This window comes from Candidatus Synechococcus calcipolaris G9 (genome assembly GCF_029582805.1).
Lineage (GTDB): Bacteria > Cyanobacteriota > Cyanobacteriia > Thermosynechococcales > Thermosynechococcaceae > Synechococcus_F > Synechococcus_F calcipolaris.
In genome coordinates, this window is sequence record NZ_JAKKUT010000001.1 from 171,315 (window position 1) to 530,297 (window position 358,983).

Sequence of the window (358,983 nt, forward strand, 5' to 3'; positions counted from 1 at the left end):
AGGTTTCCGGGGGCTATCCGGTAAGTTTGGCTTGCTGGGTTGAGGGGTCGGCCGGTTTGGATTCCGGGGGTCTTGAGTTGGGGGGTCGTTTGGGGGATTAACTGGGTTGGGGGTTGCAGGCTTTGGTGCAGGTGGGTCTGGTTCAGTTTGGGGGACTGGCTCAACGGGGGGCGTAGGCCGTCGAAATGGCACAACGCCAGGGGGTAAGGGTTTGTCTGTGCCGGGATATTCCGGATCAGGAACACCAGGAGGCAATTTAGTAGGGATAGTGTCAGGAACAGTAGTAGGAGCGGGTTTTGCTGGTGCTACCGTTCCATTTTGGGGTGCTTGTCCTTGAGCGGGTTGGGGGACTGGCTCACCGTTGGATATAAACCTGACAGAAAAGCTAGGGTTAATATATCTAACTGTGGAAGTGTAACCACTGCTTTGAAAAACTTCTGTCCCATTCCCCGATGCCCCTACATTTTTTATAAACATCCGCTGTCGTTCACCGTCCCCCGTCCCACCATTGCTATAAATAGCGATCGTAAACGGGCCAGTGCGATTCCCTAGGTTGTAATCAGTAAATGATTCGTTATAGTAACTGCACCACCAGGGACAGGTAGCCCTTCGCCTGATTCCTGTAAAACGAATATTAACTGTAGTATTGGGGGGCACATAGTAGGTCGTTACTGGCCCATTCCAATTAGGGTTAGATGGCATTGGTTCAGTCCCCCGATCAGCGTAGCCGCGATCTACTGGGGGAGGGTCAAACAAACGCCTAAACCTATCGAATATCTCACGCCCTTTATCTAATAGTTCCCTGGCCCGTTGTAGAGATTCCCTAGCCGTATCTGTGTTAGGGTCATCAATTTTAGGGATTTTGGGCAATGGTGGGGGCGGTGGTAGATCTGTTAAGGGGATTTTAGGCAATCCGATCGGTGGTGGCCGGTTGGGATGGGTGAAGTCATCATCAAAGTAATCACTTACCAAGGGTTGACCACCGGAAGGATTACCCCCCGGATTACCAGGAGCATCAGGTAAAAAGGGACTAGGGCGACCGGGTAGGGCTGGCTCTCCCCCAATGCCTATATCACTAGGGGCAATGGGGGCTGGAACCATTGGGGGAGATGGGATAAACCCGATCGGGGGGATTAACGACACTTAGACTAAGACTTAAATTCAGTTGGGATGGCGGTTGATCCTAAATCGTTTGCAAAAGTCCAAATTTTAGCCGCCCCACGCTGGAAGTTAGAGTCTAGCTTGATGCTATTGCGTCCAACGTGCCGCCAGGTGGCTGGATCGCTGTCAACAATATAAAAAAGCCCAGAAGTGGCAACTCGAATGGCTGTATTAGGGGCTTCAATAGCGGTCATGTTGGGGTAAAGATGATTCAAAACCATCTGTGACCATACGACTAATTTTTCTAGGGAGTTGACGCTGGAGGGCAAGTCAGAGGAAGCAAAGGCTGTCATAGGAAATCCTGCTAAGATCATTTTTATGTTAGCCCAATTATGAAAAGATTATGAAAATTCACCCACAGCTAGAACAGATGATCAATACAGCCCGTGACCTTGTTTATGACAAGGCGTATCAGTCAGGCGATCCTATGCCTAGAAGTTTGGATAAGGTCGATATGGCGATCGCCGGCATCATGCGCCAACGTTTTGAAAAATGCCTAGATGATTTATGGGATCAGGTGATTAAAGAATTATCGGCCCAGGACTGATGACACAATGACTGTGACGGTGGCAGCGGCAATCAGGCTAAAGGCTAATTGAACGACCCATTGAGTCGCTTTTTGATAGGTCTCAAATTTTTCATTGAACCGATCTTGATGCTCCCCAAGGGTTTCTAGCTTGGAGTTGATCGCATTCAGGACTTCTTTAATTTCGTTGTCTGTTAGTTTGCCTTGCATAGTTGTTTAGTCGAACAAGTTAGGAGAATTATCATGCCGAAAAAAGATAGTGTGGATTTTTGCTTTCCAGTTTTTCAACGAGGATCTATAACGTTTATATTGCTCTGTACTTTCTTTCTTGCACCCATTGTATTGATGTTCAAAACAAACAAATCCATCACAAAAAGCACAGTAATACTTACCGTCTTCGAGTATATCTCCATGAACGTAATATCTCTGTTGTTTCAACATGCTATTTAAAGCCCTCTTTTGGGAGGCTGGAAGGCCGCAAAGTAGTACAGGGTCAAAATGCCGATGGTTCCTAAGTTCTTGAGCCATGACCCACCCCAGGCATAGAGGGCAATTAGGGCGATCGCTACGGCTACTGTGGTAATGGTGAATCTCATTCTAAACTCCTGGGGGTGGCCAACTATCGTCGTAATAAGAATCGCTTGCTTCTTCCGGTGGTGGTGTAACCAATGCTTCAGGGGAAATTTCTTCAACCTTGATTTTATACGTCACCTTCAGCCTGGCCCGCTTCCATGTGCCGTCAGGTTGAATGACTCTCATTTCAGAAGGCTTGATGTAACGGTTGTTGTTTAGATTGCTTTCAATATCCTTGACGATTTTTCCAAACGAATAAACTGTATTTTCTGACCAAGGAGTGTTTGCCTCAAAGATTACTTCGTAGGAATCATCAATGTTCATCTACACCCCTGCCAGAATTTTTATACTCTCATTCAAGACTTGAACTAGCTCATCCCTGGGTAGCAGCCTAAGGTATTTGAGGGCCTGTTCCTTTGCCCCAAAGTTTGGATTTGGCATTTCACCATCTAAATATTCGATCAATTCTTCAAGGGTATAGCCTGCATCAGTAGCAATTTTGACTAGATTCTCTCTCTCTGGGACATATTGTAAATTTTCCCATCCTTGAACAGTTGTACCTGAGACTCCAAGCAAGCGGCCATAAGCTCGGTAACTTTTATTGCCCCTAGCCTGTTTAACAATCTTGGCCAACCGTTCTCTTGAGTCAAAGTTCATTGGTGCTGTGCAAACTTAACTTATGCAACTACTTTACATAGTACAAGTATATCAAGTGGTTAACATTGACAAGCACGTAAAGCAGTTGTACGATGCCTGATGAACTTTCAGGTGCAAAGTATGTCGAGCATCACCAAAGAACGATTAACAATATTTCTGCCACCAGAATTAATCCAGAAGCTAAAAATCAGAGCGATCCAGGAACAAACAACTGTATCAGACTTCCTGGCCCGTCTATCTTCTGAGTACCTAGACCATGCTGCATCCTAACCACAAGACTTGGAACGGATTAATGCTGCATCCTAACCTTTTGAATCCTAACCATTACCAGGAGTGGGATGATTCCGCAGTCAGGGCGGCGATCATCTCCCGTAATGTCTGGACAATCATTGACCCCCTGGAGCTTGATCAACTCCTGAACCTGAACAGCGATCGCCGCTGGAAGCACTCCGATCACCTTGTCCCTGGTTGGGCCGTCGCTGGAGTTGATCCATTCACCGGGGAACAGTGGCGGCAAGGGGCCCAGTATAAGCCAGATACGCCGCCTTTGCGTGATGGCAAACCCCAGAAATACCTCAGCAGTAAAGGGTATGAGACGGCCCCCCTATTTTTGGATATGGGAACTGACTACTGGAAAAAGGTACTAGAGACCAAATACCCGATCGTCATTTGCGAGGGTGCAAAGAAGGCCGGGGCGATTTTGTCTACTGGAATAGCGGCGGCCATCTCAATCCCTGGAGTTTGGAATGGGCAAACCAAGGGGGAAATTAAGGAGACCCTCAAGCCCTTTTGTGGTGTAGGGTTCCTGGTTTATCTCTGTTTTGATAATGACCTGTTGACCAAGACCTCAGTACAGGCCGCCCTAGATCGGTTGGGGCGATTAATTTCTGTATTTGGAGCCGTGGTCAAGGTGATTGAGATTCCCCCAGGGGAGTTAAAGGGCATAGACGATTACTTGGCCTCTTTTGACGATCGCTCTGGGGAAATGCAGAAATTGCTGGATTCTGCCCAGCCCTTTGAGCAATGGCGTGAACCCTTCCAGAAACAGAAGTTGACCCAGGAGCGTTGCAAACTAGCCCAACGCTATGAGCAAGCCCAGGAGATTCTAGGCGATCGCCTTCGATTGAATCTGCTAACCACAGAACTAGAACTCCATGGCAAGCCCTTTGATCTGGATGAATTACAGATCCAACTAGCCTTACAGCATGATCTGCATATCCCAGATGCCCAAGTGACCAAAATCCTAACCAGCATCGGCAAGACCAACGCTTACAGCCCTGTCAAGGACTACCTTGATAGGGTTTTTGATGAATTTGGCCAGGATTCAGCCGGGTTTATCGATAACTTGAGCGATCGCTATTTTGGCACAGACAAGCCCATCTATAACTCCTATATCAGGAAAACCCTGATCGCCGCCGTAGCGCGGGCCTACCAGCCAGGGTGCAAGGTTGACACTGCTTTGATTTTGAAAGGGCCCCAAAGCATCGGTAAAAGTGAGTTTTTCAAGCGGTTGGCTAGTCCCCCTTGGTTTGACGATTCGCTGGGTAACCTCTCTGATAAAGATGAACGGCTGAAGCTCCATAAGGTCTGGTTTGTGGAATGGGCAGAACTAGAGAGCGTTTTTAAGCGTAGAGACTTGGCCAGCGTCAAGTCCTTCTTGACCTCTACCAGTGACCTAATCCGCCCCCCCTACGGCCGTACTGTTCAGCGGTTTGATCGGGCCAGTGTGATTGTTGGCTCAACCAACCAGGATGAATTTCTAGCCGATTCCACTGGTAATAGACGATTCCTAATTATTCCTTGCCATCAGCGGATCAACGCCGATCTATTGCAGGCAGAACGGGATTTGATTTGGGCTTCTGCCGTATTGGCCTACCGTGAAGGGGCCCCCCACTGGCTATCCAATGAGGAACAGGAAGAATCTAACCAAATTACCCAGGACTACTTGCTAAAAGACCCTTGGGAAGATGTGATTCTCTCCTATGCTCGAATGGCCCAATATGTCACCACAGGGGAGATTCTGGACAACGTGATCCATCTTGACCTGGAGCGACGAACCAGGGGTGATGAAATGCGGATTTCTGGCATTCTCAAGGCCAATGGCTGGACTCCCAAGCGATTGGGGGCTAAAAAGATGCGGGTGTGGGAGCGAAAATAAAAATTTATTTATGTTTGAGGATGGCCCAGGTTGGCCCACCCAAGCCGGTAAAGACTCCAAAACCCGCTCTCAGAAAGAATTTTGACCCGATCCAACCCTGGGCCAACCTAAAAAAGCAATTTTGCTTAAACAGGCACATGGGCCAACCTGGGCCAACCTAAAAAGCGAAGTAAAAATTTTTTGCCCGATCTACTTGACAGTGACAAGTGTATCAAGTAATTTAAGTAGTTAATGTACTTGTCACTGATAAGTTCATCAAGCAGTACCTTGAAAAATTAGGAGACCCCTATGCAATCCCCCTTTAGCGGCGGCTTGGATCGCTTTGCGGCTATGTCCAGTGATGCCACTATGGCCCAGACCATGCTCTCCACCCTCATCGGTATCGGTATCGGTTATTGCCTATCCCAAGAGAACGCCCAGGAGCAACCCACCCCCCAAGGCAGCCCTAACCCCTACCGTAACCAAACCCCCATAGTCACGATCGTTGACCTGGAGCGTTGGGTCATGGAGAACCAAGGGCAGTTACCCCAGGCTGAACGGATTCTACGTGACTTGGCCCAACTCCCCCAGGAGCAACGGGTCACACAGCAGTTAGTCCGTGACCTGCTCCCCCCTGCCCGTCGCTAACCGCCCATGAAAAAGGGGCCCCTAGAGGCCCCACCCATTAGTTTGTGAACATTTAAGGAGATTTTACTATGACTATGCGCCCTGCCCATATTCCCGTTACCCCCCTTGTCCTGGCGGCAGAGCAACAGGCCAAGCTGGAGGCCCGCTTACGGGATTCCATCACCGTTTTTCTCGCTGACCCACGCGCTTTGGAGGTTGAAGCGATCGCTGAGATAGCCGCCCAATATAAACAGGCCACTGAGGCCTATTGGCAGACATTTGCAGAAACCCACGGTTTATAACCTGCACAGGCCCCCCTTGGGGCTTTTTTTGTACCTAAATTTGGAGGAAAAAATGGAAGAAATACTAGACAAAGAGTTTTTACTTCTTGTCAAGAACATCAAGAAAGTAGCTGATCAATATGGGTTCTATCTCCCCCAATTTTGTAAAAAACTGCGCGATAGCCAAACAGCCCGTGATGCCTTTCTACAGCGATACTCACGCCGCCGCCGCGCCGAAATTGCCATGATGCTCCCCCAAGCCCTGGAGGTTATAGAAAATGAGTTCTAGACATTCCCCAGCATTCCCTAGTGACGCAAGGCTTGAAGATCGTTATGAAGGGTTAAGCAAGCGTGAATTTGCCTTAATTCTATTTTTAGCGGCTTATCTAATCGGAGAAACTGAAGCGGGCCGATTCCGCTTAGAAGCATTAAAGGCAATTGCCAGACAAGTTGATGATTTGTTTGACTTTCTAGAGCAAGATTTTTAGAGCAATGTGGAAACAGACTAGAGACACTGCTAAGGCTCTAGGCATATCCCCTAGACAATTGCGCCTATTGCGCTCTAGGGGATTGTTTCAGCTAGGGCGTGAATATCGGATCATTACTCCCCCTGGAGCAATGCGGCCCACCTATCAATGGAATCTAAAAGCCATTGAAAAATGCCTTATCAAACGTTTGGAGAATCGATAATGCTTCAATTTCGAGAATTTGAGGAGTTTGTCACTACTATTTCTAAAATGCGGGAAGCTCAAAAACGCTATTTCCGAACCAAATCAAGGAAAGCACTCGCAGACGCTAAACTTTTAGAAATGAAAGTAGATGAGTTAGTTAAGTGTTACAACGAGTATCTAAATAAGTTTGCTCTTGTTTATGGCAAGTGTGAACAACTGGAGATTTTAGATCATGAGTAAAACCAAGGGTGAAAGTCAGGCTGCCTTTGCAAATAAACTTCTTGTTGCTTTTGATATGTGTTCTGAAAATCTGGGGTTCAATTATAGTGTCATAGAATTGTTTCTATTGATTCTTGGGTCAAACCCTATTTTCTGCGACTTTAATGGACAACTAACCTTTCTTTTTAGCGACTGCTCGAAATTAGTTGTCAAATATCGCAATAAGAAACTGTGGATTAAGGTGGTAACGGACGATCCGGCCTCAGCATCAGAGCCTCAAAAGCCCGTTGATGATGCCGTTCACTAATCCAGTGGTGGTAAGTCTGACTATGCACCTGGACGCTATGGCCCATCTGCTGGGCCGCCAGAGTTAAATCAAGCCCATATTCCAGCGTGCGAATTGCCCAGGCATGGCGAAGATCGTAAGGTGTAAAGGAGGGTAAATATTTCCTAAGGTATTGACCCACGGCCCGGCCTGTTGCAAGGTTGGGCCGTTCTCTGTTTATAGGCGGTAAGCTAACGTGACTCAGACCAAACTCATCAAACCATTCAGGATAGCAGGGCCAAACCCGTCTATAACCCGTTTTGGTGTTCCCTTGCACCTGGACAATGCGATCGCCCTGGCTGAGGGTTTCATAATTCAGCCTAAAAATTTCATGGGGGCGTAACCCATACGTGGCCAGCATTCCATAGACCCATGCCCAAGAGCGGTTTTTTAACTCATAGTAAATTTCACTAATCAGGCGATCGTCTGGAATTTCTCTAGGGCTGCTTTTCTGGGGTGAGTAGCTCCCCCGTAGGCCCGTTAGGTCTAGCTCTATCCCGGCAAAACTGGCCAACGCCCCCAAGGCCATGCAGGCCCGCCGCCGTGTCTTGCTATCGGGCCGAGTGTTGAGGATGGTTCTGTGCAGTAGATCGCCGGTCAAGGGTTCATCTGGGGGCAACCCCTTAAAGACCTTGTGATAATCCCCATCCCAAGTAGTTTGCGTCTTATCGTTGCGTTCTCGCTGGTTAAAGTAGTGTTTCTCAAAGCGGTTTACCCAGTCCCCTACGCTATCGGTAGCGTCCCTGTGTAGATAGGGCCCCCAGTCGAATTGTTGACAGTCGAGCAATGCGCCAACCTTGCGGGCCTCTTTCTCAGCAAAGCTCACGCCGGCCGGAGTTCCCCTAACGCCCAGGGCGATCCGCTGTTGGTAGGGTTCAGTTTTGGAACTGCCAGGTTTTGGGGGGAACGTAGCGCGAAGGTACAGGCGATCGCCGATGGCCTGGATAGTTACCCCAACGTGCGAAGATTTCAACCGCCCATTAGCCTGATTGATCCGTCCTTCCATCGCTTGCCTAAAACTTGCCTAAAATTTGAGGTATATCCAGGTATATTTAGGTATATTCAGGTATATTTAATAATTCTTAAAGATTCCTAAATCCCATACCTAGACTGGCTTCCTAACCATTTTAGGTTGTTTGAGCCTTCTAAAATTTTAGCCTAAATCGATGGAGAGTAGGGAACTCGAATCCCTGGCCTTCGCGGTGCGATCGCGACGCTCTACCAACTGAGCTAACTCCCCTGACATCTAATACACTGAGAACGAGTTAACGACGGCTTGAAACTGATCTTCGACCTTCGGCCAACGTTCTTCAGAAGCAGAAACACTTAGAGTATAAAGCTTTCCTCGACTCACGGCTATACTTGACAGGTTATGGCGTTGCTGGGTACCACCGGATTCACTGGGCAATGTTACGGCATACTCCAAAATATAGTAGAGCTTGTCACGGCTCTCTTTAGCCGTCGCAGAAATTAAGGCAGAACTCCGTTCAGAACCAACGGGAGTGATCACATTTTTGAGTAATCGTTCTCCTACCACCTCGGGAGTTCCTATATCTGCCAGATTTTGGCCCGAAGATACGGGGTTAACAACAACGCTAATATTTTCTGTGGTTTGAATAATATCATGGAAGACCACATCAGCATTACGGACTTGTACTTGAACCCATCCTGTAGGATAAAGAAACTGATAGCCATCTAGGCTGTCCACATAGGCTTTCAAACCGCTGACGGGACTACACCCGGCTAATACGGTTGCGACCAAGATCAATCCAAAGCAGAAAATGCGCTGCACCATAAGTTGCCCCTAAGCCAGGGATACGCTTACTAAAACATCTTTACCATTGTTGCATTGAAGGGGGTTCCCATGTACTTAGTGACAGGCGCAACGGGTCAATTAGGGAGACGAGTCGTTCGGCGGTTGATTGCCTTAAACCAACCCGTTCGAGCATTTGTACGTCTTCGTTCTGACTATGACCTTTTGAAGCAGTGGGGGGCCGATATCTTCATTGGTGACATAGAAGACGTGCGTGATATTGAAAAATCCTATGCTGGGGTCAATTATGTGATTAGCTGCCATGCCAGCAAAATAGGCAGTAGTCGTATCCAAAAGATTGACTATCGTGGCACGGTGGATCTAATTGATCAAGCCAAAAGGAATGGCATCCATCACTTTAGCTTAGTGTCTCCCTTGGCGGTGGGGGGCGATCGCCAGGATTCACCCCTCTTAAAGGCAAAATATGAAGTCGAGTCCTATCTTCAGGGTAGTGGCTTGCCCTATACAATTTTTCGGCCAACGACTCTGATGTCCAGCTTATTGCCCTTGGCAGAACGATTTCAGCAAACCGGTGTTTATTTTTTGATTGGCAATCCTGAGCATCGCTTACAACTGACCAGTCCTGATGATCTGGCCCGGATTATGGTTGCCGCTAGTCAAATGAACATCACCCATGATCAAATCTTCTCCCTAGCCCATCCAACCGTGATGACCCGGCAAGAGATTCCAAAGCAGTTGGGCTATTTTTTCAATCGTCAGCCCTTTGTTGTTAATATTCCCATGGCAGCCATTGACGGGGCCCGCCATTTAATTGGTTTGATTAGCAGCGATCTTCAGACTGAAATGGGAACTCTACGTACCCTCCTCGCCTACGAGAGCCTCTGCCCTGACCCGGAAATTGAGCGGGTTGAAAAACTATTTAATATCCAATTAGAATCCTTAGAGATTTTCTTAAATCGCTATTTGGGGATCGGAGATTAAGGCTGACCGCGACGCCGTTTTACCTCAGTTTATGACCTGGAAAACCAGGGGGGATCCTTGGCACAGACGTATAGTTTCTGACAGCAAGGCCAGTATACCGCCGCCCACAACCGCAGTTCCCAAATGTTTTGTAATTGTAGATCACAAAACAATATTGGCAGTCACCAACGCCGTAGCACAACCTTAAAACTTATTTTAACACTCTCTCATCAGAAATTAAAACTCCCCTATTGGCGATCGACGTGGTTTGTACCTGAGCCACTACCCCCATGGTTTGCCACGCTGATTCCATCGCTGCCATAATTGCGGGAGCCTGTTCTTGGTTTCCTAAGGCTAGAAGGGTTGGCCCTGCGCCACTAATGACTAGACCATAGGCCCCTGCATCTTTAGCTGCGGCTGCCACGGCATCATAGCCCTTAATTAAAGACTTGCGGTAGGGTTGGTGGAGGCGATCGCCCAGGGCAATGGTTAACCAATCTGCCTGCCCCAGTTCCAGACCACGGATTAATAGACCAAGGTGGGACATATTAAAAATGGCATCGCCGTAGGAACAGGTCTGGGGTAACACTTGGCGGGCAGCTTCCGTAGACAGTTCAAAATTGGGAATGGCAATAATTGGCACAACGGCCTCATGCCAGGAAATTTTTGGGTAAACCCAGGTGGATGATTTTTCGGAGCCAACGGCTAAACGGCATCCCCCTAAGAGGGCCGGAACCACATTATCGGGGTGGCCTTCCCGGGCGATCGCCAAGGGTAGCAATTCTTCTAAGGTATAGGGTGAACCCGCTAGGAGATTGGCCCCCACCAACCCACCAATAATAGCGGTAGCAGAACTCCCCAATCCACGGGACAGGGGTACACCTAAGGTGATCTGTACATGGACGGCGGGAACGGGCCGGCCCAAATGATTAAAAAAATCTCTGAAGGCCTGGTATACAAGATTATTCTTTGTTTGTGTTACTCGCCCTGCTTCTTCGCCCTCAATCTCAATCTGCGTATCTGCGTCCGTCAGGCGAAAGGTAAAGGAGTTATAAAGATTTAGGGCTGCCCCCACACAGTCAAAGCCGGGGCCAAGGTTTGCTGTTGTCGCTGGAACAGTTACGGTAAACATGGGTTTAGAAAAAGAATTGGGGATAGGTCTTGAGTGGAAATCGGATTGGGTGGGGTTTCATAAGGCAATTGGTTAGATATTCTAGGTTCCAAAGGCGCGATCGCCCGCATCTCCCAGTCCAGGAACAATAAAACCGCGATCGTTGAGTCCTTCATCAATGGTTGCGGCATAGACCTGAACCCCTGGATAGATTGCCCCTAACTTTTGCAAGGCCGGTGGAGCCGTCACCACAGAAATAATTCGTACCAGGGCGGGATCAATCCCCCGTTGGGTCAGTTCCGCCATCGCCGTCAAGATAGAGCCACCGGTCGCCAGCATGGGTTCACTAATTAAAACATGGGTATTCGGCTCAAACTGGGCTGGAAATTTATTTAGATAGCAACTGGGTTCTAGGGTCTCTTCATTGCGAACAATGCCAATGTGGTACGTCTGGGCCAAGGGTAAGACGGCTTGGGCCCCCTCTAGGAGAGCTAATCCAGCCCGCAAAATCGGCACCACAATTAAGGGGGTCGTGGCATCAATGACCGTTGCCGCACAGGAGGTGAGGGGTGTTTCCACAACGGTTTCCTGGGTGGGCAACCAATCACGACTGGCTTCGTAGGCTAACCAACGTCCCAACTCCGTCATTCCTGCCCGAAATAGGGGTGTGGGGGTCATGGCATCACGCACAACCGCTAACCAATGCTTAATTAGGGGATGGGGGGGCACATAGACCTTTAGCTGCAATGTCATGCCAAACCTCATGGGGGGTCTTAATTCTCTGATTGTCCACCGAATTGCTGCCCTTGCCCAGAATTGAAAAAAAATCTGCCTAGGCTATTGATATATTTTCTCAACTATACTAGACTAAGCTTTAGTGTTCTCCTCTCTGAGGAATCGGCAGGTGGGGTCAGTCATTTTCGGCCGGCCCCCTTTTTTTTGCCCTTAACCTTGGGTCTTGGATTCCATAATCTAGACAACTGAGTTTCAGGATGCCTATTCCTGGAAGGTTTTGTTGATTCAAGTTGAAAAATAATTGCAATAAATTAATCTCCTGCAAAAGTGATCCGTGATCGTGAAATCAAATTATTAAGTTTTGTACAGACTTGACTCTTTTGGTTGCCTTTCGTCACAATTGATTGCATGGGAACGCCTTTCTCTCCTTTGTGGGGTAGAGGATTTTAGTTCATTATTATCTCTGAGGCATAAATTAACTGCCCTATGGAAACGTTGGAGTTTATTATTTACCCTGATGGTCGAGTAGTTGAAACAGTCACGGGGATCAGTGGTTCGTCCTGTGCAGAAGTCACGGCTGCCATTGAGGAGCAGTTGGGCTGTGTCATTAGTCAACAACCCACGTCAGAGTATTTTGCGGAAGCTCTTGACGTGGAAGGTCAGCAGTCCATCCCCCAGATTGTTCATAGTCAATGGTAGTTTTTGAGGATTCAAACACCCATGTCACATTTCAGCCAGATCAAAACCCAAATTCGTAGCTTGCCTGCCCTGGAAGCCGCTCTCAATGATTTGGGTCTATCGTGGAAGCCCGGTCCCCAAGAAATTCGTGGTTTTCGGGGTCAAACCGATACGGCCCAAGTGGTGATGCCCCAGGATAATGGCTATGATGTGGGCTTTCGCTGGAATGGTACTGAGTATGAACTGGTGGCGGATCTAGATTTTTGGCAACAGGCCTGGTCAGTGGATCGGTTTATTAATAAAGTCAGTCAACGCTATGCCTACCATGCCGTGGTTCAGTCCGCCAGTGCCCAAGGTTTCCAAGTGAGCGAGGAGCAGCAGCAGGCCGATGGCAGTGTGCGTCTGGTGGTGCAGCGGTGGCGGTAACGGCCTTAAATCAGCCCTCAGGTCAAGAGCCAGAGTTGGGTGGGCATCTGCGTCAAAGCCTATCTCGCTCTGGTTTGGAGCCGGAGTTGGGGGGTATCCGTCGTCAGCGGGGGGTGTATGTCGATGAGATTACCTGCATTGGCTGTAAGCACTGTGCCCACGTGGCCCGTAATACGTTTTACATTGAGCCGAGCTATGGGCGATCGCGGGTAGTTCGCCAGGATGGGGATAGCCAGGAATTGATTCAGGAGGCCATTGATACCTGCCCGGTGGATTGTATTCATTGGGTAGACTATACGGAGCTAAAGCAGCTTGAGCGGGATCGACAGGATCAGGTGGTTCCCCTGGCGGGTTTTCCCATTGATCGAGCCGCAACCCATCGCAAAAAGCGATCTTAGACTTAAAAATCCCAAATTAAAATCCCAGTCTTATTTTCCCCCTAAGCATTTTATCCTTAAGCACCTGTGAGGACGACGTTCCGACCATGCCCCTCCTCCACCTTTCCACCTGGCCAGAAGTTGAAACCTACTTACAAACATCCCAGGGTATTATTTTGCCCATTGGCTCCACGGAACAGCATGGCCCCACCGGTTTGATTGGAACCGATGCCATCTGTGCCGAAGTCGTTGCCAAGGGGGTGGGGGAGGAAACCGGGGCCTTTGTGGCACCGACCCTTAATGTGGGCATGGCGTTACACCACACGGACTTTCCCGGTAGTATCAGTCTCCGGCCAAGTACGTTGATTCTGGTGATTCGGGATTATCTAGTGAGCTTGAGTCGGGCTGGATTTCAGAAGTTCTTTTTTATTAATGGCCATGGCGGGAATATCGCCACGCTGAAAGCGGCATTTGCCGAAACCTATACCACCCTGTTGGACTTAAATATTCCGGGGGGCGATCGCGTCCAATGTCAATTAGCCAATTGGTTTATGGTTCGTTCGGTGATGAAGTTAGCCCATGAGGTCTATGGCGATCGCGAAGGTTCCCATGCCACCCCCAGCGAAGTTGCTTTGACACAGTTTGTCTATCCTGAAGCCATTAAGGAGGCGATCCTAGACCCGGAGGTGAATCAAACCTGTCGCATTTATGGCCCCCAAGATTTCCGCCGTCGCTATCCCGATGGGCGGATGGGATCGGATCCCAGTTTGGCGACCCCAGAGATGGGACAAAAATTTTATCAATTGGCGGTGGAAGAACTCAGCCGCAGCTATGAAACATTTTTAACTCAGGATTAACCCTCTTTTGTCACATTAACTCCTAATGCTATTCGCATGATCAGTGCTCGTTTAGCTACTCGAAGAGAACGTGAAGATTATGAGCAAAATACTTTTTGAGAAGTCACACGATTCAGATGACGAGCTTCTAAACTGAATACCATTTTGATTATGGAAAGAAAAAGTCTAATCGCTTTGCTACTAGCAGTGGGAAGCAAGGGTTAAAAGTTGTGGTTTTAGATGAAGATGTAGCCCAAATTTTTACAACACCAGAATCGGTCAATAAAGTACTAAGGGCCTTAATTGAGTCGATGCCCTGGTTGACTGATAAAAGTTAATAGTGGATAGCTGAATACCTTTTAGGACAGGGTAGTGTCAAAGTTTATTTAAATAACTGAGGAGATCGGCCATTTCTTGGGGTTGGGCTTGAAATTTAGGCATGGGGGGGGTTTGACCACTGGTAATCTGCTGAATTAAATGGAGTTGCGATCGCCGGTCGGAAATTTGAATGAGGCTTGGGCCCACACGCCCTTGGGCATCTACACCATGGCAGCCGGAGCAATTCATTAAAAAAAATTTGTTCTCCCCGCTTGATGTCCCCAGAAATAGATAGCACCGATTGGATATAGGGATCCGCCATGGGCAACCGGATCAGGGTAAAAAAAATCCCTGCGGCTACCACAAACATAAAAAGACTGAGCCAAAGCCAACCCAGTCCCGTTGATTCCTTCGGGATCGCCTGATGTGCCAAGATGTTACTCTTTAGTAAAGTTTAAGTTGAGGATCTTAGGATTTCATCACATATCTTAAACTTTTGCGGCAAGGGATTCAAGGTGTAACAATTCCCAATGTCAACAAAATGTCAACATTTGACTGGCTGGGTGACTCCACCACGACGTTCCAGTTTCGCCCCCAGTTGCCCTAACTTGATTTCTATCGCTTCATAGCCCCGATCTAAATGCTGCAAACCATGGACAATGGTTTCCCCCTTAGCTGCTAGACCCGCCACCACTAGGGCCGCCGTTGCCCGTAGGTCTGTGCCCATGACCGGTGCGCCGGAGAGGAAGGGAACCCCGCGAATAACGGCATGATTCCCCTTGACTCGGATATCTGCCCCCATCCGATTTAGTTCGGGGACGTGGCCAAAGCGATTTTCAAATACCGTTTCACTGACTAAGCTGTTGCCCTTGCTGACGGCTAATAGGCTCATAAATAGGGACTGCATATCTGTGGGGAACCCTGGATAGGGCAAGGTTTCAATGTCACTGCCGGAGTAGGTTTCTGCGGGAATGATTCGCAGGCGTTGGGGCCCTTCGAGTTTAATTTTGGCTCCAATTTCCTCTAGCTTGGCGATCGCTGCGGTCAAGTGGCCAGGAATGATGGGAGCTAGACTAATTTCCGAGTGGGTAATGGCGGCGGCGAGGAGAAAGGTACTGGCTTCAATGCGATCGGGAATAATATCGTACTCGGTTCCGTGGAGGCGATCGACACCAACAATGGTGATGGAGTTGGTTCCGGCACCATAGATTTTGGCCCCCATGGCAATACAGAAGTTAGCTAAATCCACCACTTCTGGTTCCTGGGCGGCATTGTCAATGACCGTTTCCCCGTCTGCCAAGGTTGCGGCCATCATCAGGGTTTCCGTTGCCCCGACACTGGGATAGTCTAGGTAAATTTTTGCGCCTTTGAGTTTTGGGGCATAGGCTTGCACCACGCCATGATCAATGATCACCTCTGCCCCTAGGGCTTGGAGACCGCGCACATGGAGTTCTACTGGCCGCGCTCCAATGGCACATCCCCCCGGTAAGGGAACATTGGCAACCCCTAGGCGGGCTAAGAGAGGGCCAATGGCAAAAAAGCTGGCCCGTAACTGGCTCACTAAGGCGTAGGGAGGATTGGTGGCGTTTAGATCCTGAGCGTTAATTTCAATGCCATCACTCTGTTCTTTTACCGTGACCCCGATCGCCTGTAGGATTTCTGCCATCCGACCAATATCTGCTAGGGCAGGGACATTTCTGAGGTAGCACGTATCATCCGCTAGGAGGGCACCGGCCATTAACACTAAGGCCGAGTTTTTGGCCCCACTTATGCGAACCTCCCCGGCAAGGGAATATCCCCCCTTAATGTGTAACCGAGGCTGATCAACGGGGTACGTACTATCTCCAGAGTTCAACATAGAAAAGCTACCCACAAAGTATAATTTTTAATTTTTCAATTCCCACAGATTCTACCCCATCTTTGCCTAGATTTATGCATCATTTAGGGCCCACTTCAGGGGAAATGCATCGAACGCAGTATAAATTGTCACCGAAAAATTATAGCCCCTAGGAAGATGGTTGAAGATTTGTATCATTGCTGAATCTAGTAAGGAAGGCCGACTTTCGCTATCCAAAGGGGATTTACCTTTGCTTAAACCCAATTTTCTAGTATTAAGCCAGGAATCCGTTCAAACTCCCGTACATTATTTGTGATTAAAATTGAATCCAAACTTAAAGCATGGGCTGCAATCATTAAATCCATTTGACCAATAACCATTCCCCGTCGCTCTAACGCTGTGGAAATCTCCCCATAAACCCTTGCTGCTCCTTGATTCCAATCCATAATTTCCACATGGGATAGAAATGCCTCTAAAACTTGTCGATTTTTCATCACAGCTTGGGATTTGGCAACACCGTGTTCCAACTCCGCAAGGGTAATGACAGAAATACCCATCGTTTCCGCAGCAACCGCTTCAAACTTTTCCAATAACTGGGGCGGACGGTGCTTCATCACATAGATACAGATATTCGTATCGAGGAGAAACACCTAAAATAAGTCCTCTCGCGTTTGAGACGGATCGTTATGTCGAGTCAAGATAAAGTCTGCTGAGGCCAGGGGCACAGTCTCAAAAAAATCTCGCCACGATCGCCGTTTGGGAGACAAAATTACATGATCACCTTCCTTGCGGATATAGACCTCGTTCCCCTCGAAACGAAACTCCCGTGGAAGACGAACCGCCTGACTATTTCCATTCACAAATAACTTTGCTGTCTTCGGTTTAGCCATGCCACGCTGAACTAATAATGTATATTTTTAGTATATACTTCTCTATCCTTTTCTTTGTAGGCGATCGCGAGGACACCTCGAAAAATTGATCGATTTACTGAAAATAGAAGCTAAAACCATTGAGATATTGGATGAGATCGCCCCGGATTTTGAATTAATTGACGTGCCCATTAATTCGACTTCTTGGTATGGAAACCATGATCTACAAAAAAACCGACTGGAGTAGTTCCGTCGGGTTACTTATTAGTTCGACTTCTTGGGATAGAAGCCATATAGCCAACGGGTGGCGTTCCGGGAATGGCTTCCTCAGGTTTCCATTAGTTCGACTTCTTGGGATAGAAGCCATAGATGGATTATCCTATCCTGAACTCAAGCCATTCTTGTTTCCATTAGTTCGACTTCTTGGGATAGAAGCCATGATCCTGAATGGGAGTTTAGGTGCTTATGCGCCCTACAGTTTCCATTAGTTCGACTTCTTGGGATAGAAGCCATCTCACAGGGAAAGATGGGGTAAGCGATCCCCGTAATCCGTTTCCATTAGTTCGACTTCTTGGGATAGAAGCCATCGCAGAAATTGTCGGGCAGTTTTCTGACTTCTGCCAGTTTCCATTAGTTCGACTTCTTGGGATAGAAGCCATTAGTGAGATTGTCCGTAACTATCGGCAAAGTAACCCGTTTCCATTAGTTCGACTTCTTGGGATAGAAGCCATTAGTGAGATTGTCCGTAACTATCGGCAAAGTAACCCGTTTCCATTAGTTCGACTTCTTGGGATAGAAGCCATTTTTCCCGAAAAAGAAATCGCAACCGAATTTTGAGGGTTTCCATTAGTTCGACTTCTTGGGATAGAAGCCATAGGTTGACGAGGACGGCTATCAAGTCCTAATCCTTCGTGTTTCCATTAGTTCGACTTCTTGGGATAGAAGCCATAAATAAACTTTCATATATTGAGACTGATTATGTTAGTTTCCATTAGTTCGACTTCTTGGGATAGAAGCCATTGGATTTTTCTGGAGTTTGTAGTATCCCCAGTTAACCTTGTTTCCATTAGTTCGACTTCTTGGGATAGAAGCCATAGTTATGTATATTAGCACAACTCTGGCCTGGGTTTGAGCCACCCATTTCGAGGGGGTCAGCCGCCACCTCTGAGCAAAAATTTTTATCATGAAAATAAAAACCTGAAACCCAGACCAGCCAAGGGTTCGGCCCCCTTTACCCAATAATGGGGGTTTCCAGCCACAGCGGCAGGGATCCGAAGTGGAAAGCAAACTAACTGTAAACAAACGTTAAATTCGATTAACAAGATGCAACACCTCTAAATTGAAAACCCCATCCGAGACATCGGCTTGACTACACGAATCAAGCTCACTGGATTGAGTGGCTCTAGGCGCGTATAGGGGCCCAGGGGAATAGAGCGACCCAGATTGATCTGGAGGACTTGGGGCTGTTGGTTCATTCCTTGACACCAATCAAGCACACGGCCTTGATGCTCTAGGGTCGTGAACGCCATCACCAGAACTCCCCCAGGGCAAAGCCTTGACCAAGCCTCCGGCAAAATAGCATCCAAATAGCCGCCACTACCTCCCAAAAAGACACGATCCGGGGCGGGTAACTGAGCAAAAACAGCGGGGGCGGTTCCCCGAATGGCCGTAATCGTCTGGATCCGGTGGCGATCGCAGTTTTTACGAATAAGCTGCTCCCCCATCGCCGTTTTTTCAATGGCATAGACCTGAGCATTGGGTAATAATCGCGCAATTTCAATGGATACTGACCCCGTGCCCGCACCAATATCCCAAACAACCGCCACATCCGCTGAGAGGCCTAATTCTGCCAAAATCAACACCCGCACCTCCCGCTTTGTCATCAGACCCGGGCGATCGGGAAAACCATAGAACTCCTGCTCCCCCAAGCCCAACAGAGGCAGTGAGGGGTCTTGTCCATTAGCCGGATCTAAAACTTGGGGCTGGCGCAGCAAAATCAGGATATTCAGAGGACTCAGGGGTTGCAACGGTTCCGAATCCCTTAAGTCGATCATCTCAAGCCGTTCCTTGTCCCCCCCTAGGTTCTCGCATAGCCAAGCCTGATAGGTGACGGGTAAACCCAAGGATTGATACAACCGGGCGATCTCCCCAAGGGATTGGTGGGCATCGGTATAGATGGCAATTTTTTCTGCTCCCCGCTGCAATGTTTGGATCAGTGGCTCCAAGGAACGACCATGGCCACTCAGTACCACCGCATCTTGCCAAGGCACCTTCAGGCGACTAAAGGCCAGTTGTGCCGCACTGTAATGGGGATGGAATGTGAGCCAATCCCTGGGAAAGACCTCCAGGAGAAAACGCCCCAAACCAAAAAAAAGGGGATCGCCACTAGCAAAAATGATCACCAAGGGATCAGGGTGGCTCTGGATATGATCTTTAACTGGATCAACTATCTCGGAGATATCCCCTAATCCCAGGCGAGGAATGGGGCGATCGGGTAAATAACTGAGGGGGCGATCGCTGCCCACCCAAAGGGTTGCCCTAAAAATCAGGTCTTGAATGGTTGCCCCTAGACCCGCCAAACCGTCCAAGCCAATCCCAACCACATGAATAGGTGTCATAAATTTCAATGGCTCAGTTTCAATGGCCCAGTCTAGGCAAAAACAGCATCCGCCCTAAATGGTGATCAACTCATCTTTTCTTGGGCATCTTTTTTGGGGCATCCCCAATACCTGACAGGGTACGTTTACAATTGGGGTGATCTGACTTAATCCTACCCCCTATGATTGCCCAAGTCATGACAGCCTTAGAGCAGGGCGACTACGCCAAAGCCGAGGCCCTGTTACAACCCCTCCCCAAGGATGATCCAATGGTCATCTTCTGTACCGCTCGCCTAGAACTGGCCACGGAAAAATGGGAGGCCGCAGATGCAAATTTTCGCCATGTTCTGCGCCTAAATTGTGGCCCCAAACTGACTCAGGCAGCCCGGCAAGGATTACTGGATATTGAAAAAAATCGTCAAGAAAAACGTCAGGCGGCGATCGACCAAATTAGTCAGGATCCCCATAGCGAGAAACGGGCCGCCTTAGTTCTAGAAGGCGTGCCCAACCAAGACACCAAAACCGAGTTTGCCCGAAAACTAGCCCAGGTTCTCAAACTAGATGCCTACGTGGCCCGACTGTTAATTCCCAGCCGAGGCTGGCGATTATTGCGATTGGGAACCCTCGGCGAACTGCGGGTCTATAGCGAAGAATTAAAATCCGCGGGCATTCCCCTCTTTTGCCTACCCATTGACCCCATCAATCAAATTCAAGTCTTAGAAGTCCGCTATATTCAAGCCCTTCAGCCCAAACCCGAAGTCATCTGCACCTCAACCTTACAGCCCGAACCCTTCTCCTTTGTTTTTACATGGCCAGAAGTCGAACAGCGCGTAGAAGGACTGCTTCCTATTTTTGAAGCCGTCGTCGATCGCAATACACGGGGCAAAATCGTCCATAAAGAACAGGTACAGGATCACGCCCAGTGCTGTGATTTGCACCTGATCAAGAAAAATATTATTTTGCGATTTTATCGGGGAGGCTATCAATTTAATCGCGGCATCGACCTGAGTCCGGCCCAAAATACCCACCCCCAGGGGGCAACACTGCAAATGGATCAAAATACCTCCTGGGCAAACTGGCGACAACTCACGGCCCTATGGAACCATGCCCGGCCCGGCCTCACCACTTGGAATGAATTTACCAGTTTTGCAGAAACCAGCATGGATTTTAAGGAGCCTTTAGGGATGGTTGCGCCGCGCATCAATCTCTTTCGTCAAGAAGATAGTTACTGGGACACGGCCTTTATGGTCTATAGTGGTTTAGCCTTTCTGCGGCAAAAAACACGGCAAACCGCCCTCATTGCCCGCCAAGAGCAGGAACAGAGTCAAAAAACAGAGGATTAAAAACAGAAGATTAATGTGATCTAATTATTAATCTTCGCTTTCTAAAACCACCTTTGCCTCCAGGAGCTTCTGGCGATGCTCATCCGTGACCACCGGATAATGGAGATCCAAGGACTTGAGTTTTTGGTGAATAAAGTGACCCACCATGAGACGGGCAAACCATTTCCGATTAGAGGGAATAATATGCCAAGGGGCCCAAGGGGTACTGGTGTGGCGAAAAATATCTGCGTAGGCTTCCATGTAGTCATCCCAATAGGCGCGATCTCGCACATCATCCACGGAAAACTTCCAGTTCTTTTCAGGGCGATTAATTCGCTCTAAAAATCGTTCCTTTTGTTCATCCTTAGAAATATTCAGGAAAAACTTCAGCAGAAGAATACCATTATCATTCAGGTATTTTTCATAATTGTTGATTTCTTGGAAACGCTGCTTCCATATCCCCTTTCCCTTCGCACTGGGGGGGAGTTGCTGCCGCTGCAAAAACTCTGGATGGACGCGCACAATTAAGACTTCTTCATAGTACGAGCGGTTAAAAATACCAATACAGCCCCGCTCCGGCAACGCCCTGTTGGCCCGCCACAGATAATCATGATCCAATTCTTCACTGGAGGGAGCCTTAAAACTGTAGACCTGGCAACCCTGGGGATTCAATCCCGACATCACATGCTTAATCATGCTGTCCTTGCCACCGGCATCCATGGCTTGAAACTGAATCAGGATCGCATAAATGTTTTGGGCATATAAAATACTTTGGTACTTGGCCAGGTCTTGAATGCCCGCATCTAGCAGTTCTTTGGCTTCAACCTTATCCTTGAGACCGGCGGTATCCCCTGGATCATAATCTTTCCAGGAAAAGGATCCATCCGTGGGGACTAAATAGCGTTTGGGTGAAATCTGGTCAATAAAATCTTTAGGAATCATTATGGTTTTTTCTTAAATCCAGTTAAATGTCTGAGATACAGGCGGCCCATTATAGTCGCCTATCCTAGCTCAGGATCAAAGCAACAACAATGGCAACCCTATATCCAGGGTAATCTTGCACAATCGTTGCAGAAGCCTACATTACCCTCATGTTAATCTGTTAGGGTAAGGTAATTCTTTCTTTTTATAAAAGGTTTTTAATCATGAAAAGTCGCAGTTTTACAGTCATTCTGCATAAAGAAGATGATATGTACATTGCTGAATGTCCAGAGGTGGGGACGGTTGATCAAGGAGAATCGATTGAGCAGGCGATCGCGGGTTTGAGAGAGGCAACGCGGCTCTACCTAGAAGAATTTCCCCTACCGGAAACATCTCCTAGGCTTGTAACTAGCATTGAGGTCAGCTATGCCTAAGATGCCACGGATCTCAAGCAGAGAAGCGATTCGGGCACTTGAGCGCTTAGGATTCGAGCAAGTTCGTCAAACAGGCAGTCATGTTGTGATGAAAAAAGAAACCAAAGAGGGCAAAATTGGCTGCGTTGTCCCCATGCATCATGAATTGAAGGTTGGTACGTTGAGCGGCATTCTTAAGCAAGTGCAAGTCACAGTCGAAGAGTTTATTGAAAATCTGTGAAGCCTAATATGAATTTGTACCGACAAGGAAAAAATTAAGATAAAATTAGCATCTACCTTAATTTTCCCTGGGAATAAGTTTTTCCATCCACTCCGGTACGATCCGCTGAATCCATTGCTCAAGGGCTTTGTAATGCTTTTGGTAGAGAACCCCCAAGTAAATAATGGCAATACCGAGAGCACTCAGGGCAAAGGGAAATAAGAGACTATTGGCAAAGACAACCAGGGCTAATCGAGTCAAGTAGCCAAAAACCCCTAACCCCCCAAAGATCATAAAAATACGCCGCTTCAGTAGAATAGACAGAAACATTAGGATCAGGTTAACCAAGCAATAGAGAAAATGATCCCATTCGGTTTCCGAGGGCATCAGGGGTAAGCTACCCCAAAAGGAGATTAAGCCAAAGAAATAAAGCCAAAACCCATAGTCTCCTTGACTGCGGCGATTTCTAAGATCAACCCAATAGGCGGCAATGATCATGGCAATACCAAACCACATGGACACCAGGAGCCGTTGCTGCCAGATGATTCCTTCCCCTTCGTAGATGAGAGGCACAATATCCATCGCCATAAACCAAAGGGAAAAGGCTAGGGGCGCAACTAAAAACGGAAATCGGACAAAGTGGAGGGCAACCAAACTACTGATGATGGTGGCTAATTCCATAAAGAACCAACCGCCGCGAATCCAGACATAAAAATCGCGGTAGGAGCCGGGATCCCCCACTAGCCAAAATCCCGTCCATCGCTGTAGACCATAGATGGCAAGGGGGGTCATACAAACAGCAATGGTAAATAAAAGGCCACCGGCAATCCGCACATTTTGGGAAAAGTAGAGGGTGCGTCCCGCCATGATAAACAGCAGGGCGTAAATCGTAGCGATGAGAAATAAGCCGCCACCACTAAAGGATTCCCAGGCCAGGCCCATAAACCAGCCCATGGCTGAGATGACAATGAGTGCGCCAAAGTAGTAGGCCACATTTCCGGCACTAAACTGAGGCTGCTGGGCCCGGCGATCGCCCAGGGCTTGCCACAGCGTATCTGCCTGTTCTGCTGAGATAATGCCTTGGTTGGCAGCCCAATCTAAATCATCTTTATAGATTTTCATAGAATTAAATTAGCCGGATGACTCCACACCGTTGTATGTCCACGTAGGATGGCAACAGGTAGATTCTCCGGCAAAAAACAACCTAGGAATTGGCGATATGAACCCCATAGAAAAACTAGGGGGTTAAATACTAGAGACCTTAGCGACCTAATCCACCCAGCAGGTTGGCTAGATTTCCATCCTTCGTCATGGCACTCAGGGCCTTGAGATCAAAGGTGACGGTTTCCGCCGGATAGGACTCTAAAAAGGTGAGTAGACTGAGGCCTTCCGAAGTGCCAGCGGCGGTCAAAAGTGCCCCACTAATGGCATAGGATCCGGCCTTATCCCGACGTACCGTGAGCTTAGAGCCTTGGGTTAACAACTGCTTACCCAACTCGGTATTGAGCAGATTATTGACGGCTACAACACCTAAGGGAAGTTTGACATTCAGGGCTTGAAGTAGCTGCGCCTCTTCCTCTTCAGGAACCATCCGTAGGATTGCCTGTAAATCTCCAGTGGCCACTTGGGTCTCTGCAAATTGTCTGACTTCAGACATGGGAACAGACCGTTGGAAGGCTCCGTAGGTAAGGGAGAGGTAGTCCGCTGCCTTTGCCCCATTACTGGTTAAGACGGCACCACAGGGGATTGCCAGTAGCAGCAGCCAGTTAGATAAACGCTTAAGCATTGTCCGTTAAACTCCAAAACAACCAAAGTAGAATTCTCAAGATGGATCGCATCAATGATGCATCGCTTTGCAGTATAACAGGAGGATTCCAAGTGTCATCCCTGATTTAATATTTCAGGAACATCGTCGTACTTCAAGGGAGTTAACCTGTTCATAAATATGCCCCAAAGAATCGATCGCCACCCCTTGGGCATCAAAGGTTAGGATATCCCCCACGGCACTCATCCAACCAATAATTTTGGCAGGGACTCCCGCCACTAGGGCAAAGCTAGGGACATCTTTAGTGACCACCGCCCCGGCCGCCACAAAGGCGCACTCATGGAGCGTAATTCCACAGACAATTGTGGCATTGGCACCAATACTGGATCCCCGTTTAATCCGAGTCGGGTGGTAGTCGGCACTGGTATTGCGGGGAAATTCACAGCGCGGCGTTTTCACGTTGGTAAAAACCATACTGGGGCCACAAAACACATAGTCTTCCAGGATGACCCCCTCATAGAGGGAAACATTATTTTGAATTTTGCAATGGTTGCCAATCACGACCCGATCGCCGACGAAAACATTCTGACCAATAATGCAGCGATCGCCAATTTTAGCGGTGGCCATCACATGGGAAAAATGCCAAATTTTTGTACCTTCACCAATGGTTGCACCGGCATCAATATAGGCAGATTCATGGGCAAAGTAGTCGGGTTGGGTCATACAAAATTTAATTGAATCTAGTTTTAATTTAACCTACACTCGCTGACAATCATTTAACCTTGATCCAAAAATCTTTACCTTTAACTCAAAAACTGTTGAACTTGGGCCAAAATATCCACGACGGCCACTCCCTGCCAACCATCGGATCGGGGTGGCTGACGACTAGCAAGACAGTCCAGAAAATGCTGGCATTCTAGCTTTAAGGGCTGACTGTGGGCAATGTCAATCACCTCCGTGCCGCCATCACACTGCTGCAAGGCCTGATCCACAAATTTATGGTGAATCGTAACGGTTTGGGCCACCTCATCGTAGACAATCATTTGTTTTTCCGTCACCACAACCGTACTGCGCTCTACGAGGGGCCAATACCAGGAGCAATGGAGGGCCGCGGTCTGTCCCGTGGCAAAGGTTAAATTGGCTTGAACCGTATCGGCAATTCCTGGCTGTAAAAAGGTGCGGCCATGGGCCTGAACCTCGGCGATCGCCGGTTGATTCAAGAGAGCTAAAATCACAGCGAGATCGTGGGGGGCAAAGGACCACCAGACATTTTCCTGCTGGCGTACCCTTCCTAACTTCAAGCGTCGAGTGGCCACATGCCATAGGGCCCCGGCCTGGCCAGAGTTGAGGTAATCCTGGATCCAGGTAATCGCCGGTTGATAGAGGAGTAAATGCCCCACCATTAAAATCTGCCCCCGCTGATCCGCTAGGGTGGCCAACTCCTGGGCCTGCTCCCGTTCCAAGGTCATGGGTTTTTCCACAAACACATCCTTACCCGCCTTCAGGGCCGCCAAGGCTAGGGGGTAATGGCTGGGGGCAGGCGTAGCAATGACGATCGCCGGCACCTCTGTCCCTAGGGCATCTTCATAGTTTGCATAGAGGGGTAGATCGGGGTACTGCTCGGCAAGTTGCTGCCGTAGGCTTGGATTGAGTTCCACCACCCCGGCAAGGGCATTGAGATCATGAAAATTACGAACCAGATTTTTGCCCCAGGCCCCGGCCCCGACGACGATCACATTCTTGTCCACAGTCTTGCCGGGATGAGTTCTGTTGCTATCGACTTCAGGATGGTTCTCAGGACTATCTGGACGATTAGAAGTACTGGTCGTCATAGCAGGGTCACTTTTTGATCGGCATCCGGCAATCGGCGAGTAACACCACGGGTATCTAAAATTGCCTGGGCATGGTAGATCACAAATCCATAATCCACTTGACTATGATCTGTGGCAATCAGCACTAAATTTGCCTGGGCGATCGCCGCAGCCGTAAACTCCACAGATCGGAGGATTTGCCCCTTCAGATGAATTTCAGGAATATAGGGGTCGTAATAATCCACCCTGGCTCCATCCTGCTGAAGTAACTGCAAAATATCAACGGCCGGGGATTCGCGCCAATCATCTAAATCTTTTTTGTAGGTAATTCCTAAAATTAACACCCGCGATCGCGAGGGGGCCAACCCCACCCGATTGAGAACCCGCCAGGCCTTTTCCCGCACAAATTCTGGCATACGACGATTAATTTCACCGGCAAGGGCAATAAAATGGGTTTCAAAGTTATATTCCTTGGCTTTCCATTCCAAATAGTGGGGATCCAGGGGAATGCAATGTCCCCCCACCCCCGGACCCGGATAAAAGGGCATAATCCCAAAGGGCTTGGTATTGGCCGCATCCAAAACCTCCCAGACATTTAAGTCGAGGCGATCGCACAGGAGTAAAAGCTCATTCACGAGGGCAATATTCACCGCTCGAAATGTGTTTTCAAACACCTTCACCAACTCAGCGGCCTTGGCACTGCTGACCGGAACCACATCTAAAATCGTTTCTCGATAGAACAGAATCGCCGCTTGCCGCGACAGATCATCGGACGCACCCACAATCTTGTTCGTATTTTTCGTGGTGTAGCGTTGGTTACCCGGATCCACCCGCTCCGGCGAATGGGCTAGGAAAAAATCATTGCCACAGCGCAGACCACTGGTTTCCTCCAAAATCGGCCGGAGAACCTCATCCGTCGTGCCGGGATAGGTGGTGGATTCCAGGGAAATCAGTTGCCCTGGTCGTAGATGGGCCGCCAGATTGCGCGTTACTCCTTCCACATAACTCAGATCGGGAGTTAGGTTTTTGCTCAGGGGTGTGGGCACACAAATGACAACAATATCCGCTTCCTTAACACGCTCAAACCCAACGACGGCCTCAATAAATCCCTCCTGCACTAGATCTCGGAGTTCGGTATCAGAGACATCTTTGATATAGTTCTCACCCCGATTCACCTTTTCGGCTCGCTTCGGGTTTTGCTCAATACCAATCACATGGAAGCCCACCTTCGCTTTTTCTACCGCAAAAGGGAGTCCCACATAGCCCAGGCCGACTACACCAACGATCGCCTGACGATTGAGAATTTTTTCACACAGGGCATCAAAGGCTGACATTGCCATTCAGGTTCACTCGTTTATTTTTATCGCTTGTTTTTATTGACTAAGAAAAGTTTATCATTAGTGCCGCCGGCGAATTGGCCCTAGAGGGGGACAGAAACCTCGGCTTCACGGCGTTGTAGGTGGGTACGACTTGCCTCTAGGAGACCCTGAAAGAGGGGATGGGGGACATTGGGTCGAGAGCGAAACTCGGGGTGGAACTGGACGGCGATAAAGAAAGGATGATCGGGATATTCAATGATTTCAACTAGGCGACCATCGGGGGAGGTGCCACTAATTTGATAGCCCGTTTCTAGAAAAAGACTACGGTAAGCATTATTGAATTCATAGCGATGGCGGTGGCGTTCATAAATGACCGATTCGCCGTAGAGCCGTTCCGCCAGACTTCCGGGCAAAATGCGGCAGGCATAGAGACCCAGGCGCATCGTTCCCCCCAGATCAATAATGTCCTGTTGTTCCGGCAGCAAATGAATCACTGGATTTTGGCTATTGGTTTCAAATTCCGCACTATGAGCATTCTCCAACCCTGCCAAATGGCGGGCCCACTCAATGACACAGCATTGCATCCCCAGGCACAGGCCTAAAAATGGAATCCGTTGCTCCCGCGCATACTGAATGGCGGCAATTTTGCCATCCACCCCACGAATCCCAAAGCCCCCAGGGACAATAATGCCGGCCACCTGCTCAAGATAGGCTGCGGCTCCATTGGCTTCAATATCTTCAGAATTGATCCAGCGAATATGCAGATCACTCCCCAGGGCGATCGCCCCATGGCGCAGAGCTTCAACGACGGAGAGATAGGCATCATTTAGGCGCACATACTTGCCGACAATGGCGATTTCTAGCCGTTCCTGGGGACGATAAAGCCGCTCCACCAAAGACTGCCACTGATTTAGATCCGGGGGGCGTTGTTCCAAATTCAGGAGGGTAAGAACTTGGTGGGCTAACCCCTCCCGCTCCAACAGAATCGGAACCTCATAGATGCTTTTGGCATCGGGGGCGGGAATAACGCATTCTACCGGCACATCACAGAAGCGAGACATTTTCTCCTTAATACCGGGATGGAGGGGGCGATCGCAGCGGCAGATTAAAATATCCGGCTGAATACCAATGGAACGCAGTTCCTTAACGGAGTGCTGGGTGGGTTTTGTTTTCATTTCGCCGGCGGATGGAATCCAAGGCACTAGGGTGACGTGCATATAAATCAGATTTTGCCGCCCCACCTCCGTGCGAAACTGACGAATCGCCTCTAAAAAAGGTAAGGATTCAATATCCCCCACCGTGCCGCCAATTTCAATAATCACCACATCCGGGTTTTTGTCCTTGGCCACCCGGAGAATACGGACTTTAATTTCATTGGTGATATGGGGAATCACTTGAACTGTTCCCCCCATATAGTCGCCGCGCCGTTCCTTGTTGATCACCGCTTGATAAATGGAGCCTGTGGTCACGCTATTGAGCCGGGACATGGCCGTATCCGTAAACCGTTCGTAATGGCCCAGGTCAAGATCCGTTTCCGCGCCATCATCCGTAACAAACACCTCCCCATGCTGGAAGGGACTCATCGTGCCCGGATCCACATTAATGTAGGGGTCTAACTTGAGGATGGAGACAGAGTATTGACGGGATTTGAGTAACCGTCCTAAGCTCGCGGCCACAATCCCCTTACCAATACTAGAAACAACGCCGCCAGTGACAAATACAAATTTAGTCATAAATTAGTCATAAAGGAATTTACTAATTTTTACCACAGTAATAAAATCTCACACTCTATCCCTTGGGGCGGGCTTGATCCATTCCATTTTAGCTATTATTGGGTTAGGGACTAGGAAAATAGGATTCTCGGCTCCATTAAATATTGTGGAAAGAGTAACAATCCCTAAGTCCGCCGCAAATCTTTCGATAAGTTAAGAAAGATTGAGATCCAAGATTCAAACAGATATACTAAAGGGCGAATTTTGTATTTCTGGCAACAATTGCATACCAAAAAAAGGAGGTAAGGCAACTTGGCGAGAAGGCGCAAGCGTAAAAGTCGTCGTCGTCTAGAAGGTCGCAGGATCCTGGAGTGCGTGCCTCAGTTTAGCATTGACAGCGGTGAAGATAAGCCAGTGACGGCGGCTCGAAAATTCATCCAGTCAAAGGGAATCGCACCTCCCGCTCTTTTGTTAGTCAAACGAAATGAGCATACTACGGATCGGTACTTCTGGGCTGAAAAGGGATTATTTGGTGCCCAGTATGTCGAGGAAAATCATTTTCTGTTCCCGAGCTTGAGAGACTTAGCCGAGGAGAAAGTTCCCGCTGGTCGCTAAGACAGAGTGTGAGGAGTGGGACAGGAATTTTTAAGTTTTAAGGCAAATTTAAGGTTGATGGCTAGGCTGGATTTTTGAAATCTGGCCTGGTCGTGCCTTGGTATGGGTGGGCAAATCCGCGGCGGTGTTCAAAAAAAATCAATAAAAAACCAATATAGCTATCGTCACCTAGGTTAGGACGGGGTGCAGGGGTGGAACCCCTGGCTGGGGGAGAAGCCCCCACACCCCCTACCAAAAATGTCCTAAGAAAAGAGGCGACAGCTATACATGATTAATCTAGACGTTTTTTGAGCGTTTGGTAGATTTGGGCTGGGATCTTTGCCTTGAGCGATCGCCCGAGGCGGTTTTTCTTTTCTGCTTTTTGGAGACATTCAGGGTGGGGACATAGGTAGGCCGATCGCCCCATGCCCTGGTCTAAAACAACTTCACCGGAGGGAAAGATCCGCACTACCCGCCAAAACTCTGACTTAGGGCCAAGCTTCCGGCAGGCCAAGCAGCGACGGGTATGGGGGGGCATGGAAGGGCAATCCTCCGGTGTCAGGGTCGTTAGTTTTTTTTTGAAGCGGTTAATCTTCAGAGCCAAAGATAGCTAAGGGGCTAATCCTAAGGGGCCGATGTCGCCTCCATCACCGCCATTGCCTGCCGATCCTCTTCATCGTGATCATAATTGGAGCTATCCCGCACTTCAATTTTCCAGCCCGTCAGACGGGTGGCAAGACGGACATTTTGGCCTTCTTTGCCGATCGCCTGGGAGACCTTATCGGTGGCTACTAAGACATGGACAATCCGGGACTCGGTATTAATAAGACGCACTTCATCCACCGGCGCCGGGCTAAGGGAGTTAGCAATATAGGTGGCGGGATCCGGCGACCAACGAATGACATCAATTTTTTCACCCCGCAGTTCATTCACCACCGCTTGAATGCGGGAGCCACGGGCCCCAATACAGGCACCGACGGGATCCACGTCCCGCTCTAGGGTATCCACGGCAATTTTGGTGCGCGGGCCCACTTTATGGTGGGGAGGATTGGCTTCCCGGGCGATCGCCACAATGCGGACAATTTCATCCTCAATTTCTGGTACTTCATTGGCAAACAGATACACCACTAATCCGGCATCTGCTCGGGAGACTTCCAGTTGGGGGCCACGCTGGGGGCCATCCTTCACCCGCTTCAGGTACACCTTAAAGGTGGAGTTTGCCCGGTAGTTATCATTGGGCAGTTGTTCCCGTTTCGGTAATTCCGCTTCCACTTCCGGTTGGGCAATATCGCTACGCACGGCCATAATTACCGATCGCCGCTCAAAGCGCAGGGCCCGGGCCAAGAGAACCGTTCCCTCCAACTCATGGAACTCTTCCTGAATAATTCGCCGTTGTTGATCGCGCAGCTTTTGGGAGAGAACCTGTTTGGTTTGAATGGCGGCCATGCGGCCAAATTCCTGGTGATCTGGGGTGACATCCAGAACCACCGTATCCCCCAGTTGGGCATCCTCGACCACTTCAATGACATCTGCCAGGGCAATTTGCTGATCGGAGTTATCTATTTCTTCTACGATAGTTTTTGTCGCTAAAACCCGAAACCCTTCTTCCTCCACATCTAACTCCACTTCAAAGTTAATAAAGTGATCTTCTTCAAAGTGGGTTTCATCCAAGCGTAAACTGCGACGATATCGTTCATACCCTTTCAACAGGGCTTCTTCGAGGGCTTCCCGCACCGCATTTTTAGGTAAGTTTCGTTCCTGACTAATTTCATTGATCATGGCTCGTAGGCCGGGAAGACGATAGGTACTCATGTGTGCTCCTTAGGTTCTGCTGAGGTGGGCCGGGGACAGTATTCACTCCGAGGATGGAGTTTGTAATTGCACCTGGGTGACGAGGGATCGGGCGATGGTGATCGTGCGGCCCTTCTGGTTGAGGTAAACGGCATCTTCATCCCGTCGAATCAGGGTACCCTCCCAGGCGGTTTTGCCACGAAAGGGTTCGGCGGTGGTAATCAAAATTGGAAATCCCCGAAAGACGGTGAAGTCCAGATCGCTCTGTAACACATCGGATAGGCCAGGACTGGACACCTCTAGGACGTAGTTCCCCGGAATCAGGTCTTGTTCATCCAAGCAGGTTTCTAAATTCCGGCTCATCTGCTCACAATCTTCCAGGCCCGTATCCAGGGTCGGATGGCGTACATCAACCCGCAGGGTGGGGGGATGGTGGTGACGATGGAAATGAATGGCGACCAGTTCCAAACCCAGATCCGCTGCGAGGGATCGGGCTAGGTCTTCAATTGGGAGAAGGAAAGAATCGGCCATAGGGAAATAAAAAAACAAAAAAAGTGGGTCACTGCCCACCACCTCAAAACATGTTACGTTTTGTCGATACCTTTCCATCCTAAGGCATTTTTTCTAGCATTGTTCAGGGTGGCAGATGAATTTGGGCTAATATGGCACTGCCTGCCACGCACTACCTTCCACCCTATGGCACGAAGGCGTAAATGCCAGGAGCGATAAGCCTACTACCAAAAGACACACTGCAAAAACAAAACACTACAAAAACAAATCGAATGGATAGCTTACACTTGTCGGGTCTTCGCTGCTATGGCTACACCGGCGCACTGCCCGAAGAACAGACCCTAGGGCAGTGGTTTGAAATTGATATTGTCCTGGGTCTAGATTTAACCCTACCGGCCCAGACGGATTGTTTGGAGGATACCCTGGACTACCGCCCCCTCTTAAGCCAAGTTAAGGACCTGGTGCAGACGGCTCGCTTTAGTTTGATTGAACGCTTAACGGATGCAGTGGTTCAGTTGTGCCTAGACTTGGATCAGGTGCAGCGGGTAAAGGTGCGCGTGACTAAAATAGCACCGCCGGTACCGGACTTTGGAGGCCAAATTACCATTGAAATGGAGCGTTCTCGCCCCTAACGAAATCCTAGCTAAAACGAATCCTAAATCGAACCCCAACTAAAACGCCTCAAGTTCAATATCCCCCAGGGCTATGGCTCCCTGACGTAGAACCTGCCAGCGGCCCCGTTGCCAGGCAATGACTGTTGACGGCTGGGTTGGGCCCTCTGGGCTCCGCCAGGCTGAGGCACCTAGGGTTAGTACCTGGGGAAAGACCTGGGCGATCGCCCCCACATCCAATAGGGGTGGCTGACCAGAACGATTCACACTGGTGGTGGCCAGGGGCCCCGTTTGTTGGAGAATGCAACGGGCAAGGGGCCAATCGGGAACTCGTAGGCCCACCGTACCGGTGTCCTGGGGATTTAATCCCGATGGTAATTTTCCTGCGGGTAACACCACCGTTAAGGGCCCCGGCCAATGGCGATCGCAGATGTTTTTCCAGTGGCTCCAGTCCCTTGCCGTACCCTGGACGTAGGGCCATAGCTGCTCTGCTGTTGCTGCCATAAGGATCAGGGGTTTATCGGGCTGTCGCTGTTTAGCCGTAAAAATTAACTCACCGCGATCGCAGCGGGCCGCCAAGGCGGGAACCGTATCCGTAGGAAAACTGGCCAACCACTCCCCAGAGCGGAGTCCGGCAACTAAGGTAGCTAGGGAAACTTCGGCCATGAATCGTTAAATAGTTAAAACGTTGTTTACGGGACTAAAATTTGCTTAGATCGATGCTTGGGTCAAAACGAGCCAACGACACCCATTTGCCATACATCCAGAAATAAATCTAATTGACACAAATCTAATGAGTATAGATTTTAATGGGTATGGATGGGGTAAGGTTAAGTCATATTACGTTCATTGATAAAATCATAGTATAAATTACTTCACGATTTAGTCAAACCTATGACATTACCCCCTTTGCACCGATGAATTTGAATTAATGTAAATAAGTCTCAAGATTGATAACCCCAACCTATATAAACATTAAGAATCTTCAAAGCAAAGGTTATTGCATTTGGTTTCAGATAAGCTGATGCTAAAAGCATACGATCTACGACTATCGCGATTGACCCGAGAGACGATCGAGGATTGGAACTACACGGGAACGCCACTGGTTGCATCGTAGCGTTGAATTTTACCCAACCCAGAACCGGCCCAACGGGCGATCGCTGTGATGGGCCGATCAATACCAAAAGGAAACAAGAGGAACAAACGTCTATGTCCTATACGCAATCAAAATCTAAAGGCGGGTATAAGGCAGGGGTGCAGGACTATCGCCTCACCTACTACACGCCGGATTACACCCCCAAAGATACCGACATCTTGGCTGCTTTTCGGGTCACTCCCCAGCCCGGTGTTCCTTTTGAAGAAGCGGCTGCTGCCGTGGCCGCTGAATCTTCCACTGGTACCTGGACGACGGTATGGACCGATTTACTCACCGACTTGGATCGTTACAAAGGTCGCTGCTACGACATTGAACCCGTTGCCGGTGAAGACAATCAATTCATTGCCTACATTGCCTATCCCCTGGATTTGTTTGAGGAAGGCTCTGTCACCAACCTCCTAACCTCCTTGGTTGGGAACGTGTTCGGGTTCAAAGCCCTGAAGGCCCTTCGCTTAGAAGACTTGCGGATTCCCGTTGCCTACCTGAAAACCTTCCAAGGCCCTCCCCACGGGATTCAAGTTGAGCGGGATAAAATCAACAAATACGGTCGTCCCCTATTGGGTTGTACGATTAAACCCAAACTGGGCCTGTCGGCTAAAAACTACGGTCGGGCCGTCTATGAATGTCTGCGGGGGGGCTTAGACTTCACCAAAGACGACGAAAACATTAACTCCCAACCCTTCCAACGCTGGCGCGATCGCTTCCTGTTTGTAGCCGATGCGATTCATAAAGCCCAGGCCGAGACGGGAGAAGTTAAAGGTCACTACCTGAACGTGACTGCTGCCACCTGTGAAGAAATGCTGAAGCGGGCTGAGTTCGCCAAAGAACTGGAAATGCCCATCATCATGCATGACTTCCTGACCGGTGGGTTTACCGCCAACACAACCTTGGCCCACTGGTGTCGTGATAATGGCGTTCTTTTGCACATTCACCGGGCGATGCACGCGGTAATTGACCGCCAGAAAAACCACGGGATTCACTTCCGGGTCTTGGCCAAGTGCTTACGGATGTCTGGGGGTGACCACATTCACACCGGAACCGTTGTCGGTAAGCTAGAGGGCGACAAAGCCATTACCCTCGGTTTCATCGACCTGTTGCGGGAAAACTACATCGAACAAGACCGCTCTCGGGGTGTGTACTTTACCCAAGATTGGGCCTCCATGGGTGGTGTCATGGCCGTGGCTTCCGGTGGGATCCACGTATGGCACATGCCCGCCCTCGTGGAAATCTTTGGGGATGATTCGGTGCTGCAATTTGGTGGTGGAACCTTGGGACACCCCTGGGGGAATGCACCAGGTGCAACAGCCAACCGGGTTGCCCTTGAAGCCTGTGTCCAAGCCCGTAACGAAGGCCGCGACTTGATGCGTGAAGGTGGCGACATTATTCGGGAGGCCTGCCGCTGGAGTCCTGAATTGGCAACGGCTTGCGAACTTTGGAAAGAAATCAAGTTCGAGTTTGAAGCCCAAGACACCATCTAGATGACAGGGATGGGGTTGAATAGGGAGAATTTAACGGTTCTTCCTCACCCACGTTGGTCCCTAGGATCCCTATGGATGTCAAGTACATAGCCAAGGAAACGGTCAAAACCCTGATCAGCTATCTCACCTATCAAGCTGTTCGCACGGTCATTGCCCAGTTGGCGGAAACAGATCCACCGCGATCGCTCTGGTTGCAACGGTTCTCAACCCCCAGCAAGGTACAGGATGGGGAACGTTATTTACACGATCTCTTTCAGGAACAGCAGGATCTAGCCTTTCGGATTTTGACCGTTCGGGAACACATGGGTGATCTGGTGGCGGACTACTTGCCGGAAATGCTGCGAACGGGTATCCAACAGGCCAATATGCAGCAACGATGTCAACAACTGGAGCGCATGACCCAGGTGACGGCCACCGAACCGGAAGCCCATCCCCAACCCCCACCCCAGGCGGCTGAAGACTCAGCCCTATAGGGTTTGATTCTGATAACTCTGACTGACCCAGACTGACCCAATTGCAAAATTAATGAGGATACTATGAAAACTCTGCCCAAAGAGCGTCGTTACGAAACCTTCTCCTATTTACCTCCCCTGAGTGATGCCCAAATTGCTCGGCAAATTCAGTACACCATCGAACAGGGCTACCACCCCTGCGTGGAGTTTAATGAAAACTCTGATGCTGAAATCTACTACTGGACGATGTGGAAGTTACCCCTGTTCAACTGTAGTGGCCCCCAGGAGGTTCTGAATGAAGTACAACAGTGCCGTTCCGAGTACCCCGACTGCTACATCCGGGTGGTTGCCTTTGACAATATTAAACAGTGTCAGGTGATGAGCTTCATTGTTCACAAGCCGAATCAAACAAACACCGGTGGGTATAGTGGCTACCGCTACTAGTGCGCTACTAATGATGGTGACGGAGTAATCACGATCGATTCTCATCGCTTGATTACGATTGATTTTGTCATCTTGATTGGGACATTATGATCCGAGGGGTAGGGTAACTTACCCCTTTTTTTGGATTTTTGCAGTAATGGGTTTGCTCTGTTCTGTTTCCCTGCTCTATAGTGAGGTACAGGTAAACGTGATCTAAAATGATGAGTCTATTGTGACCCGCGCATTCTCTAATCGATCATACCCCTGGCAAACATGGCTACGGGACGGGCAATCAAGGCTGTCGTCTTTCGCTGGTGCCTCAACCTCGCGGCGGCGACGGGGCCGACTGAAGCTATCTAAACCTAAGCTATCTAAACGGGCCCGGATTGGCGCGATCGCCCTGCCCTTGGGTCTAATTCTCTGGCAACTGGACTGGCAATTATGGCTGGCAACCCTGAGTGGCATGGGCACGATTCTGTTGATCACCCAACTACAACGGCAAAACTGGCAAAAACTCCTCAACGTGCTGGTTTCGTCCCAAAAAATTCTTGCCCATCCCCTATTCCTAGCCATGGCTGCTGGGGCGATCGCCAGTTTGGGAACCTACGTGGCAACGGGAATCTGGAAAGAATCCCCCAATTCCTGGTTAGGTATGGGTCTAGTGCTGGAGGGAGGCATTCTATCCATCGCGGTGGCCCTACTGGGCCTATTGGTGTGGCAACGACAGGAACAACAACGCCTAAATCAGTTTGATCAATGTCTGACGGACTTAAGTGATCCAGACCCGCTACGGCGATTAGTGGCGATACGACAACTGTCCCGACTCTCCCTAGATACGGCCGATAGCCAGATGGTGCAAGAAGCTCTGTACCTCTTTTTAGGAACAGAATCCGAAGACTTAGTACGGCGGGCTGCCCTAGGGGAACTGCATCGCTTAGATCAGCAGCAACGGAGATCGCCCGGAGTCTAAAGTCTAATTAGTCTGGGTCAGGAAATGGATTGGCTTGAGACGTGGGGACAAACGCGAAAACCTCCTCCCTGGGCAGTCAAGCTCATCAATGAGGCCTTGGTGGAATTGGAGGGGCTAACCCGTGCCGATGATGGCAAGATGTTGGCCCTGAGGGATCGACTCACGGACGCTATGCTACAACGGGTCAGTCCATCCAGTGTTAAAAACTACTTTACGATGCTCCATCGGGCGATCCGTTTCCATTTTTCCCCTGAGTCGGGCCGCTTAAATCCTGAAAATAGCTATCAGCGATCGGATCAACGCCTTGACCCCATTGCTTGCCTGTTGGTGGATGTGCCCATTGAGATTAAACGGAAAAATCGAGCAGATCAGGATGCAGCCCTAGAGAAGATTTTGAATAATCCCTCTCCTGATTTAGTCCTCACGGATCCGGATGGCATAGTCCAGCGGGGACGGGAGATTTTAGAGGGGGCGATCGCTGCCTATGGGGATCCCGATCAAAGCTGTTTTTATCTAGATATTGCGGCAAGTCTCTCTCTAGTGACTGGACTACGCCCCGTGGAAGTGCTACGGGATGCCGTCCTCGAGTCTGGCCATAGTCAATATACGGTGCGCTTGGTGGCAGGACAGGCGAAAACACGGGGAAATGAGCGGATCTACGAAATGCCTACCCTGGTGGAAGGCAGAGTCGTTCTGAAGGGATTTCAGATTTTAAGGACGCTCCACGACTTCAGTGATTATTCAACGGATAATATGATCCAGACGGAGCAAAATAAACTGAGGGATCGGGTGGTCGATCTCTTTACAGGGGTCGTACCCATTCCCACCCCCCAGCATCTCCGGGCGGTCTATGATGCCATTGCCTATTTTTGGTTTTGTCCCCCTGGGGTGAAGGAACCGGCCTTTATTCGGGCAATTAATGGCCATACTCCCCTGGCGGGAAAGGTGGGAGCAGCTCTTAATTATCTGAAATATGAAATTGGCCAGGAAGCCATTCAACGCTACGGCGGGGCCAAGGGGGTTCGTCTCTCTGAGCCAGGCATAGAGGTGATTGAGGCTTTTCGTATCCCAGGGACAGTGGATGGGGTGGAACCAGTGGGGCAGACGGCCGACGCTGATGTCGCTGAAGTAGAACCTATCCCTCAACCGGCCAAGGAACCAGCCATACCCAGGAGCCGCAAGGGGAATCCCAAGATGAACAAAACTCGGAATGCGATTCTCTCGCGGTCGGCCCGTCTTTTATCGGGAACCTGGGTACAACGGGCGATCGCCCTTCAGGTTCTCACGGGACTATCGCTAGATCGGTTACTTCATGGCAATATTGAACCCCATGGACTCTATGGTCTTCTAGTAGATGAAGAGATCGTCACAACCCTTATTCAACAGTTGATGCCCTCCATCTCAAAGTTTCGACAATTACCACCGGAGAATGGGGCGGATATGCAAGGGGCCTGTAATCTCGCCTTTGGTGATCTGATTCAGGTGGATGCCAACAACCTATCCTTGCTTTACCTTGCCTGTGCCCCTAGCAAAACCGATCAAGTCGATATTGATTTTTCTGTGCCAAAGGGGATGACAAAGACCGATCAAACCCTTTCAGGGAATGGGGATATAGGGAAGGATGGGAAAGATGACTTAAAACGAGCAACGACATCGCCGCAGGATCAAACCGCAGCAGCACATCCTAGTCCTAGTAATCATGTTCCTAATTCTCAGCGTCCCTCTGAGGGAGAAAAGCAGCAGAATGGGGCAGAAATCGGCATGGTCGCTCTGGCGAAGGCCGTGGAAATGATTCATTCCCTCAACACCCAGGTAAAGGGTCTGGAAAGCCATATTCTGGAAATGCAGGCGGAACAGAAACGTTTGATCGGGCGGCTGGAAGCTCAGGCACCCCCTGAATTCCCGGATATGAATGCCCTGGAACTGGAGAATGAACGACTAAGGGTAGAGGTGGCCCAGTTGCGGTCAACCCTAGATAACCCCCAAGAGTTACTGAATATTATTGCTCGGTTGATGAATAGGGGGTCTACTCAAGATAACCTCTCTGAATCCTCTGAAACCGATGAAAAGCCTGAGTCTAGTGAAAGGGAAGAAATCAAGGAGCAAAACCAAGATGGTGTGGAATTTGAACGTACCCAGGAAGCCAACACCGATGAAAAAGCGAATGGGGCGAATAGTCCATCCTCCATCATTGATCCCGATGTGGTCAGGGCCTTTGATGTGGTCATGGCTTACAATGATGCCCCTGGGCGATCGCATGGCGAAAAGTGGGTAATGTCCTATCCAGTGATGAAGGATCTATTAGCAACGATTGGTAAAAATTCTCAGCGAAAAATTACACCTGTGATGAATGCTCGGCAGGACGACCTAGATGAACATTACCGGAAGCATGGGCTATCTCCCCGCCATAATGGGGTTCATACCAAGAATAATCACAGAATTACGGATTATATTTGCCTAACGGATTAGTTGTTGGTTTTCCTAGTCGTTCCTCGGGCCGGGGTTTGGCCATGTGGGGGAGTCCCCACCCCAACTTTTGCCGTAAAACGTGGAAAAATTCCGGCGATCGCAACCGGATAAACCGGGCCGAGTAGGGAGACTGTTGGACTAAGACCTGATCTTGGGGTTGAATATAACAGCCAGCATTGCCATCCACAACCATCACTAAATGCCTAAAGGGATTGGCGGGATAAATACGCACCGGTTCCGTATTGGCAAAGACGAGGGCCCGAGAAGCCAGAGAATGGGGACAAATGGGCACTAGCTGCAAGGCTGATACCCCTGGAGTAATCACGGGGCCCCCTGCCGACAGCGCATAGGCTGTTGATCCCGTCGGCGTGGATAAAATCAAACCATCAGCGGCAATATCAACCCGGGCATGGTGGCCCACATCCACTTCAAAATGGCACATTCCCGTCAAGGGTTCTTTGTGTAAGACCATTTCATTGAGGGAGAGGGCTTCCCAAATCGCCGTATCATCCCGCAGCACTTGCACCGTCAACATGGTGCGATTTTCAATTGTGTAGTTGCCCAACAACACTTGTTTCAGGGCCATATCCAGTTCTTGGGCGTAGCCTTCCGTGAGAAATCCCAAATGCCCCGTATTAATCGTTAAAAGGGGGATACCGCAGGGGGCTAGTTGGCGAAAGGCAGAAAGAACTGTACCATCTCCCCCCAAGACCAGGGCAAACTTTATATCGTCCTGAAAGCCAGGGGGGGTCAACCGATCAATGGGCGTATGACATACGGGGCTATCGGGCCGGGAGTAGCCTAATATTCCGCCAATGCCCGTAGCAACAGACACCTGCCAGCCTTGAGCTTCTAGGGTTTTCTGCACCTGCTCTGCTAAATCACAGGCCAAATCCTTGGATTCGTTATAAATGATTCCTGCCTTCACAATCGTTGCCCCTCGCTCCATCTCTAGGGAGCCGATTTGAATGGACTCCGTTTCCGTGACTTTTTCTTTTGTTTATTTTTTTCGTAGTCTAGTTCTTTTAGTTTACGGAGAATACGGTTGAAATAGTCCTGCATATAAGCTTCTAGGGTAAGGGTTTCTTGGCTATCTAAACCAAAGGCCGCATACACTTCATCCATGGAGGCATCCAAAGCTTTTCCGCTGGAAATGACTTCGGTAAAGGCCAGGCGATCGGCAATATTCCAGCCCCATTCAAAAAATTGAGTGATATTCCGGGCGGTGCGGAGAAGACCAATGGGCATCCGGGTGATTTTAGCTTGCTGACCCGATAGCCGCTCACACAGTGCAATAATTTGTTCCGGACTCCAGGATTTGGGCCCTGCCAGATCAAAGGTACGCCCTAAAATATCCGGCCGATCAACTCCGGCGATGGCAAATCGAGCCACATCCTGGGTATCCATATAGGCGATCGCCGTAGCTTCTCCCATCACCCACACTGCTTGATTTTCCAAAATGGGAATCGCATATTGGCCAATTAATCCTTGGAAAAAGCCACAGGGCCGCAAAATTGTATAGGGTAGACCCGATTCAGCCAGAAATTGCTCTGTACAATTCTTAATATCCATCAGGGGCACATGGGGGTATAGCTCCGACCCCATAATCGAGAAAAAAAGGTAATGCTCGACCCCAGCGGCCTTACTGGCATTGATCAGATTCAGTTTGCCCTGCCAGTCCACCGCCTTAATACTACGGCTATCGGTGGGACGAGTGGTGGCCGCATCAATGAGGGTCGTTACCCCCTCTAGGGCCGTGCCTAGGGTGTCAGGTTGACATAAATCACCTTGAACCAGGGTGGCTCCCCATTCCCTTAAAAAGGTTGCTTTGCGTAAACTTCGGACTAAACAGGTGACAGCATGACCTTGATCTAGGCCCCGACGAACAATCTGCCGTCCCAAGGTTCCAGTAGCACCAACAACCAATAACGTCATGAAAATCTCTGATCATAAATCTTAACTTTTGTAATACTTTATCAGAATTACATCCGGATTCGCCTTTTTTCCTTAAGATCAGGTTCCAGAGTGTTAACCTCAGCGTGTTAAGCATCGTCATAAGTCTTTCTTGCCTACCCCATCATCTTGCCTAGAGAGGTCTGGTCAGGACTGTTGCAGGGGGAAGGGACTGTCTCAGGGGCGATGTGTAATAATGTGCCGTAGATCAATGTGGTGGCTCTAGCATGTTTTTGATGGAACTCTCTCCCCTAATGAAGGAACTCACCCATAAGCCCGTTGCATTTATGGGGGGGTTTGTCTCTGGTCTACTCGGTCTCAGCTTAGATCAAAAGCCCGTGAGCGAATGGCTCGAAAAGTATGGCAATGTTGAGGTTTCCCCTCCCCCGTCAGACCCCCCCACCTCTGGCCCCCAGTCGATCAAAATTGAATAGCCAAAGGATCAGAGTTTAGCTGAGTTGGGGTAGCCTTTTTCGGCTATTGTTAGGTTTGATTAAAATTTCTTTCATTACCTAGGTGTGGCGATGGCCCAACTCTCGCGGGAACTTGAGCGTGCCTTTATAACGGATCCCACCCATGGGGTTTCCCCAGATTCGGTGTGTCAAGATTCAGTTTGCTTGTCGGATGTCTTGGGACTTGCAGGGGAGAGGGTGTTCGGCTTTTTGTTCGTGATTCTAGCCTTGCCTTCCGCTTTACCGATACCGGCCCCAGGTTACTCCATTCCCTTTGGAGTTGTTTTATTTGTTCTGGCCGTCCAACTCATTATGGGTGCAAAAACCCCATGGTTACCCCAGAAATTTCTGAAGCGTCCCCTCGCCCTCGGCACGGTACAAAAAATAACCCGTGCGGGATTACCCTGGCTGCGACGTATTGAAGGGGTATCCCGGCCTCGGTTGTTGCCGGTGTGTCAGAGTGGTTTGGGGCGATTTATTATTGGACTGGCGATCGCTCTGATGGCTATTTCAATGATGATTCCAATTCCAGGCACAAATACCCTACCGGCGATCGGTATTTTTGTCACCGGCTTTGGCCTCCTAGACGATGACGGCGTGATTAGTCTGGGCGGCTTAATGCTTTGCTTATGTGGGTTAGTATTAACCTCCTCCATCCTCCTAGGGTTAGCACTGGGGGGCATGAGTTTGATCGATTGGCTCCAGAGTTTAATTCACTCTTAAACGTAACTTGGGACAACCTTAGCCTCGGACAACCGAGGGGGCTTCAGTGGTTTAGAGCTAGGGCTACAACCCCAAGGGGAAATCAATTATCCTAGTAGGAATAGCTTTAGCCCCTACCTTGAAGGATAGTCCCTTGACTCAGCCCACCCTTGCCGAAACCTCTACTGTCAACCCATCCAGCAATTCCTTGCAACGGCAGTTAATTGTTGTTTTAGATTTTGGCTCCCAATATTCCGAATTAATTGCCCGCCGGATTCGGGAAACCCAAGTTTACTCAGAGGTTATTTCCTATCGCACCAGTGTGGAGCAACTGCAACAATTAGCTCCCCAGGGCATTATTCTATCCGGTGGGCCAAATTCCGTCTACGAACCCCACGCGCCCCTCTGTGATCCGGGACTGTGGCAATTGGGCATTCCCATTTTAGGGGTCTGTTACGGGATGCAACTGATGGTGCAACAACTAGGGGGGACGGTTGAACAGGCCACGGCTGGGGAATATGGTAAAGCGGCCTTGGCTATTGATGATCCCACGGACTTACTCACCAATGTGGATCAAGAGACTACGATGTGGATGAGTCACGGCGACAGTGTTACGGCATTACCTTCAGGGTTTAAGATTTTAGCCCATACGGCAAATACAGACATTGCCGCCATTGCCGACCACGATCGCAAGCTCTACGGTGTCCAGTTCCACCCGGAAGTCGTGCATTCCGTGGGGGGCATTGCTCTGCTGCGAAATTTTGTCTATCACATTTGTGACTGTGAACCCACTTGGACAACCGAGGCCTTTGTGGAAGAGGCAATTCGGGAAGTGCGGGCAAAAGTCGGGGATAAGCGAGTATTATTGGCCCTCTCTGGCGGGGTCGATTCCTCTACCTTGGCGTTTTTACTCCATCGTGCCATTGGCGATCGACTCACCTGTATGTTTATTGATCAGGGGTTTATGCGGAAGCAGGAGCCGGAACGTCTGGTTAAACTTTTCCAAGAGCAGTTTCATATTCATGTGGAGTACGTGGATGCCAGCGATCGCTTTTTAGCCCAGATCGCCGGAGTGACAGATCCCGAAGAAAAGCGGAAGCGCATCGGCCATGAATTTATTCAGGTCTTTGAAACCGAATCCCAACGCCTGGGGCCCTTTGATTACCTCGCCCAGGGCACCCTCTATCCCGATGTAATTGAGTCTGCCAATACCAATGTGAATCCCCAAACCGGGGAGCGGGTAGCCGTCAAAATCAAAAGCCATCACAATGTGGGCGGATTGCCTGATAATTTGCGGTTTAAGCTGGTGGAACCCCTGCGGAAACTCTTCAAGGATGAAGTGCGACAGGTGGGGCGATCGCTGGGACTACCGGAAGAAATTGTCCGCCGCCATCCCTTTCCCGGGCCAGGGTTAGCCATTCGCATTTTGGGGGAAGTAACACCGGAACGTCTAGAAATTCTCCGGGATGCCGACTTTATTGTTCGCCAGGAAATTAACCGCGCCGATAGTTACCATGACTTTTGGCAAGCCTTTGCGGTGCTGTTGCCCGTGCGAACCGTTGGGGTGATGGGGGATCAGCGCACCTACGCCTATCCCATTGTTTTGCGGTTGGTCTCCAGTGAAGATGGCATGACCGCAGATTGGTCTCGGGTTCCCTACGAACTACTGGAAACCATGTCTAACCGGATTGTCAATGAAGTACGCGGCGTGAATCGGGTGGTCTATGACATCACCTCCAAGCCCCCCGGCACCATTGAGTGGGAATAAATGCCCGTCACCATTGATCTTATAAACTCAAGGTTGTCAAGGTCTAGGGAAAACCCTAAGAACTGTTACAGTTTCTCACAACTGCCCCTACGGCCCCGCTATCAATGGTACGATTCCCACTGAATCTGGTTTTTGTGACTAGATTTAGGCCTAGGAACACTTGTGCGAGATTGGGAGTTATTTAAGCATGACGCAAACATTGACCGGGCAACCCCCTCTGTATGCTGGCAGTACTGGTGGCTTGCTGAGCAAAGCTGATGTTGAAGAGAAGTATGCCATCACCTGGACCAGTTCCAAAGAGCAGGTTTTTGAGATGCCCACTGCTGGTGCCGCCATTATGCGCGAAGGGGAAAACCTTGTTTACTTGGCCCGTAAGGAGCAATGCTTGGCTTTAGCGGCCCAACAACTTCGTCCCCGTAAAATCAATGACTACAAAATCTATCGGGTCTTCCCGGATGGCGAGACGGTTCTACTCCATCCCAAAGATGGCGTATTTCCTGAGAAGGTGAACCAAGGACGGGTGGCTGTCAACAGCGTTCCCCGCTCCATTGGCGAAAATCCTAACCCCTCTGAGATTAAGTTTTCCGGTAAGAACGCCTACGATGCTTAGGGATTCCTGAGTTGGCAAACCATGATGAATGCACTATCGCGTTCGGTTGTGAATTCATTGTGAACCCATTGTTTATTTATCCTGGGGAATGGTCTTATCTGTTCCTCAGGTTGTTTTTATGGCGGCCCTAGGGCTTTCCTGGATGCTCCTAAAGGATTTCTGGGGGATAGGGTAGGATAACGTTAGGTTTTGGAATGAATGGTCTGTGTCGCTTCATATTGCTTGGCTTGGTAAAAAATCTCCTCCCTGTGGCAATGTCACCTATAGTCGAGAAATTACCAATGGCCTGTTAGATCGGGGCTATCAGGTTAGTTTTTTACATTTTGCCCAAGAAGATGAGCGATCGCCGATCGCCGTAACGGGGAATGATTGCCCTGATGTGCCCTTACCCTACCTCTATAAATCCCAGGTCTATACCATTCCCAGCCCCCGCTCCAATAAAATGCTGGTGGCCGCCCTGAAAAAATTGCGCCCTGATGTGGTGCATGCCTCCCTTACCTTGTCACCCCTCGATTTTGTCCTGCCAGAAATTTGCCTGGAGTTGGGTATTCCTTTGGTGGCAACGTTTCATCCTGCCTATAGTGAAAAACACCGCACCCTCTCCGCCGGAACCCAACTCGTTACCTATCAGTTGTATGCCCCCTTTTTAGCCAATTATGATCAGGTCATTATTTTTTCCCAGGCCCAGCGGGATCTATTAATTCGACTTGGGGTGCCCGGCGATCGCCTCACCGTCATTCCCAATGGGGTAGATACCCAGAAGTATTCCCCCGGCCCGTCCCAGGTTAAAAATGAATTTCATGCGGAATGTCTCTACATTTACCAAGGTCGCATTGCCATTGAGAAAAATATTGAATCCCTGTTGCGATCGTGGTGCAAGGCGGAGATGCCCGATCATTGCAAATTGGTCTTGGTGGGGGGAGGATCGTTAATGCCGTCCCTCATGGCTAGTTTTGGCCCGGAGCAAAATATTCTTTGGCTGGGTACGATTCTGGATGAGCAACGCCGCATTGATATTTTACGGGGAGCGGATGTATTTATTTTGCCGTCCTTTGTTGAGGGATTATCCCTATCCCTATTAGAGGCAATGTCCTGTGGTCTGGCCTGCTTGGCAACGGACGTGGGAGCCGATGGCGAAGTTTTAGAAGGAGCGGGTATTTTGCTGAATCCTCAGTATGTCAAGAGCCAACTGCAAACCCTATTACCCCTGTTTCAGCAGCACCCAGAAATGATTCCAATTTTGGGACAAAAAGCGCGCCAACGGGTTCTAGATCGCTATAGTCTCCAACATAATATCGATCGCCTAGAGGTTTTCTATCATGATGTCATTCAAGCCGCCGATCAGAAAAATTCCCAGTCCCAAACCCTACCGATGATTTAATTGCTGGAAAACATTCATGGCGATGTGAGTTGCGCATCAAACGTGATAGCTATTTCGGCTAATGGAAACTTGGATTTTTAGAAGGAACGCTTTTGAAATAAATCAGTCACGGGCAGGGTAAATCCGGGGATCACCTCTTCGCCCTCCAGAGAATCTGCTGATTTGAGCAGGCGATCTGGTTCTTGGGCAGAGCGGTAAACCAGAATATGGTGCTGGTTAGGATGAATCACCCAAACAAGTCGAGTACCATTCTCAAAGTATTCAGCTAATTTACTGTCAATTTCTGCAATTGTATTCGTCGGTGAAAGGATTTCGATCGCCAGATCCGGTGCGCCATCCAAAAAACCAATGGGAAGGTCATTCAATTCTTGTAAACGCTCTTTGGCAAAAAAGGAAATATCAGGGGATCGTTTATTACCACTTTTCATCTTGAAGGCCGTGCTGGAATCAAACAAAGCACCTAGTTTTTTAGCCATCACAACTGCAAATAAGGCAGAACTTAAAATAATCGCTATATAGCCATGCTTTGCCCCTGAATTTCCCATATCAATCAATTCTCCGTTCACAACCTCATAGTGCTGCCCGTCGTCAGGTAGTGCCATGAACGCTTCATCCGTCCAGACTTTTTGTTCAGGAACCCCAACGTCAGGAGTTTCCGGGGTTTTTAGTGGTGGTTGAATCAGAGTAGACATGAGATTTTCCTTAATCACAAATCAAGGGTGTTGCAGCAATACAATCTATACTTTTGATAGGTTTTCTGATAGTATTACAGATAATTAAAAAGCTAATCCCTACCGTTTTTATTATACGAGTGGGCAAGAAAAGCTCCTTTAGCCATGGGAACTCATTTACCCCTTAATTTAGACCTTCCACGTCTGCAACAGTTGGGACGGCACTGGGGGAAAGCATTGCCAGCGGGGGCAGTCGTTCTCATTTATGGCGATTTGGGCGCAGGTAAAACAACCCTGGTTCAAAGCATCGGTGAGGGGTTAGGAATTACAGAGCCAATTCAGAGTCCCACCTTTAGCTTGATTCAGGAATACCTTGAGGGCCGGATTCCCCTCTATCACTTTGACCTCTACCGTCTCTTACCCCAAGAAGTGCGGGACTTACATCCTGAACTCTATTGGCAGGGAGAAGAGGTGGCTCCTGGCATTGTGGTGATTGAATGGCCCGAATATTTACCGGATTTACCGGAGGAGTATCTCAAGGTTGAATTAGTGGTGGCTACCCCGGAACAACGGCGGCTAACTCTATCGGCAACAACCTTACATCAGCCGCTTTTGCCCAATCTTCTAAATCCCTAAGGGCGCGATCGCGGTAGGCTCCATAGCGTTGCTGCTTATTACGGATTTTTGTGGGTAAGGCAGGAAAAATGCCAAAGTTGGGGGGCATGGGTTGAAAATGCTTAATATCGGCGGTACTGATGTATTGAAATAGGGCCCCAGCCATGGTTGTCGGCGGCAGAACAAGGGGAGTTTGACCCCGCAAAACTCGTGTAGCATTAGTTCCCGCTAACCAACCTCCTGCGGCAGCGGCGGTATAGCCTTCGGTGCCTGTTAATTGGCCAGCGGCAAAAAGGGTGGGGCGATCGCCAAAGGATAGGCTTGGGGTCAGTAATTTGGGGGCATTCAAAAAGGTATTCCGGTGCATCACTCCCATCCGCACAAATTCAGCCTGCCCTAACCCCGGAATCATCCGAAAAATTCGCTGCTGCTCTCCCCAGCGTAAATTGGTTTGAAATCCCACCAGATTCCAGAGTTGCCCCTGTTTATCCTCTTGACGTAACTGGGCGATCGCATAGGGTCGTTGCCCAGGATGGCGCGGATCCGTCAGTCCCACAGGTTTGAGGGGGCCGTATCTGAGGGTATCTTCCCCCCGTTGAGCCAGTTCTTCGACGGGCAGGCAGGCTTCAAAAAATTTAGCCGTTTCCCGATCAAAGTCCTTCAGAGGGGCCTGTTCCCCTTGGTTTAGAGCCGTCCAAAAGCCCAGGTATTCATCCTTAGTAAAGGGACAGTTGAGATAGGCCGCTTCACCGCGATCGTAGCGAGAGGCTAAAAAGGCGATAGTTTGATCAATGGATTCACCGACAACAATGGGACTGGCCGCATCGAAAAAACTGAGGTACTCCAAACCCGTAATCCTTTGTAGATCCTCACTCAGGGCAGGACTGGTGAGGGGCCCGGTGGCTAAAACGACAATGCCTTGGCGGGGAATTTCCGTCACTTCTTCCCGGCGAAAATCAATCAGGGGATGGTGGGCAAGGGTCTGGGTCAGTTCTTGGCTAAATTGGCTCCGATCAACGGCTAAGGCTCCCCCGGCTGGCACTTGATGGCGATCGGCAGTGCGAATAATGATGGATCCCAGGGCCCGTAGTTCGCTGTGCAATAGTCCAGTGGCGCGATCGCTAGCCTTGGCTCCAAAGGAATTACTACAGACCAATTCCGCCAATTCACCACTATGGTGGGCTGGACTCAACCGTTGGGGCCGCATTTCATAGAATCGTACCGGAATACCCGCTTGGGCAATTTGCCAGGCCGCTTCCGTGCCCGCTAGGCCACCACCAATCACCGTAATAGCTGAGTCAGCCGGCTGGGAATCCATTCCTTGCACGGGTCGTCGGTCAACCATCGGGGGGTAACTCTGCTACTTCACTGGCAAGGCTAGGGGCATCGACAGCTTCTTCGTCGGTCTTAAAGACAACGCGCAGTAGGGGCGGGGCCACAAACGTCGTGAGGATCACCATGACAATCACCCCCGCCTCCAAGGATTTGGATAGGGCACCACTGGCAGACCCCACCGCTGCAAAAATTAAGCCCACTTCCCCCCGTGGAATCATGCCAATGCCAATGGCCCAACGATTGATCCCCGGTGGACTGTAGACCGTGGCCCCAGAAACCACCTTGCCGACGATCGCCACCACAATCAGAAAGGAGGCAATAATTAAGCCCTCACGATTTTCCGGAACCATCGGATTGAGGACACTAATATCAGTTTTCGCACCCACACAGACAAAGAAGACGGGCACTAACATATCGGCAATGGGGACAATTTGCTCCTCCAATGCCCGCCGTTTATCCGTCTCTCCCAGGACTAAACCGGCGGTAAACGCTCCCAAAATCGCTTCTAGACCCAAAATGACGGCAATATACCCCAGGACAAAGGCAAAAACCAAGGAGGGAATCAAGAGGCCGCCCCGGGTCGTCAATCGAGAAACCATCCCCAGGAAAAAGGGACTGAGAAACCGGCCCAGGACAATGGAGCCAACTAAAAAGACGACGGAACTACCAATCAGGTAAAGAACATTACTGACCTCGACCGTACCAGTTTTGGCCAAACTTGCCACCACCGCTAAAACAATGATGCCCAAAATATCATCGAGTACCGCCGCCCCAATAATAATTTGCCCTTCTGGGGAGGTGAGCTTTTGAATTTCCGCTAACACCTTGGCGGTAATGCCAATACTGGTAGCCGTGAGGGCCGCACCCGCAAAAATGGCCGGCACTAGATCCACATGAAATAGGGTGATCAGACCAATGGTTCCGGCGGAAAAGGGTGCCACCACCCCCACCAGGGCCACCAGGGCCGCCTGGGGGCCAACTTTAAGTAAGCCCTCTAGATCTGACTCTAGGCCAATTTCAAACAGGAGGATCATCACCCCAATTTCCGATAGGACGGAGATGACTTCACTGGCTGTACTGGCCACCGTCCCAGAGATCGTTGGATCCATGCCAGCGGTTTGTTGAATAAACGTCGTCAAAACCGAAGGTTCAACCGCTGCTCCTTCGGAAAAAATGAGGAGGTGGAGAACCGAGACTCCCACGACCACGCCACCAAAAAGTTCACCTAACACCGGGGGCAGGTTCACACGGGCACAAATTTCACCGCCCAATTTACTGGCGAGGTAGATGACCACAAGGCTAAGGAGTACTGCCGCAAGAATCAGGGGACTAATTTCGGCTAGGTTAATATCTTCAGCAGCAACTTGAGCGATCGGACTCCATGGAGCGAGGTCAAATTGATTGAACAATAAGGGTGGCATAGGCGTTTCTAGTGATGTCCCCTTTGAGTACAAAAATGAGGATAACCTATCCGCCATTCTTTATCAAAACTTTACCTTTTCCAGGGGAGACTCTAGGGGGAATCAGCGAAAACGCTATAGTAAAATTAATTACTCTTTTTCTAAAGGGTTAGGACGGTAACGGATGGTTTTATCCCAAACAACTCCCTGGCAGCGCATTGCCGCTGAACTGCGGGCGATCGCCGGTGCAGACGCGGTGGTTAGCGATGAATCCGAGCGACTGGTTTATGAATGTGACGGGTTGGCCAGTTATCGGCAGCGGCCGCCCCTGGTGGTTTTACCAACAACGACGGAACAGGTGGCAGCCATTCTCAAGGTGTGCGATCGCTATCGGATTCCCTTTGTGGCCAGAGGGTCTGGGACGGGCCTCTCCGGCGGAGCCTTGCCCATGGCCGACGGGTTATTGATTGTCACCTCCCGCATGAATCAAATTTTGAGCATTGATTTAGATAATCAGCAGGTGGTGGTTCAACCGGGGGTGATCAATGCCTGGGTCACCCAAGCGGTCAGTGGAGCCGGGTTTTACTACGCACCGGATCCCTCCAGCCAAATTATCTGTTCCATTGGCGGTAATGTGGCCGAAAACTCCGGTGGCGTGCATTGCCTCAAGTATGGGGTGACCACAAACCATGTTCTTGGTCTCAAGGTCGTCTTACCCCAGGGGGATATTGTGGCTCTAGGGGGCCCGGTGGCAGATCAGCCTGGTTATGACCTGACGGGGGTATTTGTTGGCTCCGAAGGCACCTTGGGGATTGCCACAGAAATTACATTAAAGATTTTGAAGACCCCAGAGGCGATCGCTGTTCTGTTAGCGGATTTCACGACCATTACTGCCGCAGGGGAAACGGTCTCTGCCATTATTCGGGCCGGGATCATTCCAGCGGGCATGGAAATTATGGATAACATCAGTATTAATGCGGTGGAAGATGTGGTGGCGACCAACTGCTACCCCCGGGATGCGGGAGCCATTCTCTTGGTAGAAGTGGATGGTCTGGCCGCAGAAGTACCCCTACTCCAGGAACAGATCCAAAGGATTTGCTATGACAATGGATCCAGGACTGTGGCGATCGCCACCGACATTGAAGAACGCCTAAAACTATGGAAAGGGCGAAAAGCGGCCTTTGCAGCGGCAGGTCGGCTCAGTCCCAACTACTTTGTTCAGGATGGGGTGATTCCCCGTAGCCAACTCTCACAAATTTTGGATCAGATTAATATCCTCAGTGAAACCAGTGGCTACCGCATTGCCAATGTCTTCCACGCTGGGGATGGAAACTTACACCCCTTAATTCTCTACGATGAAACCATTCCCGGTTCCCTAGAAGCCGTAGAACATCTAGGGGGAGAGATACTCAAGTTATGTGTGCAGGCAGGGGGCAGTATTTCCGGGGAACATGGCATTGGTAGTGATAAACGCTGTTTTATGCCCGATATGTTTAGTGCTGCCGATCTAGAGACCATGCAGGCATTGCGGGCTGCCTTTGATCCTAAGCACTTGGCTAATCCGGATAAGATTTTTCCCACCCCCCGTACCTGTGGTGAAGCAGCTCACAGTTCAATCATTGATTTGCCTGGAGAAGTCGATATTTTTTAGCTGATTTTTGAACTAAAACGGTGGAAGCGAAGGGGGGAACGGTAAGATCAAACAACTGGTAAATGATGGACTACCGCATCATTCTCTCCCGAAAAATAGCTTGAATCAGGTCTTAATTGTACTGCACCCCAGTCAATCCTTGAACAACTGCCCCTTACGATTAGCGCGAAAGACGTTGTCGCTTCTCGGAAATAGTGAATATGTTACCCTAGATTTTAAGATATAGTTTTGTGAGGTCTTAATGATGGCAACCTCCGTTAGATATTCACTTTTTGATGTTACTTATCCTGATAGTGATGGCTTGCCAATGGCTGAGAGTGATGCAACTAGAGATTACTTGATTTATAGTTTCGAAGCCTTAGACAGTTATTTTAAAGAAAATGCTGATGTATATGTTTCTGGAAATTTATTTATCTATTACGAACAGGGAAACCCCAAAGCAGTCGTAGCTCCTGATGTATTTGTGGTGTTTGGTGTGGAGAAAAAAAAGCGACCTTCCTATAAGACATGGGAGGAACAGGGCAAAATTCCTAATTTTGTATTGGAAATTACTTCAAAAAGTACCGCCAGTGAAGATCGCGGCACGAAAAGAGGTTTATATGCTTACTTGGGAGTGCAAGAATATTTTCAATATGATCCCACTGCTGATTATTTGAAACCATGTTTGCAAGGATTTCGTTTAATTGAAGACAATTATTTACCCATACCAGGGCAAATTCAGGGCGATCGCCTCTCGGTTTATTCTGAAACTCTGGACTTAGAGCTATGGTTAGAGGCAAATGGTGAGATGCGTTTTTATGCTCCCAAGTCAGGAACCAAATTACTTAGCCCCAGGGAGATGGAACAAGCCAAGGATCAAGCTGAACAAAGAGTAGCTAAGTTGGCAACTAAGTTACGCGAGCTAGGCATTGATCCAAATTTGATTTAAGCTAACGGCGATCGCCCAACTATTCGCTGCAAATCACTGAATTATATCCAGAGACTATAAGATATGACTGATCAATTAAAAATCATGTCCAAAACATTGTATGAAATTGATTACAATCTTTGGGTAATTGAAACAGTTAAGCAACTAGAGAAAAGAGAGTTTAATGCCCTTGACTTGGAAAATTTAATTGAGGAGGTTGCTGATTTGAGTCGGCGAGATAAACGAAAACTAGAAAGCTTGCTAACTCGACTCATTGAACATTTACTAAAATTAAAGTATTGGCAGTCTGAGAAAGACCAAAATCTTGGACATTGGCAAGGTGAAGTGCGTACTTTTCGTAAACAAATTAAAAAGGAGTTGAAAGCTAGTCCTAGCTTAAAGGAATATTGTCAAGAGGTTTTTGAAGAATGCTATCAAGATGCTAGAGAGATTTTTGGCGATAGATCACAGCTTCCTCTCAGCACGTTTCCCAAAAAGTCAATCGCTGATCTTGATCAAGTATTAGATGAAGATTGGTTCCCTTAAAAGAATCGACGTAAAGGTGCTCTTAAGGAAACATTTTTAGATGCAGACATTTTTCCAGAAAGCTGCCCCTATCGTTGGCAAGAGCTAACAGATGAGTCTTTTTTGCCTGAGTAGTAATATATTACCGGTCGGTATAAGAACCTAGACTATGACGATAATTTGGCCACCTTCATCTTCTCTACCTCCTTTGGAAACTGGCGATCGCCTGGAACGCCATGAATTTGAGCGACGCTATGCCCAGATGCCAGAGATCAAGAAAGCCGAACTGATTAATGGAGTCGTATACATGGCCTCCCCTTTGCGGTATCGACAGCATGGCCAACCCCATAGTCAAATCAATGCTTGGCTACAGGTGTATGCAGTAGTTACGCCCTGCGCTGAGGTTGCTGACAATGCCACAGTGCGTCTTGATAGCTACAATGAAGTCCAACCCGATACTCTCTTGCGTTTGGATACTGCCGTAGGCGGCCAGTCTCGGATTACCCCCGATGACTACCTGGAAGGTGCCCCAGAATTAATTGTGGAAATAGCCTCTAGTAGTGCTGCCTATGATCTCCACGATAAGCTAGAGGTCTATTGTCGCCATGGAGTACAGGAGTACCTAGTGTGGACAACCCAAGAGCCAGATTTTTACTGGTATGTTCTCCAGAAGGGTCGCTATGAACGCCAGGTTATTGATGGGGACTATCTCAAAAGTCAGGTATTTCCAGGGTTGTGGCTTGATCTTCATGCCCTATTAGCCGGGAATATCCGCCAAGTGTTACAGGTCTTAAACCTTGGCCTTGCCTCTCCTGAATATCAAACATTTGTGCAGCAGTTACGCCAAAAAACTAGATAAAATAAATTAATCAGAGTTTTAATTGCCTCGTGGAACCAGCCGAAGTCATTGCCATTATTCAACAAGAGCTACCGCAGCTAGTCGCCCAGGATCCCCTAGTCAGAGATTTTGTCCTGCGAACAGTCTCTGAGTTTTATATAAGCAGACACGAAGCCGATAGTAAGTTTGATCGCATTTTGGCTGAACTTCAGCGAGATCGCGAGGAGCAAACTCGCAAGTGGGAAGAACAAAACCGCAAGTGGGAAGAACAAGCCGGTCGGTGGGAAGAACAAGCCGGTCGCTGGCAAGAGCAAGCCCGCCGGTGGGAAGAGCAAGATCGTCGTTGGCAAGAGCAAGCCCGCCGGTGGGAAGAGCAAGATCATCGTTGGCAAGAGCAAGCCCGCCGGTGGGAAGAACAAGATCGCAGATGGCACGAACAACTGGCAGAAATCCGTCGTCTTGATAAGCGATTTGAGAGTACGATTGGTGCCCTAGGTTCTCGCTGGGGCATTGCTTCTGAAGCTAGTTTTCGTAGTGCCTTAGCGGGTATTTTAACCGAATCTTTTGGGGTTGATGTCTTAAATCTGACCCTCTATGACAATGAGGGTGAAGTCTTTGGTCGCCCCGATCAGGTGGAGATTGATTTGATTATCAAAAACGGGATGACGATCGCCTGTGAAATTAAATCCTCTATTGATAAGGCAGGCATGTATATCTTTGACCGAAAGGTGAATTTCTATGCCCGCCATGCCCAACGGGATATTAGCCGCAAAATTGTCATTTCACCGATGGTAGATCACCGCGCTTTGCCAGTTGCTGAAGCGTTGGGAATCGAAATTTACAGCTATGCTGATGCTGTCGAAGGACTCTCGGAGGAATAACGTGGTGTCTTTGAATCAAGTACAGATACCCGTTTTAGAAAATGGCGATCGCCTGGAACGCTATGAATTTGAGCGACGCTATACCCAGATGCCAAAGGTCAAGAAAGCCGAACTGATTAATGGAGTTGTGTACATGGCATCCCCAGTAAGAATCAAGCGGCATGCAGAGCCTCACAGTCAGATTATGACTTGGCTGGGAGTCTATACTGCCTCCACTCTGGGGACTCAATTAGTTGATAATGGAACGGTTCGTTTGGGGGCAGAGAACGAGGTTCAACCTGATGCTCTATTGCGGCTACATACTGCTGTAGGCGGCCAGTCTTGGATTACCTCCGATGACTACCTGGAAGGTGCCCCTGAATTAGTTGTGGAAATTGCCTCCAGTAGTGCCGCCTATGATCTTCACGATAAGCTAGAGGTCTATTGTCGCAATGGGGTACAGGAGTATCTGGTGTGGACGACCCAAGAGCCGGATTTTTACTGGTATGTTCTCATTAAGGGTAGCTATGAACGTCAGGTTGTTGATGGCAGTTATCTCAAAAGTCAGGTATTTCCAGGGCTGTGGCTCGATGTTCAGGCTCTATTGGCAGGGAATATCCGCCAGGTGTTGCAGGGGTTAAACATGGGTCTTGCCTCCTCTGAATATCAAACATTTCTGAGTCGTCTAAGCCAGTAATCATCATCTTAAGGAAGGCTTTTCATGGAACAAACTCTGCCATTTTACGATCGTATAAACAATGATATGGTACAGATTAGAAATAGGCTGTAGAATGCTTATCAAACTTTTCTGTCTACTGATAATCGAAAATGGGAAATCTAATTAACCGTGCTGTGATACTAGCCGGTGGACTTGGTACGCGCATTTCTGAGGAAACTCATCTCAAGCCCAAGCCCATGATTGAAATTGGTGGGCGGCCCATTCTCTGGCATATCCTAAAAATCTATTCTGCCCATGGCGTGAATGAGTTTATTATTTGCTGTGGCTATAAAGGCTACATCATCAAAGAATACTTTGCTAACTACTTTTTACATATGTCCGATGTCACTTTCGATATGGCCACAAATACTATGATTGTGCACCAAAGAAAAGCAGAGCCTTGGCGTGTCACACTTGTAGATACCGGGGAGAATACCCTCACTGGCGGACGACTTAAGCGTGTATCAGAATATCTACAGGGAGAGAAAGCCTTTTGTTTTACCTATGGGGATGGCATTGCTGATATTAATATTACTCGGCAAATTGATTTCCATCAGAGTCATGGCAAATTGGCCACTGTAACGGCGGTAAGACCACCAGGACGTTATGGGGCTTTGCAGATCAACCAGGAAGACTATGTAACCGGATTTACAGAAAAACCTCCTGGAGATGGTGGGTTTATCAATGGTGGTTTTTTTATTCTTTCACCCCAATGTATTAGCTTAATTGCTGGAGATATGACTTCCTGGGAAGCCGAACCTTTAGATAAACTGGCTTCTAGAGGAGAATTAATGGCCTTTGAGCATCAGGGATTTTGGCAACCGATGGATACTCTCAGAGATAAAAATTACCTAGAAGACCTCTGGCAGACGGGCCAAGCTCCCTGGAAAATGTGGTGACTCCGTGACCCTTGATCCGACGATTTGGCAGAATACCCCAGTTTTTGTGACGGGCCATACTGGCTTTAAGGGAAGTTGGCTAAGTCTATGGCTCCATCAATTGGGAGCAAATATTTATGGCTATGCCCTAGCACCGCCGACCCAACCAAATCTATTTGAAGTGGCTGAAGTCAATCGGTTTTTAAGCCAAGACACTCGGGCCGACTTGGCAAGCCTTGCCACCCTGCGACAGGCCATGATGAATGCCCAACCCCATGTTGTCTTCCATCTAGCGGCGCAACCCCTAGTTAGAGAAAGTTACCGCAATCCCCTGGGCACATTTGCCACCAATGTGATGGGCACAGCCCATGTCTTAGACATTGTGCGAGATTTACCATGCGTCAAAGTAGTTATTATTATTACCACTGATAAGGTTTATGAAAACCATGAGTGGGTCTACCCCTACCGTGAAGTAGATAGATTAGGCGGTTATGATCCCTACAGTGCCAGTAAAGCCGCTGCGGAATTAGTGGTTTCCAGCTATCGCCGTAGTTTTTTTAGCGGTCAAGAACAGCCAAAACTTGTCACAGTACGAGCAGGGAATGTGGTGGGTGGAGGTGACTGGGCTGTAGATCGACTCGTGCCTGATTGTTTGCGGGCTTTTGAAGTAAATCAACCCGTGTTGTTACGTCATCCCCAAGCAGTACGCCCCTGGCAACACGTCCTAGAGCCACTTTCTGGCTACTTGCAACTGGCTGAGAAACTTCTTACTTCTGGTGTCTATAATGGTGCCTGGAACTTTGGCCCGGGTTCTAGGGGAGAAGCCCAAGTGGGAGAAGTGGCCGCAATGATGGCAGTTCTTTGGGGTGAAAATGCCCAAATTAATGCTGAGATCATGACTAACCAACCCCATGAGGCTAGCCTTTTAAGGCTGGATATTACCCGTGCCCGCTGTGAATTGGGGTGGTCTCCCCGATGGTCAATTCAGCAAGCCCTAGCGGCAACCATTGAGTGGCATCGGGCCTGGTTGGCGGGTCAAGAAATGGCTACGTACTCTTTAGGGCAAATTAATGCCTATCAAAATAGTGTGGGAGAGCTATGAGTCTAACGCTTAAAGAAACCCCAATTACTGGAATGGTTCTTGTCCAAGGTCAACCGTTTCGAGATCGGCGGGGCTTCTTTTATCGAGCATTTTGTGATCAACAGTTGGCTTCAGTCTTGGGCGGTCGAATCATTCGCCAAATAAATATCTCACAAACCATGGAGATTGGGGCAATTCGCGGACTCCACTTTCAAACTCCACCCGCTACTGAGATGAAACTGGTTCGCTGTCTTCGGGGCCGAGTCTGGGATGTTGTCGTTGATTTACGAGAGGGTTCAAAGACATTTTTGGAATGGCATGGTGTAGAATTAGAGCCAAATGCCTCGATAATGGTTGTGATCCCTGAAGGATGTGCCCATGGTTTTCAAGTTTTAGAGACAGGTAGCGAATTGCTTTATCTTCATACGGCTCCCTATACCCCAACGGCAGAAGGTGGGCTACGCTACAATGATCCTCGCTTGGGTATTTCTTGGCCCCTAGTGCCAACGGATCTGTCCCAGCGAGATCAAACTCATCCCCTGTTAGCTGATGAGTTTTCAGGAATCAGTTTATGAAGTGTCGTCATTGTGGTGCTGACATGACTCTTCCACTGATAGATTTGGGCAGTGCTCCTCCTTCAAACGCTTATCTAACACCAGAAAAGCTTCATTCCCCAGAATTATGGTTTCCCTTACGGGTCTTGGTTTGCCAAAAGTGTTGGCTGGTTCAAACAGAAGATTTTACTCAAGCAGATGAGTTGTTTAATGCGGAATATGCCTATTTTTCGAGTACATCCAAAAGTTGGTTGGCCCATGCAGCCCAGTATAGCCAGGCAATCATTAAAGACCTTGGGCTAAACTCGGACAGTTTTGTGATTGAAATCGCCTCAAATGACGGCTATTTGCTGAAAAACTTCGTTAAGAAAGAGATTCCTTGCTTGGGCATTGAACCTACGGCAAGTACTGCCGCAGTAGCTGAAAAATTAGGGATTCCAGTCCTACGGGAATTTTTTGGGGAACCATTAGGTCAACGATTAGCAGACCAAGGACAGCAAGCCAACTTAATTGTAGGGAACAATGTGTATGCCCATGTGCCGGACATTAACGATTTTACCCGTGGGCTAAAGGCTGCACTCAAACCCGGTGGAACAATCACCCTAGAATTTCCCCATGTAATGAAACTTATTCAACAGGTACAATTTGATACAATTTATCATGAGCATTTTTCCTATTTATCTCTCTATACTGTGAATAAAATTTTCAATGATGCTGGCCTCAAAATTTGGGACACTGAAGAGTTATCTACCCATGGAGGCAGCCTACGGGTTTATGGATGTCACAAAGATGATCGGAGATCGATCACTGGAAGAGTCCAATCGATATTAGATCAAGAGGCAACTGCTAGTTTACAAAACCCAATTCCCTATCAAACCTTTCAAGAAAGGGCAAATACAGTCAAAAACCATCTTATTTCATTTTTAGTTGAACAAAAACGAAAGGGAAAACAAGTTGCTGCCTATGGAGCTGCTGCCAAGGGAAATACACTGCTGAATTATGCTGGTATAAAACCGGATTTACTACCCTATATTTGTGATGCTTCTCCTGCCAAACAGGGAAAGTTTATGCCAGGGAGTCGTATTCCTGTTGTAAATGAAAGTCAAATCAAAAGCACTAAGCCTAGTTATGTGGTGATTTTACCTTGGAATTTAAAAAAAGAAATCATGCTTCAGCTTGAGTATATTCGAGATTGGGGGGGAAAGCTGGTTTTGGCTATTCCCCAAATGGAGGTAATATGAATTCTCGTATTTACTACACGAAGCCTTCTATTACTGAATTAGAAGTTGAGTATGCTACGGATGCCGCTCGCAATGGCTGGGGAGATCGCTGTTATGAATATATTGATCGATTTGAGGAAGCATTTAAAAATCATCTTGGTGTAAAGTATGCCATTGCAACTTCAAGTTGCACGGGTGCATTGCACATGGGTATGGCAGCTTTGGGAATTGGCCTAGGTGATGAAGTAATTCTGGCAGATACCAATTGGATCGCTACCGCAGCACCCATTGTACATTTAGGAGCAAAACCTGTCTTTGTAGATATCTTACCGGATAGCTGGTGCATCGACCCTGAACTAGCGGAAGCTGCTATTACACCTAAAACAAAAGCAATTGTTGCAGTTCATTTGTATGGCAATTTATGCGAAATGGATCGTTTGCTAGCTATTGGGAAGAAATATGAAATTCCAGTTATTGAAGATGCAGCAGAGGCGATCGGTTCGATTTATCATGGAAAACGAGCTGGAAGTATGGGCAAGTTCGGGAGTTTCTCCTTTCACGGGACAAAGACACTAACTACTGGTGAGGGTGGGATGTTTGTCACAAACGATGCTGATCTTTATGAAACTGTACTTACTCTTTCTAATCATGGACGCGCCAGAGGACAAAAAAAGCAATTTTGGCCAAATATGGTGGGCTTTAAGTATAAAATGTCTAATATTCAGGCGGCGATCGGTTATGGACAAATGCAGCGCATTGATGAACTAATTGATCGGAAACGTGAGATTCTGAAATTTTATAAAGATCATCTTGAGTGTCTTGAGGGTGTGTCGATGAATCCTGAGCCAGAGGGAACGATTAATGGGGCATGGATGCCCACCATTGTCTTTGATAAACAAACTGGAGTGACCCGCGAACAGTTACAATCTCTTTTCACATCAGAAAATATAGACGCAAGAGTATTCTTTCATCCTTTGTCGAGTTTATCGATGTTTGAGAAGAAAGAAGTTAATATAAATTCATGGAATATTCCATTACGTTCGATTAATCTACCTAGCTATTATGATATAAATCAACAATACCTATCTTTTGTTATAGACTGTATTTCCAAAAAACTAGAAATTATGTCTAAATGCTAAATAATTTACTTACAGAAGAACAAGTAACAGAGTTTAATGAATACGGCTATATTGTCATCAAAGGATTCTACAACCGTAAGGTAGAGATAGAGCCTATATTATATGGTATTTGGAAATATTAAAATCTTTTAAAAATATAATATTGAAATAGAATCTAAAGACTTTTCTCCTGAGACCTTTGATTATGGCTATCAAAAGTTAATTTCTGTTAATCGTAAATATGGGGGGGAAGTGTATGATGCTATTAAACAGATACCTGCCTTTATGCGTCTGCTTAGTTTAGAAAAAAACGATCGGGTATTTATGCAATTACGAAACATTAATACTCCAGCAATTGCCGCAGCAGGCTATGGTATTCGCATTGATAACCCTCACGAAGAAAAATATCGTTCTTTGTGGCATTACGAATATAGAGATCAGTTGAGAAGTATAGATGGTATAGTTTTCTGGAGTCCCCTGGTCAATTTAATCTCTGAAATGGGGCCAGTACAGATATGCCCACGATCTCATGTGGGTGGATTACGGCGATCTTATTTGAAAGATCCAGACAATCCTGAAAAAACGGGAGTATATGCAATGCGCTTAGAGAATGAAGAAGCTTTAATTGCTCAATATGGTACTGTTGCACCACTTTCTGAACCAGGAGACTTATTATTAATAGATTTTCTTACTTTACATTCATCGGGTGTTAATATTTCTGAAAGATCTCGCTGGAGTATACAATTTAGGTACTTTAGTTTTGAAGATCCCAGCGGAATTCGCATTAATTGGACTGGTTGTGTCGCCAATGGTACACAACTTAAAGACATTCATCCTGAATTAGTTATAGATTAGCGCTTTGCGTGGATCCAAGTTGTCTTCAAATCTAACATCAACTACTATGATTAACTGTGCCTTAACTGGAAAAACTTTAAAAAAGCCAATTTATGAATCGCAAGGAAATTTATCTGTTACTTCTTTGAGCCAAACTTATGAGGGCAAAACCGTTGTTTATTTTAATGAAGAAATAGGTCATTTACAGACTAAAGAAATCAAAGATATTGAAGTTTACTACGATAAACAATATCAATTCTTTAATCAAAGTGATGAAGATGATATTTTATATAAGGTAATTGATGGCAAAAAAGTCTTTAGACAAGAGCATCAGGTTAATACTCTATTGTCAAAGATTAATTTTGAAGCCGGGATGCAAGTCTTAGATTATGGCTGTGCTAAGGGTACAGTGATGAAACGTCTGGGTTTACATAATCCCTCCGTAGAAATATACTTGTTTGATGTCAGTCAAATGTATGTCAATTTATGGGACAAATTTTTGCCTTCAGATCATTATGCTTCTTACAAAATAAAACCAGAATGGCACAAGAAATTTGATTTAGTTACATCGTTCTTTGCTTTTGAACACGCCCCATATCCTGTCAAAGAACTGCGTAATATTAATAACTTACTAAAGGATGGCGGATATTTTTATTGTATTGTGCCTAATGTCTTTGAGAATACAGGTGACTTTATAGTTGCTGACCATGTACATCATTATAGTGATGTATCCTTGAAATATCTGTTAGCAAAAGCAGGTTTTGAAACTGTTGAAATTGATGCTTTCTCCCATTTCGGTGCTTACATTGCTATAGGCAAAAAGAAATCGCAAAACTCGCTAGAATTTGATATTAATTCCCAAAAATTGGCAGACGTAGTAAATGCCGTGCAAGAAACAGCCAATTATTGGAATACCTTACAGGATAAAATTTGTCAATTTGAGCAGTCTGTGAGAGGACAAAAATCCGCCATATACGGAGCAGGTGTTTATGGTAGTTTTATTGCTACATGCCTTGAAAATTTAAATAATGTTCAATGCTTCATAGATCAAAACCCGCTTTTACACAACACAAAAGTAATGGGTAAGGATATACATCATCCCGATGACTTACCCCAAGATGTAACCAGTATTTATGTAGGGATTAACCCAAGAATTGCATCTCAAATTATTGGAGGTATAGCTTCATGGAAGGACAAGAAATTATCTATTTTGTATTTATAGAAACACAGGATATGCGTATAGGAATTTTAGCATCTAGTGGAGGAAGTGCATTTATAGAAACATGGAAAATACTTTGCAAATATTCATCCACTAAGCATGATTATTTTGTTTTTACGGATAGAGAATGTGGAATCGAAAATTTTTGTCGCAACAACGATATTCCATATAAACGAATTACATATGTTGACCGCAAACGGTTTTCGATAGAAGCTAATGAATATATCTACAGTATTGGTGGTGTGGATGTAATCTTTTTATACTTTTTGCGAATATTAACAAAAGATCTCTTTATGAAATATCCTTGTCTCAATATACACCCTGCGTTGCTACCTGCTTTTAAAGGGATAAATGCTGTTGAGCAATTTATTCAATCTGGAGCTAAATTCATGGGTGCTACACTACATCTGATAGATGAAGGTATAGATACTGGAGCTATTATTGCTCAGATACAAACACCTATGCCCCATCAAACTAACTTAGAAAAAGCTTCTAAGGTTTCTTTTTTGCAAAAAGTATATTTAACTTTGATAGGGATAGAACTACTTGAAAAAAACTATATTGCTTTTGCTAACGATTTCTCAAGCTTTGAAATAATAGAAGCTTTACCTTATTCCCTCTCTGCAAACCCGATATTACAGAATTCAAATTTTGTGGAGGGATTTCTTGAGTTGCAACAACATGAAAATACTAAAATAATCAACTCATAAGATGAAAATAGTTATCTCGCAACCCATGTATTTCCCTTGGATTGGTATGTTTGAGCAGATAAATTTATGCGATGCTTATGTAAATTACGATGATGTTCAGTTTTCTAAAGGTAGCTTTACTAATCGTGTACAAGTAAAAACTAATTCGCTGGAGGGGTTTAAGTGGCTTACAGTTCCTTTAAAAAATCTAAAGCTGGGTGTTTTAATTAATGAGTTAGAAATAAACAATCAAAAGAATTGGCAAAACCAACATTTAGAAATACTTAAGCAAGCATATAAGAATGCTCCATATGCCAAGGAAATGTTAGAGTTAGTAACTAATCTTTTTGATTTGTCTCTTACTACTATTTCAGAATTATCTATGAAAAGTATGGGACTGAGTATTCACTACTTTGATCTTGCAGAATATAAAACTTTTTATACTGCTTCTAAAGTTGGAATAGAAGGTAGTAGCTCTGAGAGAGTGTACCGGATAGTTAAGCATTTAAATGGAACACATTACATTACTGGCCATGGGGCTAAAAATTACTTAGATCATTCTCTTTTTGAAAAGAATGGGATTAGAGTAGAATATATGAACTATCTCAGGCTGCCTTATCCACAGCAATTTTCTGGATTTAACCCTCATGTTTCTATACTAGACCTTATTGCTAATACTGGTAAACAGGGTAAAGCATATATCAAGTCTTCAACAATCTATTGGAAAGAATTTCTAGCATGAATCCTATTGAACAATTTGATCAATCAAAGTCTATAAATATTGCAGGTTTGGGAAATGATGATAATGTGCAGAAGTCAGCTATTCAGTTTATGCTGGATTCTGCTCCTTACCAGTACACTTATAATTTTACTTGGCTTGGTCGCCCGATTATTCAGTATCCGCAGGATATAATTGCACTGCAAGAGTTGATATGGAAAGTTCAGCCTGATTTAATTGTTGAAACAGGTATTGCCCATGGTGGATCACTGATTTTTTCGGCTTCGATGCTAGAGCTTAACGCGATCTGTGGTGGTTGCCAAGATGCAGAGGTTTTGGGATTGGATATTGATATTCGCACCCACAATCGGGAAGCTATTGAATCCCATCCGATGTTTAAACGCATTTCGATGATTCAAGGATCGAGCATTGATCCTGAAATTATTGAACAGGTGAAGGCAAAAGCATCTGGCAAGCAGAAAATTTTAGTATTTCTAGACAGCAACCATACCCACGATCATGTATTGGCTGAACTAGAAGCTTATGCACCATTGGTGTCAGTCGGCAGCTATTGCGTAGTGTTTGATACCATAATTGAGGATTTACCTGATAATATGTTTAGTGACAGGCCTTGGGGAGTGGGTAATAATCCAAAAACAGCCGTGTGGGAATACCTGAAAACCCATCCTGAATTTGAAATCGATACAAATATTCAAAATAAACTTTTGATCACAGTAGCCCCCGATGGTTATTTAAAACGTCTTTAGAGCAGAGAATATGGTCAAGGCAGATAAAAATTTAAAAAAATTGACCTTAGTAATGCTGAGTTATAATAGGCAACTCTATGCATTACGAAATATGAGATTTTGGTCTGGAAAAGAAGTTTTCCTTCATGTTATTGATGGTACATCATATCCTATTGATAATAATGATTTACTTATTTTTTCCGATAATATTTTCTATCATCATATTCCCCTTTCTTGTCAGGAACGCCTTGGCTATGCTGTTCAATTTTTGGCTACTGATTATGTGGCTTTAATTGGAGATGATGAGTTTTTCCTTGAAACTAGTTTACTTGCTTCGATTAATGAACTAGAAAATGATCATACACTTGTTGCATGTATGGGCTTGGCAATAGGCTTTCAATATAATTCCAGTGATAACAGTATTATTGCTTCATCGATATATGAGTCCCTTAAGGATCATAGTATTCAGTCTGAAGATCCCTGTCAACGAATGATAGATCATATGAGTCAATATATCTGTTCGACAATATATTCAGTCGTAAGACGTGAAGTTTGGATTCGCGCATTTCAAGCTAATATTAATTATGAATTTCCAATATTCGCTATTGGTGAGTTGCAATTTGAATTATCAGTAGTATATTTTGGAAAATCGAAAATTATTCCTTATCTTCATTGGCTTCGATCATTTGAAAATCCATCGATTTCCAATTCAGAAGATATTAGTCTGAGTAGAAATAACCAGTTTCACGAATGGTGGTTAGCACCTGAAAAAAATGATTTTCGTGAAGATTTCATAAACCATACATTGCTACCCTTACTAGACGCTAAAACTAATGAAAATGAAAAAATAAAAATTAAATCTGCCATTAAGAAAGCTATGGATAATTATTCAAACTTATGTACCAATAATTTGAAAAAAAATAATATTACAAATTCATCGAAATCAATATTTAAGTCAATAACACCTTTCAAATATTTATGGGGTATAATGAGAAAAATCAAAGAAAAAATTTACTTAATATTTGATTTTAATAAATTTCAAAAGGACAAAATTACCCTTCGAAAAATGTGTCAACAACTTAGTGATCAAGGAATATATGTTAAAATCGATGAAATTGATCGGGTAGAATCATCTATACGCTGTTTTTATGAGAAATCTGAGAAATAAGGCTTCATCCGCTTACAGGTATTATTTTAATACTTATCATCCCACTAATATGATTTTAGATATTTGTGGGGCCTGTAATGCTCAATGTCCTTTTTGCCCCCGAATTCATATGCCTGAAGAACGGGCCAGGGGGTTTATGGATCGTGAAACCTTTGATATTTCTGTTTCCCAAGCTGAATCAATGGGTATCACTGATGTTAGATTATATGCAACTGCCGAACCTACTTTACATCCTCAATTTGCTGAATATGTATCAATCCTAAAAGACAAGAATTTTTTTGTTACAGTTTCAACTAATGCATCAATGCTATATAAACATTTTGAGGTTCTCTCCAGGGTTGATTATCTTCAGTATTCAATTGAGGGTTGGGATAAAGAATCCTATGAAAAGTTCCGCTATCCTCTTAAGTTTGATATTGTAAAGCGAAATATTGAAGAATTTTGGAATTATATTCGTGACCATTCTCAGCGACCTTTGATTAACTGTAATTTACTTGCCACCCAAAGTGTGAATATTGATGAATTTTTTGCTTGTTGGGCTGATTTTGTTGATCAAATTTCAATATCACCATTAATGACAACGACACGGTACGATACCAAATCTGGAAAATTTATTTCCGAGCTTAATTCTGATATTCAAACTGATTATTATGATCATGAACGTGATCTAACAAGGTTTTGTACTTATCCCTTTACATATATCACTGTTGCATTTGATGGTAAACTGGCTCTTTGCTGTGCAGATTTTTCTGCAGAAATTAATTTGGGCTATATTTCAGATGGAATTGAGAATTGGAAAAATAATCAACTAATGAAAAAAATAAGGCATCAGTTTTCACCTTTTGGTAAAAAAGATATGTGTGCTGGATGTAATTTTTTTTTAAGGCCTACTCAATCAACAATTAGTGCCCTGTCTGAACAAGTTGAAAAATTACCAGTTCATTATAAATCTAAAGCAAAATTAGCATATTAATAATGAGGATTTTAGTTACAGGAGCAGATGGATTTATTGGCTCCCATTTGACCGAAACTCTAATTACTCAAGGATACAATGTTCGAGCTTTTGTCCTCTACAATTCCTTTAATTCCTGGGGTTGGCTCGATCGCCTGCCAAAACCAATCCGCGATAACTTAGATGTATTTGCCGGAGACATTCGGGATCCCTATGGTGTTAAACAGGCCATGAAAGGATGTGATTGTGTGCTTCACCTAGCGGCCCTGATTGCCATTCCCTATTCCTATCACTCACCAGATACCTACATTGATACCAATGTCAAAGGAACATTAAATGTACTCCAAGCCGCCCGAGAGCTAGGCGTTCAACGGCTCATTCAAACATCAACCAGTGAAGTCTACGGAACAGCCCAATTTGTACCCATCACTGAAGACCATCCCTTACAGGGCCAGTCCCCCTATTCCGCCACGAAGATCGCTGCGGATCAATTAGCCTATTCCTTCTATACCTCCTTTGGCTTGCCGGTGATCATATTGCGTCCCTTTAATACTTATGGGCCCCGCCAATCAGCTCGGGCTGTGATACCGACGATTATTAGCCAGATTGCTAAGGGGCAACGTCAAATTAAGCTCGGCGCGGTTTCACCGACACGGGATTTTAATTATGTTAAGGATACGGTTGCAGGCTTTATTGCTGCCCTAAATGCGGATCAGGGGATGGGTGAGGTGATTAATATCGGCAGTAACTTTGAAATTTCCATTGGCGATACCGCCCATTTGATTGCCGAAGTCATGGATACTGAAATTGAAATCATTACTGATGAAGAGCGTCTTCGACCTGAAAAATCCGAAGTCAACCGTCTTTGGGCTGATAATCGTAAAGCACAGGCATTGCTAGGGTGGCAACCTCAGTATGGGGGGCGTGATGGTTTTAGGCGGGGACTTCAGGAAACCGCTGACTGGTTTACAAACCCTGAAAATTTAGCTGCCTACCAAAGCGATCGCTATGTCATTTAGAGTTATTTAGGATTATTTAAGGACTCAGTGGGTGTGGATACTCTTGAGAGCAATTTTTTAGCCGCCCTAGACCAAGTCTTAGGAAAACCCAGTCCCTTTATCCCCCTCCATGAACCTGAATTTGGGGGCCGTGAGCGTGAATTTTTGAATCACTGCATTGACTCTACCTTTGTCTCATCGGTGGGTCAGTACGTGGATCAATTTGAAGCCCAGTTAGCTGAATTTACGGGGGCAAAGGCCGCGATCGCTGTTGTCAATGGTACCGCCGCCCTACATATTGCCCTACTCCTGGCAGGTGTGACTCCTGGAGATGAAGTCCTGGTGCCAGCCCTATCCTTTGTGGCCACTGCCAATGCCGTTGCCCATTGTGGAGCTATTCCCCACTTTGTCGATAGCGAGTTTTCTACCCTCGGCTTAGACCCCCTAGCCCTGCAAAATTACCTAGAGCGGATCGCTCAAGTAACGCCTCAAGGTCTGATCAATAAACTGACCCAACGCCGGATTGCGGCCATCATTCCCATGCACACCTATGGCCATCCCGTTTCCCTAGGCCCCTTACTTCACGTTGCCAAGCATTACCAGCTACCGGTCATCGAAGATGCGGCGGAGTCCCTGGGCAGTACCTATCAAGGCACTCATACCGGAACATTGGGCCTGGCAGGAATTCTGAGTTTTAATGGAAATAAAATTATAACTACGGGGGGCGGCGGTGCCATTTTGACCAATCATCAGGATTTGGCAAACCAGGCAAAACACTTAACAACCACGGCCAAACAACCCCATCGTTGGGAATTTTTCCATGATCACGTTGGCTGGAATTATCGACTACCCAACCTAAATGCCGCCCTGGGTTGCGCTCAACTGATGGAATTGCCTATGTTCCTAGAGAAAAAACGCCAACTGGCCCAAGCCTATCAAGACATTTTTAAGGAGATAGAAGGGATTAATTTTATTCATGCGCCGGAAAATTGTCTCAGCAACTATTGGTTAAATACAATTCAGTTAACTCAGCCGAGTCGAGAAATCCGCGATCGCCTGTTAACCATTGCCAATGATGCTGGATTCCAATGTCGTCCCACCTGGACACTCCTCCATCGGCTCCCCATGTATACCCATTGCCCCCGTGCCCCCTTACCCGTTGCCGAGCAATTGGAGGTGAGTTTGATTAATCTTCCCAGTAGTCCCAAGCTGGTCACGGGTCTGAGGGATTAATGGAAAATTTGCGAACGATTTGTGTTGTCACTGGCTCACGGGCGGAGTATGGCTTACTTTTCTGGCTTCTAAAAGAGATTAATGCCGATCCAGCCTTAAAACTGCAACTCATCGTCACTGGGATGCATCTATCTCCAGAGTTTGGTTTGACCTATCAGCAAATTGAAGCAGATGGTTTTAGGATTGATGCCAAGGTAGAGATGCTCCTGTCGTCCGATACGCCCGTCGGCATAACCAAATCCATTGGCTTAGGTGTGATTGGCTTTGCTGATGCTCTAGAAACCCTAAAACCGGATATTTTAGTTTTACTGGGCGATCGCTTTGAAATTTTAGCGGCGGCTCAAGCAGCCATGGTTGCTCGAATTCCCATTGCCCATCTCCACGGTGGTGAACTCACCGAAGGAGCCTTTGACGACAGTATTCGCCATGCCATTACGAAACTTGCCCACTGGCATTTTGTCGCCGCTGAACCCTATCGTCATCGGGTGATTCAAATGGGAGAGCCTCCCGATCTCGTGTTTAATGTGGGCACTCCCGGCCTAGATCATCTGGAGCATTTAGTCTGGCTGAGTCGCCATGAGTTAGAAACCCTACTTGATATGAAACTCAAGTCTCCCCTCTTTCTCGTCACCTATCATCCCGTCACCTTGGCGGATCAATCCCCAGAAACAAGTCTAAATGAACTCCTATTCGCCCTGGATGCCTTTCCTAAGGCAACGGTTGTTTTTACCTATCCCAATGCCGACACAGCAGGACGGGGACTCATTCAACAAATTGATCAGTGGGTCATCCAAAATCAACCGCGATCGCAGGCGTTTGTTTCCTTAGGTCAGCAACGGTATTTAAGTTTAATGAACCAAGCCGATGTGATTTTAGGTAACTCCTCTAGCGGTATCACCGAGGCTCCAGCCCTCAAAAAAGCCACTGTTAACATTGGCGATCGCCAGAAAGGTCGTCTCAAAGCAACCTCCGTCATTACCGTTGCCGAGAAATGCCCAGATATTATCACCGGGATCCACCATGCTCTTTCAGAATCATTTCAACGTCAGCTACCTTTAGTAGAATCATGGTATGGGTCTGGCCATGTTAGTCAGCAAATCAAAACCATTCTTCAATCTGTAAATCTTTCTACTCGAAAATCATTTTATGACATTATTTATGATTTATAACATGAGGGATTTAAGGACGATTGAAGCCTGTAAACCGATCTTCATTCCCTAGTTTCAATGATTGCCTCACCCCAGCCCACCCTCTCCCCCACAGACTATCTCCAGCTAGAGAGCCAAAGCCAGACTAAACACGAATATATTAATGGTGATACCTATGCCATGGCGGGAGCCAGCGATGCCCATATCACGATCGCCGGTAATCTTTTTGCCTTACTCCGCAGCCATCTACGGGGAAGGGGATGTCGAGTGTATATTGCTGACATGAAAGTCCGTGTTGAAGCGTGTAACTGTTTTTATTATCCCGATGTCATGGTGACCTGCCATCCCCAGGATCAAGAAACACCCCATTACAAAGGATTTCCCTCGTTGATTGTAGAGGTTCTCTCAGACTCTACGGAAGCCTTTGATCGTGGCGATAAGTTTGCCCATTATCAGACCTTGGACAGCTTGGACGAATATGTTTTGATCAACACAAGGCAGCAACGTGTGGAGTGTTTTCGTCGCAACCCAGAAGGGCTATGGGTTTTGCAATTCTATACCCCCGAAGCAAATGATTTTGAACTGCGGAGTGTAAATTTTTCCGATACCCTATGGGCATTGTACGAAGATGTTTTGCTGGAGCCACCCACTCAACGGCGGATTCCTTAAGCCAGATTAATAACCCAGACTAAAATGGTCTAGGAAGCCTATGGAGCTATCCTCAAATCAACTAAGACCCCATCAGCGATGGAACCGAGACCATGTATGCAGCCATCCCCCAAACCCTAACCTTTGCAGAATTCCTCGCATGGGATGACGCATCTGGTAGAACCTTTGAGCTATTAGATGGAATCCCCGTGCCCCTATCCGAACCCAATGCCAACCATGAAGACTTGATTGAGCGGCTCTGCACTTATCTAGAAACCTACTGCCAAGATCAAGCCCTTCCCTACGTCTCACGACAATCTAAGCAAGTGCGTCTCAAGACTGCCCCTGGAGATAGGGAAAAAAGTCGCAAAGCAGATATCGTCATTTTTGCAAAAGATGAATGGCAGCGAATGAAGACTAATTCTAGCTCCGCAGCCGCCTACGTGCCACCACCAGGCGTGATTGAAGTGGTGAGCAATAACTGGAAAGATGATTACCTGACCAAACTGGCTGAGTACGAAGACCTGGGCGTTTTGGAATACCTGATTATAGACTACGCCGCCTTTGGCGGAATTCGATATATTGGCTCACCTAAACAACCCACCATTACGATCTATCAACTTGAAAATGGTGAATATTTACCGGGAAAAGTATTTCGAGGAGAAGACCAGATCGCCTCGATTCTGTTTCCGGGCATTCCCCTAACGGCGGAACAAATTTTCGCCATGAGTCGTTAGTCCTGTCACGGCAGGAACCGTCTATAAATTCACTCATTGCTAAATCATTACTAAATATTCAATATGTCCTTGCTTTAATTAGGCAATCTCCTGTAGGATACCCCTGCCATTCAATTTTTAAGGAGTGACCCATGAAGCAACGAATCTTTTTACCCGGATTAGGGCTATTGTTAGCGATCGCCCCGACAATGGCCCCAATAGCAGCTCAGGGGCAACCCTTTCCTCAGATATTAGACTATCCCTCATCCTCCCCTAATCAACATCAGGAGCGATTTTTAGGATCCCACTACACCCCCTCCCGCTCCGCCTCTTTGAATTCCTCCCCATCCATTGATCAACTCACCTCCGTCAGTCAGTTATCCGATGTCCAACCCACCGACTGGGCCTATCAAGCCCTGGCCTCCCTCGTCGAGAAGTACGGTTGTATTGCTGGCTATCCCGATGGCACATTCCGGGGAAATCGGGCGGCGACTCGTTTTGAACTAGCGGCGGCCTTAAATGCCTGTTTAGATGTGATCAGCGATCGCTTTGCCACCAAGGACGAACTGGCGATCCTGCGGCAACTCATGGAAGAATTTGCAACGGAACTTGCCCTGGTACAGGGCCGGGTCAATAACCTAGATGGCCGCCTTGCCCACCTAGAAGCAAACCAGTTTGCCACCACCACCCAACTCTCAGGACAAACAATCTTTGCGGTGCAAATGGGGGATACCACCGGCACAGTCTTTGATCCGGTGACCGGCCTCACCAGTACCAGCGGTGACTTTAATCCCACGGTGATCAGTAAAGTGGTCTTAAACTTGGATACCAGCTTTACGGGCACAGATCTGTTACAAATCGCCCTAGAGGTGGGCAATAATGGATTTGATACCATTGGCGGCGCAGGTATAGGTATCGATGGCTTTATCAATGCTGGGGCTGTGGATTACATTGGTATTTCCAACCAAGTCTTTTTAGATCGTTTGATCTACACGTTCCAACTCTTAGAAACCCTCACCATTGGTGTTGGGCCCGAGTTTTATCCCAGCGATGTGGTGGACGGCAACAGTTACGCCAATGACTCCTTTAGTGATTTTAGTTCAAGTTTCTTTATTAATAATCGCCTAATTGTGGTTGCCCCCGTAGATGGCCCCGGTGGCGGTGGTGGTTTTGTCCAATGGAATCCCGGCAATGGCCCCATTACCCTACGCGGAGTTTATGTTGCCGCTGGTGCTAATGCGCCGAACGCTCTTACAGCTCCCGTAGATAACATTAATGGTGGTCTTTTTGGCGATCCCTATCAGGGCACGGTGGAATTGGAATACAGCAATAGTTTTGGTTCCCGTGATCAAAATAGCTTTGCGGTGCGGCTCCAATACACCAATTCTTCCACCTTGAATATTGCCCAAAATGCCGGGGGGATTAATACGGAGCTTTCCCTGGGTAAATTTGGCCTCTTTGGCCGCTATGGCTATTCCGGGGCAAAACTCTACGGTTCGGGGGGAACGACCCTGGGACTGGGGCCCTTTGCTGTAGCTCCCTTTCCAATGCCGGCAGACACAACCCTGAACTTTACGGCTCAAACCTGGATGGCCGGTCTGGGGTATCGGGATTTATTCGTGGATGGCTCCCTTTTGGCGGGGGCCGTAGGACAGCCCTTTATTAATAGTCTTGGCTCTGCGCCGGGCATCAATGACGCGACCCAAACGAACTATGAACTATTTTTCCGAGTCCCCTTGAGCGATCATATTACCATTACCCCGGTCGTGATGGCCATTACCAATGCTAATAACAATTCCGCCAACTCCCCTATTTTGCAGGGATTAATTCGTACTAGCTTTTCGTTTTAATCCCAGGTCGGCTTAATCATAGGGAGGAGGTTGGGGTTGATTTTGTTGCGATAAGTTTTGCTACGATAAGAAATAAAACTAATCACTATGGCCCTACCTACCTTACCTGTTGTCATCCTGCCGGGGTATCTGGCGGCGGCGAAAGAGTATGAGCAATTCCGGGATACCCTCATGGATCGAGGACTGGATGTCACCATTGTGCCGTTACGCAGTCGCAGTTGGCTTCCGACCCTGGGAGGACGGCCGGTGACGCCCATTTTGCATATCCTCGACCAGACCATTAAACAGGTGCTAGGGCGATCGCCCGCAACCCAGATCAATCTCATTGGCCATTCGGCGGGGGGCTGGATCTCCCGGATCTATTTGGGGTCTGTCAGCTATGGCGATCGCCAGTGGGCCGGCCATAAAAACGTGCGTACCCTTGTCACCCTGGGAACACCCCACACCAGTCAGGAACGCTGGACGCGCCGGAATCTAGATTTTGTCAATATCACCTATCCCGGAGCCTTCCATGACTCAGTGGATTACATTTGTATTGCCGGAAAAGCGATCTATGGTCAACCCAAGGGTTCCCTGGGGAATTGGTTTACCTATCAAAGCTATAAACTCACCTGTGGGGAAGGGGCCTGTTGGGGAGATGGCGTAACCCCCGTAGATTCGGCCCACTTGGAAGGAGCCAAAAATCTAACCCTGCCGGATGTCCTCCATTCACCGCGTAGCCGTTTACGGAATAACCTGACCGCCCCCTGGTATGGTTCCCCAGAAATTATCGATCAATGGATTACGCCGCTAATGTCTTAACGTTTGCCTTAAGGTCACTAATCTCTTCAAGTAATAAGCGGGTAACGCGATTCGAACGCGCGACATCAACCTTGGCAAGGTTGCGCTCTACCACTGAGCTATACCCGCAAACATCTACATAGCACACATATTCACAGACCTTTACTCTAAAGAATAGGGAATCAACTTGTCAAGGGTTGACCGCAACTTGCAGCAGTAAACCAGTCCTTCAGAACCGGGATAGCTTAACGATTTTTAATAAAAAAGGTTGTCAACTCAGTTTAGCCTAGGGAATGGGCCCGTAAGCGGGGCCAAATTCAGTAAGAAATGTTGCAAACCTTAACGAACGGTCAGCGATACAATGAGCAGTGATTTAGCAGCAAAATTGCGTGAAGGCACAAAAAAAGCCCACACAATGGCAGAGAATGTCGGATTTGTCCGGTGTTTCCTCAAGGGAACCGTTGAAAAAAGCTCCTATCGCAAGCTTGTTGCCAGCCTCTACCATGTCTACAGTGCCATTGAAGCAGAAATGGAGCGGCTAAAGGATCATCCCATTGTGGCTAAGATTTATTTTCCTGAACTAAATCGTAAGGCCAGCTTAGAGCGGGATTTAACCTACTATTTTGGTTCTAACTGGCGGGAACAAATTGAGCCATCCCCTGCCACCCAGACCTATGTTCAACGCATCCATGAGATTGCCAATTCCGCCCCTGAGTTACTCATCGCCCATTCCTATACCCGCTATCTCGGCGATCTGTCCGGTGGTCAAATCCTCAAGGGGATTGCCGAGCGGGCTATGAATTTGCAAGAGGGCCAGGGAACAGATTTCTATCATTTTGAGGCGATCGCCGACGAAAAGGCGTTCAAAGCCCAGTATCGTCAAACCCTGGATGAATTGCCCCTAGATGATGCCACTATTGATACCATTGTCGAGGAAGCCAATGCTGCCTTTGGCATGAACATGAAGCTATTCCAAGAACTGGAAGGAAACCTGGTTAAAGCCATTGGTCAGCTACTCTTTAATAGTCTGACTCGCCGGAAGCAACGGGGTAGCACTGAGCTAGTTACCGCTGAATAGGTTTGTCTAGAACAACAGATAGGTTGATGGGTAGGTGTCCGATTCACTTTGATATCCGATTGGTATCAGAATTGAGGAGATCTACCCATTTTTTTAATTTTCCTAAAAATTCCATAAGAAAATACCCTGCCCTTGGGAATGGCCTTAAAATAATAACGATTTTAGGCTTAGTATTAGCTTGCTAATTTTTCAGAAGGGTGATTAACCCCCTATGTCTATTCTTATTGTTGAAGATGATTTACCCACGGCCGCCGCACTGGTTTCCCTACTAACGGCAGAAAACTATCCCATTGATTTAGTCCCCCAGGGTGTCAACATTAGTGAGTATTTACAGAATAAAGCCTACAAGCTCTTAGTGGTTGATTGTCATTCTTCTGACCTAGATAGATTGCACGTTTACCAAAAGCTCAGACTGGAAGAATTTGAGGGTAAGGTGTTACTACTGATCAGTGGCGATCGCCACCCGGATGCTGCCATTGCGATCGCTGATATTGCCGATGACTATTTAATGAAACCCTTTGATCCCCAGGATTTAGTTCAACGAGTCCGCAACCTGCTGGGCCAGCCCCTCCTTGCCCCTGCTTCCCCAGACCTGCCCCTGAAAACCCCCAGCCTATCCACAGCGGATTCTCCCCATGCGGGCGATCGCTGGGTTCTCCATATTGATGACGACACTCAACTCCTCCAGGAACTAGAAGAACAATCCATTGATCTAGATCTAAGTTGGTGCTCCGCTTCCACCTGGCCGGCGGCCCTTGCGATTCTGGAGCAACGACAACCCAATGTGGTAATTTTGAATCCCAATCTAGCCCCCAGTCCCGAGGAGAGTGTTCGCCTGCTCACTGACCTGGGCCAACAATCCCCCGCCATTCCCAGTATTGTTTTTACAGAGCAAGATACCTGGCGCGATCGCCTAGCAGCCATTCGATTAGGGGGGCGGGTTTGTCTGAGTAAACCCATCCGAGCCGATCAGGTGCTCACAAGTGTTCAGCAACTTCTGCAACGCCAGGATAAAACCCAGGCCAATATCCTCACGGTGGATGATGATCCCGTCACATTGGCAGTCCTAAAACGACTATTAGAACCCTGGGGGATGCGAGTCACCGCCGTTCAGGATCCCCAACGATTTTGGGATGTCCTAGAAGAGACAAACCCTGACCTACTGGTTTTAGATGTACAAATGCCCGGAATTAATGGCATTGAACTGTGCCAAGTGGTGCGGAATGATTCCCGCTGGAGCCGTTTGCCGATTCTTTTTTTAACCGCAAGTCGCGAATCAGCCCTCGTGACCCAGCTATTTGCTGCGGGAGCCGATGATTTTGTAAATAAACCCATTGTCGGCCCCGAACTCATTACCCGAATTGTGAATCGATTGGATCGCACGCGCCTGCTCAAAAGCCTAGCGGAAATTGATCCCCTCACCGGTGTTGCCAATCGTCGCAAAGCCACCGAGGATATTGATAAATTTATTGATATTGCCCAGGAATACCAGCAATCGGTCTGTGTTGCCCTATTGGATTTAGATCATTTTAAGCAAATTAACGATCGCTACGGCCATGATGTCGGAGATGATGTTTTGGTAACAACAGCCCGAATCCTGCGTCAATCCCTTCGCAGTGAAGACGTAGTTGCCCGCTGGGGGGGAGAGGAGTTTCTCTTGGGGATGTATGGAGTACCCCTTACTGCTGCCCACAGCCGCTTGCAAAAATGCCTCGATAAGTTAAGCCAATATACCTTTAAGCCAGGGGAGCAAGCCCCATTCCAGGTTTCCTTTAGTGCGGGTATTGCCCAATTTCCCCACCATGGTCAAGATTTAACCAGTCTGTATCGAATGGCAGACACCTATCTTTATGAAGCAAAGGCCGCTGGTCGTCGCCAAATCATCAGTGCCACGATTAATCCAAATCCAACCTCAAAAGAACCCGAAACTGAGAAATAGTTCTATCATAGGATTTAGACCTATTCAATCTCAGCATCTTCCAAAGATACCCATGGGGACTAACGATTGTGACAATCATGAAGCCTGGCTAATTATCCGTTATCAATCGGAGCTGGTGGGTAAGTTTCGTTTAGCTGGACGGACAACTTGGACAATTGGGCGATCGCGGGATTGTGATATTAAAATTAATGATCCCTGTATTTCCCGACAACAAGCGACCCTGGAAGCCCGCCCTAGGCAACACCTCTTACTTTTTTGGATCGTGGATCACCATAGCCGCAATGGTACTCTTGTTAATGGTTCTCTGATCACGGAAAAACTCTTGCACGATGGCGATATTATCATGATGGGCAATACGGATTTAGCCTTTCGCTATGCTGGCGTGACTCGCACCCTTACCGATCATTACGCCCCCAACCATCTTTAAATTTTCTTACCTATTCTTAATGGTCTGATAAACCCGATAGGCAAAATCCCAAAAGGGTTTTTCAGTAGGGTAAAAATCATGGGGAATTTCAGGTCGCGCCAAGTAATTTTCCAACTGCTCAGGTGTCCATTGCATTTTTTTAAGGAAATAGTCAATATCGTTCTGTAGGCTTTGTTCATCTAGATAGGCAATACCTTTTAAACTTTCTAACGCCTCCTCTCGACTCATCTGACCAGAAATGACTAAGGTGCTTAAATGTAGTTTTCGTTTATCTACGTTAAATTTTTTGGGGAGCAAGTAGCCCTGGTAAAAGCGTGTAAAAATTGACTCATAATGTTTGTATGGATAACGTTTATAGCTAAATTCTTTCTCAAGGATGTTTAGAGCATCAAACTTATTGTAGGGAAGAAAGTCTAAAAATGATACCCATTTGATTTTCTTAAAAATTTCATAATAAATATAATCTAACGTACCCATGGCTGGAAATGTTTTCAGTTTGATATGACCAAAACGCTGACCTAGGGCTTTTATATTTCGTCTATCCCACTTAAACCAGTTCCATTTCTGAGGCATTCGCATACCTTCAGTAGCTTGATTAACACCACTCAGAATAAATTTTACTCCATGACGATCAGCTTGCTGATAATTTACGGCAAGCATAGCATTATCATAGAGGAGTTCTATGTCAATGACATCCGCATCAAAAAAAGCCTGCATAAGGGCCCGATATTCTTGCCAATCAATGACATGGGTATATAAGTCGACACCTAAACCACGCACTAAGTTAGCAATATTATTTTGGGCTAATTCAGAATTCCAACCATTATCCATATGAACGGCCAAAGGGCACAGGCCCAATTGAACAACCTGAACCAATGTCCAAGAACTGTCAACGCCGCCTGAAACTCCAACAACACAGTCATAGGGCTTATTTTTTCCAGACTGTTTTACTTGGGCAACAAAGTTTTTCAAGCGGATTTTTCTATTTTCTTCAGTTTCTTCGGTAATAGGCTTTGCCTCTTCTAAAAAATTGGTGCAGTAATTACAAATCCCATTTTCATTAAAGATAATGTCATCTACGCTAGTATCCATGACACAGCGAGTACATTGCTGAAATACCCCATTTGAATCCTTAGACAAGAAATTTAATCCTTCCTATGAATGCTCCTATCATAATAATCTAAATAATAAACATCAGAGATTTTGAAAGAGGGCTTCAAGCTCTTGATAGCGAGGATAGGTAATCAGCACAGCCCGGTGGGGGCCATGAAATACAAAAAATGAACCGGCTGCGACAGCACTTGCTCCAGCATTAACCGCCATTTTAATATCGTCAAGTTTTCCCACCCCGCCCACGGCAATCAGGGGTACCCCTAAATTTTTCGTTGCTTTTTGGATGAGTTCTATATCGGGGCCTTGTAACATTCCGTCCCGATCTACGGCATTTAATAATATTTCTCCGGCCCCCATACGAATAGCTGTCTGAAGAAATGCTTCCCATGGGGAATCTATAATTTTAGATTTCGAGGTTTGATAAAGTTGATAACGGCCGAGCCAGTCTCGCTTAATATCCAGGGAAACCACAACGGACTGGGAACCAAATTTTGAGGTAATATCTTGAACTAACTGTGGGTTGGATAGGGCAGCAGTCTGAAGACAAATTTTCTCAACTCCCAAGGAAAAAATACGGCCTGCCTGTTCAATGGTACGAATCCCACCGCCATAACAAAGGGGCATAAAACATTCACTGGCAAATTGTTTAATCCCTGAGTAGTCTGGTTCTCGTCCTTGTTTAGAAGCAATAATATCAAGAACCATTAGTTCATCAACTTCTTTTTCATTAAAAATACGGATTGCATTAATGGGATCGCCCACATATTTAGGGTTCTTAAACTGCTTGGTTTTTACTAGTCCACCATTCTGCAAAAGTAAACATGGAATAACACGATGTTCTAACATACGGAACTCAAGTAGCTTTGGAAAAACTGCATACCAAATTTATGACTTTTCTCTGGGTGAAACTGAACTCCTGTTATCATTCCATGATGAATAGCCGCCCCAAAGGGTTCACCATGGGTACACCAACCAATAATATAATGATCATTCTCAGACAAATAGTAATAGGAGTGAACGAAATAAAAACGACAGGGTGTAGTATGGAGTGCAATTAAGGGATGCTCAGTTGCCTGAAATTTAACTCTATTCCAGCCCATATGGGGAACTTTTAGAGCCGTATCCTTAAAGGCAAATCGTTTGAAATGGCCAGGAATCAATCCTAAACCAGGGGGTGATCCCTCTTCACTCCCTTCACATAATAGTTGCATCCCTAAACAAATGCCCAAGATCCGAGTGGTACCCTGATGAACAAGATCGGCCAGATAGCTAGGCCATCCATATTTCTTCAATAGGGACATGCCCGCATCATAAGCTCCGACCCCTGGAAGAATAATTAGGTTGGGAGGGTTCTCTAGGTCTGGTGTAGCGTTCAGCGATGATGGATGACCCAGTTTTTTTAGCATGTTCTGGATACTGGCAACATTACCAAGACCAACATTGATGATTTGGATATTCATAAAAAATCATCCATTAGTTGTATCGGTTATCGATGGATTAAAAATAAGTTTTATCAGTTTTTTCTGTTCTTTCTCAAAACATAGCTCCTTAGCAGCCCTGTGGCTATTTTGTTTAGCTTTATCAATTAAATCCGGATTTAAGCTGTCCAGTGCTTTTACCATTGCATGGATAGAAAAAGACTCAGCCACAACTCCACAATTATACTGCCTCACAATTGCCGCCATATCTGGTGAGGGGCCAATGGCAACTAGAAGACGCGCTTGAATAAATTCAAATAATTTATTGGGTAAACAATGGCGTAGATTAAACGTAGTTGGCTCTACATAGAAGAAACCAATATCATAATTCGTCAACATTGGAATAATTTGTTCAAACGGAACAGGTTTATTAAAGCGAATACGATCGCAGGTGTGTGCTTGTTTTTTAAGAAATTTTATATAGTTAGAATTTGAAACTAAATAAAAGTCTAATGTAAATCGTTCATCCAGTTGCTTGACAACTTCAATCATGTTTTCCAGTTGACGATTCCGATTGGCAGCACCATGATAGACCATACGAAATAAATTTTCATCTGTTTTTTGTGGTTGAATATCCTGATATACCGGAGTACTCCTAATAACATGGGGAACAACATTAAACTCTTGATAATAGGCTTGAGAAAGTCCTGGTGAAACGGTAATAACGTGATCACATTGAGGGAGATAGGTTTGACACAAGCGAATTCGTTCAGGTTTTTCAAGCCAATTAAATATTAAGCTATCTTCCTGTTGTTTTGGGTAATACTCACGAGCATCAAACATTACACGAGCATTTTTTCTTATTTGAAAAGCAAGACTTAACAAATAAATATCTTCAACTATAATAATATCATATTCATTATTTTTTAATAAATCATACAGTTCTGATATTCTATACCGTTGAGCATTAATTAAATTTTTGATTTTAGAATTAATGGGTAAAAGCCTGATTAGTAAACCCAATACGTTTCTAATGCGTTTGAAAAATCTAAAAATAACGTTTTTTTCAGCAAATTTAATTAAATAAAAAGAATTGATATCAATTGTTGTACAGATAGAGTAAGCAGTTAAATCAGTTTTTATCTTAACTTGATTAAGGCTCTCAAGTGTTCTTCGAGGCCGTGGATCAGTGGATATATCAGAAAAACACATCAATAATGCTTTTTGCATTATAAGTTATAACCTTATTTGAGAAAACGCTTAAATTGCCTAAATAAGCTTGAACAATATCTTAAAGCATTAACTCGAGAATCCCAGTTTTTATATTGAGAATAGTCTTTCTTTGGAATATATAAGAACGAATTCAGTTCGTTAATGGTAATCCCAAGTTTTTTAGCGATATAATCCTTGTCCTCCAAAAGTTCTTTTTCATCATATAGTGGCTCTGATAAAAGTTCTATAGCGTGTTGCCGAGAAATATCACCTGAAAGAATGCGTGATGATAGGTGGGGTAATCGTTTATCATATCCAAATCTTGTAGGTAGAAAATAATTTTGAAAAAACTTAGTGAAGATAGATTCCCCATGTTTTCTTGGGTACGCCCTCCAACCAATTTCCGAGAGTTTGGTTTTAGCAATTTGTACCCCATAGGGTAAATAATTTAAGGGTCTTAATTGATAAAAGCCACGTAATCTGAATAAAATATGCCAATCTAAAAAACTGATGGTTTTATAATCCTTTAATGATCCATTGCCATGGGTTCTATTAATATCTATTAAATTAATTCTATCCATGGCATCTCCATGCCAATTTTGAGGAAAAACAGATTCAGTAGCAACATTTCCACCACTGATAAAAACATTACATTTATAGGCTAAAGCTTCTGAATGTAAGACTGCAAAAAACACATGATCTTGAGGAACATCTAGGTTAGATACTCCTGATTTGAAATAGGCAAGTTGCAAATTTCTCATAGTTTCCCAGTTTACAACATAGGTATGAAGATCAAAGCCACAATATTCAATAATTGTCTGAATATTAGAAACAGCTAGTTCTGAATTCCAGCCTCCATCAACATGAACAGCTAAAGCTCTAAGGTTATATTCTTTTATAACTAATGCAACATAACTACTATCTAGACCTCCACTTAAACCAAGAATACAATCATAACGCTTATTTTTATTTTTTTCTTTTATATCTAATACTATCTTATCTAGTTTTGATTTGCCATTAGGCGTTGGATCCCATACCTGCTTAGCATGGAGATCAAAATAGTGACAATGATTACATACCCCACTATCATCAAAATAGATATCTGGATCAGTCGTATCCATGATACAGCGCGTACATTGTTGATAGTTCTTTTGCATAGTTTTAATGATTTACTAATTTGCTTGAAGTAAATTATGGGAAAAAATTTACTGAGAACTAGTTTATTTGGTACATTGAATAAATTTCTAGAGGCTTTTTTTATTCTTTTCCAATGTAGATATGATTAGCTTTTTTATATTTTTTCTTACTTATTGTTTAATCGCATTAGAATCAAGGATAACACATTCTGCAAGTCCAGCGATCGCTCATATTCAAAATACTGATTTACGTTAAGGTTGGGTTATTTGGGCATTTTCCTTCATTGGCAACTTTTGGAATATGTCCACTTTTTTTGATTAGGCTTACTTTCACCATGTTTTTCTATCAATAAGTTATTAAGCAACCACTCATAAGTTCTCTAGTAACTCAGTAAGTTTAAGACTTTCTTGCTCCCAATTTAAGACTTTAGCTGCATCATGACTTTTTTGTTTATATCTAAAAACATCATCTAACGTTAGTTGATTTAGACAGTCTGCCAAAGAGCCGGGTAAGTAATCATCTGACACAACACCACAACCATATTCTTGGACAATTTTAGACATTTCTGGGGCGGGGCCAATTGCCACCATTAATCGAGCTTGAATAAACTCAAATAACTTATTAGGGAGACAATGCCTTATATTGAAATTAGATGGTTCTGTAAAAAAATATAAACCTATATCATAAGCACTTAACATCGGAATAATATCATTAAAATCAACTGGATCACGAAAATTTATGGCTGGATTGTTTTGGGCGAGTTGCTTTAGCACATTAACATAATCTGGATTTCCAACCAAATAGAAGTCAAGGCTAAATCGTTTATCAAGATAATCAAATAGTTGAATCATAGTTTCTAGTCTTCGATTACAGTTTGCACCTCCATGATGAACCATTTGAATTTTATTTATTTCTGTTTTTTTAGGTTCGCAGTAGTACGATAATGGTGTGCTTTGAATCACTTTTGCTTGAACATTAAACTCATTAAGATAGGCATCTGCCAAGCCAGAAGATACGGTAATCACTAAATCACATTTAGACATATATTTATCACAGATATGATAACGCAAGGGTTGTTCTAAAATTCTGAAAAGAATACGATCTTCATTTTGTTTAGGATAATATTCACGCGCATCAAATATTACTTTTGCATTCTTTTTGTATTTTAATGCTAAGGGTAGAAGATATAAGTCTTCAATAATGATAATGCTATAATCATCTTTGCCAATTTTTTTAACTATATCATTTATATCAAATCTCATTGGATATAAATCGGAGTCAAGAAAAGCTTTTTTGAAGAGATCATGAGGGATATAAAATTTTACTAAAAGACGAATAAGAACGAATTTTATTTTTCTAATAAGATTTTTAAAGGAATTTTCTTTTGATTTTATTATTAACTCAAAATGGTTTTCAATTGGCAAATTAGATTCCAATAAAAAACTAATTAGATCAATTCTATAATTCATAGATTTTAGTAGCCAAATGATTCGATATGGCCTGGGATCTGAGCTAGGATCATTTAATGTGCCAAGTAAAACTTTCCGACAATTATTTAAATCGAATTTATTCATAAATAATACTCTTGATAAACTTAATAAAGTTATCCAATTCGGAATCATTGTAGTTGAGCTTATCTACATCATTTAATTTTTTCTGATGTTTTTTACTCTCAATTTTACTCATAATCCATTCTTGTATAATTAAACTATCTAATAGTAAATGAGTTGCCATCCCAATTTCTCGCTCATAACTATAGTAAGAACCGATTTCTGGGCTAAGCAAGCCAGTCTTTACGCCCATCATTGCGGCTTCAATCGTGGTACTGCTATCAAAAGTAATGTGTAAATCAGACCACTCCAAAACTATTGGCAATGGTGCATTGCTGGGCACGTCCCATTCTATTGTTCTATTCTTACCAAAGGTTTGCTCTAAGTAATTCAGAACATAGCTAATTTCATCCCCTCGTATTTGTACAGGGTGCAACCGAACTAACCAATGATACTTATCACCTTCTGCAAGAATTACATCCTCCAATGCTAAAGGCATAACAAAGTTAGGCACATACTGAGAATAATTTTCTTTCATCCCCCATTGTAATGAAACCAAGATTTTTGGTTTATCATTCTTCAAACAACGCCACTGCTTCCGTGCTTCTTGAACTAATTGATCTGCTGGATCATTTCTTAAAAAACGATTCAGCCATGGATGCCCAATACTATAGGTACTAATTACATCATGATCAATTTTTTTTCTTAGATTAGAAGCAGTTTTCTGATCCCAGCATAGAAATCCATGGGGAGAAGATTCTAGAATAGTTAAGTCTTTGTAGTTCTTATTATAATAGCCTAAGGCTTGAATAAAAATTTCATCGGGATCAATCATGCCATGTTGTAAGTCATATACTAAAATTTTTCTATCGTGACAGGCTTTACATATGTATGTAGTTGGTTGAATACCAATCACTATTTTTGCGTTGCTTTGCAATAATATATTTTTCCATGAATTTACGAGCTGTGTCTCAATCCAGTTATTTATAATTTTTCTTTTAGTGATTGGTTTATGAATAAATTTTAATAGGCGGCTTCTAAATTTTGCAGATGCATATATTTCTTCGATCCAAGGAAATTCTATCGGATTTCTGTAAGCTTTATTTCCAATTAATTTTGAATAAGGTAAACGTACAATTGACTGAACCGTAAATCCTTGTTTTTCAAGACAATCTCCAAATGAATCTAAAATCTGTGCATAGGCTTGATTTTTATAAACATAACCGCGATCGTTATCATTACACACAAGTAAAACGTCACACCTTGTTGGTTTTTGCCAGGTATCAGAAAAAATATAGGAAGATAGAGGATAGAAAATAGACTTTAGATAATTTAGAACTTTAATCATCTGTTTTAGTCTGTATAATTTACTTATTTAGAGTAAAACCAGTCTAATCTATAGGGCACCTCAAAAAATTGCTCGATCTGCTAAAAATAGAGGCTGAAACCATTGAAATCTCGTTTGCGATCTCCCCAAATTTTGAATTAATCGAGGTTCCCTATAAATTAAAGCCGCGCAGTTAATTTAATGATTACCCAATAACCTTCAAAAAAACGGCTGTACCAGGCTTTATGTCTTGATTGACGCGCTTAGCAATGAGCCAATTATAGTACATGGGCTGTAAGCCATACCTTGGACAAATCGATCGCGTATGTACTGGAGTAACTATATCACTGGCGGCCATGTTTTTCACCAAGTAGAGCGATCGCCGATTGACGATTAATTCCCTTGGCCGACCCTCCCAATCTAGGGGAGGCACTTCAGTCACACTAGGATGCTTTCAATGGCAGGGACGATCGCAAGCGAACACCGTGAAATCCTAAAAGTGAAATAATAAAGTTTCAGGAAAAAAAGCATTCACAGACTCAGGAGCATACTAGGTGATCCAACCCAAGGTAATCATTCACGGTGGCGCAGGCTATTCTCTCCAAGATAAAGGGGGCCTAGAGGCGGTGCGAGGATCCCTGCGGGGCATTGTTCAGCAGATCTACGCCCGACTCCTGCACGGGGATGGGGCCCTTTCGGCTGCGGCCTTTGGTTGTCGATTACTCGAAGATGAACCCCGGTTTAATGCTGGCACTGGCTCGGTCTTGCAGGCCGATGGCCAAATTCGCATGAGTGCATCCCTCATGGATGGTCAAAGCCAGCGGCTCAGTGGTGTGATCAATGTGTCTCGTATTAAAAATCCAGTAGATCTGGCGACGTGGCTGCAAACCTGCCCCGATCGCGTTCTCTCTGATGCGGGGGCAGCGGAATTGGCCCGAGAACTCCAACTCCCCATTCATAATCCCCTGACGGAACTACGCCTAGGAGAATGGATGGAGGAACGCAAAGGCAACTTTCAGAGGTCTATGGCGGGGGTGGTGGCCGAATCGGGACGGGGAACCATTGGTGTCGTTGTCCTGGATCAACAGGGTCATTTAGCAGCAGGAACCTCCACTGGCGGCAAGGGCTTTGAACGCATTGGGCGGGTGAGTGATTCAGCCATGCCTGCCGGGAATTATGCCAGCGAAATTGCAGCCATTAGTTGCACCGGCATTGGTGAAGATATTATTGATGAATCGTTGGCCAGCCGCATTGTTATCCGAGTAACGGATGGCTTTTCCCTTTTAGAGGCCTTTGATAAATCCTTCCAGGAAGCTGCTAAACGACAGCGGGATTTTGGGGCCATTGGTTTGGATCACCAGGGGGAGATCGCCTGGGGAAAAAACTGTGATGTGCTATTAGCGGCCTATCATGATGGCGATCGCATTGACGATACCCTGGAATTACCTACCGGTCTACAGGTAGGGGTTGCCTCCCAAGGGTAAGGTATTCGGAAAACCGTCATAAAACTTAGCTAAATCTCCGCTAGGATCAAATGGGGACTGTTTTTGAATGTTGACTGTCCCAGGCATTTTATGTTGCGATGTCAACCCCTGTCTAAAGGATGCCAAAAGAACCATCAAGGAGTTTTTTGTGTTTAACACCCTAAGGGCCGACTTCCAAATTATCTTTGAGCGTGATCCCGCTGCCCGCAATTGGTGGGAAGTGATGTTTTGTTATCCTGGTCTCCAGGCACTCCTGATGCATCGGTTGAGTCATTGGCTATGGTGTTTAGGGATTCCCTTTATCCCCCGTTTCATGTCCCACATTGGTCGCTTCTTCACGGGAATTGAGATTCACCCCGGTGCCACCATTGGCGAAGGTGTCTTTATTGACCATGGCATGGGGGTTGTGATTGGGGAAACGGCGATCATTGGCAACTACTGCCTGATCTATCAGGGCGTTACCCTGGGGGGAACCGGCAAGGAATCCGGGAAACGTCACCCCACCCTGGGCGAAAATGTCGTTGTCGGGGCAGGGGCGAAGGTTCTGGGCAACCTCAATATTGGTCAGAATGTACGGATTGGAGCTGGCTCTGTCGTATTGCGGGACGTACCCGCAGATTGCACGGTGGTTGGCATCCCTGGGCGGGTGGTTTATCGGGCAGGGGCGAAGGTGGATCCCCTAGATCATGGTCATTTACCGGACTCCGAGGCCAAGGTTATTCGCCATCTGTTGGATCGCATTGAAGCCTTAGAGGCCCAAGTTCAGAATCCCCAAATTCAGCCAGAAGGGACTATCCCCCCTGGAGACATCTATACCGATAAGGTACTGGTGGCGGCGAATGTCCCTAGCAACCGCACGGGGAATAATGCCAATCATTGTGTTCGAGATCGGGCCATAGAAGAGTTTTTGAATGGTTCAGGAATTTAGCTGACAACAAGCCTGAAACATTTCTAGGTATTTGGGCCCGAGAACCGGCCAACTGAAGCGATCGCGGATGGATTGACGACGTTGGGCCATGGTTTCTGGGCTGAGGGGCTGCCGTAATAATTCCGGCAACTGTTGGGCGATCGCCCCCGGTTGGGAAAAATCTCCATAGTAGCCCTGATCTCCTAGGACGTAGCGCATGACCGGATGATCATGGACAAAGCAGGGTAATCCCTGGCTCAAGGCCTCTAAATAGACGCGGCCAAATCCCTCCTGCAAGGAAGCGAGGGCAAAGAGATCCGCTGCTTGATAATAGTCCAGCACTTGGTCTGAGGGGACGGAGCGGGCCGTAAATCCTGTCTCTCCCAATTGCTCCTGGGCCTGCTGAATATGGATCTCACTACCAGGGGGCATATGGCCTAAAAGTACGAGAAAGGGGCGGGGTTCCGGTAACTGGGCAATTTCATTAATGAGATAATCCATCCGTTTATGACTCTGGGGATCAATGGCCCCCACACTTAACACGATTGGGCGATCGCCCGGTAAATGAAGTTTTTTGCGTCGTTCTTGACGTTGGTGCGGGTCATAGCTGGGTTCCCCTAGGGGGACATCAATGCCGTAGGGAACCATAAATTGTCGTTGCTGGGGTTCACCGGCCCCTAGGGCCAGATCCCGAAAGTAGGGAGTGACCTGATGGACAAAATCCGTCCGGGGAAAATTGGGCCCGATGGGCGCGCCATTGGAAAACAGCAGGTGATAGGGAACCCCGATCCATTTTCGCCAATAGTAGAGTTGAAACCCCAAGTTGGAATCACTATAAAAAATAACCTGGGGCCGCAACCGCCGGATCCAGGGAACTAGGGGCAAGACCGAAGACAATTGCTCTACCACATAACCATTGCGGCGGATTCCCCGGCCAATTCTCTCCGCTAGGGGACTCGTGCGCGGAATCGTCCAGAGGCAATGTTCCCGCTCGCTATCCTCTCCCGCTCCCTTAAATAAATGGAGGTCTAGGCCGTCTAAATCCTGAAGATGATCAAAGCAGTTACGGGCAAAGGTTTCCAGTCCGCGGTTCATAATGCCAACCCCGGTACAGACCAAAAAGACCCGTAGGGGGTGGGGCGATCGTGTCATGGCAAATCTTATTCACAGGGCTAGGGTGTACTCTTAACCTTCTTTTGATGATACTCCCGCATCTGCTGCACAAACTTACCAAATAGATAATCGGCATCGTGGGGCCCCGGACTGGCTTCGGGGTGATACTGCACGGAAAAGAGGGGCAAATTGGTATGCTCTAATCCGGCAATGGTTTGATCATTTAAGTTGAGGTGGGTAACGGTGACACCCGTATCACTTAGAGAGTCTGGGGAAATAGCAAACCCATGGTTTTGGCTGGTAATTTCCACTTGCCGATCCAGTCCCGCCGGCTGATTGAGCCCCCGATGGCCAAACTTGAGCTTGAAGGTATCTGCCCCCAAGGATAGCCCCAAGAGTTGGTGGCCTAAGCAAATGCCAAACATCGGTCGCCCTGCCTCTAGAAGTTCCCGGGCCGTGGTAATCCCTTCTTGGACGGCGGCGGGATCCCCTGGGCCATTGGAGAGAAAAATACCATCGGGATTGTGAGCTAGTATCTCGGCAGTTGAGGTATCTGCTGGCACAACAATGATCCGGCAACCATAGCTGGCTAAACGACGCAGAATATTGCGCTTAACTCCAAAATCGATCGCTACTACAGTTAGGGGAGACTCGGTATGTGGATTTGCCTTGGGGCTAAATTCCCAGGCAGTGGCGGTGGGTTCTGTCCATTCATAGGCCGTTGTTGTTGAAACCACCTTAGCCAGATTGAGTCCCTGCATACTGGGGGCGGTCTGTACTTTTTGGAGGAGTTCTAGGGGATCTAAAATTTCCGTGGAAATGGCCCCATTCATGGCTCCGGTGGTGCGGATCTTGCGGGTGAGGGCGCGGGTATCAATCCCATAAATTCCCGGCAGACCATGTTCTTTGAGGTAGGCCGTTAGGGACTGCTGCGATCGCCAATTACTTGGTTCCAAACAAATATTACGGGCGATCGCTCCCCGTGCTTGGGGCCGGAGGGATTCTTCATCTTCAGAATTAATGCCCGTATTTCCCAATTCCGGATAGGTAAATGTGACAATTTGGCCACAGTAGCTTGGATCCGTTAATACTTCTTGGTAGCCGGTCATGCCGGTATTAAAAACAACTTCCCCCACCGTTGTCCCGGGCGCACCAAAGGACCAGCCGGAAAAAACCGAGCCATCCGCTAAAACCAATAGAGCTGCTGGGAAATCGGGATGCGCCATAACCATTACCTGAGTTTGCAATCAAAACCTAGCATAATCCTATTCTTAAATAAATCCCTCCATCATTTCCGTAATGGGTTTTAATTTGGCAGGAGCTTGCAATAGTTCAATGTCCCGAAGCCAGATCACCCCCTGACCGGTAAATTCTATACCCACCTTGATTAGTCCAGGGGTTTCGTTTTCCGGTTTCAGATGGAAGGGAACTTCACATAAATGCCAATCTTGATTGCCCATCAGTGGGGTGGTGCGGGAAAATGTCCAACCAAAGGGTTGGGCACGGCTTAAATACATCAGGGCCCCATCCGTTAACGTTGCGGTTCGCACCAGGGCCCGGCACAGAAGTAATTGATCCCCTTTTTGGGCAGAGGGCACTTCCATCAGCAAATGGGCTTCGGGAATTTCAAAGAGGGGAATGACTTGGGGCCAATGGGCTTCAATGCGCCAGGCAGCCGCATCTAGGGTCAGACCCTTATGGCTGAGAGGGGAATCCACGCCGGGACGAAATAGACAAATCCGCTGAAAGGGGGCGGCCGGTTCGGGGACTTGCAGGAGGGGTGCTAGGGTATCGGCGATCGCCTGTAGTCCTGATTCAACGCCAGACTTGACCCCCGCTTCCACACTGGCTAAGAGTTGATCCCACCAATCAAACATTGGTCCCTCCTTGCATTGGCACTAATTTGGCACTATTAGGATGAGGATACCCGCTCCATGATCTCAAACCGATAGACTTCGATCACCGGATTGGCAAGAATTTGATCACAAATCTGGGTCAGTTGCTCCTCTGCTGCACCGCGATCGCTGGCAGTTACGGTTAATTCTACATATTTACCGATGCGAACCTGCTGCACTTGGGGATACCCCAACTGATGGATGCCTGACTGGACAGCAACTCCGGCGGGATCCAGCACCGAAGGCCGCAAAGTAACGTAAACCTTGGCATCAAATTCAGCCACCCTACGCTCCCAGGCTGCGATCGCTGATTAAGGATTTCATCCCTTCTAGGGTGGCGGGAATGGACTGGGGATCCATAAACATCACCTTACTGCTATCACTTTTACCAATGACTTTACCCATATCCAGGTAGCCCTGGGCAACCAAAAATTTCAGAGCCTCTTGGTTTTTCGGATCATCCCTGAGAACCTTGGCAATCACCTGCATGGCTTCTGCTGTCCCTTGGGCCCGCAAAATTTGATCCTGCCGCTCCGCTTGAGCCCGCAGGATAACTACTTTTTGATCGGCTTCGGCCGCGAGAAGAACCGCTTTTTGATCCGCTTCGGCCGCTAATATTTGGGCTTCCGCTTTCCCCTGGGCACTATTAATGGCGGCATCCCGCTCCCCTTCCGAGGTTAGGATGGCAGCCCGTTTACGACGTTCGGCAGTCATTTGCATTTCCATGGATTCCTGAACCGCCTTGGAGGGAACAATATCCCGCAATTCCACCCGGTTCACTTTCACGCCCCAGGGATCCGTGGCCACGTCTAAATCATTAAGGAGGGTTTCATTTACCTGGGAACGAGCCGTAAAGGTTTCGTCCAGTTCCAGTTTGCCCATCTCTGCCCGAATTTGGGTTAAAACCAGGTTGACCATGGCCATTCTCAGATTTTCCACCTTGTAGTAGGCCCGCTCCATGTCGATAATCCGCCAATAGACCACCGCATCCACACTGATGGCCACGTTATCACGGGTAATACATTGCTGAGGGGGAATATCTAGGACTTTTTCGCGGATGGTTTCGTGATAGACCACCCGATCTAAGACGGGTAGGACAAAATTGAGTCCTGGCTCCATGCGGCCTTTATAACTGCCTAACCGCTCCACTAGGGCCATGTTGCCCTGATTAATAATCCGCACAGAACTGGCAACTCCGGAACCCCCGATCGCCAGTAAAAATAAAAAGCCAATAAATTCACCCATGGCCCCTGTCCTCCCGGATTTTAATGACTAAGCCCACTGACCTATAGTAAGGGCGATCGCCCCTATGTCCTAGCCTAGGCCAAATTGACCAGAGAAGAAATGGAGAACCTAGCCTTCCGCATTAAGAAAGGGTAAAAATGCCATGATTCGGGCCCGTTTAATCGCAACGGCCAACTGTCGCTGCTGTTTTGCCGTTAGCCCTGTCACCCGCCGGGGGAGAATCTTACCCCGTTCGGTAATGAACCGCCGCAGTAAGTCCACATCTTTGTAGTCAATGGGATCTCCGGGTTTGACAGGAGAAATACGCCGACGATAAAAAGCCATAGAATCTAAGTTTCCCTACTGAATAGATTGCGAATAGATGAGGTTACGCGAGTGCTTTATTTGATTTCTTTATGGACGGTGTGCTTGTTGCAGTGGGTGCAGAATTTTTTCAACTCAAGCCGAGCCGTTGTGGTACGACGATTTTTTGTTGTCGTGTAGCGGGAAACCCCCGGCGATCGCTGGGCCGAGTTTGTCCGACATTCTGTACATTCCAGGGTAATGATGATCCTGGATCCTTTTGCCTTCGCCATGGATTTTGCCTAACTTTACGTGTAAGTACTCTGCGGTGGGCCGGTCTATTATTATTACACATCTTTCCGCAGTTTTGACATAATCTGAATCAGTTTTCGATCCAGTGAAAATCCCCGATAGCAACGATAGACCTCCGTTGCCCCCAGGCGATCGTGGAGGGTGCGATGGCGTTCATCCACCCAGGCAGGGGCACAGTTAATCAGCAGGGGAGCTAATAACAATAAAACCGTAAAGCCGCGGCCAAAGGTTTCTAAAACCACCAGAGTCAGCAGGGCACAGACCCCCATCACCAGTTCCCGCTTGTTCAAAGAAATAAAATCTGGGGTTCGCCCCCGCCGATCCAATAAACGTACATCCATTAACCAATGGCCGGGACTTTGACCCCTATTGCGATTGACAAAGGCCACCCGCAGCCCCCACCAGGCAATAAAAAACACCAGAATTTGGGCCCACTGAATTGCCGCTCCGGGAGAATAGCCGAGAACACTAAACAGCCAGGCTAAGAGAAAATCAATCATCGTGGCCGCCCCCCGTCGCCAGGGTTGGGCCAAGGGTAAGGGGGGAGGGATTTGGCGGGAAATTGCACCCATAATCAGGAAACTGAGTTACCCATGGAGGAGAGTCGTTTCCTTAAGGCTGCCATAGCTTCTTCGCGATCGTCAAAGTGAACTTTTTCAGTGCCTAAAATCTGATAGTCTTCGTGCCCCTTACCGGCAATAATCACCCCATCCCCTGGTTTTGCCTGCAAGATGGCGGCATGAATGGCTTCGCGGCGATCGCCATTGACTATTTTGGGGGTGGTTTCGGGAATACCTGTGAGAATATCCTCTAAAATCCGTCGGGGGTCTTCGGTGCGTGGATTATCGGAGGTGACAACCACCTGATCGGCTCGTTGGGCGGCAATAGCTCCCATTTGGGGCCGTTTGCTACGATCGCGATCGCCACCACAGCCAAAGACACAGATCATCTCTCCCTGAATAAAGGGCCGCGCTGCCCGCAGCAGATTATCCAAGCTATCCGGGGTATGGGCATAGTCCACAATGACGCTAATATCCTGATCCGGTTGCACCCGAATTTGCTGCATTCGCCCAGGCACCCCCGGAAAGTCTGCCAGGGCCTTGACCATACCATCGAGGGGCAATCCCAGATCAATGCCCACGGCGATCGCCGCCAATAAATTAGCCACATTGAACTGACCCACCAAGGGAGAATTAAACTCTGCTACCCCTGTGGGGGTATGAACAGTGCCAGCGACCCCATCCACCCGATAGACCAGATCCGTCGTGTAAAAATCTGCGCTGGTTTCCGTGCTGTAACCCCAGGCCTGCTCCGGTTTCATGTTGGCGAGGAGTTTCTGTCCGTAGGGATCATCCACATTGGCGATCGCCCGCCCCTTCAGGTAATCCCCACTAAAGAGTTTTGCTTTAGCAGCAAAGTAATCCTCCATCGTTGGATGGTAGTCCAGGTGATCCTGGGTCAAATTGGTAAAAACCGCCGTTTCAAAGGTACAACCCCAAACCCGATCCTGATCTAGGGCATGGGAACTCACCTCCATCACTCCAAAGCGACAACCTGCAGATCGGGCCGCCCCTAATCGGGCTTGTAGATCCACCGCAAAGGGAGTTGTGTGACTGGCCACTTCTTCATGGCCTGGCCAGCGACTATAGAGGGTACCGAGGAGGGCCGTGGGATAACCCACCTGACTGAGCAAAAATTCAATTAAATGAGTTGTCGTGGTTTTACCATTGGTTCCCGTTACCCCAACCAGGGCAAGGTGTTGGGCCGGATAGTCATAGAACGCTGCCGCAATAGCTCCACAGGCCCGCTGAATATTTGCCACTGGAATCACACAAACGTTATCCCCTGAAGCTCTATCCCCTGGGGTGGGCTGTTTAGCTGTGGGGGAAATGAGGGCGGCAACAGCGCCGGCCGCAAGGGCACTGGGCCAAAAATTTCCCCCATCCACCCGCGACCCCGGCATGCCCATAAATAAGGTTCCTGGACGGCAATCCCAGGAATTCGTACTTAAGTGGGTGACATCCCGTTCTAAATCGCAATCGTCTATTTCAGGAGATAAATTTGCTGCCTCCAAAAGTTCCCGTAACTTCATTAAGCCCTCCTAGGGTAAAACCCACCACGATCCATCCATGGATGCAATCTATGCCATAGCCCGTATTGCGAGAAATTGTACGCGATCATGCACGGCAACGAACAATTTCAACGGATTTCCATCATTCAAGAGTTGATATGCGTTTTTTGCATTTTGTTAATACACTTACCGTATGGACGGCAATAAAATGTAACAAAACGTACAAAAAGCCCTAGTCAGATTCCTTAACGTTAGTTCCACTGTTACATGAATGAAGACCTGTGACTAACAAGTTTGAAGCAGTTAAAGCCGCCAAAGACGGCCTTGCGGTCAAGGACGAACTGGAGCATTTTGCCGCCATTGGTTGGCAGGACATTCCCGAAGCGGATCGAGACCTGCGGTTGAAATGGCTTGGCATCTTTTTCCGTCCAGTCACGCCGGGAAAGTTCATGCTACGTCTGCGGGTTCCCAATGGCATTCTCACCAGTGCCCAATTGCGTACCCTCGGGGAAATTGTCGATCGCTATGGCGAAAACGGTAACGGCGACATCACCACTCGGCAAAACATACAAATTCGCGGCATCCTCATTGAGGATATTCCCGATATTTTTGAACGCCTGAGTGCCTGTGGCCTCACCTCGGTACAGTCAGGCATGGACAATGTTCGGAATATTACCGGCTCCCCCATTGCCGGCATTGACGGCAGTGAACTGATTGATACCCGGCCCTTGGTGCGGCAACTCCAAGCCATGATTACCAATAATGGCCAGGGCAATCCCGAATTTAGCAACCTACCGCGAAAATTTAATATTGCCATTGAAGGGGGACGAGATAACTCCGTCCATGCGGAGATCAATGACATTGCCTTTGTCCCCGCCTATCGGTGGGGTGTCCTCGGATTCAATGTTCTTGTCGGGGGCTTTTTCTCGGCCCGACGGTGCGAAGCTGCCATCCCCCTGGATGCCTGGGTACCCCCGGATCAATCGGTGGTGGAACTGTGCCGAGCCATCCTAGAACTCTATCGGGATCATGGGCCGCGGGCCAATCGGCAAAAATCGCGGCTGATGTGGTTGATTGATGAATGGGGAATTGATCATTTTCGCAGTGCGGTTACGGCCAAGCTGAGCTTTCCCCTACATCGGGCCGCCCCCAAGGATGAAATTGACTGGGAAAAGCGGGATCACCTAGGGGTCTATCCCCAAAAGCAACCGGGTCTGAGTTTCGTTGGCCTCCACGTCCCCGTGGGTCGCCTATATGCCCCGGACTTTTTTGAGTTGGCTCGCCTAGCTCAGTTCTATGGCAATGGCGAGGTGCGTTTAACCGTAGAGCAGAATTTAATTTTGCCCTATGTGTCCAATACCCTTCTGGCCCATTTACTGGAGGAACCCCTCCTCGCCAAATTTGGCATTGCGCCTCCCCCCTTGCAGCGATCGCTCGTTTCCTGTACCGGAGCGCAGTTTTGCAATTTTGCCCTTGTGGAAACAAAAAACCGTGCCCTAGCCCTAAGTGCGGCCCTAGATGCGGAGCTTTATGTCCCCCAACCCGTTCGCATTCACTGGACCGGTTGCCCCAACTCCTGCGGACAACCCCAAGTAGCCGATATAGGTTTGATGGGCACAAAAGTACGCCGCAATGGCCAAACCGTGGAGGGGGTAGACCTCTACATGGGGGGCAAGGTGGGTAAAGATGCCCAGTTGGGAACCTGTGTTCGTAAGGGCATTCCCTGTGATGACCTGCAACCGATTTTGCGCGACCTGTTGATTGAACAATTTGGTGCTTCCCCGCGCACCGATGATCTACCCCAGAATAGTCACCTGAATGTAACGGCTGAATCCATCGCCGTTGCCTAGGGGTGAACCCTAATCCCGAATTCACTGGGATTGAAATAGGTTACGTCTGATTTGTCTTAAATTCTTAGCCCCAAGTGCGACACGGCTGCCACCGATCGCCCCCAGGGTCTAATTTATTGTGCTGATTTTTGGAACTATCATGCTAAAAGCTATTCTATCGTTTCGCGATCGTTATCGCATCCTTCACCTCACCTGGTTTGCCTTTTTCCTAACCTTTGTGGTGTGGTTTAACTTTGCCCCCCTGGCCACGATGGTGCAGGAAGATATGGGCTTAACAACGCCGCAAATTCGGACTCTGGCTATCTGTAATGTCGCCCTCACCGTTCCGGCGCGAATCATCATTGGTATGGTTCTAGACCGCTACGGCCCTCGCATTACCTATACCTGCCTGCTGATCTTTTCTGCCATTCCCTGTTTAATGTTTGCCGCCGCCCAGGATTTCTACTGGCTAGTAATTAGCCGCCTCCTCCTGAGTATTGTGGGTGCGGGCTTTGTCATTGGTATTCGCATGGTGGCAGAATGGTTTCCCCCCAAGGAAATTGGCTTTGCCGAAGGGGTTTACGGCGGTTGGGGAAATTTTGGCTCGGCAGCAGCGGCCTTCACCCTGCCCACTATTGCCGTAGCCTTAGCGGTTTTCTCCGGAGGCCAAGGAAACTGGCGGATGACGATCGCCCTGACCGGGATTGCCACAGCCATCTATGGGTTTATTTATTTTGTTAATGTCAAAGATACGCCGGAGGGCAAAGTTTACCAAAAACCAGCCCGCCATGGTGGCATGGAAGTCACCAGTGTTAAAGATTTTTGGTTTATGTTGGCTGCAAACTTGCCGCTGACTGGGGTGTTGGGGCTACTGGCCTGGCGATTAGAGCAAATTGGCTTCCTGGATACCTTTGCCCTATACATCACTTGGATTGCCCTAGTTGGTCTATACCTTTTCCAGTCCTATAAATGCTGGGATGTAAACCGGGATCTCTTTACCCAAAAGAAACGCTATCCCGCTGAAGATCGCTATCGCTTTAACCAAGTCTTTCTCTTGGAACTTACCTATATCGTGAACTTTGGTTCCGAATTGGCGGTGGTGTCCATGCTGCCGGCCTTCTTTGAACTCACCTTTAGCCTCTCTAAACCCCATGCGGGGATGATTGCCTCTAGCTATGCCTTTATGAATTTGATGGCCCGGCCCGGCGGCGGCATTATTAGCGATCGCCTGGGGAGCCGGAAATGGACTATGACGATTCTGACGGCGGCCATGGGCATTGGCTATCTGATTATGGCAGGTCAAAACAGCAGTTGGTGGTTGCCGGGAGCCATCCTCGTAACCATGCTGTGTTCCTTCTTTGTCCAGGCGGGGGAAGGATCTACCTTTGCGATTGTCCCCCTGATCAAACGGCGAGTTACTGGGCAAATTGCCGGTAATGTCGGCGCCTATGGCAATGTCGGGGCAGTCTGCTATCTCACCCTCTATAGCCTTTTGCCGGAAGGTGCCGTTGGCAATCAGATTTTCTTCCAAACCCTGGGGGTGACCTCCATGATTGTTGCCTTCCTCTGCGGATTCTTTCTCCTTGAACCTAAAGGCTCCTTTGACAGTCACCATGAAGGGGAACTTGCTCCGGCTCCAGAGGTATTGGCTCCTGGGCAAGAAGTTTAACCATCCCAGTACACTCCCTGTTGATGACTCCTACTGAGGCAGTTCAGTCATTTAGTTTTTATTTAACGGGTTCATTATTATGACTCATTTTTCTTCCCAACAACCCCAAACCACTTCGCTTCTGGCGACCCCTGGGCCAAAACTGTGCTACTACTGCAATGAAAGTTCCCAAATTCAAATCCTGCGGTTGTCTAATGATGCTCATTGGGAAAAAATCGTCTTCCCGTTGCAGAAGTTACTTTTCTGGGCGGATCCAACCGTTGATCTGAAGGTTTACACCTGTGGGCCAGGGGCAGTGCCCTTAAACTTGATTCCCTGTAGCATCCTACTGGCCAATGATGGGAAGGAATGAGGACGTTGACGATTCCCGCAATTGTGCTGCGTTTGTTTTAATTGTGCTATGACTCCTGGTACTCCTGATTCTTCTTTCCCTACCCATGCATCCCTTGCGGTTAAATCTGAGCCGCAGTTGTGCTACTACAGCAATCAAACCGCTCAGGTACAAGTCCTCAAGTTATCTGATCAGGCCAACTGGGAGCGGGTGGTTTTTCCCTTCCAGCAATTATTTTTTTGGGCAGATGCGGACGCAGACCTAAAGATCTATAGCTCTACGCCAAAGTCGGCACCTTTACAACTTATTCCCTGTAAAACCCTGGTAACGGATGGAGTCCATTCCGCTCCCCCGTCCCAAGGGATCGCCCAGGAAGTGGTGCAAAGCCAATGTCCCTACTGTGGGGTGGGCTGTGGTCTGGAGGCGGTTCCCAACAGTGCTGCCGAGGGAGGCTACAAAATTCGTGGCGATCGCCAGCACCCCTCTAGTCAGGGCATGATCTGTGTCAAGGGGGCGACAATTATGGAATCCTTGGATCGCGATCGCCTGTTGTATCCCCTCTGGCGAGAACGGCTAGATCAACCCTTTCGCCGCATCAGTTGGGATGAGGCTGTTGGGCGCATTGTGGAGCGGATCCAAGCCGTACAGGAAAACCAAGGTGCCGATGGCATCTGTATGTATGGGTCAGGGCAGTTTCAAACCGAGGATTACTATACCGCCCAAAAATTACTCAAGGGTTGTTTAGGCACGAATAACTTTGATGCCAATTCGCGGCTGTGTATGTCCTCGGCGGTGGCGGCCTATATCCAGAGTTTTGGCTCCGATGGCCCCCCCTGTTGCTACGATGATCTGGAACTGACGGACTGCGCTTTTTTAATTGGCACTAATACCGCTGAATGCCACCCCATTGTCTTTAATCGCCTGCGGAAACACCATAAGCAAAATCGCAAGGTCAAACTGATTGTGGTAGATCCCCGCCGCACCCCCACCGCCGAGGTAGCGGATCTCCACCTAGCGATCGCCCCAGGGACGGATATTGATCTGTTGCATGGGATTGGACATTTATTACTACAAATGCGCCTAATTGACCCGGAATTTATTGATGAATGTACGACGGGTTTTGCCGACTATGTAAAGCTTTTAGGGAATTATCCCCCCGAACAGGTGGCCCAACGCTGTGGTATTACAGTTCAGGACTTGGAAAAGGCGGCCCGCTATTGGGGGCAAGCCAAGGGGGTGCTATCCCTCTGGTCCATGGGCATTAATCAATCCTCGGAGGGCACGGCCAAGGCCCGCAGTTTAATTAACCTACATTTACTCACGGGCCAGGTGGGGCGGCCCGGTTGTGGCCCATTTTCCCTGACAGGTCAACCCAATGCCATGGGCGGCCGGGAAGCGGGGGGCTTATCCCATCTGTTGCCCGGCTATCGTCTGGTGAAAAATCCCCAGCATCGCCATGAGCTAGAGGAACTGTGGCAATTACCGGCGGGGCAGATTTCGGCTACACCGGGGCGATCGGCCTGGGAGATGATCACAGGTCTGGAAACGGGGGACGTGGGCCTATTATGGATTGCGGCCACAAATCCGGTGGTGAGTATGCCGGATCTGGAGCGGACAAAAGCTGCCCTGCTGCGATCGCCCTTTACGGTCTATCAAGATGCCTATTTCCCAACGGAAACCGCAGCCTATGCCCATTTACTCTTACCCGCGGCCCAATGGGGTGAAAAAACCGGCGTAATGACTAATTCCGAGCGATGTGTCACCCTTTGCCCCGCCTTTCGATCTCCCCCAGGGGAAGCCAAAGCGGACTGGGAAATTTTTGCCGAGGTGGGTCGTCGTCTGGGGTTTGAGGAGCATTTTTCCTTTGAGACTTCAGCCGCAGTCTATGGCGAGTTTGTCCAAGCTACGAAGGGCCGTCTCTGCGATCAATCCGGTCTCAGCCATGAACGCCTAGAAACCCTGGGGCCCCTCCAATGGCCTTGCCCAGAGGGACTGCCAGACCCAGAAGCCCAACAGGCCAAACGGCTGTACACCGACTATCAATTTTCCACCAGCGATCGCCGCGCCCACTTTGGCATTTTTACCTCCCAGGGGTTAGGGGAACCGGTGGATATTGATTATCCCTACGTTTTAACCAACGGTCGCCTCTACGGCCATTGGCATACCCAAACCCGCACGGGCCGCATTCCTAAAATCACGAAAATGCATCCCCGCCCCCTCCTAGAAATCCATCCCCAGGATGCCGATCGCCTCTGCTTAAGTGAAGGAGATTGGGTAGACGTGAGATCGCGGCGGGCCCAAGTTTGTTTGCCCGTGCATATAACCAAGGGAATACGGCCTGGAACTGTATTTATGCCCATGCACTGGGGGTACCTCTGGGGGGATGATACGGAAGTCAATAGTTTAACCCATCCCATTTCCTGCCCCATTTCCCTGCAACCGGAACTCAAAGCCTGTGCGGTGCAACTGGTTCCCATCCATGCCCAGGGTCAGCGTCCTCCCATTCACCCCCCCCATACCCATGTTCTTTCAGTTTGAAGCCGATTTTGTGGACTCTCTCCGCTGTATTCCCATGATGGTGCGCTATAAACTCGACACCTGTGGCGTAAAACTCAAACTGGTTCATTGGCATCAACTTTCCCAAGGGCAACGCCAAGAACTGGTGGATATGGACTGTGAAACGCCCCCGGAAATTGACACCTATCGCACTACGCTGCAAACCTGGGTGGCCCAGGTAAGTGGTTCCCCCGCCGATACCCTAGAGGTTCCTCACCATCCTCCTTGGCTAACCAGCAATGATATTCCCGCCTCTGTCCTTAGTCAGCTAGACAAAACCCCCGGCCATTTCTTAACCCTAGATTATTGGGCGGCCCTTTCACCGCTGCAACGCTTTGCCCTGATCAAACTGAGTCGCCCGGGCCATGAAAATCGTAACTTTCGATCCGCCCTAGTTGAATTTGGACTGCTTTCTTCTGCGGCTAAGGCTTAGATGCCAAACTTGCCATCATCGGGGGCAAAATGTATCAAGCTCTACATAAATAGAGGGCAAAAATCCCCTACTGTTCTCATTCATTCAGTCTACCGATTCAATTCTCAGGAGAACACGGCGCAGCCTATGCGCATTGAACAATTGCAGGCCTTTCTGGCCGTGGCAGATACGGGCAGTTTTCAGCAGGCGGCCCTTCAGTGTGGTGTGAGTCAACCCACCATTAGTCGTCAAATTCAGGCCCTAGAAGCGGATTTGGGGGCGGCCCTCTTCCATCGCAGTAACCAGACTAGTTTGACCTTGGCAGGAGATATTTTCCTCCGGCGGGCCAAGAAGATGTGGCAGGAATGGCAAACCGTCCACCAGGAACTTTTGGAGCTGCATCAGGGGAAACAAACCGAACTGTGTATTGGGGCGATCCATTCCATCTGTACAAATTTTTTACCCGCCCTTCTCCCTAAATTTTGCCACCAGTTTCCCCTGGTGCAATTGCGGGTGACGGCCCTAGGGAGCGATCGCGCCCTCAAGGTACTTAGGGATGGCTTAGTGGATTTAGTCATTGTGATGAACAATCACTTTACTAACCAAATTGCCGGTCTTGTTTCCCATACCCTTTACGATGAACCCATTCGCCTACTCATGGCCGCCCACCACCCCCTGGCCCAGTTGCCGATCATTCCCTGGTCAGACCTGAGGAACTACCCCCAAGTCATTTTCAAGGATGGCTATGGTATGCGTCGCCTCGTCGAAGAAGAATTTTTGCGCCGCCATACTCCCCTGCAGGCGGCCTTAGAATTAAATACCCCAGAAGCCTTTCGGGGCGTAATTCGGGAAAGTCAAATGTTAGCTTTTTTGCCGGAATCAGCCCTAAGTGAAGCGGCCAAGGATCCCCTCCTAACCATCCGAGATGTCATGGACAATGATCAATCTTCTGGCCTACGTCGCCAAGTTGCGGTGATTACCACCGGAGATCGTCTGGCCATTCCCCCCATTGATTACCTGTTTAAGTTAATTGTGGCCCAGTCTGGGATGAATCTGTTGTGAGGTTTGAATGAGCAACGCCTTTCGAGAACTCCTCAAAAAAGTCGGTAGTGGCACCCACACCAGTAAGGCCCTGACCCGACAAGAAGCGGCCACCGCCATGGGAATGATGTTAACCCAGGAAGCAACACCTGCTCAGATTGGTGCCTTTTTAATTGCCCATCGCATCCGCCGTCCCACTGGCGAAGAATTGGCGGGAATGTTAGATGCCTTTGACCAGTATGGCCCCCAGGTTCCGGCGATCCAGTCTGAAAAACCTGTTGTTATTTTATCCCAACCCTACGATGGCCGCGATCGCACCCTTCCCCTCGGTCCCCTCACCAGCCTGGTTCTCGCCGCCGCTGGAATTCCCGTACTGCAACATGGCGGTGATGTCATGCCCACCAAGGCCGGGGTTCCCTTAATAGATATTTGGCAGGGATTGGGAATTCATTGGCGATCGCTCAGTTTGGGACAAATTCAGGAGATTTTGCAGAATACAGACATTGGGTTTGTCTATTTACCGGAACATTTTCCCCTCGCCCATGGTTTAGTCCCTTACCGAGAACAGATTGGTAAACGTCCCCCCCTTGCCACCGTGGAATTAATTTGGTGCCCCTATAGTGGCCCGGCCCATATCGTGGCCGGGTTTGTCCATCCACCCACAGAATTAATGATGCGCGAGGCCCTAAACCTAAGGGGGATCACAGAGTTTACAACCGTGAAAGGGTTAGAGGGCAGTTGTGATCTTCCTAGGGAGCGAACCGGAATTATCGGCTTAAATCGATCCCTAGAGGGGAGTGAATCCTTTAGCCGATTACGACTCCATGCCCAGGATTATGGATTTGCCGGCAAAAATCCGCCATGGCAAGGACTCTCCCCAGGACTCAGGGAAATAAAAGCTGTTTTAGCGGGAGAACCTGGGGAGCTTCATCAAGCCCTAGTCTGGAATAGTGGATTTTATCTATGGCAATTTTACCCCATGCAAACCTTGGAGGAGGGCATTCAATTGACGCAGGAACTCCTTGAGAAAGGCATTGTCCAAGAAAAATTAAATCAATTGCAAAAAATGACGCATTGCAGGAGTATTTCAGCGTAAACATTCCTTAAAAAATTCCACAAGCTGTTTAGCTTGATCTTCTCGACTTAAACCTTGAAGGGCTTCCATCGGAGTACTCGGGATATCTTGCCCAGACTGTTTGATGGCAATCCATTCCTTTAAGATATTGGCTAGCTTATCAGGATCGTTTTCTACCACTCCTACCTTCCTTTCTCTGATTAAATCAGCAGCTACGTTATCCATAGAACCAATTGCTAAGATGGGCCGACGGGCACCAATATACTCAAATAGTTTGCCCGTATAAACTCCCTTCTCACTTGGACTATTCCAAGTTAATAAAAGCAGTATATCTGCTTCTAGTTGCAGCTTTAAGCTCTCTTTATAAGTAACCATGGGATGGATGGTAACTACATGGGTTAAATTATATTCAGTTATAAAATTTTCTAAGTTATGGGAATAAGTCCCATAAAAATCGACTTGGATATTACTAGATAGACTTTGTATTTTAGAAATCGCTTGAATTAATGGTAGGGGATCTCGATAACCATCGTAAATTTTTCCCGTATACACAATATTTAACTTCCTAGATGGTCTCTTGTCAAGATGTAAATTCATGAAATCTTCTGCATCAAAACCATTGGTTATTGTATGTGTTGGCAGAGAAAACTTATTGGTGATTACTTTAGTTAGGGGCTGAGATACTGTAATAACTCCAGAAGAAGAGAGTAATATTTTTTTCTCAACTAAACTTTCAATTTTTTCTCTCCATAGAGGACGATGAATATAGGGATTATCCATCCATAAATCACGAAATTCAGCAATCCAAGGTACTTTAATATAATTAGATAAACGACTTGCAATGAGTAAGGCAGTATATTGGGGAGCACTGGCGTAAATAATATCTGGCTTCCATTGTCGGCTCAACTGAATTCCAGCATAAGCTCCAAAAGGATACCAGCCTACATAAAGGTCAGGAAAGTTTAAACAATCTCTATAGAAGAACCATGCTTTTTTTAAGAGAGAAGGAGAATACGCAGATAAACCATTTGGGGTAGCAGATAAATTTTTATTTGAAAATTTCAATAAATGAGATAGACGCTTAACTGGAAAATTAATGTCTAACCAGGAAGTATAAATAACGTTTTCCTTAGGAATCTCAATCGATAAATTTGCAGATAGGGAGTATTCATTAAGGGTTAAAACACGAATATCATGACCAAAACGATGTAAATACTTCGCCATTTTACCTGCTCGGAGAGAGGCAATGCTGTTAAAGGGTGGAAAATGACAGGCAATTAAAAGGATTTTCATGTATGGCTTTGGATCAACTTAGCCAGTTCAGTCAGTATAGGGTAACGGGTTTCCCGCATAAATTGCCTGGTAGGTCTCTATGAACTTGAATGACATTTGTTCCCAGGTATAATTCTCTAGGACGAATTTTCGTGCTCGTTGTCCAGTCATTTCAGCTTCTAGAGGATTTTTTAAGCAATCAAGCAATCCATCACGAATCTTTTCAATCTTTGGCTCAACTACTATTGTCACACCAAAGTCACCCGCTTCCGTAAAATTACATCCCGTCGTAATGACACAGGGTAATCCAGAAACCATTCCCTCCAGAATTGAAATGCTAAACGCCTCAGAATAGGACGTTGACACATAAATATCTGAGGCTACCAATGCACTCAACTTCAGGGAACCTGTCAGCATCCCCGTAAACGTTACACTATCTTGACAACGATACCCATGGATAAGTTGTTTAACCTTGGCTAAATATCCTTCACTGTCGGGCCCGGCAATCACAAGATGAATATCCGGATATTGGGCCTGGGCCTGGGCAAAGGCAGGGATTAAAAGGTCTAATCCCTTCACTGGATGAATTCTACCCAAAAATAAAATAATTTTTTTATGACGAGTATGGGGGAAATATTGATAAAAAATATCGGGATGCACCAAGGTCTTAAACTCATCCGCATCAATACTATTGGGAACAACAAAGATAGGCTTTTCTAAACCCAACTGCCGCAAACTTTTCGCCTCAGATAGATTCACGGCATGAATGCCACTGCACTTTTCTAAGGCAGGTTTTTCAATTAAATGATAGACAATTTTTTTTTTAGCTTTTTATGTTCAAGACACCAAGGCTCAAGCATGCCGTGGCACGAAACAATATAGGGAATACCTTGGGCCTGGCAAATCCAATAGGCGGGCCAATTCGTGAGGGAGAACACCGCATGGGTATGGACAACATCGTAGTTTTTAACATTTTTCCATAGCCACTGAGCCATCTCTCGACTCAGCTTATATTCCCCGACCTTAGCACAGGGAAAATACTGGACAGAATAACCATCGGTCTCTAGCCATTGATTTAACTCCACATCCAGGCGTTTACTGCCATCAGCATTGGTGGTGATCAGATGAGCAACCTCAAGGTGTTTTTTGAGATGGCGCATCAGACCTGTAATGAATTTTGAGGCACCACCATAGACACTGCCAACGGCAGGAATCACATGTAACACCCTTGGCCTAGAGAGCATATCAACTACCAGACAACAGAAAGAAGATGTAACAAATGCTCCTCCAATTTTAGACAATTAAATCGAGTTATTGAGTTATTTCCCCGACTTTTTCGTATTTTTTGTCGATGCTCCCTTCGGTGATGTCTTAGCTTTAGCACCACTTCGGCTATATTTACGCCGGAAACGCTCAACTCGACCCTCCGCATCAATGATTTTTTGTGTCCCCGTAAAAAAGGGATGATTCCCGGACCAAATATCTACATGAAGTTCGGGCTGGGTTGAACCAACGGTCATCACAACTTCACCATTACAGTACACCTTGGCTTCAGGATACCATTGGGGATGAATATTTTCTTTCGGCATGGATGAAACTCCAAAAAATCAATACAACTAAAAGAAATGGTTTACCGTTTTGAATATTGGGGAGCCTTACGAGCTTTGCGTAAGCCGTACTTACGCCGCTCCTTCGCCCGTGGATCCCGGGTTAAATAGCCTTCACTTTTCAGCGGGCCACGGTTTTCTCCATCCAGTTCACAAAGGGCGCGGGCAACACCAAGGCGAATCGCATCGGCCTGTCCCGTTAAGCCACCACCCGTCGCATTCACAAAAATATCATAGCTACTCTCTAGTCCCAAGGTCTCTAGGGGAGCTCTGACGAGGGATAAATAGGTGGGATTATTCTGGAGATAGTCGTTACCCGGACGACCATTGACGGTGAATTCTCCTGTACCGGGGATAAGGCGAACACGGGCAATGGACGATTTGCGCCGCCCTGTACCTAGATAAACGACCCGTTTAGACTGATCGGCAATTTGCATGAATTTAAGCTCCTGGAATGGTATTGATATTCAGAATCTCAGGTTTTTGGGCCTGATGGGGATGTTCAGGGCCAGCATAGACTTTTAGCTTAGTAAATAGATGCCGTCCCAGGGAATTTTTAGGTAACATTCCCTTCACTGCCTGCTCAACAATGCGCTCGGGAATCCTAGACTGAAGCTGGCTAAAAGTTTCGGTTTTCATTCCACCTGGGCGGCCTGAGTGTCGTCGATAGAGTTTTTGACTGCGCTTTTTACCTGTCACAGCAACTTTATCTGCGTTCACAATAATAACAAAGTCGCCAGTGTCCATGTGGGGGGTGTAGGTGGGTTTGTTTTTTCCCCGCAGTATTGTGGCGATCGCCGTTGCTAGGCGACCTAAGCGTTGATCGGCGGCATCAATGACATACCACTGGGGTGTCATGGTATCCATACTGGGAAGGTAGGTTTTTGTTAGGGTAGACATGAATTTTCTCCGGATAGGGGACTAGGCAATGGATAGCTGGGGGAGGGCATGGGAAAAACGTAGGTGGGGAAAAAGGTCTTGGGAAACCGGCCCCGCAAAGGGAGAATCAGGATACCCTACTCCCACCAAGGATAAACCGGCCGCGGGTGCAGCATACTTCACATCTTGCCGTTGCTCCTGTTGCCAAATTTGCGTAAAGTTTTCGGGCGCTCTCAGGCCCGCACCCACCTGCACCAAAAGCCCCATGAGAAGCCGCATCATCCCATAGAGAAATCCCGATGCTTGAACCTCCACTTCTATCAGGGAACCTTGGCGTTCACAGGTTACATCCTGTACATCCACCCAAGAATGGGCCCTTCGGGAGCCAGATCGATGAAAGGCACTTAGATGATGTCGTCCCACTAAGGGGGCAAGCACGGATTTCATTAGGCCACTGTCCAAGGGATGGTGATAATAGTGCCAGGTTAAGTGCCGCAGAAAGAGATTAGGACGGGAGTCATTATAGAGGGTATAGCGGTAGCGTCGCCAAGAGGCCGAAAAACGGGCATGCCAACTTAATGCCACCAGAGCGGAGGCCCGGATCAAAATATCCGGGGGGAGGTAGCTATTGAGAACGGAGGCCCAGCGTTGGGCTGGAATGGGAGAGCAAATATTAAAGTGGGCAACTTGACCCGCCGCATGAACACCTGTATCTGTGCGGCCTGCGGCAAGGACACTCACTGGATGACCACTGATTTGGGCGATCGCCGCCTCAATTTCTCCCTGGACAGTACGCTGTTTCAATTGACGTTGCCAACCATGGAAATTTGTCCCCTGATACTGAATCAGAAGAGCCACCCGTTGGCCAACCGTCGTCGGGTCAGTGCCCGTCACCTCAACTGCGTTCATTGAAGGTCTACACTAACTCAATGACAGCCATTTCTGCATTATCTCCCCGCCGCCGCACAGTACGGATGAGGCGCGTATACCCACCGGGGCGATCGCCATACCGCTGCGGCACTTTTTCAAAAAGGGCATGAACCAATTGCTTATCAAAGATAAATCCCATGGCTTGACGACGGGCGGCAAGGGAACCATCCTTGGCCAGGGTAATCATCCGCTCCGCCTCGGAACGCACCGCTTGGGCACGGGCCTTTGTGGTAGTAATCCGACCATGGCGAATTAATTCGGTGGTCAACGATCGCAACATGGCTCGCCGCTGATCAGCAGGAAGACCTAATTGGGGGACACGGCAACGGTGACGCATATTTACCTCATTTACCTTAGTAGCTTAACTAACTGGGGACTTAACTAACTGCGGGCAGCTTTTTGGGGTGGCAGCGTAATGCCTAGATGCTTTTGCAGAGCTTCAATCACTTCTTCCGCAGACTTTTGACCAAAGTTTTTAATCTCTAGCAAATCTTCCTGAGAATACTCAAGTAAATCCGCCACGGTATTAACCTGGGCCCGTTTTAGGCAATTGTAAGCACGCACCGAAAGATTCAACTGCTCGATTTGAATTTGCCCTGTTTCATCGTGGTCATCACTATGGGTGAACTCGGCCGCATGAAGTGGAGCTTCCTTGAGAGGACTAAATAAATCTACCAGAATACCCGCAGCATGGTTGAGGGACTCCTGGGGACTCAAACTACCATTCGTCCAAATTTCTAAGGTCAGGTAGTCTTGCATGACCCGCTCATCATCATTACCAGTACCAACCCGCGACGTGTCAATACTATAATTGACCTTCCTGACTGGCATAAATACTGCATCTAACTGGAGATAATCGAGGGACGCTCCCCGTTCATCCCGAGCACGCTCCACGGAACGATAGCCGTAACCCCGCTCAATTCTAAACTCTAGTTCCAGGGTAGATCCGGGCATTAGTGTGGCAATGTAATGCTCAAAGTTAATTACTTCCACATCAGCAGATAGCTCAATATTCGCTGCGGTAACGGTAAGAGACTCATTGGCAGGGGCCTGAGCAAAAATACGACCAATTTGCGGCTCAGAGGTATGCCCCCTCACCACTAATTGCTTCATCTGCAAAAGAATATCCATGACATCTTCCCGTACCCCTGGAATGGTGGTGAATTCATGGTTAACACCAGCAATCCGTACCGCAGTCACGGCATACCCAGGAAGATTTGATAGTAAAACACGACGCAGAGCATTACCTACGGTTGTTCCTTGGCCTGGCTCAAGGGGATGCAGGGCAAATTGGCCATACTGGCCATAATTGTCATCAACCTGCGTTTCTAAACATTCAATCTGATAGCCCATGGATCTCAATACTCCCTATAGTCCCGTGATCACTAAACTCGGCGACGTTTTGGTGGACGACAACCATTGTGGGGAATGGGGGTAACATCCCGGATCAGGGTAATTTCTAAGCCGGCCCCTTGCAGGGCACGAATGGCCGTTTCTCGACCTGACCCCGGGCCAGTCACCATAACCTCGATTTGCCGCATTCCTTGATCGATCGCCCGACGGGCTGCACCATCTGCGGCGGTTTGAGCGGCAAAAGGGGTTCCCTTTTTCGCACCTTTGAAACCACTTGAACCAGCGGAGGCCCAAGAAATGACCTCACCGTTCGTGTCGGTAATCGTAATAATGGTGTTGTTAAACGTGGACTGAATATGGGCCACACCACTGGGGACATGACGCTTCTGTTTGCGGGGGCCAGTACGTTTTTGGGGCTGTGCCATAAGTTAACCTATTGCCAAAATCAAAAATGAAGGAAAAAACAAACAAGTGACCAAAACAGTGATCAAGACGAACGCTATTTCTTCGCTGCGGCTTTCTTCTTGCCAGCCACCGTGCGACGACCACCCCGACGAGTCCGGGCATTGGTGCGTGTCCGCTGTCCCCGAACCGGCAAACCCATACGATGGCGACGACCACGATAACTACCAATGTCCATCAATCGCTTGATATTCATGGCTTCTAGGCGACGTAAGTCACCTTCTACTTCGTAGTCATCAATGGCAGCCCGCAGGGAGGCAATATCTGAATCTGCTAGATCCTTCGTTCGGGTATCAGGATTAACCCCCGTGCGCTCTAGAATTTCCTGAGAACGGGATAAGCCAATGCCATAAATATAGGTAAGGGCAATTTCAATGCGTTTGTCACGCGGTAAATCAACACCAGAAATGCGAGCCATGGATTTAGTTTCTTCCTAAAAGCAGTAATAACACGACAACCTTAACCCTGACGCTGCTTATGCTTGGGGTTACTGCAAATGACCATTACCCGTCCCCGACGGCGGATGACGCGGCATTTTTCACAGATTTTCTTCACCGATGCTCTAACTTTCATTGCTGCTGCTCATAAATCGTCGCAAAACCTGTATTCTAGCAAAAATCGAGACAAAAATCAAATTGGGACAATTTATCAACGAATCCCTTACTTCTTGCGTAGCCGATAGGTGATTCGGCCCTTGGTGAGGTCGTAGGGAGTAAGCTCCACCTTGACGCGATCGCCGGGCAAAATTTTGATATAGTTGCGGCGAATTTTTCCAGAGATATGGGCTAACACATTAAACCCATTGTCCAAGTCCACTCGAAACATCGCATTGGGTAAGGACTCCGTGACCGTGCCTTCAATTTCGATGGCATCTTGCTTAGACACGACTAACTCTCCCCACCAATTTGACGTTGAATGGCCGCTGTCACTTCTGGAATGGAGAGGGTTCCATCAATGTGGACAAATTTGGGATGGGATTTGTAGATCTCAATCATAGGCAAGGTTTCCTGCTCGTAGACATGAACACGCTTGAGGATGGTTTCGGGGGTATCATCACTGCGTTTTTGCTCCGACTGCGCCGCTGCTTCCTTAGCTCGGTTTAAGGCCCGATCCTGCAATGTGGCAGCGGGAACATCTAAAAAAAGTAAATAATTATAGGGTTGACGAATTTTCTCAAGCATTTTCTCTAATGCTAGGGATTGGGGAACATTGCGAGGAAAGCCATCCAGGAGCCAGCCCTGTTGAGCATCCGCTTCTACCATGCGATTAGCCACCATATTCACAATGACTTGATCGGGGACAAGGGCACCTTGATCCATGTAGGTTTGGGCCTGTTTACCTAACTCAGTTCCCTGGGCCCGCTCCTTCCGGAGAATATCACCCGTGGAAATATGGGGGATGCCCCACTCCTTCACTAAAAATGATGCCTGGGTTCCCTTGCCGGAGCCGGGACCGCCAAATAGAATTAATCGCATTACTGCTTAACCATTCCCTCATAACGCTGCGAAATCACATAGGTCTGAATCTGCTTGGACGTATCAATGGCTACCCCCACCAAAATCAAAAGGGAGGTTGCCCCCAAGCCCTGGAAGGTGGTGACACGGGTTGCGCTTTCCACTGCCGTGGGGATGATTGCCACCAGACCCAAAAAGATGGCTCCCAAGAAGGTTAGGCGATTCAGAACCTTTTCAATGTAGTCGGAGGTTGCCTTACCAGGACGAATGCCAGGAATACTAGCCCCCATTTTCTTCAGGTTTTGGGACATGTCTACTGGATTGACCACCAGGGAAGAGTAAAAGTAACTAAAGAAAAGGATCAGCGTTAAATAAACAATGACGTAAATCCAAGGGGTGGGCCCCACAGGAGAGATGTAGTTACCAATGCGAGCAACCAGTTCATTCTGGGTAAACTGGGCCAGAGTGGAGGGTAAAATCAACATGGCTGAAGCAAAGATGATCGGCATCACCCCCCCCTGGTTCAATCGCAAGGGGAGATAGCTCGTCTGCTCCCGATAGAGTTTCCGACCCACTTGTCGCCGCGCGGAAACGATGGGGATTCGCCGCGTTCCTTCCTGGACAAAGACGATCCCGACAATCATGGCCAGAAACACAACCACCAGAATAATAATGCCACCCACACTACCGCCGCTTTCGGCTAGGGCAATGGTTTGACCAATGGAGCCGGGTAGGTAAGCGACAATACTCAAGAAAATAAGCAGGGATGCACCGTTGCCAATACCCCGCTCAGTGATCAATTCTGAGACCCACATCACAAACATGGAGCCAGCGGTGAGGGCAAGTACCGTCTCAGCAATGAAGATGGGTCCCGGCCGCAGGGCTGCCCCAGGGATAGAACTGACAAAAATAGCGATCCCCGTACTCTGGATAATGGCCCAACCCAGGGCGACATAACGGGTAATTTGGGAAATTTTGCGTCGCCCCGCTTCCCCTTCTTCTTTTTGAAGGTGTTCCAGGGAGGGAAGAGCCGCAGTCATTAACTGCATGATGATGGAAGCATTAATGTAGGGCAAAATTCCCAGGGCAAAAATCCCTAGGGCCGATAAACCACCTCCAGAAAAAATATCCAGGAAGCGAATCACAGCATTATCTTCCACACTGCTGGCAAAAACTTGGCGATCGATGCCCGGCACGGGTAAGTAAATACCCAGACGCACAAAAATCAAAAGCCCTAGGCTAATCAGTAAACGAGTTCGCAAACCAGCGGCCTGGGCCATTTGCGTAAATGTTTCTTGGGCAGTGGGAGTTTTACCGCGATTGACAATCATAGAGAGTTCCCTCTAATCCTGGACTGGGGCTGTTAAATCAACGCATTCACCACCAGCGGCTTCAATTTTGCTGCGGGCTGTTGCCGTAAATCCATGGGCTTCTACCCGCAGTTTGACATTGAGTTCGCCATTACCCAGTATTTTTAGGGGCCCATCATTGGTGGTGAGGATGCCCACCTCTAGCAAGGATGCCAGGGTGACAACCGTATCCGCAGGCAATGTATTCAGTTGATCAACATTGATCGTAGTGTAATGCTGTTGATTAACGATGGGGAAATGCTTGAGTTTGGGTAGACGGCGATAGAGGGGATTTTGACCACCTTCAAAGCCTGGCCGGGTGGGACGACCGGAGCGAGATTTTTGCCCCCGCATGCCAAAGCCACCGCTGGCCCCTTGACCTGCTGCAATGCCGCGGCCAATGCGACGACCACGGGGGCGGGAACCGGCTTGGGCATGTAAGTCACTAAAACGCATGGCTTTTTCCTTCAGGTCTACTGGCTATAGAGGTTTTCAAGGGGAATATCCCGCTCTTCGGCCACTTCTCCTAGGGTACGGAGGGAGGCTAGGGCCTCAACGGCAGCCCGGGCATTGTTGAGGGGATTACTGGAACCCAATTGCTTGGCTAGGACATTCCGGACTCCGGCTAGTTCGAGAACGGTACGCACGGCTCCCCCAGCAATAACCCCAGTACCAGGAGCGGCGGGACGAATCATGACCCGGGCTGCCCCCCCTTCACCGGTGGTGGGATGGGGAATGGAATTGGATTTGGTAATGGGGACATCGATTAGGTGTTTTTTACCATCGGCAACGCCTTTACGGACGGCTCCAATTACATCGGCGGCCTTACCGACGCCAACGCCAACTTGGCCCCGTTCGTTGCCAACAATAACAATGGCCCGGAAGCTCAGTTTTTTGCCCCCTTTGACCACTTTAGAAACCCGGCGAATTTGGACAACCCGCTCTTGCCAGTCGGTTTCTTTTTCTACTTTGCGGGGGTTTTTGCGACGATTGGGCATCGGGGGTTCCTCTTAAAACTCTAGACCAGCGTCACGGGCAGCTTCAGCAAGGGCCTTAACTCGTCCGTGGTAAATATTGCCACCGCGATCAAAGACAACATGATCAATGCCAGCAGCTTTGGCCCGTTCGGCAATGAGTCGCCCAACTTCCTCAGATGCTTTGCAATTGTTGCCACTCTCAAGTTTTTGCCGCAGGTCTGGCTCAAGACTAGAGGCGGCAATGAGGGTGTGATGTTGGCTGTCATCGATCAACTGGGCATAAATATGTTGATGGGAGCGAAATACGGCTAACCGGGGGCGATCGCCGGTGCCCGTAACTTTACGTCGGATGCGTTGATGCCGACTTTTAACTGCGGCAACTCGTGTCTGTTTCATCTATTTCTTCCCTGTTTTGCCAACTTTACGACGGACAAGTTCACCGGAGTAGCGAATTCCTTTGCCCTTGTAGGGTTCGGGGGGACGTACCCCACGAATTTGGGCGGCCAGATTACCCACCAATTCCTTATCAATGCCGCTGACGAGGATAATGGTTCCCTGCTGGACTTTCTTGCCCTGGTTGTCTTCAATCTCTAGGGTAATCCCTGGGGGGGGTGGGATTTCTACAGGGTGACTGTAGCCCATACTGAGAACAAGGGTTTGACCTTTCAGTTGGGCCCGATAGCCGATCCCTTGGATTTCCAGTTTCTTCGTAAACCCTTGATCTACCCCTTCCACCATGTTGGCGACAAGGGTACGGCAGAGACCATGACGCTGCCGAGCGGGCCGCGACTCGTTCCGTCGCTGGATGAGGATAGTGTTTTCTTCTTGGGTGATACTCACTTCTGGGGGTAAGACCCGACTAAGTTCGCCCCTGGGGCCTTTGACGATGACCTGCTGACCATTAAGGGCTAGGGTCACCTTGGCTGGCAGGGGAATGGGACGTTTACCGATCCGAGACATGGGGGATTCCTCCTGGCTTACCAGATATAACAAAGAACTTCACCGCCAATCCCCTGTTTCCGAGCATCGCGATCGGTCATGATGCCGCTGGAGGTGGAAATGATGGCAATGCCGATACCACCGAGTACCCGTGGGAGTTCCCGGGAGTTGGCATAGACCCGCAACCCTGGTTTACTGACCCGCTTAAGGGCGGTGATAATGGGCTGGCGTTGTTTACCCCGATATTTCAGGGCCACGACGAGATGCCGCTTGATCCCTTCACCCTGTTCTTCAAAGTCGCGAATAAATCCTTCTGCCTTAAGAACTTGGGCAATACTTAAGGTCATCCGCGTTGCTGGAATTAAGGTGGTTTGATGCCGAGCTAAATTAGCGTTGCGGATGCGAGTCAGCATATCGGCGATGGTATCGTTTACTGCCATAGTTGCTCCTTAAAAATCTGCCTCCTTGTCGGGTTAACTATCACGGAAAGGCATCCCCAATGCTTTGAGCAAAGCGCGCCCTTCTTCATCGGTTTTGGCAGTGGTGATGATTGAGACATCCATGCCGCGAATCTGATCGATGTCGTCATAGTTCACTTCTGGAAAAATTAACTGCTCTCGCAGACCCAGGGTGTAATTGCCGCGGCCATCAAAACTTTTAGGATTAACGCCCCGAAAGTCTCGAATTCGAGGCAGGGCCAAGTTGATCAGGCGATCTAAAAAGGCATACATCCGCTGCGATCGCAACGTGACGGCCACGCCCACCGGCATTCCTTGACGAACCTTAAATCCAGCGATCGCCTTCTTGGCGCGGGTGACCACCGGTTTTTGCCCCGTAATGGTGGCAAGTTCGGTCAGGGTTGCTTCCAGGGCTTTAGCATTTTGGGCTGCTTCCCCTAGACCCCGATTCACGGTCACCTTGGATACCTTGGGAACCTGGTGGATATTGGTGTATTGAAATTGCTGCATAAGTTGCGGCACAACAGTTTCGGTGTAGAGGTTTTTAAAGCGTTGAGACATAGGACGTGAAGACTCTCTTGGTGAATTGCTCTGGGCTGGGTCAGAGACTAGGGGACAGGCAAGAATTAATCGATAATTTCTCCGGTTTTTTTCAGCATTCGCACCTTGCGACCATCTTCGGTATAGGTGTAGCAAATTCGACTTGCAATATTTTGCTTCGTGGAATAAACCATCACCTTGGAGCTATTGATGGGGGCTTCCTGAGTGACAATTTGACCCGATTCACCCTCCTGCTGCGGTTTGACGTGTTTGGTTTTCACATTCACGCCCTTCACCAGAACCTTGCTGGTTTTGGGAAAGACATCCAGGATTTCGCCAACTTTGGCCTTATCACGCCCGGCAATGACTTGAACGGTGTCGCCTTTTTTAACGTGCATACGATGACGGATAGGTTGCTTTTTCGTGGCCATGTTTAGAGTACCTCCGGTGCCAAGGAGACAATTTTAGTGAAATTTTTATCCCGCAATTCCCGCGCTACGGGGCCAAAGACCCGCGTTCCCCTGGGATTACCTTCCGGGTTGATGAGAACGGCGGCATTGTCATCAAAGCGAATACTCATGCCACTTTCGCGGCGAATTGCTTTCTTGGTTCGCACAATCACCGCCCGAACCACATCGGATTTTTTCACCGCCATGTTCGGTGTAGCATCTTTGACCGTGGCAATAATCACATCACCGACACTGCCATACCGCCGATTTCCGCCACCCACGACCCGAATACATAGGAGCTTTTTGGCACCACTGTTATCGGCAACATTCAGATAACTTTCCTGCTGAATCATGACAGACTCCTAGCCCCGGTTGGGAGAACTAACAATTTCGGTGATGGTCCAGCGTTTTGTCCGACTCAGGGGGCGAGTTTCCTGAATCCGCACGCGATCGCCCGTCTGGCAGCGATTTTCTTCATCGTGAACCTTATAGCGACGGGTTTTGACGACGATTTTGCCGTACTTCGGATGGGGAGCGCGGTTTTCAACGGCAACCACGACGGTTTTTTCCATCTTGTCGCTAACAACGAGACCCAATCGTTCTTTTACTGCCATAATTAGTTTCCTTCCTCATTTGCTGAGGTTGCACTGGACTGTCGTTCCTGCTCTAGGGTAAGTAGCTGGGCCAAGGTATGGCGTAAATGCTTGAACTGGTGAGGCTTTACTTCCTGGCGGGTGGCTTTTTGAAACCGCAGATTAAACAGTTGTTTTTTGAGATCAACAATCTGATCGGCGATCGCCTGATCATCTAGTTCCCGTAGGTCAGCTATTTTTGTGAGCGCCATGATCTAGGACTCCTCCTGCTTGCGAACAATAAAACGAGTTTTGATCGGCATCTTAAAAGAGGCAAGGCGCATGGCTTCTCGAGCCGTTTCTTCAGGAACACCGGCGATCTCATACATGATCCGCCCTGGCTTCACCACCGCAACCCAGTATTCAGGGGAACCTTTCCCCGAACCCATCCGTGTTTCTGCCGGCCGCATGGTAACGGGCTTATCGGGAAAAATACGAATCCAGATCTTGCCACCCCGACGAATATAACGGGTCATGGCCCGCCGTCCGGCCTCAATTTGACGAGATGTAATCCAGGCCGGCTCAAGGGCTTGCAGGGCGTAATCCCCAAAGTCAATATTGCTACCACGAGTGGCAACCCCACCCATGCGGCCCCGTTGTTGTTTGCGAAATTTTGTACGTTTAGGACTTAACATGACCCGATTCCTTCCTGCTAGTTAGAGCGATTCTCGAACTGGGGTAAGCGACGCTGACCCGTCCGCTGCCGAGGCTGTTCCCGCCCAAAGCTAGATTCCGTTTGACCCGGCAACACTTCACCCTTAAATATCCACACCTTGACCCCCAAAATGCCATAAATGGTTCGGGCAGTACGGTAGGCATAGTCAATGTCCGCCCGCAGAGTATGGAGGGGGACACGACCTTCCCTGGTCCATTCGGTACGAGCAATTTCTGCCCCGTTGAGCCGACCGGCAACCTGGATTTTGATCCCTTCAACTCCGGCCCGCTGGGCCCGTTGAATCGCTTGGCGAACGGCCCGCCGAAAGGCAACCCGCCGCTCCAACTGCTGGGTAATGTACTCAGCCAACAGACCGGCCTCCGCATCTACTCGGTTCACTTCGAGGACATTCACCTTAACAGTGCGTCCCGTGGGTAACATTTTCCGTAGATCTTCCCGAAGCTTTTCAATCCCTTGGCCACCCTTGCCGACAACGACCCCAGGACGGGCGGTGCGAATTTGTAATTCCACCTGATCGGCTTTGCGCTCAATGCGAACATCGGCAATACCAGCATTGGCCAGGACTTTTTCGATGTACTGACGAATCTGATGATCTTCCTGCAATAGGGCTGGGTAGCGACTGGGATCCGCATACCACCGTGAACGATGTTCTTGGGTAATCCCGAGGCGAAAACCAATCGGGTTAATCTTCTGTCCCACAGTAAAAATCCTTTAGTACTACTCGTCAGTGAAATCAACGGATGCCACGGAAATCGTAATGTGGCAGGTGGGCTTACGGATTTGGTAGGCACGGCCCTGGGCCCGAGGACGGAACCGCTTCAGGCTCGGCCCCTGATCCGCATAGGCCTCACTAATGATCAAGGTGGCTGGATCAAGACCCAGGTTGTTCTCTGCATTGGCTGCGGCCGATCGCAATACTTTGGTCACGGGATCACAGGCCCGGTAGGGCATAAACCGCAGCATAATCAGGGCATCTCGATAGGTTTGTCCCCGTAGTTGATCGAGAACTCGACGAACCTTGTGGGGGGACATCCGCACATAACGGGCGGACGCTTGGGCAGTGGGGATAAAAGAGGAAACCATGGATCTGTACGTGCCTTCAACTTAATAACGGGCCTTTTTATCGCCCTTAACATGACTACGAAACGTGCGGGTAGGGGCAAATTCGCCGAGCTTGTGGCCGACCATTTGCTCAGTGATGTAGACCGGAACATGCTTTTGACCGTTGTGAACCGCGATCGTGTGGCCGATCATTTCCGGCAAAATAGTTGAGGCCCGCGACCAAGTCTTGATCAACTGCTTATCTCCCTTGGCATTGAGGGTTTCGATCTTCCGCAACAGATGATCGGCAATAAATGGCCCTTTTTTTAGTGAACGTCCCATTAGATTCTCCTAGAGTGCTGCCGATAACTAAGACTGACGACCCCCACGACCGCGCTTGGAGGATTTTTTCCGCCGGCGCACGATCAACGCATTGCTGAGTTTTTTCTTCTTGCGAGTCTTATAACCCAGGGTCGGTTTACCCCAAGGCGTTACCGGGCCACTGCGGCCAATGGGGGCACGCCCTTCACCACCACCATGGGGGTGATCCACCGGGTTCATGACTGAACCGCGAACCTTGGGTCGGCGGCCTTTCCAGCGATTTCGTCCCGCCTTACCAATACTGATGTTGTTGGCCTCGACGTTCCCCACCTGGCCAATGGTGGCATAGCACTCTTTCCGGAATAAACGCACTTCCCCAGAGGGCAGCTTTAGCGTCACCATCTCCCCTTCTTTAGCAACCACTTGGGCCATAGCACCTGCGGCCCGTACCATTTGACCACCGCGACCGGGGGTGATTTCCACATTATGAACGGCGGTACCTAGGGGAATTTTGTACAGGGGCAGAGAATTCCCAACTTCAATGGGGGCATCGGGGCCAGTAACAATTTGAGTGCCAGGGACGAGATCCCGGGGATGGAGAATATAGCGTTTCTCACCATCTTGATAATGCACCAAGGAAATACGGGCATTCCGGTTTGGATCGTACTCGACGGTCACGACCTTACCGGGCACGTTGGGTTTATTGCTACGGCGAAAATCGACATCCCGGTAGCGACGCTTATGGCCGCCTCCCCGCCGCCGACTGGTAATGACACCACGATTATTCCGACCCTTATCCCGCTTTCGTCCACGGGTTAGGGACTTTTCCGGTGAGTCGGTGGTAATTTCAGCAAAGTCCGAGACGGATTTCTGCCGAGTTCCAGGGGTGTAAGGTCGATAGGAACGAATACCCATAATTGCTTATGCTCCGTCTAAACTTCGGGGAAGAGGGTAATGGAGTCACCACTGGCGAGGGTGACGATCGCCCGTTTGTATTGAGGCCGCATGCCGATAAATCGCCCAACCCGCCGCTTTTTCTTGGGAGGGTTTTGGGTATTCACCGCAACCACCGTGACGCCAAAGAGTTCTTCAATGGCCGCCTTGATTTGGGGTTTGGTGGCGCGGGGATCCACATCAAAGGTGTAGTGATTATTTTCCAGGGCAATGGTCGCCTTCTCGGTGATGATGGGACGACGGATCAGATCGGCCAAGGAGCGGGGGATTACTCTAGTCACCGTACACCTCCTGAATTTTGGCGATCGCCGCAGTGGTGACAACAATGCGATCGGCGTGAACAAGATCAAACACATTCAGCTGATCGGCCCGGAGTAGTTTGATGCTAGGCACATTACGGGCAGAGAGAAGAACATTTTCCTGGGCTTCCGACGTGATCAGTAATACTTTTTGACCCGCCTCAATTCCCCAGCGTCCCAAGGCGGTCATCAATTCCTTGGTTTTGGGCCGAGGTAGCTGTTCAGAAAAGTCTTGCACCACAATCAGGTCTTCAGTCCGACTCATTAGAGCGGTGCGTAGAGCTAACCGTCGCTCTTTGCGGTTCATTTTTTGGGTGTAGTCCCGCGGTTTTGGGCCAAAAATGACCCCACCACCCCGCCAGAGGGGAGAACGAATAGAACCCGCCCGGGCCCGACCCGTTCCCTTTTGTCGCCAGGGTTTGCGCCCCCCACCCCGAACCTCAGCTCGAGTTTTGGTTGAGGCCGTCCCTTGACGAGCATTGGCTAATTGGCGCACAACTGCGCGGTGGACAATATGACTGGCGGATTCTTCCTTAGCTACCCGTAAATCGAGGGTGGCTTCTCCGGATTCCGCGCCCTGCCAATCTTTGACGATGCAAGATACCATAATGAGTTCGTCTCCCTACTGCTTCTGGCCGACAATGTTGGCGGGAGTAATGCTCACTAAAGCACCGGGTTTTCCGGGCAAGGCTCCCTTAATTAAAAGCAAGTTCCGCTCCGCATCAATGCGAACAACTTCTAGCTTCCGCACAGTGACTCGCTCGTTGCCCATGCGTCCAGCCATCCGCTTACCGGGATAAACCCGGCCTGGGGTAGTACCGGCTCCCGTTGATCCAGGGGCGCGGTGATTCTTAGAACCATGGGCCATGGGCCCCCGCTTGAAATTGTGGCGACGTTGATAACCGGCAAAACCCCGACCAATACTGGTGCCACGCACATCCACCAGTTGACCCGGATTAAACATTTCGACGGTGAGGGGCTGCCCCAACTGATAGGCGGACACATCCTCAAGGCGGTATTCCTGGAGGTGTCGCATTGGCCCAGTTTCAGAACGGCGTAAATGGCCTAATTCTGGCCGAGTCAAGGCCTTCTCTGTAGCTGCACCAAAGGCAAGCTGAACCGCCGTATAGCCATCGGTTTGTTTCGTTTTGATTTGAGTGACCGGACAGGGCCCTGCTTGCACGACCGTAATCGGCACGGCTTTACCGGTTTCGTCAAATATCTGGGTCATGCCCAGTTTTGTTCCTAAGATGCCAACTGCCACGATCGCTAATCCTTAAAGCAACTGTCACGACACAATAATGGAGAATCAGCCCGAAAACCGATACTCTCCTTAGCCCCGAAGGGACATTTTATGGTGGTAGTGTTTAACTAAACCAAGGCGATCGCAAATCTAGACTCCACACCTCAACCCATTGATACAACACGTTGAAGAATGGATAACAAATCGCCCCAAGCCATAATTTTTGAACTCAGCTTTCGGTTAATCCTTGCGGTATTGGTTGAAAACTGAACGCCCTTGATAGCCAAGGACTTAAAGAATAAAATTTCTTCAGTATCCTTTTTTGGCCGCAAGGAATCATCGTAAATGATTTGATTGTGCTTTGTCTAGTCCCAATTGGACGAAATATATTTTTTTCTAACTTTTTAATATCCCAGCCCTTGCCTAGCTAGGATATTGGCTCCTCAAAGATTTGAAATTCTGAAAATGGGCAGGATTGGGGAAGCTGATCAGGATCCAGGGGCGTTTCCCGTCCGACCATATCTAAGCCATTTTCATAGCCTAGGGCGATCGCTTCCCTGAGGTAGGGTTTTAGGCTGGGATTTTCCTTGAGGTGACGACAAATTTCACGTCGTTGTTCGCGGATCGTGTATATCCAGCTTTTGGATCGAAACCTAGGCTGGAAATGCCACTTCAACAAATGCCCCAATAAAACACCCAGACGGTTACGAAGTTCTTGCCGCTGTTGTTTGCCCAAGAACTCAATCTCTTCACTGAGGTTAACTATGTCTAGCTGGTCAAGCTTCCCAGAACGTAGGGCCTCCGTTTGCGCCTGAGTCCACGCATAAAAATCACGATCATATAGGGAGCGGGTTTGCGGGGATGGGTGCATGGATGACTCCTGGGAGGATAAAGGCCCTAAAATTCTGCCTTGGCGTAAAACTTACCATTTTTGATCTGAATTAAGCCCTGGCAACTGGGGCAGCTAAATCGCCAAAGTTTACCTAGGGGAACTTTGAGGGACTGGCCACAATGGGGGCACTCTCCCCGCAATACCTCTTCATCCCCTAGCATCCACATACCACCCACGACCATGGGTAAACCGATGACGGATCCTAAGCCCGTGGCACAGAACCCTAGACCCATTACCATTCCGGCAACACCGGCAACTTTGGCTTCACCATCTCGAGACACTTTCTCAATCGTGGGTACGGTAAATTTAACTCCCTCGAAGGGGGAATCCATATCTTGAGAATCGTTTGGAGAATCTAAGGCTGGCTCGGCGGCGGCTTCATCGGTGATATCCCCCGATGGGGTAACAGATAGGGGTTGCTCTTGGGGAATCCCTGCATCCGCTGTACTTAGATCGGTAGCAGGGGGTGGGGTAGGTTGGGGGGGATGGTCAGAAAAATCCTTGACGGAATGCTCAACCTTTGGTTCGTTGGCCATGGCGGCAGGCTCACTGGGTAGAACCGAGGCATCCACTTCGCTGATTGGGGCAGCTACGTCCGGAGTCGGATCCGGGGCGATCGCTGGGCCAGATTCTAACCAGGGATCGGGTAATTGAGGCAGCGTTTGTGATAGTACGGGTTCATCTGGTTCATCTGCAACGGGTGGCCAGGGTTCGGATGTTTCTGGTTCGTCTTCTTCACCATAATTTTGGAAATCGTCGGGTGGCTCGGGTTCGGGTATTTCCAATTCTGCCTCCACGCCATCATCCGGGAGAGTCGTCTCTGCCATAACGGCGGAATCGGCGGCAATAATCTCTTCTAGACCGGCAAAGGGTTGATTAGGGGCATCCTCTACAATCTGCGTTGGCTCTATATTTTCTAAATTGTCTAACTCTGCATGCTCTAACTCTGCATCTTCTGACTGAGCCACATCGTCGGCATATTCAGCAATCAGGGGCGGCTCCGTTGCAATGATCTCTTCAAGGTTTTCAATGTCTTGCTCCGGCAGCGGCTCCTCAGAAGATTCTAAGGGCCCCAGGAAAGTCTCTATCTCTTGCTCTATCTCAATCTCTATATCATCCAGGATGGAGTTCTCCCCATCGCTCAATTCCACCATGGCGGTTGGCGGTTCAGGGGAAAACATCTCTGATAGGGTGACGTAGGTTTCACTGGTTTCAATCGTTTCAATGACTTCAATGGGATCAGCCTCTACTTGGGCCGGTTCTTCCTCTTTCTCCTGAATCGGTTCGACGGCAGGGGATGGCTCTGACTCAAACATTTCGCCAAGGGTGAGGTTCCAGTTATCCGCCTGGGATACCAGCAAAAATTCTTCTTCCCATAGGGGAATACCTAAACAACGGGCTTCAATGTGAACTCCCTCGATGTCTGGCAATAAAAGCTTTTCCAGGGCTGTGCGGATCAGGGTAACGGCGGCAGGTTGACTAATGTTTTTCTCGGATTTTAAGGTGACCGCAAGGTGGGCATCGCTGCGAGTGACGATCGCCTTTACCTGTTTCGGAATTAATACGGCATTAAGTAACAGGGAGATGGCCCGAGGATTACCCTGGCGGGCTACATCCAGAAGGCTAGGTTGACTCATAGGTTCAAGGGGGTAAATCAGGCTCTATATACTAGCGTACTGCGGTTTGCGAGAGGATTATGTCGTTCCGAGAAGCAATGTTTTTGATTCTTGATAAATTATCCACACGCCCCTCTGTAAATACCTCTCGACCCATCTCCAAACATTCACAAGAACCAGCGATCGCCGGCAATTATTCTTTCAATGAATTGTTTTAATGCTTATTTATTTAGGCACAAACTAATTAAAACTGTTAGCTTTAGTAAAGCAACAATTTTTACCGACTTTCAAAGCCATGGCCGATAGTGAGCTAGGGGCCAGCCAAAGGCTAGATTTTGCTCCTTGTTAACTTGGTGCTTGTTAAATCGTCTTCAGGAGATGCGAACCATGAATCGTCCCCAGATTGAACTCATTCCCAGTCGGGAAGCCGTTTGCACAGATCAAGACATTACCCTAGATGTCCTCATCAAAATTACGCCCCCCCTGCCCGATGTCCCCAGCGATCGCACCCCTTTGAATTTAGGATTAGTGATTGATCGCTCTGGGTCGATGGGCGGCTACAAAATTGACTATGCCCGTCAGGCGGCTTGTTTTGCCGTAGAGGAATTACTACCAACGGATCGGGTCAGCATCACTCTCTTTGACAATCAGATTGATACATTAATTCCCAGTACCTTGGTGAACCATAAAGCCAGTATTCTCTCGCAAATTAAGCGTATTCACGCACGGGGTTCAACGGCCCTGCACCAAGGATGGTTGAATGGTGGTGTACAGGTCAGTCAACATTTAGACCCCCAATGCTTAAACCGAGTGCTGCTCTTATCCGATGGTTTGGCCAATGTGGGCGAAACCAATCCGGATCGCATTAGCCAGGATGTCCATGGGCTACAGCAAAAGGGTATTAGTACGACTACCTTGGGTTTAGGGGAAGATTACGACGAGGACTTACTCCTAGCCATGGCCCAAAGTGGCGATGGTAATTTTTATCATATTCAGTCCCCGGAAGAGTTACCAAACATCTTTGAAGTGGAACTCCAGGGACTAATGGCAACCGTGGGACGGGTGGTGAGCTTAGGCATCGAACCCCAGGGAGAGGGAAAAGTTCTCCGGGTTTTGAACAATCTGGAACGAACTCCCAAGGACCGACTTAAGTTAGCCAATTTGGTAATGGGTAAACCCATTCTGGTTGTGGTGCGTTTACAGATTCCGGCCCAAGCCAGCGGTCAAGGGGCGGACAATCTTTGCCAGTTCCGTCTGGCGTGGAATAGTCCTGATACCCCTGACCGGCAAGAACTGCGGGCTACCCTATCCTTGGAAGCAATCAATCATCACCTGTGGGAGCAGTTGCCAGAAAACAAGGAAGTGGCAGTGCAGGTTGCCCTATTCATGGCTGCCCAAGCTCGGGAGGAGGCGATCGCCCAGGCCGATCGCGGAAACTACTACGCAGTAGCTCAAATCATTGATGATGAGTTAACGGACTTAGAGGCCCTTGGTGATATAGCAGTCGCCACATAGATTAGGACGCTATGCTTAGAACGTTCTCCATCGCTTCTCGTAGGGTGTCAAACTCACCTAAGCATTTGCGAATCCGGCTCTTAATCCATGACCAACATTTTTCAATGGGATTCAAGTCGGGAGAATAGGGGGGCAAGTACCATACCTCACAGCCTGCTGCTTTCACCAGTTCTTCAATTCGTCCGCCTTTGTGAAAACTGGCATTGTCAATCACGAGCGTCTGCCCTGGCTGCAATACGGGAATCAAGCAGGTTTCTCGCCATACCTCAAAGATGGAGCGATTACACATGCCGTCTACGGTAAATGGAGCCATCAATTGACCTGCACACAGAGCCGCAATCATATTGACCCGCCCACTCCGACAACCTGATTTGAGGGCAAAGAGACGCTCCCCTTTTGGGTTATAGCCATAGTCATATTGGTCACGATTATCCATCCCTGATTCATCGGCATACACTATCGATTCCAACTCAACGGTTGCTAGCTGGGCTAAAAACTCAACTCGCTGCTCCTCGTTACGCTCTTGGTAGCCATAGCTTTTTTTTTACGGGTGAAGTTGATGCGCTTGAGAGCACGGCTAATGGTTCGGTCACTGATCTCGTCGTCCCATAATTCCGCGAGTTGCACTTGCGTTTTATCCGAATGCGTCCCAACAAACGTTTTGAATGTGTCCCAATCGATAATTTTATGGCTATGACCGAAATGATTGTGGGGGCGCGCTTGAAGGTCTCCCGTTTCTGCCCTGAGCTTGAACCACTGATGAATTGTGTTGCGGCTGATTCCAAATGCCTCACTCGCTTCACTCCGAGTCATCCCGTTGAGTTCGATGGCTTCGAGGACTTTACGCCGAAAATCATAGTCATAGGCTTTGGGCATCAAACGTTCTCAATCAAGGGCAGATTTTTTCTCTATATTCTATATTATGTCCTAATCTATATATGTAGTTGCTATATGTGTGAGGACGACGGTGAGCATGATCTTGTGCACGCTTGCATGGGAGACATGAAAGAATTGACGGACTTAAAACGGGACTTGGAACAAGGAAAGGTAAACGCGATGCGTAAAAAAATGCGCTTCCAATCCTCAGGACGGCATCGGAGTCAAAAGGACTAACCCCAGGCCTGGCCTAAGGGAATGGCGGCTTTCGCCCCCGTGACACTAGGTAGATTTCCAGGACAATGGTGGTGATGCCAGTAGGCAAGTACTGCAAAGGCGATCGCTTCCTTTGCATCCACTGGAACCCCCATTTCGGTCGTCGTTAATACGGGAATGGGGGCAAGGTGGTGGATCAATCGTTGCCGCAGATAGGTATTGTGGGCACCGCCGCCACAGAGTAACACTTGATCGGGAGGTACGTCCAAAAATTGCTGATAATTCCTGGCGATCGCCCGGGCCGTAAAGTCCGTTAGGGTCGCCAAACAGTCCGCTGCACTGAGATCATAGGCTTGGGCATCCCCCAGACAGGCCCGCAAAAAATCAGGACTAAATAACTCGCGTCCGGTGGACTTAGGGGGTGGTTCCTGGAAAAAAGGATGATTCAGCCATTTCTCCACGAGGGGCTGGCAAATTTCACCGGTGGCGGCCCACTCCCCATCGCGATCGTAAGTCTTTTCACCCTGGGAAAAATGGTTTACCGCCAAATCAATGAGGACATTCCCCGGCCCCGTATCCCAACCAATTACGCCAGAGCCATGATCATCAATCTGCCCCAAGGGCGGCAGAAACGTAACATTACTAATGCCACCAATATTTTGGATACAGCGAGACTTTTCCGGGTGGCCCAACAAACTGAGGTCTACGCGAGACACCAAAGGGGCCCCCTGACCACCATAGGCAATATCATGAACCCGAAAATTACTCACCGTCGGCAGATGGGTTAAATGGGCAATGAGATCTCCCCGGCCAAGTTGCAGGCTATAGCCCAAGTGGCTTCCAGAGGGGGGACGATGAAACACTGTTTGACCATGGGAACCAATTAAATCCGCAGATCCACCATATTCAGCCTGTAACTGTTGGGCCGCGTCCGCAAAGGCATGGGCGATCGCATCGTCTAATTGGGCAAACGCCGCCATGGATAGGGGAGAACCGGCACATACATCAAGAAGTTGCTGGCGTAGTTGTCGCGGATAGGAATAAGTGCTAAAACCGTGGAGATGAACGTTTAAGTCAAGATTTTTGCCTTGAATAGTAACGAGGGCTGCATCGATACCATCTATGGAGGTGCCGCTCATTAAGCCGATGACCTGCATGGTAATGTTCCTGTATGGGTGTGATGGGTTCTTTTTAATTTATTTTTCACTGAACTGGATTTAACTGTACTCAACTGCACTAAATTGCCTGTTTGCCTAACACCATTCCTGTGGATACTGTCCCATGCCATACTATTACCCATTTTCCAATCGCACTATGCTGAACCAACTCATTCATTGGTTGGCTCGTTTGGGGGCGATCGCCGGGGCCCATTTTATCCTTTCCCTACCTGCCCAAGCCCAAATAGCCCCAGCTTTGAATGGAACAAACACCACAGTCACCGTCAATGGTCAGCAATTTGATATTGGCGGCGGTGCCTTTTCTGGCGATGGTCAAAATCTTTTTCATCTTTTGCGAGAGTTTAACTTAAATGAGGGGCAGATAGCTAATTTTTTGTCTAACCCCCAGGTTCGCAATATTTTAACGGGGGTCAATGGTGGCAACCCCAGCTATATTAATGGTTTACTCCAAGTCACTGGCGGCAATAGCAACCTCTTTCTCCTCAATCCTGCCGGTATTGTCTTTGGGCCGAATGCCAGTTTGAATGTGCCCGCAGCCTTCCATGCCTCCACTGCCCAACGGGTGCATTTTGATGGTGGTGTGTTTGATATTAATGGCGTGAACGACTACGCTAACCTACTAGGAAATCCCACGGGCTTTGAATTTCTCAATACTGGCATCATTATCAATGAAGGCAACCTAGCTGTAGGTGCGGGGCAAAACCTGAGTTTGATGGGACATCAGGTGATTAATACAGGAACCCTTTCAGCGCCGGGGGGTACGATTACCATTCAAGCTGTACCCGAAACCGGTATGGTACGCATCTCCCAGGAAGGAATGCTCCTAAGTTTGGAAATTCCAGCGGATCGCATCCCCGCCGATGGCATTATTCAAGCGGTGGATTTACCGCGCCTGATTACCGGGGGCCCAGATCGCCCACGGGTCAATAGTGTGGTTCACAATGACGATGGCACCATTAGTTTGATCCATGACCCCACCAAGGTTCCCATGAATCGCAATACAGCGGTGGTGGGGGGAACCCTAGATGTCTCTAGTGGCACTGGACTAGGAGGGCAAATCAATGTCCTCGGTGAAAATATTGCCCTGATCAATGCCCAATTCGATGCCTCCGGTATCCTTGGTGGCGGCACGATGCTCATTGGTGGGGATTATCTAGGGGGCAGTACAGGAACGAATCGTTTAGATAGTAGTTTCAATGCCCAAAACCTCTTTATTAATCCAGGTAGCAGTCTCAATGCCGATGCCCTCAACCTAGGGGATGGCGGTACGGTCATTGCCTGGGCTGATAACGCAACCCAATTCCATGGCTTTATTTCAGCGCGGGGTGGCCCCAGTGGTGGTGATGGTGGCTTTGTCGAAACCTCTGGGAAACAGTTTCTATCAGCAACCGGCATGGTGGATGCCAGTTCTCCCTTGGGCAATGCGGGGATGTGGCTACTGGATCCAACCGATATTGAAATTGTACCAGGGGTGATAAGCCTCAACATAACGGCTGGCCCTGTATTTGGGGCTGATCCAATCATTTCGGTTAGCTCACAGTTAGGGGCGGGTCTAATTAACGCCGCCTTAGACCTTGGGACAAACGTCACAGTCACCACGACCAGTGATGGTACCGCCGCCGGTAATATTGTGGTTAACGCCCCTATTATTCAAACTTTGCCTCTCAATGCAACACTAACATTAAATGCTAACAATAATATTGAAATCAACCAACCGATTACTTTTTCGGGATTTGGTAATTTAATTTTGAACAGTGGGGGGATTGTCACTCAGTCTGCTCCTATTACAAACCTTAGTGCTGTGATTCTAGGAGGTTCTGGTTCTTTCTTTTTAACCCATTCTGGTAATCAATTGAATAGCTTAGAGGGTACGGGTACAATTTCTGGTTCTGTTAATATTGTGAATAACAGTGGGTTACTTAATATAGAGGGATTGCAAGCAGCATCTATTTCCATTGAAACAACTGGAATCTTACAAGGCAACAGTTTACCTATTCAAAGTTCCAGTGGTGGCATTAATATCCAAGCGGATAGTTTATCGTTGATGTCAACCTCTCCATTGACAGCAAATGGTGGCGGCAGTATCTCGATTAATACAATTAATAACATTTCCCTTGGGGGTGGTGGTACTGGCATTCAAACGAATGGTGGTGGCAATATTAATATTTTTTCGGGACAAAGTATAATCTTCACAAGTATTCCCGATGGGGTCAAAGTTATCACAAATAGCGGCGGCAATATTAATCTCCAGGCAAGTAATTTAATTCAATTACAAAGTAATGATGATGTTGCTCCCGACAAAATACATACCTTGGGAACTGGTGACATCACTCTGCGAGCTAATACGATCTTGACGACGGCCGAAAGTATTATCCAGGGTTCAGGCAAGATCAGTTTTCTGCCGAATAATTTTAGCAGTCCAATTACAATTGGTGATGGCCCAGTTCCCCCCGGGGCCTTACATTTGAATAGTCTTGTTTTGGGGGCAATCCAGCCCGGCTTTAATCAAATTGTGATTGGGGCCATGGATGGCACGGGGGTGATCAATGTAGAAACCTTGGTTAGTCCATTAAACACGAATTTGAGACTCAATACCCAGGCAGGCATTGGGATTAATAGTCCCTTAAATTTAGGCAGCTTTAATTTAACGCTGAATGGGGGTGGACTGGTTACTCAAAATTCACCCATCATCGTCACTGGCCTAGAATTACTGGGGGGCGGTACATTTAACTTAATGCATCCGGGCAATAACATTATGACTCTGGCAGCAAACACCAGTGGGGCAATTAATCTCAATACTGGCAGTGGCTTAAATATTGGCATGGTAGATGGTACGTTTGGTGTCAATACCAATGACAATATACTGAACTTAATGACCGGGGGTAATTTAACTCAAACGGCTCCGATTCAAACGGGTTCCCTAGGCTTAACCGTTAATGGTTCCGTAAGCTTAAATAATCCCAACAATCAAATCAATATTCTAGCTGCCCAAACCACAGGTAATTTTAGTTTAGTTAACAGTAATGAGATTATCGTTGGCTCCGTGAATCCCTCAGGCATTAATAGTGGCGGTAATGTGTTTTTGCAAACTCTCAGTGGCAATATTATCCTCAATCAACCCATTGCTGCGGCCGCTGGGGGCGATTCTATTGTCTTGGTTGCGGGAACTAACTTTATTAATAATGCCGGGACTTCTGCCCTAAGCGCCCCCAATGGTCGCTGGCTCGTGTACTCCACGGATCCCGCCAATAATATTTTAGGTGGATTACTCGGATCTGAACAATTTAGTACGATCTTTCCTGGCGGAGCTAACTTTAGTGGCAGTGGTTTTCTCTATCGAGTTGGCGGGCCGGTTTCACCACCACCAGCACCAACAACGGAATCAGCTACTACACCCCCACCAAAGCCTACCCTAGAAGAACCCATCCTAACGGCAGAAAATGTATTTGGTGATGAAATCAATCGAATTTTATTTGGACAAGAAGAGGACAATCTCGAAGAAATTGATGAAACGATAACTGAAATTGAACAGGAGCAAGTCACGGGTAGTACAACCTTCTTTCCTGGGGTTGAATTTGCCCGAGAGCAGATTGCCAATGCCCTGGATCAAGGGGATTTTAATACTGCCGTTGARTGGCTAGAACGACTCTATACCCATGAGTTTAGTGAGTATTTCCAGGAGATTTTTACCACCCCTGGCAGCAATACCCTAGTTAACCTGAGCATTAATAATGTTCAATCCCTACTCATGGATATAGGGCAGCAAACAGGACAAACTCCGGCCCTACTCTATACCTTTATTCGACCGGGACAACTGGATATTTTAGTGGTTACTCCCTCTGGGGAACCCATCTATATTCCGGTGCGGGAGGCGAACCAAGAGGCCCTTCAACAGGTGATGAATGCCTTTAACCGCGAGGTGAAGGATCCCTCAAAAACAAATACGAATAGTTACCTACCTGCGGCCCAACAACTCTATCAATGGATGATTGAACCCCTGAATGCAGAACTACAAGCACGGGGGATTGATACCCTATTGCTCTCAATGGATGAAGGATTTCGTACCTTACCCATGGCAGCCTTGCACAGTGGCGGTTTTGATCTCATTTCCAGCGCGGTTTCCGATACGCCAATGATTGTGGCCACGGGCAATGGTCAATTCTTAATCGAGACCTATAATCTAGGGCTGATTCCCAGTATTAATTTAATTGATACCCAGTTTCAGTCAATTCAAACATCCCGTATTTTAGCGATGGGTGCGTCAGAGTTTACAACCCAAAGTCCTCTGCCCGCGGTTCCCGTTGAGCTTGAGGTGATTAGTCAGCAGTTGGGAGGTGGCTCAGACTTTTTGAATCAAGCCTTTACGGTTTCCAATTTGGAAAGTCAGCGGCGGCGCGGCAGTTACAATGTGATTCATTTGGCTACCCATGGGGAGTTTAATGCCGGTAGTCCCAGTAATTCCTACATCCAGTTTTGGAATAGCCAATTGAGTTTAAGTGAGTTGCGAGATATTCGCCTAAATCGTCCCCCCACAGAGTTATTAACCCTCAGTGCCTGTCGGACGGCGGTGGGTAGCCGGGAAGCGGAGTTGGGCTTTGCCGGGTTGGCTCTACAAGCGGGGGTGAAAAGTGCGGCGGCGAGTCTCTGGTATGTGAGTGATGAGGGGACGTTGGCGCTGATGACGGAGTTTTATAATCAGTTGGAAACTGCCCCCATAAAAGCGGAAGCAATGCGTCAAGCCCAGTTAGCCATGGTACGGGGGGAAGTGACCATCGAGGGCGATCGCCTGCGGGGGAGTGGTGTGCGCGGTGGAGAAGGGATTGTCCTACCCCAAGAGTTAATGATTGAGGGTTCCCGGAATTTATCTCACCCCTATTTCTGGTCGGCCTTTACGTTGATCGGTAGTCCCTGGTAGGAAGAGGGGGATATTACGTTAGAAACGGATTAGTCTTGGTTACTCTCCCGGGGCTTTTTACTGCGCCAAAGCAATCGAATGGGCGTTCCCTGAAAGCCTAACTGTTTCCGAACCTGTCGCTCAATATAACGACGATAGTTATCCTTGAAGAGCTTACTATCATTCACAAAAATGGCGATCGTTGGCGGTTGGGTGGAAACTTGGGTGGCGTAATAAATTTTTCCTTGGCGACCTTGACGGGTGGCGGGAGGGCTATGCCAATGGATAGCATCCTGGACAACTTCATTAATGACCGATGTACTCACGCGGCGACGGTGTTGCTCAACGGCAGCCTGGATGGGTTGGAATAGTTTATCGAGGCGTTGGCCGGTGAGGGCACTGACAAAAATAACATCGGCCCAGTCTAGAAAGTTTAACCGCTGGTAGAGGCGATCGCGGTATTCGTTCATGGTGTAGGTGTCTTTTTCAACCGCATCCCACTTGTTCATGACAAGGACACAGGCCCGCCCCTGATCAGCAATGTGTCCCGCCAACCGTTGATCCTGCTCACTCACATCCTCTAGGGCATCCAGGACAAATAGAATCACATCGGCGCGATGAATGGCTTTGAAGGCGCGGTGAACCCCAAACATTTCCGGGCCATACTCCACACTTTTGCGACGGCGAATACCTGCTGTATCAATGAGCCGATAACGTTGGCCATCTCGCTCAATCAGGGTATCAATACTGTCGCGGGTCGTACCAGAAATGGGACTCACAATGGCGCGATCGCTCCCCAGTAAGGCATTGAGAATACTGGACTTACCCACATTGGGACGACCGGCAATGGCAATATTAATCTCCGCTTCAACCTCGGTGGCGATCGTCTCTGGCAAATAGGTAACCAGTTGATCCAGTAACTCGCCGGTACCACTGCCATGAATACTGGAGATCGGGTAGGGTTCCCCCAGACCTAATTGCCAAAAGTCTGCGGCTTGGGCAAGACCCTGCTGGGGAGATTCACATTTATTGACCGCTAGCAAAACTGGCGTGGATTGTTGCCGTAACCAATGGGCAATATCTTCATCCAGAGGTGTGGGGCCGTTTTGTCCATCCACGACAAAAATCGCCGCCTGGGCCTCGCTCAAGGCTAGAAGAGCTTGTTGGCGGATCAGGGGTAAAAACTCCGTCTCATCATCAAAAACCAGGCCCCCCGTATCCACCACCAAAAATTCGCGATCGTGCCAAAATGCAGGCCGATAGGTGCGATCGCGCGTCACCCCTGACGAGTCATGGACAATGGCATCCCGCTCACCGGTGAGGCGATTAACAAAGGTAGACTTACCGACATTGGGACGACCAATGACTGCAACAATGGGTAGGGACATTAGATCCACCCAAACCTAATGGGATTCGCAAAAATTGGCAGAAAGGCTAAAAATAAAGCGTTAGGATTCAAGCTGGCTATCGCGTTTGTACTGTTGATAGGCGGCAAAAAACAACCCCGCGATCGTTACGGGAATCAGGCCGAGGACAATGCCGCAGAGTAGAGGTTCAATCATAATGTTCTATGTTCTCGAAAGAAACGATGGCGAAAGGGTAAAGGGGATAATAACGTTAAAGGGTATAAAATCCCATGCAATCCTCAAGATACACTATTATCAAGGTTCTTGGGTAGTATATCCAGGATACTCAGGAGTTCAACAGGTTGGATCAAAACACCATACATTCCCCATGGCAACAGGGGAGCATCCTAGACGTGGCGATCGCCAGCTTGAGCGTCACTGGGGACGGGGTGGGGCGTTGGCAGGATCGGGTTGTTTTTGTTCCCGATACGGTTCCCGGAGATCGGGTGCGGGTGCGCTTAATCCGGGTGAAACCCAGCTATGCCCAGGGCCAATCCCTCGAACTATTGGAATCCTCTCCCCAGCGAGTCCGGCCGCCCTGCATTGTCGCGGATAAATGTGGCGGCTGCCAATGGCAAACCGTGGCCTATGGGGAACAGTTGACGGCGAAGGAAGCCAATGTATGCCATGCCTTGGAGCGCATTGGTCAGTTTAATCCTGTGCCCCTAGATAACATTGTGCCGGCCCCAGACCCCCTGGGCTATCGCAATAAGGTGACCTATCCCTTGGCCGAACACCAGGGCAGGGTTTTAGCGGGCTATTACCGCAAGGGCAGTCATCGCCTCGTGAATTTGAATCAATGTCCGGTTCAGGATGACCGCCTAAATCCACTCTTGGCCGGCATTAAAGGGGATATCCAAGATCACCGCTGGCCCATCTACCAGGAAAGAACCCATACAGGCAATCTCCGCCATTTGGGCTTACGGATTGGGCGGCGAACCGGGGAACAGTTAATTACCCTGGTGGGCCGCGATCGGGACTTACCCCAATTAGAGGCACAGGCCCAGACGTGGTTAGAGGACTATCCAGGGGCGGTGGGGGTCTGTTTTAATCACCATCCAGAGCCGGGAAATCGCATCTTTGGCGATCGCACCGAGGTGATTGCCGGCCAAGCCCATCTACGGGAAATTTTAGGGGGACTGGAATTTCAGATTGGCTCCACCACCTTTTTTCAGGTGAATACGGAGCAAGCCGAAAACCTGATTCATTGCCTTTTAGAGCACCTTGACCTTAGGGGTAACGAGGGAATTGTGGATGCCTATTGTGGTGTGGGAACCCTGAGTCTGCCCCTAGCCAAAAAAGGGGGGTGGGTTGTGGGCATTGAGCGTCATCGGGAATCGGTTGCTCAGGCCAGGATAAATGCCAAGAATAATCAAATTAACAATGCCGAGTTTATGGATGCCGCCGTGGAAGACTGGCTACCTCAGCACCAAGAAAAACCAGATATTGTGGTTCTGGATCCACCGCGAAAGGGGTGCGATCGCCGTGTATTGGCGGCCCTTTTGGCAACCAAACCAAGCCGAATTGTTTATGTGAGTTGTAACCCCGCCACCCTTGCCCGAGATTTGCGTGAGTTATGCCACCAGGGAGACTATAGACTAGAGCGAGTACAACCCTTTGATTTCTTTCCGCAAACGGCCCATGTGGAAACCCTTGCCTTTCTTTGTACCAACTGATCTAACTCAGCACCATGACTAATGCACTCACCGCTAGTTCGCCCCTGGTGATTTGGACAGGAATTGGCCTCCTCTTTTGCCGCTGGTTGCCGCCGATGATTCCCCGCTGGTTGGGGCGACTCCTCTACTGGGTGGGGGTACCGATACAGATTTTTACCCTGGTGCATCGAACGGATTTTTCCCAGTTAATTTGGTTCTCGCCGCTGTTAGCGTTTATTACGTTGGTGGTGGGGTTTGTGATTGCCCAGTTGTGTTACCCATTACAACGGCGGTGGTGTTTACCCCAATGGGTGTATTTTCGTCCCCCAGTAGTAGAGTTGGGCTTACCCCAGCAGGAGGAACGGCAGTATCAGGGAAGTTATTTACTCTCGTCTATTTTGGGGAATACGGGTTTTGTCGGCCTGGGTATTGCCACTCCCTTACTCTCTAGTAATGGTCTAGCCTGGGCCGTATTTTATGCCATTACCCAAAATGCGGTGGGAACCTATGGCTTAGGAGCCTTTTTATCTAGCTATTACGGCCGTGATCAGAATAGTCCCTGGTGGCTAAAATTTCGGGATGTCCTCACAGTCCCCACGATTTGGGCCTTTGGTTTGGGTTTGCTGAGTCGCTCCTGGGTGTTTGCACCGGTGGTCAGTCAGTCCCTAGATATGGAGGTGGCGATCGTGATTCCCACCGCCTTTATTTTGATTGGGATGCGCCTGAGTCAGTTACCCGGTTGGCAAAGTTTTCGCATGGCGGTTATTCCCACGGTAATCAAGGCCCTATTTTTACCTTTATTGATGACGATAGTGGTGTATCTCATGGGATTGCGGGGGGATCCAGCCCTAGCAGTGGTACTGATGGCCGGCACACCCACCGCCTTTGCTGCCCTGATTTTAGCCGAAGAATATGAACTCAATAGTGATTTGCCCACCGCCAGTATTGCCCTGACGACGGTGGCATTGATCTTAGTTTTACCCCTATGGATTTTTCTATTTCGGTCGGTGTTTGTTTAATTAAGGTTTGATTTTCTTCACATCAGCAAGAAGAAAGATTAGGGCACTTCAAACCATAGGCTACGTCGACTCGCTCTGAGGATCCATTCCTTGATATTTTAGCGGGAAGGGAGTAATTGAGATGCCATTGAGCAAATACTGAAAAAAAGATGAAAAATGAGCTAAAATTTGTCATAACTTTTCCGAAAATAATCTATGACAACTCCTAAGCCTAACAGTGTGGACAAAGCCTTTTCTGCCTTCATTAATTACCTACAGACCAACAATCGAATCGCCAAGGCAGAGGCCAGTGATGATGCTGCAATGATTTCTTTCTTCAGCCTTGAAAATGCACTTGATGATACAGAATTAGCTGAAATTGCGGTTGCAGAAGCACGGAAAAATCCTGAAGTGAATGCCTTATTTGAAGAACGTTGGTTGCCGGGGAAACTTGATTTAAATGAATTGATCAAACTCCCAGAAGGAACTTTGGGACATGTATTTGCCGCTGATATGCTGGCCAAGGGCTTTGATCCGGATTTCTTTCATAAAGTTCCAGTTGAAAATGATATTGCCTATATGAAAATGCTCTGGCGCAGTACCCATGACATCTATCATGTCGTTACCGGGTTTGATACCGATATTGTCGGTGAACTAGCTCTTCAGGCCTTTATGATTGCCCAGCATTCGATTCCCATCAGCATTATGGCCTATGGTGCAGGTTTGGTTGAAACTGCCCTGTACAGTCCCCAGGATTTAGATCGATTGATGCAGGAAACTACTCGAGCCTGGGATATGGGAACCCAAACACCCGCTAAATTCTTGGCACAAAAATGGGATCAGTATTTAGATCAACCCTTAACGGCGGTTCGCGATCAGTTGGGGATTCCGAAATCCTTGCAATCTCAACACCATCATTAAACCTGTCTCTGGAGGTGTGACCCGCGACAACTACTCCCTTGGAGCATGGGGCCCCAGTAATATCGCTCTTCAATGACTCTAGGACAAATTAACAATTTTGACCTTGTATCGGGGCGATCATGGTCGGTTGCACTGGGCATAATAGCCACTCCTTGATTGATTCAAGACCCGGCACATCAGGCTGATGGGAAAGTGTTCCTTCTGTATCTTGGCTTCCGGTTTACCATAGACCGGCAATCACAGTCCTGAATTAGAAAAATTGCGCGATCGCTCGGATATTTACTTTGCTGATGGTCATTATTCTTGGGGAATTTTAGAAGCTCTACGCCACTATAATTTTTAGTCTTAACTAAATTCTCCCTAAAAATAGATCGATTGAAAAAAAAATCGAAGAATGATCCACCTATGTAGTAGATAATACTGGGATGTAGAGTCTTTCTATATTTCCTTGTATTCCTTAAATCCGCTCAGGATATTAGCGAACGACTTTGGCTTATATTTTTCAAACCCTACATTGTCCACAAACGCAAAGTCATACACGATTTTTGTTTGGGCTTTATTGACATCTGCACACCACTGCTTAAGGCGTTTCATCTTCAGGGGAACACCTAAGTCTTCTTGCCCCTTCGTTTCGACAATAACAACATAGCCATTCGTTAAGCGTACAATGAAATCTGGATAGTAATTTGAGATATTGCCATTAGCATTGACGTAATCCAGTTTGAAATGAACTGCCAGGTAGTTTTTGGCATAGGATACGACATCCACACATTTTTCAAGAAAACTGGCAAACTCTAGTTCAAAGTGACTATCACCAATCAGACGGTTAAACACTGACTTTTTCGGGATCATATAACCTTGATCTTTAACCACAAACGGGCGTGTCTGACGTAATTTTATCCCGCTTTGTATCTCTGCATCTCCCTTGTCTCGAACCGTTAGATCGTTGATTGCTTTTTTGAATGTTTCGATGATGGTTTTTGTGGCTGCAAGTTCTGAGAGGTTGCGTATTGTGTTTGGCGATTCCAGTTCCACCGACATTCCAAACAGTAAATCTCGGACAAATACTTTCACCTTGCCGTAGAGAACGTCATAGCCACTCACCAGTCGCAACTCTTTCATGATGGTCTGGGTGAAATAGCTCATCACACTTCGGTAGTCAGAAATTCCGGCGGTATCTAGCACTGTTGTATGGGTAATTTCGCCGGTTGTGATGTCCTTGAAAACAATTTCCCGCTGTTGTTCTTCACTGAACTGTTGATAGGTAATAGCTTGGAAGGCAAAACCACTCGGATCAAGATTGCCTAAATTTTTGTATTCGCGATAGGCCCGTGGCGTTAAGACTGGAATTTCTATATCGAGGGCATGAATATCTTTGTCTGTATTTTCATGATCCACCTCGACGATCAGCGGTGTTTTTGGTTTTGTACCTATGCCCATTTCCCGGCGTTCTAACTGAATCCCCTCAGCCTGAATTGACTCTACAAAATCCATAAAGGCATCCGTACCAATGACGCTGACATATTCCTCAATGTTGCCAGGATACATCTTACGCAAGCCTCGTCCTAGGGTTTGTTCAGGGAGAATGTTGCTCTTGGCAGAATAGGCCCGCAACCCGACGATGGTGGTTACATTCCGCACATCCCAACCTTCTTTAAGCATCAGTACCGAAACAATGGCTTTATAAGGGCTTTCAGCCAAGTCAATTTCATTGGACTGTTTGCGTAAAAGCTCTAGTTCTTCCTTGGCTTTACCGGATGCTGCTTCGGAGATATCACCATTTTTCTTGGTATGGATGGTCAGTACTGCTCCGGCAAGTTCTGGATAAAAATTCTCTAAATACTCTGCTACTTCATCACAGTTGCGGGTGTCATCGGTCATCACAAACAGGATGGCTTTCTTGCCCATCTTGATATGTTCGCCATAAGCCTTGCGCCACTCGATCACCCCTAGGTCAAGGTAATCGGCATACTTTTCAGTAAATTTGGCACTTTGTTTTTCCGATAACTTATTCCGGCTTGGGACATCCGGTAGTACAGGGTGTTTGACGACATTTTGATAGATCGCTTCTACTAAGGGGTAATCCGACACGGTTTGGACAAAGATCGCGCCGTTGTTGTGTTTCGGTGTTGCCGTCACATCTACTTGCAAACTAAGGCTGCTCCCTTTTTGCAAGAGGCGGTTATGGATGTCTTGAATGGACTTGAACCAGGCCAGTTTTGCGTCATGGATATGGTGGGCTTCGTCATTCAGTACCATCAGTTCGTTGATGTCCCGCACAATCATCCCTAAGTCCACTTTCGAGTCAGTTGTTTTACCGGTGGGACGTTTACCTAGAAAGTAATCCATCGTGTTGTCGTCATCTGGGGAGGGTATGACCTCATCATTGGAATAGACGCGGTGAATGTTGGTGAGGAAAATATTGCCTGTGTTCTGAGTTACGCTTACCTCGTCTTGGACGTGCAGGGTGAGTTGAAAATCATCTCGCCAGTTGCGTCCGTCATAACCGTTGTCGGGTAATACGGGATCCTCAAAGAAGATACGGAGGCCTTGGAAGTCGTGATAGATACGATCCAAGACAATGATGTTGGGGGCAATGACGAGAAAGTTGCGGGATAGGTCGGAGTCGGGTTCATAGAGTTTGTGGTAGAAACTCCAGGCCAGGGCTAAACTCATGACTTTGGTTTTGCCGCTACCCGTGGCCATTTTGATCACATACCGTCGCCAGGTTTCATCAAACATACTGGCTGAAACTAAACCACTGCTATCGAAGCGCATTAGGTCGTATTTATCTTTGGCTCCGGCAACATCGTAGAGATAGATAATGGTTTCGATGGCTTCTCTTTGGGCAAAGTAATACTGAAAGCTACCCATAATCGTATCTTTGCCGGGTAATAGGTGTGGCTCGAAAAACCACCAATTCAAAAGGCTTTTGCTGGTATCACTTGCACCCACATAGCCGCCATCTCGAAACTCTTTGACCTTACGGCGTAACTGGGCAACTAGCGGCGGCATGAGTTTGTCCATCGTTATATCCCGCAAGGTCTCGTCTGCCGGAAACCAGCGCACGTCTGGATCGAGGATGGCATGGGGTAAAGTCGGAAAATCAGGATGCAGTCCCATGATCAACCCTCTTGATTTAGGTCAGTTAGCATTTGCTGGACAACAGCGATAAGGGGAGCGATGTTTTGGTTACAGGTGTTGAAGATCACTTCCTCATCCACATCAAAGTAGTGGTGAGCCAAGATGTTCCGCATTCCGATCACAAGCCGCCACGGAATCTCTGGATATTGCCCGAGAAACGCACCTTTGGTTCTATCGTCTATGTCCCGAAACGCTTCCCCCACGGACAACAAAACCATACTGATCGAGTCGAGGTGTTCTCTGCCCGCTTCAGTGGTGAGGAAATCTTGCGGGGCTTTAATGCTGGCAAATCGTCCCGGTATTCGTTCCAACGCCGCCAAAATTTGGGTCAGTCGATCCCGTAACTGCTGCCGATCAGACATAAACAGCCTCTTGTCGTACCCTCTCCCTCAATCCCGCTGGCATCCGTTCCCGGAAATGGATCAAATCTACGGGCCGCCCTAGCCGTTCCATGAGTTCTTCCCGCAGTAGCACGACATCGAAAAGGGTTAATCGTGCCGATGGTAAGGGTTGATAAACAATATCCACATCGCTGTCGGGGTGGGCTTCATTGCGGGCATAGGAACCAAAGTAACCAAGGGCGGCTAAGGCAAATTGCTCGCCACGCTCTTGTAAAAATTGCTTTAACACCGCCTGCAAGTGTTCTTGGGTGAGGACAGCATCACTCATACATTCACCGCCAAGATCGTCATCGTGTCGTTGCCAAAAATATCTACGACCTTCACCGCAATCTTACGTCGCCCCGCTGTGGCTTCATGGGCAACGCTCTTTAACTCCAGGGAACGATCTTTTTTGGTTCGGAAACTTTGCCATTCGTTCTCGAAGATGTAGTCCCCTGTCCATTGTTCACGGGTTTCGCCAGTATCAGGGTCTTGGATGCGGATGATCTCGCGCTTGTTCTCAAAGTCGAAATCTACGCTCCAGTAGTCAATCCAGTCTGTCCATTGTTTCGTGAGTTGTTCTCGGTGGAGGATCCCTTTTTTGTCTTTGGTGAGTTTGATGATCTGCCCCTGTTCCACAACGACTTTGCTGCCTGTCCCACTTTTTTTGCCCAGTTCGGCTTCAGCGGTGGCGATGCTGTCCTGGGAGTAGAACACGGAGAAATCGGTTAATTCAACTGCAATGGTGGCGGATTGTCCTTTTTTGCCGGGGATTATATGGGGCTTGACTTCAATATAGGAAACATCGTGAAAGACGACTTGATTTTTTTCTACGGCTCGTTTATCAAAGACTTCGGCGGGGATGTATTTGGGGGCGATGTCTATACCTTTGCTGCGGGCTTCATCGAGGACATTTGGAAACAGACCCATCTCGAATTCAAAGCCAAGGATATCCACCTTTGTGATGTGTTTGCGGCGGCATTCGAGAATAATTTCTTCGACAAACAACCGTGTCACGGGTAAATTTACTGGCCCAATCGCCACTAACCGCCCGGATCGTTTGCCGTGAAAGTGTTCAAACTGGGCCACAGGTTCGGCACGGTATGCCCGCAAAATTAACTCGATAAATGCGGCTTCTTTTTGTGCTAACTGCTGTTGTTGTTCCTGCTCCCGCAGACTGGGGTTAATACCGATGAAGTGTTGCCGCTCGTACTTACCAAGGTTGAGAATTTCAAATGCCCGATAATCTTTACCCTCTTGTTTCAGTTGCCGTTGCACGCCGATCAGCCGCTTTCGGGTGGTGTGAATGGCAAACTTACCTAAATCCGTACAAATCCACTTACGCCCTAACTTCTCTGCTACTGCTGCGGTAGTGCCTGATCCACAAAAGAAGTCGGCAACTAGATCACCTTCATTGGATGAGGCTTTAATGATCCGTTCTAAGAGCGCTTCGGGCTTTTGAGTGGGGTAGTCAATCCTCTCGACAGCTTGCGAGTTGATTTCTGAAATATCCGTCCAAAGGTTTTGAATAGGCATACCTTTGAGTTCATCCGCAAAACTCTTCCGTCGAATTCTCGCATCTTTTTTTTCGGGAAAATGGAGACGTCCTTCACTATCCCATTGTTCCATCTTTTCTTTGGAGATCATCCAGCCATTCGGTGGGGATTTATAGCCTTTATAGTCGTAAATAAGATTTGGGCGATAGCCTGGATTGACTAAACTTGTGGGTTGATAGCGTCGCCCATTTTCATCAATGTATGTAAACCTCGTTTCAATGTACTCCTGATATTCGGGAGAGCCGAGATTATATTGAACATTGAGAGGTGTTTTTTGGGACATTGCAAAATACAAGATGCTGTCGGTGCATATTCCAAAACGATTCGATTCATGAACAGCACTCGTAGTTCCGACACGACGTTTCCAAATAATCTCATTTCGGAAATTCACACTACTGAGTATTTCTTCAAGAATAGTCCGAATAAGATTACTTACTCGCCAATCGCAATGTATGTAAATACTGCCATCATCTGCCAATAAATCCCGCATCAAGATCAGCCGCTCATAGATCATCGAAATAAAGGAATCTGCACCCTTCCCCCAGGTGTCCCGATAGGCAATCTCTTCGAGAATGTTGGGCTTTTTGGTAAACGTATCGCCGCCGATCTCTATATCCATACTGAAATCTGCCCCCACATCAAAGGGCGGGTCAATATAGATCAGCTTTAATCCACCCTGGGCTTCAATCTCATCCCGCAGCGGCCCATTCTTCAAGGATGAAAGGATCAGCTTGTTGTCGCCCCAAATTAACTTGTTAGTCCATCCCCTCAGTTGCCGCCCCCGTGCATCCATTGAGAACAAATCCATCTGCATGGCAGTATCGGCTGGCTTTTCGGCTCGTGGTTCATCCACCTGCTCAATGGTTTGAAACGGCAAGACTAAATTGCAGACCTCATTCGTTTTGCCATTCCAGACCAGTTCCACCTCCCGCTTGTCCCCAAACAGCAAGAAACGATACTTCTCCGGTAACTCCTTGTCTGCCTCCAGGTAGCGGATGATCTCCTGCTTTTCCTGATCCGTTACTTTCAACATCTTGGCTTCCGGCTTACCATAAACCGGCAATTACATTAATCACTAGCCCAACAATCACACTATAGAAAAAGAACGAAACCAGTTCATGGAATAACACAAGGCGACGAATCCGCTGGGCAACAATGCTCACATCCGAGGTTTGGGACGTGAGACTAATGGTAAAGGAAAAGTACATAAAATCAAGGTAGTCCGGCTCCTCTTCCATGGGAAAATCGAGGCCACCAGCATAGCCAGCATCATTGAGACGGTGGTGATTATCATCATAATAATAACGGGCATACTGAAGACCAAAACTGGTATGGGTCAGACTCCAGGCGGCCAATACTGCCCAAGTAGCTAAACTTACCTGAAAGGTTAACAAGGGATTGCTGCCATTTTTGCTATCCGCTAAGATGAGTCCTGTGGCAATGATACTCGCGATCGCCGTAAAGACAACCAAAATCATAATGAACAGGGCATTGGGTTCCCCCCGCTGCGATCTCACCCGTGTTTGTTGGCCATTCAAACTCAGCATCATCTTTAATAAAAGTAAGAGATAGGCGGTTACTCCAAAATCCCAAGCCAACATCAGCCGAATTGCTAAGGGGTAAGTATGGGCCGTTAGAACAAGAGTAAGGGCGGCTACCACCAAGGCAAGGACAATCCGTATTTCTGTATGAATGTGATCTAGCGATCGCCACAACCGATTCATAATACCTCCACTTTTTGATAAGCTTGTCGCTGCTGTCGCCTTTGGCGTAAATTTCCCCGAGGGGAGATCGCCCAGGTTTGAACCTTAGCTGCTTTTTCTGCCCCGGCCCACTGGGCAAACAAACATTGACCAAATAGCTTTAGTTCAGGACGCACATCTATCAGATATTGAGATGGAAAACCAGCTAGGCCATAACGGGCCCCAAAGAGACTACTCATCATCATGGCTAATAATTCTTGATGGGGACTAATCCCATCTAAACCACTCATCGCTAAATGGAAATCTGGGCCGGCGATCGCCAAACGATAGACGGTTAAATCAATAAACAAATTAAAGGGAATATCTGACGGGTGAGTTTGGAACCATTGATCAACCTGTTCTAATAAAGCCGTCCAGTTCAAATCCGCAGATAAATTTCTATATTTTATCCAGTCCACTGGGCTAGGTTGGCTCAAACTCATGTGTAGGATTTCCTTAAAGAGTGTGAGATCAGCCGTGGTCAAGGTTGCGATCGATGTCCCATGAATACCAGCCAGTGTAGTCTCTGTCACTTGCTCTAGATCAAACGTCAGCAGTGCGCTAGGAATGGCTTGCCCCAAAGATAAAGCGGACGGGGTTGAGAAATACTGCTGAAGAAGATTAGCCCACCATTCCTTAAGGTCTGAATCAGCTACATCGCCTTCATTGAGCCTAGGTTGAGAATATAACTCTTCTAGAACGTTATTTTGCCCGCCACTATCTGCTTTCGCCCCAAAGGTTCCAAGTAATGCCCCTTGAAATTGACTGAGTAGAGTGACCATCGCCATAGGCTACCACCTTAAGCAAAAAAGAGTGGCCCCGAAGAACCACCCTTTCATTTAGTTAGAAATCAACAACTAGATTGATGAATCAATTAGAAGCTGAAGGTTGTCCGAATAACACCTTGGATAATCGGCGAAGCAGAGGTGAATGCGGTGTTATTAGCAATATTGTTAGGATTCAAGATCGCCGTCACCATGGGAGTGATACTGATGTTGTCACTCAAGGGGAAGCGATAGAAGCCTTCAATATTGATTTGAGTACCGGTATTCGCGCCAAAGGTGGAGCTGGCACTGTTAATGAACGGTGCGCCAGCAGCAGCAGCTAGAACTGAACCGGGAACGAACAGGTCTTTATAGCCAACACCCGCCATGAAGGTATAGGCCATCATACCGGTGGGTGCGGCAGACAAAACACCAGGAAGGGTAGAACCAGCAGCCGTTGCATAGGGCAGAGGCGAGATGCTGTTGCTAGGAATACCAGCAATACCACCACGACCAAAGAGACCAAAGCGGCCCAGATTTAACTCGTAGTTAAGACCACCGGCAATGGCTTCAACACCGTAGGTGCGAGAGTAGGTGGTTTGCAATTTAACAGCGTAGCTGTTGCGGCCACCACTGAAGGTATTGGCATACTCAAGTTCTACAGAACCTTGTTGGGGATCACCGGCAAAACCACCACGGTTAACGATATTGGCTCCAGCACCAGTTCCACTAATTGCCCGACCACCCTGACCAGCCATATAGAGAGCGCGGACAGTGAACGGGCCTTCGTTGGGGTTCCATTGCACCGCACCACCGGCACCACCACCAAAGTTCATAGCGTAGGGAACAATGAAGGGGTTATTGATGAAGAAGTAGGTACCGAAATCGTAGGCAGGAGAGTTAGCCCAGCTATTGGTGTCAATAATGTCACTGGGGTAGAACAACGGCCCGGCAGTAATGGTTAAATCCTGCATGGGCATGAAGCTATAGGCTAAACGGTATAAGCCTACGCCAGTCCCAAAGCCCGACCAGTAGTATTGGCTAGGGCTGAAGTAAGGCTCCCCAGTTTGGCCAAAGCCACTGGCAGCAGATTGAACCGCACCACTGAGATCAGGGTTGCCACCAACACCGTAGGCAGAAATAGCATCAAAGCCAGCATTACCTGTAGATAGGGTGGTTTGCAGTAAGTCAGTTCCGCTAAAGCTGGTATTCAGGTTTAGCAAAACCGCAGCAATCACTGTGGGATTCAACTGTGTTGGGACTGCCAATGGAAGCCCACTACTAGTTGGAAGCAAGGGATTGAAATTATCGGCACTAGAAGGATTGAAGGTGGGCCCACTCAAGGCACCGCCATACTGGGCAGAAATAACCGCTAATCCTTGCAGTTTGGTGGTAGTGGAGAATTGGGTAGCTTCTAGGGCGGCGGTACGAGCTTCTAGGTTGTCAACCCGACCGCGGAGGGTGGCGAGTTCAGCGGCGAACTCATCCATTAATTTGCGAAGGGCTTCCAGTTCTTCTTTGGTGGCAAAGCGATCGCTAATGACATCCAAGCAAGCATTCAGAGCAGCAGCCATTTCAAAACGAGTGGCGGCACGATTACCCCGGAAGGTTCCGTCAGGATAACCCGCAATACAACCATATTTCTCAACCAAGGATGCCAAGGCTTGATAGGCCCAGTCAGTGGGTTGGACATCGGACAGTTGCGATACCGAGGTCACTTGCCCCATGGACTCTTCGTTAGATAGAAGGTCGTCAACGGACATGATGGTGGTAGACGCATCCGCTAGGGCGCCAGGAATAGGCAGAGCTTGGGCAGCTTCAGTATTCTCAGGCTGGGCAGCTAGAAGATTGTCGAATTTAGCAGTTTCAGTAGTTACCCCTAGTTCTGTGGCATGGGCAGGGTTAACGCCTGCAACAATACCCAGTAGGCTCAGGCTACCTGCCAAAAGGTAAGATTTTTTCACAATAGGACTCCTCACTCTCAAGAGCATTCTGGGATTTACAGGCCTACTAGTCAAGCACTGCAATTACCCCACACTGTATTTAGCATACACAATGAACTATGCCTTTGGGGCTAAGATTATGCACGCTTCTGATGATTTTAGAAGCAAGTTTAAGGAAACGTCAACTCCTAAATAAATATTTAACGGAGTATATTAATATGTTTTTTCCCTGGAACTAAATTTGCTCTGGATCAATACCCTGGGAGCGAAGATAGTCCGCGAGGCGATCGGCTCGTTGGGTCTCTTGCTGTGCCCGTAGGGCTTCCTGCTCGGCCCGTTGTGCTTCTTGCTGTGCCCGCTGCTGGGCCTCCTCCATTCGTTGAGCCAATTCAACTGTTGTCAGAAATCGCCGTCCATCGGGATAATACACCTCTAGCTCGTCTTCCCCTAGGACAAATTGAATCCCTAGCCGAGGACTACGCCAGTGATCTATCATCTCAACGGTATCTAGCCCTTGGGGAGTTCTCACCAGTATGCTCAATTCCTGGCGTTCGGGATCGTAGATGTAATATTCCTCTACGCCGTGGCGATCGTAGAACTGTAGCTTTTTCACCATTTCCGTCAGCCGATTCCCAGGGGAAAGAATTTCAAACACTACCTGGGGGGCAATTCCTGCTTCTAGCCATTGTTGATAGGAGCCGCGATCGCCCTTGGGACGACCAAAAATCACCATCACATCTGGGGCAACGCGAATATCGGGACGACCTTCTACCGGATACCAGAGTAAGTCTCCAGCGATAAAAACGTTAGGATCATTGGCAAAGAGGCATTCTAAATTTTCTTTGAGCAAGACGATCCAGCGAAACTGGCGGGTATTATCAGCCATGGGTTGACCATCACTGTCGGGATAGTGGATCGTGGGTTCAACAGAGAGTGTCATCCGCCTTTCTCCCTAGGTGCTATTGTTTTTTAGTTTACTGTTTATTTTCTAGTTGATTATTTCCTAATTTTCTACTTGCTGCGATGATTTACCATGGCTGAACCGGATATGACTCCTGATTTAACGCCTGATTTAACCATGTCCCAAGCATTGGAGGCCCTAGAGGCCTATCAGGGCCATTTAAGCTATGCGGCAGCCAAGCGATCCTTAGCTGAGATTCTGGTGAATTTAGATCTGAGCGATCGCGAGCGGGTGGGCCTAGAAACGGCGATCGCCGATCTGGAAGATATGCTAGACAAGCTGGAAAACGAAGTCATTCATATTGCTGTCTTTGGCATGGTAGGGCGGGGAAAATCCTCATTGCTCAATGCCCTCCTAGGAGAACCCTGGTTTGAAACGGGGCCCATCCATGGGGTCACTCGTACTGAAGCGTCCGCTGAATGGCAATTAATGGATGAAGAACTAGGTAGAGCCGATGGGGCTGAAGGTTCCTGGGCATCGGCTTCTATTCTCAGGCGATCGTCCATTGAGTTAATTGATACCCCCGGTATTGATGAAGTTGCCGGGGAGGATCGCCAGGCCCTAGCAGAGCAGGTGGCCCGCAAAGCCGATTTAATTCTATTTGTGATTGCTGGGGATATGACCCAGGTGGAGCATCGCGCCCTTACGGTTTTGCGCCAAGCCAGTAAACCCATTCTGCTGGTATTTAATAAGGTGGATCAATATCCTGACACCGATCGCCAAGCCATTTATGCCAAAATCCGGGATGAACGGGTCAGGGAACTGTTATCCCCGGATGAAATTGTGATGGCGGCCGCCTCGCCCCTGATTCCCAAGGTATACCACGACCCAGATGGGACGGTTCGGGCCAAACTGGTGCCAGGGCCACCCCAAGTCACTGCCCTCAAGTTGAAAATACTTGAGATTTTAGAACGGGAAGGCAAGGCCCTTGTGGCTCTCAATTCCTTACTCTATGCCAATGATATCCATGAAAAAATTACCCAACGGAAGATGGATATTCGTGAGACGGAGGCGAACCAGATTATCTGGAAAGGAGCGGTGACAAAAGCCCTAGCGATCGCCCTCAATCCCTTTGCAGTTGTGGATATTCTCAGTAGCTTGGCCATTGATGTAGCGACAATTCAAATTCTCTCCCGTTTGTATGGGATTGATATGACCCAGGAAGGCGCAACGGAACTTCTCCAGAACATTGCCCTAGGAATGGGCAGTATTAGTGCCACGGAACTCGTGACCAATATGGGTTTAAGTTCCCTAAAGGGGCTGTTGGGTTTGACCGCACCGGTGACGGGGGGATTATCCTTGGTTCCCTACATTTCAGTGGCCATGACCCAGGGGGCGATCGCTGGGGTATCCTCCTACGGCATTGGTCAGGTGACAAAGGCCTATCTCGCCAATGGTGCAGCCTGGGGGCCGGCGGGGCCCAAGACCGTGGTTCGGAATATTCTCAATACAATGGATCAAACCTATGTTCTCAGTCGGCTGAAGCAGGAGCTACATGGTCGGCTGTATTCGGGAGCCTAGGGTTTGGCTGCGACAATTATTGCCATTCCTAACCAAACCATTGATGGTTATAGTCGCTCAAAGATATGCCGATTAAGCTAAGGATAATGTTGAGTGGGTAAGGCCCAAATTCTATGGATATTCAACGCCCCAATGCCCAACCTCTTTCCGAAGAGGAACAAGCAGAACTCGATCACTTAAAGAAAATCATTGAAGCAGCGATCGCCGATGGTGTGTTAACGGCCCCAGAGATGGAACGCATTAAACAGCAAATGGGCGCAGACGGGAAAGTATCCCTGGAAGAATTAGAACTTTACCGACTACTGGTGCAGGAAAAAATTTCCCAGGGCCTCCTCAATCGGGACATCGGTTAATACTCTAGTTAAGGTTCTGAATTTTTGCCATATAGCGGCCCCATAGATCCGCCGCCAGGCCACTACTGCCGGAGGTGGGGGTATTATCGTCATTCCCTAGCCATACCCCCGTCAGGCGATCTCCCCCAGGCAAGTAGCCAATGAACCAGAGATCCCGAGCATCATCAGTGGTACCGGTTTTTCCCGCCACTGGCCGACCCAGGGCCGCTGCCCGCCCCGTTCCCCGTTGCACCACCGCTTCTAAAATGCGAGTCATGGATTGGGCTACCCCGGTGGAAATAACTTGGGGGGCCGCTGGTTCGTCACTGGGGCGATCGTAAATGAGGCGGCAGGTTTGCCAGTCTTGACTATTCGTACAGTCCCCGGCATCGCGAATTTGGATAATGGCCTGGGGAGAATATTTCTGACCCTGGGCCGCAACTACAGAAAAAGCTCCACTCATGGCCAGGAGGGTGGTTTCACTTTGGCCTAGGGCTAATCCGGGAGCCGCTTGCATCGGGGTGGTGATTCCCATCTGTTGGGCTAATTGAACGATATTGCTTAAGCCCACCTGTTCCGCTAGGCGTAGGGCAATGGGATTTTCTGAAAGGGCAAACCCCTGCTCGAGATCCATCGCCCCCGTACTGGTTTTACAGGCGGCAAATTGTTGTCCTTGCCATTGGAAGGGGGTACAGGGGAAGGACTGATGGAGGGACAGGCCCCTTTGTAGGGCAGCGGTAAAGACAAAGAGCTTAAAGGTAGAACCGGGTTGGCGTAGGGCTTGGGTGGCGCGGTTAAATTGACTTTGGTTATAGTCCACCCCGCCGACAAGGGCACGAATAATACCCGTACTCGGCTCTAGGGTGACGATCGCCCCCTGGGAAAACCCATATATACTGCCCTGTTCGGCCACCGCCGATCGCAAACTGTCCTCCGCCGCGGCTTGCCAGTCTAAATCCAAGCCCGTGGACACAATAAAATTTCCTTCGCGGGCCAGGTCTTCGCCAAGAAGCCGATCCAGTTCGCCATAGACCCGATCGGCGTAATAGGGGGCCCGCTGGGACTGGAGAATCTCCCGCGCCCTAGGACTCACCTCAATCCGCGATCGCCGGGCCCGATCCGCCTCTTCCTTAGTGATCATGCCCCGTTGGGCCATGCGGGTAATCACCCGATTGCGGTAATCAATGGCTGCGTCGTAGTCCCGCACTGGATTAAAGCGATTGGGGGCGGGCAAAATGCCGACAAGAGTTGCCGCTTCGTTGAGGTCGATATCCCGGGCGGACTTCTCAAAATAAAACTGGGCCGCATCCTCAAAACCACTGTTACCCACCCCTAAATAGACGCGATTGAGATAGGCCGTCAACAAAATATCTTTGCTGTAGTAGGTTTCTAGCTTCAGGGCCACCACCGCCTCCCGCCATTTTCGCCCTAGGGAATCTTCCGTGCCCACGTAGGGACGGTATAAACTGCGGGCCAACTGCTGGGTGATTGTACTTGCCCCCTCCCGCAAACTACCCCCGGTAACATTGGTGAGTACCGCTCGGACAATGCCCAGGGGATCCACGCCCAAATGCCAATAATAGCGGCTATCTTCCGAGGCAATCACTCCGTTTACCAAGTGGGGGGAAAACTCCCTTAAGTTGGCGAGTTCTTTGTGGGGACGGGTTTCCGTGGAACTGAGGGGTTCATCGTCCCGCGATAGGATTACAATCGGCCCTTGGTCAATACTGGGGAGGGGAACCACGGAAAATTTTTGCCATTCCAGGGCGATCGCCGCCACAACAAGGGCGAGTATCCCTAGACCGCCATAGAGGCCATAGCGGAGGATCGTCACCCAGAGGGGGGGCGGATTCACAAATTTAAGATAGACCGCATCTTCTAAATCGGGGGGCCCCAAACTCACCACATCCCCATGGTGCAGGTCTTGGTAAAAGACACGGCGGCGGCCCTGAAACACCCCATTGGTGGAATTTTGATCGCGAATGACAAACACCCCCGTTAAGGTTAATCGCTCCAAGGAGGCATGGGTGCCACTGACAATGGGGCTATCAATGGGAATATCACTGGAACGGGGACTGCGGCCAATTAGGTAGCGATCGCCCAACAGGGGATAGATTTGGGACTGGGATTGGTGGGGCGTTTGTACCCATACCTCTGGAACGCGGGCATTGGGGCGCAAACCCAGTTTACTCAGGTCAACCTGGGATTGAATCGTTTGAACCGCCTGGGTTAGGGATTCGGCAACATTTTGGAATAGATTTTGACGGGGAGGATTTGACATAAACTGTAGGGTAGGATGTTCCAAGCCTAACGAAACCTGCCTAACTAAGCCTGGAGGTATAGCGCGATGCTAACAGAAATTAGACCCCGTGATGTCCAGGTCGCAGAAATTGCCAAGGGGGTTCTGGCCCTGAGATCCCGCACTTGGGAGCGGCTCAAGTTTGAGGTTGAATATGCCCGGCAGCAGGGAACCACCTCTAACTCCTATGTAATTCAAGGAGACAAAACGGCTCTGATTGATCCTCCTGGCGAATCCTTTACGGATCTTTACTTTGATGAGTTGATCAAACGCCTAGATTTGAGTCAGATTGACTATGTTATTTTAGGCCACGTCAACTCCAATCGCCTCGTTACCCTCACGGCTCTCCAGGATGAAGCCCCCCAGATCACGTTTGTTTGCTCGAAAGCGGGGGCCGTGAGTCTGCGGGCTGCCTTTCCGGACGAAGAGATTCAGGTGTGGGTTCCCCGTGGGGATGGAACCCTAGATCTAGGGCAGAACCATATCCTAGAATTTATTACCGCTCCTACCCCCCGCTGGCCCGATGGTTTACTCACCTACGATCGCCCCGCCCGGATTTTATTTACCGATAAACTGTTTGGGGCCCATGTCTGTGGGGATGCCCTCTACGATGAGCAATGGAAGCAACTGGATCAGGATCGCCATTATTATTTTGACTGTCTCCATGCGGCCCAAACCCGTCAAGTGGAAACCATTCTCGATCGCCTCGATACCCTCACCCCCCGCATCTATGCTCCCGCCCATGGCCCGGTGGTGAAATTTAGCCTCAGTCGCATCCAGTACGATTACCGCGATTGGTGTCAGGCCCAAAAAGATCAAGATACAAAGGTGGCTCTCCTCTACGCCTCAGCCTATGGCAATACGACGACGCTGGCCGGGGCGATCGCCAAGGGATTAACAGCGGCAGGGTTGCAGGTGGAATCGGTCAACTGTGAAGCGGCCTCCCCGGAAGAGATTCAAGCCATTGTCAGTGATGCCGATGGTTTTGTGATCGGCTCTCCCACCCTGGGGGGCCATATGCCCACCCAAGTGCAAACGGCCCTGGGTCTGGTGCTATCCCACAGCGCAAAAACCAAACTGGGGGGTGTTTTTGGTTCCTATGGTTGGAGTGGCGAAGCGATCGATGATATTGAAGCCAAACTCCTAGATGCGGGCTATGTCCTGGGGTTTGAAACCATTCGGGTGAAGTTTACCCCCACGGATGCTGATCTAGAGCAATGCCAGGCGGCCGGGGCAGAATTTGCCCAGAATTTGAAAAAAGCTCGGAAAAGTCGCGAGGTTCGCCAGCCTAGTTTAGTGGATCAGGCGGATCGCACTGAGCAGGCGGTGGGGCGGGTGGTGGGTTCCGTCTGTGTTCTCACCACATTGCCAGAAGGCTGTACCCATGTCACCCAAGCGGAGGCAATTCTCGTCTCCTGGGTGTCCCAAGCCTCCTTTAATCCACCGGGGTTAAGTGTGGCCCTAGGAGCCTATTGGGCCGAGAATTTATGTCAGATCGGAGATCGCTTTGTCCTGAATATTCTCAAAGAGGGCAGTCAAATTCCCCGTCAGTTTCAACAGCCCCCCCGCTTTAACCAGCAACCCCTCGATTCCTTAGCCATTAAGGCCGCCAGTAACAATTGCCCCGTCATTTTGGATGCCCTCGCCTACCTGGAATGTACCGTAGAATCCCGTATGAACTGTGGTGATCACTGGTTAATCTATGCCACCGTCAATAGTGGTGAACTCCTCCAAGAAAGTGGCCTCACGGCTATTGGCCATCGTAAGTCAGCCACAAAGACAGCTTAGATAAATTTTCGATAATGGAATACACCAACGCCACCATGACTCCCTCCATAACAGAACTTACCCAGGGTCAATTTTTTTATGATTCTTCCCATTGGGGACGGTTGCACATTTCTGGGGGCGATCGCCTCCGGTTTCTCCATAATCAAACCAGCAATAATATTCAAGCCCTTAAACCGGGCCAAGGTTGTGAGACGGTTTTCCTGACCTCCACGGCCCGTACCCTAGACCTAGCAACGGCTTGGATCCACGAGGATCATATTGATCTTTTGGTGTCTCCCCAACGGCGGGAATTGTTGCTGAATTGGCTGGATAAGTATATTTTCTTTGGGGATGCCGTCCAGGTGGCGGATGTGACGGATCAGACGACGACCGTTCGGCTCCTTGGCAATGGCTGGGGAGAACTTGGCCACTGGGGGTCAACACCCGAAAACCATGACCACCAATCCCTTGAAATTGCTGGAATGTCTGTCCAGGTAGCCCGCGGCACGGGTTTAGCCCTAACCGGATATACCTTGACCCATGCCTCAACAACCCAGATCGCTACTACGGGCGATCGCCTATCTCTGATCCAATGGCTGGGGGAACAAGGTGGTCAAGCCCTTGGGGACGAGGATTGGGAACGGGTACGGATTCTTCAGGGGCGACCAATGCCAGATGCCGAACTCACCGAGGAGTATAATCCCCTGGAGACACGACTCTGGCAGGCCATTTCCTTTGATAAGGGGTGTTATATCGGCCAGGAAACCATTGCTCGGCTGAATACCTACCAGGGCGTGAAACAGGAACTTTGGGGCCTAGAGCTACCCACCCCACTGCCACCGGGAACACCCCTCACCCTAGAGGGAACAACCGTAGGCCGCATCACCAGTTGTATCCCTTTGACCGAGACCGCCTTTGGCCTAGGCTATGTGCGGAAAAAAGCCGGGGGTCTTGGCCTGATTCTAGAGGCAACCACTCCTGAGGGAGTCAACCTAAGGGTCAAGGTCGTCGATGTGCCCTTTTTAGAGCAAGGAGTAATGCCAGGATGACCCAAGCCCTCGAAGAAAAAATTTATACTCCCGATGAATACTTGGATCGGGAACGAACCTCGGCAACCCGTAGCGAATATCGAAATGGAGCCATTATTCCCATGACAGGGGGAACCCCTGACCATAATGAGTTGGCGATTAACCTAGCCGTTCTACTCAAATCTGCCTTGCGGGGGAAACCCTACCGAATCTTTGGGGCCGATCAGCGACTTTGGATTGATCAGCCCAAGCTTTACACCTATCCCGATATCATGGTGGTTGAAAAACCCCTGCAACTCCAAATGGGACGCAGTGACACGGTGATCAATCCCTGCTTTATTGCTGAAGTGCTATCTAAGTCAACCCAAGATTACGATCGCGGGGAAAAATTCTCTGCCTATCGAACAATTGATAGTTTTTGCGAGTATTTGCTCATTGATCAGTACCGCATCCATGTTGAGCATTATGCCAAAACAGCCACTCATCAATGGCTCCTATCGGAATATGATGACCCCAATATCACCCTATCATTGCAGTGGCTTGAAGCTGAACTGAAAATTTCTGACTTATACGACAATATCGATCTTGATCCTAAAAATCAACAATAGATCACAATCAATTACAAAAGAAAACAATCGTCCCATGGACTGGCTGATAGATTGACTTAGGGGGCGATCGCAACGGCAAGGTTTCCAGTCAATTTTTAGTATCTTGGTGAAATTCTTTCATTTTTGATGGGGAATTCCCAGGATTATCGCTATCAAATGTCTATTAGAGTAACAACAATTGCTAAATCCATTGAGATTTTAGGTTAACTAGGGATAGTAGCCATCCTATTTTGTGGGATTGCCATGTCTTACCTGAGAACCTGATCAAATACAAATAAAATATATTCTCAATAAGCTGGGCTTGTTGCAACTAACTCCATTCCTCGGTTATGATTCTCAACAATACCGGCTATTTTGCGAGTCAGCCTATGCCAGCCTACACCGCATCAGCATTGAAGGCCGAACTAAACGATAAAGGATGGCGACTTACCCCCCAGCGGGAAACCATTCTCCATGTCTTCCAAAATCTGCCCCAAGGCAATCACCTCAGTGCTGAAGATCTCCATTACCAATTGAAAACCTCCGGTCATGCCATTAGCCTGTCCACGATTTATCGAACGGTTAAACTCATGTCTCGAATGGGCATTCTCCGAGAATTAGAATTGGCGGAGGGCCATAAACACTATGAATTAAATACCGTTTCTCCCCACCATCACCATCACATGGTCTGTGTGCAATGCAACCGCACTACGGAATTCGACAATGATTCAATTTTGAAACAGTGCTTGAAACAAATTGAAAAGTCAGGACTTCAATTGATTGATTGCCAACTGACGATCTATACCATTTGTCCAGAGGCGTTGCGGCGGGGCTATCCGGGGTTGCCGGAAAACTGGATGTGTAATAATGCCATTGCCCAATCCCAGCCCCCAGTACAAATTTCGCCGGGCCTATCCCAGTGAGACGCACCAGTTGGGGGTGGTCGGTTCTGCTAGGGGTTGGTTTGGCCCTGTCTGGGGGCACGGATGTGCGTGCCAATCCAATGGCTGTCCGCTTCCCCGATGGTCGGGTTGCCTTTAACGTTCCCCCTACGTTTTATGAGGCAAATACCCCCTATCCCACAGTTTGGTATCCCCAGCCGATCTATCGATTCCTTCTGCGGGTTTCTGAAAACGCTGGGGAGCCGCTCCATCGGGTGATGATCCAACAGTTGCCATCCCAAGAAGCTCTCTTTTTTGAAGTGGGCCGCACCCGGGCCTTTTCTGGCGTTCGCGGCCGCCAGCCCCTAAGCATCAGTAATGTAGAGTTTAATCTAGATCAACAGGCAGTGATGATCACCTTTGACCCGCCTATTTCTCCAGGGACAACCCTGACCATTGTCTTGGCTCCCCGCAGAAATCCAGCCTATGAGGGGGTTTATTTATTTGGGATAACGGCCTATCCCCCCGGTGGCGATCGCGCCATAGGTCAATTCATTGGCACGGGCCGTTTGCAATTTTATCGAAACAGTGATTATTTCTGATTGAAGTAACTCCGGCATTGCAAAAACTTGCTACACTGGTAAGGCTGCGGACGTGGCGGAATTGGCAGACGCGCTAGATTTAGGTTCTAGTACCGCAAGGTGTGAAGGTTCAAGTCCTTTCGTCCGCATTGCTTGATTGGTTCGGCTATATCTCTATCCTGGCAAAAGACTTTCTTTGAACTCGTCTAGGGTGGCAATGGATTTTCATGGGACAACCAGTTTTTACACTTCAGCCGCCAGACACATGGTGTATTCATCCCCAGTTCCAGCCCCTACGGGGTGTCATTGCCATACCAGGGGATAAGTCTATTTCCCATCGGGCCCTGATGCTGGGGGCCTTGGCAACGGGAACAACCCATATTCGTGGACTTCTCATTGGTGAGGATACCTGTAGTACCGCCGCCTGTTTTCAGGCCCTAGGGGCAAGGATTTCCGAATTAAATTCCGATAGTGTTCAGGTGGACGGTATTGGTTTAGGGGCACTCCAGGAACCGGAGGATGTCTTAAACGCCGGTAATTCGGGGACGACGCTGCGTTTGATTTTGGGGGTGTTGGCAGCCCAATCCCAGGGTTTTTTTGCGATTACGGGGGATAGATCCCTGCGATCGCGGCCCATGGGGCGGGTGGTCACTCCCCTACAGCAAATGGGGGCATTGATCTGGGGACGAAAAGGTGCAAGTCGAGCACCCCTAGCTATCCAGGGTCAGTCCCTTCGGCCCATTCATTACCATAGTCCGATCGCCTCGGCCCAGGTCAAATCCTCCATTTTATTGGCGGGCCTACAAAGCGAAGGGGCCACCACCATTACGGAACCCTTTTTATCTAGGGATCATAGTGAACGTATGTTAGCGGCCTTTGGGGCGGCGATCGCCACGAACCCTGAGACCTGTAGTGTGACGGTGACGGGCCCCAGTCAATTGCAGGGCCAAGATGTTTCCGTTCCCGGTGATATTAGTTCGGCGGCCTTTTGGTTGGTGGCCGCCTCCATCCTCCCAGACTCCGAGTTATTGCTGACCAATGTGGGGGTCAATCCCACCCGAACAGGTATTTTGGAGGTGCTATTAGCCATGGGGGCCGATATTCACCAGGAAAATGTCCGGGTTGTTACCGGGGAACCGGTGGCGGATTTGCGTGTACGCAGCGCCTCCTTAACGTCAACAGATATTCAGGGGGAGATTATTCCCCGCCTTATTGATGAAATTCCCATTTTGGCCGTCGCCGCCACTGCAGCCCAAGGAATCACTCGAATTCGGGATGCGGCGGAATTGCGGGTCAAGGAAAGCGATCGCCTTGCGGCCGTTGCCCAGCAGTTAACTAAAATGGGGGCAAGCATTACCGAGTATGCCGATGGTTTGGACATTACTGGCGGATCCCAGTTACAGGGGACGGAGCTAGACAGTTATGGCGATCATCGTATGGCCATGGGGTTGGCGATCGCCGCCCTCAGTGCCCAGGGAACCAGTTACATTGGCCAGGGGAATGCGGCGGCAGTATCCTATCCTACCTTTATCCATACCCTGCAAACATTGGTTGGGGAATAACCCATGGTAGCTGCTCCCTTGGGCTGGCAATGGCAGACAACCTTAAAGGGTACCTATCTCACCTGCGATCGCTTGGCAGGAATGGCCCATGGTTTCTTTACCCGTGAATGGGTGGAGGCCGCCTTGGCAGATTTGACTGGCATCCTTCAGCCTGGAGCAATTCCCCTACGAACGAAGCAAGTCCATGGCAATCGAGTGGTTCTCGCTGGAGATATTCTGGCCCAAGGGGAGACGGCGACCTATTTAGACGCAGATGCCCTCATCTCCACGGGCCCCAATCAAGCTCTTTGGGTGTGCAGTGCCGACTGTGTGCCCGTCCTCATTGGCGATCGCCAGACGGGCCGGGTGGCGGCCATTCATGCCGGTTGGCGCGGAACCTCCATGGAAGTTGTCCCCAAAACGATTCAAACCCTATGTCAATTGGGTAGTGCCCTGCCGGATTTAGCCATTGCCCTGGGCCCAGCCATTTCTGGAACCGTTTATCAGGTGGGCCTATCCGTGGCGATCGCCATTGGTGAAACTCTTGTATCCCTCGATTCCCACCAATCCCCAGAGGAGCAAGTGGCCCATCTCCAGGCCCAAACCAGGGGTCTACTATTGCCAGACCCGGAGCCTGGACGAGTGCGTTTAGATGTGCGCCAAGCCAACGTACTCCAACTGTTGAAGATGGGCCTCGAACCAGATCAGATCAGTGTCTCCCCCCTCTGTACCTATCGTGAACCGGAACAATTCTTTTCCTATCGCCGGGAGCGCCTTAAACAAGTGCAGTGGTCAGGAATTACCAGCTTCTAGGAACGGGATCAATTCTGACCCCAGCCATTTGTTGAGCCATGCCCGTGTTATTGACACGCCCCGATCCCGTGGACGGGGTTTCAGACCCACAATTTCTGATAAGCTACCGAGGAACAAGTATCCGCTTAGGACTAGGTTAAATATATGGCCCAGGGCCCCAAACAACAATTTTCCGCCATATCATTTATCTTTCTGACGATCTTCATCGACAGGTTTGGGGAAAGCTTAATTTTTCCCCTCCTACCTTTTCTCGTTGAACCCTTTGGCTTTGATGCCTTCTCCTTAGGATTGCTGGTCTCTAGTTTTGCGGCGGCCCAATTTTTTGCCGCTCCCATTCTCGGCTCCCTTTCCGATCACTATGGTCGTCGCCCCATTTTACTGATCTGTGTCTTTGGTACCGGGGTCGCCAATTTGATTTTTGCCGGAGCAACTCGGGGGGCATTCCTCTTTGGTGCGAGGGCCTTAGATGGGGCCACGGGTGGGGTTGCCTCCACGGCCCAGGCCTACATTTCCGATATTGCCGCCCCCCAGGATCGGGCCAAGCTCTTTGGGATTACGGGGGCCGCCTTTGGCCTCGGCTTTATTTTTGGCCCCGCCCTAGGGGGAGTCTTAGCAACGATTTCCCTGACTTTGCCGGTTTTTGTAGCCGCAGGGGTAGCCTTTTTGAACTGTATCTTTGGCTATTTCACCCTGCCGGAGTCCTTGCCTAAGGATCAGCGCCGTACCCTAAAACTCCAGGATTTTAACCCCTTTCAATCCCTGACCTATCTCTGGGGTGGTCGGGGCATTCGCAGCTTGTTGGGGGCATTTTTTTCCTTTAGTCTGGCATTTTCAGCCTTTACCAGTGTGTATGTTCTTTTTCTCAATGCTCGGTTTGACTGGGGGCCGGGAGAAGCCGCCATCGTTTTTGTGATTATTGGCGTATTTAGTACCCTAGTTCAAGGCGGGTTAATTCGCATCCTGCTGCGGTATGTCAAGGAAATGCAGTTATGTCTATATGGTTTTCTTTGCCTGGGTTTAGGGTTAACCTTTGTGCTGATCACACCGACGGTGCATCCCTGGCCCTACATCGGCCTCTATAGCAGTGCGATCGCCATTGCCTTTGGGTTTGGCCTCGTTTTACCAGCCCTACGGGCATTAATCTGTAATCAAGTCTCCGATCAGGAGCAGGGGCAAGTGTTGGGTAGCTCCCAGGCCTTGCAAAGTATCGCAGCGGTACTCGGCCCCACCTGGGCGGGCTGGACCTTTGATAATGTGAATCCAAGTGCCCCCTTTAGTCAAAGTATCCTCTTATTCGGCCTCGCCGCCTTCCTGATTCTCTTCAATCGTCGCTATTATTTAGCAGCATCCAAAACACCCTAACCGTTGTTGGTATCTAGAGTCACCAAGGGGGACGAGTCGGGCATTTCCTGCCACCAGCCCTTTTCATAGCATTTCTTGAGGAGCCGCCGATAACTGATCACCGTTGCATCAGAGGCCTGGAGAAGATCCTCACTGCTATTGAGAAAGGGAGAAATTAACGGCTCCTGGGTTTTGACGGCCCGTTCATCCTCACTCAATAGACGTACCCCGGTTTTCCGAGTTTGCCCATCAATAAAGGGAAATTTCAGGAAATTCCGCATCAAGGCCCATTTTGAAACCGTGACCGTTGGGCTAACGGGCACACTGGCAATAAACGTATCTAGGTAGAAATTATCAAACTTCAAACCAATAAAGGTAATATTCGGCAGGCAAACCCGATACACCCGCTCCGTTTTTGCCTCCTTCCGGGAAATCCATTGCCATAACCCCGCCAGTCGTTTGATATTAATGGGCAACGTGGCTTCCGCTTCCCAATCTTGGTGGGTAACGGTATAGTCAGCAATCACCGCATCCGCCTGATCCCCCAAGGATTTACGATGCATGAACATGGTATGGGAGCAGTCAATGGTATTTTCCATCACCCGTGTAAAATGGGCATTCCAGGTATATTCGCCATAGACGCAACGCAGGCTAGGATCAGCAAACTGGGGAAATTCGGGAATGGGGGGGGCATCCGCCGGATCAATATCTCCCCAAAAGAGCCAAATAAAACCATATTTTTCCTGGACGGGATAGGTCTTGACTTGGCCACGTTTGGGAATGGCAATCCCTGGGCCATTGGCGGGAATATCCACACAGGCTCCCTCAGGATTATAGGTCCAGCCATGGTAGGGGCAACGAATACAGTCTCCTTCGACCCAGCCCAGGGAAAGGGCAGCACCACGATGAACACAGCGATCGCCTAGGGCAATAACCTCTCCGCCAAGGTTGCGGTAAAGAGCAATCTTTTCCCCCATTAGGGTGATGCCCAGGGGACGTTGCTTGAGGGCTTGACTCACCTCAACGGCATACCAAAAATTTTTAAGGGCCATGGTAAAGTTTCCTATCCTAAAGGGTTTCAGTCACTAAGGGTTGGGGCAGTTCCCAGCCTTTTTCTTGGTAGGAACGCAAAAGTTTCCGGTAGGCAATAATCAACGCATCGGAAGCCACCAAAAGCTCTTGGTGAAAATCCGTGGGAGCCGCCAAGGGATAACAGGTTTGTACCACGTCTTGATCTTCCAGATAGGTTTTATAGGCATTTTCGTGGGAGTTACCATCGGCCCAGGGAAACTTGAGGAAATTGCGAAGCCCAATGTATTTAGCCAGGGTTGTTTTCCCATCTAGGGGAATACTAGTGGTGTAGTAAATGTATTTATAGCCCCGGAAGCCAAAGTCAATTTCAATGCGATTGATTGTGGGTAAGCACACTGTAATGGTTGTTAAGGAGTAGCGGTTTTCCTCTTTGAGTAAATACTTCAAAAAGGTGCGCCGTTTGGGGGCGGGAGCCTTGACCGTGGCCGTAGCAGAGTAGCCATTGGTGGTCACGTCATACTCATCCACTGTGGCGCGATCGCGGTTGCCAAAAAAGGGCGGATGGACAAAGGCCGCATGGGAAACATCTAGATTGCTTTCAATGACGCGGGTATAGTGGGCATTCCAGGTATATTCCCCATAGACGGCTCGCCACTGGGGATCCTCCAGTTCCGGCAATAGGTCTGGAATCGGGGCAGCCTCATTGATCGACCCATCGCCCACAAAGAGCCACACCATGCCATCCTTTTCTTGGACTGGATAGGTATCCACCCGCGCCCGCTTGGAAATGGGGACATCGGGTAAATCAGCGGGAATATCCACGCACTGCCCTTCGGCGTTGAATTTCCAGCCATGGTAGGGACAGCGCAAACACCCCTCCTCCAACCAACCGCGATGAAGAGCCGCACCACGATGGGCGCATTGATTATTAAGGGCAATCACCTGGCCCCGTGGATCTCGATATAAAACATACTGTTGCCCCATTAAGGTCACGGGGATGGGTTTATCTTTTACAGAACGGCTAAATTCCACCGCATACCAAAAGTTTTTTAGCATTGACCCATGACTCCTTCAGCAGAATCGGAACTGGTTTCTAAATCTTTGCCCTCGCTAATCCACCAACCACGATCGGCGTACTGGCGCAGGAGTTTGCGGTAGGCCACCTGGAGGGCATCGGAGGCTACCAAAACTTCGCTGCTTTGGTGAAAGGGCACAATGGCTGGCCGCATGGTAGCAATCACCTGACAATCTTCCTCATAGGTTTGGATAATATTCTTGCGGGAATGGCCGTCTGCCCAGGAAAAGGGAAGAAAATTCCGCAGGCCAATCCATTGGGTGCGGGTAGTCGTGGCAGTGATCGGGGTATGGGCCCCAAAGTAAATGAAGCGATAGCCCCGGAATTTGAAATCCACATCAATTCGGTTCACTCCGGGCAAGTAAGCGGTTAATTGGGCCGTGGTTAGGGGGCGATCGCGCTTGAGAATAAATTTAAGTAAGCCGACCCGCTTCGGGGGTTTTGAGACCGTTAATGCACTGACACTGCTAGGGGTAATATCTACGTCATAGCTGGGCACTACGGCATCATTTCGCAAACTAAAAAAAGATGAATGGACAAAGGGGGCATGGGAACTATCCATATTGCCTTCGGTGACGCGGCTAAAATGGGCAGGCCAAAGGGACTCACCATAGACGGCTCGCCAACCTGGAGTTGCATACTCGGGTAACGGGGGAATGGGCAATCCTTGGTCTGGAGGTAAATCCCCCCAATAGAGCCAAATCAGACCATATTTTTCTTGTACCGGATAGGTTTTTAGGTGGGCGCGTTTGGGAATCGTTGCATGATCATCGTTAGCTGGAATATGAACGCAGATACCCTCAGGGGTATAACGCCAACCATGGTAGGGGCAGGTGAGACAGCCCTGTTCAATCCAGCCCTGGGAGAGCTTAGCCCCCCGATGCAAGCAGTGATCCGCCATGGCCACCAATTCACCCTGGGGCGATCGCCAGAGGACAATATCCTGCCCTAGGACTTGCGTAGATTTGGGTTGTTGACCAACGGCAGTGGCCTGTTCAACTGCATACCAAGAATTTTTCAGCATGACTCGTGACCGTTTAACCCATGAATGTGATGATCATTGGGGGAGACCCCAAACATAAACAATCCAATCTAGAAATTTTATCCCCTATCGCTGTACACTAAAGTCTAAATTTTTTCTGCCCCAGGAACGGGAAACGTCATGATTGAGCCAACTCCTTCCAAGGATGTCCCAGAAATTATTCAAAAATTTCGGGATGAGTTAAATGAAGAAATTGAAGAGGCGATCGAAGACCATGAGTTCAAGATGACCAAAATTGGCATTATTACATTAATCGTATTTGTAGGATTTATTTTCCTATTCATCAAAATATAATTTAACCCTGAAGATGCCCTAGTGAAGTACGGTTTGTAAAACAATTCCAAGAATCACTAATGCCACCACCGGTAGGGCCATGGCCATCATGCCATTGTGGCTTTTGACCACCCGCGCTTCGTGATTGACCACTGCCTGTTTAATGGTTTGGTGCATTTCTAGGCGGAGTTTTGCCACCTCAGACTCTAGACTTTCACCACTGTAAAGATCACGGAGATGCTCGAAGATGGTACGGCTTAAAATCAAGCTATTTTCAGGGTGCTGAAATAAGGCATCCTTCAGTTCTGCTTGGGTAAAGCTGATCAGCTTGACGTGGCCGAGAGCTTGGGCAATACAGGTGCGAGGGCTACCATCAATCAATTCCATTTCGCCAAAAATTTTACCTGCCCCCAAGGTGGCACTGACGCATTTACCCGTTTCTGGGTAATCATCAATGAGTTGGACGCGCCCTGACTTAATGAAATACATCCGATCCGCAAAGTCACCCGTGCTGTAGATCACCTGTTCATTGTCAAACAAATGCTTGTCCATCGAATCTTGGTCGTTCCTTAATAATTTTAGAGTTGCTGGACTAATAAAAGCCTATGTACCTAAGACTAAACCTAGCCTATGACAGAACTATGTCACAGCTATGGAGGGAATGCAACATTATTATATTTTTGGAAATTAATTATCCGAAAAACACGGCAACAAAAACCCCTCGCCTAAGCTCTAACAACCCAGGCAAGGGAAAACAAACAATTAAATAGATTTAGTGATAAAAACCAGTCTCTATCTAGACCAATTGCAGCGATCGCGGTTGTTTCTCGAACATATGAATGGTATCCACAAACCGAGCCGTTTTTGACTGGGTGGAAATAACCAGAGACTCGGTGCGCGCGCCCCCATTAAAGAAACGTACCCCTTTCATCAGCACCCCTGGGGTAATGCCACAGGCGGCAAAGAGAACGGTATTGCCCGAAGCTAGTTCGTGGGCATCATAAACTCGATCGGGGTCACTAATCCCAGCGGCTTTCAGTTGCTCTAGGTTCCCTTCTTTGGTTTTATTCGCCCATTCCTTCGTGACGACGATCGCCGGATCATAGACTAACTGACCCTGGAAGTGTCCTCCCAAGGCCCGCATGGCCGCCGCAGAAATGACCCCTTCCGGTGCAGCACCAATTCCCATCAGGGCGTGGATATTGGTTCCCGAAAAGGCACAGGACAAGGCCGCTGAGACATCTCCATCGGAAATGAGTTGTACCCGTGCCCCGGCATCGCGGATCTCTTGAATGAGACCAGTATGGCGATCGCGCTTCATCACCACAATCACCAATTCATCGATCGCCCGCTCCAGGCACTCAGACAAAATTTTCAGGTTTTCAGTGGCGGATTTACGAATATCCACTTTACCTTTGGCGGCCGGCGGGGCTGCCAGTTTTTTCATATAAAAATCAGGGGCGGCAAATAGACCACCTTTTTCAGAAATTGCTAGGACGGCCATGGAGCCAGGCTGGCCATAGGCACAGAGATTGGTTCCTTCGCAGGGATCCACGGCAATGTCAATTTCAATAAGTTCATCAGGGTTACAGAAATCTTTAGCGTTTTCCTGGGTACAAATGCCCACATCTTCGCCAATATAGAGCATGGGGGCTTCATCCCGTTCCCCTTCGCCAATAACGATTTTGCCACGCATATGGACTTCATTCATCCGTTTCCGCATGGCATCCACGGCTACCTGATCCGCCATATTTTTATCGCCCTTTCCCATCCACCGGGCTGAGGCGATGGCGGCCTGCTCGACCACTTCAATAATTTCTAAGCCAATAACGTTGTCCACACTGCCCTCCTAAATGCGATGAATACCAGTCTAAAGTCTATTGAATGCTGGGTTTGATCTAGCCAATGGCCCACAAAGCTCTTTAGCGGGTGATTAGGTGTTTCCTCGCAGCATCCAGGGATGGATAGTCTGCATGGTGCGCTGTGCCACCCTTGCTGGTCGTTGTATCAAGTCTCTCACGCTTTGACCTCACTACACTAATTTGACGGGTTCAGTCAGGGCAAAACCATGAACTATCCGTCCTGGGGCGATCGCCAGGAACATCCCTTCAGCCTGTTATATTAGCCATACCCCTAGGTTTTAGAATGGAATCATATATTTTTCACCAAAAATTTTATGACAAGTAGTAGCCCGGAACCTTCCCACAATGGGTTTTCTGCCCTCATGCATAACCCCAATTTTCTGAAACTTTGGGGAGGGCAAATTATTTCCCAACTTGGGGATAAAATTTTTCTGGTTCTATTGATTACCTTGGTGACGAACTACCATGCCCCCACGATTCTGGCGGGTTCCTTGGCTTCGGCAATCATGGTGGCGAATACATTGCCAGCAGTCTTTTTTGGCTCTACGGCGGGTATTTTCGTGGATCGCTACCCGAAGCGGGAAATCCTCAGCATTACCAACATTTTGCGGGGATTACTGGTTTTCACGATCATTATCATGCCCAAATACTTTGTTCTTTTACTGTTGATTGCCTTTTTAGAATCCGTCTTGACCCAGTTTTTTGCCCCCGCAGAACAGGCGGCGATTCCCTTACTCGTCAAGGAAGAGAATTTACTCTCGGCCAATGCCCTATTTATTACGACAATGATGGGTTCCCTGGTGGTGGGATTTGCGGTGGGAGAACCCCTACTCAGTTGGGTGAGTTCCTGGGGAGGCGGCAATGCCCGGGAGTTTTTGGTGGGGGGGTTATACGTGGCGGCGGGACTTTTACTTAGTTTGATTCGTCATCGGGAAACCATCCATAAAAGTGATAAAAAGCTGGATGTCTGGGGAGACCTGAAGGACGGCTTTCATTATCTGCGCCATCATCCTCGCCTGGGGAATGCCATGGTGCAATTAACGATTTTGTACTGTGTCTTTGCGGCATTAACGGTTTTGGCGGTGGGTTTAGCCCAGGATATTGGTTTGCGGGCGAATCAGTTTGGCTTTCTGTTGGCGGGGGCCGGTGTCGGGCTGATTTTCGGAGCAGGGATTTTGGGGCAATGGGGCGATCGCTTCCGGGGGAGGCCCTTACCGCTGTGTGGTTTTTTGGGGATGTCCGTTGTCCTATTTATTTTCGCCTTTGTCCATCATCTGTGGCTGGGGTTAAGTTTAAGCGTTGTCCTTGGAGTGGCTGCATCCTTAATTGGTGTGCCTATGCAAACCTTAATTCAAATCGAGACACCCGCCGAAATGCGGGGAAAAGTCTTTGGTTTCCAGAATAATATTGTCAATATTGCCCTGAGCTTACCCTTGGCCTTGGCAGGGATTCTCTCGGATTTAGTGGGACTACGAATTGTGCTGATGAGTATGGGGTTGATTGTGGCGATCGCTGGGATTTGGTCTTGGCGCAATACTCGTAAGGTTTTGATCGATATACTTTGAAGCTCTTCCCAGGTTGATGTCGTTTACTGGGGGAAATTTCGTGATTAGCAGACCAAAAATCGGTGTAAGCAGCGACATCCTGATTGTTCCTGTCATACTCTGCTAGTCTGTGCCATGTTAAGGTTAGGCATGGCATCTGAGAAAAATTATGGCTACCTCACCCATCGAAGTCCAAGTTGGAGCCAGTGGCCGTTTAGTCATTCCCGCCCCTTTACGACATGAGCTTGACCTAAAATCTGGCGATCGGTTGATTGGACGCATTGAAGATGGACGGCTGATTTTTGAAAAACGGGAAACGATTATCCAGCGACTTAAAGGTCAATTTGCTGATCTCCGGGGACAAGAGGTGATTGATGACCTGATTGCCCAACGCCGTTTAGAAGCCGAACCAGAAGTGTTGAGTGTGTTAGTAAAATTCACATAACAATTCAAAGAATATGAAGACAAAATAGTGACTTTGTTTGGGCATTTTCTTTTTACTCTGAACTTGTGTGTCAGCAGTTTTTCCCTACTCAGAATCTTGCAGCTTTCAAATATTATTGAATATAATCGAAAAATAATCACCACAACTAACCCATTCCCAATTTCCTAAAAAATGGCTCAATCCGAAGCACAACTCGAACAAAGTCTGATCGAGCCTATAACTGGAATGAGTTACCAACCCATTACTGTCCGAAATGTCGAAGACCTCAAAGCCACTCTTGAAAACCAACTAGAAAAACTGTTTATGTAGATTGTTAAGATCAAGCCAACTAACCCGAATCTACGCCTGTCCAACGCAACTGCAAATTACAAGAGTGAATGAATCATGATCACAGCCAAAGAAGATTTCTCCACCCTAACCCCCGAAGAATATTTCATTTGGGAAGAAAAGCAACTTGAAAAACACGAACTGATCAACGGCCAAGCTTATGCTATGGGCGGCGGTAGCGTTAACCATGGCCGCATTGCCATCCGCATCACTACACTATTCTCCAATCATTTAGAAAATAGCCCCTGCGAAACGGGTAACTCCGACTTGCGGATCAATATTGTTGGCACAAATAACTATACCTACCCCGATGCCAGTGTCACCTGTGACGATCGCGATAAAATTACTACCCAATACATCACTTATCCCTGCCTAATCGTTGAAGTTCTATCTCCCAGCACCGAAGCCTACGATCGCGGCGGCAAATTCAGATTGTATCGCAACAACCCCGTCTTACAGGATTACCTATTGGTTAGCTCCACCAGCATCGAAATGGACTTGTATCATAAAAATGAGTCCGGCGACTGGATCATTATCAACTATCAAGCGGGCGATACCATTGAACTAAAAAGCATCAATCTCAGCTTTCCCATTGAGCAAGCGTATCGTGGTCTTGACCTAACCCTAGACACCTCAACTTAAACATTCGGAAAAACTAAGGCAAGGTCAAAAACCTGTTCAGGGCATAGGGGAAATTCCACACATCCAGTCGTTGGGATGATTCGTCTATTGAGATAGCCAAACTGAGCCAGCGTAATTGGGGCGGGTTCGCTGTATACCTCCAGAATGCGATCGCTCACATTAAACAACCAATAATGGGGAATCATTGCCTCGGCATAGAGGGAAAGCTTGACCGTGCGATCGTACTCCAAGGACGAATCCGCCACTTCGATGACGAGGAGCGTTGCCGCAGGGGTTGGATGGGCAGATTCATAATCATCATCTTGGTTTTGGACGATCGCAAAATCCGGCTCTGGTTCTCCATCAAACCCAAGGGTGATCGGAGCTTGACATCGAAGGGTTGCCCGATCTCCAAGAATGGGGGGTAAGGCCCTAAGCAATCGAGTGATACAGGTTTCGTGGGCGGTTCCCTTCGCTGCCATTTGCATCAACTCTCCCCGAATCAGTTCAATGTGATCGTCCTCACTCAAAAAACCCAGATCTACTAAGCGATGATAATCTTTCACCGTCAATCGCAGCTTCTGGGGCATTGGCATGGATGAGGTAGGGGCCGTCATCATTGAATCTCTTTACCGGTATTCAGGTTTACGGGTATCCAGGATATGGGTCGTCGACATTGATCCTTTGTCAAAAATATAACCATAAATGCATTCAATATCTAATTCACGAAATTTTAATTAATAATTTGCAACATTTGTCCAAATAGGTATATATTCTTAATTAACACAACTTAATACTTGGCTGTTTCATCCCAAATGGGGGTTGATGAATGGATACTCAATTTCCCTGGCTAACGCTGATTACCTTACTGCCCTTAGGGGCTGCGCTCTTCATTCCGTTATTGCCAGATCAGGACGGTCGCACGGTTCGCTGGTATGCCCTAGGGATTGGTTTACTGGACTTTGTGTTAGCGGCAGCGGTTTTTGCCCAGCACTACGATATGCAAACAGCCCAAGTACAACTGGCGGAGTCCTATGCCTGGATTCCCCAAATTGGCTTGAATTGGTCCTTGGCAGTGGATGGTCTATCCATGCCCCTCATCCTATTAACGGGTCTTATTAACACCGTGGCTATTTTTGCCGCCTGGCAAGTTAAGCACAAGTCTCGCCTCTTTTACTTTTTAATGCTCGCTCTCTACAGCGCTCAAATTGGCGTATTTGCGGCCCAGGATTTACTACTATTCTTCCTTGTTTGGGAAATTGAACTGGTTCCCGTCTATTTGCTCATCTCTATTTGGGGCGGGCCAAAACGGCAATATGCTGCCACTAAGTTCATTATCTACACCGCCGTTGGTTCTCTCTTTATTCTGTTGGCGGGCTTGGCAATGGCCTTCTACGGTGGCAATTTCACCCTAGACATGACGGCTTTGGGCTTGAAGGATTATCCCCTCACCTTGGAACTGCTGGCCTACGCAGGATTTCTCCTCGCCTTTGGGGTAAAACTACCTATTTTCCCGCTCCATACCTGGCTACCGGATGCCCATGGCGAAGCATCTGCCCCTGTGTCGATGGTCTTGGCCGGTGTTCTTCTGAAAATGGGGGGCTATGGTCTGATTCGTTTCAATACCCAAATGTTGCCCGATGCCCATATCTACTTTGCACCGGTGATTATTGCCCTAGGGGTTGTGAATATTGTCTACGGTGCCCTAACTGCCTTTGGTCAAGACAACTTGAAGCGGCGGTTAGCCCATTCTTCAATTTCCCATATGGGGTTTGTACTCCTAGGCATTGGCTCCCTAAATAGTGTTGGTTTGAACGGTGCGATGCTGCAAATGCTCTCCCATGGATTAATTGCAGCGGTTCTCTTCTTCTTAGCCGGTGTCACCTACGATCGCACCCATACCCTTGCCATGGAAAAAATGGGGGGCATGGCCCAAGTCATGCCGAAAACCTTTGCTCTCTTTACCGCCGGCTCCATGGCCTCCTTGGCCTTGCCGGGGATGAGTGGATTTGTGAGTGAGTTAACGGTATTTATCGGTCTTACCAGTAGTGATGCCTTTACCAGTAGTTTCAAAATGGGCGTTATCTTTTTAGGGGCGGTGGGCTTACTCCTAACACCCGTCTATCTGTTGTCCATGCTACGGCGAGTCTTCACGGGCAATCAACAGGGGGATATGTTTGATAAATACATGGCTGATGCCAATCCCCGCGAGGTGTTTATTGCGGTTTCCTTGCTCCTACCCATTTTAGCGGTGGGTTTATATCCCAAGCTGGCCACCCAAACCTACGATGTGACAACCACGGCCCTGGCAGCCCAGGTGCATCAAGCCCTGCCGGCGATCGCCCAGGAACAGGTTCCCCTCTATGCCCAACTCACCCATTCAGCTCCAGAGATTCCCCTCTCGGCAACGGCGATCGCCCGCTTCTAGTCCCAGGATTCCCTGAGTGAGTAGCTGACGCAATTAATAGAGTGAATTAATTTCTGTTGTTCCCTGATTATTTTAGAATTGAGAAAACATAGTTGCCGTCACGCTGCCCTGACCTAATCTAGGGACTCTATGCATTGGCGGATGATGAGGATAAGACGTGGGATCGCACCATTCCCTAGAACTGATCAGTGATTTGGCACAGGTGGATCAACTCTTGGAATGGTTTAACTCCCTTTGTCCTGCAACCGTTCCCAGTAGTGATTGGTTAGGCCTGCAACTCGCCCTCGTGGAAGCCTTTACCAATGCAGTACGCCACGCCCACCGCGATCGCCCCCAGGAAACACCAATTCACATTGAGCTTTGGGTGAGCGATCAAGAGGTGGAACTCCACCTGTGGGACTGGGGACAGCCCTTTGACCTAGAAAGCCGAATCCGTGCGTTACCCCACAAAATAGCTCCAGACTCCGAGGGGGGGCGGGGCTTAAAACTCCTTGCGAATATTGCCGATGAATTGCACTACGAACGGATGACCGATGGGCGCAACCGCTTGACTTTGCGTAAAAACCTTTAGGATAGTTAGGGATCGGAACTTTTTCTATCGCCCTCTGGAATCATCAATCCTTATGTCTGAACTAAACGACATTCAACCCACCCCTGAAGAAGCCTCTAAAAACGGAACTGGAGCCGCCCGCCAACTCTTGGGCATGAAAGGAGCCAAAGCGGGTGAAACCAATCTCTGGAAGATCCGTTTGCAGCTCATGAAGCCGATCACCTGGATTCCCCTAATCTGGGGGGTAGTCTGTGGGGCCGCCTCCTCCGGTGGATTTAGTTGGACCCTGGAAGATATTCTCAAATCCGCCACCTGTATGCTCCTGTCTGGGCCCCTGATGGCCGGTTATACCCAAACCCTCAATGATTACTACGATCGCGAGATTGATGCCATTAACGAACCCTATCGGCCCATTCCCTCCGGGGCGATTCCCCTAGGGCAAGTCCAGGCCCAGATCATTATTTTGGTCGTAGCTGGTCTGGGAGTGGCAGTTCTGTTGGATCTGTGGGCAGGCCATCCCCATTTTCCCGTCACCTTAACGGCCCTATTTGGTGGATTCTTGGCATTTATTTATTCGGCGCCACCCCTGAAACTAAAGAAAAATGGCTGGTTAGGCAACTATGCCCTAGGGGCCAGTTATATTGCATTGCCTTGGTGGGCGGGCCATGCCCTCTTTGGAGAATTGACCCCAACCATTATGGTTTTGACGCTGATCTATAGTTTGGCGGGTTTGGGCATTGCCATTGTTAATGATTTCAAAAGTGTGGAGGGCGATCGCCAATTGGGGCTAGACTCGCTGCCGGTGATGTTTGGGGTGGGAACCGCTGCTTGGATATGTGTCCTGATGATTGATATTTTCCAGGGGGCGATCGCCGCCTATTTAATCAGTATTGAGGCGAATCTCTATGCCGTGATTCTGATTTTGCTGATCATTCCCCAAATTGTTTTTCAGGATATGTACTTTCTCCGCAATCCCCTGGAAAATGACGTGAAGTATCAAGCCAGTGCCCAACCCTTTTTAGTCCTAGGAATGCTGGTTGTGGGTCTGGCCCTGGGGCATCAGTAAGAGTCCTAACGGCTTGGTTTTCAGCGGTGGCAAAGATTTTTAAGCCAGCACCAGAGTGTTGAGGCCATCCGCTGCAAAACCTGGTTAGGCAACTGATAAACGTTTAACTTCTATGTTGCCAACAGCTTGCTCAGCTTGCCATAAATCGTACTGCATTTGCTGATTGAGCCAACTTTCTGGAGATGTATCAAAGGCTTTTCCCAAGCGAATTGCCATTTCGGGGCTAATACCTGCCCTACAATTCAAGATAGCAGATAGAGTTTTTCGACTTACACCCAGTGCCTCAGCAGCGTCTGTAACAGTCAGATTCAAAGGTTCGAGACACAGTTCTTTAAGAACTTCACCTGGATGTGGTGGATTATGCATTTTCATTAGTGGTAGTCCTCAAGATCGACATCACAAGCATCAACACCGTCAAAGGTGAACGTGATCCGCCAGTTTCCAGATACCCTCACCGCCCAGGTTCCTTTACGTTGCCCTGCAAGTTCATGAAGTATCAATCCGGGCAAGTTCATGTCTTGCGGTGAAGTCGCAGCACTGAGACGAGCCAGAATCAGCCGAATTCGTTTGGCATGATTTGCCTGAATGCCTCGGGTGGTTCCCGACTCAAAGAACTGCTCTAGTCCTCGATGCTTGAAACTGACTATCATTCATCAAGCGTAACCCATAACGTTACTAGTTACATTTCAATGATAGACAAATTTAGAAGCGCGCCTAACGTTCCCCTTCAGCGGCGGCTAATAACCTTTGCATCTCTACTGAGATATTCCAACCGTCCGCGGCAAGGGGGTTGTTAGACCGCGCTATTGCCCCCGTCCTGGTTTGCAATCTGCAAAACCCAACGCCTCTGTATCTAGAAAACTTGCGATCGCCATCTCTATCACTGCTTCAATGGGATATTCAATCTCAGCAGCACGCTCAATCAGTGCCGTCCGAATTATCTCAGGCAATCGCCCTAAAATGACTTCAGCATCAGCCGGAGAAAGTTGCTCTTGAAGTTTGGCTTGCATAGCATCACCTTTCAGTGGGAATCTGAGCGTTGTAAGGGGGTTCAGTGGCTCTTAGAATAATAGCTTCTAGCTCCAATAGTAGCGCGGGGTTTCCCCAATGCGAAATGACCTGTACTGCAATCCTTACATCTTCATCGTTGTACTTGTCAAGCCATGCCCACAAAAAGGCTTTATGCCCACCACCAAAGCGACCGCGTAAACTCTTTGTTTTACCGATATAGAGTAATCCATCGGTCTTATGCCGAATTGCATAAATGCCAGGACGCGCAGGAATACTACTAAACTCACGGCTTAATAGTTGACACTGTTCAAAGGATGTGAATGCGATCTCATCCAGAATATTTCGAGCCTGAACTTGCAACTCAGAATCATTCAATGGCATAGGAATCAGAAATCTGGCTGCCCAGAATTATATCCCCCTATGTACTCAAAGCAGGCAAACTGCTGGAGTTCCTACCCGTTGAATTTGGGACGCTGATTGTAGCCAAGCCTAGGATCATTCGATCCGAACAAGAGAATATACTCTATTTCTTTCTTGTTAACTTCTTCATTTCCGTTGCATCGCTTGGTTCGCCGACGGGGGAAGCGCAGGTCGGCTGGCGTAGGTGGCATCAGTGATGATCCAGCAACTGTATAGTTCGTTGATCACCCCTTCCATTAAAGTACTTGTCGATGATCTTGTGGAACACGGAATTGGCATTTGAGACATGCGCAAATAGTGTCGCACAGGATCGGAGCTTTAGGTCATCCGGTTTACCAAATATCTCAGTCGCAGATCTTCCCTCGATGGCCAACGCGGCCTCGCAAATTGTAATCAGGCGTGGCCCCAGAACACCATGTGTGAGATACGCGTAGGCCTCATCTGAACCCGTTATTCCGTATTTCTGGGCCGTCGAGCTGTTACCTAGGCCGCGAAGTTGTGGGAAGACGTACCACATCCAGTGTGATTTTTTATGCCCGTTCTTGACCTCGGACAATGCGATATCGAATGTACCGTCCTGGGCTAGAACGAAGCGACCGAGGTCGAAATGGTCGTCAGTGTAGGTATCTTGCATCACGATTCTTCGGCGAACGGTTCCGCTCACCGGACGTAGACAACCTTTGCAGCTTAACCAACCAAACTCAACCGTTCCGGTGCAGCGGGATTGTTATACGGCGTGTTCTTGCAGCCAATTTATTACCTCATTGGCATTTCTATCAGGTGGAAAGACTGGATAGAAAACTTTCATAATCTTACCTTCTTCAATGATCAGCGTAACTCGCTTGATGAGATGCTTGCCTCCCACTTCAAACGTTGGCAACTTTAGCGTATTGGTAAGGTTCAATTCACGATCACTCAAAAGCTCGAAAGGTAAATGCAGCCGTGCCTTTACTTCTAACTGATAGTCAGTGCTTTGAGTGCTAAGACCGAAAACACTTGCACCCAATTCGTTTAGCTCTTGGTAATGATCTCGAAAGGTGCAGGACTGTGGCGTACATCCTCTGGCTCCGGGTATTGCATCCCATCCATCAGGAAGAGAAATCCCAGGTTGCCCTGTCATGGGATAGCAATAAACCACGATACGACCTGCGATCGCTGATAAATCAACGCATTCACCATGAGTTGAAGGTAACGAGATCGACGGCAAAGCTATCCCCAGCAAATGATCGCAAGCACCATCATCTATTGGAATGGGCAGATCTTGCGGCAACGCTGTCAGCTTATTCATATGGCTTTTTATGTCTGCGACATCCCTAATGCTAACAGATTGATTTGCAATCACTTCCTCAACCTGCAATCGAAGCCGTATAACGTTCGGGTTGAGCCGCTGCCAGCAACCTTTGCACAGCACCGACCAACTGTGTCAGTCCGCTCCAAGCGAATTGTTATGCCGCCTTATACAGCGACTTCTCCATTACGTAATTGATGAATATTTCGCCCCGACAAGTTACCTTCTGCTCGTTAACGATTGAAAACCCCATACGTTGAAAAAATGGTTTTGCCGTGATGCTAGCTTCAGTGATTAGATGGCTCACCCCCAAGCCTAACGCCTTTGCTTCAATCGCTTGATAAATTTGACTACCCACTCCACAACGTTGATAGTTTTTGCGGCAGTAAAAGCAGTCGATATGACCATTAGACTCTAGCTCTCCGAATCCAGCAATCACACCTTCATCGTCAGCAACATAGGTGAATCGATTTGAGCAGATCTTTTCCCAATCTCTGAAGTAAATATTGTTAGGTGCCCATGCCTCAACTTGATTACTTGAGTAATCGCGGATGTTTATTTCGCGTACTGTTTCATGAAACAACTGTGCTACTTTTTCTGCGTCTTGTTTTTCAAACAACCTTATTTTCATAGGATCGCCTCATCGACAATCTAAAAACTGCCTCTTTTCCAGTAACCTCGCGCTAGTTCAACTCTAAACACTGACAGATAACTTCTAGCTACTTCCACCACCAAGAACTTGCGGCATAACGTTGCCCATCACCCGCCGCAGATAACTTCTGAGTTCTTACAGACAGGCTCTCAACGGTCGGGTGCATGGGCGTTGTTAGGCGGCATTATATTATAAGGGAATAATAAAGACTTAATTATTCTCAACTTTCTGAGATAGAATCAGCACCCAACTGATTAGAAGTAATGCCATCGGCTTTAACAGCATTAATAAATTTATCAAGCTTAGATTTTGGTAGATTACGAGCTTCCCAATTAGGATAATTAAAAGTCAGCCAATCTCTACAGTAACTTTGCTGTAAAAGTTCTCGCATAACCCTCTTAACAGCTTCGCGAACACCTCTCTTTTTTTCAGTCGATAAATAAGCCCATATTCCAATCATTGCATCACAAATATCTTCAACTGAAAATTCATATCTTTTCCTAATAAGAAAAGCTACAACTTGTTGAATCACACCATCTGTAAATCTTTGATCTCTCAAATTTTCAATTGGAATAGGAAGATAACCTTCAGGGATTCTCTTGAACTTCATGTTTTCTGTAAGAATCAATGATAGTTCAGTGTCACGGATATTACCTGAATGAAACTCAATACAATATTCGCCTGTAGGTACTCGGCAAAAAGAGCATAAGAGTAACCTGTCACTATTTGTACTGTCAATAATATCTTTAAATGTCTGTAATGAAGTGGGCAAAACAGTTACCCAAAGACTACAAAGTCTACAAGCGTCTAACGCAACACGAGCACTATTTATTAAGTCGTTTGCGTCTACAAGAAGGTAACGCCGAATCTGCTCTCCTTTTTCGTAGCTTAATGAGTTTGCAGCAGTCCATTCTGTTAAGAGAGTGTGTTTTCTAGCAGGCGAATAAACAATTGCTTCTGGATTGACAGTATTGCCTTGCGATGTGAAGGAAGGCTCAATGCTATGGATACTGTAACCAAGTTTATGAATGGATACAGAATGAGGTCTTAGTAAAGGATGCTTACTAAATAAACCAATGAAAAGATTGGTCATTTGCAAGTTAAAAAAACTGATTTCCAGAGTCATCCTGTACGTCCACTAATCGACTAAAAGTCCTTTGGAGGTTTGTGTAAAAACGAATTGCCGTATTACCACAAGCTCCCATTGAGAGATACATACAAATAATTTCTGGATATATTTCAAAAAAGAGTTTCGCTCCATTGTGTAAATCTACAGCAAGAACGCTGCGACCTTCCCCGCTAGAGGTTGGTCTAGGTGTTCCCCAAAGCTTAAAAGGCATTTTCCCTGAGAACACTACCTCACAAAAAAGATCAACATCTTCGATTTGACTTTCAGATAGATCAAAAACGATAGGATTTCCCGTAACATGCCATTTTGTTTCATCAGCAGTAGTCAGAATAATGTAATCGCTTTCAATTTGATAAACTTTATTTGCATAAGCATTTTGAACCTTATTAATTAAAGCTTGATGTGCAGCAAAGGAAGTTCCATTGGTAGTAAACTTTCCATTAAAATAAAGCGTTTCAATTGTGAATTCTTCTCTGGCGTGAGGTCTAGAGTATTTCATCCTCACATTCGCAAGAGAAGTCTGAGTCGCTAATTCCTTGTCTCGATTCATTAAATCCCACAACAGCCTAGATTCTCGCTGACTGCCAGAAAATTTTAGACTAAATGGTTCAGAATTTACATATTCATTATTTTCTTTTTTAAAGAAGGAGCGGTCATGCTCAAATCGAAACCCTCTAGGTTCACTTTCTTTCTGAGTTGATTCAAGCAAGCCCGACCATAGCCAGGTTCTGTCTAAATAGGTTTTTGAATCAACAAGTCTATTAAGTATGTCATCTAGATATTGGGCACTAGACACAGAATATGCTCGCCAAAACCTCCGATTTGAGTCACTAATAGTATCTAGATAAAGAGTGATTGTCTCCTTGTTCCACGCCCAAGCAACTGTATAGAAACCTGCTTCGTTCGTTTCAACAACATGAGCGTCGCTACTCTTTCTTTTTTTGCCTTCAGCTTGCACGCTTAAAAGGTCACAAAGATAGTTTCCCTCATCCCTTCTTTCTAGTTGTTGAGGTTTCCAGTCACATTCTAATAGAAAGGATTTAACAAATGAGGTGCCCCTTTCAACTTCTCCTTTGTCACGGAGTTGCTCGTATGAGTGCTGCATCTTTCTCTCTAGATATAAATACAGCTCCTCACGATTCTCTACATCTTGTCTCCCTTGCTGACGCGCCATAGAACGACCTATGTGTTATTGATTCCTTCGAGAAGGCTGACTCTAGCGAGACAACCCTCAACTGTATCAATGAAACTCACACCTCATAACTAGAGTAACCGAATATAAACCATCTTCACGGAGAAAAATGTCTCTTCCACGACATTGAAACGCTTTGAATTTTAATCATCTGAGAAAAACAGAGGAAACAAAGGGGATCTCTTGCCAAGACTAAGCAGCCTAACGTTCCCGCTCACCGGACGCAGAGCGCTCCACATCCCCACCGATAACTCAAATTCGTTCCGGTGCAGCGGGATTGTTATGCGGCAGCAATTCCCAGTGCCTTACGGAAAATAATTTTGTCGTCTCCAGCCTTGTAAAATTCTCGAATTCTCGCTTCCTCGTCATAACCACTCTTTCGATAAAATGCACGAACGTATTCAAAGTCTTTCAGTCCGGACGTTTCTACCAGTAGCACACGCTCACCATGCTTAGTCAGCATTTGCTCAATATGGCGCAACAAAGCGGCTCCGCGTCCCTGTCTTTGGTGGTTGGGATGAATAGCGATTAGATAGAGATTCCACGTCCCCTCTGTCATTCGTTCTGGCGCAACGTAGGCAATGCCCACTAGCTCATTATCGTGGTCGCTAAACCACATACCCTGACTGTCTGTTTTGTCACTGAAATGCTGATTTAGCATTTGGGCGAGTTCTTCAATTTGATTTGACTCAAAAAGTCCTGTCGCTTCCGCCAAAGCAAGTAATGCATTCGTGTCATTGGGCGTGGTCAATCGAATCATAACGAGTTTTAGTCAAAGCCTTCACTTTTGCTTCCATTATTCAAGCGCCAACATTAAAATTCCCCACTACCTCAATGAGAAATTCCTGAGACGTTTGCAATTAACAGACAACCTTTCAACTACTGCCCCAACCGTTGGTTTAAGCCGCATAACTACTGATTAGGCAGCGATTAGCAGCCCAACATACCTAAGATTTAGGAAACTGCATCCTCCATAACCAAACATCGCCAGAATTGTAGCACATCAATATTGAGGTATCAAAAATTGCTAAATCTAGCATATACAAAACTTCATGGTTCACTAAAACCCTTAACTGGTAAGGGTTTTTAGTCTTTAAAAAGGTGAATGTTATACGGAATCAAGCAGATATGCACCTTAGCCTTAAAGGACTACAAGCCTTTGCTGCCAAGAGTTATGCTGCTAAAGTAAGAGAATATTATGCTGCATCTGTTTCCATGGAATCCTTGCCCCCAGATACTCCCAAGCGGAAACTATTAGATCAAGTCCGCGATGCCATCAGACTAAAACACTATAGCTACCGCACTGAACAAAGTGAGGCTGCCTCAAAAATACGAGCAACCTCAGCATTAACGCGGATTGTAATCGTTTTAGTTTCCATAGCAGTTATTTAGTCTATAAACGAGGTAATCTATTTTTTTTTGTAAATAATAGAGAGAAACAAGCGACTCATGCCATTGCCATACCCAAATGCAATGTTTCGTTGTAGTGCTGAATAAAGTTCCAAATCGCTTCCTCATGAAGTGGAGTGAGACAGATAATGGCGAAGTCGCATCAATGCCAGGGTTTGACCCAATTCTAGGGGCAGCAGGGATACCCCCTCCAAACTAGATTGAATCCAGTTCTCTCCCCAAAGCCATTCTTGCCAGCCGTCGATTCCTTGCCCCAGGATTAAAACCAGGCGATCGCCACTGATGGATTTCACTTGATGGTCAATGGTCAGGGGGCCCAATTTACTTTGGAAGACCAGTCCGGTTTCTAGGCGATCCGGTAGGGGGTGGCTCAATTGCTGGGGCCAGAGCCAGGCTTGGATCTCCTCGGGCCGGGTGAGGCAATCCCGCAGTTGACTGGCAGAGGCGGGAATTTCAATCCGAATTTGACTACGTTGGAATTGACCGAGCATGTTCTCAATATCCTCATTTGCTTCAAGAGACCAAAAGAACTAAAATTGCTGAATGCCTCTATTTAACTAGGGTTTGTCCGTTCTACTCCCATTCTCGCAAACACTGCCGAAAAATTTATGATCGCCTCCTCTCCCACTCCGATTCGTATTGGTTCTCGCAAAAGTCAATTGGCCTTAGTCCAAACGGAATGGGTACAGGCAGAACTTCAGGCCCGGCACAGCGATCGCCAGTTTGAAGTCCTAACCATGACCACCCAGGGAGACAACATTTTAGATGTGGCCCTGGCAAAAATTGGCGACAAGGGTTTGTTTACCAAAGAGCTTGAACTCTCCATGCTGCGGCGGGATACGGATTTAGCGGTGCATTCCCTCAAGGATCTGCCCACCCATCTACCGGACGGTTTAATGTTGGGCGCGATTACAGAACGGGAAGACCCCGCCGATGCCCTTGTTCTCAGTGCCAAACATCTCGATAGTGGCCTGCAACTGGATACCTTACCGGCGGGATCGGTGATTGGTACATCCTCCCTGCGGCGGTTAGCCCAATTACGGCATCATTTTCCCCATCTAGAATTTAAGGATGTACGGGGAAATCTGAATACGCGCCTGCAAAAACTAGATGCCGATGAGTACGATGCGCTGATTTTAGCGGTAGCGGGGATGAAGCGTTTGGGGTTTGGCGATCGCATCAGTCAGGTGATCCCCACAGAACTGTCCCTCTATGCAGTAGGGCAGGGGGCCCTAGGCATTGAATGTCGCACCAATGATCCCGATATCTTAGAAATTATTAAAACCCTAGAACATCCGGGGACTGCGGCCCGCTGCTTGGCGGAACGGGCCTTTCTGCGTCAACTAGAAGGGGGGTGCCAAGTTCCCATTGGGGTGCACACGGTGATCTCAGGGGATGAACTCACCTTGATGGGACTGGTGGCGAGTCTAGATGGTAAAACCTTGATTAAGGATAGCGTGAGTGGGCCGAGCAGTGATGCAGAAACCCTCGGGTTTACTTTGGCGGAATGCCTACGGGATCAAGGAGCCAGTGCTATCCTCGAAGATATCTTTGCGACAATGCGCCCCGAACGTTAATCCCTTTCCCATTTAACTAACTAACTCCACCTAGCTAAAATTATGCCTCCTAGACCGCCCAGACCCGGCATTCGTAAAGATGGCCGTAAGGATTTTCGCCGCAGCGATCGCCCCAACCGAGATGGCCCACGGGACAAACCAAGTCGTCCCATTAAAACCAATAGCCGTGCTGCTTCGCCGGGCCCTGCCCCCATTAAACGTCAAGGCCCAGATGCCCCTAAACGCAGCGATCGTCCTGAGCGTAATCCTCGTGACAGTAGTGGCGATCGCGAGAACCGAGATTATCGTGATCGGACCTACCGGGGCGATCGGCCCGGGCGATCGGATCAACGTCCTCCCCGCAGTACCACCGATGAATCCACCAATCCCGATCTCATCTACGGCCGCCATACCGTACTCACGGCCATTGAAAGCGGCCGTCCCTGTAACCGCATCTGGGTGATTGAGGCCCTCCGCTACGACCCTCGCTTTTTAAGTGCCCTGAATCATGCCAAGGCAGAAGGGGCTGTCATTGATGTGGTTCCCTCCCAGCGGCTGGATCATCTCTGTCAGCGGGGTCGCCACCAAGGTATTGCCGCCCAGGTTGCGGCTCATCCCTATTTGGAAATGAATGAACTGATTAATCAGGCGGCCAAGGTCAGTCAAAACCCCATTCTATTAGCCGCCGATGGTATTAATGATCCCCATAATCTAGGGGCAATCATCCGTAGTGCCGAAGCCCTGGGAGTACAAGGTCTGATAATTCCCCAACGCCGCGCCGTGGGAGTGACTGCCACCGTTGCCAAGGTCGCCTCCGGGGCGATCGATCACTTACCTGTGGCACGAGTGATTAACTTCAACCAAGGCCTAGAAACCCTAAAAGCCGCCGGATATTGGATCTATGGCCTTGCCCCTGGCGGGTCTGATTCCCTCACCCAAACCACCTTTGAAGGGCCTATTGTTTTGGTAGTGGGCAGTGAAGAAAGTGGCCTGGGTCTACAAACCCAAAAACACTGCGATCATATCCTTTCCATCCCCTTACCGGGACGCACCAATAGCCTCAACGCTTCCGTTGCCGCTGGAATTGCCCTCTACGAGGTCTGTCGTCAACGACCTGTGGCGGTACGGCTCAACTTTGATCCCCCAGACACCGCTACCACGATTGATTGATACCAATACTTTGGCTAGAGATAACTAAATATAACAATTCTCGTTTCCGAGGTGCTTTCTTACACATTTTGAATGGGATCAGTTATACCCAAGATAGAGTGTTTTATAAGTTTTGGGGCAACGTTTGGAGGATATGTTTGTGAAACCAGATAGTAACACCAGTTTTTTGGGCTGGTTAGCAGATCGTACCAATGAAATAGGTTTAGCCTGGTGGGTAAAGGTTCTGACGCGCTCCCCCCAATGTACCTACTATTTTGGTCCATTTCTGACCGCCGCAGAGGCTGACAAAGAAAAGGCGGGCTATATTGACGACCTACGCTCTGAGGGAGCCGAGGGAATAGAAGCGATTGTACAGCGGTGCCGTCCAGAGAATCTCACCATCGATGAAGACTCGCCAAAAAAGTATCTGACCGCCCTTAGCGTTTAATCTGATTGATGCTGCTAACGGGTGGAAAAATTTCTTCACTGAGCAACCCATCACTCCTTAAAATTCAGAATCCATTCACCCCATTGATGTTATATAGCTGTTAAGGAGCAGCCACAGATGTGTTGAGACAAGTGGTCTAAAAACGGTCTAACGTTAGATCACCCTGAGGCTCCCTAGGGGCATGCTCAAAAATCACAGGTAATGTCATCCAAAAGGTTGCCCCTGCCCCCGGCGTACTCATCACCCCAATCTTGCCATGGTGGGCATTAATGATCTGGCGACAGAGGTACAGCCCCAAGCCAATACCCGATCGCTGGCGAGATTGTTTTCCCCGATAGTACAAATCAAACAGATGCTCTAGTTGCTCTGGCAAAATTCCGATGCCATCATCTTCAACGGTACAGAGAAGGGCCTGATCCTGGGTGCGGGCAGTAAAGGTCAATGTCAAACCAGGGCGGTTATGTTTAAGGGCATTGGTAATCAGGTTTTCAAAGACCCGCCGCAGTTGGGAACCATCGGCTAACACCATGGGTAAGTCATCCGGGATTTCATTATTGATATAGGCTTGGTTCTTGGCTAGAAGGGGGTCTAAATCCATTAAAATCCCATCTAGGAATTCACTAAAATTGAGGGGAGCCAGGTCTAGCTCCATGGTTTGTTCATCATCAAAATGAATATCCAATAAGGATTCAATCAAGGTCAACTGCCGTTCATGGCTTTGGACCATCCGCTGAAGAACTCGCACTGGCACGGAAATATCGGTTTCGTCTGTTTTTTCCGGCATTAAATTATTCAATACCATCAGAGTTCCGAGAACCGGTGTGCGTAAATCGTGGGATACGGCATGGAGAAACACATCCTTGAGGCGATTGAGTTCCTCTAGTTCCGTCATTTTTTGCCGGAGTTGGGCGGTGCGCTCTTCCACCTGGTATTCCAGATTGGCATTGAGAGCCGCTAATTTTTGATAGAGGGCGGCCTGTTGCAGGGCGATCGCCACTTGGTTGGCTAACTGTTCCAGGAGTTGTAATTCAAAGGGTTGCCAGATTCGGGGAACCGCACATTGCTGAATCACCAGTACCACTTGATCACCGCAATGATCCTGGGGAATGGGAATCACTAAACTGGATTGAATGTGATGGTCTTGATAAATGGCTTGAAGATCAGCGTTTAATTCGCCAAGGCTAAAATCTTGAATTTTAGGTGCGGACTGGCCGCTAGGGGTGGCAATGTCCAGGAGACTTTCCAGATAAACCGGTTGATTGAGTAATTGCTCTAAATCTGTTTCCCAGGTCTGATGGCTGGCAGCGGCGACAATTTTGACGCGGCAGGGGTGGGGAGCTAAATAGGCAATAAAGACCCGATCGGCATGGAGACAGTGGCGGACTTCAACCACGGTGGTATTGAGAATATCCTGTAATTCCAGCGATCGCCGGATACGCAGGGCAATTTCCGCCAAGAGTTGCTCCCGTTGGGCCGCCAACCGCAGATCTGTTTCCGCCTGCTTGCGTTGGGTAATGTCCCGAATGCCCACCACCCGTGCCGGCCGTCCCTGATAGAAAATAGATTTGCCCTGGATTTCCCCCACAAAGGTACTGCCATTTTTCCGCTGTCCCACGGCCTCTAGGGGTTGATCCGAAGGCTGTTGAATCCGGCTAATAATCAGTTCCCGGGATGAGGGATCCGTCACCATCAAGACCGATTGGCCAATCATCTCCCCAGGGGTGTAGCCAAATAGATCTTCTGCTGACTCATTAATATCAATAATCCGCCCCTGATCATGGATGATCACCGCTTCGGAGGTGGCCTGGAAAAAACTTTTTAATCGATCCTCACTGGCCTGTAATTCCGCAAGGGCTTTGTGGCGATCGCTCGCTTCAATGGCCAAGGATACTAAATCCGCAATCGAAGCAGCAAACTGCTGTTCCGCAACCGTCCAACGCCGTTGGGAGACTAAATGTTCATGGCAAACCACACCAATCATCGTCCCCTCAGCCCAGATGGGGGCATCCAGCATGGCCGTAATCCCCAAAGGAATTAAATAACCCTGGGCAAACTCATGGGTGCGGGAATCTGTCACCGCATCATGGGCAGCGATTACCCGCTCCTGTTCCAAGGCCTGGAAATAATCTGGATAATCCGCCGCTGCCAACTCTTGACCACTACTATAGCGATCCTCTAGGCGTTCATAGAGCGTGATACAGCGAATCTTGATCCGATCCTTGGTGTAGAGCCAAACACTGGTGCGGGCAACTCCCAGAGTTGTTGCGGCCGTCGCCACAATTTCCTGAAGAGACTGATGCAAATCCCCTTGATGCAAACTTTTCCGTCGAGACAGTTGGACTAAAATTTCATCCTGTTCTTGCAGTTGTTTTTCATTGGCATTGATGGGACAACTACTGCGACGTAACCCCAAAACTCCCCCCAAGGGTTCCGTAAAGGTTTGGATCGTCAAAATCTCCTCTTCCGGCCAGTGGTACATCGCTTGGGCATATTCCACCGTAAAAATACCCCAGAGTTGCCCCTCCACCGTAATGGGTAAGGCTAAGACCGACATAATACCGAGGGATTCTAGCCATTGTTGCTCAACCCCTGGGAACTCTCCCACCCACGTCTGAAGGCTATGGCCGGCCCTAAGACGACTGAACCAATAGTTAAAACTCGGCAGGGGGGTAATTTGGGCTGGACTGGGAATTGCTTTTTCATCCCGTCCCCAATCCGCGTAGGGAGATAGCCAAAGGTCTTGGCTCGGTAGGGGTTGGTGTACTTGCCACAGCCGTAGGCGATCGCAGGCCAATGCTGTCCCCAACTCCGGCAGAGCTAACAGTAAGGGTTCTGGCCAGGGTAATGCCGTCAATAACTGCCGCACCGCACCGGTGATCGTTTGCAGTTGAAGCTGAGGAGTCACAATAGGGGACATACAATCAATCCGAGTCTGTCGTAAGAGTTCAACACAAATAAGGTCAAGATAAAAGCAAAGCTAGATCGATCCTACTGGCCAGACTCTCATCCGTGGCTCACCCGATCAGGGGATTCCCAAAGGAAACGAGGGCCCGACTGAATCAGTCCAAGCCCTCGCATAGGAGTGAATTTAATGAATCCCATGAAACCATGGGAGACCTAGGAACAGCCTAGGGAGTCATCACCCGAGCTTGGGACGGTCGATAGTCCGTACCCTGCTTATTGGCACAGAAACCAATATCAACGGTTTGATTCGGATGCATCCGCTGCCCCCAGGAGGCGGGGGTTACGGTATATTGAGAACCCTGTCGCTGAAACGTGCCATTCCAACTGTTTTGAATACTGGCTTGGTTCATTTGAAAGCCAAGTCGCCATGGCTCACTCACCTGATTGCCCTGATTGGTCACCATAAAGCGCGCACAGAACCCCGTTTGCCAATCGGAATCAATGGTACTGCGAACGGACAGTTGACTACTCCCTGCCGGAGGGGGAGGCGGAGGAGGTGCAGGCGTGGGAGTTGGCGTTGGAGTAGGTACTGGGGTGGGTTCAGGGCTGGGCGTAGGAGTAGGAGTTGGCGTAGGTGCGGGGGGCGGAGCCGAGCCACCGAGGAGGGTACTTAGGAGTTGCTGCTTATCAGCATGGACGGTTTGCCAGTTATCCTGCAAAATACCTCCCGTATCCCCACTATTGGGGTTCCAACTCCAATAGGTGAAGTGGAGATTTTTGTCCCCAATATATTTGACAAAGGTGCGCTGCCAAATCCCTTCCTTGGAGGTGGCATCCACTTGACGACCGCCAAACTCACCAATCAAGATCGGCGCAATATTGCTATCGGCAATGTACTGGAAGCCAATTTGCCAACGGTTGGCCATATTGTTGGGGAAACTGGAGTCATGGAACCAGGTTTGGTTATACACACCTTGCCCATATTCGTGGGGAGAGTAGACCAATTTATTCGGCACATTCAGACGGACGGGATAGTTTCGCACCCCCTCCAGATTGCCACCCCACCAATGGGTTAGTTGTTGGCCAGGGACGTTTTTCTCCACCCCTTCTACCACAATTAACCAGTTGGGATTCACCGCCAGGATAGCATTGCCACACCGTTCTGCGGCTAGTCGCCAATCCGTTGCCATGTTGCCCGTTCCCCAACTGGCGTTACCATGGGGTTCATTTTTTAGGTCGGCCCCAATCACGTTCGATTGATGCCGGTAGCGATCGGCCAGCATTGTCCAGGTGGAAATCCAATCCTGTTCGCTGAAACCATCGCCGTACCAAAGTTCAGGGATTCGGTGCTGATTCAAACGGTGATTGTCCAACAGAATGTACAGGCCTTGCCGCTGGGCTTCTTGGATCACTAAATCCATCACTTGCAGCGGTGTCTTGCCCTGTAAATCACTGTTGCTGCCAATACCAAAATTCACCGCACTGAAGGTACTGGCCCGCAATCCTTCAATGGAAAACGGTAAGCGAATGACGTTGTATCCCAAGTCTTTGATTTGCTTGAGCATACTCTTGTAATCACGGGCCCACAAACCATGGGGAGAGCGGGTATCGGTTTCTAAACCAAACCAGTTCACCCCCCGCAGCAAGATGGCTCGGCCTTGGGCATCCACAATTCGGTTACCAACGGTAGACAGGGGTGTGGGCGGCAAAGAGGCACTAAAGACCGGTAGCGGCCACAGATTAATACTCAGGATTAATCCCAGCCCACATAGAAAACAGAGGAGAGGTTTGATTAGAAATTTGTAAGGTTTCCAATGGTGATCGTGCATTGATTCGCAAAATAAAGGATACCCTCTATGACGTGGAGACCAGGAGGCATAGACTGTAACCCTAGTCCAGAAAAAAAATTGGTTACTCTATACCCGAAAATAACTTTCACGCTCTATAATTTAATGAATCTACACAATTTTTAGGGTTTAGACATCCCTATACGGGGTTCAGACAGGTTTTAATCAGGTATTGCCCTGGGTGTACTGGAAGCGGGATGTGTAGTACGGTAAGGTTGATGGGCAGAGAACCTCTCAGGAATGTCCAGATGGTTGTGCTGAGGACTTGAGTATCGGCAGGATGTCAGGTTAATGATAGGGTACAAAAAACTAAAAAAAATAACGTTATTCATCAATTAGGGAGTATCAATCGCCTTGGAAAATCACAAAGAGAAAATTCTTGTGGTTGACGATGAAGCCAGTATCCGTCGCATTCTGGAAACTCGTCTTTCAATGATTGGCTATGTTGTTGTCACTGCTGCTGATGGCGAAGAAGCCCTATCGACGTTTCGGGATGAAGTGCCGGATTTGGTCGTCCTGGATGTGATGATGCCCAAGCTGGATGGGTACGGCGTATGCCAAGAATTACGAAAAGAGTCAGATGTGCCGATTATTATGCTCACAGCCCTAGGGGATGTGGCGGATCGGATTACGGGGTTAGAACTAGGGGCCGACGACTATGTGGTGAAACCGTTTTCTCCCAAAGAACTAGAGGCCCGAATTCGCTCGGTCCTACGACGGGTTGAGAAGACCTCCACCTCTGGCATTCCCAGTTCCGGCGTGATTCAAATTGCCAATATTCGCATTGATACCAATAAACGGCAAGTTTATAAGGGGGATGAACGAATCCGCCTAACGGGTATGGAGTTTAGCCTCTTGGAATTGTTGGTCGGTAAGTCCGGGGAACCCTTTTCCCGAGGTGAAATTCTTGAAGAAGTGTGGGGCTATACACCGGAGCGTCATGTGGATACCCGTGTGGTCGATGTCCATATTTCTCGATTACGGGCTAAGTTAGAAGAAGATCCGAGTAACCCGGAGTTGATCCTCACGGCCCGGGGGACGGGGTATCTATTCCAGCGAATTATTGAGCCAGGAGAGTTGATCGGAAAGGTGTAGGCTATGGCTGCTAATTTCCTAAAAAAGCTGAACTGGACGCTTTCGGACTGGGTGGGATTGACCATTACGGCGATCGCCCTAGGGGTAATTGCCACGATGCAGCAAACGTCCCTTGAGGAATTAAAAGATAAAAGTCAACAGGTTTTGTCCAAGGAAGCCTATGAGCGTCAGGATGCCCAAACTGAAGCCCAGATCAATCTTTTAGCTAATATCCCCGCCTTTGGGTTTGAAAATCTGATTAGTGATTGGAGCTTTTTGCAGTTTTTGCAATACTTTGGCTACTGGCAGGCTCGGGAAAAAACTGGCTATGACCTATCCCCAGACTTTTTCAAGGTCATTATTAACAATGATCCTCGGTTTGTGAATAGTTACGTCTTTCTCTCCACGTCCTCTACTCTCTATGCCGGGCAACCCCAAGAAAGTGTTGCCTTGATGGATCAAGGATTAGCCAATATCTCCCCGAAAACCTTTCCCCAAGCCTATTTGATCTGGGTCTATCGGGCCATGGATGAATTACTTTTTCTAGGGGATCCCCAAGCATCAGCGAAGTCCTATGAAATGGCCGCCCAATGGTCTGAAATTCAAAAAGACCCGGATATTTATGAGTCGGCTCCTTTTTATCGCCGCATGGCTGAGGGGTTAGTCCGTAATCCTAATAGCCGTCAAGTTCAGTTTAATTCTTGGATGTTAGTGTTATCTAATTCGGTGAGCGATCGCACCCGTGAACTAGCCCTAAAAAATCTCAGGGAACTAGGGGCCGTCGTCACTATTTCCCCTGAGGGAACAATTAATGTACAGCCGCCACCAACGGATTGATATTACAATCAAGTCTAATGGCTTCAATCTTGATTGGTGTGTTTTTCTTCATTGGTATGTGTTTGTTCCCAAGAATCAGGGTGACAGTGGCAACCAATCTCCACTGGATACAAACGCAGCCCAATAGTAGGGTGTCTCCGTTTGGGGATTGTTCAACATTTCTAACTGCACCTGCCGCATGGCTTCTGTGCGTCCCAACCCCCGGAGCAGATTCTCATAGTAGGCCACCATAATGTCCTTCGTGACCTGATCATCCACCTTCCAGAGTGTCCCCACCTGCGATCGCGCCCCCGCCAGCGTAAAGGCCCGCCGCAGACCGTAGACCCCATCCCCATTCGTCAAATCGCCGCGCCCCGTATCACAGGCCGATAGCACCACTAACTCCGTACCATCCAAATTGATCGCCGTCACCTCCAAGGCAGTGAGAACCCCATCATCCCCCCCACTTTGACGTTGGTTAAATCCTGCCAGAGCCAACCCAGATCGCAACAGTGGATTTTCGGCAGTAAAGGCTTGCGGTTCATTCAGATTTTGTAGGCTTTGCAGGTCTGAAGATTCCGTCGGCGGCGTATTTTCCAGGAAAAAGCCATGGGTCGCCAGGTGCAAAATCCGGGGACTCTGGACTGCCTTCACCGCACTTTCCGTCGCCTGGGGGCCCTTCAACACTTCCGCACTGGGTAATAGATCACGAATGGCATTAGCTTCTGCGGCAGTACCCGGTAACTCCCCAAAGGCGAGGGTGCGTAAATCCCCAGAACGCTGCTGAGAGCTTCCACGGGTCGTTGTCGTAGCTACCACCGTTGCCGCCCGCTCAAAATTGGGATTTGCCACCACCAAGGGCGATGATGCAGGGGATAGCGGTAATTGCAGCCGCAGTAAATCCCGCCCCGACGTGAGAACCGTTATCGTAAAGGATTCAAGTAAATAGCGATCCTGCTCATCCACCAGAGCTTGAAAGGGAATCAAATTGAGTTGGGCATCGGGAGCAATCAGTAAATGGGAGACATTGCCCACCATTCGCCGCACCGGAGCCATAACCTTGGCATCCAGGGCTTGGGACGCTGATTTTACCGTCAGAGAAGGGAGCCGGGGATCAACCATCTGTTGCCGTGCCGCTTTAATCAGGGCATCAATTTCAGCGGCATCACCGAGGTTTTGCCATTGGGGATTACCCCTCGGGGAAAGGACATAGACCGCATAACGGGGAGCAAGGAATCTGTTGTTTTTTATGTCAAAGGGTCGATAGTGAATAAACTCAACTAACGCAGCATCATTGGGAATGGCGGCTTGAACGGCGTTTAGGGTGACTGGGGTTGTTGCCTGACGAAACGAAGCACTTTTGAGACTCAGTTCCCCTTCCAGTTGCTCGGCGGCTTGGGTGAGTTGGCGGAGTTGATCCGGCGGTGGTGGCGTTCCTGGGGCAAACGTAAGACCCGCAATTTCGGTTCGCAATGCCACCAACTGCTCCAACTGGCGTTGCCCCGCCCCATCCAGTTGATGGCGAAGATGATGATTGGTTTCCCCCAAGACATCCAGTAATCGCCCCTTGCGCCGCAAAATCGTGGTCAGGGCTAGTTCCGCTGCTGCCATAGTTTGAGGCGTACCCTGGAGGTGGAAAGAAATGGCTCGATTCGTTGAGCGTGAGAAGGTAGCCAAATAATTCCGTTTATACTCCTCGGAGCCAATCACCAGATTCAAACTCAGACTAGATTCTTCGCTTTCCATGGCACGTTGGAAAAAACCTAGAGCCTTAGGGAATTCTGCCGTGCGCCAATGAAAAATAGCCAGATTATTAAGGCTACTGGCAACATCGGGATGATTCTCTCCCAAGGTAGCTTCCCGAATCCTTAAACTGCGTTGATGCAGGGGCAAGGCTGCTTCATAATTTCCTTGACGATAGTATAATTGAGCTAGATTATTCAGGCTTGTGGCAACATCGGGATGATTCTCTCCTAAGGTAGCTTCCAGAATCCTTAAACTGCGTTGATGCAGGGGCAAGGCTGCTTCATAATTTCCTTGAACAAAGTATAATTGAGCTAGATTATTCAGGCTTGTGGCAACATCGGGATGATTCTCTCCTAAGGTAGCTTCCAGAATCCTTAAACTGCGTTGATGCAGGGGCAAGGCTGCTTCATAATTTCCTTGAACAGAGTATAAATTAGCCAGATTATTGAGACTTTGTGCAACATCGGGATGATTCTCTCCTAAGGTAGCTTCCCGAATCCTTAAACTGCGTTGATGCAGGGGCAAGACTGCTTCATAATTCCCTTGACGATAGTATAATTCAGCCAGATTATTGAGACTTTGTGCAACATAGGGATGACTCTCGCCCAATGCCGTTTCAAAAATCCTTAAACTGCGCTGATACAGGGGCAAGGCTGCTTCATAATTTCCTTGAACAAAGTATAATTGAGCTAGATTATTCAGGCTTGTGGCAACATCAGGATGATTCTCTCCTAAGGTAGCTTCCAGAATCCTTAAACTGCGTTGATGCAGGGGCAAGGCTGCTTCATAATTTCCTTGAACAAAGTATAAATTAGCTAGATTATTAAGGCTGGCGGCAACAGCGAGATGATTCTCGCCCAATGCAGTTTCAACAATCCTTAAACTGCGCTGATACAGGGGCAAGGCTGCTTCATAATTCCCTTGTCGATGAAAAATTTGGGCTTGCTCATACAGTTCCTTGATTTCATTAAGTTGTTCCTGAGTCAACGAGGTGGTCTGTGTTGGAGAATTTTGCGGCTGTTGAAGTCTCTGCTCAACAACACCACTTCCTGAATATGTCTGATTGTCTTTTGAATATGTATAATTATCCTTTGAGTAATCTGCAACAACCGGGGAAGTTTGCTCCGCTGTGACAGACTCAAGAACTGAAAGCATCACTAAGGGAGCCATGAGAACCGATTGAACCCAAAATTTCATGGTTGTATTTTTCAGACAGTCTTTGATGCCCCATTGTAGGGGTTCATTGGCATAAAAACAATAGCAGTCCAGTTTGTCCGTCAATCAGCAAAATTCCCAAAACATTTGGGATGGACAGCCCTAGGCGAGCTCCCGATAAACTAGACAAATGCGAGATAACCTGTGCAAATACCTAGCCGAAAAATATCCCACTGCCTTTACCCAGTGGCTTTTGCAGGATGCCTCAGAAAATGTATCAATCCTGAAAACCGAGCTTAACCTAGAGCCGATCCGGGCTGATTCCGTCACCTTGGTACAGACCCAAAACTGCATTCTCCATCTCGAATTTCAAGTCGAGCCAGAGCCGACATTACCTCTACGAATGCTGGACTATTGGCTGAGGCTCTATCGAAACTATCAGTGCGAGATTGTCCAGGTCTTGATCTTGCTGCGACGGACTCGGATCAATGTCCCCGATAGGTTTGAATTACCAACAACGAGACATCACTATCGAGTAGTAAAACTCTGGGAAGAAGACCCTAACCAATTTTTTAGGATTCCCGCCCTCCTACCCTTTGCGGTTTTGGGAAAAGTTGATAACGGAGAAGCCCTATTGCAAGCCGTTGCCGATCAAATTGGTCAGATAGAATCCGAGCAGACTCGCCAAGACCTGAGTACCGTCGTTCAACTATTGGCTGGGTTACAGTACAGTAAAGAGCTTATTCAAACCATTTTTCGGGAGGGAATGATGCGTGAATCAGTGATATATCAAGAGATTCTACAGGAAGGTGAACGCAAAGGACTGCAAAAAGGTCTTGAACGCGGACGACAAGAAGGGCAACGAGAGGGAGAATGTACCCTTGTCCTTCGCCAACTCCGTCGACGACTGGGGATTCTTCCTGATGAGGTTGTTCGCCAAATCCATGGATTATCCCTCGACCAATTGGAATCCTTGGGGGAAGCTCTCTTGGATTTTCAAGACTTCGATGCTCTAGAAACGTGGCTAGGATCACGAATAAAAGGTTAAAACCCTAATAGCTAGGCTATTTTCGTTAAGGCTTTCAACGTTAAAACCTTAAAATCTTGATTACAGCGAACAAAAACTGATGGGCTTTGCTCTAGTTCAGGGCTTTCATAGATGTGATGGCTACTAGTAACTCTTCGCAAAACCCAACCGCTCTGTTCTAGAATCTTGCACAACCACAACCGTTTCCCTAATTTATTCTTGAAAAGAAGAACAACCATCGGTGTGCATGATTTGTTGACCATTATCCGCTGATATAGGCATCAGCCTCAATTTCCACGAGCAATTCAGGAGAGATAAGCTTACTGACTTCTGCCATGGTGGAAGCGGGACGAATTTTCCCAAAAAACTGCCCATGGGCCCGACCTACGTCTTCCCAGCGAGATATGTCCGTGACGTACATACGACACGGGAGTAACCCACAACAGATTCCCAAGGCACGCCGGATGAGATACTTTGGCGGGTCACTGATGGTTTTCCATATTGAGATCTAATGTTTGTTTATAGGGAGGCAACTAATTTTGCTTCCTCTTCCTTCGACATTAAACGTCCTTGATCGGCAAAGTTCTCAATCTGATCAAAATAGAGATAGCGATAGAGATCATTGGCAAAGGGATCAATTTTCTCGCTGACAATCTTTAAGTATTCTTCTGGACTGGGAATTTTTCCTAGGAGGGCACAAACCGCCGCCAGTTCCGCCGAACCTAAATAAACCTGCGCTCCCTTGCCCATCCGGTTATTAAAATTACGGGTTGAGGTGGAAAACACGGTGGTATTATCAGCCACTCGGGCCTGATTTCCCATACAAAGGGAGCAGCCAGGCATCTCCATCCGCGCCCCAGCCGCTGCAAAAATGCCGTAGTAGCCTTCTTCCCGTAGCTTTTCTTCATCCATCCGGGTGGGCGGGGCAATCCAAAGCCGTACTTTGACCGGGCCTTCTCCCTCTAGGACTTTAGCCGCTGCCCGGTAATGGCCAATATTGGTCATACAAGAACCAATAAAGACTTCCTGAATGGGATCCCCCACACAATCAGAAATGGTTTTAATATTGTCCGGATCATTGGGGGCTGCCACGAGGGGTTCTTTGATTTGATCTAGATCCACAATAATGCGATCAGCGTAGTTCGCCTGTTCATCGGCAGAAAGCAGGTGGGGATGGGCTAACCAATCCTCCATTTTTTTGATCCGTCGCCAGATTGTGCGGGCATCACCATATCCCCGGGCCACCATATTTTTGAGAAGGGCAACATTGGATCGCAGGTACGTGGCAACGGTTTCTTCACTGAGTTTGATCGTACAGCCCGCCGCCGATCGCTCCGCCGTCGCATCGGTCAATTCAAAGGCCTGCTCCAATTGCAGATCCGGTAGCCCCTCCATTTCAATAATCCGCCCGGAGTACACATTCTGTTTATTTTCTTTGCTAACTGTGAGTTTACCCTCTTGCATGGCAACGTAGGGAATGGCATTGACAATATCCCGCAGCGTCACCCCCGGCTGCAACGTTCCCGTAAATTTCACCAAGACGGATTCTGGCATATCCAGGGGCATCACCCCCAAGGCAGCGGCAAAGGCAACAAGTCCCGATCCCGCCGGAAAGGAAATCCCCAGGGGAAAGCGGGTATGGGAATCTCCCCCCGTGCCCACCGTATCTGGCAAGAGCATCCGATTTAACCAGGAGTGAATAATGCCATCGCCGGGCCGCAGGGAAACCCCGCCGCGAGCGGTAATAAAGTCCGGTAGATCCCTATGGGTATTAATATCCACCGGTTTGGGATAGGCCGCGGTATGGCAAAAGCTCTGGAGTACCAGATCTGCTCCAAATCCTAGGCAGGCCAGTTCTTTGAGTTCATCCCGGGTCATGGGGCCCGTGGTATCCTGTGAACCCACCGTGGTCATGACGGGTTCACAGTAGGTTCCGGGCAAAATACCCGGTAAGCCACAGGCTTGACCGACCATTTTTTGGGCGAGGGTATAACCTTGGGTATCGCTGCTGGTGACGGGAGTCGGTCGAGTAAAGAGGGGACTCGGGCCCAACTTAAGGGCGGCCCGGGCCTTATCGGTCAGGGTGCGGCCAATAAGGAGGGGAATACGCCCTCCGGCCCGTACTTCATCTAAAATCGTGTCGGGTTTCAGCTTAAAGGTGGCAATCACGTCCCCCGCTTCATTGGTGATCTCCCCCCGGTAGGGATAAATCGTAATCACATCCCCCGTATTCATCTGGGTGACATCGCATTCAATCGGGAGTGCCCCAGAGTCTTCTAGGGTATTAAAAAAGATCGGTGCAATTTTACCACCGAGGCAAAAACCACTGGTGCGCTTATTGGGCACAAAGGGAATATCATCCCCCGTATGCCAAAGTACCGAATTCGTGGCGGATTTACGAGAGGAGCCGGTTCCCACCACATCGCCAACGTAGGCGACGGGATAGCCCTTTTCCTTGAGTTGGGCGATCGCCCCTAGGGAGCCAGGTAAGCGACTTTCTAGCATCACGGTGGCATGGAGGGGAATGTCGGGGCGGGTGGTGGCATGGGGGGCAGGGGAGAGATCATCGGTATTGGTTTCCCCAGGCACTTTGAAGACGGTCACGGTAATGGCTTCGGCCAGGGGGGGGCGATCGCTAAACCATTGGCCATCAGCCCAGGCTTGCAGAACCGCTTGGGCGTAGGTATTTCCCTGGGTGGCTAGTTCCTGAACATCATGGAAGGCATCGTAGACGAGAAGGGTTTTGCTGAGGGCCCGCACCGCCGCCGTTGCCAGATCCGGGGCATCACCCTTGAGGAGATCAATGAGGGAATGGACATTATAGCCCCCCAGCATGGTTCCCAAAAGTTCCACGGCGGCAAGGGCAGAAATCAAGGGACTGGTGAGTTCCCCCTTGGCCAGGGCGGTTAAAAATCCTGCCTTCACGTAGGCCGCTTGATCCACCCCCGGTGGCACGCGATCGCGGAGCAAATGAATTAAATAGTCCTCTTCACCCGTGGGGGGATGCTGGAGAAGATCGCAGACCTGAGAGACCTCTTCTGGGGTTAAGGGGAGGGGGGGAATACCTAACTGTCCCCGTTCCTGGGTTTGTTGCCGATAGCGGGTTAAGACCGTCTCAGATGCCACTGGATTTACCTCCAACAAATGTGAACACAATGCAAAAAATTCAAAAACAATGTAAAAAAATTTAGCCTTGGCTTTAGGGATGCTTTAGGGATGTTTCGTTATTTAGCCTGAAGGGTTTCCAGGGTTCGCGTTAAGGCCCCAAGGGCTTGATCCACTTCCGCCGTTGAAACAATCAAGGGGGGAACAAACCGCACCACTTGCGGCCCCGCTGGAACCAGTAATAAGCCCTGGGCGATCGCCCCTTTGACAATATCAATGGAGGTAACAGAGGCGGTATCGGCCAGTTCTAGGCCATTAATTAAACCCCAACCCCGCACGTCGGCGATCAAACCGGGGTAGCGTTGGCTAATTGCCTTTAAGCCCTGGCGTAATTGTTCACCGCGATCGCGGACATTGGTTAATAACTGTTCCTGTTCAATGGTTTGGCAAACGGTGAGGGCCGCAGCACAGGCAAAGGGATTGCCACCAAAGGTACTGGCATGATCTCCCGGCTGAAAAACATCACAGAAGGATTTAGAGATCAGGGCACCAATGGGAATGCCGCCCGCTAATCCCTTGGCAGAGGTAAAAATATCCGGCTCAATTCCCAAACATTCATAGCCCCAGAGGTTGCCCGTGCGGCCCATGCCCACCTGCACTTCATCAAAAATTAGCAGGATGCCTTTCTCGGTGCAGATATCCCGTACCCGTTGGAAGTAGGCGCGATCGCCCGGGCGAACTCCTCCCTCTCCCTGGAGTGATTCTAATAAAATAGCCGCAACTCGCCGCTGGGGGTGATCTATTTCGGCGATCGCCGTTTCCAGGGCCCCGATGTCGTTGTAGGGCACATAGGCAAAACCTGGCATCAGGGGGTCAAAATTTTTCTGGTATTTGGGTTGGCCCGTCGCCGTAATCGTAGCCAGAGTCCGACCATGGAAGCTGGCCTGGGCCGTGAGAATCAGCGGCTCTTGAATATTCAGGACCGTGTGGGCATACTTGCGGGCCAGTTTGATTGCGCCCTCATTGGCTTCGGCCCCAGAGTTACAGAAAAAGGCGCGATCGCCGCAGGAATGGTTCACGAGCCACTCCGCTAACGCCCCCTGCTGGGGAATGTAGTAGAGATTGGAGACATGGTGTAGGGTTTGGATTTGCTCGGTAATGGTTTTCACTAGGGCTGGATGGCTATGACCCAGGGTGCAGGTGGCAATACCGGCGACAAAATCCAGATAGACCTTTCCCTCACTATCCCAGACGCGGCAGCCCTCTCCCCGCTCCAAGGCCAGGGGAAAACGGCCATAGGTAGTCATGACATACTGATCAAATTGTTGGGGATCAAAGGGCTGGGGAGCCACAGGCGAAGGGAGTAGGGTGTCTAAACTCACGGAGGAATACCAGAGGCGTGTCAAAATATATTTTTGTATCCTAGCGGATCTCTTCGGACAACTATTGATACCTATTGCACAGAACAACAGTTCCCTAAAGAGAAATTGCACCAACCGCCGGACTCAAAATGACGGAATATCACCTAGGGTTGGCTGGTGGGGGTTGGCTCGTGGCTAATCCGGCGCGACAGGCCCGCCGTGCTTGATTTAACTGGGTGGCAACCCGACCAAAGTCAAAGTGACTCACGGAATTAACCGTCGGTGTCACCTGACGAATGGCGAGCATTTGATCCTCTAGGGAGGGTCGATTTTCCACACTTCGCCCCCAGGCCCCCACTAAAACCGGGGCAACGCTTATTCCTGGGGGAGCCTCATCCACCACCCGTTTCACCTGATCAGTAATACAACTGGTTTGCCCACAGACTCCGTAGGCCATGGCGTGCCATTCTCCCACCTGGGTAAAGCGATCCCATCCCTGCAAACGGGAGTCATAGCCTTGGCCCACCGTATTCTTGCCCTCTGGAAAAAATACTGCTCCCGTGGAAATTCCCATTTGTTTGGCGGGGGCTGTCACGTAATGAAGAAAATCCGCAACTCCCTGGTAGGCATGATTCACACTCAGTAACCAGAGTTGCCATTGCATTGGCCCCAAGCGTTCCGAGATGGGGGGTAGGGCAGGGGGCTTGCTGGTCTGATTATTGTTATTGCTAGTATTTCCGCTACTGCTTGCATTCTGAGTAGCTGGCACAGGGGTAGGACTACGGCCTTGCCACAGGGGTTCCCGCTCGTCTGGGTAGAGGGCAGACACCGTTTCCACATCCGTTTGGGTCAGATACCCTTGGCGCAAGTAGCGTTCAATCAGGGCGCGCCCTTCATTATTTGTTCCCCGCTGAATCAAGGCTTGGAAGGAGGCCGGACTGTAGACCCATAGATCCTTAACCCGAACAGCAACGGAGGCCGGCCCCGTCTGACGAGGATAGCGAATGTAGTCAATGAGTAAGCCATCGGGTCGTCGCTCAAGCACAGCCCCCACCGCTGCCAGATAGTCGGCGCGACCTTGGGGACTATAGGGATCCACAAAGGCCTTATCCGCATCGCCAATAAATTCGGTAGCACCACCGGAACGTTCGATGACCTCTAAGCTATTTTTTCCGTAACCGTTACGGGCCAAGACCTCTTGGCGATCGCCCCGTTGACTATAGGCATAGCCAAAATTAAGACCATGGAACCAGGCATAGGAAACTAACCCCCGCTCTCGACTTTTTTGTAAAGCTAGGGCTAGTAAATCCGCATCCGCCCATTCCGGTTGCCTTACCACAGAGGGCCACACCGTTGGGTTGCGATTGGCCGGTAAAACCACCCGACCATCAAAGAAGGTTTCAATATAAACCCGGTTATAGCCCTGATTGACAATTTCATCAAAAACTTGCTCTAGAACCCCGGGTTGCAGATCGCAGGGGTACAACCGTAACCAAATAGCCTGGGTTTGGGGCCAAGCACGACTACGGCATTGTTGTAATCGGCGGGCCTCCTCGCTGATCAAAGTACGATAGGCCTCAAAGGCCCCCTCTTGGCCCTGTAAAGTTGCCTGGAGAAGGGCCTGTTTGCGATCGCTAATGGCGGGATCGGCTCGACAGGTAAAGGCAACGGCAGGCGCGGAGGGCAAAAGACCGGCCCCGATCACACCAACCATACTCAAGCAGGAAATAAGTCTTTGTAACCCAAGCCTTGGTAATATATTCAGCACTGATTAACCTTTTCTTTACCTTTGAATGTAAGTCATAGTGTAATGGGTGTAATGGGGCTACGAGCCAATAAACAGACGATGGATACTGACGCGACGGTAGGTTAGATGGTTCCTGCCTGGCCTAGGGGGGATACCTAGGGGGGCTGGCTTAAATATGGCTAAAATCCCTTATCTATGCCTTATCTATGATGGACGTGGGCTTGAGGAGAGATTGGGCCGCTTTTTCGGCAATCACGTCCGATAAGTAAATCTGTTTAATTTGAATCAGGCGATCGCCAATAAACAGATCTCTGACATGGGCACTGGCTTTACCCATGAAGGGGGTTTCATAGTAGATGTGTCGAATACCGGCGGACATAATCAACTTTAGGCAGGACAGGCAAGGCTCTAGGGTGACGTAAATACTCGCTCCATCGGTGGCAATGCCATGTTTGGCAGCCTGGGCGATCGCATTGGCTTCCGCATGAACGGCCCTAGAGGGCAAATCCTTACTGGCATCACAGCTAGATAACTCAGGATAGCAAAATCCCTGGGAGATACAATGCTCCGAACCGGATGGTGGGCCGTTATATCCGGTGGCAAGGATTTGCTTATTTTTGACAATGACTGCACCCACCGGAAATGCCAAACAGGTGGAGCGTGTAGCTGCTAATTTTGCCAGCATTAAGAAATACTCGTCCCAAGAGGGTCGGTTATACACCGGTTGAGCCAAAGCCGCCCTCCCCCCTGGCGGTCATCCCCAGCGTTTCTTCAACTTCAACGTTGACCCTAATCACAGGTTTAATCACCATCTGGGCGATCTTCATGCCCATATCTACCTTAAACGTGTCTTGTCCGTGGTTAATTAAAATCACCCCAATTTCGCCTCGGTAGCCTGCATCAATGGTTCCCGGTGAGTTCAGGACGGTAATCTGATGCTTCAATGCCAAGCCACTGCGAGGACGGATCTGAGCCTCAGTGTCGGCGGGCAGTTGAATACAAATTCCAGTGGGAACAAGGGCACTTTGACCCGGCGGAATACTAACTTCTTTGCTTGAAAACAAATCAAGGCCCGCATCTCCATCATGGGCATAGGCCGGTAATCGGGATGCTTCGTTTAATAGCTTGACCTTTAAGGTATATTCCATGGGTTTTGTGTGTTTTGTCGTTGTTTTTGCGAAAAACAATTTACTGGTGAGGTAATTTTAGACTGGAAAATGCTCTACCAGCTATTCATCAGCCATTTTAGACTGAAGGATTACCAGATCATCGGTTTCGTAGATGCATTGAATCGTTAAAGTCTGGATATGGGAGTGAAATCCTCTTTGGGCAGGGCCAACCCATAGTCTTTTGTTCTCTTGATGTCAATCGCCACCGGGATTTCAATATGATCAGCGGGGGACAAGAGTCACGATGAAAGTCCAAATACAGTTCTTATTGGGGGATTAATCTTTACTTTACCTACGCTCGGTATGATTACTTACGTTGAGTTCCTTCAATATTCCTATGACAACCTCAAAAAGCCTCCAAGCCCATATTGATGAGACTCCGCCTCGCCCCCTTAGTTCAATGCAATGGCGAATTTGGCTATTGGCGGCCATGGGCAAGTTTTTTGAGGGCATGATTATTTTTATCACTGGCGTTGCCCTGCCCCTGATCGAGCGAGATTTTAATTTACCCTCGGACTTAAAAGGAACGGTTGCGGCAGCAACCCTTTTCGGCATTCTCATTGGTGCATCCCTGTTTGGAAATTTAGCCGATCGCCTGGGTCGTCGATACGTTTTTGTACTGGAAATGGGGCTATTTACCCTATTTGTTGGCTTGACGGCGATCTCTTGGAATATTCAAGTTTTAATTTTCTTTCTCTTTTGTGTCGGCGTATGCCTCGGTGCCGACTATCCCACGGCCCACATTGTTGTGTCAGAATCCATTCCTAGTAAATTTCGAGGACGGATGGTATTGGGAGCCTTTGCCTTTCAGTCCGTAGGTTCCCTAGGGGGCGTGCTATTAGGATTGGCCACATTGAAGGCCTATCCGCAGGTGGGAGCGTGGCACTGGATGTATGGGGTCTTGGTTATCCCTGGATTAGTTGTTTTTCTGATGCGAACAACCCTCGCCGAATCGGCCCATTGGCTCCTCTCCCGGGATCGCCCTGAAGCGGCCCACCGCTCCGCCCACAAACTCCTACAACGCCCAGTTGATATTCTGCCCAGTCCCAAGGGTGAAAATACCTCAAAGCATCGGCGGGGATTTCGAGTTCTATTTACCCCCCGTTACCTGCGGGCAACCATTTTGGCGGCGGTACCCTGGTTTATACAAGACCTATCCACCTACGGCATTGGTATTTTTACGCCAACCATCTTGGCCACCCTGTTTACCCGCACTAATTCCAATTTTATTTTTCAGGATATGGCCGCAGCCGAAGGTTCCGGGGCCATTGATCTCTTTTTGTTATTTGGATTTCTGGCATCGATTCCCCTAGTGGATCGAATTGGCCGCATTCCCTTGCAGATTATTGGTTTTATCGGTTGTGCCGTGGGCCTCTTGATTGCCTCCCTCTCTGCGGGTATTCCTGAGGGCCATGAATTAAAAGTCATGCTTATCTTTGCTGGATTTATGATATTTAACTTCATGACCAATTTTGGCCCCAATGCCATGACCTATGTTTTAGCAGGAGAGGTTTTTCCCACGGAAATTCGGGGGGTGGGGGCTGGCTTTGCCGCCTCCTTTGCCAAGGTGGGTGCGGTTCTAACAGCCTTTTTCTTTCCAATTTTACGCAAGGATATAGGTACCGCTAATTTGCTCTATGGGTTAGCCGCCACAGCGATCATTGGCGCGATTGTTACCTATCTGTTTCGGATTGAACCCAAGGGCCAAAACTTAGAGGCGTTGGAAGAGTAAATACTCCTTGAGTCACCTGACATCATCAAGCTCTATAAAACTCTAGGGTCAAAACTCCGGGTGTTTACGCCGGAGGGCAAGCAAAATGTTAATATATTTTTTACTAGAATCTAAATTTTCTCCAGTTTTTAGCTTGTCAATTAGGAGCGATCGCCATGACGACATCAGAAACCCCAAAGGAAGAAACGCCCACAACCCCGGCCAAATCCACCCCCCGCACAAGCTCCCGATCCTCGCGGAGTACCACCACCACCGCCAAGGAAAACAGTGGTCAAATGGTCTCCCTGGCTGAAAAAACTGCCTCCCTTGCCCCCACCACCCCTGGGAATAAAGTAACGGATTTCACTGTTTGGCAAACCTTTAATAGTGCCGGTCTCCGGCCCATTGCCAATGATTTAGTAGAAGTGGTGGGAACCATTCAGGATGCCGGGCTCCGCCCCATTTTATCCAGTGGCCTCCAGGTTTTTGATACGATCAACTCCGCCGGTCTGCGCCCCATCATTACTACCGATTTCCATGCGATCGATACGATCAATATCATGGGAGTCCGCCCTATTTGCGCCGATAACTTTGAAATTGCTGAAATTGTGAATTGGATGGGAATGCGTCCAATCATTTACAGTGGCCTCCAGATTAGTGAAACCTACTATTCCGCCGGAGAACGTCCCGTTGCCTCCAATGTGATTGACAATTCCTCTCTGTTGATGGGGTATTTAGACTAAAGCACGCAGCACATCGGCTAGAGAAAACCAAACTCTGGGTCATGCACCTAATAGCCCAGTTACTGAGGTGAGGTTTTAGCGGTTTCTGAAGTGAGACGCCCGCTGCTGTAATAGTGGCGGCCCCTTGGGCTGAGGTTCTCGCCGCACCATAAATGTCAAACTCAAACTCCCCAAAATGATGACGATGATGGTCGTGATCAAAATCATGAGGCGATTGGGTTGGTAGTTTCCCTGTTCAATTTGCCGAAAACTTTGGTTGTAACTCCACAGGGCGGCAACAATCATAAAAATACCGAAGACCACTAGGGCCATACCTAGGTTTTCTGAGGTAGCTAGGGTATAAATACGTGGTTCCTGGGGGGCAAGGGAAAGCTGTAATTGCTTCACAAAAATGCCAAACCGGGCGATCGCAAAGCCAAAACTAATTAGGGCAATGGAGGTGCGTAGCCAGGCTAAATAGGTGCGTTCATTGGCTTGGTGTTCCCGTTGCCGGTCAATTTTTGGGGGATTTTTGGGGGGCTGGGTCATAACTGAGGGTATCTTGGGGTTCCATCTCGATGTCGGGTGTCTCACTAAAGAGTAGGTCATTCACCGGGAAGCGATCGAGGAGATAGCGGGCTTGATTCGCGGTTTGACGTAATTGGAGACTGGTATGGGGGGCATGGGGAATTTGGGAGAGAAAATCGAGGGTACGCCGCAGCAATCGGACAATGTCCCCCGCATCTAGGTTGGTATTTTGGCAGAGTTCCGGCCAACTGACCCCCAGGGCCCAATGCTCCACCAGGCCAATGAGTTCCCATTCAAACCAAATTGGGAAAATAATTTTATGACGGCGTTGCACTTGAAATAATTGCCGCCGCGTGTGGCGTAAACTGCCTAAACTCTCTTCCACTTCAGGGGCCGTGGGATAATGGGTCCAACTGTCGGAGCGAGGGGTTTCTGTAACTAGGGCTGCTGCTGCCGCGGCCAAGTGATGGGGAGCCAACCCATCCAATTCGCCGGAGGTCAGAGCCAGGGCTAACCAGAGTTCGTTTTCCCCCCGCAGGGCCGCCGCCATTTCACCTAGAGGCGTGGGGGATAAGTCCTCTAGTCCACCAAAGTCTTGCAGGGCAGCAATTAAGGCTAAAAAGTTTTCCCAGTGATATTCGGACTGTTGAAGAAGTTTGGCCTGGCGATCGCCCAGGTCAGCTTCTAGCCGTTGTTGGCGACGCTCTAAGCGCAGGAAATAATTGGGATTCTCCCAGTCCGCCTGGGCGTCCAATTGGCTCAGTTCCTGAGTGAGTTGCTCCACTAGGGTTTGTTGCTCCAAGACCTCTGGGGGGGGTGTCCAGGGCAGGGTGGGGAATGCCTTCAGCAGATCATGGAATTCCGGGGGAGCAGCGGTGGAAAAACCAGGTTTTGCCAGGAGGCTGGGCAGGTCAGGGATGGGATTCAGGGGTGGGCGATCGCCATCAACGGCAATAACTTGGTTGACTTCGACGACATAGAGCCGTTGATCCTGGGCTAAACAAATTAAAAGGGGAAACTGACCTCGACCCGGCAATTGACCCACTAAACAAGCTGCCAGGGGCAGGGCATCGTTGGTTTGGGGCTTGAGGGTGATCACCGTTCCCAAGGGAGCCTGGAGGATCAGGGGAGCCAAAGAAGCATTGAGGGTTTCGTAGGATTGCTGTTGCAGGGTTTTCAGCAGTCGTTGCTCTTGCCGTAGTCGTTCCCGCAGTTTTTGGTATTGTTTCAGGGCGGTGCGATCGATGTTGCCAAGGCATTCTTTCACCTGATGAAGTTCCGCTTCCACCTCGGCGATCGCCTGACGTTGGGGAGCTAGGTGCAGAGTGGCGATATATTGCCCAAAACTGCGTTCAATTAAATCCCGCGCTTCCGTCAACGTATGCCGCTGAAGTAAATTCAAGACCATGCCATAGCTGGGGGTGAATTGGCTAATCAGCGGATCGGGACTGGCAGTGGCTAAATAGGCCGCTTCCTTTGCCCCCTCAAAGGGGGTTTGCAGCGTAATCACATGGCCGATCTCATCCATGCCCCGGCGGCCGGCCCGACCCGCCATCTGTAAAAATTCTGAGGCAGTAAGGAGACGATGGCCACTATCGGTACGCTTGGAGAGGGTAGAAATCACCGTGGTGCGGGCAGGCATATTAATTCCAGCGGCCAAGGTTTCCGTGGCAAAGATCAGTTTAATCAGGCCGGCCTGAAAGAGGGTTTCGATCAGGGTTTTCCAGAGGGGGAGGACTCCGGCATGGTGGGAGGCAATCCCCTGATAGAGGGGGGCAATCTGGTCTGGAGCTGCAATTTCACGATGCTTGGCTAAAAAATCATCAATGGCCATGGCTAATCGCGATCGCTCCTCTGGGGTGAGTAAATTAATCCCCGTCACCTGATTAATCGCCTGATCACAGCCGCGCCGACTAAAAATAAAGTAGATCGCCGGCAACATCTGGCGTTCCTGAAGCTGTTTAATGACAAAGTTAATATCTAAAAATTCCCGTCGCCCGCGACTCCGACCTTGGGGAGCAGACTTGCCCTGCAAGCGGGGATTCAGACGGGTGCGGTTGCCATTGAGCAGGGGGGCTAACCCTTTTTTATTACAAAAATAGAAATGAAGCGGAATCGGTCGCCAATCAGAATAAATTAATCGCGTGGGGCCATGCACTGCTTGCAACCAATCGGCCATTTGCTGACCATTGGCAATGGTGGCAGACAGGGCAACCAATTGAATTTCCGGTGGGCAGTAGATAATAGATTCTTCCCAGACCGTACCCCGCTGGCGATCGTTCATGTAATGGCATTCATCGAGTACCACCGCCTCCACTCCCGTTAAGGAGGTTCCCACTTCGCCAATGGGCGTACCGTAGAGCATATTACGAAAAATTTCTGTGGTCATCACCAAAATGGGGGCATCCCGATTAATCGAGACATCCCCAGTGAGTAACCCCACCTGATCCAGGCCAAATTGTTGCTGAAAATCCCGTAATTTTTGATTGGATAGGGCCTTGAGGGGAGTGGTATAAAAAACCCGCTGCTGCCGGCTCAGGGCCCGATGAATTACATACTCCCCAATCAGGGTTTTGCCGGAACCCGTAGGAGCACACACAACCACGGAACACCGCTCTTCCAGAGCAGCGATCGCCTGGGTTTGAAAATCATCTAACTGAAAGGGAAGTTGCTCAATAAAGTCATTGACCCCTACTGAGGAGAAACTCATGAGGATGCAACGGCGGCATGAACCAAAACTTCTCCCTGTAGTAGTCGATTGGCCGCATCTAACAACTGTTCTTCCAGGTACGGCTTGGTGAAATAGCCCTTGGCCCCCAGTTGGGCCGCCATTTGTCGGTGGCGATCGGCCCCACGGGACGTGAGCATGGCAATGGGAAGTTCACTCAGTTTCGGGTCTTTCTGAATTCGGGATAGCAATTCTAAGCCATCCATCCGCGGCATCTCAATGTCACAGAAGACCAAATCACAGGGTAAGCCCGACCGCAGTTTTTCCCAGGCATCCTGACCATCCCGTGCTTGCTCCACCCGGAAACCAGCGCGGGTAAAGGTCATCGACAACAGTTCCCGCACCGTAATTGAGTCATCAATAATCAGTACTAAGGGTTCTGCTTTCTCAGCTTCTATATCTTCCGGAGAGATGATGGGAGTTCCCCAACCACTTTGATCAACACGATCCAGGGATACATCAATCAACTCCAACACATCGGCGATCGCCATGGCACGGCCATCCCCCTGCACCGTCACCCCGGCAATGCCTAGGGGTTTGGGAACCGGCCCCGTCAATTGTTTAATCACAATTTCCTGCTCACCAATCACCTGATCCACCCGTACGGCAATGTGATCATCCCCACTGCGGAGGACAACCACTGAGACCACATCCTCATCGTGGGAGGCCCCACCATAGACATTGCTACGGCTAATATGACGGCTATAGGGTAAAAGATCACTCAGGTTACGGAAGGGTAACGGGCGATCGTGCCAAACCAGAACTTTTTCCTGTTTTTCATTTTCCTGAATCCGCTCTTCCGGCAGGTCTAACATATCCTCCACCCCATCAATGGGGAAGGCAATCCGGCAGTGATTATCAATACAACAGAGGGCTTTGGTAATGCTCAACGTCACGGGAAGACGAATGGTAAAGGTGGTTCCCTTGCCTAGGGTGGAATCGGTGTTAATGGTGCCGCGAATTTCTTCTAAGCTGGCCCTCACCACATCCATGCCCACGCCCCGACCCGCTAAATCATCGGCCTGATCCTTGGTACTAAAACCAGACTGGAACAGAAAGGCATAAATATCTTGGCGGGAGAGGTGCTCGGCATCCCCAGGGGCAAGAAGTCCCTTCTCAATGGCCTTAGCCTTAACTCGCTCGGCATCAATACCGCCACCATCATCACTAACGACAATAATCGCCTGGCTACCTTGGTAAAAGGCTCGCAACTTAATAGTTCCCTTAGGCTTTTTGCCGATAGCTTGGCGGGTTTCCGGTGTTTCAATCCCGTGGTAAATGGCATTATTAATCAAGTGGGTCATGGGATCGTAGAGTCGCTCCAGAATCCCCTTATCAATTAAGGTGTCTTCCCCTTCAATCACTAACTCGGTGTTTTTACCACAGGCTTGGGAGACTTGCCGCACCGCCCGGGGCAAACGACTAGACATTTCCTTAAAGGGCACCATGCGAGAGCGACTCAGCCCTTCCTGCACTTTGGTCGTGACTTGCCGGAACATGCGAGCCACCTGCTCCACTTCATCCACCACGTACTCAATGTCATCGGCTGCTTCCCGAACCCGGACAATCCGCTCAATGACTTCCTGAGACAGGGTATGGAATCCGGTAAAGTGATCCATTTCTAGGGCGTCAAATTCCACCCCTGTGGCATGACTGCGATCGTCGCCATTAGTGCCACCACTGCCCCCAGGACGGCCAAAACGGGAACCAAGAAGTGAACTTTCTAACAAGGAGCGATCGTAGAGGTCTTGCATCTGTTGGCTAACATCGCCCAGTTGTTGCACTTGATAGAGCAAATTGTCTAGAAACTGGCGTAACCGATCCTGGCTATCTTCTAAACCATTCCGGTTGACCACCATTTCCCCAACCAGGTTGCCGAGGCTATCCAAGTGGCGGACAGGAACCCGCATCGTTTGCTCAACAAGGGATACCTTCTTCTCACGACCACGAGCCAGAGGTTGGGGGCGCCGAGGTGCTGCCACCTCAGGAGTGCGTGGGGTAGGAGTGGAACCTACTAGATCCTCTAATTCACCAAAATCAAGTTCAGGCTCAGGTTCCAGAGCAGGGGCAGGAGAATCATCATCCAGAAGAGACTCTAAATCATCAAACTCAACGGGAGCAGCGATCGCTGGGGCCGGTTCTTCATCCAGGAAAGCCGCCAAATCATCAAAATCTTCCGCTTCAGAGGGGGGAGCCTTGAGGGTAGATTCTGGTTCATTAAACTCAACGGGAACAGCGATCGCCGAGGCTGGTTCTTCATCCAGAAGAGCCGCCAACTCATCAAAATCCTCTAAGGACTCCGATAGCCCTAAGTCACCGGCAATCTCGCTAGCAGCCTCAGGAGTGCCGACGGCCGATGCTTCGCTGCCAATAAACTGGGCAAGATCATTATCCTGATCATTATCTGGAAGGGGGGCAGCTACAGGTTCAGGGTCACCCCAAAAATCTTCATCTAGGGCATTAGATTCAGCATTAGATTCAACGACGGGGGCAGCATTCTCCGCTGGCTCTTCGGTGGTAAATTGATCAAATATTTCATTGGCATCCCCATCTGCCGCGCCCGTCAGATCTGCTATATCCAAATCCGCCAGATCCAAAGATTCTTGACCGATATCTAAATCCCCTAGGGAAACCGCAACAGTCTCACTTTCTTCTAAGACTAGGCTATCTAGAGCTTGGGTTAATTCATCACTATCCCCAAGTAACTCAGCCATGGATTCGGCTAAATTTCCCGACAGTTCAGCATCCTCAAGATCATCTAGATCGCCCAGATCAGCAAGATCCCCCAGTGCTGAAATGCCATCATCTTCTCCTAACTCTTCCCCTAGGAGACTATTCAGAAGATCATCCGCTGCCGAATCAGAGGTTTCCTCGAGTAAATCGCTGCCAAAGGCGATCGCCCCCAGGGGATCCGACTCACCTAGTTCGCTATCGTCTATGTCCATCAGACCTGCTAAATCGGACAAGTCTCCCAGATCGGTATCAGCAGACTGGAGAATATCCTCCGTATCCTGCCCTGACTGGCTCACAAAGGCGGCTAAATCTAGCTCATCATCAAGGTCACTGTCCTGATCGGTGTCACTTCCTTGGCGATCGCTAACCAGAGCCGCATTAGCTTCTTCTAGAGCTTCTAGATCAAACTGATGATCCTCCGCTAGGGCCAGATCCCGCTCCGCATCGGCAAATAGATCCGCCAGTTCCCCTTCCTGATCCTGCTCTTGGTTTTGGGATGTCACCGCCAAGATTTCTGACAGATCTTCATCCAGCAGATCACTATTGTCGCGGTTGAGGTCAGCCAGTTGCTCATCTAGGGCAGCACTATCGGCCCACCCACCTTGAAGATCACCCGTCAAGGAGAAAATATCATCGAGTTCCTGTAAATCACCACTTTGTTCAATTTCAAAGTTGGTCATCTCACCGGAATCTAAATCGTCAGTCGCTAGGCCAAAATCCTCTAAATCCTGAGAGGGTTCATCGGATGCTTCAGATAGGTCTAAGATGGATTCTTCCAGTGACATACTCTCTGATGCGCTCTCTGGCTCGGATAACTCCAATGCAGATGGCGTTTCCACGGCGGGTTCCGGCACAAGCACCTCTTCCTCTTCCACCTCCACTGGCGCAGGAGGTTGGAGGGCGACCATGGCTTCACTGGGCTGAATTTGGCTTGCCTGACCTGCTAAGACCAAATCTCGGGCACTCTTAATATCCTTAATGAGAACAGGAGCTAGGGTTGTGAGGGCATTCCCTGAATTCAGCACCCCCTGACGGGCCATCCCTAGGAGAGAGACCCAAGCTGGCAAATCAAAGGTTTCCCCCAGTTGTCCTAAGCTGACGCAGGCGGCTTCCAATTGCTGGCGGGTAGCCGGGGTATCTCCCTGCTTGAATATTTGCAACATACCCCGTAATCGCTCAGGCACATCGGTCTGAAACACAAATTGATAGCTACTATCATCCGGCGTTGCTGGCTTGGCATCCGGAACTGGCTCAGGGGGAATTGGGGCTGTCCCACCACCTACAAGTTGATTCAGATGAGCTTGGAGAGACTCAAAAACAGGTTCAACCTTTTTCAGGGCTGCATCAGCGATCTCATCCGATAAACCAAAGGGACTTTGGAGTTCATCTAGCAGCTCCCGTAGGGTATCAAAGCCCTGCAAGAAAAGATTCTCAAGGGTTTCATCCACCTTAATGGGATGTTCCTTCAGTATCTTGAAGTAATCTTCTAGTTTATGGGACGTGCTTTGGATACTATAGATGCCCAACATGGCCGCCCCCCCCTTCACGGAGTGAGCCGCCCGAAACATCTCACTCATTGCTTCTGGATCATCTACGACCCGCTGCAAATTCATGAGACTTTCTTCGATGGTCATTAAATGCTCTTGGGCTTCTTCGATAAAATAGCCCAGGATTCGTTTTTGTTGATCGGTTTGCATTGCCCCCTCCCGGATTAGCCCTGATCTTCAGTTTGTTCAACGCGGAATTTTTCCACCGATGTTTGCAGACCACGGGCAACGGATACCAAGCCTTGCAAGGAGTCAGAGACTCGTTGGGCTTCTTGGGAAGTCGCTTGGGCTGTCAATTCCACCGATTGCATCACCTGGGCCATCGAACGTGCTGTTTCGGTTTGTTCTACCGTAGCATTTGTAATCGATCGCACCAAGGTATCAATTTGCGAGGATACCTGGATAATGTCCTCCAGAGAGCGTTTAGCCTGTTCTGCCCGTTTTGTCCCGTCAATAACCTGTTGGGTACCTTCCTCCATCGCTGTCATCACTGCCCCGGTCTCACTTTGAATTTGGAGAACGATCTGCTCAATTTCCTTGGAAGCTTTAGCCGCCCGGTCTGCCAGTTGGCGCACCTCATCCGCCACCACTGCGAAGCCCCGCCCTGATTCACCGGCTCGGGCAGCCTCAATACTGGCGTTTAAGGCTAATAGGTTGGTTCGAGAGGCAATTTGGGAAATCACACCCACAATCTTGGCAATTTCCTGGGAGGATTCAGCGAGACGTTTCACCTTGCGAGTGGTTTCTGCCACTGTTTCCCGAATTTGTAGAATACCAGCCACGGTGCGCTCCACCGCCTCACCCCCTTTCAGGGCTGTTTCCGACGCACTTCGAGCCACATCATTGGCTTCCTTGGCACTGTCAGCAACCCGCTGAATCGCGTTGGTCATCATCTGCATTGAGTTGAGGGTTACTGCAAGTTCTTCCGCTTGACGTAGGGCATCGGAGGATAGGGAACGGGCAAAGGCTTCGTTATCGGCCGCACCTCGGTTCACCTGGCGAGCCGCAACTTTCACCTGTTGCACAATGGTTCGTAGGTTATGAATCGTCAAGTTGAAGGAGTCCGCTACCGCCCCTAAGACATCGGCGGTTACTTCTGCCTGAACCGTTAGGTCGCCTCGGGCTGCCCCTTCCACATCGTCTAGCAGTCGGATCACCTGACGCTGAAGATCATCCCGCTGTCGCTCGTTTTCTTCTGCTTTTTTCTGGGCATCCCCCGTAACGGTGAGAATGCTCTCCGTCATTTGGTTAAAGCTACTGGCTAGCTGGCCAAATTCATCCTCGGAGGTAACGGGAACTTTGGCTGACATATCCCCGCCAATAATGGCATTACACTGGGCTTGCAAGTCGGTGGTACACCGCTTCATCCGGGCAACGTTTCGCTGGCCGAGGGCAAAACTAGCCACACCCCCTGCCAATCCGGCCGCTGCACCTGCTAAAAGAATCGGCGGCATTTGCGGCCGCTCACTCAGTCCAAAGCCAACCAAACCCGCTGCCAATGCTGAAACCACACCGGTGGTGACGGCCGTTGTCATATTTTGTTTGCCCAAGGAGGATGGGGCAGAGGGGCGGCCTGTACCAGATGCACTAGAATCACGACCGGTGGCACTTGGCGAAGGACTACTTGCAGCGTCTCCCCCAGCCGATTTTGCCGGCTTGCTCACTACACTTCCCAGGGTTGAGGCTTCCTGGCCAATAGGCTCCGGCATCTCAGCAATGTTGGTCCAGGCACTCATTTCCGCCGCTAGGTCTTCCTGGGATACCTCTGGAGGCTCTAGTTCAAGGGGGGAGTCGGCATCTAAACTAAAGTCCAGATCAGCTAGGCCTTCACTCGCGCCTAGTTCTCCAGGTAAAACGGCAAAGGTTTCAGTGCCACCATCTTGGTGCAGGGTATCAGGGTCAAAATTTTGCACCTGGGGATTGGCAATGGTGAGATCATCATCCCCATCGAAGTCAAAACTATCATTGGATAAATCTAGATCATCAAATTCGGGTAAGTCCGCGAGGGCTTGGGCTGCTTCATCTTCTTCGGGGACAGAGAAGGTATCGGGGGATGGGGCGGGAAAGTTGGCTCCAAAGGCCATGGTGGCATCATTCTCATCCATGATCAGGGTTTGATCAAACTGCTCAGGACTCAAGGATTCAGCTACAATGCCAGCTTCCTCAAAGTCAAGGTTGGGTAGAGGAGTTTCAGCCTCGGGGTGGTCACTACCACCGAAGTCGTCGAAGAGGCTTTCGGCTTCGTCTATCTCTCCATACTCTGCTTCTCCATACGCTGCCAGAGGTTCTTCCGCTGCAACGGTCTCTGGAAAAAGTGCAGCATCACCAAAATCGGGATCAAGATCGTGATCTTCCTCGGAGGCCTGGGCAAATAAATCACTAATGCCATCACTTATGTCTGCGGGAGTGGCTTCCAGGATATCTGCGGATTCAGGGAGTTCTTCTAGGAGGTCTGTTTCAGAGGTAAAGAGGGCATCGCCTGCAAAACTTTCCTCGGAAACCTCTGTTTCAGCGATCGCCGATCCTAGGTCAAGGGATGCACCTGCTTCAGATTCAGGGCCGCCAAAGTCAAATAGCCCTTGATCCTGATCACTGATTTCTAGATCATTGATTTCCAGATTATCTAGTTCAAAATCTGCGGATAGAGCATCAGTCCCTAGGGGAGATTCACCCATGGCTATAGTGAGGTCATCGTCTCCCATACCTGATCCCATGTCCAGTGGAGAGGACTCTGGAGATCCTAGGGGAGAGGCATCCATGGCCATGGTGAGATCATCGTCATTATCGTCAAATTGATCGGTGACGGCAATCTCTTCTGAGAGTTCGGGAAGGTCACCAAAGGGGTCCTCAAAGGAAATTTCTGCCCCAAGGTCAGCACCACCAAAATTTCCCAGATTGTCTAAATCTCCTAAATCTCCCAAATCTTGGTGACCTAGGGCAAAGGGATCTCCCGTGGGGGGGTCGGTCGTGGAATCAAATTGGGCTTGGGGATCAAAGTTAAACAACTCCTGATCCGATACATCTGCGCCTACGGAATCGATGGCTTCAAGGGAGTCGCCAAAGGCATTTTCAGGATCGGCAGGACTGGGACTGCCCAAGTCTAAATCCGCGGGCATATTGGATTGTAGAACAGTGTAATCGCTTTGAATGCTAGTCTGGGAGTCCTCTTGCCATTGGGCACTTCCATTGCCATTGCCGGTATTGACGGATTCTGCACTATCCTGACTGGGCTGGGAGGCGACCATATCTTGAATTTTGGCAAGACTTTCATTAGCGCAACTAATTAACTCTGTATCTGTCGTTAGAGTAAGAACCCTCTGGTACTCTTCGTGGGCCGCGTCATATTCTTGCTGACAACAGTAAATATGCCCCCGGAGTAAACGCAGATTTGGATCATCTGGCCGGGTAGTGACGAGACCATCAGTAATGGTGGCAGCTTGGTCGTATTGCCCTTGGACGTAGGCACTGACAGCTTTTGTATATTCTTGGCTATGTTGAGTGGTTGATGCCATGCGTTGACTCCCGGGATTGGACTGCTAAACTGGGGTTCTCCTGCTGTTACTTAACGCTGTTCCTTAACAGAGTATGGGTTAAACTGCTTAGAAAGTTACACATTGTTATTGATTTTTGGTAAATATTACATCGCGTTAAGCTCCCCAGCGGGCACTACGAAGAATCGTGATCGGATCTAACAGCTTGAGGGTTTGCTCTTCCTCTAGATCAAGCACCCATTCTCCCCGAATAAAGGGAGCCATTTTGTCATTGAGATTACTAGAGGGGCGGATGGTATCACTATCGAGCCATTCCATCCCTTTCACCTCATCTACCGCTAGACCCACGATCATCTCCTCATCTTCGATGGCAATCACGACCATTTCTGGGCGATCGGTATTGATGGGGGTTTCATCACCCAGGAATTGCCCTGTATCAGCAACCCAGATGACCTGACCCCGAAGGTTCAAGATGCCCAGTAATAGTGGGGATGTATTGGGTACGGGGGTAATGCGATCGGGCGTTAGGGCAATGACTTCCCGCACCCCAATGGCCGGCAATGCCAGGGAAATACCGCAGGGAATGCTAAAGAGAATATGCAGATCACCTTCGGGAGCTTTGAGGGCATCCATCTGCCCCCCTTGCATTTGTTGGTCACCAGTAAGTAAGTCAGAACTACTGAACATACCTGCCTAGCCTCGCAATAGCTGTTTAATCGTACCCACTAACTCTTTTGGTTGAAAGGGCTTTGTGATATACGCATCAGCCCCCTGCTTCATGCCCCAATAGCGATCAAATTCTTCCCCTTTAGAGCTACAAATCACAACGGGAACATCCTGGGTACGGGGATCTGACTTGATTGTGCGGCAAACTTCGTAGCCATTCATCCGGGGCATCACAATGTCTAGGACAACAATATCGGGTTTTATATCCTTTAGGAGATCGACGGCTTCCATCCCATCACTGGCAATGGAGACCTCTAAACCACTTTTGGCTAGGAGTTCACTAATCATTTCCCGCTGGGGGGCACTATCTTCAACGACTAACACAGTACTCATAGGGCAATATTTACCATCCCATAGGGGGTATCAAAGCGGAACGGAAATCTAGCATAAGATCTAATGTTACTATCCTAAGTCAATCATCCCAGAATGAAAGGAAGATTGTACATTAGTTCTACATCATTTTTACATCATTATAGTGGGATTTAATTCTCGGGAAGTGTCAGTTTATTGACCTGCCAGGGTTTCACCAGATGTTTTCTGTTCTAGCACGTCATTGAGAATTTGGTCGGAATTGCCATGGGCAGGATTGGCACAACCAATATAGCGACGGGTCATTGTTAATAATTCTGTACTCGTAAAGGGCTTACTCAAGTAATCCGTTGCTCCGGCAATGTTGGCTCGCAGGCGATCGGGTAAGCCGACTAGGCTCGTTAACATAATGATGGGGGTGTAACGAAAGCGGGGGGTATGGCGGAGCATGGTGCAAAAGTCGTAGCCATCAAGTTCGGGCATGGCAATGTCACAGAGGATGAGATCGGGATTTAGCTGAAAGATCAAGCTCAGGGCTTTGAGGGGATGGGCGATCGCCGTGGCTTCGTAACCGGCATTTTTCAGGGTCAACTCCACTACTTGTCGTACCGTGGCCGCATCATCAATGCAGACAATCCGTGGGGACTCCCGCAGGGGAATTGGGGATAGGGGCATGAGATAGCCACTGGGCAGGGGAGAGTTGAGTTGGATTAGTCCCTGTTGCAGGTAGGGAGAAAGGACTTTCCCGACACTGGTTAAATCTCGGCCCAGTCGCCGACTTAACTGCCGTAGGCTTAAATGTTCACCGGCCCAGTTTTCGAGGTACTTTAGTCGACTTTCCGGAAGGATGCGGTGGAGTTCAGTGGCGTTGGCAAGATCAAGTTGCTGATCGGCGGAGCGAATATAGGGATACAGTTTTTTCCATTCCCGCAGTTGCACAAGGGTGTCGTTCAGTAAACTCACGAGGGGCAAACTGGCGAGTTGGGGCGAAAGGGCAGCGGTCAGACGAAAGCAAAACCAGCCGCGATAGAGGGAGGCAACATCAAATAGGGCTTCCCGAATCACACTGCGCCATAGGGTCTGAATTTGGGCTAAATTCCGATGCTGAAGGAGCCACCACAAACATTCGTACTCCGGCCAACCACTGCCAGCGGTGGTTTCTACGAGGGGATGATCGTTGTTGAGGTTGGGCCAGTCGATCCCTTGGCCATAGAGGAGATCCTGTAACCGCTCTAGACCTTGACTATGGCGATCGGCAATGTAGAGTAAACGACCATGGTAAAGGAACAGTAGCCAAACATTCCCGGCTTCATCATCCACATAGAGTTCGCCCGTTCGCTGGGCCAGGGAAAGGCTCTGGAACAAACTGTAAAGATCAATATCGCTGAGACGGCCTTCCATAAACTGAGGGATGAGGGGGAATAAACGGTACTAAGTACTAAAGATTACTAAAGAGGGAGCATTGACCCTAACCCTAAGGCGAGGGAGTTTGAGGGGGCGATCGCCGCAGTTCCTCTGGGTGGCTTGGGGGAATCCCTTCTATGGTAATCAGGGACTCAAGGACAGATTTGACGACGGGAATGGCCACCGTGGAGCCATAGGCATCATCCCCTTGGGGCTCATCTACTACCGTTAAAACCACATAGCGGGGAGACTCTAGGGGAAAAATAGCAGCAAAGCTGGTAATCCGCTGGTTGCTATAGGTGCCGCCGATCGCCTTTTGGGCCGTCCCAGTTTTTCCCCCGAGGCGATAGCCGGGAATTTGCGCCCCTTTGCCCGTGCCCGATCTAACCACATCCCCCATCATATTGAGAACATAGCGGCTGGTGCTAGTGGAAAAGACGCGCCTTGGTTGGGGCCGTTTTAGGGGTTGTTTTAGCCGACCCTGGTGATCGTAAAGACCCTCTACGGTATAGGGAACCACCAATTCGCCCCCATTGGCGATCGTCCCGAGGAGTTGGGCCAAATGGAGAGGAGTCAAAGAAAAACCCTGGCCAAAGGAGGTGGTGGCAGGTTCAATGGGGTAGTCAATAAATTGGCGAGCGGGCTTGAGTTGGGCAGCGGTTTCAAAGGGTAGATCACTGCCAATGGGTTTATTTAAGCCAAGGCGATCCAGATAACGGTAGTAATGGCGGGCCGGGATTCGATTCATCATGTGAACCATTGCCACATTACTGGAATAGGACAAAATCTGGGAGATGGATAGGGAACCCCGTCCCCCCACTTGGCTAAAATCATTATTTTGAACGGGCCAGCCCCCCACCGTAATCCGACCCTCATCGGGCAAAACCGTGGTCGGAGTAATGCCCCTTAGCTCTAGGGCAATGGCCGTATTAATGGGCTTAAAGGTTGATCCCGGCTCGTATAAATCAGAGATCGCCCAATTCCGAAATAGGGCGGGATCTGCTCGATAGTAATGGGTGGGGTTATAGGATGGTTCGGAGACGAGGGACAGAATTGCCCCGGTTTGGCTATTGAGAACAATGACTGTACCCCGCTTGGCATTAAACTTCTGAAGTTGTTGCCGGAGGGACTGGCGGGCAGTGCGTTGCAGGCGGCTATCGAGGGACAAACGAATCCCGTAGCCTTGGGTGAGGAGTTGGGGATCCTCCGGGGCGAGTTCCGGTAGCCACTGCCCCAGGGCATCACTGGAAAGAACGGGTTGCTCCGGTGGAGCCTGGAAAAATTCATTCTGGCTAAACTCTAAGCCAGCCTGGCCCTGGTGTTCCCGATCCACATAGCCAATGATTCCGGCCATGAGTTCCTGTTGGGGATAGATCCGCTGCCAGGATTGATTAAACTCCAAACCATCTAAGTACAAATTGCGAATCTGGGAGGCAACACTTTCGGTGACATCGTAGGCGATGGGAATACCGGTGGGAGCCACCCTCAACTGTTCCTCTAGACCTGATACGGGGACATCTAGGAGGGGAGCGACCTGGGCGGCAATTTCTTCTGGGGGTTCACTGAATTGAATCGGGTGGGCAAACAGGTTAAATACAGGGCGATCCAAGGCTAGCAGGGTTCCGCGGCGATCGCTAATGGGATAGCGGGCCAGGGTAGGGGGCGTTTCCTGCTGCTGTTGCTCTCGAGCCTTGTCCGCCAAGATCGGGCCCTGAACCACCTGCAAATAGGTGAGCCGCCCAACCACCAATGAGGTTACGGTTAGGAGAAATAAAGAGACAAACCGCAGTCGCCAACGCAATAACGACTCCGATGAAGAGGATAACCCAACAGCCATAGAACCTTAGGGGACAAAAAACCTGAGTAAAAACTTTAGTATAGGATGCCAGTGGAATCGGCGTGAAATTAAACTTTTTAGGAAATCCTTGGGGGGAAATCTAATAGCTCACAGCCCGCTTAGGGGCAGGGGCGACTTGGGCAAGGGTTACGGTGGCGCTAGCTCCAAGGGTTGCCGGTTTCTCTGGAATAAAGACCACTTGCTGGGGCCCTTGCCGTACCAGTCCCTGGGGTTGCCGCTCAATCTGTTCAGCGACTTGATACCGTTGACTCTGCTGGGCCGCTAGGAGTTCGCGCTCCTGTTGTTTGAGTTGCTCCAATTGGCGATAGGATTGCCCCCATTGGTATTGACAAAGGGCCGACCAGCCATACAGGGGTAATAGGCTAGCGAGGATTGCGACGCTACCGAGGCCCGTTCCCCATTTGAGTACACCCAGGGATTTCAACCACAGGGGAGTATCCGAAGAACTCAAGGGCCGAATTTCTGTGAGATGGCTCGGCTTAGTTTTTCTTAGAGGGGCAGATGGGGGTGAATAGACCTGGGGAGGATATTTCGCGGGGGCAACGGCAACCATAGGGGGACTCGACTCCTCTAACCACAATGAAGTAATGAAGTTATAGACAAAAAAATAGGAAAAATATATCCAAAGATTAATCAATAACAATCCACTTTATGCAGATTGACGTTCAGCCAGTCTGAGTTTAGCTGATCGCGATCGCGGATTATGTTCAATTTCCGACATTCCAGGGATAATCGGCTTTTTCATGAGTACCTTGAGGCGGGGATCGCTGCGCCAGGTATGTTTCACCCGCCGATCCTCAAGACTATGGAAACTAATGATCGCCAAACGGCCACCGGGAACCAGCCAATCAGGGGAATGGGCCAAAAAGGTTTCTAAGACCTCGAGTTCTCGATTGACGGCGATGCGGAGGGCCTGAAACACCCGTGTCGCAGGATGAATGTTTTGGCGGGGTTGACGGGCCAAACTCTGGCAGACGATAGTGGCTAGTTCCGTGGTGGTGTGCAGGGGCCGTTGAGCCACAATACGGCGGGCAATGCGCCGGGAAAAGCGTTCTTCTCCGTAGGTGTAAAATAAATCCGCCAAGTCTTTTTCGCCCAGATGGTTGATCAACTCAGCCGCAGTGAGGGATTGGCCCGGATCCATCCGCATATCTAAGGGGGCCGGATGGCGAAAACTAAATCCCCGCTCTGGGGCATCAAACTGGGGAGAACTCACCCCTAGATCTGCCAAGATGCCATCAAATTGGACTGATCCAGGGTCAAATTCAGCAAAATTTCCCTGGACAAACTCCACCCGATCGCCAAAGGCAGCTAAATGGGACTGGGCGGCAGCAAGGGCCACGGGATCCTGATCAATGGCCACCAGTTGACTCTGGGGTGCAGCGGCTAAAATCAAGCCACCGTGGCCTCCGCCGCCGACGGTGACATCCAGATAACGTCCTCCGGGCTGAAGGTTTAGTCCCTCAATCACCGCCTCGGCCAGGACAGGTACATGGGAAAAATCAGAGGAAGACAGCGGCAATTTTTGCATCAAGTTTAGAAGGGCGGCGTATTAAGCGGGAAATGCCTGAAAAAATCATGGTCTCACATCCTAGCACCAGTAAACGATCTCAGGTATTTGCAGTTCCTAAAATTTGGCTGGAGAGGATTACCCGTGACTAAAGCACTATCCTGTTACCCGACCGCAGACCCCCAGGAATCACCAACACTGTTCATGGCTGAACAGGAGCTAATGGTGCGAGACCAACTGGTGGAACAACTGTCGGAAGAACTTTATCGCTTGATGGTTCAACACCCGGAATTATTTGCTCGTTTTTATCAGGCCCGTCAGGCAGAAACAGCCAACGCTGAGCTAATGCAAACTCTGCAAGAGCAACTTCGGCAGGTGGAAGGTCAAATCACGTTCTATCAAGAGCAAATCAATCTCTACCAAGAGCAAATGCAAAGTCGCCAGGATGAAATTGGCCAACTCCAGGACGCGATGCAGGAAATGGGCGATCGCAACCAAATGTTGGAAAAAGTGATCCAGGAGATGCCCGAGGTTTACCGCCAGAAATTTGCGGAACGACTCACCCAAGTCAAAGCCAAGGTGGAATCCCTGCAACAGGAAAATCGTCAACTCCGGGCCGAACTTCGCAATATGCACGGTCTACTGGCGGCCCAATCTCGCCAAACCATGAACCTGCCCAGCTTGCCCTCCTTGCAACCGACCCGCGTTGGTCTGATCCCCAGTTTTGGGAATGTCTAGTCTCCGTCTTTGGTATCGGGCTACGGCCACGGCCGCGGATGAGGAACTGGATCACGACACCCTGGAAACCCAGGTTAAGCCCCTGCTAATGGAAACAATGGCGGGGGACATTACCTTAATTACCCTAATGGCAGCCACGGAGCAGACATCGGATCGGTTATCGGCGGAAACCTGGGGGGATGGGGATCTCAGTTTTACCCTAGGGGTCTTACCCCCACCGTTGGCGATCTGCCGAGATGTGGGCCACCTTCGTCAACGGGTTGCCCATTGGGGCTATGGCACGGCGGATGGGGCCCTCTATTTACCCATTGTCTGGACGGGAAAGGGGCCCCTCTACGGTGAGGTGATTGGCAAAATGCCTGGAGAACATTCTGGGGAACATGATTGCCAGTATCGCCAGCCGGTGCATCTGGGGGATTCCCTGCGTCAGCCCCTCTATCGTCTGGGCCAGCGGCTGATTGGGGAGTTGGGGGGGATACCCAGCTGTTATCTGCTCCAGTTTGCCCTAAAAGGGGATGGGATTGACTTCGATCGCCTCTGGCCGTTTCCGACTCGGGCAGCTTTAGCAAGTATGGGCATTCAAGAGCCAGATCTATTCACCTGTCATGGCCGTTGTTTGAGGGGAGAGGCGATCTATGATCTGCGTATTGGCTCCCACCATCCCTATTACCACCCCACAGATTTTTAACCCCATCGATTTTTTCCATGATCACCCTCCTGAGTAAACTTGACCAACCCATTACCCTGGACTGCTTTTTTGGGCCCTTGACCCTGCAACCGGGCCTGAATCCTGAGGTGAGCGATCGCCAGTGGCGCAATTGTAAAAAATTTAATCCAGATGCCCAAGCTCTGATCAAAAAAGGGATGATTGAGGAAGTAAATTCAACGGAAGGCTAACCTCAATGGTCATGTTTCGGCCCCTCGCGACCCTTTTTTCCCTGGTAAGTCTTGCAGTTGGTGTTGATGTGCATGGGGCTGAGGTTGCCCGGGCCCAGATGGATTCTAGTCCGACGACCCACCCGGTTTATGTGGCATCCCAGCCAAGGGAACCAATCACCTTAGCCAGGGTGAAGAATGCCCTACCTCAATTTGAAACCCTGGTTAACGACACCCTCCTCAGAACCCAGGTTCCGGGATTAGCCATTGCCATTGTCTATGAAGATGAGGTGATCTATCTCCAGGGCTTTGGGGTACGGGAGGTGAATCAACCGGAGGCGGTGGATATTGATACCCTCTTCCAGTTGGCCTCAGTGTCTAAACCCATTGCCTCAACGGTGATGGCGGCCCTCGTCAGTGATGGTACGATTCAGTGGGATGATCCAATTCAACGCCACGATCCCAATTTCGCGATGAATGAGTCCTTTGTCAGCCAGTCGGTAACGCTGCGGGATATGTTTAGCCATCGCAGTGGCCTCCCTGTCTACGGGGGCGATCGCCTTGAGGACATCGGCTTTAGCCAAGCAGAGGTGATTCGACGGTTGCGTTTTTTACCCCTAGACAATCGTTTTCGCGCAACCTATGCCTATACCAATTTTGGGTTAACGGCGGCGGCGGTGGCAGCGGCCAAGTCTAGGGGCCAATCCTGGGAAGACCTTTCAAGGACGCGGCTTTATCAACCCCTGGGCATGACTCGTACCAGTTCCCGCCATGCCGATTTTTTAGCCGACCCCAATCGAGTCAAAAATCATCGCCAACGGGGCGATCGCTGGGTGGTTTCCCCTGAACAACGGAATCCCGATGCCCAAACCCCAGCCGGTGGAGTCAGTTCGTCCATTCGAGATCTAGCCCAATGGATGCGGCTGCAATTGAATCAAGGGCAATTTCAAGGTCGCCAAATTATGACAGCGGATGCCCTCGCTGAAACCCATCGTCCCCAAATGATTAGTCAAGCTCCCGCAAACCCCAGTCAGGATCGGGCCGGTTTCTATGGCTTAGGCTGGAATGTTTCATACCCTACATCGGATGCAGTGCGACTCTCCCATTCTGGCGGATTTTTATTAGGTGCGGCCACGGTGGTCGTTCTCGTACCCCAGGAGAAATTGGGAATTGCGGTGTTGAGTAATGCCGCCCCCATTGGGGTTCCCGAAGCATTGGCTGCTAGCTTCCTGGATATTGTGAACGAGGGACAGCCCCAGCAGGATTATGTCGCCCTGTTTGCGGATCTGTTCAAAATATTATTTGCCCCTCCCTACGGCGAGGGTCGAACCTACACTCCACCTGACAATGCCTTACCGGCAAAACCGGGCGATCGCTACGTGGGCATTTACAAGAATGACTATGTTGGCCCCATTGCCGTGGAGAAAATGAATGGTGATCTCACCCTATACTTAGGCCCCAACCGTATGGCCTTTCCCCTGAGGCATTACAGTGGCAATACCTTTAGCTATCAACCCACCGGCGAAAATGCCTACGGCCCGAGTGCGGTGACGTTTCGTTTTGCCCTAGAGTCTCAGCCGGCCTCCCACGTTACCATTGAAAACTTGGATGTCTATGGCCAGGGAACCTTTGCCCGTCAACCGTAAGCCATGGGAATCCTGATCAAAGACCTAGGGGAACGGGGACTGCTGCCCATCCTGCAAAAATTTTGTCCTCCAGGGATTGTCGGGGATGATGGGGCGGTGATCCTCCTTGATCCCGATCGCCAACTGGTGGTGAGTACGGACGTTCTGGTGGATGGGGTTCATCTCAGTGTCGGTTTGGCCCGACCCAATTTAATTACCACGTCTGGGGCCGATGCAGGTTGGCGGGCGGCGACGGCCAATCTTTCGGATTTAGCTGCCATGGGGGCGGATCCCCTAGGGATTACGGTGGGCTTAGGCATTCCCGAAACCTGTCCCCTAGATTTGATCACCGATCTATACCAGGGGCTTTATGATTGCTTGCAATTGCACAGGACAGTGATTTGGGGGGGAGATATTTGCCGATCGCCGGTGTTAACCCTCAGCATTACCGCCCTCGGCCAAGCTTCCCCCCATCAAGTAATCTATCGCCATCGGGCCCAGGTGGGGGATCTAATTTTAACCAGCGGGATCCATGGGGCCTCCCGGGCGGGCCTAGAATGCCTCAGTCACCCTGAATGGGGCCAAGCCTTTCCCAATCACTGCCGCCAAACCTGGATTCGGGCGCACCAACGGCCGCGGCCACGCTTAGATCTCCTGCCTGCCCTGCGATCGCTCCCCCAGGGAACCCGCATCAGTGGCATGGATAGTAGCGATGGACTGGCGGATGCGGTCATTCAACTCTGTCAAGCCAGTGGCGTGGGCGGGCAATTACACCGGGAGAACTTACCCCTGATTCCCGAATTGGAGCCATCCCTAGCCCTAGAATGGGGCCTCTATGGGGGCGAAGACTTTGAACTGGTGATCTGTGTTGATCCAGTAGCGGCCGATACTCTGATCCAGACCTCACCCTTTCGGATTATTGGCACGATCATTCCTCAGCCAGGGGTGACACTGGAGACCGGGGAAGGAAACCTTACTATCAGTGATCATCAAAGTTTTCAGCACTTTGGTTAGCTAGGTAAGATGTTAGCAAGATAGTGGTCTAGGCACGAGAGAGAGGGCGACATTCCTTGAGGGCCCGCAGCAGTTCATCCATATTCACCGGCTTACTCACATAATCATTCATCCCCGCATCTAAACAGGCCTGGCGATCGCTCTCCATGGCATTGGCAGTCATGGCAATAATGCGGGGTCGTTTTTCTGGAGGATAGTCTTGGACAATTTTTTGGGTCGCCGTAATCCCATCCATTTCCGGCATTTGCATATCCATCAAAATAACATCGTAGGGCTGTCGCTCTAGGGATTCGAGGACTTCTAAGCCATTGGCCGCAATATCCCCCCGATAGCCCAACCGATCTAAAATTCGCAGGGCCACCATCTGATTAATCTTGTTATCTTCCGCCACTAAAATTCGCAAGGAGGAGGGGAGGGATTGTTCCTCTGCAACCCCAGGGGTAGAGGATTCCGGAACTTGCTCCGTTTGGGGTTGTCGTTGACTTAGGACATCATTGAGAATATTAAACAAATTAGATTGCTTAATGGGTTTTGTAATGGATGTAGCAAAAACAGAAGATTGGGTGATTTCCGGGGTTTGGCCAATAGAAGTCAGTAGGACAAGGGGAAGTTTCTGGTACTGGGGTAACTGATGGATCATCTCCCCTAGGGTGAGGCCATCAATACCCGGCATCTGTAAATCTAGAATGGCTAGATCAAAGACCTGATTATTTTTTAAGATATCTAGGGCCGCCTCTCCACTGCTAGCAGCCACAGAGGTCATTTGCCAGGCCTGGGCCTGAAGGGTAAGTATTTGGCGATTGGTGGCATTGTCATCCACAATTAACAGGCGGCAGTCCTTGAGGTGAGCAATACGATCCTTTTCGACTAATTTAGGGGACTGGGGATTGACGGGTAACTGAATCGTAAAATAAAAGACGGAGCCGGTTTTAGGTATCTCAATTTTTTGATCATTAGGGCTGGGCGTGCCTCCCGCAGATATTTCACCATTGGCGGTACAACTTTCCACCCAAATCGTCCCCCCCATCGATTCACACAGGCGTTTAGAAATGGCTAATCCCAGACCTGTACCACCATAGTTCCGCGTAATCGAAGCATCCACCTGACTAAAGGGCTTAAAGAGTCGCTCCATCCCCGTCGGGGAAATCCCCACCCCAGAGTCCCGTACCGCAAACTGAAATTCATGGCAGGGGTAGTCCTGCTCAGCGTTTGTTAGGTAGTCTGGCAGGGAGACACGGGAGCAAGATTCCTTGGCTTTGAGGTAGAGAACGACTTCCCCCTGCTCCGTAAATTTAATGGCATTGGTTAACAAGTTCACTAAGATTTGCCGCAGGCGGCCCATATCACCAATCACCGCCATAGGAATATTTGGATCAATGTGGCAGGTCAATTCTAACTGGCGATCGCTGGCCCGACCAGCCACCAAGTCTAGGGACTCCTCGACACAGGTCAGCAAATTGAAGGGATAGGCTTCAATATCCAGTTTCCCCGACTCAATTTTCGAGAAGTCTAAAATATCATTGATAATCGTCAGCAGGGCATCCCCACTCAGGCGAATGGTATTCATGAACTCCCGCTGCTGGCTGGATAAGTCCATGTCTAAAAGCAATCCCGTTAAGCCAATAATTGCATTCATGGGGGTGCGAATTTCGTGACTCATGGTGGCGAGAAAATCACTCTTGGCTCGGCTGGCGGATTCCGCGGATTGCTGTGCTTTTTCCAGTAGTTGATGCTGCTCCATCAATCGGGAAATATCTTCACAGGTTCCGACAAAGCCAACAAACTTATTTTGACTAGAAAGTACCGGAACCGCCCGTGTATTTAGCCAGCGATAGGATTCGGCTTCATCCTCTGCATCACTGATATTTTTGAGCCGAAATTGGAACTGAAACCCCTCCTGTTCCCTCAGGGCGGTTTGCCATGCGTCGAGCAGTGACCTTTTATCTTCAGGATGAATGTACTCAGCCCAGTTTGCCATTTTCTCTAGCTCTAGGCCAAACATTTCTTTCATGGATGCATTGATGTAGGTGGTTGTTCCCGTGGTATTGGTTTGAAAAATACCCACAGGGGACAGATCACTAAGGGAACGAAATTTATTTTCACTGGCCCGTAATTGAGTATTTAGATCTTCTTTGCGGAGGCGATCGCGGCCAAACCAATAGACCCCTAAGGCAAAAAGGCCATCAATCACCAGAAAGATCACCAGTAGTTGCAACGCCAATTGATTCAGGGGTGCATTAAGTAGGGCTGCCGGTATATAAGTTATCACCTTAAACTGGTAATCCTGATTATGGATGGGTTCCCCGGTTTGGGTATTTACCGACACATGGCCGCTGGGGAGCGGATACGCGGTGGTATAGGTAAATAGGCCATCCTTCGTTTCTAGCTGACCACTTTGGCGGCTCTGAATTTCTTGCCAAACCTCAGGAAAATCCTTGGCAAAGGAGCGATCGCGGCGATCGTCTACCATAAATCCCCATTCATCTTCTGGGGTCGATCCCACCAGCCAATATCCATCAGGATTGACCAGCATACAGGTGGTTAAAACCCCGGTACAGGTGGACTTAAAATCGCGAATGAGATGTTCACCCAAAAAATTGACGACAAACAGCCCGATAGTCTCTCCCTGGCGATCGCTGACGGGAGTAGCAAAACGAATGGTGGGTTGATGGGGCCAGCGGATCCCTTGTCCATCACGATCAAGCTCAAACTGGGATACTAATACCTGCCCCTTCGGTAAGTTTAAGCCCACAGAAAAATAAACTTTATCGTGATTTTCCTTGAGCTCTCCATCCTCAACAATAGTGGGGGTGTTTTGAATATTATTAATCCGTAAAATTTCCTGCCCCGTTGGTTCTAAGTAGCGAATTTGATCATAAATGGGCTTCCGTGCCATAAAAGCTTGTAGTTCTTCAAGAAACAGGTTTTGCTCCTCTGGGGATGCCTGGTCAAACCCGCGTAGTTCGCTTTGTCCGCCCAGGGTGAGAATATCGGAACTCAGCTGATCAAATTGCCCCAGGATCACTGACACCTCCCGGTTGACCTTGGCCTGCTCCCGCAATCGAATATCTGCCCGTTCAGCGTGTTTCTGGGATAGAAAAACAAAGCTGAGGGTACTCCCCAACAGTAGGGTCAGGGGAACAAAGGTAAGCAGAATATGGCGAAACCAAAACAGGGAACGGGAGTTGAATTTCATAAAAGATTAATCTTCTCAAATTCATTCACAAATATGTATATTATAAAAACCGAAAAGCAATAAAAACGATACTCACCCCAATCTGTACCCCCATCACCGGCAAGCCATAGCGTAAAAACCGATAAAAGGAAATTTTACCCCCATGCAATTCAGCAATCCCTGCTGCAACAATATTGGCAGAAGCCCCCACCAATGTGCCATTTCCTCCCAAGGTTGCCCCCAGCATCATGGCATAGAACAGCGGTAACACCAGGGACGGAAATTGCCCGGAAAAATTGGGGTCTACCATTTCTGCTGTGATTAAATTCACATTAAATAAATATTGTTTCAGGAGGGGCACCATTGCCACAACTAGGGGAATATTGGGTACAACGCTGGACAGGAGGGCGACCAATACCATCAGGACAATACAGCCGAGGGCAATATTCTGCCCTAAAACCATACCTAAAATAGTTGAAAGTTGGCGCACCACTCCCGTTTTTTCCAATCCACCAATCATCACAAAGGTACACATAAAGAAAATTAGCGTACTCCAGTCAACATCCTTGAGAATGTTGTTCACGGTGTCAATTTTGCTTTGATGGGCAAGAAATAAAGCTAATCCTGCCCCCATTAGGGCAACGGCCCCAGGTTGGACGGGAATAGGTAAGGATTCGCCCACGACAAATAAAAACAAAACCAATGCCATGATTAGGGAGCCAAAGGCAAGGGTACGGGGGTGATTAATGGGGGGTAATTTTAGGTTTTCATATCCGGCAAATTGACTATTCCAAGTTTTAGAGAATAATACGGGTAGTAGACAAATAATGGCAACAATTGCCAAGACACCGCCTAAACTCAAACGCTGCATATACTCGATGAAGGTAATATTAATACCATCGCCAACAATAAATGTCGCCGGATCCCCCACAAGGGTTAATAACCCGGCACTATTGGCCACCAATACCATCAAGATTAAGAGGGGTGCAAAATCAATGCCAATATCTTGGGCTAAGGGAGGGATAAGGGGAGCCAGTAGCATGACGGTGGTGGCATTGGGTAGCACAGCACAGATGGGGGTGGTAATAGCGACAATTCCCAGCAAAAGTAACTTGCCACTGCCACGGGATAGCTTTACCATTTGACCAGCAAGATAGCTGAAAATCTGAGTAGGTTCAAAGGCACGGATTAAAACCATGATGCCAAAGAAGAGGGCGATCGTGGCATGACTTTGACTAATATAATCAATCGCTTCGCCCAGGGTCATCACATGGGTAAAAACTAAGATTAAGGCCCCTAAAAAAGCAGCAACCATGAGATGAACTTTTTCAAACATGATCGCCAGAATGACTGATACAAATGTTGTGAGACTAATGAATGCAGAAATGTTTTCCATGGCTTCCTAGGAAAGAGTAGGGCGGATGGATAAAAAAAGGGATGATGCTCTCTCCCTGGCTATGGCAGCGAGAAACCTGCCGTCACGTTCTACACCATGAACGCTAGGGGGAAGATAATGTAAAAAAGCCCCGACTCTTAGGAGAATCTGAGCATTGGCTGTGGCAAATAGTCAGCGGGCGATCGCCCGTTAGTCTGTCATCTAAACTTTTGGGACGGATTAACCCCAAGGGGCAACCAGCACCGTTGGCCCAGGGCGATCGTCATCGGCAAAAACTTGATCTGCATTTAATAGCCTCCAGAGTCTAAGCGGGTACAAGGGCAAGACATTGAAGTACGAGCCAAGGACACTGACCAGGCCATCATTTTCAGTGAAAATGCTTCCTTTCAGTCTCCCCTCAATGCCTACGAAGTTAGCTGACGGGCTAGGACTGAGAGATGTCCCACTTAGATCCCTAATCTGTATTCCCAACCTGACATTGAAAATCACAGATTAGTCTTTCTAGGTTTACGCCCCAGGGTGTGGTTCCTCCGCTTCATCACTGTCATGGCTACATCGCCCATGAGTAGTAATGAACTAGGCTGACTTGCTTAAATTTTTAGACATCCTAGCATATACAGCTTAACTTTTGACTTACTTTTTTTTGGTACGGCGGACTTGGGGTAGTCGTTTTTTCAGGATGGTAAACAGGCCCGTAGAGCTTGAGCTAAGACAAGGGCCGTAGGATAGCGATCGATCAGGCGGGGTTCTGTGGCCTGATGAATCACTTGACGCAAGGGTTCGGGGATACTCGATTCCTCTAGAATTTGTAGGCGGTGTACCCCTTGACGGTGGCGATAAAACCGAATTGGACTATCCCCCATCAGTAAAAAGACGAGGGTTGCGCCCACGGCATAAATATCGGACTGGGTATGGGGATTTCCCATCATTTGCTCTGGGGCACTGTAGCCTTCTACGGCAATCCGAGTTCCGGGGGAATGGCCCGCTTCCTTCACCGCCCCAAAGTCAATTAATACCACTTGATTGTCCCGCGATCGCACCAGAAGATTACTGGGCTTAAGATCTCGATGGATAACAGGCGGGTCTTGGCCATGGATATAGTCTAGGATGCCGCAGGCCTGTAACATCCACTGAATGGCTTGGACAGGATCCACCGGCCCATTGCGAAGCACCCACCGCTCTAAATCCAGACCATGGATGAGTTCCATGACCAGATATTTTTTGTTATTCTCGACAAAGTAATCATAAAATGTTGGAATCCCAGCATAACAGAGAGATTGCAAAATCCGGGCTTCCCGCTCAAATAGTTCCTGGGCCTTCTCGACCGATTCCATATCTGCCCGTAGCTCTTTGAGTACCCGCACTTCTGGTAAGCCTTTGCGGGGCGAGGGTTCAGTATGTTGCTGACAAACTAAATAGGTTGTTCCCATCCCACCGTGGCCCAAAAGTCGCAGCACTTGATAATCCCGAATTGTCCGCTGGACATTGAGGGGTTCGCCACAGTGAATACAAAACAAATTCCCTGGCACATTCCCCACATGGGTACATCCCGCCAAGGTAGGGGCACTTCGTTTTTGGTGCTGCTCCAGAAACTGAATAATGGGCCCCGTCGCCCCCAGTTGCAGTAAGCTGCCGTTGGATAACGTGCCTTCACTGACAAGTTTGCCATCTAAAAATGTGCCCATGGTGCCACAACTCTTCAGATACCAGCGACCCAGGTTTTCGGGATCTCGATAGCAAGCTAATTCAGTGTGATACCGGCCGATTAAAATGTCATTCAAAATTACATCATTATCCGCTGCCCGCCCAATTCGGATTAACGTTTTCAGGGGAAACCGCCATGTTTTAACTGGCGTGCGCTTCCAAGGGTCTAAGAGGTGCAGGATAATCACAGTGCTAAAACGAGATAATCGGACATTAATTAAAGCGTGAATTAAAATAAATAACTTAAAACAAATAATTAAGTTGCGATCGCAGTTTCATGCGGGCAGCAATCACCGTTAAATTATCATGACCATTAAATTCATTCCCCAATTGAACGAGTTGATAGACTCCCTGGCGTAAATCCGCCTTAAAATCTAGCATAGGTAGGATATGACTCACCACATGGGATTCTAAGCAACGATTATCCGTCAAACCATCGGAGCAAAGTAACAGCAGGGTATCCTCGTGAACCTCAATATCATAAACATCGGGAGATAGGGCATTGCTATTCCGGGGGCCAAGGGCCTGGGTGAGTTGGTAGGCATCGGGGCGACCATAGGCAATCTCTGGCTCAACCCCCTGTTGAATAAATCGCTGCCCTACTTCATGATCCACGGTAATTTGTTCTAGACCTAGGCGTTTACTAAATCGATAGACACGACTATCACCAACATGGCCAATGCGGATCATAGAACCCTGAACAAGGGCGGCAATCAAGGTGGTTCCCATGCGGCCACTGCCGGTCTTGGATTTATCTTCATTCACACTGAAAATAGCTTGGTTAGCTCGCAAAATCCCTTCTCGAAATAGGGTGGCATCGGGTAACGGGGATTGCCACGGCCAAAACTCTTCAAAATAATCACATAGGGTTTTAGCCGCCAAGGAACTGGCAACTTCCCCCTCGGCGTGGCCGCCCATCCCATCGCAGACAATATACAACCCCTCCGCCTGAACCTGCTGACCACTGGAGGTAAACCATTGTTTTTGACGATTATGAATTAGGAAAAAGTCTTCGTTGTGGTGTCGTTCACGACCGGTATCGGTATGGCCGAAAACTTCTAGGCAAACCACCTGCTTGGGTAAAACTGCGGTGGGGGCATCATCGGCGGCGGTGGCATCCTCCAACTCATCCATTGTCAGGATGCCCATATCCTCCTCATCTGGACTGATATCCCCCGTGTCATCCTCTATATCTGCCCCATCCCCGCCATCTATTTCATCTCTTTCATCAATAATTTCATTGGTATCCCTTGCCCCCATATCCTCCCCAATCTCTGTGTCTAAGGAGAGGAGAAGATCACTTTGCAGGGTTTCCGCCAAATCATCCAAAAGGTTTTGCAACTCTAAAATACTCGTCACTGGCTGACTGGCGAGACAGGCTAGAAGGGGCGAAAAAGAGGTCTGACGGCGAGGGGTGGTCAGTTCAAAGAGTTTTTGCCATGCCTTGACCAAGGGTAATTGCTGCTCAGGCACAATGCGACGAACACCAATGACCTGCTCGACGAATTCCGGGGTGGGGTCGGAAATGGGATCAAAGGACAACTGGCGCAGATAAAGGGTGCGATCGCTGCGGACACAAATATTATCCTCAATGATCAAGGAGGCACTACAGCCCCAGGGTTCTAGCCCCTGCCAAATCTCAAGCATATCCTCTAGCCAACGGAAGATTGCCTGATCGGGAATGGTTTCATCGCGCCACAGTTGACTTAGGGGTTGGGCCTGGGGATCAAATCCCAACGCCACACCCTGGCATTTGCCGGTTAACTTATCAATGGAATGATTGTCTGTCCAAATATCATGGAGTTCGGGGATGGTCTCTGGCATCAGTAAATGTAGGGTGAGATAGGCCACTCCCAGGGGGCTGAACTCAGGAACATAGCATTGAAATTGCTTAATGATCTGTTCGGGTTCGCTGGGATCCAATTCATGGCCCCACTGACTGAGGCTCTCCAACACCGGGGCGATCGCCGTGGGCCAATCCGGGGTCATATCTTCAACAAACTGGGGTTGATCTTCGGGTAAACCCGCTTGATAGCGACGGTAGCGTTGTTGGGGATCGGCGTAGAGGGGCGTACTGGGAGGTTGGGTGTCCTCGTCAATTTCTACTTCAGTGACTCCCCTGTGGGCACAGTTTAGCCAAAAATTGTTTACTTCATCGGGGTAAATAACGGTCCACCAGTAGGAGGGAGGATTGTCCTCCGGAGATTGATCGACATCCGCAGATTCAGTAGATTCCAATGCAGATTGTTCTGGAGATTGTTCAGTATCGTATTGGGATTGCGCCGCCATAGATTCTGCCGCCGTAGATTCTAAAGTTGGTTCGGTAGGAACGTCACGATTATTATTCATTGTAGGTACGGCTCTGGACGCATCAGTAGAAGGCACAAATAGGGTTGCATAGAAGATCTATTAAAAACAGGGAGTAGATTTTATTGTATAGCGATCGCCCGAACCATCTGACCCTTCCTTAAGAATCCGCTAAAATTAGGCCATAATATTCACCCAGCCCTATTCATAACTATTAAGGAGCGTTCTACTCTGTGGTTGCTGCCCTTTCCTCAATTCAAACCGAAAATCCACTATTACGGGGTCAAGGCTTTCCGCCCTTTGACGACATTAAAGCCGATCATGTGGAACCTGCGGTTACCATCCTTCTGGCCAATCTTCGCCAGGAACTAGAGGAACTAGAGCAACGGGTTCAACCCACCTGGGAGCATCTAGTGGAGCCATTGGATCACTTGGGCGATCGCCTGAGTTGGATCTGGGGAATTGTGAATCACTTGACAGGGGTGAAAAATAGCCCGGAACTTCGGCAGGCCTACGAACAGGTTCAACCCCAAGTCGTAGAATTTTATACGGAACTGGCCCAGTCCCAACCCCTTTACTACACCTTTAAGGCTCTGCGGGATAGCCCAGAATTTAGCGGCCTCACGCCAGCCCAACAACGGATTGTTATCGCCGCCATCCGCAATGCCGAGCATACGGGGGTGAGTCTGACCGGCGCAGCCAAGGAACGGTTTAATCAGATCCAACAACGCCTGGCGGAACTGGGTACCCAATTTTCTAACCATGTTCTGGATGCCACAAAGGCCTTTCGCCTCAAACTCACCCAAGCCGATGAGATTGCCGGTTTACCCCCCAGTTTATTGGCCTTAGCAGCCCAAACTGCCCGATCCGATGGGGAAGCCAACGCCACACCCGAAACCGGCCCCTGGCATATCACCTTAGACTTCCCCAGTTTTGGCCCCTTTTTACAGCACAGCCAACGCCGAGATCTGCGGAAACAAGTGTATCGGGCCTACATTAGCCGGGCCGCCAGTGGTGAATTAGATAACTTGCCCATTTTGGAGCAAATTTTAGCCCTGCGCCGGGAAGAGGCCCAACTCCTTGGCTTTGAAACCTATGCTGACCTTAGTTTAGATAGCAAGATGGCCAGTAGTGTCAGTGCAGTGGAAACCCTCTTAGAGGATCTGCGCCGAGTCAGCTATCCAGCCGCCAAGGTCGAGCTAGACCAACTCCAGGCCTTTGCCCAAGAGCATGGAGAGACGGAACCCTTGCAGCACTGGGATATGGGTTACTGGGCCGAGCGACAGCGGGAAGCTCTTTTTGCCTTCAATGATGAGGAATTACGTCCCTATTTTCCCCTGCCCCAGGTCTTAGAGGGCCTGTTTGGCTTAGTGGAGCGGCTGTTTGGCGTGCAGATTGTGCCTGGGGATGGTCAAGCCCCTGTGTGGCATCCCGATGTCCGCTTTTTTACCATCCAAGATGAAAACCACGTCACCATTGCCCATTTTTATTTGGATCCCTATAGCCGTCCAGCGGAAAAACGGGGCGGAGCCTGGATGGATGACTGTTGGGGTCGGGCTAAGGTACGCCAAGGAACTCAGTGGCAGACCCGTTTACCCGTTGCCTATCTTATTTGTAATCAAACCCCCCCGGTGGATGACAAACCCAGCTTGATGACCTTTGGGGAGGTGGAGACCCTCTTCCATGAGTTTGGCCACGGCTTGCAGCATATGCTCACCCAGGTGGATGAAGCCGGAGCCGCAGGGATTAACAATATCGAATGGGATGCGGTGGAATTGCCCAGCCAGTTCATGGAAAACTGGTGTTACCATCGCCCCACCCTCTTTGGCATGGCCCGACATTATCAAACCGGGGAACCCCTGCCGGAACATTACTACGAAAAACTCCTGGCGGCCCGCACCTATCGCAGTGGTAGCGCTATGCTGCGCCAACTCAACTTTAGCTTGTTAGATATTGAATTACACTATCGTTATCGTCCGGGTTCCGGGGAAACGGCCCTGGATGTGCGCGATCGCCTCGCTCCCCTAACAACGGTTTTACCTCCCCTGAAGGATGATGCCTTTCTCTGTAGTTTTGGTCATATTTTTGCCGGTGGGTATGCGGCCGGATACTACAGCTATAAGTGGGCCGAAGTCTTGAGTGCCGATGCCTTTGCCGCCTTTGAAGAAGTGGGCTTAGACAATGACTCAGGAATCGCTGAGACGGGGCGACGGTTTCGGGATACGGTCTTAGCCCTAGGTGGAAGTTTGCCCCCAATGGATGTGTTTAAGGCATTTCGTGGCCGGGAGCCGAGTACGGAACCCCTATTGCGTCACAGTGGACTTTTAACGGCAAAATAAAATAAACTTCCAGAATAATAAACTTCCAGAATAACGTTCCAGAATATTGTAGGCAGGCAGGACAATTGCTATGGTGAATCGATTGGGCGATCGCTGGCGGCGGATGGGTGCTTTCTTAGCCCTCATCTGTACCTTGATGGCGACGGGGTTAATATGGTCGTCCCCGGCCCTTGCCCTAACGGCGGAGCAAAAACTCTTTAATGAAGCCTGGCGAATCGTCAGCCAAGCCTACGTGGACGAGAGCTTTAATGGCCAGGATTGGTGGTCTGTGCGTCAAAAAGCCTTGAGCCAACCCCTGCCCGATCGTCCCTCCACCTATACCGCTATTCAAAAGATGTTGGCCAGCCTGGACGATCCCTTTACCCGCTTTTTACCACCCTCCCAATACCGCAGCTTACAAACCAGTACCAGTGGTGAACTCACCGGCGTGGGGCTGCAAATTAGCATCGATCCGGCCACGGGTATTCTGCAAATCATTGCCCCCATTGAAGGCTCACCCGCCGCCGCTGCTGGCCTGCAACCGGGCGATCTCATTCTTGCCATTGACCAAGTACCCACCCAAAGCCTCAGCCTGGATGAAGCTGCCGAAAAAATGCGTGGCCCTGCCGGAACCGTTGTCACCCTCAATGTTGCCCGTGGTTCTGGGGATGCCGCTGCCCAAAACCTGGAATTGACCCGTAGCCGTATTGAGATTAATCCCGTAGTTGCCGAACTGCGCCCCCAGGAGGATGGTCATCGACTCGGCTATATTCGCTTGACTCAGTTTAATGGCGTTGCCACAGAGGAAATGGCCCAGGCCTTGCAAAAACTGGAACGGCAAGGGGCCGATCGCTACGTTCTGGATTTACGCAATAATCCCGGCGGATTGCTCCAGGCAGGGGTGGATATTGCCGAACTGTGGATGGAGCCAGGGGTAGTAGTTTATACCGTGGATCGTAAGGGTCTCTTAGGTAGTTTTAATACCACTCACCAACCCCTCACCAAGGATCCCCTCGTGGTTTTGGTGAATCAGGGAACTGCCAGTGCCAGTGAAATTTTGGCGGGTGCTTTGCAAGATACGGGGCGGGCCCAATTGGTGGGCGATCGCACCTTTGGTAAGGGGTCAATTCAGTCCCTATTTGATCTATCCGATGGGGCGGGGTTGGCCGTCACCATTGCCCACTACGAAACGCCGGCCCACCACAATATCAACAAAGTCGGCATTGAACCCGATCGCACTGTTAGTTTAAGGACTCCCCTGGGAATTAACGAAATTGCCTCCAATGCTGATTCTCAATATCAAGCGGCGATCGGTGTTTTAACAGATTTGGAAATGGTTGCAACCGGGGTTTGAGCAGCTTAAGGGCATCTCGATTAATTCAAAATCCGAGGCGATCGCAAACGAGATTTCAATGATTTCAGCCTCTATTTTTAGCAGATCGAGTAATTTTTCGAGGTGCCCATCATTTTGGACTGGGAGGTTTATTCTAACCAGCGGGTCGCAGACCTTCAGGAACACAGGTAGCTACTGTTTCATAACCAACCACAAAAATTCCATCATCATCGTAAATTGGTTTCTGCCAAGAAGAGGGCTGTTGCCCTTCCGGACAGCGATCACGAAAACCAGTTGGGCCACCAATACCTGCTGGGCGAGTCGGAGATTGGTTTTGTCCCTGGATGCCAGAGGGTGAGGCAAAAGCGGCCGAACCAACGGATACAGCTAGAAGCAAGCTAATTGTTATCGGTTTAATCATTTTCATTGTGAGTCTCCTGTAATTAATAGCGGTCAATGAACTCATAAATTAACTATCTCGAAATTTTCAGGTTCTTGCTGTGAGATGTCACACTGTCTCAAAATCAATTGATCACTGGATTAGGGTGATCCTGCTCCGAGATACTGCATCTTCCCCTGCAACCTATTTTTGTTTGTTGATTGGGTAATTATTTTTTGATTTGGACTTTTAGCCAACCACTGAGACGCTCAGCTAACCATTCCAATTCCGGTTCCTTTAAGCGTCCATTTTCCCCTAGTTCAATTTTCTTCGTTCCAGCCCACAAAATAATATGGGGATTCACCTGGACAATATCGCCATCACTGTCTTTGCGTCTGGATTGACGGTTAAATTCTAGTTGACCAATGGCGTAACGGGGTGCTTGGATCCCCCTAGAGCAGGGAAAACCAAACATCTCACGGCGGAATCGAATATCGGTTTTGGTGATGCGCAGCCGCACTTGGCCAAATAATGTAAAAAGAATGAACCAAATTAAGCCGAGACCAACCGCCAGATGACCCGACGCAAATAGGGCCGCAAACCAACCAAACTCACTCCAACTGGCAATGGCAATGCTATACCACATCACTAAAAAAGAATTCCAGGCGATCGCAAAGAAGCCAATGGGAATTAAACCTAGATGAAACCCATGGGGCGGAATCAAAATTTCTAGAACCTCCGGGGTTTCCCGCAACTGCACCGTAGAGCCAAGGGGACGAGTGAGTTTTCCAGTGGTTTGGGGGGCTGTTTTTGGGGTAGATAGACCAGAAGTCAGGGCATGGAGGGCTTGGCTTGCGGAGGAAAATCGTTGCTCTAGGGCCGGATCCGTGAGGGTTTCTAACCAGTGAACCATGGAGGGCCGCAAGGACACATAACCCTGAAAGAGTCGCCGCATTTGTTTTTGCGGTAGGGAATCGGGAGAGCGGCCACTGGCCAGATAAATCAAGGTTGCCCCCAAACCATACAAATCCGAGGCGGGTACGGTGTGGCCACCAAACTGCTCCGGCGGCATATAGCCATAGGTGCCGACAATGGTACGGGTTCCCCCCTGATGACTGGTCTGAACCGAACCAAAATCAACCAAATAAATACTGCCAGGGCTGTGGCCACTGCGATCGCCCAGGAGAATATTACTGGGTTTAATATCCCGATGGATGACGGGGGGAAAGCGGCCATGGAGATAGATCAAAATATCCAGTAAATCCCTGGCAATCCGGTGCAGATCCTCCTCAGAAAAATGTCGCCCTTGGTTCAGCCATTCCTGGAGCGATGGAGCCGGAATATAGGTCTGAACCAAGCCAAATCCTTTCCCTAACTCGGTTTCAATATCAAAATAGTCTAGGTAGCGAGGAATGGCTGGGTGATCTAAGGACTTAAGAACCTCGGCTTCCCGTTCAAACAGTTTCAGATCATCCCAATTGAAATCCGGGCCGAAGAGGAGTAATTTTATGACGACCTGTTGCCCCGTGCCCTGATCTTGGGCTAAATAGGTGCGTCGCCCCGTTTGCTTTCCCAAAAGGGTGGTCAGCCGGTAGCGATCGCCGAGAACCTGATCCACCAAAGCATCCATAAGATTTGCTAGATTCCTTTTTGATGGGAGTAAGGGGTATTACTGATGGATGATAGGCCAACAAACTAAGGACTAGCAAAATACTCGTTTATCCGCGTTAGGAGACGATCATTTTCGGCAGGTGTGCCAACACTGAGTCGAATCCCATCGGCGATCGCCCGCACCAGGGTACCTTGGTGTTGCAGGGTATCCCGTAGGGCCGTTGCCTTCTCCGGTTCCCCTAGGCGCAGAAACAAAAAATTACCCACACTGGGCCAAACCCGCACCTGGGGTATGCTTTTTAGGGACTGGTAGAGGCGATCGCGCTCGGCCAACACCTGGGGAATATCCCCTAAAAGGGCTTGGCGATGGTCTAGGGCAAACTGGGCGGCCACCTGGGAATAGGCCGATAAATTATAGGGCAACCGTAACTTTTCCAGAATGGCGATCAGTTCTGGCTGGGCAAGGCCATAGCCGACTCGATGGGCCGCCAAGCGAAGGGCCTTAGAAAATGTCCGTAGAATCAACCAATTGGGATGATCCGCCAGTCGAGCAACCAAGGACTGACCACAAAACTCAAAGTAGGCCTCATCAATAACCACTAAGATATGGGCTGGTAGGGTTTCTAGCCAGGCAACCTCTGCGGCAGTTAAGGCATTGCCCGTGGGGGAATTGGGCTGAAGCATAAAAACAACCCGCACCGATCCCTGCTCAATGATTCCTTGGGCCGCCTTTAGGTCAACAGCAAAGGCATCTTCATCCCGGCCCACCCGTTCCACCGGAATGCCAAGGGACTGGGCAAGAATCGCATACATCGAAAACGTTGGTTCCGCCACTAAAATTGACCCCTGACCATTCACACAGGTGGCCAGCAAAATGGAACGGATCAGTTCATCGGAGCCACTACCCACGGAAATAGATGCGGTGGTGAGGGACTGATGGGGTGGTAATTGTTCATTAACATAGGTGGCGATCGCCTGCTTCAGGTAAAACTGACCACTGTCAGGGTAGCGATTCGCCAGTACGATTTCTGTATAGATGTGGGCAAGTTTTTGTTTCAGTTCCGGTGGTAAATCTAGGGGAAACTCGTTGGTATCCAGATAGTCTACCTGTTCCGGTAAGTTATCGGTGCTTTGCTCAGGGGGCGTAGCGTAAGCCACTAATTCCTGTAATTCGGGACGAATAAACCCCAGCATAAGAACGGTAAACCCTACTCGGACGTTGAAAAACCCTCATCTATAATAACATTGTAAGAATATAAAAAAATCTCTCTTGTTTATCACCCATTGATCACCCATTGATGCTAGGGCAATTGTTCTATGGCAAGTACTGATTTCAAAGACTACTATCAAATTCTGGGGGTAGCCAAAACTGCCACAGAAAAGGAAATTCGCACTGCCTTTAAGCGTCTAGCTCGCAAATATCATCCAGACCTCAATCCTGGCGATCTCAGTGCGGAGGAGAAATTCAAAGAGATTAATGAAGCCCACGAGGTTCTATCAGACCCAGAGAAACGGCAAAAGTACGATCAATTCGGTCGCTATTGGCAGCAGGCTAGTCCCGATGCCGGAACCCCAGGTTCGGGTTTTGGCTTTGATGTCGGCGGCTTTAATGTCAGTGGCTTTGATGGCGATTTTAGCCGTTATGCCAACTTCGATGAATTTATTAACGAACTCCTAGGAAATTTTGCCGGACAAGGGGCTGCGCCGGGGGGGACGTGGGGAGCTAGTCCCTATGGCAGTTCAAGTACGGGGGTTCCTGGCAGTGATATTGAGGGCGATGTGCGTTTATCCTTTCCAGAGGCCTTCCAAGGAACGGAAAAACAGTTTCAGATTGGTACGGAAAAAGTAACGGTTCGCATCCCCGCAGGGGTAAAACCCGGTAGTCGCATTCGCCTCAAGGGTAAAGGCAATGTCAATCCCCTCGGCCAAGTTCGCGGCGATCTGTACTTAAAGGTGATCTTGGAACCCCACCCCCTTTTTCGCTTTGAGGATGAGCAACTGGTCTTTGATTTACCCCTCGCTGCCGATGAAGCGGCCCTAGGAACCCAACTGGATATCCCCACCCCCAGCGGCACAGTCAAGCTCAATATTCCCAGCGGTACAAAATCAGGGCAATTGCTGCGACTAAAGGGCAAGGGCTGGCCCCAAGCCAAAGGTGTTCAAGGGGATCTCATTGCCAAAATTCAAATTGTTCCCCCCAAACCTCTATCGGAACCGGAACGGGAACTCTACGAAAAACTGAGCCACCTACGCACAATGGATCCTCGGGCCCAGATGCCCAAGGTGTTTTAGATTCCTGAGAGTACGTTTACCCCTGGGACAATCCTTACGCCAATCCTCCTCTACCAGGTCACTCGATCCTGGATGCGCTCCATGATGCGGGGGCCAATGCCTGGAACCGCCTTCACATCGTCTATGGAGGCAAAGGGCTTCTGCTCCCGGGATTTGATAATCTCTCCGGCAATTTTGGGGCCGATTCCCGGTAAAGAAGTTAATTCTTCTAGGGACGCACTATTGAGGTTAATCACCCCCCCACTGGCGGCCGCTGGACTGGGAGAAGGGGAAGGGGTACTGGTGCGAGCGGTGGTTTGGCTCTCTTCGCGGGTGGCAATTTCACCACCACAATCCTGCAACTGTTTGGCAATCCGCTGGCGCAAGCTATCGGGAACACCTAAACGACTATTGGCATAGAGTCGCTCAAATTCTCGTTCGTAGTGGGCCGCAACCGTTGGTTGATAGATTACCAGTAAAAATTCATCATTACCGCGATTGGCTGCCGCTGACCAATTATGGGAGCCAACAATAACGGTTTGGTTATCCACTAAGCCATATTTGTGGTGGAGTTTATCGCCCCGGGCGAGTTCGGGGGTGCCCACGGTTTCAATGGGATTTTTCCAGGGGTTGTTCCCCGCTTCGTAGTAACATTTTCCTTGCCGTGCTTGGCCCGTATTGGCCAGGGCAACCCCCAGCATATCGAGGCCTTCACTAAAATCTCGATAGATAAAGCCGGGGTCAATGAGGGTGCGAATCTTTACCCCCTGATCATTTTTCGGCTCCAAGGCCTTGGAAATCTCCTGATCCGAAAAAACAAACAAGGCCATATCAATGGTTTTACGGGCTTGGGTGAGGACATGGGCAATCAAGCCATTGGTGGTATCTGCCCAGGCAATGCTGCGGGAGGCAGGGGAAAATTTGACATCGACGGTGACATCCCCGACTTGAACCCGTTGGGTGGGGCGAAAGGGTTTCTGTACGCCAAAAAGACTATCCGGCGCGCCGCCGGGGCCATCCCCCCACATAATATTGAATTCTTCAATAAATAATTTTGCCAAGTCACGGCTATCTATCACTAAAAGGGAGTTGGCATTCCCCCGCGTATCCGGTACGCCAATATCCCCATGGACATCACTAAGGGTAAAGTTGGCGGTGGTGGCAATCAACTTCTCGCCATCAATGACGACGAACTTATGGTGCATGAGCATACTGCCCTTGGAGCCATCGGCGGTGTCATCAATCCAGGGTACGTTTCCCTGCTCTAAAATTGTGATCACATCCCGCTCGGCAATCTCGCGATCGCTGGCCCGGCCATCCCCATCGGTGTCCATTAAGTTAACCCAGTCATGGTAGCGTTCCCGCATCCGTGGATCCAGGTTATCTAGCTCTGCCTGGGAATATTTAGCCCAACTTTTGGTGTAGGTGTTTTCCATTACCACCCGCACATTTAGCCCTGCTTTTTTCCGATCCACCAGGGCATGGGCCAAATTTGGCAGGCGAAATTCCTGCACTGCTACCTCTACGGCGGCTTTGGCTTGCTTGATCTCATCGATCATAATTTTTTCAAAGTCTTCACCTTGGCGGGTGTAGGGGCGATAGGGTTCGGTGAAGGTATGGGCCTGGCTATTGTTCATGTGGACATGAAGCAGGGGATGCTGGGGCAGGGGCGAGAGATTGCCCACCAGCAGGGGTTGCGATCGAAATTGGCTGAGAATGACGAGGGCAATCAGCAACCCAATCACAAATAGAATCAGGTAACGCCAATGCTTCCGCAGAAATTTAGCTAGGGTGCTGGGGGAAGTCAACATAATGTTTCTGAGACCCTATTTATTTTTCTAAGACCCATGAACAGAGAGCCCAATAGAATTGTAGGGGCGAGGGGTAAAGTTTACGTTAAGTTCGCCATTCAACCTTCAAATTAATAATTCAAGGGCCGTTAGGGTTGGATCAATCACTTTTTGCCCCCGGCCGGGAAAACGAATAGCTAGGGATAGGGCCTTACCGCTTTTGAAGACATGGGTCACTTCCCCCGCACCAAAATCAGGATGGCGAATGCGATCGCCCACGTGCCATTTTCGATCTGAGGGGATACCCACGGCGCGATTTGGATTTGCACTGGCCTTGATGGAGCTATTTTTGGCCCCAGCGGGCGATCGCCGGCCCGGGCGAGAACCCTTGGAGCTAGAACCACCCACCAACTCTGGGGGCAGTTCCCTTAAAAACTGGGAAGGAATCGTATCTTCACTGTTTCCATAGAGGCGACGGGTCTGGGCTTGGCAAAGGTAGAGTTTTTCCTGGGCACGGGTAATACCCACATAGCAAAGGCGGCGTTCCTCCTCTAGGGCAAGGGGATCCTGAATAGAGCGAAAGTTGGGAAAAAGACCTTGCTCCAGCCCCACTAGAAACACCACCGGAAATTCTAGGCCCTTGGAGGAATGGAGCGTCATTAAAGATACCGCCGAGGTTCCCTCTTCTAAGTTGTCTAGGTCGGAGGCAAGGGCCGCATTCTCCAAAAAACTGCCTAGGGTACTGTCTTCGTGCTCTTCGTCAAATTGTTGGGCGGCATTCACCAATTCCTGGAGGTTTTGCAGGCGATCAATGGCTTCATCGGTACCTTTATTTTCTAAATCCCGACGGTAGCCACTTTGCTCCAAAAGGGCTTTGGTCATTTCTGCGGCGGAGTAATGGTTCAGTTGTCCCTGTAGGTCTTGGATTATCTGCACAAATTTCAAGATTGATCGCCCCGATCGCCCCCCTAGGGTTTGGACGGAGGTTTCATCACAGAGGAGATCCCAAAGGGGACAGTTGAGTTGGCTGGCGGCATCACTGAGTCGCTCTAGGGTAGTTTTACCAATTCCTCGACGGGGCGTATTGATTACCCGGCGTAGACTCACACTATCCCTGGGATTGATTAACAGCCGCAAATAAGCCAGGGTATCCTTAATTTCCTTGCGATCGTAAAACTTCAGGCCCCCCACCACAATGTAGGGAATATTTGCCCGCACTAGACTTTCTTCAAAGGGGCGGGATTGGGCATTGGTGCGATAGAGGATAGCAAACTGACCCCAATTGGCTTCTAGATTTTGCCCCCCTAATCCGCGGATCTGTTGCACCACAAAGTCCGCTTCTTCCACTTCCGTATTGGCACTGTGGCAGGAAATGGGTAGGCCCGCAGGACGGGTTGGCCGCAACACCTTATCAATTCGCTCGGTGTTTAACTGAATCAATGAATTCGCCGCTTCCAAAATATTGGCAACGGAGCGATAATTTTCCTCCAACTTGATCATGGTGCGGGTATCGTCATCGGGCAGCCCATCGCCAAAATCATTTTGGAAATTCATCAAAATTGTAAAATCAGCACAGCGGAAGGAATAAATCGATTGATCCACATCCCCCACCACAAATACCGATCGCCCCTGCCATTGATCAAAGTCTCGACAGTCAGCTCCATTGGTGGTCAAGAGGCGAATCAGATCATACTGGGTGCGGTTGGTATCCTGGTATTCATCCACGAGAATATGATGAAACTTTTGATGCCAGTAGGCTAAAACCTGATCATTTTGCTGAAACAGTTTGACTAACACTAAAATCAAGTCATCAAAATCCAGGGCATTATTGGCCGCTAGGGCAGCTTGGTACTGGCGGTACACTTCGGCAAGAATTCGCCCCTGGTACCCCGGTTGCTCTTCCTCCACTTGCCGGGGACTTAACCCCTGGTTTTTGGCATTACTGATTTTGTAGCGCATGGATCGGGGCGGGTACTTGCGATCGTCCAGTTTCAGTTGCACCGTCACGATTTCCTTAATCAGGCTTTGGACATCGGACTCATCAAAAATCGTAAAATTATTTTGCCAACGATGGCCGCTGGGGTCTTGGTACTTCTCAATTTCAAGGCGGAGTATACGGGCGCAAAGACTGTGAAAGGTGCCCACCCACAACGGCTTCGTATAGGTTTTATAGACCTGCGATCGCAGCCGCTTTTGCTCAAGGGGCGAAAGATCCCCAAAGGAACGCTGCTTTTTTTCCTGGGCCATTTGTTCCGCAAAGACCCGTTCAATCCGCTCCTTCATTTCCCGGGCCGCTTTATTGGTGAACGTCACCGCCAAAATATTTTCCGGGGCAACCCGATGGGTTTGAATCAGATGGGCAATGCGATAGGTGAGGGTGCGGGTTTTACCGGAGCCAGCCCCGGCTACCACCAACATCGGCCCACAAAAATGTTGAACGGCCTGTTGTTGGCAGTCATTTAAGCCCGTAAAAATTTCAAGTCCCATGGTCTACCACCTGTCCTAATCCATATCAGTATCGCTGTATGCTTCCAATTGATCAAAGGGCAGATTTTCCCAACCCGCACCTCGGCGAATAATTACCCCCGGATCAATCCCCAAATCTAAAATACTGGAGACCTTTTGCCCAGGGGGTTCGCCCGTATCCACAATTAAGTCCACCCGTTTCTCAAACTGATCAAAGAGTTCTGCGGTACCCACATAGTAGTCGCGATCGCCCGGGAGTCGAGCCGATGTGGAAATAATTGGATTCCCTAAGGCATCCAGGAGAGCCTGACAAAGGGGATGATCGGGCACACGAATCCCCGTGGTTTTTCGCTTCGGATTTTGGACTAATCGAGGCACTAATTTAGTGGCGGGCAATAAAAACGTATAGGGCCCGGGAATGAGCCGCCGCATTAATCGATAGGCGGAGTCACTGACATAGGCATACTGGGCAATATTTGAAAGGGAGGAGCAAAGAAAGGTAAGGGGCTTTTCATTGGAGAGTTGCTTCAATTGCCGTACTCGCTCAACGGCTCCCTTATGGTTGAGATCGCAGCCAATGGCATAGACCGTATCCGTGGGATAAAGCATAATTGCCCCAGCCTGGAGCGCTTGACGAATTTGGTCAACAATTCGAGTTTGGGGAGTCGTGGGGTGGAGGGTCAGTAAATTAGCCATAATCATCCTAGGCTTCTTTCTAACCTTAGCGGATTCTAACCTTAACGGATTGTTGTCGAGGTCATCCGTTTGTTGATCCCCTAATTCGGTACAATTAAGTTAATATCCTTAGCAAAAGGTGTGATTTTATTTATTTAAGGTCAGGTGTTCTCATGATGCTTCCCCAGGAAATAATTGGACAAAAAGTTTGGCTTGAGGTCGAGCGGGATGATCCCTACGGCCCTAGAGAGCCAGTCAAGGTGCAAGCAGAAATTAGTCAGCCCACATCCCCACCATGGTTTTATGCCCGTTTTGAAAATGCACCGCGTTGGCTACGGCAAGCCGGGCAGTGGTTAACCCACCATGAAGCAGAAATGGCCGTTCTCCTACATCCAGTTCTAGAGGATCTAGACTATGACGAGGGCGACGACCTAGATGATCTGTATGAAGACGAAGTTAACTCCCGGTAGTGTATACGCCCAGAAGTTTTTATCGTCGTCAAATAATGACCTTTTAGCTTTTGACGTTTAATTTTTTCTAGACCACTTATCCTTATTTGGCAAGAGCTTCGCTCGGCATGCCTACTGCCACAGAAATGCTGGCTTTTTCAAGTTGCCGTTTGAACTGGGGCAGAATACGGCCACATTGACTGACAAACCCATTGAGCCAGTCCTGCATTTGTTGAATCTGCTCAAGGCTTAGGAAAATTTCTTTGCTGGAACGGGGATTCTGGCAGATAATTTCACCGGAACCCGTTACTTCAAAATCCGCAAACCAACTGCTGTGGGGCCGGGTGCAACGCCAGTAGTTAGCAATAATTAATTCACCTAGATACTTTTTCGCCAGTTGACTGACCTGGTTATATTGTTCCAGTACGTCCGCTAGGGAGATCAAGTGGGAGGATGATCCCGAATTGTCTAGGGGGCCACTCATATCTTGGAGGGGTAAGGTGGGATCCTGGAGGTCGCCAAAACCCATGGAGAGACCCATCAGGGCAAAGAGCTTGGCCTCTAGGTTGGCGATGTAGCTGTTGTAGGTTTGACCATTGCGACTGAGGGCTTGGTGCATCCGCACAATCAGGTCTAATTCGGTCAACTTAGTGGTGGCTAGGGATTCCAGCTTGATCAACTGATCGAGGAAGATTTTGTCGTCTCCTTCGGTAGATGCATCCACGGGCAACAGTCCCAGTTCTTGGGCCCGCTCGGAAAGGAGGCGGCGGATGTAATAGCGAGTCATGGGAGAAAGTTGCATGGGAGTACCTCGGAGCTAGGGAAACAGATGAGTTAGGCTTTATTAAGTTTTGTAACCTGTTTCTATATATATCATAAGTCGGGGATCAGTGGGCTGATACTGTCAAATATACGGAAAGTCGTGGATTTAAAATCGAAAATAATTGTTAAAAATCACTGATTTCTCCGTAGAATTACGGATACCCCTAGTGAAATTATACATTTTGTCCCCTAGGAGCGTCCTTGGCGCAGGTTCATCCGGCGAATCATCCAATAGCTAATAGATAGGGCCAAAACTGCAAAGGCTAGTCCTAGAAGTTTTTGGGCGATTTGATCCTGATTGATATCGAGGATAATGATTTTGCGGGCGATCGCAATCAGGGATGTGACAATCACCAGTTCAACAATCTGGGATGACACATGGGTTTTTAGGTAGGCGGTAATATTTTCCAGGATTTCTAGGGCAACGAGAACATTAAGGAATAGGCCAAAAATCTTAACAATACTGGTGGTGAATTGGCCATAGGGGGGAATAAAGAGTTCCTGGGTAAGGAATCGCCCCAAATCTACAATGGCAAATAAAACAACCAACAGCATCCCCACCGCTAGGGCGCGAATAGCGATCCCCTCAATTTGTTTGATTGCCCGAAGAAACTTTTCGTCACTATAAAAGAGGGCCATGAATTCACTGACAAGGGTCGCTAAACGATTCGCCCGGCGATTCATAGTCTAGGGTTGCCTCAGGGGCGTGGGGTCAAGGGATCGACTCTCCCAAGGGTTCAGCTGTAGAACCTGGGTATCTAAGCCTGCGATTTGAAGCTGTTCCTGAAATTGATCCAGATCGCCATCAGCTTGAAAGAGGCGGGTGAGCCATCCCGAAAATTCTAGTTCCCCGGCTCCGGCAGTGGGGATCATATAGGTGGGGGTCAGACGTTGGGCCAGGTTGAGGGCTGCGACTCCTCCTTGAATAATGGCCCCTAGCAAGGGCAGGGTAATACTCACGAGGGGGGTAATCACCACATCTACAGTTGTTGGGGACTGTAATTGGGGATCGTGGTAGCCATGGGGTTCGTAATAGAGGGTTGTTTTAGAGGTTAATCCTTGGAGCAGGTAGCCATTTTCGTAGCGATTGGGGCCCACGGGGGAACCCAGGGTGGCTTGGATGTTGATATTGTTCCAGGTGTGATTCTCGCCAGGCTTTAGGGCAGTAACTTGGCTAAATCCTAGGGATCGGGCAATATCGGCGGCAGCAACGGAACCAATAACGGGAATTTGGCGATCGCACTGACTGAGGGTGGGGGGGTGGGTGTGGTCTGGTAATCCCTGGGAGAGCAAAATCAGATCGATATTTTCAGGTATGGGACGATCGTAGGGGCGTTGGGCCTTAAAAAACCAGGGAGTCTGACCAAACATTAGGGGGCCTACTAACCAGGGATCCACCAAAATGCGGGTACCGTCGATCTGCCAAAGCCAAGAGTTACTGTCTAACCAGGTTAAGTCCATGGTGTATCCCAGTTCAAGAATATTGACGTTAGCATTAGCATTGTAATATCCCGATCAACCCATTTTTGCCCTTGGGTCAGAAGCAGGTCTGCTTGCTCGCTTGTGGGGTTGGGTCTAAAGCGGTAAGCTTTTTCCATGCCACGTATCTTAACGCAGATATTGCCAAGCCATTTTCAAGCACGGGGTTTGAGACCCAGGAGTTAGGAGTTTTCGATGAGTACGGTTTACACTCGTCCCCTTGCCCGTTTAATTGAACATCTCCAACGGTTGCCGGGTATTGGCCCCAAAACGGCTCAACGTCTAGCTCTGCATCTCTTAAAGCGACCGGAAGCAGAAATTCAGGCCCTTGCCCAAGCCCTTGTGGATGCCAAACAGCAAGTGGGGGTCTGCTCGGTTTGCTTCCATCTGTCCGCTGACCCCACCTGTGATATTTGTAGGGCACCCCAGCGGGATGATTCAACCCTCTGTGTTGTTGCCGATTCCCGAGATGTGATTGCCATTGAAAAAACCCGGGAATACCGTGGTAAGTACCATGTTCTTGGCGGATTGATCTCACCGATGGAAGGCATTACCCCCGATCACCTCCATCTCCATCCCCTGATTCAACGGGCTAGTCAACCCCAAATTACGGAAATTATTTTAGCGATCAATCCCAGTATTGAAGGGGAAACGACGACCCTCTACGTGGGTCAACTACTCAAACCCTTTGCTAAGGTGACTCGCATTGCCTTTGGTCTACCCGTGGGCGGTGATTTGGAGTATGCCGATGAAATTACCCTGGCGCGCGCCCTAGAGGGACGACGGGAACTGGATTGGCGTTAATCACCTGAATGGTTAGTGATGGGAGCCACTTGCTTGCATTTTTTTGATTAAGTTCACGACTTGGATCACGGTGCGCTTGAGGGCATCTAACTCCGTGTGCAACTGCTTATTTTGGGCTTCTAGGGCGGCAATCTTGGCTCTATCAGCTCCCGAACCCCCACTTCCTTGGGCCTGTAGTTGCTCTACGGTGGCCTTTAACTGGGCAAAGGCGGCGGGATCAACCCCACCACTGGCTGCGGGGGCGGCATTTATTTGATCCTGAAGTTGACTGACAACGGTCTTGAGGGCCAGCAACTCAGAATGATCGACTGCACCAGCAGCGGGTTGGGGTGTTGGTTCAGGTGCGGGTAGGGGGGCAAGGCGCGCTTTAGAAAAGGCTCGTTTAATGGCCTCTTCCAGATCCGCCTTTTCAAAGGGCTTCTCAATAAATTCAAACAGTTCAAAGGGTTCCCGGAGTTTTTCGGTGACTTCTTCCCGCCGACCAGACATAATCACGAGGGGAACACGCCCTAGAAGTTGTCGCTTTTCCAGTTCTTGGACGATTTCCCAACCACTTACCTTAGGCAAAATAAAATCCAGCATGATTAGGGTGGGAGTGGATTCGGTAATTCTATCGAGACCTTCGCGGCCATCCTTTGCTTCGACGATTTCATAATCGCCCTCAGGAATCATGTCCCGTACCCGCATCCGAATGACTTTACTATCATCGATAACAACTATTTTCTTTTGCACGGAAACACCCCATTCTGATTATGAATAGAGACATAACTGACGCTATTGACGCTACCGACCCTACCGATGCTTAAATAGTTTCCTAGAACTGGGGCGATCGCCACGGAAATCAGTCCAAAGAAATCCTCAGGGAAACGTAATAGCCAGGTCAGAACTCGCTGAATCAAAATAACCACTCTTTTTTGATCATTGATCATGGAGGATGTCTGACGTATTCATAACACGTTATCATAAAAAGAAAAAATAATCTCTCTAATAATTAAATCCTCTTAATTATTCCTCGTAACTTAATTTAGCCCGTTTCTATTTTTTATACTACTCCTAATACTGCTGTCGACTCGTTGATGTTAAGGGGACTATCAAAGCTTGAGTCAACCCACCATTGAACGACTACCGCCGTGGTTACATCAGCCCCTAGGCAAGGCCACTGAGATTTCTACGGTACAGCGACTCCTACGCCAATACCAAATCCACACCATCTGTGAAGAGGGCCGTTGCCCCAATCGAGGGGAGTGCTATGGCCAGAAAACAGCCACGTTTCTACTGATGGGCCCGGTATGTACCCGCTCCTGTGCCTTTTGCCAAGTGGAGAAGGGACAGGCTCCCCACGGAATTGATCCCCAGGAGTCAGAAAAAATTACCGCTGCTGTCCAGGCCCTTGGCCTCCGCTATGTGGTGTTAACGGCCGTTGCTCGGGATGATTTGCCCGATCAGGGGGCCGGACAATTTGTGGCTACGATGAATGCTCTGCATCGCCTTGATCCGACCCTAGGCATTGAGGTACTAACCCCTGATTTTCGGATGGATAAAAACGGCCGCGGTTTAAGTCAACGGGATTGTGTAGCAATGATTGTGGCGGCGGGGCCAGCCTGCTATAACCACAATCTAGAAACCGTTGCCCGACTCCAAGGGGTGGTGCGGCGGGGAGCAACCTATGGGTCATCGTTACAGGTTTTAGCTCTGGCGAAGAAAATAAATGCTGCGATTCCCACTAAATCCGGTTTGATGTTGGGGTTGGGGGAGACGGAGACGGAGATCATTCAAGCCTTGGCGGATTTACGCTCCGTGGGCTGCGATCGCCTGACATTGGGACAATACCTGCGGCCATCCCTAGCCCATTTACCCGTACAAAAATATTGGCATCCCGATGAATTTGTTCGCCTGGGGAACATTGCCAAAGAAATGGGGTTTGAACGGGTGAGATCGGGGCCCCTAGTGCGGAGTTCCTACCATGCCCATGACGAGAATTAGGGTACGTTTGTGGGGCTATCCTTCTTGCCCTGATAGGATAGGTAAGGGGTTTCTCGGTAAATTTTCATACTTTTTCTGCAATATTTTCTAGAGGTGATGATCCTTTGACCGTTCGTGTCCGCATTGCTCCAAGTCCAACGGGTAACTTACATATTGGTACCGCCCGCACAGCCGTTTTTAATTGGCTGTATGGACGACATCATCAAGGAACGTTTATCCTCCGCATTGAAGATACGGATCAGGAGCGATCGCGATCAGACTATACCGAAAATATTATCTCTGGACTAAAGTGGCTTGGATTAGATTGGGATGAGGGCCCCTTCTTTCAAACCCAACGTCTAGAGCATTACGAAGCAGCAGTGCAAACCCTCCTAGATGCTGGTTTAGCCTACTATTGCTACTGCACTCCCGCAGAACTCGATGACCTGCGGGCCCGCCAAAAAGCCAAGGGTCAGGCCCCCCGCTACGACAACCGCCACCGCAATTTAACCCCAGAGCAGCAGTCCGCCTTTGATGCGGAGGGTCGGGAGCCGGTGATCCGGTTCAAAATCGAAGACGATCGGCAAATTCAATGGACAGATCTCGTGCGGGGAACCGTGACCTGGAAAGGGGCTGACCTAGGTGGAGACATGGTAATTAGTCGGGCTGCGCCTCGGGGAACCATTGGCATTCCACTATATAACTTAGTTGTGGTCGTGGATGACATTGCCATGGGCATTACCGATGTCATTCGGGGTGAGGATCACATTGGCAATACACCGAAACAAATTTTGCTCTATGAGGCCCTAGGGGCACCCCTTCCCAATTTCGGCCATACGCCCCTGATTTTGAATACGAGTGGTCAAAAACTTTCCAAACGGGATGGGGTTACATCCATTTCCGATTTTCAGGAGATGGGCTATTTAGCAGAGGCTCTGACTAACTATATGACCCTATTGGGATGGTCTCCCCCGGAGGAGCTATCGGAAATCTTTAACCTGTCCGCAGCGGCAGCAGTATTTTCCTTTGATCGGGTCAATAAGGCAGGAGCCAAGTTTGACTGGGATAAATTGAATTGGTTAAATAGCCAGTATCTTCACCAGATGCCCCTACCCCAATTGCTTGATCATCTCATCCGGGTTTGGCAGGGTGCAGGCTATGATTTTGACCCAACGGGCGATCGCCCCTGGCTAGAATCCTTAACGGCCCTCCTGCAACCCAGTTTAGTCAAATTGACCGATGCCATTGCCCAGGGACGGTTATTTTTTAATGAGCCACCGTCCATGGATGGGGAGGCGATCTCCCAGTTGAATCAATCGGGCAGTGATGAGGTCTTGACCCAACTTCTCCACGGACGGCAGTCCGAGGGACAATTGACCCCAGAGACGGCAAAGAGTCTAATTAATCACGCCACCAAAGCAGTGGGTGTCAAAAAAGGCTTAACCATGAGAACCCTGCGGGCCGCCCTGACGGGAGCCATCCACGGCCCAGATTTAATCGAAACCTGGCTGATCCTGCATCAACGACGGTGGGATATACCGCGACTGGAGCGGGCAATCAGCCTTTACAGCAATAGTAATTGATTATATAAAATTAAATTTCCACAACCCCACCCGCCGCCTGTAGGCGGGCCCGGGCGCGGCGATAGGCTTGGGATGCTTGGATTTGGGCTTGCTTTGAATCACCCTGCTCCGCTTGGGCAAGTTTTGCTTGGGCCTCACTAAAGGCCGCTTTGGCCTCTTCTCGATCAATGAGATCGCCCCGCTCCGCCCCGTTCACTAATACGGTGACTTCATTATTCTCAACTTCAGCAAATCCCCCCATCAGGGCGATCGCTACCCAATTTCGGTCTTCCCGTACCCGCATCACCCCTGTTTCTAGGGCCGTGATCAAGGGAGCATGATTAGACAAAACGCCCAACTGTCCCGTGGTACTGGGCAAAATAACTTCTTCGGCGGGGGAATCCCAAACCGTTTTATCCGGGGCAATGACCCGCACAGCCATAACCATAACAACCTCCCAAATTTCGATAAAGAACCCAAGGGTGGGTTTCCCCACCCGACAAACCGAGTTAACGCTGGCCCCTAGGCCTTGAGTTTCTCGGCCTTGGCCTTGGCTTCTTCAATATTGCCTACCAAATAGAAGGCTTGCTCCGGCAGATCATCCAATTCTCCATTGAGAATCATTTGGAAGCCCTTAATCGTATCGGCTAAGGTGACATATTTACCCGGTGAGCCGGTAAAGACCTCTGCCACAAAGAAGGGTTGGGAGAGGAAGCGTTCAACCTTACGGGCCCGCGCCACGACCAGGCGATCGTCTTCTGAAAGCTCATCTAGTCCAAGAATGGCAATAATATCTTGCAATTCCTTATAGCGTTGTAGGGTGGATTGAACCGCCCGCGCCGTTTGGTAATGCTCATCACTGACAATGCCCGGTTGCAGCATCGTCGAACTGGAATCGAGGGGATCCACCGCTGGATAAATGCCCTTCGCCGCCAACCCACGGGAGAGTACGGTTGTCCCATCTAAGTGGGCAAACGTGGTAGCAGGGGCCGGGTCAGTCAAGTCATCCGCAGGCACATACACCGCCTGAATCGATGTAATTGACCCCTCAGTCGTCGAGGTGATCCGCTCTTGCAACGCCCCCATATCCGTCCCTAGGGTGGGCTGATACCCCACTGCCGAGGGCATCCGTCCCAAGAGAGCCGATACTTCTGAGCCAGCTTGGACAAACCGGAAGATATTATCCACGAACAGCAGCACATCCTGCTTATTAATATCACGGAAGTACTCTGCCATGGTCAAGGCTGACAGACCAACCCGCATCCGTGCCCCAGGAGGTTCGTTCATCTGGCCATAGACAAGGGCGATCTTAGATTTTTCGGGGTCATCCTTGTTGATCACATTGGATTCAATCATTTCGTTGTAGAGGTCATTGCCTTCCCGGGTGCGTTCGCCCACACCACCAAAGACAGACACCCCACCGTGTTGAGTGGCAATATTATTGATCAATTCCATCATGATCACCGTTTTGCCCACACCTGCCCCACCAAAGAGGCCGATCTTACCGCCCCGACGATAGGGGGTGAGGAGGTCAATCACCTTAATGCCCGTTTCAAAGACTGAGGGCTTGGTTTCGAGTTCGGTAAAGGCGGGAGCCGCACGGTGAATCGGTAGAGAATCACTGGTATTGACGGGCCCTTTTTCGTCTACGGGTTCACCAAGAACGTTAAATATCCGCCCTAGGGTTGCCGTGCCGACGGGAACAGAGATGGCCGCCCCCGTATCAATTACTTCCATTCCACGCACTAGGCCATCGGTGCTGCTCATGGCAACGGCCCGGACGCGGTTATCGCCCAAAAGCTGTTGAACTTCGCAGGTAACGCGGACATCTAGCCCGGATTCACTTTTGCCTTCAATCCGCAGGGCATTATAGATCTGCGGTAGTTTTCCACCCGGAAATTCAATATCGACCACAGGGCCGATGACCTGGGTAATCATACCAACATTGGTTCGTTCTGCTGTTGTGACCATCGACTATGCCTTACCGTCTTGGTTATGTCTGGAGAGAAGTTTTAAGAGCCATGCTTACAAAAGCACCACTTTTTTCAAGTTACCACTAATGGGACAGGGGAAGTTCAGCCCTTAGCTCACCAATTCTATTTCGTCTTCAAAAAACCAGGTACTAGATTGATCATCAAAGGTGACGACTAAACCGATCGCACTGCCATCGGTCATTTTGTAGCCCTTGATTTCTCCGACTTTCCCTAGTTTTTTGATCACATCCTGGGCGACGCGATCGCGAATCCGGCAGACGCGCACTTTTTGCCCCACGTCCATAGCTACTCCCAAAACTCGTTAATCCTTGGTCATCCTACCAGGAAATTGCCGCTCAATTTACACCTTGTTGATTTAACTGCTAAATTTTTGGTCTAGGAGCTAAAGTCGCGCCGTTTTTGTAGGAAGGGAAGGGCGATGAGCATCACTAGAATCAGGATGCCTTGATTGCGCCAGTGCCGCTGAACATTGACATTAAACATATAACCCTGATCTTTGTTAAAGCGACTAATGGTGCCTTCCGCCTCGTTGATGGCCCGACTCCGTTGCCGATTCCACTCTAGGTAGGTGTCTTGCCAGGTCTCCATATCCGCTTGATATTGCTCGACCCGTGCTTGGTAGTCTTCCAGTTCAAAGGGATCCTCCGGCGGATCCCCTGGAGATGTGGGTTTGACTGGCTCCGGCTCATTGACTGCGGGATCGTACTTCGCCTGAATTCCTGGAAAGTTGCAGGTTTCAAAGAGTCCTGGGCCGTAGCAGAGGCACTCTTGTCGCTGTTGTTCTTCGCTGAGGGCATCCCGTTGTTCGGCGGTCAGAGTTTGCCAGCAGGGATCTCGGGCAACATCTTGGCCCAGTCCGGTGAGGGTGACCATGGATTCAAAGGGCCATTTAATCACGGTCATGTGGTTAATGATTTTGCCGGGTAAACCCAAGGAGTCCACGGGTTGAATGCCACCACTGAAAATAATTTGGGGGACGAGACACATCAAAATAAGTAGGGGAACAATGTTTTGACTGGGGGCAAAGGCAGAGACCACTAACCCCATGATCATCCCGCCAAAAATGGCCAGGGCAAGGGTGATGTACATCTCAAAGGTGATTGACCAATCCCCGGGAATATTCACCGCTAGTTTGGTGACGAGTAGGTAGGTGGCCCCTTGATACAGGGACAGCATCAGGGCGATCGCCACCTTGGAGGAGATATAGGGCAATATCTGTAGGCCAATCATCCGTTCCCGGCGATAGATTTCCACCTCCTTGACCAAATCCCGCATTGTTGTCATTGCGCCGATCATCACCGCAATCAGAGTCGTGACAAAAATCATCGTTAAGGCCTGGCCCGCATTACCAGTCAACGGGTCAAACACATCCCGTTTCCAGGAGACGAAACTCAACATTCCCAGCAACGGGGCGATCAGCAGAGTCAGGAGTAAGTTACTGCGATCCTGGGCGAGAATGGCAATATTTCGCTGAGTAAGAATAATAAATTGCTGCCAGGCGGAAATGCGGGCTTTCCGTTCATCGGGTTTGGGCCGCGATCGCTGGCGGCGGGTGTTTTCTTCTGGGGGACGGCTACTGAGTACCCGTTGTCGGCCAATCACATATTCTTGGTACAACTGGGATTGCCGATAGGCCTGCTCTAGGTCGTGGGGGCTGGGGGCATTGGGGTTTTTCTCTTTGTCCAGGGCGCGGTAAATTCCCGAAAAATCATCTAGTTTAATGCCCCGGAATTGGGTAGCAAAGGTATGACGAAAATAGTCCAGCATTTGCTCTGGCGGGCCAAAATAGGCTAATCGCCCGCCCTCGGCCATGTAAATCACCAGATTACATTCACGAATGTTTTGGGTAGCATGGGTAATGATCAAGATGGTACGGCCCTGATCGGCTAATTGCCGCAGCAGGTACATCATGTCTGCCTCTGTGCCAGGGTCTAAACCGGAGGTGGCTTCATCTAGGAAAAACAGACTCGGCTGGGTCAGGAGTTCCGCACCAATACAGACCCGTCGTTGCTGGCCACCGCTCAAACGGGAAATGGGTATGTCGCGGCGATGGGAAAGGCCCAATTCACTTAACACTGCTTTGACCCGTTCTTGCCGTTCTTTGCCTGTGGTATCTGGGGGCATTCGCAGCAGGGCGGCGTATTCTAGGGCTTGGCTAATGGTGAGTTCTTCGTGGATGATATTTTTCTGGGGAACATAGCCCAGTTGGGTTTGAAAGGCTTGGTAGTTACGATAAAAATTCGTTCCATTCACTAAGACCGAACCACTGGTGGCGGGCCGTAAGCCATTCAGGGTATCCAAGAGGGTTGATTTACCACTGCCACTGGGGCCCAAAATCGCCACAAATTCCTGGGGCAAAATTGACAAAGAAACATCATGGAGAATGCAAGTTCCTTTACCCACTACTTTGCTGAGGTTGAGGGCATCTAGGCGCAGATTTCCTGATTCAGCGTACTGGGTGAGGGTTTCGTCAATATTTAGAACTAGGCGATCGCAACCGACCCGAATGCTGTCTCCCACCCGCAGGAGGGTGGCATCAATCACTTCCTTGCCGTTAACAAAGGTGCCGTTACTAGAGCCGAGGTCAATGAGAATAAACTCTCCGTCCCGGCGGTTAATCTGGGCATGGGCCCGGGATACGGTGGGATGTTCAATTACTAGGTCATTATTGGGATCTCGACCAATGGTGAGGGTGACTCGCCCAATCAGGGAAATGGTATTGACGGGAACAGAGAAATCGCTGGATTCAGGCTCGGGAATGCCTAAAATTGTTTCGGTGCTGACATTACCAACTTGGGTACCGGGCACCATGCGGACGGGCTGACGTTGGTTCTGAATACTTTCTGGATATTCAAATCCGAGAAATGTCAAGCTAATTTGGTCTGACAAGTCGTAGCGATCGCCAATTTGTAATTCCCTAGCTTCCGCCATCTCAGGATGGGCTAAGTCAACCAACGTCAGGCGATCGCCCTGATCCATGATCCGTAAATGACACAGGGCAATATCCGGTTCATCGAGAACAATGTCACAGGCTGTATTGCTGCCTAAAAGGGATGTGGTGTCCAGGAGTCCCCAGTCTTGATACCACGTCGAAGTGCGGACTTGAATCACCGGCAGGCGATCGCCCCGGAGAACCAGATTCGTTTCGCCGGAACTAGTCCATTCCAGCCGAAACCGGAGAGCCGAGTCCCCTAAACTAAGGAGGTCTCCATCTTCCAAAGGCGTAGGAATATTGGCCGCTAGCTTTTGGTTATTGAGGCGAGTACCATTGTTACTACCCAAGTCAGTGATGCAGTAATGACTCTGAATCCACTCAATGCGGGCGTGGTAACGGGATACAGAAACATCATTGAGGACGAGGGTATTATCCGATGCCCGACCAATACGAATTTCTGTACCATTCAGGCTGAGGCCCTGGGGCCCCATTTGCTTAACCAGTTCTAACCAAGCTGGCCGACTCATAAGACATTTTGCTTCTAGATGATGGCCGTCAGTGTAGCGGATTACGGGGGCATTACGAAATGTATACTGCGGCTAGGTGCAAGGGAGATCATTTACCCCGATTTTTTCCCATAGCCATCTTTTCCAATCAAACCTAAGAGGGATAACTCCTGCCCCAGCCCGTAATGGCTTGAATTCGAGAGCGAGTGCGATGCCATGTTTGACGCATCCAGTTGGGAGCCTTCGGGGGCGTTGCTTGGACTGGAAAATCGATGGGTTCAGCGACAAAGGTCGAGGAGAGGGAAAAGTTAGAAGAGAGGGAAGAGGATACCGATGGGGATCGCGGCACTAATCCCAAATTAGCCCCCGTTGGTCGCAGCGATCGCTGGCTACTTAAAGCAGAACCTAGGGCTTGGCGACCCATGGTCATAGCAAAATTACCAATGCCTGAGGGAATTAAACGGGCAAAGGCACAATGGGTATCCTGGGGATAGTTCTTCACATCTCCATGGACGACCAAGGTAGAGGAGTCCCCACCATCAAGGGCCGTGGCATCGGTCACACCCCGGTCAAGAAGAAACTGTTGTAACTGGGCAAAGGACACCCCTGGGGAACCATTGTTACCCCGACCATCCGCCACCAGAAAAACATACTCGTTCTGCCGCCGCCCCACAATCGTTTTTGGATGATTATCTGCATCCGCGTGTTGGGGTTGGCCATTCAGGATGAGATGACGCTGACCCGCAATCACATGGTGGGGAGCCGAAGGCAATTCACCTTGGTAAAATTCCATGCCCCCTTGGGCGGGAAAGTTCACAATCGCCCCAAAATCTTGGCGATGGGGCCGCACCTGTTGACCATTGACAAAATATGCTCCTTCAACCATTGAGGGAATGGTTCCCTGGCCCGTGAGGCAGGTTTGGCGGAGATCTGCATAGGGAATACGAATATCCAAGGTTCCTCTGATCCACCGCTGGTAGTCATTAAAGCCATTCACTTGTCCCGGTTGAATCCATTGATAGAAGTTGGTATTAATTGCTGCCAGGGTATTATTCCGCCGGGCAAAGGATTCCGTTGTTTCTAAATAGGTATCGGTGCCACTGCTATTGGGCGAAGTCATGACAACATTCACCTGATCCATTTGGGCTGCAACGAAGTATACAGCGGTTCCTTGAATGGAATGCTGGGAATAATGGACACCGGGGGCAATTTGACTGGCAAGGACAACTTGAGTAGCAACTAATGTAGCTAACATGGTTTGTTCCCTAAAGATTCTTGACCATTTTGACGATAGGTGAGGGTAAACAGTTTCCAATTTCCCCATGATCAACATAATCAATTCTAGACCTTAGAAAATATTTGGGGGGCGAGTAGGTTTGTCTAGTAGCAGTTGTGGCGGTAGTGGGTCGGGGGCAGTTAGCAAGGTTAATACAAGATTAAATATCAGCAATTTAATATCAGCAATCCAAACCATGTAAATTAATTAATGGGTGAAATTAAATAGCCACAGCGATGTTCCCCATCCACCATCCAGTGGGTTCGCTTCACCTGGCAATGTTCTAAGGCAATGGCAAACATTTCAAGTTCATGCTCACAGATTGTCGGAAAGGTTTGGGCTACGCTGGAAATGGCACAGTTATATTCTGTAAATAGGTAAGCATTTGGGTTCTCGGCATCGGTGACGGGATAGTATTCTGCCATGTAACCTTCGGCGTAGCGTAGTTTCACCAGTTGGGCAAGGCGATCGCCCAGGGGGCCATTGCCCAGTTGCTTACGATAATCTAGGGCCTTTTGTTGCCATGCCTTTTGGAGAATATCCTGCATCTGCTCTGGGCTAACGGTGGCGGCCACCGCTCCCAGTAATTCTACCGCAAAGCCATTGGGGGTAGCCCCTTCCTGTAATTGTTGGAGATGGCGTAACTGCTCTCGACCCGACGGACTCACCCGATAGAGGAGTTGGGGCCGGCCCACGCCCATTTGGGTGGTCTCGTACTCAATGAGGTGTTCTTCTTCTAAATCTTTGAGATGTCGCCGCACCGCTTGGGGGCTAATTCCCAAAATTTCAGCAATATCCTGGGCCGGCGATCGCCCCTGCTTGAGTAGGCAATGGAGAATATCTTGCTTCGTAGAGGATGTGGTATTCACGATATTCACGCCAGGGTGACAGATACAGCTATACAGATGCTAGGCATGCAAGGCAGTGACTTGACTAAAACAACATGAGTGTTGTTAAACTATCAGTGAGACTTAAACAACTTGCTTGTTGTTTAATATACTATAGCCTAGGCCCAGCCTGTCCCTTACGAAAGTCGAGAACACTACATGTCCGCAACGGTGCAGTCCCTCGTTAATCAGCCCTATAAGTACGGCTTTATCACGGAGATCGAATCTGAAAGCATTCCCCGTGGTCTCAGTGAAGACGTGATTCGCCTGATCTCTGCCAAAAAGAATGAGCCAGAGTTTATGCTGGACTTTCGGCTGCGGGCCTATCGCCAGTGGTTAAAAATGACCGAACCCACCTGGCCCAATGTAGACTATCCCCCTATTGACTACCAAAATATCGTTTATTACTCTGCCCCCAAGAAAAAAGAAAAACTGAGTAGTCTGGAGGAAGTGGATCCCATCCTTCTGGAAACCTTTGAAAAACTAGGGATTCCCCTCTCGGAACAAAAGCGGCTGAGTAATGTGGCGGTGGATGCCATCTTTGATAGTGTCTCTGTGGCGACCACCTTTCGGGAAGAACTGGCTAAGGAAGGGATTATCTTCTGTTCGATTTCCGAGGCCTTGCAGCACCATCCAGACCTTGTGGAACAATACCTGGGTAGTGTGGTTCCCGTGGCGGATAACTTCTATGCGGCCCTGAATTCAGCGGTCTTTACCGATGGTTCCTTTGTGTACATTCCCAAAAACACCCGTTGTCCCATGGATTTATCCACCTATTTTCGGATTAATAATGGCGAATCGGGGCAGTTTGAACGCACCCTAATTATTGCCGAAGAAGGGAGCTATGTCAGCTATTTGGAGGGGTGTACCGCGCCCATGTTTGACACCAATCAACTCCATGCTGCCGTCGTGGAATTGGTAGCCCTCGATAACGCTGAAATCAAATATTCCACGGTGCAAAACTGGTATGCCGGGGATGAAAATGGCAAGGGCGGCATCTATAACTTTGTCACCAAGCGGGGAATGTGCCGCGGCCATGACTCAAAAATTTCCTGGACTCAGGTGGAAACCGGCTCCGCCATTACTTGGAAATATCCCAGTTGTATCCTAGTGGGCGATCGCTCCGTGGGGGAATTTTATTCCGTGGCCCTCACCAATAATTGCCAGCAAGCCGATACGGGTACAAAAATGATCCATGTGGGCAAAGACACCCGCAGCACGATTATTTCTAAGGGTATTTCGGCGGGGCGATCGCGTAATAGTTACCGTGGTCTAGTGAAAGTTAGCCCAAAAGCCGAGGGGGCCCGGAACTACTCCCAGTGTGATTCCATGCTCATTGGTGATAACTCTGGAGCCAATACGTTTCCCTATATCCAGGTACAAAACAACACCGCCCAAGTGGAGCATGAAGCCTCTACCTCCAAGATTGGCGAAGATCAACTCTTTTACTTTAGTCAACGGGGCATCTCCGCCGAGGATGCTGTCTCGATGATCATCAGTGGTTTTTGCCGGGATGTTTTTAATCAATTGCCCATGGAGTTTGCGGTTGAAGCCGATCGCCTCTTGAGTTTGAAATTAGAAGGCAGTGTCGGCTAGATCAAAATAGGGTAGTGCCAAACTAGATAAGGATGCATTGTAATCATGTCATGAAGGATCAAATTGCTCCAAGATAGTTTTCTACTTTTTTGGAGGATGATAATATTTTCCTAACTAGACGTGACACTCGCTGGCGCAAGGTGCAGTTGGACTAGTCAATATAGCTGGTTTTACCACCGTCTTTACCTACACATTGATGTTGCTTCCTTGGAAAGATACCCACGTAGGCTGACTAAAAATCGGTGTAGGCAACTGCGCAGTTGATACACTGCTGACAACGTATCCCACAATCCCTTCGCACCCTCTCAAGTGCGATCACCAACATACCCCAATTTCTCTTGTTTGACATCATAATGCCAGCCAAATCCATTGCTTGTTACCGTTGCTGCCCACAAACGGCCACGTCTCATCACACTGGATGGTTAAGTGCCTTTTTTTTGCCGTACCTATAAGTTACTCACAAAAAGTAATTTTTATTTTATGTGAAATAATTATATACAAAAACTATACATTATATAATTTCTCAAATAGACCAAAATTTAGCTTTTTTATTGAAGAAAACTTTGAATGAACAACACTAGTTTCCTCGGAGATTCAACGATACGATAATGGACACATTTGACTATCAGGCTTCTCGACATTTTTTAGAGCAAAAGTATTTAACTTTAAGGGCAAAACGGCATGCTTTATGGCAACAAGCTTACTCCGACTGTCAAAGTATTATTACAATGATGATTGAGAACTATCACCCCAAACGTATTATTCAGTGGGGATCAGTTTTATATCCGAAGCATTTTTCTGAAGTATCGGATATTGATTTAGCTGTAGAAGGTTTGGAAACACAAATATTCATGAAACTTTTTTCTCAGGCAGAAGATATGACAAGTTTTTCGTTGGATTTAATTCAATGGGAATATATTCATCCCTCATTTCAAGAAATTATTTTAATGAAAGGTACTATTGTTTATGGTGAATGAAGACATTTTGCTCTTGGTTGGTGAAATTAATAAAAGTCTTGAAGTGCTTAATGATATAAATGCACTTTATGATAATTATGCTGCTATTTTTAGTCAAAAGGATCAGCGAGATATACGGGATGCAGTTTTGCTTGCCGACATTTTATGTAACACTTATACTTGCATAGAAACGCTTTTATTGCGAATTTCTCGTTTGTTTGAAAATCATCTTGATTCAGAACAATGGCATAAAGAGTTATTACGAAAAATGCATATTGAGATTCCAGGAATTCGTAAAGCTGTACTTTCTCAAGAAACCTATGAGCTTTTAGATGAACTAAGGCGGTTTCAGCATTTCAAAAGATACTATTATGATTTTAAGTATGACTGGTCACGGTTAGATTTCTTGCGTAATGTCTATGAAAGAGTCTTTCCCTTAGTTAAGAACGACATGGAAGAATATGTGACATTTCTAATGGGTCAAGCGCAAGTCAAAGAATAGAGTTTTTATGAATTAAAAGGACAATTGTTGACCGAAAGTATCAACTGAAGCTTCTCGAATTAGTGTGTGCTTGGTGTGCAGAACGCAAGCTTGTTTTAGGTCAAATCCCTGTGAATATTGGGTCTAACGAGATAACGGCCATTCCGGTTCTCCTTGAGCAACTGGACTGTAAGAAGGCGATCATCGCCATTGATGTAATGGGAAGGCATGCGGCGATTGCCAAGCAAATCTGTGCGGCTCAAGAAGATGATTCTTGAATTTGTATTCACAATGGGGTGAGTAACTTTAGCATCTTGAAGCGATTAGCCTTGAATCTCTTCCTCAACCCCTGATGAATCTTTTAATTTTGATGAGTTTACCCTGACCCTTGGCCTAAAACTCGTCGTGTTTCCCCAGCGGCTTGCTGCATTGCATTCTCTGCACTCAATTGTCCGGTGATGGCAGCACTGAGATACCGCTGCAAAATATCAGAGACTTGAGCATACTGACCAATGGGGGGACGCAGGACAGCCGTTTCCGCAACGGCTAATAATTGGGGATAGTAGTCATATTTGGCCAAGACTTGGGGATCCGTAAAGAGCGATCGCCGGCTAGGAAGATAGCCATAATCTAGAACAAACTGGCGTTGGGAGGCTTCACTGGTAAAAAAATCAATCACCCGCCAGGCTGCATCGGGGTGGGCTGTCGTTGCTGCCATACCAAACCCCCAACCTCCTTGACAGGCTCCACTGGTGTGTCCAGGGGCATGAACCATGGGTTTGAGTCCCACCTTGCCGCGAATGGCTGAATTGGGTTGATTCACTTCTGGCCAGACATAGGGCCAATTACGCAAAAAGGCCGCATTACCATTGCGAAACAAGCGCAGGGTATCTTCCTCCAGATAGCTGGTGACTCCCGCCGGTGAAACCCCAGTTTTGATCACCTCCTGCAAAAAATTAACCGCCGCGATCGCCTCAGGCTGATCTAGGCCCACATCACGGGTTTCCGGGTCAATCCAAAAGCCACCATAGCCATGCAAAATTTCCGTAAAGCCCGCTGCTAAGCCTTCATACTGAAGTCCCTGCCAGACATAGCCCCAATCCACCACTCCCTGCGCCTGCAATTGTTTGGAATGATCAATTAACTCCTGAAATGTTTGGGGGGGAGCGAGTCCTTTGTCTGCCAATAAATCCTGACGGTAATACAACATACCCACATCGGAACGGAAGGGCATTCGATATAGGCCATTCTCCACCTGTCCCGCTTCAATATCTGTCCGGAGAAAATCCTGCAAGTCTTCGTCACTTACCCACGCCGATAGATCCTGGAGCCAACCCGCTGCGGCAAACTTTGGAATCCAGACAATATCGGCAAAGACCAAATCGTAGGGCGAATCCCCCAGCAGAAAGGAACTGGTGTACAAATCCTCCACTGTATTACTAGCATTAGGTCCTCGCACAATATTGATACGAATATCTGGGTTCTGTCGCTCAAATTCCTGAACAAGGGGCTGAAGTTGATCTGCCTCTAGCGATCGCACCAAAAAAGAAATTGTCACGGGGGATTGCGATCGCCCTCCAGGTCCCCACAGAATCAGGGCAGCAACCAAACCACTCAGCAGGGCCCAACGCAGGAACCGCGAGGGCAACCACCGGTGCAAATGTTTCGGGATTTTTTTCATGGCGATCGCCAAAAATCAACAGCTATCTCGATCCTACGCTGGGTAGCGATCCCCAAAGTGCGCTAGATTAATATTTAGTTACATTTTCCATTTGTCAGCACGTTAGACTTTTTCCTATGCCGCCCCGTTGGCCCCGTAAACCCGATCGCCGGGATCCTGCCTACCGTCGTCTGGGCGATCGCATCAACTTTGCCCTCCATGTTGCCTTTTTTGCGGCAATTAACTCTGGGGCATGGTTTTTTCAAGAATTTTTAGAGAAAGATTGGCACTGGCTGCCCTGGTTTAGTGGAGCATGGCTCCTGCTGATCCTCAGCCATGGGATCTATATTTTTGCCCTTGCAGACTACGATGGGGGAATTGCCGAATGAGTCAAGAAAGTCGGGTCATCGAAGCCCTAGGGGACGTCATTGGCCGCAATATCTACATTGATGTGGCCCGCTGGCATCTCTATCTTGCCGAGGCAAAACTCCACATTCGCCTTGCCGAAGAATTTTATCCCCTCGCCGTGGATGGGCCCATTAGTCGTGACCAAGTGGATCAGGTACTCGCCAGCATCCGGGTTCCCGTGGGGGGCAATCAGCGGCAATTACCCTTAAACGAACTGATTCCGGTGGCAGTCCAGGGGGACTTGGTAGACCTATTGGAGCAATTTTGCCAGGAACTTTAGGGGGGAAACATGGGCGTTGCCGGAAAATCACTCTCTACCCCAGGGGCAATCATCAAGTTATTGCGGTGGCACAAACCCTCAGGGCGATTAATTTTAATGATTCCAGCCCTATGGGCCGTGTTTTTTGCCAGTGAGGGGATACCGCCATGGGCCTTAATTGGCCTCATTATTGGCGGCAGTTTGGCCACCAGTGCGGCGGGGTGTGTGATTAATGATCTCTGGGATCGGGACATTGATCCCCATGTACAGCGAACGCGGCAACGGCCCTTGGCCAGTCGGCGGCTATCCGTGGGGGTAGGTATAGGCGTCCTAATGATTTCACTACTCTGTGCCGGGGGCATCGCCCTCTTCCTCAATCCCCTCAGCTTTGGTTTGGCAGTGGCAGCCCTGCCCGTGATTCTCTGTTATCCCTTAGCCAAGCGTTTTTTTCCCATTCCCCAACTGGTCTTGTCCCTGGCCTGGGGCTTTGCCGTTCTCATTGCCTGGACAGCGGTAACTGCCCGTTTAGAACTGGGAACCTGGCTCCTCTGGGCTGCGGTGGTTGCTTGGACAATGGCCTTTGATACCATTTATGCCATGGCCGATCGCCCCGATGATCGACGTTTAGGGATTCAGTCCAGTGCCCTCTTTTTTGGGGAGCGAGTTGCCCTAGCGATCGCCAGTTTCTACGGTCTAACCCTAGTTTTTCTAGCCGCCACGGGTTGGATTCAAGGGCAGGGCTTCGGATTTGCCCTCGCACTCGCCATCTCCGGTTATGCTTGGTTGAAACAATCCCTAACACTACGATCGCCCCATTTACCGGCGACGATTTACGGTCAGTATTTTCGGGAAAATGTTTGGCTCGGCTGTCTCATTGGCGTGGGGATCGCTGTTCCCGTTTAGTCTTTTCACTATCACTAAGTCCGGAAAAATCCGGTAAACTAAACTCCACAAGTTAAAATAGGATGGGGATTCATTCCTAGGATGTTCTATGACCTCTGCTTCTTCCGTTGCCCGTGCTGACTTAGCGGAATTGCGCCGCCTTAAAGCCCTATTGCCCCCCGAACTACAAAGTTGGGTCATTATTGAACCGGCTAATGGGATTAATGCCGCGTTAATTACCTGCGAAGAAATTGGTAAGGACGAGGTGGAGATCCAGATCGACCTGGCCCGCTGGGATCAACTGGCAAAGGATCAGCGAAATTTACTGTTTTGGCACGAAGTCGCCCGCATCCAAAATGATACGATTCCTCGGGATGGTTGGGAGATGGCAGCCCTGGCCATTGGTTTAGGGGGAGCCGTCGGTGAGCTATGGGTACAGGATGGCCTATTGCTCCTATTAGCCGTTGGCTTATGTGGCTTTTCCGGTTGGCGACTCTATCAGCGGAATAATGGCGAAAAAATTCTCAAGCAGGCGATCGAAGCCGATGAAAAGGCGATCGCCCTCGCTACCCGATTTGGCTATACCCTACCTAATGCCTACAAAAGTCTAGGCAGTGCCCTCAAAGTTCTCGTCGAGCAAACCCCAGGACGGCGGAAACGGAAACGTTACGAATCCCGCCTGCGGGCCCTAAAACAAAGTGCCGCCAAGGCCAAGGCGCGGATGCGTACCACTCAAGATGAACCCATGACCCAGTAAAGCCGCCCCTAGGCTGGTAAGCTCTTGGAGTTTGTCCACTTTTTTCAGTCAGGGTCAGCTATGGCGATCTTGGCTTTGAATTCTGCACTGTACTGTCTGCGTTTTTTGCTCATGAATAACTCCTATCATTTTTCGAGTGATTCAAAGCTTAAGCACCTATCCAGTTTTTGGGGGCCACTATAGGTTGCTTTATGGCAATGGGTTTTTACCCGGATTGAGATCAGGAAATAAAATATATGCCTACCTTGGATGTAGTCCGGGAAATAGCCAAAGTTTGCGATCGCTTAAAAGCTAATGGTGTCCCTACCAAGTTAGTCCGATCTAGGATTGCTGTCAAAACTGTGGAAAAATTGTTCTATGCTTTGTTAGGCGCTCTCTGATTTGATGATTGAAGATAATTAAAAGGATGTCTTGGATGTCATCTTTTTTTTTGGCTCTAGATCATTAGACTAAAGAGAATGGGACAGACGTCGGAATTGTAGGTAGAATTGTAGGTATTGGTAAAAATCATGGGGTCAACAGGGGTATTACTACTGAATTTGGGGGGGCCCGATGGGCCAGAGGACGTTCGCCCCTTTCTCTACAATCTTTTCTCTGACCCAGAAATTATCCGTCTGCCCTTTCCCTGGCTGCAAAAACCCCTGGCCTGGTTCATTTCCACCAGTCGGGCCCGAAAGTCTCAAAAAAACTACGAAGAAATTGGCGGTGGTTCTCCCCTGCGCCGCATTACCGAAGAGCAGGCCGCTGCCCTGAAGACCTGTTTACAGTCCCGTGGCGTGGATGCAGAGCTTTATGTGGGAATGCGCTATTGGCATCCCTTCACCGAAGAGGCGATCGCCCAGATCAAGGCCGATGGCATTGGTGAACTGGTGGTCTTACCCCTCTATCCCCAATTTTCCATTAGTACCAGTGGCTCCAGTTTTCGCCTGTTAGAGGCCCTCTGGGAAAAGGATGCCCAACTGCAAGCCATTCGCTATAGTTTGGTTCCCTCCTGGTACGATGCCCCTCGGTATGTGGAATCTATGGTGGAGCTAATCCGCCAAGAATTGGCACACTGCCCAGCGGAAACAACCATTTTCTTTAGTGCCCATGGCGTCCCCCGCAGCTATGTCACCGATGCTGGGGATCCCTACCAAGACGAAATTGAAGCCTGCGTGGCCCTGATCATGGCCGCCCTAGGGCCCGATCATCCCCATGTTTTGGCCTACCAAAGCCGCGTTGGCCCGGTGGAGTGGCTCCAACCCTACACGGAAGATGTGATTATCGAACTTGGGGCGGCCGGCGCGAAGCATTTGGTGGTGGTTCCCATTAGCTTTATCTCTGAGCACATCGAAACCCTCCAAGAAATCGATATTGAATACCGTGAGTTGGCAGAGGAATCGGGGATTGAAACGTTCCGGCGAGTACCTGCCCTCAATACCTACCCCGGCTTTATTGCGGCCCTGGCAGATTTAGTCACCGATGCCTTGGCGGCTCCTCCCTGTACCTTTAGTGAGGTCAATACCTCCCGTAAGCGAGTGAAACTCTATCCCCAAGAACGGTGGGAATGGGGCATGACCACCGCCGCCGAACGCTGGAATGGCCGCTTGGCCATGCTGGGATTTTTGGCCCTGCTCCTAGAGCTAATTAGTGGCCAGGGCCCCCTGCACATGTTGGGCTGGCTATAACCCTCTTCAGTCAAAATAGTCCTAGTTCCATTAGATTAGGTAGGTTAACAGGAGGGGTAAAATGACAGAAACAGCGGAAAGGCTGAAGTTTGAGCTTTCTCAACTCTCTGTTAAGGATCGTGCAGAGCTTGCTTACTTCCTCATTCATTCGTTAGATGAGGAGGTCGATTATGACGTTGAGAGTACTTGGGATGTTGAGTTAATGAGACGGATGCAAGAAATCAACGAAGATGCTGCCTCCGGTAAACCATCTAACCAAGTATTCACTGATCTAAGAGAGAAATATTTGTGAAGCCTGTCATTCTTCATAGCGAAGCAATTGAGGAGCTAGATGCCGGAGTTGCCTACTACGAAGATCAAAAGGCAGGTTTAGGACTTGATTTTCTAGTGGAAGTCGAACAAGCTCTCGGTAGGATTCAACAGAATCCAAATTTAGGAGCAGTCTACAAAGTCACAGGCCTAAGTCGGTATGTAATTCAAAGGTTTCCTTTCTTAGTTTTTTACGCAGAGCTTGAAGATTGCATTTGGGTCATTGCAATTGCCCATGGAAGGCGTAGACCTGATTACTGGAGAGAACGACAGATAGAGTAGCACCGGACGCAAGCTAACAGCCCCAATGCAGCGGATAGTTGAACGTCGCTGGCGGTGAGTTTAGGATTATCTGCCGCCGCTGATTGGGAACGTTATAAAAATTAATCAAGATCAAATTGCCGCCTTTCTCTTTGGGCCATGGCCAGGCGATCGCGGAGATCATCCCATGCCTCCGCTTCAATTTGCAGAATTAAATCCTCCAAGGAGCGGCGATAGGTCTTTAGGCAGCCCAGTAATGCCCCTTGGTTAAACTGAGCCATCATTTGCCCTAGCTCTGGATTTCCCCCGCCAACGCGGCTCGTATCCCGAAACCCCGAACTAGCTAGGTCTTGAGCTAATTCATAAATATCCCGATCGCCCCCGTTGGCACAGGCTAAAATCAGGGCACTACTCACCATCACCGGTAAATGAGAGATCCAAGCCACGGCAAGATCGTGGGTTTCTGGAGTTGTCCGATATAACCGACTTCCCAAGGATGTGATCAGGGTAGCTAGGGTCTCCACATCCGCCGGGTTAGTCCGCTCCGTTGGGGTTAACACATAGGGACAATTCGCAAATAGGTGATGTTGGGCCGCTTCAATGCCCGTTTCCGCCGTCCCTGCCATGGGATGGCCGCCGACATAGTGGGGCCAAAGTTGTTCCAGAGGGGGTACGATCGCCCCCTTCACAGAGCCAATATCCGTCAAGATGGCATTGGCATTCAAATGGGGAATGATTTGCCGTGCCAAGGACACCATCTGCCCCAAGGGAGGACAGAGAAATACCACCTCACTGGAGCTTAAAATCCCCAGATCCGTACTTCCGGCATCAATGGCCCCTCGTTCTAGGGCCCGTTGCCAGGTCTGCGATCGCCGACTCACCCCCAGAACCCGATGCCCCAAGGCACGGAAATCTAGCCCTAGGGAGCCGCCCATCAAGCCCAAACCAACAATACCAATGTCCATAAGCTTAAAAAATTTAAGGGCCGGCGATCGCCACTGTCTTGCCGTTATAGTGATTCATTGCCGTCTCTACCCCATCTCTAACGGCCACATCAATGGCGGCAATCGTTAGGGTCAAAACCTCTGGTAACGCATCCCGTTCCGCCTGGGAAAAATTGCCCAATACGTAGGGAACCGCATTGCGGGGCCCCGTTTGTTGCAGTCGTAAACCATAGGCAATCCCCACTTTTAAGCGGGGAAAGTCTTGGCTATGGGTATGCTGAATAATTGATTTTATGCCATTGTGGCCGCCGGTAGAGCCACTCAACCGCAGCCGCAGTCGTCCAAGGGGTAAATCTGCATCATCGTAGATCACCAAGAGGCTAGAAATGGGCAACTTAAACCAACTGAGAACCGCCTGCACCGATCGCCCCGAATGGTTCATATAGGTGAGGGGCTTAAGCAGTCGCAGCCGCTGACCTCCCACCTGGCCTTCGCCATACTCTCCCTGGAAACGATTGTGGGGATGTAACGACACATGCCAATGGGCCGCCAAGGCATCCACCACCCGAAAGCCGATGTTATGACGAGTTGCCTGATACTCGGCCCCAGGATTACCCAGGCCAACAATCAAGGTCGGTTGAATCGCGTCGCCCATGGGTCTAGGCAGTGGGTTCCTTGGACGACGTTGACTCAGACTCCAAAGGGGTTGACTCGGTCGTCCCGCTATCCTGCTCTAGGGCCGTTGTCTGCCGCTTCACTTCATCCTGAAATTCCCGGGACGCGTCCTGGAAGCCACGCAAGGCCTTACCCAAGCTACGACCGATTTCCGGGAGTTTTTTCGGGCCAAAGATCAGCAGCGCAACGACTAGAATGACCACCATTTCTGGTAGGCCAATGCCAAAAAAATTCATGGCTACCCTAGAGCTTTCCAGCCCACGTCAACCCCATCCAGAATCAGGGTGGAATTATAGATTTCTAAAATAATCAACAAAAAGACCAAAAACAGTCCCATGAAGACGGCCATGAGCGGAGTTGTACCCCAACCGGGGGCCACTTTGCCGTATTCGGAGTTCAAAGGACGGAGAACATCGCCTAACCAAGTACGTCTTGCCATAGATGCCTTAAGGAGATTAATGAACAGAACTTTAACGTTTCGTAATATTATAGAGGCATATCCTGCACAAGTTAAGACATACCCATGGAATCTGCAACAGTTCTTAGCATTAGCATTGCCGCCATCTGTATAGGTATTACGGCTTACTCAGTTTACCTATCCTTTGGCCCACCCTCCAAGGAATTGGCGGATCCCTTTGATGATCACGATGATTAACATTTTGGGGATTAAAATCCTTGGGAATTCAAAAAACTAAACAATAGTCCGCTCAATCTGCGGGTTCTTCCAGAATAGCCTGTAGCCAGGGGGGCGGATCCGGAATGGGATTGCCTAGGCGATCTAGGAGCATCCAGGCAACGATATGGACAATGAGGGCGTAGACCGTAGATTGCATCAGAACCAACAGCAATGCCACCCCCTGCACCATCCACAGGTCTAAAACCAGTAAGATATTTAGCTGCACTAGGGCCCAATCAATAAAGCTCGTGACTTGCTGATTAAAGTAAATCCAAAGATTCTCTCCCAAGAGTAAGGATATCAGGGCCACTTGGAAAAAGAAACCCACCGTGCCCAAGATGCCCCCCCAGAAGATGGAGACCCCCCAACTTTGCTGTTTCCGCCAACATCCACCAAAGACCACGCCCATAATCCCATGGGGTATAAGGTACTGCAAACTCCGGGGCGGCCCCATTAAAACGGACAGAAGCAGGGCACTGACAATGGCGGCCATCCAAGCGGCCCGTCGATGCCAACGCAGATACACTAGGGCAATGGGAATAGGGAAAAATATCCGTAATAGCGGCCCAACCGGAAAGTAGAAATTAATCAGCCAAATCAAGGCGGCGGTACTGGCTAGAAAGGCCGTCTCTGTAATCACCAAGGTGCGTTGAATGCGTTGCCGTACTAAGGACTGGGCAAAGTCATGATCTACGATCGCCCCGGACTCATTTTCTGGAAACAGTTCATCATCACTGAGGGGGGGAGGATTCATAGGGTATCTTGGCAGAGATTAATAAATACGAGGTAAAAATGCGACGGGTTAAAAAATACTAATGGGAATATTGGGATTCAGCCAAACTCGGCACACTAAATCGGAGGCCCTGTTACCAACAAAATCTGGTACTGCCTGACCTTGGGAGTCTAGAACATTGGGAACAAAGGGAACCGTAACCGCTGCAAAATCACAGATATAGGCTCCTAAAACCGTTTGGCGGCGATCGCGAATGATTAGATGATAGCCATAATTACTGGCACTGGTTCCCAAATGATTGACCAGGGAAAATCGCTCAAAATAGCCATAGCGGGCCCACTCGCGATCGGAAACAAGCATATCGACTCGCCCACCCACCCAATCCTCTACGGGATGGGCTTGCCAAGATTCAACGATCCCGGCACCAAACTGATCAACGCTCCACCATAAACTAGGAACCGTTAACCCCAACTGGGAGGGGTGGCGACTGGAGATTACATCCCCCGTTGTCGGTGTCTCTAGCACCTGGCGCACCGCATTGGGCATCCCCCCAGGGGTGACATTGGCCTGCCCCGCCCCCATTAGGGCCAACAGGAGGCCCATGCCGCCTAATCCGCCCCATAGCCCCTGGTAAGCGTACCCCTTAGCCATTCGTTCTAGCCATCTATCGATGTTGCGGTACTGGTATCCACTAACCGAACCTTGGTAGCCAAGCCTAGGGCCTGGAGCACGCGAATCGTCATCCAAGTGAAGTCTACCTCCCACCACTTGAGACCATGGCGGGCTGAGTGGGGATAGGCATGGTGATTATTATGCCAACCTTCCCCATAGGAGAGCAGGGCTACCCACCAACAATTGGTCGAAGCATCGGCACAGTCAAAATTCCGGTAGCCAAACTGATGGGTGGCACTATTGACAAACCAGGTAATATGGTAGACCACCACTAAACGGACAAAAATACCCCAGACAAGAAAGGGAAGACCACCCCAGGCATAGAACAGCAGAGCTAGGACAATTTGAATGGGGATAAAATTTTTATTTAAGAGCTGATAAAACTTATCATCCTTAATATCTTTGGTTAAGCGTTCAATTTCTGACTTGGCGGGAATATCGTAGAGCATCCAGCCCATGTGACTCCACCAAAAACCCTGGCGGGAATTATGTTGATCCGCATCGGTATCGGAATGAATATGATGATTACGGTGCAGTCCAACCCATTCAAAGACACTTCCTTCACAGGCAAGGGTTCCACAAAATACAAGCACGTATTCCAGCCATTTAGGGGTTTGAAAACTACGGTGACTCAGGAGTCGGTGCCAGCCCAAGGTAATTCCTAGTCCACCGGTAATCCAATAAAATGTAACCGCTAATCCCACCGCCGACCAACTAAACGTTCCAGGCAAAAAAACAAGTAAGGCCCCAAGGTGGATAATGGCCATAAAAATAATGGTTTTCCAGTTGGGGATAAGACTTGATGGCGGTAAGGCAGATGCAGGACTCGACGTTGAACTCATAGATCAATCCAAAAAGAATAATTGAACAGAGATAGACCGCCCAATAGCGATACCTAAAAGATTTACACCAAATATGAGGTTAACGCATCATGGACTCAGCCATTGTGCCATCAGCGGCGCGGGCACTAGCTCCCATCTTTTCGGAGATTGATGGTCAAGTCAAGACCAATTTAGGGCGGGTTCTACGGGCCTTTCGTCAGCACAAGGTCGGCAGTCATCATTTTGCCAGTGTCTCCGGCTATGGACACAATGATTTGGGACGAGATGTCCTCGATCGGGTCTTTGCGGAGGTGATGGGGGCGGAGGCGGCTATGGTGCGGGTACAGTTTGTATCGGGAACCCATGCGATCGCTGCGGCTTTGTTTGGTATTTTGCGGCCGGGGGATGAACTCCTGGCTGTGGTCGGTAAACCCTACGACACCCTCGAAGAAGTGATTGGTACCCGTGGCCAGGGCCAAGGCTCCCTGAAAGACTTTGGCATTAGCTACCGCGAAATTGCCCTCACGGATCAGGGAGAACCGGACTGGGGAGCGATCGCCACCGCCATTGAACCCCAAACTCGCATGGTATTAATTCAACGCTCCTGTGGTTACAGTTGGCGCCCCAGTCTGGGCATAGAGCAGATTGCTCAGTTAATCCAATTGATCAAAAAACAAAACCCAGAGGTGGTCTGCTTTGTGGATAACTGCTACGGCGAATTTGTCACATCCCAGGAACCCACCCACGTTGGCGCAGATCTAATCGCTGGCTCCCTGATTAAAAATCCAGGGGGGACCATTGTCACCGCAGGGGGCTACATTGCCGGCCGTCAAGACTATGTGAATGCTGCCGCCTGTCGATTAACCGCGCCGGGGATTGGCCGAGAGGGAGGGGCCACCTTTGAGCAACACCGACTCCTCTTCCAGGGTCTATTTCTTGCCCCCCAGATGGTGGGAGAGGCCCTCAAGGGTAATTATTTAACCGGTTATGTGTTTGATCAATTGGGCTATGAGGTCAACCCAGCCCCTCGGGAGCCGCGTCGCGATGTGATTCAGGGGATCAAACTAGGCACCCCCGAAAAATTAATCCAGTTTTGCCGAATCTTACAGAGCTATTCCGCCGTAGATTCCTACCTAGAACCAATTCCGGCTCCCATGCCCGGCTATGACACTCCCCTAGTGATGGCCGGGGGCACATTTATTGATGGCAGTACCGCCGAGTTATCCGCCGATGGCCCGCTGCGATCGCCCTACGTGGTTTTTTGCCAAGGGGGAACCCACTGGACCCATGTGGCCCTGGCCCTTGAAGCCATGGTTGAGGCCATTGGCCCAGCCTAATCCACTTAAAACCTGCGTAAATAAGACCGGCTTAAAGCGTACTGAAGACCGCCTTAGCTGCGGCCAGGGTTTCTTCAATTTCGCGATCGCCATGGGCCAAGGAGGTAAAGCCAGCTTCAAACTGGGACGGAGCTAAATACACCCCATGCTCCAACATACCCCGATGGAAGGCGGCAAATTTAGCAGTATCGGCCTGTTTAGCATCGTCGTAGCTATGCACCGGCCCGGCGGTAAAGAACATACCAAACATGCCACTAATATGGCCACCACAGACGGCATGGCCCGCAGACCTGGCCAATTCCAGTAATCCCTGCACCAAGGTTGCCGATACCCGATCTAAATGCTCATAGGCCCCAGGACGACTAAGGATTTCTAGGGTTTTAATCCCGGCAGTCATGGCCAAGGGATTCCCCGAGAGAGTTCCCGCCTGATAGACCGGCCCCGCAGGTGCAATCATCGCCATAATATCGGCTCGGCCACCGTAGGCTCCCACCGGTAACCCACCACCAATGACTTTACCTAGGGTTGTCAAATCGGGTGTAATCCCAAATTTTTCCTGGGCACCGCCGTAGGCTAAACGAAAGCCCGTCATCACTTCATCAAAAACCAAAAGGGCACCATACTGCTGGGTGAGTTCCCGCAGGCCTGCCAAAAAGCCCGGATCCGGCACAATAAATCCGGCATTCCCCACCACTGGCTCAAGAATCACCCCACAAATATCTTCGGGGTACTCAGCAAAAAGCTTTTTCACCGCTTCTAGATCATTGTAGGGAGCGGTTAGGGTACTGGCGGTAGTTGCCTTGGGTACGCCCGGAGAATCGGGCAATCCAAGGGTGGCAACCCCTGACCCCGCCTTTACCAAAAACATATCGGCATGGCCGTGGTAACAGCCTTCAAACTTAATGACTTTATCCCGCCCCGTAAAGGCCCGCATCAGTCGCAGGACTGCCATACAGGCTTCCGTTCCCGAATTAACAAACCGCACCATTTCGACACTAGGAACGGCGGCAATGACCATTTCGGCGAGGACATTTTCTAACACACAGGGGGCCCCAAAACTGGTTCCCTTATCCAAGGCCTCATGGAGAGCGGCAATGACTTCTGGGTGAGCATGGCCGACAATGGCTGGCCCCCACGTGCCCACATAGTCAATGTATTGATTTCCATCCACATCCCAAATGGATGCTCCCTGCACCCGGTCAAACACAATCGGTTGACCACCCACGGATTTGAAAGCTCGCACGGGTGAACTGACGCCACCGGGCATGAGTTTTTGGGCAGCAGTAAAAATATCTTGAGATTTGGTTGTATTTAAGGCAGACAAAATGATCTCCTTTTGCGGTATCAGTGATGTCTTGAAACGCTCTCTGTTGCTCAAGCTTATCAGATCAGGTTATATTACTAGCAGATAAAAATATGTCCCCAGGAAGTGATTGCCAATGACGACTCTTGTGGTTGGAGCAAGTGGTGCAACTGGAAGGCTGCTAGTAAGGGAGTTGTGTGATCGGGGTGAATATGTCAGAGTCATTGTGCGATCGCCCCATAGGCTGCCCGAAGCCCTAATAAATCACGATCGCTTAACCGTGATCTGTGCCAGTATTTTGGAACTTAGGGATGACGAGATCGCTCAGTATGTTGGCGGCTGTGACGCGGTAGCTTTTTGCCTGGGGCATAATATGACCTTGAAAGGTATTTTTGGTCATCCGCGTAAACTGGTGACGGATGCCACGCGCCGAGTATGTAATGCCATTAAAGCCAACGCATCAGATAAATTAGATCAGTCAGACAGGTTAGATAAACCAACTAAATTTGTACTCATGAACACGGCGGGTAATAGCAATCGCGATCGCCAGGAGCCGATTTCCTTTAGACAACAGTGCGTTATTTGGCTGCTTCGTGTGCTTTTGCCTCCCCATTTGGACAATGAACAGGCTGCGGACTATCTACGCACTAAGATTGGACAGAATGACGGGGCGATCGCGTGGGTTGCTGTTCGTCCAGACAATTTGATCAATGAGGATCAGGTCACACCATACGAGGTCTATGCTTCACCGACTAGGAGCGCGATTTTTGATGCAGGCTTAACCAGTCGCATTAACGTTGCCCACTTCATGGCTGACTTAATCACTAGGGAGGAGATATGGAACGAGTGGAGGGGACAGATGCCTGTGATCTACAACGCGGTATAAGCAAGTGCCGTGCATTAAAAGAAAGCAATCGTTGACTTAGTCGCCCAACCAAAAGCCTTATACAGACGAAAATGGTTCCTATCGATCTGGAAGAAAAGATCATCTTCACTAGTCTTTGGAGAATAATGCAATCTACTTAGCTGGCTGGCTGCTACGCGATGATTCTAATTTCTGCCTAATTGCTGCCTGAATCTTTGCATCAAAATCAGGATCGCTCGGGCTTGCAATGAGAGATTTTGGACGCTGACTGAACCTATCCAAATACGCCTGAAAAGCAGCTTGATCTTGGCGGTTTGACAGAAAGTACCGTTTTAATTCGGCATCACTCATGGCATCAAAATTCACTTGACTCATCAGAACACCTCTCCATTCGGCACAATTTCAAACTCAAGATATTCACCATATCCGGCTAAGACATACACGTTGCCAGTCCGACGATCAAGACAAACTAGATGAATCGGTTGTAACATGACATACGTCAACTGATAGCTAACGCGGTATAGACTCTCTAGCTGAGCAGCCGTAGGCATTTTGTCACTCACGTCACCCGTTGCCTATCTTAACAGATGCTTCGAGTTCAAACGGACTCAAACGGCTGTGATTGTCTTTCGTTCTTTGGTTAGTTGCATAGTATCCAGTACAGTTTGTTCAATCTCATTTTGTACTGTTTTTATATATCCTTTACAATGACTACCCTTTTATTTTCTGTCCATGGGCATAGTTTTTAGGTAAGCTCGTAAAGCCTCATGGAAAAGGTAGTCTATCTTTGTAAATCAACGATATCAAGGTGCAAGGAAGATAGAGTGGAAAGAACGGAAATTCATCCTGACCCATTTCACACTATCAATCTTAGGTAGTCTAGAAAACATCAAATTCCAGGAAAAAAAATTAACTTATATAGATAGACCCAAAAGTCAGGATTGTTCATCGTATAAGTTGAGGTAGCCCAACGGTGTTCTCGACGGGGGAGATAGCCGAAAATTCCGAAAAGATAATCAGGGCGGGGCTGAATCATCAGCTTGTGGATAACCGCTATTATATCCTGCGTCTTTTAGGAACTGGGGGGTTTGGAGATACCTACCTTGCCAAAGACATCGGCCGCCCCAGTAATCCCCTCTGCATCATTAAACATCTAAAACCCGCCAGTCTCACCCCCGATTTTTTGGCCCAATTGCAAGGACTGTTTCATCGCCAAGCAGAGTTTTTAGGGCGATTAACCCACCATGATCAAATGCCCAGTCTGGTGGCATCCTTTGAAATCAATCAGGAATTTTATATCGTCCATGACTATGTGGAAGGCCACACCATGGATCGGGAATTTCTACAGGATTATCGCTGGACAGAAACCCAGGTTACGGATTTATTACGAGATGTCTTAGGTATTCTCTGTTTTGCCCATGCCCAAGGGGTGGTTCACGGAGATTTGAAGCCGGAAAATTTAGTGCGCCGCTACCGGGACAATCGGGTTGTGCTCGTGGACTTTGCAACGGTACGTCAAGTTCAGAAACAGGTGGTGACAACAGATGGTCAGGTTCTAGTCACCATTTCTGTTAGTACTCCAGGCTATACGACGGATACAGCAACAGGAACAGTCACCCCCGACTATAGCCGCGATATTTATGCCGCTGGATTATTGGCCATTCGTGCCTTAACGGGACTGCCCCTAGAAGCTCTAAAAACCGATAAAAACAGTGGTGAAATTATCTGGGAGGCCCAAGCTCTGGCAAATTTTGAACTGGAAGCGTTCATTAGCCGCATGGTGGATCCCGACCCAGAAAATCGCTTTACCAATGCAAAGGAAGCTTTGCGGGGCCTCCTCCATCTCACGGATTTCTATGTACCAGAAAGTGTTCAGTTACAAACCAATGAATTAGAGGTATCGGAAGAAACCCCCGATCCGCCGGCAACGATTACGCCAACCCTACCCAATTCCCTCCATGGGGAACTTCTCTCCCCAGAACAACTGGAAAACCTGGACTCCTGGCTACCCGGTAGTAATGGATCCGCGATCTCAGCTAATCGCCAATCATCTACCCCATCAGTCACCAAAAAAACCTCAACAAAAAAAACATCTGAAAATCCAAGTAATCCCAAAACCCTGTTGTCTCTGATCCAAAATCAGCAGGGATTACTTCTTTGGGGTGGGGCTGGCCTCCTGTTTCTGTTGGGGGCGATCGCCCTGGTGACGGGTTTCAGTGGTTCCCAGGACAATCAATGGCAAACGGTCATGGACCAGGCGAAACAAAAATACATTGCCGGAGAATTTCAAGGCTGTATTGATCTGGCTCAACAAATTCCTGAGGAGGATGGGTTATATTCCCAGGCCCTTACCCTGGTTCAGGACTGTCGTTTGGGCCCGGCCCAGCGGCTGGAACAACAGGGAGATTTGGCCGCAGCCCTTGCAGCCCTAGAGCAGATACCACCAGAGGATCCCGTCTATCGAGCAGCACAGCAGCGGATGGCAGAGTGGTCAGATCAGCTTCTGTCCCAGGCTAATCAAGCCTACCAGGGAGGAGATTTAGACCAGGCTGTGCGTTTAGCCCAAGCCATCCCTGAGCAAAGCCCCACCTATGAAGACACCCAGGCGGCGATCGCCAGTTGGCAAGCAGAAGGGCAACGGAATCAAATTCTCCTCACCCAAGCTCGTCAAGCTTTTGATCAGAGAAATTGGCAAGAAGCGATCGCCTTAACGGAGAAAGTCACCCTCTTGGGCCAACCAGTTCCCGAAGGCTCAGACTATTGGCGACAACACATTGAACCCCTGGTTGTGAATGCCCAAAACCAACTGGCTACCTCCCAAGCCAATCCCGTTGCCCAGCCCGAGTCTACCCCAACACCGGGGTCGGGATCAGGGGCCACCACCGAACCTCCTCCTCCTGAAGAAAGACCCATCCTAGGGGAAACAGAGAACTTGAATCCCCTCGAAACTGGCGAAGATATGCAGCAGCGGCAAGAACCTTAATTAAGATAATGTCCGCAACCACCGATCCAAGTCATTATATGGCACTGAAATCCAACAGAGCTTCCCCCAAGGATTCCAATTGCTCTAGGGATATGATGATTGATTTGGGCCACAAATGTATCAGGGATGGGCCCCACTCGGCGGCTGAGTTGACGCAGAATGAGCGTACAGGCTTCCTCCCGTTGACCCTCTTGCCGTCCTTCTTGCCGTCCTTGTTGGAGAATGTCTTGGTAAATCACAGATTCGCGCATTATCCCCTCCCGAAAAATGGTTTCAATAAGCTCCTTACTGTACTGTAACCCAGCCAATAGTTGAACGATGGTACTGAGTTCTTGGCGAGACTGCTCCGATTCAATTTGACTAATTTGATTAGCGACGGATTGCAATAGGGCTGCTTCGTTTTTTGTTTTCCCTAAGACGGCAAAGGGCAATAGGGCGGGAATATTAAAAAATTGTTTGGGGTCTTCCTCCCAGAGTTTAACTACGCGATAGCGATGGGTCGTCGTCGGCAACTCGAACACATCGGGCACATGAACCCTTGTCCGCCGTAGCAAAATCAAGACCTGGATAATCTCACATTGATAGTTGCGATAGATTCTTAGCCAATAGTCCAGCATCCGCAGAGGCAATGTCGGCTCTGGCTCGACTTGAAATTCTAAATGGAGAATACAGTTCTGGGTTCGTACTAATGTTACGGAATCGGCACGGATCGGTTCCAAGTTCAGTTCTGTTTTCAGGATTGAGACATTTTCCGAGGAATCCTTGAGGAGCCACTGGGTAAAGGCGGTAGGATATTTTTCTGCTAGGTATTTACAAAGGTTGTCGCGCATTTCCCTACTTTAGGCAGGCAGTTGTCCAGAAAATGACCCCACTACCAGGCTTTTGGCTTAAATTTATCATCATTGAGAATCACCATACTATCCCCGGACTGGGCTAGGACAAATAAGCCCTGATGATAGGCATAGCGGGCAACCTCTGGCGGAACGACCATGCCAGCCACGGCTCCCATTAGTTTCATGGATCGATGTTGGGGGGATAAGCGTCTAAATTTGGCAATGCGTTCGAGATGCTCATTCACATCAGTGTGGCTGAGTTTACTTTTGACTTCGACGGCAACGGCTTCATCCCCATTGACCACGAGTAAATCAATTTCTAGGCTATCTTCCCCTGCTTCAATGGTGACATCACTGGCAAGTTGACGCACGGCAATACCCCGCTCTCGAAAGAGACGCACAGCAGCGGGACGGACTTGCCATTCGACAAATTCGCCGAGGCGGTTGCCTAAGTTACCAATTTGTTGATTCACTTGCTGGATTTGGCGATCGGTCTTGCGAGCCTGATCTTTGAGAACTTGCTCCGTTTCCTGAAAGCGGCGTTCTGCTTCCTGGAATCGACGTTCTGCTTCCTGGGATTGCTCCTTGAGAAGCTGCTCTGTTTCTTGAAATCGGCGTTCGGTTTCTTTTTGGGCTACGGCGAGTTCACCCAATAAACGCCACACATCATCGGCAGTGGTTGCCATGGCTTTGACCCTAGATTTTTATGGCTTGTCTATCTTCTAGGATACCTAACGGCACTGCTCCGCTAGGACAGACTCTACGGGTACACCATTAATCTCTAAGACTGTCTCTTCTCCTTCTTCGAGCAATTGACAGAGGCTCTGCTCTAAGGGCATCTCCTCCTCTTCTTGACCTTGCAAAATGGTGGATAGGTTAGAGGGTAGGGGCAAATCTACCGGAGTAAAAATGATCGGGGGTGCAGAACCTGAGCTTGAGCTAGTTGGAGCCATTGGAGGTGCTGGCGAAGATGGTGGAGATGGTACGGCAGGTATATTGATCGTTGGTGCGGTTGAAAGAATCACCGGACTGGATGTAACCGGAGGTAAGGGAGGTGCTGCCACACTATAAACAAAACCATTCCCAGCAAACCCTGATGGTGCGGGATAGGTCGTACTAAACTGTTGTGAGCCTCCCAAGACTGACCAGCCATTGATATTTCCTTCTGGACTGGTGGCATAAACCAGCCAACGTCCCCCTGCTATTAACGCATTCACTCCGGCATTGTTGATAAAGTTTTGGTCAGCAGCCAAGGTAATATCTTGGGTGGCATTGATCGGTTGATTCAGCGTAATATTGCCGGTAGTGGATTGCAACACCACCGTCTGACTATTTTCAATCCCATCTGGATTCACCGTATCCACTGCCAAATCGGTTCCTGTCACCACAGTAATATTGCCTGTAGTATTGGCTGCAATGGTTTGGATTTGATTATTAGGATGATCTAACGTGGTATCGCCTGAACCCGTAATCGCCACGCCTTGTGCAATAATTGGGGCCGTTTGAGTAACCGTTCCACCGGAATTCAGTGTGAGATTATTGGCACCAACATTTAGGGCAGAATTAATTTGAATACCACCGCTACTGTTCCGTAACTGCAAATTGTCATTAAAGGGATGGACAGTTCCAGCAACTTCAATGAGGCCAGTACCATTCTCCGACCCAATCGTGATTAAGCTAAACCCATCTTGAATTTTACTGAGGGCAGTATTGCTAAGATTGAGCGTGCCTGTTGCACCATTACCAATGCCAATCGAGGTTGCCGGATCAAGGGGGCGAATTAGTAAAGTCCCGTTGCCAGTGGTTTCCAGTTGCATCCAATCTAAGTTTTGCCTATCTGCGGTTAAGGTAATCGAGTTGGTGCTAGTGCCTCGAATGACACCCTGTAAGAAATCGCCAGCACCCGAAGTTCCGCCAGAGGTAAAAATACCTGGATCATTATTTGCACTACTACCTGTAACAGAAATATTGCCCCCGCTAATGATTTGTCCGCCCCATTGCTGCAGAATTCCAAAGTTATTTGCCCCACCTGTTGCTTGGGAGTGTCCGGTCAGGTCAACCGTGCCACTGGTACTGGTGATAGTTGCTCCTTTTCCAGTTAGAAATATCCCGTAATTACTGGAACCACCCGTGCCACTTGTGCCGGAATAAATGATGTTACCTGTGGTGGTACGAGTAATCGCATTACTGTTAGTGGCATCGGTATTACTCTCATGATAAACACCATGATTTCTACCATTGTCACCCATCCCACCCTGGCCCGTTAGCGAAATTTGACCGCTGCCACTCTCGATCAGGGTTGTTGTATTTGCAACCCCATTGCCGAAGTAAATGCCGTGATTCCGTTCAGAGCCAGTTCCCACTGTTCCACCTTTACCCAGGTAGGTAATGCTTCCAGAACTGCTTATAACTTGGGAACCGCCAGTTTGACTAATGCCACGATTCCCAGAGCCGATATTGCCCCCGCGTCCTGAAAGGTTGATATTCCCACCTGTAGTCGTCAGATTGGCATTATTTAAGTTGATGCCAACAAAATTTCCGCTAGCTGGAGTTGCCCCTTGGTTAGCATTGAGAGTGATGCTACCATTTCCAGTAGAAATATTGCTACTCGTTAATGCAATCGAGCGGTCAGCATCAAGTAAGACATTCTGATTGGTTGTGGTAATGCTGCTGCCAGAGTTGCCAATAATGTTCTGCCCGGCCTGTAAGGTGATGCTGCCTGCTGTTTCTGTAGTATTTCCCGTGGATAAGTTGCCGTTGAGATTGATTGTGCCTGTACCTGTGGGCGTGCGAATTAATACATTGTCCTGAAATGCCGCCGTCCGAATATCAATATTTCCGCTGCCAGTTGCGCTACCAATCGTGATTTGACTAAATCCATCCCCTAAGCGGTTAATTTCGGCAGTATCCAGGTTAAGGGTTCCCATTGCCCCGTCGCCAATGCCAATCGTGGTGCTTGCGGTTACGGGTTGAATAAACAGTTGACCATTGGTGCTTTGGACTGTGCCAGAGAGTAAATCAAGTTCATTCGTATTGAGCGTTATGGTGCCACCACTCCCTGCTTGAATCGCTCCAGTTGTGTTGGAATTCAGGGTGATTTTGCCAGCAGCTCCAGTGGTAATAGTAAGAGGGGCATTGGCGGCTGTTGCGCGAACACGGGATGGATTGACCGGTGAAGGATTTATCAAGTTGAAGTTACGTCCGGCCGTGGCCTGGAAACCATTGGCCCCGGTTGCCGTTAACCAAGTCGTGTTTTGTACCGTAATATCTCGATCTGCATTCAAAATAATTTGTGATGCTGTAATATCTCCATACTGATTGGTAAAGGGCTGTGTTCCGAGAATAATATCTTCACCCGCATCGAGCGTAACAATATTACTCGGGCCAATGGCTTCAAACGGAGAATTAGTAGCTCCAGCGATGACGTTAATTGTGCCGCCAGCGGTTAAAGTAACATTTCCTGGAGTCCGAATCCCACGGGTTGTATTGACAGTACCCACGGTAAAACTATCGGCATCGGTATAACTAATAGCTCCAGTGGTATTGCTAGCCAGGGTGGTGATGTTATTACTCGTATTGGTCAGGGTAAAGGTACCAGCCCCTAAAAGTTCTAAACCATTGGCAGTAATCACTCCTGTTCCATTTTGAGTCACATTTCCCGCTGCATTGAGGGTAATGTTGCCTGTTGAGGTTAAGCCTGTTGTATTAACGGTGCCAATTGCAAATCCATCGGCATCCCGGAAACTAATGGCTCCGGTGGTATTGCCTGCCAAGGTGGTGATGTTGTTACCGGCATTCGTCAGGGTAAAAGTACCAGCCCCTAAAAGTTCTAAACCATTGGCGGTAATCACTCCTGTTCCATTTTGAGTGACACTTCCCCCGGCATTGAGGGTGACATTCTCCCCAGTATTGATGGTGTTGTTAATAGCAATGTCATGAGTACTGTTTAAAACAACTGGGCCAGTGGTTGAACTTAAGGGGCTATTGACAATCACACTAGAACCAGCCGTCAACCCATTATTCGTGGCTGTAATCCCGTTGGGAGCCGTGATTCGGTTCAAGGTAATATTGCCCGTTTCGGCGGCGGTGCCAGTTCGTCCATCTCCTGTGCTAATGGTGGCTGTTAAAGAACTAATCGCTGATGGGAGGATGGTACTACCAAATGTAATAAACGCAGGCCCATTGTCGCGATTCGCAGCAATGACACCATTTGCATTGGATTCATTAGCCACTAAAACGATATTGAGATTTGGTTGAGAAAACGAAATGTTAAAGTTAATGGAGCGTCCGGCCTGGAGTGTTAGAGTACCATTAGCCGGATTTAAAAAAGTATATCCATTGTTTGGATCAATAGAGATAATATCATTGTTCGCTTGTAGCGTTACGCTTGCTGTCGTCAGTGCATTCGCTAAACTAAAAATCGTGATTGTGACATCATCTGCTGGATTATTGGCAAACAAGAGGTTTGTCACAGAAGAAGGTGGGCCGCTTGGCTCTATGGATATATTTTTGGGATCAAGCAAGAGGGTTCCGGTTTGTCCCAGAGTTGCACGTAGATCCGTCATACCGTCATAAACAAGACGTTCTCGACCCGAAACTTCGGCAAAGCCGCCATCGCCACCTAATATCCCGCCTTGGGCTGAAATAAATCCATGAAAGATGGTGCTGTTATCCGCCCAATTAATCACCGTGCCGCCCTGACCTTGAGTTACTGCATCGGCATTCATGACGGTGTTGTTGTCCACATACAGGTGTTGGGCATTGAAACTACTATCTAAGCGACCTGTGCCTGCACTATCCCCTAGATAATCTCCACCTCCCAAGATGGTGCCGCCCCCCGCACCTCCAGAGGCATTCAACTGGGCATTCACAAAGGCAACATTAGAGCCAAGAACATTAATCTGTCCCCCCACTCCCTCAGGACTCGACACATCCATCGTGCCACTAGCAACCGTCGTTGCCCCCTCCACTGGCATATTCACCTTACTGGGGTCATGCACCAAGCTAATCGAGCCATCGGGATTATGTACCACACTATTGACCCGTGGACGATCTGTTCCCCCCGTAATTAATCGGGGTAAGTCAACGGCTTCAATCACCCCATCTTCGGGAATCCGATCCGCCGGAATCTCTAAACTGAGGATCATTCCCTCCTGGGAAATCCGTACCATTCCCGTCTCTGGAACCGCCTGAATTGTGATCCGTCCCCCCGGAGCCGATAGGGTTCCTGTATTGAACACCTGATGACCCATCAATGTTAAATTTTGCGCTGGGCCAACGGCTAAATTCCCTTCATTGACGATAATTCCCGTGCTTAAAAACTCAAACCCGGTGGGGTTCCCGACGAGGTTGGCGTAGTCATTAAACCCATTAATGTCAAAAACGCCGCCGTCAAAATGTACTCGATGAGCCGTTGAGGCATGGAACGCTGCCGGTACGTTTAACTGGGCATTGGGCCCGAAAACAATTCCTGCTGGATTGAGCAAATAGAGGTTGCTATTGCCTCCCGTTACCTGAATTAAGCCATTGATATAGCTGACATCGCCACCATTCACGCCCGCCAGGATATTTTGAACCTTGGAATTGGATAAAAAATTAGCAATCTGACCATCACTAAGACCAAATTGCTTAAAAAGGTGAAATAAATTTTTGCCATCTCTGGAAAACGCACCACCGCCAATATCAAACTGCTGACCATTTACGGTAACGGTTGTACCTGTGCCTCCAACGGCTGGTGTAATCTGGGCGATCGCAGGTAAGGGAAGAAGACAACCCAACACGGCAAGAGGAGCAAACCATCGACGGATGATGTTAAACATTTTTTTTGGCAGAAAATGTAGGCAGAAAATGAGATGTGAATCAGTATGGCAGGGGGATTTTTAACTGTCAAGAATTCGTTATATTTCTTTTAATTTATAGTCATATGGGCACCTCGATTAATTCAAAATTCGGGGCGATCGCAAACGAAATTTCAATGATTTCAGCCTCTATTTTTGGCAGATCGAGCAATTTTTCGAGGTGCCCTAAAGGGACTGAAGATCGATAAAAAGGTATGAGGCTAAAGAATAGCCACCATCACCACTAGCTTTAATGGGTGAAAATAGATCAGCCTAAAAATTCGTCATACTTTGACAAAGGAAATATAATGGCGACCATTCGTACAGTTTCAGGTAACCCTGAGGATGTTTGGGATGAGTTGGATTGGCAAGACATGAGTTCTGCCGAGCAGGCTCTATGGGAAATATTAGGGTGGGATGAATCGAGTTGGAATGAAGAAACAGATCCACCCGAGTCCAGTGATCAGTACTGGGAAGATTTAAGTTCCGAAGAGCAGGCAGCCGCCAAAAAACTGGGGTATACCCAGGAACTTTGGGATGAGGAGTAACCAACGAATTTTCGGCATCTTTTTCCGGCCACAATCTATCCTTACCCGTTTAACACTTGGGTTGACTCAATAGGGTAATGTCACTAAAAAAGTTGTTCCCTGTTCCATCTGACTATCCACACTGATCTGGCCGCGGTGTTCATGGGCAATACTCTGGGCGATCGCCAGGCCCAGGCCCGTACCTTCACTACTGGTTTGATTCCAACGATAAAAGCGATCGAAGAGATGGGGTAAAGCCTCTGTTGGAATACCGGGGCCACTGTCTTTACAGCAAAATTCATAGCTCTGCCCCGTGGCTTTGAGGCTGAGGCTCACCTGCCCCCCCGACGGCGTGTATTGGAGGGCATTACTGATGAGATTACTTAGCATCCGACTGAGGTGATCCCCATTTCCCTGGATCAGGAAAGCCGTATCCGGTGAATCCGTTGGGGCATCTCCAATATCAAGGGATAGCTTAATCCCTTTAGCCGCAGCGATCGCCCCCTGTTCTTCTAGGACAGCCATCAGTAGGGCATCGAGGGGGCACCATTCCCAGGTTTGGGGAATCACACCGCTATCTTGACGCACCAGAAACAATAAATCATCCACTAAACGACCCAGGCGGCGAGTTAACCGCTCAATCACCTGGAGTTGCTGCTGTTGTTGCACGGGATCCCCTTGAGCTAGGGCGACCTGTACATTGGTTTGAATCAGGGCAATGGGATTGCGTAGCTCGTGGGAAACATCGGCGGAAAATTGTTTGAGGTAGGCATAGGATTCCCGAATGGGTTCCATGGCTAAACGGGAGAGAAACCAACCACTGATTCCCACTAACGTCACCATCACCAACAGACCAATGCCCAACTCCAGGAGTAGATCCTGACTAGGGCGGGTTACTTCAAACCAGGGATGGCTCACCCGTAAATAGCCGATCACCCGATCCTCCAACATTAAGATCGTCGTCATTTGTCGCAACCACCGATCGTCATCCCGATCATCCTGTGCCAGGGAGCGATCGCCAGGAATACGAACGGTTTGGGCAACTTTAGTTAAATTGAGGGGAATATTTAATGGCTCGGAAAAGGTAGACCAGCGTAAGTCTTGCGTGGGACTAAATCCTTCTAAATCAATGTGATCCTCTTCTAGGGCAGCATTGGCAATGGGATTACTCCCCAGACTAATTTGCCAGTTGATTTGCTCAGGTCGCTGAGGTTCAACCACTAGGGAACGAGTCACCACCTCAATCACATGGCTGAGGGTATCATCCACCCGATCTACTAGGGTGATGCGGACATAGAAGAAAAAGCCACTGGCAAAAACCAGCAGGAGCAGGGCCGTAATGGCAGTGTACCAAAGGGCCAAGCGTCGCTGGGTGGAACGAAACATTTGAATGATTTTTCCCTGAACGATCTACGAACGATCTACCGCTATCAACATCTGTCCCGGTACTTCTATCACGTATGTCTCTCCATCACTTACAAAAATAAACTCCCCAAAACTTACATAGTAGTAATTTTACATAGTAGTAATTTTCGCTTCATCTGGGACTCATCTTCAAGGCCGATCATAAAACTATGACGCATTACGAATTCCTCGGAGAACACCTATGAAACGCTTCAAACATCAGTTTATTTCAGCCCTTGTCCTCTCAAGTCTATCTTTGGCATTACCGGCGAAGGCCATAGAATTCCCTAGTGGTGAAACTGCCTTTGCAAGCCCTCCTGCCCTAGTGAGTGCCATCACTCCCACCAATGAGCGTGGTATTTGGGGCCCAACCTACTACTTCACACTCACTGTTCCTGAGACAGCGGGAGTACCCGTTCAGGCAGTCAAAATTAGCCAAGGAACCAATCAAGAAACTATTCATTTTATTGGCCACGAAAGTCGGGCCTTCCAGGGAACTCGCCAGGCCCAGGGAACTTCGATTCCACTCATGAGTATAGGCGGCCCAGATTTAGATCCCCAGGAAACCCTAGTGGTATTTGAGCAGCCCATCATGCCAGGTAGTACGGCCACAATTGCCCTCAAAGCTCAGCGGAATCCCGAATTTTCTGGAACCTATGTGTTAGGAATGACAGCAATTCCCGTAGGGGACAATGGTCGGCCCCAGTTCCTTGGCTATCAACAAATTTCAATCTACGGCGATCTCTAGTTGTTCCTGTTAGCTAGTTGTTCCTGTTAGGGACTATTTCCGCCCATTAGTTTCATATCTTCAATCCTCTCTTCGATCCTCAAACATCTTTTATCATTAGCTCAGAATCTATCCTTGGTTCTTGAGCTATTTTTCTAGCTAATCACGTAGAACATAGCCTACACCACGAATGGTATGGATTAAGCGTTGAGGATTTTTTGCTTCTAGTTTAATTCGTAAGGCACGAATATATACTTCAATAATGTTTGACTCTCCCATAAAGTCATATTTCCATACATGCTCTAAAATTTGATCACGAGTCATGACTTGGCGAGGATGGCGAAGAAGAAATTCTAGGAGATCAAACTCTTTTGCCGTTAGATCAATGGGTTGATCGGCTCGGTAAACTTCACGGGTTAGACAGTTTAATCGTAAATCTTCAAATTCATAGGTTTCAGGATCACTTGATTCGTTGCGCCGCAGTTGTGCCTTTACCCGTGCTAATAATTCTTCCATGCTAAAGGGCTTGGTTACATAGTCATCGGCTCCAGCATTCAGGCCTGTGACGCGATCGGGAATATCGTCCTTTGCCGTTAGCATGATAATGGGAATTTTCTCCCCGGTACTGCGTAGACGTAAACAGAGATCTAAGCCAGAAACACCGGGCAACATCCAATCTAAAATTAGTAAATCTGGTTGGAGGTTGCGGGCTTGGACTAAGCCATCCATTCCGTTGGCCACTGTTGTTACGGTATAGCCTTCGAGCTTTAATTCAGAAGAAATGAAGCCAGCCAATTTGGGATCATCTTCAATGACAAGGATGTGGTGGGTCATTTAGGGGGTATCCAAATAGGGATCATGATTGTAAAAATACTGCCTTCCTGGGGGCTAGATCGCAGGGTAATGCGGCCCTGCATTCCTTCGACTAAGCTTTTGGCGATCGCCAGGCCCAAACCAGTACCATCCCGTGAGCGGGTCATGGATTCATCTACCCGGTAGAATCGTTCAAAGATCCGTTGCTGATGGGGGAAGGGAATACCAATGCCATGATCTTGAATATGAATGAGGGCCCATTTTTCCTTTTTTTCTAACACCAAGTCAATGGGTTCCTCTGGTTCAGAATATTTAATCGCATTATCGACTAAGTTAATAAGCACCTGTTGTAGTCGATCTTGATCGGCACAGACGACAATATCTTCTTGAGTGATTAATAAATTGATTTGACGATGACTCACTTTTTGACTCATGGCAGCAACTTCAGCAACCAAGGTATTCAAAATCACTGGGGCAAGCCGAAAATGTAAATGGCCGTTATCAACTCGCGCAAGATCCAGTAAATCCTGAAGCATACGGATGGTGCGTTCGGTTTCTGCGGTTGCCGTTTCCAGGGCGTGTTGTTGATAGGTGTTCAAATTTGTACCCCGATGGAGTAAGCTTCTGAGGTAGCCGACGACAACGGTGAGGGGGGTTCGCAATTCATGGGATACATTACCAACAAATTGCTGTTGTTGCTCCCAAGCCCCGGATAGGCGAAATAACATTTCATTAAATGATTTGGCTAGGCCTAAAATTTCATCGGGGGCGCGATTGAGTTCTAGTTTGGCTCCCTTCAAGTCATCGGCGGAAATAGCACTGGCAACCTGGCTCATCTGCTCTAGGGGTTCCATGGCTTTACAAATTCGTTTGGAAATGGCCGCAATCAGAATGGCGATCGCCAAGAAACTCACCCACAGGAGTCGCCATAGGCCGGCATTTAATTTTTGTTGATCTTCAGTAATGTCTTGCACCAGGTAAAGTTTGCCAAAGGATTCCCCGGCTAAATTCAAGGGGGTTCCACACAACACAATATCGCGATCGCCAAAACGAACCACTTGGGGACGTTCAGGAATATTAGCCAAGGTATGTACCTGACGAATCGTTGGGGAGGCCGGTTCAAGATGGGGAGAATGGGCTAACAGGTTTCCCTCTGGACTTTCCACCCAAATGGCTAATCCGGGGCTGGCCACTCGATGAATCGTTTGTTCTAAACCGGTTTCCACTTGGTCAAAGTCACTATAAAGCTCCAATTGCTCTGGAAAACGCATGGCAATGTATTCTAGGGTTTGTTTGTGGCCAGCTACCAGGTTTTGCTCTAGTTGCCAACCCGCCCAAACCGTGACACTACCCAGGCCAAGAATCGACAGGATGACGAGTTCTAGGGTCAGCCTAAATTGCAAGGAGGAGGTAGAAAGTTGCCTACGGGAAAAACGGCGAAGGATACTGGAAAGGATCGGATGCATAGGATAGGTTCAAGATTTTTGATTCTACTGTATAGAATTTTGCCCTAGGGTGAATGACTCGGGACTAAAGCTAAGATGAATTTTCGCTGAAAATGTGAAGGACGCACCCGATGGGTTTTGACTATGAATTGGGTGAACTGGGGTGGCGACATCGAGGGGAAGGTTTTTTATCTGTTCCCTAGGCGATCTTCATCTGAGACTCATCTTCCTTGAATTTAATAGAGCCTAAGGGAGCTTAGACAGGATTGTGGCGATCGCAGGTTCTTGGCTCCCCCATCACTCACGTATATTTTTAGTTTGAGGAACCCCATTGATGAAAATTCGATATTTTTCGTTTCTCGTCCTAGTCTCCCTTTTAGGTCTGGGTGGCTTTACCGCCTGTGGCAATCCCTCTGCCTCCACCGATGAAACGTCAACCATTTCCCAGGCCGATCCCTGTGCATCAAAGGATCCCTGCGCTGGTAAAGACCCCTGTGCCGGAATGAACCCCTGTGCATCAAAGGATCCCTGCGCTAGTAAAGATCCCTGTGCCGGTAAATCCATTGGTGGCCCCCTTGCGGCCCAGGTTCAGGGTAAACCCGTTGTCGTCGATATTTTTGCCACTTGGTGTCCGGCCTGTACAAACATTGCCCCCACCTTAGAAACCCTGAAAACGGATTACGGAGATCAAATTACGTTTGTGGTATTAGATGTGAGTAATCCTGCCACCACCGCCGCAGCGGAAGCCAAGGCCAAAGAACTCGGGTTAAGTGACTTTTTGGCTGCCAACAAAACCCAAACAGGCATGGTGACAATCATTGAACCAGAAACCGGTCGAATTCTGGCCCAACACCGCAATAATCCCAACCTGGCAGATTACACCAAGGTACTTGACACTGCCACCACCCAGTAACCGCCTGTTACCCACGTAAACCTGAACACGTAAACCTGAACTTGCTTCCTAACTTCCTTGATTCGTTGCCGATGTGCCCTTCCATCTAGGACTCTATTTATGATACCTCCTCCAAAATCTTCCCCTGAAGAGGCGATCGCCCCTCACACCTCACCCCCCTCCAAAGCCTCTAAAACCAAACAAAAATGGATTCTTTATGGCGGTCTAGGATTACTGGCCCTAGTCCTAGTGATCACCCTGGGTTCAACCCTTGGCCACCCCCTAGAGCGGGCCATTTCAATCGTGGAAAACTCCTACCAGAAGTGGTTCGATCAGCAGGATACCACCAATCCTTTAGTGCTATTGCCGCTGGCCTTTTTAGGGGGCGTATTGGCCAGCATCTCACCTTGCATCCTGGGTCTTTTACCCGTCAATTTGAGTTACATTGGTACCCTGAAAATTAAATCTCGCTGGGATGCCTTCACAAAAGCAGGCTTATTTGTTTTAGGTGCTGTAACCATCTTGAGCTTATTTGGACTAGTCTCCTCCTTTGCTGGAGCCGTGATGGTGGAATATCGGGGCTATATCAATATTACGGTGGGACTCATTATGGCGGTGATGGGACTATGGCTCATGGGAGTTATCCAGATTCCGTTGCCGCAATTAAATCTGAATTTACCCCAAAAAGCTGGCCCCTACGGCGTGGGTCTAACCTTTGCTCTAGTGAGTTCCCCCTGTGCCAGTCCCGTCCTCTTTGCCGTTTTAGCGGCGGCGGCAGCTACCGGTTCCCAACTATTAGGCACACTGACGATGGTGAGCTACGCCTTGGGATATACCATTCTTATTTTCTTAGCCAGTCTTTTTACGGCCCTAGCTAAACAGAGTAATAAATTACTCAAGCATTCGGAAACAATTATTCGTTTAGGAAGTATCGCCTTAATCATGACCGGGGCATACTACCTGTTCACGGGAACCAAATGGTTTATGGGAGTTTAGTTTTATGTTTGAACCGATTTCAGATACTGCACCACCAATGAAGGGTCAAAAGTTGCTAGCCCACCTGCAACAAACAACCGATCAGCCAATTTTGGTGAAATTTGTGGCCCCCCACTGTGCCGCGTGTAAAACCCTAGCCCCAGTGTTAGAGCAACTGATGGAGCAACACCAGGATAATCTCCATCTAGTAACGATTGACATCACCCAGGAGCCAGAATTAGCCATGGATTTAGGGGTACGCACAGCCCCCACTGTGGTGCTATTTGCAAAGGAAACTCTGCGGGGTAAAGTGGATGGCTTAAAACCTAAAAACGTGTACTCAGACTTAGTGGAAGCCCTGTTGTGATTTTTAATGTGATGAGGTCAAACAACCTTTGCGATAAATCGTTGCAGTGATTGAGGGTCATACCCATGAAATGTCTATTTAGAAAACTACTGATTGGTAGCTCCATATCCATGTTTTTTCTCATTCTTTTTAGCCTTCGTTTTGGGGAACAGACTAAGTTTGAATTAACAAGTCATGGACAAGAAAATTTCAACTTGAGTCAAGCCCAGCCAACAACGCCGAGGATTCATCCACGGGATCTGCTAGAGGGCGGCCCCCCCAAAGATGGGATTCCCAGTATTGATACCCCACGGTTTGATACGGCCCAGACAACCCCTTTCTCCCCGAAAGAACTGGTAATTGGTGTGGTGGTCAATGGTGAAGCCCGCGCCTATCCCTTTGGTATTCTCAACTGGCACGAAATTGTCAATGATCGGGTCGGAGATGTCAATATTACGGTTTCCTACTGCCCCCTATGTGACACAGGCGTTGTTTTTGAGCGTGGTAACACCACCTACGGCGTATCGGGTAAATTATTTCAAAGTTGTTTGGTGATGTACGACCGTGAAGATGATACATATTATGCCCAACCTTGGGCCTTGGGGATTATGGGCCCGGAGGTGAATCGTTCCCTAGCCCGCATCCCCGGAGTGAAAACCACCTTAAAACAATGGTTAGCCCAGCACCCAGAGAGTCAAATTCTATCCACAGAAACGGGTTATCAACGGGATTACTTTCGCTATCCTTACCGAGATTACTACACCAGTAGCCAACTCATCTTTCCTGTCCGCAATCAAGGCCAGCGGGACTTACACCCCAAGGCAATTGTCAGTTATATCTGGGAGGCAGATCAGCAGACACCCACAAACGAATTTTCGGGAGCTAGTCATCAATTTTCCCATGGTGAATTAAAGCAGGTGGGAACGCAAGTGATTGATTTTAATGGCCGTCAGATTCGGGGGCGTTGGCATCCCCAGAAGGAAACCGTCATTGTTGAAGAATTAGATGGAACGGTCATTCCAAGTACGACAGCCTTTGCATTTGTTTTCCCAGCATTTTTTAACTAAGTTTTTCAAGGTTTTTTAAGGCTTTTCAAGTTTTTAGTTTGTCTAAAGTTCTATACCCACGTTGGAGTATTCTATGAGTTTTGCCACTGATTTAGCGACCCTGACCCAGAATATGCAACAGCAAATACCCACGGAGATCAAAGAAACCATGATGTCAGCCATGGCCGATCTGATGAATTCAGGGTTGGGCGATCGCGCCCTAGGGATTGGGGATGGCATTCCCCGGTTCAGTCTGCCCAACGCATTGGGGGAAGTTGTCAATATTCAAGACTTACTCAACCATGGCCCTGTGATTATCTGCTTCTATCGGGGCGGCTGGTGTCCCTACTGCAACCTAGAATTACATGCCCTTGAGCAAACCCTGCCCCAATTCAAAGCTTTGGGTGCTAACCTAGTTGCAATTTCTCCCCAAACCCCAGATCACACCCTTTCTACCGTCGAAAAACAACAACTTTCCTTTGAGGTCTTGAGCGATCGCGGTAATCAGGTGGCGCGTCAATTTGGTCTAGTCTTTACCGTGCCGGAGATATTACGGCCGATTTACCAGCAGTTTGGTATTGATCTACCCGCTGCCAATGGAGATGTTTCCTTTGAGTTACCCGTAGCTGCCACCTATGTGGTTAAGGCAGATGGCACGATCGCCCATGGATTTGTGAACGTGGATTATACCCAGCGTCAGGATCCTCAAGAGATTTTAGCTGTGTTGAAAAAAGTCTAGGCTCCCACAGATTCCTTGGCGGCATAGAGAACTTCCACATTGATTTGGCTAATGCCGCGATCGCGGGCAAATTTTTCCGTGTTCCGTTTCACCTTGCCGCGGACAAAACCAGGAATCTTATTGAGTTCCGCTAGACCATCCTCAGTCCAGGCCAGATCCGACTCCGCTGAGATGCCCTTATGAATCACCTCTTTCGTATCATGCCCGCCAAAGATTTCTAAAAGGTGATCTTCCATGCCCAGGGTAAAGGAGTTGTAGATCAAATCCACCAGTTGGTTGGTTCCTTCGTAGCCTAGGTAGGGGCGATAGCCAATGGGGAAGTTTTGAATATGAATGGGGGCGGCAATCACACCACAGGGAATATTTAAGCGTTTGCCCACATGACGCTCCATCTGGGTACCAAAGATGGCCGAAGGCTCTACCCGGGCGATCGCATCGCCAACTGCACCATGATCATCTGTAATCAATACCTCGTCACAGAAGTCTTGCACCTGCTCCTTGAACCAGTCGGCATCGTATTTACAATAGGTTCCGGCCCAAACCACATGGATGCCCATCTCCCGCGCGAGAACTTTGGTCAGGGCAGCGGCATGGGTATTATCGCCAAAGACCACCGCCTTTTTGCCCGTCAAATTTTGGCAGTCAATGGAGCGGGAAAACCAAGCGGCCTGAGACACATGGGTCGTTTGTTCTTCAATGAATTTTTCATAATTGGCATCATGGCCCCGTTGATTCAAAATGCCTTGGATCGCCCGAATGCAGCGCGCCGTTTCAACCACTCCCATGGGGGTAATATCCACGTAGGGCATATCAAAGTTTTTTTCTAAGTAGCGGGCGGTCATGCCACCAATTTCCCGGTAGGGGACTAGATTAAACCAGGCTTGGGGCAACTTGCACAGTTCGGTAACGGAGGCTCCATCGGGAATAACGGCATTGATCTGAATTCCCATATCCGCCATTAGTTTTCGCAACTCACGGCAGTCATGCTGGTTATGAAAGCCAAGGGTCGTAATCCCAATAATATTGACGCTGGGCATTGCGGTTTTGGCTTGGGGTAGGGTGCCCTCTTTCGCTGCCTTATCCAGGTAGTACTGAACAATTTGATCTAGGGTGCGATCGGCGGCCTGGAGTTCATTCACCCGGTAATGGTTCACATCCGCCAGAATGACATCGGATTGGGTGGTTAAACTGGCTCGACTGACAAAGTTTTCCAGATCTTCTTGCAAAATACTAGAGGTACAGGTGGGGGTGAGGACAATCAGATCCGGGTGTTCCTCGGCATCCTTGCGGGTAATATTGTCTACGACCTTTTCCTGGGAGCCACGGGCTAGGACATGGCGATCGACAATACTGGTCGTTACCGGCGTAAAGTTCCGCTCCCGCTCTAGCATCGATCGCATCACATTGAAATAGTCATCCCCAAGGGGAGCGTGCATGATCCCATGGACATTTTGAAAGGAACTGGCAATGCGGAGCGTACCTATGTGGGCCGGGCCAGCATACATCCAGTAGGCTAATTTCATGCTTCAACTCCTAAACCAAGTGAGGATCAAATATAAATAAATGGGGATAGCTAGGCAGATCCTACCAAGGCCCTGTTACCAAGGTGGGAATATTACAGTGTTGATCGTGTTTCGTGATATTTCTTAATTTTAGGGATTGTAAATCTAGGGTTTGGGGGATGGGCAGATGGCCGTGAGTAATGATCTAACTATTCAGGTGATAATATTACTGGGCATTTTGCTGGGAAGTTGTGGGGTTGCTCCCATTCCCAAGCCCCAGTTAGGCAGCGATCGCGACTTGGATTTTAGTCAGCTAGAAACCTATTTGGCCGCCAAAAATTGGCAAGAGTCCGATTACGAAACCTATACCCTGATGGCGGCATCCCTGGGAAAACGAGTCCCGATAGTAGAGCCATTGGAGCCGTCAGATCTATTAGAACTTCCCTGCGCCGATCTCAATAGCCTGGATCAATTGTGGCATTATCACAGTAACGGACGATTTGGCTTTACGATCCAAAAAAATAACTATGTTGCTGCGGGGGGGAGATTAAAGGCAACATCTTCATTGAGTACGGATCGGTTGGTTAATTTTACAGATCGCATTGGCTGGTATAGCCAGCCACTTAAACGCTTTGTCTCCTATCGGGATGCTGATGTCACCTATCGAGAGGATCCCGACTTCTTGCCTCCAAAGGGATTTTTGCCCTTTGTCTGGTGGGCGGCAGGTGTGCGGGATGTTTTTTTAAGTGGTGGGGGTGGCCAATTAGTGGAAGTAACGCCAGAACTTGCCAGTCATTTATTTTCCCGCTTAGATGAGTGCCAAACTTCGCCATAATGCCTGTGGATCCAAATCACATCGGGTCTGGAAAAATGCGGCTATAATAGCCCAAATGATCTAAAGGAAACCTTTTCCGGGGGAATTCATGACCTTAACACCCCACACGATTGGGGACGAACTTAGTCTCACCCAGTTTCAAGATAATCAAGAACAACTGGTTGAAGAACTGGTGGAAATTGGGGTTGCCCTATCCGCCACCCAAGACCTAGGTACCTTACTCAATCTGATCCTATCCAAGAGTCGTGAAATTACCTGGAGTGATGCCGGTAGCGTCTTTTTGATTGATCGGGAGGCTGATCCCCCCTGTCTCTGGTTTAAGACGGCCCAAAATGACAGTTGTGCTACCCCCACTCTCCTTGAGTTTTCCATCCCCCTCAGCTATGAAAGTTTGGTGGGCTATGTGGCCCTCTCCGGTGAGACCTTAAATATTAGTGATGCCTATACCCTGACGGGGGAGGAAACCTATCAGTTCAATCGCTCCCTAGATGATAACCTGGGCTATCGTACCCGTTCCGTGCTAGTGGTACCGATGCAAAATATCCAGGGCCAGGTGATTGGCGTTTTGCAGTTAATTAATCGGAAAACAAATCCGCGCATTAAAATCACACCGGAAAATGCCACGGTTGTCACCCAGGCCTACAGTCCTTCCGAAGAACGAATCCTGCGATCGCTGGCCAGCCAAGCAGCTGTTATTTTAGAGCGGAATCATTTACTCGATAGCATTGAAAACCTATTTGAAGGGTTTGTTACCGCATCCATCCAGGCCATTGAAGCTCGGGATCCCACCACCTCAGGACATTCCGAACGGGTAGCAGCCCTCACGGTCTATCTGGCGGAACGATTAAATGGTGTGTCCTCAGGGCCCCTTCATAATGTTGTCTTTAGCGATCGCCAACTCCAAGAAATTCGCTATGCCGCCCTCCTCCATGATTTTGGTAAAGTAGCGGTTCCCGAAACGATCCTAAATAAAGAAAAGAAAATTTTTCCCGAACAACTTGAAATTATCCGGCAGCGATTTGCCCTAGTGCGACGCACCCTGGAGATGGACTGCACCCAAGCCAAGCTGGATTATGCCCTGAAACATCCCCATCGCCATGACTCAGGCGAAGAAGACCCCTGTGATCACTGTGCCTATTTCCGTGAACTTGATCAAACCCTAGCCCGTCAATTGCATCTTTTAGACGACTACTGGCAGATACTAGAGCAGGCCAATGAACCCAAGGTATTAGAGGAAGAACCCCTGGCCCGTCTCAAGGATATGACCCAGTTTTTCTACCGAGGTATTGATGGCCAAGCCTATCCCCTGCTCACTGTGCCCGAACTAGAACAATTAATGATTCGCCGTGGCAGTTTGACCCAGAAAGAACGGCAGATGATTGAATCCCATGTTACCTATACCTATAAATTTTTGTCCCGCATTCCCTGGACGGATCATCTCAAGGATGTTCCCATAATTGCCTATGGCCACCATGAACGCTTGAATGGTGGTGGTTATCCGCGCGGGATTGGCCAGGCTGAGATTCCCATTCAAACCCAGATGTTGGCAATTGCTGATATTTATGATGCCCTTACCGCCAGCGATCGCCCCTACAAGAAGAGTTTACCCGTCTCCCGTGCCTTGAGTATTCTCCGGCAAGAAGCTGCGGACTTTAAGGTGAATAGCGATCTGGTGCAACTGTTTGAGCAACAGCAAATTTTCCGAATTTTAGGACATATTCTTGATCAATGATTTCTGATAACTAGGCATGAATGTCCTAGCGATCGCTGCCAAAGTAAAACCCAAGCACTGCCCCAATTAGCCCAGTTTGGGATGCAATCAGTAGGGTAATAATATCCTTGGCGTAGGTATAGGTGATCTGTCGATCCTCATTGGCTTGAATGGGAATCACCAACAATAGAATCATAATAATAATTGCACTGGCATTAATCGCAATCAGTAGGAAAAATAACATCCAGGCCAACTTGGCCCGGGCGCGATCGCGGTCAGGTTCGCTACTTTTGAGAGGTTCCCTGTCAGCCAGATAGACATTCTCTGGGCTAGATAGCGGTTCTGATTCAGATAGAGGTAATGGCGATTCAGGGTGGGGAGATTGAATTTGTGACACAGTATATTCCTTGAATTCCTTGATTGCCGGCGATCGCTACCCAAGGCTGTTGAACTCTGACCGATATTTTACCGTTCCACTCCATCCCTCCATCGCGCCACGTTTGATTTCCAACGCCATAAACACCTCATCGGGCACTGGATACTCACATCCTAACCCCTTCTCTTTAGCTGGCCTAAATCCAAATCGCCGATAGTATTCTGGATATCCTAGTACAACAACCGCACTAACTCCTAGGCGATCGCACTCTTTTAAGCCATGCTGAATCAGCAATGACCCAATTCCTTGCCGCTGATAGTCAGGGAGTACGGCCACGGGTGCTAACCCAAGCACCAAAACGTCATCTAAGTTATTGACGCCAGCTCCAGCAATGGTAACAGGACTGAAAAAAATGTGGCCAACAATTTGTCCGGATTTAACAGCAACAAAGGAAAAAGTAAACGCAACACCGCGCAACATATCAACCAAGTTGGCCTCGCCCTCTCGCCCAAAGGCTGCCACATTTACCCGGCGAACTGCTGGGATGTCCTCTGATTTCTCTGCTCGAATTTTTATAGGGCTTAGTTTAATCAATTAATCGTCATCTTGAATGCTATTTAATGGGTATCAGTTCTTCAATCCGGAAGCAGAGAAATCAAGCCTAAACAGTTTTTCTGCGTTCGTTTGGTAAATCTTGCGCCTCTCTTGGTCAGAAATCATCACACTGTCCAGGAAGGAAACAGCTTCTTCAATGGATTCATAAGGATAATCGGCAGCAAATAGAAGGGCATCGGAGCCAAGCACATCTAAGGCATGACGCAAAGCCGGTGGGGAACAGACGCCGCTAGTGGTAATGACAAAATGCTCCTTAAAATATTCGCTAGGGAGGCGAGGCATTTTCTGAACCGCGCCAATTTTCACCTGGAGCAAGTAGCGGTTATCCAGCCGCTGTAGCCAGTAAGGCAGCCCTTCCCCCATATGTCCCAAAATGATCTTGAGCCTGGGGAAACAGTCAAATACACCGCCCATGATAAGGCGTAAGGCATGGGTGGCGGTTTCAACCGTGAATCCCCAACCCGCAAAATAAAGTCCATAATCCAGAAAAGGGGCGATCATTGCCGGAGATGGGGTGCGGGGATGGAGATAAATGGGTACCTGGTTGGCCTCAGCAGCGGCAAAAATTTCCCAATACTTTTGGTCATCCAGATATTCGCCAAAGGTGTGGGAGTTGATGAGTACGCCACATAGATCAAGCTGCTGGATAGCTCGTTCGATTTCCAGGGCGGCGGCGGTGGGGTTCTGGGGGGCAACAGCCGCTAATCCAGCAAAACGATCAGGATGTGCTTTGACCGCTGCGCTTAACCGATCATTTGCCTGTCGCGCCAACGCCGTAGCTAATTCAGCCCCAAACACTTGCACACCTGGCGATGTAATTGAAAGCACCTGCATAGCGATGCCGGTAGCATCCATGTGGGCAATGCGCGCCGCTCCTAGGTCTATAAGCTGCTCATGGATGAGGCGCGTACTGGGGCTGTCAGCCAGAATTGTTTCACCCATTTTGCGGAAGCCTGGTTCCCTTGGTGCGCCTTCTGCCAGCAGTTTAGCCCACTCATCAGCAATCTCCTGGGTGACAAATGCTTCTTCTATGGCAATTCGTTTTATTGACTGTTCCATCGGGTTAAAAGCTAACGAAATCTTGCCCTTTCAAACACAAGCATAGCCCGAATTTCAGCAGGGGTGACGATGTACCCGCCCTGCGGATGGGGCTGTCAGTGCAGTGTGGTGACGCTCTCCGAGCGGGATTTGGAACACATGGGCAAAGATGAGCCTGATAACCCACCGATGATTGGCGGCGTGATAGATGTGGTTGACCCCAAGACCGGCAAGGGGACAGTGGCAAAGGTGGAGGCAGGGGCAGGCGATTATGTGCCTGGGGAGTCCAATGTCAAAGAACGGCGGCGGCAAATCATTCAGCGGCTTGATCCGCAGTTGCAGCAACGGATAATAGCAGAAGTTCAAGGACATGCACCAGGAACCGCCGTGAACCCCATTGCCCAGAAACGCTTTGCCTACGAAGCCGCTGGTTCGGAGTATGAGAAGCACTATTTCGATGAGCAAACCGGGGGTTATGTGCTGATTCATGAGGGGCACAATCGAAGTGCAAGCTTTGAATCGGAAGTCTTTGTGGCTGAAACGTTTGCGCGTCAGGGCTATCGAGTAGAGTTGGTTGATGAGGAGGGAGAAGACGGGCAAAGACGATTTGATGCCCTAGTCGATGGGGAGTCGTGGGAGTTCAAGGAGTTGACCGCCAAGGCGAAAAACATTCGAGGAGCTTTCCAGCGTGGACTGGTTCACGGCCGGTCGCAAGCCCCTCGAATTGCTTACCATGTCAATAGGCAGGTTGATGTTCAGGATCTAAATATTGGGCTTGACCGTGCCATACACATTGACAAGAAAACCCAAAGAATCTTGAAAGTTGCCTTGATTTACGGCGATGGCAGGATTCAAGTATTGGAAAGGGAGGAGATTGATGCAGGACAAAAATTTTGAAGATATTAAAGAACGAATTGAGATTGGATTGAGTAATGACTTTCCACTTCAGTCCAGGCTGATTATGCTTGGTGAAATATTCTGCTCTGTTGGTCACGGGCTAATTACCCCTAATCAAGGGTATGAACTTGAGGACTTGCTGGGGTTAGATCAACTTATTGAAGACTATGACAGAGTCCGAGAAATGGGGTTTTCAGGCGAGTTCGTGTCAGTAGCATGACCAGTATCCGCGTCACCCTGGAAGACCAAGGGCTGCAAACCGTCCTGAACCGGCAAGCCGATCGCCTGGGCAATCCCAGAGAAATGTTTGCCGAGATTGGGGCATACATGGACATGAAGACCCGTACCCGGATTCGTCAGCTAGGCAGCCCCCAGGAAACCATTACCGTAATGGAGGGGCAGCACTGGGCCCCGCTGGCGGCGGCAACCATTAACCGCAAGCGACGGAAGCGCAAGAAGCAAAAGAAGCTCCAGCAGGATGGGGAGCTATTGGGGACGATTACCTACCAGGCAAATTCGCAGCAGGTGGAGATCGGTGAAATTGTGCGGGATTATCTGAGTTAGGTCAAACCAGGTAACAGTCCCTGGGGATCCCACTGTTGTTTCTGCAATTTCAGTAACTCTAGCAAAGGCCCATAGGCTAAACGTAGTTCCTGATCATAAACGTTGGTTCCGGGATGTCTCTGGACAATATAGTAGTGATTCGCTAGGGGGAGCAAAGCTTCAAATACCTGATCTGCCCAGGCTCTACCCTCCTTTGCACCGGAAGACTCATTGGGGTTCCATACCGCAGTAACCACAATGGACCACTCCGCATTTCGCCCTGTGTAGGCAGTGGCTAGTGGGGGTATATCGTTGACCACACCACCCACATGCTGGAGATCGATTTGGCACATATGATTGGGGACTGTGGCGATCGCCCTCTGTAATAGTTTTGCCAAGGTATTAACCTGTCCTCGGGGCAGAGAGAGGGAATAGACCCAAGTTCTGAGGCGATGTTGTCGGGGTGGCAACGAAACTGGGTCTTTCCGGTTTGTGCCGTCTTGGAACGGTAGTTCAAAGGGGGGTAATGCCTCCAACCCTTCTGCCTCAAAGATCCAGTCACTAGAAAGCTGACCCAGACCTGAAATTGCCGCAATATCTTCCAGCGGAGCTACTGCATAGGTCATCACAGCGGGTATTTGGGTGTCAGGAGTATAACCGAGAATAAAGGAACAGGATGCCCCCTGGGGCAAGCTTTCAGCTATGGCTAATAATGCCTGTAACTGCTCAAGGTCAGCAATGTGACGCTGTAGTTGTAGTCGTTGCCGCTGAAAAGTACGCAGGGTTGCCTCTGTGATAATTGCCAAAAATATTGCGCCCCCTCTGAGCAAGGTCCACATTGGCTTATCTCCACTGCTGGCAGAGATGGTAAAGGACTGACCATCAGCCCTGACTCCCCTTAACTCTGCGATCGCATCCACGGTCAAACCTAGACTGCGGCTCAGGTGCCCTACTCCTCCCATGGTGAGCAAGCCAAATCCTGGTGTACCATAGGCCCCCACTGGAATCATGGAGCCGTAAGGGGCCAAAGTTTCAAGAATTTTGCCCATGGTTGCACCCCCCTGCACCCTGACCCTATTTCCTTCTACGGTTACTCGATTAAGTTCCGGAGCAAGATCAAGCATGAGGCTACCATCAACGGCACAAAAGGAACTATGGCCACCACTGCAAACACTGATGGGCATATTGCGACTGGCGGCATATCTGACTGCTTCTTGTACGTCCGCCAACGAGGTAGGCTGAATGATGAGCGCAGGTTGTTGGGTCGAGGCAGTACCATTGATTAAACGACCTAAATTTGACTCATACTGACTACTTCCTGGAGTTAATAAAGGTAAATCAGTCAATTTCTCTTGATCTTTCATATAGTCTTGGTTGACATCCTCACTATCATAAAGGGCAAAAGATTCCCTTAGATTGTATTCAAAGTCAGTTTCCATCCCTGATGCCATCAGCCATTGCTCCCATAATCACTGATCACAACTGGTTACAAATGTGTGGCTCGTTGAGTCGTTCCTGAAAGCCGTTAAGATACTGATACCTGAGTATTGAGTATTCGTGCGGTGAGTTCTTCCCCTAAGGTTGGCATTATTGTTTTTCCTGGCTCAAATTGCGATCGCGATGTGGCCCATATTACCCAAGACATCCTAAATTGGCCGACGCGATTCATCTGGCATCAAGAGAAAGATGTGGCAGATTGTGATCTGGTGGTCATTCCCGGTGGGTTTAGCTACGGAGATTATTTACGCTGTGGGGCGATCGCCCGCTTTTCGGCCATTATGCCCGCCGTCAAGGATCATGCTGAGGCCGGTAAATGGCTGCTGGGAATATGTAATGGCTTTCAAGTTCTCACCGAAGCGGGTTTATTACCGGGGGCCCTCGTTCGCAATCGGGATTTACATTTTATCTGCGATCGGGTGCATTTACGGGTTGAGACGAATCAAACCCCTTGGAGCCGTAACTTTCACACAGAGCAGGTGATTAATTTGCCCATTGCCCACGGCGAAGGCTGTTACTATGCTGATGCCGATACTCTTAAAAGCCTAGAGGATCACCAGCAAATTCTCTTCCGCTATTGCCAACCCCAAGGCCAGTGGGATGCAACCAGTAACCCCAACGGCTCCCTCCACAATATTGCGGGTATTTGTAATCGCCGTGGAAATGTTCTCGGTCTGATGCCCCACCCAGAACGGGCCGCCGATCCCCAGATGAATCAGGCCCATTTACCGGAATCCCATTCCCTCGATGGTTTAACCCTCTTTAGATCACTCTTAAACTAGATAACTTCTAAATGACTGCTAAAAGGCAGGTAGCCACTCATCCCCTCGCAGGAGACGAATTTGGGCAATGGTAAAAATTGTCGGGATAATGCGGCCATAGTTTGTAGCGATCGCCCGCCAGCCCAAATCAGCAGCGAACCAGATCCACAGAGCCGTACTGGCAAAGGCTAAAACACTCCGACCGAGGGCATACTTGGTCGCCCCCATGGCCATCCCCTTACCTACGAGGGGGGTAATGGACAGCTTATAACCCGCCAGCTTAATGGCAAATTGACGGGCCACCTGCTGCACTAACAGGGGACGAATGAGGGAACTAACGGCGATCGCCGCACTACCTTCAAGAACTAGGCGAATGGTTTCCACGGAAATTTTGCGGCCCTGGCTCAGTTGGGGTAAGGAGTCTTCAATTTGCGAGACAAGAACCTGGCGATCGCGATCGGGTAATTTTTGCCACATCCGCTGTAGGAGGCCCAGAAAGATTTCCAGCTCTAATTCATTAGTCGTCCAACTGGGGGAAAATTTCAGTTTCAGGTAACGACAGACCCGCATCAAGGTTTGCCGATAGCTAATTTGTTGGCTTTGACCCTTGAGAACCGTAAGACCATCGGCGGCTAAAAAGCGAAACCGGGCCTCAATCTGATCCAGCCAATCTTGGCGATCCTGGCACTGTACCTGAATTGGATCAGGGGTCCGCAGGTAATCAATGGGATTCAGCTTCCGTCGGAAAAGAATTTCGGTCAAGTCTTGTAGTTCCTCTTCCGTTGCCAATTCCAAAGCCGCCCGTAACTCATTCATTGTGTATTTTCTCCAGGACTGAAAAGCCAGGAACAATCCATGACGATTATAAAAGCCATTTCCCTAATTTTGGCAACAGTTTTGACAACGGATTGTCAATTTACTGGATCATAACGCCTGCCCAGAGTAACGCAAAGTAACCCAAGTGTTATTATCAAAGAGTTTATCGCTAGAACCTGTGGGGATACCCTCAATGTCTCAAGAGACTGAAACCACGACAACTGAGGCAGCACAGCCCAAAAAAACTGCTAAAAAAGAAAAGCCCCCCGCCTTAGAAGATAAGCCCTTTGGCGAATTTATGAATCAGGACTATCTACCCGCCCTCAAGGCCGCCTTCACCGCCGCCAAGATTGATGACTTCCAGGCCACCCTAGAGGGCAATATCCTCTCTGGAGAATGGGGCGAAGGGCAGCGGCAATTTAAGCTTTATTTTCTAGATGGCACCCTACAAGGACGGAAAGCCTTCGTGGAAACAACCAATGGGATTCCCCCCAGTACCATTGAGCCGTTCCTGTGTGATGAACGCAAGATCACCCTCCCCCTACTCGTCTTTGGCGTTATGCAGCGTTTAAATGCCCAAAAGTGGCTAGGAGGTAATTAATGGCTGTGGCCGTTGGCGATCGCGCCCCGGATTTTAGTCTCCCCTCAGGGACAGGTACCACCATTCACCTCCAGGACTACATCGGCAAAAAGCCCGTCGTTCTCTATTTCTATCCCAAATCCGATACACCGGGTTGCACCGTTCAAGCCTGCTCCTTTCGGGATGCCTACACCGTTTTCCAGGAATTGGGAGCCGAAGTAATTGGTCTGAGCAATGATTCCGTTGCCGCCCAGGATCGATTTGCCAAAAACCATCAGTTGCCCTTTATTTTGCTCAGTGACGAAGGAAATCAGGTACGGAAACTGTACGGCGTACCCGGGCCGATTTTTGGCATGGTTCCCGGCCGGGTCACTTACATCATTGACCAAGAAGGAATTGTCCGCCATATTTTTGACTCGATGCTTAACTTTTCCGCCCATGTGGATGAGTCCCTAAAAATTCTGCGGCAACTTCAGGATTAACCCCCAAAATTACCCTAAGCGTGTCCGAGAATACAAATCTTTTTATTCTTTTTATGGCTTGCCCTAGCCAAGGGCCAAAGTCTGGGCTAAGATTGTAGATCCATTCAGATAGTGTTAGGGCGATCGCTTGCGTGATTACGTGCTACACCCACCTGTGTTAACGCTAAACTTTTTTCTCCATTCGTTAAGGAGCTAGGAACATACTCGCATGGTCAATCAGGAACAAACCTTTGATGTGGGCTTTACGCACGCTGATTTTGCCGCCTTACTCGACAAATACGACTATCACTTTAACCCAGGAGATGTCGTCCCGGGGACAGTTTTTAGTATTGAGCCGAAGGGCGCACTGATTGACATCGGCGCAAAAACGGCTGCTTATATCCCGATTCAGGAAATGTCGATCAATCGGATTGATACCCCTGAGGAAGTGCTGCAATCCAATGAAACCCGTGAATTTTTCATCCTCGCCGATGAGAACGAAGACGGTCAGCTTACCCTTTCCATTCGTCGCATTGAGTATATGCGGGCCTGGGAACGGGTGCGGCAATTACAGGCGGAGGATGCCACGGTGCGCTCCCAGGTCTTTGCCACCAATCGGGGGGGAGCCTTGGTGCGGATTGAAGGTCTACGGGGCTTTATTCCCGGCTCCCACATCAGTACCCGTGTCAATAAAGAAGAACTGGTGGGTGAAGAACTGCCCCTCAAGTTTCTAGAGGTGGATGAAGAGCGGAATCGCCTCGTTCTCAGCCATCGTCGCGCCCTCGTTGAGCGGAAGATGAACAAGCTAGAAGTCAGCGAAGTGGTGGTGGGAACCGTGCGCGGTATTAAACCCTACGGTGCCTTTATTGATATTGGTGGCGTGAGTGGTCTTCTCCACATTTCCGAAATTTCCCATGACCACATTGATACGCCCCACAGTGTCTTTAATGTCAATGATCAACTCAAGGTGATGATTATTGATCTAGATGCGGAGCGGGGTCGGATTTCCCTTTCCACCAAGCAACTGGAACCGGAAGCGGGAGATATGGTCAAGAATCCCCAGCTTGTCTACGAAAAAGCGGAAGAAATGGCGGAAAAATATCGGGAAGAACTGCGTATGAAAGCAGAGGCTGCCCGGATGCCCGTAGAGGCGATCGCCGAGGACGAATCGGAATCCTTCAGCAGTGATAGTGAAGAAGAAGCCATCCTCCAAGAAGCCTAAATCTAAGAGGCTTAAGCCTCGCCTAGCCCTAACTCTGGGGGATCCTGCTGGAATTGGCCCAGAAATTATCCTTAAGGCCCTCACACCTACTGGGGGCCTTGATTCGGATGGTCTATCTGCCATTACCATCTTTGGTAGTCGTCGGATTTTAGAGCAAACTTACATCCAACTCCGCCAGCAAGGTCAAGACCCTATTGATCCTGCCTCCTTGACCATTGTGGATTTGGAGACGGCGGCGTTCATTGAACCGGGCCAGCCCAGTGTTGCCAGTGGAGCCGCTAGTTTTGCCTATCTGGATCAGGCCATTGGCCGCACTCTAGGGGGAGAGTTTGATGGGATTGTCACCGCTCCCATTAGTAAGGCGACCTGGAAAACAGCGGGCTACGATTATCCGGGGCAAACCGAAGTGTTGGCGGAGCGGGCAGAAGCAGCGGCGGTGGGAATGCTCTTTTTAGGGCGATCGCCACGCACGGATTGGGTCTTGCGAACCTTGCTGGCTACTACCCACATTCCCCTGCGGAGGGTTCCTGATCGCCTAACTCCAGACCTTCTTAGCCAAAAATTAGATCTACTCATTCAGGTTTTATCTGAATCCCTCGGGCTAACAACCCCCAGAATTGCCCTGCCTGGATTAAATCCCCACAGTGGCGAACAGGGGCAATTGGGTCAGGAAGAAATCACGTGGTTGATTCCCTGGCTAGAGGACAAACGGCGGCAATATCCCCAGGTGACATTGGTGGGGCCGGTTCCCCCGGATACCCTATGGATTGGAGCCGCCCAGGCCTGGGGAGCCACGTCTAATGATGGAATCACCTATCCTGCCTACGATGCCTATTTAGCCCTCTACCATGATCAGGGGTTAATTCCGGTGAAGATGTTAGCCTTTGCGGAAGCGGTGAATACTACCATCGGCCTACCCTTTATTCGTACCTCGCCGGACCATGGTACAGCCTTTGATATTGCCGGCCAAGGAATCGCCAGTTCCCGTAGTTTAGAGGCGGCGATCGCCTGGGCCGCAGAGCTTGCCTGAGCCACCCCAAGGGATTCAGCCCCCAAAACCACGTAAAATGAGCAGAGGGTGTTTATTTTGTTTGATCTATGGCGAGTCGCCGTCCCCGCAGTCAAGACACAATCCTCAGTATCCTCAAGGTTTTAGCACGGCCCATTTCTGCCCAAGATCTCTATATTGAATTGCGTACCCAAAATCAACCCTTGGGTTTAGCAACGGTCTACCGAGGCTTGGATTCCCTGAAAGTGAGTGGTGTCGTTCAAGCCCGGCCCCTGGCCAGTGGCGAAGTTGTTTATAGCCTGGTTCAACAGGATCAGCACCATTTAACCTGTCTACAGTGTGGTGTATCCATCCCCATCCATGTCTGCCCCGTCCAAGAACTTGAGTCGGAATTACGGCGATCTCAGCAGTTTGAAATTTATTACCATACCCTAGAGTTTTTTGGTCTTTGTAAAAATTGCCAAGCACAGATGCAACTATCGGCTACCGTGGATTCCTAGGGTTTCTGAGGATGGTATGGTCTATGTCATATATCAGGCAGTGGAGCGGGTGATGGATCAACTAACGACCCAATTTGTCTGTCTCCGTTTACCCCTAGAACGCCCACCCCTAGCTCTCCAAAAGACTATTGTTCAGGCCCTAGAGGAGTACGGTACTCCCTTACGTTGGGCCATTACCAGGATTGAAGGAGATCAGGTGGTGATTGAGGCCGTTGTCTTGGTAACGACCCAGGTAAAATAGGGAACGGAGACTAGAAAACCCTAAGCTACTAAAAAGCTATTAAAAACTAAGCTACTACTGGCGATCGCTACTGAGGATGCCCCCCAATGGATTTGGTTACGCTTGAAAATTGGCTGGATAATGCCGCTTTTGCAATTTTATTTCTAACAATGCTCATCTACTGGGGGGGGGCCGCGTTTCCCCGATTTGACTGGTTGCCCAGTCTAGGTCGCACTGGCATGGCGATCGCCAATCTATGTATTGCCGGCCTTTTGCTATCCCGTTGGCTGGAGGGGGGCTATTTCCCCATTAGTAATCTCTATGAGTCCCTCTTTTTTCTCTGTTGGGGCTTGACGACCATGCATCTTGTGGCCGAGAGCATTAGTGGCAATCCCTTAGTGGGGGTGGTGACGGCTCCTGTGGCCATGGGGATTACCGCCTTTGCCGCCCTGTCCTTGCCCCCGGACATGCAAACCTCCGCCCCCCTGGTTCCCGCCTTAAAATCCAATTGGTTAATGATGCATGTGAGTGTGATGATGCTCAGTTATGCCACATTGATGGTCGGCTCCCTGCTGGCGATCGCCTTTTTAGTCGTGACCTGGGGGAAACCCATCGAACTGAAAGGGAGTTCCATTGGCACCGGTGGCTTCCGCTCGGTCAAATCCTCTGCTCAGGTGTCCTCTCCTGGGGAACCGGATCCCAGTGCCCCCCTAAGCAACACAGGGGGAACGGCTCTCTTGACTGCGGCCACCCCAACCCTTTCCATTCAGCGTTTAACGTTGGCTGAAACCTTAGATAATCTCAGCTATCGCATGATCGGCCTGGGATTTCCCCTCTTAACCATTGGCATTATTTCTGGGGCAGTTTGGGCCAATGAAGCCTGGGGTGCGCCCTGGAGTTGGGATCCCAAGGAAACCTGGGCCTTGATTGTTTGGCTTGTCTTTGCCGCCTATCTCCATGCCCGGATTACCCGCGACTGGCAGGGTCGTCGTCCGGCGATTTTAGCCACGGGAGGATTTGTCGTGGTTTGGATTTGCTACCTAGGGGTTAATCTCCTCGGCAAGGGGTTACATTCCTATGGCTGGTTTTTCTAGGGGTTAGTTTTTCTACATCCTTGGGGTTGCCATGGCTTGGGGATGGGTTCAGGCCCGTTTACATCAATTGTTACGCCAACACCCCTGGTTGCCCCCCCATGGCTCCCTTTTGATTGGCGTTTCCGGTGGTCAGGATTCCCTTTGTTTGCTACGGCTCCTCATTGATTTACAGCCCCATTGGCATTGGTCATTGCAGGTGGTGCATTGCAACCATGGTTGGCGAGAGGATGCCCAAGCCAATGCCGAGTTTGTCCAAACCCTAAGTGAAACCTGGGGAGTGACCTGTCGAGTGGCGATCGCCCCTCCAGAGATTAAAACTCAAAAAACCGAAGCGGCGGCGCGGGCATGGCGATATCAGGTCTTCACAGAGATGGCCCAAGGGCAAAACTGCTCCCATGTGGTCACGGGCCATACCGCCAGTGATCAAGCGGAAACGGTGTTATTGAATTTGCTGCGGGGCAGCGGTTTGGATGGCCTATCCAGTTTGACCTGGCAGCGATCGCTTACCCCAGAGATTAGTTTGGTGCGCCCCCTGCTATGGATAACTAGGGATGAAACCGCCAGCTTTTGTCAAGGCCAGGGTATTTCCCCTTGGCCCGATGCCACCAATGAGCAACTCACCTATCGCCGCAACCGCATCCGCCAGGAATTGATCCCCTACCTGCAAGAACATTTCAATGCCCAGGTTGAACCGGCCCTTGCCCGCACATCTGACCTCCTCCAAGGCGATCGGGAGTACTTGGAAGCCCAGGCCCTAGCTCTCCGTCTTACCCTAGAGCAGAGCCATCCCCCTGGTCTACATCGGGTCATGCTGGGCCAGGCCCATCTGGCTTTACAACGCCGAGTTGTGCGGCAATTTTTGCAGCAGCACCTATCACGGAGATCAAATTATGCCCAAATCGCAAAATTTCTCCACCTCCTCACGGCCCCTAACCATAGCCAGACCGATCCCTTTCCTGGTGGGGCGATCGCCCGCGTTGATCACCCCTGGATTCAGTTGATTTTTCCCTGACTTCTCGGAATAGTGTATCGAATGCTACAAGTCAGAGGAGTTTGACAATGGTAGATAAATAGTTAGTAGATCAATACTTAAATTAACGATACGGTCGGTTAGGAGAAGTCTCTTGAAGAAAGTAGAAGCCATTATCCGTCCTTTTAAGCTAGATGAAGTTAAAATTGCCCTTGTCAATGCTGGAATTGTCGGCATGACCGTTTCAGAAGTTCGGGGATTTGGTCGCCAAAAGGGTCAAACCGAGCGGTATCGCGGCTCTGAATACACCGTTGAGTTTTTACAAAAGCTGAAGGTGGAAATCGTTGTCGAAGATAACCAAGTCGATATGGTGGTCGAGAAAATCATTACCGCAGCCCGCACTGGCGAAATTGGGGATGGCAAGATTTTCATTACCCCAGTGGAGCAAGTGATCCGTATTCGCACCAGCGAGAAAAATCAAGAAGCGGTCTAGAATAGTTCATAGTTTTGTTTTTAAGACCCATTTCCCTAGGGCCAATCCTGCCAATTCTCATTAAAAATGGACATCCCTGGAAAGGCAATGGGGTTTTCGTTTTCCTGAAGGCGATGCTGAAGCCGAGCTAAGTGGGGACTGTACAGGGGTAGGGGATCCGTTAGTTCATGGGGACGAATTTGGTGTTGTAGGACGTAGGCAGCAGTGGTACCGGCCCCGGCTCCCATGGACCATTCAATGGACTGGACTCGATAGGCAGCGGCGGCAATGTGACCCATGGCAATATTTTTACCGGTGACAATTAAATTATTCACCTTGGGCGGGATCAGCGATCGCAGCGGAACTTGAAAGGGATAGGTTTCACTAGCCCCCTGCCGTTCGCCGGGCCGTTCAATATTACCTGGGCGCTCGGGGGGAGAGTCAAGCATACAGGGATGAAAATCAATGGGGTAATGGCCAATGCCAATACTGTCAGGATAGAGTCGCGATCGCCTGCGCCAATTGATTTGCTCCAAAGAGCGATTTCCTAAAAGCAGATCAATACCCCCCAGACCTCCCATCAGGGCCGCTAGTTCACGATACATGGCCGGGGGTAAATGCTGACGGTAGTAGTCATCCCCAGGATAGTTTTTCCGGGATATGTCAATTTCATCAATATCAAATCCCTGGGGCCAGGCCGGACTATAGCGGCCAATGAGTCGCCGTCCTTCCCGGATATAGGGGAATTTAGAAAGACCGTGCATTGTTCCCATGGGGGAATCCAAACCACTTAGGTAACGTAGGTAAGGATTAGGCTGTTTGATGCCTGGGCCCAATTTAGAATCGGTTGTTCCTGCAACTAGCCAATAAAAATAACCCTGAGCTAATTCTTCTCCTCCCCGTAAGCTTTCAATACGGTAGCCCCCTTGCCATTGCCCCGGCTCTAACTGTCCTTGGGCTATCAACTGAGATCGGGTCAGCAAGAGATTATCTTCAGGGGTTCCCGGGCCATAATCATTGCCACCGCCCCAGTTTTGCATAGAAATATCCCCTGGCGTCACGGAGCGAAAATCCTGGCCCGGTTTTGCACTATAGATGCGGCGATAGCTAAAAACTAACTCAGGTTCTTGACCATAGCGGGGTAAATCAAAACTATAAAAGGGTTCGTACTGGGGATAGAAGGGGGGCATCTCTGGGGTCTGGGCCTGGTCAGTGGCAACCATGGCAAAGGTATAGGTGAAAGCTTGGGGGCAGTAGGGATAGGCAGAGGTACTCGATGCCGAGGGATTACTAGCCGTTAGGGGATCAATACCCAGACGGTAGGGAATATCCGCCAAGGCTAAAATTTCTCCGGTTTCCGTCGCTTCAATGACGATCCAATCCCCCTGATCGCGGGGTACAAATTGAATGAGTTGTTTACTAAATAGCTCAGAGTCCTCAATCTTGTAAGCATCGGCTAGGGTGTGGGAGAGGGGATAGGTATTCAGGGGAGGGGCATTGGCGGCAGGCTTGTGTTGAATCCCTAGGACAGACGTTACAAGCATTCCGGTGGTATCCTGCGGATCCGCTGCCATCGTCAGGTCTTTAACAACCGTATTCAGAAAGAGTTTTAGGGTTCCCCGGTGTTGACGTTGCCGCTCTTGCAGCATCTCCATAATCACGTGATGCCCCTGGGCTGGTAAAAAGCAAACTAAACTGACCCAGCAATCCCCTGGGCGTGGATTCTGATTGAGTTCAATTAACCGCGATCGCAGGTGATTATAGCCCTGGGGAAAAAATAGGCGTTCCCGTTGTCGGGGCCGTTCATCCAAGGCCGATGTACCCTGGGCGGAAATTTGCCCGCCGAGCCAGTCGGTCAGTTCGGTCAGACAAACCGTTTGTCCTTGGCGTAAAACTTCATCGACGGCAGCAGCACCAGCCAATCCGCCGCCAATGACTAAAACATCACACTCGACTTGCTTAACCGATTGTCCCGAATCAGGTTGGGTTGCTTGGGTAGGGGACAACCCCAGACTGAACACTGCCCCTAGGATCATTGAAAATAGGGCGATCGCAGGTATCTTTTTGGGAATGAACAAAAGTATGAAGGCAGCCACAGCACCAGCTTAATCACAAACCATCATTCGCAATGGGGGACAACCGAATGTTAGCTGACCTTGGCTAGATGGAGCACAACACCCAAACCTGCCCCCATGTCTTCCGGGCTAACTTTGCCATCATTGTTGGCATCTAGGGCATCAAAGACGGCATCGGTTCCTAGCCACTCTTCGCGGGTAATGGTGCCATCGCCATCAAGATCATAGACATGGAAGAGGTCTTGCGCTGCATGGCTAATCACAGCCCCCCCATCTAAACGGGCTAACTGCCGGGCCAGCATATCCTCTAGGGTTTCTAGGGCTTTTGTAAAACCTTTAATTCCCTCATCTAGTTTTTCCGAAGCCATCTTATCTTGGGCGTGCATCTGATCAAAGGTGGCCTTATCCATGGTGAGTTTTTCAATATCCATGGCAGCAGATGTGCTGGCATCTAGCTTGCGGGGAAGATCCGCTTCGGTGGTTTGTAACTCCTTGAGCAGGGCGGGAGAAATGGTGAGGAGATCACAGCCCGCTAATTCAGTAATTTCACCAATATTGCGGAAGCTGGCTCCCATCACTTCGGTGGAGTAGCCGAATTTTTTGTAGTAGTTGTAAATTTGTGTTACGGAGATCACGCCTGGATCCTCCGGGGCGGGATAGCTACTGCGGCCCGTATTCTTTTTGTGCCAATCTAAAATTCGTCCCACAAAGGGAGAAATCAATGTTGCCCCCGCTTCCGCACAGGCGATCGCCTGGTGGAGGCCAAATAGGAGGGTGAGATTACAGTGGATTCCTTCTTTTTCGAGAATTTCTGCGGCCTTGATTCCTTCCCAGGTGGAGGCAATTTTGATCAAGACGCGATCGGGGCCGATTCCGGCGGCGGCATACTGGGCAATCAGCTCCCGCGCTTTGGCGACGGTGGCATCGGTATCGTAGGATAGACGGGCATCAACTTCGGTGGATACACGGCCAGGAATGATTTGCAGAATTTTTAGGCCAAAGGCCACGGCCAGGCGATCGAAGGCCAGGGAGACCACCTGCTGTTGGGGCGCACCAGAGCCAGCATCGGCCTTAGCCTTGAGCAGGGTTTCATCCACAATGGATTGGTACTCCGCCATCTGGGCCGCAGCGGTAATTAACGAAGGATTGGTGGTTGCGTCCCGGGGGGTAAACTTTTCAATGGCTTGAATATCACCTGTATCGGCGACAACAATGGTCATTTGCCGCAGTTGATCCAGAAGATTCATGGGTTAGGTCTCCAGTCGTTATTTCTACTTTACCCAAGACTTTTGATCCATGGGCAGAACATAACAACAACTTAAGAAGTTCCCTAGACGCTCCCTAGGCGTTTGATGACCTTGGCGGAAAATCTAGGCGGCCGCCACTTGACTGAGGGGTTTCCAACCCACTTGGCGATCGCCCCCCACCTCAATCACAACCTTGACCCGAGGCTCTAGGGTCGGCAACAGTGCCAGGTAGGCAAATTCCTGCTGGGATAGTTTCTTACCATCAATCAACCAGAGGACTAAGCCCTTTGAATTGGCCGGCAATTGCTCAAGGTGATAGTTGACCAGGGGAGGACGAAAATAAACCCGAATATCTTCCTTGCCAGTGTGGGCCGGGCGTACCCCATGGACTTGGGTGAGATAGCTGCTTAAATCCCCTAATCCGGGGGCAGATAAATGGAGCGTTGTATATCCTGCACTCCGCAACCGCCGCTGATAGCGACCTTCAAAGCCCCCCTCGGGAGGAACGACCATTGCTAGTGCCCCCGCTTGCTCCAAATCCTTGACAAATTGATTACCCGCAATCAGTGCCATCGTCTTAACTCCCCAGAGAAGTCATCTTAGTTAAACTATCTTGCCTAAACTAAATGTAAGCTGTAAAGTCAACTTACGCCAAATGCTCTGATTCTAATTTTTTCCCCTCCCCAATGACCTCTGGTTTACCCTCCCCTGCTTCTATTGCTGCGATGAAAGCATCCCCTAGTCCAGTCTTGGCTCTGAAGCAACTGGTCTCTCGTTTGCAACGGGAAAATAGCAAAATTCAAGAGCTTTTAGCGTCCCTTAGCTTTGCTCTGCGAAGTTTTAATAATCTTAATCAGTTTTTTGAACTTATTCCCCTCATTACCAGCCGAGTAACGGAAGCGGATGCGGCGGCCTTGATCCTATTTCGCTCCGATGGCCAGATACGTCTGGAACAACTCCATTGCCATGCCAGTGAACAATGCCCCAATATTCGTTCGGCCCTGGAAACAGCGACTCGCACCCTGGCGGAAAGTCTGGCAATGCTGGCTGAAGAACAGGCGAAGAGTCAACAGAGTGTAGAGGATACCCCCGATCAACGGAATCAAACGGACGATCGCCGGTATATGGAAGAATCTCTGGATCGGCAATTGAGTATTCGCTTACCAAATGATATTGCCTACCATGGTACGGCAATTCTCGTTAAAGATTCCCAAATGGCGGAACGGGGACGGCTCTACATCTTTAGTCAAAACCCTGATTATGAATGGACAGAAACCCGGCAACAGTTAATCCAGGTAATTGCGGATCAGACAGCCGTTGCCATTGCCAATGATGAGTTAGCCATTAAACTGCGAGATCGCCAACGCTTGGATCGGGAATTGGAAATTGGTGCGGAAATTCAGAAGCGGCTGCTCCCCCATCAATGTCCCGATATTCAAGGACTTGCCCTAGCGGCCACCTGTAAGACCGCAAGTTGGGTGGGGGGCGACTACTACGATTTCATTCCCATTACCTATGGTCTGGCGGATAAAACGGCCCTCGCCGATGGTCGTTGGGGCATTGCCATTGGGGATGTGATGGGAAAGGGCGTGCCCGCTGGATTAATCATGACGATGACCCGTGGAATGCTGCGGGCAGAGGCCTTAAATGGCCATCGTCCCAGCCGGATATTGCAACATCTGAATCGGGCCATGCAGCCGGATTTAGAAAATTCCCACCGTTTTGTCACCCTATTTTATTCGGAATACAATCCCCAAACCCATCTGCTCTCCTACAGTAATGCGGCCCATTTACCCCCCCTCCTGTGGCAGGAAGAAACCCAAACGGTGCGTCGCTTGGATACCTATGGAATGCTCATTGGCCTGGATGCGGGGAGTCAGTATCAAGAAGCGGAGGTGCGCCTACAGAGGGGGGATACCCTGATTTACTACACCGATGGCATTACAGAGGCCGATGATCCCAAGGGCGATCGCTACCAGGAAGAACGTCTTGCAGAAGCCCTGGCGGATGCCTGTCGCCAAAATCTAGACCCCACTGCGATCCAGGATTATATCTTTGATCAGGTCGATGAATTCATTGGCCCCAATGGCCATATTGGCGATGATATGACCTTAATTGTTTTACAAATTACGGATTAGATGCCCCAATTAGACATCACTAGTTGATTACCATTGGGATGTAGAGGTGGGTCGGTCAACCGTGCATAGTTTAGTTGAGTTCCATCATCGCTACCCCAGCGGTAGTTTAGTGGCAGATCTACTCCAAATCCATGAAGGACTGTTTGTGGTGAAGGCAACCCTCCAAGCAGGGGGAACCACCTTAGCTACTGGTATGTCTGCCGCCACGACCTTAGAGCAAGCAGAGGATCTGGCACGACAACGGGCTTTAGCCGTCCTCGGCATCTATGTCCCCGATGAAACCAAGGCAGAATTAATTGATCGGGCCGCACCCTTGCCTGGACACTTTCCCCGCCAGCTTAATCCTGCCCCCAGCGATCGCCCCCGCCAAAGCCGCCCGGCACCCAGCCAGGACGAGGAATGGCCCGATCTGAGTATGCCCCCAGAGGAACCAGCCTTGCCCTTTAATGAACCAGAACCAGAGTCCGTGCTTAATCCGACCAGTCGTCGCCGTTCAACCCCCAGCCCCGCCAGTACCAAGAAAACGGCAGCTTCTAAAGCCCCTCCTCGGCCCGATCCGGTGGATTTCTCCGATGAAATTGCCCAAACCACTGTGGAAATGAAACGCCTAGGCTGGGATGACTCCAAGGGACGGGCCTGCCTATTGGAGCGGTATGGGAAGCGATCGCGGCAACAGCTAAGCGATGCAGAACTCTTAGATTTTTTAGAATTTTTACAGGAACAGCCTAGCCCAGGAGAGCCGGAATTTTAAGGCAAGATGTATGGCTATCGTCACTTAGGTTAGGACGGGGTGCAGCGGTAGAACCCTTTGCTGGGGGCGAAGCCCCCTACCCCCCCTGATCCGAAATGTCCTAAGGAAACAGGCGACAGTTATAAGAAAAAACGGAGAGAGAGGGATTCGAACCCTCGGTGAGTTGCCCCACACAGCATTTCCAGTGCTGCGCCTTCGACCACTCGGCCATCTCTCCATAGGTCGCGCCCTCAGGGGCACAGATCGTTAATTCTAGCAGACTTAAGACATTTCCCAAGGGGGGAACTTAAATTTTCCAGTGACCGTCAAACTGCCAAGGGGGAGACGTTGGGGATATACTGTTTCTAACCTAGATGTAACCTATGGCATTGTCCCGCCAGCATGGATCCTGTTAATCAACTTCAAAGTGGCTTCACACTATTTCTTAGCTTATTAGTCGAGGCCTTTCCCTTCCTGCTCCTAGGGGTATTGCTCTCCAGTTTACTGTTGCTGTTTGTCAATGAACGAAAACTCATTAAGCTGTTGCCCCGTTCGCCTATCCTGGGGGCTTTAGTCGGTAGCCTCATTGGCTTTTTATTCCCCGTCTGTGAGTGTGGCAATGTCCCCGTTGCGCGGCGGCTCCTAATGCAGGGAATGCCCACCTCCGTCGCCATTGGCTTTTTGTTGGCCGCTCCGACGATCAATCCGGTCGTCATCTGGGCAACCTGGATTGCCTTTCGGGATCAACCGGAAATCGTTGTTTTTAGAATTCTCTTTTCCCTGGCGATCGCCACGACCGTTGGTTGGGTCTTTAGTAGCCAAAAGGATCTCCGCCCCTTTCTCCAGCCGACAATGACCGCCGTGATGCCCCGGCCCACGCCCCCCCCCGCTACCACCACCGCTGTCCCTAGCCTATTGAAATCCGGAACCTATCTCCTGGGGCAACCCGGTCAACCCCTAGCCATGGAAACCCTGGCAGCTACCCTAGAGCCACCGGCGATCGCCGCACCACCCATTCCCTGGCAAAACCGCTTCCCCCTTCTCTTGGACAATATCATCCAAGAACTACGGGAACTGGGGGGAATTTTAGTCCTAGGAAGTCTAGTTGCAGCCATTATTCAGGTGGCAGCCCCCCGCGAGTTAATTTTGAGCCTAGGTCAGGGGCCGATCATTTCCGTGATCACGATGATGATTTTGGCGACGGTCATCTCCATCTGCTCGACGGTGGATGCTTTTTTTGCCCTTGCCTTTGCGGCCACATTTACGCCGGGTTCTCTCCTTGCCTTTTTAGTTCTGGGCCCCATGGTCGATCTAAAGGGTTTGGGATTACTACTCACTATTTTTCGTCCCCGGGCCCTAGTCTATATTTTCGTCCTCGTCGCCCAACTTACCTTTTTGTTTTGCTTGTTCATCAATTTGCGTTGGAGCTAGTGTGTGGTTGTTAAACCCGATTGGTTAAGGGTCAAAGCTCCCCAGTGGCAGCGGGTGGGTGCGGTCAAGGAGCTATTGCGGGATTTGAGCTTAAATACTGTCTGTGAAGAGGCTTCCTGTCCCAATATCGGCGAGTGCTTTAACCATGGCACGGCTACCTTTTTGATTATGGGCCCCGCATGTACCCGTGCCTGTCCCTACTGCGACATTGATTTCGAGAAAAAACCCCAACCCCTTGATGACAGCGAATCCTTGCGCTTAGCGGAAGCCGTGCGGCGGATGAACCTGAACCATGTAGTCATAACCTCAGTGAATCGGGATGATCTAGGGGATGGTGGGGCCAGTCAGTTTGTCGCCTGTATTGCGGCCATTCGCGGGCAGATGCCCCAAACCACCATTGAGGTGCTAATTCCAGATCTATGCGGGAATGGGTCAGCCCTAGAAACCATTTTGGCGGCTCAACCCCAGGTTCTCAACCACAATACGGAAACGGTTCCCCGGCTCTACCGTCGGGTTCGCCCCCAGGGAGATTATCAGCGCAGCCTTGACCTGCTAGAGCGCGTCCATCACCAAGCTCCCTGGATCTATAGTAAGTCAGGGATTATGGTGGGTCTGGGGGAAACGCCCCAGGAAGTGGAAGCGGTTATGGAAGATTTACGGGCAGTGGGCTGTGATATTCTCACCATTGGCCAATACTTGCAACCGAGTCCAAAACATTTACCCTTGCAAGAATTTATATCCCCTGACCAATTCCAGACCTGGCAAGAGTTGGGGGAAAAAATGGGCTTTTTGCAGGTTGTGTCCTCCCCCCTAACCCGTAGTTCCTACCATGCGGAACAGGTTCGTCAATTAATGGAACGCTATCCGCGTACTGTTCCTTTTTTAGAGACAAGTTCAGAGACCTGATTAATCATTTCCACGGGTTGGAAGGGCTTGGAGAAGTAGGCATCTACCCCCAACTGTTGGGCTTTCTGGCGGTGGCGATCGCCCCCCCTAGAGGTCAGCATGGCAATGGGTAAATGGCGCAACCTTGGATTTGAGCGGATCTCTTTAACCAGGGTGTAGCCATCCATCCGGGGCATTTCCACATCCGTAATTACCAGGGCAACGGTGGATCCTTGGGTCTTGAGCACCTCTAGGGCTTCCTTCCCGTCCCGTCCTTGCAAGACCCGGTAGCCCACCTGGGACAAAATCCGCTCCAATAACCGCCGTACCGCAATGGAGTCATCCACAATCATCACCGTGGTTTGATCACTGACGGCGGCCTCGACGGTTTGGGCTTTGGGTGGTGGCTGGTAACTGCTTAATAGGGACTCAAAGTTCGGGGGGGAAAGAACCGGAACCACTTCACCAGTTCCCAAGACCGTACACCCCATCAGATAAGCAGGAACATTCACGGTGGTATCAAAGGGCTTTAGGACTAGCTCCCGCTCTGCCAACAGCGTATTCACGGACAAGGCACAGGGGCGACCATTCACATCCACCACAATGCCAATACTAGGGGGCTGTTGGATTTGCCCTAGGGGACGTTGGTAGGGCAAAAATTCATGGAGAGCTTTTAGGGGGATGCTTTGAGATTTCCACTCAATTGTTTGGCCCGGTTGCTGAACATCCGTATACTCGGAAAGTTGAATCACTTCCAGGACACTCAGATCGGGAATGGCCAGGGTTAAATTGGCCACCTGACACAGGATCAAGGGCAAAATACTCAGGGTCAAGGGCAAGGCAAGGGTAAAGGTCGTTCCCTGGCCCAGTTGGGTTTGGATCCGTACCGTTCCCCGTAATCGCTCCACTTGCAGGCGCACTACATCTAGACCCACGCCCCGCCCTGATAGATCACTCACTTCCTTGGCGGTGGAGAACCCAGGCATAAATAAAAATTCAAGGATCTGTTCCTGGGTGAGGAGGGGAATGGATTCCGCCGTACACAGACCCACTTTCAGAGCTTTTTGCGTGACTTTCTCTAAGTTAATGCCGCCGCCATCATCCTGAATGGAGATTAAGACTTGGTTGCCAGAGACGCTAGCCGATAGGGTAATGGTGGCGATCGCCGGTTTTCCTGTCTTTTGGCGCACCTCTGGAGATTCAATCCCATGGTCGAAGGCATTGCGAACCAAATGGGTTAATGGTGCCTTGAGTTGTTCCAGAACCACCTGATCCACCAGGGTTTGGCTGCCCTGGATCACCACATCCGTTGGTTTGTGGTGGCGTTGACTCAGGGTTTGCAGAGCCGGGATAAATTTTTCCGCCAGGCCCCGAAAGGGCACTAGGCGAGACCCGGTCAAATCCCCCCGTAAATTGTTCAGGTGTTGGCGGCTTTCATCTAGGGCATCTTGCAAATCTCGGTTGAGGAGATCAATATCTGAGCCAGTTTCTTGGATGCGAGCTAGAATTTCTTGAAAGTCTTGCAGGGTGGTATGTAGATCGGTATAACGGTCAAATTGCAGGGCATCAAAATCCTCCCCTTGGCCTTTGGTTTCTGGTGCCTCCACCCCCAAGGTATTCACCACTCGGCCATTTCCCTGACTTCGGCCCAAGGGCATTTGGCTTAGGGGAATGGCCAGGCGATCGTAGATCGTTTGGATCTGCTCCCGAATTGGACGAAACTGATCAATGCGTAATTTCAGTTCTTTGCTCACCCGTTGAAATTGAGATTGATAAAGATTGAGCCGCTCCTGGCCAATTAAGAGTTCACTCACCGTATTGCCCATCCGATCCAATTTTGTAACCGGAATCCGCAGATGAAACGCTGGCTGTTCTGGAGTGGTCTGACTGGTATCGGCAATAGTTGGGGATGGGGCGATCTCTGGGGCTGTCGGGGATTGGGCCGCCTTGGTTTCTACGGAAGCGAGGGCCTGCTTCAGGTAGTGATCCCGTGCCTCTCGAAATTCTGCGACTACCGCTGGAGCCAGTTCCACCCCAGGCATTTGTTCAATCAGAGGGACAATTTGGTCAGACAACTCCACTAACCAGGACACCTTAAGGGCTTGCCCCAGCAGTTTAGCCTCTTGAACCAAACTACGCAGGGTTGATTCGATCGCCTCCGGATTTGATTTGGCAACGGTTTCCACGCGCTTGAGGCAATCTTCTAAATCGGTTTGCAGGGCCGTTTGCACTAAGGGGGAAAGGGTAACACCCCCACCATCCCCCCCAGACGGGGTAATGGCGGCAGGGGCCAAATTAGCCAAAAAGTGATCCAGTTGGGTGAGTAAATGCTCCCGTTGCTGGCGATGACCCGCGGGTTGATTGAGATGGGCCGCATTAATTAAGCCATGGATATTTTCAACCCCTAGGGCAATCAAGTCATGGGCCGCCAAGACATCCCCCACCTGGCCATCCTTAAGGGCTTCCAGTAAATCCTCAAGGCGATGGGCCACCTGTTGCAGTTCGTTTAATTGGGCAATGCCGGCCCCCCCCTTCAGGGAATGGGCTGCCCGCATTAAATCCTGATATTCATGGACTGAAAATCGTTGATCCCGATTGGACTGAAGTCGCTGGATCGCCTCATCCAGCATCAGTACATATTCCGGTGCATCCTCATTGAGAAAGCAACTGCGGGCTTCTTTCGTAATGGCATCAAAATCGGCAGCATTGAGGGGCATAGGACATCTCTAGGATTCAACCCGGAACCGGGAAACGGAATTTTGCAGTTCTTCAGCAACCGTCACCAAACTTTGCATGGTACTTGCCACGGTGGCGGATTCCGAGGAGGTGGTACGGGCACCTCGGGCAACATCTTGCATGGTTTCGTTGACCACTTGGGATGCTTCCGTCTGGGAAACGGTACCGGCGGAAATGACCTGGAGTAGGGCATCAATTTGTTGGCTAATTCGTCCCAAGCCTTGCAGAGTATCCTTAGTTTGTCCCACCAGTTGGGTTCCTTTGACCACCTGGGAGGTACTGCCTTCCATCTGAAGTAATACCTCGGCGGTTTCCTGCTGAATGCCAGTGACTAGCTGCTCAATTTCTCGGGCAGAGTCCGTGACCCGTTCCGCCAATCGCCGCACCTCATCTGCCACCACCCGGAAGCCTTGACCATGCTCCCCTGCCCGTGCCGCTTCAATGGAGGCATTAAAGGCAAGGAGGTTGGTTTTTTCGGAAATGCCGGAGATGATATTGACGATTTTGGACACTTCCTGGGAGGATTCCGCCAGACGTTTCATTTTCTTAGAGGTATCCGCCACACTGGTGCGAATGTTCTCAATACTGTCCACAGTGGAATCCATGAGATGATCCCCGGTTTGGGCCGCCTCTAGACCTTGGCGGGCAATGAGTGCCGCTTCCTGGGCAGACTTGGCGACCTGCTGAATCGAAGCTACCATGTCCTCTACGGAATTAAGGGTGGCGGCAATTTCCTCGGCTTGGGTGGTGGCACCGCTGGCCAGGCTTTCCACGGAGGTTTGACTACTGCGGGCCGCAGATTGAACTTGGTTGGCGGCGGACTGCACTTGGAGAACAATATCCCGGAGGCTTCGCACGGTGGCATTAAAGGCATCGGCAATGGAACCCATTTCCCCTTCAGTTACTTGGGCGCGAACCGTTAAGTCCCCCCGCTGTGCCCCCTCAATATCTAGGAGCAGGGTAATTACCGCCTCCTGCATTTTCATCCGTTCGTTTTTCTGGGCAACCAGATCCGCCTGCCGCTGTTCTTCTAGCTCCGTCATCCGCTGGTTTAGGGTTTGAATGTGCCCCAAAAGGTATTGCACGCCTTGGGCGATCGCCCCGACTTGGGGATCCTTGGGGGTGGGAGCCTCTAGTTCACGTTTCCCCTGCTGGATGGCTGCCATGTAGGTTTGTAGGGATTGGAGGTCTTGGCGAAGTTGTTTCTGACCTTTACCAAAAAACACAGGAATGGAGGGTGTAGGCGCAACCAGATTGGGAGTTGCTGGCTCCGCTGCTACCGGGATCACGGGGTCTGGAATCACTGGGGCGGCATTGGGGATTGGTGCAGGCAGACCATCTAACAGGGCCAGGGCTTGACGGGCACTCTGGCCAAAGAGTCCGGTTTGATCCTGCTGGGCGATCGCCTGGTAAAGACTCACCGCTTCTTCGATATTGCTGGCCTTCTCTAGGGCCGCGGCCAAACTCAGTTGGGCTAACAGATCCCCAGGTTCACGGGCAAGAACCTCCCGCAGGGCAGAAATATCCTGGGATAAAATGGCGTTGAAATAGCGATCGCTAATCATAGAGGAGGAGGCGTAGCCGTTCGTCACTGTGGTTGTCATAGGATTGCCAAGGAATTGGGCGGGGTATAGCGTTGTAAAAGCGAGAAAACCGTTTCAACCTTCAGAATCAGCAAAGGGGTACGCTCCGCTTGGGCCATACCCACAAAAAACTGGCGAATCTTCTTTTTTAGTTGCTTGGGAATGGGTTGAATCTGATCGGGTTCGATGGGAATGATTCCCCGTAGGGATGAAACCAAACAGCCCAACTGCACTGGTTGCTCCTGGCTACGATGGCTCATGACCAGGGCTGTTAGTCGTTGCTGGGGCGATCGCCCGGCCGGCATCGGCAAGCCCAACAGATCCCCCAGTTCTAGCATCCAGATCAACTTTCCCCGTTGATTCGTGATCCCCAGTAAGGAGGGTGCTACTCCGGGGATCAAGCAAATATCCCGACGACTGAGGCTAAAGACTTCCGCAGTTTGCTCCAAGGGAATGGCAATTTGCACCCCCTGGGGTAGTTCCACTTGAAAGTACTCTTGGCTAATCAGGGTCGGCATGGACGTAATTGTGAATGGACGTAATGACTAATGAAGGTTCTGATAAAGATTTAGATTAGATCAAGGTAATGTATCCAGAAAAATAACCTTACTGAAGATGCTCGGTAACAGTTTGCATCAGTTCATCGGGATTATAGGGCTTGGTAATATAGGCATTTCCCCCTTGGCGCAGGGCCCAGAAGCGATCAAAATCTTGATCTTTTGATGAACAAAAAATGATCGGCACATCCTTGAAATCAGGCTTGGCCCGCACTTCCCGACACAGTTCTAACCCATTCGCCCCTGGCATGACAATATCTAGGACAATCAAATCCGGTGGTTGATGCTGAGTTAACCAATCTAAGGCAGATTCCGCCGTCTCAGCTAAACAGACCTTGTGGCCCATCTTTTCTAGAATTGATACGATCAGAGTCTGTTCAGCACGGGAATCCTCAACAACAAGAACCGTCTTCATCCTAATTTCTCTCCACTACTGCTTGGTGAGCAAATCGCTCTGCTAAGCATAATAGCTCTTGGGGAGTAAAGGGTTTGGTTAAATAATCTGTGGCTCCCACCATCCGGGCCCGAATCCGATCCACCAGGCCATCCCGACCCGTGAGCATGACAACGGGCACATCTTTGAGCAGGTCTGATTGGCGCAGGATTCGGCATAGTTCATAGCCATCCATTTCCGGCATCGTAATGTCCATGAGCACCAAACTGGGTTTTTGCCGAGCCAAGGCGGTGAGGGCCCGGGCGGGACTCATCAATTCCAGGACTTTATAGCCAGAGGTTTCTAAAATAAGGCGGACATTTCGTTGAATGGTGCGACTGTCATCAATACAGGCGACGACGGGACGGGCATCGGCTTGGGGTCGGGCGTAGGGACTCAGGGTGATTGCTCCGCCACGAATGGCCGGCTTCAGGAGTTCAGCGGTGGCGATCGTATCCAAACTCAGTTGCCGGGCCAAATCATAAAGGAGGGGCTGGGGAGCTAAAAGTTCTGGCAAACGCTGGATCAGATGGAGATGATCCGGATGGCTGGCAAACTCTTGGTTGAGGCGTTCCTCGTCCACTAGGGAGAGTCGCTGAAAGGGCGAACTCATGTAGGTGCGGATCTGCACCCATTGGGCAATTGATCCCCGCAATTGGGAGAGGGTGGCCTTGATCGGCACAGATAGCACCAACTGCTCCAGCCCCAGGGCCCGCTCCACCTTCAATTCTGCCTGGGGGAGAGACACCATTTGAATCAAAGCTTCTTGGGTAAAGAGAAACAGGAGCTTGCGGAGCTGGGGTAAGTTCAATTTGCCCTGCTTCCATAACTGCCCCAGGTATTGATAGTCCGATTGATTAGGAGCCAAGTCCCCTATCAAGTTGGGACAATAGCGTTGACATAGATAGTTCAGCCGCTCCTGCTGACCAACGCCACTGCCACAATAATGGATTTGCCCATTGCCGACGTACAACTGCCAATTCACGGATTTGTCGTTAGGATCCGTAAAAATAATCCGTCCTGAAAGGCGTTCCGCAATAATCTTTTGCAAGACCCGTGCCGGAAATGCCATCATTTTGGACGTTTTTTGCTCAGAGGTTCCATTCTCAGAAGCAGCAGCAGTAGCGACGGTGTTTGTCATGGTTTACCAACTTGAACTGTAAAAAGGGACAAGGCTTGTGTTGGTTCGATTTAATAAATTCGATATAGAAAAATTTATATTGTACGCCAGTCTTAGGTAGACCCCAGGATGGATGATAACTTAGCATTAAATCCCCTTCTGAATCCTAACGAGACTCCCTCAGATTAATATGTATCGAAGGCTACAGTTGATCAAGAAAAACCGATTTTAATCTCCTTAAGACTTTATAAAGACTCGGGAATATAGAGCCTAATGGATATGCAATCGCCTCGAAAGCAACGCAGCCAACAGTAGCTAAGGAAACCTTATATTTATAGGCTCTTTTGAATCAGCCACTACCCCCAATTGGACAGAACGCCCACTAAAGATTCTGGGGAAGGCGGATGCCATTTATGATCAAATTAAATATTGAAATAGTATAGGGGCTGAATTAACCATGATCAAGCTTTATGGTGGAGAACTGTCACGGGCCGCCATTGTTCGCTGGTATTTAGAGGAATTGGGTCTGGAGTATGAGCTAATTCGGCTGGATATGAAAAACAAAGAGCATTTGCAGCCGGCCTTCCTTGCCCTAAATCCCATGGGAAAGGTGCCGGTGATTGAGGATGGGGAGTATGTATTAGCCGAATCGGGGGCTATTTTACTTTATTTAGCTCACAAGAAAACTCAGTTCCCGACGGATCTACAGACCCAGGGCAAGGTTTATGAGTGGGTTCTTTGGGCAAATTCTACCCTGCCCATGGCGGTGCTTTCTCCTGAGGCCCGGGAGCAACAACTCCCCCGTTTATTGACGGCCTTGGATCACCAATTACAGGGACGCTCCTTTCTGGTGGGTAATGATTTTACAGTGGCGGATGTGGCGGTGGGATCGGTCTTGAGGTATCTGGAGCAGTTGTTTAAGATTGACTTGTCCCCCTACGGGGCGATCGCCACCTACCTGCAAGCATTAAGTGACCGGCCGGCCTTCCGCAAAGGCTTGATAGGAGAAAAATAGATGAATATTGTATTTCGTGAATTTAATCCCTTTAATGTGTGGATCTGGGTTGAATTTGCCCAACATCCGACGGCGGTTGAGCAGCAATACCTGGAGGAAGTCTTTAATTCCTGGTTTTTTCTGGGGAAATTGGGGGGGTTTAATGCTGAAAACCTTCAGGTACAAGAAACGGGGCTGGAATTGAGTTTTTTGGATTATGACGGCGATCAAACGGACAATGGACTAATGGCGGTTATGCACAACATGGGGGAATTTGAATATGACAATCAGTGGGGCCGCTGTTGGTTTGATCTGGGCACGAGTGATGCCGTTGCTTTGGATGTGTTGATTAATGCCTTAACCCTATTCAGTCGCGACTATGTTCCCTTGAATGCCCTGATGATTGGCGGCGAAAATGCTGACTGGCCCCTGGCAGAGAGTCCCCAGCAGGAAGAAATTGCCCGTTTAGCGTGGAGTTGACGGCACGGCAGGTTGCCCTTTCCGTTCTCGTTGCTGTACATCGCGGGGCCTATGTTGATATTGCTCTAGAGAAGGGATTAGGTTCGGTATCTCTAGAGCATCGCGATCGCGGCCTTGTGACCGAATTGGTCTATGGAACCGTGCGGCAACAGCGGTATTTGGATGCCCTCATTACTCCCTATTGTCGGCGGCCCCTAGAGCAGCAGCCGTTTCCCCTGGGACAAATTCTGCGCTTGGGATTTTATCAACTGCGGTTTCTCAGTCAGATTCCCGATCATGCGGTGGTTCACACTACTGTTGAATTGGCAAAAACCGCTGGTATGCCAAAGTTGGCGGCGGTGGTCAATGGCATTCTCCGAGCCTATCTACGGGATCAGCGGGAGCCAAGCCTGCCCCCGGATTTAACGGCTCAGTTGGGGGTGGCCCATAGTTTTCCCGATTGGTTGATTGATCTCTGGCTACCCCTATTGGGGCGATCGCAAACCGAAGCCCTCTGCCAATGGTTTAATCAACCCGCGCCCATTGATCTGCGGGTTAATCCCCTACGCAGCGATCGCCCGTCCATACTCTTGGCCCTTCAGCAGATGGGGATTGGGGCCCAGGCCCTTGAGGGATTGCCCTATGGTATTCATTTACCCCATGCCGGGATAGCGATTCCTGACCTACCTGGTTACGCTGAGGGACACTGGTCGGTACAGGATCGGGCGGCCCAATGGGTCACCTATCTCCTTGACCCCCAGCCGGGAGAAACCATTATTGATGCCTGCGCTGCCCCCGGCGGCAAAACTACCCACATTGCCGAATATATGGGGGATCAGGGCCAGGTCATTGCCTGCGATCGCACCGCCTCCCGATTAAAAAAAATAGGACAAAATCAAACCCGTTTAGGCCTAAAATCCATCCAAATTTCTCCGGGGGATAGCTGCCAGCGGCCGGAATTTTTCCAGCGGGGCGATCGGGTTCTGTTGGATGCCCCCTGTTCTGGTATTGGTACCGTCCATCGCCATGCCGATGCCCGTTGGCGACAGACCCCCGCTAAAATCGCAGAATTGATCCAACTCCAAGCCCAACTGTTGGACCATACCAGTACGTGGGTAAAACCAGGAGGGGTCTTAGTTTATGCCACCTGTAGCCTCCATCCCCAGGAAAATGAACAGCAGATTATTCAGTTTTTAGGCCGTCATCCCCAATGGCAGGTGATTCCGCCAAAGGCGACATCCCCCCTAGCCCCCCTAGCCCAGGAGTCGGGGTGGATCACCCTCTGGCCCCAGCGACACAATATGGATGGTTTTTTTATTGCGGCTTTGGGATACGGGTGAGAAACAGTGTTCCCAGACCCAAGAGCATCGCACACCCCAGCACCCCCGCAATGGGATTTTCATTTATGCCGGTCATCCACTCTGGTGCTGAGCCATTGTATTCAATTAAACCGCCAATATTAACGCCAAAATAGGCCCACACCAGACCCCCATGGAGTCCCATGGCCATCCCCAACCGTCCCCGACAGGCCCAAGTCGCTAACACGAGGTTCCAACCCAAGAGGACGAGGCCAAAAAACTGGGGCCAGGTTTCACGGATCACCTCGGGCGGATGTAGATAGTGGAGCAGGGCAAAAATAATGCCATTGACGACCAAGGCAAACCAGGGAATGTAGTCGAGTTCCAGTTCCTTGAGTAGCCAGCCCCGAAAGAGTAACTCTTCGGCAAAGCCAACACCGACCCCTGTGATTAAACCCGATAGGAGCACATTAGAAAATTGGGGCGGAATCCCCTGCCAATCAATCCAGCCAAGGCTAAATTGAATCAGAAAGAGTAATGCTAGGGCGGCAACCCCCAGGGCCCAGCCTAAAATGGCCTCCAAGAGCATGGGGCCGTTCAGAACAAAGCCATAAAACTGAAGGGGCTGATCCTGGCGATGCACCCGCTTTCCCCACACCCGCAGCAAAATAATAAAAATGCTGTACAGTAGGGCCCCATTAATAAAATTGACAATCTCGTACTCTCCCCAAATTAAGTGGATGGGGATAGCTAGGGGTAACCATAGGGCCAACAGCGTCAGCATAAATGCAACTAAGCGGGCCCAAACGGGGCGGCGAATCATCTGCCGCCATAAACTATTCAGCCGGTTCAATGGTACTTGTTAACCCCGCCGACTTCAGACTTTCACTATAAAACTCAGCATGTTCTAGGGCGCAGGTAATGACGAGGGCCTTGCCGTTGGTGTGGGCCTCCATCATAATATCCACCGCCTGGGGCTGGGTTAAACTGGGCACGGTTTTTAATAAAACGTCCACCACGTATTCCATCGGGTTCACATCATCATTGTGCAGGAGAACTCGATAGCGCGGGGCGAGTTTTCGCACTGTCGAGGGTTTTTGAATAGTTTGCACAGACATGAAGCCAAGCCTCCGTCAATTCCCTAGTCGTGGTTTAATTGTACCCCTATGGTATCAGGTCAATTCAATCTGCGATCGCCCTAGGAGTGGCACCTAACCCTGCGATACTCGGACAGGTATTGCTTAAATAGAGAAAAATTAAAGCTGCGGGGATCCGAACGCTCTCCACCCCGATCAACCAATTTGTGAGTTGTCAGGCGATCGTCCCCTAAACCCGTCGTTGCCACCAACCAGGCGAGGGATCGGTATTGGGCATCCGTATAGCCGCCATGACTGAAACCATTATGATTGCCCCCGGGGGGTGTCTCTAAACTAAAGTGCAGGGCAAAATTATTTACCGAGGCCGAGAATCGTGGATTTGTTTTGACACTTTCTCCCTGGAACTGGGAATTGCCTGCTCCGTAAGCCCGCTTCCCCCAGGGGACGATATGGATGATGGAGCCATTAAGCAAAATATATTCGTGGTAACTTCGTTGGTCTTCGTCCCGAGGATGGTGGGTCTGGAAGGTGCGGATGGTTGTTGCCCCGGAACTGACACTTTCGTGCAGCACAATCAAGGGGGCATGGGTGAGGGGCTGACCCGTTAGATCACTGCCGTAGCGATCGCCGTAGTTACTAGAATCTGCGAGGGCCGAATACCAGGGAGGGGACTCTTGACAATGACTGTGGTGAGCTAGGGCAGTTTGAAACAGAACTTGGTAGGTTTCCCCTTGGCTAGGGACTAGGGGAGTGAGGGATAGGGACGGCGAGGAAACGTCAGCTGGAGCTAAATCTTGACTGGGGCTGGGAGTTACTCCCACGACAAAGAGCAAGAAAAGACCCACACTGGCGATCGCCAAGACCCAACCATGGCAACGAAGGAGTTTGGGCCAAAAATGGTGATGTTTAATCAGACCCATGGGCAATAAGGGGTAAGTTTGGCACAATCTAAAGTGTACTCAATTCCTAAAAGCGGCAGCAGCGATGATTATTGTCATGAAAAGCGGTACTCCAGAAATGGAAGTGGAACGCATCAGCCGGGAAATGATGGACTGGGGGTTGACACCCGAAAAAATCATTGGCAAGCACAAAGTGGTAATTGGCCTGGTGGGGGAGACGGCCGAATTAGACCCGCTGCAAATTAAGGAAAACAGTCCTTGGATTGAGCAAGTTTTACGGGTTGAGCAACCCTTTAAGCGAGTAAGTCGGGAATTTCGCCACAATGAACCCAGTGAGGTGGCTATTTCCACGCCCAATGGTCGGGTCTATATTGGCGAGGCCCATCCAATTGCGATCGTGGCGGGGCCCTGTTCCGTTGAAAACGAAGCCATGATTATTGAGACGGCTCGACGGGTGAAGGCCGCAGGTGGTCAATTTTTACGGGGTGGGGCCTATAAACCCCGTACCTCTCCCTATGCCTTCCAGGGCCATGGTGAAAGTGCCCTAGAGTTACTGGCGGCGGCCCGGGCGGCCACTGGCCTAGGCATTATTACGGAGGTGATGGATGCAGCAGATCTGGACAAAATTGCGGAAGTGGCCGATGTGATCCAAGTGGGGGCCAGGAATATGCAAAACTTCTCCCTCTTGAAGCGGGTGGGTGCCCAGGAAAAGCCCGTGTTACTGAAGCGAGGGATGGCCGCCACCATTGAAGACTGGTTAATGGCCGCTGAATATATCTTGGCCGCCGGAAACCCCAATGTGATTTTGTGTGAGCGGGGAATTCGTACCTTCGATCGCCAGTACACCCGCAATACCCTAGATTTGTCTGTGATTCCTGTCCTGCGGAGCCTCACCCATTTGCCGATTATGGTTGATCCGAGTCATGGTACCGGCTGGGCGGACTATGTGCCGTCCATGGCCAAGGCGGCGATCGCCGCTGGAACCGATGCCTTGATGATTGAAGTTCACCCAAATCCAGCAAAGGCTCTTTCCGATGGCCCCCAATCCCTAACCCCCGATCAATTTGACCAACTGACCCAGGAATTGGCTATTTTTGGCCAGTCCGTGAATCGTTGGCCCCAAGTAGCGGTAGCCTTAAGTTAATTCATCTACACTGCCCGTCGTCCTTCCATGCTCTTTGATCTTGCCCATTTGCCCTACTGGATTATTTTGGGCATGGGTATTCTCCTCTTTTTAACCGTGATCCTCGGAGGTATAGGGGATGAGGATGTTGACTTGGATGGGGATGTGGATGGCGATCTACTGGATATGGATCTAGAGGCCGAAAGTGATATTAGTCCCTTGATGATCCTCCACTGGCTAGGGTTTGGCCGCGCTCCTTTGATTTTGCTGCTGGCCACAGACTTTAGTATTTTTGGCATCGTGGGTTGGTTGCTCAATGTTGTGGCCGCAGGAGTCACCGGCGTTATTCCTCAGGGATGGCTCGGAGGTCTGGTGTTTGCCCTATCCCTAGTTATTGCCTTAGGGTCGGGGGGGCTAATAGCGCGGCCCCTGGGTCAAGTGTTTGCTCAGTTTGGGGAAGAGACCAGTGGCGATCGCCTCCTGGGGTGTGATGGCACCGTGAGTTCAGCCGACATTCCCTACAATCGGGAACAGAAAATTGGTCAGATTACGGTTCTTGATCCGGCTCGAAATCGCCTCACCTTACCCTGTGCCTTACCGGATTGGGCCCAAGTTCAGCCCCGCTATGGCGAGACGGTGATGATTATTGATCGCCAAGCCAGTTATTATCTTGTTCTTGCCAAGGATAGTATTGATCAAGATCAATGGTTTCAGCAAATAAAGGATACTTGAGGTATCATTCAGTCGTTTCTTGCCATTGCAGTTTCTTCGCCATTGCCATGTACCATATCCTTGTTATTGATGATGACCCGACAACCCGACTGATCCTCAAAAATAATCTCACGAAACAAGGACATCAGGTTACGGTCAGTCAGAATGGTGCCGATGGCATTGCGGCGGCCCAAGCTATTAAACCAGCCCTGATTATCTGTGATTGGATGATGCCAGGGGTGGATGGTTTAGAAGTCTGTCGTCAGGTTAAGCATGATCGGCATTTATCGGCGACATTTTTTGTGTTATTAACGGCCAAGGGCGAACTTGAAGATCGGGTGCGGGGGCTAGATGCGGGGGCGGATGAGTTTTTATCCAAACCCATTGAACAGGATGAGTTACGGGCTAGGGTACAGGCGGGCCTGAGGCTCTACCAACTCAATCGCGACATTCAAGAGCAAAAGCAGCTCCTAGAAGCGGAATTTCGTGAAGCGGCCATGTATGTGCGATCGCTCCTGCCCCAGCCCCTAGAAACGCCGATTAAAATTGACTTCCGTTTTATCCCCTCCAGCGAGTTAGGGGGTGATTGCTTTGATTTCTTTTGGATTGACGATCGCCGCTTAGTCATGTACTTACTGGATGTTTCCGGCCATGGTTTAGGGGCGGCCCTGCCCTCCATTTCCGTCTTGAATTTATTGCGGAATGCCAATAGTTCCCTTTGGGGCAGTCAACAACTTGCGGGTATTGATTACAATCGCCCCTGTCAAGTCTTGGCACTTCTAAACCATGGCTTTCAAATGACGAATCAAAATGATAAATATTTCACCATTTGGTATGGCATCTACGATCGCCAGGATCAGACCCTCACCTATGCCTCGGCGGGGCACCCTCCGGCCCTTTTAATTCATAGCGGTGAAAACGAACTGCCCCAGGTCACTGAACTAAAGACCCCAGGGATTCCCATTGGCATGTTTACCGATGTGGATTTTGCCGAAGCAACCCATACCATTCCCCCAGGGAGTTGCCTTTATCTGTTTAGTGATGGCATTTATGAATTTCAAACCCATAGCGGCGAACAGTGGGGGATCGAAGCATTTCAGACCCTATTGGCGCAACACCAAAACAGCCCATCAGACCTGGGCCAAATCCTGGCAGAAATTCAAAGCTTGACCACTCCGGCAGCCCTAGCCGTTGATGATTTGTCCATTGTAGCGGTTGATTTTATGGACAGAACAAAATAACCCTAGGGGCAATATGATATATTCTCCTCTGGCAGGACAGCAGGTTCGATTATGTTTATGGATCGTTGCTGATTGCATTTTGAGTGCTTAAAGATAGTTTTAGAGGCGAGGAGTAGTCTGGGTGGCAGAGTTAGGCTTAATCAAAACCCTGGCGGGATTGGCCTGTGCATTGCGGCAGGAGCGATCGCAGCGGCAGTCGTTACCATCAACAGATCAGCCCTTTTTGGGTTTTGTGCCGACAATGGGGGCCCTGCATCGCGGGCATTTGAGTTTAATTGAGCGGGCCCGCCAGGACTGCCAACGGGTTCTGGTCAGTATTTTTGTCAATCCCCTCCAGTTTGGCCCCCAGGAAGATCTGGCCACCTATCCCCGTAGCCTAGACCAGGATTATAATCTTTGTTGTCAAGCGGGGGTGGATTGGCTCTTTGTCCCCACCATTGAGGAACTGTATCCCCATCCCTCGGCAGAAACAACCCTGGTTCACCCCCCTCGGGCCATGGTTGAGGTTCTCTGTGGGCGATCGCGACCGGGACATTTTGCCGGGGTGATCACCATAGTTCTAAAACTGCTCAATTTAATTGCACCGGATCGGGCCTATTTTGGCGAGAAGGATGCCCAACAGATCGCCATTATTCGCCGCTGTTTAGCAGACCTGAACCAATCCACGGAAATTATTCCCTGTCCCATTGTCCGCGAGGCCTCCGGTTTAGCCCTGAGTTCCCGCAATCAATACCTCTCAGCCCCAGAAAAGCAACAGGCGACTGCCCTATGCCGCAGTTTACACCGGGCCCAAAGGCAATTTCAGCAAGGGATCACCCAGTCCCAGGGGTTGATTGAAACAGTGCAAACGGAATTGGCCCGGGAACCGGCGATCGCCCCGGAATATATTGAACTGGTACATCCCGACACCCTGGTTCCCCTCCAGACCGTAGAGACCGTTGGCCTCTTGGCCGTTGCCGCCCGCATTGGTACCACCCGCTTGATTGATAATTGCCAGTTAGACCTGCGCCCCCCGATCCTGGCCATTGACGGCCCCGCCGGTGCGGGTAAATCCACCGTTACCCGTTTGGCAGCCAAGGCTCTGGGTCTGACCTACCTAGACACGGGAGCCATGTATCGAGCCGTCACTTGGTGGTGTTTACAGGCGGATATTGATTTAGGGGATGGGGTGCAGGTGGTGGAGCAGGTGGGGAACTGCCAGATCAAGTTGCATAGTACGGATCCACTTTTGCCGCCCCAGGTCTGGATCAATGATCAGGAGGTAACGGAATCCATTCGCTCCCAGGAAGTGACGGCCCAGGTGTCCCGCCTGGCGGCCATTCCAGAAGTGCGTCAGCGTCTAGTGAAGCAACAACAGGCCATGGGAGCCAAGGGGGGGATTGCAGCCGAGGGACGGGATATTGGCACCCACGTTTTTCCCGATGCGGGTTTGAAAATCTTTTTAACCGCCTCTCCCCAAGAGCGGGCCAAACGACGTTGGCAGGAATTGCAGCAGCAGGACACCGACATCTCCCTGGATGACCTCACCCGCCAAATTATGGAACGGGATTATAACGACAGCCAACGGGCCTACGCCCCCTTTCGCAAGGCTGCCGATGCCATTGAAGTCTCTACGGATGGCCTCACCATTGAAGCTGTTACCGAAAAGATTGTTCATCTCTACCGGAATTTGAATTGATGCCGTTCGTTGAACTACTGGTGCTGTTGGCGGATGTCAATACAACCCGCTTAGACCCTTTGCATGAGTTGCTCGCCCCCCAATCCCATGTGACGGCCCTAGTCAACACCTTGATTGTGTTGCTTTTAGTGGCAACGGTGGTGGCCCTGGTCTCCCGGAGATTGCGAACTCCCTACGTCATTGGCCTGGTATTAGCGGGTCTGGTCATTCCCCAGGAATCGTTGCCAGAGAACATTGGTCTTAATCCTGAGATTATTCTCAACCTATTTTTGCCCATTCTCATTTTTGAAGCGGCTATTAACACTGATCTCAGTCGCCTTCGCAGCACCATTAAGCCGATTTTTCTCTTGGCGGGGCCCGGTGTGGTCTTGTCGGCGGCCATTACGGCCACCTTACTTCAGTTTGGCCTAGGGCTTGCCTGGATTACGGCCTGTGCCATTGGTGTGATTTTAACGATTACGGATACGGTGTCGGTGATTGTCACATTTCGCAATGTGCCCGTGCCACCCCGTTTAGCCAGTATTGTCGAGGGGGAAAGTTTATTTAATGATGGGACAGCCCTCGTTCTCCTGAGTGTGATTACTGGGATACACGTTTCGGGAACCTTTAGTTTGGGACAGGGTATAGCGGAAATTTTTATCGCCTTTGTCGGCGGTGGCATTCTGGGTTCAGGCCTGGGCTATCTCTGTGTCGGCCTGTTTCAGGAACTGGATGATGCCCTCAGCAATATTTTACTCACCGTTGCGGTATCCTTGGGAACCTTTCAAGTGGGGCAGGTGTTGGGGGTGTCCGGGGCGATCGCCGTGGTGACTGCGGGACTGGTCATTGGTGGTTTGGGGTTTCGGCAAACATCCGCATCCACCCGTGTTACACTGCTCAATTTTTGGGAATATGCTGGTTTTGGCGTAAATACATTTATTTTTCTATTGGTGGGCATCGAGGTCAAGCCAGGAATTCTATGGATGACGATTCCGGCGGCCCTCCTGGCGATCGCAGCCTATCAAGTGGGGCGTATTTGTGCCATTTATCCCCTCCTCTATGGCCTAGGTTTCTACGATCACCCCCTACCCCTAAAATGGCAGCACGTTTTAATTTTTGGTAATGTAAAAGGCTCCCTATCCATGGCCCTGGCCCTGAGCCTGCCCGCCACCCTGCCCGATCGCTCTCAGGTGATCACCTTAGTCTTTAGTACGGTGCTGGTCTCCCTGGTCGTTCAGGGCCTAAGCCTACCCAGCCTCGTTAAACGGCTCAACCTCTCCCGCATTTCCCCAATTCAAAAGCAGATTGAAAGCTTACAACTCAATCTTATTGCGGCAAAGGCGGCTCAAAATGAACTAGGCATTCTCTTGGCATCGGGGAGTTTACCCAAGTTTCTCTATGAAGAACTCTTTGCCAGTTACCAATCGCGGGTTGCTTCCTCGGAAAAAGATCTGCGGGAGATGTACAACCAGCGAATCATCAGTGGCAATGAAGAGGGGGATGAGGCCAAGTACTTAAAAGGAGTGTACCGTCGCCTCTATGTTGCCGAAAAAGGAGCCATTAACGATGCCATTCGTAAAGGTATTCTTTCTGAGGATATTGGTCGAGATTATATTAATAGCCTGAATGAAAAGCTACTGGTGATCAAGGATGATAATTAGCTTTTTTTAGTCGCATTTAAGCCGCACTTGCTAAGTTGCATAGGAGGAAGGGGGGCGATCGGGGAGGGCGGCGGGTTCTTTTTCTGCCAATAAAAACTCTCGCAGAAACCGGGCAATCATACGTTGCAGAAGTCCATTGGCAATCCGTTGTCCCATGGCATGCATTTCCGGTCGTACCATAATTCGGATTAAAGCGGGTACAACTTTCATGGCATCAAACCCAGGTGTGTCCTGGAGAATGCCAAAAATTCGCCGTAAATGCTCTAGACTGTGGGGTTCTTTATTAGCTGGGTTAGATGGGACAGGGGCAGCGGGTTGGCGCAGGAAGGGAATTGGCAAATGAAAGGGGGAAAACTGGCCTAGGGCGTTGCGGCCCCAGTTATCGAGGCTACGGGTGAGTTCATCGGCAAGGCGATCGCGGTAGAGTTGGCCCCGCTCGGAAAAAAGAAACTCAAGGGCTTGTTCTAGGACGGCATTAAAGTCATAGTCACGGCTATCACGGGCATTACGGAGGAGATTCTCTAGGCGATTCCAGCGAAACTGACCATCTTTCAAGAGCAGATTTTTCAAACTGGTTCGCAATTCTGGGGACGGATCCGTCAGTAACCGCTTGGCAATGTAGGGATAGGCCGCACTCAGCACCTTAAAGTTCACATCCACGCCCATGGCAATCCCTTCCATTGTCAGGAGCGATCGCACAATCAGGGCATAGTAGGCGGGCACTTGAAAGGGATACTCGTACATCACCTCAGAGAGTTGGTCAAAAATGCGCTGAATATTTAACTCGGCAACACTGGCTCCCAAGGCATTACTAAAAACAATTGCCAAGGCGGGCACAATCGGGGTGAGATCTACATCTTCCCCCAAAAAGCCTAAATGAACGTAATCTTCGGCTAGGGCCTCGTATTCCCGATTGACAATGTGAACAATGGCATTCAACAGCCCATAGCGTTGGGGCGGCGCAATTTCGCTCATCATGCCAAAGTCGAGATAGGCGAGTTTACCATTGGGCATGGCCAGCAAATTCCCTGGGTGGGGATCGGCGTGGAAAAAACCATGCTCTAGCAACTGCCGCAAGGAACATTGCACCCCGACATTGACAAGGTACCGTGGATCAATGCCCTGGGCTTGAATCAGTTGGGGTTGATTTAGTTTTGTCCCCGTCACCCATTCCATGGTGAGGACACGGCGGTTGGTATATTGCCAATAAATGCGTGGCACATAAACATCGGGGAGGTAGCTATAGAGCCGGGCAAAGCGTTCGGCATTTTTCCCTTCCTGGGTGTAGTCCATCTCATCAAACAGGCGATCGGCAAACTCATCCAGAATTGCCACCAAGTCACTGCGAATACTCTTGATTAGCCGCTGCACCCAAAATGCTAGACCCCGTAAAATAAAAATATCCAGGGTAATACTTTCCGCCAGCCCCGGACGCTGTACCTTGACAGCTACTTCTTCCCCACTGTGCAACCGCCCCCGATAGACTTGGCCCAGGGATGCCGCAGCAATGGGATTGTCCGTCAATTCAGCATAGAGAGAGCTAGGGGTTGCCCCCAGTTCTTCTTCAATCAACTGAAAAGCAACCTCATTGGCAAAAGCAGGCAACTGATCCTGGAGCTTTGTCATTTCTTCTAAATAGATTGCCGATAGCACATCCGGTCGGGTTGAAAGGGCTTGCCCAACCTTGATGTAGGCTGGTCCCAAGTGAGTCAGGGTTTCCCGTAGTTCAATGGCCCGTTTGCGTTGGCGTGCCTTGGTCTGTCCGGTTAATTTATCCCACCAACGATTAAAGAGTAGCCAACAGGTGGGCCAAAGAATAATCAGCCAACGACTAAAGACTAGAAAAGGACGACGACGATAATAGGCAGAAATGGCCTCTGGATCATAACCACTAAACCGTTTATCTTCGGGCATTGATACCGCAGAAATGGGAATATCGGCTTGGTCAGAACCAACCTTGGAGGGCAAAAGAGCCGTTTTCATGGCATAACCAGAGCAGAAGGGCAATGTAACACATTGTAACAAAACCAGACGGGGAAATGATGCTCAACTCCATTACGCCCGCTGCGATTGCGATTCCTGTTTTAGGCTACAACCCCCAGGAATCAGCGTTACAGTGGCAACCAATCTCCACTGGACACAAATGGATACAAACGCAGCCGAATAGGAGGGTGTCTCCGTTTGGGGATTTTTCAACATTTCTAGCTGCACCTGCCGCATGGCTTCTGTGTGTCCCATCACCTGGAGCAAATTTTCATAGTAGGCCACCATAATATCCTTTGTGACCTGATCATCCACCTTCCTGAGCGTTCCCACCTGCGATCGCGCGTCCGCCAACGTAAATGCCCGCCGTAGGCCATAGACCCCATCCCCATTCGTCAGATCGTCGCGCCCCGTACCACAGGCCAATAGCACCACTATATATTTGCCAAAGCACGGATTCAAGATATTCTCAACGCCATTGATAGTATTCAGGTACGGACTGCTGGCATGAGTTTTGAGCAATTTAGTCAAGATGAAACCATCGCTAAAGCCGTGCTTTATGATCTAATTATGATTGGTGAAGTATCCCCAATCGCCCATGGTTAAACTTGAATATCTCACCCGTGGTACCACTGTTAAAGGGATACTACCAAATCACAGCGTCACTGTCATTGATGCGAAGTGGCACGGTAGTGAAGTAGTTGAGTTGACCTATAAGGATGCGACCCGACTGACCATGTCTGGAAAAAGTGGACAGTGAAATTAAGCGGAAATGGGTGAAATTAGGGAGCGGTAATACTGATCCTCAAATTGAGCAGGGGATAGAAAACCGAGAGTGGAATGAAGGCGTTTACGGTTGTAGAAGACTTCAATCCATTCAACAATGGTCGTCCTGGCAATCGCCCGGTTTGGAAACACCGTGGGGTGAATCAGCTCGGTTTTTATCGTGCCGAAAAAGCGTTCAGCGACCGCATTATCCCAGCAGTTGCCCCGACGGCTCATACTACAGGCTATATTAGCTTGCCTTAGTGCCTGTTGATAGTCGTGACTGGCATATTGTGCCCCCCGGTCTGAGTGAAATAATAAACCAGCGCTTGACGGTTTCCGGTGTCCCAAGGCGGCAGACAACGCGGTCAAAACCAGTTCGGTGCGCAAATGCTCGGCAATAGACCATCCCACCACCCTACGAGAGAATAGGTCGAGAATGACCGCTAGATAGACCCATCCTTCGGCTGTCCAGATATAGGTGATATCGGCCACCCACACTTGGTCTGAGGCATCTGTCTTAAAGCAACGATCTAAGGTATTCTCTGCTATCGGTAGCCGATGATTTGAATCCGTTGTTCCCTTAAATTTCCGTCGCAGATGGGCATTGATCCCCAAGTTTGCCATTAATCGGATCACCCGTTGACGGCTGATCGGGAAGCCTTGAGCAGCTAAGGCTGCTTGTATCCTCGGTGAGCCATAGGTTTGACGGCTCTCTTGCTGAATCTGTTGAATCATTTGGCTCATTCCGCCCGTTCCTGCGTCGTCAATGCTCCTTGGTTGCCACCACCCTGGTCAATGGTTGCTTGTTTGACCCATTGGCGTAGGGCACTTTCTGTCAATCCCATTTCCTGGGCCACTTGGCTGATCGGCTTCCCTGACTGTTGCACAATTGCCACAGCTTGAGCTTTTTGTTCGGCAGTAAATGTTCGTCTTGGTTTTTGGCTCATTTGGACATTCTCCTTCATTGGCGACTCTTGGAGTTTGTCCACTTTTTTCAGTCAGGGTCAGTCAATTGTGCAATGTCTGTAAGCCGATCAGAAAAACGAATCGCCCGAAGTCTCGCTATCACTGTGGCAACCGCGCCCATTCTGATTGGAATGCAGCGAAGAACCATAGAGACGACTACATACTTTCCACAACCCTACTAGGGACGGTGGAACAGGCAGCGGTCAATCTGCCGGATGCTTCAGGTCTTAGGCTTAAGAGGCAAGCCTGAACCCCTTGTGGGTGAGGTCGTTGACCCATCTCAGCATTCAAGTATCACTGCATGATTTTATTAAAAATGGTATTATTATTTTGATAATTTTATGCAATCATAGATTCATTGCTTCATGGTTTCATTATGAAAATCATTGCAGTCACTGGGTTTAAAGGCGGGATTGCCAAGTCCACAACAGCGATCCACCTGGCAACATTCCTGAGCAAATCCACTCCAACTTTATTAATTGACTCTGATCCGAATCGCACCTGTGAAAAGTGGTCGGATAGAGGCAATCGTCAGCAAGCCTTTATCGTGACCAATGAGAAAGCAGCATCCCGGCATATTCCGGGCAAGTCTTATTTAACGTGAGTTCTGGATAAGAAAGGGTGAGAGCCGTAGGCTGAAATAAGCAAACAATTCAGCAACTCCCACCCCTATGTCTAGCTTAGAAGACCTTTTCTGCTCAGTCGATGACTTCTGCCAACGTTTTGAACCCCAATGGCAACAGCAACTTTTGCACAGTGGGCTACAAACCCGGAAGCGGAGCCGACAACTGTGCCTGAGCGAAATCATGACGATTGTGATTGCTTTTCACCAGCAGGGCTACCGCACGTTCAAGGACTACTACACCAAGCACGTTTGTCGCTACTGGCACAAGGCATTCCCGGATTTGGTGAGCTATCCCCGCTTTATCAGTTGGTTGCCTTCGCTGTTATTGCCATTGTCTGCCTACTTGCGGTCTTGCTTTGGGCAATGCAGTGGGATTAGCTTCATGGACTCAACCAGCCTGAAGGTTTGCCACAATCGCCGCATCAAGCAGCACAAAGTGTTTGATTTGTTCGCCGAGCGGGGCAAGACTTCGGTGGACTGGTTCTTCGGTTTCAAACTCCATTTAGTTGTGAATGACAAAGGGGAATTGCTCAACTTTACCCTGACCCCTGGCAACACCGATGATCGGACTCCTGTCCCCAAGCTGCTGCAACGGCTCTTCGGCAAGGTATTCGCCGACAAAGGCTACGTCTCGCAAACGTTGGCAAAACAACTCTTGCAGCAGACCGGGGTGCAGTTCATCACCAAGTTTCGGCGCAATATGAAGAATCGCTTCCTCAAGCTCAATGACCGTTTGCTGTTGCGAAAGCGAGCCATTATCGAGATCATCATCGACCAGTTAAAGAACATTTCCCAGGTCGAGCACTCCCGGCATCGCTCCCCGGTTAACTTCCTGGTCAACCTGGTTGGGGGATTAATTGCCTACTGCCACCAGCCGAAAAAGCCCTCGATTGCACTTGACTCAAACTTGCTCCCCTAGGCTTATCCGTAACTGACGTTATTTAGTCCTCGATACCCCTGCTAGGCCAAGCAGCAATGAATTAAAAGAAATTGCAGAAGGTGCTGACTTAGTGATTGTCCCGTGTTTACCCGATGCGTTTAGCCTCAGTGTCATGCTTGACATGATTAGTGAACTACCGAGTCAATGTTTATATCGAGTTCTGTTAACCATCTGTCCACCTCCACCGAGTAAAGAAGCAGAGCAAGTACGTGAGGCTCTAACAGAAGCCCAGATTCCCTTATTTACTGCACAAATTCGCCGTTCGGCTGGGTTCACAAAGGCAGCCGCCCTCGGAGTTGCGATTCGGGATATTCCTGATAGTCGGGGCCGCTTAGCCTGGCGAGATTATGAGGCAGTGGGCCGGGAAGTTATTAGCATACTTGGAGGACATCATGGCTAACTACAAGCAGATTATCAGTCAAGCCAAAAAAGAGGAAATCATACAATCCTCATTGCATGAAGCAATGCAAGCAGGAGAAATGGTCAATCTGTGTGTGCGTGTTCCCAGTCAATGGCGTAATCACTGGAAATCGGAGGCTGCCAAGAAAGGGATAAGCCTGGGAGACTATGTGATCCAGGCCATGAAAGAAATGTACGGTGAGCCTCCAACTGCTTAGGGAAAGCAAAGTAGGAAGCTCAAACTGAGTCATCTATCCAACTGCATTCAGGGCAATCCCAATGCACCCTTGGAGTTTGTCCACTTTTTTCAGTCAGGGTCAAATTGGTCAAATTGAATCGGAGCAGACTCGAAAAGAATTGAGTACCGTCGTTCAACTATTGGCTGGGTTACAGTACAGTAAAAAGCTTATTGAAACCATTTTTCGGTAGGGAATGATGCGGGAATCGGTAATTTATCAAGAGATTCTTTAGGAAGGGGAACGCAAAGGTTTACAACGTGGACTTCAACAAGGACGGCAGGAGGGTCAACGGGAGGAAGCCTGTGCCCTTATCCTGCGTCAACTCACCCGTCGAGTGGGGCCCATCCCTGAATCTTTCGCGACCCAAATCAATCATCTATCCCCTAGAGCAATTAGAAACCCTGGGAGATGCGCTTCTAGATTTCAGTGCCATGAATAACCTAGAGCAGTGGTTTCAGGGAGTAAGTTAATAAACCATCAATATTAACCAAAAGAAATGTAAAAAATCCTTGACGGCTAGGGATTTCATCGTTAAGTTTGGGGGTATTCCCATTTCTTGCCTAAGGAAATGCTAAAAACAATCCGTCGGTGGTTCGCTCCTGTTGCTATTCTGGGTTGCCTTCTTCCCTCCCCTGTTCTCGCCCAGATTACACCAGCGGTTGGGGGTACAGGTACTATCGTTACCGTAAATGGTCAGCAGTTTGACATTGGCGGTGGTGCATTTTCCAGGGATGGCAAAAATTTATTTCACCTTTTTAAGCAATTTGGTCTAAGTGATGGGCAGATTGCCAACTTTTTATCCAATTCCAAGGTTCAAAATATCCTGGCGGGCGTGAATGGTGGCGATGTCAGCTATATCAATGGCTTAATCCAGGTAACGGGAGGCAATAGCAACCTCTATTTGCTCAATCCTGCGGGAATTGTTTTCGGGCCCAATGCCCAGTTAAACGTACCAGCAGCGTTCCATGCCTCCACCGCCCAACGGGTGCATTTTGACGGCGGTATTTTTGACATTAATGGGTTTAATGACTACGCCAACCTAGTGGGAAACCCCACCGGATTTGAGTTTTTAAGTACAGGAATTATTATTAATGAAGGGAATTTAGCCGTTGGCCCAGGGCAGAATTTAACGTTGATGGGTCATCAGGTGTTCAATACAGGAACCCTATCGGCTCCAGGGGGAACCATTACAATTCAGGCGATTCCCGAGACAGGCATGGTGCGGATTTCCCAGGAGGGGATGATCCTTAGCTTAGAGATTCCAGCGGATCGGATCCCCGAAGATGGGGTGATTGAAGCGGTAGATTTACCCCGATTGATTACGGGGGGAGAAGATCGTCCACGGGTGAATAGCGTGGTACATAATCCCGATGGCTCGATTAGCTTGGTGCATGACCCCAGTAGGGTGAATGTGTCCGTTGAAGGAGCAACGGCGGTTGCCAGTGGCACGATAGATGTGTCGAATCCTGAGGGGATGGGCGGACAGATCAATGTCCTCGGTCAAAATGTGGCGATGCTTAATGCCCAACTCAATGCCTCTGGAGGTGTAGGGGGCGGCACGATCTTGGGAGGTGGTGACTATCTGGGAGGAACAGCAGGTACAGGTCGCCTGGATAGTAGTTTCAATGCCCAGCACCTGTTTGTGGACAATAACACTGTGATGACAGCGGATGCGGTAACTCAAGGCAATGGCGGCACAGTGATTAATTGGGCCGATAACAGTACCGTTTTCCAAGGGTTTATTTCAGCCCAAGGCGGGATATTAGGCGGAGATGGCGGCTTTGCCGAAGTTTCGGGACGGGAAACACTACAAATGTCTGGGTTTGCAGATTTGCGTGCCCCCCAAGGAGCCTTTGGAACGCTATTGCTAGACCCCGGTAGTGTCACGATTCGAGCAGGTTCTAATACTAATCTAGGAACAAATATTTTTAATGATGATTACTTAAATTTTCAATTAAGCGCTGCCAGTGTCACGATCGCCACTATCAACGCAACAAGTGGTGGTGATGAAACCATTACGATCGCCGGGAATACCAATATTAATTGGAGTGCTCCAACGACCTTAACCCTGACTGCGGGGCGCAACATTGTTATGAGTCCAGGGGCAGTTATCCAAAATACCCATACCGGCACATCCTTTGATGCGATTGTGTTTAATGCCAATACCGCAGGGACAACGACGGATAACTCTATAGGCATCCGATTAGATAGTGCGACGACCCTCTCGGCACAAGATGGCAATATTCGGCTAACGGGACACGGTGGAAATGGTACAGCTGCTAACTACGGTATTTATCAATTGGTTTCCGCCCAAGTAAGTACGACTAGTGGCAATATTACCTATGACGGCACGGGTGGAAATGGTACAAGTACTAATAACCACGGTATTTATCTGTTAGGGACCAATGTCAGAATCAGGAGTAGCGATGGGGCAATTGAGTTGACCGGCAAGGGCGGTGATGGCACAAGTACTAATAACCACGGTATTTATCAAGCAAGCGGTGCCCAAGTAAGTACGACTAGTGGCAACATTACCTATACCGGAATAGGCTCCAATGGAGCCGATGCCATTCGCACTGAATCGGGTAGTAATCTAATTGGAAATGGCACAACCGGAAATATTTCCCTTATTTCCATCAATAATGCCATCACCCTAAATAATCTCACCGTTAACACCACAGGCAATCTGCATATTAATTCCCCAGGGAATGTTAGCCAAAATGCTAGTTCATCGGTGCAAGCAACTGGCTTAGAACTATTAGGAACTGGAAATTTTACCCTTAGTAGTGCAACCAATGCGATCACCACCCTAGCCGCGAATACCACAGGCAATATTACTGTGGTGACAGAAACCGATTTAACCGTGGATACGGTGAATCCAGATGGGATTGAAAATAGTCAGACGGTGGTGTTGCAATCTACTACCGGCAATATTACGTTGAATCAGCCGATCAAGTCCACCCAAGATATTACCCTAGCTGCCGCCCAAAGCTTTATCAACAATGCTGGAGTGGATGCGTTAATAGCAGGTGGACATTGGCTAGTGTACGCCACCAGTCCAGAAGGTAACGTCAATGGCTGGTCAGTATTGGGAGGCTCACAACAGTTTAGTACGACCTATCCCACACCATCAGGGTTTGCTGGGAATGGTTTTGTTTATAGTGTGGCAGCACTTCCCTTACCTCCAGTTACATCCAATTCTCCGGTCATTCTTTCAACCGCGACACCGACGGTCAATGTACCTGTCGTACCATCTTCACCACCACTATCAACGTCTCCAACTAGCTCAAGTTCTCCACCTTTACCACCCCCGATCATTTTTACTCCGGCGGATTTACCCCTACCCTCCAACCTATCCACCATTTTGCAAGGTCAAGAAGAGGAGGAGATGCCCCTAGAGCAAAGCCTATGTGAATTAGTAGAGGGAGAAGCAGTCCTAGAGATTGATGGAGTACCCGTAGAGTCCGCCTTAGCAGAGCAGTGCCGTTAGATATCCCAGAGATAGCCGAGCCATAAAAATCTAGGATCAAAGCCATGGCAACCACCGCCGATGATGTTAGGTGTTCGCCAGGGAAACTTTCTGAGGCTCAAATCAAGGAGCAAGCCCAAAAGAGCGATCGCCCAAACCAGCCAGTGAACCAACAAATTGGTCACTTGGGAGATCATCTTCGGGAATTAGTTGAGTAGCAAATGCGCTTCAGGCATGGTAGATGATAGAGATATGCGAGACAATCTCTGTAAATACCTAGCGGAAAAATATCCGACTGCCTTTACCCAGTGGCTCCTGAAGGATTCCTCAGAAAATGTATCAATCCTAAAAACAGAACTGAACCTGGAACCGATCCGCGCCGATTCCGTAACATTGGTACAAACCCAAAACTGTATACTCCATCTAGAATTTCAAGTCGAGCCAGAGCCGACATTACCCTTGCGGATGCTGGACTACTGGCTGAGACTTTATCGAAACCATCAGTGCGAGATTGTCCAGGTCTTGATCTTGCTTCGGCAGACCCGGATCACAGTCCCCGATAGATTTGAACTACCAACGACGACCCATCAGTACCGTGTAGTAAAACTCTGGGAAGAAGACCCGAAGCAATTTTTTAGGATTCCTGCCCTATTGCCCTTTGCGGTTCTAGGAAAAACAAAAAACGAAGCAGCCCTATTGCAAGCCGTTGCCGATCAGATTGATCAGATTGAATCGGATCAGACTCGTCAGGAACTAAGTACCGTCGTTCAACTATTGGCTGGGCTACAGTACAGTAAAGAGCTTATTCAAACTATTTTTCGGGAGGGAATGATGCGAGAATCAGTGATATATCAAGAGATTCTACAGGAAGGTGAACGGAAAGGACTTGAACAAGGACTTGAACAAGGACGACAAGAGGGACAACGGGAAGGACGACAAGAGGGGCAACGGGCAGAAGCCTGTACACTCATCCTGCGATTACTCACCCGCCGAGTGGGGCCCATCCCTGATAGTTTCGCGACCCAAATCAATCATCTATCCCTAGAACAAATAGAAACCCTAGGAGAAGCCCTGCTAGATTTCAGTACCATGAATGACCTAGAGCAGTGGTTTCAGGCATTAAATCAGTAAACTATCAATATCAATTAGAAGAAATATAACAAAGCCTTGACAGCAGGGTATTCCATCTCTATTTTGTGGGTAGCTTCATCACTTTGCCTAAATTAAATGTTCAATAAAATTTGTCGATGGTTTGCTCCTGTTGGTCTTTTGGGTTGTCTTCTGCCCTTCCCTGCGATCGCCCAGATCCATCCTGCGGTTAACGCTACAAATACGACCGTGACGGTAAATGGTCAGCAATTTGACATTGGCGGCGGTGCATTTTCCAGGGATGGTAAAAATTTATTTCATCTGTTTCGGCAATTTGGTTTGAATGATGGTCAGATTGCAAATTTTCTCTCCAAGCCCAATGTCCAAAATATCCTCGCTGGCGTGAATGGCGGCGATGTCAGCTATATCAATGGCTTAATCCAGGTGATGGGGGGTAACAGCAACCTCTATTTACTTAATCCCGCAGGAATTGTCTTTGGCCCCAATGCGAGCTTGAATGTACCAGCGGCGTTCCATGCCTCTACTGCCCAACGGGTGCATTTTGACGGCGGTATTTTTGACATTAATGGGTTTAATGACTACGCCAACCTAGTGGGAAACCCCACCGGATTTGAGTTTTTAAGTACGGGAATTATCGTCAATGAAGGGAATTTAGCCGTTGGCCCAGGGCAGAATTTAACGTTGATGGGTCATCAGGTGTTCAACACAGGAACCCTATCGGCTCCAGGGGGAACAATCACGATTCAGGCAGTACCAGAGACAGGCATGGTACGAATTTCCCAGGAGGGAATGATCCTCAGTTTAGAGATTCCAGCGGATCGGATTCCTGAAGATGGGGTGATTGAAGCGGTGGATTTACCCCGATTGATCACTGGAGGAGAAGATCGTCCACGGGTCAATAGTGTGGTACACAATCCTGATGGCTCGATTAACTTGGTTCATGACCCCAGTAAGGTGAATGTGCCAGTGGACGGGGCAACGGCGGTTGCCAGTGGTACCCTGGATGTCTCGAATCTTGAGGGATTAGGAGGGCAGATTAATGTTCTTGGTTCCAATGTTGCCTTTATTAATGCCCAGTTGAATGCCCAGGGAATAACAGGGGGTGGGACGATTCTGGGGGGTGGGGATTACCTAGGGGGTAGTGCAGATACAGGTCGCCTGGATAGTAGTTTTAATGCCCAGAACCTCTTTGTAGATAACAACACCGTCATGAATGCGGATGCTGTGACTCAGGGTAATGGCGGCACGGTAATTAATTGGGCCGATAACAGTACGGTATTTCAGGGAATGATCTCTGCCCGTGGGGGAGAGTTGGGTGGCGATGGTGGTTTTGTAGAAGTGTCGGGGAAAAAGTATCTGCATTTTGACGGACAGGTCAACACCCTTGCACCCCAAGGGCAAGCGGGGATGTTGTTGTTGGATCCCCAAGACTTGACCATTAGCACCGGAGCAAATTCGGGAGTGCCGGTTCCGTTTAATCCGCCCGAAGTTCTATTTACTTTCAATGGTATGAACGACAGTGTGCTGAATACTGCCACCTTAAATGCAGTAACAGTAACAACCAATGTCACCTTACAGGCTACGCGCGATATTCGCTTTAATAACCCGGTGAGTTTAGCCAATCCAGGAGTTTCTTTAACGGCTCAAGCAGGGCGGGATATTTACCTGGATGCCGATATTACAACCAATGGTGGCGACGTTAGTTTACTGGCGGGCCCGGCATCAGGCTATGGCACTGCCGATGCCAATGGCATGATTCGACGAACAGTCGCCGCAGCGCGAACTATTCAGACAAATGGTGGGGATATTGTACTCAATGCCGCCACCATTGACTTGCCTAACCGAAACTTAAACACGAGCAATGGCAGCCATGATGCAGGGTCAATTACCGTCACCAGTACCGTCGGTGGCGTGACTCTCAATGCCCTAACGGCTGGTGCCAGTTTAGCAGGAGCAACCGCTGGCGATGTGGGTAATGGAGGGGCTGTTACCGTCAACTCTGCGGGGGCAATTACCACTGGAGCCATCACCGCTAATTCTAGTCGTACTGGGGCAGGAGTTGGCAATGCAGGCAATGCCGCTCCCGTTAACCTAACGGCCCAAGGTAATGTGACCACAGGCGTGATTTCTACTAATTCCCAACGGACTCAGGATGGTGCTGGAGATGCTGGAGATGCTGGAAATCTAACAATCACTACCCAAACCGGCAATATCCAAGTAGGTGCCATTAATGCTAATTCAAATCGCGCAAATGCCGGGATTGGGGATGCAGGTTTAGGGGGAATCATATCCCTAACGACGGCGAACGGCAATATTATTACCCAAGCCATTAATACCAGTTCTGCCTCTGCAACGGGTGCAGCTAATAATGGTGGTGCTATTTCCTTAACTACCCAAACCTCAGGGAATATTACGCTCCAGAGTGGCAGCCAAAATGTTGATGCAAGGGGCACAACCGGTGGCGGAATAACCATTAATGCTGCGGGAAACTTCACCTACAGAAGTACAAATAGTGGAAACGTCCAAACCAACAATGCGGATCTGCAATTGATAGCGGGTGGTAACTTAAGTATTGCAACATCAAATTTTGGTAATCTTCAGTTTTTGACGACAAATGGGAATATTTTTATTAATTCTGGACAAGATACGGAAATTCTGGGTGGTGGGGCAGGTAATAATGGCTGGACTAGGGTTCGGGCTACAAACGGTAATATCTCTTTGGATGTTAAGGGTAATCTACTCCTGAGGGCAGGCAATAATGGGGACTCCTTTGTTGAGGTCTTAACTGCTACCAGTGGAAACATGATCATTAATGTTGATGGCAACCTCAATCTGCTGGCAGGAACAGCCGCAGGTGGGGGCAGTCGTCGGGCTGATTTAGTGTCAGTGGGTACTCAAACGGTAACTGTGGGCCAAAATATTGCTGTGATTGGCGGTGGAAATGTAAATGCTAATGCTCGGATTGATTCAGCCCTTGCCCAGGGCATTACTGCTGGGGGAACCATTGAAGTCAGGAGTAACAATGGGGCTAACTTTGGCCGGATTTTGTCCTCCAGTACTAGTCAGATTACGGCTGAAAATACTCTAACGGTTGCGACTGATGGGCTACTTCAGTCGGGTGGGGATCTCACCCTTGTGGCCAATGATATGGCCTTAGATGACGGACTGGTCAATGCCGGAACCCATCGAGTGACGCTGCGGCCCTTTACCGATGGTCGGGAGATTGATCTAGGGACAGAAACGGCGGGTAAACTGAGTTTAGTTTCTGATGAGTTAAATAATATTACGGCTGGAATACTACAAATTGGTGATGCCAATAGTGGTAGCATTCAAATCTCTGCTCCCCTATCGCCCACGAATACCAATACGCTGCAATTAGTCACTGGTCAAGGTATTAGCCAAACTGCTGGTGCAAATTTAGCGATCGCCAATTTAGGGTTAATTGCCCAGGGAAATGTTGACCTAGAGAGTTCCGGCAATGCGATCGGTACGCTGGCTCTAAATATTACCGGAAACAACCATGAGTTTAAGTTTAATAATACCCAAAACTATGTTATTGGTGCGGTAGCGGGTAACAGTGGTCTGAATCTTGCCAATGGTACGATTGTTCTCTCGATTGAGAATAACAACACCGTCACTCAAACCCAGCCGGTGATTGCCCAAGGACTCGCCTTTTCTGGAACAGGTTCCTTTACCTTTGATCACACGGGTAACACCGTTCAAACCTTTGCCAGTGATGCGACGGGTGATATTGAATTTATTAATTCAGGAACATTGATCATTGGTCAAGTGAATCCAACGGGGGTGACGGGGGCCAATAGCGTTAATATTCGCACTCAATCAGGCAATTTAATCTTGAATCAGCCAGTGCAAGCCCAAAACTCAATTACCTTGGTGACTCCCAATAACTTTATCAATAATTTCGGATCGGGAGCAATTCAATCCACGGGCGATCGCTGGTTAGTATATTCTTTTTCACCAAGTTCCAATGTTAATGGTGGTTTAGTGGGAGCTGAGCAGTTTAATACGGCTTATCCAGGGGCAGCCACTTTTGCGGGTAATGGTTTTCTGTATCAAATCAATCCCAGTCAACTGAATCCTAATACCGTTCTCCCTGACCCTAGCTCCCCAGAATCAACGTCTATCAGTTCCACGCCAACACCCTCTTCTACATCATCGTCTACCCTTAGTACTCCAGTCACCTCCACCAGTTCCCAGGTGGATATTATCCCCGATGATCCTGATACCAATGGCCCCTCGGATATTGCCACAATTCTTCAGGGACAAGAATCCGCCTCTAATTTTGATGAAGAGGTACTGTGTAATTTGGATAGCGAAGCGGCAAGTGCAACCTTCAACGATCTCACCCCTGAGCAATGGGCTAAAATGCATGATTCTTTTGATTGTCTGTCTCCTGATATGAATATGAATTAAGGGCATCTCGACAAGCACGCCGATAATATTTTTCTATCCACTCTGGGTCTTTGAAAAACCGCTGCAAACTAGGAGTATCTTCCAAGCAATCTTGAATCCTGTCTCAGCAGTTAGAGAGAGTATGATTCCAACTTTTAGTTCGTCGTTCAGGCTGATACTGGCACTTCAGCATATGCATCCGAAGAACCTGCAAGTAGCTGGCAAGTTCCCTTTCTTCACTACGCCCCAAGGCCTCTAATTCCTCTAGCAAATTTTCACCGTCTAAGTCTGCCCAGCATCCTTTTCGTAGATACTCAGCCTGTTGTTGCGTCCATTTTAGGAAGTCCTGATCATAAAGTGCGGCTTTACCCATCAGGGCACCTTGATTAATTCAAAATTTGGGGCGATCTCAAACGAGATTTCAATGGTTCAGCTTCTATTTTTAGCAGATCGAGTAATTAATCGAGGTGCCCGTTAAAGATACTCTTCAAAAAGTGGCAAGGACATTAAACCGTGTCCATTGGGCAGATGGTGGTATCCATCGTGTGCATCCATGGACAGATCGGCGGTTGGCGGCGATGCCAGGGGAGCATGGCAGGGCGATGGCATTGGTGGGCATCCGTAGATGGGTTAGTCCTAGAGCGATCGCCTTTTTATGGGCCATGGGTGCATGGTGTCTGAGTTCCCATTTTGGGACTACTTGGTTAAACTAGATATGTGAGCCTGCGACAAGGGCGGGTGTTCCTCAACATTAGCCTGTAGTCATGCGGATCATCTCCAGAAAAACCTTAGTTGCCTTTTTGGAACAACACCCAAACTATAATATTGCGATTAAGTCTGAAGCTGGCTATGACGCAGCCCTTGAGCAAATTGCCGTGCTGATGGACGCAAGGGCTGGGACTCCTGAAGCCGATGCCCTGGATGTCTTGGCTACATTGGTTGAGAATTATGAAAATCAGCACTACCCGATTGGCCTGCCTGACCCGATCTCAGGCATTCGCTTCCGTATGGAACAACAGGAGTTGAGTCAGGGCGATCTGATTCCCTTTATTGGTAGCCGTTCAAAAGTATCTGAAGTTCTTTCTGGTAAACGTTCTCTGAGCCTTCAGATGATTCGGAACTTGCACCAGGGACTAGGCATTTCCGCCGAAGTTTTGCTACAGGAATCAGGTGCAGGGAATGGGCGGTAGCCCTCTCCGTTTGGGTGGGCCCGGTGGTGAACACTTTGGACTTGGCGGTGGTGGGGCATCCCCGATGGTAGCCGATGCCTGGGGGGTAGCCATGGGGCTACGTTGTGATTGGGGTATTGATGGGGCAGTCCTGGGGTAGTGGCGATCGCTGGGGGTGAAAAATACCCTTATAAGCGGATCGAGTTCTGAATGGCTAGAATCCTTTGATAGAGAGACTTTCACCCTTATAAGCAATGGGGTTGATGGGGCGATCTCTAGTCCCGCTAGGGGGTGGATAGAGGGTAGACTGGGGAACGCTTTTCCCCAGTTGTCGGTATTCCCCGCAGGTTCAGCGATGGAAAATGGAAAAAGCCCTAACCGTAAAGAGCTAGGGCTTTATAATTGCTTTATAATTTTTGAAAATTTATTTTCCAAAGCAGATTCGGCTCTGTTTAACGTATCGGAGAAATTTTGATGATCGCCTCAGTTGCACTCAAGCCTAAACCCATCCCATCGGAGCAGCAGTACATTGTTTTGCAAGGGGTGAGTTGGGCAACTTATCAGAATTTAGTCAGAGAAATTATCCATGAACAACGCGCCCGGATCACCTATGACCAAGGACAGTTAGAAATTATGGTGCCATTGCCTGAGCATGAATCCTATAAACGTCTTTTTGGGCGAATGATTGAAACCACCACCGAGGAACTGGGCCTAGAAATTCGCAGTTTTGGTTCATGTACCTGGGGCCGAGCGGATTTACAACGGGGGATCGAGGCCGATGAAAGCTATTACATTCAACAGGAAAAAAGTGTCCGTGGCCGGATCAATTTAGATTTAAGTACCGATCCTGCGCCTGACTTGGTGATTGAAATTGATATTACGAGCAGTTCTCTCAACCGGATGGGGATTTATGCAAGGTTGGGTGTGGGAGAAGTCTGGCGATTTGATGGGAGTCAATTACGGTTTTATATCTTGCAGGAGGGCAGCTACACCGAGGTTGAAGTTTCACAGGTTCTTCCACTCCTCCAACGGGCTGATGTTCTCGCAATGATCCAAAAAGCCCAAGAAACGGGGGAAACAACCTGGATTAAGGCCGTGCGGGAGTGGATCAGAACTTTAATTTAATTTAATTCAAGAAAAGGGAGGATTAACGATATGAAACTCTTAGATATTGTGGCTTTAGTTCAAGACTTTCCTGAACTGGGGTTATACCGAGGCAATGTTGGGACGATTGTTGAAGAATATGAGCCTGGGGTGTTTGAGGTGGAGTTTAGTGACACAACCGGCCGAGCTTATACTATTCAAACCTTGCACGATTCTCAATTAATGCCGCTGCACTGTGGGCATGGGGAGCTTCGGGTGGTCGGGGGATGTCCCGTAGTCGGTTCAGGCTAAAGTCGCAAATATGTGTAATTCAGTAAATGCAAGGGTTTTAGACTTCTTTTATCGTCAACAGAAGTGATGAGAGAAAGATTAACGTCATTCATAGTAAACATCATTCATGAAAAACATTATTCATGAAAAACGTCACAGTGATGAGGGAGGGACGGGGAAGTGGCGATCACTGTGGGGTATCCGTGATCCGTAGCGAGGGGTGGACTAGGGCATGGGGAGGGGGTTTGGCAATGGCGATGGGGGAAGTGGAGGGCGGCAGTGGGGCAAGCCTGAGGCCGGTGGTGGGGCAGTAGCCGTGGCCATGGAGCTTCGGGGTATTTTCCCCATGGATGGGCCCGGTGGCATGGACATGGGGCAGCCATGGGCAGAGCGATCGCTATTTTGATGGGCTGAGTCGGTTCGTAAGTAACTAGAAGTCTTGCGGGGACTGGGTTTCACCGAGAAAACCGTCAAAACCGTAAGTGAAACTTGATGGAGGGTGGCCATGGGCCCGGTGGGGACTGTGGCCAGGGGGTAGCCATGGGGGGATGGGCATGGCGATGGGGCGGACTGGGGCATTTTTGCGGCGGCCGTGGCTATGGGGTAGGGCCCGGTCGGGCCGGTGGTGGCGATAGGCAGATGGGCGGCGATCGCTATGGCATGGCCAGGGCCCGGTCGGTATCCATAATCCGTAGCGGCGATCTCTGTGGGGTGTGCATGGGGGAGCTATGGGCAATGCCAAGGGCCCGGCGGCCGGTAGTGGGCCCGCAGTTGTTCAGCGATCGCTAGGGCATGGAGTGGGGGCGGCGGACAGGGGGTGGCCAGGGCATGGCCGTGTTTCGTAGCGAGGGCGGACTATGGCTCAGGGAAAGGGTTCTAGGTTTTTGAGTGGGGAGCTTCGGGGCGGTTCCCCCCATGGATGGGCCCGGTGGCGATGGACATGGGGCGGCCGTAGATGGGGGAGCTTCGGGGCATGGTCGGGGTGGCCCATGGGGCCTGATCCGGCGGCGCGATGGCGGGCCGAGGGCATGGGCAGGGCTTTTGTGATCGGAGCTATGGGGCGGCCCATCGGGCCTATTTTGTGATCGGGGCATTGGCATGGCGATGGGCATGGGCGGAGCGGCGGCCGGTGGTGGGGCCGATAGTCTATGGGTGGATGGGGATAGAAGTCGGTGAATAAGTTAGATAAGTTAGCAATAGATGGGTAAGTAAGTAAACGCTGGGGCCGAGGGCATTTTA

At 49.2% G+C, this 358,983-nt stretch carries 365 protein-coding genes, 4 tRNA genes, 1 other RNA gene, 2 pseudogenes, 1 CRISPR repeat array and 1 riboswitch (1 of these 374 cut by a window edge); of the genes and pseudogenes, 176 read left to right on the top strand and 196 right to left on the bottom strand.

Going from position 1 to position 358,983, the window contains the following annotated elements; all coding sequences use genetic code 11:
* Both L3556_RS00865 and L3556_RS00870 read right to left on the bottom strand, forming a co-directional pair.
* Positions 1 to 702: the beginning of an IMCp domain-containing protein gene (locus L3556_RS00865; protein WP_277865413.1), read on the bottom strand. The gene continues 1,575 nt to the left of window position 1, outside the view; 702 of the gene's 2,277 nt are visible here — the first part of the coding sequence; its start codon is at positions 700 to 702; its stop codon lies off the left edge, out of view.
* 446 nt (positions 703 to 1,148) lie between these two features.
* Positions 1,149 to 1,454 (bottom strand): hypothetical protein, encoded by a 306-nt coding sequence (locus L3556_RS00870; RefSeq protein WP_277865414.1) that lies wholly within the window; start codon positions 1,452 to 1,454, stop codon positions 1,149 to 1,151.
* 50 nt (positions 1,455 to 1,504) lie between these two features.
* On the opposite strand from L3556_RS00870, the gene L3556_RS00875 reads away from it, so the two are divergent.
* Complete coding sequence (locus L3556_RS00875) at positions 1,505 to 1,708, top strand: hypothetical protein (protein WP_277865415.1); 204 nt, start codon at positions 1,505 to 1,507, stop codon at positions 1,706 to 1,708.
* Here the strand turns inward: L3556_RS00875 and L3556_RS00880 are convergent.
* The 4 genes from L3556_RS00880 to L3556_RS00895 form a co-directional block, all read right to left on the bottom strand.
* Entirely contained in the window at positions 1,691 to 1,897 is a 207-nt protein-coding gene (locus L3556_RS00880; RefSeq protein WP_277865416.1) for a ssr2422 family thylakoid membrane protein, read from the bottom strand. The two genes, L3556_RS00875 and L3556_RS00880, sit on opposite strands and share 18 nt — an antisense overlap.
* Before the next feature lie 236 nt (positions 1,898 to 2,133).
* Complete coding sequence (locus L3556_RS00885) at positions 2,134 to 2,283, bottom strand: hypothetical protein (protein ID WP_277865417.1); 150 nt, start codon at positions 2,281 to 2,283, stop codon at positions 2,134 to 2,136.
* 1 nt (position 2,284) lies between these two features.
* Entirely contained in the window at positions 2,285 to 2,584 is a 300-nt protein-coding gene (locus L3556_RS00890) for a hypothetical protein (RefSeq protein WP_277865418.1), read from the bottom strand.
* Entirely contained in the window at positions 2,585 to 2,893 is a 309-nt protein-coding gene (locus tag L3556_RS00895; protein WP_277865419.1) for a helix-turn-helix domain-containing protein, read from the bottom strand.
* Positions 2,894 to 3,209: 316 nt separating this feature from the next.
* Between L3556_RS00895 and L3556_RS00900 the strand changes: the two genes are divergently transcribed.
* The 6 genes from L3556_RS00900 to L3556_RS00925 all read left to right on the top strand — a co-directional run bounded on the left by L3556_RS00900 (position 3,210) and on the right by L3556_RS00925 (position 6,873).
* Entirely contained in the window at positions 3,210 to 5,075 is a 1,866-nt protein-coding gene (locus tag L3556_RS00900; RefSeq protein ID WP_277865420.1) for a VapE domain-containing protein, read from the top strand.
* A gap of 288 nt (positions 5,076 to 5,363) precedes the next feature.
* Positions 5,364 to 5,702 (top strand): hypothetical protein, encoded by a 339-nt coding sequence (locus tag L3556_RS00905; protein ID WP_277865421.1) that lies wholly within the window; start codon positions 5,364 to 5,366, stop codon positions 5,700 to 5,702.
* A gap of 68 nt (positions 5,703 to 5,770) precedes the next feature.
* The gene (locus L3556_RS00910; protein ID WP_277865422.1) at positions 5,771 to 5,983 is read left to right on the top strand and encodes a hypothetical protein; all 213 of its coding nucleotides are present in this window, start codon (positions 5,771 to 5,773) and stop codon (positions 5,981 to 5,983) included.
* Positions 5,984 to 6,035: 52 nt separating this feature from the next.
* Positions 6,036 to 6,251 (top strand): hypothetical protein, encoded by a 216-nt coding sequence (locus tag L3556_RS00915; protein WP_277865423.1) that lies wholly within the window; start codon positions 6,036 to 6,038, stop codon positions 6,249 to 6,251.
* A complete protein-coding gene (locus tag L3556_RS00920) occupies positions 6,241 to 6,450 on the top strand; it encodes a hypothetical protein (RefSeq protein WP_277865424.1) in 210 nt (69 codons plus the stop codon). The genes L3556_RS00915 and L3556_RS00920 overlap by 11 nt, the downstream gene beginning before the upstream one ends.
* A gap of 201 nt (positions 6,451 to 6,651) precedes the next feature.
* Complete coding sequence (locus L3556_RS00925; RefSeq protein WP_277865425.1) at positions 6,652 to 6,873, top strand: hypothetical protein; 222 nt, start codon at positions 6,652 to 6,654, stop codon at positions 6,871 to 6,873.
* 215 nt (positions 6,874 to 7,088) lie between these two features.
* On the opposite strand, the gene L3556_RS00930 is transcribed toward L3556_RS00925, so the two are convergent.
* The 3 genes from L3556_RS00930 to psbP form a co-directional block, all read right to left on the bottom strand.
* Positions 7,089 to 8,150 (bottom strand): site-specific integrase, encoded by a 1,062-nt coding sequence (locus tag L3556_RS00930; protein WP_277865426.1) that lies wholly within the window; start codon positions 8,148 to 8,150, stop codon positions 7,089 to 7,091.
* 194 nt (positions 8,151 to 8,344) lie between these two features.
* A tRNA-Ala gene (locus tag L3556_RS00935) sits at positions 8,345 to 8,417 on the bottom strand.
* A 6-nt stretch (positions 8,418 to 8,423) separates the two neighbouring features.
* On the bottom strand, positions 8,424 to 8,972 hold the full coding sequence (gene psbP, locus L3556_RS00940) for a photosystem II reaction center PsbP (protein ID WP_277865427.1): 549 nt from the start codon (positions 8,970 to 8,972) through the stop codon (positions 8,424 to 8,426).
* A 69-nt stretch (positions 8,973 to 9,041) separates the two neighbouring features.
* Here psbP and L3556_RS00945 point away from each other — a divergent pair, with 69 nt between their 5' ends.
* Positions 9,042 to 9,932 carry an SDR family oxidoreductase gene (locus L3556_RS00945; protein WP_277865428.1) on the top strand — a complete coding sequence of 297 codons (891 nt, stop codon included), beginning with the start codon at positions 9,042 to 9,044 and terminating at the stop codon, positions 9,930 to 9,932.
* On the opposite strand, the gene ssrS is transcribed toward L3556_RS00945, so the two are convergent.
* From ssrS to upp, 3 genes are all read right to left on the bottom strand, one after another.
* A non-coding RNA gene (gene ssrS / locus L3556_RS00950) (6S RNA) lies at positions 9,932 to 10,114 on the bottom strand. The genes L3556_RS00945 and ssrS overlap by 1 nt on opposite strands.
* Positions 10,115 to 10,122: 8 nt before the next feature.
* Positions 10,123 to 11,043, bottom strand: a complete 921-nt coding sequence (gene thrB / locus L3556_RS00955; protein ID WP_277865429.1) for a homoserine kinase — start codon at positions 11,041 to 11,043, stop codon at positions 10,123 to 10,125.
* 81 nt (positions 11,044 to 11,124) lie between these two features.
* Positions 11,125 to 11,775, bottom strand: coding sequence for a uracil phosphoribosyltransferase (gene upp / locus L3556_RS00960; RefSeq protein ID WP_277865430.1), 651 nt, complete (start codon positions 11,773 to 11,775; stop codon positions 11,125 to 11,127).
* A gap of 468 nt (positions 11,776 to 12,243) precedes the next feature.
* On the opposite strand from upp, the gene L3556_RS00965 reads away from it, so the two are divergent.
* From L3556_RS00965 to L3556_RS00980, 4 genes are all read left to right on the top strand, one after another.
* A complete protein-coding gene (locus L3556_RS00965; RefSeq protein ID WP_277865431.1) occupies positions 12,244 to 12,456 on the top strand; it encodes a DUF2997 domain-containing protein in 213 nt (70 codons plus the stop codon).
* 21 nt (positions 12,457 to 12,477) lie between these two features.
* Positions 12,478 to 12,861, top strand: a complete 384-nt coding sequence (locus L3556_RS00970) for a DUF1257 domain-containing protein (protein ID WP_277865432.1) — start codon at positions 12,478 to 12,480, stop codon at positions 12,859 to 12,861.
* Positions 12,852 to 13,259, top strand: coding sequence for a ferredoxin (locus L3556_RS00975; RefSeq protein ID WP_277865433.1), 408 nt, complete (start codon positions 12,852 to 12,854; stop codon positions 13,257 to 13,259). Before L3556_RS00970 ends, L3556_RS00975 begins: the two co-directional genes overlap by 10 nt.
* 86 nt (positions 13,260 to 13,345) lie before the next feature.
* Positions 13,346 to 14,095, top strand: coding sequence for a creatininase family protein (locus L3556_RS00980; protein ID WP_277865434.1), 750 nt, complete (start codon positions 13,346 to 13,348; stop codon positions 14,093 to 14,095).
* 354 nt (positions 14,096 to 14,449) lie between these two features.
* Here the strand turns inward: L3556_RS00980 and L3556_RS00985 are convergent, their stop codons facing one another.
* The 5 genes from L3556_RS00985 to cbiE form a co-directional block, all read right to left on the bottom strand.
* Complete coding sequence (locus L3556_RS00985; RefSeq protein WP_277865435.1) at positions 14,450 to 14,641, bottom strand: c-type cytochrome; 192 nt, start codon at positions 14,639 to 14,641, stop codon at positions 14,450 to 14,452.
* Between the two features lie 295 nt (positions 14,642 to 14,936).
* Positions 14,937 to 16,250, bottom strand: a complete 1,314-nt coding sequence (murA, locus tag L3556_RS00990; RefSeq protein ID WP_277865436.1) for a UDP-N-acetylglucosamine 1-carboxyvinyltransferase — start codon at positions 16,248 to 16,250, stop codon at positions 14,937 to 14,939.
* Positions 16,251 to 16,483: 233 nt separating this feature from the next.
* Complete coding sequence (gene vapC / locus L3556_RS00995; RefSeq protein WP_277865437.1) at positions 16,484 to 16,879, bottom strand: type II toxin-antitoxin system tRNA(fMet)-specific endonuclease VapC; 396 nt, start codon at positions 16,877 to 16,879, stop codon at positions 16,484 to 16,486.
* Positions 16,880 to 17,119: an antitoxin gene (locus L3556_RS01000; RefSeq protein ID WP_277865438.1), complete on the bottom strand. Its 240-nt coding sequence runs from the start codon at positions 17,117 to 17,119 to the stop codon at positions 16,880 to 16,882.
* Positions 17,120 to 17,282: 163 nt separating this feature from the next.
* A CRISPR array of direct repeats spans positions 17,283 to 18,193; the repeat unit is 36 nt; unit sequence GTTTCCATTAGTTCGACTTCTTGGGATAGAAGCCAT.
* Between the two features lie 239 nt (positions 18,194 to 18,432).
* Positions 18,433 to 19,716, bottom strand: a complete 1,284-nt coding sequence (gene cbiE / locus L3556_RS01005; protein WP_277865439.1) for a precorrin-6y C5,15-methyltransferase (decarboxylating) subunit CbiE — start codon at positions 19,714 to 19,716, stop codon at positions 18,433 to 18,435.
* Between the two features lie 161 nt (positions 19,717 to 19,877).
* Between cbiE and L3556_RS01010 the strand changes: the two genes are divergently transcribed.
* Positions 19,878 to 21,038, top strand: coding sequence for a hypothetical protein (locus L3556_RS01010; protein WP_277865440.1), 1,161 nt, complete (start codon positions 19,878 to 19,880; stop codon positions 21,036 to 21,038).
* Positions 21,039 to 21,065: 27 nt separating this feature from the next.
* Here L3556_RS01010 and L3556_RS01015 read toward each other — a convergent pair whose 3' ends face one another.
* Complete coding sequence (locus L3556_RS01015; RefSeq protein WP_277865441.1) at positions 21,066 to 21,959, bottom strand: polyphosphate kinase 2 family protein; 894 nt, start codon at positions 21,957 to 21,959, stop codon at positions 21,066 to 21,068.
* Positions 21,960 to 22,162: 203 nt separating this feature from the next.
* On the opposite strand from L3556_RS01015, the gene L3556_RS01020 reads away from it, so the two are divergent.
* Positions 22,163 to 22,372, top strand: coding sequence for a type II toxin-antitoxin system HicB family antitoxin (locus tag L3556_RS01020; protein WP_277865442.1), 210 nt, complete (start codon positions 22,163 to 22,165; stop codon positions 22,370 to 22,372).
* On the top strand, positions 22,365 to 22,592 hold the full coding sequence (locus tag L3556_RS01025; RefSeq protein WP_277865443.1) for a type II toxin-antitoxin system HicA family toxin: 228 nt from the start codon (positions 22,365 to 22,367) through the stop codon (positions 22,590 to 22,592). Before L3556_RS01020 ends, L3556_RS01025 begins: the two co-directional genes overlap by 8 nt.
* A gap of 57 nt (positions 22,593 to 22,649) precedes the next feature.
* On the opposite strand, the gene L3556_RS01030 is transcribed toward L3556_RS01025, so the two are convergent.
* The 6 genes from L3556_RS01030 to L3556_RS01055 all read right to left on the bottom strand — a co-directional run bounded on the left by L3556_RS01030 (position 22,650) and on the right by L3556_RS01055 (position 29,199).
* Positions 22,650 to 23,693: a DUF2157 domain-containing protein gene (locus L3556_RS01030; protein ID WP_277865444.1), complete on the bottom strand. Its 1,044-nt coding sequence runs from the start codon at positions 23,691 to 23,693 to the stop codon at positions 22,650 to 22,652.
* A 139-nt stretch (positions 23,694 to 23,832) separates the two neighbouring features.
* Positions 23,833 to 24,357: an alpha/beta hydrolase gene (locus L3556_RS01035; protein WP_277865445.1), complete on the bottom strand. Its 525-nt coding sequence runs from the start codon at positions 24,355 to 24,357 to the stop codon at positions 23,833 to 23,835.
* 114 nt (positions 24,358 to 24,471) lie between these two features.
* Complete coding sequence (locus tag L3556_RS01040) at positions 24,472 to 25,059, bottom strand: acyltransferase (protein ID WP_277865446.1); 588 nt, start codon at positions 25,057 to 25,059, stop codon at positions 24,472 to 24,474.
* 80 nt (positions 25,060 to 25,139) lie between these two features.
* On the bottom strand, positions 25,140 to 26,168 hold the full coding sequence (locus L3556_RS01045; protein ID WP_277865447.1) for a Gfo/Idh/MocA family protein: 1,029 nt from the start codon (positions 26,166 to 26,168) through the stop codon (positions 25,140 to 25,142).
* On the bottom strand, positions 26,165 to 27,487 hold the full coding sequence (locus L3556_RS01050) for a nucleotide sugar dehydrogenase (protein ID WP_277865448.1): 1,323 nt from the start codon (positions 27,485 to 27,487) through the stop codon (positions 26,165 to 26,167). Before L3556_RS01050 ends, L3556_RS01045 begins: the two co-directional genes overlap by 4 nt.
* Before the next feature lie 80 nt (positions 27,488 to 27,567).
* Positions 27,568 to 29,199: a CTP synthase gene (locus tag L3556_RS01055; RefSeq protein ID WP_277865449.1), complete on the bottom strand. Its 1,632-nt coding sequence runs from the start codon at positions 29,197 to 29,199 to the stop codon at positions 27,568 to 27,570.
* A 291-nt stretch (positions 29,200 to 29,490) separates the two neighbouring features.
* Between L3556_RS01055 and L3556_RS01060 the strand changes: the two genes are divergently transcribed.
* A complete protein-coding gene (locus tag L3556_RS01060; protein ID WP_277865450.1) occupies positions 29,491 to 29,793 on the top strand; it encodes a DUF3155 domain-containing protein in 303 nt (100 codons plus the stop codon).
* A 271-nt stretch (positions 29,794 to 30,064) separates the two neighbouring features.
* On the opposite strand, the gene L3556_RS01065 is transcribed toward L3556_RS01060, so the two are convergent.
* From L3556_RS01065 to rimP, 3 genes are all read right to left on the bottom strand, one after another.
* Positions 30,065 to 30,310: a YlxR family protein gene (locus L3556_RS01065; protein ID WP_277865451.1), complete on the bottom strand. Its 246-nt coding sequence runs from the start codon at positions 30,308 to 30,310 to the stop codon at positions 30,065 to 30,067.
* An 86-nt stretch (positions 30,311 to 30,396) separates the two neighbouring features.
* Positions 30,397 to 31,584: a transcription termination factor NusA gene (gene nusA, locus L3556_RS01070; protein WP_277865452.1), complete on the bottom strand. Its 1,188-nt coding sequence runs from the start codon at positions 31,582 to 31,584 to the stop codon at positions 30,397 to 30,399.
* Positions 31,585 to 31,626: 42 nt separating this feature from the next.
* Positions 31,627 to 32,094, bottom strand: coding sequence for a ribosome maturation factor RimP (rimP, locus tag L3556_RS01075; RefSeq protein WP_277865453.1), 468 nt, complete (start codon positions 32,092 to 32,094; stop codon positions 31,627 to 31,629).
* Between the two features lie 251 nt (positions 32,095 to 32,345).
* Between rimP and folB the strand changes: the two genes are divergently transcribed.
* Positions 32,346 to 32,705 (top strand): dihydroneopterin aldolase, encoded by a 360-nt coding sequence (folB, locus tag L3556_RS01080; protein WP_277865454.1) that lies wholly within the window; start codon positions 32,346 to 32,348, stop codon positions 32,703 to 32,705.
* Between the two features lie 39 nt (positions 32,706 to 32,744).
* Here the strand turns inward: folB and L3556_RS01085 are convergent, their stop codons facing one another.
* Positions 32,745 to 33,350: an L-threonylcarbamoyladenylate synthase gene (locus L3556_RS01085; RefSeq protein WP_277865455.1), complete on the bottom strand. Its 606-nt coding sequence runs from the start codon at positions 33,348 to 33,350 to the stop codon at positions 32,745 to 32,747.
* Positions 33,351 to 33,893: 543 nt separating this feature from the next.
* On the opposite strand from L3556_RS01085, the gene L3556_RS01090 reads away from it, so the two are divergent.
* The 5 genes from L3556_RS01090 to L3556_RS01110 all read left to right on the top strand — a co-directional run bounded on the left by L3556_RS01090 (position 33,894) and on the right by L3556_RS01110 (position 39,632).
* Positions 33,894 to 35,318, top strand: a complete 1,425-nt coding sequence (locus L3556_RS01090) for a form I ribulose bisphosphate carboxylase large subunit (RefSeq protein WP_277865456.1) — start codon at positions 33,894 to 33,896, stop codon at positions 35,316 to 35,318.
* A 71-nt stretch (positions 35,319 to 35,389) separates the two neighbouring features.
* Entirely contained in the window at positions 35,390 to 35,791 is a 402-nt protein-coding gene (gene rcbX / locus L3556_RS01095) for a RuBisCO chaperone RbcX (protein ID WP_277865457.1), read from the top strand.
* A gap of 63 nt (positions 35,792 to 35,854) precedes the next feature.
* Entirely contained in the window at positions 35,855 to 36,214 is a 360-nt protein-coding gene (locus L3556_RS01100; RefSeq protein WP_277865458.1) for a ribulose bisphosphate carboxylase small subunit, read from the top strand.
* A 211-nt stretch (positions 36,215 to 36,425) separates the two neighbouring features.
* On the top strand, positions 36,426 to 37,163 hold the full coding sequence (locus L3556_RS01105; protein WP_277865459.1) for a hypothetical protein: 738 nt from the start codon (positions 36,426 to 36,428) through the stop codon (positions 37,161 to 37,163).
* Positions 37,164 to 37,187: 24 nt separating this feature from the next.
* Positions 37,188 to 39,632 carry a protelomerase family protein gene (locus L3556_RS01110; RefSeq protein WP_277865460.1) on the top strand — a complete coding sequence of 815 codons (2,445 nt, stop codon included), beginning with the start codon at positions 37,188 to 37,190 and terminating at the stop codon, positions 39,630 to 39,632.
* On the opposite strand, the gene L3556_RS01115 is transcribed toward L3556_RS01110, so the two are convergent.
* Together L3556_RS01115 and L3556_RS01120 are read right to left on the bottom strand one after the other, a co-directional pair.
* Complete coding sequence (locus L3556_RS01115) at positions 39,604 to 40,563, bottom strand: NAD(+) kinase (protein ID WP_277865770.1); 960 nt, start codon at positions 40,561 to 40,563, stop codon at positions 39,604 to 39,606. The two genes, L3556_RS01110 and L3556_RS01115, sit on opposite strands and share 29 nt — an antisense overlap.
* 20 nt (positions 40,564 to 40,583) lie before the next feature.
* Positions 40,584 to 41,567 carry an SDR family oxidoreductase gene (locus L3556_RS01120; RefSeq protein ID WP_277865461.1) on the bottom strand — a complete coding sequence of 328 codons (984 nt, stop codon included), beginning with the start codon at positions 41,565 to 41,567 and terminating at the stop codon, positions 40,584 to 40,586.
* A 254-nt stretch (positions 41,568 to 41,821) separates the two neighbouring features.
* Here L3556_RS01120 and L3556_RS01125 point away from each other — a divergent pair, with 254 nt between their 5' ends.
* From L3556_RS01125 to L3556_RS01145, 5 genes are all read left to right on the top strand, one after another.
* Complete coding sequence (locus tag L3556_RS01125) at positions 41,822 to 42,019, top strand: ssl0294 family protein (RefSeq protein ID WP_277865462.1); 198 nt, start codon at positions 41,822 to 41,824, stop codon at positions 42,017 to 42,019.
* 90 nt (positions 42,020 to 42,109) lie between these two features.
* Complete coding sequence (locus L3556_RS01130) at positions 42,110 to 42,760, top strand: exopolysaccharide biosynthesis protein (protein ID WP_277865463.1); 651 nt, start codon at positions 42,110 to 42,112, stop codon at positions 42,758 to 42,760.
* Between the two features lie 133 nt (positions 42,761 to 42,893).
* Positions 42,894 to 44,507, top strand: coding sequence for a glutamine-hydrolyzing GMP synthase (gene guaA, locus L3556_RS01135; protein WP_277865464.1), 1,614 nt, complete (start codon positions 42,894 to 42,896; stop codon positions 44,505 to 44,507).
* A gap of 187 nt (positions 44,508 to 44,694) precedes the next feature.
* Complete coding sequence (gene psaD / locus L3556_RS01140) at positions 44,695 to 45,117, top strand: photosystem I reaction center subunit II PsaD (protein ID WP_277865465.1); 423 nt, start codon at positions 44,695 to 44,697, stop codon at positions 45,115 to 45,117.
* A 205-nt stretch (positions 45,118 to 45,322) separates the two neighbouring features.
* Positions 45,323 to 46,498, top strand: a complete 1,176-nt coding sequence (locus L3556_RS01145; RefSeq protein ID WP_277865466.1) for a glycosyltransferase family 4 protein — start codon at positions 45,323 to 45,325, stop codon at positions 46,496 to 46,498.
* 77 nt (positions 46,499 to 46,575) lie between these two features.
* On the opposite strand, the gene L3556_RS01150 is transcribed toward L3556_RS01145, so the two are convergent.
* Positions 46,576 to 47,190, bottom strand: coding sequence for a Uma2 family endonuclease (locus tag L3556_RS01150; RefSeq protein WP_277865467.1), 615 nt, complete (start codon positions 47,188 to 47,190; stop codon positions 46,576 to 46,578).
* 144 nt (positions 47,191 to 47,334) lie between these two features.
* Between L3556_RS01150 and tsaE the strand changes: the two genes are divergently transcribed.
* The gene (gene tsaE, locus L3556_RS01155) at positions 47,335 to 47,805 is read left to right on the top strand and encodes a tRNA (adenosine(37)-N6)-threonylcarbamoyltransferase complex ATPase subunit type 1 TsaE (RefSeq protein ID WP_277865468.1); all 471 of its coding nucleotides are present in this window, start codon (positions 47,335 to 47,337) and stop codon (positions 47,803 to 47,805) included.
* On the opposite strand, the gene trmFO is transcribed toward tsaE, so the two are convergent.
* The gene (trmFO, locus tag L3556_RS01160) at positions 47,726 to 49,102 is read right to left on the bottom strand and encodes an FADH(2)-oxidizing methylenetetrahydrofolate--tRNA-(uracil(54)-C(5))-methyltransferase TrmFO (RefSeq protein WP_277865771.1); all 1,377 of its coding nucleotides are present in this window, start codon (positions 49,100 to 49,102) and stop codon (positions 47,726 to 47,728) included. The two genes, tsaE and trmFO, sit on opposite strands and share 80 nt — an antisense overlap.
* Before the next feature lie 19 nt (positions 49,103 to 49,121).
* A complete protein-coding gene (locus L3556_RS01165; protein WP_277865469.1) occupies positions 49,122 to 50,540 on the bottom strand; it encodes a cation:proton antiporter in 1,419 nt (472 codons plus the stop codon).
* 163 nt (positions 50,541 to 50,703) lie between these two features.
* Between L3556_RS01165 and glcD the strand changes: the two genes are divergently transcribed.
* The 25 genes from glcD to L3556_RS01290 all read left to right on the top strand — a co-directional run bounded on the left by glcD (position 50,704) and on the right by L3556_RS01290 (position 74,589).
* Entirely contained in the window at positions 50,704 to 52,170 is a 1,467-nt protein-coding gene (gene glcD, locus L3556_RS01170; RefSeq protein WP_277865470.1) for a glycolate oxidase subunit GlcD, read from the top strand.
* Between the two features lie 241 nt (positions 52,171 to 52,411).
* The gene (locus L3556_RS01175; protein ID WP_277865471.1) at positions 52,412 to 53,098 is read left to right on the top strand and encodes a Uma2 family endonuclease; all 687 of its coding nucleotides are present in this window, start codon (positions 52,412 to 52,414) and stop codon (positions 53,096 to 53,098) included.
* Positions 53,099 to 53,161: 63 nt separating this feature from the next.
* Positions 53,162 to 53,623: a DUF29 domain-containing protein gene (locus tag L3556_RS01180; protein WP_277865472.1), complete on the top strand. Its 462-nt coding sequence runs from the start codon at positions 53,162 to 53,164 to the stop codon at positions 53,621 to 53,623.
* Positions 53,624 to 53,771: 148 nt separating this feature from the next.
* The gene (locus tag L3556_RS01185) at positions 53,772 to 54,461 is read left to right on the top strand and encodes a Uma2 family endonuclease (protein ID WP_277865473.1); all 690 of its coding nucleotides are present in this window, start codon (positions 53,772 to 53,774) and stop codon (positions 54,459 to 54,461) included.
* 29 nt (positions 54,462 to 54,490) lie between these two features.
* Positions 54,491 to 55,321, top strand: coding sequence for a PD-(D/E)XK nuclease family protein (locus L3556_RS01190; RefSeq protein WP_277865474.1), 831 nt, complete (start codon positions 54,491 to 54,493; stop codon positions 55,319 to 55,321).
* Between the two features lie 4 nt (positions 55,322 to 55,325).
* Complete coding sequence (locus L3556_RS01195) at positions 55,326 to 55,997, top strand: Uma2 family endonuclease (RefSeq protein ID WP_277865475.1); 672 nt, start codon at positions 55,326 to 55,328, stop codon at positions 55,995 to 55,997.
* A 131-nt stretch (positions 55,998 to 56,128) separates the two neighbouring features.
* Positions 56,129 to 56,917 (top strand): glucose-1-phosphate cytidylyltransferase, encoded by a 789-nt coding sequence (gene rfbF, locus L3556_RS01200; protein ID WP_277865476.1) that lies wholly within the window; start codon positions 56,129 to 56,131, stop codon positions 56,915 to 56,917.
* Positions 56,918 to 56,921: 4 nt separating this feature from the next.
* Positions 56,922 to 57,998: a CDP-glucose 4,6-dehydratase gene (rfbG, locus tag L3556_RS01205; RefSeq protein WP_277865477.1), complete on the top strand. Its 1,077-nt coding sequence runs from the start codon at positions 56,922 to 56,924 to the stop codon at positions 57,996 to 57,998.
* Positions 57,995 to 58,552, top strand: coding sequence for a dTDP-4-dehydrorhamnose 3,5-epimerase family protein (locus L3556_RS01210; RefSeq protein WP_277865478.1), 558 nt, complete (start codon positions 57,995 to 57,997; stop codon positions 58,550 to 58,552). Before rfbG ends, L3556_RS01210 begins: the two co-directional genes overlap by 4 nt.
* Positions 58,549 to 59,772: a class I SAM-dependent methyltransferase gene (locus tag L3556_RS01215; protein ID WP_277865479.1), complete on the top strand. Its 1,224-nt coding sequence runs from the start codon at positions 58,549 to 58,551 to the stop codon at positions 59,770 to 59,772. Before L3556_RS01210 ends, L3556_RS01215 begins: the two co-directional genes overlap by 4 nt.
* The gene (locus L3556_RS01220) at positions 59,769 to 60,890 is read left to right on the top strand and encodes a DegT/DnrJ/EryC1/StrS family aminotransferase (RefSeq protein WP_277865480.1); all 1,122 of its coding nucleotides are present in this window, start codon (positions 59,769 to 59,771) and stop codon (positions 60,888 to 60,890) included. The genes L3556_RS01215 and L3556_RS01220 overlap by 4 nt, the downstream gene beginning before the upstream one ends.
* A gap of 231 nt (positions 60,891 to 61,121) precedes the next feature.
* On the top strand, positions 61,122 to 61,724 hold the full coding sequence (locus tag L3556_RS01225; RefSeq protein ID WP_277865481.1) for a phytanoyl-CoA dioxygenase family protein: 603 nt from the start codon (positions 61,122 to 61,124) through the stop codon (positions 61,722 to 61,724).
* Positions 61,725 to 61,770: 46 nt separating this feature from the next.
* On the top strand, positions 61,771 to 62,925 hold the full coding sequence (locus L3556_RS01230) for a class I SAM-dependent methyltransferase (RefSeq protein WP_277865482.1): 1,155 nt from the start codon (positions 61,771 to 61,773) through the stop codon (positions 62,923 to 62,925).
* Positions 62,889 to 63,632: a formyltransferase family protein gene (locus L3556_RS01235; protein ID WP_277865483.1), complete on the top strand. Its 744-nt coding sequence runs from the start codon at positions 62,889 to 62,891 to the stop codon at positions 63,630 to 63,632. Before L3556_RS01230 ends, L3556_RS01235 begins: the two co-directional genes overlap by 37 nt.
* 25 nt (positions 63,633 to 63,657) lie before the next feature.
* Complete coding sequence (locus tag L3556_RS01240; protein ID WP_277865772.1) at positions 63,658 to 64,353, top strand: WbqC family protein; 696 nt, start codon at positions 63,658 to 63,660, stop codon at positions 64,351 to 64,353.
* On the top strand, positions 64,350 to 65,096 hold the full coding sequence (locus L3556_RS01245; protein ID WP_277865484.1) for a cephalosporin hydroxylase family protein: 747 nt from the start codon (positions 64,350 to 64,352) through the stop codon (positions 65,094 to 65,096). Before L3556_RS01240 ends, L3556_RS01245 begins: the two co-directional genes overlap by 4 nt.
* Before the next feature lie 10 nt (positions 65,097 to 65,106).
* Complete coding sequence (locus L3556_RS01250; RefSeq protein WP_277865485.1) at positions 65,107 to 66,243, top strand: TIGR00180 family glycosyltransferase; 1,137 nt, start codon at positions 65,107 to 65,109, stop codon at positions 66,241 to 66,243.
* Between the two features lie 49 nt (positions 66,244 to 66,292).
* The gene (locus L3556_RS01255; protein ID WP_277865486.1) at positions 66,293 to 67,216 is read left to right on the top strand and encodes a radical SAM/SPASM domain-containing protein; all 924 of its coding nucleotides are present in this window, start codon (positions 66,293 to 66,295) and stop codon (positions 67,214 to 67,216) included.
* Positions 67,217 to 67,218: 2 nt separating this feature from the next.
* A complete protein-coding gene (locus L3556_RS01260) occupies positions 67,219 to 68,214 on the top strand; it encodes an NAD-dependent 4,6-dehydratase LegB (RefSeq protein ID WP_277865487.1) in 996 nt (331 codons plus the stop codon).
* Positions 68,215 to 68,247: 33 nt separating this feature from the next.
* Complete coding sequence (locus tag L3556_RS01265; RefSeq protein WP_277865488.1) at positions 68,248 to 69,426, top strand: LegC family aminotransferase; 1,179 nt, start codon at positions 68,248 to 68,250, stop codon at positions 69,424 to 69,426.
* Positions 69,426 to 70,595: a UDP-N-acetylglucosamine 2-epimerase gene (neuC, locus tag L3556_RS01270; protein WP_277865489.1), complete on the top strand. Its 1,170-nt coding sequence runs from the start codon at positions 69,426 to 69,428 to the stop codon at positions 70,593 to 70,595. Before L3556_RS01265 ends, neuC begins: the two co-directional genes overlap by 1 nt.
* A 57-nt stretch (positions 70,596 to 70,652) precedes the next feature.
* Positions 70,653 to 71,243, top strand: coding sequence for a Uma2 family endonuclease (locus tag L3556_RS01275; RefSeq protein ID WP_277865490.1), 591 nt, complete (start codon positions 70,653 to 70,655; stop codon positions 71,241 to 71,243).
* A gap of 92 nt (positions 71,244 to 71,335) precedes the next feature.
* Positions 71,336 to 71,959 (top strand): Uma2 family endonuclease, encoded by a 624-nt coding sequence (locus L3556_RS01280; RefSeq protein ID WP_277865491.1) that lies wholly within the window; start codon positions 71,336 to 71,338, stop codon positions 71,957 to 71,959.
* Between the two features lie 131 nt (positions 71,960 to 72,090).
* Entirely contained in the window at positions 72,091 to 73,788 is a 1,698-nt protein-coding gene (locus tag L3556_RS01285) for an iron uptake porin (RefSeq protein WP_277865492.1), read from the top strand.
* An 87-nt stretch (positions 73,789 to 73,875) separates the two neighbouring features.
* Positions 73,876 to 74,589 carry an esterase/lipase family protein gene (locus L3556_RS01290; protein ID WP_277865493.1) on the top strand — a complete coding sequence of 238 codons (714 nt, stop codon included), beginning with the start codon at positions 73,876 to 73,878 and terminating at the stop codon, positions 74,587 to 74,589.
* Between the two features lie 36 nt (positions 74,590 to 74,625).
* Here the strand turns inward: L3556_RS01290 and L3556_RS01295 are convergent.
* Positions 74,626 to 74,697: transfer RNA gene (locus L3556_RS01295), tRNA-Gly, on the bottom strand.
* A 232-nt stretch (positions 74,698 to 74,929) separates the two neighbouring features.
* Here L3556_RS01295 and L3556_RS01300 point away from each other — a divergent pair.
* The 3 genes from L3556_RS01300 to L3556_RS01310 all read left to right on the top strand — a co-directional run bounded on the left by L3556_RS01300 (position 74,930) and on the right by L3556_RS01310 (position 78,012).
* On the top strand, positions 74,930 to 75,646 hold the full coding sequence (locus tag L3556_RS01300; protein ID WP_277865494.1) for a biliverdin-producing heme oxygenase: 717 nt from the start codon (positions 74,930 to 74,932) through the stop codon (positions 75,644 to 75,646).
* Between the two features lie 211 nt (positions 75,647 to 75,857).
* Entirely contained in the window at positions 75,858 to 77,585 is a 1,728-nt protein-coding gene (locus L3556_RS01305; RefSeq protein WP_277865495.1) for a response regulator, read from the top strand.
* A 52-nt stretch (positions 77,586 to 77,637) separates the two neighbouring features.
* Positions 77,638 to 78,012 (top strand): FHA domain-containing protein, encoded by a 375-nt coding sequence (locus L3556_RS01310; protein WP_277865496.1) that lies wholly within the window; start codon positions 77,638 to 77,640, stop codon positions 78,010 to 78,012.
* A gap of 6 nt (positions 78,013 to 78,018) precedes the next feature.
* Here the strand turns inward: L3556_RS01310 and L3556_RS01315 are convergent, their stop codons facing one another.
* The 8 genes from L3556_RS01315 to L3556_RS01350 all read right to left on the bottom strand — a co-directional run bounded on the left by L3556_RS01315 (position 78,019) and on the right by L3556_RS01350 (position 86,211).
* Entirely contained in the window at positions 78,019 to 79,152 is a 1,134-nt protein-coding gene (locus L3556_RS01315) for an N-acetyl sugar amidotransferase (RefSeq protein ID WP_277865497.1), read from the bottom strand.
* Between the two features lie 54 nt (positions 79,153 to 79,206).
* A complete protein-coding gene (locus L3556_RS01320) occupies positions 79,207 to 79,971 on the bottom strand; it encodes an AglZ/HisF2 family acetamidino modification protein (protein WP_277865498.1) in 765 nt (254 codons plus the stop codon).
* On the bottom strand, positions 79,965 to 80,585 hold the full coding sequence (gene hisH / locus L3556_RS01325) for an imidazole glycerol phosphate synthase subunit HisH (protein ID WP_277865499.1): 621 nt from the start codon (positions 80,583 to 80,585) through the stop codon (positions 79,965 to 79,967). The genes L3556_RS01320 and hisH overlap by 7 nt, the downstream gene beginning before the upstream one ends.
* A gap of 6 nt (positions 80,586 to 80,591) precedes the next feature.
* Positions 80,592 to 81,773, bottom strand: coding sequence for a glycosyltransferase family protein (locus L3556_RS01330; protein WP_277865500.1), 1,182 nt, complete (start codon positions 81,771 to 81,773; stop codon positions 80,592 to 80,594).
* A gap of 14 nt (positions 81,774 to 81,787) precedes the next feature.
* Complete coding sequence (locus L3556_RS01335) at positions 81,788 to 82,912, bottom strand: N-acetyl sugar amidotransferase (RefSeq protein ID WP_277865501.1); 1,125 nt, start codon at positions 82,910 to 82,912, stop codon at positions 81,788 to 81,790.
* 348 nt (positions 82,913 to 83,260) lie between these two features.
* Entirely contained in the window at positions 83,261 to 84,466 is a 1,206-nt protein-coding gene (locus tag L3556_RS01340) for a glycosyltransferase family protein (protein ID WP_277865502.1), read from the bottom strand.
* Positions 84,459 to 85,790 (bottom strand): hypothetical protein, encoded by a 1,332-nt coding sequence (locus L3556_RS01345; protein ID WP_277865503.1) that lies wholly within the window; start codon positions 85,788 to 85,790, stop codon positions 84,459 to 84,461. The genes L3556_RS01340 and L3556_RS01345 overlap by 8 nt, the downstream gene beginning before the upstream one ends.
* A 184-nt stretch (positions 85,791 to 85,974) precedes the next feature.
* On the bottom strand, positions 85,975 to 86,211 hold the full coding sequence (locus tag L3556_RS01350) for a hypothetical protein (protein ID WP_277865504.1): 237 nt from the start codon (positions 86,209 to 86,211) through the stop codon (positions 85,975 to 85,977).
* A gap of 112 nt (positions 86,212 to 86,323) precedes the next feature.
* On the opposite strand from L3556_RS01350, the gene L3556_RS01355 reads away from it, so the two are divergent.
* Both L3556_RS01355 and cysE read left to right on the top strand, forming a co-directional pair.
* Entirely contained in the window at positions 86,324 to 87,253 is a 930-nt protein-coding gene (locus L3556_RS01355) for an isoaspartyl peptidase/L-asparaginase (protein ID WP_479682434.1), read from the top strand.
* A gap of 148 nt (positions 87,254 to 87,401) precedes the next feature.
* Complete coding sequence (gene cysE, locus L3556_RS01360) at positions 87,402 to 88,181, top strand: serine O-acetyltransferase (protein WP_277865505.1); 780 nt, start codon at positions 87,402 to 87,404, stop codon at positions 88,179 to 88,181.
* Here cysE and L3556_RS01365 read toward each other — a convergent pair.
* From L3556_RS01365 to L3556_RS01405, 9 genes are all read right to left on the bottom strand, one after another.
* On the bottom strand, positions 88,170 to 89,312 hold the full coding sequence (locus tag L3556_RS01365; protein WP_277865506.1) for a glycosyltransferase family 4 protein: 1,143 nt from the start codon (positions 89,310 to 89,312) through the stop codon (positions 88,170 to 88,172). The genes cysE and L3556_RS01365 overlap by 12 nt on opposite strands.
* 20 nt (positions 89,313 to 89,332) lie before the next feature.
* Positions 89,333 to 90,499, bottom strand: coding sequence for a glutamine-hydrolyzing carbamoyl-phosphate synthase small subunit (carA, locus tag L3556_RS01370; RefSeq protein ID WP_277865507.1), 1,167 nt, complete (start codon positions 90,497 to 90,499; stop codon positions 89,333 to 89,335).
* Positions 90,500 to 90,544: 45 nt separating this feature from the next.
* A complete protein-coding gene (locus L3556_RS01375; protein ID WP_277865508.1) occupies positions 90,545 to 91,150 on the bottom strand; it encodes a hypothetical protein in 606 nt (201 codons plus the stop codon).
* A 35-nt stretch (positions 91,151 to 91,185) separates the two neighbouring features.
* Positions 91,186 to 91,452 (bottom strand): phosphoribosylformylglycinamidine synthase subunit PurS, encoded by a 267-nt coding sequence (gene purS / locus L3556_RS01380; protein ID WP_277865509.1) that lies wholly within the window; start codon positions 91,450 to 91,452, stop codon positions 91,186 to 91,188.
* 1 nt (position 91,453) lies between these two features.
* A complete protein-coding gene (locus L3556_RS01385) occupies positions 91,454 to 92,413 on the bottom strand; it encodes an SPFH domain-containing protein (protein WP_277865510.1) in 960 nt (319 codons plus the stop codon).
* 108 nt (positions 92,414 to 92,521) lie between these two features.
* The gene (gene rpsR, locus L3556_RS01390) at positions 92,522 to 92,737 is read right to left on the bottom strand and encodes a 30S ribosomal protein S18 (protein WP_277865511.1); all 216 of its coding nucleotides are present in this window, start codon (positions 92,735 to 92,737) and stop codon (positions 92,522 to 92,524) included.
* A gap of 56 nt (positions 92,738 to 92,793) precedes the next feature.
* Positions 92,794 to 92,988, bottom strand: coding sequence for a 50S ribosomal protein L33 (rpmG, locus tag L3556_RS01395; protein ID WP_277865512.1), 195 nt, complete (start codon positions 92,986 to 92,988; stop codon positions 92,794 to 92,796).
* A gap of 54 nt (positions 92,989 to 93,042) precedes the next feature.
* Entirely contained in the window at positions 93,043 to 93,579 is a 537-nt protein-coding gene (locus tag L3556_RS01400; protein WP_277865513.1) for an RDD family protein, read from the bottom strand.
* 2 nt (positions 93,580 to 93,581) lie between these two features.
* Positions 93,582 to 95,099 (bottom strand): UDP-N-acetylmuramoyl-L-alanyl-D-glutamate--2,6-diaminopimelate ligase, encoded by a 1,518-nt coding sequence (locus L3556_RS01405; RefSeq protein ID WP_277865514.1) that lies wholly within the window; start codon positions 95,097 to 95,099, stop codon positions 93,582 to 93,584.
* Positions 95,100 to 95,359: 260 nt separating this feature from the next.
* Between L3556_RS01405 and L3556_RS01410 the strand changes: the two genes are divergently transcribed.
* The 7 genes from L3556_RS01410 (at position 95,360) to L3556_RS01440 (ending at position 104,012) form a co-directional block, all read left to right on the top strand.
* A complete protein-coding gene (locus L3556_RS01410) occupies positions 95,360 to 96,928 on the top strand; it encodes a ferredoxin--nitrite reductase (RefSeq protein ID WP_277865515.1) in 1,569 nt (522 codons plus the stop codon).
* A gap of 139 nt (positions 96,929 to 97,067) precedes the next feature.
* Positions 97,068 to 98,576: an MFS transporter gene (locus L3556_RS01415; RefSeq protein WP_277865516.1), complete on the top strand. Its 1,509-nt coding sequence runs from the start codon at positions 97,068 to 97,070 to the stop codon at positions 98,574 to 98,576.
* Positions 98,577 to 98,655: 79 nt separating this feature from the next.
* Positions 98,656 to 98,928 (top strand): DUF1830 domain-containing protein, encoded by a 273-nt coding sequence (locus L3556_RS01420; protein WP_277865517.1) that lies wholly within the window; start codon positions 98,656 to 98,658, stop codon positions 98,926 to 98,928.
* Between the two features lie 48 nt (positions 98,929 to 98,976).
* Positions 98,977 to 101,445 carry a molybdopterin-dependent oxidoreductase gene (locus tag L3556_RS01425; protein ID WP_277865518.1) on the top strand — a complete coding sequence of 823 codons (2,469 nt, stop codon included), beginning with the start codon at positions 98,977 to 98,979 and terminating at the stop codon, positions 101,443 to 101,445.
* The gene (locus tag L3556_RS01430) at positions 101,429 to 101,896 is read left to right on the top strand and encodes a nitrate reductase associated protein (RefSeq protein WP_277865519.1); all 468 of its coding nucleotides are present in this window, start codon (positions 101,429 to 101,431) and stop codon (positions 101,894 to 101,896) included. Before L3556_RS01425 ends, L3556_RS01430 begins: the two co-directional genes overlap by 17 nt.
* Before the next feature lie 126 nt (positions 101,897 to 102,022).
* A complete protein-coding gene (locus L3556_RS01435; protein ID WP_277865520.1) occupies positions 102,023 to 102,937 on the top strand; it encodes a LysR family transcriptional regulator in 915 nt (304 codons plus the stop codon).
* Positions 102,938 to 102,944: 7 nt separating this feature from the next.
* Entirely contained in the window at positions 102,945 to 104,012 is a 1,068-nt protein-coding gene (locus L3556_RS01440; RefSeq protein WP_277865521.1) for an anthranilate phosphoribosyltransferase family protein, read from the top strand.
* On the opposite strand, the gene L3556_RS01445 is transcribed toward L3556_RS01440, so the two are convergent.
* The 35 genes from L3556_RS01445 to L3556_RS01615 form a co-directional block, all read right to left on the bottom strand.
* Positions 104,004 to 105,284: a glycosyltransferase family protein gene (locus tag L3556_RS01445; RefSeq protein ID WP_277865522.1), complete on the bottom strand. Its 1,281-nt coding sequence runs from the start codon at positions 105,282 to 105,284 to the stop codon at positions 104,004 to 104,006. The genes L3556_RS01440 and L3556_RS01445 overlap by 9 nt on opposite strands.
* Before the next feature lie 27 nt (positions 105,285 to 105,311).
* Positions 105,312 to 106,022, bottom strand: a complete 711-nt coding sequence (locus L3556_RS01450; RefSeq protein ID WP_277865523.1) for a glycosyltransferase — start codon at positions 106,020 to 106,022, stop codon at positions 105,312 to 105,314.
* Between the two features lie 41 nt (positions 106,023 to 106,063).
* Positions 106,064 to 106,480 (bottom strand): glycosyltransferase, encoded by a 417-nt coding sequence (locus L3556_RS01455; protein ID WP_277865524.1) that lies wholly within the window; start codon positions 106,478 to 106,480, stop codon positions 106,064 to 106,066.
* Positions 106,481 to 106,582: 102 nt separating this feature from the next.
* Positions 106,583 to 106,852 (bottom strand): 50S ribosomal protein L31, encoded by a 270-nt coding sequence (rpmE, locus tag L3556_RS01460; protein ID WP_277865525.1) that lies wholly within the window; start codon positions 106,850 to 106,852, stop codon positions 106,583 to 106,585.
* A 41-nt stretch (positions 106,853 to 106,893) separates the two neighbouring features.
* Positions 106,894 to 107,307, bottom strand: a complete 414-nt coding sequence (gene rpsI, locus L3556_RS01465; protein WP_277865526.1) for a 30S ribosomal protein S9 — start codon at positions 107,305 to 107,307, stop codon at positions 106,894 to 106,896.
* Between the two features lie 4 nt (positions 107,308 to 107,311).
* Positions 107,312 to 107,770 (bottom strand): 50S ribosomal protein L13, encoded by a 459-nt coding sequence (rplM, locus tag L3556_RS01470; protein ID WP_277865527.1) that lies wholly within the window; start codon positions 107,768 to 107,770, stop codon positions 107,312 to 107,314.
* 21 nt (positions 107,771 to 107,791) lie between these two features.
* Positions 107,792 to 108,658, bottom strand: a complete 867-nt coding sequence (gene truA / locus L3556_RS01475; RefSeq protein ID WP_277865528.1) for a tRNA pseudouridine(38-40) synthase TruA — start codon at positions 108,656 to 108,658, stop codon at positions 107,792 to 107,794.
* 7 nt (positions 108,659 to 108,665) lie between these two features.
* On the bottom strand, positions 108,666 to 109,016 hold the full coding sequence (gene rplQ, locus L3556_RS01480; protein WP_277865529.1) for a 50S ribosomal protein L17: 351 nt from the start codon (positions 109,014 to 109,016) through the stop codon (positions 108,666 to 108,668).
* Between the two features lie 44 nt (positions 109,017 to 109,060).
* On the bottom strand, positions 109,061 to 110,032 hold the full coding sequence (locus L3556_RS01485; protein WP_277865530.1) for a DNA-directed RNA polymerase subunit alpha: 972 nt from the start codon (positions 110,030 to 110,032) through the stop codon (positions 109,061 to 109,063).
* A gap of 32 nt (positions 110,033 to 110,064) precedes the next feature.
* The gene (gene rpsK / locus L3556_RS01490) at positions 110,065 to 110,457 is read right to left on the bottom strand and encodes a 30S ribosomal protein S11 (RefSeq protein WP_277865531.1); all 393 of its coding nucleotides are present in this window, start codon (positions 110,455 to 110,457) and stop codon (positions 110,065 to 110,067) included.
* Positions 110,458 to 110,531: 74 nt separating this feature from the next.
* On the bottom strand, positions 110,532 to 110,912 hold the full coding sequence (gene rpsM / locus L3556_RS01495; RefSeq protein ID WP_277865532.1) for a 30S ribosomal protein S13: 381 nt from the start codon (positions 110,910 to 110,912) through the stop codon (positions 110,532 to 110,534).
* 41 nt (positions 110,913 to 110,953) lie between these two features.
* On the bottom strand, positions 110,954 to 111,067 hold the full coding sequence (rpmJ, locus tag L3556_RS01500) for a 50S ribosomal protein L36 (RefSeq protein ID WP_006618079.1): 114 nt from the start codon (positions 111,065 to 111,067) through the stop codon (positions 110,954 to 110,956).
* A gap of 87 nt (positions 111,068 to 111,154) precedes the next feature.
* Positions 111,155 to 111,379: a translation initiation factor IF-1 gene (gene infA, locus L3556_RS01505; protein ID WP_011055956.1), complete on the bottom strand. Its 225-nt coding sequence runs from the start codon at positions 111,377 to 111,379 to the stop codon at positions 111,155 to 111,157.
* A 2-nt stretch (positions 111,380 to 111,381) separates the two neighbouring features.
* Positions 111,382 to 111,969 (bottom strand): adenylate kinase, encoded by a 588-nt coding sequence (locus L3556_RS01510; RefSeq protein ID WP_277865533.1) that lies wholly within the window; start codon positions 111,967 to 111,969, stop codon positions 111,382 to 111,384.
* Positions 111,969 to 113,279 (bottom strand): preprotein translocase subunit SecY, encoded by a 1,311-nt coding sequence (gene secY / locus L3556_RS01515; protein WP_277865534.1) that lies wholly within the window; start codon positions 113,277 to 113,279, stop codon positions 111,969 to 111,971. Before secY ends, L3556_RS01510 begins: the two co-directional genes overlap by 1 nt.
* Before the next feature lie 12 nt (positions 113,280 to 113,291).
* Complete coding sequence (gene rplO, locus L3556_RS01520) at positions 113,292 to 113,753, bottom strand: 50S ribosomal protein L15 (protein WP_277865535.1); 462 nt, start codon at positions 113,751 to 113,753, stop codon at positions 113,292 to 113,294.
* 17 nt (positions 113,754 to 113,770) lie between these two features.
* Complete coding sequence (gene rpsE / locus L3556_RS01525; protein ID WP_277865536.1) at positions 113,771 to 114,295, bottom strand: 30S ribosomal protein S5; 525 nt, start codon at positions 114,293 to 114,295, stop codon at positions 113,771 to 113,773.
* Positions 114,296 to 114,307: 12 nt separating this feature from the next.
* The gene (gene rplR, locus L3556_RS01530) at positions 114,308 to 114,670 is read right to left on the bottom strand and encodes a 50S ribosomal protein L18 (RefSeq protein ID WP_277865537.1); all 363 of its coding nucleotides are present in this window, start codon (positions 114,668 to 114,670) and stop codon (positions 114,308 to 114,310) included.
* Entirely contained in the window at positions 114,671 to 115,234 is a 564-nt protein-coding gene (gene rplF, locus L3556_RS01535; RefSeq protein ID WP_277865538.1) for a 50S ribosomal protein L6, read from the bottom strand.
* A gap of 17 nt (positions 115,235 to 115,251) precedes the next feature.
* A complete protein-coding gene (gene rpsH, locus L3556_RS01540) occupies positions 115,252 to 115,653 on the bottom strand; it encodes a 30S ribosomal protein S8 (RefSeq protein WP_277865539.1) in 402 nt (133 codons plus the stop codon).
* Between the two features lie 33 nt (positions 115,654 to 115,686).
* Entirely contained in the window at positions 115,687 to 116,232 is a 546-nt protein-coding gene (gene rplE, locus L3556_RS01545) for a 50S ribosomal protein L5 (RefSeq protein WP_277865540.1), read from the bottom strand.
* 65 nt (positions 116,233 to 116,297) lie between these two features.
* Positions 116,298 to 116,642, bottom strand: coding sequence for a 50S ribosomal protein L24 (gene rplX, locus L3556_RS01550; RefSeq protein WP_277865541.1), 345 nt, complete (start codon positions 116,640 to 116,642; stop codon positions 116,298 to 116,300).
* A gap of 2 nt (positions 116,643 to 116,644) precedes the next feature.
* The gene (gene rplN / locus L3556_RS01555; protein ID WP_277865542.1) at positions 116,645 to 117,013 is read right to left on the bottom strand and encodes a 50S ribosomal protein L14; all 369 of its coding nucleotides are present in this window, start codon (positions 117,011 to 117,013) and stop codon (positions 116,645 to 116,647) included.
* A gap of 9 nt (positions 117,014 to 117,022) precedes the next feature.
* The gene (rpsQ, locus tag L3556_RS01560; RefSeq protein WP_277865543.1) at positions 117,023 to 117,274 is read right to left on the bottom strand and encodes a 30S ribosomal protein S17; all 252 of its coding nucleotides are present in this window, start codon (positions 117,272 to 117,274) and stop codon (positions 117,023 to 117,025) included.
* Between the two features lie 2 nt (positions 117,275 to 117,276).
* A complete protein-coding gene (gene rpmC, locus L3556_RS01565) occupies positions 117,277 to 117,504 on the bottom strand; it encodes a 50S ribosomal protein L29 (RefSeq protein ID WP_277865544.1) in 228 nt (75 codons plus the stop codon).
* A 3-nt stretch (positions 117,505 to 117,507) separates the two neighbouring features.
* The gene (gene rplP / locus L3556_RS01570; protein WP_277865545.1) at positions 117,508 to 117,927 is read right to left on the bottom strand and encodes a 50S ribosomal protein L16; all 420 of its coding nucleotides are present in this window, start codon (positions 117,925 to 117,927) and stop codon (positions 117,508 to 117,510) included.
* A 17-nt stretch (positions 117,928 to 117,944) separates the two neighbouring features.
* A complete protein-coding gene (gene rpsC, locus L3556_RS01575; protein ID WP_277865546.1) occupies positions 117,945 to 118,667 on the bottom strand; it encodes a 30S ribosomal protein S3 in 723 nt (240 codons plus the stop codon).
* An 18-nt stretch (positions 118,668 to 118,685) separates the two neighbouring features.
* Positions 118,686 to 119,051: a 50S ribosomal protein L22 gene (gene rplV, locus L3556_RS01580; protein ID WP_277865547.1), complete on the bottom strand. Its 366-nt coding sequence runs from the start codon at positions 119,049 to 119,051 to the stop codon at positions 118,686 to 118,688.
* Positions 119,052 to 119,072: 21 nt separating this feature from the next.
* Positions 119,073 to 119,351, bottom strand: a complete 279-nt coding sequence (gene rpsS, locus L3556_RS01585; protein ID WP_277865548.1) for a 30S ribosomal protein S19 — start codon at positions 119,349 to 119,351, stop codon at positions 119,073 to 119,075.
* Positions 119,352 to 119,378: 27 nt separating this feature from the next.
* Positions 119,379 to 120,245 (bottom strand): 50S ribosomal protein L2, encoded by an 867-nt coding sequence (gene rplB, locus L3556_RS01590; RefSeq protein WP_277865549.1) that lies wholly within the window; start codon positions 120,243 to 120,245, stop codon positions 119,379 to 119,381.
* Between the two features lie 17 nt (positions 120,246 to 120,262).
* The gene (locus L3556_RS01595) at positions 120,263 to 120,565 is read right to left on the bottom strand and encodes a 50S ribosomal protein L23 (RefSeq protein ID WP_277865550.1); all 303 of its coding nucleotides are present in this window, start codon (positions 120,563 to 120,565) and stop codon (positions 120,263 to 120,265) included.
* On the bottom strand, positions 120,558 to 121,190 hold the full coding sequence (rplD, locus tag L3556_RS01600) for a 50S ribosomal protein L4 (RefSeq protein WP_277865551.1): 633 nt from the start codon (positions 121,188 to 121,190) through the stop codon (positions 120,558 to 120,560). The genes L3556_RS01595 and rplD overlap by 8 nt, the downstream gene beginning before the upstream one ends.
* Before the next feature lie 15 nt (positions 121,191 to 121,205).
* Entirely contained in the window at positions 121,206 to 121,847 is a 642-nt protein-coding gene (rplC, locus tag L3556_RS01605; protein WP_277865552.1) for a 50S ribosomal protein L3, read from the bottom strand.
* A gap of 406 nt (positions 121,848 to 122,253) precedes the next feature.
* The gene (locus L3556_RS01610; RefSeq protein WP_277865553.1) at positions 122,254 to 122,697 is read right to left on the bottom strand and encodes a DUF29 domain-containing protein; all 444 of its coding nucleotides are present in this window, start codon (positions 122,695 to 122,697) and stop codon (positions 122,254 to 122,256) included.
* Positions 122,698 to 122,723: 26 nt separating this feature from the next.
* Positions 122,724 to 124,355, bottom strand: coding sequence for a hypothetical protein (locus tag L3556_RS01615; RefSeq protein ID WP_277865554.1), 1,632 nt, complete (start codon positions 124,353 to 124,355; stop codon positions 122,724 to 122,726).
* 366 nt (positions 124,356 to 124,721) lie between these two features.
* Between L3556_RS01615 and L3556_RS01620 the strand changes: the two genes are divergently transcribed.
* Positions 124,722 to 125,849, top strand: coding sequence for a VWA domain-containing protein (locus tag L3556_RS01620; RefSeq protein WP_277865555.1), 1,128 nt, complete (start codon positions 124,722 to 124,724; stop codon positions 125,847 to 125,849).
* Position 125,850: 1 nt separating this feature from the next.
* On the opposite strand, the gene L3556_RS01625 is transcribed toward L3556_RS01620, so the two are convergent.
* Both L3556_RS01625 and L3556_RS01630 read right to left on the bottom strand, forming a co-directional pair.
* Positions 125,851 to 126,725, bottom strand: a protein-coding gene (locus tag L3556_RS01625) for an IS630 family transposase (RefSeq protein ID WP_277865556.1) whose coding sequence is annotated in 2 segments (ribosomal slippage) — positions 125,851 to 126,393 and positions 126,396 to 126,725 — 873 coding nt in all. Because the reading frame shifts where the segments join, the coding sequence is not laid out codon by codon here.
* A gap of 233 nt (positions 126,726 to 126,958) precedes the next feature.
* Positions 126,959 to 128,098, bottom strand: a complete 1,140-nt coding sequence (locus tag L3556_RS01630; protein ID WP_277865557.1) for an anhydro-N-acetylmuramic acid kinase — start codon at positions 128,096 to 128,098, stop codon at positions 126,959 to 126,961.
* Positions 128,099 to 128,222: 124 nt separating this feature from the next.
* Between L3556_RS01630 and L3556_RS01635 the strand changes: the two genes are divergently transcribed.
* A complete protein-coding gene (locus L3556_RS01635; RefSeq protein ID WP_277865558.1) occupies positions 128,223 to 133,034 on the top strand; it encodes a CHAT domain-containing protein in 4,812 nt (1,603 codons plus the stop codon).
* Between the two features lie 29 nt (positions 133,035 to 133,063).
* Here the strand turns inward: L3556_RS01635 and der are convergent, their stop codons facing one another.
* Both der and petG read right to left on the bottom strand, forming a co-directional pair.
* Positions 133,064 to 134,401 carry a ribosome biogenesis GTPase Der gene (gene der, locus L3556_RS01640; protein ID WP_277865559.1) on the bottom strand — a complete coding sequence of 446 codons (1,338 nt, stop codon included), beginning with the start codon at positions 134,399 to 134,401 and terminating at the stop codon, positions 133,064 to 133,066.
* A 60-nt stretch (positions 134,402 to 134,461) separates the two neighbouring features.
* Positions 134,462 to 134,575 carry a cytochrome b6-f complex subunit V gene (gene petG / locus L3556_RS01645; protein WP_277865560.1) on the bottom strand — a complete coding sequence of 38 codons (114 nt, stop codon included), beginning with the start codon at positions 134,573 to 134,575 and terminating at the stop codon, positions 134,462 to 134,464.
* Positions 134,576 to 134,721: 146 nt separating this feature from the next.
* Here petG and rlmD point away from each other — a divergent pair, with 146 nt between their 5' ends.
* From rlmD to L3556_RS01665, 4 genes and pseudogenes are all read left to right on the top strand, one after another.
* Complete coding sequence (gene rlmD, locus L3556_RS01650; protein ID WP_277865561.1) at positions 134,722 to 136,095, top strand: 23S rRNA (uracil(1939)-C(5))-methyltransferase RlmD; 1,374 nt, start codon at positions 134,722 to 134,724, stop codon at positions 136,093 to 136,095.
* Positions 136,096 to 136,109: 14 nt separating this feature from the next.
* The gene (locus L3556_RS01655; RefSeq protein ID WP_277865562.1) at positions 136,110 to 137,093 is read left to right on the top strand and encodes an AEC family transporter; all 984 of its coding nucleotides are present in this window, start codon (positions 136,110 to 136,112) and stop codon (positions 137,091 to 137,093) included.
* Positions 137,094 to 137,288: 195 nt separating this feature from the next.
* Positions 137,289 to 137,993 carry a Coq4 family protein gene (locus L3556_RS01660; RefSeq protein WP_277865563.1) on the top strand — a complete coding sequence of 235 codons (705 nt, stop codon included), beginning with the start codon at positions 137,289 to 137,291 and terminating at the stop codon, positions 137,991 to 137,993.
* A 244-nt stretch (positions 137,994 to 138,237) separates the two neighbouring features.
* Positions 138,238 to 138,336: pseudogene (locus tag L3556_RS01665) on the top strand (HAD family hydrolase); the annotation flags it as partial.
* 95 nt (positions 138,337 to 138,431) lie between these two features.
* Here L3556_RS01665 and L3556_RS01670 read toward each other — a convergent pair.
* From L3556_RS01670 to L3556_RS01705, 8 genes are all read right to left on the bottom strand, one after another.
* Positions 138,432 to 141,116, bottom strand: a complete 2,685-nt coding sequence (locus tag L3556_RS01670) for a DEAD/DEAH box helicase (protein ID WP_277865564.1) — start codon at positions 141,114 to 141,116, stop codon at positions 138,432 to 138,434.
* Between the two features lie 2 nt (positions 141,117 to 141,118).
* Complete coding sequence (locus tag L3556_RS01675) at positions 141,119 to 141,499, bottom strand: HepT-like ribonuclease domain-containing protein (RefSeq protein ID WP_277865565.1); 381 nt, start codon at positions 141,497 to 141,499, stop codon at positions 141,119 to 141,121.
* Complete coding sequence (locus tag L3556_RS01680; RefSeq protein WP_277865566.1) at positions 141,492 to 141,806, bottom strand: nucleotidyltransferase family protein; 315 nt, start codon at positions 141,804 to 141,806, stop codon at positions 141,492 to 141,494. Before L3556_RS01680 ends, L3556_RS01675 begins: the two co-directional genes overlap by 8 nt.
* Positions 141,803 to 144,136: a site-specific DNA-methyltransferase gene (locus L3556_RS01685; protein WP_277865567.1), complete on the bottom strand. Its 2,334-nt coding sequence runs from the start codon at positions 144,134 to 144,136 to the stop codon at positions 141,803 to 141,805. The genes L3556_RS01680 and L3556_RS01685 overlap by 4 nt, the downstream gene beginning before the upstream one ends.
* The gene (locus tag L3556_RS01690) at positions 144,120 to 144,797 is read right to left on the bottom strand and encodes a DUF1345 domain-containing protein (RefSeq protein ID WP_277865568.1); all 678 of its coding nucleotides are present in this window, start codon (positions 144,795 to 144,797) and stop codon (positions 144,120 to 144,122) included. The genes L3556_RS01685 and L3556_RS01690 overlap by 17 nt, the downstream gene beginning before the upstream one ends.
* Entirely contained in the window at positions 144,794 to 145,603 is an 810-nt protein-coding gene (locus tag L3556_RS01695) for a hypothetical protein (RefSeq protein ID WP_277865569.1), read from the bottom strand. The genes L3556_RS01690 and L3556_RS01695 overlap by 4 nt, the downstream gene beginning before the upstream one ends.
* Before the next feature lie 86 nt (positions 145,604 to 145,689).
* Positions 145,690 to 147,543: an iron uptake porin gene (locus tag L3556_RS01700; protein ID WP_277865570.1), complete on the bottom strand. Its 1,854-nt coding sequence runs from the start codon at positions 147,541 to 147,543 to the stop codon at positions 145,690 to 145,692.
* Positions 147,544 to 147,757: 214 nt separating this feature from the next.
* Positions 147,758 to 148,462, bottom strand: coding sequence for a Uma2 family endonuclease (locus tag L3556_RS01705; RefSeq protein WP_277865571.1), 705 nt, complete (start codon positions 148,460 to 148,462; stop codon positions 147,758 to 147,760).
* A gap of 93 nt (positions 148,463 to 148,555) precedes the next feature.
* Between L3556_RS01705 and L3556_RS01710 the strand changes: the two genes are divergently transcribed.
* Both L3556_RS01710 and L3556_RS01715 read left to right on the top strand, forming a co-directional pair.
* On the top strand, positions 148,556 to 150,004 hold the full coding sequence (locus L3556_RS01710) for a DUF697 domain-containing protein (RefSeq protein ID WP_277865572.1): 1,449 nt from the start codon (positions 148,556 to 148,558) through the stop codon (positions 150,002 to 150,004).
* A gap of 113 nt (positions 150,005 to 150,117) precedes the next feature.
* Positions 150,118 to 150,357 (top strand): hypothetical protein, encoded by a 240-nt coding sequence (locus L3556_RS01715; RefSeq protein ID WP_277865573.1) that lies wholly within the window; start codon positions 150,118 to 150,120, stop codon positions 150,355 to 150,357.
* Positions 150,358 to 150,361: 4 nt separating this feature from the next.
* On the opposite strand, the gene L3556_RS01720 is transcribed toward L3556_RS01715, so the two are convergent.
* Positions 150,362 to 152,617 (bottom strand): transglycosylase domain-containing protein, encoded by a 2,256-nt coding sequence (locus tag L3556_RS01720; protein ID WP_277865574.1) that lies wholly within the window; start codon positions 152,615 to 152,617, stop codon positions 150,362 to 150,364.
* A gap of 66 nt (positions 152,618 to 152,683) precedes the next feature.
* Here L3556_RS01720 and L3556_RS01725 point away from each other — a divergent pair, with 66 nt between their 5' ends.
* The 9 genes from L3556_RS01725 to L3556_RS01765 all read left to right on the top strand — a co-directional run bounded on the left by L3556_RS01725 (position 152,684) and on the right by L3556_RS01765 (position 161,195).
* Complete coding sequence (locus L3556_RS01725) at positions 152,684 to 154,423, top strand: diflavin flavoprotein (RefSeq protein WP_277865575.1); 1,740 nt, start codon at positions 152,684 to 152,686, stop codon at positions 154,421 to 154,423.
* 14 nt (positions 154,424 to 154,437) lie between these two features.
* Complete coding sequence (gene ygfZ / locus L3556_RS01730; protein ID WP_277865576.1) at positions 154,438 to 155,451, top strand: CAF17-like 4Fe-4S cluster assembly/insertion protein YgfZ; 1,014 nt, start codon at positions 154,438 to 154,440, stop codon at positions 155,449 to 155,451.
* Positions 155,448 to 156,038 carry a Uma2 family endonuclease gene (locus tag L3556_RS01735; RefSeq protein WP_277865577.1) on the top strand — a complete coding sequence of 197 codons (591 nt, stop codon included), beginning with the start codon at positions 155,448 to 155,450 and terminating at the stop codon, positions 156,036 to 156,038. The genes ygfZ and L3556_RS01735 overlap by 4 nt, the downstream gene beginning before the upstream one ends.
* A gap of 368 nt (positions 156,039 to 156,406) precedes the next feature.
* The gene (locus L3556_RS01740; protein WP_277865578.1) at positions 156,407 to 156,940 is read left to right on the top strand and encodes a Fur family transcriptional regulator; all 534 of its coding nucleotides are present in this window, start codon (positions 156,407 to 156,409) and stop codon (positions 156,938 to 156,940) included.
* A complete protein-coding gene (locus L3556_RS01745; RefSeq protein ID WP_277865579.1) occupies positions 156,937 to 157,500 on the top strand; it encodes a DUF2808 domain-containing protein in 564 nt (187 codons plus the stop codon). The genes L3556_RS01740 and L3556_RS01745 overlap by 4 nt, the downstream gene beginning before the upstream one ends.
* Before the next feature lie 46 nt (positions 157,501 to 157,546).
* Positions 157,547 to 157,628, top strand: a tRNA-Leu gene (locus tag L3556_RS01750).
* A gap of 78 nt (positions 157,629 to 157,706) precedes the next feature.
* Entirely contained in the window at positions 157,707 to 159,041 is a 1,335-nt protein-coding gene (gene aroA, locus L3556_RS01755; protein ID WP_277865580.1) for a 3-phosphoshikimate 1-carboxyvinyltransferase, read from the top strand.
* Positions 159,042 to 159,044: 3 nt separating this feature from the next.
* The gene (pgeF, locus tag L3556_RS01760; protein ID WP_277865581.1) at positions 159,045 to 159,833 is read left to right on the top strand and encodes a peptidoglycan editing factor PgeF; all 789 of its coding nucleotides are present in this window, start codon (positions 159,045 to 159,047) and stop codon (positions 159,831 to 159,833) included.
* 144 nt (positions 159,834 to 159,977) lie between these two features.
* Positions 159,978 to 161,195, top strand: a complete 1,218-nt coding sequence (locus L3556_RS01765; protein WP_277865582.1) for an MFS transporter — start codon at positions 159,978 to 159,980, stop codon at positions 161,193 to 161,195.
* Here the strand turns inward: L3556_RS01765 and L3556_RS01770 are convergent.
* The 3 genes from L3556_RS01770 to L3556_RS01780 are packed head-to-tail and all read right to left on the bottom strand — an operon-like array spanning position 161,192 to position 164,305.
* A complete protein-coding gene (locus L3556_RS01770) occupies positions 161,192 to 162,226 on the bottom strand; it encodes an aromatic ring-hydroxylating dioxygenase subunit alpha (protein ID WP_277865583.1) in 1,035 nt (344 codons plus the stop codon). The two genes, L3556_RS01765 and L3556_RS01770, sit on opposite strands and share 4 nt — an antisense overlap.
* Before the next feature lie 16 nt (positions 162,227 to 162,242).
* Entirely contained in the window at positions 162,243 to 163,262 is a 1,020-nt protein-coding gene (locus tag L3556_RS01775) for an aromatic ring-hydroxylating dioxygenase subunit alpha (RefSeq protein WP_277865584.1), read from the bottom strand.
* Positions 163,256 to 164,305: an aromatic ring-hydroxylating dioxygenase subunit alpha gene (locus L3556_RS01780; RefSeq protein ID WP_277865585.1), complete on the bottom strand. Its 1,050-nt coding sequence runs from the start codon at positions 164,303 to 164,305 to the stop codon at positions 163,256 to 163,258. Before L3556_RS01780 ends, L3556_RS01775 begins: the two co-directional genes overlap by 7 nt.
* Positions 164,306 to 164,443: 138 nt before the next feature.
* Between L3556_RS01780 and L3556_RS01785 the strand changes: the two genes are divergently transcribed.
* Complete coding sequence (locus L3556_RS01785; RefSeq protein ID WP_277865586.1) at positions 164,444 to 164,617, top strand: hypothetical protein; 174 nt, start codon at positions 164,444 to 164,446, stop codon at positions 164,615 to 164,617.
* An 18-nt stretch (positions 164,618 to 164,635) separates the two neighbouring features.
* Here L3556_RS01785 and L3556_RS01790 read toward each other — a convergent pair whose 3' ends face one another.
* Both L3556_RS01790 and glpX read right to left on the bottom strand, forming a co-directional pair.
* The gene (locus L3556_RS01790) at positions 164,636 to 165,148 is read right to left on the bottom strand and encodes a cyclic nucleotide-binding domain-containing protein (protein WP_277865587.1); all 513 of its coding nucleotides are present in this window, start codon (positions 165,146 to 165,148) and stop codon (positions 164,636 to 164,638) included.
* A gap of 244 nt (positions 165,149 to 165,392) precedes the next feature.
* On the bottom strand, positions 165,393 to 166,436 hold the full coding sequence (gene glpX / locus L3556_RS01795) for a class II fructose-bisphosphatase (protein WP_277865588.1): 1,044 nt from the start codon (positions 166,434 to 166,436) through the stop codon (positions 165,393 to 165,395).
* A gap of 384 nt (positions 166,437 to 166,820) precedes the next feature.
* Here glpX and L3556_RS01800 point away from each other — a divergent pair, with 384 nt between their 5' ends.
* The 3 genes from L3556_RS01800 (at position 166,821) to L3556_RS01810 (ending at position 169,416) form a co-directional block, all read left to right on the top strand.
* Complete coding sequence (locus L3556_RS01800) at positions 166,821 to 168,023, top strand: MFS transporter (RefSeq protein WP_277865589.1); 1,203 nt, start codon at positions 166,821 to 166,823, stop codon at positions 168,021 to 168,023.
* A 148-nt stretch (positions 168,024 to 168,171) separates the two neighbouring features.
* The gene (locus L3556_RS01805) at positions 168,172 to 168,447 is read left to right on the top strand and encodes an AbrB/MazE/SpoVT family DNA-binding domain-containing protein (RefSeq protein WP_277865590.1); all 276 of its coding nucleotides are present in this window, start codon (positions 168,172 to 168,174) and stop codon (positions 168,445 to 168,447) included.
* Positions 168,448 to 168,831: 384 nt separating this feature from the next.
* Positions 168,832 to 169,416, top strand: a complete 585-nt coding sequence (locus L3556_RS01810) for a Uma2 family endonuclease (protein WP_277865591.1) — start codon at positions 168,832 to 168,834, stop codon at positions 169,414 to 169,416.
* Here L3556_RS01810 and L3556_RS01815 read toward each other — a convergent pair.
* Positions 169,413 to 170,015 (bottom strand): Uma2 family endonuclease, encoded by a 603-nt coding sequence (locus L3556_RS01815; protein WP_277865592.1) that lies wholly within the window; start codon positions 170,013 to 170,015, stop codon positions 169,413 to 169,415. The two genes, L3556_RS01810 and L3556_RS01815, sit on opposite strands and share 4 nt — an antisense overlap.
* A gap of 209 nt (positions 170,016 to 170,224) precedes the next feature.
* On the opposite strand from L3556_RS01815, the gene L3556_RS01820 reads away from it, so the two are divergent.
* The 3 genes from L3556_RS01820 (at position 170,225) to chlG (ending at position 173,439) form a co-directional block, all read left to right on the top strand.
* Positions 170,225 to 171,823 carry an NAD(P)H-quinone oxidoreductase subunit 4 gene (locus L3556_RS01820; protein WP_277865593.1) on the top strand — a complete coding sequence of 533 codons (1,599 nt, stop codon included), beginning with the start codon at positions 170,225 to 170,227 and terminating at the stop codon, positions 171,821 to 171,823.
* Positions 171,824 to 171,980: 157 nt separating this feature from the next.
* The gene (locus tag L3556_RS01825) at positions 171,981 to 172,394 is read left to right on the top strand and encodes an ATP-binding protein (RefSeq protein WP_277865594.1); all 414 of its coding nucleotides are present in this window, start codon (positions 171,981 to 171,983) and stop codon (positions 172,392 to 172,394) included.
* Positions 172,395 to 172,446: 52 nt separating this feature from the next.
* Positions 172,447 to 173,439, top strand: a complete 993-nt coding sequence (gene chlG / locus L3556_RS01830) for a chlorophyll synthase ChlG (RefSeq protein ID WP_277865595.1) — start codon at positions 172,447 to 172,449, stop codon at positions 173,437 to 173,439.
* Positions 173,440 to 173,523: 84 nt separating this feature from the next.
* Here the strand turns inward: chlG and L3556_RS01835 are convergent, their stop codons facing one another.
* The 11 genes from L3556_RS01835 to L3556_RS01885 form a co-directional block, all read right to left on the bottom strand.
* A complete protein-coding gene (locus L3556_RS01835) occupies positions 173,524 to 173,811 on the bottom strand; it encodes a HigA family addiction module antitoxin (protein WP_277865596.1) in 288 nt (95 codons plus the stop codon).
* Entirely contained in the window at positions 173,811 to 174,089 is a 279-nt protein-coding gene (locus L3556_RS01840) for a type II toxin-antitoxin system RelE/ParE family toxin (RefSeq protein ID WP_277865597.1), read from the bottom strand. Before L3556_RS01840 ends, L3556_RS01835 begins: the two co-directional genes overlap by 1 nt.
* 153 nt (positions 174,090 to 174,242) lie before the next feature.
* Complete coding sequence (locus L3556_RS01845) at positions 174,243 to 174,449, bottom strand: hypothetical protein (protein WP_277865598.1); 207 nt, start codon at positions 174,447 to 174,449, stop codon at positions 174,243 to 174,245.
* 4 nt (positions 174,450 to 174,453) lie between these two features.
* Positions 174,454 to 174,831 carry a GIY-YIG nuclease family protein gene (locus tag L3556_RS01850; protein WP_277865599.1) on the bottom strand — a complete coding sequence of 126 codons (378 nt, stop codon included), beginning with the start codon at positions 174,829 to 174,831 and terminating at the stop codon, positions 174,454 to 174,456.
* Positions 174,832 to 175,060: 229 nt separating this feature from the next.
* A complete protein-coding gene (locus L3556_RS01855; protein WP_277865600.1) occupies positions 175,061 to 175,504 on the bottom strand; it encodes a DUF1810 domain-containing protein in 444 nt (147 codons plus the stop codon).
* A gap of 93 nt (positions 175,505 to 175,597) precedes the next feature.
* Entirely contained in the window at positions 175,598 to 176,158 is a 561-nt protein-coding gene (locus L3556_RS01860; RefSeq protein WP_277865601.1) for a peroxiredoxin, read from the bottom strand.
* A gap of 157 nt (positions 176,159 to 176,315) precedes the next feature.
* Positions 176,316 to 176,789, bottom strand: a complete 474-nt coding sequence (locus L3556_RS01865) for a GNAT family N-acetyltransferase (RefSeq protein ID WP_277865602.1) — start codon at positions 176,787 to 176,789, stop codon at positions 176,316 to 176,318.
* A 241-nt stretch (positions 176,790 to 177,030) separates the two neighbouring features.
* A complete protein-coding gene (locus L3556_RS01870) occupies positions 177,031 to 177,936 on the bottom strand; it encodes a hypothetical protein (RefSeq protein WP_277865603.1) in 906 nt (301 codons plus the stop codon).
* Positions 177,911 to 179,113 (bottom strand): hypothetical protein, encoded by a 1,203-nt coding sequence (locus L3556_RS01875; RefSeq protein WP_277865604.1) that lies wholly within the window; start codon positions 179,111 to 179,113, stop codon positions 177,911 to 177,913. Before L3556_RS01875 ends, L3556_RS01870 begins: the two co-directional genes overlap by 26 nt.
* A 298-nt stretch (positions 179,114 to 179,411) precedes the next feature.
* Positions 179,412 to 179,891, bottom strand: a complete 480-nt coding sequence (locus L3556_RS01880; protein ID WP_277865605.1) for a GNAT family N-acetyltransferase — start codon at positions 179,889 to 179,891, stop codon at positions 179,412 to 179,414.
* A 754-nt stretch (positions 179,892 to 180,645) separates the two neighbouring features.
* Complete coding sequence (locus tag L3556_RS01885) at positions 180,646 to 181,032, bottom strand: hypothetical protein (RefSeq protein ID WP_277865606.1); 387 nt, start codon at positions 181,030 to 181,032, stop codon at positions 180,646 to 180,648.
* Positions 181,033 to 181,149: 117 nt separating this feature from the next.
* Between L3556_RS01885 and hemC the strand changes: the two genes are divergently transcribed.
* From hemC to L3556_RS01900, 3 genes are all read left to right on the top strand, one after another.
* Positions 181,150 to 182,118 (top strand): hydroxymethylbilane synthase, encoded by a 969-nt coding sequence (gene hemC / locus L3556_RS01890; protein WP_277865607.1) that lies wholly within the window; start codon positions 181,150 to 181,152, stop codon positions 182,116 to 182,118.
* A 42-nt stretch (positions 182,119 to 182,160) separates the two neighbouring features.
* Positions 182,161 to 183,267, top strand: coding sequence for a 23S rRNA (guanosine(2251)-2'-O)-methyltransferase RlmB (rlmB, locus tag L3556_RS01895; protein WP_277865608.1), 1,107 nt, complete (start codon positions 182,161 to 182,163; stop codon positions 183,265 to 183,267).
* Positions 183,268 to 183,406: 139 nt separating this feature from the next.
* Entirely contained in the window at positions 183,407 to 183,694 is a 288-nt protein-coding gene (locus tag L3556_RS01900; RefSeq protein WP_277865609.1) for a DUF1816 domain-containing protein, read from the top strand.
* 136 nt (positions 183,695 to 183,830) lie between these two features.
* Here L3556_RS01900 and L3556_RS01905 read toward each other — a convergent pair whose 3' ends face one another.
* Positions 183,831 to 186,611 carry a GAF domain-containing protein gene (locus L3556_RS01905; protein WP_277865610.1) on the bottom strand — a complete coding sequence of 927 codons (2,781 nt, stop codon included), beginning with the start codon at positions 186,609 to 186,611 and terminating at the stop codon, positions 183,831 to 183,833.
* Positions 186,612 to 186,822: 211 nt separating this feature from the next.
* Positions 186,823 to 188,427, bottom strand: a complete 1,605-nt coding sequence (locus L3556_RS01910) for a cellulase family glycosylhydrolase (RefSeq protein ID WP_277865611.1) — start codon at positions 188,425 to 188,427, stop codon at positions 186,823 to 186,825.
* 372 nt (positions 188,428 to 188,799) lie between these two features.
* On the opposite strand from L3556_RS01910, the gene rpaB reads away from it, so the two are divergent.
* On the top strand, positions 188,800 to 189,540 hold the full coding sequence (rpaB, locus tag L3556_RS01915) for a response regulator transcription factor RpaB (protein WP_277865612.1): 741 nt from the start codon (positions 188,800 to 188,802) through the stop codon (positions 189,538 to 189,540).
* 3 nt (positions 189,541 to 189,543) lie between these two features.
* Positions 189,544 to 190,356: a hypothetical protein gene (locus L3556_RS01920; protein WP_277865613.1), complete on the top strand. Its 813-nt coding sequence runs from the start codon at positions 189,544 to 189,546 to the stop codon at positions 190,354 to 190,356.
* Between the two features lie 75 nt (positions 190,357 to 190,431).
* Here L3556_RS01920 and L3556_RS01925 read toward each other — a convergent pair whose 3' ends face one another.
* Positions 190,432 to 193,362 carry a CHAT domain-containing tetratricopeptide repeat protein gene (locus L3556_RS01925; RefSeq protein WP_277865614.1) on the bottom strand — a complete coding sequence of 977 codons (2,931 nt, stop codon included), beginning with the start codon at positions 193,360 to 193,362 and terminating at the stop codon, positions 190,432 to 190,434.
* Positions 193,363 to 193,426: 64 nt separating this feature from the next.
* On the opposite strand from L3556_RS01925, the gene L3556_RS01930 reads away from it, so the two are divergent.
* Positions 193,427 to 194,284, top strand: coding sequence for an Rpn family recombination-promoting nuclease/putative transposase (locus L3556_RS01930; RefSeq protein WP_277865615.1), 858 nt, complete (start codon positions 193,427 to 193,429; stop codon positions 194,282 to 194,284).
* An 11-nt stretch (positions 194,285 to 194,295) separates the two neighbouring features.
* Here the strand turns inward: L3556_RS01930 and L3556_RS01935 are convergent, their stop codons facing one another.
* The 7 genes from L3556_RS01935 to dut form a co-directional block, all read right to left on the bottom strand.
* The gene (locus tag L3556_RS01935) at positions 194,296 to 194,526 is read right to left on the bottom strand and encodes a type II toxin-antitoxin system HicA family toxin (RefSeq protein WP_338405704.1); all 231 of its coding nucleotides are present in this window, start codon (positions 194,524 to 194,526) and stop codon (positions 194,296 to 194,298) included.
* Positions 194,526 to 194,684 (bottom strand): Rid family hydrolase, encoded by a 159-nt coding sequence (locus tag L3556_RS01940; protein WP_277865617.1) that lies wholly within the window; start codon positions 194,682 to 194,684, stop codon positions 194,526 to 194,528. The genes L3556_RS01935 and L3556_RS01940 overlap by 1 nt, the downstream gene beginning before the upstream one ends.
* Before the next feature lie 98 nt (positions 194,685 to 194,782).
* Positions 194,783 to 197,389 (bottom strand): bifunctional aconitate hydratase 2/2-methylisocitrate dehydratase, encoded by a 2,607-nt coding sequence (gene acnB / locus L3556_RS01945; protein WP_277865618.1) that lies wholly within the window; start codon positions 197,387 to 197,389, stop codon positions 194,783 to 194,785.
* A gap of 98 nt (positions 197,390 to 197,487) precedes the next feature.
* Positions 197,488 to 198,675, bottom strand: coding sequence for an aspartate aminotransferase family protein (locus L3556_RS01950; protein WP_277865774.1), 1,188 nt, complete (start codon positions 198,673 to 198,675; stop codon positions 197,488 to 197,490).
* 214 nt (positions 198,676 to 198,889) lie between these two features.
* Positions 198,890 to 200,443: a glycoside hydrolase family protein gene (locus L3556_RS01955; RefSeq protein ID WP_277865619.1), complete on the bottom strand. Its 1,554-nt coding sequence runs from the start codon at positions 200,441 to 200,443 to the stop codon at positions 198,890 to 198,892.
* A gap of 226 nt (positions 200,444 to 200,669) precedes the next feature.
* Positions 200,670 to 201,209, bottom strand: coding sequence for a deoxycytidylate deaminase (locus tag L3556_RS01960; RefSeq protein WP_277865620.1), 540 nt, complete (start codon positions 201,207 to 201,209; stop codon positions 200,670 to 200,672).
* Positions 201,190 to 201,624, bottom strand: a complete 435-nt coding sequence (gene dut, locus L3556_RS01965) for a dUTP diphosphatase (RefSeq protein ID WP_277865621.1) — start codon at positions 201,622 to 201,624, stop codon at positions 201,190 to 201,192. The genes L3556_RS01960 and dut overlap by 20 nt, the downstream gene beginning before the upstream one ends.
* 358 nt (positions 201,625 to 201,982) lie before the next feature.
* Between dut and L3556_RS01970 the strand changes: the two genes are divergently transcribed.
* Positions 201,983 to 203,377, top strand: coding sequence for an MFS transporter (locus L3556_RS01970; protein ID WP_277865622.1), 1,395 nt, complete (start codon positions 201,983 to 201,985; stop codon positions 203,375 to 203,377).
* 155 nt (positions 203,378 to 203,532) lie between these two features.
* On the top strand, positions 203,533 to 204,099 hold the full coding sequence (locus tag L3556_RS01975) for a hypothetical protein (protein WP_277865623.1): 567 nt from the start codon (positions 203,533 to 203,535) through the stop codon (positions 204,097 to 204,099).
* A gap of 75 nt (positions 204,100 to 204,174) precedes the next feature.
* On the opposite strand, the gene L3556_RS01980 is transcribed toward L3556_RS01975, so the two are convergent.
* The 10 genes from L3556_RS01980 to rsmH form a co-directional block, all read right to left on the bottom strand.
* On the bottom strand, positions 204,175 to 204,627 hold the full coding sequence (locus tag L3556_RS01980; RefSeq protein WP_277865624.1) for a YidH family protein: 453 nt from the start codon (positions 204,625 to 204,627) through the stop codon (positions 204,175 to 204,177).
* Positions 204,593 to 207,316 carry a DEAD/DEAH box helicase gene (locus L3556_RS01985; RefSeq protein WP_277865625.1) on the bottom strand — a complete coding sequence of 908 codons (2,724 nt, stop codon included), beginning with the start codon at positions 207,314 to 207,316 and terminating at the stop codon, positions 204,593 to 204,595. Before L3556_RS01985 ends, L3556_RS01980 begins: the two co-directional genes overlap by 35 nt.
* Positions 207,313 to 211,764 carry a hybrid sensor histidine kinase/response regulator gene (locus L3556_RS01990; RefSeq protein ID WP_277865626.1) on the bottom strand — a complete coding sequence of 1,484 codons (4,452 nt, stop codon included), beginning with the start codon at positions 211,762 to 211,764 and terminating at the stop codon, positions 207,313 to 207,315. The genes L3556_RS01985 and L3556_RS01990 overlap by 4 nt, the downstream gene beginning before the upstream one ends.
* A gap of 14 nt (positions 211,765 to 211,778) precedes the next feature.
* On the bottom strand, positions 211,779 to 215,126 hold the full coding sequence (locus L3556_RS01995; RefSeq protein WP_277865627.1) for a methyl-accepting chemotaxis protein: 3,348 nt from the start codon (positions 215,124 to 215,126) through the stop codon (positions 211,779 to 211,781).
* A gap of 135 nt (positions 215,127 to 215,261) precedes the next feature.
* Positions 215,262 to 215,792 (bottom strand): chemotaxis protein CheW, encoded by a 531-nt coding sequence (locus L3556_RS02000; protein WP_277865628.1) that lies wholly within the window; start codon positions 215,790 to 215,792, stop codon positions 215,262 to 215,264.
* Between the two features lie 6 nt (positions 215,793 to 215,798).
* The gene (locus L3556_RS02005) at positions 215,799 to 216,164 is read right to left on the bottom strand and encodes a response regulator transcription factor (RefSeq protein WP_277865629.1); all 366 of its coding nucleotides are present in this window, start codon (positions 216,162 to 216,164) and stop codon (positions 215,799 to 215,801) included.
* Positions 216,165 to 216,335: 171 nt separating this feature from the next.
* On the bottom strand, positions 216,336 to 217,541 hold the full coding sequence (locus L3556_RS02010; protein ID WP_277865630.1) for a response regulator: 1,206 nt from the start codon (positions 217,539 to 217,541) through the stop codon (positions 216,336 to 216,338).
* A 73-nt stretch (positions 217,542 to 217,614) separates the two neighbouring features.
* The gene (locus L3556_RS02015; protein WP_277865631.1) at positions 217,615 to 219,381 is read right to left on the bottom strand and encodes a peptidoglycan D,D-transpeptidase FtsI family protein; all 1,767 of its coding nucleotides are present in this window, start codon (positions 219,379 to 219,381) and stop codon (positions 217,615 to 217,617) included.
* 100 nt (positions 219,382 to 219,481) lie between these two features.
* Positions 219,482 to 219,955: a hypothetical protein gene (locus L3556_RS02020; RefSeq protein WP_277865632.1), complete on the bottom strand. Its 474-nt coding sequence runs from the start codon at positions 219,953 to 219,955 to the stop codon at positions 219,482 to 219,484.
* 96 nt (positions 219,956 to 220,051) lie between these two features.
* Positions 220,052 to 220,933: a 16S rRNA (cytosine(1402)-N(4))-methyltransferase RsmH gene (gene rsmH, locus L3556_RS02025; RefSeq protein ID WP_277865633.1), complete on the bottom strand. Its 882-nt coding sequence runs from the start codon at positions 220,931 to 220,933 to the stop codon at positions 220,052 to 220,054.
* A gap of 123 nt (positions 220,934 to 221,056) precedes the next feature.
* Here rsmH and L3556_RS02030 point away from each other — a divergent pair, with 123 nt between their 5' ends.
* Genes L3556_RS02030 through thiL form a run of 5 tightly spaced genes read left to right on the top strand, consistent with a single transcriptional unit; the run spans position 221,057 to position 225,165 of the window.
* Positions 221,057 to 221,650, top strand: coding sequence for an Npun_F5560 family protein (locus L3556_RS02030; protein ID WP_277865634.1), 594 nt, complete (start codon positions 221,057 to 221,059; stop codon positions 221,648 to 221,650).
* Positions 221,643 to 222,338 carry a hypothetical protein gene (locus L3556_RS02035; RefSeq protein WP_277865635.1) on the top strand — a complete coding sequence of 232 codons (696 nt, stop codon included), beginning with the start codon at positions 221,643 to 221,645 and terminating at the stop codon, positions 222,336 to 222,338. Before L3556_RS02030 ends, L3556_RS02035 begins: the two co-directional genes overlap by 8 nt.
* 17 nt (positions 222,339 to 222,355) lie before the next feature.
* A complete protein-coding gene (locus L3556_RS02040) occupies positions 222,356 to 222,547 on the top strand; it encodes a hypothetical protein (RefSeq protein ID WP_277865636.1) in 192 nt (63 codons plus the stop codon).
* An 11-nt stretch (positions 222,548 to 222,558) separates the two neighbouring features.
* Positions 222,559 to 224,172 (top strand): serine hydrolase, encoded by a 1,614-nt coding sequence (locus L3556_RS02045; protein WP_277865637.1) that lies wholly within the window; start codon positions 222,559 to 222,561, stop codon positions 224,170 to 224,172.
* A gap of 3 nt (positions 224,173 to 224,175) precedes the next feature.
* A complete protein-coding gene (thiL, locus tag L3556_RS02050) occupies positions 224,176 to 225,165 on the top strand; it encodes a thiamine-phosphate kinase (RefSeq protein WP_277865638.1) in 990 nt (329 codons plus the stop codon).
* 28 nt (positions 225,166 to 225,193) lie between these two features.
* Here thiL and L3556_RS02055 read toward each other — a convergent pair whose 3' ends face one another.
* From L3556_RS02055 to L3556_RS02070, 4 genes are all read right to left on the bottom strand, one after another.
* On the bottom strand, positions 225,194 to 228,361 hold the full coding sequence (locus tag L3556_RS02055; protein ID WP_277865639.1) for a PAS domain-containing hybrid sensor histidine kinase/response regulator: 3,168 nt from the start codon (positions 228,359 to 228,361) through the stop codon (positions 225,194 to 225,196).
* Between the two features lie 40 nt (positions 228,362 to 228,401).
* On the bottom strand, positions 228,402 to 229,736 hold the full coding sequence (locus tag L3556_RS02060) for an ArsB/NhaD family transporter (protein WP_277865640.1): 1,335 nt from the start codon (positions 229,734 to 229,736) through the stop codon (positions 228,402 to 228,404).
* Between the two features lie 386 nt (positions 229,737 to 230,122).
* A riboswitch (cyclic di-AMP (ydaO/yuaA leader) is annotated at positions 230,123 to 230,298 on the bottom strand.
* A gap of 112 nt (positions 230,299 to 230,410) precedes the next feature.
* The gene (locus L3556_RS02065; RefSeq protein WP_277865641.1) at positions 230,411 to 231,628 is read right to left on the bottom strand and encodes an FHA domain-containing serine/threonine-protein kinase; all 1,218 of its coding nucleotides are present in this window, start codon (positions 231,626 to 231,628) and stop codon (positions 230,411 to 230,413) included.
* Positions 231,629 to 231,683: 55 nt separating this feature from the next.
* Positions 231,684 to 233,789 (bottom strand): serine/threonine phosphatase, encoded by a 2,106-nt coding sequence (locus tag L3556_RS02070; protein WP_277865642.1) that lies wholly within the window; start codon positions 233,787 to 233,789, stop codon positions 231,684 to 231,686.
* A gap of 191 nt (positions 233,790 to 233,980) precedes the next feature.
* On the opposite strand from L3556_RS02070, the gene L3556_RS02075 reads away from it, so the two are divergent.
* Both L3556_RS02075 and ctpA read left to right on the top strand, forming a co-directional pair.
* Positions 233,981 to 236,086, top strand: a complete 2,106-nt coding sequence (locus tag L3556_RS02075) for a M3 family metallopeptidase (protein WP_277865643.1) — start codon at positions 233,981 to 233,983, stop codon at positions 236,084 to 236,086.
* 70 nt (positions 236,087 to 236,156) lie between these two features.
* Positions 236,157 to 237,419 (top strand): carboxyl-terminal processing protease CtpA, encoded by a 1,263-nt coding sequence (ctpA, locus tag L3556_RS02080; protein ID WP_277865644.1) that lies wholly within the window; start codon positions 236,157 to 236,159, stop codon positions 237,417 to 237,419.
* A 133-nt stretch (positions 237,420 to 237,552) separates the two neighbouring features.
* Here the strand turns inward: ctpA and L3556_RS02085 are convergent, their stop codons facing one another.
* The 3 genes from L3556_RS02085 to L3556_RS02095 form a co-directional block, all read right to left on the bottom strand.
* Positions 237,553 to 237,819 carry a hypothetical protein gene (locus L3556_RS02085; protein WP_277865645.1) on the bottom strand — a complete coding sequence of 89 codons (267 nt, stop codon included), beginning with the start codon at positions 237,817 to 237,819 and terminating at the stop codon, positions 237,553 to 237,555.
* 187 nt (positions 237,820 to 238,006) lie between these two features.
* On the bottom strand, positions 238,007 to 239,407 hold the full coding sequence (locus L3556_RS02090) for a serine/threonine protein kinase (RefSeq protein ID WP_277865646.1): 1,401 nt from the start codon (positions 239,405 to 239,407) through the stop codon (positions 238,007 to 238,009).
* A gap of 65 nt (positions 239,408 to 239,472) precedes the next feature.
* Positions 239,473 to 240,582, bottom strand: coding sequence for a histidinol-phosphate transaminase (locus tag L3556_RS02095; RefSeq protein ID WP_277865647.1), 1,110 nt, complete (start codon positions 240,580 to 240,582; stop codon positions 239,473 to 239,475).
* 123 nt (positions 240,583 to 240,705) lie between these two features.
* Here L3556_RS02095 and L3556_RS02100 point away from each other — a divergent pair, with 123 nt between their 5' ends.
* Complete coding sequence (locus L3556_RS02100; protein ID WP_277865648.1) at positions 240,706 to 241,680, top strand: J domain-containing protein; 975 nt, start codon at positions 240,706 to 240,708, stop codon at positions 241,678 to 241,680.
* A gap of 50 nt (positions 241,681 to 241,730) precedes the next feature.
* On the opposite strand, the gene L3556_RS02105 is transcribed toward L3556_RS02100, so the two are convergent.
* The 3 genes from L3556_RS02105 to L3556_RS02115 form a co-directional block, all read right to left on the bottom strand.
* The gene (locus L3556_RS02105) at positions 241,731 to 243,470 is read right to left on the bottom strand and encodes a phospholipase D-like domain-containing protein (RefSeq protein WP_277865649.1); all 1,740 of its coding nucleotides are present in this window, start codon (positions 243,468 to 243,470) and stop codon (positions 241,731 to 241,733) included.
* A gap of 105 nt (positions 243,471 to 243,575) precedes the next feature.
* Complete coding sequence (pcrA, locus tag L3556_RS02110) at positions 243,576 to 245,936, bottom strand: DNA helicase PcrA (RefSeq protein ID WP_277865650.1); 2,361 nt, start codon at positions 245,934 to 245,936, stop codon at positions 243,576 to 243,578.
* 15 nt (positions 245,937 to 245,951) lie between these two features.
* Positions 245,952 to 246,611: an L-threonylcarbamoyladenylate synthase gene (locus L3556_RS02115; protein WP_277865651.1), complete on the bottom strand. Its 660-nt coding sequence runs from the start codon at positions 246,609 to 246,611 to the stop codon at positions 245,952 to 245,954.
* Positions 246,612 to 246,763: 152 nt separating this feature from the next.
* Between L3556_RS02115 and L3556_RS02120 the strand changes: the two genes are divergently transcribed.
* Positions 246,764 to 247,060 (top strand): hypothetical protein, encoded by a 297-nt coding sequence (locus tag L3556_RS02120; RefSeq protein WP_277865652.1) that lies wholly within the window; start codon positions 246,764 to 246,766, stop codon positions 247,058 to 247,060.
* 82 nt (positions 247,061 to 247,142) lie between these two features.
* On the opposite strand, the gene L3556_RS02125 is transcribed toward L3556_RS02120, so the two are convergent.
* The 3 genes from L3556_RS02125 to L3556_RS02135 form a co-directional block, all read right to left on the bottom strand.
* A complete protein-coding gene (locus L3556_RS02125) occupies positions 247,143 to 247,841 on the bottom strand; it encodes a hypothetical protein (RefSeq protein ID WP_277865653.1) in 699 nt (232 codons plus the stop codon).
* A gap of 209 nt (positions 247,842 to 248,050) precedes the next feature.
* On the bottom strand, positions 248,051 to 248,545 hold the full coding sequence (locus L3556_RS02130; protein ID WP_277865654.1) for a phosphate-starvation-inducible PsiE family protein: 495 nt from the start codon (positions 248,543 to 248,545) through the stop codon (positions 248,051 to 248,053).
* Between the two features lie 3 nt (positions 248,546 to 248,548).
* Positions 248,549 to 249,322, bottom strand: a complete 774-nt coding sequence (locus L3556_RS02135; RefSeq protein ID WP_277865655.1) for an MBL fold metallo-hydrolase — start codon at positions 249,320 to 249,322, stop codon at positions 248,549 to 248,551.
* A gap of 213 nt (positions 249,323 to 249,535) precedes the next feature.
* On the opposite strand from L3556_RS02135, the gene recR reads away from it, so the two are divergent.
* Positions 249,536 to 250,144, top strand: a complete 609-nt coding sequence (gene recR, locus L3556_RS02140) for a recombination mediator RecR (protein ID WP_277865656.1) — start codon at positions 249,536 to 249,538, stop codon at positions 250,142 to 250,144.
* Positions 250,145 to 250,156: 12 nt separating this feature from the next.
* On the opposite strand, the gene L3556_RS02145 is transcribed toward recR, so the two are convergent.
* Positions 250,157 to 250,876 carry a response regulator gene (locus tag L3556_RS02145; RefSeq protein ID WP_277865657.1) on the bottom strand — a complete coding sequence of 240 codons (720 nt, stop codon included), beginning with the start codon at positions 250,874 to 250,876 and terminating at the stop codon, positions 250,157 to 250,159.
* Positions 250,877 to 251,242: 366 nt separating this feature from the next.
* On the opposite strand from L3556_RS02145, the gene lipA (L3556_RS02150) reads away from it, so the two are divergent.
* Together lipA (L3556_RS02150) and gltX are read left to right on the top strand one after the other, a co-directional pair.
* Complete coding sequence (gene lipA / locus L3556_RS02150) at positions 251,243 to 252,127, top strand: lipoyl synthase (protein WP_277865658.1); 885 nt, start codon at positions 251,243 to 251,245, stop codon at positions 252,125 to 252,127.
* Between the two features lie 104 nt (positions 252,128 to 252,231).
* Complete coding sequence (gene gltX, locus L3556_RS02155; RefSeq protein WP_277865659.1) at positions 252,232 to 253,689, top strand: glutamate--tRNA ligase; 1,458 nt, start codon at positions 252,232 to 252,234, stop codon at positions 253,687 to 253,689.
* Between the two features lie 10 nt (positions 253,690 to 253,699).
* Here gltX and atpC read toward each other — a convergent pair whose 3' ends face one another.
* From atpC to sufR, 6 genes are all read right to left on the bottom strand, one after another.
* Positions 253,700 to 254,116: an ATP synthase F1 subunit epsilon gene (atpC, locus tag L3556_RS02160; protein ID WP_277865660.1), complete on the bottom strand. Its 417-nt coding sequence runs from the start codon at positions 254,114 to 254,116 to the stop codon at positions 253,700 to 253,702.
* 74 nt (positions 254,117 to 254,190) lie between these two features.
* On the bottom strand, positions 254,191 to 255,639 hold the full coding sequence (atpD, locus tag L3556_RS02165) for a F0F1 ATP synthase subunit beta (RefSeq protein ID WP_277865661.1): 1,449 nt from the start codon (positions 255,637 to 255,639) through the stop codon (positions 254,191 to 254,193).
* 111 nt (positions 255,640 to 255,750) lie between these two features.
* Positions 255,751 to 255,945 carry a cytochrome b6f subunit PetP gene (gene petP / locus L3556_RS02170; RefSeq protein WP_277865662.1) on the bottom strand — a complete coding sequence of 65 codons (195 nt, stop codon included), beginning with the start codon at positions 255,943 to 255,945 and terminating at the stop codon, positions 255,751 to 255,753.
* A gap of 92 nt (positions 255,946 to 256,037) precedes the next feature.
* Positions 256,038 to 259,124 (bottom strand): FHA domain-containing protein, encoded by a 3,087-nt coding sequence (locus L3556_RS02175; protein WP_277865663.1) that lies wholly within the window; start codon positions 259,122 to 259,124, stop codon positions 256,038 to 256,040.
* Between the two features lie 133 nt (positions 259,125 to 259,257).
* Positions 259,258 to 260,358, bottom strand: coding sequence for a phosphodiester glycosidase family protein (locus tag L3556_RS02180; protein ID WP_277865664.1), 1,101 nt, complete (start codon positions 260,356 to 260,358; stop codon positions 259,258 to 259,260).
* Between the two features lie 224 nt (positions 260,359 to 260,582).
* Positions 260,583 to 261,248 (bottom strand): iron-sulfur cluster biosynthesis transcriptional regulator SufR, encoded by a 666-nt coding sequence (sufR, locus tag L3556_RS02185; protein WP_277865665.1) that lies wholly within the window; start codon positions 261,246 to 261,248, stop codon positions 260,583 to 260,585.
* Between the two features lie 177 nt (positions 261,249 to 261,425).
* On the opposite strand from sufR, the gene sufB reads away from it, so the two are divergent.
* The 4 genes from sufB to L3556_RS02205 all read left to right on the top strand — a co-directional run bounded on the left by sufB (position 261,426) and on the right by L3556_RS02205 (position 264,577).
* Entirely contained in the window at positions 261,426 to 262,862 is a 1,437-nt protein-coding gene (sufB, locus tag L3556_RS02190) for a Fe-S cluster assembly protein SufB (RefSeq protein ID WP_277865666.1), read from the top strand.
* Between the two features lie 608 nt (positions 262,863 to 263,470).
* Positions 263,471 to 263,839 (top strand): nucleotidyltransferase family protein, encoded by a 369-nt coding sequence (locus L3556_RS02195; protein ID WP_277865667.1) that lies wholly within the window; start codon positions 263,471 to 263,473, stop codon positions 263,837 to 263,839.
* Positions 263,829 to 264,320, top strand: coding sequence for a ribonuclease toxin HepT-like protein (locus tag L3556_RS02200; protein ID WP_277865668.1), 492 nt, complete (start codon positions 263,829 to 263,831; stop codon positions 264,318 to 264,320). Before L3556_RS02195 ends, L3556_RS02200 begins: the two co-directional genes overlap by 11 nt.
* A 110-nt stretch (positions 264,321 to 264,430) precedes the next feature.
* Positions 264,431 to 264,577 carry a hypothetical protein gene (locus L3556_RS02205; RefSeq protein ID WP_277865669.1) on the top strand — a complete coding sequence of 49 codons (147 nt, stop codon included), beginning with the start codon at positions 264,431 to 264,433 and terminating at the stop codon, positions 264,575 to 264,577.
* A 98-nt stretch (positions 264,578 to 264,675) separates the two neighbouring features.
* Here L3556_RS02205 and L3556_RS02210 read toward each other — a convergent pair whose 3' ends face one another.
* Entirely contained in the window at positions 264,676 to 265,980 is a 1,305-nt protein-coding gene (locus L3556_RS02210) for an ABC transporter substrate-binding protein (RefSeq protein WP_277865670.1), read from the bottom strand.
* 116 nt (positions 265,981 to 266,096) lie between these two features.
* Between L3556_RS02210 and L3556_RS02215 the strand changes: the two genes are divergently transcribed.
* The 7 genes from L3556_RS02215 to L3556_RS02245 all read left to right on the top strand — a co-directional run bounded on the left by L3556_RS02215 (position 266,097) and on the right by L3556_RS02245 (position 270,523).
* Positions 266,097 to 266,348 (top strand): hypothetical protein, encoded by a 252-nt coding sequence (locus L3556_RS02215; RefSeq protein ID WP_277865671.1) that lies wholly within the window; start codon positions 266,097 to 266,099, stop codon positions 266,346 to 266,348.
* A complete protein-coding gene (locus L3556_RS02220; RefSeq protein ID WP_277865672.1) occupies positions 266,345 to 266,647 on the top strand; it encodes a DUF3181 family protein in 303 nt (100 codons plus the stop codon). The genes L3556_RS02215 and L3556_RS02220 overlap by 4 nt, the downstream gene beginning before the upstream one ends.
* A gap of 9 nt (positions 266,648 to 266,656) precedes the next feature.
* The gene (locus L3556_RS02225; RefSeq protein ID WP_277865673.1) at positions 266,657 to 267,529 is read left to right on the top strand and encodes a 4-hydroxybenzoate solanesyltransferase; all 873 of its coding nucleotides are present in this window, start codon (positions 266,657 to 266,659) and stop codon (positions 267,527 to 267,529) included.
* Positions 267,530 to 267,617: 88 nt separating this feature from the next.
* Positions 267,618 to 268,265, top strand: coding sequence for a DUF3318 domain-containing protein (locus L3556_RS02230; RefSeq protein WP_277865674.1), 648 nt, complete (start codon positions 267,618 to 267,620; stop codon positions 268,263 to 268,265).
* 509 nt (positions 268,266 to 268,774) lie between these two features.
* Positions 268,775 to 269,932, top strand: a complete 1,158-nt coding sequence (hemH, locus tag L3556_RS02235; protein WP_277865675.1) for a ferrochelatase — start codon at positions 268,775 to 268,777, stop codon at positions 269,930 to 269,932.
* Between the two features lie 61 nt (positions 269,933 to 269,993).
* Positions 269,994 to 270,224, top strand: coding sequence for an addiction module protein (locus L3556_RS02240; RefSeq protein ID WP_277865676.1), 231 nt, complete (start codon positions 269,994 to 269,996; stop codon positions 270,222 to 270,224).
* Positions 270,221 to 270,523, top strand: a complete 303-nt coding sequence (locus L3556_RS02245; protein WP_277865677.1) for a type II toxin-antitoxin system RelE/ParE family toxin — start codon at positions 270,221 to 270,223, stop codon at positions 270,521 to 270,523. Before L3556_RS02240 ends, L3556_RS02245 begins: the two co-directional genes overlap by 4 nt.
* Before the next feature lie 101 nt (positions 270,524 to 270,624).
* Here L3556_RS02245 and L3556_RS02250 read toward each other — a convergent pair whose 3' ends face one another.
* From L3556_RS02250 to psbH, 4 genes are read right to left on the bottom strand one after another with little or no spacing between them, the layout of a single operon-like run.
* Complete coding sequence (locus L3556_RS02250; RefSeq protein WP_277865678.1) at positions 270,625 to 271,467, bottom strand: prephenate/arogenate dehydrogenase; 843 nt, start codon at positions 271,465 to 271,467, stop codon at positions 270,625 to 270,627.
* Positions 271,468 to 271,480: 13 nt separating this feature from the next.
* Positions 271,481 to 272,101 (bottom strand): aminoacyl-tRNA hydrolase, encoded by a 621-nt coding sequence (gene pth / locus L3556_RS02255; RefSeq protein ID WP_277865679.1) that lies wholly within the window; start codon positions 272,099 to 272,101, stop codon positions 271,481 to 271,483.
* A gap of 4 nt (positions 272,102 to 272,105) precedes the next feature.
* A complete protein-coding gene (locus tag L3556_RS02260) occupies positions 272,106 to 272,357 on the bottom strand; it encodes a TatA/E family twin arginine-targeting protein translocase (protein WP_277865680.1) in 252 nt (83 codons plus the stop codon).
* Positions 272,358 to 272,359: 2 nt separating this feature from the next.
* Positions 272,360 to 272,560: a photosystem II reaction center phosphoprotein PsbH gene (gene psbH, locus L3556_RS02265; protein WP_277865681.1), complete on the bottom strand. Its 201-nt coding sequence runs from the start codon at positions 272,558 to 272,560 to the stop codon at positions 272,360 to 272,362.
* 84 nt (positions 272,561 to 272,644) lie between these two features.
* On the opposite strand from psbH, the gene psbN reads away from it, so the two are divergent.
* A complete protein-coding gene (gene psbN, locus L3556_RS02270) occupies positions 272,645 to 272,776 on the top strand; it encodes a photosystem II reaction center protein PsbN (protein ID WP_277865682.1) in 132 nt (43 codons plus the stop codon).
* A 52-nt stretch (positions 272,777 to 272,828) separates the two neighbouring features.
* On the opposite strand, the gene L3556_RS02275 is transcribed toward psbN, so the two are convergent.
* From L3556_RS02275 to L3556_RS02285, 3 genes are read right to left on the bottom strand one after another with little or no spacing between them, the layout of a single operon-like run.
* Complete coding sequence (locus L3556_RS02275) at positions 272,829 to 273,551, bottom strand: DUF2232 domain-containing protein (RefSeq protein ID WP_277865683.1); 723 nt, start codon at positions 273,549 to 273,551, stop codon at positions 272,829 to 272,831.
* 48 nt (positions 273,552 to 273,599) lie between these two features.
* On the bottom strand, positions 273,600 to 274,181 hold the full coding sequence (locus L3556_RS02280) for a hypothetical protein (protein WP_277865684.1): 582 nt from the start codon (positions 274,179 to 274,181) through the stop codon (positions 273,600 to 273,602).
* Between the two features lie 5 nt (positions 274,182 to 274,186).
* Positions 274,187 to 275,044: an acyl-CoA desaturase gene (locus L3556_RS02285; RefSeq protein ID WP_277865685.1), complete on the bottom strand. Its 858-nt coding sequence runs from the start codon at positions 275,042 to 275,044 to the stop codon at positions 274,187 to 274,189.
* Positions 275,045 to 275,133: 89 nt separating this feature from the next.
* On the opposite strand from L3556_RS02285, the gene L3556_RS02290 reads away from it, so the two are divergent.
* On the top strand, positions 275,134 to 276,360 hold the full coding sequence (locus L3556_RS02290) for a methionine gamma-lyase family protein (protein WP_277865686.1): 1,227 nt from the start codon (positions 275,134 to 275,136) through the stop codon (positions 276,358 to 276,360).
* Positions 276,361 to 276,391: 31 nt separating this feature from the next.
* Here L3556_RS02290 and hemL read toward each other — a convergent pair whose 3' ends face one another.
* Complete coding sequence (gene hemL / locus L3556_RS02295) at positions 276,392 to 277,684, bottom strand: glutamate-1-semialdehyde 2,1-aminomutase (RefSeq protein ID WP_479682435.1); 1,293 nt, start codon at positions 277,682 to 277,684, stop codon at positions 276,392 to 276,394.
* A gap of 115 nt (positions 277,685 to 277,799) precedes the next feature.
* On the opposite strand from hemL, the gene L3556_RS02300 reads away from it, so the two are divergent.
* On the top strand, positions 277,800 to 278,549 hold the full coding sequence (locus L3556_RS02300; RefSeq protein ID WP_277865687.1) for an NAD(P)-dependent oxidoreductase: 750 nt from the start codon (positions 277,800 to 277,802) through the stop codon (positions 278,547 to 278,549).
* Between the two features lie 132 nt (positions 278,550 to 278,681).
* Here the strand turns inward: L3556_RS02300 and L3556_RS02305 are convergent, their stop codons facing one another.
* On the bottom strand, positions 278,682 to 278,903 hold the full coding sequence (locus tag L3556_RS02305) for a DUF6887 family protein (protein WP_277865688.1): 222 nt from the start codon (positions 278,901 to 278,903) through the stop codon (positions 278,682 to 278,684).
* The gene (locus tag L3556_RS16255) at positions 278,903 to 279,079 is read right to left on the bottom strand and encodes a DUF6888 family protein (protein ID WP_422110742.1); all 177 of its coding nucleotides are present in this window, start codon (positions 279,077 to 279,079) and stop codon (positions 278,903 to 278,905) included. Before L3556_RS16255 ends, L3556_RS02305 begins: the two co-directional genes overlap by 1 nt.
* 491 nt (positions 279,080 to 279,570) lie before the next feature.
* Between L3556_RS16255 and L3556_RS02310 the strand changes: the two genes are divergently transcribed.
* Entirely contained in the window at positions 279,571 to 281,511 is a 1,941-nt protein-coding gene (locus L3556_RS02310; RefSeq protein ID WP_277865689.1) for a serine/threonine protein kinase, read from the top strand.
* Here L3556_RS02310 and L3556_RS02315 read toward each other — a convergent pair.
* From L3556_RS02315 to L3556_RS02325, 3 genes are read right to left on the bottom strand one after another with little or no spacing between them, the layout of a single operon-like run.
* Positions 281,508 to 282,341 (bottom strand): Rpn family recombination-promoting nuclease/putative transposase, encoded by an 834-nt coding sequence (locus L3556_RS02315; RefSeq protein ID WP_277865690.1) that lies wholly within the window; start codon positions 282,339 to 282,341, stop codon positions 281,508 to 281,510. The genes L3556_RS02310 and L3556_RS02315 overlap by 4 nt on opposite strands.
* A gap of 41 nt (positions 282,342 to 282,382) precedes the next feature.
* Positions 282,383 to 283,030 carry a hypothetical protein gene (locus L3556_RS02320; RefSeq protein ID WP_277865691.1) on the bottom strand — a complete coding sequence of 216 codons (648 nt, stop codon included), beginning with the start codon at positions 283,028 to 283,030 and terminating at the stop codon, positions 282,383 to 282,385.
* 45 nt (positions 283,031 to 283,075) lie between these two features.
* Positions 283,076 to 288,163 (bottom strand): beta strand repeat-containing protein, encoded by a 5,088-nt coding sequence (locus tag L3556_RS02325; protein WP_277865692.1) that lies wholly within the window; start codon positions 288,161 to 288,163, stop codon positions 283,076 to 283,078.
* 326 nt (positions 288,164 to 288,489) lie between these two features.
* On the opposite strand from L3556_RS02325, the gene L3556_RS02330 reads away from it, so the two are divergent.
* The gene (locus L3556_RS02330) at positions 288,490 to 288,729 is read left to right on the top strand and encodes a hypothetical protein (protein WP_277865693.1); all 240 of its coding nucleotides are present in this window, start codon (positions 288,490 to 288,492) and stop codon (positions 288,727 to 288,729) included.
* A 66-nt stretch (positions 288,730 to 288,795) separates the two neighbouring features.
* Here the strand turns inward: L3556_RS02330 and L3556_RS02335 are convergent, their stop codons facing one another.
* Positions 288,796 to 290,094, bottom strand: a complete 1,299-nt coding sequence (locus L3556_RS02335; protein WP_277865694.1) for a sensor histidine kinase — start codon at positions 290,092 to 290,094, stop codon at positions 288,796 to 288,798.
* Positions 290,095 to 290,314: 220 nt separating this feature from the next.
* On the opposite strand from L3556_RS02335, the gene L3556_RS02340 reads away from it, so the two are divergent.
* Positions 290,315 to 290,860 carry a DUF2808 domain-containing protein gene (locus L3556_RS02340; RefSeq protein ID WP_277865695.1) on the top strand — a complete coding sequence of 182 codons (546 nt, stop codon included), beginning with the start codon at positions 290,315 to 290,317 and terminating at the stop codon, positions 290,858 to 290,860.
* 138 nt (positions 290,861 to 290,998) lie between these two features.
* Here the strand turns inward: L3556_RS02340 and L3556_RS02345 are convergent, their stop codons facing one another.
* Both L3556_RS02345 and L3556_RS02350 read right to left on the bottom strand, forming a co-directional pair.
* Positions 290,999 to 291,673 carry a response regulator transcription factor gene (locus tag L3556_RS02345; RefSeq protein WP_277865696.1) on the bottom strand — a complete coding sequence of 225 codons (675 nt, stop codon included), beginning with the start codon at positions 291,671 to 291,673 and terminating at the stop codon, positions 290,999 to 291,001.
* Complete coding sequence (locus tag L3556_RS02350) at positions 291,670 to 293,118, bottom strand: sensor histidine kinase (RefSeq protein ID WP_277865697.1); 1,449 nt, start codon at positions 293,116 to 293,118, stop codon at positions 291,670 to 291,672. The genes L3556_RS02345 and L3556_RS02350 overlap by 4 nt, the downstream gene beginning before the upstream one ends.
* 313 nt (positions 293,119 to 293,431) lie before the next feature.
* Here L3556_RS02350 and L3556_RS02355 point away from each other — a divergent pair, with 313 nt between their 5' ends.
* The 5 genes from L3556_RS02355 (at position 293,432) to L3556_RS02375 (ending at position 297,095) form a co-directional block, all read left to right on the top strand.
* Entirely contained in the window at positions 293,432 to 294,010 is a 579-nt protein-coding gene (locus tag L3556_RS02355) for a thioredoxin domain-containing protein (protein WP_277865698.1), read from the top strand.
* Positions 294,011 to 294,109: 99 nt separating this feature from the next.
* Positions 294,110 to 294,985, top strand: coding sequence for a cytochrome c biogenesis CcdA family protein (locus tag L3556_RS02360; RefSeq protein ID WP_277865699.1), 876 nt, complete (start codon positions 294,110 to 294,112; stop codon positions 294,983 to 294,985).
* A gap of 4 nt (positions 294,986 to 294,989) precedes the next feature.
* Positions 294,990 to 295,331, top strand: a complete 342-nt coding sequence (locus tag L3556_RS02365) for a thioredoxin family protein (protein WP_277865700.1) — start codon at positions 294,990 to 294,992, stop codon at positions 295,329 to 295,331.
* Positions 295,332 to 295,525: 194 nt separating this feature from the next.
* On the top strand, positions 295,526 to 296,377 hold the full coding sequence (locus tag L3556_RS02370) for a DUF3179 domain-containing protein (protein WP_277865701.1): 852 nt from the start codon (positions 295,526 to 295,528) through the stop codon (positions 296,375 to 296,377).
* Positions 296,378 to 296,450: 73 nt separating this feature from the next.
* Positions 296,451 to 297,095 carry a peroxiredoxin-like family protein gene (locus L3556_RS02375; RefSeq protein WP_277865702.1) on the top strand — a complete coding sequence of 215 codons (645 nt, stop codon included), beginning with the start codon at positions 296,451 to 296,453 and terminating at the stop codon, positions 297,093 to 297,095.
* Here the strand turns inward: L3556_RS02375 and bchB are convergent.
* The gene (gene bchB, locus L3556_RS02380) at positions 297,092 to 298,618 is read right to left on the bottom strand and encodes a ferredoxin:protochlorophyllide reductase (ATP-dependent) subunit B (protein WP_277865703.1); all 1,527 of its coding nucleotides are present in this window, start codon (positions 298,616 to 298,618) and stop codon (positions 297,092 to 297,094) included. The genes L3556_RS02375 and bchB overlap by 4 nt on opposite strands.
* Positions 298,619 to 298,784: 166 nt before the next feature.
* Here bchB and L3556_RS02385 point away from each other — a divergent pair, with 166 nt between their 5' ends.
* Together L3556_RS02385 and L3556_RS02390 are read left to right on the top strand one after the other, a co-directional pair.
* Entirely contained in the window at positions 298,785 to 299,432 is a 648-nt protein-coding gene (locus L3556_RS02385) for a GUN4 domain-containing protein (RefSeq protein ID WP_277865704.1), read from the top strand.
* A gap of 88 nt (positions 299,433 to 299,520) precedes the next feature.
* The gene (locus L3556_RS02390; RefSeq protein ID WP_277865705.1) at positions 299,521 to 301,164 is read left to right on the top strand and encodes an HD family phosphohydrolase; all 1,644 of its coding nucleotides are present in this window, start codon (positions 299,521 to 299,523) and stop codon (positions 301,162 to 301,164) included.
* A 25-nt stretch (positions 301,165 to 301,189) separates the two neighbouring features.
* Here the strand turns inward: L3556_RS02390 and L3556_RS02395 are convergent, their stop codons facing one another.
* The 3 genes from L3556_RS02395 to L3556_RS02405 are packed head-to-tail and all read right to left on the bottom strand — an operon-like array spanning position 301,190 to position 303,193.
* The gene (locus tag L3556_RS02395; protein WP_277865706.1) at positions 301,190 to 301,540 is read right to left on the bottom strand and encodes a hypothetical protein; all 351 of its coding nucleotides are present in this window, start codon (positions 301,538 to 301,540) and stop codon (positions 301,190 to 301,192) included.
* A 36-nt stretch (positions 301,541 to 301,576) separates the two neighbouring features.
* The gene (locus L3556_RS02400; protein ID WP_277865707.1) at positions 301,577 to 302,113 is read right to left on the bottom strand and encodes a GNAT family N-acetyltransferase; all 537 of its coding nucleotides are present in this window, start codon (positions 302,111 to 302,113) and stop codon (positions 301,577 to 301,579) included.
* A 33-nt stretch (positions 302,114 to 302,146) separates the two neighbouring features.
* On the bottom strand, positions 302,147 to 303,193 hold the full coding sequence (locus L3556_RS02405) for an amidohydrolase family protein (RefSeq protein WP_277865708.1): 1,047 nt from the start codon (positions 303,191 to 303,193) through the stop codon (positions 302,147 to 302,149).
* A 69-nt stretch (positions 303,194 to 303,262) separates the two neighbouring features.
* Here L3556_RS02405 and L3556_RS02410 point away from each other — a divergent pair, with 69 nt between their 5' ends.
* Genes L3556_RS02410 through L3556_RS02420 form a run of 3 tightly spaced genes read left to right on the top strand, consistent with a single transcriptional unit; the run spans position 303,263 to position 304,633 of the window.
* Entirely contained in the window at positions 303,263 to 304,069 is an 807-nt protein-coding gene (locus tag L3556_RS02410; protein ID WP_277865709.1) for a CdiA C-terminal domain-containing protein, read from the top strand.
* The gene (locus tag L3556_RS02415; protein WP_277865710.1) at positions 304,050 to 304,289 is read left to right on the top strand and encodes a hypothetical protein; all 240 of its coding nucleotides are present in this window, start codon (positions 304,050 to 304,052) and stop codon (positions 304,287 to 304,289) included. Before L3556_RS02410 ends, L3556_RS02415 begins: the two co-directional genes overlap by 20 nt.
* Positions 304,286 to 304,633 (top strand): phage virion morphogenesis family protein, encoded by a 348-nt coding sequence (locus tag L3556_RS02420; protein ID WP_277865711.1) that lies wholly within the window; start codon positions 304,286 to 304,288, stop codon positions 304,631 to 304,633. Before L3556_RS02415 ends, L3556_RS02420 begins: the two co-directional genes overlap by 4 nt.
* On the opposite strand, the gene L3556_RS02425 is transcribed toward L3556_RS02420, so the two are convergent.
* Positions 304,630 to 306,051 (bottom strand): FAD-binding oxidoreductase, encoded by a 1,422-nt coding sequence (locus tag L3556_RS02425; RefSeq protein ID WP_277865712.1) that lies wholly within the window; start codon positions 306,049 to 306,051, stop codon positions 304,630 to 304,632. The two genes, L3556_RS02420 and L3556_RS02425, sit on opposite strands and share 4 nt — an antisense overlap.
* Before the next feature lie 114 nt (positions 306,052 to 306,165).
* Here L3556_RS02425 and purQ point away from each other — a divergent pair, with 114 nt between their 5' ends.
* Positions 306,166 to 306,891 carry a phosphoribosylformylglycinamidine synthase subunit PurQ gene (gene purQ / locus L3556_RS02430; RefSeq protein WP_277865776.1) on the top strand — a complete coding sequence of 242 codons (726 nt, stop codon included), beginning with the start codon at positions 306,166 to 306,168 and terminating at the stop codon, positions 306,889 to 306,891.
* An 18-nt stretch (positions 306,892 to 306,909) separates the two neighbouring features.
* Here the strand turns inward: purQ and L3556_RS02435 are convergent, their stop codons facing one another.
* Positions 306,910 to 307,686 (bottom strand): YaaW family protein, encoded by a 777-nt coding sequence (locus L3556_RS02435; RefSeq protein ID WP_277865713.1) that lies wholly within the window; start codon positions 307,684 to 307,686, stop codon positions 306,910 to 306,912.
* Between the two features lie 193 nt (positions 307,687 to 307,879).
* On the opposite strand from L3556_RS02435, the gene L3556_RS02440 reads away from it, so the two are divergent.
* The 9 genes from L3556_RS02440 to L3556_RS02480 all read left to right on the top strand — a co-directional run bounded on the left by L3556_RS02440 (position 307,880) and on the right by L3556_RS02480 (position 314,235).
* On the top strand, positions 307,880 to 308,287 hold the full coding sequence (locus tag L3556_RS02440; RefSeq protein WP_277865714.1) for a DUF2996 domain-containing protein: 408 nt from the start codon (positions 307,880 to 307,882) through the stop codon (positions 308,285 to 308,287).
* Positions 308,287 to 308,748, top strand: coding sequence for a peroxiredoxin (locus L3556_RS02445; RefSeq protein ID WP_277865715.1), 462 nt, complete (start codon positions 308,287 to 308,289; stop codon positions 308,746 to 308,748). Before L3556_RS02440 ends, L3556_RS02445 begins: the two co-directional genes overlap by 1 nt.
* Before the next feature lie 208 nt (positions 308,749 to 308,956).
* Positions 308,957 to 309,949 (top strand): 30S ribosomal protein S1, encoded by a 993-nt coding sequence (locus L3556_RS02450; protein ID WP_277865716.1) that lies wholly within the window; start codon positions 308,957 to 308,959, stop codon positions 309,947 to 309,949.
* Entirely contained in the window at positions 309,918 to 310,979 is a 1,062-nt protein-coding gene (gene pdxA / locus L3556_RS02455) for a 4-hydroxythreonine-4-phosphate dehydrogenase PdxA (RefSeq protein ID WP_277865717.1), read from the top strand. Before L3556_RS02450 ends, pdxA begins: the two co-directional genes overlap by 32 nt.
* A gap of 68 nt (positions 310,980 to 311,047) precedes the next feature.
* The gene (locus L3556_RS02460; RefSeq protein ID WP_277865718.1) at positions 311,048 to 311,458 is read left to right on the top strand and encodes a Fur family transcriptional regulator; all 411 of its coding nucleotides are present in this window, start codon (positions 311,048 to 311,050) and stop codon (positions 311,456 to 311,458) included.
* A gap of 16 nt (positions 311,459 to 311,474) precedes the next feature.
* On the top strand, positions 311,475 to 311,699 hold the full coding sequence (locus L3556_RS02465; RefSeq protein ID WP_277865719.1) for a hypothetical protein: 225 nt from the start codon (positions 311,475 to 311,477) through the stop codon (positions 311,697 to 311,699).
* An 86-nt stretch (positions 311,700 to 311,785) separates the two neighbouring features.
* Positions 311,786 to 312,772, top strand: a complete 987-nt coding sequence (ccsB, locus tag L3556_RS02470) for a c-type cytochrome biogenesis protein CcsB (protein ID WP_277865720.1) — start codon at positions 311,786 to 311,788, stop codon at positions 312,770 to 312,772.
* 31 nt (positions 312,773 to 312,803) lie between these two features.
* Positions 312,804 to 313,784 (top strand): tRNA lysidine(34) synthetase TilS, encoded by a 981-nt coding sequence (gene tilS, locus L3556_RS02475; protein ID WP_277865721.1) that lies wholly within the window; start codon positions 312,804 to 312,806, stop codon positions 313,782 to 313,784.
* 112 nt (positions 313,785 to 313,896) lie between these two features.
* On the top strand, positions 313,897 to 314,235 hold the full coding sequence (locus L3556_RS02480; protein WP_277865722.1) for a P-II family nitrogen regulator: 339 nt from the start codon (positions 313,897 to 313,899) through the stop codon (positions 314,233 to 314,235).
* 35 nt (positions 314,236 to 314,270) lie between these two features.
* On the opposite strand, the gene L3556_RS02485 is transcribed toward L3556_RS02480, so the two are convergent.
* The 3 genes from L3556_RS02485 to L3556_RS02495 all read right to left on the bottom strand — a co-directional run bounded on the left by L3556_RS02485 (position 314,271) and on the right by L3556_RS02495 (position 318,109).
* A complete protein-coding gene (locus L3556_RS02485) occupies positions 314,271 to 316,310 on the bottom strand; it encodes an FAD-dependent oxidoreductase (RefSeq protein ID WP_277865723.1) in 2,040 nt (679 codons plus the stop codon).
* Positions 316,311 to 316,360: 50 nt separating this feature from the next.
* On the bottom strand, positions 316,361 to 317,536 hold the full coding sequence (locus L3556_RS02490; RefSeq protein ID WP_277865724.1) for a transaldolase: 1,176 nt from the start codon (positions 317,534 to 317,536) through the stop codon (positions 316,361 to 316,363).
* A 123-nt stretch (positions 317,537 to 317,659) separates the two neighbouring features.
* Positions 317,660 to 318,109: an NAD(P)H-quinone oxidoreductase subunit N gene (locus L3556_RS02495; protein WP_277865725.1), complete on the bottom strand. Its 450-nt coding sequence runs from the start codon at positions 318,107 to 318,109 to the stop codon at positions 317,660 to 317,662.
* A 152-nt stretch (positions 318,110 to 318,261) separates the two neighbouring features.
* On the opposite strand from L3556_RS02495, the gene L3556_RS02500 reads away from it, so the two are divergent.
* Entirely contained in the window at positions 318,262 to 319,674 is a 1,413-nt protein-coding gene (locus L3556_RS02500; RefSeq protein ID WP_277865726.1) for a PP2C family protein-serine/threonine phosphatase, read from the top strand.
* Positions 319,675 to 319,720: 46 nt separating this feature from the next.
* Positions 319,721 to 320,425 carry a hypothetical protein gene (locus tag L3556_RS02505; protein WP_277865727.1) on the top strand — a complete coding sequence of 235 codons (705 nt, stop codon included), beginning with the start codon at positions 319,721 to 319,723 and terminating at the stop codon, positions 320,423 to 320,425.
* 132 nt (positions 320,426 to 320,557) lie between these two features.
* Here L3556_RS02505 and L3556_RS02510 read toward each other — a convergent pair.
* Positions 320,558 to 320,642, bottom strand: a tRNA-Ser gene (locus L3556_RS02510).
* 164 nt (positions 320,643 to 320,806) lie between these two features.
* Here L3556_RS02510 and L3556_RS02515 point away from each other — a divergent pair.
* Both L3556_RS02515 and lipA (L3556_RS02520) read left to right on the top strand, forming a co-directional pair.
* A complete protein-coding gene (locus L3556_RS02515) occupies positions 320,807 to 321,835 on the top strand; it encodes a permease (protein ID WP_277865728.1) in 1,029 nt (342 codons plus the stop codon).
* Between the two features lie 3 nt (positions 321,836 to 321,838).
* Positions 321,839 to 322,741 (top strand): lipoyl synthase, encoded by a 903-nt coding sequence (gene lipA / locus L3556_RS02520; RefSeq protein WP_277865729.1) that lies wholly within the window; start codon positions 321,839 to 321,841, stop codon positions 322,739 to 322,741.
* Here the strand turns inward: lipA (L3556_RS02520) and L3556_RS02525 are convergent.
* The 5 genes from L3556_RS02525 to L3556_RS02545 form a co-directional block, all read right to left on the bottom strand.
* Positions 322,696 to 325,437 (bottom strand): hybrid sensor histidine kinase/response regulator, encoded by a 2,742-nt coding sequence (locus tag L3556_RS02525; protein WP_277865730.1) that lies wholly within the window; start codon positions 325,435 to 325,437, stop codon positions 322,696 to 322,698. The two genes, lipA (L3556_RS02520) and L3556_RS02525, sit on opposite strands and share 46 nt — an antisense overlap.
* A gap of 9 nt (positions 325,438 to 325,446) precedes the next feature.
* Complete coding sequence (locus L3556_RS02530) at positions 325,447 to 327,060, bottom strand: methyl-accepting chemotaxis protein (RefSeq protein WP_277865731.1); 1,614 nt, start codon at positions 327,058 to 327,060, stop codon at positions 325,447 to 325,449.
* Positions 327,057 to 327,557: a chemotaxis protein CheW gene (locus tag L3556_RS02535; RefSeq protein WP_277865732.1), complete on the bottom strand. Its 501-nt coding sequence runs from the start codon at positions 327,555 to 327,557 to the stop codon at positions 327,057 to 327,059. Before L3556_RS02535 ends, L3556_RS02530 begins: the two co-directional genes overlap by 4 nt.
* Positions 327,558 to 327,645: 88 nt before the next feature.
* Positions 327,646 to 328,011 (bottom strand): response regulator, encoded by a 366-nt coding sequence (locus tag L3556_RS02540; protein WP_277865733.1) that lies wholly within the window; start codon positions 328,009 to 328,011, stop codon positions 327,646 to 327,648.
* Position 328,012: 1 nt separating this feature from the next.
* Entirely contained in the window at positions 328,013 to 329,170 is a 1,158-nt protein-coding gene (locus L3556_RS02545; RefSeq protein ID WP_277865734.1) for a response regulator, read from the bottom strand.
* Positions 329,171 to 329,606: 436 nt separating this feature from the next.
* Here L3556_RS02545 and L3556_RS02550 point away from each other — a divergent pair, with 436 nt between their 5' ends.
* The 3 genes from L3556_RS02550 to L3556_RS02560 are packed head-to-tail and all read left to right on the top strand — an operon-like array spanning position 329,607 to position 331,942.
* Positions 329,607 to 330,164, top strand: coding sequence for a glutathione S-transferase family protein (locus L3556_RS02550; protein WP_277865735.1), 558 nt, complete (start codon positions 329,607 to 329,609; stop codon positions 330,162 to 330,164).
* Positions 330,165 to 330,623, top strand: a complete 459-nt coding sequence (locus L3556_RS02555) for a DUF3531 family protein (RefSeq protein ID WP_277865736.1) — start codon at positions 330,165 to 330,167, stop codon at positions 330,621 to 330,623. It begins immediately after the preceding gene.
* Complete coding sequence (locus L3556_RS02560; RefSeq protein ID WP_338405705.1) at positions 330,614 to 331,942, top strand: 16S rRNA (cytosine(967)-C(5))-methyltransferase; 1,329 nt, start codon at positions 330,614 to 330,616, stop codon at positions 331,940 to 331,942. The genes L3556_RS02555 and L3556_RS02560 overlap by 10 nt, the downstream gene beginning before the upstream one ends.
* Here L3556_RS02560 and L3556_RS02565 read toward each other — a convergent pair.
* The 3 genes from L3556_RS02565 to L3556_RS02575 all read right to left on the bottom strand — a co-directional run bounded on the left by L3556_RS02565 (position 331,917) and on the right by L3556_RS02575 (position 333,917).
* The gene (locus tag L3556_RS02565) at positions 331,917 to 332,723 is read right to left on the bottom strand and encodes a CPBP family intramembrane glutamic endopeptidase (RefSeq protein WP_277865737.1); all 807 of its coding nucleotides are present in this window, start codon (positions 332,721 to 332,723) and stop codon (positions 331,917 to 331,919) included. The genes L3556_RS02560 and L3556_RS02565 overlap by 26 nt on opposite strands.
* Positions 332,724 to 332,736: 13 nt before the next feature.
* Positions 332,737 to 333,018 carry an ATP-dependent Clp protease adapter ClpS gene (clpS, locus tag L3556_RS02570; protein ID WP_277865738.1) on the bottom strand — a complete coding sequence of 94 codons (282 nt, stop codon included), beginning with the start codon at positions 333,016 to 333,018 and terminating at the stop codon, positions 332,737 to 332,739.
* Between the two features lie 80 nt (positions 333,019 to 333,098).
* Complete coding sequence (locus tag L3556_RS02575) at positions 333,099 to 333,917, bottom strand: peptidoglycan recognition protein family protein (protein WP_277865739.1); 819 nt, start codon at positions 333,915 to 333,917, stop codon at positions 333,099 to 333,101.
* 76 nt (positions 333,918 to 333,993) lie between these two features.
* On the opposite strand from L3556_RS02575, the gene aroF reads away from it, so the two are divergent.
* The 5 genes from aroF (at position 333,994) to L3556_RS02600 (ending at position 340,289) form a co-directional block, all read left to right on the top strand.
* Positions 333,994 to 335,040, top strand: coding sequence for a 3-deoxy-7-phosphoheptulonate synthase (gene aroF, locus L3556_RS02580; RefSeq protein WP_479682436.1), 1,047 nt, complete (start codon positions 333,994 to 333,996; stop codon positions 335,038 to 335,040).
* A 27-nt stretch (positions 335,041 to 335,067) separates the two neighbouring features.
* Positions 335,068 to 335,751: an OB-fold-containig protein gene (locus tag L3556_RS02585; RefSeq protein WP_277865741.1), complete on the top strand. Its 684-nt coding sequence runs from the start codon at positions 335,068 to 335,070 to the stop codon at positions 335,749 to 335,751.
* Positions 335,752 to 335,798: 47 nt separating this feature from the next.
* Positions 335,799 to 336,971 (top strand): SpoIIE family protein phosphatase, encoded by a 1,173-nt coding sequence (locus tag L3556_RS02590; RefSeq protein WP_277865742.1) that lies wholly within the window; start codon positions 335,799 to 335,801, stop codon positions 336,969 to 336,971.
* Between the two features lie 121 nt (positions 336,972 to 337,092).
* Positions 337,093 to 338,649, top strand: coding sequence for a bifunctional pantoate--beta-alanine ligase/(d)CMP kinase (locus L3556_RS02595; RefSeq protein ID WP_277865743.1), 1,557 nt, complete (start codon positions 337,093 to 337,095; stop codon positions 338,647 to 338,649).
* Positions 338,649 to 340,289: a cation:proton antiporter gene (locus L3556_RS02600; RefSeq protein ID WP_277865744.1), complete on the top strand. Its 1,641-nt coding sequence runs from the start codon at positions 338,649 to 338,651 to the stop codon at positions 340,287 to 340,289. The genes L3556_RS02595 and L3556_RS02600 overlap by 1 nt, the downstream gene beginning before the upstream one ends.
* A 30-nt stretch (positions 340,290 to 340,319) precedes the next feature.
* Here L3556_RS02600 and L3556_RS02605 read toward each other — a convergent pair whose 3' ends face one another.
* A complete protein-coding gene (locus L3556_RS02605) occupies positions 340,320 to 342,203 on the bottom strand; it encodes an ABC1 kinase family protein (protein WP_277865778.1) in 1,884 nt (627 codons plus the stop codon).
* Between the two features lie 141 nt (positions 342,204 to 342,344).
* Positions 342,345 to 342,734 carry a CHAT domain-containing protein gene (locus tag L3556_RS02610; protein ID WP_277865745.1) on the bottom strand — a complete coding sequence of 130 codons (390 nt, stop codon included), beginning with the start codon at positions 342,732 to 342,734 and terminating at the stop codon, positions 342,345 to 342,347.
* Between the two features lie 15 nt (positions 342,735 to 342,749).
* Here L3556_RS02610 and L3556_RS16260 point away from each other — a divergent pair, with 15 nt between their 5' ends.
* Positions 342,750 to 342,878 carry a ribonuclease HepT family protein gene (locus tag L3556_RS16260; RefSeq protein WP_422110746.1) on the top strand — a complete coding sequence of 43 codons (129 nt, stop codon included), beginning with the start codon at positions 342,750 to 342,752 and terminating at the stop codon, positions 342,876 to 342,878.
* Positions 342,879 to 343,034: 156 nt separating this feature from the next.
* On the opposite strand, the pseudogene L3556_RS02615 reads toward L3556_RS16260, so the two are convergent.
* Positions 343,035 to 343,987, bottom strand: a pseudogene (locus L3556_RS02615) (IS3 family transposase).
* Between the two features lie 395 nt (positions 343,988 to 344,382).
* On the opposite strand from L3556_RS02615, the gene L3556_RS02620 reads away from it, so the two are divergent.
* The 10 genes from L3556_RS02620 to L3556_RS02665 all read left to right on the top strand — a co-directional run bounded on the left by L3556_RS02620 (position 344,383) and on the right by L3556_RS02665 (position 355,222).
* Positions 344,383 to 344,610: a ParA family protein gene (locus L3556_RS02620; protein WP_277865746.1), complete on the top strand. Its 228-nt coding sequence runs from the start codon at positions 344,383 to 344,385 to the stop codon at positions 344,608 to 344,610.
* A 67-nt stretch (positions 344,611 to 344,677) separates the two neighbouring features.
* Positions 344,678 to 345,550 (top strand): IS982 family transposase, encoded by an 873-nt coding sequence (locus L3556_RS02625; RefSeq protein ID WP_277865747.1) that lies wholly within the window; start codon positions 344,678 to 344,680, stop codon positions 345,548 to 345,550.
* A 91-nt stretch (positions 345,551 to 345,641) separates the two neighbouring features.
* Positions 345,642 to 345,971, top strand: coding sequence for a hypothetical protein (locus tag L3556_RS02630; protein WP_277865748.1), 330 nt, complete (start codon positions 345,642 to 345,644; stop codon positions 345,969 to 345,971).
* Positions 345,964 to 346,188, top strand: coding sequence for a hypothetical protein (locus tag L3556_RS02635; protein ID WP_277865749.1), 225 nt, complete (start codon positions 345,964 to 345,966; stop codon positions 346,186 to 346,188). Before L3556_RS02630 ends, L3556_RS02635 begins: the two co-directional genes overlap by 8 nt.
* A 76-nt stretch (positions 346,189 to 346,264) precedes the next feature.
* Positions 346,265 to 346,399 carry a hypothetical protein gene (locus tag L3556_RS02640; protein ID WP_277865750.1) on the top strand — a complete coding sequence of 45 codons (135 nt, stop codon included), beginning with the start codon at positions 346,265 to 346,267 and terminating at the stop codon, positions 346,397 to 346,399.
* A gap of 211 nt (positions 346,400 to 346,610) precedes the next feature.
* A complete protein-coding gene (locus tag L3556_RS16265) occupies positions 346,611 to 346,679 on the top strand; it encodes a hypothetical protein (RefSeq protein ID WP_422110747.1) in 69 nt (22 codons plus the stop codon).
* Positions 346,680 to 346,777: 98 nt separating this feature from the next.
* Positions 346,778 to 349,699, top strand: a complete 2,922-nt coding sequence (locus L3556_RS02650; RefSeq protein ID WP_277865752.1) for a two-partner secretion domain-containing protein — start codon at positions 346,778 to 346,780, stop codon at positions 349,697 to 349,699.
* 44 nt (positions 349,700 to 349,743) lie between these two features.
* Positions 349,744 to 349,896: a hypothetical protein gene (locus L3556_RS02655; protein WP_277865753.1), complete on the top strand. Its 153-nt coding sequence runs from the start codon at positions 349,744 to 349,746 to the stop codon at positions 349,894 to 349,896.
* 34 nt (positions 349,897 to 349,930) lie between these two features.
* Positions 349,931 to 350,809 (top strand): Rpn family recombination-promoting nuclease/putative transposase, encoded by an 879-nt coding sequence (locus L3556_RS02660; protein ID WP_277865754.1) that lies wholly within the window; start codon positions 349,931 to 349,933, stop codon positions 350,807 to 350,809.
* 96 nt (positions 350,810 to 350,905) lie between these two features.
* Positions 350,906 to 355,222 (top strand): beta strand repeat-containing protein, encoded by a 4,317-nt coding sequence (locus tag L3556_RS02665; RefSeq protein WP_277865755.1) that lies wholly within the window; start codon positions 350,906 to 350,908, stop codon positions 355,220 to 355,222.
* A gap of 103 nt (positions 355,223 to 355,325) precedes the next feature.
* Here L3556_RS02665 and L3556_RS16270 read toward each other — a convergent pair whose 3' ends face one another.
* A complete protein-coding gene (locus tag L3556_RS16270) occupies positions 355,326 to 355,574 on the bottom strand; it encodes a DUF29 family protein (RefSeq protein ID WP_422110743.1) in 249 nt (82 codons plus the stop codon).
* A 140-nt stretch (positions 355,575 to 355,714) separates the two neighbouring features.
* Between L3556_RS16270 and L3556_RS02670 the strand changes: the two genes are divergently transcribed.
* The 7 genes from L3556_RS02670 to L3556_RS02700 all read left to right on the top strand — a co-directional run bounded on the left by L3556_RS02670 (position 355,715) and on the right by L3556_RS02700 (position 358,533).
* A complete protein-coding gene (locus L3556_RS02670; protein ID WP_277865756.1) occupies positions 355,715 to 355,882 on the top strand; it encodes a hypothetical protein in 168 nt (55 codons plus the stop codon).
* A gap of 83 nt (positions 355,883 to 355,965) precedes the next feature.
* Positions 355,966 to 356,391, top strand: a complete 426-nt coding sequence (locus L3556_RS02675) for a helix-turn-helix domain-containing protein (protein WP_277865757.1) — start codon at positions 355,966 to 355,968, stop codon at positions 356,389 to 356,391.
* A complete protein-coding gene (locus L3556_RS02680; protein WP_277865758.1) occupies positions 356,381 to 356,530 on the top strand; it encodes a hypothetical protein in 150 nt (49 codons plus the stop codon). The genes L3556_RS02675 and L3556_RS02680 overlap by 11 nt, the downstream gene beginning before the upstream one ends.
* A gap of 314 nt (positions 356,531 to 356,844) precedes the next feature.
* Entirely contained in the window at positions 356,845 to 357,495 is a 651-nt protein-coding gene (locus tag L3556_RS02685; RefSeq protein ID WP_277865759.1) for a Uma2 family endonuclease, read from the top strand.
* 30 nt (positions 357,496 to 357,525) lie between these two features.
* A complete protein-coding gene (locus tag L3556_RS02690; protein WP_277865760.1) occupies positions 357,526 to 357,765 on the top strand; it encodes a DUF4926 domain-containing protein in 240 nt (79 codons plus the stop codon).
* 211 nt (positions 357,766 to 357,976) lie between these two features.
* Positions 357,977 to 358,150, top strand: a complete 174-nt coding sequence (locus tag L3556_RS02695) for a hypothetical protein (RefSeq protein WP_277865761.1) — start codon at positions 357,977 to 357,979, stop codon at positions 358,148 to 358,150.
* A gap of 86 nt (positions 358,151 to 358,236) precedes the next feature.
* Positions 358,237 to 358,533 (top strand): hypothetical protein, encoded by a 297-nt coding sequence (locus L3556_RS02700; protein WP_277865762.1) that lies wholly within the window; start codon positions 358,237 to 358,239, stop codon positions 358,531 to 358,533.
* Between the two features lie 73 nt (positions 358,534 to 358,606).
* On the opposite strand, the gene L3556_RS02705 is transcribed toward L3556_RS02700, so the two are convergent.
* A partial coding sequence (locus L3556_RS02705; RefSeq protein ID WP_277865763.1) for a hypothetical protein occupies positions 358,607 to 358,983 on the bottom strand: 377 nt, incomplete at its 5' end.

Excerpts from the sequence above, each read along its gene's own strand:
- L3556_RS02605 (WP_277865778.1), bottom strand. The coding sequence starts at position 342,203 with ATGCCCGAAGATAAACGGTTTAGTGGTTATGATCCAGAGGCCATTTCT.
- L3556_RS01235 (WP_277865483.1), top strand. The coding sequence starts at position 62,889 with ATGGAAGGACAAGAAATTATCTATTTTGTATTTATAGAAACACAGGAT.
- L3556_RS02020 (WP_277865632.1), bottom strand. The coding sequence starts at position 219,955 with ATGGTTGCCGTTGCCCCCGCGAAATATCCTCCCCAGGTCTATTCACCC.
- L3556_RS02420 (WP_277865711.1), top strand. The coding sequence starts at position 304,286 with ATGACCAGTATCCGCGTCACCCTGGAAGACCAAGGGCTGCAAACCGTC.
- murA (WP_277865436.1), bottom strand. The coding sequence starts at position 16,250 with ATGTTGAACTCTGGAGATAGTACGTACCCCGTTGATCAGCCTCGGTTA.
- L3556_RS02460 (WP_277865718.1), top strand. The coding sequence starts at position 311,048 with ATGGCGAGTCGCCGTCCCCGCAGTCAAGACACAATCCTCAGTATCCTC.
- upp (WP_277865430.1), bottom strand. The coding sequence starts at position 11,775 with ATGACATTGCAGCTAAAGGTCTATGTGCCCCCCCATCCCCTAATTAAG.
- L3556_RS01090 (WP_277865456.1), top strand. The coding sequence starts at position 33,894 with ATGTCCTATACGCAATCAAAATCTAAAGGCGGGTATAAGGCAGGGGTG.
- L3556_RS01875 (WP_277865604.1), bottom strand. The coding sequence starts at position 179,113 with ATGGCGCGTCAGCAAGGGAGACAAGATGTAGAGAATCGTGAGGAGCTG.
- L3556_RS01990 (WP_277865626.1), bottom strand. The coding sequence starts at position 211,764 with ATGCAAACCGATCAACAAAAACGAATCCTGGGCTATTTTATCGAAGAA.
- ygfZ (WP_277865576.1), top strand. The coding sequence starts at position 154,438 with ATGGAATACACCAACGCCACCATGACTCCCTCCATAACAGAACTTACC.
- L3556_RS02565 (WP_277865737.1), bottom strand. The coding sequence starts at position 332,723 with ATGATTCGCCGCCCCGTTTGGGCCCGCTTAGTTGCATTTATGCTGACG.
- L3556_RS01695 (WP_277865569.1), bottom strand. The coding sequence starts at position 145,603 with ATGGCGATGGTCACTCTACTCAGTCAATTTCAAGGGGCATTACTTGGA.
- L3556_RS01975 (WP_277865623.1), top strand. The coding sequence starts at position 203,533 with ATGACGACATCAGAAACCCCAAAGGAAGAAACGCCCACAACCCCGGCC.
- L3556_RS02115 (WP_277865651.1), bottom strand. The coding sequence starts at position 246,611 with ATGGCTAATTTACTGACCCTCCACCCCACGACTCCCCAAACTCGAATT.
- L3556_RS01970 (WP_277865622.1), top strand. The coding sequence starts at position 201,983 with ATGACAACCTCAAAAAGCCTCCAAGCCCATATTGATGAGACTCCGCCT.
- L3556_RS02230 (WP_277865674.1), top strand. The coding sequence starts at position 267,618 with ATGACCTCTGCTTCTTCCGTTGCCCGTGCTGACTTAGCGGAATTGCGC.
- L3556_RS02340 (WP_277865695.1), top strand. The coding sequence starts at position 290,315 with ATGAAACGCTTCAAACATCAGTTTATTTCAGCCCTTGTCCTCTCAAGT.
- bchB (WP_277865703.1), bottom strand. The coding sequence starts at position 298,618 with ATGAAATTAGCCTACTGGATGTATGCTGGCCCGGCCCACATAGGTACG.
- L3556_RS02600 (WP_277865744.1), top strand. The coding sequence starts at position 338,649 with ATGCCGTTCGTTGAACTACTGGTGCTGTTGGCGGATGTCAATACAACC.
- L3556_RS01385 (WP_277865510.1), bottom strand. The coding sequence starts at position 92,413 with ATGGGTGAATTTATTGGCTTTTTATTTTTACTGGCGATCGGGGGTTCC.
- L3556_RS01715 (WP_277865573.1), top strand. The coding sequence starts at position 150,118 with ATGGATATTCAACGCCCCAATGCCCAACCTCTTTCCGAAGAGGAACAA.
- L3556_RS01995 (WP_277865627.1), bottom strand. The coding sequence starts at position 215,126 with ATGGCATCAACCACTCAACATAGCCAAGAATATACAAAAGCTGTCAGT.
- L3556_RS01040 (WP_277865446.1), bottom strand. The coding sequence starts at position 25,059 with ATGACCCAACCCGACTACTTTGCCCATGAATCTGCCTATATTGATGCC.
- L3556_RS02125 (WP_277865653.1), bottom strand. The coding sequence starts at position 247,841 with ATGCAACTTTCTCCCATGACTCGCTATTACATCCGCCGCCTCCTTTCC.
- L3556_RS02325 (WP_277865692.1), bottom strand. The coding sequence starts at position 288,163 with ATGTTTAACATCATCCGTCGATGGTTTGCTCCTCTTGCCGTGTTGGGT.
- L3556_RS01125 (WP_277865462.1), top strand. The coding sequence starts at position 41,822 with ATGGAACTCTCTCCCCTAATGAAGGAACTCACCCATAAGCCCGTTGCA.
- L3556_RS02175 (WP_277865663.1), bottom strand. The coding sequence starts at position 259,124 with ATGAGTCGGCCAGCTTGGTTAGAACTGGTTAAGCAAATGGGGCCCCAG.
- L3556_RS00900 (WP_277865420.1), top strand. The coding sequence starts at position 3,210 with ATGCTGCATCCTAACCTTTTGAATCCTAACCATTACCAGGAGTGGGAT.
- secY (WP_277865534.1), bottom strand. The coding sequence starts at position 113,279 with ATGATTGTCAATCGCGGTAAAACTCCCACTGCCCAAGAAACATTTACG.
- L3556_RS01805 (WP_277865590.1), top strand. The coding sequence starts at position 168,172 with ATGGCTACCTCACCCATCGAAGTCCAAGTTGGAGCCAGTGGCCGTTTA.
- L3556_RS01940 (WP_277865617.1), bottom strand. The coding sequence starts at position 194,684 with ATGTACGTCACGGACATATCTCGCTGGGAAGACGTAGGTCGGGCCCAT.
- L3556_RS02585 (WP_277865741.1), top strand. The coding sequence starts at position 335,068 with ATGCTCTTTGATCTTGCCCATTTGCCCTACTGGATTATTTTGGGCATG.
- L3556_RS02070 (WP_277865642.1), bottom strand. The coding sequence starts at position 233,789 with ATGAATAATAATCGTGACGTTCCTACCGAACCAACTTTAGAATCTACG.
- L3556_RS01610 (WP_277865553.1), bottom strand. The coding sequence starts at position 122,697 with ATGCACCCATCCCCGCAAACCCGCTCCCTATATGATCGTGATTTTTAT.
- rpsQ (WP_277865543.1), bottom strand. The coding sequence starts at position 117,274 with ATGGCAGTAAAAGAACGATTGGGTCTCGTTGTTAGCGACAAGATGGAA.
- L3556_RS16255 (WP_422110742.1), bottom strand. The coding sequence starts at position 279,079 with ATGCCTACGGCTGCTCAGCTAGAGAGTCTATACCGCGTTAGCTATCAG.
- L3556_RS01110 (WP_277865460.1), top strand. The coding sequence starts at position 37,188 with ATGGATTGGCTTGAGACGTGGGGACAAACGCGAAAACCTCCTCCCTGG.
- L3556_RS02280 (WP_277865684.1), bottom strand. The coding sequence starts at position 274,181 with ATGGCTAAGGGGTACGCTTACCAGGGGCTATGGGGCGGATTAGGCGGC.
- L3556_RS01735 (WP_277865577.1), top strand. The coding sequence starts at position 155,448 with ATGACCCAAGCCCTCGAAGAAAAAATTTATACTCCCGATGAATACTTG.
- L3556_RS02300 (WP_277865687.1), top strand. The coding sequence starts at position 277,800 with ATGACGACTCTTGTGGTTGGAGCAAGTGGTGCAACTGGAAGGCTGCTA.
- L3556_RS01815 (WP_277865592.1), bottom strand. The coding sequence starts at position 170,015 with ATGATGACGGCCCCTACCTCATCCATGCCAATGCCCCAGAAGCTGCGA.
- L3556_RS02215 (WP_277865671.1), top strand. The coding sequence starts at position 266,097 with ATGCCGCCCCGTTGGCCCCGTAAACCCGATCGCCGGGATCCTGCCTAC.
- L3556_RS01255 (WP_277865486.1), top strand. The coding sequence starts at position 66,293 with ATGATTTTAGATATTTGTGGGGCCTGTAATGCTCAATGTCCTTTTTGC.
- L3556_RS01045 (WP_277865447.1), bottom strand. The coding sequence starts at position 26,168 with ATGACGACCAGTACTTCTAATCGTCCAGATAGTCCTGAGAACCATCCT.
- L3556_RS01280 (WP_277865491.1), top strand. The coding sequence starts at position 71,336 with ATGTATGCAGCCATCCCCCAAACCCTAACCTTTGCAGAATTCCTCGCA.
- L3556_RS01840 (WP_277865597.1), bottom strand. The coding sequence starts at position 174,089 with ATGATAGTCAGTTTCAAGCATCGAGGACTAGAGCAGTTCTTTGAGTCG.
- L3556_RS00980 (WP_277865434.1), top strand. The coding sequence starts at position 13,346 with ATGCCCCTCCTCCACCTTTCCACCTGGCCAGAAGTTGAAACCTACTTA.
- L3556_RS02675 (WP_277865757.1), top strand. The coding sequence starts at position 355,966 with ATGCGGATCATCTCCAGAAAAACCTTAGTTGCCTTTTTGGAACAACAC.
- aroF (WP_479682436.1), top strand. The coding sequence starts at position 333,994 with ATGAAAAGCGGTACTCCAGAAATGGAAGTGGAACGCATCAGCCGGGAA.
- L3556_RS00915 (WP_277865423.1), top strand. The coding sequence starts at position 6,036 with ATGGAAGAAATACTAGACAAAGAGTTTTTACTTCTTGTCAAGAACATC.
- L3556_RS01345 (WP_277865503.1), bottom strand. The coding sequence starts at position 85,790 with ATGATTAAAGTTCTAAATTATCTAAAGTCTATTTTCTATCCTCTATCT.
- L3556_RS02040 (WP_277865636.1), top strand. The coding sequence starts at position 222,356 with ATGATCACCCTCCTGAGTAAACTTGACCAACCCATTACCCTGGACTGC.
- glcD (WP_277865470.1), top strand. The coding sequence starts at position 50,704 with ATGGTTTTATCCCAAACAACTCCCTGGCAGCGCATTGCCGCTGAACTG.
- L3556_RS02085 (WP_277865645.1), bottom strand. The coding sequence starts at position 237,819 with ATGATTAAACCGATAACAATTAGCTTGCTTCTAGCTGTATCCGTTGGT.
- L3556_RS00985 (WP_277865435.1), bottom strand. The coding sequence starts at position 14,641 with ATGAATTGCTCCGGCTGCCATGGTGTAGATGCCCAAGGGCGTGTGGGC.
- psbN (WP_277865682.1), top strand. The coding sequence starts at position 272,645 with ATGGAATCTGCAACAGTTCTTAGCATTAGCATTGCCGCCATCTGTATA.
- L3556_RS01955 (WP_277865619.1), bottom strand. The coding sequence starts at position 200,443 with ATGGTTGGTGTGATCGGGGCCGGTCTTTTGCCCTCCGCGCCTGCCGTT.
- L3556_RS02540 (WP_277865733.1), bottom strand. The coding sequence starts at position 328,011 with ATGAAGACGGTTCTTGTTGTTGAGGATTCCCGTGCTGAACAGACTCTG.
- L3556_RS02315 (WP_277865690.1), bottom strand. The coding sequence starts at position 282,341 with ATGCGCGACAACCTTTGTAAATACCTAGCAGAAAAATATCCTACCGCC.
- L3556_RS00875 (WP_277865415.1), top strand. The coding sequence starts at position 1,505 with ATGAAAATTCACCCACAGCTAGAACAGATGATCAATACAGCCCGTGAC.
- rplR (WP_277865537.1), bottom strand. The coding sequence starts at position 114,670 with ATGAAACAGACACGAGTTGCCGCAGTTAAAAGTCGGCATCAACGCATC.
- L3556_RS02660 (WP_277865754.1), top strand. The coding sequence starts at position 349,931 with ATGCGAGACAATCTCTGTAAATACCTAGCGGAAAAATATCCGACTGCC.
- L3556_RS01375 (WP_277865508.1), bottom strand. The coding sequence starts at position 91,150 with ATGTTTGATTGGTGGGATCAACTCTTAGCCAGTGTGGAAGCGGGGGTC.
- sufB (WP_277865666.1), top strand. The coding sequence starts at position 261,426 with ATGTCCGCAACGGTGCAGTCCCTCGTTAATCAGCCCTATAAGTACGGC.
- L3556_RS01850 (WP_277865599.1), bottom strand. The coding sequence starts at position 174,831 with ATGCCATTGAATGATTCTGAGTTGCAAGTTCAGGCTCGAAATATTCTG.
- L3556_RS02045 (WP_277865637.1), top strand. The coding sequence starts at position 222,559 with ATGTTTCGGCCCCTCGCGACCCTTTTTTCCCTGGTAAGTCTTGCAGTT.
- L3556_RS01930 (WP_277865615.1), top strand. The coding sequence starts at position 193,427 with ATGCGAGATAACCTGTGCAAATACCTAGCCGAAAAATATCCCACTGCC.
- L3556_RS01335 (WP_277865501.1), bottom strand. The coding sequence starts at position 82,912 with ATGCAAAAGAACTATCAACAATGTACGCGCTGTATCATGGATACGACT.
- rpmE (WP_277865525.1), bottom strand. The coding sequence starts at position 106,852 with ATGCCGAAAGAAAATATTCATCCCCAATGGTATCCTGAAGCCAAGGTG.
- L3556_RS02545 (WP_277865734.1), bottom strand. The coding sequence starts at position 329,170 with ATGACAAACACCGTCGCTACTGCTGCTGCTTCTGAGAATGGAACCTCT.
- pth (WP_277865679.1), bottom strand. The coding sequence starts at position 272,101 with ATGGGCGACGCGATTCAACCGACCTTGATTGTTGGCCTGGGTAATCCT.
- L3556_RS01310 (WP_277865496.1), top strand. The coding sequence starts at position 77,638 with ATGGGGACTAACGATTGTGACAATCATGAAGCCTGGCTAATTATCCGT.
- L3556_RS02335 (WP_277865694.1), bottom strand. The coding sequence starts at position 290,094 with ATGTTTCGTTCCACCCAGCGACGCTTGGCCCTTTGGTACACTGCCATT.
- L3556_RS00905 (WP_277865421.1), top strand. The coding sequence starts at position 5,364 with ATGCAATCCCCCTTTAGCGGCGGCTTGGATCGCTTTGCGGCTATGTCC.
- hemC (WP_277865607.1), top strand. The coding sequence starts at position 181,150 with ATGATCGCCTCCTCTCCCACTCCGATTCGTATTGGTTCTCGCAAAAGT.
- L3556_RS00945 (WP_277865428.1), top strand. The coding sequence starts at position 9,042 with ATGTACTTAGTGACAGGCGCAACGGGTCAATTAGGGAGACGAGTCGTT.
- rsmH (WP_277865633.1), bottom strand. The coding sequence starts at position 220,933 with ATGCAAAAATTGCCGCTGTCTTCCTCTGATTTTTCCCATGTACCTGTC.
- ccsB (WP_277865720.1), top strand. The coding sequence starts at position 311,786 with ATGGATTTGGTTACGCTTGAAAATTGGCTGGATAATGCCGCTTTTGCA.
- L3556_RS01230 (WP_277865482.1), top strand. The coding sequence starts at position 61,771 with ATGATTAACTGTGCCTTAACTGGAAAAACTTTAAAAAAGCCAATTTAT.
- L3556_RS02525 (WP_277865730.1), bottom strand. The coding sequence starts at position 325,437 with ATGCCCCTCAATGCTGCCGATTTTGATGCCATTACGAAAGAAGCCCGC.
- L3556_RS02495 (WP_277865725.1), bottom strand. The coding sequence starts at position 318,109 with ATGGCACTGATTGCGGGTAATCAATTTGTCAAGGATTTGGAGCAAGCG.
- hisH (WP_277865499.1), bottom strand. The coding sequence starts at position 80,585 with ATGAATATCCAAATCATCAATGTTGGTCTTGGTAATGTTGCCAGTATC.
- atpD (WP_277865661.1), bottom strand. The coding sequence starts at position 255,639 with ATGGTCACAACAGCAGAACGAACCAATGTTGGTATGATTACCCAGGTC.
- L3556_RS01275 (WP_277865490.1), top strand. The coding sequence starts at position 70,653 with ATGATTGCCTCACCCCAGCCCACCCTCTCCCCCACAGACTATCTCCAG.
- L3556_RS02130 (WP_277865654.1), bottom strand. The coding sequence starts at position 248,545 with ATGAATCGCCGGGCGAATCGTTTAGCGACCCTTGTCAGTGAATTCATG.
- L3556_RS01800 (WP_277865589.1), top strand. The coding sequence starts at position 166,821 with ATGCATAACCCCAATTTTCTGAAACTTTGGGGAGGGCAAATTATTTCC.
- L3556_RS01910 (WP_277865611.1), bottom strand. The coding sequence starts at position 188,427 with ATGCACGATCACCATTGGAAACCTTACAAATTTCTAATCAAACCTCTC.
- L3556_RS01130 (WP_277865463.1), top strand. The coding sequence starts at position 42,110 with ATGGCCCAACTCTCGCGGGAACTTGAGCGTGCCTTTATAACGGATCCC.
- L3556_RS02700 (WP_277865762.1), top strand. The coding sequence starts at position 358,237 with ATGGAGGGTGGCCATGGGCCCGGTGGGGACTGTGGCCAGGGGGTAGCC.
- L3556_RS02330 (WP_277865693.1), top strand. The coding sequence starts at position 288,490 with ATGGCGACCATTCGTACAGTTTCAGGTAACCCTGAGGATGTTTGGGAT.
- L3556_RS02105 (WP_277865649.1), bottom strand. The coding sequence starts at position 243,470 with ATGTTGACTTCCCCCAGCACCCTAGCTAAATTTCTGCGGAAGCATTGG.
- rplN (WP_277865542.1), bottom strand. The coding sequence starts at position 117,013 with ATGATTCAGCAGGAAAGTTATCTGAATGTTGCCGATAACAGTGGTGCC.
- L3556_RS01305 (WP_277865495.1), top strand. The coding sequence starts at position 75,858 with ATGTCTATTCTTATTGTTGAAGATGATTTACCCACGGCCGCCGCACTG.
- L3556_RS01435 (WP_277865520.1), top strand. The coding sequence starts at position 102,023 with ATGCGCATTGAACAATTGCAGGCCTTTCTGGCCGTGGCAGATACGGGC.
- L3556_RS01855 (WP_277865600.1), bottom strand. The coding sequence starts at position 175,504 with ATGCAAGATACCTACACTGACGACCATTTCGACCTCGGTCGCTTCGTT.
- pgeF (WP_277865581.1), top strand. The coding sequence starts at position 159,045 with ATGGTAGCTGCTCCCTTGGGCTGGCAATGGCAGACAACCTTAAAGGGT.
- L3556_RS01765 (WP_277865582.1), top strand. The coding sequence starts at position 159,978 with ATGGCCCAGGGCCCCAAACAACAATTTTCCGCCATATCATTTATCTTT.
- L3556_RS01980 (WP_277865624.1), bottom strand. The coding sequence starts at position 204,627 with ATGACCCAGCCCCCCAAAAATCCCCCAAAAATTGACCGGCAACGGGAA.
- L3556_RS02415 (WP_277865710.1), top strand. The coding sequence starts at position 304,050 with ATGCAGGACAAAAATTTTGAAGATATTAAAGAACGAATTGAGATTGGA.
- folB (WP_277865454.1), top strand. The coding sequence starts at position 32,346 with ATGGATAGCTTACACTTGTCGGGTCTTCGCTGCTATGGCTACACCGGC.
- L3556_RS01775 (WP_277865584.1), bottom strand. The coding sequence starts at position 163,262 with ATGCTAAAAAACTTTTGGTATGCGGTGGAATTTAGCCGTTCTGTAAAA.
- L3556_RS02490 (WP_277865724.1), bottom strand. The coding sequence starts at position 317,536 with ATGAATCTTCTGGATCAACTGCGGCAAATGACCATTGTTGTCGCCGAT.
- L3556_RS01810 (WP_277865591.1), top strand. The coding sequence starts at position 168,832 with ATGATCACAGCCAAAGAAGATTTCTCCACCCTAACCCCCGAAGAATAT.
- L3556_RS01845 (WP_277865598.1), bottom strand. The coding sequence starts at position 174,449 with ATGCAAGCCAAACTTCAAGAGCAACTTTCTCCGGCTGATGCTGAAGTC.
- L3556_RS00920 (WP_277865424.1), top strand. The coding sequence starts at position 6,241 with ATGAGTTCTAGACATTCCCCAGCATTCCCTAGTGACGCAAGGCTTGAA.
- L3556_RS01740 (WP_277865578.1), top strand. The coding sequence starts at position 156,407 with ATGCCAGCCTACACCGCATCAGCATTGAAGGCCGAACTAAACGATAAA.
- rplD (WP_277865551.1), bottom strand. The coding sequence starts at position 121,190 with ATGGTATCTTGCATCGTCAAAGATTGGCAGGGCGCGGAATCCGGAGAA.
- L3556_RS02440 (WP_277865714.1), top strand. The coding sequence starts at position 307,880 with ATGTCTCAAGAGACTGAAACCACGACAACTGAGGCAGCACAGCCCAAA.
- ctpA (WP_277865644.1), top strand. The coding sequence starts at position 236,157 with ATGGTGAATCGATTGGGCGATCGCTGGCGGCGGATGGGTGCTTTCTTA.
- L3556_RS01690 (WP_277865568.1), bottom strand. The coding sequence starts at position 144,797 with ATGAATCGGTTGTGGCGATCGCTAGATCACATTCATACAGAAATACGG.
- L3556_RS02180 (WP_277865664.1), bottom strand. The coding sequence starts at position 260,358 with ATGTTAGCTACATTAGTTGCTACTCAAGTTGTCCTTGCCAGTCAAATT.
- L3556_RS01680 (WP_277865566.1), bottom strand. The coding sequence starts at position 141,806 with ATGAGTGATGCTGTCCTCACCCAAGAACACTTGCAGGCGGTGTTAAAG.
- carA (WP_277865507.1), bottom strand. The coding sequence starts at position 90,499 with ATGGCGCATCCCGATTTCCCAGCAGCTCTATTGGTTTTAGCGGATGGC.
- L3556_RS01320 (WP_277865498.1), bottom strand. The coding sequence starts at position 79,971 with ATGTTAGAACATCGTGTTATTCCATGTTTACTTTTGCAGAATGGTGGA.
- der (WP_277865559.1), bottom strand. The coding sequence starts at position 134,401 with ATGTCCCTACCCATTGTTGCAGTCATTGGTCGTCCCAATGTCGGTAAG.
- L3556_RS01300 (WP_277865494.1), top strand. The coding sequence starts at position 74,930 with ATGAGCAGTGATTTAGCAGCAAAATTGCGTGAAGGCACAAAAAAAGCC.
- rpmG (WP_277865512.1), bottom strand. The coding sequence starts at position 92,988 with ATGGCGAAGGCAAAAGGATCCAGGATCATCATTACCCTGGAATGTACA.
- L3556_RS00890 (WP_277865418.1), bottom strand. The coding sequence starts at position 2,584 with ATGAACATTGATGATTCCTACGAAGTAATCTTTGAGGCAAACACTCCT.
- L3556_RS01675 (WP_277865565.1), bottom strand. The coding sequence starts at position 141,499 with ATGTCTGATCGGCAGCAGTTACGGGATCGACTGACCCAAATTTTGGCG.
- L3556_RS02135 (WP_277865655.1), bottom strand. The coding sequence starts at position 249,322 with ATGGACTTAACCTGGTTAGACAGTAACTCTTGGCTTTGGCAGATCGAC.
- L3556_RS01615 (WP_277865554.1), bottom strand. The coding sequence starts at position 124,355 with ATGAGTCAACCTAGCCTTCTGGATGTAGCCCGCCAGGGTAATCCTCGG.
- L3556_RS02220 (WP_277865672.1), top strand. The coding sequence starts at position 266,345 with ATGAGTCAAGAAAGTCGGGTCATCGAAGCCCTAGGGGACGTCATTGGC.
- L3556_RS01710 (WP_277865572.1), top strand. The coding sequence starts at position 148,556 with ATGGCTGAACCGGATATGACTCCTGATTTAACGCCTGATTTAACCATG.
- L3556_RS02575 (WP_277865739.1), bottom strand. The coding sequence starts at position 333,917 with ATGGGTCTGATTAAACATCACCATTTTTGGCCCAAACTCCTTCGTTGC.
- rpsK (WP_277865531.1), bottom strand. The coding sequence starts at position 110,457 with ATGGCACAGCCCCAAAAACGTACTGGCCCCCGCAAACAGAAGCGTCAT.
- L3556_RS01175 (WP_277865471.1), top strand. The coding sequence starts at position 52,412 with ATGATGGCAACCTCCGTTAGATATTCACTTTTTGATGTTACTTATCCT.
- L3556_RS02555 (WP_277865736.1), top strand. The coding sequence starts at position 330,165 with ATGAATATTGTATTTCGTGAATTTAATCCCTTTAATGTGTGGATCTGG.
- L3556_RS02200 (WP_277865668.1), top strand. The coding sequence starts at position 263,829 with ATGGTGAATGAAGACATTTTGCTCTTGGTTGGTGAAATTAATAAAAGT.
- trmFO (WP_277865771.1), bottom strand. The coding sequence starts at position 49,102 with ATGGATTCCCAGCCGGCTGACTCAGCTATTACGGTGATTGGTGGTGGC.
- L3556_RS01245 (WP_277865484.1), top strand. The coding sequence starts at position 64,350 with ATGAATCCTATTGAACAATTTGATCAATCAAAGTCTATAAATATTGCA.
- L3556_RS02095 (WP_277865647.1), bottom strand. The coding sequence starts at position 240,582 with ATGCTGGGGTTTATTCGTCCCGAATTACAGGAATTAGTGGCTTACGCT.
- L3556_RS02390 (WP_277865705.1), top strand. The coding sequence starts at position 299,521 with ATGACCTTAACACCCCACACGATTGGGGACGAACTTAGTCTCACCCAG.
- rpsS (WP_277865548.1), bottom strand. The coding sequence starts at position 119,351 with ATGGGACGTTCACTAAAAAAAGGGCCATTTATTGCCGATCATCTGTTG.
- L3556_RS00910 (WP_277865422.1), top strand. The coding sequence starts at position 5,771 with ATGACTATGCGCCCTGCCCATATTCCCGTTACCCCCCTTGTCCTGGCG.
- L3556_RS02635 (WP_277865749.1), top strand. The coding sequence starts at position 345,964 with ATGGCTAACTACAAGCAGATTATCAGTCAAGCCAAAAAAGAGGAAATC.
- L3556_RS02320 (WP_277865691.1), bottom strand. The coding sequence starts at position 283,030 with ATGGCAACCACTGCCGATGATGTGTGGCGTTTATTGGGTGAACTCGCC.
- nusA (WP_277865452.1), bottom strand. The coding sequence starts at position 31,584 with ATGAGTACCTATCGTCTTCCCGGCCTACGAGCCATGATCAATGAAATT.
- tsaE (WP_277865468.1), top strand. The coding sequence starts at position 47,335 with ATGGGAACTCATTTACCCCTTAATTTAGACCTTCCACGTCTGCAACAG.
- L3556_RS01420 (WP_277865517.1), top strand. The coding sequence starts at position 98,656 with ATGACTCATTTTTCTTCCCAACAACCCCAAACCACTTCGCTTCTGGCG.
- rplM (WP_277865527.1), bottom strand. The coding sequence starts at position 107,770 with ATGTCTACCCTAACAAAAACCTACCTTCCCAGTATGGATACCATGACA.
- rlmB (WP_277865608.1), top strand. The coding sequence starts at position 182,161 with ATGCCTCCTAGACCGCCCAGACCCGGCATTCGTAAAGATGGCCGTAAG.
- clpS (WP_277865738.1), bottom strand. The coding sequence starts at position 333,018 with ATGTCTGTGCAAACTATTCAAAAACCCTCGACAGTGCGAAAACTCGCC.
- L3556_RS01780 (WP_277865585.1), bottom strand. The coding sequence starts at position 164,305 with ATGCTGAAAAATTCTTGGTATGCAGTTGAACAGGCCACTGCCGTTGGT.
- L3556_RS02375 (WP_277865702.1), top strand. The coding sequence starts at position 296,451 with ATGAGTTTTGCCACTGATTTAGCGACCCTGACCCAGAATATGCAACAG.
- rplF (WP_277865538.1), bottom strand. The coding sequence starts at position 115,234 with ATGTCTCGGATCGGTAAACGTCCCATTCCCCTGCCAGCCAAGGTGACC.
- L3556_RS01770 (WP_277865583.1), bottom strand. The coding sequence starts at position 162,226 with ATGGCCCTTAAAAATTTTTGGTATGCCGTTGAGGTGAGTCAAGCCCTC.
- L3556_RS01620 (WP_277865555.1), top strand. The coding sequence starts at position 124,722 with ATGAATCGTCCCCAGATTGAACTCATTCCCAGTCGGGAAGCCGTTTGC.
- L3556_RS01820 (WP_277865593.1), top strand. The coding sequence starts at position 170,225 with ATGGATACTCAATTTCCCTGGCTAACGCTGATTACCTTACTGCCCTTA.
- L3556_RS01860 (WP_277865601.1), bottom strand. The coding sequence starts at position 176,158 with ATGAATAAGCTGACAGCGTTGCCGCAAGATCTGCCCATTCCAATAGAT.
- truA (WP_277865528.1), bottom strand. The coding sequence starts at position 108,658 with ATGAACGCAGTTGAGGTGACGGGCACTGACCCGACGACGGTTGGCCAA.
- L3556_RS01725 (WP_277865575.1), top strand. The coding sequence starts at position 152,684 with ATGCTAACAGAAATTAGACCCCGTGATGTCCAGGTCGCAGAAATTGCC.
- L3556_RS00885 (WP_277865417.1), bottom strand. The coding sequence starts at position 2,283 with ATGAGATTCACCATTACCACAGTAGCCGTAGCGATCGCCCTAATTGCC.
- chlG (WP_277865595.1), top strand. The coding sequence starts at position 172,447 with ATGTCTGAACTAAACGACATTCAACCCACCCCTGAAGAAGCCTCTAAA.
- L3556_RS01340 (WP_277865502.1), bottom strand. The coding sequence starts at position 84,466 with ATGAATAAATTCGATTTAAATAATTGTCGGAAAGTTTTACTTGGCACA.
- L3556_RS02690 (WP_277865760.1), top strand. The coding sequence starts at position 357,526 with ATGAAACTCTTAGATATTGTGGCTTTAGTTCAAGACTTTCCTGAACTG.
- L3556_RS01405 (WP_277865514.1), bottom strand. The coding sequence starts at position 95,099 with ATGAAGTTACGGGAACTTTTGGAGGCAGCAAATTTATCTCCTGAAATA.
- L3556_RS02650 (WP_277865752.1), top strand. The coding sequence starts at position 346,778 with ATGCTAAAAACAATCCGTCGGTGGTTCGCTCCTGTTGCTATTCTGGGT.
- L3556_RS01035 (WP_277865445.1), bottom strand. The coding sequence starts at position 24,357 with ATGCTTAAGCGTTTATCTAACTGGCTGCTGCTACTGGCAATCCCCTGT.
- atpC (WP_277865660.1), bottom strand. The coding sequence starts at position 254,116 with ATGGTTATGGCTGTGCGGGTCATTGCCCCGGATAAAACGGTTTGGGAT.
- L3556_RS01215 (WP_277865479.1), top strand. The coding sequence starts at position 58,549 with ATGAAGTGTCGTCATTGTGGTGCTGACATGACTCTTCCACTGATAGAT.
- L3556_RS01880 (WP_277865605.1), bottom strand. The coding sequence starts at position 179,891 with ATGATTCGATTGACCACGCCCAATGACACGAATGCATTACTTGCTTTG.
- L3556_RS02435 (WP_277865713.1), bottom strand. The coding sequence starts at position 307,686 with ATGAATGAGTTACGGGCGGCTTTGGAATTGGCAACGGAAGAGGAACTA.
- L3556_RS01510 (WP_277865533.1), bottom strand. The coding sequence starts at position 111,969 with ATGCGATTAATTCTATTTGGCGGTCCCGGCTCCGGCAAGGGAACCCAG.
- L3556_RS01030 (WP_277865444.1), bottom strand. The coding sequence starts at position 23,693 with ATGAAAATCTATAAAGATGATTTAGATTGGGCTGCCAACCAAGGCATT.
- rpsM (WP_277865532.1), bottom strand. The coding sequence starts at position 110,912 with ATGGCTCGCATTTCTGGTGTTGATTTACCGCGTGACAAACGCATTGAA.
- L3556_RS01250 (WP_277865485.1), top strand. The coding sequence starts at position 65,107 with ATGGTCAAGGCAGATAAAAATTTAAAAAAATTGACCTTAGTAATGCTG.
- L3556_RS00925 (WP_277865425.1), top strand. The coding sequence starts at position 6,652 with ATGCTTCAATTTCGAGAATTTGAGGAGTTTGTCACTACTATTTCTAAA.
- L3556_RS02010 (WP_277865630.1), bottom strand. The coding sequence starts at position 217,541 with ATGGAAGGCCGTCTCAGCGATATTGATCTTTACAGTTTGTTCCAGAGC.
- L3556_RS02680 (WP_277865758.1), top strand. The coding sequence starts at position 356,381 with ATGGGCGGTAGCCCTCTCCGTTTGGGTGGGCCCGGTGGTGAACACTTT.
- petG (WP_277865560.1), bottom strand. The coding sequence starts at position 134,575 with ATGATTGAACCTCTACTCTGCGGCATTGTCCTCGGCCTGATTCCCGTA.
- L3556_RS02285 (WP_277865685.1), bottom strand. The coding sequence starts at position 275,044 with ATGAGTTCAACGTCGAGTCCTGCATCTGCCTTACCGCCATCAAGTCTT.
- L3556_RS01100 (WP_277865458.1), top strand. The coding sequence starts at position 35,855 with ATGAAAACTCTGCCCAAAGAGCGTCGTTACGAAACCTTCTCCTATTTA.
- L3556_RS02260 (WP_277865680.1), bottom strand. The coding sequence starts at position 272,357 with ATGAATTTTTTTGGCATTGGCCTACCAGAAATGGTGGTCATTCTAGTC.
- L3556_RS02195 (WP_277865667.1), top strand. The coding sequence starts at position 263,471 with ATGGACACATTTGACTATCAGGCTTCTCGACATTTTTTAGAGCAAAAG.
- L3556_RS01660 (WP_277865563.1), top strand. The coding sequence starts at position 137,289 with ATGACAACTCCTAAGCCTAACAGTGTGGACAAAGCCTTTTCTGCCTTC.
- L3556_RS01720 (WP_277865574.1), bottom strand. The coding sequence starts at position 152,617 with ATGTCAAATCCTCCCCGTCAAAATCTATTCCAAAATGTTGCCGAATCC.
- L3556_RS01630 (WP_277865557.1), bottom strand. The coding sequence starts at position 128,098 with ATGCAGGTCATCGGCTTAATGAGCGGCACCTCCATAGATGGTATCGAT.
- L3556_RS01865 (WP_277865602.1), bottom strand. The coding sequence starts at position 176,789 with ATGAAAATAAGGTTGTTTGAAAAACAAGACGCAGAAAAAGTAGCACAG.
- psbH (WP_277865681.1), bottom strand. The coding sequence starts at position 272,560 with ATGGCAAGACGTACTTGGTTAGGCGATGTTCTCCGTCCTTTGAACTCC.
- L3556_RS00970 (WP_277865432.1), top strand. The coding sequence starts at position 12,478 with ATGTCACATTTCAGCCAGATCAAAACCCAAATTCGTAGCTTGCCTGCC.
- L3556_RS01785 (WP_277865586.1), top strand. The coding sequence starts at position 164,444 with ATGATTGAGCCAACTCCTTCCAAGGATGTCCCAGAAATTATTCAAAAA.
- L3556_RS01935 (WP_338405704.1), bottom strand. The coding sequence starts at position 194,526 with ATGGTCAACAAATCATGCACACCGATGGTTGTTCTTCTTTTCAAGAAT.
- L3556_RS02120 (WP_277865652.1), top strand. The coding sequence starts at position 246,764 with ATGATGCTTCCCCAGGAAATAATTGGACAAAAAGTTTGGCTTGAGGTC.
- tilS (WP_277865721.1), top strand. The coding sequence starts at position 312,804 with ATGGCTTGGGGATGGGTTCAGGCCCGTTTACATCAATTGTTACGCCAA.
- L3556_RS02250 (WP_277865678.1), bottom strand. The coding sequence starts at position 271,467 with ATGGACATTGGTATTGTTGGTTTGGGCTTGATGGGCGGCTCCCTAGGG.
- rplO (WP_277865535.1), bottom strand. The coding sequence starts at position 113,753 with ATGCGTTTTAGTGACTTACATGCCCAAGCCGGTTCCCGCCCCCGTGGT.
- L3556_RS01290 (WP_277865493.1), top strand. The coding sequence starts at position 73,876 with ATGGCCCTACCTACCTTACCTGTTGTCATCCTGCCGGGGTATCTGGCG.
- L3556_RS01670 (WP_277865564.1), bottom strand. The coding sequence starts at position 141,116 with ATGGGACTGCATCCTGATTTTCCGACTTTACCCCATGCCATCCTCGAT.
- L3556_RS01885 (WP_277865606.1), bottom strand. The coding sequence starts at position 181,032 with ATGCTCGGTCAATTCCAACGTAGTCAAATTCGGATTGAAATTCCCGCC.
- L3556_RS02000 (WP_277865628.1), bottom strand. The coding sequence starts at position 215,792 with ATGTTCAGTAGTTCTGACTTACTTACTGGTGACCAACAAATGCAAGGG.
- rcbX (WP_277865457.1), top strand. The coding sequence starts at position 35,390 with ATGGATGTCAAGTACATAGCCAAGGAAACGGTCAAAACCCTGATCAGC.
- L3556_RS02405 (WP_277865708.1), bottom strand. The coding sequence starts at position 303,193 with ATGGAACAGTCAATAAAACGAATTGCCATAGAAGAAGCATTTGTCACC.
- pcrA (WP_277865650.1), bottom strand. The coding sequence starts at position 245,936 with ATGGGACTTGAAATTTTTACGGGCTTAAATGACTGCCAACAACAGGCC.
- L3556_RS01240 (WP_277865772.1), top strand. The coding sequence starts at position 63,658 with ATGTATTTCCCTTGGATTGGTATGTTTGAGCAGATAAATTTATGCGAT.
- L3556_RS01415 (WP_277865516.1), top strand. The coding sequence starts at position 97,068 with ATGCTAAAAGCTATTCTATCGTTTCGCGATCGTTATCGCATCCTTCAC.
- L3556_RS01085 (WP_277865455.1), bottom strand. The coding sequence starts at position 33,350 with ATGGCCGAAGTTTCCCTAGCTACCTTAGTTGCCGGACTCCGCTCTGGG.
- L3556_RS02535 (WP_277865732.1), bottom strand. The coding sequence starts at position 327,557 with ATGCCGACCCTGATTAGCCAAGAGTACTTTCAAGTGGAACTACCCCAG.
- L3556_RS01790 (WP_277865587.1), bottom strand. The coding sequence starts at position 165,148 with ATGGACAAGCATTTGTTTGACAATGAACAGGTGATCTACAGCACGGGT.
- thrB (WP_277865429.1), bottom strand. The coding sequence starts at position 11,043 with ATGTTTACCGTAACTGTTCCAGCGACAACAGCAAACCTTGGCCCCGGC.
- rpmC (WP_277865544.1), bottom strand. The coding sequence starts at position 117,504 with ATGGCGCTCACAAAAATAGCTGACCTACGGGAACTAGATGATCAGGCG.
- L3556_RS02410 (WP_277865709.1), top strand. The coding sequence starts at position 303,263 with ATGTACCCGCCCTGCGGATGGGGCTGTCAGTGCAGTGTGGTGACGCTC.
- L3556_RS02345 (WP_277865696.1), bottom strand. The coding sequence starts at position 291,673 with ATGACCCACCACATCCTTGTCATTGAAGATGATCCCAAATTGGCTGGC.
- rplX (WP_277865541.1), bottom strand. The coding sequence starts at position 116,642 with ATGGCCACGAAAAAGCAACCTATCCGTCATCGTATGCACGTTAAAAAA.
- hemH (WP_277865675.1), top strand. The coding sequence starts at position 268,775 with ATGGGGTCAACAGGGGTATTACTACTGAATTTGGGGGGGCCCGATGGG.
- L3556_RS02360 (WP_277865699.1), top strand. The coding sequence starts at position 294,110 with ATGATACCTCCTCCAAAATCTTCCCCTGAAGAGGCGATCGCCCCTCAC.
- rplP (WP_277865545.1), bottom strand. The coding sequence starts at position 117,927 with ATGTTAAGTCCTAAACGTACAAAATTTCGCAAACAACAACGGGGCCGC.
- L3556_RS02355 (WP_277865698.1), top strand. The coding sequence starts at position 293,432 with ATGAAAATTCGATATTTTTCGTTTCTCGTCCTAGTCTCCCTTTTAGGT.
- L3556_RS01440 (WP_277865521.1), top strand. The coding sequence starts at position 102,945 with ATGAGCAACGCCTTTCGAGAACTCCTCAAAAAAGTCGGTAGTGGCACC.
- L3556_RS02465 (WP_277865719.1), top strand. The coding sequence starts at position 311,475 with ATGGTCTATGTCATATATCAGGCAGTGGAGCGGGTGATGGATCAACTA.
- dut (WP_277865621.1), bottom strand. The coding sequence starts at position 201,624 with ATGGAATATACCTTAAAGGTCAAGCTATTAAACGAAGCATCCCGATTA.
- L3556_RS02060 (WP_277865640.1), bottom strand. The coding sequence starts at position 229,736 with ATGGAAAACATTTCTGCATTCATTAGTCTCACAACATTTGTATCAGTC.
- L3556_RS02210 (WP_277865670.1), bottom strand. The coding sequence starts at position 265,980 with ATGAAAAAAATCCCGAAACATTTGCACCGGTGGTTGCCCTCGCGGTTC.
- L3556_RS02655 (WP_277865753.1), top strand. The coding sequence starts at position 349,744 with ATGGCAACCACCGCCGATGATGTTAGGTGTTCGCCAGGGAAACTTTCT.
- L3556_RS02530 (WP_277865731.1), bottom strand. The coding sequence starts at position 327,060 with ATGACAACCACAGTGACGAACGGCTACGCCTCCTCCTCTATGATTAGC.
- L3556_RS00965 (WP_277865431.1), top strand. The coding sequence starts at position 12,244 with ATGGAAACGTTGGAGTTTATTATTTACCCTGATGGTCGAGTAGTTGAA.
- L3556_RS02450 (WP_277865716.1), top strand. The coding sequence starts at position 308,957 with ATGGTCAATCAGGAACAAACCTTTGATGTGGGCTTTACGCACGCTGAT.
- L3556_RS01705 (WP_277865571.1), bottom strand. The coding sequence starts at position 148,462 with ATGACACTCTCTGTTGAACCCACGATCCACTATCCCGACAGTGATGGT.
- rfbF (WP_277865476.1), top strand. The coding sequence starts at position 56,129 with ATGGGAAATCTAATTAACCGTGCTGTGATACTAGCCGGTGGACTTGGT.
- L3556_RS02665 (WP_277865755.1), top strand. The coding sequence starts at position 350,906 with ATGTTCAATAAAATTTGTCGATGGTTTGCTCCTGTTGGTCTTTTGGGT.
- L3556_RS02620 (WP_277865746.1), top strand. The coding sequence starts at position 344,383 with ATGAAAATCATTGCAGTCACTGGGTTTAAAGGCGGGATTGCCAAGTCC.
- rpsE (WP_277865536.1), bottom strand. The coding sequence starts at position 114,295 with ATGCCCAATCGTCGCAAAAACCCCCGCAAAGTAGAAAAAGAAACCGAC.
- L3556_RS02350 (WP_277865697.1), bottom strand. The coding sequence starts at position 293,118 with ATGCATCCGATCCTTTCCAGTATCCTTCGCCGTTTTTCCCGTAGGCAA.
- L3556_RS01985 (WP_277865625.1), bottom strand. The coding sequence starts at position 207,316 with ATGAGTTTCTCCTCAGTAGGGGTCAATGACTTTATTGAGCAACTTCCC.
- L3556_RS01905 (WP_277865610.1), bottom strand. The coding sequence starts at position 186,611 with ATGTCCCCTATTGTGACTCCTCAGCTTCAACTGCAAACGATCACCGGT.
- rplB (WP_277865549.1), bottom strand. The coding sequence starts at position 120,245 with ATGGGTATTCGTTCCTATCGACCTTACACCCCTGGAACTCGGCAGAAA.
- L3556_RS02590 (WP_277865742.1), top strand. The coding sequence starts at position 335,799 with ATGTACCATATCCTTGTTATTGATGATGACCCGACAACCCGACTGATC.
- L3556_RS01950 (WP_277865774.1), bottom strand. The coding sequence starts at position 198,675 with ATGACTACCTATGGCCGTTTTCCCCTGGCCTTGGAGCGGGGAGAGGGC.
- L3556_RS01430 (WP_277865519.1), top strand. The coding sequence starts at position 101,429 with ATGTTCTTTCAGTTTGAAGCCGATTTTGTGGACTCTCTCCGCTGTATT.
- rimP (WP_277865453.1), bottom strand. The coding sequence starts at position 32,094 with ATGGCCGATTCTTTCCTTCTCCCAATTGAAGACCTAGCCCGATCCCTC.
- L3556_RS01025 (WP_277865443.1), top strand. The coding sequence starts at position 22,365 with ATGCCTAAGATGCCACGGATCTCAAGCAGAGAAGCGATTCGGGCACTT.
- psaD (WP_277865465.1), top strand. The coding sequence starts at position 44,695 with ATGACGCAAACATTGACCGGGCAACCCCCTCTGTATGCTGGCAGTACT.
- L3556_RS01210 (WP_277865478.1), top strand. The coding sequence starts at position 57,995 with ATGAGTCTAACGCTTAAAGAAACCCCAATTACTGGAATGGTTCTTGTC.
- L3556_RS02015 (WP_277865631.1), bottom strand. The coding sequence starts at position 219,381 with ATGGCTGTTGGGTTATCCTCTTCATCGGAGTCGTTATTGCGTTGGCGA.
- cbiE (WP_277865439.1), bottom strand. The coding sequence starts at position 19,716 with ATGACACCTATTCATGTGGTTGGGATTGGCTTGGACGGTTTGGCGGGT.
- rpmJ (WP_006618079.1), bottom strand. The coding sequence starts at position 111,067 with ATGAAAGTTAGAGCATCGGTGAAGAAAATCTGTGAAAAATGCCGCGTC.
- L3556_RS02500 (WP_277865726.1), top strand. The coding sequence starts at position 318,262 with ATGAAAGCATCCCCTAGTCCAGTCTTGGCTCTGAAGCAACTGGTCTCT.
- L3556_RS01165 (WP_277865469.1), bottom strand. The coding sequence starts at position 50,540 with ATGCCACCCTTATTGTTCAATCAATTTGACCTCGCTCCATGGAGTCCG.
- L3556_RS02100 (WP_277865648.1), top strand. The coding sequence starts at position 240,706 with ATGGCAAGTACTGATTTCAAAGACTACTATCAAATTCTGGGGGTAGCC.
- L3556_RS02090 (WP_277865646.1), bottom strand. The coding sequence starts at position 239,407 with ATGGATGCTTTGGTGGATCAGGTTCTCGGCGATCGCTACCGGCTGACC.
- rpsR (WP_277865511.1), bottom strand. The coding sequence starts at position 92,737 with ATGGCTTTTTATCGTCGGCGTATTTCTCCTGTCAAACCCGGAGATCCC.
- L3556_RS01120 (WP_277865461.1), bottom strand. The coding sequence starts at position 41,567 with ATGACGTTATTGGTTGTTGGTGCTACTGGAACCTTGGGACGGCAGATT.
- L3556_RS01185 (WP_277865473.1), top strand. The coding sequence starts at position 53,772 with ATGACGATAATTTGGCCACCTTCATCTTCTCTACCTCCTTTGGAAACT.
- L3556_RS02365 (WP_277865700.1), top strand. The coding sequence starts at position 294,990 with ATGTTTGAACCGATTTCAGATACTGCACCACCAATGAAGGGTCAAAAG.
- L3556_RS02515 (WP_277865728.1), top strand. The coding sequence starts at position 320,807 with ATGGATCCTGTTAATCAACTTCAAAGTGGCTTCACACTATTTCTTAGC.
- L3556_RS02685 (WP_277865759.1), top strand. The coding sequence starts at position 356,845 with ATGATCGCCTCAGTTGCACTCAAGCCTAAACCCATCCCATCGGAGCAG.
- L3556_RS02425 (WP_277865712.1), bottom strand. The coding sequence starts at position 306,051 with ATGGAAACTGACTTTGAATACAATCTAAGGGAATCTTTTGCCCTTTAT.
- L3556_RS02445 (WP_277865715.1), top strand. The coding sequence starts at position 308,287 with ATGGCTGTGGCCGTTGGCGATCGCGCCCCGGATTTTAGTCTCCCCTCA.
- L3556_RS01485 (WP_277865530.1), bottom strand. The coding sequence starts at position 110,032 with ATGGGCTATCAGATTGAATGTTTAGAAACGCAGGTTGATGACAATTAT.
- L3556_RS02290 (WP_277865686.1), top strand. The coding sequence starts at position 275,134 with ATGGACTCAGCCATTGTGCCATCAGCGGCGCGGGCACTAGCTCCCATC.
- L3556_RS01000 (WP_277865438.1), bottom strand. The coding sequence starts at position 17,119 with ATGGCTAAACCGAAGACAGCAAAGTTATTTGTGAATGGAAATAGTCAG.
- L3556_RS01285 (WP_277865492.1), top strand. The coding sequence starts at position 72,091 with ATGAAGCAACGAATCTTTTTACCCGGATTAGGGCTATTGTTAGCGATC.
- L3556_RS01220 (WP_277865480.1), top strand. The coding sequence starts at position 59,769 with ATGAATTCTCGTATTTACTACACGAAGCCTTCTATTACTGAATTAGAA.
- rpsI (WP_277865526.1), bottom strand. The coding sequence starts at position 107,307 with ATGCAAATTGCCGATCAGTCTAAACGGGTCGTTTATCTAGGTACAGGG.
- L3556_RS01330 (WP_277865500.1), bottom strand. The coding sequence starts at position 81,773 with ATGCAAAAAGCATTATTGATGTGTTTTTCTGATATATCCACTGATCCA.
- L3556_RS02550 (WP_277865735.1), top strand. The coding sequence starts at position 329,607 with ATGATCAAGCTTTATGGTGGAGAACTGTCACGGGCCGCCATTGTTCGC.
- rplV (WP_277865547.1), bottom strand. The coding sequence starts at position 119,051 with ATGGTTTCCTCTTTTATCCCCACTGCCCAAGCGTCCGCCCGTTATGTG.
- L3556_RS01365 (WP_277865506.1), bottom strand. The coding sequence starts at position 89,312 with ATGACACGATCGCCCCACCCCCTACGGGTCTTTTTGGTCTGTACCGGG.
- L3556_RS01835 (WP_277865596.1), bottom strand. The coding sequence starts at position 173,811 with ATGAAAATGCATAATCCACCACATCCAGGTGAAGTTCTTAAAGAACTG.
- psbP (WP_277865427.1), bottom strand. The coding sequence starts at position 8,972 with ATGGTGCAGCGCATTTTCTGCTTTGGATTGATCTTGGTCGCAACCGTA.
- neuC (WP_277865489.1), top strand. The coding sequence starts at position 69,426 with ATGGAAAATTTGCGAACGATTTGTGTTGTCACTGGCTCACGGGCGGAG.
- L3556_RS01015 (WP_277865441.1), bottom strand. The coding sequence starts at position 21,959 with ATGATTCCTAAAGATTTTATTGACCAGATTTCACCCAAACGCTATTTA.
- rplE (WP_277865540.1), bottom strand. The coding sequence starts at position 116,232 with ATGTCTCAACGCTTTAAAAACCTCTACACCGAAACTGTTGTGCCGCAA.
- L3556_RS01020 (WP_277865442.1), top strand. The coding sequence starts at position 22,163 with ATGAAAAGTCGCAGTTTTACAGTCATTCTGCATAAAGAAGATGATATG.
- L3556_RS16270 (WP_422110743.1), bottom strand. The coding sequence starts at position 355,574 with ATGGGTAAAGCCGCACTTTATGATCAGGACTTCCTAAAATGGACGCAA.
- L3556_RS02005 (WP_277865629.1), bottom strand. The coding sequence starts at position 216,164 with ATGAGTACTGTGTTAGTCGTTGAAGATAGTGCCCCCCAGCGGGAAATG.
- L3556_RS02240 (WP_277865676.1), top strand. The coding sequence starts at position 269,994 with ATGACAGAAACAGCGGAAAGGCTGAAGTTTGAGCTTTCTCAACTCTCT.
- rpsH (WP_277865539.1), bottom strand. The coding sequence starts at position 115,653 with ATGGCAGTAAACGATACCATCGCCGATATGCTGACTCGCATCCGCAAC.
- thiL (WP_277865638.1), top strand. The coding sequence starts at position 224,176 with ATGGGAATCCTGATCAAAGACCTAGGGGAACGGGGACTGCTGCCCATC.
- rplQ (WP_277865529.1), bottom strand. The coding sequence starts at position 109,016 with ATGCGTCACCGTTGCCGTGTCCCCCAATTAGGTCTTCCTGCTGATCAG.
- L3556_RS01445 (WP_277865522.1), bottom strand. The coding sequence starts at position 105,284 with ATGAAAATCCTTTTAATTGCCTGTCATTTTCCACCCTTTAACAGCATT.
- L3556_RS01150 (WP_277865467.1), bottom strand. The coding sequence starts at position 47,190 with ATGTCTACTCTGATTCAACCACCACTAAAAACCCCGGAAACTCCTGAC.
- L3556_RS01920 (WP_277865613.1), top strand. The coding sequence starts at position 189,544 with ATGGCTGCTAATTTCCTAAAAAAGCTGAACTGGACGCTTTCGGACTGG.
- L3556_RS02695 (WP_277865761.1), top strand. The coding sequence starts at position 357,977 with ATGGGGAGGGGGTTTGGCAATGGCGATGGGGGAAGTGGAGGGCGGCAG.
- L3556_RS02625 (WP_277865747.1), top strand. The coding sequence starts at position 344,678 with ATGTCTAGCTTAGAAGACCTTTTCTGCTCAGTCGATGACTTCTGCCAA.
- L3556_RS01400 (WP_277865513.1), bottom strand. The coding sequence starts at position 93,579 with ATGGGTGCAATTTCCCGCCAAATCCCTCCCCCCTTACCCTTGGCCCAA.
- L3556_RS00870 (WP_277865414.1), bottom strand. The coding sequence starts at position 1,454 with ATGACAGCCTTTGCTTCCTCTGACTTGCCCTCCAGCGTCAACTCCCTA.
- L3556_RS02055 (WP_277865639.1), bottom strand. The coding sequence starts at position 228,361 with ATGAAATTCAACTCCCGTTCCCTGTTTTGGTTTCGCCATATTCTGCTT.
- L3556_RS01055 (WP_277865449.1), bottom strand. The coding sequence starts at position 29,199 with ATGACTAAATTTGTATTTGTCACTGGCGGCGTTGTTTCTAGTATTGGT.
- L3556_RS00880 (WP_277865416.1), bottom strand. The coding sequence starts at position 1,897 with ATGCAAGGCAAACTAACAGACAACGAAATTAAAGAAGTCCTGAATGCG.
- L3556_RS01870 (WP_277865603.1), bottom strand. The coding sequence starts at position 177,936 with ATGACTCTGGAAATCAGTTTTTTTAACTTGCAAATGACCAATCTTTTC.
- petP (WP_277865662.1), bottom strand. The coding sequence starts at position 255,945 with ATGGACGTGGGGCAAAAAGTGCGCGTCTGCCGGATTCGCGATCGCGTC.
- L3556_RS01065 (WP_277865451.1), bottom strand. The coding sequence starts at position 30,310 with ATGCCCCCCCATACCCGTCGCTGCTTGGCCTGCCGGAAGCTTGGCCCT.
- L3556_RS02305 (WP_277865688.1), bottom strand. The coding sequence starts at position 278,903 with ATGAGTCAAGTGAATTTTGATGCCATGAGTGATGCCGAATTAAAACGG.
- recR (WP_277865656.1), top strand. The coding sequence starts at position 249,536 with ATGAGTACGGTTTACACTCGTCCCCTTGCCCGTTTAATTGAACATCTC.
- L3556_RS01425 (WP_277865518.1), top strand. The coding sequence starts at position 98,977 with ATGACTCCTGGTACTCCTGATTCTTCTTTCCCTACCCATGCATCCCTT.
- L3556_RS01010 (WP_277865440.1), top strand. The coding sequence starts at position 19,878 with ATGATTGCCCAAGTCATGACAGCCTTAGAGCAGGGCGACTACGCCAAA.
- L3556_RS02035 (WP_277865635.1), top strand. The coding sequence starts at position 221,643 with ATGTCTAGTCTCCGTCTTTGGTATCGGGCTACGGCCACGGCCGCGGAT.
- L3556_RS02385 (WP_277865704.1), top strand. The coding sequence starts at position 298,785 with ATGGCCGTGAGTAATGATCTAACTATTCAGGTGATAATATTACTGGGC.
- L3556_RS02225 (WP_277865673.1), top strand. The coding sequence starts at position 266,657 with ATGGGCGTTGCCGGAAAATCACTCTCTACCCCAGGGGCAATCATCAAG.
- aroA (WP_277865580.1), top strand. The coding sequence starts at position 157,707 with ATGGGACAACCAGTTTTTACACTTCAGCCGCCAGACACATGGTGTATT.
- L3556_RS01180 (WP_277865472.1), top strand. The coding sequence starts at position 53,162 with ATGACTGATCAATTAAAAATCATGTCCAAAACATTGTATGAAATTGAT.
- L3556_RS01655 (WP_277865562.1), top strand. The coding sequence starts at position 136,110 with ATGACTAATGCACTCACCGCTAGTTCGCCCCTGGTGATTTGGACAGGA.
- L3556_RS02275 (WP_277865683.1), bottom strand. The coding sequence starts at position 273,551 with ATGAATCCTCCCCCCCTCAGTGATGATGAACTGTTTCCAGAAAATGAG.
- L3556_RS01050 (WP_277865448.1), bottom strand. The coding sequence starts at position 27,487 with ATGGCAATGTCAGCCTTTGATGCCCTGTGTGAAAAAATTCTCAATCGT.
- L3556_RS01260 (WP_277865487.1), top strand. The coding sequence starts at position 67,219 with ATGAGGATTTTAGTTACAGGAGCAGATGGATTTATTGGCTCCCATTTG.